Source organism: Bacillus sp. CZDM1 (assembly GCF_055502545.1).
On sequence record NZ_JBUESO010000005.1, the window covers coordinates 1 to 461,373 of the forward strand.

Below are 461,373 nucleotides of genomic sequence, written 5' to 3' on the forward strand. Positions count from 1 at the left end.
TGAATCACTCCCTTTATGACGATTATGGCCATAGATTTCCGGTATTATTCGTGTCAACTATGATGGGCGCAATTCACTGTCACCATTTATTCATTTTCCTTCATTTATACATCCATTTATACATTTATATAAACCATCATCTTTTAACTATCGTTTTCTTCGTCTTTTTTCTGTTGTTTCTTTTGCTGCTCTTGGAGGGCGAGTATGATGTCTTGGACGTCAATTTTGCCATCGTTGTTTAGGTCTGGAATGGTGTTTTCCGGTACCTGTGGCGTTGGTGGTGCTGGCGGTATCTGCGGTGCTGCTACAGCAGGTGCAGGTCTGTTTTTCGGTTTAAAGGCAAAGGTGAATACTAAGAGCAGTATTACTAGTAAAGCGGCAACTCCATCTGCGATATAGAAGATGGTTTTATAATCGGACCATAAAGTTTTACTGTCACCAGCTCGTTGTTCGGAATTCGTGATGAGCTTTTTGATTTCGGAATGGTTTGGATAGAGCCTCTGTACCGCTTCGAACTTTTCAAGAGCGTTATCATAATAGCCGCCCCAATAAAGCTCTAGCCCTTCCTTATAAAGTTTATCTGTGTTGCTTGAACTATTTTTCGCTCCGGCCTGATTTGTAAATTCTTTAACGGTATTCACCGGTACAGAAAAGTTGAAGCCTTGAACCTCTTGGCCATTAACAGTATCACCTCTAAAGGTGAGTAGTCCAATGATTTCGCCTTTTTCATTGATAACTGGCCCGCCGCTATTCCCATGTGTGGCGGCTGCATTAATTTGAATAACCGGGCTTCCTTGCTCCGTTTTCTTATCAGTAGCAGAAATTTGGCCAGCATTCATTGAAGATACAAGAGAGGAATCAGGTGATAGCAAATCAGAATCGGCAGCAGCTGGGTAGCCGCTTACCCAAATGTTATCCTGGTTTTGGATATTATCAGAATTTCCAAGCTTCAATGTAGGAAGGTTTTTCCCTTCAATCTTAAGTACCGCTACATCTTTACCCTCATTGACAGGTGCACCATAGCTTTTCACTTCACCATCAAGAATGTCCCCGCCTGGTAAAATGACCTTAATAACTCTTTGAATCTCAGTGTATTGCGTATAAGTCAGCATGTATTCATACGCTGTTTCATAATCTACCTGAAAATAATCTGCCATAATCGTAACAAGCTGATCAAATGCAGCATTGGCAATATCTTCGTCTTCCATCTGAGCTGCTTCAACAACATGGGCGTTCGTGACAATATACCCATCAGAGCTGATTATTGCACCAGAACCAGAGCCCCCTACCACAGACTGGTAGTTTAATTGACTTAGTATGGCCTCTACCTCAGGGTCATTTGGATTGTTAAACTGCCAACCAACAACAGAATAGCCTAGTATCCGAACAACCGCTGGCTTCGTATATTCCGCTAGCTTTTGAGCTTGAGAAATATTCGAAGAGCTTGGCTTAATACCCAGTAGAACAAAAGAAGTAACCATCACCCCAATGAGTATCAAACAAAGCGGAATTGTAAAAAGGGCCCTTTTCATCAATAAATTCACCCTCTTCCATAAATTTTGGAATTTTCCATCTAATATATGCCCCTAAATTAACCTTGAAACTTTGTACCTAAAAATAAAGAACCCTGGTGCCTACCTTGGTGCCTGTCACCGCTCGTGGACACTTTCCACCTAGGGTGGACACTTCCAACCCTTAGGCGGACACCTTCCTGAATTGAACATGAAAAAAAGCCAGCGATTTGCTGGCTTTATGCATTCAATTGAAATTTTTGTTTAGATGAATAGTAATAGGCTAAGTGCCATGACGGCCATACCGGCAATGAGGCCATAGATTGCTAGATGGGATTCATCATATCTTTTTGCGGCAGGTAATAATTCATCCAGGGAGATGAACACCATGATTCCCGCAACTGCTGCGAAGATGATTCCGAACATAACATCGTTTAGGAAAGGCATTAAGAATAGATAGGCAACGATTGCACCAATTGGTTCCGATAGGCCGGACAAGAATGATAGTTTGAAAGCCTTTTTCTTATCGCCTGTAGCAAAGTAAACAGGCACAGAAACGGCAATACCCTCTGGGATGTTATGGATGGCTATCGCAACCGCGATGGCGATCCCTAGCGCAGGGTCCTGTAAAGCCGAAGTGAAGGTAGCAATGCCTTCAGGAAAGTTGTGGATACCTATGGCAAGTGCCGTAAATGTTCCCATTTTTAAAAGGTCAGGATTTTTCCCGTCAATGGGACCTGGCTGATTCATATCTTCTACTGTTTTTAATTCATGCGGGTTTGATTGCTTTGGTATAAATTTGTCAATGGCAGCAATCAAAAGCATGCCCCCGAAAAATCCACCAACCGTTAACCAGTTCCCCGGAACAACACCCATTGCATCTACAAGAGCTACCTTTGCTTTTACAAAAATCTCTACCATGGATACATAGATCATGACACCAGCAGAAAATCCAAGGGTAACCGATAGAAATTTAGTATTGGTATGTGATGTAAAAAATGCGAGCAGACTTCCTATACCTGTTGCAAGGCCTGCAAATAATGTCAGTCCAAACGCTAATAGCAGATTCTCTGTCATAGTCTCTTCTCCCTTTATTTTTTTATGTTTTTTATGTTTGAAGGTTTTGAATAGTATTATATATGCGCGAACACAGAAATGTTTCCTTTGAGAAACATTTTACACCTGCTGAAACAAAAAAACATTAAAAATAACTTAATAATATAAAAAAAGCGTGAGGTCCTGTATTTTACATAAGGACCTCACACTTTATCTTTATAGAAGATCAATAACCTTGGCCAAAACCTTCGCCATAACCACCCATTCCAGGACCATATCCCGGTCCATACATGCCATAACCAGGACCATAACCACCAGGTCCATATCCAGGGTAACCTCCAGGATATCCGTAGCCAGCACCGTAACCTGGACCATAACCACCGTATCCATAACCAGGACCATAACCGCCGCCAATACTTGAACCTAAATAACCTAATCCAAGGCCAAGCAGTCCAGCACCTACATTACCTAAATTAAAGCCGCCATGATGCCCACCGTGATGCCCGCCGCCATGATGCCCGCCGCCATGATGTCCACCGCCGTGATGTCCGCCACCGTGGTGACCGCTACCATGCTGGCCTCCTTGTTGTCCATATCGATAATCATAGGGCATTCCAAATGATTGATACATTTGTTTCATCGCACTCCTCTATCTAATAATTTAAATATTTTCATGTGTTACCTTCATATCCTATGTGTACCTGGGTATTCCTCTTGGACTATAGCCTAGATAATCTTAAACAGCAGGAGAGAGGTGGCCGCTTTCCTCCTGAGGGGGAAGTGTCCACCCTAGATGGACAGTGTCCACGAGCGGTGCCTGTCACCATCTACTGTCACCATCTACTGTCACAAACAACGATCAACAAAAAATACGTCTTAGGTCTTAGTCTTGTTTACGTTTGTGGTCTATGGAAAGCAGGATTTTTATGGTGTATTGTTGAAGTACTGAAGGAAGTCCCACTTTTGTGGTATTTTGTTTTGGTTGAAACATTTTTGTTGTTCATTCGTATGAATATAAAGGATTTTTTAGTCAGGAGTCGATTATGATGAACCGATTTTTAACGTTTTTAGTCCAAAGTGTTGTGACTGTTCCATCGGCTGTCACGGTATGGTTTTTAAGCTATTTTGCATTCGATTTAACATTTTTGATGTCGAGCGCCATTTCATTAGCAGGCGGAGTCATCGTTTACAAGATTACATCCGGGGTCATGACATCCCGCTTTTTAAAAAAACAACAGCTTACCAGAAAAGAATATCGTTATATAAAGAAAAACCTTGATGAGGCCAAACAAAAAGTTAATCGCCTGAATAAGTCGCTATTTTCCATTCGCGATCTTTCTACATTAAAGCAGAGACTGGAAGTTCTACGGATTACAAGGAAAATACAAAGCATGACGCAAGCAGAACCTAAGCGCTTTTATAAAGCTGAAAAATTTTACTTTTCTCATTTAGATTCCGTTGTCGAGCTTACAGAGAAATATCGGTTTTTAGCGCAGCAGCCTAAGAAAAGTCATGAGATTGATGTTTCATTATACGAGACACGCCAAACCTTAAACGACCTTACAAAGGCATTAGAAGAGGATCTCTATCATGTGGTTGAAGATGATTTAGATTCCTTGAACTTTGAAATTGATGTTGCCAAGCATTCCATCAAAAAACTCAATGATCCTAAAATCATAGATGAAAGGAGGAAGCTAAAATGAGTGAAAATAACTCACCGCAGTTGAATAAAACTGGAAATTTATTAGATGATATCCTTGCCAACCCGTTTGGTGAAAAACAAGAATTAGCTCCACAAACCCAGCCATCACCACAGCTTCAGGAAGCAAAGCCTGCTAAGCTGATTGATGTCATTCCGGAAGAAAACCGTGCAAAAGCCTACCAGCTTGCAGAACAAATTGACCCGAAAAACCACCAGGCGATGATTACGTATGGTACCCAAGCACAAGGGAAGCTTTTAAGCTTTTCACATACGATGCTTGAGCATGTACAGAAAAAGGATATCGGTGAGGTTGGCGAAATTATCAGTGATTTAATGAAGCGCCTTGATGAGGTCAATCCGGATGAATTAAAGGATGGGAAGCCATCCTTTTTCGGACGTATGTTTGGGAAAATCTCAAATTCTCTTCAAGAGGTACTGTCCAAATATCAAAAGACAGGGGCACAAATTGACCGGATTAGTGTGAAACTAGACCGGAGCAAGAACGTGCTGTTATCCGACATTAAATTGCTTGAACAACTTTATGAAACAAATAAAGAATATTTCCATGCTTTAAACGTTTATATTGCTGCTGGAGAAATTAAGCTGGAAGAGCTCCATCAAAAAACGATTCCAGAAATGAAAAGGGCAGCAGAGACAACAAATGACCAAATGAAATTCCAAGAAGTCAATGATATGATTCAGTTTGCAGACCGTTTGGATAAACGCTTATACGATTTGAAATTGAGTCGTGAAATTACCATCCAGAGTGCTCCGCAAATCCGCCTGATTCAAAACACGAACCAAGCGCTTGTGGAAAAAATACAATCATCGATCATGACGGCCATTCCGCTTTGGAAAAACCAAGTAGCGATTGCGCTAACCCTCATTCGTCAGCGTCACGCTGTGGAAGCTCAGAAAAAGGTATCACAAACCACTAATGAGCTGTTATTGAAAAATGCAGAAATGCTCAAAACAAATACGATTGAGACAGCGAAAGAAAATGAGCGTGGTCTTGTGGATATCGAGACCCTTAAGAAGACACAGGAGAACTTAATCACCACGCTTGAAGAAACGATGCGCATACAAGAAGAAGGGCGCCACAAACGCCGCCTGGCTGAACAAGAACTGGCAAATATGGAAAATGACTTAAGAGTAAAACTCTTAGAAATCAAAGGTAAATAACAAAAGCGTCAAGTTCCAATTACGGAACTTGACGCTTTTTGCTAATTAGAAACTGGTACTTCGTTAAAGTATTCTTCGAGAGTAATACCGGAAGTCATGATATCAAGAGCAATCTTTTTCCCAACATAGCGAAGATGCCAAGGTTCATATTGATAGCCGGTTATGTTTTTCTTCCCTTGTGGATATCTAATAATAAACCCGTATTCTGCAGCATGCTTTTCTAGCCAAACCGCTTCGTTTGTACCGCCAAAACAATCTTCTGCTGCACACTTTCCATTGCCGCCGGTAACATCAATAGCAAGACCCGTTTCATGTTCACTTGTACCAGGCAATGCACTATAGGTTCTTGCCTTATTATATCCGTCACGGTTTACATAATAGTTAAACAATTTCGTTTGGGTTGCATGAGATCGATAGCCGGATACACCTAATAAGGAAATACCTTGCTCTTTAGCTCCGGCAAATAATTCATTGATTGCGGCTGCTGCTTCCGAGCGCATTTTACGTTTTTCGTTAGTTGCTCCAGATATAAAGGGTATTTTCGTATAAACAAGATCTGTTGGATTATAACGATCTGGCAGCTTATTTTGTTGGTTAACTAGCACTGGTATGCTTGCTGGATTCGAAATAACCTGGACACTGTCGTGATTATTTTTTGCTGGTGTTGAATCTGGTGTTTGACCAGCTCGCGGTTCACCTGGTGTTTGATTCACAGGAGGGGTTTCTGCCTGTTTTTTCGGGTTCAAGTTTTCCACAGATTTATTCAAGTGATTTTCGACATCATTCTGCCTTTGATCTGCTGTCTCTGCATCCTTACTTTCGTTGTCTGGCTGTACCTTATGAGAGATTTCAGACTGTTCCGGATTTGTTTTCGCAAGTAGAATTTTTTCAGAGCAACCTGACAAGAGGGAGGATATCAAGATAATACTGACAATCATTAAAACATATTTTTTCAAAATTTAACTCCTTACATAAAGATTTTCTAATCATATTTGACGTCAATATAATACATTATGTTACAACTTTCGACACCCAACAACGTCTTTATTATAAAACAGGAATAGTAGCCTATTGGGAAAATTGGATATGGAATCAAAGTAGGACCTAAGACTCTTTTTTATCATTTAGTTGTATCATATAGTTCTATTAAACACATAAATCGTACGAAATGGCAAAGCTATTGAAAAATGGTGACGCAAAACTAAAGGGGCTAATGTTTTAGGACGATGCCAGCCAGTTACCGAACACGATCCTCTGCGGTTTATGTAAATCAATAGAGGAGGTTTTCTTTGTGTTTTTGAAAAATGTAGTATTATGGGGTAAATATTATTATCATGTATTTCAGTATCGGCATATGGAAATGATGCAAAATGATTGTTTAAGTGAGGAACTTAAGTGCGAGCTTAAGGTGAAGTCATTGTATCACAACAGTAAAGCAATTGAATTAGGAGCAAGAATATAGAACAAAGCCTGGGGTTTCCAGGCTTTTTACTTTGGGGATAAGTTGTGGATAGAGTGGGGAGGAATGTGAGTAAATAATCAACAGATGTGAATAAGTATGTTTATAATGTGGATATTTTTTTTTGATTTGTGGATATTTCAAAAATAAACTATTTAAGCACATCTATAACTGTGGATAAGTTCCACAGTAACTTGCAATTCTTATAACCTTTGTTGATAACTACTAGCCTAGAAGTTTCATAGGAAAAAGCATCGGAGAAATTTCCGATGCTTTTTGACAGTCAGTTTAGTGTGACATAGCTTGGCTTCCATCATCCAGTCCATCTTTTGTTACTTTCAAGATTCCAACAGCGCCCTTGGTTGCATGGTTAAACTGATGTGTCACAATGGGATAACTGCCTTCTTTTGTGACGGTGAATTCAACAACAGCCCCGCCGCTTGCTGGCAGCATTACAGTTTGCAAACCTTTCATGAGGTTAAATGGATTACCATCGATATAAACATTGTCAAATACGGTTCCGACCACATGAAAGCTGCTGACTTCATTTGGCCCCACATTGTTAATATAAATCCTGACCTTGTCTCCAACCTTTGCAAGGAGAGGAGTGTCGACTAGTGCGCCAACGGTACCGTTTGTATTCAAATCGCCTTCTTTTAATGCTTTAGCAGAGAAGACCACTTGACTCGGAACCCCATTTGTAAAATCCTCTAAGTCGTTGTATTTATACCATTCATTTTGAACGATGACAAATTCACGGTCAATTTCAGAATCAGTCGGATAGCCGCTTTTAGGTTTAACAATAATGGTTCCGTGCATTCCATTGGCGATATGGGATAAAACTGGTTTTGTACCACAGTGGTACATGAAAACTCCAGGATTGTTCGCTGGATAGGTAAAGCTGCCAGATTCATTTGGCATGATATCTATAAAATCCTTTGATGGGGAGGCATGAACGGCATGAAAATCCATGCTGTGCGGGATGGACGGATCCATGTTTTTTAATGTAAAGTTAATGGTATCGCCTTCATTCACAACAATGACTGGTCCTGGGGCTTCACCATTAAATGTCCATGCTTTGTACATATTTCCCTTGGTGATTTCAATATCGGTAATTTGTGCGGTCATGTCAATATTGACTTCGTGTTCACCGACACGTTCTATGTTGAGTGGAATTGGCTTTTGATTGAGATTTTTATGAGGTTCAATGACTTGTGAGGCAGTATTAGCTTTTGCTACTTTTACAGACTGTGTATCGTTGGCAGAATTACAAGCACTTAAAACCATTACAGAGGTGACTATAACACTAGCAAACTTCAAGAAATTTCTCATTTGATTCTACCCCTTTAATTAAATTGTTTACACTTTCATTGTAAATTCTGTAAGAAATACCCTAGTGATTTGAATCACTCATTTTTTGGAATTGTTTGAACACTTTGTGAAATGTTGAGCAATTAATAACGTTTATAAGTTAAATAAGTAATTAATAGGAGTTCTTTGGTCAAACTGGTATGTATGAAGGAGGTTGTAACTGCTTAAATAAATCTATAAGAAACTACAAAATAGTATTAAAATCTGACAAAAGAAAAGGGCCTAAATTCTTGCCTTCCTTCCGATAAAACCCTATAATTAACATAGAACATTTGTTCTAAAAGGGTGGGTGGAATGAAGATAACGAAAATTTGCCAAATAGACAATGGAAGTGCCGCCGATTTTGAAGAACTAAATCGAATAATAACTGTTTTTTGCGCTGCATTGCGGTATTCCTTTAATCGCTTGTTAGAGGGTGAACAGTCAGGCAAATTAATTAAATCAATAAGTGCTCTCTTTCATTTGAACAAAAGATATGCTGAAGATGCTGTGATGCAAGCCCAAGCAATAAACTCAAGTCAAAGAGAACTTTTACCCTTAAGAATCCAAGGGGTACAAGGGAAAATTAATAAGACCCGCATGAAATTAGAAGATTATCAGACAGGTAGGAAAAGGCCGAAAAAAGTCCCTCTTGAGACCTGTTTAAAAGGGTTGAGTGCCCGCTTAGAAAAACTTCAAATAAAGGAATCCGTTTTATTAAAACACCAGGAAGATCAGACAATTCCAACCGTCATCTTTGGTGGAAAAAAGAATTTTTATGAGCGTTTAAAAGGGAAAATATCAAGTAATGAATGAAAAAGTCTACGTTCTAATACCCTTTATTCTCGCGGTGATAAGTCAAAAATGGGTAATTTGAATACCCGAATCGTATTTGACGTGGTGGAACAGCAGTTTTTTATAGAAGTGGCCAATCCACTACTCGTTGAGGGTAGAAAAAGGAGTCCTAGATTACGATTCAAACTACATGTACCGGATAAATATTTCGATGATGTTGTTGGGGTAGTATTACCCAATGAAGTTGGTGTTACCTCAAAGAACAAACCTATAGAAGAATATATCCCCTACTCCATTGAGTTAAAACAGAAAAATAGTAAGATCTTTGTCCACATCACTTATGAAGAGGTTGTCCATGGTTCTATGCTGAATGGGAATGAAAAGATTCAGTCTGATTTACTTGCGGGAATTGATGTGAACATTGATCGCATAGCGGTTTCTATTTTAACCAAACAAGGAAATTTAGTAGAATCTAAAACCTTTTACTGTCATGAAATGGAATATGTAAAAAGCAACCGCAGGTCCAATATTTCAGGAGAAATCACAAAAGAAATCGTTCAGTATCTTTTGACTATGTTGTTAAAAAATATAGAAACTTTCAAAGAAAACCATAGTTGGAAACTATGGAATGTGATTCATAAAACATTAATGAGTAAGAACCAGGAATTACAACTGAAGGAGGTGTAATCCTGGTACTAAAATCCATTCTTTGTGGTAGGCTGACCAATGGAAGGAATGGTCTACTGCAAATCACCGGCTCTAACAGAGCACCGCGGGCTGTCTTGAACAATAGGTTCATGACAAGGTGTAATTCCCTTCCTGATGGCATGACGTGAGAATCGTCGCGGTATGTCTCCTTTTCTTGGTTCGGAGGCGAAAATATAGAATTTGATAGATTTTAGTAACCAGGAATAAGAATGTTAATTGAATTTATTGCCGTTACCATAGAGGACGCGAAATTAATTGAAAAATCAGGTGCAGACAGAATTGAACTGGTATCAGGTTTAACCGAGGGGGGCATAACACCAAGCTATGGGCTAATCGAAAAAGTGGTCAATAGTGTTTCCATTCCCGTTAATGTTATGGTTAGAACACATGGTCAATCATTTTGTTATTCAGTGGATGACATTGCGATTATGAAAAATGATATAAGGGTTATACGGAGCTTAGGGGCAAATGGAGTAGTATTAGGAATGCTGGATGGTGAAGGAAATGTTGACTTCCAGCAGCTTGAAGAGGTACTAACGGAAATAGGTACCATGGAGGTAACCTTTCATCGCGCCATCGACAATTCCAATAATATAGTCCAGAACGCCGAGAAATTGAATCAATATCAAGAAATTAAAACCATTTTAACCTCTGGGGGTCATGGCGACTGGCCAACACGCTTGGAAACCCTAAGGAAAATGAAAGAAATTTGTAAGGAAACGGAGATTCTAATTGGCAGCGGGCTGTCAAAGGATAATATCCGTGAAGTACATAAACAGGTAGGAACAAATTGTTATCACTTCGGCACTGCGGTAAGAATAGATCATAGCATTTTAAAAAGTGTTTCCCTAGAAAAAGCAGTAGAAATCGTTCATACAATGAAATAACTGGGCATATTAAAAATAAACTTACAACTGGAGGAAACAATGGAAAAAGAAAATGAAAGAGACCAAACCAGCCAAGGACTCAACCAAATCTTCGAAATCATCAACGCCAAAGGTGACAAGGGAGAACTAAAGCAGATCCTCCAAACAGATGAAGCAGAAGAAAAGGAAGATAAATAGGGAAATAGGGTGCTGTCACCAAATGGTGACAGGCACCGCCCGTGGACACTGTCCACCCCAGGCGGACAAAAGAGCAAAGGAAGACCTCAAACTTGGACAGGTTTGAGTTCTTTCTGGGTTTTTATTGCTTCTCAAATTGTTGATTGACGAAAGCGTAGGTTTCTGACTGCCCTTCTCCACCAAGGAGTGTTAGTGTATTATCGACTAATTTGGCATCAGACATCCCTTTTATGGCTAGGTCAGCACGCAGGCCTACACTTCCATTTTCGGAAATCGGACTGTACACCCATACAAACGATTCATAGGTTTGACTGAGTGCCATAATCACCAGCTCATGGGTGCCATTTTTATCGAAATCATGCTCTGTATGGTAAAGCGAAACCCCTTCCTTTAAAACTCCCTTCTCATCAAAGGGAGAAGCCTCTGAATCCATCACCAAATCAAAAGGAGTCTCGATATTTTGCCCGCCCGTTAATACAAGGCTTTTGCCACCCGTTGGATTTGCTTGTCCAAAGGTTATTTTCTGTTGTTCTCCATTTACAGTTAACACATAGGGATTACCAGCGTCCCAACGTTTAAATGGATCTAACGAGGTTTTCTCACTCATTTCCATTTCCACCGGCACTGCAGGTTTGTTTGTTTTTGAGAAGGCCGTCTTTTCATTTTCGTCAAACAAGACATCATATCCTAGATAAATACCGCCTCCTACCACAATGATGCTGATAAGTACAATGGATACAAGCCCGCCATACCTTTTTAAAAACTTAACGACTGGACTAGCGGTTTCATTTTGAACTTCTTTCACCAGTCTTCTAAAGCTGACGGTTGAAATCATTTGGAGTTCTTTTTTAGCATCTTTATTCTTCCAAATTGACCTTGGATGAGTTTTCAAATAGACCTTCAATGCGCGATGGTAATGATGATCAGGCTGAAGGTTACTCGCACTCCATTTAATAAATGATAACATTCGCTCATCATCCGCATGTTTACTCAAATATCCAAAAAGCTGTGGATAATGATAACCGTCTTCTTCATTATCAAAAGCAGCGAGTATATGCTGGAAATACTTTTCTGAAAGGTTACTCCGCAATACATTTTTTAATACCTCTCGAAGTTCCTCACGATTTGCAGGTGATAAACGCTGAAGGATCACTCCCACAGAAACGATAGGTTTGGTGAACAGTTCGTGAAGGACCTTCAATATCTGGTACTTACTGATGATTTTTTTATCCTTTAGTTCTATCTCAGTCAGCTTTCCAGTTGAAAGGAGCGCAAAGGCATCGATGTCCTTGAGAGTCATATTCTGTAATTCAAGATCATCTACTAACGCAATTTCCGCGTAAACCATCATCTTGTCTTTTATTTTTGAAAAATCAACTTCAAGGTTTGTTACGTTAAATGCTTGTACAGCACTAGCTGCTTTATATGGATCGGTGGAATTGCCAACAGCATCTGCTGTCTTTTGGATTGCCAGTACCTGAAAACGACGGTTCTTACGTAAATAGGGTGCAGTTTCAAGCAGATTATTTATCTCTGATAAAATGTCTTCAACCTGAGTGAGGTTGAATTTATTTTCAAGAATTAACTTTAACAGATTACTGTAGTCCTGTTGTTGATGAATAAACTCCAGTACATATTTGTAGATATTTTCATGGTCCTCAATCAATTTCCATAATGCATGAAAAACTGATTGATTCTGGTAATGTTCGAGTGTGTTCAGAATAAAGGCAAGCCCTTCATCCTTAAGGGCATTCTGGTTAGAGTCAAGGACAGCTTTAAAAGATTCAATTACATATTCCTTATTATTTTTCACATAGAAATTACTCAATCCGACTATCTCCCTTACAGTTTCTCCTATTAATATAGTAATTTACTTACGTTCTGAAACTTTATCGGATGAAAAGGAATATTCCATCAAATAATAAAAATAAAAAGACCGCAACTGGTCTTCTTATTTTTCATTTTTGGAAATTGGAATAAATGTATTGAAGAACCCGATGCAGGTGACCTGACTTAGGCCGATTTCGGAAAAGTCGGTTTTGTAGACTGAAAATATGAAGTAATCTGATTCCGTTGTTCCCATATCGAAAACCTCTTCCCCTGCTAGTGAAAGAATCCCTTTTTCAAGGATATTCGAAGATTGATCCATCGTTTCATGGGTAATCCATTCTATGTATTCCGAACGCCCAGGGTTTGTTTCGGATAATACGAATACAATGACTATCAATAGGATAATAGAAATGATCTTTTTCAATTTTCAGCCCCATTCTAATAATTGGTAATATTTACTCATTTTAAGTATAAATGGGGAGATTATGATTGTAAATATAAACCTTCGTGCTACATTGCTAGTAATATGATAAATTAGTACTAATTAACATTAAAGGGGATAAGTCCGTGTCAAGAATATGTAAATGGGTTTTTGGGTGCTTACTTTTCCTGCTGTTATTAAATGGACTAGGAATTTTGGCCGTACAGTTTTTATAATGATATGCAATAAATAGTAATTTCATAGAACAGGGACTGATAATAATGACCAATAATTTAACCAAGCCTGTTTCGAAAAGGCTTTTATTTGCACTTCTTACCATCACGTTCGGAGTCGAAATTGTCCTCTATTTAAGCGGTTTCAGCCTCCTGGCGGGTACCATCTATGATGCCATTATGGTATCTTCCTTTTTTATCGGATTAAAGCTGCAGCCAAGATTAAGCAACGGAATTCAAAAAACAAAGAGTCAAGTCATACGCCAATTTATTGGGGCATTCCTGATCTTTATTCTTGGAAGTACGATGATTAATATCTATTCCTCTTACGCCTTCCAGGATTTTAGCGATGATTATGAGCAATATGTGGATGAGTATACAGAAGTGGTTTCGTATGAGGTGCCTGAGGTGGAACCTGGTCAAGCAATTGAACCTGTGGATAATATGTGGGAAGTGGTTGGCGAGATTGATAGTATTGGGTACGATATTTTCACGGATATCCTTGCCGGATTTGAAGAGGTTTGGCGATTAGCTTATATGATTCTAATTCTCATATTTTTTAAAAAGGTTTTCCCAAGAAGATGGGAAAAAGGGCAGCGTGATATTTTCGTCCTGCTTGCGCTGTTTGTTACCTCATTCCTATTCGGAATTGATCATACCTTAAACTCGGTTCAATCCTGGCAATATGAAATTGGTGCCATCGTGACCTTTGCGAATATGGGCTTTTTATTTGGCTTGATTTTATTATGGACAAGAAATCTGTGGGTAACTGTTATCGTGCACTCCGTTTACGATATCCTAGCAACACTTTCTTGGTATTACTTTGATTTTATTGTCGAAATCATCGCGTTGATTCTTGTACCTATATACCTTGTAATATTAGCTATAGAAAGAAATCAACAGACGAAAAAGCCGATTGAACCGGTTGTGCCGGAAGAAATAGCTAATTAAGTAAAAAGAAGTACTATGACTTTGGTAGGAATTGTAAAAAGAGTGATATTTTTTTGTAGATTAATAGGAAAATTTATACTAATATCTAATATGGATATGAAATGAAGATAGGAAGGAAGTGTGTAATAAAGGATTGTGTTGTTTTGACTTTAAATCTAGAAAACTACATCTGATAAACAGGAATTAACTTTCACTTTAATAGGCTGCTCACTTCTATTATTCTCAGTAGAGTATCAGATTTAAAGTAGGTTTTTAAAAAAATATTTCAGTATCGTAAATTAATAGGAGTGGTAATTTAATGAAAAGAAGCAATAAATTTTATGCCTCACTTGTCTCAGCATTGGTTTTAACTTCTGGGCTCTTAGTACCAAGTGTAAATGCTGAAACCACAGTTCAACCATTACCTTCAGCTAGTACCACACAAAGTATTGCGAACGCAGCGACATTCAAAAATGAAATTAACACAAACGATGCACATGAGTATATCTTTAAAACAAATGGTGGTAATTTTACAATAACAGACAATCAGCCAGAAAATGTAGAAATTGGTTTCTTCATATATAATCTTGAGTCAGAGGACTATGTTGATATATCAAGTGCTGGGACGTACCAATTGTCTTCAGGGACCTATGTATTTTCGGTATCAGGTTATAGTGAAGAAGCTGCCTCTATTCCTTATGAATATGGATTAACGGGACCGTTTTCACAACAACCAGATACTACTTTACCGAATCTAAATGTAACTAGCCCTGCTAATCAAGAAATACAATTGGCGAAAGGATCTTCAACTGAATTATCTTTTATGGGTAATACTGACGCCCAGACGCTTACTTTTTCTACTGTTTATGAGATACAGGAATTGAATTCACCTGGTGCCTTCCAGAAAAATGTAACCTTGGGCAAGGGAGACAACCTTTATATGTTAACAGCTACAGAGGAAAGTGGAAATTCAATTGTTTCCTACTATTCCGTCAGCCTTCCAGGTGTAACAAGGCTTCAGGGGAAAGATCGCTATGAAGTTTCAAGTAACATTAGTAAAGAATTAACCTTTTGGGACGGAGAAAGCAGTGGCACTGTGGTAATCGCTAAAGGTGATGTGTTTTCTGATGCACTATCTGGCGGCCCACTAGCAACTTCTGAATATGCACCCATTTTATTAACGTCAACCAATAGTCTTCCAGTATCTGTGAAAGACCAAATTAAAAAATTAGCACCTGAAAAAGCCATTATTCTTGGTGGAACAGGATCTGTTTCTACAAATGTAGAAGCACAGTTAAAGGAATTAGGTGTTACGACCATCGACCGAATTGGCGGAAAAGATCGTTATGCGGTTTCGGCTAGTGTTGGTGAAAGAATTTCCGAGTCAATGGAATCAGACACAGCGATCATCGCAAGTGGTGAAGTTTTCCCTGATGCACTTTCTGCTTCTACTATCGCAGGCCCAATGGGTATGCCAGTATTATTAGTGCAATCAGGAAATGTTCCGGATTCGATCCAAACGTATATTAAAAATCATCCAGAAATCCAACACTTTATTATTGTTGGCGGTCCTGCTACCGTTAAGCAATCTGTAGTGGATCAACTTCAAAAGCTTCGCACCACTGCAAATATCGAAAGAATTGGTGGAAAAGACCGTTATGAAGTTTCGATAAATGTTGCCAAATATGGAATATACAACTATGGAATGGACTTAAGTACCGTTGCCTTTGCAAGAGGAGACTTATTCCCAGATGCCCTTTCAGGTGCACCTCTTGCCAATATTTACTTTGCTCCAATTCTCCTTACTTCAACTAGTTCACTTGAACCGAAGGTGGATGCATTCTTGAAAACCTTTAGTAACGGGGAAACCGAGCATATCTATATCTTTGGCGGTCTTGGTTCCGTTTCTCAAAATACAGAAAGTCAATTATATAACCATATAAGATAATGTTGTAAATAAACAGTTGGCGGATTTTTACATAATTCGCCTTTTTTGTTTGTCCAGTAAAAGTTAAAAAGACCTAACGTTTTTTGACATAATAAAATAACCATCTTAAATAGTCCATTATGTTAAATAACAAGAAATATTATTATCTAAAAAAGTAAAGCACTTTACATTCAAAATGCATAAGAGTATCATTTGATATTGGGAAAATTAATGACAAAGGCAAATATTTAAAAATACACTTAGACAAGAGCGCTTGGAGGTTTTATATTGACCTTTTTTAAGAAACTTAAAACGAACCCAATTTTTATGACATTGTTCTATTTATTAGTACTCGGTACTTTACTATATCTTTATGGTTTTAAGGCCACAGGTACTGGTAATTTTATTTATAATGAATTCTAAAAATGAGGGATATAGATGAATGTACTAAAAGAGATTCAACAACAAGCTAATGAATATCCTACAAGACTGGCGTTTGTAAATACAGAAAATAAAATTACGTTTGGTGAACTTTGGGCACAGTCTGAACAATTGGCAAGTCATATTATAAATTTGGATCTGAAAAAGAAATCACCTATTATTGTCTATGGTCATATGGAACCCTCCATGATCGTTGCTTTTTTAGCGTGCGTTAAAGCAGGGCATCCTTATGTTCCTGTGGATATTACCATTCCGGAAAATAGAGTGAATAAAATAATTGAGAACTCTGAAGCAGAATACATAATTAATATTAGCGACAATGAGGTTAGTGGATTAAATTCGGATATTTCTATTTTTGATTACAGTCTACCGAAGGAAGTTATAAACATTAACCCTAGCCATGTTCCTGAGGACTTTTGGGTGGGGGAAGAAGAAACCTTTTATATTATTTACACTTCTGGAAGTACAGGCAACCCAAAAGGTGTACAAATTGCATTAAGTAATCTAAATAGTTTTGTAAAATGGATTTTAGCCGATTTTGATATAAGGGAAAAGCAAACCTTTTTGAACCAGGCTCCATTTTCGTTTGACCTATCTGTAATGGATCTTTATCCAGCACTTGCTAGTGGAGGTACGATATTTGCTCTAGACAAGAATATTGTAGCATCCCCCAAACGGATGTTTGTGGAATTGAATAAATCTGAATTAAACGTTTGGGTTTCTACACCTTCTTTTATTCAAATTTGTCTAATGGAGCCTTCCTTTCATCAAGATATGCTGCCTGAATTAAAAACTCTTTTGTTTTGCGGTGAAGTACTGCCTGTTCAAACGGCCAAAGAATTGAGAAAAAGGTTTCCAAAAGCAGTAATCTACAATACCTATGGCCCTACGGAGACAACAGTAGCGGTGACTTCTATTAAAATTACAGATAATTTGTTAATTAATAGTACAGTGTTACCAGTTGGCACAAGTAAGAGAGATACGACTATTGTAATTATGGGTGAAAACGGTGAAATCCTAAGGGATGGAGAAAAAGGCGAAATTATCATTATCGGACCTAGCGTAGGGAAAGGTTATTTTAGAGCGGAAGAATTATCTAGAAAGTCATTTTTTATTTTTAATGAGAAGCCTGCTTATAAAACAGGTGATTCGGGATATATGAAAAACGGAGTTTTATACTGTGCAGGAAGGCTTGATTTTCAAATTAAACTAAACGGATATAGGATGGAACTAGAAGAAATTGAAAGAAATATCCTGCTATCTCAATATGTGAAATCTGTGGTTATTTTGCCACATTACAACGGAGAAAAGATAGATTATTTAGTTGCTACAGTTCTACCAGCAGAACATTCATTTCAGAAGGAATTCGAACTGACAAAAGCAATTAAGAAGGAATTACAAAACCAATTGCCTGCTTATATGGTTCCAAGAGTTTTTAAGTACGTGCAGGCTTTACCACTAACTAATAACGGAAAAATTGATCGTAAAAGAGTAGCAGCCGAGGTTTTATCATGATCCCATATGGTTCATTTTTATTCTTTTATTACATTATCCTGCTAATAATTCCTGCAATTGTATTAAGAATCATGAATAAAAGATCGGTGCAATACGATATTTTTGCCACCTTAATTGCAGTAATGCTTATTTTTTCAAATAGTAAATGGGAATTAATGTCGTTAATCTTTTTTATCATCTGGCAACTTAGTTTAATCTATTTTTATAAGTACATAAGAAATAAAAGGAATTTTTCTTGGATATTTTATTTGACCGTCATTTTATCGATACTGCCTTTAGTACTTGTGAAAATTAATCCATTTTTAAAAATCGAAACCACAATTGGTTTTTTGGGTATTTCCTATCTTACCTTTAAAGGATTACAGGTGATTATTGAAATAAGGGATGGACTATTAAAGAAAAAAATTCCTTTCTATTTACTTTTTTATTTCTTATTGTTCTTCCCAACAATTTCTTCTGGACCAATTGACCGCTATCGTAGATTTGAAAAAGAATTGCAAGGAGAAGTAAAACGCGGAGAATACCTAGATTTATTTATGACAGGTATTCATAAAATTTTTATTGGATTTTTTTATAAATTTATTATTGCATACTTAGTGAATGAATACTTACTTTCCAATCATTATATTATGCAAAATGAAACATTCCTCCAAAAGCTATTCTATATGTATGCTTATAGTTTGTATCTATTTTTTGACTTTGCAGGCTATAGTGCTTTTGCAATTGGAATAAGTTATTTGTTAGGAGTAAAGACCCCGGAGAATTTTAATATGCCTTTTATAAGTAGAAATATTAAAGACTTTTGGAATAGATGGCATATGACTCTTTCCTTTTGGTTTAGAGATTACGTTTACATGCGTTTTGTTTTTTTTATGACAAAGAAGAAATGGCTAAAAGATAGATACGTTATTTCTTATTTAGGGTATTTCAGTTTATTTTTTCTGATGGGAGTATGGCATGGGTTAGCCTTTCATTTTATATTATATGGGCTCTATCATGCTTTCTTAATTATTTCATTTGATATCTTTGAAAGGATTAATAAAAAATATAAATTTTGGCCCAAAACCAGAGTAACACAAGTTGTATCAGTCATTATAACTTTTCATGCAATCTGTTTTGGATTTTATATCTTTTCAGGACAATTTATTTAAGGGAGGTTCAATTCGTAATGAATTTTAGAGAACAGGTATTAGAGGTTATTGCAGAAGCATGTGAGGATGTTATCGTAAAAGAAAATCCAAACATTGAAATTTTCGAAGAAGGAATTTTGGATTCATTTGGTGTCGTCAACTTACTATTGTTAATAAATGAAAAGTTGGAAATTGATGTTTCTATTTCTGAATTTGACAGAGATGAATGGAAAACGCCTAATTTAATAGTTAAACAGTTGGAGGAAAAGCATGACCTTTAAACGGGTAGCTCCAATTTTTCTTGCACTATTATTATTTCTATTGTTTATCCTGGTTCCGGTAAAATGGATGAGCCCTCTAATTCCTGATGAAATGGTTTATAGGGCTTCTTTTGCACAAAGTTCAGACGTTTTTCAAGGAGAAGTCATCCAGTATAAGATGCTAAGTAATCATCAGTATTTTCCTATTTTTGGATCTTCTGAACTATCAAGCATGAGTGAATTTCATCCCTCTAATTACTTTTTAGTGAATCAAAAAGGGTTTTCACCATTTATTATGGGCAGAGGGGGTACACAAACACTCATTCATTTATTGGCATTAAGTCAATTTGATAAAGAACTAAAGGATAGAAAAATCGCTTTTATCTTATCCCCGCAATGGTTTGTTCCAGGAGGGATAAGTGAAGAATATGTTACAAGTAACTTTTCATTGCTTCAGGCTTACCATCTTGCATTTAACAATAATATTGAAAAATCGTTTAAGATTGAAATGATAAAACGACTGATGGATTTTGAAGTTGTAAAAAAAAATGAATTACTAATGTCAGTATTTAAATCTGACCTTTCAAATTCAAAATCAGTAAAATTAAAATTAGCAATATTAAGGCCAGCTGCTTTTTTTCATATGAGTATATTGGAAAAAAAGGATTTGATTTACTCCTTAATAAGGAAACCTTCTAGTTATGAACCAATCAAACCAGTTACAGTTAAAAATAAAAGTAAAACTGAACTTATGAATCATGCTAATCTTGAAGGAAATAAGGAAATTACGAATAATCCATTTTCTATTAAAGATGAATATTACAACGAGTATATCGAGAAAAGGTTAGATACATTAAAAGGTGCTTATAAAAATAGTTCTTATTCCGTTTCCTCAGAGTATAATGATCTTCAATTTTTATTATCATATTTAAAACAAAAACAAGTACAAGCACTCTTTATTTCTGTACCTGTTAATGGATTTTGGTATGATTATGGAGAATTCCCAAAAGAGCGTAGGGAAGAGTATTACCATAAAGTTAATTCCATTGTGAGAGAGCAGGGGTTTGAAGTAGCTGACCTCTCTCAATATGAATACGAAAAGTACTTTTTAAAAGATACCATGCATCTAGGCTGGAAAGGTTGGATACATGTTAATGAGGCATTAGAGGAATTTTACACGGAATAAAAATCTGTATCATATTCGTTTAATATTAGATCCATCTAAAGATGGGTCTTCTTTTTGTGCAAAAAAACTGAATAAAAAAAGTGAAGCTTCATAAACATGCTTCAATATGGAAAACAAGAATGTGTAATTTTTTTGAAGCTTCGCTCCCGCAAGTGTTGAAATTGTGTCACCATATACTAAGTTTGTTCCATCACCTATGGATACCGATTATTTTATGCCTATGTTTCTCTTTTACAATGGAATCTGCAACGTTTTGAAATGGACGATTTAGGACAACTAGGGAGTAGAAGCTTAAGCATGCTCAGAGGTTATCCAAATAGTACCATTGTAAATACCCTCCTTGGCAATAAGTATAATGTAGCATTTAGTGGAAAAGGCTCAAATCTATATAGATATGAAACAATAAAGAAACAGGGAGACCTCATTATTGAGAGAAACAATCATTGGCTGCCAATTGGCTTTTTGTATGATCATAGTATGTCTGTAAGTGATTTTGAAAAAATGGGGATGGAAAATCAAGAAGAAATGATGTTAAAAAATGCAATCATCCCTGATAAACTGAAAAAACAGTTTCAACTTCAATCAGATTCATCGCTAACAAGTAATTCCCTAGCTGACCTTTCAAATGCTAAATTTGAAAATGCTGAAAAGGTTGAGGAAACAGATGAAGGAATTTTTGTAGAATCAACAAAACCGATTATTATTACATTACCGGTTAAGAGACATGCATTAGGTGAACTCTTTGTTTTTAGTGACATCATTCCTGACACACCAAATGATGGGTTAAAGATCGATCTTACTACAGATAGAGGGGTATATTATTATTTAGAAAAAAATGCGGTTGGTGGAATGTTTATTACCACACAATATCATTATACGAATACAACAAATAAAGTACTTTTCAGATTTGGTATGGATGATCAGACCAAATGGGTAAGACAAATTTTACAACCGGGGAAGTACCTAATAAAAAATATGAATGTTTCTTTAGGTAATTACAAAACGTATGAACAATGGATAAATAAATATAAAGAAAATAGTCTTCAAATTATTGAATATAGCAACAATAGTATTTCAGGTAGAATAGAAGCTAATAAAGGGTCCATTCTTTTTCTGTCTATTCCATTTGCCAAAGGATGGACTGCAACGATTGATAATAAAAAAACAGAAGTTTTCCCAGTCCACATGGCCTATTCTGGTATTTATGTTCCTGAGGGCAGTCATGAAATAAAACTATCCTATACTCCAGAAGGTTTAAAGTTAGGATTATTTATTTCTTTATTGAGTATTCTCCTTATCGTTATTTTAAGGCATAAAAAGGTTTTTCATTTTTAATACTCATTTAGGCAGCTATGCAAATTAGGACAGATTCCATACTCTCATTTAATGGAGTATGGCTTTTTTGTGGTTATAGTATTGGAATGCCTTGTCATAATAAAGCCATCGACCTAATAGGCAACTTATCTGAACTAGTTAGCATTTGTAAAAAACAAAACATTGGAAAAAACTACATTTATCAAAAACAAGTTAATAAGTTTGGTTTATAATAATTATGATATAATTACAAAATGTGCCAACCATTTGAATTCGAACATCTAGTTTATTTCAACTAAAAATATATTAGTTTTTTGAGTAAAAGAAGAAAATAATAGAGGTGGAATTATGAAGGAACTTATTTTATTTCTATCGAATATTGTAAATGAAATCCATGAACTTCTTTTATCTTTAAGTAATTCCTTAGGTCTTGGTTTCTCAGACAAAGATTTACATTTATGGGTCTTTGGGATAATTGGAATATTATCCTTTTTAATGGTTCAGATAATATTTAAGCAAATTGCAAAGTACAGCATCACTGCTATCTCATTCATATATACCCTTACAGTATTAATTGTAATTGTATTTGCAATTGAAATTCAGCAAAAAATAACTGGAAGCGGCCAAATGGATTTCTTAGATGCTGTTGTGGGACTTTGGGGATTCATGATCTTCTTTTTCGTTTATATACTTTTCAGGATTTGCATCTACTATGTTAAGAAGTTAATTAATAGAACGATTAAGAGTAACACACACTCTGGTAGTTCAAGGTTTAAAGGATAAGATTAACAGTTGTCTTTGCAGACTTTTTATCGTAATCTTCCTTTTTGTGATATAATTACCAAATTAGAACATAATTAGAAAATAATTGACTGCCTTAAGGTCATTATATAGAAAAAAATGTAGACAGGAGTGTATATGGATATGGCAATACTAGTTACCGGAGGAGCAGGTTACATCGGCACACATACCTGTATTGAATTACTAAATAGTGGTTTTGAGATTGTGGTTATTGATAATTTTTCAAATAGTAAACCAGAGTCCTTAAACCGAGTTAAGGAACTTACAAATAAAGACTTTAGATTTTATGAAGTTGACTTGCTTGATAGAGAAAACCTAGAAAAGGTTTTTGCAGTAAATGATATTGAAGCCGTTATCCATTTTGCTGGACTGAAAGCTGTTGGTGAGTCTGTATCCATTCCACTTCACTATTACCAAAATAATATAACCGGGACACTAATTCTTTGTGAAGTTATGAATAAATACGGTGTGAAAAATCTTGTGTTTAGTTCTTCAGCAACTGTTTACGGCATGCCCGAACGTATGCCTATTTCTGAGGATTTTCCACTTTCAGCTACAAATCCATATGGACGTACTAAGTTAATGATTGAAGAGATATTACGGGATTTGTATATATCTGATGATAGTTGGAGTGTTGCACTTCTTCGTTATTTTAACCCAATTGGAGCACACGAAAGCGGACGAATTGGAGAAGATCCGAATGGTATCCCCAATAATTTAATGCCTTTTATTGCGCAAGTAGCTGTTGGGAAACTTGAGAAGCTACGTGTTTTTGGTGATGATTATCCAACTATTGATGGAACGGGAGTCCGTGATTACATCCATGTAGTTGATCTTGCAAAAGGACACCTCAAAGCGCTTCAAAAAGTAATTAATGGTTCTGGGGTTGAGGCATATAATCTTGGCACAGGGAATGGTTATAGTGTTTTGGAAATGGTTAAAGCTTTTGAAAAGGCAGCTGACGTGCAAATACCTTACCAAATTATTGATAAAAGACCAGGCGATGTAGCAGTTTGTTACGCGGATCCGAATAAGGCGAAATCAGAACTTAATTGGATGGCAGAAAAAAATATATCTGATATGTGCGTTGATTCTTGGAGATGGCAGAAGGCAAATCCAAATGGGTATAACAATAAATGATAGTATTCTATTAAAATATTACCAACAAAATGAAAAGGTATAATCCATGAAGAAGAGGGAATTATACCTTTTTTTGTTACTTGAAGTTTATTACATAGATAATAATGTTTTGATTATAATAACTTTGCTCATAATAAAGAAGAGATGAGAATTTACGTATACTCTGTATACAAAAGGAGAGAAAAAAATTGGTAAACGCAAAAAAGGTTAGAAAGGCGATTATTCCAGCAGCTGGACTAGGAACACGATTTTTACCTGCCACCAAAGCCATGCCTAAAGAGATGTTACCAATTGTAGATAAACCTACCATTCAATATATAGTAGAGGAAGCAATCGAATCTGGAATAGAAGATATTATTATTGTAACAGGCAAGGGGAAAAGGGCTATTGAGGATCATTTTGATTATGCCTTTGAACTTGAACAAACGTTACTAAACAAAGGTAAGTTAGACCTTTTGGAAAAAGTACAAGAACCTTCGAGAATGGTTGATATACACTATATTAGACAAAAGGAACCAAAAGGGCTTGGACATGCTGTATGGTGTGCTCGGAATTTTATTGGAAATGAACCTTTTGCTGTATTATTGGGCGATGATATTGTTCAAGCAGAAACCCCTTGCTTAAAACAACTAATTAATGAATACAACAGGACGTACTCTTCCGTAATCGGAGTTAAAAGGGTACCGGAAAATAAGACAAACCGTTACGGAATTATTGATCCTATTCATCAGGAAGAGCGTTCCTTTCAAGTTAAGAATTTTGTAGAAAAGCCGAATTTAGGAACAGCTCCATCGAATTTAGCCATTATTGGAAGGTATATTTTTACCCCTGAAATTTTTATGTTCTTAGAAAGACAGGAAATTGGGGCCGGGGGAGAAATACAGCTGACAGATGCCATTCAAAATTTAAATAATATTCAACGTGTTTTTGCCTATGAATTTGAAGGTGAAAGATATGATGTAGGAGAAAAGCAAGGTTTTATTGAAACTATCATTGAATTTGCCCTTCAAAAGGAAGAATTAAGGGAAGATTTAATAAAGTTTATGTCAAACAAACTTAAAACTATATGAAATTTCAAGTTTGTTTTTCACGAAAATTCCCCTTAATACCAATTAAAACCATTTGATTTAAAAGAGCCTTTTTTGTAAAATTTAATGTGCCTTCGGGTATTAGGATTAATGAGATGGCAAAATAAGAATCTAAATGTGTATGATAATTATACTAATAAATAACTAATTTGCTTTCCCTTTATTTTTGATTATTAAATAAAATGGGAGAGCATTCTTTATTTAAACGATTTAAATTTAGCAGCAAAGATTACAAATTGTAATAAAATCTGTTTACTTAGAAAGAGACACTCTTGGAAGATCAGACAAAATGATCCATATAATTACTTTTATTTACAAATGGTTCTCTTTTTTTTTTTATTGTGATATGATATAAAAGTTACTTGATTAATAAATTCCTAAACTAAAAACATGACATTTTTACTATATAAATATAATAAAAAACAAAATAAAACATAGGAGTAGTCAAATATATGAAACTTGTACTTTTATCTGGCGGTTCAGGAAAAAGACTTTGGCCTTTATCTAACGATACACGTTCTAAACAATTCCTTAAGGTACTAGAGGATTCTAATGGTGAGAGCCAATCAATGGTTCAACGTGTCTGGGGGCAGTTGAAATCGGTTGGTTTAGCAGAATCTTCTGTAATAGCAACTTCTAAAATGCAGAGAGACATGATTCAGACTCAAGTCGGTATGGATGTTCCGCTAATTATTGAACCTGAGCGTCGAGATACGTTTCCTGCCATTGCCTTAGCAGCTTCTTATTTATTTACGATGGAAAATGTATCTGAAGATGAAGTTGTTGTGGTTCTCCCTGTAGATCCGTTTGTTGAAGACAGCTTTTTTGAAAAAGTGAAAGAATTAGAAAAGGTAATTATTGAAACAAATGCAGATCTAGCTCTTGTAGGTGTTAGTCCAACTTACCCATCGACAAAATATGGCTATATTGTCCCAGCAACAGACGTAAAAAGAGATGACTATTTTAAGGTTAGTCATTTTTCTGAAAAGCCAAGTGAAGAAAAGGCGCAAGAACTTATCAATATGAAGGCACTATGGAATTGCGGTGTTTTTGGATTCAAATTAAAATATTTAATTGAGTTATTAATTGAAAAGGGACTACCACTTCATTTCGAGGAACTAAATCGTCAATACTCTACTTTGCCCAAAAATAGCTTTGATTATGAAGTAGTGGAAAAGGCACAACATATCGTTGCTCTTCCATATGAAGGGTATTGGAAAGATTTGGGTACGTGGAATACTCTTACCGAAGAAATGACAACTACACAAATTGGAAAAGGTATTGTTAGTAACGATGCCATCAATACTCATTTAGTAAATGAGCTGGATATTCCCATTACTATAATGGGAGTTAAGGATATTATTGTAGCAGCAAGTCCAGACGGTATTCTTGTGGCTGATAAGGCGACAAGCCCTAATATAAAGGATCTAATTTCTGGTTTTGATCAGCCGCCAATGTACGAGGAACGTATTTGGGGTTGGTCTAGAGTATTAGACTATGCTAAATATGATAATGACCAAGAAATGGTTACAAAAAGAATTTGTATTCATAAAGGCAAGAATTCTAGTTACCATTATCATAATTTACGTGATGAAGTGTGGACCATTGTAAAGGGAACAGCAGAGGTTGCTTTAGATGATGAAATTATACAAGTGCGTGCTGGTGATATAATCCATCTACCTGCAGGAAAAAAACATGGTGTTAAAGCACTTTCTGAATTAGAATTTATTGAAGTTCAGACAGGTGTTGGTATTAGTGACAGTGATTTTGTGCGTTTATATTTTACTTGGGAAGAGATAAAAAGAAATATCGAAATTGAAGCCATTGCTATGGTATCTATTTAAATTAAGTAAATAAGAAATTAAAAATCTCCCATGAAACTAACGAACATAGAGTGTGTAAAGAGAAGGAGCTATTGATATAGCTCCTTCTCTTATGAAAACTATTTTTTGAGATGAAGCGTAAATGGAAAAATTATTACTGATTTTTAGGAATATAACAAATACATTTCTTAACATTAATTTTCTTTATTCCGAATTCCTTATGCTTTGGTCTTTCGGATAACGAACCTCCCTAATAGGTATAATTTTTTTCGTTCCTGTTGTGTTCAAAAAACTTGTAATAATTGTTATCACAACCATATCGTTTATTTTAACTATATGATTTTAAATAATGCATATTAAAAAAGATTCGTAAAATGCATTACTTTTAAAAGTGAAATCCTTTTCATTGAATTATTCTCCTGTTTATTATTGTTAAATTATGCTACAATCCTTTTTGTAATAAAATGTCGTTTTTTAGCAAATTATTAAGATATTGATTAATATGGAATTTCTATGTAGGAAGGATGGAAGTATTGGAAGCTAGGAATCCACTATCACAAAAAAGAATTGTCATTGTTTCCGAATTCTTTTACCCAAATAAAACTGGTTCAAGTAAGGTTCTAACTGAGTTAGCAGAAGACCTTGATACATACGGTATGGATGTTGAAGTTGTAACTTCAAGAAATGTATATAATGAAGAACAAAAAACACTTTCAAAATTTGAAGATTATAAAGGTATTAAAGTCTTTCGAGTTTGGACTTCAAAATTCAATAAAAATTCCTCAATTGGAAGAATTATCAATTATTTTATCTTTTCATTTAGTGTCTTTGTAAAGTTAATTTTGAAAAAGAAGAGTGATCATATCCTATTTGTTTCAAATCCTCCGACTGTACCAGTAGTTGGATATTTCCTAAATTTATTTCGAGGACAGAAATACAGTTATCTCATCCATGACCTTTATCCTGATATAGCGGTTGCTATGGGTGTGGTGAAGCAGCAAAGTTTATTTGTAAAAATATTTGATCTAATTAATAAACTTATTTTTAAAAGGGTTGAGAAAGTCATTGTTTTAGGAAGAGATATGAAAGATAGGGTATTGAAAAAGGGGGTTCCAGAAAGAAAAATATCTATCATCACTAATTGGGCTGATAAAAGTAAAATTAAGCCATCGAACAAATTAAATACTTTTTCAAGAAGTGAAAATTTTGATGATAAATTTGTCATCCTTTATACGGGTAATATGGGGAAATTTCACCAATTAGAAATCTTAATTGAAGCTGCCAATTCTTTAAAGATTTACAAAGATATTGTTTTTGTCTTCGTTGGTGAAGGATATAAAAAGAAAATCCTTCAATTAAAAGTAAACGAAATGAATTTAGATAATGTTAAATTTTATTCTTATCAGTCAGATGAACTATATCAAGAAGTTTTAGCTACTGGCGATCTTTTAGTTACTAGTTTAGAGAAAGGGGCCGAAGGTACAGCAGTACCTAGTAAGACCTATTCATATATGGCAGCTGGCAAGCCTCTTTTAGGATTAATGAGTAAACAGAGTGAGATTGGGTCACTAATTATTGAGAATAACCTTGGAATTTGTATTAGTGATTTTGAGCAATTAGAAGTATTAGTTGACTTTTTAGAAAAGGTATATAAAAACAAAAATATTTTAAAGGAATATGAAAGAAATGTTGAATTACTATTTGAAACTCATTTTGAAAGAAAGAATGTAACTAAGCAATTCTATAACGTGTTAATTTGAATATTGAATTAGATTAATTTATACAAGGAGTTATTAAAATTGATATATTTTTTGTTTCTATTGTTGCTTTTTTTGAATATCGCCTGTTTATTTACTGTTTGTACTAAGAAAAGCATTTATAGATCAGGAATACAAATTAATCACTTTCTTTTATTTAGTATTGGATTATTTTTTTATTGGATTCTCCCATTACTTACTGGCGAATTGAATTTATTTATGAATCAGGATTTGATGGAAAATTGGCATAACCTTTACGATAAGCTTGAATATACTGAAATCAACTTTTATCTAACCATAACCCTTCTAATTCAACTGGCTTTTTACCTAGGAGACCGTACATTTCAAAAATATGATGAAAAATTAAAGTTATTTATACCAAAAAAGTTTACTTTGAATCCTGATTTAGAATCAACAAAGTTTACCTTGAATATTTTTTATTACCTTGGCTTAATACCAGTTATATACTTTATATATATCTTTTGGGATGCTTTCTTTCAAAGGTATACCAGTGAAGAGAATATAAGTAGTTTAAAAGGAACCTTTGTTGCATTAAGTTTAGTTTATTTGGCATTGGCTATTATATATACACTGGAAAATCATTACTATAATAGTGATAAAAATTTCATGCAATTAATAAAAAATAGGTATTTTATTACATATTTTATAATTGCCTTGCTTATTTTATCTTTAGGTGGCAGGTTATATTTCATAACTAGCATTTTTATGTTTTTAGTTTTTCGATCAATCTATATAAAGAAGATTTCGATAAAGATTGCGGGCATTTTTTTTACAATTTGCATTTTTATCATGGGTTTAATTGGTGTAGTTAGGCTTGGGTCAAATGTGATCGGAATTGAACCAATAATATTTAATGTTTTTGCCGAGCCACTATATACAAGTTTCTCGTTAATTTCATTTATCGGGATCGAAAGTCAAGATTTTTTTAACTTCCCAATTATCTTTTTGAGTGAATTACTAAATGTAGTTCCATCATTTTTATTTCCAAGTAAAGCCGAGTATTTTGTAACTCCAGCTGATCAAGGATTTACAATTTATTCTCCATTAGGTGCATTAAATTCGTATGTTTCTTTTATTATGAACTTTGGAGTTATTGGGAGTTTAATTACTTTCTTTTTGCTATCTTTTTTCCTCAGTTTCTTAAAGAAAACTGGAGAGGATATTTTAAGTTTTAGAGTAATTTATGTCATGGTTACAGGGTGGTTAGTTTTTTCCTTTTTTAGAGATCCATTTTCAGTTTCAATTATTAAGAATATGTTAGAGTTCTCCATATTAATACCTCTATTTTTGTTTATTTTGATTCAAATTGTTATGAAATACAATACTTTGAAGAGGGGGCGATCAAAATGAGAATAGGTATCGACGCATTATTTGTTCGTCCTGGAAAAGTTGGAGGAACTGAAAGTTATTTAAGAAATCTCTTAAAAGCTTTGCAAATAGTGGATAAAGAAAATGAATACATCATTTTCACTTCGAAAAATAATGAGGAAACATTTAACTTTGAAAAACCAAATTTTGTAAAGGTTGTTTGTGACTTCGACAATAGCAGCAGGGTAAGAAGAATGATTTATACTAACTTGTCCCTTCCTAAGTTGATAAGGGAGAAAAAAATCGATGTAATGTTCTTCCCAACCTATATGAGATGTTTATCACATCTAAAAAATATAAAAACTATATCGAATATTCATGATGTCCAATATAAACATTATCCTGAATATTTTTCTTATAGTAAAAAATTAATATTCAATATTTTTTATCCCGCAAGTATTTATAAAAGTGATAAATTGGTTTGTATTTCCCATTTTTCTAAGGATGATGTGATTCAACATTTTCCTGATGTAGATAAAGAAAAGTTATCTGTTATTCATAATCCAATTGATTTTGAAAAGTTCGAACTGAAGGATAATAGTGGAAATCTTATATCCAAATTTGGTCTAAAAAAAGGGGAGTATATATTAACTGTTGCTTCACATGTACCACACAAAAATCTAGGGACGCTGATAAGGGCATTCGGACAGCTAAAGGCTAAATATAATTCTACTCAAAAGTTGGTATTGGTTGGAATTAAGGATAAGTCAACAGAAGATATGGAAAAATTATTAAAGGAATTAAATATCTTTGATGAAACCATTGTTCCTGGATTTGTTGATGATAATACGCTTTCTCAGTTGTACAATAACGCAGGCGCTTTCGTTTCTCCATCTTTATTCGAAGGTTTTGGTATGCCGCCGGTAGAAGCTATGTATAGAAGAGTGCCTACGATAACTACGGAATGTGCTTCTTTACCCGAAGTGACTAAGTTCAAAGCAAAATATTACAAGAATCCAGTTGATTTTAATGAGTTGGCTAGCACCATACAAGAGGTATTATTAACTCCTCCTGATATGAGCAAAATACCAGAGGAAATGATAAATAGTTATTCTTTAGAAGAAATAGGAAATCAATATATTAAATTATTTAAGGAAGTGTATAGCAAATGAAAAAGGCACTAATTACAGGTATAACAGGTCAGGACGGAGCCTATCTAACTGAACTCCTATTGGAAAAGGGATATGAGGTCCACGGAATAGTAAGAAGAACTAGTTCTTTTAATACTTCTCGTATATCTCACTTGGAAGATCAAGAAGATTTACATTTACACTACGGTGACATGACAGATTCTAGTAATTTAAATAGACTTTTGGAGACCATCGGGCCAGATGAAATCTATAATCTTGCTGCACAAAGTCATGTTCAAGTTTCATTTGAAGTACCTGAGTATACTGCCAATGCAGACGCGATTGGAACATTAAGAATACTGGATGCTATCAGGGAAACAGGATTAAAGTCCAAGTTTTATCAAGCATCAACTAGTGAATTATATGGTAAGGTACAAGAAATTCCACAAAAGGAAACAACACCATTTTATCCTAGAAGTCCTTATGCAGCAGCTAAACTATATGCTTATTGGATTACTGTTAACTATAGAGAAGCCTATAACCTGTATGCCTGTAACGGCATTTTGTTTAACCATGAGTCTCCGAGAAGAGGAGAAACTTTTGTAACTAGAAAGATTACTCGGGGTCTTGCTGATATTGTTAATGGTAAAAAGGAAAAATTATATCTTGGAAATCTTGATGCAAAACGTGATTGGGGCTTTGCTGGGGATTATGTAGAAGCCATGTGGCTAATGCTACAACAGGAAAAAGCTGAGGATTTTGTCATTGCGACTGGAGAGACTCGGCAAGTACGTGAATTTACAGAAGAAGCATTTAAGCATGCTGGTATAGAATTAGAGTGGGCAGGAACAGGAGTAGATGAAAAAGGTATAGATAAAAAGACAGGAAAAGTTTTGGTTGAAGTTGACCCTAAATATTTCCGTCCAACTGAGGTTGAGCTATTAATTGGAGATCCTACTAAAGCGAAACAACTACTAGGGTGGGAACCAAAAGTTGATTTTTACCAACTAGTAAAAATGATGGTTGACGCAGATCTAGGTAAATAAAGATAACTATTTATTATTAATTTTATAACTAGGAGGTGATCTAATTAAAGAGCACCTCTTGTTTTATTCCATATTTAGGACGGTGGTTGTTATGCAAAAAGATTCGAAAATTTTTGTGGCAGGACATAGAGGTTTAGTTGGATCAGCGATATTGCGAAAGCTAAAGAAGGATGACTACACTAATCTTGTATATAGGACAAGTGCTGAAGTAGATTTAAGAGATCATAAGAGCGTGACCGATTTCTTTAAGCAGGAGCAAGTCGAGTATGTTTTTTTAGCAGCAGCAAAAGTAGGCGGGATTGTTGCCAATAATGAATATCCTGCCGATTTTATTAGAGATAATCTTCTTATTCAATCAAATGTAATTGATGCAGCCTATAAAAATGGTGTGAAAAAATTATTATTTTTAGGAAGCACATGTATTTATCCTAAATTAGCTCCACAGCCAATTAAAGAAGAATATCTTCTTACTGGTGAATTAGAACCAACAAATGAACCATACGCAATCGCTAAAATTGCAGGTATAAAAATGTGTCAATCTTATAATAGGCAGTATGCAACAAACTTTATTTCAGCCATGCCTACTAACTTATATGGTCCAAACGATAACTTTGACCTTCATACTTCTCATGTACTACCTGCATTAATCCGCAAGTTCCATGAAGCAAAAGTTGCAAATGCAGATTCAGTTACAGTATGGGGTACTGGGAATCCCAAAAGAGAGTTTTTACATGTAGACGATTTAGCAAGTGCTTGTTTATTCCTTATGGAATCATATAATTCAAATGAGATTATCAATATTGGTGTTGGAAATGATATTTCAATAAAGGAACTTGCAGAAACTATTAAAGAAATAGTTGGATTTAATGGTAATATTGACTTTGATACATCTAAACCAGATGGTACTCCACGGAAACTTGTGGATGTAAATAAAATTAACTCTTTAGGGTGGAAAGCAAAAATACCTTTAAAAGAGGGATTGCTGGAAACTTATAAATGGTATTTAGAAAAACTGTAGGTAGTGGAAAAAATGTGGGTGGAAATCCAATGAAAATTTTTAGGAATTCTGTATTACTTATTACTATTTTAGCGATTATTAGTAACTTCTTGGGGTTTATAAGAGAAGTCTTAATAGCATATATATTTGGGGCAGAAGATACAACGGATGCTTTCTATATAGCATTAACTATTCCTACCGTTGTTTTAGCGGTAGTGGGGAATGTCCTAATGACAATAATTGTTCCAATATATAGTAAATATCGTGAAGATAATTATGAATCCAGAAAAATAATTTCATCGCTCTTTACGATCATTATTTGTATTGCTATACCTTTATCAATAATCCTTGTTTACTTTAGTTTAGATATAATTGATCTATTAGGTACAGGACTATCCTCGGAAAGTCAAGTAATGGCATATAAGCTTTTGCTTATTTTAATACCACTTATTCTTTTTGGATCGCTAATGCACGGTTTAAATGGGGTTTTAGAATCACACTCCGTTTTTGGTGTCTCAGCATTTTCGGGTGTTGTTAATAATTTCATTGTTGTAATAGGAATAATAGGGTTGGGCTTTTTGTATGAGATTTATGGGGTTGCTATTGCAACTGTATCAGGCTTCTTTGCTGGATTAGGTACACAGCTCTATTTTTGGAAGAAAATTGAACGACCATTTTCTATTACATTTAAATGGAATCATCCTGCCATAAAAGAAATGGCAAAATTATCAATACCTGTTGCCATTTCAACTTTAATTAGCCAATCCTATTTATTTACTGACCGTTATTTAGCAAGTTTTTTAGAAGAAGGTAGTGTTACAGCACTAAATTTCGCGTCAAAACTAAGTTTGTTACCTATCATTACATTTGCAGCATCATTATCAATAGTTACTTATACTAAGGTTACAAATGCTGTCATTGTAAATGACAAAAACATGTTTCAGCAAATTATAACTAAAAATCTCAATGTTTTATTAATTGTTATGTTACCGATTGCTTTAATATTTTTGAATTTCTCAGGCGAAATTGTAAATTTAATGTTTCGCTATGGTAATTTCGATTACTCAGCTTTTTTAATCACAAAAAATGCATTAGTTTATTATTCAATTGGAATATTACCAAATAGTCTATGTTATTTATTATACCGTGTTTACTATGCTCATAAGAGAACCTTATATGCATCTATTGTAAGTATCATTGGAGTTTTTACAAATATTATTATGAGCTTTATTTTTGTAAAACCATTGGATGTTGGTGGAATTGCCCTGGCTAATTCAGTTTCTTTTATTATTATCTTTTTGCTACTACTATTACCGTTAAAACGTTTTACTCTAGGAGTAAATGTTAAAGAGATATTTGGAGAAACACCAAAGCTATTGATAATGGTGCTCTTTAGTTACTTGGTTTTTCTTCTTTTAGATCAAATACATTATTTTACAAATTTACAAAGTAACATCATAAATCGAATTTTGGTTATTGCTATTCCTACAGTTTTAGGATTAATTATTTATATTTTGATGGGATTACTATTAAGACACAGTATTTTTATGGACACATTTAAAAAGCTATTTAAAAAGTAATTTTTCTTTTATATATCTTCATAGTTATTCGTTAATAGGTAGTACCAATCCTCATTCAACAAGAAAAACCACCTTTTAAAAAGGTGGTTTTTCTTGTTGATATAAAAAAAGTTTAAGCAGATTTATTTTCTTTATGCAATCTTTTTATTGGGTGAAAGATTACCGCCTTGATTGTTTCATCTTCTAAAAGACCAATAATTTTTGTAGTCAGTAATAATCCAATGAAAAGCGTAGAAGCTAAGATAACTAATCCATATAATGAATTTGCAGTTAATAGAATTGCACTTACACCAAAAGCTAATGCAAATGTATAAATAATTAGGACTGATGTCCGATGACTATTTCCAATTTTTATTAAACAATGATGTAAATGATTCTTATCAGGATCAGTAATCTTTTGCTTATTGATTAACCTTCTAATTATTGCAAATAGGGTATCAATTATTGGTACTGCCAAAACAATAATTGGAATAATTAGATTCGTTAAATTTGCCTCAGTATTAATACTTAATAACGATAATACTGATATACAAAAACCTAGAAATAGAGAGCCAGTATCTCCCATAAATATCTTTGCGGGATAAAAATTGAAGATAAGAAACCCAAGAGTACTTGCAGCTAGGATAAGACAGATAGAAGCAAGAAATATATTGCCATTTAGAAAAGAAATAATCATTATTGAAGAAATTGCTATAGTTGAAAGACCTGCAGCCAATCCATCTAATCCATCCATTAAATTGATGGCATTTGTAATTCCAATGATCCAAACTATTGTGATAAGATAGCCAAAGAAATTCAAATCAACAGTACCGATTAATGGAAGAGAGATTATTTCTAACTTTAATCCTGAAAATACAACAATTAAGGTGGCTATCAACTGTCCGCAAAGTTTTACTTTAGCTGGCAAAATATATTTATCGTCTAGTACACCAGTAATAACAATAATTAATGCTCCAAGTAGTAAGAACGGAAGATTGCTAGATTTTGGACTTAATATAAGTCCACCAGCAATTGTTCCAAATACAATCGCTATTCCGCCAAGTCTAGGCATAATATTACTATGCACTTTACGTTGGTCTGGCTTGTCCGTTGCTCCAATAATAATGGCAACCTTTTTTACCAGAGGAGTTGAAAAGGTTGCTACTAGGAAAGCAAACATAAAAGCAAAAAAATAAGACATTATCAAAAGTGCCCCCTTTATATATATATATATATATTTATTTCTTATAGTTTTTCAATGTTATTTTATCCTAATGTACCTTCTTATTATATATTGCCTGGGTACATATATCTACAAATTTCTACATCTCAATTTGTTATTTTACTGGAAATTATATATTTAGTGCATATATTAAATAAAAGAAAGAAGGACCATATCGACCTTCTAGTAATGAAAAATTAAAATTCATTTGATTTCTAATTGAGTTTTTAAAATCTCAGTAATTCTATTTTTCTCATCATTTGGGATTAATTGAAAGGAAACTCCATTAATCATTTTTCCTTGAGCTTTTACTTCAATTTGTTCAATCGAATTCTTAGCTTCCTTATACTTACTTTGTATGGACATCATTTCATCAAAAGTTAAATTGGTTTTTATATTATTTCCTAGTGCAGAGAAAATGTCACCAAAGTTTTTTAAAGAACTAACGCTTGCTCCCTTATCTATTACGGCTTGTATGATTTGTCGCTGACGCATTTGTCTCCCAAAGTCTCCGCGTGGGTCTTCGTAACGAGTTCGGGCATATTTTAGTGCTTTTTCACCATTAAGATTCAATGTACCTTTGGCAAAATGTGTACCATCGTAAGTAAAGTCTAAATCATTTTCTACAGTGACGCCGCCTACTGAATCGACGATTTCCTTAAATCCATCCATATTAATTTGAACGTAGTAATCAATGGGAATGTCAAGGAAATTTTCAATTGTGTCAATTGACATTTCTGCTCCACCAAATGCAAAAGCATGATTTATTTTATCTGTTGTTCCTCTCCCAATAATTTCAGTCCGAGTATCACGTGGAATACTTAACATTTTTACAGAATTTGAATTGGGATTCACAGTCATGATGATGATGGTATCTGAACGTCCACGATCACCCTCCCTTTCATCAACACCCAATAAAGCAACTGAAAATGGGTCTGCATTTTCCAAAGATATATCTTCTATTCTTTTTTCAGACTTTTCCCTCTCAAGTGGAGTGTGCATTGTATCCACTGCTGTGGTAAGGGATTGATAAACTGTATATGCATAAGCACCTACTGCTACTATTAATATCGCAAAGGTTAACATGACGACACGTAACCATTTGCGTTTTTTCTTTTTTTTATCTGCTCTGGTACCCATGTTAGATAATCCTCCTTAAATGAAAACTTATTATAAGTATAAAATGTCCAATAAAAGTAAAGACGAAGATTCGACAATAAATGTTTCATTTTTCTCTATCCATTAACTATACAATCTTATCATGTCCCGAATAATATTTTAACAGGCATTATATTCCTCCAATTATGAAAATAATCACCAAAAAATCATAGCAGAAATTACCTATTTTTTATACAATTTTTTTAAAAAATGAATATGTTTACCATGATTTTTGTCGAAAAGCGTAAGATTAACAATTTCTAATAAAATATATTCTTATACAGAGGAATAAAATAGGTCTTAATTGGTGTTTTGTTACAGATTGGGGGTTTTTATAGACTTATTGTTTGCAAGTTTTGTAGAATATAGGAAGTGAATTGCAAAACCTGAAACTTGCAATCTAAGACTTTATACAAAGGGAGAGAGTAATGAAACGGTATTTTGTTGTTTTCAGCTTAGTGTTTACATTAGTATTTATGTCTTTACCATCTTTAGTCGGACATGCAGAGGTAACTTCGAAACGGATGGATGGTGCTGATCGTTTTGCTGTATCGGTTAATGTTTCGAAAGAAGGATGGCCTAATGGCAGTGGAACGGTTATCCTTGCTAACTATCTAGCCTTTGCCGATGCGTTAGCTGCATCGCCACTTGCGTTTAAAGAAGATGCGCCAATCTTGTTAACCCATTCTAATTCAATCACTCAAACTACGATGGATGAAATTAGTAGATTAAAAGCTTCAAGGGTACTTTTAGTTGGGGGACCAGGAAGTATTTCTGAGAACATCGTTAGTCAATTAAAACAAAAAGGAATTCAAACAATTGAAAGAATTGGAGGAATCGATCGTTATGAAGTTTCCTTTAATATCGCACAAAAGTTAGGTCAAACGGACACTGCTGTGTTAGCTAACGGATTAAAGTTCCCTGATGCTTTAGCGATTGCACCTTATGCAGCTCAGAACGGATATCCAATCTTACTATCTCAAGACAATTCCTTACCAAGCAAAACAACAGAGGCTTTTCAAACAAAAGGTATCACTAAAACCATCATCGTTGGTGGTGAGGGAAGTGTTTCAGCTAATGTTGCTTCCAAAGTCCCGAATGTAAATAGAATCGGCGGGAAAGACCGATATGAGGTTTCAGCAAATATCGTTACTCAACTAAATTTGGCTGCAAATAAGGCATTTTTAGCTACAGGCATGACATTTGCTGATGCGCTAACTGGATCTGTTCTTGCGGCGAAACAAAATGCTCCTATGCTGTTAATGCACCCAACGACAGTACCAACTGCTATTCAATCACTTGTTCAAGCAAAGAACATTCAGGATTTTGTTATACTTGGCGGAACAGCTTCAGTCCCTGATCGTGTATTCCAAATTCTAACTGGACAAGTTCCTGCACTGCCTTTAGAAGGAAAGACCATTGTTATTGATCCAGGTCATGGAGGAACTGATCCAGGTGCCGTTCAAAACGGATACGTAGAAAAAAACCTAAATAACCAGTTCTCTTTAAAGTTTGCAGATAAGCTTCAGAAGCTGGGAGCAAACATCATTTATACTAGAAATCCGAATTCTGATAACTTTATTGATTTACCAGAACGAGCAAGCTTTGCGAATACAACCAATGCAGATTTGTTTGTCAGTATTCATCATGATTCAAATGTTTCAACCTCACCAAATGGATTTAGCATTCACTACAGTTCTTATCGACCGGCGATTGAAGTGAATGATGTTTATGTTCTATCCAATGGTGTTAAATATCCTTTCATTCGAGAAGAAACAGAGAATAAACAGTTTATAGTTAGAAACGGTTCAATTGAAATGGCACTTAGTTACGTAGGAAATAATATTGCCTATGATCCAACTCCATCACCTGCAGTTGTAACAACGAAGGCATTAACAGATGTTTTTGTTACTGCACTTGCTTATCCTGGGATCAAGGCAACTACTGCATACTCATCAACAGGAATTAGAGACAGCAATCTTTATGTAACTCGGTGGACCAATATGCCGTCTATATTAATTGAGTTAGGTTTTATCTCCAATCCAAACGAAGTAAAACTACTGGCAAATCCAACAGTACAAGACACGAGAGCTCAAAACTTAGCTAACAGTATTAAAGACTATTTCAATAAGTAAAACGAAAGGATTATTTCGAAGTCAAATCGAAATAATCCTTTTTACATATATTATTGGGTATATTACCCATATTAAAAAGGAAGTCAAAGGTAAAATATAATATAACCGATATATATAATTTTTGTTACACTTTCAACATCCTAGTTGTAAAAATTCAATTTATGCTATAATAACATCTGTATTTAAGAAGAAAGTATGTATAAAATATTTTTGATTATTTTTTAGTTTCTCTAGGGGGTATTTTTTATGAAATACCGAACAAGAATGCTCACTCTTGTCTGTATTGATTCAGCAGTTGTTTTATTATCTTTATACATGTCCTATTTTTTAATAAATCCGTATTCCGGATATATATTAATTCTTCCGGTTCTAAAGCACATGATTGTAACTACATCGATTACTCTATTGTTGACTCACCATGTGTTCTCTTACATTTTTGGGTTATATAGAAGAGTGTGGGCTTATGCAAGTATGGAAGAACTAGTAGGGGTATTCTTTGTGGTAAGCTCATCTATCGGGATTACTGCGGTTGTTCAAAAAATTGCTTTTGACAACATCTATCTTCAGGGTCTTTCTGTTACCTTTATGCTTAACATACTCTTTTTAGGCGGAGTTCGTTTTTGGTCAAGATTTTTAAAAACAGTTAAATTCGAGATTCGAACTAAAGGAATTCGCCCAAGTAAAACGAAGAGAACTTTAATCATTGGAGCGGGTTCAACAGGACGGATGTTGTTACAACAATTAAAAGACCATCCAACAACTGACTTAACCCCAGTAGCCTTTTTGGATGATAATGAAAAGGTGCAACGACTTCATGTAGGTGGCTTACCAGTTGCGGGTAAGATAAATGATTTAGCAAAAATAGTTAAGCGATTTAATGTGGATCATGTCGTTATTGCGATACCATCTTTGCAGAAGCAAAAATTACATGAAATTGTAACAGAAGCAAAACAGGTGTGCCAAGATGTACAGATTCTTCCGATGATTGGCGACTTAGCGTCTGGGAAGGTCGCTATTAGTGAGATTCGAGACGTGTCGATTGGTGACCTTTTAGGTCGAGAACCTGTTGAGTTGGACAATAAAGGAATTGCTGAGAAAATTGAGAACCAAACCATCCTTATCACTGGAGCTGGCGGCTCCATCGGATCTGAATTATGCAGGCAGTTATGTCAATTTAAGCCTAAGACGATGATTTTGTTAGGTCATGGTGAAAACAGTATTTATTCAATTGAAATGGAACTGAAAAATAAATATGGCGAAGAAATTGAATTCTTAACAGAAATTGCGGATGTTCAAGACCGTGAAAAAATGTTTGATATTCTATTTAAATATAAACCATATCTTGTTTATCATGCTGCTGCACACAAGCATGTACCGCTTATGGAACGAAATCCTGAGGCGGCAGTCAAGAATAATGTATATGGAACGAAGAACGTAGCCGATGCTTCAGATGCTGCTGGTGTAAATACCTTTGTATTGGTATCAACAGATAAGGCTGTTAATCCAACGAGTGTAATGGGTTCTACTAAGAGAGTCGCGGAAATCATTATTCAAAATTTAGCACGACATAGCCACACTCGCTTTGTAGCGGTACGATTTGGGAATGTATTGGGAAGCCGAGGCAGTGTTGTTCCTCTTTTCAAGAAGCAAATTGCAAAGGGCGGCCCTGTAACGGTAACTCATCCGGATATGACGAGATATTTTATGACTATTCCTGAAGCCTCTAGATTGGTTATTCAAGCTGGGGTACTAGCTCGTGGAGGAGAAATATTTGTCCTTGATATGGGTGAACCAGTGAAAATTGTCGATTTAGCAAAAAATTTAATTAAGTTGTCAGGATATACTGAGGAAGAAATTAAAATAGAATATTCAGGTATGCGTCCGGGAGAAAAGCTATATGAAGAAATATTAAATAAAGAAGAAATTCATCCGGAAAAGATATTTCCAAAAATTTATATTGGTAAGGCTACATTGGAAAATGCTGAAGAAATCATAAAACAAATTGAAGAACATTTAGATAATAAGGAAATGTTACGTGAAACCTTATTGGAAATTGCTAATCGAAAAAGAGTTAAGGAAAAAAAAACAAACGAAAAAAAAGTTTTATCAACTACTTGAAAGAAACGTAAGGGATTATAACCCTTACGTTTTAACCATTAACCTATTTACATAAAAGGAAGCGAATCTATGGAGAAATTCAATAAGGGTTTAAATGTCATTATTGGAGAACATGTTCAATTTGGTGAAAATGTTACGATTGGAAATAATGTCATTATTTATGACGGAGTTCAAATTGGAAATAACGTTATGATACAAGATAATGCCGTGATTGGAAAACAGCCGGCACGAGCAAAGAATTCAATCCTTCCTGAGGTGAAGAAGCTGCCTCCAACCGTAATCGGAAGTGGAGTTACAGTTGGTACCTCATCCATTATTTATGCAAATGCTGACATTGCAGATGATGTGTTTGTAGCTGATTTAGCTACCATTCGTGAGAGGGTTACGATTGGCGAGAAAACGATTGTAGGAAGAGGCGTTGCAGTCGAAAATGACTGTAAGGTCGGCAAGTATTGCAAGCTTGAAACAAACTGTTACATCACCGCTTATTCCACAATCGAAGATTATGTGTTTATTGCGCCATGTGTGGTTACTACAAATGATAATTACATGGCAAGATCGAAAGAGAGATATGAGCATTTTAAAGGAGTTACCATTAAGACCGGCGGAAGAATTGGTGCTAATGCAACTATCTTACCTGGTAAAACCATTCATGAAGATGGAGCCGTCGCAGCTGGCAGTGTGGTAACGAAAGATGTTGAGAAGGAATCAATTGTTGCAGGTGTACCTGCAAAAGCATTAAGAACTGTTCCAGAAGCACAGCTCTTAAAAAACCAATAATGGTGAGTGGTTCAATGAAAATATTACTGATTAATCATTATGTAGGTTCCAATATCCATGGAATGGAATATAGACCTTACTATTTGGCGAAGGAATGGGTAAAGGGCGGTCATGAAGTTACCATGATTGGTGCCTCCTTTTCTCATATTCGGACCGTTCAGCCAGAGGTTGAGAACAATTGGAAAGAAGAATATCATGATGGAATACGGTATCTATGGGTCAAAACACCATCCTATGAAGGGAATGGCGTTAAACGGATCATTAATATGGCGGTTTTTATGAAAGAATTGATGCTTCATTCTGCTAAGATTGCAGATACATATAAGCCAGATGTTGTGATTGCTTCATCCACCTATCCGTTAGATATCTATCCAGCTAGAAGAATTGCCAACAAAGTAAAAGCAAAGCTCATATTTGAAGTACATGACCTTTGGCCATTGTCACCAATGGAGCTAGGGAATATGTCTGCTAAACATCCATTTATTATGGTCATGCAAAAAGGCGAAAACGATGCTTATCGTTATGCAGATAATGTTGTTTCTCTTTTACCAAAAGCGGATCAGCACATGATTGAACATGGAATGGAGCCAAGTAAATTTAGGTATCTTCCAAATGGTATTGATATAGAGCAATGGGAGCAAGCGGATGAGAAAATTCCAAATGATCATAAGGACGTAATTGATGATCTTAGGAAAAATGGTAAATTTCTTATTGGCTATGCAGGAACTCACGGAATTGCAAATGCCCTTGAGTACTTAATTGAGGCCGCAGAACGGACAAATGATGAGCGTATTGCGTACGTTTTAGTAGGAAAAGGTCCAGAAAGAGATAATCTAATAAACAAAGTGAAAGAGAAAAACCTGAAAAACATTCATTTCTTGCCTGTCATTAATAAAAAGGCGATTCCAGACTTTTTGTCACAAATGGACGCATTATATATAGGCTGGCGAAGGAGCCCATTATACCGGTTTGGAGTAAGTCCTAACAAGCTGTTAGATTATTTAATGGCTGGGAAACCCATCATTCATGGTATAGAAGCAGGAAATGACCTTGTGGCTGAAGCGGGAGCAGGAATAACCATTCCGCCAGAGGATCCAGATGAAGTTGCTCATGCTGCGAAGAAAATGCTTGAATTACCAGAGGACCGGAGAAATGAGATGGGAACAAATGGTCAAAGGTTCGTCATAGAAACACATGACTATCGTGTTCTTTCTCAAAAGTTTATTGATATTATGAATGAAAACTAACTAGTAGGTGAAACGAAATGGAATTTATCCCTTATGCTTTACCATTAATAGAAGATAATGAAATTAAGGAAGTTGTCGATACATTACATTCAAACTGGCTTAGTAAAGGCCCTAAAACCGTTGAGTTTGAAAAACAATTTAGTCAATACGTAAACGCAAATCATTCACTAGGATTAAACTCGTGTACTGCTGGGCTTCATATATCCCAGTTAGCAGCAGGTATTGGTGCAGGTGATGAGGTCATCACAACACCTTATACATTTGTTGCTTCAGCTAATACGATTATTCACACGGGTGCAACACCTGTTTTTGTTGACATTGATCCTGTTACCTTCAATATTGACCCGAAGAAAATTGAAGAAAAAATTACTTCCAAAACAAAGGCCATCATCCCTGTACATTTTGCAGGATATCCTTGTGACATGGATCCGATTATGGAAATTGCCAAGAAACATAATTTAATTGTCATTGAAGATGCAGCACATGCAGTGTATACAAAATATAAAGGCAGAATGGTTGGAAGTATCGGGGATTTTACCTGCTTTAGTTTTTATGCGACTAAAAACCTTGTTACAGGTGAAGGCGGAATGGTAACTACCCACAATGAAGAGTGGGCCGATCAACTGCGTGTAATGAGCTTGCACGGTATGAGCAAAAACGCTTGGAATCGTTATGGTGATAAAGGAACCTGGTTTTATGAGGTAGAGTATCCTGGTTTTAAATACAATATGACCGATATGCAGGCAGCATTAGGTCTTGTACAGCTAGATAAACTAGAAAGTATGCAGAAACGCCGTGAGGAAATCGCTAAGAAATACAATGAGGCATTTTCTAAAGTTGAAGGATTCACTGCTCCTTATAGTAACGAGGAAAACGTTCATGCTTGGCATTTATATGTTCTTCGTCTAAAGGATGGTCATTTTACCATCGATCGCGGGGAATTCATTGAGCAGTTAAAGGAAAAAGGAATCGGAACAAGTGTACATTTTATTCCAGTTCCAATGCACCCTTATTATAAAAAACTTGGGTATAATATTGAAAATTACCCTAATGCGTTAGCTGCCTATAATGGAGCGCTCTCGTTACCACTGTACCCTAAAATGACTGATGAACAAGTAGATCATGTAATCAATATGGTTTTGGAGCTAGCAGAAACCTCAAAAAAATAGGTGATGATAATGAGTAAAGCAGTATCACAATATAAAACTCAAAACTATAAACAGAGTGATTTTGGAAAAAGAGCGTTTGATGTCATTATGTCAGCAATCGGTTTAATCATTTTGTCTCCGTTTTTCCTCATCATTAGTATCATGATTAAATTAGACTCACCTGGACCTGTTTTATTTAAACAGGTTCGAGTGGGAAGATATGAGCGGAACTTTAAGATCCTAAAGTTCAGAACAATGGTTACGGATGCGGAAAAAAAAGGAGCACAGATTACGGTCGGAAGAGACAGCCGAATCACGCGTGTGGGGCATTTTCTAAGAAAGTCAAAGCTTGATGAGTTACCACAATTAATTAATGTTTTTATAGGCGATATGAGTCTTGTTGGCCCGCGGCCTGAAGTTCCTAAATACACACAGTACTATACCAAGGTCCAGAAGAGAATTTTTGAACTTCGTCCGGGTATAACGGATTATTCCTCGATTAAATATCGTGATGAAAACGAGATTCTGGCTTTAAGCAATGATCCTGAAAAGACGTACATTGAAGAAATCATGGTCGATAAGTTAAAGTTGAACTTAGAATACTTGGAGAATAAATCACTTCTGACTGATATAAAAATTATTTTTAATACCTTTTTAAAAATCATAAAATAAGAAAAAGGAAGATTATGCCGATTCACAAGACATAATCTTCCTTTTTTATAGGAAAAAAGACGGGTTTGGAGGTATAATGGCAATAGGGGGTTGGAGAAAAATGAGAAAGATAACAATCATTTCTATTTTTATTTCACTATTGCTAATTTTAGGGTTTTCTGTACCGTCTTCTGCAGCGCAAATTACCGACTTGCCAGAACGAATTGATGGCAAAGATCGCTTTGCTGTCGCTGTAAACATCTCAAAAAAATGGGGACAAGCAGACACCGTTATCCTAGCAAATTATTTAGCTTTCGCTGACGCTTTAACAGCAACACCGCTTGCCTATAAATTAAATGCTCCCATTTTACTTACACATCCTGATCAACTATCAGATGAAACAAAGAGACAGATTGGATCTCTTGGGGTAAAAAATGTAGTCGTTGTAGGTGGAGAAGGCAGTGTTTCAGAGAATGTAGTATCCAATATTGCTAGTCTTGGAATTTCTAATATACAAGGATTTCAGGAAAAGACCGTTTCGAGGTCTCGAAGAACATAGCAGAACAAATAGGATTCAACGGAACAGCCGTTTTTGCAAATGGTTTGGTGTTTGCAGATGCACTTTCTATAGCACCCTATGCGGCTGCCAATGCTTATCCTATAATACTGACAATGAATAATGAACTTCCATTAGGAATTCAAAAGCTACTAGACGCAGGAACCATAACAAAATCCATCGTTGTTGGTGGGGAAGCCAGTGTCAGCAACGGTGTCTTTAATCAGCTGCCAAGCGCTTCTAGAATCGGCGGAAAAGACCGATATGAGGTAGGTGCCAACATTGCGAAAACCTATGGTCAAAATCGAAGTAAACATTATATTGCGACTGGTGTAACTTTTGCTGATGCACTTACGGGCTCAGTCCTAGCACCTAAGGAGAATGCAGTCATTCTTTTATCCAAAACCGATCATTTACCTGCACCGACAATAGGGGTTATTTCTCAGAAGGATGTTCCTGTAACCATTCTTGGAGGAGTGGGTTCTGTAAAAGATCAAATTGTTCAAAAACTTACCTCGATGAAACCAAGCAGCCGACCAATTCTTTATATTGTGCCACATCAAGATGATGAAATACTATCTTATGGGGTTGATATTAGAAATGAGCTGTCCCGGGGAAGACAAGTACATCTTATTCTGCTTACCCGAGGAGAAGATTCAGGAGCAAGAAAAACTTTAAATGGTGATTATTATTGTTACATTCATGGGAAGTATCATAAACCCCAATTAGAGGGCTATAAAGCCGGTTCGCTGACTCCGGATGAATTTGCGGACGCGAGAACAGATGAGTATTACCGAGCATCAAAAGCACTAGGGGTACCAATTAGTAATATTCATACTGAATATATTCCAAATGGTCAATTCTATAGTTCCAGAGTTATCCCAATTATTCAAAAATATCTTGCATTATTCCCGAATGCAGATGTTCGTACTTTTTCTTGGTTCGATGAGCATAGCGCACATGCGTTACTTGGGAAAACAATCCAGGGAATGGCAAACAGAGGGTTTGCTCCAAAGATATCAGGCGAAATTCTTTATTTCTATTAATACAGACCGTTTTTATAAGGTTCCCAAACCAATGCCAACTATAATGAATGTAATAGAAAAACAAAGCGACATCCAATTTTTAAGGAGTGCTATTGGAGAATATCGCCGCTGGGATCCGGTAAAAGGCCATTATGCAGCTGGTTATCATTCCGTGCAGGCCCAATTTGATACTTTATGGAACAATCCATATGTTAACAGTCACTATTAATCAATGAATACATGAATATATTAATCATATGGGAAGTTGAGTAGATATTACTCGACTTCCCATTTTTTTATTTAAAAACTAGAACTAGCAGACGAATGTATCTGTTAAAAATAATATTATTCGTCAATACTCTACATTTTATGTGGGTATTTTTCTATTTTACTCTAGTAAAATACCTTTTTTACCATTTACTCATAGAAAAAACTTTGTTAAAGTTAAAGTAATGTATAGATTTGTAAATTAAAGGGGGATTTCGTCAGTTGAAATTTAGCAAGCTGTCATTAAAAGTCGTTTCTAGTCTAGTATTGACATCATCACTACTCATTCCATTCGGGGAGGCGAAAGCTTCCACTATTTCTGTTAAACTCGTAAATTACTTGGGGAATCGAACCTCAGTAGAGTTTGACACAGAAGGATTTTATAAGTTAGCAAATAACAATACTCGCTTCTCAGGTCGTGATCGCTTTGAGGTAGCCAATAATGTTGCTTCTGGCGGTTGGCAAACAGCTAGTACTGTATTTGTCGTAAACTATATGGCGTTTGCTGATGCATTATCTGCAGCACCATTGGCAAGAAAATATGATGCACCAATTCTATTGACAAATCCTGCTTCATTACCAGAAATCACTAAGTCTAAAATTCAATCACTTCATCCTACAAATATTATTATTGTAGGCGGTACTGGTAGTGTTTCTCAAAATGTCGAAAACCAATTAAAAGGCATTACTTCGAATGTAGAAAGAATTGGGGGAAGTGACCGATTTGAGGTCGCAAAGTATGTTGCTGATAAAATGGGACCTTCTAATTCAGCTATCGTTACAAATGGATTAGTATTTTCTGATGCACTTGCAATTGCGCCCTATGCGGCACAAAATCAAATTCCGATTCTCTTAACTCACAATAATAAACTTCCTGACAGCACTAGAACAGCGTTACAAGGGAAATCTTCAACGCTTGTAATAGGTGGAACAGGCAGTGTAAGTTCTTCAGTTGAGGCAGAATTAATCGCACCAAGCAGAATTGGCGGTGCAGACCGGTATGAAGTTTCTGCCAATATTATTAATCAATTGAATTTGAATGCAGAAACATTATTCCTATCTAATGGTTTAACTTTTGCAGATGCTTTAACTGGTTCCGTTCTTGCTGCAAAACAAAATGCACCTTTGCTTCTTACAAAACCAAATGAAATACCAGCACCCGTTATGAACACCATGCGTAATAGACAAACATCGATAGTAAATATCCTTGGTGGACCAGCTTCAGTTTCAGATAAGGTGATCGCTAGTCTTCCAAATGAACATGTTATCGAACCTAATAAGAGATATAGTGTTCGATCAGAAAATGGTAGATTATCCTTATACAAGGAATCTCAAAAAGTCAAAGACTTTGGTACTAGTTCTTTTACTTTAGCAACAAACTATTCTTCATCAAACTTAATTAACATTTATGGGAACGGTCCTACTTCATATCTAGGGAACATGGAATTCACCTTAGAGGGAGGATATGTTCGTCCAATAAATAAAGAAATTCCTTTTGAGGACTACTTAAAAAATGTAGTTCCAAGAGAGATGCCAGCTTCATGGGGGAATTACAACCCACTTGTAGGTCGTGATGGAATGGATGCATTACGTGTACAAGCCATTGCTGCAAGAACCTATGCTTATGATCAAATTGGTTCTACCGTAAAAGATGATCAAAGTTTTCAAGTTTATGGTGGTTACCGTTATTATTCAAGCGCTGAAGGAAAATGGATCAATTCATGGACTACTAATTCAACACGTGCAATTGATGAAACAGCCGGCAAGGTTTTAAGGTATAATGGCAGACTTGTAGATGCTGTATTTTCGTCAAGTAACGGCGGCTATACTGTAAAAAATACGGATGAATGGCCATTGGGTACTCCACGTGAATATTTGATCGCACAAGAAGACCCTTTTGACAATTATAAATGGACCTTAAAAGTTCCAATGAGCCAAATTAATTTAGATGGAAAAGACTTAGTCAATTATGGTTATTGGTGGTGGTCGAATCATGAAACGAACACTACTTTAGCAAACTATCTAAAAAATTGGCTTAGAGACAGTGGTGCTACAAATTTACCGAATAACCAGATAAAGATTGTTAATATTTCTGATTTCTCCTTCACACAAGAGAGAAACTCTTCACAAAGAAGCTTAAATGGTTCGATTAATATCGATTATATGCTTTATGGTACGACAAATGAAAGTGGGCAAGTGAAAGTGAATTCCGTCCAGATCAACAACACTATTAAAGGATTTAGAACTTGGTTTGGTGGTATGGAATTCAAAAGTACTTACTTAGATAGTATTACTAAAGATTCAGATTCTATCTATATTAATGGAAAAGGATTCGGCCACGGAATTGGGATGAGTCAACACGGAGCTTATAATCGTGCACTTGCAGGGCAGTCATACGAAGAAATTTTAAGATTCTATTACCCGGGTGCTGTTTTAGGAAATTAGAAAAGTAAAAGAATTGTAGGGGTCTTCTCTAGATCTTTACAATTCTTTTCTTTTAATTACATAAATAAAAAAACAACCACGGAGGTATTCATCTTGAAAAAGCTTTTCCCATCCCTCTTGGTCCTCATTATATTTTTTCTCTTTCATACAAATTACACCCATGCCGCAGAGGGAGCTGTCGAAAGAATTCAGGGTGCTGACCGATTTGAGGTAGCGGTCAATATTTCAAATAAAGGCTGGCCGGATGGAACCAATACAGTTATTTTGGTCAATTACAATGCGTATGCCGATGCACTAGCGGCTACACCTTTGGCATATCAATTAAATGCACCAATCCTATTAACACATCCCAACCAGCTTACGAAAGCAACAATGCTAGAACTTCAAAGACTTAAGCCGCAAAATGTTATTGTCATTGGCGGCGAAGGCAGTGTGTCAGGAAATGTCTTTCATAGTATTCAATCACTTGGAGTTCCTAATGTACGAAGAATTGGTGGATTAAATCGCTATGAAGTTGCCTACTTAATTGCAAATGAAATGCCAGCAAAAGAAAAAGTTATCATGGCATATGGACAAAATTTTCCGGACGCATTGGCAATTGCTCCCTATGCAGCAAGAAATGGTTATCCGATTCTCTTAACGGATACGGCAGACCTTCCAACAAAAACAAGGGAGGCGTTAGCAGCTAGAAATCCAAAAGAAAGCATTGTTGTTGGTGGCGAAGGTAGTGTAAGTCCCAACGTCTTTAGACAATTGCCTTCACCTATACGGATTGGCGGAAAGGATCGGTATGAAGTTGCAGCCAATATTGTTCAAACTCTCAACCTCAATACAAATAAAGCCTTTGTGGCAACAGGGTTAACCTTTGCCGACGCCTTAACAGGTTCTGTATTAGCTGCTAAGGAAGATGCACCGATATTATTAACGGGTCCCAATTCTTTACCCGATGTAATTAATAATCTAATCAGCGGAAAGGGAATTTATACTTTTACGATTCTAGGTGGCTATGGTTCTGTTTCACAAAATGTTATTAGGCAAACAGGAGGTCCATTAACTGGTCTTAAGATTGTCGTGGATGCTGGACACGGTGGAACTGATCCTGGTGCCTCTGGGTTTGGTTTAACTGAAAAGGAAGTTGTACTAGATGTTGCTAAGCGAGTCCAGGTTAAACTCGCCGCTTCAGGTGCTGTCGTTCTAATGACAAGGGAAGATGACGTTTATCCCTCTTTAACTGATCGGATCGATTTTGCTAATAATTCAAAGGCTGATTCTTTTATTAGTATTCATGCCAATGCTGCAGAATCATCTAGTGCATCTGGTTCTGAAACTTATTGGAACAGTTTATATTTTGGTGAGGAAAGCAAAGCTCTGGCCAAACACATCCAAAATCAACTCGTTAATGCCTTGGAAACAAGGGATCGAGGAGTCAAAGAGGCAAATTTCCTTGTTATTAAAAATACCGTTATGCCAAGTGTTTTGGTAGAACTAGCATTCATCACGAATAGTCAGGATGCTCAAAAACTTGCTGATCCTATTTATCGGGAAAAATCAGCAGATGCCATTTTTCATGGAATTGTGAACTATTACAACAAAAAATAGCCAGGTTTTCAGAACTTGGTTATTTTTTTTTGCAGATTAAGATAGATAAACAAATTGAAGGAGAAATAATAAATGAAAAAATTTATTTTCATTCTTTGTTTTGCTTTTCTTTTTACAGGTATTCCAAGTTTGATTCAGGCTGAGGAAAATAGGATAGCCGGCAAAGACAGATTTGAGGTTGCTGTTAATATCTCGAAGTTGAATTGGCCGCAGGGAGCAGAAACGGTATTTATCACGAATTATATGGCTTTTGCTGACGCTTTATCCTCAACGCCATTGGCGTTTCAACAAAATGCCCCGATCCTTCTATCTCATTCTGGAAGGCTAACGGAGGAGACAAAACAGGAGATAATTCGCTTACATCCACAAAATGTTATTTTGATAGGTGGTACAGGAAGTTTAAATAATCAAATTGTACAAGACCTTCAAAGATTAAATATCCCAAATATATCCCGTATTGATGGCAATGATCGCTATGAGGTCTCAGCAAATGTGGCTTCAAAACTACCTAAATCATCAACGATTATCATTTCAAATGGGATGGCATTTGCAGACGCCCTTTCGATTGCTCCATATGCGGCAGAAAAAGGTTATCCAATTTTACTAACAGCCAAAGATCAATTACCTGTTCCAATCGCAAAACATATAAAAAATAATAATATACAACAATCGATTATCATTGGAGGGGAAGGGAGTGTAAGTGAAAAGGTCAAAGCAAACTTACTAAACTCTGTAAGAATTGGCGGTGCTGACCGTTATGAGGTCGCAGCTAATATCGCTAACACCTATTTTCCCTCACCTGAAAAGGGTTATATTGCTACAGGTATGACTTTTGCTGATGCATTAACAGGCTCAGTAGCAGCTGCTAAGCAGAAAGCGCCAATCTTATTGACAAAGAGTAATCAAATTCCAGAGAATATCCAAACGTATTTAATCAAAAAGAATATTGATGATATTACCATTTTGGGCGGCACAGGTTCAGTTCAGGATGGGATTTACTATATGCCTGGTGTTTGGTCCATCAAAAACCCAGGATATGATCAATTGCAGGGTTATGCAGACAAAACCTCTTATTTACCAGGTGAAACCGTAAAATTGTACATTAATAGTCCTAAAAACTATAATTTAGAGATTTATAGAATGGGATATTACGAGGGCAAAGGTGCTCAATTTAAAGTATCCTATGGTAAAATCTCAGGCTACAAACAAACTGCGGCTATAAATAAAGAAACACAATCCGCGAATTGGATGAAAACCGCCCATTTTGGAATTCCCGGTGACTGGGAAAGCGGGATGTATTTAGTGAAGATTATTGACGCAGATTTAAAGGAAAGTTATATTCCTTTTGTACTAAAGGACCCAAATCCTAATCCAAACGGTATGGGCCTTGTAATTGCGGCAAACACCTATCAAGCATATAATAATTGGGGCGGAAAAAGTCTCTATGGGTATAATAGCACCGATAAAACTGCAGCCATTAAAGTTTCCTTTAATCGGCCATATCGTGAGGGTAATGGTGCAGGACAATTTTTTACTTACGAATATAATATGATTCGCTGGTTAGAGAAAAAGGGCTATAAACCTTCATATTTTACCAATGAAGATATAGATAATGGATTTTTGAGTGCAAGTAAAGTAAAAGCGCTGCTCATTCCTGGACATGATGAATATTGGACAATGAAAAGCAGAGAAGAGATTGAATCATTAAATAAGACAAATCTTAATTTAGGTGTTTTTAATGCGAATGTCGGCTACTGGCAGGTAAGGTTAGAAGATAATAATCGCACAATCGTAGCATATAAGAATAAAGCGAATCTGGATCCATACCAAACGATTAATCCATCGTTGGTGACGACCCTATTTAGAGCTAACCCCGTTAACCGTCCGGAAGATAGACTTTTTGGCATCATGTATGTCGGTATTCCTGAAAAAACAGTGCCGATGGTAGTAACAAATGCTTCTCATTGGTTATATGAAGGGACAAGCTTAAAAAATGGTGACAAGATCCATGGAGTTATTGGTGGAGAAGTAGACCGGTATAGTGGTGTATTGCCAAATGTAGAGATTATTGCCCATTCACCTGCGATGTTTTATGGAAGCCTAGACTATGGAGATGTTGTTTGGTATCAAAAGCCAGAGGGAGGAAAGGCTTTTGCCGTTGGAACTTTTTATTGGAATTGGTTTTTAGACCCATATGGACATGAGTCAAACGCATCATTTAATCCAGCAATTGAAAGAATAACATTGAATGCTTTAAATAAATTGATGGAATAAGCTGCGAAAGGAGGACTTACTTAAACGGTAAAGATCCTCCTTTTATTTTTTCATTTTCTCAAAAGTTAATATATAGTATATTGATGTAGTACTTATTGATTTTAACAATCAAAATGTGTTTATGAGGAGTTAGAAAATGAAGTCGCTCGTTATTTTTACAAGTAGATTTCCTTATCCGCCGGGTGAGGAGTTTTTAATGAATGAAGTGGATGAATTAGCAAAATATTTTTCTAGTGTTCAAATACTGCCTATGAACCATGTTAATGCTCCGAAGAAACAAGTCCCCAAAAATGTAGAGGTTTTAACTGCAAAACGGGGTAATGGGAGATTTTTGCGGACTATAAAATTAATAGCTGATTTTCAATCATTGAGCTGGATGATTAAAGAACTGCCAGCAGCTTCTAAGCATGGAATAAAAGCAATATTAAAATTAGTCAATTGGACGGCAGTTACAAGTGAAATCAAAAGAAATATTCAAAGTAGCACTCTCATCCCACTAGAGGACGAAACGGTTTTTTACTCCTATTGGCTTACCCCGTCAGCAACCGCATTAGCTATGCTGAAAGAAAAATATCCAGACATAAAGGCAGTATCAAGAGTCCATGGCGGCGATTTATATCTCGAACGACATTCTCCAGCCTACTTGCCATTTCAGGGGAAAGTGATTAGGACTCTTGACCAAACGATTTCTATTTCAGAAAACGGAAGGGAGTACTTAAACAAACTCCATCCTGATGTAAAAAAGAAAATAAGTGTAAGCCGCTTAGGAACCAAAAATGAGTATCCATATCAAAATAAGGAAAATTCCACACCTTTAAAGCTTGTTAGCTGTTCTTATTTAAAGCCGGTTAAAAGAATTCACCTCTTAGTGGAAGCATTAAAGTCCACCCATTCGCCAATCGAATGGACACATATTGGTGACGGACCGGAAAGAAGAAGAATAGAGGCATTGCTGAAGGAGTTGCCTGACAACATTGTTGTTCACTTTTTGGGTAACTTAAATAACAAAGAGGTTATCCAACAGTATCAAACGAACTCTTACGATCTATTCATCAATGTTAGTGAGAGTGAGGGGATACCCGTTACGATTATGGAAGCCTTTAGTTTTGGTATCCCGGTGGTCGCAACGAATGTTGGTGGAACATCGGAGCTTGTTAATCAGGAGAATGGCTACTTGTTGCAAAAGGATTTTCCTCCTAAGGAATTAGCAAAAATACTCGAAGATTATGTTCAATTACCACCTGAATTTTCACAACAAAAATCATTACAGGCATACAAAACGTGGGATCAACACTATAATGCAGTCAAAAATTATAAAAACTTTGCTGATCTTTTAAAGGGAGTTTCCAAGAAATGAAAACCCAACAAAATTCATTCCTATCTAACAGTATAATAACCTTAACCCGCCAGGTTATTGGTATTGTTATAGGGCTATGCATCCTGTTTATCATCGCCAACGGTCTAGGACTTAGCGGGCAAGGTAATTATACACTCATTACCTATTTGCCGTTAATGCTAATGACCTTTTTAAATTTCGGATTTAATTCATCCACTGTTTTTTTTGTAAGCCAAAAAAAAGTAAGCTTAAATGATTCCTTTTCAACGAATATCATTATCGGGCTTGGTTTAGCACTGATTAGTATCCTTATTGGGACTGTGATCATTTATATTTTGTCTGAAACTAAATTTCAAAGCATCGATTCTGGCCTGCTCTTTATTAGCTTATTAGCATTGCCTGGAATGTTTTTGATGATTTTTTTACAGACCATCATTCAAGGTATTCAGGATTTTAAAGCCTTTAATACGGCCTTGGTCGTTCAACAATTTTCAACCTTACTTTTTTTAGTACTATTTCTATTTGTATTGGACCTTCATCTTCTTGGTGCTATTCTTTCCTTTATTTTTGGTTATGCTTTTGCAGCCATTTATATGATTTATTATTTAATCAAATATTGCGAAGCATCTTTTTCATTTAAGTTTTTTTCTCTAAGTCATTTAAAGGAAATGTTCGTATATGGGATGAAGGCACATGTCAGTAATATGATGACATTTTTGAATTATCGTCTCGATATATTGCTTATTGGTTATTTTTTGACTGAAATTGCAGTTGGGTTATATACTGTAGCGGTGAACTTAGGAGAACGATTGTCTATTTTATCGCAATCATTCTCTCAGGTACTACTGCCTAGAATTGCTTCTTCTACGATTGAGGAAGATCGTAATAAGCTAACATCCATGCTGAGTAGGTTCATTCTGGTTCTAGTTATTATGGTTAGTATCCTAATTTGGCTATGCTCCGACTTAATTTTTGCTTTATTCTTTCCAGAATACCCGGAAAGTTCACTTTTATTGAAGTTGCTGTTGCCGGGGTTAACTTTATTAACCGTTGAAAAAATACTTTCAAACGACCTTGCTGGCAGAGGGAAGCCAGAACTAAATATGTATGTATCATTTTTTAATGTGATTATTAATGTCATATTAAATTTGATTCTTATTCCTAGATTAGGTGTAAAAGGTGCGGCCATTTCTTCGTCTATCACTTACGTATGCAGTTTTATCATTAAAGCCTTTATATTCAAGGCAGTTACAAAAATGAAAATAAAGGATTTTTTAGTAATTACCAAAACAGATTTAGTGCTAATCATGAAAATTTATCGTAATTTTCGGCATCGAACTGCTGTAAATAAATAAGAAATTGGGAAGTTTAAGATTAATTAAAACAAAATTGGTATAAAAATTGAGGATTCCATGATTTTAAGCTGACAATGTAATAAAATTGCAATGTTTTTATTATGGTTTTATTCTTTCTATCGTGTATTATAATATAGTGTTAATTCTACAAAAACTGACAAGGCGCTACATAAATTAGATCACCTAGTGAGGTATAAATCAGCTGAAATCAATTTACATGTAAACTTCCATTACAAGGCTAATTTCTTTTTAGAAAGGGAATGACAAAAATGACTGAATATAATTCTACTGCTCGTGAATTATTAAACAAAATTGAAACTAGAAATGCAACCATCGGAGTTGTTGGATTAGGATATGTAGGTTTGCCACTTGCTGTTGAAAAAGCAAAAGCAGGCTTTAAAGTAATTGGCTTTGACGTACAGCAATCCCGTGTAGACTTGGTTAATAAGGGTGTTAACTATATTGGAGATGTTGTTGATGAAGAATTGTCTGAGATTACAAAAAGCGGACAATTTATTGCTACAACTGATTACTCTCTGATTAAGGATGTCGATGCCGTAGCAATTTGTGTACCGACTCCACTTGACCAATATCAACAGCCAGACACCTCCTATGTAGAAAGCTCAGGAGCTGAAATTGCTAAATTCATGCATGAAGGTATGCTTGTGGTATTAGAAAGTACGACCTACCCCGGAACAACAGAAGAAGTACTAATGCCGATTCTTGAAAAGTCTGGGTTAAAGATTGGTGAAGGTTACTTCTTAGCTTATTCTCCAGAACGAGTCGATCCAGGGAATAAGCATTATAATACAAAAAATACTCCAAAAGTTGTCGGAGGGATTACTCCAGCATGTACGGAAATTGCTTCGCTTCTATATAGAAGTGTTCTCGAAGGCGATGTTCATCAGGTTTCCAGCCCAGCAGTAGCTGAAATGGAAAAAATTCTTGAAAATACATTCCGTCATCTCAATATTGCCTTAGCAAACGAAATGGCCGTATTATGTAATCGTATGGGTATCGACGTATGGGAAGTTATTGATGCTGCGGCAACAAAACCATATGGCTTTATGGCATTCTACCCAGGTCCTGGTTTAGGAGGACATTGTATTCCAATCGATCCTTTCTACTTAACTTGGAAAGCAAGAGAATACAACTACCATACTAAGCTAATTGAACTTGCAGGAGAAATTAATAATGCAATGCCGGAGTTCGTTATCGAACGTTCCATGAAGATTTTAAATATCGACAAAAAGGCGATAAACGGTTCAAAAATTGTTGTACTTGGTGTTGCCTACAAAAAGGATATTGATGATGTTCGTGAATCTCCAGCACTTGAAATTATGGAGCTCCTAACTATTAATGGTGCTGACTGGGTTGCCGTTGATCCATATGTGAAGAATTTTAAATTAGACGGCAAAATCTACGAGACTGTAGAACTTACCCAAGAGCTTATTGAAAATGCTGATCTTGTGATCGTTACAACAGATCATAGTGATACGGATTATGAAATGGTTGCACGCAATGCGAATTCTATTTTTGACACTAGAAATGCTATGAAGAAATACAAAGATTTAGCGAAGAAATACCATCGCTTGTAAATTGGAAACCAGACCTTTTCATGAGGTCTGGTTCCTTTTAAAGCGCACCAAAGTGAGTGAATGTAAATGAAAATTTGTCATCTAACCTCGGTCCATCCGACTGAGGATATCCGAATATTCGTGAAGGAATGCCGTTATCTTCAAAAAAGCGGTTTTGACACTTCCCTTATTGCTGCGAATAGTGATACATACATAAAAGATGGAGTCAAAATTGTTGGCGTAAAAGTAGAAGCTAGCGGCCGCATCATGAGGATCTTAAAGGGGCCGGCAGCGGTTTATAAAAAGGCTCTTGAGCTTGATGCCGATGTCTACCATTTTCACGATCCTGAACTCTTGCCGATTGGTTTATTGTTAAAAAATAAAGGTAAAAAGGTTATTTATGATGTACATGAAGACGTTCCAGAACAAGTCCTATCCAAACATTGGATCCCTTCTATTCTAAGGAAGAGTATTTCAAGAGTAGTGAAGGGGATAGAAAAATTCGCATCCAAAAGGTTTGCTGCTGTCGTAACGGCAACGCCAACCATAAATAATCGGTTTAAAACATATAATACCAACAGTGTAACCATCCATAACTTTCCGATTACGGACGAACTTATATCAGAAGAGCTTCCCTTATCAGGTGATAAAAAAACGGCGATTTATATTGGCGGGATTTCAGAGGAGCGTGGGATCGTTGAGATGGTAGATGCCATGGAGATGGTGAATCAGAAGGCACCTATCACCTTAACGTTAGCAGGGAAGTTTTCTCCGGAAAGCTTGGAAGATCAAGTGAAGAAGCAAAGCGGTTGGAAGTATGTTGACCATGCGGGCTGGTTAAATCGTGAGCAGGTAAAATCCTATCTTGGACAAGCGTTTGTTGGATTAGTCATCTTACGTCCGGAGCCTAGATATATGGTTGCGTACCCGATTAAGTTATTTGAATACATGTCTGCTGGAATTCCAGTCATTGCTTCGAATTTTCCGCTTTGGAAAGAGATTGTTGAGGATAGTCAGTGTGGTCTATGTGTAGATCCCTTAAATATTGAGGAAATTTCAGAGGCCATTCTTTGGATGAGCAAGAATCCAGAAGAAGCAAAAAAATTAGGCCAAAACGGTCGTGAGGCTATCCTAAAAAAATACAGCTGGGAAAACGAAGCGGCTCGTTTGGTAAATCTATACAAAAGTCTATAATGTTTACTAAGGAGAGAATGAACAATGAAAGTACCTATGCTCGATTTAACCGAACAGTATCAAGAATTAAAGGATCAAATTATTCCTGCATTAGACGACGTCATGTCGAATGCCCATTTTATCCTTGGTGATAATGTAAAAAAACTTGAAAAAGATGTTGCAGAATATAGCAATTCTAAGCATGGTATAGGAGTAGCAAATGGAAGTGATGCGCTAAATATTGCCCTTCTAGGCTGCGATGTTAAACCAGGAGATGAAGTCATTGTTCCTTCCTTTACATTCTTTGCAACAGCTGGTGCGGTAGCAAGAATGGGTGCAGTTCCCGTATTTGTGGATATTGATCCTAAGACTTTCAATATCGCTCCAAATGCGATTGAAAAAGCGATTACTCCTAAAACAAAAGCGATTATTCCTGTTCACTTATATGGTCAGATGGCAGATATGGACGCTATAAAGGCGATTGCTGATAAACATAATTTATATATTATCGAAGATGCTGCACAGGCAATTGGAGCACTATATAAGGATAAAAAGGTTGGGGAATTAGCAACTGCTGCATGTTACAGCTTCTTTCCAACCAAAAACCTGGGTGCATATGGCGATGCTGGGATGATCATTTCCAGCGATGATGAAATTGCTGAGAAAATTAGAGTTTTGCGCGTCCACGGGAGCAAGCCAAAATATTATCACCATGTGCTAGGTTATAACAGCCGTCTTGATGAGCTTCAGGCTGCCATTTTAAATGTGAAATTCCCGCATTTAAATGACTGGAGTGAAAAAAGAATCCAAAAGGCGCTAACCTACACGCAGCTGCTTCAGGAAATGGTCGGAGAAAATGTAGTCACACCTTACCAAGAAGATTTCAATCATCATGTATACCATCAATACACAATTCGTGTTCAAAAGCGAGATGAGCTTCAAGCTTATTTAAAAGAACAAGGCGTAGCAACGATGGTTTATTATCCAAAGCCACTTCACCTGCAGCCAGTGTTTGCAGAGCTTGGATACAAAGAAGGAGACCTGCCTGAAACAGAAAAGGCAGCTTTAGAAGCCATTTCCTTACCAATGTTTCCAGAATTAAAAACTGAACAACAACAATACGTGGTTGAAAAAATACGTGAATTTTATCAAAAGAATTAAGGATTTCTTATAGTCTAGCTGTTGAAATAGACTTGATAAAAAGGCTGTTGCTTTCAACAGCCTTTCCCTTTTATAGGAGGAGCTAAATGATTACGTTACAATCAAAGATACCGCAAATCATTCTAGGCATTTTGGCGGCAGCCATGCTTGGCTGGCTATCAATGTCGTATCTGTCAGGGGTATCCTTAACTCTTATAATAGCCGCTTTTATCGCTTGCAGTGTGGGTTTATTGCTGTTTGTTTACTATCGACAATCCTTTTGGAAAAAGCTAACCCTGCAGCATTTCTTATTAAGTGTAATGCTTGCCACTTCCTTTTTAGGCTCCGCCTTCTTTACGGTAAGTGTCGGTCCAATCATGCTTTTTCCCTTTCGAATTGTACTTGTCCTGATTACTTTTGTAATGCTAGTGAAATGGCTAAGAAAAGACTTATCGTTGAAAGGGCATTTTCATTTGCCTTATTTGTATTTATTCCTGCTGTTTTGGATTGCATATAGTGTATTGGCATTAAGCTGGTCAATAGAGTTAACAGCGGCGATAAAGGAAGTAATCACCTTAATTACGAGTATTTTGGTTATCTTCTTCGCAACATTTATTCTTAAACGAGAAGAGAACTATCTTGAGTTTTTTTCGATTTGGATTGTGATGGGTTTATTACTGATTATGATTGGCTTTATCAATCACTTCCTGCAAATTCATTTGTCCATCTCACGAATTAATCAAGCTTATTCCTACCAACAGGGGATCCCGACGTCTGTTTTTGTGAATGAAAATGATTTTGCCAGCTATCTAGCCATTACCGCATTCTTCTTTCTCTCCTTAATGAAAAATGGGAAAAGATTAATCTTTCAATTGGTAGGAATCGGCGGATTTTTGGGAGCAGTGTTCCTTATTTTGATTACCGAATCGCGTGCTAATTATATTGGATTGTTTTTAGGCTGTGTATTCTGGTTTATTTTCTTACTTCGAAAAAGAGATAAGATAAGCTTACTTTATGTTGGCCTGCTTATAGCACCAGTAGTGGTCTATACGCAATTCGATAGAGTGGCGGCTGCTTGGAATCTTTTACAGGTTCAGTTCACGAGTTTGATCACTCCGGAAGCAAATCATACATCCTCTGTTGATATTCGGGAGAACTTACTGAATAACGCGAAGGTCTATATTGAAAATACCTTCGGCTTAGGGGTTGGACCAGGAAACGTTGAATACTACATGAAAAATGTTCAGGTATTCGAAACCTTTAAAAATTACAATGTTCACAATTGGTGGGCGGAAATCTTTGTCCAATATGGAGTTTTTATTTTTATAGGTTATCTTATCTTTTTTGGATTTTTATTTCTCGGTTTATATCGAATCTGGAAAAGGCAGCATCAATTAAATCATCTACTAATAAGTGAAGCATTAATATGTGGAATGATCGCCTTTGTATTTGCAAGTATCAGTCCTAATTCGTTTATCGCCTTAAATTACAATTGGATTTTTATCGCCTTTGTTACTGCCTATGTAAATTTTTATTACCTAAAGAAATTCCACCGGGAGGGCCAACATGATTAGTATCTTAAACCAGATTGCTAAACGGGCAAAAAAACTGCTGCTCTTATTAATTATTATACCGTTAGTAACAGGAGTGGTTTCTTATTACTTAGAATCAAAAAAGCCGACAACTTATACTGCATCAACTTACATTAACATTGGAAATTTCAATAATGAATGGCTCGCAGACCCTGTTAGTTTGGAGATTGAACTTAAGTCTGAAAAATATATAAATCAAATTAAAGAATTAACAAATGGAGATTTTGATATTGTTAATGTAAAATCTCGACTTGTTGTAACAGCACCATCTCAAGCGGACAAGAAATTGCTAAAATTGGAGTATTCCGGCCCAGATGAAAAGGAAGTAGAAACAACCTTAAATGATATTGCTTACGGTTTTGAAAAGATTCGAAATGAAGAATATCAAATGAAAAAGGCGAACTTGGAAAGAAGTAATGATATAATGGAATTAATAGATATTGATGACTTAAAAGACGCCCTTGACCAAGATAATATAGGTGATATCGCTGATTATGCAAGGGTACAAAGAGAAAATGGTGAAGTAAATTATAGAGAAACAATAGTACTTGACCAAATCAGTGTATCTACTACCTATAACAATCCGTTAAAAAGGGCACTCTTTGGAATCATCCTAGGACTTATGCTTAACGTGGTCATTTTAGTTACACCAGAACTTTTTAGAGAATACCGTTAAAAAAGGGGGCTAAACCATTTAATTGGTTTGCCCCTTTTTATACGCTATGGTGTTTCCGTTGCGGCGGTTTTTTTATTTTCAGTAGTCCCATTAGAAGGATCCGCAGTTTGTGTTTGGATTTCCAAATGGGTCATTAAAGTGGACTTAATTTCATCTAAGTTTTCCTCATCCGGAATAAAGTAATATACGCGTCCGTCATCATCGTATCCTGTAATTTGAAGTGTTTGGATATCAGACGAATTAAAATCAGGGTATTTTTTCCTAAATGCCAATGCTTCTTTTACTCGCATATTGGTTTCAACATTATTTCCAATAGCCTCAGATATTTTATCGATTCGTAAAAGAGTCTTTGGTGCTGATAGCTGGTCAATTAGCGCAGAAACAATTTGTTTTTGTCTATCGTTTCTCCCAAAATCTCCACGAGGATCTTTCATCCTCATTCTGGCATACACTAAGGCTTCTTCACCATTTAAAGTTTGCTCACCTTCATAGAAGTAAAATCTTTCCCATTTACTATTTATATCATCGAAATCAAATGGCACATCAACGGTAACACCGTCGACGATGTCGACAATATTTTTAAAGCCTTCAAAATTTACTGTTACATAATAATCAATTGGTATATCTAAGAAGTCCTCTACTGTTTCAATGACTAGTTCTTTCCCGCCATCAGCAAAAGAATGATTTATTTTATCTTTATTTCTATAGCCAGGAATTTTAACGAGCGTATCCCTTGGAATACTGACCAGCTTCATGGATTGAAGCTCGGGGTTAAAGGTGGCGACCATAATGGTATCTGTTCTGCCTTGATCATTCTCATCTGTATAATTTTCTACCCCTAATAACAAAACCGAAAACGGATCGGTTGATACATAAACCGGTGCTTCCCTCAATTCAGATTTTTCTTCACGACCTTCAATTTGTGTATATGAATTATCTACAGCATCGTACGCGTAATAGGCTACATATCCTGCATATCCAAGTGCTGCAAGAACAATAATTAGTACAAGCGAAATCAATGTTTTAATTCTTCGTTTTTTAATTTTTTTATGTTTACTTCTAGTTAGAGCGATTTTATTATTGTCAACCATCATTCATCCTCTTTCAAATTGAGTTAACCGTGCAACTATTAATTATAATGTATATACTGAATTTTTTTAAGAGGTTTTTGTATATATTTCGACAAATTACACATCATTTTCTATATATAGTTTTTCTCCTTGATTGATTTTAGATTGAGCATTCGTTAAGTCTTTTATCCAATCAATAAAGTTCTTGATTTGGTCTTCATTTACATAAATGTCAAAGATAACATTTTCTAAGTAGTGAATGTTCTTTATCATATATTCTGAAGCCCTAAGTTCCTTTTCTATTTTCCCAATCCAGGTATAGTCCACAGTCACATGAATGATTTGAACAAGCCTTCTTTCGACAATGCCGCCAGTATTTAAGCCTTCTGAAGTCGCCTTACCGTACGCACGAATTAGTCCGCCAGCCCCTAATTTAATCCCTCCAAAGTATCGGGTAATGACGACCACGGTATCCTTAAGTTTCTTTTTTTTCAGCACCTCAAGAATGGGTACACCTGCCGTTCCACTAGGCTCACCGTCATCATTGGCTTTTTGGATTTGATCATGTTCACCAATGATATAAGCAGAACAATTATGGGAGGCATCCCAATATTTTTTCTTAAGTGTTTGGATAAATTCCTGGGCTTCAGCCTCCGTTTCGGCTCTTTTGATATGGGCAATAAATCGTGATTTTTGAATATTTATTTCATGTTCGCATGCTTCCTTTTTAACAGTATAATACCGAGATAGCATAGTTCTCCCTCCATCACTTTTTTTTAGATAATAAAAAAAACATTGGTGTAATATAACTTTAATATAGAAGTAATTTTCCCGTGTTATAATAAATAATGTTCCGATGGTGTAAATTCTATTTTTTAAAATAGTAGTTTGGCTATCAAACATTATACTACTTATGAACTATAAAGTTGGGAAAATTTCTTGTTTAATGCATAGATATAGCAAAATATTCCATTACGCGTTAAACTAGATAAAAGGTCTCTGGAGGAGAGCATGGCGAAAATTCAGAAGATTAATGTAAAATCAATTGATGAGATACGTGAAGAGATGATTGAAACTGTCACAAGTAGTAAAAGCGATATCTTTCAAATAAGTGAGCAGTGCCGAAAAGATTACGATGATATGACAAATGAACTAAGAACCATTAAAGAGATGATGGTGAAACTGAATGCAGAAGAAGAACGCCTTGAAGAGCAGGTGCTTAAGGCGAGGTTAACACTATCAGAGCTTAGCATGAATTTTAAAGCCTATTCTGAAGCTGAGGTCAGGGATGCTTATGAAAAAGCGCATCAGCTGCAAATGGACCTTTCCATTAATTGGCAATATAAAAAACAGCTGCTGGATAAGCGAGGAGACCTCGAGCGCAGGCTATTGGGGCTCGATGAAACGATAGACCGTGCCGACCAGCTTATTTCGCAGATATCGGTAGTGATGAATTATCTGATGAGTGACTTAAAGCTTATGGGTGAAGAATTACAGAATGCAAAGGCAAAACAGGACTTTGGTTTGAAAATTATCGAGGCACAAGAGGAAGAGAGAAAAAGACTTTCAAGAGATATTCACGACGGTCCTGCACAAATGCTTGCCAATGTGATTATGAGATCTGATTTAGTGGATCGTGTTTATCGTGAGCAAGGTCCTGAGGAAGCCTTTAAGGAGATTGGCAGCTTCAAAAAAATGGTCCGTGCTGCTCTCTATGAGGTTCGAAGAATTATCTATGACCTTCGTCCGATGGCGCTTGATGATTTAGGCCTAATTCCGACCCTCAGAAAATATCTGCAAACCATCGAAGAATATCATAATAAGTCGAAAATTGAATTAACCAACATTGGTTTAGAACGCAGGCTTCCAGTGAAATATGAAGTGGCACTATTTCGTTTGATTCAAGAATCTGTGCAAAATGCATTAAAGCATGCAAATGCCTGTGAAATAAAAGTAAGGCTCGAAATGACAAGGAATGACCTAACCGTTCTAATTAAGGATAATGGGACAGGTTTTGATACCACCCAAAAAAAGCCCGAGTCATTTGGCATCATTGGAATGAGAGAACGGGTAGAGCTTCTTGAAGGAAGTATTACGGTTGAATCTAAAATTGGAAAAGGAACTTCCGTTTTTATCGTAGTTCCAATAACGGCTTAAAACAAAAATAAAATGATTTTATGCGGAGCAGGAGGGGAAATAAATGATGACTAAGATTGCGATTATCGACGACCATCAGCTATTTAGAGAAGGGGTTAAACGAATTCTTGAATTCGAAAAGGCATTCCAAGTTGTTGCCGAGGGTGATGACGGAAGTGACGCGGTAACCATTGTTAATGCTTATAAACCGGATGTTGTGATTATGGATATTAATATGCCTCAGATGAACGGGATTGAGGCTACTCGTGAATTATCAGAAAAATTTCCAGATACTAAAATTATTATCTTATCTATACATGATGATGAAAACTATGTTACTCATGCCCTTCAAACTGGTGCAAGAGGGTATTTGCTAAAGGAAATGGATGCTGATGCATTGATTGAAGCCGTCCGTGTTGTGGCTGAGGGTGGATGCTACTTACATCCAAAGGTAACTCATAACTTAGTAAATGAATACCGCAAGCTGACAGCTGGACGTTCAGGCGGCGGTGCTTTTGTTCAAACACTAGAACTGCGTCGTCCGTTACATCTGCTAACGCGCCGCGAATGCGAAGTACTGCAAATGCTGGCTGACGGAAAGAGTAACCGCGGAATCGGAGAAGCTTTATTTATCAGTGAAAAAACGGTGAAAAACCACGTGAGTAACATTTTACAAAAAATGAATGTTAATGACCGTACACAAGCGGTTGTTACAGCTATTAAAAACGGCTGGGTTGAAGTTCGTTAATTTAAGAAAAACATGAGGGCACGCTCTTTCAAATGGGCGTGCCCTCTGTTTTTTTTATACTTTTTCAGATAGAATAGTACAAAACATACTTTAAGGATGGTTTCAATATGAAAACGGCCGTTGTGACGGATAGTACAGCATACATACCGAAAGAAATACGCGATAAATGGAATATACATATGATCCCGCTGAATGTCATCTTTGGCAATGTGGCCTATCAGGAGGAAGTAGACATTACGGCAGGACAATTTTATCAACAAGTGAAGGAGAAAGAACTCCCAACCACCTCACAGCCTCCAATCGGCCAGTTTGTAGAGCTGTTTGAAACACTGTCTAAAGACTATGACGCTGTTATTAGCATCCACCTCTCAAGTGGGATCAGCGGCACATTTGCTGGAGCAGTCACAGCTAGTACGATGGTCGAAAATCTCAAGGTGTATCCATTTGATACGGAGGTTAGCTGCATGCCACAGGGGTTATATGCGATTGAAGCGGCCAAAATGGCTCAGGACGGCGTCGATGCAGATAAGATTATGTTACGACTTGAGGAATTGAAAAAAACGGCACGTGCCTATTTTATGGTGGACGATTTGTCTCATCTACAGCGGGGCGGCCGTCTATCAAGTGCCCAAGCGATTATTGGCAGCCTCCTACAAGTGAAACCGCTGCTTCACTTTGAGGATAAAGTCATTGTTCCCTTTGAAAAAATACGCACCCGGAAAAAAGCAATGAAACGGATTGTCGACCTGTTGGGAGAAGATGCTGCTTCAGGTGAGCCTTATCAAGCCGTTATTATCCATGCCAACCGCAAGGAAGAGGGTCTTGAATGGCAATCTGAGCTTGAAAGCTTGTATCCAAATGTAGAATTCTCGCTCAGCCACTTCGGCCCCGTCATTGGCACTCACCTAGGAGAAGGAGCCATGGGTCTTGGGTGGATGAAAAAATAGATTATTGTTTTGGGAGCTAGGCAAGAGCCTGGCTCTTTCTCTGTTTAAAAATATCATACGACAACTAGCAGGAATTTTGGCATATATTGTAGAATGTTACAGAAAAAAGGAGTGATCATTTCTTGTTTAATAATAAAACCAAAAATCAAATCGACCATCAACCTGTGAAGGGGTGTTGTTCCCATGCGTTTTTACATAAACGGTAAATATTTGGTTCCTCAAATAGGAGAAAACTCCCTGCCAATCTCCAAAATCCAAACCATTCCTCAGCCATCTTTAAATCCTAACTTTTCCTTCAACCCAGAGCTACAACTCCTTCTTACAGGCAAACAACTCTTACTGGACGACCTCCCATTTCCACTCGAAGAAATCCAAAAACATTATGAAAATGGTTATGTTACCTACCGAAAAGGAATCGAATACAGCAAAAATCATCCAGCCTGTTCTCGATGCGGCAACAAGGAAGAGAATTGGTTTGCACAGTTTCCCTGCTCGCGGTGCGGTGAAATCTGCCATTATTGCCGTAAATGCTTGATGATGGGGAGAATCAGCGCTTGTACACCTTTACTTGGCTGGAATGGACCAGCTCCAGAGCACCCTTTGCCGAAAAAAATCCTAGAGTGGAAAGGGGAGTTATCGGAGGGTCAGGAAGCAGCATCCAATCAGGTGGTTAAAGCGGTGGATTCCAATAAAGAGCTGCTCGTTTGGGCAGTTTGCGGGGCAGGAAAAACGGAAGTGCTATTTGAAGGAATTGAATCCGCCCTTGCTGCCAAAAAAAGAGTGTGTATCGCTACGCCGCGAACCGATGTTGTCCTAGAACTGACGCCACGACTGAAAGCTGCCTTTCCAGGAATAAAGGTTGCTTCCCTATATGGAGGAAGTGAGGACCGCCATCTTTATGCACCGCTTACGATTGCGACTACCCATCAGCTGCTCCGTTTTTATCACGCCTTCGATACGGTTATTCTAGATGAGGTCGACGCCTTCCCTTATACAGTAGAGGAATCCCTCCAGTATGCCGCTGTTCAAGCAAGAAAACCGGAGTCGGCAATGATTTACCTAACGGCGACCCCAAATGAAAAATGGCAAAGGGAGTGCCGAACAGGAAAACGGGCATTCACCACCATCCCAGCAAGGTTCCATCGTCATCCACTGCCTGTTCCTCACTTTACCTGGTGTGGCAACTGGCAAAAGCAATTGAAAAAAGACAAGCTTCCGGCAAATATCCTCCACTGGATAAAAGAACGACTTCAACATAATAAGCAAGTGTTACTCTTTTTTCCTCATATTGCCCTTATGGAGAAGGCTCTCCCCATACTAAGAAAGTTAGCTCCCGAAATTGAGGCTGTTCATGCCGAGGATCCAGACCGTAAAGAGAAGGTTCAAAAAATGCGTAACAAAGAAATCCTTCTTTTCCTGACCACGACGATTTTAGAACGAGGCGTTACCTTTCCCAATATTGATGTTGCTGTTATTGGTGCAGAGGATAACATATTTGCAGAAAGTGCTTTGGTACAAATTGCTGGGAGAGCGGGAAGGAGCAAGGATTATCCCAAAGGCGTCGTGACATTTTTCCATTATGGAAAAACAGAGGAAATGATCAAGGCGAGAAAACAAATTACAGCGATGAACCAAGAAGGAATCAGAAAGGGGCTAATTGATTCATGAAAATATTCCCCGAAAACCAATGTCTTATTTGTCATGAAAAAATCAAACCTGATTTTGGATGGACCGCGATTTTCTCAGAAGAAAAAGAACTCATTATCTGTTCAACCTGTGAGGATAAATTCGAAAGAGTGGTAGGAGAAAAATGTAAGCTGTGCAGCAGGCCGTTTCAATTTTTGGAAGAAAAGTTTCGCCGTGGTGATTTGTGCCATGACTGCGTACGTTGGGAGGAGGACTGTGAATGGCGTGGCTATCTTCATGCGAATCATTCTATTTTTCTCTATAACGATTTTTTTAAGGAAGTAATGGCAAACTATAAATTCCGCGGTGATTATGTATTGGCGAAAATATTTGCTGAAAGTGTAAAGGGATTTCTGAAAAAGATACAGCCAGATTTAGTTGTGCCTATTCCATTAAGTGTTGAGCGGCTATATGAGCGCGGGTTTAACCAAGCAGAGGCACTGATTGTAGAGTTAGGATTAACCCCAGCCAAGCCCCTTACCCGCGTTCATGCTGAAAAACAATCAAAAAAGTCACGTTCGGAACGAATTCATATTCCGCAGGTTTTTAAGATTAACCCACAGGTTGAAATAGAAGGTAAACATATACTACTAATCGATGATATTTATACTACAGGTTCCACTCTTAGGCATGCCGCAAAGCTATTAAAAGAATCGGGAGCGTTTAGGATACAATCCTTAACGCTCGCACGATGAGCTTTATTTGGATTGTTCATTATTTTTACACTTTTGTTGGCTATTGTAAGACATAAATGTGGTATTTTGACCCAATTGATAATAGACTTAAGGTGTAAGAAATATAAAAAGCTTTATATGTATAGAAAATGGTTGTCACTATTTCCCCTGTGTTTTTGTCAAAATTTCGACAAAATTATTGTTCTGATTTAGCAGGATAATCATAGGGTAAAATAGAAATGTATCTACATAGGAATATAAAGGAGGAGTCCACAGATGAATTATAACGTTCGTGGTGAAAACATTGAGGTAACTCCAGCAATTAGAGAGTATGTTGAGAAGAAAATTTCTAAATTGGAACGATATTTCACAGAAGCACCTGAAGCAAAGGTACATGTGAATTTAAGATTCAATCAAGATAAAACTTCTAAAGTAGAGGTAACCATTCCCCTGCCAAACCTAGTTCTTCGTGCAGAGGAAACGAATGTGGATATGTATGCTGGCATTGACTTAATTTCAGACAAGCTTGAGCGTCAAATCCGTAAGCATAAAACAAAGGTTAATCGTAAATTCCGTGAAAAAGGTGATTTCCCAGTTACGTTTGCAACTTCTGAAAACACAGAAGTCCAAGAGCTGGATGAAGATGATTTAGAACTAGTTCGTACGAAGCGCTTCGACCTTAAGCCTATGGACAGTGAAGAAGCGATTCTACAAATGAACCTGTTAGGACACAGCTTCTACGTGTTCAACAATGCTGATACTAACCGTACAAACGTAGTTTACAAGCGTAAAGATGGCCGTTATGGCTTAATTGAAACACATTAATAAGCAGCAAAACGCAGGTCCGGATTCTCCGGTCTGCGTTTTTTTGTACCTATGAAAAAATCATAAAATATTCCTATTTCCTCCTAAACTAATAGGAGGTTTTTTTCAATGTAAATAGTAATATTGGTGCTTAATTGAAATATAGTATAATAGTTACAAAATTTTAAGCGTAGGAGGTAGGTACAAAGTGGGAAAAGCGTATTTAAAAATTGCAGTTGTTTATTTTACGATTGGGGTTCTTGCTGGTCTGACAATGGGAATTATTCATGACTTCCGATTTACATCCGTTCACGCACATGTTAATTTACTTGGCTGGGTAAGCATGGCATTGTTTGGACTTATCTATCACTTTTATCCAAATGCAGCGAATTCAAAACTGGCGAAAACTCAATTCTGGTTACACAATATTGGGGTACCAGTTATGATAGGCGGGATTACGCTTCAAATATTGGGGGTTAGCGGAGCACTTCCACCAACCATCATCGGGTCAATTGTTGTCGTGGTTGGCGTTATTTTATTTATGGTTAATGTCTTTAAATATGTGGGAAAAGTTTAAGGGTATAATTTTGATAATTCTTACCAAAAATGCACACATGATTTCTCTTATGAAATCATGTGTGCATTTTTTTGTACCTGTTAAAGAAATGGAAATATATTTACTATATTAATCTTATGAAAAAAGAGATAAACTTTATTAACAAAAGCCCACAAAAATTGCTAAGTAATGGCGTAATTTTTAGTAGATGTTTATATTAGGAGGAAATTCAACATGAAAAACAAATTAATAAGTGGCATGATTGCAACAACACTTATTTTTTCACTAGGCGCAGGACAGGCATTAGCAAATGGAGATAGTTCAGAAGCAACTGAAACGGATACAACAAATGAACAAGTGCAAGCAGAAGTTGAGGGAACTAATACCGAAGTAACTCCTGGTGATGAAGCTGTTGAAGAGGTAACTTCTGAAGAATCTGCAGGTGAGAAAGTAGTGAATGATGAAACCGATAGCGAAGAAGCAGCGGATAATCCTGAAGTAATTGACCTGGAAGCTGAGGAAGTGTTAGAAGAGGAAGCTCCATCATTAGTACCTGGTGATTTCTTTTATTTTGTTAAAATAATGGCGGAAAAAGTTCGTCTTGCCTTTACATTTAATGATTTTGAAGAGGCAAAGCTGTTAGCAGAATATGCTAGTGAGCGTATTTCAGAAGCCAATGCGTTAATTGCTGAAGGAAATGTTGAAGAAGCAGAATGGCTATTAAAAGAAGCTATTTCTACTCAAGAGCTTGCTGAAGAAACATTACCTGAAACGGAAGAAGGAACAGAGGAAGCTGTTTCTGAAGAAGCTGAGAATGAAGTAACAGCAGTAGACAGCAAACTTGCTCATAATATTGATTCATTATTGGTAGTTCTTGAAAAGGTAGAAAATCCAAAGGCTCAACAAGCCATTATGAAAAATATTCAAAAATCATTTGCAAAGCTAGATAAGAAGTTTACTAAACTGGCAGAAGCAGATGCTAAATTTGCAGAGAAAATGAAAGATATCGAAGAAAAACTAGCTGATGGACAAATCTCAGAAGAAGAAGCTTCTCTTGAACAGTCAAAGCTTGAAGAAGAGTTAAGCAAGAAAGAGCAGAAAATCGAAGAAGAAGAAGCAACTGATGTTGAGGAAGTTAACAATGAAGTAGAAAACGTAACAGCTGAAGCAACAAAAGTAAACGAACAAAAACAGCAGGAAGCAGCGAAAAAGGCTGAAGAGAAACAGCAAGAGGCAGCTAGAAAAGCTGAAGAAAAACAGCAGGAAGCAGCGAAAAAGGCTGAAGAAAAACAGCAAGAGGCAGCTAAAAAGGCTGAAGAGAAACAGCAAGAAGCTAAAGAAAAAGGAAACAATTAATTTTAACAAAAGGTGCACCCGACGAGGTGCACTTTTTGTTTTGCCTTACCTTACCAATCATATTCCCCTTCCTTCTTTACATCTGTTTTTGAAAAATAAAGAGGAGAATAAACTTTGATGAAGGTCTGGGAACCTTCGTTTAAAAATCCCGCTGCAAAGGTTGGGTCCTGTGTCTGCCATTTTCCGTTTATCTTTATTTCATTCCAAGCATGACCCTCCCCAAAAACCACTTTTGCCTCAATTCCTATAGCGCGGTGCAGAGCAGCGTTCAGCCTTGAATAACCCATACACATAGCCAGCTTAGAATTAAGCACCTCAAGGGCGTCGGGATGATCCAGATAAAAATATTCGTCACTGATTAAGGTATCAACATCATAGGTAATATTTTGTGCGACCCAAGTGAAGATTGCTCTTGATTGTTCCGAAGTGCTATTCTTTCCTGCAGTTAAATTTTTCGCAAGATCTACGATTTGAGGGTCCTCGCTCTGAATGGGCTTACTAGGAAGCAGGAATGGACTTTCCTCAGCAAGCTCAATCAAGGTATTGGCAAATGCATTCCGGTACGGATTGATATCGGTTCTAACCACACTTATCTTTGAGGTTAGAGGTCCCACGAGATTAATTGTAGTCGGTAAAACCCCTAATGCAACGACAATCATAAATAGAAGCAAAAAAACTCTTCTCAACCCTCTAAGCCTCCTTCCGTTTAAATACTAAAAATCAAGTATAAAACTAATAATAATTTTAATTTTCTAATAATTCAAATTAAAAGCTTGAATAATGAAATATTTATGTATAATCGCTACTAATCTGTCAAAAATGGTACTATTTAATTAATGATATCTATACATAGAGGAAGAGAGGGCGAGAGCTGATGACAGAAGCAATTGGTCGGAATGAACCTTGTCCATGCAGGAGTGGCAAAAAGTATAAAAAGTGTTGTGGCGCTAAGGAAGCTGTGTCGATTACACATGTTATTGAAAGTGAAATTGATGAATTGCAAAAGAGACTGCTTCACTTTGCTCTTAATCATTTTGAAGTAGAAATATTTAAGGGCTTTGAGGAATATCAAGATTACTTTGATATTGAAGAGGACGAGCGCCAGTTTTATGAATTTGTTTACACGATCTGGTTCTCACTGTTTACCACATTGGAAGATGGGGAAACCATTTTAGAACACTTTATTTCATCAGAGGTTGGGAAAATTAAACGTCCAAAATTGAAGAACATCCTTCAATCATGGACCGAAGCGAGAACGATTGCAGGTGAAATCGTAAGTGTTGATAATAATTCACTTCTAGTGGCAGATGGATTTTCCTCTGAAAAATTTGAGGCAATTTTAACAAATACACAAAAACCATTTAAAGCAGGATCCTTTTTTATCGGATTCCTTCTGCCATTTGATCAAAAGTATGTCTTTTTCCCAGCGCCGTTTGATTTGCCGGAATTACCAGTCAATCAAGCAATTGGCTTTATAGAACAAAAAAGTAGAGAGGCTGATTATCATTCACGGCAGGAGTTTTTAACTGGGTTTTTTATGGAGATAATGAAAGACCTAACTATGGTTGGCGGTATGGTGAATATTGATAGTTTGGAGTGGCAGAAGCCAATATTCAAGGAAGTGGCAGAGCTATTAAAGATAAACCTGGAATCATTAGATGAAACGCCCTCAACGGTAGATATAGGAATTATACTTTGGTTTAAATTTTGTGAGAAAAAGCAAAAAAATATTAGAAAGCCGAATCTATATGCGGCCTCTATGCATTATTTACTCACGTTGTTTAATCATATGGTTTCCCCGATAACACAAAAGGAAGCCGCTAAATTGTATGGTGTATCTGTTGGCTCCCTTTCTTCTACATATGCTGAATTGGATGATGAATTAGAGGAAGATATTAGAACCATTATTGAAATGTCATATGAAGAAGAAAGTGAAAACCAAGTAGCTGCGATGCCATTCAATTCGCTGCAAGGGCCAATGCCGACAGAACAAGCCATGCAGGAAGTATTGGCGGAAATCCAAGGTGGTAATTTTGAATCAGTCGATGAAATAAATGAATTTTTGAATAAGAAGTTATTGAATCCGGGTCCTAAAAAGGAACCGAAAACGAACAAAGAACGTGCTCAGCAGTTGATATATGACGCAATGGAAGTACAAGGTGCCAAACGTTATAAACTTGCTGAAGAAGCTCTAAACTTAGATTCGAACTGTGTTGATGCTTATGTTATTCTTGCAGAAAATGCTTCAACCCCTGAAGAAGCTATGGTGCTATCTAAAAAAGGAATGGAAATTGGGAAAAAGGAACTTGGAAAGGCGTTTTTCAAGGAAAACAAAGGTCATTTTTGGGGGCTGCTTGAAACAAGACCGTATATGCGTGCCAAAGCGAATTATGCAGAAACTCTTTATGAATTGGAACTAGAGATAGTGGCTATTAGAGAATACGAAGAACTTCTTGAACTTAATCCAAATGATAACCAAGGTATCCGTTATAGGTTGTTTCCAATTTATTTGGAAACAGATAATTTGGTAAAAGCAGAAAAACTGTTGAATCAGTATGAAGAGTCAGCAGCACATGGACTATATAATAAGCTTTTACTCGAATTATATAAAAATGGTTTTAGTGCAAAAGCTGTTAGGATGTTAAAGGATGCAAAGAAGGAAAACGTATATGTAGTTCCATACCTTACAGGAAAAAGACATATTCCTATGTATCTTCCCGACCATTACGACTGGGGAGATGAAAACGAAGCAATCATCTATGCAGACGAGCATCTTCCCTTATGGAAGAAGATAGATGGTTTGCAGGAGTGGCTGAAGAAGCATTAGTCGAGAGTGAAACCTCTCGACTTTTTTTAGGTGGAAAGCGGTAGGTGGTGGCTGGAGTGACCGAAAGCAGATTGGAAAAGTGACTCTGGTCAATGTGGAGGTGCTGGAGTGACCGAAGGTTGATTGGAAAAGGGATTTGGGTCAATGCAGAGGTGCTGGAGTGCCCGTAGGTTGATTGGAAAAGGGATTTGAGTCAATGCAGAGGTGCTGGAGTGACCGAAGTTCGATTGGAAAAGTGTTTTGGGTCAATGCAGAGGTGCTGGAGTGACCGAAAGCTAATTGGAAATGTATTTGGGTCAATGCAGAAAAACTGGAGTGACAGAAAACCTAATTACCAAAAGCTTTTGGGTAACTGAAGGGTTCTTAGTGACTGAATACATATATGGATAGGAATTACGGTAACTATAGGAGCTTCATAGTGAACCAAAACTAAAAATAACCCAAATTACGCCCGCACTAAAAGAGGTTATTTTGAAATGATGCCGAAATATGGAAGTAAGCTGTTGGATAAAGAAGAGGAGAAATACAAACACAGTAAATAGTTCAATGAAGTTATAGAGTGACGATTCGAATTACATGGGGGGAAGGGGAATGCAAAGGATCATTTTTTGTATTGTTTTATTTTTAACAAGTTTTTCGATGGGAAGTATTCCAGTAGAGGCGACAAGCTGGGTGGTCCTAGAACCGCAAGAAGTTGTTAGTAGAGCTGAGGTTGTAGTACTAGGAAAATACGACTTTTCAAGCAAGCCTGTCCCAGGAGGAGGGCAATCCATATTTGATGGTATTAAATTTGAGGTAACAAAGGTTTACAAAGGGGAAAACATACCATCCACCATTACGGCGGGAATCGATCATTTCGACAATGGCTGGGTAGATGAATTCCAACAGCAAGGCGGAGAGATGCTGCTTTTTTTAGAAAAAAAGGATCCAAATTTTCTAACACCAGTTGGCGGACCAAATGGAATGATTCAAATTAACACTGGCCAGGTTGTACATCCTGAAGAAAAAATTAGAACCTTTTACGATGACTACCTGAAAGAGGAACCTAAAGAATCCGATACGGAAGAAATAAATCAGGAAGTAAATAATGATAAAATTCAGATAGAAGAAAAACAGACATTTCCTTTCCAGACTTTACTGCTAGGAATAGGAGTTTTGTCTATTATACTATTCGGAGTCATTCGTTTTAGAAAAAGAAATTAAAGGAAGAGGGTCGGCAATTTGCCGGCCCTCCAACTTAACTTATTTCCCCGCCCCATGGCAGTTTTTATATTTCTTTCCGCTTCCACAATAACATGGGTCATTGCGGCCAATGTCCATTTGGTTTACTTTTGGTTTTTTCTTCACAGCTTCTCCGTCTTCCTTCGGATTAACTGCCTGACCTTTTGCGACTTCTTGGCGCTCAAGATTATTTCTGATTTCAGCCTTCATGATATACATAGAAGCTTCATCTTCAATCGAGAGAATCATCGCCTCGAACATCGCGAAGCCTTCATGCTGGTATTCACGAAGCGGGTCAATCTGTCCATAAGCACGTAAATGAATACCTTGACGAAGCTGGTCCATCGCATCGATGTGGTCGATCCACTTGCTATCAACCGCACGCAGCGTAACGACTTTTTCAAATTCGCGCATTTGCTCTGGAGAAAGAATTTGTTCTTTTTCGCTGTAACGTTCCTTCACCTTCGCAAAAATAGCTTCGCTTATTTCCTCTGAATCCTTACCGTGTAATTGCTCTACTGTAATGTCACCTTCATGAAGCAGGTTTGCATTTACAAAATCGATAATACCCTGCAAATTCCATTCTTCTTCATCCTCATGCTTATTCGCATGGGCGTCAACATTTCGCTGGATCGTTGAAAGAATCATTTTTTCTACAATTTCACGCAGGTTTTCTGATTCTAACACTTCGTCACGCTGTGTATAAATGATTTCACGCTGCTGGCGAAGCACATCATCATATTGTAAAAGCTGCTTACGGGCATCGAAGTTATTACCCTCAACACGTTTTTGTGCAGATTCAACGGCTCTAGAAACCATCTTACTTTGAATAGGCTGAGAATCATCCATACCCAGTTTTTCCATCATCGCTTTCATGTTGTCTGAACCAAAGCGGCGCATTAGTTCATCCTCCATCGATAAGTAGAACTGGGTTACCCCAGGGTCTCCTTGACGTCCGGAACGTCCACGCAGCTGGTTATCAATCCGTCGGCTTTCGTGACGCTCTGTTCCTATAACGGCAAGACCGCCTAAGTCAATAACACCTTCACCAAGCTTGATGTCCGTACCACGTCCTGCCATGTTCGTTGCGATGGTAACAGAGCCTTTATAACCTGCTTCAGCAATAATTTCAGCTTCGCGTTCATGATTTTTCGCGTTCAAGACATTATGCTTGACCCCTTTTTTCGATAAGTACTTCGAGATTAGTTCAGATGTTTCGATTGCTACCGTACCAACAAGAACAGGCTGACCCTTTTGATTGCGTTCAGCAATATCCTCGACAACAGCACGGAATTTACCATCCATAGAGGAATAAATTAAATCGGGACGATCATCACGAGCGATCGGTCTATTGGTCGGAATCACAATAACGTTCATATTATAAATGTTACGGAATTCTTCTTCTTCCGTTTTCGCCGTACCTGTCATACCTGCAAGCTTTTCGTACATTCTAAAATAGTTTTGGAAGGTAATCGTAGCCATTGTCATACTTTCGTTTTGAACTTCCAAACCTTCTTTTGCTTCAATTGCCTGATGTAAACCTTCACTATAGCGGCGGCCCTTCATTAAACGACCGGTAAACTGGTCAACGATGATGATTTCACCATCTTGAACAACATAGTCAATATCAAGGTGCATACTGACATTTGCCTTCAGGGCCTGGTTAATATGATGATTCAAAGTAACATGTGACATATCAAAAAGATTCTCTATTCCAAAAGCACGCTCTGATTTACTGATTCCTTCCTCAGTCAGCATTACGCCTTTTGTTTTTTCATCATAGGTATAATCCGTATCTTTGGTCAATGTTCGAACAAATGCATTTGCTTGAATATAAAGAACCGCCGACTTTTGAGCAGTCCCAGAAATAATCAATGGTGTACGTGCTTCATCGATTAAAATGGAGTCAACCTCGTCAATTACCGCATAAAAAAGTGGCTTCTGTACTTTTTGTTCCTTATATAAGACCATGTTATCGCGCAAATAATCGAAGCCAAACTCATTGTTTGTACCATATGTAATGTCACAGGCATAGGCTTCCTGTTTTTCTTCCTTAGACATGCTGTTTAAGTTTAAACCAACCGTTAGTCCTAGAAATTGATAAAGTTGTCCCATTTCGTTGGCGTCACGGCTTGCCAAGTATTCGTTGACGGTAACAACGTGAACACCTTTTCCAGAAAGGGCATTCAAATAAACCGGCATGGTAGCGGTTAAAGTTTTACCTTCACCAGTCTTCATCTCCGAGATATTCCCCTCGTGGAGAGAAATCCCTCCCATTAACTGAACATGGTACGGATATAAGCCGAGCACCCGGCGAGCACCTTCACGTACGACTGCAAAGGCTTCTACTAGTAGATCATCTAGTGATTCACCTTTTTGATAGCGAAGCTTAAACTCTTCTGTTTTTTCACGGAGCTGTTCGTCGCTAAGGTTTTCCGTTTCAGCAGCTAGTACGTCAATTTGTTTCGCCATTTTGTCCAGCCGTTTCAGCTCGCGCTTATTGAGGTCGAACACTTTATTTAAAATCCCCATCATATGATGAAACGCTCCTTTATATCTGATTTATCCTACTTAGTAAATTCGCTTTAAGATAAAGAAAATCCTATCAAAATACACGATAAATATCCTTTATATCTTACCACTTCCAATTTAGAGTGACAACATTGTTACCGTTTTAGCCATATTTACAAAAAAGTGAATCTTCGAAACCTATCAGTTCACTAAAATCTCCTATTTCAAAATTGTCTAATATTTGTATGCAACCGTAATTCAAGTTTTGAGATGAATATGCAGTTTATTTGAATGAATATGTACTATTTTGTATAAAAATTAATCATTGTACTGGTTTATAACTTGGTTAGATTGTTAACTAAACTCTTAATTATCAACGTTCGCGTGTTGTTTTTAGGGAGAAAGTCTCACGGCTGTATTATGAAAAAATATTCACAAATTGTACATTGGAAAATACTCTTGCAATGTTAGATACTACCATTAGAGAGGTTAAACTTAGATAAATATAGAGAGAAAAATCCAAAATGGGAAGGGTGAGTCAAGTGGCTTTTTGGGGGAAGAAAGATAAAGAGAAACCCGAATCTAGAGAGAGTAAAAAGAAGCCTGGACTTTTTCGTAGACTCTGGCAGAAATTTAGAAACATAGACTGGAAGGATCCAGTAAATAGGTGGAAAGCATTATTTGTCGCCCTAATCGGGTCTATTGTCATTTTTGGAGGCGGATACGGAGTTCTTTCCTTTACGAACTCGCCATCATTCTGTTCCAGCTGTCATGAGATGGCTCCAGAGGTTACAACGTTCACCGCAAGCGCTCACAGTGAAATCACCTGTGTACAGTGCCACATCAAACCTGGGTTTGTAAACATGATTACCCACAAAGTGATTTCATTAAAAGAAGTATATCACCACGTAATGGGAATTCCAGAACAAATCGTTCAAACCGAGCATGAAGCGGTCTCTGATGAAAACTGTTTACAGTGTCACTCCAAAAACCGTCTAGTTACCGCATCAAAGGACTTAATTGTTAACCACAAAGGACACATCGAAGAAGGCGTTCCATGTATCAGCTGTCACTCCGGTGTAGCACATGCGAAAATCGCTGCCCGTGGTATTAATACAGAAGAAGTTCGCGGTCATTGGACAGATGATGTAGCACAGCAAATGATGGAACAAAAATACCTAGCACCAAACATGGGTACATGTATTGACTGTCACGATAAAGTGAATAACGGTGAAAAACCATGGAAAGATGTTGCTTATCTTGTTCCGCCAAATCCAGAACATTTAGAAGAAGCAGCGAAAGAAGAAGCAAAGAGCACTACTAGTGAGGTAAAGCATGATGCAACAACTGAGGAAGAGGCGGCAGAAGCAGTTGCAGCACATACCGAAAAAACACAAGCGATTATTTTAGAAGCAGTTGGAAAGCAAACGAAAGATGTGAAGCTTTCTATGGCATGCGAAACTTGCCATCAAAGAGTGAAAGTTCCAGAAAATCATAGAGTTGCAAACTGGGGCGGCGAACACGGTGGTACAGCCCTTCAGGAGCTAGACACATGTGTAGACTGTCACCAGGATTCTAAATGGATTCGAGATATTCCTAAGGAAGACCTAATGTCTATGTTAAAAATGGCTGAGGTTAAAGAAGAGGATAAAGAACACAAATATACAGCAAATATTAACGTTGTAAGAGAACAATCTCGTATCAATAAGTTCTGTAGTGCTTGTCATGGTGAACGCCCTGAAAGCCATGAAAAGAGTAATTACTGGTTAGTAGGTCACGCGAAAAATGCATTATCTCCTGAGCAAAAGGCTGAGTGCTTTGTCTGTCATGATCGTCAAGAACCAAAACCAGGTTCCACAGATGTTGCAGCACCAACAGATGTGTACTGCGAATACTGTCATAGAACCGGTTTTAAGGATGATGTAAAGAATTAGAGACTTTAAATAGGAGGGTATATATGTGGAAGAAGAACGTGTAGAACAAACCCCCCCTCCCCGGAAAGGCTACAAATTATTTAAATATTTAACAGTAGCAGTAATGTTTATCGTTGTATTTTTCTCATTAGGGTTAATTGGAGTAGAAACCACCTCTAGTCAGGAGTTCTGCTCCTCCTGCCATGAAATGAAACCACAGTATTTTACATTGAAGGCATCTAGTCATAGTGAAGTTGATTGCGTTAGCTGCCATGTTCAACCAGGAGCTGGAAATTACGTTAAATCAAAGGCAAATGGGGTAGTTGAACTATATAAGAAGCAGACGGACTCTTATGTCGCACCAATTAAAATGCCAAACCTGATTCCGGATGAAGCCTGCGAACGGTGTCACAATATGAATGCCCGCAGTGTCACTCCTTCTGGGGATATCATTATCCCCCACGATAAACACAAGACAGAAGGAATTGAGTGTGTTCAATGTCATAGTGGTACGGCACACGGGGAAGTTTCAGACCGTAAAATGACCTATAAAAGTGACTATGGAAAGTGGAATGAAAAGTTAGGTACACATGTCATGAGTGACACGAAGTACATACGTCCACAAATGGATACATGCATGGAATGTCATATAGTGAGAAAAGCACCACTAGAATGTACTGCTTGTCACGAATCAACCATGGTTCCTGATGATCATAAAACGGAGAAATTCAAAGCAGGCGGGCATGGGAAGATAAAACCTTCCGAATTAGAAACCTGTGAGAAATGTCATTCTTATATGTCTTCGGTAGAATATGATTTATTCAAACAAGATCCGACGTATAAGAAGTATTTGAATAATGAAGAAACCGATTCAGCAAAAGTTACGGTTAATGCATACGCAAAATCAAATACTTTCTGCAAAGACTGTCATGGGGAAAGGCCAAAAAGCCATCAAATCACTTCTTTCATGACGAAGCATGGGAAGTTATCAAAGGATACACAAAAGTGTTTCGTTTGTCACGAAAACCGGATTACCAGTGATGCACCTGTCACAAAGGTCCAATGTGCTTCCTGTCATCCAAGCTCCCATAAGGATACATGGAGGCAGAAACATCCAATCGATGTTGCGGAGAATCAGAAATACGATAAATCATGTTTGAAATGTCATGTTGAAAAAACATGTTCGAAATGTCACCGAACAGATAGTGACCATAAAGCTAAGAAATAAATTCCGAGAGGGGATTTAAGATGGAAGCAGAAAAAGTACCTCAGGAAGTTGAGGGAAGGCCAGCCAAGAAGAAGCCAAAGACCTTTACAAAGAAAACTAGTATCCTGCTGTTATTTTTAACATTAGTTTTTTCAGTAGGGACTGGATATGCTCTCGGTCACTTTTATTTTTGGAACAGTATTGATATGCAAAGAGTGAATGAGCAGCTGGAGTTTTACAAGGAAGAGGTTAGAAAAGACCCTGCAAACTTAGAGAATCGTATCATACTAGGTTATACCTATTTCTTGAAAGGTGATAATGAAAAAGCGATTAAAGAGTTTGATTTTGTTTTAGAGCAGGATAAAAATTATTACGATGCCCATTACAATTTAGGTTTAGTGTTCCTCGATGAAGAACGTTATAATGAGGCATTAATTGAGTTTGAGAAGACTGTAAAGATCGCTCCAAAAGACTTTAAGGGCCATGTGCAAATGGGGATTACCTACCGTAAAATGGAAGAATACGATAATGCCACGAAGTCACTTGAAACAGCCAATAAACTGGCTCCAACCAATGCCGACATTATATATGAAATTGGGATGGTTGCTGAAGCGAAAGGTGACTATGATGATGCAATTCTTATATACAAGGATGCTCTAGCATATGACCCATTGTATACGGATGCAGTAGACGCTCTTGATAGACTGAAAGATAAAGACACAAAGGCTAAAGGTGAATAACAATGAAAAGACGTAATGTGTATATTGGAATGGCGCTTATAGCTATAGCCACAGCAGCAGTATTTACCTTCCTTTTCTTAAATAACACCAAAGCAGTTGATACTGGATTACTAAAGGTCCTTGATCCACAAGGAGCACCAAACTATAGCATGTCGCTTACAGGTGACTTTGATAAACCGCTGCAAAAGCCAATGGATGTAACGGCAAATGGCTCTTTCTCCTATGTAACAGATACGAATAACAAACGCGTTCTAGCATTTGACGCCGGCGGGAATTTCCTCTTTTCTTTTGGAGAAGATGGATCAGGTAAGGGGCAATTTAAATTCCCGTATGGGATTTCGACAGATGAAGAGGGAAGAGTTTTTGTGGCAGATTTATACAATGGAAATATCTCGATTTTTGATGAAAAAGGTAAATTTGTCGAGTATTTTGGTCCACAAGACAGTAAAGAAAAGAAGGTTACTGCTCCAGCGGCACTGCGCATAATTGAAAAGAAGGTTTACGTAACAGATATTAAAACGAATAAAGCATATGTATTTGATATGAAAGGAAAGTTACTCCTTGAAATTGGTAAACCAGGCACAAACGAGGGTGAGTTTAACGCTCCTAACGGTATAACTGTTGATGCGGAAGGTAATATATACGTCGTTGATACCGGAAACCAACGTGTCCAAATCTTCGATAAAAAAGGAAAGTTTGTAAAAATTATTAATGGTTCCAATAATGGTAAAGGTGAATCCATTTTTGTTAACCCAAGAGGAATTGGCTTCGACAGCCGTGGAATTATGTATGTCGTCAGCAATCTAACCCACGTGGTTTATGGTTTTGACAAAGATGGTAAAAAAATCTTCCAAATTGGTGGCATGGGTGAGCAAAATGGACAATTCTATCTCCCTAATGGATTGTTTGTTGACCAGAATGATAATGTTTTCATTACCGACACTGTTAACCTTCGAGTTCAAGTTTTCAATTAATTGATCTAACCTTAGATCATAGAAATACAGTTTCATAACCTATTTCCTTCACATTTAAGGGGGTGGTATAGAAAAGTAAGCAGCAGAAGGTTTGTTCATTAAATAAAAACAAAAACAGAGAGAAAAAAAGAGAGATTTACTTGGGAGGTTTTTAAGAATGAGAAAGTTTAGTTTAAGCTTGCTTTTTGCAGTCTTGTTATTTGGATTGTTTGCAACAGCAGCTGCTGCAGAAGGACCACTGGTTCCTTCAACAGTTGGCGATGTAAATGTGAACGCAAATAAGACAGCTGATGGTATTGACACAGAGGACGGTTCAACTTATAGTACGGTAATTAAAAATTTACAAGGTCACAAGACACATACTTCTTACCAAAACAACACTAACTCTTGTGCAAGCTGTCACCAAACACATACTGCAAAAGGTGATCAATTACTATTTGCTGATGGTGTTTACAACACTTGTACTGCATGTCATGATGGTACTTTAGGTTTCTTAAACGTTTTCTCTGATGGTTCATTAACTGCTGATACCGCTAAAACTACCGCTGGTGCAGGGACATTCGGTGGTACTCACGGTGCTTCTCAGCATATGGCTAACGATACAGTGAAAATCAAAGCGGCTCCTGGTGGAAACCCAGATATAGAAGGCGATGACAAGACTAGAGGAACTGCATGGGGCGAAAACTTCAACTGTGCAAGCTGTCACGCTCCACACGGATCTTACTCTGACCGTTTACTTCAGTACAATCCAAACGGAATTGGTGCAATGCCTGTTTCTAAGGGTGGTAACCAATTAGAAAACGTTCCTGTAGTAGATTCTTTACCTGCTATGACAACTGCTGAGGAAAAAGCTGCTGCTCCTGCTGTAGTATTACTACGTACAGAAGATGCTGTAGCTGATGCTAATGGTCATAAAAAAGTAACTGTAGCACAATACAACAAAGGTGCTGCTGCTTATGCGAAGTCAACTGCACCTTGGCTTTATGGATACGACGGTCGTACAGATGGCCTTACTTACTGGTCCCGTTTAGTTAAAGCAGAAAAAGGAGATAACCCAGCAACAAAAGATGTAGTTGAAACAGACTCTGATATTATCGCTGCTTACGGATCAACTTCTGGCGTTTACTTCGATTACGAACATGCAGAAGCATACTCCACTTCTGCTGCAGGTGCTACTGCACTGGAAGGTGCTGCTAGAGGTTTTATTGCTCGTCCGGTAGTAGTTCAAATGGCTCAAGAAGGCTACGAAACTATTCAAAGTGCTTACTGGTCTGGTGCTGATATTTCAAAATTCGGCGGCAAAACAGAAGCAGAATTAAAAGACCTTGGTTACACAGTAACAACTGATGCAACAACTCAAGCTAAAACTGTTAAAAACGTTGGGGTTAAAATGTCTCAATTCTGTGCGGCTTGTCACACTGACTACCTAGTATCAAACAGCACTAGTGGTGGATCTCATTTCGGTACAGAAACTGCTGCATACCGTCACAGCACAAACAGCGACAGCTACACTTGCGTACGATGCCACTTTGGCCATGGTACTGATGCATACATCATGAAAGATTCTCTTGGACGTACAATTAAAGACTTAGTTGGAACCATAGGAGTCGTAAACAACACAACTGTAGCAGCAACAGAAGCTGATGCACTTTCTTACATGCAAGACAACAATGCTTCTTCAGCTCTTAAGAAGTTTACGAACATGTCAGTATGTTGGGCTTGTCATAACAGCTCACACGCTGAAACTATTAAGAACGCAGAGCGTCGTGCTGATCATCCATCAGGAATGCCTACTGGCAACTAATAAAATAAGCTAACAATTAGCTGCAACTAATTATTAGCTCGAAGAATTAAATGTTTGAATTGGGTGTTATGCTTTTGCATAGCACCCAATTATTTGCCGTTATCTTAACATTTCAGACATCGAATTGTCAAATTTACCAATTTACATATATATCTTTTTGTGAGTTACATATATTCCTTATAAATACTAATCCACATTTCTACAATACATATATGAAGATTTATTGAATTATCCCCGCTTTCTCTAGTACCTTCCAAACAATAGGAATAAAATATATATAGAACAACATCTTGTCAATGCAGATATAGTAGAAATGAGAGGTGCTATATGAGAATAAAGGGACTTCTTCATAAAGCCAAATTTCAAGTATTAATCATACTTGTTTTATGTATTCAAATGGTAGGACCCAAGCAATTACTGACTATTTCAAGCGTTAAAAGTGAGGGATTACCTGGCACAGAGCCAAAGATTACTATCACATCACCAGTAACGAATTATTATTCAAATGGAACAAACTTATCTATTTCTGGTACTGTAGAGAATTTTCCAGTGGATAGTTCCATTACCTTATATGAGGGCACAGATCCAAAAGGCACTAGTGTTGTGACAGAAAACAACTGGACTATTCCCGTTATTTTATCTGAAGGCATTCATACAATTACTGCTCAATCAGACGTTGATGGAGTCCGGATTACTTCCAACCCTATTAAGATAACGGTTGATTCTACCCTGCCATCGATTAATTTTGTAAAACCAAGTAATGGTGAATATATTAATTCTAGATTGATGGAGGGAGCTACAGAGCCTTCTGCTATCGTAAAGATTTGTATGGATTGCATGGAAGAACCTGCAGGAGCGGTTATCGGAAATTGGGTATCTGCCACGGCTGATAGTACTGGAAAATGGGTATATGAAAATCCGCTATTATCAGATGGCACTCATATTGTTTATGCTAAAGCGACTGACCAGGAAGGGAACAACGGAGATACTAATAAAATTACCTTTGTATTGGACACTTTACGACCGAAAATATCGCCAGATGTTTTTCCAAAACAAGATATGACACAAGTGCCACTAAATTCTATTATTAAGGTTAAGATTAACGATGCAAGTGCAATGGATGGGAGACAGGAAGTAATTGATAAAAGTATCCAGCTTTATGATGGTGATATAAAAGTTGAGGGTACGGCATATTATAATGCTGCGACAAAGGAAATTACATTCACACCTTTAAAAGCGCTGGACCCTAGTACAAAATATAATGTAATTATCAGTCCATTTGGGATTGTTGATGCCGCTGCTAATAGTGCCTTTCCAAGATTTTGGTCTTTTACGACTGTTGGTGCCGTATCAGATGTACATCAGAATCCTCATGGAATTTATACAAACAACGTGAATACCTGTGGAAATTGTCATAGTACACACAAAGCAAAAGATCCGGGCTTACTGTCAACGCCAACTACAACATCAACAGAAGCAACAACTCAAACCGTAGCAAATCAGGAAGTAAACCTTGCTGCTGACAACTATTGTATGGCTTGTCATGATGGTACAGTAGCACCATTACCTGAGAATAGACTAAACGAGCATAATCATAATGCGGCTGTAAAGATAGATGGGCAGCCAAGTGGAAGTTCCTGTTCAAGCTGTCATAATCCGCATTTGGATTGGTCAGAAAAAAATTCAAATCTGGCGCAAGACCATATCATTTATAAACATTTGCCATCGAACCCGATAGACCCGAATAAACCAACAGAGGAGATTAGCAGTAAAGAACAATTGTGCGAGTCCTGTCATGAACATGATAGTGCCGAGAAAATCGCTAATCCTGCTGTAGAGTATCGGGTTTTCCAATATAGTAAATCGAGTACAGCTACTGGACTCTATGAAGATTATGAACTTTGCCTCCGATGCCACAACGGAGATTTCAAAAAGAAATATTCTAAAATTGCTGATATCGCTAGTCACTACAATAACCTGACAGAAGATAGTAAGAAGCAGTATGAAAATATTAATGGGCAGTCATCCTTCTCCAATCGTGATATTACTATAGAGAAAGGTTTTTCAGGACATATAATGAAAGCCCAAGATGGAAGTCCACTTGCAGGACATATTCCATGTGCAGAGTGTCATGATACCCATGGGTCAAACAATATTAAACAACTTAAACATTCAATAGGGCACGAGGGGATTCAATCCTTTACTGCTGGAATTACAGATTTTAAAGTTGTTAAAGATATTATCGATTCCAAGGAACAAGAATTTACTATATTAACAGATGCCAAGGAGAGGGAATTCTGCTTAGCTTGTCACAATGGTACAACTGCCATCTACGGGGGCATAGGTCAAAAGTATGACGAAACGATTAATGAACATAAATCTTTCCCAAGTAAACCCTGCTCTTATTGTCATGGAAGAGGAGCGTCAGAGGTGGAAAGAGCTCTAAGTGCTTCTCACGCCCCCAAACAGGGATTAGTACCTGTAGAATAAAAAAATCGGGAGGACATTCCTTCCGATTTTTTTATGTTAAAAGATATTTTTACTAACTATATTAATAATTGTGCTATAATGTTCTTAAACAAGAACATTATTTTCGTTTTTTGAGCAAAATTTTTAAATTCATAAATAAACATCAAGTGTCTACAGATCTATTATAAATGGGTCTTTTTATTTTTTTATAAATGAGAGGAGGGCTTTTATGGAAGTTGCCCAATGGTTTTAAGAAAAAAGGGAGGGGAATTAAAATGTGGTAAAAAGAATGGGGAGTTTTAGACAGAAACCTAGGTTTATTTTTAGTTTAATCACAATATTTACTATGGCTTTAATCCTAAATACCTTCATTGTTTCAGCGGTTGACACCTATTATAGTAATTATTATCCGGTGAAAGGGTCTAGTGTAACAGTATCCAACCCCAAAATATCAGTTTATGTTAAAAGCATCTATGAGTTAAATGATTCAAGCGTAAAGTTGTGGATAAATGGTGTTGAGAAGCAAGCAACATTTATGTATAAAGGGGTTTGGGTGGATGATTATGAAACAGATCAAATGATATGGACCATTACAAATCGTAAGGAAGGTACGATAAGTTTTAATGCTTCTAATTTGAATGACTTAGAGAATACGGTTGAAGTCAGCATTACAGACAAAGCTAACCCGCCCAATGTAATCACTGACACCTGGAAATTTACAGTGAAGGAGCCTCCTAAGTTTAACAATATTAGCCCTGCAGACAAGAGTAAACAAACTAATTTAAATCAACTAACCTCAATAGTAAGTGATAATACCGGTGTCAATTGGGATAATCTTAAGTTAAAAATTAATAATGTAGAAAAAAGTCCATTGGATATTAGTATTAATAGGGAAACTGGCGCGATTTCCTATGATCAGGTCTTCCAAACAGGCAGCTATACTGCCGTTCTAGAGGTAAAAGATAGTTTAGAAAATATAGGAACAATAACTTGGAATTTTGTAGTTGATTCTTCGCCGCCTGAAATCGTTACGGGCTTCATGGATGGTAAGATTATCACAGATGGCCCACTAAAAATAAATATTCAGTTAAAGGATTTACTAGATATTAAGGAAAATGCAAAATTAAAATTGGACGATATAGATTTACCTGTTAATTTTAGGCTTGAGGGATACGTTGATAAATATTATGGAAATTACATTATAACTTCAAGAAAGATAGCTTATTTATCTTATGAAGGAATGGTTTCTAATGGCAATCACAAATTAGAATTATACACGGAAGATGAACTTGGAAACCAGATCACACGGTTATGGAATTTTTCTGTAGCCGTAAAGCCTGAAATTTCAAATGTATCTCCGTTTAAATATGGTGTGGCGGATTTAAAACCAACTATATCAGCAGTTGTAAAATCCCCAAATGGTACAATTAATCCTGAATCTATTGTATTAAAAATAGATGATAATATAGTAAGGCCAAATTACAATCAGAGTACAGGGTTAGTAAGTTATACACCTGAAGGGAATTTAAAAAATGAAAGTAACCATACTGTAAAATTATCTGTAAATGATGAATCAGGGTACTCCCTGGAAAAAGAGTGGAGATTTTATACGAATACGTATCCCGATATGAGTGATTCTAATTATACGGCTTGTATTGCATGCCATGATACTTCTAGTTTTGCAGGGTCGAATGGAGTGCTGGAGGATGTTCATAAATCTAAACTTTACTTTGGAGGAACACATTCAAGAAACCGTTGCTCGAACTGTCACAATTATATAACTGTACCTGCAGGGTGCAGTCAGTGTCATGATGACCCAGATGGTACAGCTTTTGCATATTCTCCTCATGGTTCAACACCAACCATCCATTATCAGCCAAAAAATGTTGACCCTGCTATCCCGCTTCGAGTAACCGAAAATCGTGAAATGAACGACTGTATAATTTGCCATCAGCCAGGTTCTGGCGTAAAAGGGTATGAAGGATACTTAGCGCAGCCAACTAGATTATTAAATAATCACGACATCCCAGAACTCCACAAAACCTCCGACGAATCCTGCACAAAGTGCCATGCACAATCGCTCACTCACGAACATGCCCGCGAAGATCGAACCGATAAGGATGGTAACTCTATCAACTGTAATACATGTCACCAAAGTACGGATCCTAAATTAGTACAAGCAATAACCAATAAAGATACTTCTTGCTCCGCCTGCCATGGTGAGGCATCACATGATGAACTTCACGTATATGAGCAAATGGACAGTAACTGCGTAGGCTGCCATACCAATACACTAACCAAAGCGCACAAAGCTGTAAATGTAACCTGTGCAAATTGTCATGAAAGTCAGGATCAAGTTGTGCTTGATGCTATTGCCAATAAAAATAAGGCGTGTCAAACATGTCATACCAATCCGCTCCATCAAAATCAGCACATGGATTGCGCTACATGTCACAAAGAACCACTGCCTAAAATAAACATGCCTGTACATTAGTCGAAAAATAACGCAAATAAGTAATAAAAACGAGAGGATCCGTCCTCTCGTTTTTATGTGGATAAGTTAAAACGGGCGTTGAGATTCAATGTCTACTTGTAGATAACTCCTGTTAATATGTAGATATGTGGATAAAATTTTAAGAAAATTTAAAAATCTTGTAGATAACTTTACTTATCCACATACAAATTTAAAAAATCATTTCCTATCTATGTGGATAAGTGTTGTTATCCACAGGGTGTTTGAATGGTAAAGTCCCCGAAACATTCCTTCATGAAATAATCATTTTTGAAATTTCCCCTCTAGTCAGGCTATAATGGATAAGGAACATACGAACGACCATAACATATGCTACAAACAGACGTAATTTTTATAGAGGTGACGAAAATGGAATTAGCAGAAATACGAAATGAACTTGAAAAATCAGCTAAGAAATTAGTGGACTTTAGGGGGTCTCTTTGACCTTGAAAATAAGGAAGCACGCATAGCTGAACTGGATGATCAAATGCTCCACCCTGATTTTTGGAATGACCAACAGGCGGCCCAAACCGTCATTAGTGAGGCCAATGCCTTAAAAGATCAGGTAAATGAATTTAGTGACTTATTCGAAACATTTGAGAATCTTGAAGTAAGCTATGAGCTTGTAAAAGAAGAAAGTGATGCGGAACTCCAAGCAGAGCTTGAGGAAGAGTTGATCGAACTGACCTCAAGATTAAATGAATTTGAACTTCAGCTGCTGCTAAGCGAAGAATACGATAAACATAATGCGATTTTAGAGCTGCACCCAGGTGCTGGTGGAACAGAGTCACAGGACTGGGGCTCAATGCTGCTCCGAATGTATACCCGTTGGGCCGAGAAAAAGGGCTTTAAGGTTGAAACGCTGGATTATCTTCCTGGTGACGAAGCGGGGATTAAAAGTGTAACCTTGGCGATAAGAGGTCATAACGCGTACGGTTATTTAAAGGCGGAAAAAGGTGTCCATCGCTTAGTAAGGATTTCACCGTTTGATGCTTCCGGCCGCCGTCATACATCCTTTGTATCGTGTGAGGTTATGCCTGAATTTAATGATGAAATTGAAATCGAAATCCGTACCGAGGATCTAAAAATAGATACGTATCGTGCCAGCGGCGCCGGTGGACAGCATATCAATACCACTGATTCAGCTGTGAGGATAACTCATATGCCAACAGGGGTAGTCGTTACCTGTCAGAATGAGCGCTCACAGATTAAAAACCGTGAGGCAGCGATGAAAATGTTGAAAGCCAAGCTGTATCAACGCGAAATCGAACAGCAGGAAAAAGAGCTTTTGGAAATTCGCGGTGAACAAAAAGAAATCGGCTGGGGAAGCCAAATTCGCTCCTACGTCTTCCACCCTTACTCTATGGTGAAGGATCACCGGACTAGTGCAGAAAGTGGAAACGTTCAGGGTGTTATGGATGGAGATTTGGATCCATTTATTGATGCTTATCTGCGCTCTAGAATTTCATAATCTATATAAAAAGCCTTTGCCCTATGAGTGGCAAAGGCTTTACTATTTGGATTTTTTTACCGCTCATGGTGGGAGGATAGAGGATTTTGTGGAGAGCTAGTTACTTTGATATTATGTCTACCTTTTGCCACTAAGTTCCTCAGAAACCAATTCAAACATAATGTCATGGTGGTCTAGCTTATTTTCTATATGTCTAAAATGACTCCTAAACTCTGTGGCATTATTATCAACTGTTTCCTGAAGAGACTCGATTTTCGATTCTACACTATCAAATCGAAGATCCATCTTATCAAATCGAAGGTCCATTCTTTCAAACTGGTTATTGATTTGCTCCATCATTTTCATTAATAGCTGCTCCATGTTTTCACCTCCTCTATTCGACAATTATACCACCTTTATAAATAATCCTATTCTTAGAATTCCTCATGAAAATTATTTTAATGACAAATACTAAAATATATTTAACCCTTTAATGCGTTATCTCAATCCCATTTACAGCAAATTATTGCCATGCTATACTCACTTCGGTTGAGTAAGAAAATGATAGCAAAAAGGTAATATAGAGGGGAATTTTCACTATGAATAAGAGAAAAAGTAACCAGACTGCACCGAAATTTGAAAGTGCATTAGAATACATAAACGTACTAATCGGATCAGCTATAATTGCGCTGGCCTTTAATGTTTTTCTGCTGCCTAATCAAATTGCTTCAGGAGGCGTCAGCGGAATTAGTACGATATTATTAAGCGTGCTGGGATGGGAACCTGCTTATGTACAATGGGCGTTTAATATTCCATTGTTTATTGCCGGAGTCGTTTTACTAGGAAAACAATTTGGGGTTAAAACCCTTGTCGGTACATTATTCTTACCTTTTGTTGTTTTCTTCACAAAGAATATTGAACCGTGGACAAATGACGCCTTACTTAGCGCTTTGTTTGGAGGGATCGCCGTAGGTCTTGGACTTGGAATTGTTTTTAGAGGAAATGCTTCAACAGGCGGAACGGACTTAGCGGCACAGATTATTACCAAGTACACCGGGTTAACACTTGGAACGAGTGTTGTTCTGATTGATGGACTTATCGTCATTTCAGCTGCTCTTGTGTTCGATATTGAACGAGGATTATATGCTCTCATTGCCTTATATGTAACCAGTAAGACGATAGATTTGGTTCAGGTTGGTTTTGGCAGATCGAAAACGGCCATGATTATTACGAATAAGCAAGAGGAAGTACGTGAGGGAATTCTAAATAAAATTGATCGAGGTGTAACAAAACTATCGGCATATGGTGGTTTCACTGATAATGAACGTCCAGTTCTTATGTGTGTGGTCGATCAACGCGAGTTCACAAAATTGAAACAATTGGTTAAAACCCTTGACCCGACTGCATTTGTCGTCGTTATGGACGCTTCTGAAGTGCTGGGAGAAGGTTTCAAAAGGGCGTAAGACTGCTATACTATTCCTTGTATGGAAATTTTTTCTGAGGGGGAGTAGTAATGAAGAAAAAGCTACTACAAATGTTATTGGGAACAGCTCTTGTTATGGGACTTGCTGCCTGCGGCGGCGGAGAAGACGAGGGTGGAGGAGACACAGCAGCAGCAGGGGATGCTGAAAAAGTGTACTCTCAAAAATGTTCAAGCTGTCATGGCGGCGACTTAAAGGGTGGTATGGGACCTGACCTAACTGCTGTAGGAGCCAGCAAGTCAAAAGATGAAATTGCTGCTATCATTAAAGATGGTACGGATGGCGGAATGCCTCCAGGTCTAATTGAAGGCGATGACCTTGATAAGGTTGCAGATTGGCTTTCAACTAAAAAGTAATGAATGTAAACGTTCTGTGAATTTTGCAGAACGTTTTTATTTTTGTGAATCTAAGGTCCTATATTAAGATATTGTAAACTTTTGTCGAAAAATATTGGGCATATATAACAATATATGTAGGTTTTGAAAAGAAACTGTAATATTTTTACCGCTTTTTTTACTCCTATTGAGTGTTATAATGGATTTATGCGAAATCCTGCAGTATTTTGTCTAGGATTTTGTTTTCGTGCAAGAAAATAAGAGGTTAATGTCGAATTTTATTGTTTCGAAACTAACTTATAAAGGTGATCTAAAATGATAGAAATGCAGGATGTGTTTAAAAAGTACCCGAATGGGGTTACTGCCATAAATGGGATAGACGTGCGGATTAACCAAGGAGAGTTTGTCTATGTGGTTGGTCCAAGTGGTGCGGGTAAATCTACATTCATTAAAATGATGTATCGCGAGGAAGTCCCAACCTCAGGAACCATTACAATGAATGGTGTTAACATAGCTAAAATAAAAAACAAGAAAGTACCTATTTTCCGACGGAATCTTGGCGTGGTCTTTCAAGACTTTAAACTATTGCCAATGAAAACTGTTTATGAGAATGTAGCTTTTGCACTCGAGGTTATTGAAGCGCAGCCGAAATATATCAAGAAGCGCGTAATGGAAGTTCTTGACCTTGTTAATCTTAAGCATAAAGCTAGAATGCTTCCAACAGAGTTATCCGGAGGCGAGCAGCAGCGTGTTTCGATTGCCCGTTCAATTGTTAACTCACCAAAGGTAGTAATAGCGGACGAACCTACAGGTAATCTTGACCCAGAGACTTCATGGGAAATCATGAATATCTTTGAAGAAATTAATAATAGGGGTACCACGATTGTAATGGCTACCCATAATCGGGAAATCGTCAACACCATTAAACATCGGGTAATTGCCATTGAGGCAGGTAAAATAGCACGTGACGAACAAAGAGGTGATTACGGTTATGAAAATTAGAACTCTTGGCCGTCATGCACGTGAAAGCTTTAAGAGTATTGGAAGAAATGGCTGGATGACGTTTGCCTCAGTTAGTGCTGTTACGGTAACGCTCATTTTAGTCGGTGTCTTTTTCGTTATTATGATGAATCTCAATAAAGTGGCAGAGACCATTGAAGAGGACGTGCAAATTCGCGTTCACATCGATGTTGCAGCAAATGACGAAGATCAGCAAAAGTTAAAAAGTGCGATTGAAAATATTTCAGAAGTTCAGAGTGTGAAATTTTCATCCAAGGAGCAAGAGCTTGAAGATTTAATTAAGAGCATGGGTGAGGATGGACAAGCATTTAAACTTTTTGAGCAAGACAATCCACTTAACGATGTATTTATCGTAAAAACGAAAAAGCCACAGGATACAATGAATGCGGCAAAGGAAATTGGAAAGCTAGAGTATGTTACAAAGGCTGTGTACGGTAAGGGTACAGTTGAAAAGTTATTTAACTTTATCAAAGCAAGCCGAAATGTAGGAATTGTCTTAATCGCTGGATTATTTTTCACTGCGGTATTCCTAATCTCTAATACGATTAAAATTACGATTATCGCCAGACGTAGAGAAATTAAGATTATGAGGCTGGTGGGTGCAACGAATAACTTTATTAGATGGCCATTCTTCTTAGAAGGGCTATGGCTAGGCATCCTTGGTGCGATTCTTCCCATTATTTTAATATCGATTGCTTACTATAACGCTTATGAGTATCTAGCACCAAAGTTAATAGGGAACTTCATTCAAATTCTTCCATATAATCCGTTTATGTATCAGGTTTCTGGACTCCTTCTATTAATGGGAGGCTTAATCGGAGTATGGGGCAGTGTGATGTCAGTTAGAAAGTTCTTAAAGGTTTAATTTTGTCAGGAAGGGCAGTGGTAAAATGTCCTTCCTGATTTAAATAGTAGGGAGAGATAACGATTTACCCTTACATAAAAATATGAGTGGGGAGGAGAACTAGGTCTTGAAAAAATCATTTGTAACGTTTGCTGTTGCAGGAACATTCATTGTAAGCAGTATGTTTGGGGGGATCGCTGAAGCAACTTCTATTTCAGGCTTACAAAATCAGCAAAAAGAAATTCAAAAGGAAAAATCTGAATTATCCTCAGATATCAGTGATGCAGATCAACAGATTAATAGTTTGAATGCACAGCAGGCGGATGTAAAAGAAGAAATGACACGTATCGATCATTCAATTGACGATACTCATCGGAAGATTAGAGAAAAAACGGACGAGCTAGAGGAAACGAAAACAGAAATTACTAGACTTCAAGAAGAAATTAAAGTGACAAAGGAACGAATTGTTAAGCGAAATGAGCTTTTGAAAGATCGTGCCCGAAATTATCAAGAAACAGGTGGAATGGTCAGTTATCTTGACGTGTTAATGGGTTCGAAAAACTTTAGTGATTTTATTGACCGTGCAAGTGCTGTCGCTACAATCATGCAGGCAGACCAGGATATTCTAGCGCAGCATGAAGCAGATAAAAAGAGTCTTGAGGAAAATCAAGCCAAGCTGGAAGTAGGGCTTGCGAGTGTTCAAACCATGCTGGCTGACTTAGAAGAAATGAACCAACAATTGAATGCGCAGAGAGCGGAAAAGGATAGGTTATTAGCTACTCTAGAAGAGCAGGAAGATGAAATCCATGCACATAAAATGGAGCTTCAAGAAGAGGCGCAAATCCTTGCGGCACAATCAGCAGCCATTCAAAAGGCAATTGAGCTTGAACAAGAACGCCAGGCAGCATCGGCTGCCGCAGCAAAAGCAGCCGCCGATGCAGCAGCTGCAGCTGCGAACAACAATAATTCAGGGTCTGACAGCGGTGGAGGGGCTAGTACCCCTTCACAACCATCTCCAACTGTCTCTAGTGGAGCATTCACAATGCCAGCGAATGGAACGTTTACATCAAGTTTTGCGCCTAGATGGGGCTCCTTCCACTACGGGGTGGATATAGCTAATCGTGCTGCAAATGTACCAATTTGGGCAGCAGCAGATGGTGTTGTCATTCAATCCTACTATTCTAGCAGTTATGGGAATGTTGTTTTTATCGCCCATTCTGTAAATGGACAATCGTATACAACGGTTTCAGCTCATATGGAAACAAGATATGTCAGCTCTGGAGCAGTTGTGAAAAAGGGTCAGCAGATTGGAATTATGGGTAACACTGGTGATTCACAAGGTAAACATTTACACTTTGAACTTCATAGAGGTAGTTGGAATAATTCCAAAAGTAACGCAATCAATCCTGTGGGGATTGTACCAATGCCATAAAATCTAGGGGAGAAGCCAAGCTTCTTCCTTTTCTTTTGGATAAAAACAAGTCAAAAGGGCACCTCCACATTTCTGGCATAACTCGTCCATTCCTTACATAATAGTTAATAAACAGGCGGGAAAGAGACTCTTTTCTAATCGAAGCTGCACATGAGGGGGAACAGGATGAAAAGTAAGTGGATAGCCCTGATGATGGTAGGTTCGCTTCTTACGGGAGCGGGGGGCACATATGCGGGAATGAATTGGTATGAACAAACAGAGGGAAACAGCGCCCTTGAGCAGACATTAACGAAAAAAGATACAGGTGTTACGGACCAAACAGATATGGAGGACCTTGCGAAGGTAAATCAGGCATATGAATTAATCCTGAGCCGATATGTTGAAAAGGTAGATAATGAGATGCTTGTGGAGGGAGCCATTCAAGGAATGCTCACTGTCTTAGATGATCCCTATTCCGTTTATATGAATAGGGAAACTGCCCAGCAATTCAGTCAAGCTTTAGAATCATCCTTTGAAGGTATCGGTGCAGAAGTGGGGATGGAGGATGGGAAAATCGTTATTATCTCTCCATTTAAAAATTCACCAGCTGAAAAAGCGGGATTAAAGCCGAATGATGAGATATTAAAAGTAGACGGGAAAAGTGTTGAAGGCCTAGATTTAAATAAAGCAACATTGAAAATACGAGGTAAAAAAGGAACAAAGGTCAAGTTAGAAATCGCACGAAAGGGCTTAAAGGAACCTTTAACCATTGATGTTACTCGTGATGAAATTCCACTTGAGACCATTCATGCTTCAGTGAAGAAACTAGATGGAAAAAAGATAGGGTACATTGAAATTACTTCGTTTTCACAAGAGACAGCTGCTGATTTTAAAAAGGAGCTAAAAGAGCTAGAGAAAAAAGATATTAATGGCTTACTTATAGATGTCCGTGGAAACCCTGGCGGATTGCTTGTTAGTGTTGAGGATATCTTAAAAGAATTTGTTACGAAAGAAAAACCATTTATACAAATTGAGAAACGAAATGGAGAGAAGGAACGGCACTTCTCCAATCTTAGCGAGAAAAAGGATTACCCAGTAGCAGTCCTCATTAACAAAGGCAGTGCGTCAGCTTCTGAAATTTTAGCGGGAGCATTAAAAGAAGCGGCAGACTATCAATTGGTTGGGGAAACGACTTTTGGTAAGGGAACGGTACAACAGGCGGTTCCGATGGGAGATGGTAGCAATATTAAGCTGACGCTCTTTAAATGGCTGACACCTGATGGAAACTGGATTCACAAAAAAGGGATAAAACCGGATGTGGAAATCGATCAGCCTGCCATCTTTGATACTCATCCACTTCAAATTGAAGAACCGCTGAAAGAGGATATGAACAATGAGCAGGTCAAAAATGCCCAAGAAATATTATCTGGTTTAGGCTTCGCTCCTGGACGGACAGATGGTTATTTTAGTAAAGAAACAACAACAGCAGTTAAAGCCTTTCAGCAAAACAACAACCTCCAGCCAACTGGAAAAATTGATGCAAAAACAGCAGCAATGCTAGAAGAACAGATAATAAAAGAAATGAAGAAAGAGAAAAACGACATCCAGCTTCAAACCGCTTTACGACTAATTGCAAAATAAAAGGTAAACAGAGGCCGCTGCCTCTGTTTTTTGTGTGCGACAAATCAGGATAAGTATGATTGTGTAATGCCAAGATTTCCGTGGAAATATTTGTTGAAGTATAATGAAATAACACGAATTCCGAAGAAAAGTGTTCGTGGAATCCTAATAATTATATAAAAATTCGACATTTTTTTGTTTTTCAATAATCTAGTAATAGGTTTTATCCCTCCATTTTGGTAAAATAATCTTTAGAGCTAGAATAGTAGAATTTATGATAGAGGCAGGTGGCAGGAATTGGTGCAATTATGGCTTTTGGAGCTGTTGAAAGGGACAGGAAGACTATTTCTACATCCGGTTTTTTACTATCTCATTTTCCTTTCAGGAATACTGGGAGTATCAAGGGTTAAACGTGAACGGAAAAATTTCCATACAAGGACATTTGATGCCTATTTTGAACTACGACAGTTGTTTCCTATAGGATTAATACTGGGTTTAGTACTTACCATTGTCACATTAATGGCAGGGTTAACACTTCCATTTGCTGCCATCCTTCTAATTGCTGTCTTTACGATATTATGGAGTTTAACAACTAATATTAGGCTTATGTCGCCAGTATACACGGTAGGTGCAGCTTTTTTCTCTATTAATTTAATCATGGAGTATGAATGGACCCTGCCAATTTTTAATGATACATTTCAGGCTTTAGATGAAAAGGTATATCCTACATTGGTCATTCTAATGGCACTTTTATTAATTTCAGAGGGAATTCTTATTCGTAAAAATGCTGGTAAAGGTACCTCCCCAAAGCTGGTAAAAAGCAAGCGTGGACAAAATGTTGGAGCACACGAAGTGAAACGATTCTGGATGCTGCCTATGTTTTTACTTATCCCAGGGGAGGCTCTAACTCTCCCATTCGAGTGGTGGCCAATCTTCAACATAGGGGCGGAATCCTACTCGCTAATCCTGGTTCCATTTGCGATTGGCTTTAACCAGCAAATTCAAGGTATGCTGCCGAAGAAATCTATCGAGTTACAGGGGCGTAGAGTTACAACACTCGGTGTATTGATATTGATTTTGTCTGTTATTGGTTATTGGTATCCGTTAATCTCCATAGGAGTAGTAGCCTTGGCAATAATCGGCCGTGAATTGATCTCCTTAATGCAACGATTGAAGGATGATAATTTACCGTTTTACTTCTCGAAGAAAAACAACGGATTAATGATTATTGGAGTAATACCAGAATCCCCCGCTGATAAAATGGGACTTCAAGTAGGCGAAATAATTTCAAAAGTTAATGGAGTGATCATAAGGGACGAACACGTTTTTTACGAGGCATTACAAAAAAATCGAGCCCATTGTAAGCTCGAGGTTCTAGACATAAATGGTGAGGTTCGTTTCGTTCAACGTGCCCTGTATGAAGGTGATCATTATGAACTTGGTATACTTTTTGTACAGGATCAGAAAAAGTTTGTAGAAGAAATAAGTTAGCTAACATACAGGAGGGTGTCAGCCGACACCCTCTTTTTTCCTGTGCACAGTATATTTGGCAACAAGACTGCGAAACCTAACTTGGGAATTTACTAGCCAAGAAAGGTGGTTTAGCCATATGATTAGCTTTTTAGATTTTAACACTCCTTTAAATTTAAGCTTTGAAGGAGTTTCTGCAGTTGTTTTTTATTTCACGATTTATTCTTTGATTGGCTGGCTGTTAGAAAATAGCTACAGTTACATGACAAAACGAAAATTTTTTAAGCCGAATTTTTTTCTTGGACCCTTTAAGCCTATGTATGGCTTTGCCCCAGTGCTTTTGGTTTATTTCATTGGTCCGGAAACAAATTGGGGTATAATCCTTTTGCTGTGTTTTTTCATTCCTACTTTTATCGAGTACATTAGTGGTGCATTGCTTCAAAAGTTTTTTCAACGTCAATGGTGGAATTATTCTGATATGCCTATGCAGATACACGGCCATATTTGTTTGCCATTCTCTCTTTGTTGGATTCTTCTGTCCTTAGCTTGTGTAAAATGGGTTCATCCTGTGATTGTTTCTTTTTATGGAGCAATAGAGTTTTTATGGACCTGGATTTGGCCGGCGGTTATCCTGTATTTCATTGCTGAACTTACATTATCGATTCGCAGACATTCTGCCCAGGTATTTGATGAAGCAGAATCACCCAATCCAATTCAATAAAGAACTCTTATGTGATTTAGGAAATCAAAATTGGGAGGATACCAATGGAGGAATTAGGTAGGCAGATTGATAAACTTTCAAACCAATTAACGGACTTAAGAATGGAAATATGGACGAAGCATACATTATTCACATGGCAATGGTGGATGCTGCTTATAGCATGTATCATCATGCTAGTCCTCTTTATTGTATGTATTAAAAAAGAAAAACGTCTCCCTTCAATTGCGTATTTTGGAATCATTTACTTATTAAATAAAAACCTTGATGATATTGCGACAGCGATGGACTGGTATGATTACAGAATGCAGCTTGAACCTATTATTCCAACAATGTTACCAGCAAATCTTTTTATCATACCAATTGGACTTACATTAATATACGATAGGTACAAGAAATGGAAGTCATTCTTGATTGCTTTAGGGGGAGCTTCTGTTTTGATAGCTTACATTGCCCTCCCATTAATGAAAATGGTAAATATCTACCTTGAAAAATCATGGAATGCCCATTGGTCATTTATAACTCTAGTCATTATGGCTACTATTTCGAAGGCAGTGATAGACAAAGTTACACTTAAATATAATGGTTCAAATGATACTTAATAGGTTTTAAACATGAAGGACTAACAATAGTCCTTTTTGTATGAAAACTTTTATTAATTGGGCTAATTAGCGGAATTTTTAAATAAGTTATTGCCAGAATAGGAAGCCTATAGTATGCTTTGTTTATAAATCATATATATGATATCGAATCACATATGTGATTTAGGGAGGAAGAGTTATGTCGGTAAAATCAGCTAAACGTGTTTTAATGGTTTTTGATTTACTAGCCCAACATCCAGAGGGATTAACCATAAAGGAAATTAGCAGTAAACTTTCCTTTCCCCAAAGCAGTACTTCTGGTCTGATTGAGACGTTATATACAAACAGCTATCTAACTGCTGATGATTTTAGAAAATATAAGCTTGGACCTAAATTAATCCAGCTTGGCGGAGCAGCAAAGGATTCATTAGATCTTTATGCACAAGGGTCGCCTTTTCTTAAAGAATTGATGGAAGAGGTTCAAGAAACCGTTTTCATGGCCCTTCTAGATCAATCTGAACTGACGTATATAGCAAAAATAAATAGTAATCGTTCAATCCGTACCACTGCAGAGCCAGGAAAAAGTAAGCCAATTTACTGTACCGGATTGGGTAAGGCATTTTTAACCTTTCTGCCGGAAGATAGAAAGATTGAAATATTAGATAATCTAAGACTAGCACGCATCACGGATAAGACGATCACCAATAAGGAAGAACTGTTAAAGCAGTTAGAATGGTTTGCTGAACAGGGTTATGCTATTGATGATGAGGAAAATGAAGAAGGACTCTATTGTCTTGCAGCTCCTGTGTATGGGGCAGACCAAAACGTTGAGGCGGCGATTAGTGTAGCAGGGCCGAAAGATAGGATGCTTAAGCAAAAAGAATTGATCATTGAGAAGCTGCTCGATACAGCAAGTAAAATATCAATTAGCATTGGATACAGATAATCCAAATGATTAGCTAGATTTATAGAATGATTTTTTATAAGTCATTATATGGTTTCACGACCATTTAAATATATTTTGATAGCGCTTAAATCTTCTCAACAAGCAAAATTTTTTCACCATATAATGAAAGCGTTGTCACATTTTTTAATTATATTAGAAATAGGGGGAGAATTATGAAAAGTAATTTCTTAGGTTTTAAGAAGGCAGCAGGGTATCTTGCTTTAGCTGTAGGGATTAGTTCAGCGCTCGTGGGCTGCAGCGGCGGGTCAGATACAGCAAAAGAAACATCTGATAATGGGGAGAAAAAGGTCCAAGAGATTCGTGTGGTGGCGGCAAACCATCCATGGACAGAGGCTATTAAGAATGAATTGCCTGCATTCGAAAAAGAGACAGGAATTAAGGTTAAGATTGATAGCTATTTTGAAGATCAACTGACACAAAAAACATCTGTCGAGTTTGCTTCTAACTCAAAGGGTATTGATGTTGTAATGTTCCGTCCACTTCAGGATGGAAAAATGTACAACAAGAGTGGATACTTTGCAGATATGAGCAGTTACGTTGGGGAAGAGAAGGACTACACTAATGACTTTATCCCTTCTTCACTTGGAAGTGTTAAGGATGGAGATAAGTATTATGGATTGCCTCTAGTAACAGAAACCCAAGTTCTATACTACCGTAAAGACCTTTTAGAAAAGGCTGGTATTGAAGTTCCAAAGACACTTGAAGAGCTTGAAGCAGCGGCGAAGACATTACATGATCCAGCAAATGGAGTTTCAGGATTTGTTTCTCGTGGTAAGCGTGCTGCAGCAGTTACTCAGTTCTCAAGCTACTTGTATGCTTTCGGCGGTGATTTCATGAAGGATGGAAAGTCAGCCATTACATCTCCTGAAGCGATTGAAGCGTTTAATTACTACGGAAACATGCTTAACAAATACGGCCCTAAAGGTACCCTAAACATGAGCTGGCCGGAAGCAATGGCAGTGTTCACTCAAGGACAAGCAGCATTCTATACTGATGCCTCGTCTTTATTTACCAATGCCACTGACCCTGCCAAATCACAGGTAGCAGATAAAGTTGGATTTGCCCCATTCCCGGCTGGTCCGGAAGGTTCAAAGCCTTATAATATCACATCTTGGGCACTTGGTATCGGAGCGAACTCTGAGAAAAAGGATGCTGCATGGGAATTTATTAAATGGGCTGAAAGTAAAGAAATGGTGTTGAAGCTTCAAGCTGAAGGTAACCCTGGTGCACGTATTTCTGTCTGGGAGTCGCCAGAAGGAACGGCAAAATTCCCGAAAGATTTAGCAGAAGCTATTGGTGCAAATGGTGAAGCTGAGGCTGTCCCTTACGATCGTCCAGTTCTAATTAACGTAGGAGCAGCACGTGACGTGATTGGTGATGTCATTTTAGCAGGAATTGAAGGGAAAGACGTCAAAGCAGCTGCCGAAAAAGCAGATGGAGAATTCCAGAAGATTATTGACAGCGAGAAATAATAAAACCGATTTAACCTAATTTGAAACGGCTTTCGGTTAGCAGTCTGGGTTTGACTTCTAGATGCTCTCAGGAGGCCGTTTTTTTTAAGGCAATTGATCATTGGTAAGGAGGAGCAGTATGACAAATTGGATTGATCGTAACATCAAGTGGGTTTTTACTATGCCTGCTGTGATCTTTGTAGCGCTAATGATGGTCGCGCCTGTCGGATATACATTCTGGCTTAGTTTTCATGAATGGAGTATGTCCAATATTACCCCGCCGTTATGGGTAGCTCTTCAAAATTACCTTGAATTATTTCAAGATGAACTTTTTATTAAATCATTAAAACTTATGTTTTACTTTACCATTGTGGCGGTAACGCTTGAAACAGTATTGGGAGTGGGGCTTGCCATTCTGATGAACCAAAATATTGTTGGCAAAGGGCTTGTAAAAACATTATTTCTATTGCCAATGGTTGCAACTCCAGTTGCTGTAGGTTTAATTTGGGTGCTTATTTATGAGCCTAATATTGGTATCGCAAATGTTTTTTTAGAAAAATTAGGGCTCCCAGGTCAGGAATGGTTAACCTCTCAGAGTCTGGTTATGCCATCGTTAATCTTTATTGATATTTGGGAATGGACACCAATGATTGCATTAATCGTATTAGCAGGTCTCGTTTCGCTGCCAAAGGATCCATATGAGGCTGCTATGATTGATGGAGCGAATACATGGCAATCGTTTACAAAAATTACACTTCCTTTATTGAAGCCGACGCTTTATTCGGCCGTTTTGCTAAGAATGATTGATGCATTAAAAACGTTCGATATTATATATGCTACAACCCAGGGTGGTCCAGGAACGTCATCCCAGACAATCAACATCTATGGTTACGTTTTAGGATTTCAATACTTTAAAATTGGCCAGGCATCAGCCTTGCTTATGATCTTCTTCATTATTGTCCTTAGCATCAGTATTTTCACGATCCTTTTACGGAAGAGAGCGGGGGTTAACCTATGAGTAGAAAAAAACCGATAACAATAAAATCAATCCTCACTCACGTGGGTGTCTACTTATCCCTGTTTTTGTTTTTACTACCTTTCCTTTGGATGCTCCTTGCGTCATTTAAAACGCAGGTACAGATATTAGATACATCAAAACTATTTGAAATTACCGCTAATTTCAGTAATTACATTAGCGTATTTAACGAATATTCTTTTCTTTCATTTATTTGGAACAGCTTTATTGTTGGAATAGGTGCGACGATTTTTGGCCTAATTCTAGGATTGCCGGCTGCTTATTCCATTGCAAAATATAAACAGGAAGGGCTTGGACTTTTGATACTGGTAGCCAGAATTGTTCCTGGTATCTCTTTCCTTATCCCTTGGTTTATCATTTTCTCGAAATTGCAATTAATTGATACTTATACTTCCCTTATTCTCAGTCATATGCTTGTGACAATGCCGTTTATTATTTGGGTTATGATTCCGTTCTTTGAAGGATTGCCGCTTGAACTTGAGGAGTCTGCTCGTGTTGACGGATGTTCCATCCCTGGTGCATTTGTAAGAGTTATGCTTCCAATTTCAGGACCGGGAATTGTAACATCATCGATCTTAGCGTTTATTTTTTCATGGAATAACTTTATGTTTTCCTTGATTCTTGCAGGCGACAATACGAAGACATTACCGATAGCAGTGTTTAATTTTATCTCCTATTCAGAGATAAACTGGGGTGGGCTGATGGCGGCTTCCGTGATCATCACAGCACCGGTTCTTATTTTGGCGCTGTTTGCCCAAAAGTATATTATTGCTGGGCTGACTGGAGGAAGTGTAAAAGGGTAACTTTCATCTAAGGAGTTGAAGTGGAATGAGCACCTCGTCATTAGAGGAGATTAGAAGAGCAAAACTGGTGGCCATTATTCGCAGCCACTCGTTAGAGGGATTAGAAAATACAGTTAGAAGTCTCTATAAGGGGGGAATTCGTGCTATTGAAATCACGATGAATACCCCTGGCGCTTTAAGTGGAATTGAACGGTTAAAAGAAAACTTTCCTGAGCTGCTGATTGGGGCAGGGACGGTATTAGATTCAGAGACTGCTAGACTGGCGATTATGTCTGGGGCAGGCTTCCTCCTAACCCCCACTTTGAAAAAGGAAACCATTGAAATCGCCAATCGCTATCATGTGCCGATTATCCCGGGAGTCATGACTCCTACTGAGGTGTTAACGGCATATGAATACGGGGCGAAAATGGTTAAAATCTTCCCGATTCGACAGCTTGGTCATAAGTATTTGACTGACTTAAAGGGTCCGTTACCGTTTGTTGAAACGATGGCTGTCGGGGGAATCTCCCTAGAGAATGCAGGTTTATATTTAAAGTCAGGTGCAAATGCCTTGGGAATTGGCAGTGCGCTCGTGGATGAAAAGCTAGTACAACAAGGTGATTTTACAGAAATTGAAAGACGGGCAGCAAGCTTCGTAGAAATTGTCAGTCAACAATAATCACCAAATTGAATGACGAGAAAAGCGGTGGCGAATGTGAAGGTAATTCTGATTGATTCTGGAACAACCAACTCCAGACTTAGACTATATGATCGAACAACAAACAAAGTCATTGATTCTGAAAAAATCCGAATTGGTGTCAGGGACACAGCCATTTCAGGTAGTAATCATAACCTGAAGGTCCAATTGAAAAAAGGAATCCAGCGATTATTAACTAGAAATCAGTTTACCCCCTCTGATATAAAGTATATTGCAGCATCAGGGATGATTACCTCCAATTTAGGAATCTATGAGATTCCTCATGTGGCTAGTCCCGCAGGAATTTCCGACTTTGCCAAGTACTCAAAAGTAACCAAGCTTGATGAGTTCCTGTATATCCCTTGTGTTTTTATTCCGGGGATGAAAAATAAAGGCAGCCTTTCGGGGACTGAGGATTTGGTATCCCGTATTAATGATTTTGATGTGATGCGCGGGGAGGAAGTAGAATCCTTTGGACTGCTAAAACAGTTTGCCGTACAGGGAAAAGGGATGATTATTCTTCCTGGCTCTCATACAAAATTTGTGGCTGTTGGTGAAAATAAGGATTTGTTGTACTGTGTATCAACATTAGGAGGGGAAATCCTCCAGGCTGTTCAGAAGGAAACAATTCTTTCTAATTCCTTGAATCCAAATCTTATTGGAAGCATCGATGAGAAGATGCTTGAATCCGGGTATGATGCGGCGAAAATGCATGGCCTGACACGGAGTTTTTATCATATTCGTTTACTTGATTTATTTTCTGATTTGGAAGAAAATCAGCGGGCAAATTATTTTGCTGGAGCTGTTATCTATAATGATCTTCAGGCGCTTTCTCAAACGATGGAATCAATGGACGAGATAGATTGGGTAATTGTCGGAGGTTCAAACCCATTACGAAAGGCTTTTACCCATTTATTAAGGTATACGAATCCTAAATGGACAATCATTGAGGCTAGTGACCAGCAGGTAGAATATTCGCTTGTTTATGGAGCAACTGAGATTTTAGATTGTGATTTTGGCATCTCAGAATAAGGTGACTTTTACTAAATATGGGGAGTGTTTGCAGATGAGAATTCGCAGTTACGAGCTTTTTCAAGTTCCGCCACGCTGGTTATTTTTAAAAATAGAAACCGATGAAGGAATTGTTGGCTGGGGTGAACCGGTCATTGAAGGAAAAGCGGCCACGGTTAAGGCTTGTGTTGAGGAATTGATGGAATCCCTAATCGGCAAGGATCCGCTCCGAATTGAAGATCATTGGAACATGATGTATCGTTCCGGATTTTATCGCGGAGGTCCCATTATCATGAGTGCAATTGCGGGAATTGACCAGGCCCTTTGGGATATTAAAGGAAAGTACTTTAATGCTCCAGTCTATCAGCTGTTAGGCGGTGCCTGCCGAGATTCGATTAAGGTGTATTCCTGGATTGGCGGCGATCGTCCATCTGATGTTGGAGCAGCGGCCAAGAAAGTTGTGGAAGTTGGCTTTACGGCTGTCAAAATGAATGGAACCGAAGAATTACAGTATGTTGATTCCTATGAGAAAATTGATCAGGTGCTGGAACGAATTGCTGCGGTTCGTGAAGCTGTCGGACAGTACGTAGGAATTGGGATTGATTTTCACGGTAGGGTACATAAACCAATGGCCAAGATTCTAGCAAAAGAACTAGAACAGTTCAGACCGATGTTTATTGAAGAGCCGGTTTTGAGCGAAAATAATGAAGCCTTAAAGGAAATTGCCCAACATACATCGATCCCGATTGCAACGGGAGAGAGGATGTTTTCGCGCTGGGATTTTAAATCATTGCTGTCCGATGGATATGTCGATATCATTCAGCCTGACTTATCCCATGCAGGCGGTATAACGGAATGTAAAAAGATTGCCTCGATGGCGGAAGCGTATGATGTCGCACTTGCCCCACATTGTCCATTAGGACCAATTGCCCTTGCAGCTTGTCTGCAAGTGGATGCAACAGCACATAATGCCTTTATTCAAGAGCAAAGCTTGGGTATCCATTACAACCAAGGCAGTGACTTGATGGATTACATTGTTGATAAATCTGTATTTGAATATAAAGATGGTTATGTCAGCATCCCGCAAGGTCCCGGATTAGGAATTGAAATCAATGAAGAATTTGTAAGAAAACAAGCGGAAATCAGTCACAACTGGAAAAACCCAGTTTGGCGCCACAAGGATGGAAGCATTGCAGAATGGTAATTACATTAAAAAACTCCTTCTAGCAGCAGTTTAGAAGGAGTTTTTTTGTTGAGTTAAAATAATCATAAAGCGAGTTCCTACACCTACCTGGCTTTCAATATTAATTTCTCCACCATGAGCTTCGACTAGCTGTTGGACAATGGCAAGGCCCAAACCGAATCCACCTGTAGCCCTTGAGCGAGATTTATCCACTCTATAAAGACGGTCAAAGATATGCGGCAGGTCTTCTTCGGGAATTCCAATTCCCTGGTCTTGAATCGTAATTTGAACTTTTCCATTCTCTTCCACTGCACTTACAGTCGTAGTGCTGGTTTCATTCGAGTATTTGAGACTATTATCTAACAGGTTGATTAACACCTGTTCAAATCTAGTAGGGTCAATATCAATAAATAAGTTCGCGGGACAGTCTAATTGAAGTTGTATTCGTTTATTTTTAAACGCCGGCAAAACCCTCTCATAAATGGAGTGAAAAAAGCTGCTCAAATTTACCTGTTCTTTCTTTATTGAAAACGTATTTTGGTCCAATTTGGCCAGGTCAAATAACTCTTTTAGTAAGCTGCTTACACGCTGGGATTCTTCTTGGATAATTTCAAGGTAGTGTGCTCGATCCTTTTCCTCAAGATTCTTTCGTCTGGCGATGTCAGCATACCCATTAATATAGGTCAATGGCGTCCGAAGTTCATGAGAAATACTTGCTAAAAATTCATTTCTCTCTTGTTTTAAATAATTTAAGTCGTTGGCAAGCGTTTGAATAGAAAGTGAAAGCTCTCCTATTTCATCATTGGACAGTTTTGGAAGAGTAACAGAAAAATCCCCTTTGCTTAATTTTTTTGTTGCCTCTTTCATGGTGATCAAAGGCTTTGTTACAGCTTTTGATAAAAAGAAAATGAAAATTAGAACCGTGAACAGGATAAGCACAGATGCAATAAAAATATGTCTATTTAATTGGGAGATCAGCTTTTGGACATCATCTGTTTTTTTGAACATATACACATAACCGAATTTCTTACCATCTTTATTTATCGGCGTAACTGTGGCGATATATTCTTTCTTTTTCCAGTCCTCTTGGAGGATTTCTCCTCTTTTTGGAAGGTCAGCGTCTGCAACAGGTAAATTCAATATGTCCTCTATGCTTCTGTTAATCTTGTTAGAAGAAACCAAAATCTCACCATCAAGGTTCGTCACCACCACCGGGGAATCGGATTGTGCTGCCATTAATTTTACATGACTAAGTGTGTGCGCGTCTGCCTTCGCTTCTAATACAGCACGGTGACTATTTCCCTTTGAGAGAAGGGATTCAAATTCCTGGTGGACCCGTGTATGTACTAAATTGTTATGCAAAAAAGTCATCGAAATTACTTCAATAATTAATATACAAAGGGAGAACCATAATCCTAGTTTTATGGAAATCTTCAAGGGTAAACACCTCGCAGTCTAAATAGATGTTTCTGTATCATCAACTGTCCATTTATATCCGACGCCCCAAACCGTAAATAGGTGGTTATCTACAGGAAAGCCGGCATTTCGCAATTTTTCTCGCAGATTCCGAATATGGGAATCTACTGTCCGATCATCTATATGTGAGTTTAATCCCCATATGGTAGACAATAAATGGTCGCGGGAAAAGACTTTGTGAGGATTTTTTAAAAACAAACCCACTAAGGCAAATTCTTTGGGAGTTACTTGAATGGCAGTACTTTGATATTTCAATTCAACAGATTCTTCCTTCCACTCTAACCCTTTAAAAATCAGTTTTTTTTCTTTTACATCATTTGTTCTTCTTAACAATGCTTCAATTCTAGCTAATAATTCCTCTTCGCTGAATGGTTTCGTCACATAATCATCTGCACCAAATTTTAACCCTTTAATGACGTCGACAGTCTCCGTTCTTGCGGTAAGCATAATGACGGGTACATTTGAGAACTCTCTGATTTTTTTGCAGGTCGTCCAGCCATCCATTTCCGGCATCATCACATCAAGAATCACAAGGTCAATTTTCTCCTCTTCTAAAATGAATAAGGCATCTTTACCGGAAGTCGTCTTGATACATTTATAACCATGGGGATTTAAGTATAAGTCTAAAAGGTCTAGCATCCGGGTTTCATCATCTACAAGTAATATCGTTTTCATACTCCACCGCCATTTACACAATATATCATTATAATAAATGAAAAATATGAAGAATGTTTGCAGATTTAATGGCTTATTTATAAATTGTTTGCTATGGGAATGCCAACAGTTAAATTCATATTTTCTGCACAAATTTGTGCTAACATCTTACTTGTTTAAATAAAGGGAAAAGGGGTAGTTATTTAAATGATCAAAAAAGGAATGAAAAAATCAGTTATTTTACTTGTGTTAGCAGCCCTGTTCGTTATTCTAGGAGCTTGCTCAAATGACGACGGTCACTCTAATATGGACCACTCAGGATCGTCTGAAGTCCCTGAAGGGTTAAAGGAAGCTGAAAATCCGAAATACAAAGCAGGCAGTAAAGTGATTATTGAGTCCGATCACATGGAAGGTATGAAGGGTGCTGAAGCAACGATTGTAGGAGCGTATGATACCACGGTTTATACCATTTCTTACACTCCGACAGATGGTGGAGAAAAAATAGAAAACCATAAATGGGTCATTCATGAGGAAATTCAGGATGCGGGTGACGAACCATTTAAACCTGGATCAGAAGTTACCATCAATGCTGAACACATGGAAGGCATGGATGGAGTGACAGCTGAAATTGATTCAACTGAAGCAACAACTGTGTATATGGTTGATTTCACCACTACGGATGGAGAAAAAGTAACAAATCATAAATGGGTAACGGAGAGTGAACTATCTCCAGCTAAATAATATTGATGAGCTTATCCTTTTAGGGATTAAGCTCTTTTTTAATGGTGGTATTGGACTTGGAGCTAAGTTGAATCCCAAATAATAATTACCATTGCAAAGTATTTAAATGAAGATGAAGAAATAGAGTTGACAACCTTTCAACAACTTTATATAGAAATACCTGCTTAGTAGGGTTAAAACTCTGACCATTGGAGACTGTGGTCAGAGTTTTTTTTTGCCTAAAATTTCAAAAGGCCTTTTAGTAGCTTATAAAATTTTGTTTATTACAAAACGATGAACAAATCTCAAATAAAAGTATCAGCCATATTATCTCCATTAAAAATGCATAAAAACTGCAAATATACACATTAAATTAAAATTATAAACAAATGAAATGTTTAATTCGTAAAAAACTTTTTGGAGGTGTAAAAAGTGAAAAAGAGATTTATATCTTTATTTGTATTATTATTTATTTTCTCTTTCAACCTATCTGTTATGGCAGAGGGAGGTCATGACGACAAACAATCAACAAATCAAGAAGGTAATGAACAAAACGAAAAGAGTGAAAGTGCAGATACGCATTCAGAAGAAGCGGATACTCACTCTGAGGATGAAGATTCGCATTCTGAGGAAGCTGATGCTCATTCGAAAGAAGCGGATACTCATTCAAAAGATGCTGAGGCTCATCCAGATGAAGCAGAAGTGCATATTGAAGCGGAAGAAGCCCATTCCGATGCAGCAGATGCCCATTCCGATGCGGCTGACGCTCATGGTGAAGAGGAAGATACACATGGTGAAGAAGCAGAAACGGATTCAGATGAGGAAGAAGCTCATGAAAATGAAGCAGAGGTTGACGATCACCATGGACCTGTAGAGGAAACACCGCCTAACTATAAAGTGTTAGGATCATTTGGAGCAGTGAATCTATCATTTATCTTAATCGGTGTTTGGAATAAATGGTTTAGAAGGAAGGGGATTAAATAATGGCAATGCCTGAGAGAAACTTAAAACCTGAGAAGGAACCTTTTAATCTCTTATCCATTCCGTGGGTAAAGAGCTTTGTAAAAAGTAAATGGTATCCAGGAATCTTTCAATGGATGGTCATCTTTGTCTTTTCAGTTATCGTGTTTGAGTTGGTAATGGGAACCGTTAACCCGAGTAAAAACTTTGGGACAACGATGACATGGGTGTTATGGTGGCCGATCATACCAATTTTATTCTTAGTTGCTGGCCGTTTCTGGTGTGCGATTTGCCCATTTGGCAAGTTAAGCGATATTGTTCGGAATTTTGTTGGCAGCAAGCGGCCAATGCCTAAGTTCCTAAAAAAATATGGAATCTGGCTAATAGATTTATTTTTTATTGCGATTACCTATAGTGATCACGTTTGGGGAATTGTGGAGTCGCCAAGGGGATCAGGGTACCTGTTATTGCTTCTTGTAACAATGGTTGTAGCCACTTCTGTTTTTTATGAAAGAAGAACATTTTGTAAGACACTTTGTTTCCTTGGCGGTCTTGCTGGAAACTATGCTCGTTCTGGAGCAGTTAAAGTGCAAGCAACCCCTGATATTTGTAAAACCTGTAAAGTTCAATCTTGCTATAAAGGAACCGAGAAGGTAGAAGGCTGTCCAATGTTCCAATTTCCTAGAACAATGGAATCCAGTGCGGAATGTAATATTTGCGGGAATTGTGTGAAAAACTGTCCAAATGATTCGATCAAAATTGAAACAAGAATTCCAACAAAGGAATTATGGGGCTTAAAGAATCCAAAGCTTGAACATGCTTCTTTAGCAGCTGTTATTATGGGTATTGTGTTCGTCCAGAACATTACCATGCTTGAACCGTGGCAGGGTATTTTAAAAGCAATTGGCACAGTGACAGGTACATCAAGTTATGTTGTAAACTTTACAGTTGCCTTTATCATTGCCATGGCATTACCGATTCTTTTACTATTAGGTACTGCTAAGCTTGCATCTTTCTTCGGCATGGAAGGCACAGTGAAAAAGAACTTTACCCGATTTGGTTATGCAATCATTCCGTTAGACCTTGCTGGTCACTTAGGGCATAATCTATTCCATATTTTTACGGAAGGTAAAGCAATATGGTATAACAGTATCGGTTTATTTGGAGTAGAATCAAATCCAGAAAGTTTGAGTTTGGCATCTACCCCTACCGTTCAGATGATACAATATGCGATTATTGTAATTGGATTAATTGGTACAGTTTATGTAACGTACAGGATGGGTAAGAAATCATCCTTCAAAGCCATACTGCCTTACTATATCCTTATGATTGCACTTGCAGTTACGAATATTTACTTATTCTCACTGCCTATGAGTCACAGGGTGTAACTTATTTAACTTAGAGGGGCCATTGGTTCCTCTTTTTAGTTGTCAAACCTAAAGGGTAGTCATACAATATAATAAAAGTTGGTTTAGGGAAAAATAGTGGATTAAAGGAAACTCTATCCGAATGAGGTGATGATGTGTGTTCGCCAAATAGCTTTATTGAGCAGCAGGCATTTGAAATGAGTGAAAAGATTAGGAAAAATACACTCTATAAATTTATTAGGGTAGATTACTCTAAAAGTGAAGCCGGGTACATTACAAAGGTAGTATTAGAAGATAAAGACGGGACGGTATATTCAATAGAACCAAATCCCTTCGGTGTAAAATTTGCCAGGGGTGAAATTACCTTCAAAGAGTACAAAAAACTCCAAAAACAAGACACCTTAAATGTAATGGCTATTTTCTCAGGGATCATTGTCCTCTTTGGCGGTTTTATGTTTGGATTAATGAAGTACTTTGGGTAAATCAACAGGCCCGTTTAACACAGCTTTATAAAATAAAAACAATTGACATTCAAACATTGATTTGAATATCATATAATCAAATAAAGATTTGAATGTATGAGGTGATGGAATGAAGGAACGGGATGTTTGCGAAGTCAGCTGTGTAGATAGCCACAAAACGACACGACTACAGCCATTAGTTGAAAAAAGTAATATTGTTGAGGTTACAAAGCTTTTTAAGGCCTTATCCGATGAAACGCGAATGAAAATTGCCTATGCCCTCACACTTGAGGAGGAGCTATGTGTATGTGATGTGGCAAATATTGTCGGTGCGACAACGGCAACTGCTTCCCATCATTTGCGCCATTTAAAGAGCCAAGGACTTGCAAAATACCGTAAAGAGGGGAAATTAGCCTACTATTCCCTCGATGATGATCATGTCAAACAACTCATTCACATTGCCTTTGAGCACCAGCATGAGGTTTCGGGCAGAAAGTAGATAGGTATCACGAAACAGAGATAAGAAAAAACTAAGAACGAACTCTTTGGGGGAGGAAAATTTATGGGACATCACCACCACCATGGCCACTCTCACGGGCATTCACATGGTCACGGGCATGGACATTCGCATACAAGTAATAAAAAAGCTCTGCTAGGCTCATTTATTTTGATTGCTGCGTTTATGGTCGTCGAGGTGATTGGCGGAATTTTAACAAACAGCTTAGCCTTATTGTCTGACGCTGGACATATGCTCAGCGATGCAGCTGCACTTGGTCTAAGCTTTTACGCCATTAAGCTCGGGGAGAAACAGGTTTCGCAGGAAAAAACGTATGGATATAAGCGCTTTGAAATCATTGCTGCTGCCTTGAACGGACTTACGTTAATCATCATTTCCTTATATATCTTTTATGAAGCGTTTCAGCGTTTCTTTGCGCCGCCGGAGGTGCAGAGTACGGGCATGCTGATGATTTCTGTAACGGGATTGGTGGTAAACATTATCGCTGCCTGGATTCTGATGAGCGGTGACAAGGATGATAACCTCAATGTCCGAAGTGCATTTTTGCATGTACTTGGTGACATGCTTGGATCTGTTGGTGCCATCATTGCAGCCTTGTTGATTATGTTCTTCGGCTGGACGATTGCCGATCCGATTGCCAGTGTCATTGTCGCTGTGTTAATCATTATTAGCGGATACCGAGTTACAAAGGACTCTTTCCATATATTAATGGAAGGTGCACCAACCCAAATGGATCTCCATCAAGTTAAAGACTCATTGAGTAAAATTCCGTTAGTAAAAGAAGTCCATGATTTGCACGTCTGGACGATTACATCTGGATACCCGGTTTTAAGCTGTCATATTACCATTTTAGACGAAGCCAGCCATGATGAAGTCCTCGCTTGTTCACAAAAAATTCTTCACGATGAGTTTCATATTGAACATAGCACCATCCAGGTCGAAAAAGCTGAAATTGGCTGTCCTAGCCCGCATGGAACATGTAATTAACTAGAGGGTGTCCCATACTTTTGGGACACCCTCTGGTTTTTCTAAAGGATTTTCACGGTAATTGGATAGAGGTACGGTTCTTTAGGCTCATCGATTTCTTTCCAGTTGGTGATTTTGATGATTGGAAATTTTGCACCATTATAGCTTGTGGTATCTAAAACGCCTTTCGCTTCAATCCAGGTGTTTTCTTCTAGTAAAGTTGCTTCAGGTAACTCTGAAATAAATCCGATAATGCCAGCATCTGCTACACAATGGGTAATCAAAAATCTTGCCAGCACTAGCTGGTTTTGTTCAAGTCCTTCTTCTTTGTAAACAAATCCTTTTAAAGTAATTTCTCTGCCTTTAAATTTATCGAGGTCCATATGCATTTCTTCATAATAAGTTGAAAAAACAGTATCGTTCATATCAATCGTTGAACTTTGTTCTAATTGCTGTATTAATTGTTCGTATTCTTCGTTTGTATAAGCGTTGTCTTTAATACGTGAAAGGTCTACTAAATCCTCATTAATAACTGGATCTTCCTGTTGGTCAGTGTTAGGTACACCCTCGTCCACTTGTTTCTTATCGGCCTGCTGTTCAGATAATACGGCTAAGCCGCCTTTTTTATCTGCAATCGATGCGTCGAGCACCTTGGCCGGAAGCAGAAACCCAGTGACCAACGGAAAAACTATCACAAGATAAGCGAGTAATTTTTTAGTAGTAAACGGTGTATCTCCATGATCGTGGCTGCAATGGTCGTGAGCTTCGTGATGACAATGATGATGCTGATTGTTTGCCTTAATTGTCCATATTCTTGTCGTTTGGATCATAAACAATATTAAAAATAGTACGGAAGCGGATTGGCTTAAACCCTCATATTTTGGATTAATAAACTTTGTTATTTCTCCAGTAAAATGAAGCTTAAAAAGCAGGACTGAAAAAGCTAGCAGAATAAAAGCTCTGACGGCCTGTTGAAAATGGAATCTCACGACTTTCCCCCCTTAAATAAAGCTTTGCACAGACATGATTGTAATAAAGATGACCGAAATGATTAAAGCCAGCACACCGATAACAAACTTCATTCGGAAAACGCTCAGCATCATAAGGGTGTTTTTTAAATCCATCATGGGACCAAAAATTAAAAAACCTAAAATGGCTGAAGTTGGGAAAATACTGCTGAAGGATGCACCGATAAACGCGTCTGCTTCAGAACATAGGGATAAAACGTAAGCTAATCCCATCATGACTGCTAGAGAAGATACCGTTCCGCTTCCAGCTTCTAAGAGAGCTTTTGCCGGCAGATAGGTTTGTACAAAGGCAGCCAAAAAGGCTCCCATGACTAGGTATTTCCCCATATCAAAAAACTCATCAATTGAATGGGTTAACATCGACCAAAATCTTGTAATAAGAGATTCTTTCTTTGAGAGTATTTGAGAAGTACTTGTAAGGACGGTGGTCTTTAATTGATTCCCTTTAAAAAGGATACTGACAGCAAAAGTGACCAAAACAGCAATGAAAAAACCTAACCCCATTCTTAATCCAGCAATCTTAAAATCGTTTCCAAATGCCATATACGTGGAGGCTATCACAATCGGATTTATAAGCGGACCTGTCAGCATAAAGCCGATGGCAGCATGGATGGGTACACCTTTTCCAACAAGACGGCGGACGATGGGAACAATTCCACATTCACATGCAGGGAAGAGGGCACCAATGATACAACTCATGATGATAGCTAAAACCTTATTTTTGGGAATCCAGCGTTGAATATGTTCTTCGGTCACAAATATTTGGATTACACCGGCAATGAGGACTCCTATTAAAACAAAGGGCAGTGCCTCTATTAAAATACTTAGAAAAATTGTATTTAGATTTAATAATGACGGAGGTATATCAAATGAGAGTTTAAAGCTAGTACTAAAAGAAAGCACTAATAACGCTAACACAATGAGCATAATACCTGTAAATTCTATGATATTATTACGAACAATGCGATACATAAATACCCCCTGTTTCTAGTAAATAGTTTGGTACATTTACTAGAGTATGAATAAAAAATTAAATATATACCTATGGCTCCGTCTATGTAAGGGAATCCCTGCCGCAATTAGGCAGGGATAGATAAGATGCATATCGTCGTTAGTTATTTAAAACGGTCTTGATGCTTTCTAAATTCTTACGCATGATGCTGAAGTAATCATCTTTTTGTTTAATGTTTTCTTCCGTTATAGCTTCTAAATTATGGAGAGTAAGAGACTTAGCTCCTATTTCTTCTTGGATGATTTTTGCTATTTTGGGTGAAACATTCTGCTCGAAAATCACATATTGAATGTTATGTTCGCTAGACTCTTCAATGATTGCTTGCAGTTCTTTTTGAGATGGTTCTTGTGTCGGTGATAAACCTGAAATAGCAATTTCTTCAATGCCATATCGCTTTTCCCAATATCCGTAGGCAGCATGTGCAACTAATAAATTCTTCGTTTTTGAACTATCAATCGTGGTTTTAAATTCCTGATCGAGTTTTTCCAGCTCATTTTTTAGCTGATTAAAATTGGATTCAAACTCGGCAGCGTGTTCTGGCATTTGCTTACTTAATGCGTTTTTGATGTTATTTGCTAAATCAATAGATAGAACCGGATCTAACCATACATGCGGGTCTAGGTCACCATCGGTATGATCTTCATGTGCCTCGGAATCTTCGTGCTCATCTTCCTCGGAATGCCCATTTTCATCCTCATGTTGTTCACTTTCAGATTCTTCATCTCCATGATGATGTTCATCTTCGGTTTCGATGAGTTCAATGCCTTCCGCAGCCTTTACTATTTGTACGTCCTCTTTTTTCAAAGCTTCGGCAGCTTTTTCCGCAAATCCTTCAAGTCCAACTCCTGTATAGATAAATAAATCGGAATTGGCAAGGGAGACCATATCCTTTTGAGATGGTTCAAATGAATGGGCGTCCACGTTTGGAGGATAGATACTCTGAACATCAACAAATTCTCCGCCAATTTTTCTTGTAAAATCCTCAAGCGGATAGATAGTCGTATAGACTGTTACTTTAGCTTGATTCTTTTTATCGTCATTTTTACTTACCGTTTCGGTTTTTCCACATCCGGATAAAATAAGACTTAACACGAGTACAGAAGTGGTAACCAATTGAGAAATCTTCATATTTTTTAACTCCATTCTTTTATTGTGATAATCGTAATCGTTTCGCTTTACATTCTAAAACATGATTATTCATTTGTAAATGAAAATATGAATCTTTTAAATACCAGTATTGGACAAATTAAAAAACCTTAGGAATTAAACTAAGGGTTCATTTAAAGTGTTTAATGGCATATATAGCAAGTTGAACACGGTTTTCAAGCTCTGGTTTCTCTAATAAATTTTTCAGATGATTTTTCACCGTGTTTTCAGAAATAAATAATTGATCAGCAATTTGTTTATTGGAATCGGTATGACAAAGTGTTATCTCCTTTATTTTATTGCATTTATCATTTTACATGATAAATCCAACACTGTGACATTTCTATGAACATTTTAGTCCATTGTTTAAAAAAATAGCCCATAAGGGTCATATAAAGAAAGAGTAAAAATCTTTAATTTTATAGGTAAGGAACTTATTAATGTTATAAAATATTTTTTAAGAATGGAGATTTTAAAATGAAAAAATTATTTACTTCACTAGTAACAATGATTGTTGCTTTTTCTCTTTTTACCGGGGTAGCAAGTGCTCATGTTACCGTTGGGCCAAATGAAACGTCACAAGGGGCATATCAAATGTTTACGGTAAAAGTACCGTCTGAAAAAGAAGATGTTTTGACAACAAAAATTCAAGTATTAATTCCTGAAGATGTTAATATTACTCGTTTTGAACCGAAGCCAGGATGGATTTATGAAATTCAGAAAGATGATACAGGTAAAATTAAATCAGTGACCTGGACAACGGAAGGTGAAGGCCTATCTGCTACTGAATTTGGTCAGTTTAACATGAACGGAAAAGTAGGCGACGAAGCAATCGAAATCGTTTGGAAAGCGATCCAAACCTACTCGGATGGAAGTGTTGTAGAATGGGTAGAAGCAGAAGAGGCAAATTACCCAGCTTCTATAACGGTTGTAAATCCAGCTGACGCTTCTGCACACGGCCATGGAGAAAAAACAATTGATAAGGATGCTTCGTCAGAAGAAAAAGTAACGGAAGAAGTTAAAGAAACGAGCACATCAAACACACCGCTGTATCTTTCAATCGCAGCATTAGCAGCAGGATTAATAGCTTTATTAATATCTCTTAAAAAGAGAGGATAATTGTTTCGAAGACAAGAGTGTCGATCTCTTGTCTTTTTTCTTGCAATTTTGTGAATAAATTTCTAAAATGAATAAACAGAAATGAAATAAATGAGGTGGACCCATTTTGGAGATGGTTATTAGATATTTGTCTGCACTGATTTTGCCGGGCTTACTCGTGCTGCTATTTACCAGAGTCACATACAATCGGCTTATCGGTCTTGCATTGACCGTCGGGCTCATTGCTGCCTCTGCTTTTAAAGGGTATACCAATACTTTTCCACTTATCGTTGTAGATGCCTTTTCGCTTACAGTTGGCTTCTGGCTTGCCGCAAAAATGAAACAAAGAGTTTTCAAAAAAACATAATCACCCACCGTAGATGTTAAGTCTGTCAATCAAATGGCAGGCTTTTTTGCTTTTTATATCAAAAAATCGAATGTTCGTTCGCATATTAGTGGTTTGTTTTTGGGGAATTGTGTTAGAATGATACTATTAGAGTTTCAGGATACACTTTCCAGCACCATCCCGGTACATGTGCAAGTTCTTTGCTAGAAAGTGATTTTATCGTACGGGAGGAAAATCAGTGAAGGATCAATTTGAATTAGTTTCGAAATATTCACCGCAAGGCGATCAGCCGGAAGCGATTCGACAGTTAGTTCAGGGGATTAATGAGAACAAGCGCTACCAGACCTTGCTTGGTGCCACTGGAACAGGTAAGACGTTTACTGTTTCAAACGTGATAAAAGAAGTAAACAAGCCGACACTTGTCATCGCTCATAATAAAACATTAGCCGGTCAGCTATACAGTGAATTTAAGGAGTTTTTTCCAAATAATGCTGTTGAGTATTTCGTCAGTTACTACGATTATTTTCAGCCGGAAGCCTATGTTCCTTCGACAGATACATTTATTGAAAAAGACGCCAGTATTAATGATGAAATTGATAAACTTCGGCACTCCGCAACATCCTCCTTATTTGAGAGGAAGGATGTTATTATCATTGCCAGTGTATCGTGTATTTACGGTCTCGGTTCACCTGAAGAATACCGAGAAATGGTGCTGTCACTAAGGACAGGTATGGAGATTGAACGCAACCAGCTGCTGCATCGTTTGGTTGATATTCAGTATGAAAGAAATGATATTGATTTCAAACGTGGTACGTTCCGAGTTCGCGGCGATGTGGTGGAAATTTTCCCTGTGTCACGTGATGAACATTGTGTGCGCGTAGAATTTTTTGGCGATGAAGTAGATCGCATTCGTGAGGTCGACGCCCTAACGGGGGAAATTATCGGTGAACGTGATCATATAGCCATTTTTCCAGCTTCCCACTTCGTAACCAGAGAAGAAAAAATGAGAGTAGCCATCGAGAATATCGAGAAAGAACTCGAAGAACGCCTAGAAGACCTCCGTGAGGAAAATAAATTGCTTGAAGCGCAGCGGATTGAACAGCGTACTCGCTATGATCTTGAAATGATGCGGGAAATGGGTTTTTGTTCAGGAATTGAAAACTACTCACGTCATCTGACACTGAGACCTGCTGGTTCTACACCGTATACGCTGCTTGATTATTTTCCAGAAGATTTTCTTTTGATTGTCGATGAGTCACATGTTACCCTGCCGCAGGTAAGAGGGATGTTCAATGGTGATCGAGCCCGGAAACAGGTGCTTGTGGACCACGGTTTCCGTCTGCCATCAGCGCTAGATAACCGGCCGTTGACCTTTGATGAATTTGAAAAGCATATTCATAATGCGATCTTTGTATCAGCAACGCCAGGTCCTTTTGAGCTAGAGCATACTCCGGAAATGATTCAGCAAATCATTCGACCAACTGGATTGTTGGATCCAACAATAGAGATCCGTCCAATTGAGGGTCAAATCGACGACATCATTGGTGAAATACAGGAGCGAATCAAGAAAAATGAACGAGTCCTTATTACGACGCTGACAAAGAAAATGTCGGAGGACTTAACGGACTATTTAAAAGAAATAGGCATTAAAGTCCAATATTTACATTCAGAAGTGAAAACACTCGAACGGATTGAAATTATTCGTGAGCTCCGGCTCGGTAAGTATGATGTCCTCGTCGGGATTAACCTGCTGAGAGAAGGACTGGATATCCCTGAGGTTTCGCTGATTACGATTCTCGATGCCGATAAGGAAGGCTTCCTTCGTTCGGAACGTTCATTGATCCAAACTATCGGCCGGGCAGCGCGTAATGCCAATGGTCATGTTATTTTGTATGCAGACAAAATAACAAATTCGATGGAAATTGCGATTAATGTAACAAGAGAGCGTCGCAAAATCCAGGAAGAATATAATATAAAGCATGGCATTACGCCGATGACGATTCAAAAGGGAATTCGCGAGGCTATTCGTGCCACCCATGCTGCTGAGGAGCAGGAAGATTACAAACCAGCAGCATCCTTCGGCAAGATGTCGAAGAAGGAAAGAGATAAGTTGATTGCTACAATGGAAAAAGAAATGAAGGCAGAAGCAAAGGCGCTTAATTTTGAACGTGCTGCTGAGCTTCGTGATTTATTATTAGAGTTAAAAGCGGAAGGATGACGTAACCATGGCGATGGATAAATTGATTGTAAAAGGCGCCAGAGCCCATAATTTAAAAAATATAGATGTCACCATTCCGAGAGATAAGCTTGTTGTGATCACAGGACTTTCTGGTTCAGGAAAGTCCTCCCTTGCTTTTGATACGATTTATGCAGAAGGGCAGCGCCGCTATGTGGAATCACTATCTGCATATGCACGACAATTCTTAGGGCAGATGGATAAACCTGATGTTGATTCTATTGAAGGATTATCTCCTGCAATTTCAATTGATCAGAAGACAACAAGCAAAAACCCGCGTTCAACCGTGGGGACGGTGACGGAAATTTATGATTACTTGCGATTACTTTTTGCCCGTGTTGGCAGACCAACGTGTCCCATCCACAATATTGAAATCTCCTCACAAACGATTGAACAAATGGTAGACAGAATCATGGAATACCCAGAGCGAACCAAAATGCAAATCCTTGCTCCGGTTGTTTCCGGGCGAAAAGGAATGCATGTGAAAGTATTAGAAGATATAAAGAAACAAGGTTTCGTACGCATTCGTGTCAACGGAGAAATGCTTGACCTTGGTGATGAAATTGTTTTAGACAAGAACAAAAAGCATTCCATTGAAGTGGTGATTGACCGTATAGTCGTAAAGGAAGGGATTTCCGCAAGAATTGCAGATTCGCTCGAAACGGCCTTACGTCTAGGCGAAGGAAAGGTTATTGTCGATGTTATCGGAGAAGAGGAGCTTCTTTTCAGTGAAAACCACGCCTGTCCACATTGCGGTTTTTCAATCGGTGAATTAGAACCGCGCATGTTTTCCTTCAATAGCCCCTTTGGTGCCTGTCCTGAGTGTGATGGACTTGGTTCCAAGCTCGAGGTAGATGTGGATCTTGTGATACCGAATAAGGAATTATCATTAAAACAGCATGCGATTGCACCTTGGGAACCAACTAGCTCGCAGTATTATCCGCAATTGCTTGAAGCGGTTTGTAATCATTATGGGGTAGATATGGACATGCCTTTCAAGGACATCCCTCCCCACCTTATCGAAAAGGTTCTCTATGGTTCCAAAGGTGATAAAATTTATTTCCGCTATGAAAATGATTTTGGACAGATCCGTGAAGGTCATATTGAATTTGAGGGTGTCATACATAATGTAGAACGCCGCTATAAAGAGACCAGCTCTGATTGGATTCGGGAGCAAATGGAGAAATACATGGGCCAGCAGCCATGCCATGTATGTAAAGGTCATCGTTTAAAGAAGGAAACCTTAGCCGTGCTCATTTCGGGACGCCATATCTCTCAATTAACAGAGTTATCGATTGAAGAATCCAATCAGTTCTTTAATGAATTAATATTAACGGACAAAGAAATGCAAATCGGTAAATTAATTTTTCAAGAGATTCGTGAACGCCTTGGATTCCTAATGAATGTTGGACTCGATTACTTGAGCTTAGGACGAGCTGCAGGTACTCTTTCAGGGGGGGAAGCACAGCGGATCCGTTTGGCTACACAAATTGGTTCTAAGTTAACTGGGGTTCTCTACATATTAGACGAGCCATCGATTGGACTTCATCAACGTGATAACGACCGATTAATAGGAACACTGCAAAATATGCGTGATATCGGAAATACCTTGATTGTCGTTGAACATGATGAAGATACAATGCTCGCAGCGGATTATCTAATCGATATTGGTCCTGGAGCAGGAATTCACGGCGGACAAGTTATTGCAGCAGGAACACCTGCCGAAGTAATGGCACATCCGGATTCTTTGACTGGCCAGTATTTATCTGGTAAAAGGTTTATTCCACTTCCGATAGAACGTCGTAAGCCAGATGGAAGGTATATCGAAATAAAAGGTGCAGCCGAGAACAATTTGCGAAATGTAAATGTGAAAATACCACTAGGCATGTTTGTCGCTGTGACGGGTGTTTCTGGATCTGGGAAAAGTACATTAATCAATGAAATCCTTCTTAAAACACTATCACAGAAGCTTAACCGCGCGAAAACAAAGCCTGGTGAACATAAGGATATCAAAGGTATTGAGAATTTAGATAAGATTATCGACATCGACCAATCTCCAATTGGCAGAACACCTCGCTCTAATCCGGCAACGTACACGGGAGTATTTGATGATATCCGGGATTTGTTTTCGACGACGAACGAAGCGAAGGTCCGTGGCTATAAAAAAGGACGTTTTAGCTTTAATGTCAAGGGCGGCCGCTGTGAAGCCTGCCGTGGCGATGGAATTATCAAAATTGAAATGCATTTCCTGCCGGACGTCTATGTTCCATGTGAGGTTTGTCATGGGAAACGCTATAACCGTGAAACACTTGAAGTGAAATACAAAGGGAGGAGCATTTCTGAAATTCTCGATATGACCGTTGAAACCGCAGTAGAATTTTTTGAGAATGTTCCTAAAATCAGCCGAAAGCTGCAAACCATCAACGATGTTGGATTAGGATATATTACACTCGGTCAGCCAGCTACCACCCTTTCCGGAGGAGAAGCACAGCGTGTAAAGCTAGCGTCTGAGCTTCATAAACGTTCAAACGGTAAATCTTTCTACATTTTAGATGAACCGACAACAGGCCTTCATGTCGACGATATTTCTAGATTATTAGTCGTCCTTAAGCGACTTGTTGAAAATGGCGACACGGTACTCGTTATTGAGCACAATTTAGATGTCATTAAAGCAACTGATTATATTATTGACCTCGGTCCTGAGGGTGGAGACAAGGGCGGTACGATTGTGGCAACAGGAACACCTGAAAAGGTAGCTGAAGCGCCAGGGTCTTATACAGGCAAATACTTAAAACCAATCCTCGAGCGAGACCGGTTACGAATGAAAGAACAAATACATGAAAAAGAAACGATTGGAAAAAGCTAAAACCTTGCGTTTTAGCTTTTTTTATCAATAGGATGAAACTTTCATATTCCCCATACGTAAATATCCAATAAGGGGGAGTGATTACTAATGGATACTCGGAAGGTTCTTTCAGGATTATGTTACTTTAGTATTTTCTTTGCAGGAATACTGTTTCCGCTTGTTGTTATGCTTGCATCTGGAGACGACGTAACGAAAAGCCATGCTAAAAAAGCACTCTTATCGCATTTAATCCCACTTATACCTGTCCCGCTGCTAATATTCGCTATTTTTAATGATATTAATGCTATAAACAATGGTGCCATTCCGGTTTTCACACAGGTTTCGGCCGGTATTATGGTCTTAGTTAGTTTAATTGTCACCATCTGGAATGTCATAAAAGGCGTAAAAGCTTTAATAACGGAATAGGATTGATTGAATACATTTATTGGAGTGGATAATGATGAAGGATGAACGTAAAAGAATTTTAAAAATGGTTGAAGATGGAAAGCTTAGCGTTGATGAGGCATTAACCTTACTAGAAGAGCTTGAAGCAGCCAGCCAAACGATGGAACAAAAGCAGGAACAAATTGCACAAGAAATTTCAACTGCCTTTAAGTTTGAAGAAGCAAAGAAAGAAGAGTCAACACAAGGTAAAGTTCATTCAGCAAAGGATAAAATTTTTGATTTTGTCGATAGTGCATTGAAAAAGATTAAAGACCTTGACTTTGATTTGAATTTCGGTCAATCGGTGGAAATCTCACATATTTTTCATCAGGGCGATGTATACTTACGTGAAATGGATATCGATCTTGCCAATGGCTCCCTTAAGCTGGTACCTTGGGACCAAAACGATGTTCGGATTGAATGCCAGGCAAAGGTTTATCGCGTAGAGAACTCGGAACAAGCCCGGGAAAACTTTTTGAAGGATATACTTTTTGCGATTGATGGACAAAAACTGCTGTTCATGACTCAGCAAAAATGGATGAAGGTTGATGCGGTGGTCTATGTTCCTCAGGCTGAATATGAACGTGTTCGTGTAAGAATGTTCAATGGTCCTATATCAGGTGAAGAATTAACGATCGGTGATTTGCGTATGAAAACAGCCAATGGGAAGATAGAACTCGCCCGTTTAAACGGGAAAAGAGCAGAAATCGAAACAGCAAATGGTCATATTACCCTTCAAACGAGTGCCATCGATGCCCTTGAGATTGAAACCATTAATGGCGCCATCAAGCTAGATGGTGACTTTAGAAAGGTTGAAACGCAAACCTTAAATGGAAATACAACCTATAACCTGACAGGAAATCGCTGTGAATTAATCGCAGCTAAAGCGACGACAGGCGGTATTGATTTGTATATCCCTGATGGAGTGGCTGCTAGTGGCGAATTAAAAACAAATCTTGGTGGTTTTAATATAAAGCTGGATGGAATTCAGGTCCTTGAGGAAAAAAGTGAAATGATTCAAAAAATGCTTCGCTTTCAAACGGTAAATCATCCTGACCGCATGTTAAAGATCTTTGTCGATACGAAAACAGGATCGATTACACTTCATAAATCGGATGAGGTAAGCAAATAATAGGAGAGTTTGATAAATGAAATGGTTGATTGGAATCTTAATCAATGGTGTTTTGTTCATGGCGATTGCAGGCTATTTTTCTGAAAGCTTTGCGCTGGATGGATTTGCGGCTGCCCTTACAGCGAGCTTTTTATTATCGATCATAAACATCATCGTTCGCCCGATTCTAGTGATTTTAACCTTGCCTGCTACTATTTTAACATTAGGTCTCTTCTTATTTGTTATTAATGCGATAACTCTTGAGATAACCGATTATTTGATGGGGGACGCGTTTGAAATTGCAGGTTTCGGAATGGCATTATTAGCCTCGGTTATCATGTCACTATTCACACTGGTTTTGGATAAAACACTTCTTAAATCATCTAAAAAAAACTAGCGCAACCATCTGGCGCTAGTTTTTTTGTTAATCAGTGAAAATAAACGCTTGGTAGCCTTTGGCCTTTAAGCGTGCTACGAGAGCTTCTGCATTTTTTCGTTCGGAGAAAGCACCAGCTTGTACTTTGTATAAGCCATCAGTAGAAACAAATGCTTCAAATCCATCGGATTTAAGCTTCTTAACGTGCGCATCAGCATTGCTCTTTTCGGAAAAAGCACCAGCTTGAACTTTAAACAAATCTGATCGAACAGATGGGGCAGGATTACTTGGAGGTTTAGGTGTAGAAGGTGGCGGTGCTGCTTTCTTGGTTAAATTATATTGGGCAGCAAGTGCATTGACAATGGCTAGGGCACATTTTCTTTGGAAATCTTCTGTACGCATTAAACCTGCTTCATTTCTATTGGTCATAAAGCCACATTCAACAAGAAGGGCTGGCATATTCGTTTCACGAAGAACGTGGAAACTTGCTGTTTTAACGCCGCGGCTTCTAAGACCGGTTAACGAGACCATATTGTTTTGAACCTTTTGTGCTAATTGATAGGTCTCCTGATGATTCGTCGTATATACGTAGGTCTCAATTCCATTAGCGTCATTCCAGGTTGACCCATAGGCGTTAGCGTGAATGGACACATACGCATCGACATTTAGGCGGTTGGCGGCATTTGTCCGCTCTTGCAAAGGAACGTCTCGTTCATCGGAATGGGCGAAATAGACGGTGACATTTTGATAGGAGGTTAGCAAATCTCTCGCGAAAGCTGCTACCTTTCTGGTGAATTCGTATTCGCGCATTCCATCGATTGTTCTTTTTCCAGCTGTGTTATAGCCGTGGCCGGCATCGAGCATGAATTTCATTTTTATCACTCTCCCTATGTCATGAATATTTTGCTCACTATTATCATATGGGAAAAGGCGAAAGTGGACATTGAATATGAGTAATTTGTGAAAAATAAAGCAATTGACCTATTGTAAGATTAAGAGCATTGGAAATGATGGTTGTAAAAGAGGAAATAAGGATAGAGCGGTAACCATTCAAAAGAATGATGCCCGTGGATGAGGAAAAAGACCTTTAACGGGAATCATTCGAAAGGAATGATTCCCGTGAGAAAGGAAAAAGAGGTTTGCCGGTAACCATTCGAAAGGAATGATTCCCGTGAGAGAGGAAAAAGAGGTTTGCCGGTAATCATTCGAAAGGAATGATTCCCTTGGAAGAGGAAAAAGAGCTTTGTCGGGAATCATTCGGAGTAAATGATATCCGTAGAAGATAAACCTTGTTTCACTATCAAGTCTTTCATTGAATAAAGAATCCCACAACCATTATAAAGAAAACCCGCCAAACAATGATTGGCGGGTTTTCTTTATTTGATACCTATAGTTCTGACGCTTCCGCTTTTCTTACCGTTTCATGGTATGAATAAAGCGATATCGGTCTGCACGGAAGGTTGATTTTACCAATTCAAAGGGTATATCCTCTTGTAAATAAGAAATCCGATCTATCAGGAGGATAGGGTCACCGATATTGATTTCCAAGGTTTCCGCGTCAAGAGTATCAGCTGTAGATGCTTCAATTTCTTGAGTCGCCTCACTTATCGACAGAGCAAGATTTTCCTCGATGTATTGGTAAAGTGAGAGGTTACTGTTTTCCTCAGTCAGCCCTGGGACAATTTCGACTGGGATATAGGCCGTTTCAAGTGCCATTGGGGCACCATCTGCTAAACGGATCCGTTTAATTTTATAAACAGAATCAGCTTCTTCTATCCTAAGTGCAAGAGCTGTTTTTATGCCAGCTGGGATAATTTGAAAGGATAACAAGATGCTGCTTGGTTTCATTCCCCTCGAGAGCATGTCCTCCGTAAAACTCGTCATTCCCTGTAGTTCTTGTTCGACTTTTTTCCTTGTAACAAATGTGCCTCTGCCTTTTTGTCTTTTTAAATACCCTTCAGAAACCAAATTATTAATGGCCTGTCTGACTGTCATTCGGCTTATTTGGAAGCGCTCAGCAAATTCCCGTTCTGAAGGGATGACACTTTCTTCCGCTAAAACGCCATTCTCTATTTGTTGTTTAATGTACTCTTCTAGTTGATGATAAATGGGAACCGGTGAATTTTTGTTTATCATGTAAACACCTCCTCCGAAAGAAAAGTACTAGATATATTTTAATGCATCTCTATCAGCAATGACAGTTACATTTTCATGATACTTTAGTGCAGAGGCAGGGAAATCCTCGCTTATTTCTCCATTTACAAACTTGGCTAATGCCTTGGCTTTTCTTTCTCCTGAAACCAGCAGGAGAATTTCCTTGCTTTCAAGGATGGAGGCAATTCCCATCGTGATCGCATGTGCAGGCACTTCGTCAAGAGAGTTAAAAAATCGTGAGTTTGCTTCCCTTGTATTGTGGGCTAACGTGACGATGTGAGTCCTGCTGTTAAAGGCAGTTCCTGGTTCATTAAAACCTATATGTCCGTTTTCTCCGATACCGAGAAGTTGAAGGTCAATCCCTCCAAGCTCTTTAATGAGTTGTTCGTATCGAAGACATTCCTGTTCTAAATCCCCGGCCGCTCCATTTGGAATATGAGTATGATTTTCGCTAATATCCAAATGGCTAAATAAATTTTGGTTCATGAAATAATGGTAGCTATTCGGGTCCTTTGCAGGAAGTCCAATATATTCATCTAAATTGACAGATTTCACCTTCGTATACGATGTTCTATTTGCCTCATAATCCTGGATTAAATAATCATAAACACCTTTTGGCGTGCTTCCTGTAGCCAATCCCAGCGTTAGGCTTGGGTTAGAGCTTATTTTGTCAACGATGATTTTTCCAGCCTCTAAGCTCATCTCTGCATAATTTTCTGTACGAATTAGTTTCATGTTATTACTCCTTTTTATATGCAATTTCTCCACGGCAGAATGTCATTTCAACTTGATATTCATTTGATAAAATCGTTATATCTGCATCTTTTCCTGGCGAAATGCTTCCTTTAGTGTCGTAGACTTTTAATTGTTTGGCAGGATTCACGCTTGCCATTTGAACAGCTTCTGATAGAGAAATGTCTGCTGCTTCTAGGATGTTTTTAATAGAGTCGTTCATTTTTAAAATACTGCCAGCAAGTGTTCCGTCGGCAAGTAGGGCTTTTCCTTCACTAACGGATACATCTTGCCCGCCAAGATCATAAACTCCATTTTTTAGGCATTTTGCCCTCATTGCGTCTGTTATTAAAATCATGCCCTCTGTTCCTTTAGCATTAATGACAAGCTTCATTACCTCGGGACGAACATGAATTCCATCCGCAATTAATTCCACCATTAATTCTTTAAAAAGAAGAGCGGAACCGGCAACCCCAGGTTCACGATGATGAATTCCTCTCATGCCATTAAATAAATGTGTTACCTGTTTAGCTCCTGCCTCAACGGCCTTTTCCATCTCTTCGTAAATCGCGTCCGAGTGACCAATAGAAGCAATCACATCATTTTCATGCAAATAGGCAACAAAGTTTGTCCCGTTCTCAAGTTCAGGGGCTACGGTTACTAATTTAATGCTTCCTTCAGCAAGCTCCTGCCAATGCTTAAATAATTCAATATCAGGATCTATAATGTATTCCTTCGGCTGTGCACCAGCTCGTTTTGCATTTATAAACGGTCCTTCTAAATGAACACCGAGAATGTCTGATTTACCAGAGTCATTGTGTCCTTTTAGGTAAGATGCCGCATTTCTCAGAGCATTTTCGATATTTTCGTGTTTTTGGGTAATGGTTGTGGCTAAAAAGCTTGTAGTTCCTTCAGCAGGCAGAGCTTTAGCCATTGTTTCTAACGCTTCTATTGTCGCATCCATGGTATCTGCACCTGCAGCTCCATGTATGTGGACATCAATAAAACCGGGAACAACATGTTGTTTCTCTGAGATTTCTATTTTCTCAACATCTTTTAAATGGGAAGGAAGAGCTTCAATAGGACCAATCTCTTTGATTTTTCCATGTTCCATATAAATATAGATAGATTCCGCTACTTCATTTTCTAGAACTGCCTTGCCATGAACCATTAAAAGTAGGCTCAAAATCTTCATCTCCATTTCAAAAATAGTACCTTTATGAGGTTATTATAGCTCTAAGTGGAATAGTTGTCTATACCACTTCTATATTTCATTCGTATTTATTTTTCCATTAATTGAAGATTGTATTAAAAACCGAATAACTTCCATTTGGTTATGAAATTTAATTAAATAGTGCTAAAATAAGAAGAAATTAATTGAGTGAGATTATGATGACTGTCTAGCTGCAGCGCTGAGTGCGCTTCCGCTTTTCTATTAAGGAGGAAAACTTTTGCCAAAGGTACGCACGAAGGATATTTATGAAAGATTCCAACTAGAATTAATTAGCGGTGAAGAAGGAATTGATCGTCCTATTACTACGAGTGATATTTCAAGACCGGGAATTGAGCTCGCTGGATATTTTGAATATTATCCGGCTGAACGAATTCAGCTATTAGGTAAAACGGAGCTTTCTTTCTTTGAGGGATTGTCCAAAAAGGAACGCATTTCAAGAATGGAACGATTATGCACAGACATCACTCCCGCCATCATCCTTACAAGAGGAATAGAGATTCCAGAAGAGCTGATTGAAGCTTCTGAGCGAGAATCCGTTCCCGTACTGCGTTCAAATATGAAAACAACACGTTTTTCAAGCAGGTTAACAAACTTTTTAGAAAGTAAGCTTGCCCCAACGACAGCCGTCCATGGTGTTTTAGTTGATATTTATGGAATCGGGGTATTAATTACAGGGAAAAGTGGTGTAGGTAAAAGTGAAACAGCATTAGAGCTGGTTAAACGCGGGCACAGGCTTGTGGCTGATGACTGTGTAGAAATTCGTCAGGAAGACCAGGACACGCTCGTTGGAGCATCGCCAGACTTAATTGAGCATTTATTAGAAATTCGCGGGCTAGGCATTATTAATGTCATGACTCTTTTTGGAGCTGGAGCCGTTCGCAGCAATAAAAGAATTACGCTGGTTATCAACCTGGAAATTTGGGATGCCGCTAAGCAATATGACCGTCTAGGTTTAGATGATGAAAAAATGAAAATCATTGATACGGAGATTACAAAAATCACCGTTCCGGTCCGTCCCGGCCGAAACCTGGCCGTTATTATTGAAGTAGCTGCAATGAACTATCGTCTAAAAAGAATGGGCGTCAATGCTGCACAACAATTTACAGAACGCCTATCTGATGTTATTGAGGATGGAGAACACGAGGAATAATTTAATAAGGCTGTTTTCGTTACGATGTTGTTAAAATCTTAAAGCCGATTTTAACAAGGAAATAGTTATTTTGCGCCTTTGAATTTAGTTTGCAAGCTCTTTTCTTATTAAATTTAGCTGTTTTCTGAGAAAACACAGCAAAATCATTAATTTTCCTTACAAAAAGCAACAAAGTTTAAGAAAAGAGCCTTTAAAAAAGGAGAAATGGTATGAATTCAACTATACAGCCGCTTGACCCAATTGCTTTTGCCTTAGGACCCATACAAGTCCACTGGTATGGTCTCATTATCGGTTCTGGTCTAGCATTGGCACTTTTTCTTGCCATTAGAGAAGGAGATAAAAGGGGGCTTCCAAAGGATACCTTTGCAGACTTAATGCTTTGGGCAATCCCCATTGCCATCCTCTCTGCACGATTATATTACGTTATTTTTGAATGGGGCTATTATTCGCAGCATCCAAGTCAAATCATTCAGATTTGGAATGGCGGGATTGCCATCCATGGTGCGCTAATTGGTTCCGTTGTAACAACCTATATTTTCGCTAAAAAACGCGGGATTTCGTTTTGGAAAATTGCCGATATTGCCGCACCAAGTATTATATTAGGTCAAGCCATTGGCCGGTGGGGAAATTTCATGAATCAGGAAGCACACGGAGGAGAAGTCACTAGAACTTTCCTTGAAAACCTCCAGCTGCCTGAGTTTATCATTAATCAAATGTATATTAATGGTGCCTACTATCATCCGACCTTCTTATATGAGTCTATTTGGAATATCGTCGGCTTTGCTCTATTAATTATGCTTAGAAGGGTGAACCTGCGCCGCGGGGAGCTATTCCTATCTTATGTGATTTGGTATTCTGTCGGTCGTTTCTTCATAGAAGGCTTAAGAACAGATAGTTTAATGCTGGGCGGCCTAAGGATGGCACAATCCATTTCAATCGCTTTAATCATAGGTGCTGTGTTAATCCTGGTTTACCGTCGAAAGAAAAATTTAGCGAAAGACAGATACCTAGACAAAAACAATCAAGCTTTTACGCACTAAAAAGGAGAAGTCGGAGAAATGATTAACTCGATTAAGAAGGGTTTTCAGGTGGGGATCAAAACAACATGGACCTTGGGGAAAATTATTTTTCCAGTAACCCTCATTGTGGCTTTGCTCCAGTATACCCCCGTCTTACCGTGGGTAATCGAGGCAATTGCACCATTGATGAAATTGCTTGGCTTGTCAGGAGATGCTGCAATTCCACTCGTCTTGGGGAACTTCCTCAATTTATATGCGGCGATTGGCGCTATCCTAACCCTTGATTTTACGGTAAAAGAAGTATTTATTTTAGCTGTTATGCTCTCATTTTCTCATAACTTAATTGTAGAATCGGGAGTTGCCATGAAAGTTGGCGTAAAGCTTTGGCTTGTACTGGTTACTAGGCTGGGACTTGCATTTGCTTCTGCAATCGTGATTAACCTAGTTTGGCAGGGAGGCAGCGAAACGGCCAAATATGGGATGATTCAAGCATCAAGTGATGAACAAGTTTCAGGTATTGGTTCGATTTTACTGGCAGCGATTGAAAAAGCGGGACTTGGAATCCTGCAGTTAGCGATGATTGTCATCCCGTTGATGATCGGTATTCAAATTTTAAAAGACTTGCAATGGCTTAAGAAGTTTTCAAATGGGATGTCACCTGTCACTAGGAGTCTGGGGATGAATGAAAATACTTCTACGACAATGGCAGCTGGTTTGTTATTTGGGCTTGCCTATGGTGCAGGTGTTGTAATTCAGGCAGTGGAGGAAGATGGAGTGAGTAAAAGGGATTTAACGCTCGCTTTTATTTTTCTAATGGCCTGCCACGCAGTTGTCGAAGATACACTTATCTTTATTCCGCTGGGTATCCCGGTCTGGCCGCTCTTTTTAATACGGCTGGGTGTAGCCATTACCTTAACTTTGATCGTCGGGTTCATCTGGAAACGGTCAGGCATCATAAGCAGAAAGGGAGCAGAACCAACTTATGAAAAATAATATTAATACGCTTTTATTTGATTTAGATGGAACCTTAATCGATACAAATGAACTTATCATTTCTACTTATTTACACACACTTGAAAAATACTTTCCAGGCAAATATACACGGGAAGATGTCTTACCATTTCTAGGACCAACCCTTCATGAAGTTTTTGGGGAAATGGATCCAGACCGAGTGGAGGAAATGGTGTTAGAATATCGCACCTACAATCTAGCGAATCACGATGCGCTTGTGAAAGAATTTGTGGGAGTTATGGAAACCATTGAGACTTTAAAGAAAAAGGGTTATAAGCTTGCAATTGTAACGACGAAACGTGAGGATGTTGCTTTTAAAGGACTTCGCTTGATGAAACTCGATTCGTATTTTGATGTTATGATTGCTTACGATCATGTGAAAAAAGTGAAACCAGATCCAGAACCGATCTATTTAGCACTTGAAAAGTTAGGTTCAAAGCCAGAGGAAGCCTTAATGGTAGGAGATAATTTTCACGATGTGCTGGCCGGCAAAAACGCTGGTACAAAAACAGCTGGTGTCGCTTGGTCCATAAAGGGCAGAGAGTATCTGGCTAAATATGAACCGGATTTCATGTTAGAGAACATGACGGATTTATTAAGTATTCTCGGAGAGGAATAAGCATGAGGAAGACCACCCGCTACCCGGTTGAAGGGGCAAACTCCTTGTGGCATGTTTATAAAACCGTTCCATTCTGGAAAGTTGTGAAAAATTTCATTGTGATCCAACTTGCACGCTACACCCCCTTTCTTGGAATGAAGAATTGGCTTTATCGTACGTTTTTAGGACTGAAGGTCGGCGAGCAAACTTCCTTTGCCTTAATGGTTATGCTTGATGTAATGTTTCCTGAGAAAATCAGTGTCGGGCGCAACACGGTGATTGGATACAATACAACGATCCTTGCCCATGAATATTTGATAAAAGAGTACCGTCTTGGACCTGTTGAAATTGGCAGTGAAGTAATGATTGGTGCCAATTCAACCATTCTCCCCGGGATAACGATTGGTGACGGAGCCATCGTTTCCGCTGGAACACTCGTTCATAAAGATGTCCCAGCAGGTGCATTCGTCGGTGGCAACCCCATGCGGGTCATCTATTCAAAAGAAGAGATGGATAAACGCTGGGCCGAAGACCCGATATATGGAAAGAAAAAGAACGAATAACAGAAGCTGGGTCTTTGAACCTGGCTTTTTTAATACATAATAATGGTTTTGTGCTGGATTATAGTTTTCAGTTGACGAACATTAAGCAAAAAGGTAAACTTTAATTTATTAGCACATTAGCGAACTAAAGGATTCTGAAAATAAAGGATGATTTGGATGAGCCGTTTATTTATGTTTGAAAAGCCTTTAGGCATGAGAGATACGCTTCCAGAATTATATGAAAAGAAGCACCGTGTTCGTACCCTTATGGAAGACTCAATTAAACAGTGGGGATATCAATTTATTGACACTCCTACCTTAGAATACTATGAAACCGTTGGAACAGCCTCCGCGATACTTGACTCGGAGCTTTTCAAATTACTCGATAAAGATGGGCATACCCTCGTACTTCGGCCAGACATGACTTCACCGATTGCCAGGGTGGCAGCTTCACGCCTGTTAGAAAATGATCTTCCGCTTCGCTTAGCCTATGCCGGAAATGTATACCGGGCACAGCAGCGAGAGGGCGGCAGACCCGCAGAGTTTGAGCAGATTGGTGTGGAATATATTAATGACGATACCGTTTCAAGCGATGGAGAGGTAATCGCGCTGCTTGTCTCTTCGTTAAAAAAAGCCGGGCTAAGTCAATTTCAAGTTTCAGTAGGACATATTGGCTTCGCACAGGAATTATTTAAGCAAATCCTAGGGACCAATGGACGTGCCAACGCACTTAGACGTTTTTTATATGAAAAGAACTTTGTTGGTTATCGTGAACAAGTAAACTCTTATTCACTATCCTCCATTGATAAAAAAAGGCTGTTACAGCTGCTGGAATTAAGAGGCGGCGAAGAGGTAATTGGAAAAGCCCTTGATATCGTTGAAGATGGCTTTGGAAAAGAATCGCTTATACAGCTAAAGGAATTGTGGGAGGTTATCACGGATTATGGTCTTGAGGACTACGTAAAATTTGATTTTACGATTGTCAGCCATATGAGTTATTATTCCGGAATTTTATTTGAGGCCTATGCTGGAAATGTTGGATTTCCGATTGGAAATGGCGGCCGCTACGGCTTGATCGAGAAATTTGGAAAAAAAGCCAGTGCAACTGGTTTTGCCGTTAGACTCGATAAACTTTTGGAGGCGATGGGCACACAAGAGGTCAATAATCATGTTGAGTGTATTTTTTTCAGCCAGGAACGACGAAAGGAAGCCTTCCAATTGGCTGAAACCATGAAGGCGGAAGGAAAGAAAACCGTCTTACAGGACATTAATGGCGTGAAGAATCTCGATGCTTTTACAAAGAAGTTTGCCAATACCACCTTTTTAATCGGGGGGGCTTAAGATGAATACAAAATTAACGATTGCGATGCCAAAAGGGAGAATTTTTGAGGAAGCTTTAGAATTACTCCGGAAAGCAGGCTACAACCTGCCGCCTGAATTCGATGATTCGCGAAAATTAATCCTTGATGTTGAAGCGGAGGACATGCGTTTCATACTGGCAAAGCCAATGGATGTTGCTACATACGTTGAGCATGGGGTTGCGGATGTCGGTATTGCCGGTAAGGACGTTTTACTTGAAGAAGAACGTGATGTATACGAACTGCTGGATTTGCGAATCAGCGCTTGCTATTTGGCAGTTGCCGGCCTGCCTGGGACAGCGATGAATGATGTTGCACCAAAAGTGGCAACGAAATATCCTAATGTGGCAGCAGCTTATTTTCGCGAGCAGGGGGAACAAGTTGAAATCATCAAATTAAATGGTTCAATCGAACTTGCGCCCTTAATCGGATTAGCAGACCGCATTGTTGATATAGTTTCAACAGGCAGGACACTTGTCGAAAATGGTCTGGTAGAATTTGAAAGAATTAAAGATGTGACATCTAGGCTGATTGTTAACCCAGTAAGTTATCGGATCAAAGACGAACGAATTAACGAATTAGTTACAAGATTAAGCGGCGTTGTCTCCTTGGAGGTAAAATAAAATGAAAATAGTGAAAGTGAATGAACTTGTATCAATCAAAAGGTCCATTGAATCAGGAACAGCGGAACAGTTAGCCGTAGTTAAAAATATCATTTCGGACATTCGATTCTCAGGTGATAAATCCTTACGTGATTATACAGAAAAATTCGACCGAGTAAGGTTAGATTCCTTTGTGGTTACTGAAAGTGAAATAAATGAAGCCTACGGAAAAGTAGATTCTGAATTTATCTCTATTGTTCGAGAAGCTGCAGACAATATCAGAAGCTTTCATGAAAAACAACTGCGACCTTCATGGATGACGACCGAAGAGAACGGCAGTATACTTGGTCAAAAAATTACTCCCCTTGACTCAGTGGGAGTATATGTTCCAGGGGGAACGGCAGCCTATCCTTCCTCGGTATTAATGAATGTTATTCCCGCAAAAGTAGCAGGAGTGAAAAGAATCGTGATGGTCTCACCTCCTGACAGCGATGGAAAACTTCCAGCAGCTGTGCTCGTTGCAGCGAAGGAAGCGGGAGTGGAAGAAATTTATAAGGTCGGCGGGGCTCAGGCAATCGGTGCATTGGCTTATGGAACAGAGTCCATTGTCTCTGTTGATAAAATTACTGGCCCAGGTAATATCTACGTAGCATTGGCGAAGCGAGAGGTTTTCGGTGATGTTGATATCGATATGATTGCCGGACCAAGTGAAATCGCGATTATCGCAGATGATTCTGCAAGGGCCGATGAAGTAGCTGCTGATTTGTTATCACAGGCAGAGCATGATCCACGTGCATGCAGTGTGCTTGTCACTCCTTCTATTGTTTTAGCAGAGGCCGTAGCCGTCGAGGTAGAGAAACAACTGGCTTTACTGCCGCGTAAGGACATAGCCTCAAAATCGATTGCTGATTATGGTGTAATCTATGTGACTTCCTCTATAGAAGAAGCCGTGGAAACGGTGAATCAGTTAGCCCCGGAACATCTTGAAATCTTGACCGAGAATGGAATGGAGCTGCTTGGGAAAATTCGCCATGCAGGTGCTATTTTTATTGGCCGCTATAGTTCAGAGCCAGTTGGCGACTATTTTGCAGGACCTAACCATGTTCTTCCGACCAATGGTACGGCAAGATTTTCAAGTCCTTTGAATGTGGATGATTTTCAAAAGAAATCAAGTGTCATAATATACAGTGAAAAGGCGTTAAAAGATAATGGAGAAAAAATTGCGAAATTTGCGCGCATGGAAGGTCTAGAAGCCCATGCACGTGCAGTAGAGTTAAGACTAAAAAATCAATAATTATTTGCTAGGGGGCCCTTCCATGGAAAGATACGCAAGCATTGAACGAAATACAAATGAAACCCAAATCAGCTTATCATTAAACATAGATGGCGAAGGAAAGTCTGAACTTGAAACAGGAGTTCCATTCCTTAGCCATATGCTTGATTTATTCACGAAACACGGGCAATTTAACCTCTCCGTTGACGCAAAAGGGGATACCGAGGTAGACGACCATCACACAACAGAGGATATCGGGATTTGTATAGGACAGGCATTGCGGGAAGCCCTCGGTGACAAAAAAGGAATTAAACGCTATGGAAATTCCTTTGTACCAATGGATGAAGCACTAGCCCAAGTTGTGGTCGATCTTAGTAATCGCCCGCACCTTGAAATGCGTGCGGAGTTCCCAAGTGCAAAGGTGGGCACCTTTGATACTGAGCTTGTTCATGAATTTTTATGGAAGCTTGCCCTTGAGGCGCGCATGAATCTTCATGTGATCGTTCATTACGGACAAAATACGCATCATATGATTGAGGCTGTTTTTAAAGCCCTTGGCCGAGCACTTGACGAAGCAACAACCATTGACCCTCGCATCAAAGGAGTTCCGTCAACGAAAGGGATGTTGTAAATGATTGGAATTGTCGATTATGGTATGGGCAATCTCTTTAGTGTCAGCAAGGCTCTTGAGCGGTTGAATGCCGATTATTTTATATCAGGGGACAAAGAGGAACTCCTTCAGGCAGACGCCTTATTGCTGCCTGGTGTAGGGTCTTTCCGGGACGCAATGGCAGTCCTGCAGGTTGATACCATTAAGGAGTTCGCGGCAACGGGGAAACCTTTACTTGGAATATGCCTTGGTATGCAACTTTTGTTTGAAGATAGTGACGAAAATGGTTTAACAAAGGGACTTGGATTATTGCCTGGAAGTGTACGCCGTTTTCCTGGAAAAACCCCTGCTGGAGAAACATACAAGGTCCCGCATATGGGCTGGAACAAACTTGAATTCGTTAAATCTTCACCACTTTTGGAAGGTTTAGAAGAGGATTATGTGTATTTTGTTCATTCTTACTATGTGAGTGCGGAAAATTCAGAGGTTCTGCTGGCAAAAGCCAATTATCATGAAGAAGTATCAGCGGTTGTTGGTAAGGATAATATATTCGGAATGCAATTTCACCCTGAAAAAAGCAGTAAGCTTGGAATGGCCCTGCTGAACAACTTTTTGAATTTAGTTGAGGAAAGGAAGGCGGTACGATGACACTCACTATTTATCCAGCGATTGATATGCGCGGCGGGAATTGCGTACGCCTTCTCCAAGGCGATTATGATAAAGAAACGATTTATGGTAATTCACCTTTTGATATGGCTCGGGCGTTTGCAGCAGATGGCGCTGAATGGATACATATGGTTGACCTTGACGGAGCAAAGGATGGCAAAAGGATTAATGATCGCTTTGTCATTGAAGCAGCTCAGCAGTTAAAGGTAAAAGTCCAAATTGGCGGCGGGATTCGTACTGAGGCGGACATCCTTCATTATTTAGAAAATGGAATTACTCGCGTGATTATCGGGAGCATCGCCGTTTCAAATCCCGAGTTTGCGATTGAAATGATTAAGAAGTACGGTGAACAGATTGTTGTCGGTATCGATGCTAAGAATGGTTATGTGGCAACACATGGATGGCTTACTACTTCGGAAGTGAAAGCAGTAGACCTAAGCAAACGCTTTGCAGACGCTGGTGCTGGGACATTTATTTTTACTGACATTGCAACGGATGGCACGCTTTCGGGTCCTAATATTGCTGCTGTTTGTGAAATGGCAGAGGTCACGGGAAAAACGGTGATAGCCTCTGGCGGAGTGAGCAGTTTAACTGATTTGAGTGCGCTTCATGCGGAGGGTGTGAAAGGGGCCATTGTTGGGAAGGCCCTATATGAAAACCGATTTACATTGAAGGAAGCACTTGCAATTGGCGGGGTGAGAAAATGACACTGACGAAACGAATTATCCCCTGCCTTGATGTTAAAGAAGGAAGAGTTGTCAAAGGCATTCAATTTGTTCAGCTTCGGGACGCTGGTGATCCTGTTGAATTAGCTAGGTTTTATGATGAGCAGGGTGCTGACGAGCTAGTCTTTCTTGATATTTCCGCATCCGTTGAAGGCCGAAAAACAATGGTAGAAGTGGTAAAGGCTGTTGCTTCAGAGCTTGCCATTCCTTTTACAGTTGGCGGCGGGATTAATTCTTTAGAAGACATGAAAAGAATTCTTCGTGCCGGTGCTGATAAGGTGTCATTAAATACGGCAGCTGTTTTGAATCCTGAATTAATTGCTGAAGGAGCAGGCTTTTTTGGAACACAGTGTATTGTGGTTGCCATTGATGCGAAGTATGATGAAGAGCTTGGAACATGGCGTGTTTATACACATGGCGGGAGGACGCCTACGGACCGCTTGGTAATAGAATGGGCAAAAGAAGCTGCTGAATTAGGTGCAGGTGAAATATTACTAACCAGTATGGATAGTGATGGTGAGAAAAATGGCTTTGATCTAAAGCTGACAAAAGCGGTGAGTGAGGCAGTGACGATTCCTGTGATCGCTTCAGGCGGTGCTGGGAATGCCAGTCATTTTGAAGAGGCTTTTGTAAATGGGAAAGCAGACGCAGCCCTTGCAGCTTCAATTTTTCATTATAAAGAAACCTCAGTTCATGAAGTGAAAAGCTATTTGCTAGAGAAGGGAGTGAGTGTCCGGTGAATATTCGTTTTGATGAAAAAGGATTAGTACCTGCCATCGTACAGGACGCCGATACGAAAGAAGTATTAACATTAGCTTATATGAATCAGGAATCACTGACAAAAACGCTAGAAACAGGGGAAACATGGTTCTTCAGCCGCTCCCGTCAGGAGCTTTGGCATAAAGGAGCAACGAGTGGGAATACTCAATCGGTAGTAAGTGTGAAATATGACTGCGACCAGGATGCTGTTCTAGTGCTTGTAGAGCCGAAGGGACCGGCCTGTCATACAGGTGCCGTTAGCTGCTTCACAGAGGGAGTTGTTACAGAAAGGACTTCTAGCCTAGCGGACTATCAAATCTTACAAACATTAGAGAAGCTGATTATCGAACGAGAGAAAGATCGTCCAGAAGGGGCGTATACCACATACCTCTTCGAAAAGGGCGTCGATAAAATCTTGAAAAAAGTCGGAGAAGAGGCCTCAGAAGTCATCATCGCGGCCAAAAACCGCGACAAAGAAGAACTAAAATGGGAAGCCGCCGACCTCCTCTATCACTTACAAGTATTATTAGTTGAACAAGGCCTGCCGTTCACAGAAGTACTGAAAACGCTAGAGGAAAGACATAAGAGATAACAATGATAATGCGGTGACAGGCACCAAATATACAAAAACACGCTGTTATGCAACGTGTTTTTGTATATTTGGGGAATCTTCCAATATGCTCCAAACAATTCAATTCCTTCTCGTACGGGCTGGTATTGTGGTATACTACATAAGTTAGTTTATTGTATAGATGGAGGTCTCCATGGTTAAAGACTCGAAAGTAAGAATTCAAAAGGGAAAGATCCTGTCATTTGTTCCGACTGGGGAATATTATTTCACGAAGGGTATTAAAGCATACCATCGCCGTGATTTTAAGAAAGCAAAAAAATATCTTCAACGGGCGATGCAGCTGGAGCCGGGTGAACCGATGATAACCTGTCAGCTTGCCATAGTATCAACCGAACTTGGTGAGTTTGAAAATTCTAATCGACTCTTGCATTTAATCCTTGAAGATCTTGATGAAGAAATGGCTGAATGTCATTATTTTTTAGCAAATAATTATGCCCATATGGGTTTCTTTAAAGATGCGTATCATCATGCAAATATGTATTTGGAATTAGATCCTAATGGTGATTTTAGCGAAGATACAGAAGACCTTCTCGAGCTTCTTTCCTTTGAGGCGGAGGGCTTAGAAGATGAACTTTATGAACAAGATGATCTGATTATTAAGCAGGAGCAGGCTCGTGATCTACTGGAATCTGGATATTTTCCAAAAGCGATTGAGCTCTTAAAGGATGTCGTTGAAACTTACCCAGAATATTGGTCTGCGTATAATAACTTAGCTCTCGCCTATTTTTATTTAGGGAAAGCCAAAAAAGCAGAATCTATTCTCGACGATGTATTAGAAAGAAATCCAGGAAATCTTCATGCCTTGTGTAATCGGCTTGTATTTGCCCATTACCAAGGAAAGACAAAAACTGTTACACGTTTAATGGATTCCTTAAAGAAAATTCAGCCGATGCTCATTGACCATCAATATAAATTGGGAACAACCTTTGCTTTAATTGGTGAATATGAGTCTGCGTACTTTTGGCTGAAAAAGCTTTATAAAAGCGGTTTTGATGGTGACGGTCCATTCTATTATTGGCTTTCCTACTCGTCTTATTTTACTAACCACGAGAACTTTGCGCGAAGTATTTGGAAAGTAGCGCTTGAACATAACCCCGATAAAGAAGGGTTCGAGCCTTGGAATTTGGAAAAACCGGTTGCAAATGGATTTGAGGATCATTCCGGTTCAATTTTCCAGAAATTAGAAAGTGATTATATTGAAGAACGATTATTTGCCATATTCTTAGCTTCGGTTTCGGGAAAAACAGAAGAAATTTTCACTTCTAAACGTTTTTATCAAAATCAAAAGTTTACACCAATGGAAAAAAATTATGTTTCTTTAGTAAAGTCAGGAACTCCTTCCTCTATAAAAGCTGCACAGGAAATTGCTGAGGTCTTGTATGAAAAACATCAGCCAATCGGAACGATTGAGTCAGGTTTATATTTGATGTGGTTTTCTGTATTTGTAGAAATTTCTAAGTCACAGATTAACTTAAATAACAAACGTGCTTGGGCTGGAGCAATGGAATATGTCTGGTATAAGAGTAGCAATGAAAAGGTGTCACAGCAAGAAATTGCCAAACGCTATGATATCTCACCAGCAACCATTGGTAAATATGTAAAGTTAGTGTCAAAACATCTAAATTAAGCAGATAAATGGACTTCGATACGATTGTTTTATACGATTAAGTAGGGAATACTATACTTAATCGTATTTTTTTATATATAAGGAGTGAAACCAATATGTCTGAGGAAAAAATTTATGATGTGATTATCGCTGGTGCTGGTCCTGCTGGAATGACAGCTGCTGTTTATACATCTCGTGCGAATCTTTCTACACTTATGATTGAACGCGGAATGCCTGGTGGTCAAATGGCCAACACGGAGGATGTTGAAAACTATCCTGGTTTTGAAAGTATCCTGGGTCCAGACTTATCCACAAAAATGTTTGAGCACGCGAAAAAGTTTGGTGCAGAATATGCATATGGCGATATTAAAGAAATTATCGACAATGGTGACACCAAAACGGTTGTTGCGGGTTCGAAGCAATATAAAGCCTATTCTGTGATTATTTCTGCAGGTGCGGAATACAAGAAGGTTGGCGTACCTGGGGAGAAAGAACTTAGCGGCCGTGGTGTATCCTATTGTGCTGTTTGTGATGGAGCATTTTTCAAACAAAAGGAATTGTATGTCATTGGCGGCGGGGACTCTGCGGTTGAAGAAGGTGTTTATTTAACACGATTCGCTTCGAAAGTAACCATTGTCCATCGCCGAGATGAACTTCGTGCTCAGAAGATTCTTCAAGACCGTGCCTTTGCAAATGAAAAAATTGACTTCATTTGGAATCATACCATTAAGTCGATTAATGATAAGGATGGAAAAGTGGGCAGTGTAACCCTTGTTTCCACTCAAAATGGTGAGGAGCAGGAGCTTCCTGCAGATGGTGTGTTTATCTATATCGGAATGATCCCACTATCTAAGCCATTTTCGAACTTAGGTATTACCAATGAAAATGGCTATATTGAAACAAATGAGCTAATGGAAACAAAAGTACCGGGGATTTTTGCTGCAGGAGATATTCGTGAGAAAACTTTGAGACAAATTGTTACTGCTACAGGTGATGGCAGTATTGCCGCACAAAGTGCACAGCACTATGTAGAAGAACTTAAAGAAGAATTAAAAATCAAACAGTAAATTTACAAAATCTTCATAATCGTAATCCTGTTTTAATTCTGTTGTAACAGTGATGAAATATTAATAAGGTAGAATGTAAATAAGAATTGACCCCCTTTAAAATATTCACTTGGTGCACAGGCTTTTAAAGCCTGTGCTATTTTTTTACATATTTTTAACAAAATTAAGAAATTTGATTTCATTGTGACCTCATACCAAAAGGAGTATAATAAGAGGAATAAATATGCGCATTTTACGATATAACTGAGCATGTACTATATAAAGGGTGAGTGTTGTGCAGCGAGTCACCAATTGTGTGTTAATTAGAGATAATCAAGTATTGATGTTAAAAAAACCGCGCCGGGGCTGGTGGGTGGCACCAGGCGGCAAAATGGAACCTGGTGAATCTGTTCGTGACTCCTGTATTCGTGAGTACCGGGAAGAAACTGGAATTTACTTAAAAAACCCACAATTGAAGGGTATTTTTACGTTCATAATGAAAGAAAATGATCAAGTGCTATCGGAATGGATGATGTTTACCTTTTTTGGAACTGATTCTGATGGAATGCAGGTGGATGAATCAGATGAAGGGAAGCTTGAATGGCAGCCTCTCGATCAACTAAAAAACCTGCCAATGGCGGCGGGAGACTATCATATTATCGATTACATGATTCATGGAAATGGAATTATTTACGGTACTTTTACTTATACAAAAGATTTTCAACTAATCAGTTATCGATTAGATCCAAGTTAAACTTGAGGGGGGAATAGTGAATGAGTACCGGAGCTGCAAATGAAACGCAAATGGTCATTATTACGGGGATGTCTGGAGCTGGAAAAACAGTTGCTATCCAAAGTTTAGAGGATTTAGGTTTTTTCTGTGTAGATAATTTACCTCCAACGCTGCTTCCAAAATTCCTTGAACTAATGAAGGAATCTGGGAATAAAATGAATAAAGTGGCATTAGTTATGGATTTAAGAGGTAGAGAGTTCTTTGATCATTTATTTAAAGCGCTGGATGAACTTGCAGAAACCTCATGGGTGAGTCCATTAATCTTATTCTTGGATGCAGATGATGCTACTTTGGTGCGAAGATATAAGGAAACAAGAAGATTTCATCCGCTGGCACAATCTGGTTTACCATTAGAAGGAATCAAATTGGAGAGGGAGCTTCTTGATGAATTAAAGGGCAGGGCCCAGCTTATTTATAACACATCGCAAATGAAACCACGTGAATTACGGGAAAAGATTATTACTGAATTTACTTCGAATAATCAATCAATTTTTACTGTTAATGTCATGTCATTTGGATTTAAGCATGGAATTCCTATCGATGCTGATCTTGTTTTTGATGTACGTTTCCTTCCTAATCCTCATTATATCGATCACATGAGACCTAAAACAGGTTTAGACGAAGAGGTTTCTAGTTATGTTTTAAAATGGAATGAAACGCATAAATTCTTAGATAAGGTCACAGATTTACTCAGCTTTATGCTTCCCCACTATAAACGGGAAGGAAAGGCACAGCTTGTAATCGCAATAGGCTGTACTGGCGGGCAGCACCGCTCCGTTACGCTGGCTGAGTATCTTGCAAAACATTTTGAAAGTGATTATAAGACACTAGTTTCACATCGTGACATTGAGAGGAGAAAGGATCAAACGACATGAGCGAGTTAGGACAGCCAAGAATCGTCATCGTTGGCGGGGGAACAGGGTTGCCTGTTTTATTACGGGGATTAAAACAATATCCAGTTGATATTACCGCCATTGTGACGGTTGCGGATGATGGCGGAAGTTCAGGAAGGCTCCGTGATGACCTGCAAATTCCACCGCCAGGAGATATCCGAAATGTGTTAGCTGCTTTATCAGATGTTGAACCGCTTGTTGAAGAGATGTTTCAGCACCGCTTTAAGACCTCCAATGAATTATCGGGACATTCACTTGGTAATTTGATTTTGGCTGCAATGACATCGATTACCGGGAATTTTGTCCACGCGATTCAAGAAATGAGTAAGGTATTAAATGTTCGAGGCAAGGTCCTGCCAGCAGCAAATCAGAGTGTTGTTCTTCATGCTGAAATGGAGGATGGGACAGTTGTATCTGGAGAATCAAAAATTCCGTATTCTGGCAAAAAAATAAAAAAAGTATTTTTAACACCCGAGGTAATTACTCCACTGCCAGAATCGATTCAAGCCATTAGACAAGCAGATTTAATTATTATCGGACCAGGCAGTTTATATACGAGTATCTTGCCTAATTTACTTGTACCAAGATTAGGTGAAGAGGTTTGCCGGTCACATGCTAAAAAGGTGTATATATGCAATCTTATGACACAAGCGGGCGAAACACACGGATTCACTGCGAGTGACCATGTAAAGGCCATTTATGATCATATGGCATGTGCATTTATGGATACCGTTCTAATTAACGACAAAGAAATTCCTGAAGATATTCAACTTCGTTATAATGAAGAACTTGCGAATCCTGTTAATTATGATTTGGACCGTATTTTCGAACTTGGACTTGAAGTGGTTCATGCAGACATTGCGATACAAGAAAATGGAGCACTTAGACATGACCCGAAAAAGGTGGCAAAAATATTATATAATTTGCTTATAAGTGAAACCAAAAAGAGGTATGAAGCGTAATAATAGTGCCCGGATTAAAAACCCGGATAAAAGGGGGTGAAGGGATGTCTTTCGCTTCGGAAACGAAAAAAGAATTAACGAATTTGGAGATAAAGCCATGCTGTATTCGGGCTGAACTTTCTGCTCTCATACGGATGAATGGTTCTATGTCGTTTTCCAACCGTAAGTTAATTGTGGATATTCAAACTGAAAATGCAGCGATCGCTAGAAGGATTTATACATTAATTAAAAAGAGCTATGATGTTCCAGTTGAACTGCTTGTTCGAAAGAAAATGAGATTAAAAAAGAACAATGTTTACATTGTCCGTTTATCGCAACGGGCTAAGGAAATACTGGAGGATATGAAAATCCTAGGTGATGGATTTACCTTCATCCATGATATATCTAGTGAACTTGTCAAAAAGAAATGTTGTAAACGTTCTTATTTACGTGGTGCGTTCCTTGCTGGAGGTTCCGTAAATAATCCGGAAACATCATCTTATCATTTGGAAATTGCTTCGCTATATAAGGAACATAACGATTCCTTATGCGAGTTAATGAATAGATTTGGGCTCAATAGCAAAACACTAGAACGAAAAAAAGGCTATATTACTTACTTAAAAGAAGCAGAAAAAATTACCGAGTTTTTAAATATCGTTGGTGCAGTCAATGCTCTTCTTCGCTTTGAAGATGTGCGGATTGTAAGGGATATGCGAAATTCGGTTAATCGACTGGTTAATTGTGAAACAGCGAACTTAAATAAGACGATAGGCGCTTCCATTCGTCAGGTTGAAAATATTCGCTATATTAATGAAACCGTCGGGTTAAATATATTGCCTGATAAGCTAAGAGAAATTGCTGAACTCCGGCTCCATTACACGGATGTGACCCTAAAAGAACTAGGGGAGATGGTTACCGGAGGTACAATTAGTAAATCGGGAATTAATCATCGGTTAAGAAAGATAGATGAAATCGCCGATAAATTGCGGATAGGTGAAATGGCTACAAGAAAATAGAGGAAAACATGAGGAGGATTTTGTAATGGTAGAGAAACAAGTAGAAGTTAAATTGAAAACGGGTCTTCAAGCGCGACCTGCAGCATTATTTGTTCAGGAGGCAAACCGCTTTTCAGCTGATATTTTTTTAGAGAAAGATGGTAAAAAAGTAAATGCAAAGAGCATAATGGGCTTAATGAGCTTGGCTGTCGGCTCAGGAGTGGTGGTTAATATTGTTGCAGATGGCGATGATGAAGAAAGAGCAGTGGATGCATTGTCTAATTTTGTTCAAAATGAACATTAAAAAAGAGTTTGACCAAAATTGGTCAAACTCTTTTTTCTATTACTTTTCTTTCTTTTCTTCTGCAAGGCTTCTTGTTATAATATGGTCAACTAGGCCGTATTCTTTTGCTCTTTCAGCTGTCATGAAGTTATCACGGTCAGTGTCCTTTTGAATTACTTCAAGAGGCTGGCCAGTGCGCTCTGAAAGGATTCCATTCAATTTCTCACGAAGGAATAGAATACGCTTAGCTGCAATTTCAATCTCAGTCGCTTGACCTTGTGCTCCGCCTAATGGCTGGTGAATCATTACTTCGGCATTTGGTAACGCATAACGCTTACCCTTTGTACCAGCAGCAAGTAAGAAGGCACCCATTGAGGCAGCCATACCGATACAAATGGTTTGAACATCTGGCTTAATGAACTGCATCGTATCATAAATGGCCATACCTGCAGTAATACTTCCGCCTGGGCTGTTAATGTAAATGGATATATCCTTTTCAGGGTTTTCCGCTTCTAGGAATAATAATTGTGCAACAATGCTGTTCGCTACATGATCATCAATACCACTGCCAAGCATAATAATACGGTCTTTTAAGAGACGAGAATAGATATCGTACGCTCTCTCTCCGCGGTTTGTTTGTTCAATAACTGTAGGAATCAAGTTCATTTTTCTTCCTCCTTTAAGTATGAAAGATTTTAATATGTATAGTTAATGATACACTGATGGTCAATTAAGGTCAAACAATTCGCCTTTAATTTGTTCGACATCTTTCCCTATTTCAGCATAACCATTGAGGGCTTTTTTAAACCTATTTAGCTTGCAAAGTTTCGCAAATTGGCATATAATATGTTAGTCGCATATTTGCGCTCGTGGTGCAACGGATAGCACGTAAGATTCCGGTTCTTAAAATGGGGGTTCGATTCCCTCCGAGCGCGTTATATCAAAAAAGCCTCTACGCTTTAATAGTTTAGAGGCTTTTTTTCGTATAGACGTTTGGCTTGAACTATGAATAAAGGACCTTCCTGCAGGGAATCTTTCATATAGGAACTTATATAGGAGGCTTTCATTTTATGGTTAAGCACAGTATAAGGTTATCTAGTGCGGAGATTGGCGGTTTATGGGCAACCTTTATTCAGGATAATATGACGATTTGTCTATTAAAGTATTTTCTATATCACAATCAGGATGAAGAAATCAAACCTCTTTTGGAAAAGGCACTTAAGAATGCTGAAAACCATATTCAACAAATATCCGCTATTTTTACGAAGGAACACATCCCCTTACCCGATTCGTTTACGGACGAGGATATTAATTATTCAGCACCGCCTTTGTTCTATGATATGTTTGGTCTTACCTTTGTTTATATGATGAACCGTCTGGGAATGATTAACGCTGGTTTTCTTACATCAAATGTTGCAAGAGAGGATGTATTGAATTTTCACGTGACTGCCTTGAATGAAGCATCCCTATTATTTAAGGCAACGACTGAACTTATGCTGTCAAAGGGTATATATGATCGTCCGCCAATGATACCCTATCCAAAGCAGGTTGAATATATTGAGAAACTTTCCTATTTAAGCGGGATGATAAAGAAAAGACCATTAAATGCAATTGAAATAACAGAAATCTTTTTTAATACCGAACGTAATTATTTTTCTATACTTTTATGTACTGCTTTACTCCAAGTAGTCGACGACAAAGAAATAAAGGAGTTTATAAAAGAAGGAAAAGAAATTTCAGAAAAGCAAATAAGAGTATTTCATGAAATTTTAGTAAAAGAACAACTTCTTGGCAATACCTCAACCGCTATGGAAGTAACCGATTCAACTGTGCTTCCTTTTTCGAATAAACTTATTGTTACCTTATTTCACGCTTTGAATAGCATCGATGTAACGTTGCTTGGCCATGCGGTGTCCGTGTCGCTGCGTACAGACTTGGTCGCCAACTATCAAAAATTCATTGCAGAAATATTGATTTATGCTGGTAAAGGGTTTAATTTATTGGTTGATCGCGGCTGGCTCCAGCAGCCTCCGATGGCACCCAATCGAAAAGAACTTGAAAATATGAAATGAAGAGAAAAAAGGTTTGTCTACACGAAAACCTTTTCTATTTTAGTGACCTTAATGATGATAATAACCCTCTAAAGTCAATTTACCCAAATTTTTTCCATTCACCAATACTCTTTTATCTTGTAGAATAGAAAAAGGGGGGTTAGGAAATGGACTTAAAAGCAGGTTTATGGCAGCAACAATCTTTGAAATTGGCAATGACGCAGGAATTGACGCAAGCAATTGCACTTTTACAATATTCAGCCCAAGAGCTTTCTTCTTTTTTAGAAAACAAGGCGCTTGAAAATCCCCTGCTACAAGTTGAGAATAACAACATTCAGCCTATTAACCCATTAATAGACCGCAATCGGCGGAAACATACGAAAAATACAGAAAACAAGTGGATTGAACAAATTGCAGCAAAGTCATCCTCGATGGAAGACCAATTGCTAAATCAGCTCAATCTTCATAAATACTCTAGTATTCAATTAAAAATAATTAAACATTTGATTCAGAATCTTGATGTAAACGGATACTTAACCTCCGGACCAGAGGAAATTGCAGATAAATTTGGGGTCGATTTGGAACTAGTTGAAGAGAGCATTATTGTGATTCAAGCCTTGGAGCCTGCTGGAATCGGGGCTAGGAACCTCCAGGAATGTTTATTAATTCAGGTAGAACGGGAAAATCTTAAAGATGATTTAGCGCTAAGTATTCTAACGGACTACTTCGTACCGTTTGCTGAAAAGAAATGGAAGCAAATTGCAAAAGAACTGGAAATTCCCATGCAACGGATACAAGAAGTATTTGATACCATACAGAAGCTGAATCCACGACCTGGAGCACTTTTAGAGCAGGAAAATGCATCTTATATAATCCCGGATGTTATCGTTGAAAAGTTTGGCGATCAGTTTTCCGTACGATTGTGTGATGACATTATCCCCAAATTAAGCTTTAACGATCACTATTACCAAAAATTTAATGCAAACCATGATCCACAGGTAGGTCGATTTTTGCAGGAAAAGCTGCAGGATTATCAGTGGATACTGAGAAGTATTGAGCAGCGAAAAGAAACCTTAACAAGAGTGGCTGGGAAAATTGTTGAAAAACAGACCCTTTTTTTTGAAAAAGGGCGAGAATATCTCGTTCCGATGACCATGAAGGAAATCGCGGTAGAGCTGGATATTCATGAATCAACTGTAAGCCGAGCAGTTAAGGATAAATTCGTTCAGACCCCAGCTGGAACCTTTTCGTTGAAATCCTTTTTTACAAGCACAATTCAAACGGTTTCAAACGATAATACTTCCTCTAGTCAGGTGAAAAACGCTATAGCTGCTATGGTTGAAAAAGAAAACAAACAGAAACCTTTATCCGATCAAGAAATAGTGGAAAGACTAAAAAGCACCCAAGGTATCGTGGTTTCAAGGCGAACGATCGCTAAGTATCGAGATCAGCTGGGAATTCATTCCTCATCCAAAAGAAAAAGGTTTGATTGAAAGGAATAGAACAATGACGCAAACAGTGATTACCTTCTATACAAGACAACGCTGTCCACTTTGTGAGAAAGCAAAAAAAATAATCCTTGAATTAAAGGAAGAATGGAACTTTACATTAGAGGAAATGGATATTGATGAAAGTGATGAATTAACTGAGCTGTATGGAATAATGATTCCTGTGGTTCATATTAATGGAGAAGAAGCTGCTTTTGGAATCATTAACAAAATCGACATAAGTAACCGTTTGCAAGAAAAATCTAAAAACTTTTAAGTTGAAAAAGGTTTTCACTCCTGTTAGAATGTAATTTGTTAGCAGGGGTGATTTTTTTTCGGTAGAGTGGGACATAATTTGTCTATGGTGGACATTTTACGACCAACTACATATTATGTAAGGAGCAAGGTGTTATGCAATCACTCATCGATATCCAAAAAAGATTATTACCTGACCTCCTTCAGGTGCTACATAAACGATATTCTATCCTTAGGCATATTGGTTTTATGCAGCCCGTTGGAAGACGTAGTCTTGCTACCAATCTTGGCTATACAGAACGAGTCCTTCGCAGTGAAGTTGATTTTCTTAAGGAACAAAATCTCGTTTCTATTAACAATATTGGAATGAGTTTGACCCTTGAAGGGAAAAATTTACTAGAAGACTTAGAAGAAATGATACGCGAATTAATCGGTATTGACGTAATGGAACTGGAGTTGAAGCACCGCCTTAAAATTCGTAAGGTCGTGATTGTTCCAGGTAACAGTGATGAGTCCTTATTGGTGAAGGATGACCTGGGTAAGGCCAGTGCAATTTGCATGAAAAACTACTTAACAGGAAAAAATATTATCGCTGTAACTGGCGGCTCAACCATGGCAGCTGTTGCAAATGTACTTACACCAGAGCTTGGTAAAAAGGATCTTCTTTTTGTTCCTGCTCGCGGCGGAATTGGTGAGGATGTTCAAAACCAGGCAAATACAATTAGCTCGATTATGTCAAAAAATACAGGTTCAAAACATCGTGTATTCTATGTACCTGACCAAGTTAGTAATGAAATTTATGAATCCCTGATTAAAGAGCCAGAAATCCATGAAGTGTTAAATTTAATTAAATCGGCAAGCATGGTTCTTCATGGTATAGGGGACGCTATCACAATGGCTGAAAGAAGAAAGTCAAAACCTGAGGTTAAGCAAAAGCTAGAGAATCAAGCGGCAGTCGGGGAAGCATTCGGCTACTATTTTAATGAAAAAGGTGAAATAGTCCATAAGGTTTTAACAATTGGACTCCAACTAGAAGACCTCGCACAGATTCCAAATGTGATTGCTGTTGCAGGCGGAGCCTCAAAGGCAAAAGCAATAAAGGCATATATGAAAAAAGCACCACCTTCGACGATATTAATCACAGATGAAGGTGCAGCAAGAAAGTTATTAAAAGGTTAATCCCTTTTTAAATAAGGCTGTTTTCGTAAGAAAGTTGTTAAAATCTTAAAGCCGATTTTAACGTGAAAATAGTCATTTTGGCTTTAGAATTTAGTTTTCTAGCTCTTTTCTAAGAAAAGAGCCTAAATAAAACCTTTTCTAGGAGGAATTTACAATGACAGTAAAAGTTGGTATTAATGGATTTGGTCGTATCGGCCGTAACGTATTCCGTGCGGCATTAAATAATTCAGAGATGGAAATCGTAGCAATTAACGATTTAACTGATGCAAATATGCTTGCGCATCTTTTAAAATACGATACAGTCCATGGAACACTTCAACAAGATGTTACCGTTGACGGTCAATACCTAGTTGTTGGCAACCAAAAGGTAAAAGTACTTGCTGAACGCGATCCTGCTCAACTAGGCTGGGGAGAGCTTGGCGTTGAAGTAGTGGTTGAATCAACAGGACGTTTCACTAAGCGTGAAGATGCTGCAAAACACCTTGAAGCAGGTGCGAAGAAGGTTATTATTTCAGCTCCAGCATCAAACGAAGATATTACAATTGTAATGGGTGTTAACGAAGACAAATACGATGCTGCTAACCACCATGTATTATCAAATGCATCTTGTACAACTAACTGTCTAGCTCCTTTTGCGAAGGTATTAAATGATCAATTCGGAATTAAACGTGGAATGATGACTACTATCCACTCTTATACAAATGACCAGCAAATCCTTGATTTACCACATAAGGACTACCGTCGTGCACGTGCAGCAGCTGAGAACATGATTCCTACTTCAACTGGTGCAGCAAAAGCAGTTTCTTTAGTTCTACCAGAACTTAAAGGTAAATTAAACGGTATGGCTGTTCGTGTACCAACTCCAAACGTTTCTATCGTTGACTTAGTTGCAGAGCTAGAAAAGGATGTAACAGCTGACGAAGTGAATGCAGCATTAAAAGCAGCAGCTGAAGGTCCATTAAAAGGAATTCTACACTATAGCGAACTTCCATTAGTTTCTACTGACTATAATGGCAGCCCTGCTTCATCATCAATCGATTCATTATCAACAATGGTTCTTGAAGGCAATATGGTTAAAGTATTATCTTGGTATGACAACGAAGTTGGTTACTCAAGCCGTGTTGTTGACCTTATTGGATATATCGCTCAAAAAGGTCTATAATCTTTAGTTGGCTGAGGTTGGAAATTTTTTCATCAAAAGGCTATAATGATTTAGGGTATTTCAAAGGGGAGCGGGGAACATTCCCCCTCCCTTTTTTTGTGTAAATAATGCTTGTCCAGCTGCAGCGCCTAGGGGCTCGGGGTCATAAGCCAATCCGTCAAGAAGGTTAAAGAACAACCTTCTTGCCGGCTCGTCTTATGCCTGTCGCCCCTGGTCAAGGCGCTTCCGCATTTCTAACTAGGAGGCTTTTCGCATGAACAAGAAAACATTAAAAGATGTTGATGTTAAAGGAAAACGCGTATTCTGCCGTGTGGATTTTAACGTACCGATGCAAGATGGGAAAATTACGGATGAAACAAGAATTCGCGCTGCATTACCAACCATTCAGAACTTAATCGATCAAGGTGCAAAGGTCATTTTGGCAAGCCATTTCGGACGTCCGAAGGGTAAAGTTGTAGAAGAGATGCGCTTAACTCCAGTTGGTGTAAGACTTTCTGAGCTAATTGGTAAAAACGTTCAAAAAGCGGATGAAGCTTACGGTGATTCTGTTAAATCTTTAATAGAAACCATGAATGAAGGCGATGTTCTTCTTCTTGAAAACGTACGTTTTTATCCTGGTGAAGAAAAGAATGATCCAGAGCTCGCGAAATCCTTTGCTGAACTTGCTGATGTTTATGTAAATGACGCATTTGGTGCTGCTCACAGAGCCCATGCTTCTACAGAAGGTATTGCACACCATCTTCCTGCTGTATCTGGTCTTTTAATGGAAAAAGAGCTAGATGTTCTTGGAAAAGCTCTATCAAATCCTGAGCGTCCATTTACGGCGATTATTGGCGGTGCGAAGGTAAGGGACAAAATTGGTGTTATTGAAAATCTATTAGAGAACGTTGATAACTTAATTATTGGCGGCGGACTGGCGTATACATTCGTAAAAGCAAACGGTCATGAAATTGGAAAATCACTTCTTGAAGAAGACAAGATTGATTTAGCCAAAACGTTCATGGAAAAGGCAAAAGAAAAAGGTGTTAATTTCTATATGCCTGTGGACGCTATCGTTGCAGATGATTTCTCTGCAGATGCGAATACTAAGGAAGTTGCTATTAATGAGATTCCTGCAGACTGGGAAGCTCTTGATATTGGACCAAAAACAGCTGAAATTTATCGTGATGTGATTCAAAAATCAAAATTAGTCATTTGGAACGGACCAATGGGCGTGTTTGAAATCGATAAATTTGCTGGTGGTACGAAGGCAGTTGCTGAAGCCCTTGCAGAAGCAGAAGGTACATACTCAGTAATTGGCGGCGGAGACTCTGCAGCAGCAGTTGAGAAATTTGATTTAGCAGAAAAAATGAGCCATATTTCAACAGGCGGCGGTGCTTCACTTGAATTTATGGAAGGCAAAGAGCTCCCAGGAGTAGTAGCATTAAACGATAAATAGAAAAGTGGAAGCGCCTAGGCGCTGGAACTGGACATATTGAAAGGAAGTGCCCCAATGCGTAAACCGATTATTGCAGGTAACTGGAAAATGAATAAAACACTTGCTGAGGCAAAGAGCTTTACGGAAGAAGTAAAAGGACTTGTACCTCAAGCGGACAAAATCGATTCTGTTATTTGTGCCCCGGCTATATTTTTACAAAATCTTGTAGAAATTACGGAAGGTACAGAAGTAAAAATTGGCGCTCAAAATATGCATTTTGAAGAGAGCGGAGCGTTTACCGGTGAAATCAGCCCAAAACCTCTTTCTGAAATTGGCGTTCAATATGTGATTATTGGTCATTCTGAGCGCAGAGAAATGTTCAATGAAACCGATGAGTCTGTAAACTTAAAGACACTTGCAGCCTTTAAATATAATTTAACACCAATTGTTTGCTGTGGTGAAACACTAGAACAGCGTGAAAATGGCGAAACTATGGATTTTGTAGGATCTCAAATTCAAAAAGCATTGACTGGTTTAACGGATGACCAAGTGAAACAAACTGTTATTGCCTATGAACCTATTTGGGCAATTGGAACTGGTAAATCATCTACTTCACAAGATGCGAATGATGTATGTGCACATATACGTCAGGTAGTTGCCGGGCAGTTCAGTGAAGATGTCGCTAATGCTGTTAGAATCCAATATGGCGGCAGTGTGAAACCAGAAAATATTAAAGAATATATGGCACAGCCAGATATCGATGGTGCACTTGTAGGCGGAGCCAGCCTTGAAGCTCGCTCATTCTTGCAGCTATTGGAGGCAGGAAGCTATGAGTAAGTCTCCCGTTGCCCTCATCATTCTAGATGGATTTGGATGCAGGGATGAACAAAAAGGGAATGCAGTCTTTCATGCAAAAAAACCGAACTTCGATCGGTATTGGAGTCATTTTCCGCACTCGCATTTAACGGCTTCAGGCGAGGCAGTAGGGCTTCCTGAGGGACAAATGGGTAACTCCGAAGTGGGCCATTTAAATATCGGTGCCGGCCGTATTGTTTACCAAAGCTTAACACGTGTGAATATTGCGATTCGCGAAGGTGAATTTGATAAAAATGAAACCATCTGCAGTGCGATGGACCATGTAAAGAAAAATGGAACAAACCTCCACTTATTCGGTTTATTATCGGATGGCGGTGTACACAGCCATATTAACCATATGTTTGCACTCTTAAAGATGGCGAAAGAAGAAGGAATAGAGAAGGTTTACATTCATGGCTTCCTTGATGGACGTGATGTTGGCCAGAAAACAGCTGCAACATATATTCAACAAACTCTGGATAAAATGAATGAGTATGGCGTTGGAGAATTTGCTACCATTTCTGGACGCTATTATTCAATGGACCGTGACAACCGCTGGGAGCGTGTTGAAAAGTCATACTGTTCCATGGTTTATGGCGATGGACCTACTTACAGTAATCCGTTAGAAGTAGTAGAGGATTCCTACCAGCATGGTATTTTTGATGAATTCGTCATTCCTTCCGTAATCACAAAGGAAGACGGACAGCCTGTTGCGACCATTCAGGAAAATGATGCAGTCATTTTCTATAATTTCCGTCCTGACCGAGCGATTCAAATTTCTAACGTATTTACAAACGAAGATTTCCGAGCTTTTGATCGTGGAGAAAAACATCCGAGAGACTTATTTTTTGTATGTTTAACCCATTTCAGTGAATCGGTAAACGGGTATGTTGCGTTTAAACCGTCTAATCTGGATAACACATTAGGAGAGGTTTTAGCGCAAAATGGATTGAAGCAATTAAGAATTGCCGAGACCGAGAAATATCCTCATGTTACTTTCTTTATGAGCGGCGGCCGTGAAGATAAGTTTCCAGGTGAAGAGCGAATTTTAATCAACTCACCAAAGGTTGCAACCTATGATCTGCAGCCTGAAATGAGTGCCTATGAAGTGACAGACGCGCTACTTGCGGAAATACAGGCAGATAAGTTTGACGCCATTCTTTTAAATTTTGCAAATCCAGATATGGTTGGACATTCTGGAATGCTTGAACCAACAGTTAAGGCAATTGAAACGGTTGATGAATGCTTAGGAAAAATTGTTGATTTAATTCTTCAAAAAGGTGGTACAGCTATTATTACAGCTGACCATGGTAATGCCGATGAAGTAATCACGCTTGAAGGTGATCCCATGACCGCTCATACAACCAGTCCTGTGCCTGTAATTGTTACGAAAAATGGTGTAGAGCTGCGTGACGGCGGTATCTTAGGCGATTTAGCTCCTACGATTCTCGATCTTCTGGGAGTACAACAGCCAGCTGAAATGACAGGAAAAACATTAATTAAATAATTTTTTATATAAAAAGGAGAGAATAAAATGCCATTTATAGCAGATGTATATGCACGTGAAGTATTAGATTCCCGCGGTAACCCAACAGTAGAAGTTGAAGTTTTTACAGAATCAGGAGCTTTTGGCCGAGCGTTAGTACCAAGCGGTGCTTCCACTGGTGAATATGAAGCAGTAGAACTTCGCGATGGAGATAAAGAACGTTACCTTGGCAAAGGTGTATTGAAAGCTGTAGCTAATGTTAACGAAATTATTGCTCCACACCTTGTTGGCGAAGAATTTAGTGTATTAGATCAAGTTTCTGTCGATCACGCTTTAATCGAGCTTGATGGAACTGAAAATAAAGGTAAATTAGGTGCTAATGCAATTCTAGGTGTATCTATGGCAGTAGCTCATGCTGCAGCAAACTACTTAGATGTTCCTTTATATCAATACCTTGGCGGTTTCAACGCGAAGCAGCTTCCTGTTCCAATGATGAACATCGTAAACGGCGGAGAGCATGCGGATAACAACGTTGATATTCAAGAATTCATGGTAATGCCTGTAGGAGCTCCAAACTTCAGAGAAGCTCTTCGGATGGGTACTGAAATTTTCCACAGCTTAAAATCTGTTCTTAAAGAAAAAGGACTTAACACAGCAGTTGGAGATGAAGGCGGATTTGCTCCAAACCTAGGATCAAACGAAGAAGCACTTCAAACGATTGTACAAGCAATCGAAAAAGCTGGCTATAAGCCTGGTGAAGAAGTATTCTTGGCAATGGATGCTGCATCTTCTGAGTTCTATAACAAAGAAGATGGAAAATACCACCTTGCTGGTGAAGGCGTTGTTAAAACTTCTGCTGAAATGGTTGATTGGTATGAAGAGCTTTCAAATAAATATCCAATTATCTCAATTGAAGATGGTTTAGATGAAAACGATTGGGAAGGTCACAAGCTTTTAACTGAGCGTATTGGAAACAGAGTTCAATTAGTTGGTGATGACTTATTTGTTACAAATACTAAGAAGCTTTCTGAAGGTATCACTAATGGTATCGGAAACTCAATCCTAATCAAAGTAAACCAAATCGGTACATTAACTGAAACATTTGATGCAATTGAAATGGCGAAGCGTGCTGGCTATACTGCTGTTATTTCTCACCGTTCTGGTGAAACAGAAGATAACACAATTGCTGACATCGCAGTTGCAACAAACGCAGGTCAAATCAAAACAGGTGCTCCTTCACGTACAGACCGTGTAGCGAAATACAACCAATTGCTTCGTATCGAAGACCAATTAGGTGAAACAGCACAATACAACGGATTAAAATCTTTCTATAACCTAAGAAAATAATCATCTTAGCGAAGGCGCTCATTGACGAATGAGTGCCTTTCTTTGTCTGGAGTAGCCGAAGCAAGCGTGAGAAGAAAAGAGGTTACGGTCAATGCAGAGGGGCTGGAGTGAATGAAGCATGAGCAGAAAAGAGGTTACGGTCAATGCAGAGGGGCTGGAGTGACCGAAGCATGAGTAGATTAGAGGTTACGGTCAGTGCAGAGGGGCTGGAGTGACCGAAGTGTGAGAAGAAAAGAGGTTTTGGTCAATGCAGGGGTGCTGGAGTGACCGAAGCGTGAGTAGATTAGAGGTTACGGTCAGTGCAGAGGTGCTGGAGTGACCGAAGTATGAAATGAATAGGGTTCACGGTAACTCCAGCGGTGCTCTAGTTTCAGAACGGTTTGACATATCGGATAATCTCCTAAAAGCTGACACAAACACTAGTATTGTTAAAAGGTCAATATTATGGTACATTAAAAATACTGTGAAATGTACGAACTAACAGGAGGTGGCTTACATGCATGCATTGGTTGTTACATTATTAGTAATCGTGAGTATTGGACTTATTCTAGTTGTTTTATTGCAATCAGGTAAAAGTGCTGGATTATCTGGTGCCATTTCAGGTGGTGCTGAAACATTATTTGGTAAGCAAAAAGCACGAGGACTTGATTTAGTTCTACATCGTATTACCATTGTATTATCCGTTCTTTTCATTATCCTTGCGGTATTGGTTGCATACTTCGAAGTTTAATAAAGAATGCTCAAAAACCTGTCTCTAAAGTCAGGTTTTTTTTATGCACAAAAATCGAAGGCTTATTTCTGGAATGTTAGCCAATTCTTTGCTTAAACTAAGATAACGGATTTTATAGAACTGAAGGAGTTTTAACTATGAAAATTGCTGTACCAAAGCCCTTTACCTTTAAAGGAGGAAAACGAGCGGTTCTTTTACTTCACGGATTCACAGGAAATTCGGCTGATGTCCGGATGTTGGGACGCTTTTTAGAAAAAAGGGGATATACCTGTCATGCACCGCACTATAAGGGACATGGTGTTCCACCAGAGGAGCTAGTGCACACTGGCCCTGAAGATTGGTGGCAGGACGTAATAAATGGCTATAGTTTTTTAAAAAATCAAGGACACGAAGAAATTGCAGTCGGCGGACTTTCACTTGGCGGCGTATTTTCCTTGAAATTGGGTTACACTGTACCTATAAAAGGTGTATTTCCAATGTGTGCACCCATGTATATAAAAAGTGAAGAAGTGATGTATCACGGAATTCTTGAGTATGCACGCGAATATAAGGAACGAGAAGGAAAAAGCGAAGAACAAATTGAACTAGAAATGAATGAGTTTTCAAAAACACCGATGAATACCTTAAAGGCTCTGCAAGAATTAATTGCAGATGTTCGCAATCATGTTGATATGATTTACGCTCCAACATTTGTTGTTCAAGCACGTCATGACAAAATGATAAACACAGATAGTGCAAACATCATTTACAATGAAGTGGAATCCGTCGTGAAAGAAATAAAATGGTATGAAGAATCAGGACATGTGATTACGCTAGACAAAGAACGTGATCAGCTTCATGAAGATGTTTACGCCTTTTTAGAAAAATTAGATTGGAAGAATTAATCCTTTGAGGAGGGATTTTATTGGAAGATAATATTCAACTGCACGTTGACAAGCTATTACAATATATGAAGGACGAGGCTTACAAGCCTTTGACTGTTCAAGAGCTAGAAGAGGCCTTTGGTATTTCAGATTCTAGTGACTTTAAGGAATTTGTAAAAGCACTTGTGCAAATGGAAGAAAAGGGACTAGTCGTCCGTACTCGCAGCAATCGCTACGGCTTGCCGCAAAAAATGAACTTAATCCGTGGAAAATTAACAGGTCACGCAAAAGGATTCGCCTTCGTGATTCCGGATGAGCCTGGGATGGATGATATTTTTATTCCGCCAAATGAAACGAATACAGCGATGCACGGAGATACTGTACTTGCCCGTATTTCATCAGAAAGCTCGGGACAGCGCAGAGAAGGCAGCGTCATTCGCATTCTTGAACGAGGGGTTCAGCAAATTGTAGGTACCTATGTAGAAAGCAAAAGCTTTGGTTTTGTTATTCCTGATGACAAAAAGTTTGCTAGTGACATTTTTATACCCAAAGCAGCATCCAAGGGTGCAGTTGAAGGTCATAAAGTTGTCGTTAAGTTAATCACCTATCCAGAAGGCCGGAAGAGTGCTGAAGGTGAAGTCATTACGGTCCTAGGTCATAAAAATGACCCAGGTGTGGATATTCTATCTGTTATTCATAAACATGGTCTGCCGATGGCGTTCCCTGATGAAGTTTTAAAGCAGGCAAATGAGACTCCTGATACGATTGACGAAAGCGAACTGGCGAACCGCCGCGATTTACGGAATGAAACCATTGTCACAATAGATGGAGCTGACGCAAAGGATCTTGATGATGCTGTAACGGTGACGAAGCTTGAAAATGGCAATTATAAGCTTGGCGTACATATTGCGGATGTAAGCTATTATGTGAAAGAAGGAACGCCCATTGACCTCGAGGCCGAAGAACGTGCTACGAGTGTTTACTTAGTAGACAGGGTTATTCCGATGATTCCACATCGTTTATCCAATGGTATTTGTTCACTCAATCCCAAAGTGGATCGTTTAGTACTGTCATGTAATATGGAAATCAACGACGAAGGTCAAGTGGTTAGTCATGAAATTTTTCAAAGCGTGATTAAAACGACTGAGAGAATGACCTATTTCGATGTAAATAAGATACTAGTTGATAAAGATGAAGAAACACGGAGCCGTTATGAGTCTCTTGTTCCGATGTTCGAACAAATGGAAGAGCTGGCACAAATATTGCGTGAAAAGAGAATGAAGCGCGGGGCTATCGATTTTGATTTTAAAGAATCAAAGGTATTGGTTGATGAAGAAAGTAAACCGATGGATGTTGTTCTTCGCGAGCGTTCAGTAGCGGAAAGGTTAATAGAAGAATTTATGCTTTGTGCCAATGAAACAGTCGCAGAGCACTTTCACTGGATGGAAGTTCCGTTTATTTACCGGATTCACGAGGATCCAAAGGAAGATAAGCTAAGAAGATTTTTTGAGTTTATCACTAATTTTGGATACATTGTCAAAGGTACAGCCAATGATGTTCATCCAAGGGCTCTTCAAGAAATAATTGAAGAAGTTCAAGGCAAGCCGGAAGAAATGGTTATTTCGACCGTTATGCTCCGTTCTATGCAACAGGCGAAATACGATCCAGAAAGCCTAGGACACTTTGGATTATCAACAGAGTTTTATACTCATTTCACATCGCCTATTCGAAGGTATCCTGATACCATTGTTCATCGCTTAATCCGGACGTATCTTATTGAAGGAAAGCTTGATGAGACAACAAGGGAAAAATGGAATGCGAGATTACCGGAAATTGCTCAGCATTCATCTAAGATGGAGCGCCGTGCGGTTGATGCAGAACGTGAAACGGATGAGCTCAAGAAAGCTGAATACATGGAAGACAAGATTGGTGAAGAGTATGATGGTATTATCAGCTCAGTGACCAATTTTGGAATGTTTGTCGAGCTTCCCAATACGATTGAAGGTCTCGTTCATGTTAGCTACCTGACAGATGATTATTATCGGTTTGATGAGCGCCATTTTGCGATGATTGGCGAGCGGACAGGTAATGTATTCCGAATTGGCGATGAAATCACCGTTAGAGTGGTAAAGGTCAATAAAGATGAGCGTTCGATTGACTTTGAAGTCGTGGGCATGAAAGGAACTCGCCGCGAGCGGTCAGAGAATACGAGAGTATTTAAAACAGGCAGTGACACGAAAAAGCCGCGCCGCAATAAAACAGAGGGTCGTGGTGGTCAAAAGTCTGAGAGTAGTGCTCAAGGCTCAGGTACGAGAAAGAAAAAGAAGTTTTACGACAATGTACCGAAAAATAAAAGCACGAAGCGGAAAAATAAGAAAAGATAATTTTGGAGAGGGTCTCTTGCGGGACTCTCTTTCAATTGTGATGAATACGGTTTTCTGCTAAAATAAACCCATAACGAGGTGAGAGACATGCCAAAAGGTATAGGGAAAGTGGTTGCGCAAAATAAAAAGGCATACCATGATTACTTTATAGAAGAAACGTACGAGGCTGGTATTGTTCTTCAAGGGACAGAAATTAAGTCAATTCGTGCTGGAAAAGTGAATTTAAAGGATTCTTATGCAAGAATTCATAACGGTGAAATGCATTTATTAAATATGCACGTAAGCCCATATGAGCAAGGGAACCGCTTCAATCATGATCCTTTAAGACAAAGAAAGCTTTTGCTCCATAAGCGGGAAATTAACAAGCTATTTGGAGAAACAAGAGAAGCAGGCTATGCGCTTATACCAGTAAAGATTTACTTGAAAAATGGATTTGCAAAAGTTTTGTTAGGATTAGCAAAAGGTAAGAAGAATTATGACAAACGTGAAGTCTTGAAGCAAAAAGAGGCAAAACGCGATATTGAGCGTGCATTCCGTGATCGTCAAAAAATGTAATTACAAATACTTACAATTGAAAAATGCTCGAAGTGTGTTATAATAAGTTTGTCGCTGAGATACGCGACAGAAACTTTTGCTCAAACTATTGTTGAGCATCCTACGCTTGCTAAAATCTTTAACTAGGTTTCAGCACATTTTATAATGGGGGCGCTAAGGATTCGACAGGGGTAGTTCGAGCTTAGGTTGCGAGTCGAGGGGATCGGCCTCGTTAAAACGTCAACGCCTATAACTGGCAAAACTAACAACAACCTAGCTTTCGCAGCTTAATAACTGCATAGCTGTTCGCCCCTCCATCGCCTATGTGGTAGGGTAGCGGACTCACTCTAAGTAGGCTACGCCGGAGTCCACCGTCTGAGGGCGAAGGAAGAGAACAACCAGACTAGCTGACCGGCCGCCTGTCGGCAGGCAAATGGATCAGCGAAGCGCCAATATGTCGACTACACTCGTAGAAGCTTAAGTGCCGTTATCTTTGGACGCGGGTTCGATTCCCGCCGTCTCCACCATACATAAGGTGGATAACAAGATCAGCTGATGCTGGTCTTTTTTTTTGTTAATTTTTATATCTTATAAATAATTCTGTTTTTAAAGTTAATGAGTGTTTTATAATCTGACTTAGAAAGTCTAAGCGAGGCAATATATGGAACTTGCACGTCCCGCCGTCTCCAGCTCTTTCAAATCATAACAAATTGTAACTTTGTCTTAGATTATTAAGTAAAGACATTTGTCCAACCCTTCGCTGGTCTAGGGTTTAGCTTTCTGATGAATACCTATGTCTTTCGGTCTCAATTTGAGCACACCATAGGGTAGAGGTTATCTAAGCTACCTTTATTCTCTTATAGCAATCCTTCCTTTGGAATTTTCACATTCATTTGAATGTCCATACTAAAATAAAGGCTTAATCTACAGTTATACTATATTCATAATGTCATCATATTTTATAAAGTCTTGAATGTACCAGTGTTTATAATGAATTTTGTTTTTAAAAGCCTTTTCTTTAACTTGTTTATACCATATTTGTACCTTATTCCAATGTTTAAATAAGTTACTAATTTGATGCCCCTTTTTTCCTTCCTCTGTAAAAAGGACTGACATCATTTGTTTAGGAACTTTTTCTTCAAAGCCCATGGCACGCCGAGCTAATACAAATGCAGCACTCTGGTGAACGGAAAGACCATGGCCCTTTTGATATTTGACCCTTCCAATCAATGATGAATAATAAGCGGGGACTTGTATAAGGGAAAGTTTCTCAATTACACATTTCGAAATCAATGTAGTAATAATCTTTCTATAAACAAAGTTACTACTCATGCGATTGAACTTTTTATTTTTACTTAATTGGTTTCTAAAATATAGATCCTCGATGGCAATTATTTTTATCCCATTTGATTTTACCCATTTTATTACGGAAGTAATCGTGTTTCCTAAAATCCAATTACGTTTATTCGTTCTAACTGTATTTACATCATTCATCCAAAATACTTTACTTACACAATAATTTCCATTTTGATGAACGATTGTAACGGCTAAATTATCTGGATTTATATCAATTCCTGCACAACCTTCCGTAAAATCAAAGGAAGTCTCAATTATTTGGTCGTTTGTCAAATGAACGGAATATTTTCCATCTTCACGTATAATTCGAACACTATATGCTTTTCCACTGGATAAATAGCTAAGGATACTCAAAATACTTTTTTCGGAGAATTGTACGACAAAATGTAAGCGGTCATTCTTTCTAGGGGATTGTGGGTTTAAAACTCTCATTTCTACTAAATTTTTTTGTAAAAAACGCAATTTAATATTTTCATTTCCACCTCTTGAAGCTTCTCCACGAGAAAAAATTGCATTCGTTCGGGAATCCCTCCATACCTCTTTTGTAATTTTATTTTTATTTAATAACATAAGCCTCTTTTTGGTTCCATCAACCACCTTCGGAACAGTATCATTTTTAATATGATATTGATAATAATTCATTTTCTTTGACAATTTATTAATTCGAGATTTTTTCGCCGAAATTATTTCTGCTTTTTTCGGACTGCTTGACTTTTTTATCTTTTCAACTTTTTTTTCAATTTTCTGTATTGCTACTTTATATTGTTCTACATACAACGGTAACAATTCTTTTTGAGCAGAAATTGAACTTTCCGATTCTAGGAAAGCATCTCTCATATAACGGGAATTATTTAGAAACAGGGGCTTTGCTTTAGCAACTGCCTCTTTACGATTAAATCCCTCAAAAATTCTTTCGCGGATATACCGCTTTGCAGATTGGTATTTCCGCATGAGTTGGTCTAGTATCGTAGAATCAGTCACTGATGGATTAAGAATAATTCCCGTATGAGTAGTTGGATGTTTTAATAAATTTCTAGACATCCTATATTCCTCCTTTCTACTTTTAAGATGTTATTAATTTTTTAACTTTTTTACATTCTTTTGAAGTAGGGGATATTATCAAAAATTAAGGCAATACACAAAAAACAGGAACATATATTCTTATTTTTATTATACGAAATACCCCTTTGTAACACAAGTAGTAAACTAAATATTCTTAAAATAATGCTGATTAATAACCTTCGTTAGCAGAGTTACCATTAATAGAAGTTGAAATAGTAGCTCTTTAACCAAACATCATGACCCAAATCCAACTATATTTTTGTTGAAGAATGAGTTTTTTCTTCTTTTGGTTATCTTTTTATATTTTTACTGGTTAATGCTTGATAATATTATCGTTAAATTAGTGGTAAATATGGTTAAAGTTAAACATATAAATGCTAGCCTTTTTTATTTGTATAAAATGCATAATTATAATTTTTTAGGATTAAAAATTCATTTTTATATTGCACGTAAAGTATTTTATGCTGTATTATTCTATCTATGAAGTTTTTCCTTCATAAATAAGATGTTAATAGATTGCATATCCGGCTCTGATATTTATTTTTGAATACTTAGAATATAAAAAAAATAGTTGTGTATGAAGGATTTGTTACTTTATAATGTTGATTATGAAGTTTTTCCTTCTTCACAACCGTGGGGGAAACTATCTATGGATCAAAAGACATTAAACCAAGTGATCAAAGAAAACTTTTCTTTACTGTCTCCCGGCCAGAAAAAAGTAGCAGAATTTTTCATTCAAAACATGAATGAAGCGGCGCTGCTTACGGCATACCAGGTCGGCAGAAAGGTTGGCGTTAGTGAAACCACGGTGATAAGACTTGCATACGCTCTTGGATTCAGCGGCTTTTCGCAGCTGCAGGAAAAACTTCGCAAAGATTGGCTCGTAAGAAAGGATACTCACAGTGAAGAAAGGTTGTCCTCAATGACGGAGGAGTTTTCAGAGAGTCTTCTCTTTACGAAGGTTGTAGACCAGGAAAGATTGATTTTGCAACAGTTATTACAGCAGTTAAACACAAATGAGGTTATGATGTCTGCAGAAGAAATTATTAAAGCTGATTCCGTCTATATCGGCGGATTTGGGAGTACCTATGGTGCAGCTTATTGGTTTTATTATACTCTCAAACAGATGAGGGGAAATGTATATCTATCCAGTCCAAACGGCTTCATGGCTGAAGATATATCAGACCTGACAGAACAATCGGTTGTCGTTGTTTTTTCCTTCCCACGGTATCGAAGAGAATCACTTAAACTAGTAAAACTTGCAGCTCAGCATGGTGCCAAAATTATTGCCGTTACGAATAAGCAATTATCACCAATCGGCCAGATTTCAGAAATGACATTAACAACAGAAGAACAAATGGAATCCGATCATCACTCGATTGCTTCCGTTATCACTTTATTGGAAGTACTTATCGCAGCGATCCATCATCAAGATATTGATAGAATCAGCATAAGACAGAAAAAGTTAGAAAAGGTCTATACAGAACAGGAATTATTTTTGGAATAAATCTTTGCCTAAAAATAAACTTAGGGGGTTTTTTTATTGAACAGCTTTTCAAAGGAGATTACAGCAAGTAATGAAGTACCAGTGAAATCATACGCTGATTATTTAAAGTTTATTATCCCATCCATATTAGGTGTTTTATTATTCATGATTCCATTTAAAGCAGAGGATGGAATCACGATACCGGTGGCTTATTTTGCTAACCAAATAAATGGTTTATTAGGTGCAAGCATTCCACCCATTACCGTAGGAGTTATGGCTCTTTCTGTCATTGGCTCCTTTATTGCAGTTGTTATGAAACCAGCTTTTATCACGAATAGCTTGTTTCTTAGAAAACTGCTAACTGTAAACAAGTTTTGGCTGTCTGCACGTCTTTTAGGATTGATTTTTGCAGTCATCACACTATTTAAAATGGGTCCGGGTGCGATTTACTCAGAGAATACCGGCGCCCTATTACTCTATGATTTAATCCCGATTTTATTCACTACCTTTCTTTTAGCCGGTTTTTTATTACCTCTTCTATTAAACTTCGGGTTACTTGAATTTTTTGGTGCTTTATTAATAAAAGTAATGCGACCGGTATTTAAGCTTCCTGGACGTTCTTCATTGGACTGTCTTGCTTCTTGGGTAGGCGATGGAACCATTGGAGTCTTGTTAACAACCAAGCAATATGAGGATGGCTATTATACAAAACGTGAAGCAGCTGTTGTTGCAACCACCTTTTCAGTTGTTTCGATTACCTTTACCATTGTTGTCGCTCAATATTTAAAACTAGGTGATTATTTTATCCATTATTATATGACGGTTATTTTTGCAGGATTAGTTGCAGCATTTGTAATGCCACGAATCCCGCCGCTTTCAAGAAAACCCGATACTGGCTATGAAGGGATTGAATTTAAAGAAGAGAATGATATTCCTTCAGAATTTTCTCCTGCCCGCTGGGGTCTAAACCAAGCGCTAAAGAAGGCAAAGACCAATGAAAGTGTTTCACAGGTTGTTAGAGAGGGTATTGAGAACGTCTTAGACATGTGGATGGGTGTTCTGCCGATCGTAATGGCGATTGGAACAACAGCATTGATGATTGCTGAATATACTCCAGTGTTTACGATTATTGGTAAACCTTTTGAACCTATTTTAGCTTTAATGCAAGTTCCAGAAGCAGCAGAAGCAGCTCAAACGATGGTTGTTGGATTTGCAGACATGTTCTTACCTGCTGTTATTGGGAGCGGAATTGAAAGTGAAATGACTCGATTTATTATTGCCTGTGTTTCTGTTACACAGCTTGTTTATATGTCTGAAATGGGCGGCTTGCTTCTTGGTTCGAAGCTTCCAATTACCATTAAAGATCTAGTGCTCATTTTCTTCCTGCGTACCTTTATTACATTACCAATCGTAGTTGTCATTGCTCATATTATATTTTAATTGAACCTAGGGGATTATAAAGTGGAGATTAAAAGCATTGTATTACGACATATTAAAATGGATCTGTTAAATCCTTTCACAACGAGTGTAGGGACGGAATATGACAAGGATTTTATTCTCGTAGAAGTAAAAGCTAAAAGCGGGTTGTCCGGATGGGGTGAATCAGTTTCGATTATCGAACCGATTTACAATGAGGAAACGGTAAAAACCAATTGGCATATGATGAGTGATTTCCTGATTCCGCTTTTGTTAAAAGAGCCTATTCACCATCCGGATGAAGTTTCTGAGCGATTTAAGCCGATTCGCGGAAATTATAATGCAAAGGCTGCTCTGGAATGTGCCGTCTGGGATCTCTACGCAAGAGAGCAGAACATGCCGTTAGCGAAGGCCCTTGGCGGGACAAAAGACAAAATTGAAGTTGGCGTAAGTGTTGGGATCCAAGAATCTGAGTACAAAATGCTTCAACAAATTGAGGGCTATCTGAATGAGGGCTACAAAAGAATTAAGGTGAAAATAAAGCCTGATTGGGATGTTCATATCCTAAAGGCTATTCGGGGGCAATTTCCTGATATCGCGCTCATGGCAGACGCGAATTGTGCGTATACGCTCGAAGATATTGAACACCTTCAGAAACTGGATGAGTTTGATTTAACGATGATTGAACAGCCACTGGCTTGTGATGATATCATTGACCACTCAAGACTCCAGGCTAAACTGAGGACGCCTATTTGCTTAGACGAAAGCATTCATACAGTTGAGGATGCTCGTAAAGCGATTGAACTTGGCAGTTGTAAAATTATTAATTTAAAAATTGGCCGGGTCGGCGGATTGACCGAGTCGAAGAAGATTCATGATTTATGTGTGAAGAATGATATCCCGATGTGGTGCGGAGGAATGCTGGAAGCAGGTATTGGCAGAGCCCATAATATTGCGATTACCTCGTTAACGAATTTCACCATTCCAGGTGATACAGCACCATCGTCCCATTACTGGAAAGAGGATATTATTCAACCGGAAGTAGTAATGAATGAAGGATTTATCCTTGTTCCAGAACTCCCTGGAATCGGCTTTGAACCGTCGATAATAAAAATTGACGACCGAACATTGTATTCGAAAACATTTCATAGCTAAACTAAAAAAGCGGTCCAATTCTTAGTAAGAATTGGACCGCTTTTTTATACAAATTTACGGTGTTACTTTTTGAATACGGCCTTCGGCGTTGTATTCAAATGGTGATGGTAATGTTTTTACATAATCAACGGTTGCCTGTAGATCTTCAGGACCTACTTCTAAGCCCGTTGCTAAAGCACCAATACCATAGCTGGCATTACCATACATGTAATTATTTACTACCACTGAATATTCTTGGGCTGGGTCGATTTTGCTGCCATCTGGCAGGAATATGTCGACGATCTTACCCGTTTTAGTTGTATCGTCAAATGTGTAGGTATATTTAAAACCTGCAATATGGAAGTCTAGCCCTTTACCTGTAATTTGATTATTTAAAACAACTTCTAAATCAGCACCGCTTAAGCTAATCTTGTTTAGCACATTTCCGAATGGCTGAATGGAGAATAAGTCACCGAATGTTACATCACCCGCATCAAGCTGAGCACGTACTCCACCGCCGTTCATCAAGGCAAAATCCGTTTCCATCGCTTTTTTCATCCCGTCCGCAATTAAGTTTCCGAGGCCATTATCAGCAAACTCTGTTGCAGTAGATGGATAAGCTTTCAATAAAGTTGTTGCAGAATTACCAACTACCTCTGCCTTTATTGCAGCCACCTGTTCTTCATACTTTTTCATAATCGCTGAAACAGCTGGGTCTGGAGTGTAATCGGCTTGATAAACAGTTACCACTTCTGCCTCTTTCTTGAAAATATCACCTGTTTCAGGATTGATAACAAGATCCACATCAGAGAACGCTGAACCATAAGAATAGGCTTGGACAATCAACTTGTTATCTACGACTTTATCATTATATACATGATTGTGGGCAGAGAAAATCACATCAACCTCATCATCAACACTTTCTGCAATTCTAGTAGCATCAAACATATCTGTGTATCCATTTTGGCTGGCTGGATTGTGTGCAAGTACAACGATTGCTTCAATACCCTGTTCCTTTAGCTCTGCTGTATATTTGTTTATTGCCGCCGCTTCATCAGTAATTTGAAGATTCTCATTTCCTTTTGTGACAATCATATCTGGAGTTTCTTGTGTCACCACTCCGATAAACCCGATTTTTTGACCAGCCACTTCCTTAATTACATATGGCGCTTCCGTAATTAATTCACCTGTTGACTTATCAAAGGCATTCGCTGCTATTAGCGGGAAGTTCATGCCATCATAGCCTACAGTGCCTTTTCCAAGTGGATGATCGCCGCCATTCATCATGCGTTGCAATTCAGCAATACCCTCATCGAATTCATGGTTTCCAAGTGTACCAACATCCATGCCAATTGATTCTAGCACTTCAACCGTTGGTTCATCTTGATAAATAGCGGAGATTAGCGGGCTGCCGCCAACCATGTCTCCAGCATGTACAAGCAGTGTATTTTCGTTTGTTGCTTCACGCTGTCTGATGGCTGCAGCAGTGTATTCCATACTTCCTGCTAATACATCTTGCCCATCTTTTTTTAATTTCGTATCGGTATCCAGCTGTCCGTGTAAATCATTCAAGCCTAGCAGCTGAACATTAACTGGAGTGAAACCAATGTCTAAATTGAAAATTCCAAAGCCTGCTGAATCTGTTTCTCCAGTATAGGAAATGTTGCTGCCTTCTTTAATATACTTTTCAGCACTTGGTGATGTTGTGAATGTTACCTTCACATCTCCAGGGACTGGTGCTATTGACCAGTTATTATCTGCAGTTGGAGTAATGACTTCCATTTCAGTAATATAATCCATCAAAATTTGACGGTTTTCATCTGCAGAGTCAACGACTAATTCGCTTCCTTTTACTCCAGGGAAGTTACCGCCGCCGCCAGCACGATAGTTATTGGTAACAACAATAAAGTCTTGATTTGGATCCACAGGCTGACCATTATAAGTCAGATTCACAACACGGCTTGAATCTGAATTAATCACATTTCCAGCTGGGTCATATTTGGCTGGAGCAGTTACGTCAATTTGATATTGAACTCCATCGATGACATCAAAGTTATATACTTGGAACTTCGGATTTAATAATTCTTGTTCTTCTGTTTTATCAGGATCAATGGTATTGAACTTTCCAGCAGTCATTTCAATCCACTCTTTAACTACAGAGCCTTTGACTTTGACCGCTTTCAATGTATTATCATACAAGTATAAGTCTCCAGCACTTCTAATTGTTAAATCGCCTGCTTGGATTTCAGTATATTCTGCCACACCATTCCGGCCCGCTTTGAAAGGAGCACCAACTGATAGGATTGGCAGATCCTTGTATTCAGGCTTGCTTTGGGCAATGTATTTTTCTACATACCATTTTTGTGCATTTGTTACTACTTGGATGGATGGATCATCTTGTACAAGTGAGAAATAGCTGTGTATGTCATCAGTTGTTTTTCCGATAGGCGTATTTACATATTCTATAGTAGCTTCATGATCCGCTTTAACGGCATCTACGATAGATTGAACAGGCTTAACTTGTGTTGGCGAAGAAATTTCACGTGTTTTTGATTGAGAATCAGCAACCGTCCACTTGCCTTTTACTTTCACAAGATCTAGATCGATAATACCTAAAGAACCGCCGCCGTAACCAGCTTGAACGGCTGGAACGCCGTTGATGGTTCCTTTATCATTGTCTACACCTGAAAGCGGTTGACCATCAGTGCCCTTGAACAAACCGTCAAGTGCTTTAATGTCTTTTGCCGGGAATAATTTGTGAGTATGCGAGAATGTTAGCGCATCAATACCTGGTACTTCACTTAATGCGTAAATGACATCTTCTGAATTGGATTTGTTTCCGCTGAATCCAGAATGAGTCATGGCCACAATAATATCCGTGCCTTCTTCTCTCATCTGAGGAATAAATTTCTCTGCCGTTTCAACAATGTTTTTTGTAATTACTTTTCCGTCTAAATTAGCTTTGTCCCACTCGTTAATCTGAGGTGGTACGAAGCCGATAAAACCAACTTTGATCACATGGTTTTTACCGTGCCCATCAACCACTTTTTTGTTAATAATTTTGTAAGGGGTATACTTATTTATATCATTATCAGGATTTGTGTCATGGTCATCCACATAGACGTTGGCATTGATAACAGGAAAATTGGCGTCATCGTATGCTTCTTCAAGGAACTCAAGACCATAGTTAAACTCATGATTCCCTAAGGTAGCAATGTCGTAGTTCATTTGGTTCATCGCTTTAAATACGGGGTGAACCTCTCCATCTTGCAGCGGATCAATCTTTGCCTTATACGTACCTAATGGAGTTCCTTGAATTAAATCACCATTGTCTACCAGTACACTGTTTTTTACTTCAGAACGGGCATCTTTTACTAGGGCTGCAGTGCTGGCTAAACCAACCTTTAAATACTCTGCGTTTTTGTAATAATCGTAGTTTAGTAGATTTGTATGTAAATCTGTCGTTTCCATAAGACGCAACTCTACTATAGGATTTTTGTCTGCTTTAGGTGCCGCATATACTTGATTTGATGAAAAGAATGGAAATGCAAGAAGTGTTACTGCAAGAGATGATGATAATATTTTCTTTGCACTACGTAATGGTTTCTTTTTCAACATGTTCACCTTCCTAGTAATATAGTGTTTTTTATTACAAAAAACTGCAGAATCCCCCCCTAAGAAAAAGTTAAAAAGAAGAGTTCACTCATCACTGTGCTTAATTGGGTGAAATTATATGAAAATAGCACAGATATAAAATATATTCGTTCTTAATTAAGCACATTCCTTCTTTTTATAAAAATTTTTCTAACTTTTGGTGGTGATTCCTACCTAATAATAGAAAAATTCTTTATATACCGTAAGGGGAAGAAGTAATAGGTCAAAAGACAGCCCAATCTGCATTTTAATACTAACAACTATTCGATAATAATTCTCTTAATTAATGGAATCTTTACGAAGATTTAAAAAAATTAATAAATTTTAGAATTAGTAAAAAATATAGCTTTAAAGCAAAAAACGCTATCCTTCATATTATTGAAGGATAGCGTTTTTTATTAATGAGGAAGGTTATTATTCATCAAATTGTTATTTGGAATTTGCCCCATAGGTTGTCCCATCGCTTGACCCTGTGCCGGTGCAAATGCATTTCTATAAGTATTCATATCCTGCTCAGCAAGCTGTGGCACCTGATAGTAATGATGTTTATTTTGATAAATAGAGAGTTCATAGCCCATTTCAATGCAGTTTGGTACTGAATCCGCGAGCACGCGGCGCACAACTGGATTTGTTGTTTCTAGTGCTGCCATCGTTTTCATGGAAGCGCCTGATTTGCAGGATGCCAGCAAACAGCTTGAAATGTATTCATCATTAATCTCAGACACTGATTGCCAAGGCTTTTTCGCCTGAGATGGCTTCATACCATAGATGAAGTCATTTCCTTGTCTCATTTCATACCTAGAAGTAGGATGGGAAGGATTTTGTCCTGTCTTGAAACACTCTACAGTGATGTTGTATTCATCCTGTATAAATTTATATTGGCGATCCAGGATATCAAGTAATTCTGGATCCTTTACGTGTTGACGTAACATCAGATACTGATTCAGTGTACCAACAGCAGCCCCTAGTACTTCATTTAAGTCAATGACCTCATGACCACCATGATTCAGTTGAGGCGGTACATTACCTGTGTGCATATTTTGGTGCATCTGACCCTGTCCTTGCTGATTTTGCATCATATACTTTCCTCCTAATGATTTGATAATTGCCATTGTTATTATGTATCATTAGGCCCGAGTTATTCATAAAAAGTGATAGGTTCAAAAGATTCTCACGGAATGGTGTTTTAGAAAGGAAATTAACCGTCAATAATGACAGGTAGTAATATGCATTAGGAGGTACGCAGTCGTGCAAGAAGAGTTGAAAATTTTTTATCAAATATTTACAACCACCAAAGACGCAATCGAAAAATTTATGAATATGCTCGACCCGGTCATTCAAAATGCAACGGATGAACATGAGAGACTTTACTATCACCATATTTATGAAGAAGAAGAACAGCGGCTTTCTCGTTTAGTTGTACTTATACCGCTTATAAGTAAATTTCAACAAGTAAAAGACGAAAAAGAATTTTCTCCAACCAACAATGAATTTAATCGACTTTTACAAGAATTAAATCTTGAAAAATTCGGTTTACATAATTTCGTTGAACACCTAGATTTAGCTCTATTTCGCTTTACAGATGAAGAGCGAAGCAGCTTGTTAAATAGCTTAAGGGAAGTTTCGTATAAGGATTATCAGCAGGTAAAACAAATGTTAATGGAAATTAACAGTCGATTTGATACCAATTATGTAGACCCACATGCCCATCACGATGAGGACCATGACCATTTAGACCGAACAGGAACTGTAACAGAGGTTAGTCATGCACCCCAAACTAAACAGAGAAGGGGCTTTACGGTGGGAAGCTTAATCTAAGGAAAAGAGAGGATAAACCAATGAATAAAATACAATTATACCCGGATTCACCATTATCAAACCAAGAATTTACTCAGCTGGATCAAACCGTTATTGATGCAGCAAGAAGGCAATTGGTCGGGCGCCGCTTTATTGAACTATATGGTCCGCTTGGAAGAGGCGTACAAAGTATCTTTAATGATGTTTTTGCAGAAAATTTAGAAGCAAAAATGGATTTTCAGGGCTCCTTTGATACCGATATTGAGACGAGTAAAAGGGTGAACTATACGATTCCTTTGCTTTATAAAGACTTCGTATTATATTGGCGTGATTTAGATCAGGCAAAGGTAGTAGATATCCCCATAGACTTTTCAGCCGCTGCCAATGCTGCACGTGATGTGGCGATTCTAGAAGATCAAATGATTTTCCATGGGACCAGGGAATTTGATATCCCCGGTTTAATGAATGTACCTGGCCGCTTAACACACTTAATTGGCGAATGGTTTGAATCTGGAAATGCCTTTCAGGATATCGTCGATGCAAGGAATAAGCTGATGGAGATGAATCACAATGGACCATTTGCACTTGTACTATCACCACAATTATATTCACTTATCCATCGTGTCCACCGTGATACAAATGTATTAGAAATTGAACATATTCGTGAATTAGTTACAGATGGGGTGTTTCAATCTCCTGTTTTAAAAGGAAAATCAGGGGTGCTAGTAAATACAGGGAAAAATAATCTAGACCTTGCGATATCAGAGGATTTTGATACTGCCTATTTGGGTGTAGAAGGGATGAATCATCCTTTCCGTGTATATGAAACTGTGGTTTTGCGAATTAAGCGACCTTCAGCCATTTGTACATTGGAAGCTATGGGAGACTAATGAATAATCGTGTCTTCACAGTCGGTTCACTTATTCCAGGAAGGCTGATTGTAAAACAACAAGCCCCCATGCTGAACGAAACACCAAAAATTGAAACAGAAGAAATCATCGTGGAGCAAAACGGCAATAAAATCGAAGTTCACCCTGTAAAAGGAAAGCTATTGGACGCAGCTCTGAATCAAGGGAAGCAAATAAATTATAAATGCCGCAAAGGAACATGCGGACAATGTACAGTCAAAATCATAAAAGGTCATGGGTTATCAGCTCCTAACGAGTTGGAGCAGAAAAAGCTCGGGAATGAGATATCAAACGGGTTTCGGCTGGCTTGTCAGGCTGAAATACTTTAAAAAATGAAATAACACTCAACAAAAAAACGAGGTCCAGTTTAACAGGACCTCGTTTTTAATATGCTAATTTAACAATTTTATCTTCAACTGGGAATGGAAGTGAGATATTGTGATTTTTTAATTCATTCACACTAATATCCTGAACAAGTCTTAATGCTTCCTTTTTGAAGGTTTTTGTAACAAAACCAGCGTTTACTTCACATAACTTTTGTAAATATTGTAATGTGTCTCGGACTAGCATTTGTTTAATATAAGGATTATTTAGCTGGCAAATTAATTTATGCTCTAATCCTTTAATAACCGCTATTTGGTCCACATGGGCAATGATATTTTGTCCCTCTTCATCGATAAAACCAACAGATACATACTGTCCTTTAGAGAAATCAACATTAGTAAACACAGGGTTAAGGTAGGTTTCACCTGAAGATAGGCGAATAGAATCAGCCTCAGCTGCACCGCCGATTTTACGTTGATTCGCAATAACCGTATGAATATCCTTTAACCCAAATAGCATGTTAAACATATTGATGATCCCTCATTTCCGAAGTTGTTTATACTGTTGATTCTATAGATAATGAGAATCATTGTCAATGGAGTATAATGTCTAATTTTGACGTTTATACGAATTTATCCACTGGTAAAATTTACCATAGGGGAGGTGTCTGAATTTTAGGCCGTTTTTTGAAACCCTCGTGGGTAAATTTATGGGATAAATTGTCTAATAGTCCAAAACCCTTTGAAAAAAGTCCAAAACTATTAAAAAATAGTCCAAACCCTTAAGAAAAAAGTCCAAAAGCGACCAAAAAAAGTCCATAACTCATAGAAAAAAGTCCAAAACTTAAAAGTTAGTAAAATCCTATTAGAATAAAGTAACTTCCCCCTCGAATTCAGGGGATAAAACAGCTGATTTTCTCATGAAAAATAGAGATAGACAAAATGCATCCCAATTGAGCATTCATATGCCTGGTGTCTACACTTCGATTAACTAGAAAAGGCGATGAATCCCTATTAAATAGAAATCCATCGCCTTTTTCCTATGCTTGTTTTAGCTTCTGAACTTGATGCTTATTTTTTTCTAAACTAATAATTTGAATATTAATCGATTTATTGGCTTCTTTTAAAAAGATGCGAAGCTTATCGTTTGGCCTGAATCGGTGGTATTCTTCTTCATTAATCTGCTCACCGTTCATTTCAATCACACAGTTTGATTTATTTAACAGCAGTAATGCAAAATCTGTGAGTGGTACAAAATTGATTTGATCGGTTTCGATGAATTCTTCTGATAGCTTAAAGAGCTGTCGCAGGGAGAATTCTCCTTTAAAGGCTTTTAATTTTTCAAATTGTGGCTGAGAGAGTTCTCCTGTTTCTTCATCTTTGATTTCAATAACAATTTGTCCGTAAAACCCTCGTTTTCCCTTCCTCTTACCATTAATAGGGTAGGTGAAGGGAGGGGGCGCTGCCAGCTCGCTGTGTCCACTTTTTACTTTTCTTCTTTTTTTAGAGTAGAAGCGGATAGGAGTAATCAATAATAGAATAGCTCCTAACACAATAAGGGCAGCATATGTCCAAGGGAAAGGCTGAGATTCCTCGTCCGGACTCGCTTTTGCAGCTACAGGTGCAACGGACGCTTCCTTTTGAATTGTAATTTGCTGTGCAGCTGTTTCTCGGAAAAAGCTGCTGCCTTCAGCCTTTACCATTATTTCGTAGTTTTCCGAATTACCAATCGTAAATTCACCAGTAAATCCTTGTTCATTTGCCTCTAATGGGATTTCCTCGGTATTCCCTGTGATAAGATCCTTCACAAAAAGAGAAGACTTCATCGTATTATAAAGATCTATATTTGCAATTTGTTGGCTGTTATCCTCAAAGAATGCTTCAACCTTTACGGTATCCCCTGTCTTATAGTCCGTTTTCGCAAGAGGTGCTAGCATCAGCTGCAAATCATAGTTAAAAACAAAATTAATATCAATTTTATCCGCAGCTACGCCTTTTACCTTTAAGGTCCAATCGCCTGGAACTGGGTTCAATAGCTTTACCATAGAGTAAGACTTAGATTTTGTAAGAGAGATTTTATCTGACGGTAAAGCCTGTTCAGTACCAGAAGGATCAACTAATTTTATTTCCACTGGCTGACTAGAGACGATTGAAAGATTTGCTTCCAAGATGTTTCTATTTGGAATAGTAAGTGTGATATCTTGGAATTCACCTTTCCCGACAATCTCTTCAACGGGAACGACCTTTAATTTTAAATGATTGGCAAAAATCTCACTTAAGATACCAGGTAAATCATCTGCACTGCTGGTTTCAAAAAATTTACCATTTGTCTCGGTGGCAATGTTTTGAAGAACATCTTTATTCAATGTTCCATCCGCGTTTAAGCCAATAACATAGATGGGATATCCCTTAGCTTTTGCGTCAGCAACTGCAACATTTAGTCCGTCTGTTGCTTGCTGGAGTGTTTTTCCTTTTTTTTCATCAACATCATTGTTTCCATCCGCGAGTAATACAATGAGTGGGAGATAATCATCTTCATGGCTGGAGTCTAAAGCCTTTACAGCATCCTGTAATCCAACAGATATATCAGTATTCGCAAATGGTGCAAGTGAGTCAATGAACCCTTTAAGGTCATTCTTATCTTTTTCTGACTGCAGCTTTACAATGTCTTTTTTGCCAACCACATCACCTGCATAAGCAATAACCCCGATTTTATCCCCTTTAAGTGATGACATATCAACAAACATCTTCATTGCTTCGTTGCTGATTTTATTCGGATCACTTGTCAGCATAGATTTACTTACATCTACGACAAGAACCCCTTCCATCCGTGAAGAGGCGATTAATGGTTCCTCAGCCTGTACATTGAATGAATTCGCCAGCGAGAATAGATAAAGGAGAATGACTAAAATACTTATCTTTTTTTTCAACACTTGGGTAACACCTCCAAATCAAGTAATCAATATGTAGAACGAAATTGTTCGTTATATAAAACTATTTTATCATCAAACTTATCATTTTACTAAAGAAATTGTTAAAATTTGAAAAGAAAATATTGTGGGATAAATGAAGTTCAATTAAAAATAAAAAGAGCTGAATTGGAAATTCAGCCCTTTGTACAATTTCATATTATTAAATTAATAATCAAAAAAATTATGAACCGTGCCAGTTCCTGAACCAACTACTTTGTCAGCTTTATAATTTACTACATGGTAATCATACCAAGCTACATCCAAACTAAATTGGCTTTCTGTATACATTTTAATAGGGGCACCATCATATACAACGACCTCAGAAGTTGAATCTTCTGTTGGTACACCATCCACTACAGTCATTGTTTTACGGGTAATCACCATTCGGTCGGCAGGTTGAAGTGAATCATCATAATTAAAAGTAACCTGCATTTCTCTTGATTCAAAATCCTGAGTGTCGCTCTCCACCGTAATGAAATGTGGTGAGATAAATTCTGTGTTACCCAATCCTACCAATTTTCCCTGGTGATACGCCTCTACACGAACAAAATGCTTTTGCCCCGGTGAAAGTTCAGGGATAAAATAGCTGGCTTGATCAAGAACACCATTAAATACCTCTACATCATTGATGAAAATTTTATATTGATCTATTTGGAGGTCTGTAGGTATTGAGAATTTAATATTAGCGGAAAAATCTGCATGAACAAAAGCTGTTACATCTAATGATTTTGCAACAATGGGTTCAGTTATGGTTATTGATTGGCTGCCTTGGCTGATCATTTCATCCTGATACCAGCCTTCTAGTTTAATAAGGTGATTTCCGGGCTGGAGATCTAAAATGGTGGTAGTCTGAGTTGTAGCAGTCCCAGGGGGGAGAGTCTTTTTAAGAACCCCATCAACAAATAATTTATACTGGTCAGGCGCTAGTCCTGTATTTGAATTGGACCAAGATAGAACGACAGAATCATCTGGTTGAACAGTCGCTGCTATTTCTATGGAGTTTACTATAATAGCTTTAGTAGAAGCATAGTGGTTTGCCTTTGCAATCACTCTGCCATTTAACCATGCTTCTACTGTGTAGCTGTAGTTAGTACTTGAATGTAAACCTGTATCAGAAAAACTAGTATTTCTTCCCTCATAGACTTTTAAAGCCCCTCTATTAATAATGTACTTATCCGGGGACCTATTAGTATTAACCATCTTGTAACTTAAACTAATACTTTTATAATATGTAGAAGAGGTGACAGCTAAGCTAGTGGTGGTTCCACCAACCTGTTTTGCGGCTAAGGCTCCGTTTATTACCATAAATAAGAAAATGCATAACACTAATAAAACTCTAAAACTCTTTTTCAATTTCTCCAACACTCCTAATTATTGTATTTTCTTTAATGAACAGAACAGTGAATAATACTCCCAATACCTATTCCTAATTTCACTGCCGATCCTGCTGGAAGCTCTAAGGTAGAATGAGCCCTTTTTATTGGTTTAGTAATTTTCCAAGGCTTTAAACTATGATGAATCTCAACAACTTCATTTCGTTCGCTAAGAAGAACAATATCTAATGGGAACTTCATAAAGAACATATGAACAGCATTACAGGGAACAATCCAAAGTCCCTCATTCTTAATTGGATCCTTCCTAAACATTAATCCTTTAAACCTTTTGAAGAAAGAATCCGCCATTTCAATTGGATAAGGGATGTTAACAATCTTTCCTTCCATATAAAAACTCCTTCCATTTTTTGATGTTACATGTTCATTATATTAAACTAAAAATTCTTTTTAAAGAACAAAAAACTAAGAAAAAACTAGAAAAATAGAGAAAAGGGAAGAAAAGTTTGCGAAAATCCGCTAAAACGAACAAAAATGGACATTTTCAAATCTTTTAGTTCGTTATATATTTAATTCAAGTTCTAAATATAGAACAGGAAAACTAAAAACTATTAGGAGGAAACAAGATGTTGAAAAAAATCAAAGGATTACTAATTGAAGAAGATGGGCAAGGATTAGTGGAGTATGGCTTAATCATAGGATTGGTTGGAGTGGTTGTGGCGGTAGCACTCACCGCATTAGAAGGAAAAATTACCGCTCTCTTCAACGGCATTAGTTTTACCAAATAAAATGTGATTATAGCCCTGCTACTCAGGCAAGAGAAGCAGGGCTTATTTATAAAGAAGGGGGAGTTAACTTTTGGATAATATTATTCTAATAACTGTTCTATTTATTTCCCTTTATACTGATTTGAAATCACGAAAAATCCTAAATGTTGTAACCCTTCCTACTATTATTTTATCTGTAATATATAACGGTTATATAGGTGGATTAGATGGTTTATTATTCAGTGGGAAAGGGTTTCTGGTTGGACTTGGACTATTATTTATTCCTTATATATTTGGCGGCATCGGCGCTGGCGACGTCAAGCTTATGGCTGCAATTGGTTCTTTAATGGGAACTAGTTTTGTTTTTTATTCTTTTATATACACGGCAATAATTGGAGGATTTATCGCTCTAATTTTATTAATCAAGTCTAAAGGCTTTATGAGTTCAACTAAATCACTCTTACTTAATCTTGTTTATTTAAGTAGTGGGTCGTTGGTTATTTCACTAGATAAAAGTAGTAACATATCATTCCCTTATGGAGTTGCTATTGCATTTGGTTGCCTTTCTACTCTTGTCTGGGGGGGGTATTAATGAAATCGGAAGAAGGTCAAGCATTAGTGGAATTTGCCCTTATCGTACCACTTTTAATATTATTGCTGTTTGGAATCGTTGATTTTGGGCGGATTTTTCATGCGTATCTAACTATTGATCATGCAGGAAGAGAGGCCGCACGTGCAGCAAGTATTGGTAAAGATGATACACAAGTAACAAGTACTGCAGTGTCTGATGCAGTCGGCATTGGTTTAACTGCAGATAGAGTAGTTGTTTCTCCGACAGGAACCCGGGTTTCAGGAAATGATGTTTCAATTAAAATCACATACCCTATTACTTTTCTTACACCAGTAATAGGAACCATTGTAGGACCTATAACCTTGGAAGATACCACAGTAATGAGGGTGGAATAGATGAAGAGAATCCTAAAATTATTAAATTTGCGTGATGAAAGCGGTGCAGTACTGGTTATCGTGGCCATATCCATGGTCGCTCTTTTAGGCTTTACGGCTTTAACGATAGATGGAGGAAGGCTATTTTCTGAGAAAAGTCAGCTCCAAAATGCCTTAGACGCTGCTGTATTAGCCGGAGCCCAAGGTTTAAAGACCAGTACAACTGAAGCAAAGGCAATAGCTATTGATGTCGCAACTAAAAATGGCTTTCCAATTACCGAGACTGACCTTACTGTAACAGCCGACTCAATTAAAGCAACAAAACAAGTTAATGTTCCTTTAACCTTTGCTAGAGTATTAGGAAAAAATGATGCTGATGTTAGTGCGACATCTAAAGCCGTTATTGCACTATTACGGTCAGCTAGTGGTATTGCACCTATAGCTGTGGAAGAGGATGAAATCCCTGATGGAAAAGAACTGACATGCTTTAATCCGGGTGATCAACAAGGGAACTGTGGTTTCTTAGCACTCGATGGCTCTGGGGCAAAGACTCTAGAAGAGGCCCTAAGAAATGGAAGTACGTATACAGTCGGAACGGAGGTGGAAACCGAACCAGGGGAAATGTGGGGTCCTGTTAGCAGTGCTATTAATGATTTAATAAAGGCAGATAAAAATAAACCACAATGTCAGTCTGCAGATACTGCAGATAGTACCTGCGAGAGAGTTATTTACGTAGTTGTAACAGATACATTCGAGGACGCTAGTGGTAGAGATATAATTAACGTTGTTGGTTTTGCAGCTTATTGGATTGAAGGCTTTGATGGAAAAACACTTATAGGTGAATTTCTGGAGAGGTTTGAGCCGGGACAAATTGGTGATGTAGATACCGGGACAATTTATGGGGTCAAATTGGTAGAGTAAGTCCATGCATGATTGGATTTAGGAGGATATTATGAATACAAAAAAAATATGGATGATTTCATTAATATTAGGTTTGACGGTTGCAGGGTTTATTTATCTTTCTATGTTTGCAAAAGATAGCGGTTCGGAACCTGCAAGTATGCCGGCAAGTGAGGAACAGGAAAAAGCTGCCGATGTAAAGGCTGAGGAGCAAAAGGAAAAAGAGAAACAGGATGAAAAGGAAGCTGAACTCGTTAGAGACTTTAACAACCCAATTGTAGAAGTTAGTAAAGGGAAAAGAGCTATTTCAATAAAGGTAGAACTGGAAAACGGTGTTTCTGGCTATATTGCTCCAAATTCAATGGTAGATGTGATTGCCTATGAAACTACAAAAGATGATGCCACCAAAAAAGAGTTTAAATCTGCAGTACTTGTCCTAGAGAATATAAAGGTTCTGACATCTGGTAAATCTCCTGATAATAAGGAAGAGGCGCTCCACTATGAAACGGTTACCCTGGAATTAACAGTCGAAGAAGGAGTCATGCTTAGTCTAGCATCAAAAGATAAGGACGGTTTCTATTTATTGTTACGAAATAAAGAAGATACCGAAACTGGAAAAGCTGGGTATAAACAAACAAGAGAAGTAATCAAAGAGGAGGCTGAAGAGAAAAAATGAGCATAAATTGGATTTATTTTTCTGATACAAAAACCACTCCTGGTGAACTTAAAACAATTTTAGAAAAGGACAATTTCCAATTAACTACGACATACCAACTAGAAAGGCTTCATCAACTCTTGAGGGAGAATAACCAGTCTGTTCTTTTTCTAAAAGCTGGTTCACTTTATAACGTTTATGAACTTTCTCAAGAAATTTCGGCACTATACCCGCATGCTTACATCATTCTAATTGTTCCTGAAAACATGGAAAACTTAAAAAAGGCTATGCAGATGGGGGCTTCAGATACCTTACGCTCCTCCTATAGCGAGGAAGAACTTTCTGAGGCAGTTCTTCATGCAAGTAAATTTATGTTACATCGAGTCAAAATGGATCAAAATCATATCAATCTATCAAAAGCAGAAGGAAGAGTAATCGCAGTCTCCAGCCCAAAGGGAGGAATGGGGAGAACGGTTTTAACCATTAATCTCGCCGTTTCGTTTGCTAAGATGGGGAAAAAGGTTGCGATTGTTGATGGTAATCTTCAATTTGGTGAAGTCGCAATGTATTGCAACCTAAAGCCGAAAAGAACGATTTACGAGTGGGTCAAAGAAGGCTATGGCCGAGATAATTATCCTATCAGCCAGTACATGACAAGTTGTGAGTTTGATGTCTCGATCCTAGCGGCACCGCTAAGACCTGAATTTTTCGAAGGAATTTCAGAGCAGCATATTAAAGCAGCCATTGAAGAAACGAAGCAGCATTTTGATATCGTTTTAATTGATATGCCGACGTATTTATCCGAGATTCATTTGCGCTGTCTTGATTTAGCAGATGAAATACTGCTGCTGACTTCGAATGAACTTTCGGTTTTACGGCTAAGTCAGCTTTATCTTGAAACTTTAGAGACGATTAATCTAAAAAACAAAGTTAAGCCAATTCTGAATAGGTATCAAAAGGATCAGGGCCTTGAGGTTAAAAAAATTGAAGAAATCTTTGAATTAAATGTTTATCACATCCTGCCTGACCAGGCACCTGTTGTATTGGCTTCCATTAATGCTGGTTATCCGTATATTTTGTCTAATTCACGCAGCCAGATCGGAAAGTCAGTTTTAAAGCTGTCAGAGGCACTGTTTGTAGAAAACAAAGATGCGATAGTAGAGGTAAAAAAAGATAAACGTTGGTATCTACTGCGGAAGTGAGGCGAAGGATATGTCACTATTTAAACGATTTATAGAGGAAAATAACACAATAATAAATACCAATACCAAGTCATCCCAAGAAATTCCGATTGCAGAGAAGTCACAAGAGTTCTGGGATATCGAGGCGGACCTTCATAATTACCTTTTGGAAGAATTGAAAAAATATCCTGGTCAAAATAAAAAACAGGAAAATGAAAAATTAGAGGAATTAGCAGAGAACTTTTTTGAACAGGAAGGTACAAGGTTGACCTTTGAAGAGAAGAGGGATCTTCTTCATTATGTTAAAGACGAATTGCTTGCTTATGGGCCGATTACCCCTTTGTTGGAGAATCCTTTAGTCAGCGAGGTTATGGTTAATAGCTACAATGAGGTTTACTACGAGAAAAAAGGTAAGGTTTACCGAAGCAATGTAAATTTCATCGATAATCAACATGTTATGCGAGTTATAGAGCGAATTGTTTCCCCTATTGGCCGCCGAGTGGATGAAAGTTCACCAATGGTTGACGCGCGTCTGCCTGATGGTTCACGTGTTAATGCGATTATTCCTCCGCTGGCACTTAAGGGACCAAGCTTAACCATCCGAAAGTTCTCTGAAACTCCATTTACTATTAAGGATATTATCGATTTTAAAACTTTGGATGAAAAAATGGCGGAATTTCTTGAGATTTGTGTGAAATCAAAGCTTAATGTTTTTATTAGCGGTGGGACTGGATCAGGTAAAACCTCGACACTAAATGTATTATCATCCTTTATTCCCAATGATGAACGGATTGTAACAATCGAAGATGCAGCCGAGCTTAAACTCGAACAGGAGCATATCGTTTCACTTGAATCCCGTCCGCCGAACATTGAGGGTAAGGGACAAATTACGATCCGTGATTTAGTTCGAAATGCACTTCGGATGCGTCCTGATCGAATCGTAGTCGGTGAGGTTCGAGGAGCAGAGGCTTTGGATATGCTTCAAGCAATGAACACCGGTCATGACGGGAGCTTAAGTACAGGTCACGCAAATTCTCCGCGTGACATCCTTTCACGCTTGGAGACCATGGTGTTAATGGCAGGATATGAACTTCCGGTAAAAGCCATCCGTGAACAGATTGCGAATGCGATTGATTTAATTGTCCATCAGTCAAGGATGAAGGATGGGACACGAAAGATTACCCATATAACGGAAGTACTAGGGTTGGAAGGGGAAACGATTGTTCTTCAAGACCTTTTTGTTTTTAAGGAAACACGTCATACTATTGATGGCCGAATTGAGGGTAAATTCATAAGTACCGGTATTCGGCCCAAGTTCACCGAGCAGCTTGAGATAAATGGTTATCAGCTGCCTTCATCATGGTTTATTGGGGAGTGGGAAAAATGAAAACAGCGATAACAATTCTGCTGCTATTTATTGCCGTTAGCGGCACTATATTTCTCTTTCTAGTAACCTATGCTGAAAAGCGAAGGATCAAACAACGTATAAACGAGTTTTTGCCTTCTCCAGAGCAAATAGAAGTATCGAGCGAACGTGAAAAGAAACCATCTGTCAGTAACCAGTTAGTATATAAAATTGCGGCTATGTTTAAAAACGTTCAATTTAATGAAGGTACAGAAAAGCTATTGCTTGAAGCAGGAAGTAAATTGAAACCAGAGGATTTTTTTGCGCTTAGGCTTCTTGCAGCTGCCGGAATTGGCTTATTAGGATTAATTCTAGACTTGCCATGGTATTTTAATGCGGTTGTGGTAATCATTGGCTTTGCAGTTCCTAAAATCATCATGAAACGAAAAAGAAAAAAACGCTTGGCCTTTGTAAACTATCAATTGATTGAAGTGTTAGGAATGATGGCAAACTCCATGCGAGCAGGCTTTAGCTTTATGCAGGCAATGCAGCTGGTTGGAAAAGAGATTCCCGATCCACTGGGACCTGAATTTGAGCGAGTAATTCGCCAGGCAGGATTAGGTGTTCCTTTGGAGGAGGTTTTCGATGAAATGGAGAAACGCCTGCCAAATAAGGAACTGGAAGTAGTAATCAGGGCTATTCTTGCTCAAAGAAGGAGCGGAGGAAACCTAGCTGAGTTGCTTGAAACAATGGAAGAAACCATTAGGGGCAGGGTTAGAATACTGGAAGAACTAAACACATTGACTGCACAGGGCAGGATGTCATCTTGGATTATTACGTTATTGCCGGTTGGTCTTGGATTGTATTTAGCATTAGTAAATCGTGAATATTTTGCACCCATGCTGGAGCATCCATTAGGATGGATGATGCTGTTCGTTGCTTCAGTCTCTATCATCATTGGCTGGGTGGTTATTCAGAAAATCATCCGAATCGAGGTGTAATATGCTGGATATTATACTATTATTTTTACTCGCTGGATTTTCAACTACACTTATAGCAGCTTTTATGCTTACCATATTCAAAAAACAAATAGCCTTCAATGAACGGGTAAATAAATTTTTTGCTGAACCATTAAAAAAGCAAAAAGAAGATTCATTAGACGAAAAGAATAAGAAGAGTTTAAAAAAGTCTATCGATATCTATTGGAGCAAAGGAACAGAGATGTTAAGTAAAAGGGTTTCAAAAGCCGAGAGGAAAAAATTAGACATGCTCCTAAGGGACGCTGGCAATCCTTTTAAATCAGCGGTCGATTTCAGGCTGTTCCAATTCGTCCTAAGTGCTGGATTATGCTTACCTATATTTTTCTTTATTCTCCCTAGTTCAGATAACAAACTGTTAACCTGGATGATGATGTTGACGTTGGCAATGTTAGGGTTTCGACTTCCAATCTTTTATCTAGGGAAGAAAAAGACTGCTAGAATTAAAGCGATTAATGTTTCTATGCCTGATTTTTTTGATACTGTAAATCTATTGTTGGAAGCAGGAATGGGGTTAGATTTGGCTCTGCTAGAGGTCTCGAAAAAGATTAAAGGTCCGCTCGCGGAGGAATTCTTTCAAACGTTGGAAGATATGAAGCTTGGTAAATCTAGAAGAGAGGCTTTCTATGCTCTTCGGAAACGAGTGCCTTCTGATTCCTTTCAAAGTGTCATTACCTCATTAATCCAGGCAGACCAGCTCGGAATCGGAATGGCAAAGGTTCTAGGCAATTTAACTGTAAGAATTCGTGAACAACGTCGTGAAGCTGCACGGGAACAGGCCATGAAAGCACCTGTTAAGATGTTATTTCCAATGGTATTTTTCATATTCCCTTCTATATTTATTGTAATCTTAGGACCATTGGTAATTACGCTAATAACAAAAGGCCTCGGTGGGTAAGTTGAAAATTTACAACAAGGGGTGATTCGATGGACGGAAATAAACTCAAAGCGTTGAGGGTAGACAAGGGAATGTCTTTAAGTAAGTTAAGTGAACAGACCGGTATCTCAAAATCTTATTTAAGTTTAATAGAACGGAAAATTCAAAAGAACCCAAGTTTGGAGATACTCGGGAAGCTAGCAGAAACCTTTGGAGTGGCAGTAGAGGATTTGATTCGTATTGAAAAAGAGGAGTCAGGACCATACTGTAAAGGGTTACTACAGGTGAAAAGTAAACTAAAAGTCGAAATAGAATTGTCTGATGATCAATTAACCACTGAAAAATTAAACCAAATAAAAAAGTTAATTGATGCCATAAATACAAATTAATCTTGTTTTTAGTAAGTGTAAATTTTTTTTGTTTTATTGTTCATTATATTGAACGTTACGTTCAATATATATCCTGAAGGGACAGATGACAATCAAAGAGTATAAGATTCTTTTGAGGTTATTGTTACATATTTTACAGTCTTCAACTTTAATTTAAATATTCCCATAAAGTGTCCATACTGAAGAACTTTTGATTAAAGAAAGTCCTAAAAATTACGTGCTTATAAAAAAGAGAATGTTAGTCTCGAGGGAACTGGCCAGGTAAACCAGATGAGAGTACCATTTTCCCAGCTGAATTTTCAATAGATTATGTAAAAATTTATCGTAAAGTAGGAGAGTAAATGGAAAATATATTTGAAATTTGGCCGCATTTAATTTTCATCATCTGTCTCATTTTCCCGATTTTCCATATGATTCATTCGCTGTTTATTCTAAGGAAAAAACCCTATTATCTAAAAACAGAGATAAAGTTATCCGAAAAACCATTGAGTATTTTGGTCCCTTGTTACAATGAGGAATCTATTATTGAAACAACTATTTTAGGGATTGAGGGACTAAATTATAAGAATTATGAATACATCCTGATCAACGATGGTTCTACTGATCATTCATTTGAAATAATGGAAGAAATGTTAGATCTAGAGATTCAAAAAATGAGACCGAATAATTGTGATTTAGAGTTTGCTCCAATAAAAGGAATTTATAGATCGAAGAAAAACCCGAGGATTGTCGTAATTGATAAATTTAATGGGGGAAAAGCAGACTCACTTAATGCTGGAATAACCTATGCCTCCAACGATTTGGTTATTACCTTAGATGCGGATAGCATATTAGATGATAAGGCTCTTTGTGTTATTAACAGAGCTTTTGAAGATCCCAACTTAATCGCTGCGGGAGGAACCGTCCATGTTTTACAGGGTAGAAAGTTAAGAAATAGTTCTCTAAAACCTACATTAAAGGTCAAACCGATTGTTAAATTTCAAATCGCTGAATATTTACGGGGATTCTATATTTATAAAGCGTCTCTAGCAAAGGCAGATGCTCTTTCCATTATATCTGGTGCTTTCGGTATTTTTAAAAGAGATGTTTTGATTAAAGTAGGCGGATATAGAAAAACGATTGGCGAAGATATCGATATTACCTTAAAGGTTCAACATTATAAAAATAAAAAAAACGATTTAAAAGTAGCCTATATTCCAGAAGCAATTTGTTATACGGAGGTTCCTGAAACATGGAAGGGGCTGTATGACCAGCGAATTAGGTGGCAAAAGGCGTTTATTGATTGCACTGTTCTTTATTTAAAAGAATTTCTGTTATCCGTTTTTAAGAGTCCTTTATCCTTTTTCTTTATGGTTGATGCATTATTTGTAGGTATTTTTTGCTCATTTCTTACTGTAGTAGGATTTTTGTCTATAGTATTATTTTCGGGTAATCCAAGTGTAATTTTCCTCTTTGCTATCATTACCGGTTTATCAAATTTACTCTATAATTTTGTGGCTATTGTTATTTCTTATTACTATCGAAATAGTTTTTCCTATAAAGAATTTCTAAATATTTTAGTTGTTATCATTTTTGATATCATTTTCTATCGATTTTTTACATTGTTTTGCACGTTAAATGGAACCGTACAATACTTTATTAACAAAGAAGGATGGAACAAAGTCGCTAGAACTGGCAGACAATATCATATTGAACAGGAAGGGTAATTTTTTTAGGTGAAGTTGTTCTTTATAATGAATAATTTATCCTTTATAGAATTTTATATGGTTATCCAAGAATGCATGACAGAAAGTAACCAGAGAAAAGCCAGACTGGTAAATACCGAAAGAGCCAATTTTAATGTACGGCGGCGGATTGATGAAAAAAGAAATGAAGCACATAAACTAAACCATACAATGATTGTGAAAATAATGATGCCATTAAGAAGGTCGGACGGAAGGTTGCCCCAATAAAATATTCCACCCAAGAGACAGCTTAAGAGAAGTGGTAGATAAAAATCCCTACTCTCGTTTAGAACCGGTTGGCATTTATGATCCAGTGCTTGTTTCGATAGCAGCGGGTAAATAAAATAAGGTAGGACGAAACCAAATAAAGTCCCCGTAACCAACCTCCTGACATTCGTCGATTCAAATACGTTTAAATATGAACCGAGTCCATCGATCATTAATGGAACCAGAAACAATAAAAGTAAAAAGCTTACCTTAATAGAAGGAATCGTAATACTTTGTTTCCTTTTTGAAAAATGTAAATAAATAAGCGTAGAAAAAATTCCTATATAAATCCCAGTATCTCTCGCGCAAACCGCAAGAACCTCACCGGACACTGTCAGCGATCGCTCATCTAATTGATGGCATATCGCCCGACCAAAAAAATGAAAAACTTCATGCAGCATCCTAATCACTCCTATATTCAAAAAAACCCAATTCAATCTATAGAATTGGGTTTTTCATCTGGAAGTTAATACGTCATAAAGGCTGGAATAATGGACAATGCTGAAGCGGCAAACCAGCAGATACAACTAAGGACAATCGCGGCAATACCGATAATTAAACAAGTTTTTCCAACGGCTTTTTTGTCTATATCTTGATCATTCATCCAAACTATCCCTAAAATGATTCCAACTACAGGTATGAAAAAAGACAAGATGTATAAGAGTGCTTTTTGACCTCCTGCCAACTACAATCCCCTCCAATTAAAAACGAAATAAATCACGCTCTTTGAATATGTATGAGAAGGGATTGAATATTTTGCCTGTCCAGCTATTAGAAATTTCCACTGGGTCTTTCGAATGAATCTTTTTTATAAAAGATTCAGACTTAAAAGTAACAATCAGATACTTATTTGTTATAATAAAGTTAATACATAGTTATTAGGACATAAAAAATGGGGTTTGGTAAATTAATATGATAAATAATCTACTTAAAAGCAGCGGTTTTAAAAGAATTTCTATCTTTGTCTTACTGGCACTGGTTCTTTATGGACTAAGAGATATGATCAATTTGATTTTATTTACGTTTATCTTCACATTTCTAATGGATCGGCTGGTTATTTTCTTATCAAGAAAAATTCCATTAAATCGGAAAATTCTTGTTGTAGCTTCCTATACTACAATAGTAGGTTTCCTCTCCTATGGTCTTGTGAAATACTTACCAATGATCATTGGCGAAATAACAGCATTAATAAAACAAATCACTGCATTTTATACCAAAGAACACGATAACATCATATTAAATTATTTGGTCAGCCGTCTTGAGGAAATCCAGGTTTCAAGTTATTTGGAGAGAGGTTTTACCTTTGTAATTTCCTATTTTACTGATATTAGTACATTTAGCCTGCAAATATTAATTGCTCTTTTAATGAGCTTGTTTTTCTTACTAGAAAAACCTCGTTTAATAGAATTTACAAAAAAATTCAAAACAAGTAAGGTTGCGTCTATTTACGCAGAAATAGAATTTTTCTCTGGAAAATTTGTTGGTACATTCGGCAAAGTAATTGAAGCACAATTAATCATTGCAGTGGTTAACTGTGTACTTACCACAATCGCCCTTTGGATATTTGGATTTCCGCAGTTAGGTGGACTTTCCATTATGATTTTCTTCTTAGGATTGATTCCTGTTGCCGGGGTGATCATTTCTCTTATTCCGCTGGTCATCATAGGGTATAGTATTGGTGGAATCATGACAGTCCTTTATGTTTTTATTGCAATCATGATTATCCATGCTATCGAGGCATATATTTTAAATCCAAATTTAATGTCTTCAAAAACAAATTTGCCTGTTTTCTATACCTTCCTCGTCTTAATTTTTTCTGAACACTTTTTTGGAGTGTGGGGCTTAATAATAGGTATACCGGTATTTGTTTTCATCTTGGATGTATTAGAAGTAACAGATAATAAGAAAGTATAGAAGGTGACCCTTATGAGCGAATGCAAACTGGACCATACGAAGGAAGATGTAAGAAATAAATATGAAGCACAAGCAGCATTTCTTCCAGAAGACGTGAAGACATTATTTAATCAATTTTTTTCCGAGGAACATACTCAGGACCTATTAAATGAAGTGTTTCATCTGTTGAAAAAATATGATTTAGCTTCAGAAGAAGAACGAAGTGCGAGAAATAACAGACTACTCTTAGTTTTGAAAAACGTATAAAAAAGTGAAACCCCCACGTCGATGGGGGTTTTCTATTTAGCAAATGGCCGTTTTCTTCTTAATACCTATTTTATCATTTTGAACGATTTTGTTAATATATTGTGTTGCTAATGGAACTTTGCACGCTGTGTTCCCGACATTGACGTGAACCTTGCCAATCTTTTCGGCCACGTTGAGTGCTTCTTCCTGCAAACCGCTAACATAGGCTGCAGCACCAATGACAAAGGTATTCATCACATATCGGACACGATTTCGCTCCTCGTGGATTGTCGTTTCGACTTGATGCATTCGGCTGCGAATTTCTTCTAAATCCAACTTTTCATCAGGTGTTATTGAAATATAGTTTGTATATGTATTCCAGCCGCTAACTGCTACCATTTCTTCCTCTGAATCCATCCATTCACGGGCTAGTTCAAGCGCATAATTACTTTCTGAGGCAACGCCTGCGACCGTGTATTCAGCCGGCATATACCAATAGGCTTTCTTCACCCAATCCTGCAATGTTTCTTTCGTCATTAATTTCGGATTAACGGAAAGTCCAGCCAAATACATCGCATCATGATTCCCCGTATCATAAAGTGCCAATGCAAGTTCATGGTCCTTTTTCACATATTTTACAAGTTTTTTTAAGTCACCTATTTTAACTCCAAAGAAGGGTTCCTTTACCCCGTGGTTCAAATAGATTTTTTTCGTTTGCTCTGAGCCTAATTCCTCAAGATTACTCATTATTTCTTCTAATTTCATACCCAATCCTCCTCAAAATCAGTATATCCCTTTGTATTCCTTATTCTACCAGCAATTTTACCGATTGGGAAAAATTCACTAAATAGGAAGGGAGCTATTTTCATGAAATGGGCTTTTTTTGAAAATAGTAAGGGTATCTAAATGCATGAGGAAGTAGGGGTATAATGGGAGAATTATTTAAATTATTACGAAAAGGTAATAAATCTGCATTGATTGCAGCCATCGTTAACACGATCATTTCGATTGCTAAAGGTGTTGCCTATATGTTTACGGGAAACGTCGCGATGTTTGCGGAAACGATGCATAGTCTAGGAGATGCGGCTAACCAGTTTTTTGTGTTTATCGGTTCTGCCTTAAGTAAGAAGTCACCAACTGACCGTTTTCCTAATGGCTTTGGTCGATTGGTTAACTTAGTCTTGCTAGGGGCTGTATTAATCGTTGGGATTATGGCGTTTGAGACCATCCAAGAAGGTTATCATCATATCCTGCATCCAGCTGAATCAGAAGGGTTCTTAATTAATGTAGGCGTACTGGCATTCGCTCTCATCCTTGAGATATACGTTCTCTATAAGGCAATGAAGGAAGTTATGCATGAGGTCGGAGAACCAGCAAGTGGTCCGAGTGTTATTTTTAAAAGTTTTGCCCATCTCGGCAGAGCTAAGCCAGCAACAAAGCTTGTGTTCATGGAAGATCTAGTCGCGACAAGCGGAGGCTTACTTGCTATTATCGCCGTCGTGATTGCCCATTTTACGCATATCCATTGGATTGAAGGAGCTGCTTCTATTCTCATCGGTCTCATGATGTTCTTTGTTGTCGGCAGAGTCTTTTTGGATAATGCTGCGGGTGTTCTTGGCAGGGCAGATGAGGAAATGGAAGAGAAGATTGGTCAATTAGTGATGTCAGACCCTGATGTTAAAGATATCCAAGACCTTGCTGTCATTAAAGAAGGGGAAGATTTACATGTGGAATTGGAAATTGAGATAGACCCTAATCTAACAATTGCCGCTGCAGATGATATTAAAGACCGTTTGCAGGAGAAAATCATGGCAGAAAAAGGCGTCGTCGATGTCACGATTGAGTTTGATGAAGAAGATGGGGTTATGACGTGGAAAAGTGAGTCAACAGAGAAAAAGTGAAGATAGGCGAGCTATCAGCCTATCTTCATTCCCAAGGTTTTTCGGTTGTAAAATAACTTGCGAGTTCCTTACTGCTTTTACGATGTTCTTTCCGTTTTTCAGCTCTATCTTTTCCTGTTTCAAACAGCTTTTTTTCTTCTTTCGTTTCGGGAATAATCTCAGGAACTTTTGTTGGTTTTCCTTCTTCATCCAAAGCAACAAAGGTTAAAAAAGCAGTAGCTGCAATTTTTCGTTTACCCGTCATTAAATTCTCTGCAATCACTTTGACGAAAACCTCCATTGAACTGGTCCCAGTCCAGGTAACGAAAGATTCAATACATATAGAATCCTGTTGAGTAATCGGGCTTAAAAAGTCAACTGAGTCTGTTGAGGCGGTAACAACTTCTTTTCTTGCATGTCGTACAGCCGAAATGGAGGCAATCATGTCCATGTCACTCATTAACTTGCCGCCAAATAAGGTATTGTGATTGTTTACATCATTCGGAAAAATTCTGCCCGTCCTAACCACTCTTGATTCATTACAAGTTTTTGGGTTCATTTTATTCCTCCATAATATGTGATAACTTATTTTGAGCTGAAAACCAATTCTATAATCATATCATTTGTTGAGGGAAGGAGTAAGATTTTAAGTAAATATTAAACAATTATGATAAATTCTTATTAGCATATAAAAACAATGGAGGTATAAATAGATACCATGCAAAGAGAAATAATCCAGACATTAAATGTGAAACCTGAGATTAATCCTAAGGAAGAGATAAGAAATCGAATTGACTTCTTAAAAAGCTATTTAGTAAAAACAAGGGCAAAGGGATACGTTTTAGGAATTAGCGGTGGCCAGGATTCAACGCTTGCGGGACGGCTTGTCCAGCTCGCGGTTGAAGAACTTCGTCAAGAAGCCAATGATGCTTTATTTATTGCTGTTCGATTGCCTTATGGGGTACAGCGGGATGAAGACGACGCAGTCCGAGCAATGAAATTCATCTCCGCAGACCGGGAGTACACGTTTAATATTCAAGAGGCAGTGGACGCTGTTCAATCTGAGTATAATACTGCCAATCCAGCAGAACCATTAAGTGATTATCATAAAGGCAATGTGAAGGCAAGATTGAGAATGATTGCTCAATATGCTTTTGGCGGGATGGAGAACTTGCTCGTCATTGGCACGGACCATGCGGCGGAGGCGGTTACAGGTTTCTTTACGAAACATGGTGACGGAGGAGCGGATGTGCTGCCTTTAAGCGGATTAACGAAACGCCAGGGCAAAGCACTGCTTAAAGAGCTAGGTGCCGAAGAAAGTCTCTATCTGAAAGTGCCAACTGCTGATTTGCTCGACCAGAAGCCAGGTCAAGCTGATGAAACAGAACTAGGGATTTCATATGATGACATCGATGATTACCTCGAAGGAAAAATTGTTTCACAAGAAATAGCAGAAAAAATTGAAAAACGCTATCTTGTAACTGAACATAAGCGACACCTTCCAGCATCCATGTTTGACCAATGGTGGAAATAGAAAAAGGGGACTTTTCCCTTTTTCTATTGAAAATTCATAAAATTGATATAATTTGACTGATTATTTTTCCACACCTCTTTTATAATTAGATTTAATCAAATCATTGTAAAAGGATGTGGAAAATATGAGATCAAAGATGACGGAAACTAAATTCCTATTTTATTCGGTAAGTGCCATTTTTCTGCTGATGTTGGTTCGTATTTTCATATCACAAACTTATACCATTTATGACCCCAAAAACTATGTAGGCATGCACTCCCTATTAGAGATTATCTGTATTGCGATTTCTATAACTATCTTTCTATATGGACTGAAAAAGTTCAGCGCAACTAGATCCCTTCGTTTGCTGCTTTTAGCTTTTACCTTTTTAACAACTGGAATAATTGATTTATTCCATACCCTTTCATACAAGGGAATGCCTTTTTTTATAACAGAGAGCTCTGTCCAAAAGGCAACCTGGTTTTGGATTACGGCCAGGGTCATCCAATCGATATTAATGTTAACTATAATTCTTCTTCCTGATAAGAAAGTAAAGAAAGATTATCGCTTTGTATCCGTCACCCTCGGGTTATTACTTACAGGCGCCGTTGGATACATTATTATTGCCTATGAGAAAGTTCTCCCCTTGCTTGTGATTGAAGGTAAAGGTACTACCTTATTAAAAAATGGTATGGAATATGGTGTAAGTTTTATATTATTTATCTCTTTGATGGTTGCCTTATATCAATATTATCTAGACAAAAAGGAAGACAAATTATTTTTCGGGTTGGCTTTTGTCTTTTTGCTTCTTACCGAATTAATTTTTACAATCTATCAAAGTGTTTTTGATCTTGATAACTTCTTAGGTCATATTTATAAGGTCTTTGGTTTTTACTTTATTTTAAAAGGGTTTTATTTTTCTGAATATGTTAATGAAAAGAAATCCAATGAACAAATTTCGATGTCATATCATCCAGGCTTATTTTTTACGCTGAGGGAGATTGGAAAACAGTTTGTTTGTACGCATATTGATGGTGCATTGCATAACGGAGTTCCCTCTTCTCAAAAAGACTTGGCGGGAGTACCGATTTCGAAAATCCTGCCAGCACTGGATGGATCCTTAAATGACTATTGTCATCTAGCTAAGAAACTTCAAGAAAGTGTCACCTTTGAAATACAATTTCAGGATAAATTATTATTGATTTCCTTAAAACCAACTGTTGACGAAATTGGCCAAGATGTTATACTAGGAACGGCGATGGATATGTCGGGAGTATTTCCCCGAAGGTTCAATTCAAAGCAGATTAAGCAAGAAGAAAATAAAAATGTCAAAATAGTAATGTAATCATATCAAAGGATTACCTTGCTATTTTTTTTATTGTTTTGGTATTCTGTATGTTATATTTTCCATTGACTATGGTGATAGAGGCACTTAATATTATTACGTTAATATAATAATTATTCACTTTTGAAGTTGATTATAAATTATGCACCTTAAAGCTAGATAGGGGGTTACATCTTGGGGAATTCAAATAAGTTAGGTTTTTGGGTTTTAACTGCACTTGTTGTTGGTAACATGGTCGGTTCAGGTATATTCATGCTTCCGCGTTCTTTATCAGAAGCTGCCAGCGCTGCTGGAGTTATGTTGGCATGGCTATTTACTGGAATAGGTGTGTTAATGATTGCACTTGTATTCGGAAACCTAGCCATCCGGAAGCCGAATCTGACAGGCGGACCACAAATATATGCAAAAGAACTATTTAAACCAGGTTCTCAAGGTTCTATATTATCAGGATTTATGGCTTCTTGGGGTTACTGGATTGGAAACGTAGCTGGAAATGTTGCGATTATTACTACATTTGCTGGATATTTATCAACCTTCTTTCCTGTTTTAACGAGTCAGGCTGACTGGTTCACGATTGGCGGATATACATTGAAGGTTGGTAATGGGTTAACCTTTATTGTTTGCTCCATTCTCTTATGGGGTACGCATTTTATCATTTTACGCGGATTAGAAAGTGCTGGAAAATTAAATTTTGCAGCAACTGCAGCAAAGGTGACGGGATTTTTACTATTTATCCTTGTTGGAGTATTTGCCTTCGATAAAGCAAATATATTACCTATGGTTGAAACTAGATTAGGGGATTCGGGAGAAACATTTGGTTTAATGTCACAAGTGAACAATGCGGCACTAGTAACTTTATGGGCTTTCTGTGGGTTGGAGTCAGCTGTAGTGTTTGCGTCACGTGCGAAAAGAAAAATTGATGTAAAGAGAGCAACGATTGTTGGACTTTTTATCGCTCTTGGTATTTATATTGGGATAAGCACACTGGTCATGGGGATGTTAGACCAAAATACACTTATCAACTCGGAAAAGCCATTGATTGATGCGATTCAAACCGTTTTAGGACCGGTTGGCGGGAAAGTATTAGCCGCTATTGGATTAGTCAGCTTATTTGGTTCTACGATTGGCTGGGTTATGTTAAGTGCTGAAGTACCTTATCAAGCGGCAAAGCAAGGATTATTCCTTCCGGCTTTCTTAAAAGAAAACAAAAAGGGCCTCCCTATCTTTTCACTTGTATTAACAAACGGAATCGCTCAAATTTTTATTTTCTCAACCGTATCTAAATCGATTTCAGGGGCTTTTGATTTTATTATTATCATTGCAACGTTAGCCTATTTAGTTCCTTATTTTATTGCTTCTGTTTATCAGTTGAAATTAGTGATTAAAGGTGAAACATACAATCATAATTCAAAGTCTAGAGTGATAGATGGGATTATTGCAGCAGTTGCAACCATTTATTCAGTATGGGTCATTATATCAGGAACTTCAGATCTTAAGACCTTTATATTAGGGATAGCCCTTTTATCAAGTGGAATCTTCTTTTATGGTCCACTTAAGAAAAAGCGTGCTAAAGAAGAGGAACAAAAAGAATTATTATCTGCCTAGCCTTCGCACCTGCCAGTTTTACTTAAAGGGTTTCCTTTAAGAAAACTGGCAGGTGTTTTACATTTTAATAAGAAAAAAGGGAACGATAATCTTAGGGAGTATTTGTATGGCTAGAAACTAATATAGGAGGTAACGGACTTGAAGAAATTTACGGTTGTATTTGCACTTCTACTTAGCATTCTTTTGCTTATGTCCGCATGTGGTAATGATGATGAGGCGAAGAAGGATAATAAAGATAATAATAAAACAGCAGATAAGGCTGACGATAAGGATTTACTTGCCAAGGTTAAAGATGAAGGCAAGCTTCTAATTGGGACAGAGGGTACATATGCACCATTTACGTTTCATGATGAGAGTGGAAATCTGACCGGGTTTGATGTTGAGATTGCAACAGAAGTTGCAAAACGTTTAGGGGTAGAGCCTGAGTTTAAAGAAACACAATGGGATGCCATATTTGCTGGCCTCGATGCAAAGCGATTCGATATGATTGCGAACCAGGTTGGAATTCGGCCAGATCGACAGGAAAAATACTCTTTTTCTGATCCATATATTACTTCAGCTGCTGTTTTGATTACACACAAGGATAATGAAAAAGTAAAGGCTTTTGAAGACATAAAAGGCTTAAATTCAGCACAGTCCTTAACAAGTAACTATGGAGAAATGGCCAAAAAGCATGGTGCTAATTTAGTTAGCGTTGAAGGCTTTACCCAAGCTGTGGAACTACTTGCTTCCAAACGGGTTGATGTAACCATTAACGATCGAATTTCGTTCCTAGATTATACTAAGCAAAGACCTGATGCGCCAATAAAGATTGCCGCGACTAGTGAAGACGCTTCCGTTAGCGGACTTATGTTCAGAAAAGATAGTGACACGCTAGTTAATGAGGTAAATAAGGCATTAACCGAAATGATAGAGGACGGCATCTACAAAAAAATCTCTGAGAAATGGTTTGGTGAAGATGTACTTAAATAGTATTTTTGCTGATCCAGAGAGAATGGCTCGATTAATTGATATAGCTCAAAGTTCCTTTCTGCCCCTTTTGAAAGGGGCTATTTTAAATACCATTCCATTAACCCTGATTTCATTTGTGATTGGATTGATCTTAGCTATATTAACAGCCTTGGCTCGTATTTCTCATGTGAAGGTTTTCCAAGTGATTGCAAGAGTTTATGTTTCTGTGATTCGTGGAACTCCGTTATTGGTACAGTTATTTATCATTTTTTATGGCCTGCCCACCCTTGGAATCATTATCGATTCCTATATAGCTGCAGTCATAGGATTTTCTCTTAGTGTAGGAGCATATGCTTCTGAGATTATACGTGCTGCGATTCTATCTACCCCAAAAGGACAGTGGGAGGCTGGCTATTCGATTGGGATGAGTTATTCCCAAGTGTTACGAAGAATTATCCTGCCTCAAGCAGCCAGAGTTTCCCTGCCGCCACTATCCAATTCGTTTATTAGTCTCGTGAAAGACACTTCCCTGGCATCCCTTGTACTTGTATCAGAGATGTTTCGCAAAGCTCAAGAAATTGCAGCGAGCAATTATGAATTTTTACTGGTCTATTCTGAAGCTGCCCTGATTTATTGGGTCATTTGCTTTATCCTTTCCGTTATCCAGCAAGTTTTAGAAAAGAAATTAGACCGTTACGTGTAATAGAAGGGAGGGTCCGTGCGTTGATTTCCATTCAAGGATTATATAAACAATTCGGAACGTTAGAGGTTCTAAAAGGGATTGATTTAGAAGTAGAAAAGGGCAAGGTAGTAGTGGTGATTGGACCATCCGGCTCAGGAAAAACAACCATGCTTCGCTGTTTAAATGTTTTAGAAACACCAACGAAAGGCGTTATCTCGATTGAGAGCCAAACACTTGATTTCTCTGTTCCTGTACCGAAGAAAAACATTGCAGCCTTTCGCCGATTAACGGGTATGGTGTTTCAAAGCTATAACTTATTCCCTCATAAAACAGCTCTTGAAAATGTGATGGAGGGACCTGTAATTGTAAAAAATGAGAATAAGGAAAGCGCTCGTAAAAAAGCCCAGACCTTATTAGAAAAGGTAGGGCTGGGGGATAAAATGGATTATTACCCTGTACAACTCTCAGGGGGGCAGCAGCAAAGGGTAGGGATTGCAAGAGCATTGGCAATGGAGCCAGAGGTTATGCTGTTTGATGAACCGACTTCAGCTCTTGACCCTGAGCTGGTGGGTGAAGTGTTAAAAGTCATGAAGGACCTTGCCAATGAGGGGATGACGATGATTGTCGTAACACATGAAATGCGCTTTGCAAGAGAAGCTGCAGACGAGGTTATTTTTATGGATCAAGGTGTTGTGGTTGAAAGGAACAAACCAGAAGAAATATTCACCAATCCAAAAGAGGAACGGACGAGAAAATTTTTAAATATGATTCAGTAGTGCTATGGCAAAAGTCATAGCACTTTTTTTATTATTCGAGTAAAATTTTATTATAAATGTGAAACTTTTCCATTTATTGAATCGTATTAATGTTGAATACATAAGGAAGGGAGTGGTGCCGATGGAAGTATTCAATCTGCCATTAGAAACGATTTATTTATATGGATTAATTGGTTCAGGTATTTTAACCATTTTGTATGTATTCTTTGCGGACGTTGTTCATTTCGATGGACCAGATTTTCTTAATCCAGTGATTATCTTTGCGTTTGTCACTATTTTTTCGGCAAGCGGGTATTTATTTGAGAAGCTTACTGCATTACATTATCTAGCAATTTTAGGGATATCAGCTGTTATTGCCTTCATACTTGTTACTTTGTTAAATGTTTTTATTCTAATCCCATTGTCGAATGCCGAAGAATCACTGGTATATAAAGAAAGTGATTTAAGAGGCAGGATTGGAACCGTGATTACTGCAATTCCGACAGACGGTTATGGTGAAGTTATGATAGAAAGTATAAGCGGAAGAATTGCAAAACCAGCGACAAGCTTTGATCGTGTTCAGATTGATAATGGCACGAATGTGCTTGTGGTTGATATAAAAGATGGGGTGCTCCAAGTTAGCTCTCATCAAGAAATAGAGAAGTACTTACTATAGGGAGGTTGGCTAGATGGAATTGAGTTTTTGGATTGTAATTGGGATTGTTGCATTTATTTTAATCGCTTTAATTAGTGTTTTTATCACGAAGTATCGGACAGCTGGGCCAGATGAGGCGCTGATTGTTACGGGAAGTTTCTTAGGTAACGGCAGTGTACATGTGGATGAATCAGGCAATAAAATCAAAATCATTCGCGGCGGCGGTAGTTTCATTTTACCGGTGTTTCAACAGGCAAAACCGCTTAGCCTGCTTTCAAGCAAGCTTGAGGTAACAACACCTGAAGTGTATACAGAGCAAGGCGTACCCGTTATGGCAGATGGTGTTGCAATCATAAAAATTGGCGGCTCGATTAGTGAAATTGCCACGGCTGCGGAACAATTCCTGGGTAAGGCGAAGGAAGACCGAGAAAATGAAGCGAAGGAAGTTCTTGAGGGCCATTTACGCTCCATCCTCGGTTCGATGACAGTAGAGGAGATTTATAAAAACCGCGATAAATTCTCACAAGAGGTTCAAAGAGTCGCTTCACAGGATTTGGCGAAAATGGGATTAGTGATTGTTTCATTTACGATTAAAGATGTCCGCGATAAAAATGGATACCTCGATTCCCTTGGTAAACCTAGAATTGCCCAAGTTAAACGTGACGCTGATATTGCAACGGCTGAAGCTGATAAGGAAACTAGGATTAAAAGAGCGGAGGCTGCAAAGGAAGCAAAGCGTTCTGAATTAGAGCGTGCTACTGAAATTGCTGAAGCAGAAAAAATTAATCAGTTAAAAGTGGCAGAGTTTCGCCGTGAACAAGATAGTGCAAAAGCCCGTGCTGACATGGCCTACGAATTGGAAAGTGCAAGGTCGAAGCAGGAAGTTACGGAGCAGGAAATGCAAATAAAAATTATTGAAAGACAGAAACAAATCGAATTAGAAGAAAAAGAAATTCTGCGCCGTGAACGTCAATACGATTCAGAAGTGAAGAAAAAAGCCGATGCGGATCGTTACTCCGTTGAGCAGGCTGCAGCTGCAAATAAAGCTAAACAAATGGCAGATGCTGAAGCGAATAAATATCGTATTGAAGCAATGGCAAAAGCGGAGGCAGAACGTGTTCGCCTAGATGGTTTATCCAAAGCGGAGGCCCAAAAGGCACAAGGTACGGCAGAGGCAGAGATTATTCGTCTAAAAGGTTTGGCAGAAGCGGAAGCGAAGGAAAAGATTGCTGAAGCCTTCGAACAATTCGGTCAGGCCGCTATCTTAGACATGATCATGAAAATGCTTCCTGAATATGCGAAGCAAGTAGCCAGCCCGCTTGCTAATATTGATAAAATTACTGTAGTAGATACTGGTAGTTCAGGTGAGAATGGCGGAGCCAATAAAATTACCGGTTATGCAACAAATCTAATGGCCACGCTCCAAGAATCATTAAAAGCATCAAGTGGAATTGACGTGAAAGAACTAATCGAGAACTATTCAGGAAAAGGAAACATAAAACGAAGCATCGAAGAACTCACAGACACAATCAAAAAAACCGAAGACTAAACAAAAATGGTCCTTATCAGAATTGATAAGGGCTCTTTTTATAAAAATTGCTACTATAGGCTTTATTGATTAGTAAATTTATTGATTGGAGCGGAAGGTGCGAGACTCCTGCAGGAGTAAGGGGCAGGGGAGACCCCGCAGGCGCTTTAGCGACGAGGAGGCTCCCCGGACCTCCTGCGGAAAGCGAAGCACCTGGAGCGTAAATCATGCGGAAACTTTGATTTGCAAAAAAATAAGGGCTCCCAAGGGGGAACCCATATGTAAAAAAGAGAGATTAAAATTGGGAGGAGCAAGTCGGTTAATACCATGTATAACCTTAGAGAATTAAGAACTCTTTCATTGCTACAGGTACATCTTATCGAGAAATATTGTAGATGTTATGAAGAAGTTGTGATGAATTTGTGAAGATGAAAAAAGCCATTCCCCAACATGATATATTATAGTTAAGGGAGTGAGAACGATGAAAATATTACTAGTTGATGATGAAAAAAGAATACTAGAAGTTCTCGAAGCCTACCTCGAAAGAGAAGGCTATGAAATTCATTGTGCTGATAATGGAATAGACGCCTTGAAAAAGGCTAAAACAATAAATCCAGATTTAATTGTACTAGATTTAATGCTGCCGGATATCTCCGGAGAAGAGGTATGCCGCTTAGTAAGAAAAGAATCAGATGTCCCCATTCTGATGCTGACGGCTAAGTCTGCGGAAGATGACCGCATAAACGGAATTGTTATGGGTGCAGATGATTATCTAACAAAGCCATTTAGCCCGCGGGAAGTAGTAGTAAGGGTTCAGGCTATCCTCAGAAGAGTAAAGAAAACAGAGAAAGTAGAGCGGATTGAATTCAATAATAAAAAACTGGCAATTGACCTCAGTAAAAAAGAAGTAACGGTAAAGGGCCATGATGTTATTTTAACACCAATTGAATATAAACTGCTTACCAATATGGCACTTAATCCGGGAAGAGTATACAGCCGAATGGACTTACTCGAAAAAATCCAGGATGAAGGAATGTATTACGAGGGCTATGAGCGAAGCGTCGATACCCATATTAAAAACCTTCGAAAAAAAATCGAGTTGGATTCTAGGCAGCCTCTGTTTATCCTGACCGTATTTGGGATGGGGTATAAATTTGGAGGGGTGCTAGATGTTTCAAACACTGCGGTCTAAAATTCTCTTTTATCTTCTACTCAGCTCGATGATCGGAATACTCTTTGTCAGCTTTTTTATGCAGTGGGGATTTGAAGAGAGTTTCAAGAATTATCTAGATCGTAACCGAGATAAGAAGATTGATAGAATCATCACAGAAATTGAAAAGGGCTATCAGAAAAATGGACATTTTACTAGGGACCCGGTTTTTGGTTTCCTCCATGAGCATGCGATGACCGATCAGCTTTATTTCGATTTGTATGATAACCGTGGTCAATTGCAAATGGGGACCTCAAATATTGTTGGTTACTTGAATAGCCTAGGGTTGACCGAACCCGAGCCTAATGAAGAGGAGTGGCATTCTTCCTCCTATACTCTGAGAGTAGACAATAAAGTGATTGGTAAACTTGAAGCAATTTACCCTGTAGGCTTAATTGATGATGAGTACAATTTTTTACAAACGATTCAGTTATACATTTATGCTGCTGTTTGTTTAACAATCTTGCTATCGATTCTATTTAGTATGTTATTTTCTAAAAAACTAACCTCTGGATTAAATAAAGTTTCTTTTGCAGCAAATGAACTGCAGCAGCATAATCTATCGATCCGGATTCCGTTAACTGGTTTACCCACAGAGGTTAAACAGCTTGCGATTTCGTTTAATAATCTAGCAGAATCCTTGGCAAAGGGTGAAATGTTAAGAAAACAATTTACTGGGGATTTAGCTCATGAACTCCGGACACCGCTTGCCACGTTAAGAAGTCAAATTGAGGCCTACCAGGATGGGATATGGGAGCCGACACCTGCACGATTACAATCAAGTCATGAAGAGCTCATGCGATTAGTTAGGCTAGTGAATGAGCTTGAGAAGCTGCTTGCAGCCGAGAATCCACAAATTAGATTGGAAAAAGTAGAGGTAGAGGCAGGTAATGTTCTTTTGGCATTATGGGAAATGTTTTTACCACTGTTTAAACAAAAGGGTGTACAGCTTCATATCGAAGAGCCCGAAAAGGAACTGCTTTTCCCTGCAGACAAGGACCGTTTAATGCAAATCCTCTCCAATGTGTTGAATAATGCCCTAAAATATACGCCAGAAGGAAAGAATGTAACCATCTCAGTATTAATGGATAAGGAAGGGTATGTAGGTTTCAAGGTCGAAGATGAAGGATCAGGGATGGCAGAGGATGATATTCCGCATATCTTTGAACGCTTTTATCGCGGCGATAAATCACGAGATCGAAAAACAGGCGGAGCTGGAATTGGCCTTTCAATCGTAAAAGCGTTAATGGAAGCGCATAAAGGGATCATTAAAGTTAAAAGCAGAAAAAATAAGGGTACAAGTATCATTCTTTGGTTTCCGGAGGAAGACGATTAAAATAGAGCCGCTATCTCATTAGGGATAGCGGCTTTTGGTTGTTAGAGTGTAAGGGATAGAATTTCTTCCATTCATTTAGGAAAGGAGAAGTCGCTGAATTGGGGTGTTCAAGGACTCTTTGGGTAGGTCCATACTGCTTGATTTCTCCACTTACGATAATCGCCAGAGTATTCGTTAGATAATTGATTTCCATCAGGTCATGACTCACGAAGGCCGTTGTCGTTCCGGAACCTTCAATAATTCCTTTAAAGTCATCCATTAATTTAATTTTTGTTGGAAAATCTAATGCTGAAAAAGGTTCATCAAGAAAAAGTATTTCTGGCTCGACAATCATCGCTCTAGCGAGGTTTACACGCTGCGCCTCACCGCCTGAAAGGAAATGAGCATTTTTTTTTGCCAAATGAGTGATTTGAAACTGCTCCATCCACAAAGTTACCTTTTCTTTAATAACTGCTTTTGGAACCTTTCTAAGCTTTAGTCCAATTGCAATATTTTGAAAAACAGAGCCCTCTAACAGTAACGATTGCTGTAAGGCGACGGAGAATTTCCTCCGCAGTTCAAGTGAGGGAGTTCCATTAGGAACGGCTTGCCCGCGGTATAAAATCTCACCACTACTAATACTGTCAAGCATGGCCATTACTTTAAGCAAGGTACTTTTACCAGCACCATTAGGTCCCATGATTCCGAGAAATTCACCTTCTTGAATCTGAAAATGAGGGATGTCTAGAATACTTTTTGAATTTGCCTGATAGCGAATGTTTTTAAGCTCAATTAATGGATTCATGATACTCGCTTCCTTTGCTGTAACAGTGTTAAGGCTGCAGTGATCAATAACGCTACAGTTAATAAAATGAAGGAAATCGCCAGAGCAACATCAAAGTTACCTTTTGATACTTCCATGACAATAGAAGTAGTAAGAATTCGTGTATCTCCTTGAATATTTCCGCCTACCATCATTGCAGCACCAACCTCAGCGATGACACGGCCGAAGCCTGCCATGATTGCAGCAACAATGGCAATCTTAGTTTGTTTTAGAAGGATCGCGATCGTTTGTATTTTTGTTGCACCGAGTGCTTTGATTTGTAAAAGCATTTTATCGTTAATTTGTTGAAAAGCAGAGCTTGTTAAGCCTGTAACGATTGGCAGGGATACGAGCACTTGTGCCATGACAATTGCTGTTGGAGAATAAAGCAATTGTAAATGTCCCAGCGGACCTGAGCGCCATAAAAGCATGGTGATCCATAACCCGGCAACAACCGGGGGTAAGCCCATGCCGATATTAATGAACACTAGGATTACTTTTCTGCCTTTAAACCTGGTAAGTCCAAGCAGCATTCCCAGCGGGAGGCCAATCAGGGAACTAATCAGGATGGCCATAAAGCAAACCCTAAGAGTCAGCCACGTTATTTCGAGAATCTCTCTATCGCCCGTGAGAATCATCTCGATTGCTTTCCGTAATCCATCCAAAATTAGTTCCATCCTGATTTACATCCTTCCGCTTTACTTATTCAGTGTATTTAAAGAATAAAGATTGACCGTAATCTTCCTTACCGCAGCTTTCAATTTCATCTTGAGTTTCACTATCAATCATAAATTCTACAAATTTTTCTGCGTCGGAGCTGTTAACCATGTCGTGCTTTTCTGGATTAACCTGCATGACATGGTAAATATTCATTAAATCATTGCCGCCTTCAACAACGATTTGTAAGTTTGTTAAGTTTTTCTCTTGAGCTAACCATGTCGCACGGTCCGTTAATATATAACCATTCTTCTCGTTAGCAATTTGTAAAGAAGCTCCCATACCTTGCCCAGTCGAGATATAAGTGTCGCCAGCAGGCTGGATATTTACTGCTGTCCATATTCCAAGTTCTTTTTTATGTGTTCCAGAGTCATCGCCGCGAGTTACAAAATTAGCTTTTACCTCTGAGATTGTTTTGAATGCTGCGTTAATGTCCTCACCGCTTACATCTGCCGGATTATCTTTAGGTCCTACTAAAATGAAGTCATTGTACATAACACGTTTGCGATTAATCACATCACCACTAGTTACAAGCTCTTCCTCTGATTTAGGAGCATGTACTAATAGGACATCTGCTTCACCCTTAGTACCCATTTCTAATGCTTGTCCTGTACCGACTGCAATCGTTTTAACTTTTACGTTGTTTTCTTCTTCAAAAATTGGCAGTAATTCATCTAATAGACCACTATCTTGAGTACTAGTGGTTGTTGCAAGGATTAATTCCGCAGGTTCAGCGTTAGCTTGATCACTTTCGGAGTTGCCACAAGCAGAAAGGATAAGCAGCATGAATAAAAATAGTGTAGCAAACAAACGATTTTTTAACATGATGTTTCCTCCATTTTACTAGTTTGATAGATGACATTTCCTAAATCTTCGATATCATAGCCTTCTAAATCAGTTAAACTGCTTTTGAATTCAGGTGACTGTAGGTAGTTAATTAAGTTAGTAAGATTTTGTTTGTTTTCATTTGTAAACCGGAACACAAGGTCAAATTGTTCCTTTGCAATCGGAATGAAATCAAGTCCTAGATGGCTTGCTGCTGATTGAATTCCGAAAGCTACATCCGCCATCCCCCGGCTAATATAAGAAGCGGTAGAAAGGTGGTTCCATTCTTCGTTTGTGTAACCATTTATTTCTGTTGGGGCAATTCTATTACTTGAGAGCATGGAGTCTAAGAGAAATCTTGTCCCAGCACCTTTCTGGCGATTAACAAACTGCACATCTTTTCGGGTGAGGTCATGAAAGTCTGCAATGTTTTTTGGATTTCCCTTTGCTACGATAAAGCCTTGCTCCCTTGAGACAAATCGGATGACAGAGATAGCTTCATAAACAAAGAGTTGATTAATAAATGGTAAATTATATTCCTGTGATGCCGGGTCTAATAGATGGATGGCAGCAATATCGGATTGACCACGATATAGCATCATTAACCCTTCAAGGCTGCCTATGTAGGTTGGTTGAATTTGCAGATTCAGATCTTTAGATGTTTGTTTAACAAAATGCTCTACTAGGAAGTCATGGCTTCCTGATAGCCTTATTGGGAAAGCGGAATGTGTATCTGGCTGATCTGCCTGTGTTTTTTTAGCAGGTGCTTTTGTGCATTCCTTGTATCTCTCGATTTCAGAATGCTCGATTCTCATTTTGTTTCCGACTTTAAATGCTTGTAATTCACCTCGCTTAATCAGCTCATATACAGTATGTTTTGAGATTTGGAACAGTTGAGCTACTTCATCTGGTGTGTAGGCTTTTCCATCCATCGGATATGACTCCTCTCTATTTACGATATAAATATAATATAAATATACAATGTTACGTGTGATTTTTGTTGAGTTTCGTTAAGTTTTGTTTACTTTCATTTGGATTTGTCACGTTTTGTTCACTGATAATCGATAAATTTCACAATATCTCCATAAACTTCACTGATTGTTCATCGGTGAACAAGGAAGTTTGTTGTACTATATGGATAGATGAATATTTATAAAAAGGGATGGGATCAGATGTCTAAACTTCTATACATTACCGTTAACCCGAAAAATGATATAAAGCTATCGAAAGGGATGCAGCTTGGCGAGGCTTTTCTTGAAGAGTTTAGAAAACAAAAGCCTGAAGTAGAAATTGAACATATGCATTTATATGATATGGATATCCCACAAATTGATATGGATTTGTTATATGCCCGCGCAAAATTATCCTTCATGGGCAAAACCTTTGACGAACTTACAGAGGCTGAACAAAAACAAATTACTGCCATGCATGCATTAGCAGACCGCTTTATTGCAGCTGATTATTATGTATTTGTTACACCAATTTGGAACTTTGGATCACCGGCTATTTTAAAAGCCTTCCTTGATAATTTATTTATCGTGAACAAGACCTTTGTTAATACGCATGAGGGTGCAAAAGGATTGCTTACCAATCGAAAAGCCATCCATATTCAAACACGCGGCGGAATTTACTCAACGGGCCCAATGGTTGACTTTGAATTCGGCGATCGGTACTTAACGAAAGTACTTGGATTCTTAGGAATGGAAGTAATGCCAACAGTATTCGCTGAAGGAATGGACCACTTCCCGAAACAAGTACCTGAAATTATGGCAAAGGCCAAAGAACAAGCCATCGAAGCGGCAAAAGAAATGACGAAAGAAACAGTTACAGTTTAATACAACAAAAATGCGACTCGAGAAATCGAGCCGCATTTTTTTTAGAATTTCCCTGTAAACTGGAAAAATAACACCGCAAATCCTAGAGCCCAGACATAAATAGCAAACGGTTTTAATGAATGTTTCTTTAGATATCCAATCATCCACTTTACGGCAAAATAACCGAAAAGGGCAGAGGATAGGATACCAACAATCAACGCAGATAGTGAGATTTCTTCTCCGGCACCGTCAAATAAATCCAATGATTGAAGAACAACTGCTCCAGCAATGGCAGGTGTAGATAACAGAAAGGAGAAATAGGCAGCTGTTTCACGGTCTAACTTTCTCCATAAGGCAGCCACAATCGTAAACCCGGAGCGTGAGATCGCAGGGAATATTGCAGCCGCTTGAAAGGATCCAATGATCAGAGCATCGGTATAACTAATATCATCCATCTTTTTATAGCCATTTTTTGCTGAATCGGCAATCCAAAGAAACAAACCGGTAACTAAAAACTCCCATCCAATGGTAACTCCAGTCTTCGAAATCTCCTCAAAGTAATCCTTAAAAAGTAAGCCAATCACAACAGCTGGAATGGTTCCAACGATTAACAGGAAGGTAAGCTTACTAAAGGGATTTTTAATAATCTTCACAAACTCATCCTTATAGAAGACAAAAACAGCCAGCAAGGTACCAACATGCAGCATCGTATCAAGTAATAGACCGGCTTCCTGTAACCCGAATAAATTCCGGCCTAAATATAAATGTCCCGTACTGCTAATTGGTAAAAATTCAGTTAACCCTTGGATAATCCCTAATATGAATGCTTCTAATTTACTTAACATAGCCATCCTCTCTTTCTGCAGCATAAGCCTGTACATTGTAAAGATATGCATGAATACCAACAAATAGCCAATAAAATTTTTATATATTACCAAGTCAAAAATAGTGCAAAAGGAGCGGAATCTCCCATAAAATAGAGATAAGTACTTTGGAGAGGAGCTGGAAACTTGAAAAATTGCCATCTACATTTTGATACTTCTATCGGAGTTAAGAAACCAGAAAGTATAAGAAATAAACAGCAGGCATGCCCTTTTTGTGCGCGCGAGGAGTTAACAGATCTGATTGAAGTAGATGGACCTATCATTCTTTTGAAAAATAAATATCCTGTTTTAGAGAATGCCTACCAAACGGTATTAATTGAAACAGATGATTGTCATGGCGAATTATCTTCCTATGAACTTCCATATCTACATAAATTGCTCCAATTTGCCTTGAGAAATTGGCTTGAATTAGATAGAACGGGAAAATATGAATCCGTAATTTTATTTAAAAACTATGGACCATTGTCAGGGGGGACCATAGCACATCCTCATATGCAAATAATTGGGTTACATGATATTAACTATAAGGAAAATATAACGGAGGAAGTGTTTGAGGGTATTGTTATAGAGGAAATAAGCGGGGTCAGGTTGACTTTATCGACAAAGCCAAAGGTAGGCTTTTATGAGTTTAATATCGATATGGATGATTCCAGCTACAATGAAACCTTTGGGGTCCATCTTCAAAAGACGGTCCATTATATTCTAAATAACTTCCCATTTAAAGCGAGTAGTTATAATCTTTTCTTTCACCATTATAATAGAAGAATTTATGTTAAAATTGTCCCCAGGTTTGTCACCACTCCGCTTTATATCGGCTACGGAATTCCACAGGTACCTAATAATTTACATTGGATGGCAGATGATATTAAAAGTAAATATTTCTTTGACCGTGGAAGTGTCTAAGCTTAGGCACTTCCACTTTTTTATCATATGTAAATTAAACCAATCCTAGGTTATAAGTTGTACTTTGTACTTATAAAAAATATAATGAGATAATGTACAAGTTCCTTGACGTAAAGGGGTGTGAATGATGACAACATCTAAAAATACAACTTCAAAACTTGATTATAGTCTTGTTTTTATCTTAATTTTATTATTTCTGGCTAGCTGTGCATCGATTTATAGTGCGCAGGCAAGCGGTCAATATGACAGTAACTTCCTTGTAAAGCAAATTATCTTTTATGGAATTGGGTGTGGAATTATTGCCGCCGTTATTAGGCTCGACTCCGACCAGTTAAAAAAATTAACTTGGTATGCTTACGGAGTAGGAATTTTTCTACTTGTTCTTTTAATAATAGCTCCAGAAAGCATTGCCCCGGTGATCAATGGTGCAAAAAACTGGTTTAAGGTACCTGGGATTGGTTCACTCCAGCCTTCTGAGTTTGTCAAAATCTTTATTATTTTAGCGTTAGCAAAAGTAATTGAGGATCATCACCATAAGAACCCAGTTAAAACGATTGCTACTGATTTTTGGCTGCTAATAAAGCTTGGTATCGTCACAATGGTTCCCTTAATACTTATTATTAAGCAAGACTTAGGGACTTCGCTCGTATTTTTAGCGATCCTTTTAGGAATGATTTTTATTTCCGGCATAACATGGAAATTATTAGTACCAATATTTTCAATTGGAACGGCACTTATTTCGGTCATTTTTTATTTTGTATTGATAAAGCCTGAGATTCTTGAAAAATATTTAGGTGTGAAGCAGTATCAATTTAGCCGTATCTATTCCTGGCTGGATCCCTATAACTTTCAAAGCTCAGCAGGTTACCAGCTGACACGATCACTCTTAGCGATTGGCTCCGGACAAACGGGTGGTAAGGGATACGGGAATAGAGAAGTTTATTTGCCTGAAAGCCATACCGATTTTATCTTTAGTGTCGTTGGCGAGGAGTATGGCTTTATTGGTGCAAGTGTGCTCGTAAGTTTATTTTTCTTGTTGATTTATCATATTACCAAGGTTGGAATGGAAACAAAGAATAATTTTTACACGTACATTTGTGTTGGAGTCATCAGTATGATTACCTTCCACGTTTTCCAAAACATTGGGATGACAATTGGTGTTTTACCAATAACCGGTATTCCATTACCTTTCATTAGCTATGGAGGCAGCTCGTTAATGGGGAATATGCTGGGGCTGGGATTAATTTTCTCAATCCGCTATCACTATAAAAAATATATGTTTTCAACATCTGCATAAAAAATAGCGCGAGGACTGAGGTCCTCGCGCTATTTTTATGAGATTATTTCTTTAAGAAGATTTTCTCGATATCATCAAGCATTAGGTTTGCTGCGAGTACGCCGCCAGCTGTATTCCAAATGGTGTCACTCACCTTGTGTACTTCACCTTTTTTGGCTACTTCAAGGTTTTTGAATAGTGGGTCAGCAATCCATTCTTTTTCTAGCTCAGAGCCTTTCCCATCACCGGTTTCGTAAGTGAAATAGAAGAGGATATCACCTTCCATAGCTGGAATTCGTTCTTTGGTTACATTTCTTTCAGCAAAATCATCAACATTTTGGCTTTCAGGACGAGCAAATCCAAGGTCGCCTAAAATTACACCAGAGAAGGTATCCTTGTGATAAATACGAACCTCACCCGCCATAAAGCGAACCATTGAAACCTTCATGTTTAATTTATCACCAAGCTGTTCTTTTAAATCAGCAATTCGGGTATTGTACGTATCTAATACTTCTTTACCTTTTTCTTCCTTATTTAAAGCTTTCGCGTAAAGTTCAAAGTTTACTTTCCAGTCACCGCGAAGTGTCTCAGCAAAAACAGTTGGTGCGATGGCATTTAATTGATCATAGATTTTTTCTTGGCGCATTTTATTACCGATAATCAAATCAGGTTTTAAAGCAGCAATGGCTTCTACATTAACTTCACTTTCTACACCAACCACTTGAGTGTCTTTTAATTGATCCGCAATATGGTCATACCAAGGGTCACCTGTAAATGATTTTACTGCACCAACAGGAGTAACTCCCAGTGCTAAAAGGGCTTCTGTGCCTTCATTCGTTAGAATAACTACTCTTTCAGGGGTGCCTTTAATCGTTGTTGATCCCATTACATGTTCAATGGTATAACTCGTTTCTTCTGTTGTCTTTGGTGTTTCTTCTTTTTCCGTTGTTTTCTCTTCCGTTCCACCGCATGCCGCCAATAAGAAAATGGCGATAATGGATAGGAAAGGTAAGAGCGTCTTTACGTTTTTCATTAAGTATGTATCCTCCCTGTTTTTAAATGTTAATGATAATCATTTTCAATTACAAACTAATAATAAATTGGATATAGGAGGTTGTCAACGATTTCATTTAAAATGATTTTCAAAATCTTTGACAAACTTTTAGACGTATGTGCAAATAAATGAAAATGGTTATCATCCTCATTGACAATCATTATCAACAGATTATAAACTTAGGGTAGTAAAAAGCATTTATACTATAAATTTGTTAAGAAAGGTTTCCAACAATGCTTTTAAAAAATAGTGCACTACGATGGATAGGTTTAGTAATCTCCGTCCTCTTATTGTTGTTTTTCATGTGTGCCAGCGTCATTTTTGGCTATACGGAAACAACATTACTTACCGCCATCGATGCCTTTACCCATTATAATGGCTCAAATGAACATATTATTATTCAAACCGTGAGACTTCCACGAGCATTCATTGCTGCTGCAGTTGGTGCAAGCTTGGCGATTTCGGGGGTATTAATGCAAACGTTAACCAAAAATCCGCTCGCTTCGCCAGGAATATTTGGAATTAATGCAGGTGCAGGCTTTGTAGTTGTGGTATCCATCACTCTATTTTCTGTTTCAAGTCTGCAGGCATTTAGTGGACTCGCTTTTCTAGGAGCTGCCATTGCTGCCATAAGTGTCTATGCCATTGGGTCCGTAGGACGTGAAGGGTTAACACCGATGAAACTGACCTTAGCAGGTGCCGCCATTGCGGCTATGTTTTCATCATTTACGCAAGGGTTGCTTGTAATCGATGAGGCAGCACTTGAGCAAGTTTTGTTTTGGTTAGCAGGATCTGTTGCTGGGCGCAAGTTAGAGACACTTGTATCTGTTTTACCTTATTTAGGAATTGGCTGGATTGCATCCATACTGATTGCCGGGAAAATGAATATTCTCTCAATGGGGGAGGACGTAGCAAAAGGACTTGGTTTAAAAACAGGTCTTTTGAAAATTTTGGTAGGTGTGATTGTCATTCTGCTCGCAGGCGGAGCTGTATCCGTTGCTGGTCCAATTGGGTTTGTGGGGATCGTTATTCCTCATATAACCAGGTCTATCATCGGAATAGACCATCGCTGGGTGATTCCTTTGTCAGGAATCTTAGGAGCTATTTTATTAGTAGCTGCTGATATTTCAGCAAGATATGTACTTATGCCCTCTGAAGTACCAGTTGGGGTTATGACAGCGATCATCGGAACTCCATTCTTTATTTACATAGCAAGGAAGGGGTTCAACGCGCGATGAGTAAATACAAAAATATTCGCTGCTTTAACGGGAAAATATCCTTTCTACTCGATCGTAAAGCTGCCCTTACCTTTTTTGCACTAATTTTAGTTGCATTCATTGTGTTTGTTGTCAGTACCGCAATCGGGGAAATGAAAATTAATCCACTTACTGTTTTAAAAGTATTTGCAGGCAGCGGGCCTGAAATGGAAACACTAATCATAACATCCTTTCGTCTGCCTCGAATTATTATCGCATTGATTGTTGGTATCTCCTTAGCGGTTGCAGGTGGAATCTTACAGGGGATGATTAGAAACCCTCTAGCTTCACCTGACGTGCTTGGTATTACCGGAGGGGCAAGTGTAGCGGTAGTAGCATTTCTTGCACTTTTTAGTGATGAAAGTAATGCGTTAACGGTAAGTATTAATTGGCTGCCATTAGCAGCATTTTTAGGTGCTGGAGTTGTTGCTTTTTTAGTTTACTTCTTGGCTTGGAAAAATGGGGTATCACCTATCAGGCTTGTCCTAATTGGGATTGGAATTTCTACTCTGATGCAAGCGTTAACAACCTTAATGATGATCATGGGCCCTATTTATCAGGCAAGTCAGGCAAACATTTGGATAACGGGTACGGTTTATGGATCCAATTGGAATAATGTAGTCACCTTGCTTCCATGGGCAGTGGTGTTTCTAATTATTGCCTTTGCTGCCGCTAGAACGATTAATATCCAAGAACTTGGGGACGAAGTTGCGACAGGTTTAGGCGGTAAGATTCAAAGACAAAGATTCTTCTTATTGATGATTAGCACAGCTTTAATCGGCGGATCCGTTGCCTTTGCAGGAGGTATTGGGTTTGTAGGATTAATGGCGCCGCATATGGCAAGAAGATTGGTTGGATCTTCGTTTGGAGCATTACTTCCGGCTTCTGCTTTAATTGGTGGAATTCTCGTCATGCTTGCAGATCTAATAGGCAGAACGATGTTTTCACCATTGGAAATTCCTGCAGGCGTTTTTACGGCAGGAATTGGTGCACCTTATTTTATATACTTGCTTTTTAAAACTAGAAATGCTTAAGAAAAAAAGCTAAAGGGGTTGGGAAAATGAAGAGTGCGATTGAAACGAAAAATCTGTCACTTTCATACGGGGAGACACTCATCATTGATGAGTTAAATTTAAAAATTCCTCAAGGTGAAATTACCGTGTTTATTGGAGCAAATGGCTGTGGAAAGTCTACTCTTCTCCGTTCGATTGCCCGCCTCCTTAAGCCAAAGTCGGGTGCCGTTATTCTTGAGGGGGAAGCAATTGCTAAGCTTTCCACAAAAGAGGTTGCCAAGAAAATGGCAATTTTGCCACAGTCACCGACAGCACCGGAAGGGTTAACTGTTCTTCAGCTTGTAAAACAAGGACGCTATCCACATCAATCATGGTTAAAACAATGGTCAGAAGAAGATGAGAGAAAGGTCAAAGAGGCCTTAAAGGCTACCAGACTAGAGGGTTTGAAAGAGAGGCCCGTTGATTCTCTTTCAGGGGGCCAAAGGCAGCGAGCCTGGATTGCGATGACCTTGGCACAGGATACAGATGTTATTCTTTTAGATGAACCAACCACCTATTTGGATATGGCACACCAAATTGAAATTCTGGACCTTCTTTTTGAACTGAATGAAAAGAGAAAAAGAACAGTTGTAATGGTCCTGCATGACCTTAATTTGGCATGCCGCTACGCACACAATATCGTTGCCCTAAAGAGTCAAAAGGTGTATGCCCAAGGAAAGCCTGAGTACGTAGTCAACCGCAGCCTTGTCAAAAATGTATTTGGTATGGATTGTGAAGTGACAATGGATCCTTTATTCGGAACACCGCTTTGTATTCCTTATGGAAAAGGAAGAAGTATCCTTCAAAAGGCGGCCGTGTCTAATGGGTAAAATACTGATAGAAAATGATCTGAGTGCATTACAGAAATATAGGCTCAGACCTAAGACAGGTAAATCATTTAACGTTGGAAGTTTAATGGAAAAGGCTTTTGCAACTGACTTCATGAAAAATTTAGCATTATCAATGGGTGCTTCTTCAGAAAGAACAGCTGCTTCCATTTTTATTAAGCGATATGCATTTATAGCCGTTATTTCCCTTTTTGCAATGACGACCGCTAATAAGAAACTGAATTTATCTTTGGGCAATATTGAAATGGAAGAAGCGGAACCTGGTAAAGACTGGCTGCCAATGATTTCATTAAAGGATACAGCCATCGAGGAATGGAATGGTGAAGACCGGGATGAATGGCGGAAAAGTGTTTATCGCGACCTTTTTGCAAACAATATCTACCCAATCATCGAGCATTTTGAAAAAACGTTTAAGGTTTCGAAACTGATTTTGTGGGAAAATATCGCTGTCTATCTATTCTGGCTCTATGAGACCGAGTTAAAGGAAAGCGAAAATCCAATTGTACAAAGTGATTTCCGTTTCTTAATCATGGAAGCAGAAGGTAACTTGTTTGGCAGCTACCACCTAAATCCAATCCAGAAGTATTATTCCGAAAAGAACAATCAAGATGAGATAAGGATAAGAAAAACATGTTGTTTTACCTATCAACTTGGATCGAAACGCTGTAAAACATGTCCTTGTACGCATATAGCTAAGGATGGAGTGTGTTATGATGGAGAAAATATTTGCGGAGCAATTCAAAGCGTTACTTGAAAAATATAGTGAACTGCTTGTTGGCGAGTCTAATGAGGAGACAATGGAAAAGGTAAAGGCATGGGCACTGTATACACATATTGCTAAATCAATGCCGGCCTTAGCGAAGCACTGGAATGAACTATACCCAGATGCGAAGGAAGAAATGAAAACAATCATTAATGAAATTAAGGAATTAAACGAGCAGCATCGTAATGCAGCAAAAAAATAGAACCAAAGACAGAAAAGCCTCTGGTTCTATTTTTTTGGCTGTGTTAAAGCTGAATGTTGATTTTACTGTGTTTGGAAAATAAGCGGAGAATTTCGGTTTAAATTGGGAAATACCCATATTTCCTTAATAATAAGCGGAGTTTTTCCGCTTATTGTATCCAAAATCATTGGATTTTGTCTTATTTAAAGCAGTTAACCGGAATATTTCCGCTTATATCTGCTTCTTAAGGTTCCTTTATATACATTAGCCGGAAATTCTCCGCTTAGGAAATTATCAACCCTACCCGAAAATCAACAATGAATAATAACATAGCCATTTTTAAAATTACCTTTTATATTGATTATTTTGGCTGTTAACTTTGTTTTTATCGGCTTGTTCTCCGCCAGGACCAGCGTTTCCTTGAACGCTAGCGGCGCTTACGCCTTTTTTAGATGGGTCTTTCTTCATTTTTCCCATACTTCATCACCTCAGGTTTAGGGTGCCCAATTCCACTATTTTATGAAATAACATTTTTACAAAAAAAAATTAATTTTTTCCGCGTTTATTTATTGCGCAAATTTTTGAAATATTCTATAGTAATAAGTAGCAGAACTCATACATTTGTGAATTTTTTTTGACAAAAAAATGAATGAGTGTTCATTCAAAACCTGTGAGGGGGAGACAATGTTGAACCAACTTATTAAAAAAGCGGCTGTTCTAGGATCAGGAGTAATGGGATCAGGGATTGCAGCTCACCTAGCAAACATCGGTATACCAACATTATTATTGGATATTGTACCTCGAGAGTTAAACGACGATGAAAAGGCAAAAGGGCTTACGCTCGAACATAAACAAGTCCGTAATCGAATCAGCAGCCAATCGATTCAAAAATTATTGAAACAAAAACCTGCGCCGCTAGCTGTAAAAAAGAATCTGGCACTTATTGAAGCAGGTAACCTTGAAGATGACCTAGTTAAATTAAAAGATGTGGATTGGGTAATCGAGGTTGTCGTTGAAAATCTAAATGTAAAGAAACAGGTCTTTGAAAAGGTTGACCAATATCGGAAACTAGGCAGCATTATCAGCTCAAACACATCTGGAATCTCGGTTGAAGCGATGGCAGAAGGAAGATCAGAGGATTTCCAAAAGCATTTCCTTGGTACCCACTTCTTTAACCCGCCAAGATACTTAAAATTACTTGAAGTGATTCCTACTCAATATACTAGCCCGGAAGTCATTTCATTCATGAAAAAATTTGGTGAAGACGTATTAGGAAAAGGTGTTGTGCTTGCAAAAGACACTCCAAACTTTATTGCAAACCGAATTGGAACCTATGGCCTCCTTATCACTGTACAAGAAATGCTAAAGGGCGGTTATAGTGTTGGGGAAGTTGATTCTGTAACAGGACCATTAGTCGGTCGTCCTTCTAGTGCAACCTTTCGTACGCTCGATGTCGTCGGCTTAGATACGTTCGCGCATGTTGCCGGTAATGTTTATGAAAAAGTATCAGGAAAAGAAAAGGAAGTATTTGAAGTTCCTGCATTCATGAAAACCATGCTTGAAAAAGGCTGGCTGGGAAGCAAGTCCGGTCAAGGTTTCTTCCTGAAAAAAGGTAAAGAGATTCTTGAACTAGACCCTGCTACATTAGAATATATTCCACGTCAAAAGCTGAAAACAATAGCAACAGAATTAAGTAAGCAGGAAAAAGGAACTGCAAATAAATTGAAAGCGCTTGTATACGCTGAGGACCGTGCTGGGGAGCTATTATGGAACATCTTTAGTCCGGTTCTTGTATACTCAGCACAGCTCTTAGGCGAGATTGCGGAGACAATTGTTGATATTGATCGTGCCATGAAATGGGGCTTCGGCTGGGAAATGGGTCCGTTTGAAACATGGGATGCCATTGGTTTAGAGAAGTCTTTAGAGAAGTTGAAGAAGGATGGTCAAGAAATCCCTGCGTGGATAACAGATATGCTTGATAAAGGACATACATCGTTCTACTTAGAAGAGAATGGCGAACGATTCTTTTACAACAATGGTGAATACCGACTAGTTGAAAGTAATCCAAAAGCAATTGATTTGAAGAAATTAAAAAAGCAAAAAGGCGTTATTAAAAAGAATGGCGGAGCAAGCTTAATTGACTTAGGTGATGGAGTAGCGCTCTTAGAATTCCACTCCCAAAGTAATGCGATTGGTCTTGATATTATCCAAATGATTAACTTTGCAGTTGATGAAGTTGAGAAAAATTACAAAGGACTTGTCATTGGAAACCAAGGTAAGAACTTCTGCGTTGGTGCGAACCTTGCGATGATGTTAATGGAAGCACAGGATGACAATATCTATGAGCTTGATATGGTGATCCGCCAATTCCAAAATGCGATGATGAAGATTAAGTATAGTGCAAAACCAGTTGTCGCAGCACCTTTTGCGATGACCCTTGGAGGGGGAGCAGAAGTTTGTTTACCTGCAGCGCATATTCAAGCATCTGCTGAAACGTATATGGGGCTGGTTGAAGTCGGTGTAGGCTTAATTCCTGGCGGCGGCGGTAATAAAGAGCTTTATATTAAGCATTTAGAAGGTATGCCAAATGGTGTTCCGTTTGACCTTCAAGCTGTTGCCAATAAAGTGTTTGAAACCATCGCTATGGCAAAAGTATCAACCTCTGGTGCGGAAGCGCGTGAAAATAATTTCTTAGGATTATCTGATGGCATTAGTGTCAATGGAGATCATCAATTGTACGATGCCAAGCAGGCTGTTCTCGCCTTACATGAGCAGGGTTATGTACAAAAGGCACGGAAAAAGGTACCGGTAGTGGGTGAAACAGGCTACGCTACACTGTTACTTGGAGCACAAGCAATGTTCTTATCTGGATATATTTCAGAGCATGATTTGAAGATTGCCAAAAAAGTTGCCTATGTGCTTGCTGGCGGAAAAGTTCCATTTGGAACAGAAGTAGATGAGCAATATTTATTGGATTTAGAAAAAGAAGCGTTCTTAAGCTTAATAAGAGAACAAAAAACACAACAGCGTATGCAGCACATGTTAGTTAAAGGAAAACCACTTCGTAATTAAATAAAAAAGCGGAAGCGCGTTTGGCGCAGGAAGCTAGACAAATAGATTGCTAATATACAAGGAAAGAGAGGGAACGAAATGAGAGAAGCGGTAATCGTAGCCGGAGCTCGGACCCCGGTAGGCAAAGCAAAGAAAGGAACCCTTGCCCATGTTCGCCCTGATGATTTGGGAGCATTGGCTGTAAAAGAAACATTAAGACGTGCAGGAAATTATGAAGGAAATATCGATGATTTAATCATTGGGTGTGCCATGCCTGAAGCTGAGCAGGGGAATAACATGGCTCGTAATATTGGTGCCTTAGCAGGTTTGCCGCATACAGTACCAGCCATCACAATTAATCGTTTTTGTTCATCTGGCCTGCAGGCGATTGCGTATGCAGCACAAGGAATTATGCTCGGTCATACCGATACGGCAATTGCTGGCGGTGCAGAATCCATGAGTCTAATTCCCATGATGGGGCATGTGGTTCGTCCGAATGTGAAATTGGCAGAATCTGCTCCAGAGTATTATATGGGAATGGGTCATACAGCCGAAGAAGTAGCCAAGAAATATGGTATTTCTCGAGAGGATCAAGATGCATTTGCCGTCCGCAGTCATCAAAAAGCTGCAAAGGCCATTCAGGAAGGAAAATTCGTAGACGAAATCGTCCCAGTAGAGGTTACCCAGCGTACTGTAGGTAATGACAATAAGTTGGTAGAAAGAACGATTCAGTTTTCTCAGGATGAAGGAGTACGTCCTGATACTAACCTGCAATCATTAGCCAAACTTCGACCTGCCTTCTCCGTAACAGGTTCGGTTACGGCCGGTAATGCTTCGCAAACAAGTGATGGTGCAGCGGCTTTAATGATTATGGACCGTGAAAAAGCAGAAGCGCTTGGATTAAAGCCATTAGCAAAATTCAGATCCTTTGCAGTAGGCGGCGTACCGCCGGAAATTATGGGAGTTGGTCCAGTTGTTGCGGTACCAAAGGCGGTTAAGCTGGCTGGCTTAGAATTATCCGATATCAATCTATTCGAATTGAACGAAGCTTTTGCTTCTCAATCTCTACAAGTTATTCGCGAGCTTGGACTAGACGAAGAAAAGGTAAATGTAAATGGCGGTGCGATTGCCCTAGGCCATCCACTTGGTTGTACAGGTGCAAAACTAACCTTAACCCTAATTCATGAATTAAAGCGCCGCAATCAACAATTCGGAGTAGTAACCATGTGTATAGGCGGCGGAATGGGCGCAGCTGGGGTTTTTGAACTTTTATAAAAGATTAGGAGGAAAATATAATGACACAACAAACTGAAAAAATTATAAAAGGCGGAAGCTTTTTAATCGACGATATTTCCTACGACCGTATTTTAACACCAGAGGATTTCAACGAAGAACAATTAATGATTGCCAAAACAGCAGAAGACTTCATCGAAAAAGAAGTTCTTCCACAGTTAGAACATCTTGAAAACCATGAATTTGACCGAACAGTCAAACTTCTAAAGCAAGCGGGTGACCTTGGACTGCTAGCAGCAGATGTTCCGGAAGAGTATGAAGGCTTAGGATTAGATAAAGTAACTTCTTCCCTTGTAACTGAAAAAATGTCAAAAGCTGGCGGCTTCTCGCTATCCTATGGTGCCCATGTTGGTATCGGCTCACTGCCGATCGTTTTATTTGGAAACGAAGAGCAAAAGAAGAAATATTTACCTGCCCTTGCTTCAGGTGAAAAAATTGCCGCTTACGCTTTAACTGAACCAGGTTCAGGTTCTGATGCTCTTGGTGCAAGAACAACAGCAAAATTGAATGCAGCAGGTACTCATTACATTCTTAACGGCGAAAAGCAATGGATTACCAATGCGGGTTTTGCTGACGTATTTGTTGTCTATACAAAAATTGATGGTGAACATTTTACAGCATTCATTGTTGAACGGGATTTCCCTGGAGTTTCAACTGGAGCTGAAGAGAAGAAAATGGGGATTAAGAGCTCTTCCACACGTACTCTTATTTTAGAAGATGTACCGGTTCCTGTAGAAAACTTACTCGGTGAATATGGAAAAGGGCACGTCATTGCGTTTAATATCCTAAATATCGGGCGCTATAAATTAGCTGTTGGCGGTGTTGGCGGTTCTAAAAATGCATTTGAATTAGCCGTTAAATATGCAAATGGCCGTAAGCAATTTAACACAGCTATTTCTCAATTTAATTTAACAAAAGAAAAGTTCGGTACAATGGCATCTAAAATCTATGCTGCAGAGAGCTCTGTCTACCGTACGATTGGACTTTATGAAGATAACCAAGGAAAGCTTACAACGGAAGAGCAGAAGGACATTAAATTAGTAGCTAATTCGATTGCTGAATATGCGATTGAGTGTTCCGTTAATAAATTCTTTGCTAGTGAAGTATTAGATTACGTAGTGGATGAAGGCGTCCAAATTCATGGTGGATACGGCTTCATGCAAGAGTATACGATTGAAAGAGCGTACCGTGATTCACGCATTAATCGTATTTTCGAAGGTACAAATGAAATTAACCGTTTGCTAGTACCTGGAACCTTTATTAAAAAGGCTTTCAAAGGAGAACTCCCATTATTCCAAAAAGCCATGGCGCTTCAAGAAGAAATTATGATGTTAATGCCTGAAGAGCCAGGAGATGAGCCGCTTGCACAAGAAAAACATTTAGTTAGCAATGCCAAGAAAATCGGCTTGTTAGCTGCTGGTTTAGCTGCACAAAAATTTGGTAAAGCACTTGATAAAGAACAAGAAATCTTATCAAATATTGCAGATATTGTTTCCAATGCTTATGCAATGGAATCTGTCGTATTACGTACGGAAAAGGCAATCGCGAAGACGGGTCTTGAGAAAAATAAACAAAAGCTTCTTTATACTCAAATCTTCTGTCAAGAAGCTTTTAACGAAATTGAGCAGCATGCTAAAGAAACATTGGTTGCAACTGAACAAGGCGATACTCTTCGTATGCTAGTTTCAGCACTTCGCAAACTCACACGCCACACACCAATCAATGTAATTGGTAAGAAGCGTGAAGCGGCTGATGTTCTGATTGAAGCTGAACGATATATTGTTTAATAAATAAACTTTAGGCTCCCGGTATTTGCTGGGAGTCTAAATTTTTCTATTGGTTTAGCAGGAAATTTGCAGAATTAGTCGAATTTTTGTAAGGGAAGCATTTTTACTTTTTTTCCTGTTATGTTACTATTCAAGTGACGAATGATGTCATTGATGTTTTGTGCAAAGGAGGGGGAACAGATGTCTCTTACTTTTTACTGGTATCCGAAATGTGGTACATGTCGAAATGCAAAGAAATGGCTGGATGCACATCAGCTTGCCTACAAAGAAATACATATTGTTGAAAACCCACCGACTAAGGCAGAACTTCAGGATTATTACGAAAAAAGCAGCATTGAATTAAAGAAGTTCTTTAATACAAGCGGGCAAAAGTATCGTGAACTGGGGATTAAGGATAAAATATCCACTGCTTCAGAAGATGAGCTGCTAGATTTGTTAGCCTCGGATGGGATGCTAATCAAAAGACCATTATTAACAGATGGGGAAAAGGTAACAGTAGGTTTCAAAGAAGAAGAGTATGAAAAAATGTGGTTATGAGCATATCTATACTTTTCAAAAAGTAATTAAGGTAAAATCGATTTATATCGATCATTGATTTTTAGAAAATAATGGAGGGATTTTGTAATGACTACACCAAAGGAATTGCGTTATTCTGAAGAACATGAGTGGGTAAAACTTGAAGGAGAAACAGTCCGTGTAGGGATCACTCATTTTGCACAATCTGAGTTAGGCGATATCGTTTTCGTTGAGCTTCCTGAAGTGGGCGATGAAGTGACTGCTGATGAGCCTTTTGGCAGTGTTGAATCTGTGAAAACAGTTTCTGAATTATATGCGCCGCTAAGTGGTAAGGTTGTTGAGGTGAATGAAGATTTAAGTGACAGTCCTGAATTCGTAAACGATTCTCCATATGAAAAAGCTTGGATGATTGTCATTGAGCCTTCTAATAGCAGTGAATTGGACAACTTAATGACAGCAGAACAATATGAAGCAATGATTAAAGAAGACTAATAATACCAAAACACCTTGATCCTCAAGGTGTTTTTTTAATGGGAAAATTTCGCATCTTGTATATTCTAAATCTAGGGGATAATAGAATAAACTTTAATTAAAAGGGGATCTTGGAATGACATTGAAACAGCAGAAAATTGATGTGACAGATCGAGTAGTTGGTAAAATGAAAAATGGTGAGATGGAATTATTTCTAGATAATACCTCTATTGGTAAGATACAGTTACCAGGGGACATGACTTTTCAATTAGATCAACGATTTGAAGTAGAGCAACGGAAGATTTTTCAGAATGTGACAGTTACTGAACAGCCAGATGCAAAATATACAGATTGTGATGATGGTGGATGGTGCTAGTATAAGTACTTACAAGCAAACACCTATTATCAAAAGGTCAATCGTGGTATAGTTAACATATAGACACGTTATTAAATTTATTGAATATGTTAACATCAACAAATAACTTTCTTTCGTATAGGTGATGAATGATGAGTGATACGTATGGTGATAAAGTTCTGATTGTTGAAGGAAAATCAGATAAGAAAAAGGTAAAAAGTATCCTGAAAGAACCGATGGACATTGTTTGTACAAATGGTACCATTAGTATGTCAAAATTGGATGAATTAATTGATTCTCTTGAAGATAAAGAGGTCTATATCCTTGTTGATGCTGATGATGCTGGTGAAAAGCTGCGCAAACAATTGAAAAGGGAGTTCCCTCAAGCCGAACATATCTATATAGACAGAATGTACCGCGAAGTAGCAACTGCTCCAGTGTACCATCTAGCTACCGTTCTTTTAGGCGCTAATATCGATGTTCATTCTGAATTTTTAGAGATGGGTTAAAATAATGAACGATTGGAACCTTGATGAAGTATCAACATTTTTAAAAAATCATTCATCTGGACTCATTTACTTCTATACCCCTTTATGTGGTACTTGTCAGGTAGCATCAAGAATGCTCCAAATTATTGAGAAAATGATTGATGTACAAATCGGAAAAGTCAATTTGAATTATCACTCAGATCTTGCGAAACAGTTTGAAATTGAAAGTGTTCCCTGCCTTATTTTTATAAAAAATGGGGAGATAGCAGATACAATCTATGCTTTTCAATCCGTTCCGTATTTATATGAAAAAATAAAACATCATTTTAACTAAAACAGGTACTTGTTATCTGTTTTTTTATTGGAATTATTCCTAAAGGTATTGAAGATTTCCATGATTTAGTGTATTATTCTTTTAAAATATTCAATTAATCTTACAATTCAATAAATTCTTATCCAGAGAGGCGGAGGGACTGGCCCTGCGATGCCCGGCAACCGGTTTGACAACACGGTGCTAATTCCAGCAGAGTTACTACTCTGGCAGATAAGGAGAGAGACCCCCTCTTCTTAAAGAGGGGGTTTTAAGTTTCAGTATTAAAAAAAATGGAGGAGTGTTAGTATGGGGGAAAATCAAAAAAATTATCGTTTTGAAACTTTGAGTGTTCACGGCGGATTGGCACCAGACCCAGTAACAGGAGCACGGGCCGTACCGATTTACCAAAATAATGCCTACCAATTTAAAAATACGGAACATGCAGCAAATCTTTTTGCATTGAAAGAAACTGGATACATATATACTCGAATCCATAATCCGACAACAACTGTTTTCGAAGAAAGAGTTGCTCTGTTGGAAGGTGGAGTAGGGGCGCTAGCGGTTGCGAGCGGAATGGCTGCGATTACCTTGGCCATCCTAAATATTGCTGAAGCGGGTGATGAAATCGTTTCTGCATCCAATTTATATGGTGGAACATACAATTTATTTGCTGTTACACTTCCTAAATATGGAATCAAGGTTAAGTTTGTTGACCCGGAAAATCCGGAAAACTTCCGCGCAGCAATCAATGATAAAACAAAAGCTGTATTTGCTGAAACGATTGGTAATCCATCTTTAAGAATTCTTGATATTGAAAAAGTAGCAGAAATTGCTCATGAAGCAGGAGTTCCATTAATTATTGATAATACCTTTGCTACACCATACCTATGCAGACCGATAGAATATGGCGCAGATGTTGTAATTCATTCAGCGACGAAATGGCTTTTAGGGAATGGCACTTCAACAGGCGGAGTTATTGTAGATGGAGGAAAGTTTGATTGGAATTCACCAAAATTCCCTGGTTTTACTACTCCTGACCCGAGTTATCATGATCTTGTATATGCAGAAGCATTAGGTGCTGTTGCCTATATTATTAAAGCACGTGTTCAGTTATTACGTGATTTAGGACCTGCATTAAGTCCACAAAACGCGTTTCAATTCACGCTCGGTCTTGAAACCCTGCATGTCAGAATGAAGGAACATGTTGCTAATACCAAGGAAGTAGTGAATTATTTAGTAAAGCATCCTGCAGTAGAGTGGGTATCTTACCCTGGTCACACTTCACATCCTGATTATGAATTGGCAAGTAAGTATTTACCTAAGGGTGCAGGATCTATGATTGTTTTTGGTATAAAAGGTGGAAGAGATGCAGGAGCAAAATTAATTGATTGTATTACACTTTTTGCCCATGTAGCGAATGTTGGCGATGCAAAAAGCTTAATTATCCATCCTGCCAGCACCACTCACCAGCAGCTAGATGCAGAAGGACTAAAGTCAGCGGGTGTTTCGGAGGATTTAATTCGACTTTCCATTGGCATCGAAAATGTGGAGGACCTGATCGAAGATCTAGAATCAGCGATTGAGGCTGCCACAGGTGTTTCTTCCATCAAAGCAAAAGCATAAAGTAAGATTAATGTTTATTCAAAATATGAAGAAAATTTGTTTGACACTACTTTTTATCCGTGATAAGATTACTTTCGTACCAAAATGATTGCTTAAATTCGTGAACGTAATAATTAAATATAGAATGCTATAGCTCTTATCAAGAGAGGTGGAGGGATGTGCCCGATGAAGCCCGGCAACCGTCAATATTTATATTGAAATGGTGCCAATTCACACAAAGCGATTGCTTTGGAAGATGGGAGAAAGGTTTTTATTTATGATGCCTTTCTGCCCAATGCAGAAAGGTTTTTTATTTTTCTACTATAAGAATGTTTTTACGAAAACAATCAAACCCTATATTTAAGAAGTACAATCTGGTTGAAGTTTTTGCAATTCATTTTTAATTGGATAAAAGTAGGTGATGGAATGATTTCTATAAAAGATGTCCAAAAAGTGTTCCCTTCTAAACAGGGACAGCTTAAAGCAGTCGATGATGTGAACTTAGAGATAAAAGAAGGAGAAATTTTTGGTGTAATCGGATATAGCGGTGCTGGTAAAAGTACCTTAATACGAATGCTTAATGGACTAGAGCTTCCAACAGCGGGTTCTGTTACGGTTGCTGGTCGGGTTATATCAAAAATTAGAGGCAGCCAGCTCAGAAAAGCACGTCAGGAAATTAGTATGATCTTTCAGCATTTTAATCTGCTTTGGTCAAGGACAGTTAGTGAGAATATTGCTTTTCCTTTAGAAATCGCTGGAGTAAATGGACCGCAAAGAAAGAAAAAGGTCGCGGAGCTAGTTAAGCTAGTTGGCCTGGAGGGAAGAGAAAATGCGTATCCATCACAGCTTAGTGGTGGACAAAAGCAACGGGTTGGTATTGCCAGGGCACTTGCCAATAATCCTAAAGTACTGCTTTGTGATGAAGCAACATCAGCTCTTGATCCGCAAACAACAGATTCCATTTTGGAATTGTTAGTAGATATCAATAAACGTCTTGGTTTAACGATTGTCTTAATTACACATGAAATGCATGTCATTCGAAAAATCTGCCACCGGGTTGCGGTGATGGAAAGTGGGAAAATCGTCGAACTCGGTTCTGTTTTGGATGTGTTTAAACATCCGCAGCAGCCAATTACGAAACGATTTGTCCAACAGGTTACTGAACCTGAAGAAACCAGAGAAACAATTGAACACCTACTTGAACTTTTTCCACAAGGAAAAGTGGTCCAGCTTTCGTTCGTTGGGGAATCAACAGAACAGCCACTAATCACAAATATCGTCCGAGATTATGATGTCATTGTAAATATTCTTCAAGGGAAAATTTCGCACACGCAAAACGGATCATATGGAACATTATTTATCCATTTGGATGGACAAGCGAACGAAATACAGAAAGCCATTGATTATATTCATTCTCAGCAAATCGGAGTGGAGGTGATCAGTAATGGCTAACTTTATGGAAATAGTAAAATGGGAAAATTTATTAGCTGCAACAGGTGAAACCATTTATATGACTTCCATTTCAGTGTTTGCCACATTTGTCTTAGGGTTGCTTCTCGGCTTGCTATTATTTTTAACGGCGGAAGGGAATTTATGGGCGAATCGGACTATAAATGTCATCATTGGAAGCTTTGTAAATATTTTCAGATCCATCCCGTTTATTATCTTAATCATTTTATTAATTCCGTTTACAAAATTTTTACTTGATACTATCCTCGGTGCAAACGCGGCCCTGCCGGCGCTAATTATTGGTGCAGCTCCTTTTTATGCACGTATGGTAGAAATCGCTCTTAGGGAAATCGATAAAGGTGTTATTGAGGCATCACAATCGATGGGTGCAACACATGGTCATCTCATATTTAAAGTCCTAATACCAGAATCATTGCCGGCATTAATTTCAGGGATTACAGTCACAGCTATTTCGCTAGTTGGCTTTACTGCAATGGCCGGGGTCATTGGTGCTGGCGGACTTGGACATTTCGCATATCTAGAAGGTTTTCAGCGCAACAGACCAATTGTTACGCTAGTTGCAACGGTTGCGATATTAATTTTGGTATTTATTATCCAATTTATTGGAGATTATTTTACAAAGAAAACAGATAAACGATAACTGGAGGAGTGTAAGAAGATGAAAAAAATAATTAGTTTTATAGTATTAGCAATTTTAACAATCGCATTAACAGCTTGCGGTGGTGAAAAAGACGATTCATCAGATTCAGCTGGTAACAAGAAATTAGTTGTTGGTGCATCTGCTGTACCACATGCGGAAGTGCTAGACGCGGCAAAACCCTTATTAAAGGAAAAAGGTATTGATTTAGAAGTACAGGTTTTTCAAGACTATATTCTTCCAAACGTAACGTTAAGAGATAAAGACCTTGATGCAAACTATTTCCAAACACCAGGGTATTTAGCCTTGCAAATGGAGGAAAATAAGGATTTTGACTTTGTGAGTGTTGGTGAAATTCATAAAGAACCTATTGGCATATATTCTAAAGAATATAAAAGTTTGAAAGACCTTCCAAATGGTGCAAAAATTATTATGAGTGACTCACTAAGTGACCATGGACGAATTTTACCGATTTTTGAAAAAGAAGGTTTAATTAAGCTTAAAGAAGGCGTTGGCGAAAATGCAAGAGTTGAGGATATTGTTGAAAATCCAAAGAATCTTGATTTCTCAACATTAATTGAAGCAAAATTATTAGCTACTTCATTCGAAAGTGGTGAAGGGGATGCGGTGGTTATTAATACGAACTACGCATTAGAAGGCAATGTTGACATTGGAAAGTATGGAATTGCATTTGAAGGTGATGATGTTGTTCCTGCAAACCTAGTAGTTGTCCGTTCAGAGGATAAAGACCGAGAAGAAATCAAGGCTCTTGTTGAAGTCCTTCGCTCAAAGGAAATCCAAGATTTCATTCTTGAAAAATACCAAGGTGCGGTAACGGTATCTGAATAAGAAATAATATTGAAGAAAGTCACAAAAGCCAGTTAAGGAGAACTTACTGGCTTTCTTCTATTTTTATTTTGCTTACATGAAACCAATAAAATAGGTAAAAATAGGTAGGAAATAATAATGAGGAAGTCTTGGCAAAATAGAGATAAATACGTTATGATTTTATTCGTATGTGAATACATAAAGCGGTCACATGTTTTAAAATTCTGAATTTATTATAGTACAGACACATCTTGTCTACTTATTCATTCTCATTTGGTTTGTGTTTAGTGAAAATAAATTTCTTTATCTTTTCATGAAAGTTAATACTGTTTATAAGTTGCTAACACATTCGATTTGTTATAAGATTGTAATGAGAATAAAGTGAGAATAGAATTTTGCGGCCGGCGTCAGAGGCTACAAGATACAAAATTATCTTTGCGGAGGTATATATATGGCTGGATCAACATTAACGATCAAAGATTTACATGTAGAAATTGATGGAAAAGAAATTTTAAAAGGTGTAAACCTTGAAATAAAAGGTGGAGAAATTCACGCAATCATGGGACCAAATGGTACGGGTAAATCTACTTTATCTTCTGCTATTATGGGTCATCCAAAATATGAAGTAACGAGCGGAAATATTACTCTAGACGATCAAAACGTTCTTGAAATGGAAGTAGACGAGCGAGCTCGTGCCGGTCTATTTTTAGCAATGCAATATCCAAGTGAAATTAACGGGGTTACAAATGCGGATTTCTTACGTTCTGCTCTTAACAGCCGTCTTGGCGAAGGAAATGAAATTTCACTAATGAAATTTATTCGCAAAATGGATAAGCAGATGGAATTCCTTGAAATGGATCTTGATATGGCACAACGCTATTTAAATGAAGGATTTTCAGGTGGAGAGAAGAAGCGTAATGAAATTCTTCAATTAATGATGCTTGAGCCAAAAATCGCCATTTTAGACGAAATTGACTCAGGATTAGATATTGATGCCCTTAAGGTTGTTTCAAAAGGAATCAATCAAATGCGTGGAGAAGAATTTGGCTGTTTAGTTATTACTCACTATCAACGACTTTTAAATTATATCACTCCTGACTATGTGCACGTTATGATGCAGGGACGTATTGTGAAATCAGGCGGACCAGAACTAGCACAACGCTTAGAAGCAGAAGGATATGACTGGATCAAGCAAGAGCTCGGAATCGAAGATGAAACAGTTGGGCAAGAAGCGTAAGAGTTTGCGTTAGGAGGATAATCATGACAACAGAAACGAATTTATCATTTGATAAAGATTTTGTTCGTTCTTTTTCAAAAGAAATGAACGAGCCCGCTTGGATGGAGGAATTTCGTGTTAATGCATTTGAGTTAAGCGAAACCCTTCCAATGCCAAGACCAGATAAAACAAAAATTGATAAGTGGAATTTCACTCAATTTGATAATCATACTGTAAAAAGTGAAGCTTTCACAACACTTGCTGGGCTTCCAGAAGAAGTAAAAGCATTAATAGGTGATGAGGCTTCGGCTAAGAACTTATATATTCAGCGGAATCAAACACCTGCGTATATTTCTTTGTCAGAAGAATTAAAAGCGCAAGGTGTTATTTTCACAGATATCTTTACTGCACTTCGTGAACATAGCGAGCTTGTGCAAAAATACTTGTTAACAGAAGCTGTTAAAACAAACGAACATCGCCTGATTGCCTTCCACGCAGCACTAATTAATGGTGGAGCATTCTTATACATTCCTAAAAATGTTGAAATCAAAGAACCAATCCATTCTATTTATTTACATGATCATGCTGAGGCGAACCTTTTTAATCATGTTATTGTTGTTGCAGACGATAATAGTTCGGTAACTTATGTAGAAAACTATCTGTCAACGCTTGAATCTGCTAATGGTGTGTTTAACATTGTGACAGAAGTAGTTGCAAAAGCTGGTGCCAAGGTTCAGTACGGTGCTGTTGATACCCTTGCAAAGGGTATAACAACTTATGTGAATCGCCGTGGGTCTGCTGGAAGAGATGCTCGGATTGAATGGGCACTTGGTTTAATGAATGAAGGAAATACCATTTCAGAAAATACGACCAACCTTATGGGTGATGGTTCTTATGGAGATACCAAAACAGTTGTTGTCGGACGTGGTGAACAGACCCAAAACTTTACAACAAAGGTTGTTCATTATGGTAAAAACTCAGAAGGCTATATCTTAAAGCATGGTGTCATGAAGGACAGTGCTTCTTCCATTTTTAATGGAATTGGCCATATCCTGCACGGTGCATCAAAATCAAATGCAGAACAGGAATCACGTGTACTTATGCTCAGCGAAAAAGCACGTGGAGATGCGAACCCGATTCTTCTTATTGATGAAGACGATGTAACTGCTGGTCACGCTGCATCAGTCGGACGTGTTGATCCTGTGCAGCTTTACTACCTAATGAGCCGTGGAATTCCGAAAAAAGAAGCAGAACGTCTGGTTATTCATGGTTTCCTAGCGCCGGTAGTTAATCAGCTTCCAATTGAAGGAGTTAAGAAGCAGTTAACTGCTGTTATTGAAAGGAAAGTACGATAATGAATGTCCATGATATTCGTCGTCAATTCCCTATTTTAGATCAAGAAGTAAATGGAAAACCGCTAGTCTATTTGGATAGCTCAGCTACTTCACAAAAGCCAATCCAAGTCATAGAGACTGTGGAGAAATATTATAAAGAAATCAATTCCAATGTCCATCGAGGTGTCCACACGCTCGGAACACGCGCGACGGATGCTTACGAAGGGGCACGGGAAAAGGTTCGAAAGTTTATTAATGCGAAATCAACTCAAGAGGTTATTTTTACCCGGGGTACGACAACAGCATTAAATACAGTTGCAGCAAGCTATGCAGCTGAGAACTTAAATGCTGGTGATGAAATTGTCATTACGTACATGGAGCACCACAGCAACATCATTCCTTGGCAGCAGGTGGCAAAGCGGACGGGAGCAGTGTTAAAGTACATCCCGCTTCAAGAGGATGGAACGATTTCACTTGATGATGTTCAAGCAACCATTACAGCCAAAACACGTGTTGTTTCTGTTATGCAGGTATCGAATGTACTTGGTGTTATTAATCCTGTTAAGGAAATTGCGAGAATTGCCCATGAAAATGGAGCTATTATGGTAGTCGATGGAGCACAAAGTGCACCCCATATGAAAATAGATGTTCAAGATCTAGATTGTGATTTCCTTGCTTTCTCTGGACACAAGATGTGCGCACCTACAGGCATTGGTGTTTTATATGGCAAGAAGCATTTGTTAGAAAAAATGGAGCCGATTGAATTCGGTGGAGAAATGATTGATTTTGTACATTTACAAGAATCCACTTGGAAAGAACTGCCGTGGAAGTTTGAAGCCGGAACACCGATCATTGCAGGTGCCATTGGACTTGGTGCCGCAATTGATTTTTTAAATGAGATTGGCTTAGATAATATTGCACAACACGAGCATAAGCTTGCAGCGTACGCATTAGAAAAAATGTCATCTGTTCCTGGAATGACGATCTATGGACCATTAGATGCTGCGAAACGTGCAGGTCTTGTTACTTTTAATATTAGCGATGTACATCCACATGATGTTGCTACTGTTCTAGACGCAGAAGGCATTGCTGTCCGTGCAGGACATCATTGTGCACAGCCGTTGATGAAATGGTTAAAGGCATCTGCAACTGCTCGTGCAAGCTTTTATTTATACAACACAGAAGACGATATTGATAAGTTGGTTGAAGGACTTGTGAAAACAAAGGAGTATTTCAGCGATGTCTTCTAATTTAGATGCACTTTACCGTCAAGTTATTATGGACCATTATAAAAAACCACGAAACCGCGGACTTTTGGAGGATGGAAGTCATACCATCAATATGAACAATCCTACTTGTGGCGACCGAATTCAATTAACCTTTAAGGTTGAAGATGGAATCGTTAAGGATGTCCGTTTTGAAGGGGAAGGCTGCTCCATTTCTATGTCATCTGCTTCGATGATGACACAAGCTATAAAAGGGAAAAAAGTGGAGGACGCTATTCGGCTTTCAAAGATTTTCTCTGATATGATTCAAGGTAAGGATTATGACGAAGATATTGACCTAGGTGATATTGAAGCACTTCAAGGGGTCTCTAAATTTCCAGCCAGAATCAAATGTGCTACGCTTGCGTGGAAGGCAATGGAAAAAGGGTTAACTGAAGAGGAACAACAATAGAACAAACAAGGGAATTCACCCTTTTTGTTTATGAAATGGAGGAACAGGTCGATGGCGAAAAAAATGCCGGAAATCGGTGATTATAAATACGGTTTTGCCGATAAGGATGTTTCCATATTTCGATCAAAGCGTGGTTTGACTAGTGAAATTGTTGAAGAAATTTCAAAGTTAAAAAATGAACCACAGTGGATGCTTGACTTCCGTTTGAAATCACTCGAGCATTTTTACAAAATGCCGATGCCACAATGGGGCGGAGATTTAGCGCCTTTAAACTTTGACGAAATTACTTATTATGTAAAACCATCTGAGAAATCAGAAAAATCTTGGGATGAAGTTCCCGAAGAAATTAAAGCAACGTTTGATAAGCTTGGAATTCCTGAAGCAGAACAAAAGTATCTTGCAGGTGTATCTGCTCAATACGAATCTGAGGTAGTATACCATAACATGAAGGTAGAACTTGAAGATTTGGGCATCGTTTTTAAAGATACTGATTCTGCTCTAAGAGAGAATGAAGATATCTTCCGTGAGCATTTTGGAAAAACGATTCCGCCGACAGATAATAAGTTTGCAGCACTAAACTCTGCTGTATGGTCAGGTGGATCATTTATCTATGTACCTAAAGGAGTTAAAGTAGATACACCATTACAGGCGTATTTCCGAATTAACTCTGAAAATATGGGCCAATTTGAGCGTACATTAATCATTGTGGATGAAGGCGCACATGTTCATTATGTAGAAGGCTGTACGGCACCTGTTTATACGACGAACTCACTTCACAGTGCGGTGGTTGAGATTGTTATTAAAAAAGATGCATATTGCCGCTATACAACGATTCAAAACTGGGCAAACAATGTCTTCAATCTTGTTACAAAGCGTGCTGTTTGTGAAGCAAATGCGACAATGGAATGGATTGATGGCAACATTGGTTCTAAATTAACGATGAAATATCCTGCTGTTATTCTTAAAGGCGAAGGCGCACGTGGAATGACATTATCGATTGCCATTGCTGGTAAAGGTCAGCACCAGGATGCTGGAGCAAAGATGATTCACTTAGCTCCAAACACTTCTTCTACCATTGTTTCAAAGTCGATTTCTAAGCATGGCGGTAAAGTAACCTATCGTGGTGTCGTTCACTTCGGCCGTAAAGCGGATGGAGCACGTGCCAATATCGAATGTGATACGTTGATTATGGATAATCAGTCAACTTCTGATACCATTCCATACAATGAAATCTTAAACGACAACATTTCTCTTGAACATGAAGCTAAGGTTTCTAAAGTATCAGAAGAGCAGCTCTTCTACTTAATGAGCCGTGGTATTTCACAACAAGAAGCAACTGAAATGATTGTAATGGGCTTCATTGAGCCATTTACAAAGGAATTACCAATGGAATACGCCGTTGAAATGAATCGTCTCATAAAATTTGAGATGGAAGGTTCTATCGGATAATAATCAATCCGCTTGCCAATTTGGCAGGCGGATTTTTGCGTTTTCGGGAAATACTTGTGGATGGCGAGAAATACTGGCGGATAGCGGAAAATACTGGCGGATAGCAGAAAATACTGGCGGATGGCGAGAAATACTGGCGGATAGTGGAAAATACTGGCGGATAGCGAAAAATACTTGCGGATAGCGAATAATAGAATCTAGGGGTATATTATTATTAAAGATGTGAGGTGATAATGTTGATTTACATTGGTGTAACTGGCTGGGGAGATCAGGACAGCTTATATCCGTGTCAAATTTCCTCAAGGGATAAATTAAAAGAATATGCCGGTCATTTTCCAACTGTAGAGGTAGATGCTTCTTTTTACGCCATCCAACCCAAGAGGAATGCAGCAAAATGGGTTAATGATACCCCTGCATCCTTTCAGTTCATTGTTAAAGCCTACCAAGGTATGACAGGTCATCAACGCGGGGATATCCCATTTGCAACAAAACAAGAAATGTTTCAAGCCTTTAAAGAATCGCTAGAACCATACATAGAAGCAAATAAATTAGCCATGGTGCTTTTTCAATTTCCGCCATGGTTTGATTGTAAACGGGAAAATGTTGAATATTTACGATGGTGTAAAGCGCAAATGGGTGATATACCTTGTGCACTTGAGTTCAGGCATCAATCTTGGTTTACACCCCGGTTTCGCCAGCATACGCTTAATTTTATGAAAGAGGAAAAGTGGATACATAGTATTTGTGATATGGATTAGTATATTTGGGGGAGTAAAATACATTTAATTAATTATTGCACTGGAATGTTGATATATAAATAATTATGAGGATGACTATTTCACACAATAGTCATTTTTTTGTGTGGAAATATTTAGACTAATAGGTTAATATTGTATGTATAGAATGTGTGTTCTTATTCATTATTGGGGGATGTAGTCCCGTAGCGGGTAGCGGTAAGGAGGATAAAAGTGAGCTATAAATTTGTAGTCAAACAAATGAGAATACAGGAAGTACGTCAAGGGAATTTAGTTGAAGAGAATAAGATATTTCTGTGTATAGAGGATAAAGAGACAGGGATGCTTTTACCCCACCCATTATCCAATTTCATAAAGAGTACGTTTGATAGGAAATCATTAGCATTAAAAACACAGAAGAACTATGCTGAAGAAATAAAAAAATTCTTGAACTATACCTTAGATTGTATTTCCGATGAAGAAGAGATGTTCTTAGATTTAATAGATACTGGTATAAGTGGGTTACAGTTAAAGCATGGAGCAAGTTATATTACTCATTTGACACAAAGGGTAAGAGCAAAGGAAATCATTGCTCAACAAGTAAGAGATGCTGACCGTATGCTTACAAAGTTTTATCTTTGGTTGAGTGAACAAGGTTTAATCAACGAGAAGATTCAGTATAGAGAAGAAGTACGTAGCATTAAGGGTCAGAAGACTGTCGTGGTACGAAGTCCATTTGATAATTTTGAATTAGGGACAGAGTATCCAAACACAAGGGATATGGGGAGAGAAAATGATAGGCTACACGACTTTGGAGATGGTAGATTAGACCTCGTAAATCTTTTTATCAGAATAGCAGAATTAGAAGCTCCAGATATTGCGTTGGGTATTGCTTTTCAATTTTACGGAGGATTGAGGAAAGGGGAAGTAGTGAATCTTTTGTGTAGTAGCGTAAAAGAACCAAACGGAAAAGGTTCAGGAGAGCTTACATTGAACATAAAAGACAATTGGAATATCTTGTTCCCCGACAAGAAACTTACAGTGTTAGAGCAAGTAAAAAAGACGAGAATACAGGCGGTATTCAAAGCTCCTATTGTGTTAGAGATGTACAAAAAACATAAGGAGTTAATATCAAGGATGGAGAGAAGCGGAAAGCTAAAGAATGACCAAGCACTGTTTTGTTCCATCCATACTGGAAGACCAATATCAGGTACAGCGTATTGGGAACGTTTCACAAGGGTGAAAAATAGATTTTTAAGTATTCTCCTTGAGAACGATCTTGAGGCATATAAGTTATTGACATCAAAAAATTGGTCTACTCATATTGGAAGAGGAATTTACACCAATATGCTTGTGTTCTTATTAGGATGGTCTGCAAGCGAAGTGATGATTGCAAGGGGCGATAGTAATATTCAATCATCGAATAGTTACATCGAAGAGCAAAATGTTAAAAAGAAAACAGAGGAAGCAATAGAGATAATAGCAAGAGCTACGACTCAAGCAGATAAAACGTATTCAAAAATCGGAGATTTGAGGGGTTTGTAGATGGAGGGATATGCACTCTTTTCGGAACTTGACAGCGAGTATAATTTGAAACGTTATGGGTTAAATGATACAAAGATGAAAACCTTGATAGATGGTGGGGAAATTGAGGCAAAGTTGATAGGTGATAGATATAACCGAACTTACATTTCCATCAAATCAGTAGAGAATTACATTCAAAAAGTGGTCACGATTCGTAATAATTATTTTACCTTAGAAGAGGCTTTTATGAAGATTGCAGGAAAACCAATCAGAATAGACTCTACTGGAATACACAATTTCATTGAACAAGCGGGATTAGTCTTGTTGGAACTTGATATTCCAATTACAAGGAAAGAAAGGCTTTTCGTAAAAAAAAGTAGTTGTGAAAGATTTTTGAAGGAACATTTCTCACTTATTGAAGCGTACAAGGAGTTAGGTCTCGATATTGAATTAAAAGCGTTTAGAGATAATCTGTTGAAACAAAAAATAAGGATTTTGGAATTACAAAATTTGTATGAATGTAAGTTTGTAAAAAAAGAGGATGTGTATAAGAAATACCGAGATATAATTACTATTCAAGACTGTCAAGAGATACTTTCAATTACGCCTGAAAATCTTCGTGAATCATTTAAAATCTATGCTATTGAACCATTCTTCTCAAGTGGAACTAATCTAAATATAAACAAAGATGATTTTTTCTTTCTTAAAGACTTACAAGAAAAATCATTAAAGGAGCTTTCAGAAAACACTTATACCCTGGAGGAAGTTGAGGCGTTTCACAATGAAATAGGGACTTCGAAGCCAGATGACAATGTATTAAAACGGTATGAGATTCAGAGGGCGATTTCTCCCCTTCTAAGAGTGGAAAAGTACAAATTTAGAAAAGTTTTATATGACAAAAAAGGCATTGACGAGTTCATCGGTAGATTGCGAATTGAAAGGAAAATCTCCGATTTGTACAACACTATTATGGACTACCCCTTTCTTTTACAACAAGTTCTTGAAGTTGAAAATGTGCAGTTTTCAGAGAATGCACAAATCACAAAAGAACTTTGGTTTCAATATGCCAATCAGACATTAAGAAAGATGACTGGTAATAGAGATACTTGCTTAAATAGAATTACTTCCCTTAAAAATGCAACAAAGGTAATAGCCAATTTCGCAAATACGAAGGAACTCCTTGCATTCTCTGAAAAGGAGATGAACTTGGGAATATTCAATGAAAAAATCCCGAAAAAACATCAAGGTCATATTTATGCGTTCTTATATGAAGTCGTGTACAGCATAGAACATAATACGGGAAAGAAAGTTCTTAACCTTTCAAAACTAAATTTTGAACGGCAAAGTTTCAGACAAGTACAAAATAAACCGAAAGAAACGTATGAGCTTGAAGAGTACATGTCTTTATATAAATATGTAAAAAATTACAAACTCCATAAGGAATTAGCTATTAAAGATTTAGAGGGCATACAAAGTCAGAAGGACTTAAAAAATGGCAAAGTGTATAAGAAGTATGATTCTATGTGGCTGTATGTACTTTTGCATATCAATAATGGTTGGAGAAAAGGAACAGTTGTCGATTTTTCAAGGTATCGGTCAGAACACTTTAATAAGTTCAATCTTACTTCTATTGAGTCCTTAGAGTGCTTAAATCTAACAATGGAAGACGCTGAACAGATAATAAGATTTTATCAGGCACAATGGTTTGAACATAACAAGACACAAGAAAAAGCTACATTCTATTGTTCGAGCGAATTGAAGTTACCAATGGCTTACGCCATCTTGATTTGTGAATATAGGGTTAGGAATTTTCATATCCATGATGAATCCACTCTTATACATTTCTACAATAAAAAGAACGAAGTTTTTGCGGGAACTCATAACCATTTCTTCAAGAGCTACAAAGATCAATTTCAGTTTGAGTCAAGAAAAATGAATAGGACTGTTCTAACCATTACAAGCTCAGTAATTGCAACTGCACTGAATGGAGATCCAATATTGATTGCACAGCATTTAAGAGGTCATACGCAAGCTGAGACAACAAACGTCTATATTCAAATACCGCAAGAGCATTTAGACTCTATCACAGAACGGCTATTTGATACAGGATACTTTGGATATGTTTATCAAAAGGTTAATGCTCTTTTATTAGGCGAAAGTTCAACAGACAAATTAGATACAACACGACATTCGTTAGAGTTAAAAGAACTCCTTGGAGACGTTGTGAAATTGGAGGATACGGCTTCATATTTGAATTTGTTGTCAATACGACAAGAAGAATTAGGAGTATATTTAGAGGAGTTACCAAAGGAGGAACTGAAATCCAAATTAAATCTTATCAACTTAGGTCTCTCTCCTGCCAAAGAAGAAACGTACCAATGTTTTTTTTCAAAGTGTATTGCTCAAAAAACAGAATGTAACAAGTGTCCATTTTCTATCCCTCACTTCTACTCGTTAAGCACTATTTGTAGAAGAATGAAGCGTATTCTTTCAAATTATAAGGACATTGCATATAAAGAAGATGTTCCAATTGGAGAAAAAACCAAGCTATACAATTTATTGCTTATGGACTTCTCTACAATTGCAGAGGCGAAGCAGAAGTTTGGAAAAGAAATCATTGAGATGTTTATGGATTTAGACTTCAATGGATTCGTAGAGGTCTTAGAAGGGCTTCCTGACCCACAAAAGGACTTTTTGCTATGTTAAAGGGGTGAAGGTAAAAATGATTGAAACAACGTTCTTAGAAAAGGTTTTAGATACAATTAATGAGTACAATGAGAGTCATTTTGATTTAGCGGAATCAATTGGAGAGGCAAAACAAATTCTTCAATCGGAGATGGAATCACATGATCTTAGTTTATGTCATTACGAAGAAATGAAATGGTTCCTTGAAGTTCCTTACGAATCCAAGAGAGAAGCTGTTGTGTTTGAGAATATAAAAAATGCCGTTCAATTTAACAAGAGTATCCGTACAAGTCTATTCATTGACATTGTAAAATGTTGGGCAACTACACTTATTGATGAAGGATACAATCCCCAAAGGATTTCTTCAATTGTAAACGAAGGGTTCCTTACCTTTTTAAATATATCTAAAGGGCTTACAAATACTAATTATGACGAGCTTGCCGATGTAATTGTGAATATGTCTGACAGCATGAGAAAAAACTTGTGTATAGCGATGTTGAATTTCTTTGACTATTACAATGAGTTTGATTTTAGCATAGATGAATATATATCACTCATTCATTCAGTCAAGCCGAAGTCAGAAAAAAGCGTGGCAAGGATTATCCCACCCTCAAGGGATATTCTTATCTTCTCGAAAGTATTGGAAGATTACTTTTCAAGCAAACTATCAAAGATAGAATACTTAAAATGGTTTCCGATATGGCTTTGGTGGAACCTAACCAACCTAATCCCTATGAGACCGAGTGAATACTGTAGTATTCAACGGGAATGTCTTTTTGAGAGGAATGGAAAATTCTATATCAAATTGCCGAGGCACAAGATAAAAGCAGTCAACGCAAGACGTATTCAAGTGTTAGATGAAATCAGTATTCCTGAGCATTTGTATCAAGAAATAGCAAAGTATAAATTTGAAACTGACGGCTTGGGTAAGACTGACACCCTTATTTCCTACATGTCCATACCAAAAACCTTCAAAGGGCAGTATTGGTTGCCGACTGAGGGTACGCAGGCAAAGAGACTTAATCCACACAGATTTACTAATAGCATTTTCAGAGAAGAATTGAAATCATTCTATAAACATGTGATGTATGATAAATATAAAGTTACTTTGAATAGGAATCCGTTGGATTCAAATGGACTTACGATTTCACAGCAATTGAAACCTGGGGACACCAGACATATTGCTTTTGTAAATCTTAGTAGGCAGGGATACCACCCTGTAGAAATTGCCCGACTTGGCGGTCATATATCATTAGAAGCACAAAATCATTATTTTGGTCACATTCAAAACTATGTTGATCTTGAGATATTAGAACTGGTTTCAAGCATTGATTTAGAGAGTTTCCGCAATAAAATAGATGCTACAGTTGGACAACAAATCACGACAATTGGAACATCTTTCATTGAGAAGTTTGTTATAAAACCAGCAGGCACTACCGTTAAAATAAAACTTAAAGATGGGTACTGTACAGACTCAATACAGAATTGTATGGTAGAGGACTGTTGGGAATGTGATTCTTGGAGAATATCAAGACAGGAATTATCGGAGAAACAGCATATATTGTCTGTTAAATTAAATGCAAGTAAATCTGAAATAAATGAAGTTGTACAAAGCCTCAAGGCTTTGTATAAGAGTATATATGATAGCGTGACCGATGACTATTATTCTTCCGATAATCCCGAAATGCGGAAAGAATTGATTATAAGGTCTAACCGTATAGATAACGCAATAAGAAGATACGTCAATCTAACAAGCGTTAAAGAAAGGATTGAATTCATTGGAGACGAGGGGTAGGAAGGCTACGGTATATGATGAACAAGTGATAAAAAATATCGTGTTTAAATACATTCAAGAGGAGAAGATTACTGGCTTAATTACTTACTCGGAAATGTATCGCTTTGCCAAAAAACTGTATGAAAACGGAGAAATACCATTTCAGTTAAGTGATGAATTTTGGCGAAGATCAAATCGTCAAGGTAGAAAGATAGTTGATGAAACAAATGAATCCTATAAAGTTACTGTACAAGGAAATAAAACGGAAAATACTGATACTTTTGTAGATACTGAGGAATGTGTCAATAAGTTCTTCTCTGGAAAAACGGTTGATAAAAAGAGGCTCATACAAGCATTAAAACTTAACGAAAAAAAGGCAAAGGAATCAAGTAAGTATCTTGAAAAGATAGAACAGCAGGCAATGGAAATAGAGGTTCAAAAAAACAAGGTCAAGGAACTTCAAAAGTTGGTTGAACAGCAACAAACAATATTATTCTCATGGTTTAATGCGAGTCATAAATCAGACGTTCCTCTAATAAACCTATTGACCACTGGTAAGTCTCGACACCCAATTATTGATTTGTTCTTCGAGACAGCATTTACAAATAAGGAGGAAGGTTTCAAGCGGTTTGAAGACTACAATAAAAATATTGTTCATAGCAATCCTTCTCCAAGTCAAAAGGAACAGAGTAACGTAGTTACACCATTAAGAAAGAGCAGAATAAAACAATTGTCAGAACAACTAAATGCAAAAGACTAAAAATAATATGTGCCTCTTTTGTGAGTAAATAAAATTAAGGGAAACCCAATTTATAATGGTTTCCCAATACTGGTTAAACTAAAGTGCCAATATAAACTTAATCGAATTTATTTAAACCGTTTGTTTGTTTAATTTTTCAAGCTCTTCTTCAATTCTTACTGGATCTATTCGTTCAAACAATGGTTGCACTTTTGACAAATGCTTTGATTTAACGAAAAATGCTCCCCACTTAGTTTCTGTTGTATTTATCATTTCCTTAACCTTTCTGCTTGAAAAAGGCAGGAAAGGAGTTAGTATATGAGCCAAATTGGCAATAAGATATACACAGTCTGCCAAAGTTTGTTTGCATGACTCTGTATCATCATTTATTTGTTTCCAGGGTTGTTGTTCATCAAAATATTTATTCGAGAATCTTACAACATCAAATACCTTTTCTAATCCTTGTTTGAAAGAAGTAGATTCAATACAATTACCTACTTCGCTGTATAAACGGTTAATTTTATCCTGAATATTTGAAGTAATGTTCTTTTCAGGAATAACGCCATCAAATGATTTTTCAATAAATTTTAATGTCCGATTTACGAAGTTTCCATATGCTCCTAATAATTCACTGTTATGGCTATAAATGAATTCTTTCCAAGAAAAATCAGCATCTCGGTTCTCTGGTGCATTAATAGTTAGGAAATAGCGTATGGAATCTGGATCATATCTTTCTAAAATATCTGGAACCCACACAGCCCAATTTTTACTTGTTGATAATTTTTTCTTTTCTAAAGTCAAATACTCATTTGAAACAATATGTGTTGGTAATGCTTCTATTTCAAGACCAGAAAGAATCCCTGCCCATATGATCGAGTGGAATGGTATATTATCCTTTCCATGAACGTAATAAGATATAGAGGAAGAATTCCAGAAAGGTAAATCATCATTTTTTGTGTCCTTTGCCCATAGCTTACTTGCTGTGTAGTAACCTGAAACCGCTTCAATCCAAACGTAGATTTTCTTATCCTCATATCCAGTAACTGGAACATTTACTCCAATAGATAAATCCCTTGAAACTGCTCTATCTTGTAAACCTTCCTTTAAGTAACGTTTGGTAAGGGAAATTGCATTTTGACGCCAAAGATTGTTATGTTCTGCTTCTTGAGTATATTTTTCCAAAATAGATTGGAAAGAACTTAAAGAAAAGTAAAAATGCTCTGTATACCTTGTGGTTGGTGGATGACCGCAAATTCTGCATTTTCTATCAAGCAATTCAAGTGGTTCTAAAACAGTTGAACAGTAATCACATTGATCCCCACGTGCATTTTCACCGCAATTAGGACATATACCTTCTACATAACGGTCAGGCAAAAATTGCTTATCATGTTCGCAATACGTTTGTTCAATTTCTTTTTTATAAATCAATCCTTTTTCGAGTAACTCTAAAAATATCGCTTGAACAATTTTATGATGATGTATAGTATCCGTTTTTGTATAGGTATCATAAGTGAACCCCAACCTCGAAAAACAATCCACAAATTCCTGGTGATAACGGTCAGCAATCTCTTTTGGAGAAACACCTTCTTGTTTCGCTCTTATTGTAATTGGTGTTCCATTACAATCGCTTCCTGATACATATAAAACCTTTTCTCCTTTTAGACGATAATATCTCGCAAGAATATCCCCAGGTAACAAACTTGAAATATGACCTAAATGTAGTGAGCCGTTTGCATAAGCCCAAGCTCCTCCGATAAATATACTCATAACTGATAGCCTCCTAATATAAGTTATTTAAAAACAAAAAAACCCCGTCTTAACTGTAATAGTTAAGGACGAGGTTTGAATTTCCACGTGATACCACCTTATTTCGCAAATGGCTCACACCATTTGCCTCAGCAAGTACGGAGTAAATAATATTACCCTTATACTGTGACTTTGATAACGAGTGCCAAAACTCGTCGTATCCTACTAATACAAAAAGTATGTTCAGTACGAAGCTCTGAGACCATTGTTCAAATGAGCGTTTTTGCTTCTTTTCAGCTACCGAAGCTCTCTGTGAAAAAACATAATCATTTTACTTTTTCTCTTCATTGCCTTTATTTGATAATTAATGATAGTTTATTCAATAATTTTAATGAAGTCAATATGTAAGTTGAATTGTTTGTAAATAACTTATTTTGAATAAATATTCGTTTGTAGCCATTATTTTTTAGATATTTTCCCCTTTTTGATTTATTTTACACAATAACTATTTGGTTGAAATGAGTCCAATAAGTGGTATTATTGCAATAAAGTAATTTCACACAATTGTTTAGCAAATCCTTTGTGATGAACCACAATCAGGTGAGGGCTCCATACCAGCGATAGTAGAGGCTATCGATCCAGAAAACCTTCTCATTCGATTTCACGGACGAAACGTTCATGGCTGGCAAAAACGTCAGGATACAGATTGGCGTGAAGTCAGGTACCTCTATCGCTACAATCAACAAGAACTTCAAGAATGGGCAGACATAATCCTGAGACTATCCATGGAATCGCAAAACGTTTATGTTCTATTTAACAACAATTCCGGTGGAGATGCGGCAGATAACGCAAAAGAAATGATTACCCTTTTAGATATAAAATATGAGGACCTTGCTCCTAGACAATTAGATTTATTTTAAAATAAAGGAGAAAGATGATGGAATGGATTGTTTTAATACTAATAGGAATTGCGGGTAGTTCCTTAGGGAGCTTAATTGGATTAGGCGGAGGTATCGTCATTGTTCCTTCCTTACTCTTTTTAGGCTCTCTATCTGCATTTGGTTATATCTCACCTCAGACAGCTGTGGGTACCTCACTTTTCACCATGATTTTTACCGGGCTTTCTTCCACGTTAGCTTATATGAAACATAAAACGGTAGACTATAAAAGCGGGTTAATCTTTCTGATTGGCAGTGGACCAGGCAGTATTCTAGGCGCATGGGTTACGGAGATTTTAAACTTAAAATCATTCAATTTATTTTTTGGCATTTTTATTCTCTTTGTTTCGTGTATTCTATTATTAAAAGATAAACTAAAACCGATTCCCTACCGGAGAGATAAGGGGATTCTCAGGAGTTTTACGGATAATTCAGGAAAAGTCTTTGAGTATGGCTTTAACCCTGTGATGGGAGTCGCTATTGCATTTATTGTTGGATTTTTATCAGGAATTCTAGGTGTAGGCGGCGGGTCCTTAATGGTTCCAACCATGATTCTGCTTTTCTTCTTTCCGCCCCATGTCGCAACAGCTACATCCATGTTTATGATCTTACCAACATCCATTCTTAGCTCCATTACTCATATCACGCTTGGAAATGTGGACTGGCTGCTTGCTTTGGCTTTAGTTCCAGGGGCATGGATTGGTGCAAAGGTTGGCGTTTATTTAAACATCAAACTTAAAAGCAAAACAATTGTAGTATTATTACGAACCATCTTAATCATCGTTGGCATACGATTAATTTATCAAGGAATTATTGGATAAAAAGGAAGCGAAACATCCATGGAAATGATCCATATTTATCATACAAATGATCTTCACAGCCATTTAAAACGATGGCCGCGAATTCAGCATTTTTTAAATAACCGAAGAACACATCATGTAGAAAATGGGGAAGATTTTTATCTTTTTGACATTGGTGACTTTATTGACCGCTGGCACCCGCTTTCAGAGGGGACCGAAGGACAGGGGAATATTGAGCTGTTAAATGAGAGTGGCTATAGTGCTGTTACTATTGGGAACAATGAAGGAATCAATTTTCCTTATGAAGTGCTTAATCATCTGTATGATAAAAGTGAATTTGATGTTGTCGTGGCTAATCTCTATGACAAGAGTGGTCAGCATCCAGCATGGCTGAAACCATATAAAATTTATCAGACAAAACAGGGAACACGGATTGGTGTAATCGGCCTAACTGCCTATTTTTCGCTCCTTTATGATCTGTTAGGCTGGCACTTGACTGAGCCGCTTGAGGAGTTGGGAAAGTGGATACAACTATTAACGGATCAATCTGATGTCATCATTCTGCTCTCTCATCTTGGCCTTACCCATGATGAAAGAATTGCTATGAAATATCCAGAAATAGATGTCATTCTTGGCGGGCATACCCACCACACACTCCCTGAAGGAAAACATGTTGGGCAGACTCTGCTTGCGGGAGCTGGCAAGCATGGCAGATTTGTCGGCCATGTAACGCTTCAGATAGCTGATAAAAAGATTTGTAGCAAACATGCGAAATTATATAACGTAATGGAGCTCCCTGCTATACAAGATGAGAAAGCAATTTCTAAGGAGATTTACCGAAAAGGGAAGAAGCTGTTAAATCAAAAAATTACTAACCTTCCTAAGGAATACATTCATGATCCCTTTCAAGCTACTGAGCTGTCTCAGATTTTATGCCAAGCGTTAAGGGAATGGTGCAAGGCGGATTGTGCCTTTGTTAACGCGGGTCTTATATTGGGTCCATTATCTGGGAAGGTAACCTCCTATGATTTGCTGTCGATTTGTCCTCATCCGATCAATCCCTGTAAAATTCAACTTACAGGCAGGGAATTAAAAGAAGTAATAAATGAAACAAAGTCTGATGACTGGGCCAAGCGGCAAGTTACAGGGCTTGGCTTTAGAGGGACAGTAATGGGGGCCAGTGTTTACGATCGGATTACTTTTAAAGAAAACCATATAATTTATATAAATGGCAATGAACTGGATCTAGAAAAGACCTACTCTCTTGCGATTCCAGATATGTTTACCTTTGGACATTTTTTTAAAAACGTTTTTCCAAATAAAGAAAAAGAATACTTCCTTCCTGAGTTTTTGCGAGATTTATTAAAATGGAAATTGCAGTCCTAGTTGTTACACGCTTTTTCTTTCGCTTTCATAAGTTGATAGTGAGGAAAGGAGTGTGTAAATTGATTGAGCTATCACCGGTAGAGATTAATGGTCACACGTTCTTGGCTGTTACTGTCTTACTACCAAAAACAACACTGCTCACTGTAAGCAATGATAAGGGATACATTATGTGCGGTGCCTTAGATGTCGGTTTGTTAAACGCAAGGCTTAAGGACCGAAAAATCATTGCCGCAAGAGCAGTTGGAGTAAAAACCATTGAACAGCTCCTTAATGCACCAATGGAGTCAGTAACAACCGAGGCAGAAAACTTAGGAATAACAAAAGGAATGCTTGGGAAAGATGCCTTGTTAAAAATGGTTTAGAAAGCTTGCACAAGTTGTGCAGGCTTTTTAATAATTTTATAGGCTAGTTCCCCTTTTATAAGCATACATATAGCATGGAAGGGGGGATTTTTTTGGCGAAGTTTCGTGTTCGTGCCCGGAAACGAGGACCGTTACCTTTCAGATATGTCATGCTCCTATCTTTTGTTTTTTTTCTTTTGTCTACTGCATTTGGAATATGGCTGGTTAACAAAGGTATTGAGCCTTCCTTAATGAGATATGCGGAATCAAAAACGAATCAAATTGCCTCGCAGGTAATAAATAAAGCCATTAATAAAAAAACCGTCGAGGTAGGGGATGTCATTGCAGTAGAGCAGGGAGAAAATGGTGCGCAGCCGAGCGCTAGTTTAAATACCGAAGTGATAAACCAAAAGCTATCTGAAATCACAAATGAGATACAGAAAAACTTAAATGCGGCAGAGAAAGGGGATCTCGCCTCCTTAGAGCAATTAACAGACGTTGATATTGAGGTTAATGAGAAAAGAGAGGATGGGATTGTATGGAATGTCCCATTAGGGCAGGCAACCAACATGGCTTTGTTAGGAAACTTAGGACCAAAAATACCCGTTCGGTTTCATGCCATCGGAGAGGTGCGTCCTGATGTGAAAATCGACCCAAAACCAATGGGAATTAATAATACTTGGATTGATGTTGCAATTCACTTAGAGGTATCCGTACAAATCATAACCCCTTTTGCAACAGAAATCACTAAACTTGAGCAGAAGATTCCAGTTGGAGGCAGATTGATACAGGGTGAGGTACCGCAATTTTATAATAATGGCGGCAGTGGAATTACACCATCTATTCAAATACCGCAGCCAGAAAATTAAAAGGACTGTCGTTGACAGTCCTTATTACTTTTTATTTTTTAATGCCTGTCTTTCCTGCTGTTTCCACAATCCTAAATGTGGTGTGGGGTCAAAGGACCATTCAGTATAGCCATTATCTTTGTACATCCCATAATGTAAATGGGGAGGGAATTTACCTGATGTCCCAGGAGGTCCATACCCAGAACTGCCGACACCGCCGATTAACGTTCCCGGTTCCACGATTTGGCCTACTTTTAGATCTTTAGCAAAACCACTTAGATGAGCAAAATAATGATACGTATTATTTATATCACGAATGCCAACTCTCCAGCCGCCGAACTTATTCCAACCTTTCATTTCTACGATGCCATAGTTTGTAGCTCGGACAGGAACACCATAGCCTGCAAATATGTCAGTACCCTCATGAACCCTTCTGCCGCCCCAGCCCCGGGCATCACCCCAGGTACTGCGATAACTGTGATTACTTCGTAATGGCAGCGGAAATACATGTTTATCTAATTCTAACCGGCCGAAATGCCGGTACACTTTCGCCTTGTCAGCAATAATGCCAACTGTCTTATCACGATGATAATAATTCCATAACCCGATTTTTATATTATCATGATCTGTTCCATACGATTGAAGATAATTGGCAAAAGAATATAGGACATCTTCATCGCTCTTTAAACTGGCTTTACCATCTCCATCCCCGTCCACACCCATACCACTAAAAAACTGGATAATTGAGGGGTTTTCTTCGGCAGGATTTGGATTGGTTGGGCCAGCCCATTTCTCTGGAGTAAAATATATTCCAATCACACTTTCCGCTTTAGGTAAGTCCTTACGTACCGCACGGATATTCCTTTCGTATTGATCAATAGCCGCTAAGTAATACCATGGAATTTGTGTGATGGTTTCCACCTTTTTGTATAGCTTCATTCTTTCCTGATACTCATCAGGACCTTTAGCATGAGCATCCCTGGGAGATATGCTGCTCATTAATAAGAGGAAAGTTCCAATTATCAGAAATGCCCGCACAGGAATCCTCCTTCCGATTATTGTACATCTTTAGTTTATGATTTCTAGGCTATTTCATAATGGTCAATAATTGGAAATAAAGGTTAACAGAGTTGGTCTGCTTGTTGTTGTTACAAAAAGTATGGTAAAGTGACATGGAGCAAACTCATTTATAGGGGTGGAAATAGTGAGCAAAAATGCAGAATACCTAAGGAAACCGGAATGGTTGAAAATAAAATTAAATACGAATGAACACTATACAGGCTTGAAAAAGATGATGCGTGAAAAAAACTTACATACGGTTTGTGAAGAAGCGCGATGCCCTAATATTCACGAATGCTGGGCTGAAAGAAGAACGGCTACCTTTATGATTCTTGGTGATACCTGTACACGTGCATGCCGTTTCTGTGCCGTTAAAACAGGATTACCGACAGAATTAGATTTGCAAGAGCCAGAACGTGTAGCAGACTCCGTTCAATTAATGAACTTAAAGCATGTCGTGGTGACTGCGGTAGCACGAGACGATTTAAAGGATGGCGGTGCAGCTGTATTTGCGGAAACTGTTAGAGCCATTAGAAGAAAAAACCCATTTACAAGCATTGAAGTTCTTCCATCAGATATGGGTGGCAAGGAAGAAAATTTAGCTCTGTTAATGGACGCAAAACCTGATATTTTAAATCATAATATTGAAACAGTGAGAAGATTAACACCGAGAGTTCGGGCAAGAGCAAAATATGAACGCTCGCTTGAATTTTTACGCAGAGCGAAAGAAATGCAGCCAACCATTCCTACAAAATCCAGCCTAATGGTAGGCCTAGGTGAAACAAAAGAAGAAATTATCGAGGTCATGGATGACCTAAGAGCAAATAATGTAGATATTATGACCATTGGACAGTACCTGCAGCCATCAAAAAGTCATCTGAAGGTTGAAAAATATTATCGTCCAGAGGAATTTGCAGAGTTACGTGAAATTGCTCTCACAAAAGGGTTCAGTCACTGTGAAGCTGGGCCGTTAGTTCGTTCATCCTACCATGCAGACGAGCAAGTGAATGCAGCAGCAAAGCACAAGCAGTTACTAGGTGAATCAGAAGCCAAAGAAGCATAAATAAATATTAGGCTGTGTTAGAGGATACTGTTGATTTTTAGAACCTGTTGATTGGAGCGGAAGGGCGCTTGACTCCTGCGGGATGAACGAGCTGAGTGAGACACCGCAGGAGCGAAGCTGCGAGGAGGCTCACGGGTGAGCCCGCGGAAAGCATAGCGCCCTGGAGCGGAAATCAACAGCCTAGTTTAACACAGCCAAATATAAAAAAGAGTTCAGTCTATCGGCTGAACTCTCATTTTTTATCTATTTTTCGTATTCATTACATCATCTTTCGTTGCTCCATTTTCATCTTCATTATCACTCATTCGACTTCCTTGTGGTGATTTCTTCATTTCTTTCACTAAACCATGAACCAAATTTCTTGCATTTCTACTTGTAGAGTCCAAATTAGCGAGATTTTCCACATCGCGCATTAAATTTGTATTGTCCGAAACATAAACATGGTAATATCTTGGGACCACAGACATGGCTGTTCTTTTTACCTGGTCAGCAGTCTGGTAACGGTCCTTAGAATTTGTACTATAGGAAACAAGAACTTCCTGATCGGTTACAAGAGTAGCCACATCATTTACATTTGGAATATCTGTACTAAGCTGGCTAATAATATTTGCTACTTGTTCACGGTCAATGGCGGAATAGTGTTCGGTTCCACCACGGTCACCCTGGATAGGACTCTTTTGATGACGAACAAAGCCATAATTATCGCTCACATTCCGAACGCCTTGGCCTCCGCCTTCATTGTACAGTTCTTCTCTTTTATTATTGACATTTATGGTATCTCCGCTTTCTTCATACACATCGCGATTAGCCATATCCTTTGAGCAGCCAGCTGCTGTCAGGAGTATACAAAAACCAATTATTATCGACCATTTTTTCACTTTAAGCACCTCCTTTTTATAGAATAGCCAAATAACTGATTTTTTTTCTTAGTAATTGATGGTGAATCGGTTATAATGAAAGAAAGATTTACTGGTAAAATTTGAGGTGATAACATGTTCAATATCAACGGCTCCACCTATGAAATCGTGCAGGAACACAGAGATGCCTTTAATGAGGAAGCCATAAAGGCGAGATATAGTGATATATTATCAAGATATGATTATATTGTCGGGGATTGGGGATATGGGCAGCTCCGGCTAAAGGGCTTTTTTGAAGATCAGAATCAAAAAGCTACCTTTGATACCAAAATTAGTACATTAAGTGAATATTTGTATGAATACTGTAATTTTGGCTGTGCCTACTTTGTCTTAAAAAAAGTGAAAAAATAAAAAGGCTCGCCATTTGGCGAGCTTCTTTATTATTCATTATAAGGTGGCTGTTTATCTGTTTCAGGATCATCATGTGTAGGATGAGCCCCGTCCATTTGCCGTGGAATATTTTGATGAAACGTTTTATCCTCGTAATTGAAGTTGCTATAAAAACGCTGTCCTTCTTGCCAGGGAGTACTTTTATTTTCAACAGGCTTGTCTTTGCCTATTGGTGAACCAAAAGGACCTTCAGGAAATTCCTCTGCAGTTAAGAAATTCTTCTGTTTTTCCACATTAGAAAGATCAAAATAGCTTCTTGCTTTTTTCTTGTCCATGCTTAATCACTCCTTTTTATTATTATGTAAAAAGGAGTAATAAAAAATTAAAGTAATTCTAACAAAAAGGAACGTAATTCTTCTGCGTCCTCTTCATTTAATTGAAAAGCGTATTCTAAATACCCTTCCTCTTTTAAGTCATCCTCACCAATAATCGCAAACCGATTCCCTTGAATATCGAGGACAAGATGTTTTCCAAAATGGCGATCGGTTTTAACAATCGCCAAATCAAAGCGTTGGTTGTCGCCGACAAAGCTGACAAACCGGGTTTTTGTATCCTCTGTATCATCGTATAAGAAAAAACGTTCTTTCATGGACTGTTCTCCTTTAGTTAATTTCTCCAACCTCTATATATTACCAAATAATGAGCCTGGGAGGGAACTTTGGGGTTAATAGAACATTGTTAAAAATTTACTAAAGGAAAACCGGATTCTGTCAAATTGTGTTACAATATACTTAAAATTGTCGATATGCTGCTTTTGAGAGGGATGGAATCCATGGACTGTCTTTACATGAAAAAAGTAAAGAGTGTAATGCAATGGGGAAAGATTTTATTACCTCTTTCGTCTATACGCTATTATCCTCCTCAATTTACATTGCGCAATCCTTTACTAGAAGGGGTTAGTAACGCTTTTCGTGCTGGGCATGAGGTAGCGGTAATTGTTTTCAAATTAAGAAATCAAATGGAATTACTGGAACAAACTGAAGTCCAGCAGCAGTCCAAATTAATAAAAACGATGAAGAAACTTTTTCAAATCGTGGTGGAACAAGAGGTTAACCCAAAGGATGTAATTACCCTTCATGATTATTATGGCGAAGGTATCACGCTATTAATTACCGTAGATCATGATCGCCATTCGATTTCTAATATTGACCTTATGATGAAAAAGATAACAGAAGAAGTTGCACAAAGGTTCGTTAAACTTTATCCTTCTGTGTATCCCTCTTTTGAAGAAGGATATATGTTTGTCGATAAACATGACTATTCTATCGAGGATTCCATATTAAGGGCACACAGGCAAGCCATCGGCATGGCTGAGAAGCGGGAAATGCTGGAGATTAATGAAATGCTGTTAGCCATTAACAAAATTATTACCAAAAAGAATATTACCTTATTTGCACAGCCCATTATCGATGTGGCGACAAGTGAAATACGGGCATGGGAATTGCTTACTCGAGGACCAAAAGGGACTGTTTTGGAGGCTCCGTTACAGCTTTTTTCTGTTGCAAGACAAACCGGCCGTCTGTACGAGTTAGAAATGATTGTGTTGGAAAAAGTGCTTCAACAAGTAAAAGCATCCCGCTGCCGCCAAGATATTTTTGTAAATTGTACTCCCTTAACTCTCGGGAATATTAGATTTACCAGTGATTTAAAAAAGTTGTTACAGAAATATAAAGGCATATCACCGAAACAAATTACCTTTGAAGTGACTGAACGGGATTCAATCGAGGGTTTGAAAAACTTTGCCTTTAATATTAATGTTTTACGATTAATGGGTTTTAAGATTGCAGTGGATGACACTGGAGCAGGCTATTCCAGCCTAAATACAATTACTGAACTTATGCCTGACATAATCAAGATTGATCGTTCTGTGATTGAGAACATAGATAAAAACTCGGTCAAAGAGTCAATGTTAAAAGGCTTACTCCTTGTCGCCAGGGAGGCTGGCTCATTAGTTGTGGCGGAGGGTATTGAAAACCAAGAAGAAGCTTCCGTATTAACTAGAAATAAGGTTGACTTAGCGCAGGGTAATTTTTACGCGAGGCCAGCGAGATTTTTTGAGGAAATTGCAACTTAAGTGAATATAATTGAGGAAGTGGATATCATGTATTTTGTAGACCGTGATAAGTTAGAGACAACATTGGTTTTTTTAGAAAAGCAAATCAGTCTATTTTCTAGTCAGGATCAATGGTCAACACAGATAGAAAAAGCTGCATTAGAACGGATTACACATCTCATGATTGAGTCGGTTTTAGATGTGGGTAACGCGGTGATAGATGGGTTTATTATGAGAGACCCTGGCAGTTATGAAGATATTATTGAAATATTAATCGACGAAAAGGTTGTAAGTTCTGAAACAGGTAATAGCTTAAAAATTCTAATTCAGTATCGGAAAGTTCTCGTCCAGCTGTATACGGAGATAAACCATAGTGAACTTCAGAATCAGTTCTCCTTACATCTTAAAACGTTAGCTGTATTTCCAAAGAATGTCCGTGACTACCTGCAGAATGAACTTGGCCCAGTATCAGCATTTAATTAAACATTAGCCTATGACCGCGTTTGCGGTCCTTTTTATTTATGGCTATGATACAGATAGGAGTGATTTCACATGAAAAAGTATAAAGGCTATTTAATTGATCTTGATGGAACGATGTATAAGGGGGCAGAAAAAATTGAGGCGGCAGGAGATTTTGTGAAAAAATTAAGGGAAAAGGATATTCCTTATTTATTCGTAACCAATAATTCATCACGGACCCCGGCTCAAGTTGCTGCAAAGTTAAGGGACTTTGATATTCCTGCCGAGGAGGAGCTTGTCTTTACCACAAGTCAGGCAACAGCAAATTACATCTATGACCAAAAGAAAGACGCATCGGTTTATGTAATTGGAGAAGAAGGTATTCGTACGGCCTTGGAGGATAAAAACTTTACCTTTGCTGGTGAGAATGCGGAATATGTTGTGATTGGGATAGATCGTGAAATTAGTTACGAAAAATTAACACTTGCATGCCTGGCTGTCCGCAATGGCGCGAAATTTATCTCAACAAATGGGGATATAGCGATACCAACCGAGAGAGGCTTAGTCCCTGGGAATGGGTCTCTCACTTCAGTAATTGCCGTTTCAACGCAGACCAGCCCGATTTTTATAGGCAAACCTGAATCGATTATTATGGAGCAGGCTCTAAAGGTTTTGGGAACATCAAAAAACGAAACCTTAATGGTAGGCGATTATTATGATACCGATATTTTAGCGGGGATGAATGCGGGACTTGATACGCTCTTAGTCCACACAGGTGTCACAACGAAGGAATTACTAGCTGGATATGACCGAAAACCAACCTATGCGATTGATTCATTGGATCAATGGGAGCCGTAAGAAAAGGATGGATAGATTTCCATCCTTTTCTTTTTGGTTTTTTTATTCCACATGCGCTGCGCGGTGAGCCAATCGGCTTGAGGCGGCAGCCGCGATTGCACCGATGATGTCATCAAGAAACGTGTGACATTCACCAGTTGATTTATCATTTAAACGGGCTAATATACCAGGCTTTTGTTTATCGATATAGCCATAATTCGTAAAGCCGATGGATCCATACACATTAACGATGGACAATGCTAGTATTTCATCCACGCCATATAGACTTTCATCCGTTTTAATAATCGATTGAATTGGTTCTTCCAGCATGTTTTTTTCGGCTAGCATATCGAGCTGGATTCCCGTAATGATAGCATTTTGGACCTCTCGTTTAGAAATAACGCGCTCGACATTTGCAATACAGTCTTCCATTTTTAAATTTTCGTGGTATTTTTCCTGTAAAAAAAAGACTAAATCCGCAATATCCTGAATTTCTACGCCTCTTTCTTTAATCCATCTTCGTGCGGTTTCCTCTGTTAAATCCATTTTTTTATTTTCTGCCATCCATTTATCACCTTTTCCTTGGAATTTTCACTATTCTTAATTCATAACATATGCAAGCTGATTTGAAAAGGAACGAATGATTCATCACACACCCTTCTAACAGATTTCTCCTATAACGTTTTTCTTATACTTTTATTACGTAAGAAGACAACAAGTTTTCTGGGCTACTACATATATATGACATAAGAGCAGAAAAGAGAAGAGGTGGAAGCGTGCTTCAAAAATTACTTGAAAATAAATATGGTATTCAAGTAGATGAATACGTAAAGCTTGATTCCTATGATGCATTGAGAAGTAATGGCTGGCTATATTTAGTTGCCAAATCTGACGGAAGAGAGGCTGAAGATATTGATGAACTTGAGAAAATTGCAGAACATTTAAGAAAAAATGGAGATTCCCATGTTCCAGCCTTTTTACAATCTAGTGAGGGAGGATTCATTACCACCTGGGAGGACCATCAATATTGTGTGCTTGCAAATCGACAAACTGAAAAACAGGTAAAAGTAAAACTAGGAAGAAAGTTAGCTAAATTTCATGAACGCGGAAAAACAGTGCCATTTAAAATCGAGAGGACTAGCCGAATTGGGCAGTGGAAACAATTATGGGAAAAGCGGCTGGACCAAATTGAAAAAGTATGGAGCGAGCTTCTGTATCAAACACCCGAGGATGAGTTTGAACGAATGTTTATTGATTCATTTCCCTATTATATTGGATTAACGGAAAATGCTATCCAGTATTTGGTGGATACTGAGCTTGACGATGAACCAAAGGAATCCGATAGTGGAACCGTATGCCATGAACGTTTTTCAAATGGCTCTTGGGGAGCTAATTATTACATTAAAGACCCATTTGATTGGGTTTTTGATCATCGCAGCCGTGACTTAGCAGAATGGACGAGAGAGCGATATTTCAGAAATACGCAAACCTACGAAATGGATGTGAGACAGTTTTTTGTTGATTATCAAAGTATGGCCCCTTTAACCTCCTTTTCTTGGCGGTTATTATTCTCACGCTTATTATTCCCGCTGCATTACTTTGAGTGCATTGAAAATTACTATATCACTCGATCAGAGCAGGAAAAGAAATTTCTTGAAGAACAGTTAAGTAAGATGTTAAAACAATCAACAGAATATGAGCGTTTTCTAGGCAACTTTTATCATACTGTAGGAGCACCTTTAAAACCATTAAATATTCCTCTATTAGATTGGCTAACCATGAGATAATAAAAAAGCGATTGCTAGGGCAGCAATCGCTCTTTTTGTTATTAAAATACTTGTTCTACTTCAACAACGCCAGGAACTTCTTCTAAAAGTGCTCTTTCAATTCCTGCTTTTAGGGTAATGGTTGAGCTCGGACAGCTTCCGCATGCACCTAGTAAACGAAGTTTCACAATACCATCCTCAACATCAACTAATTCGCAATCTCCTCCATCACGAAGAAGAAATGGACGTAATTTATCTAATACTTCCTGAACCTGCTCAAACATTTCTTGTACTTGTTCTGCCATACTTATCGTCTCCTTCCTCCTTATATTATAATGTCATTGAAGGGAAAAATCCATTCTCATGAAATGGGAATTCGCACATTTACAACCATATTTTTATGTTTACTAGTTTAAATGGTGTAAAATAGAAGAAAAAGCAAGGATGGATGGAATGACAAATACTACAGTTGAAATTATCCTCTATGGTGCCGAACAATTATGCCCGAGCTGTGTGAATTTACCCTCCTCAAAGGAAACATTCGAATGGCTAGAGGCTGCTATTGCAAGAAAGTTCCCAGAGCAGCCATTCAAGATGACATATGTTGACATTTATCAACCACCTACTGACAGTGAAAAAGAAAACTTTGCCAAACGAGTCATTGAAGAAGATATGTTTTATCCTGTTGTAGTAATTAAAGATAAAATTGTCGGTGAAGGCAACCCGCGGCTAAAAACAATTTTTAATGAGTTGGAAAAATACGGGTACAAAGAAATATAAAAGAAGCATTCCAGATCATGCTGGAATGCTTTTTTTTATATCAACCGTTATGGTACTTATAGAGCCAGAGGATTCCGGATTTTAACAGACGAGCAACTCGTCCAGTTATCGCTCTGTCTGCCATCATTCCAAAGCCATGTTTCTTACCGAGAGAACCTAGAACACCTTTTAATTTAATCGTTGGGAATTCTGTTGGAGGCTCCTCACCATTCCAGCTCTTTTTCAACACTTCGACGATTTGCTCTGCTTGTCCCTCTGCTAATTGAGCACTTGGGGCATGAGGGAGACTTGCACAATCTCCTAAAATAAAGACGTTCTCATCATTCGGTAAATGATGACGAGGAGTAATAATGAGCCTGCCTGAACGGTCCATCTCTTCCCCTAATTCACGAACAACCTGATTCGCCTGGATACCAGCTGTCCAAACAATCACATCACATGGAATTGGCTCATCATGGTTGTAAAGTAAATTTTCCTCCACTTTTGTGATATTAGAGTTGTTGATAATTTCAACATTATTTTTATGAAACCAATTTTCTACATATTTACTTAAGCGGTCAGGAAAGGCAGGAAGAATGTGCTTACCACGATCAAATAGTTTAATTTTTAAATCGTCACGACTTTCACTCAATTCACTGGCAAGCTCCACACCGCTAAGCCCTGCACCAACGATACCAACAACAGACCCTGGTCCTAAATTGTTTAGTACGGAATAGGTCATACGGGATTTTTCAATGCTTTGAATGCTGTAGGTATATTGATCTGCACCTGGTACACCATGATACTTGTCCTCACAGCCTAGACCAATGATTAAGTCGTCATAGCTGATGGGCTCGGAATCTTTAATCAGAACCTTTTTATTATCTTTTTCAATTCCTGTAACTTCTCCATATTTAATCTCTAATTGAGGGTGTTCTGGAAAAGAAACACGCAGCTCCTTATCGGATACAGTTCCTGCCGCCAAGGCATAATATTCCGTTTTCAAACAATGGTATGGAACACGGTCGACAAGTGTAATTCTTACATCCTCAGGTAAATTATTTGGAAGAAGTTCACTCAATATCTTCATTCCGCCGTATCCGCCACCGAGAATTACAAGGTTTTTCATTTTTTATTTCCCCTTTGTGTACACCAGTAATCATAATCTATATTTTGGTAAAAATATGAGACCTAGCAAGCTAGGTTAAGATAAAAATAATTGTAATACAGCCTTTAAATCCATTAAGAGTATATCTGAAATATGACAAAATAACAACACATATAACAATTTTATTGACAGAATCACATGAAACATGGTATTTGACGCAACTGGAGAAAGATAGTAGGATAATAAGTTGTGGAGAGGTGATTGCCATGTATAAACCAATTATTGAATTTTGTATCAGTAATCTCGCAAGCGGTGCTCAAAAAGCACTGGAGAAGTTAGAAAAAGACCCGAATCTCGATATTATTGAATATGGTTGTCTCGGTTATTGCGGAAAATGCGCTTCCACTCTTTACGCACTTGTAAACGGTGAAGTTGTAACAGGCGATACACCTGATGAACTTGTGGAAAATATTTACCAGTACTTAGATGAGAATCCAATGTTTTAATATAATGTCGCAAAATAGGGGAGCGTATACTGCTTCCCTATTTTCTTATCATATACTACTCATAAGAAACGTATTAGTTGAGTCATGAAGACACAGTGTATATACTATTAAGAAAGACCTCAAATAAAGGAGGAAGAAATCTATGAGTAACGATGCAGTTATTATAACGGAAGCCGCGGCACTTCAAATAAAAGAAATGATGAAACACAATGAAGAAGAAGGTGCCCTATTACGAGTTAGTGTAAAGGGTGGAGGCTGCAGTGGTTTGTCATATGGTATGGGTTTTGATCATGAGGTGAAGGAAGAGGATCTCCATTTTGCGCAGCATGGAATTCAAATTCTTGTGGCTAAAGAAGATGCCCCTATTTTAAATGGGACAAAAATTGATTATAAGCAATCGATGATGGGCGGCGGATTTACCATCGAAAATCCTAATGCGATTGCATCTTGTGGCTGCGGTTCATCGTTTAGAACGGCAACAGCAACAGGTACACCGGAAGAATGTTAATAGTTAACAAAGGAAAAGGCGCCGATAAGGGCGCCTTTATTCATTACTTTCCAAACATTGACGAGCTGTGAAGCGGCTGGATTTTTGCTTTTGGATCGATAAATGCTTTCGCATTGTTAACAGCCGTTGGTGCTTCACCAAATCCGCAGGCAATTAATTTTACTTTACCTTCGTATGTACAAATATCTCCAGCAGCATAAATTCCTGGAATAGCTGTTTCCATTTTAGAATTAACGACGATAGAATTCTTCTCGATTTGTAAGCCCCATTCTTTGATAGGACCTAGAGAGGAAACGAAACCATAATTACAAATGACGGCATCAACATCAATGGCTTCACTGCCTTCTCCATTAACCCCTGTTAGGACAACTTGTTTAATGCCGTCGTCATCGCCAATTAATTCTGCAGGCACAAAAGGCGTTTTAACGATTACTTTGGAGTTATGCAAGTTTTCAACACTATGCTCATGGGCTCTGAATTTATCTCTGCGGTGGACAAGCGTTACTTCTTTAGCAATAGGCTCTAACATTAATGCCCAGTCCACAGCTGAATCTCCGCCGCCAAAAACAACAACCTTTTGACCTGCAAACTTATTAAGGTCATCAATAAAGTAATGAAGATTTTTACGCTCGTATTGTGCAGCGCTTTCAAGTTCTAAACGGCGTGGCTGGAAAGCTCCATTACCTGCTGTAATAATAACTGTCTTTGAATAATGAACTTCCGAATTGGTTGTTAATTTGAAAGTACCATCCTCTTGTTTTTCCAATTTCTCGACTGATTGCTCTAACGCTACGGCTGGCTCAAACTTTGCCATTTGTGCTTTTAAATTATTAATTAATTCTTGTGCACGGACTTTTGGAAATCCTGCAACATCATAAATGTATTTTTCCGGGTATAGTGCCGATAATTGACCGCCTAATTGTGGTAAGCTTTCAATAATTTTTACTGAAGCTTGTCTCATGCCGCCATAAAAAGCTGTAAATAGACCGGTAGGGCCGCCCCCAATAATGGTTATGTCATAAACTTTTTGATTCTCTTGCACCATGTATCCCCCCAACTTATGTAATAACAGACTCTATTCCTTATAATATAACAAAAACATAAAATCCTCACAACTTTCAGGAAATATTCAGACTGCTAGTATAGGGTAAAATCAACCCATTTTATAAAAAATAATCAATTAAACTACTTGAAATTGTGAAGAGTTTAGCATAATATGTATTGAGGATAGATGTTAAATTTTTGTGACAAAAAAGTAAATCTTTTGTGTCAACAAAGTAAAACTTTCGTGTCACTGTACGTGAATTATATCACATAGTTTTTTCCTCTAATCAAAATAAAAATCATCAAAGCTGAGGAAGATAAGAACAAGTATTTTACTCAAAATAAAAAAGGTGGAAGTGATCACTTTGAGAAAGCCAAAAATTGTTATTGTTGGTGCGGGCTATGGCGGGCTTATGACAACTGTAAGGTTGCAAAAGCTTGTTGGAGTGAATGAAGCAGATATTGTTTTAATTAATAAGAATGATTACCATTATGAAACTACATGGCTGCATGAGGCTTCTGCAGGCACCCTTCATCATGACCGTGTACGTTATGACATACGTGATGTTATTGATAGAAGTAAAGTTGATTTTGTCCAGGATACGGTTATTGAAATCAATAAAGAAGAGAAAAAGGTAATCTTAGAAAAGGGCGAAGTACAGTATGATTATCTCGTTATAGCTCTTGGGGGCGAACCGGAAACCTTTGGTATCAAAGGGTTAAAGGAGTATGCTTTTGGGATTACAAACGTAAATTCTTCACGCCAATTGCGTGAGCATATTGAATATCAATTTGCGACTTACAATATGGAAGAAGAAAAGAATGACAATCGTTTGGTTATCGTTGTAGGCGGTGCGGGCTTTACTGGTATTGAATTCTTAGGTGAATTAACTAATCGAGTTCCTGAACTTTGTCACGAATACGACGTGGATTCACACAAAGTAAAAATTCTTTGTGTAGAGGCAGCACCAACTGTTCTTCCAGGCTTCGACCCAGAGCTTGTTAATTACGCTGTATCAACATTGGAGCGTAAAGGGGTAGAATTCTTAATTGGAACAGCGATTAAAGAATGTACACCTGATGGAATTATTGTAGCAAAAGGTGAAGAAGAACCGCGTGAAATTAAAGCAGAAACGGTCGTTTGGGCTGCTGGTGTCCGTGGAAATTCCATTATTGAAAAATCAGGCTTTGAAGCAATGAGAGGCCGTGTGAAAGTACAGCCTGACCTTCGTGTACCTGGATATGATGATGTGTTTATGATTGGTGACAGCTCACTTGTAATCAATGAAGAAATCAATCGTCCATATCCTCCTACTGCACAAATTGCTATGCAGCAGGGCGAAGTGGCTGCTCGTAACTTGGCTGCATTAATTCGCAACAAGACCGACCTTGAAACCTTTACGTTCGATAATAAAGGAACAGTATGTTCACTTGGTCATGACGATGCCATTGGTGTTGTATTTGGTAAAAAGGTATTTGGCGGCAAGGCATCCTTAATGAAAAAAGTAGTCGACAATCGTTCATTATTCATGATTGGCGGCGCTGGACTCGTATTGAAAAAAGGTAAATTTAATGTATTTTAATTGAAAAGCGGAGGCGCCTTGTCCAGGGGCGACAGGCATAAGACGAGCCGGCGGGAAGGTTGTTCTTTAACCTTTCTGACGGATTGGCTTATGACCCCGAGCCCCTAGGCGCTGGAGCTAGACAGTATAATTATTCCTCAAAAAAGGGCAGAGATATCTGTCCTTTTTTTGTTATTATGGAAATATATCGTTTTGGCGGGGTGGGAGATCTTATGAGTAATAAAGAAAAGCGAGGTAAGGTTTGGCTGGCGGTTGGAGGGATAGTCAAATCATCTGAGGGTCATTGGCTGGTTGTTAAAAAGCGGTACGGCGGTCTTAAAGGAAAGTGGTCACTGCCGGCAGGTTTTGTGGACGAAGGAGAGACGGCTGATGAAGCGGTTGTAAGAGAAGTTAAGGAAGAAACCGGTTTAGATTGTGTTGTCAAGGGATTGATAGGGCTAAGAACAGGTGTCATTTCTGAAGAGATTAGTGATAATATGCTTGTTTTTTTACTTGAACCACTCAATGAAGGGAGTATTAAACATCAAGAAAATGAGCTATTTGAAGCAAGGTTTATCGCACCTGAAGAACTCCTCCAAGAAAAAGATGCATCGATTATGCTGCACTTCCTGATCAATCAAAGTGAATCGGTTGCCAAGCCTGGATATGATGGACTAAACCCAGGGGACCACTTTAAGTACACTGCCTACAAATTATTTTTTTAATTTTTTGAAAATTTAAGTAACATTTAGAAAATAAAAGAAAAATTATGATGTATCCGTTTTCTTACCCATTTTTGGTTGAATTTCGTCCTTTTCATTTGGTCGGATTCTTGATATATTATCAGAAAATTTAAATAATATTTCGAGGAGCTGATTTGAATGAAAACAACTAGCGTAGATACTAAAAATTGTGACTACTGTTCAGGAACAGGATATTTTCAATTATTGCTTGGGGGTTCTGAAACATGCACCTGCTGCGAGGGCTCAGGAAAGAAACAGGAAAAGTATTAATTCGAACTTATAAGGTTAACTAGAGCTGCTTCCACGAGAAACTTCGGGAAGCTATTTTTTTGAAGTATTTCCCATGTATAGATATCTAGTGTGTTAGGATTGACTCCCCAATGGACATTAAGTAAACTTATTAATGATGTGTAAAGGGGGTAATTCCATGCAGATGAGCATTGTTGTATTAATTATTTCGATATTGTTATTCTTTGTGTTATTTTTTGGAATTGGTTTTATACTAAATATGCTTTTAAGAATGTCTTGGATCATGGCATTCATATATCCGATTATTGCTATTTTTATTGTTGATAAAGTTAAATTCATTGAATACATTACAAATAGTAAAGCGGCTTTTCAGGAACTTGGTCAAAAACTGGGTTCATTAGCAACCGCTGATATCCTCATATTGCTGAGTGGGTTAGCTGGCGCAATTGTAGCTGGGGTTACCATTAAACTGTTGCGAAAAAATGGCTATCAAATGTTTTAAGACTTTTTCCTTTGTGAAAAGGTCTTTTTTTGTGGGTACAAAATGGTTTTTACTCCTTTTTGAATAATTCCGAGCACGTTGGGAAATGAATATTTTGGGAGGAGTGAAAATTATTAATGAATAAAATCAAAAATTGGACAAAGCGTTTTGCAATGACTGTTCTTTTTCTGCTCGCCATTCTAGTGACTGTTCAATCTATTACAGGCATAGATTTCAAATTATTTATTAAACAAATAGTCCAACTAGAGGCACACGCAGCTGCTAGCGAAACAGACGCTGTGACGCCGCCATTAGAGGATGCCTTTGACTGGTCAAAGTATCCGAAAAAAACAGTAATTGCAACAGGATATACAGCAGGCTTTGAATCCACAGGTAAAAATGAAAACCATCCTGAGTATGGAATTACCTATTCAGGTGTAAAAGTAAAACGAGATTTATATTCAACTGTAGCTGCAGACTTATCGGTTTTTCCGATTGGAACGATTCTGTTCATTCCCGGGTATGGGTTAGGGGTGGTAGCAGATAAAGGTGGGGCTATTAAAGGAAATAAAGTCGATCTTTATTATGAAACAGTTGAAGATGTTTATAACAAGTGGGGTAAAAAGGAAATCGACGTATATATCATAGAGCAGGGAAATGGAAAACTTACAGAGTCCCAATTACAAGCATTAAATGAAGACAAATCCATGCAGGTATTCCGTCAGCAGTATATTGGTTCAGAGAGAAAATAATGCAGGCATAGAGCCTGCTATTTTTATTGCTGGTAATGGAATGAATATATTTAGAAAGTCGAAATATATTCATATTTCCGATATAATAAAAAGGTATTTTATTTGGAGGTGGAAACATGTTTGAGGTTAAAAATGAAATAGATTTCTCAGCAGCACATGAGGGCTTAGTTATTGGACTTTTTGACAAGCAAGAGAAGTTCAGCGGTATCCTTGAAAACCTGGATGAGAAATTCAAAGGGCAATTAACGGAACTTGTGAGAGCTGGGGATATTTCTGCCAAGTTTAAAAATATTAGCAAAGTACATAGTTTTGGTAAAATCGGTGCAAAAAGAATTTGGTTTGTGGGTCTTGGAAAGGAAAAGGAATTTAACTTCGAGAGGCTGAGTGAGGCTTTAGGGAGAGCATATAAGGCTCTAAAAGCAAGCAAGCTTCAAGAATGTGCTGTCCTTTTGGATTCTTTTACAGCAGATTCATTAGATAGACTAGAGGCAGCACATGCTGTAAGCGAAGCATATGCATTAGCCAGCTATCAATTCCGCGGCTACAAGCAAAAATCAAATGAACCAGAAAAAAGGATAGAAAAAATAACGGTTTACAGTGAAAATAATGATTTAGAGGATATTAAGGCTTCGCTAACAGTGGGGCTTGCTTTTGGAAATGGTACCAACTCAGCTCGCACACTAGTAAATATTCCAGGTAACTTGCTGACAGCAAAGGACATGGCGGAATATGCACAAGAGCTTGCTGCCAAATATGATTTTGAAATTGAAATTCTTGATAAGGAAGAGATTGAAAAGCTGGGAATGGGAGCTTTTCTAGCTGTTAACCAAGGTTCCACAGAACCACCTAAGATGATTGTTTTAAAGTATCAAGGGAAAGAACAATGGCAGGATGTTATAGGATTGGTTGGTAAAGGAATCACCTTTGACACGGGCGGCTATTCAATCAAAACAAAAGCGGGCATTGTAGGGATGAAGACAGACATGGGAGGAGCTGCGGCTGTTCTTGGTGCAATGGAAATCATCGGGGAATTAAAACCAGAACAAAATGTTGTCGCAGTAATTCCTTCAACGGATAATATGATTTCCGGTAATGCCTTTAAACCTGACGATGTAATCACCTCTATGAGCGGGAAGACAATTGAAGTGTTAAATACAGATGCAGAAGGCAGACTTGTTTTAGCAGACGCTGTAACCTATGCAAAACACCATGGTGCAGAATATTTAATTGATGTTGCAACCTTAACAGGCGGGGTTATCACTGCGCTTGGACTTCACACAACAGGTGCTATGACGAATCACGAAACATTATATGAACAAGTCTTAGAAGCGTCAATGGAAGCTGGTGAGCCAATGTGGCAGTTACCGTTGTTCGAGAAAGACAAAGAGCGAGTTAGAAATAGTAAGGTTGCAGATTTAAACAACTCTCCTGGCAGTGAGGGACATGCGATTGTAGCAGGAGCCTTTATTGGTGAATTTACAGAAGGTACTCCTTGGGTACATCTAGATATTGCGGGTACTTCTACGACTTCTAGGGAACACGATCTTGGTCCGGCTGGGGCAACTGGTGTAATGACTCGAACGCTTGCATTATTTGTTGAACGCTTTGAACCCATTGAAAAATAGTAATTGGCCCAACCCATCTCTTCCTTACTCGCATATGAAGTAGTGTAGGCAAGTATAGCGAATAGGAGGTTTGGCTGCATGTATTATTATCGAAGCCCGTATCCTAAACATAACCAAAGATTTATTGGCTTTGGGCTGCCATTTTTGGGTGGTTTAGTTGGTGGACTGTTAGGAAGTGCTTTAATCTATCCTCGGCCATTTTATGGGTATCCCCGCCCGTTTTATGGTTACCCTGTTTATGGCCCGCCGGCATATGGTTACCCTGGATACGGAGCACCTTTTTATTATTAGTTTGTTTGCAAAAAACAGCTTTCGAGGCTGTTTTTTCTTTTTTGTTAAAGGGAAATTCCACAAACAAAGAGAATATAAGGAATAGATTTCGAAAGGGGCAGATGCAATGATTAAAAACACTTTGATTGAAACGTTAGGGATTGAAATAACACATTTAGAAGCTGGAAAAGTAATCGCAACGATGCCTGTTGATGAAAGGACTCGCCAGCCATTTGGATTGTTACATGGCGGTGCTTCGGTGGCATTAGCAGAAACAGTCGCAAGTGTCGGTGCATTTGAATTGGTTGATAAAGAAACGGAAGGTGCTGCTGGATTAGAAATTAATGCGAATCATGTCAGACCTATCACAGAGGGAACTGTAACTGCTGTTGGGACAATCCTTCATAAAGGAAAGTCCACAATGGTTTGGGATATCAAAATAAGTGATGAACAAGATCGTCTTATTTGTGTATCAAGATGTACAATCGCCATTATTCAATTAAAAAGGTAAAGAAAATAAAGATGGGAATTATTCCATCTTTTTTTTAATACAATTGAAAAAATATTTAAAAAATTTATGTCAATTTCGTGATATAATGTAAGAAATATAGAGAATTAGTACAATACTTTGTACATGTTTCTTTATATAATGGTAGTAAGAAAAGTGTCACAAAGGTGGTGAAAGAATGAAGGAAAAGAGACAAACTATCTTTATTGATTTTGAATTTACAATGCCGGAACGAAATGTTCGGATGAAGAATTTTTTCGCAGAGATTATTGAGGTTGGACTCGTGGCAGTTGTTGATGATCAAATTACAGAGCAATTCTCCTCCTATGTAACACCACTTAAATTCCCAATCCTAACGGAACGCTGTAAATCATTCTTACATATTTCACAGCAGCAGGTTGACCAGGGGATTTCATTTTATGAACTCATCCGAAAGTTAGGTGAATTCAATAATCAATATGAAACTACCATCGTCACTTGGGGAAATATGGATATGAAGGTTCTTCGGCATAATTGTTTAGAAGCGGGTGTATCATTTCCCTTTAAAGCCACAGAGTTAGATTTATCAATGGAATATAAGCGGTTTTTTGGCGATCAAAATCAAACAGGTTTATGGAAGGCCGTACAGGAATATGGTAAAGAGGGAACAGGAAGACATCACAGGGCACTGGATGATGCGCTGACTACTTACAATATATTCCGGCTTGTTGAAAAGGATAAACGCTATTTAGAAAAGCCCAAACCTACTACGATTGGTGACCGCATTGATTTTTCAAAACTATTAAATGAATTCGCATAAAAGGCCAAATCATTCAAACTGATTTGGCCTTAAATGATTTATTTAAAATAATCTTTTTCTAAAGATGCAATACTTTTTAAACTCATTTCTGCCCAAGAGGTTGTATTTTCTGTAAGGTCCGTTTTCATTTTATCAACTGCTTGTCTTAATGATTCGAGATAGTCTGGCACTTCTTCCTTGAAAGGCTTTACCATTTGTTTTGGGATATTGGCTTGCTCGCGATAGGAGAGAGCTTTCCTCTCATGGAAAATAAGTACATCCGCTTCTTTTGGATTATGTAAATCCCCTTGCATTGGGTGTTTTAATACCGCTAAAACTCTGAATAAATAATGCTGGTGACGAACCTCGGTTATTTCCCCAATATATTTTCCTGTTTTATAAATTCCGGTAACAACTTCGCCAATCTGCAATTCTGACATCTAGTTTTCCTCCTCACTCTACTACCTTACTTTATTATATAAAAAACAGTGTGCAAAAAACAAAATTATCGGTTAAATTAATTAAATGGAGGGATGATAAATGAGAAAGAATTTGCAGTTTTTATTATTGTTAATCATTGGAGTTCTTGTCTTGGCCGGGTGTGGGACAAGCAAGGAGAAAGAGGAAGCGGCACCGAAGAGTACTGCTCCGAATGCAGAGGAAAAGGAAGGGAGCGATCAAGTGGCAAACGCAGTTTATCCTCAACTTTCGAATGAGGTTTCTGAAAATGAAAAACTCGTTGAAATAGAAACAACTATGGGAAACATAAAAATCAAATTATTCCCCGAATATGCCCCAAAAGCAGTAGAAAATTTTGTGGAGCATAGTGAAGAAGGGTATTATGATGGTCTAATTTTTCACCGGGTTATTAACGACTTCATGATTCAGGGTGGTGACCCGAATGGTGATGGAACAGGTGGGGAAAGTATTTATGGACAGCCATTTGAGGATGAATTCTCAAACAATCTTTTTAATCTACGTGGAGCATTATCGATGGCTAATTCAGGATCCAATACGAACGGAAGCCAATTCTTTATCGTCCAGAAAAAATCAGTGGATCCATCCATTAAAACGGAAATGGAAAAGGCTGGCTTTGCCAATGAGGTAATTGAGGCCTATGAAGAATTAGGAGGCACACCTTGGCTGGACAATCGCCATACCGTTTTTGGGCATGTTGTTGAGGGCATGGACATAGTTGATAAAATTGCTGAAGCACCTGTAGACCCAAAGGATAAACCAGAAAAAGATGTGATGATTAAAGGGATTAAGGTATTGAAATAATTTGTGAGGAACAATTTATGGCAGGATACATTTTTTGTTGCTATAATTAATCATTAGTGACATTCCTTTATAGAAAGGGAGATAAAAATGTTTCAGCCATTCGTATTATCATTATTTTTATACTTTCCTGAAGATAAATCTGAATATGGACCAGCTGCCATTACGTTTACTATCTTTTTAATCGGTGCCTTTTTAACCATGAGGTACATTATCAAAATCTCTAAACGTGAAGCTATGAAAGCAAAAGAACTAGAAGAAAAAATAATGTCTCAACAGCATAGTCAAGGAAACAGTGAACATTAAGCTGTTTCTTTTTTTTTACATAATTTTCCCCACTCTAGATAATACTATGACAAAATGTCTATTTTGGGGGGATTCGTATGAAGCGAGTTTGGATGATGATTCCACTTATCCTGCTCACGGGTTGTTTGGAAAAGGAGATTACAAAACTTGATGTTAAAATGGTAAATGATAAGGGAGATTCTGTTGGGACCATTACAATTCAAGAAGTTTCAAGTGGAGTAAAATTATATTTGAAGTTAAATGGACTTCCTCCAGGTGAGCATGCCCTTCACATTTATGATAAGGGTCAATGCAAAACTCCAGATTTTAAATCAGCTGGCGAACATTTAAACCCCGATGATAAAGAGCATGGTCTTTTACACCCAAAGGGCTCGCATGCCGGTGACCTTCCTAATTTAATTGTAGAAGATGACGGGTCTGTAAAGGGAGAATTAATGGCAGCTAATGTAACGTTAAAAGAGGGGAAGAAATCCCTTTTTCCAAAGGATGGAACCTCCATTGTGATTCATGAAGAAAAAGATGATGGGATGACCCAGCCCGAAGGAGATTCTGGTGCAAGGATTGCATGCGGTGAAGTCTCTAAGGATAATGCGAAATAGAGAGAGTGTGCTGCAAGGATAAAGAGAGTTTCTCACTTATCGTTCGGGGGATCAGGTTAGATTAAGGACCTTTTCTGATATATAGACGGAAGAATTCCGCTTAATTATTAATAATGTTTAAAAGTGGGCTAAATAGACGGAGGAATTCCGTCTATTGGCTAGAAAAATCCGAAAATGTGAGATTTTGCTTTGCATAAACGGAAAACCTCCGCTTATATACCCCTAAACGAGCACCATTCTGCATTTAACCGGAAAATCTCCGCTTATTTACTTTTCACTTTGTGAGCCTTTTTTGGAGTAAGGATGGTTTATTACAGGTCATTTATCTAAGCTTATCCCAATAGTCCTGCATACACTAGCATGTAGACTGTTAGGAGGCGATAATAAATGGCAAAGAGACAATTCTTTGGCGGATTTCTTGGACAACCTGGCTATCCGCAAATGGGAGGATACCAGCAGGGTTACCCACAAATGGGAGGATACCAGCAGGGTTACCCACAAATGGGAGGATACCAGCAGGGTTACCCGCAAATGGGAGGATACCAGCAGGGTTACCCGCAAATGGGAGGATACCAGCAGGGCTATCCGCAAATGGGAGGATACCAGCAGGGTTATCCGCAAATGGGAGGATATCAGCAGGGTTATCCACAAATGGGAGGATACCAACAGGGCTATCCACAAATGGGTAGTTTTCAACAATTTAGAAATTCCAAAATGAACAATCCAAATAATAAACGAAAAAATAAGTAAGAAAAATTAGACCTGACAAGCCTGTTTCTTCATAATTGAGGGGACAGGATTTTTTATTAAATTATATCTAGGAGCATACATGCATGGAAAATAAAATATTTTATCAAGACGCTTACATAAAATCATTTACAGCACAAGTAGTTGACCAGGGAAACGACAGTAATGGAAAATATTACATAGTGCTGTCTCAAACTGCGTTTTACCCAACAGGCGGCGGACAGCCCCATGATATTGGAACCATTGAAAACATTAAAGTACTAAATGTGGAGGAAACAGAGGGGGAAGTTCGTCACTACCTCGAAAGCGAAGTACATGATGTCAGCTCTCCCGTTTATGGTGTGATCGATTGGGATAGAAGATATGATCATATGCAGCAGCATGCAGGACAACATATTCTATCTGCTGCCTTTGAACAACTATATGGATACAAAACAATCGGCTTCCATCTAGGAAATGAAACGTTAACAATTGATTTAGAGACATCTAATCTTTTGGAATCGGAAGTATTGAAAGTAGAGGAACTAGCCAACAAGGTCATATTTGAAAATAGACCCATTGAAACGAAGTGGGTAACAGAAGATGAATTAGTTAATTATGATTTGCGAAAAGAGACAAAGGTAAAAGAGGATATTCGACTTGTCATTATTCCAAGCTTTGATTATAACGGCTGTGGCGGAACTCATCCGAATGCAACGGGTGAAGTCCAAGCAATAAAAGTAATAGACTGGGAAAGACAAAAGAAAAAAGTCCGCGTTCAATTTGTTTGCGGAAATCGTGTTTTGAAACAGTTTCACCAAAAAAATAGGGTGCTTATGGAGCTAACGAAATTACTTAATGCCCCTGAAAAGGATATGCAGGAGGCAGTAACTCGGCTTCTAGAAAATAGTAAATCAATGGAGAAAGAATTAGAACAATCACTTGAGACTCTGCTGCACAACGAGGCAAAGGGTATCCTAGAAAAGGGTAAAGGTGATAACAGAATTGTCAGTGGTGTGTTTCAAAACAGAAGTATTCAGGAACTGCAAAAATTAGCCCGAATGATTATTGCAGAGGATGAAGAAACCATCGTGTTATTCGTTTCTCAAAATGAAAATAGGCTGCAGCTTGTTGGTGCACGAGGGACGGCAGAAAATGCAAGCATGAAAAAGGTAATAGGAAATGCACTTTCGATCATTAATGGTAAGGGCGGCGGAAGTGATTCATTTGCGCAAGGAGGAGGAGAAGCCATCATTACAGGTGAACAAATGCTGCAGCATTTGTTGGAGTTAATCCAATAGCGATGGTTGTTAATAATGCTTTCATATATAATAATTTAGAAAGTAGTTAGGAAAGGTGTGGGTTTGATGGGATTTTTTGATGGTATGATGGGAAATGCCGCAGAGGTAAACCCTGCAGATGCACAAAGGGAATTCGCTAGAATTCTTGCAGAGAATGAAAGAATTGAAAAAGCGTATAAGTTAATTAGAGATTTATTTATTTTTACCAATAAACGGCTGATTCTAGTGGATAAGCAGGGGCTAACAGGAAAGAAGGTTGAGTATCATTCCATTCCCTATAAAAGTATTACCCATTTTAGCATTGAAACGGCGGGAAGCTTCGATTTAGACGCCGAATTAAAAATCTGGATCTCAGGTAATGCACTCCCACTTCAAAAACAATTTAACAAAAACTTAAATATTTACGAACTTCAAACAGTACTTGCGGAGTATGTCCTGAAATAGAAAAGCAGGAGGAGACTAATGGAAAGTGAAATGAAAACGAATCTGCAATTTGTGGATGCGTTAAACGAATGGGATCCATTCAAATTAAAGAATGGCAATTATGACACCGAGATAGCTGATACCATCCAAGCCATTCATGAGTTAGACAACCGAGAGGCATTAGCAGCAAGAATACAAAGTATATATGAATTTTCCTTTGAGAGAATCATACCTATACAACAGTGCTTGAAAATTGCTAATGAACTGCTGATGATAAAGGAAAATGACTCATGTACGAGATAAAACGACAGCATGGCTTAAAGATATCTTTAAGCTTGCTGTCGTTTTTTTAGGCTAAGAATTGTTTAATATGCTGAAAAACATCCTCAGGACGTTCCTCAGGAACTAAATGACCCGTTTCCCTTAAAATAACCAGTTCAGATTCTCTTAAATCATTTTTCAAGCGCTTCCCGACAGATAGGGGAACAACTTTGTCATACTCACCCCAAATTAATAAACATGGATGGGCAATTTGATTGAGCACCACCGTAGAGAGGTCCCCTTCATGGTCGCGAATCATTCTGGTTAAGGCAAGGAAAATTTCATCCTTTAAAAAAGGCTGTAAATAACCAAAAAGCATCTCATCACATATTAAGGAGTGGTCATGTACGACATTTTGAAGGTTTTGCATGATACCTGAATGAGCGAGAAAAAACTTAACATATAGATGAAAATAAGGAATATAACTGCCAATGATTAATGGCAGTTTTGAACGCTTGGAATAGGATGAACTGCAAAGCAGGACTGCCTTTTCTGCTAATTCTGGCTGTTGATGCAGGATATTGAGGACAATTTGCCCGCCCATTGAATGACCAATAAGAGTAATTTCTTTTAAACCAAGTGTAGAAATGAGCTGAATAACCGTTTGAGCAAGATTACGATAGGAATAAACAAACTGGTTACTCTTCCCGCTCTTTCCGAAGGGAGGGAGGTCAATAGAAACGACTTGATAATCTTTATTTAAAAAGGGAATCAATCTTCGATAGCTAAAAGTGGAGGACAGAAACCCATGAAGCAGGACTAGTGTCCTTTCGGAATTAGGGTTTGGATAAAATTCATAATAAATATTAATATCATTCACTAGCTGGTTACGGTAAAAAACCTTCTCTTCCACGTATGTAACCCACCTTCTATTGAATTGCTCGTGGTAATAATTTCTCCAGTCGTCTCTTTTTTCACACATATTCCTAGATTCTTTTTCAAAAAAAAGAGGACATACCTTATTAGGTTGTCCACTTCAAAAAAGGGGGGAATACTAGAAAGCTTATAACTTAAGGTTTTCCCATTTTTACTTCATTTATACAGTCATAATAAAAATTAAATGTGTTGATCGAGTTGGTCTAAAGATAGTTCAGAAGCTGGAATGTCAAGAACGGTAGATAATTTTAAAATTGTTTGAGAACTTGGAATTTGTTCGCCAGATTCATACTTTTCAATTGTATGAACCCCTACTCTAATTTTTTGTGCCAGATCCTCTTTTGTCATTTTCAAGTGTTCTCGATAAGTTTTGATCGTACTGCCAATTGTATTCACAATGATCACCTCTCCCACTAAGACATTATCTCATTTTTATTTTAACATAAATTTCTTTTTTCTAGGAAAAAACCTATATGAACATTATGTTAACGTTTTCCCTTCCTTCCTGAGGAAAACCTTTTTTGATTATATGTTCACAATGTGCTATAATTTCTTATTGCGTATATAGAAGATAAAATAATTATTTCTTAGGAGTGTTTTCATGACAGAAAAGATCGAAACTGGAAGTGTAGTAACAGGTAAAGTAACTGGAATTCAACCATATGGTGCGTTCATAGCATTAGATGAAAATACACAAGGTCTTGTGCATATTTCAGAAATCACACATGGTTATGTAAAAGACATTAACGAACATCTTAAAGTTGGAGATGAAGTTAACGTAAAAGTATTGTCAATTGATGAAAATGCTGGAAAAATTGGTTTATCTATTCGTGCAACGGAAGAAGCTCCTGTTCAACAGGCTGTTGCTAAACCAAAGAAACCTCGTAAGCGTCAAGCAGCTGCTATTGTACCAGAAGTTGATGGACAACAAGGCTTTAACACGTTAAAAGATAAGCTGCAAGAATGGATTGACCAATCTCAACGTGAAGATTTAATCAAGAAATAATAAGCATAATAAAACCTAGCACCATGCTATTAACTAGCAGGAGCTAGGTTTTTTTATTTTATAAAAAAAGATTTTTTCTGTATTTGTTCATTCTTTTTAAATGCTCGGCTACAATAGGTATGTACATAACTCACCAACGAAACGGAGGAAAAGTTTAATGGCAGCAGAAAAGAAAACGAAAGGCTTAATAGAACAAACCGAAAAATACGGGGCACATAATTATCACCCGCTTCCAATTGTTATTTCACGTGCTGAAGGAGTCTGGGTAGAGGATCCAGAAGGAAATAAATATATGGATATGTTAAGTGCTTATTCTGCAGTTAACCAAGGCCATCGCCATCCAAAAATTATTCAAGCATTAAAGGATCAAGCGGATAAGGTAACATTAACTTCGCGTGCCTTTCATAATGACCAATTAGGTCCATGGTATGAGAAGATATGTAAATTAACAAGTAAAGAAATGGCACTCCCAATGAACACAGGTGCGGAAGCCGTTGAAACTGCAGTTAAAGCAGCACGACGCTGGGGCTATGATGTAAAGGGGATTGATGAGAACCAAGCTGAAATTATTGCTTGTGTAGGAAACTTCCATGGCAGAACGATGACGGCAGTTTCCTTGTCCTCTGAAGCTGAATATAAACGAGGATTTGGACCAATGCTTCCGGGCATAAAACTTATTCCTTATGGGGATTTAGAAGCACTGAAGTCTGCTATTTCCGCCAATACGGCAGCATTTTTAATTGAACCAATTCAAGGAGAAGCGGGAATTGTTATCCCACCTGAAGGCTTTATGAAAGCAGCCTTTGACCTATGTAAAGAAAATAATGTTCTCTTTATTGCAGATGAGATTCAAGCTGGCTTAGCTCGTACCGGAAAAATGTTCGCATGCGAATGGGAAGGAATACAGCCTGATATGTATATCCTTGGTAAAGCACTTGGCGGCGGTGTTTTCCCAATCTCGTGTGTTGTGGCAAATACTGATATTTTAGGTGTATTTAATCCAGGTTCTCATGGTTCTACTTTCGGAGGAAATCCACTGGCATGTGCAGTATCAATTGCCGCTCTGGATGTACTGATTGACGAAAAGCTCTCCGATAAATCATTAGAATTAGGGGAATATTTTGTTAGCAAATTAAAAGAAATTCGTAATCCAAGGATTAAAGAAGTACGAGGCCGCGGCTTGTTTATCGGGGTAGAATTAACAGAGCCAGCACGAAAATATTGTGAAGAACTAAAGGAGCAAGGGCTTTTATGTAAGGAAACGCATGATACTGTGATTCGTTTCGCTCCTCCTCTGATTATTACGAAAGAAGAATTAGATTGGGCAATAGAACGTATCAATAAAGTGCTTGCCTAAATGAAAAAAAACTGAGGTGCCAAAATGGGGAAGAATGATGTACAAAAAAGTGCAGGTGAAAATGATAAAGAGAAAGAGAAAGAGAACTTAAATCTTCTTACCTCCACGCAGATTGTTATTCAGGATGCTTTAAAAAGACTAGGGTTTACAGATAATTCGTTTGAGATTTTGAAAGAACCCATCAGAATGTTGAATGTGAGGATTCCGGTTCGGATGGATGATGGGTCTGTTAAAGTTTTTACCGGCTATAGAGCGCAGCACAATGATTCAGTGGGACCGACGATCGGCGGTGTACGTTTTCATCCAAAGATCAATGAAGATGAAATAAAGGCATTGTCCATGTGGATGAGCTTGAAATGCGGAATTGCTGATTTACCCTTTGGAGGCGGAAAGGGTGGTATCCTATGTAACCCTCGAACTCTATCATTGGGTGAACTTGAACGCCTAAGCCGCGGGTATGTACGTTCCATTAGTCAAGTAGTGGGTCCAACGAAAGATATCCCGGCACCGGATATGTATACAAATTCTCAGATTATGGCCTGGATGATGGATGAATATAGTCGTCTCAGAAAATTTGACTCCCCTGGCTTTATAACAGGAAAGCCACTCCTTCTTGGGGGCTCAGAAGGCAGGGAAGAAGCAGGAGCACTAGGGGTAGCCATTTGTATTGAAGAAGCTGCAAAAATAAGAGGACTTTCGATAAAGGGCTGCCGTGTTATTGTTCAGGGATTTGGTAATGCTGGAAGTTACATTGCAAAATTTATGCACCAATCGGGGGCCATTGTCGTTGGGGTATCTGATGTCTATGGCGCCCTTTACGACCCGGATGGCCTAAATATTGAGTATTTACTTCAGCGCCGTGACAGTTTTGGTACGGTAACTAGCCTGTTTGACGGAACCATTACCAATGAGGAATTACTTGAACAGGAATGTGATATTCTTGTACCAGCAGCGACCTCCAATCAAATTACAGCTAAAAATGCTCCAAGTATAAAGGCCAAGATCGTAGTGGAAGCTGCCAATGGCCCGACGACCAGGGAAGCAACAAGGATTCTTTCTGAAGGTGGGATACTGCTAGTTCCTGATGTTTTGGCTGGAGCCGGAGGAGTGACTGTCTCTTATTTTGAATGGGTCCAAAATAAGCAAGGGTATTATTGGGATGAAAAAGAAGTGGCAGATAAGTTACGTGAGAAGATGGTCAGTGCTTTTCAACAAATTTATACGATCTCAAAAAAACACAATATAAATTTACGTGTTGCCGCTTATATGGTTGGTGTTAGAAAATTAGTTGAAGCCTCAGAATTTAGAGGATGGATATAAAAAAATCCTTGCGATAGTTTGCAAGGATTTTTTATATCTTTATCTTGTGGTTTCTGTTTCTGGATCCCTTACATACGCTTCATTTGGCTTGAAGAGAAGCCCAAGATTAATAAGTCCAGCAATTCCCACTAATCCATAAATAATTCTTGATAGTGCTGAATTATCACCAAAAATGGCTTCCACTAAATTAAATCCAAAAAAACCAATTAATCCCCAATTAATAGCACCAATGATTGTAAGAATTAAAGCAATTCTTTGAATCGTACTCAAGTAGGATTCCTCCTATCAAATTTATGTTCCCTATTAGATTGCAGATAAATGTATATAAATATTCATTTCTGTTTCTTTGCAAAAAAAATTTTTTTCAATAATAATGAAATGTGAAAGGATGGTGCATCTCATGCAAAATTTCACATTTTGGAATCCGACCAAATTAATTTTTGGTAAAGGGCAGCTTGAGCAATTAAAAAAGGAAATACCTCTCTATGGACAAAAGGTCTTAGTGGTTTATGGCGGCGGCAGCATTAAACGCAGCGGTCTTTATGACAAGGTGATAAACCTACTAAAAGAAATACATGCACAGGTTTTTGAATTACCGGGGGTAGAACCGAATCCTCGAATTACAACGGCACGTAAGGGAGTAGAAATATGTAAAAAGGAAGGTATTGACGTCCTTTTAGCTGTTGGCGGCGGCAGTGTTATCGACTGTACGAAGTTAATTGCCGCTGGCGCTAAATATGACGGAGATGCATGGGACTTGGTAATAAAAAAGGCAGCCGTAACAGATGCACTTCCTTTTGGAACAGTTTTAACTTTAGCTGCAACAGGTTCTGAAATGAACTCTGGATCTGTTATCACCAATTGGGAAACGAACGAAAAATACGGCTGGGGAAGTCCGCATACCTATCCGAAATTCTCGATTCTAGATCCTGTACATACTTTTTCAGTTCCAAGAGATCAAACGATATATGGAATTGTCGATATGATGACCCATGTATTAGAGCATTATTTTCATTTAGAAGAGAATACATTATTCCAGGATCGTATGTGTGAATCGTTACTAATAACGATTATGGAAACTGCACCTAAATTGCTTAAGGACTTAGAAAGCTATGAACATCGAGCAACCATTCTTTATAATGGGACAATGGCTTTAAACGGTATACTAAATATGGGTTATCGCGGCGATTGGGCTACCCATAATCTTGAACATGCCGTTTCGGCTGTATATGACATCCCACATGGCGGGGGTCTTGCGATTTTATTTCCTCACTGGATGAAACATAATCTTAAGGTAAAACCAGAGCGCTTTAAACAGCTTGCCGAGAGGGTGTTTGGGGTTGATCCAGAAGGGAAAAGTGCAGAGGAAGCAGGCCTAGCAGGAATTCAAAAATTACGTGAGTACTGGAATAGTATTGGAGCACCTGCGCGTTTAGCAGACTATAATATTGATGACAGCAAAATTGACTTGATGACTGACAAAGCAATGGTGTACGGTGAATTCGGCAATTTTTCTAAATTGAATAGAGAAGATGTAGAAAAGATTTACCGTGAATCATTGTAAAAAATAACGGGCATTTTTAATGCTCGTTTTTCCTTTTCGACAAAATCTTTAAAATGTAAAAAAATTGGCGAAAATGGGTACGCTTACAAGGGAAGCCCATTCTTGATAATCTGTCCAGCATTGGTTAAAGTGAGTATTGAAAATAAAATATTGGAGGATTACATACATGACACACATACGTTTTGATTATTCAAAAGCGTTAGCCTTCTTTGCAGAACATGAGATTACATATTTACGCGACGCCGTGAAGGTCGCACACCATTCCCTGCATGAACAAACAGGAGCAGGAAGTGACTTTTTAGGCTGGATAGACCTTCCTGCAAATTATGATAAGGAAGAATTTTCACGTATTAAAAAAGCGGCAGAAAAAATTAAGGCCGATTCAGATGTACTCCTTGTGATTGGGATTGGCGGATCGTATTTAGGCGCAAGAGCTGCAATTGAAATGCTTCAGCATAGTTTCTACAATGCCCTGCCAAAAGAAAAGCGTAAAACACCACAAATTATTTTTGTTGGTAATAATATTAGCTCCACTTATATGAGAGATGTTATGGACGTCCTGGATGGAAAAGACTTTTCCGTCAATGTTATTTCAAAGTCTGGAACGACAACGGAGCCAGCGATAGCCTTTAGAATCTTCCGTAAACTTCTTGAGGAAAAGTATGGTGCTGAAGAAGCAAAGAAGAGAATTTATGCAACAACAGACAAAGCAAGAGGTGCACTGAAAACCTTGGCCAATGAAGAAGGTTATGAATCCTTTGTTATCGCAGATGATATTGGCGGACGCTATTCAGTATTAACAGCAGTTGGTTTACTTCCTATCGCTGTAAGTGGTGCGGACATTGATAAGATGATGCAGGGAGCTGCTAAAGCACAAGAAGACTTCAGCCATTCAGAGCTAGAAGAAAATCCTGCTTACCAATATGCAGCTGTTCGAAATGCTCTTTATAATAAAGGGAAAACGATTGAAATGCTAATCAATTATGAGCCTGGACTTCAGTATTTTTCAGAATGGTGGAAGCAGTTGTTTGGAGAAAGTGAAGGAAAGGACCAAAAGGGGATTTACCCTTCTTCTGCGAACTTCTCAACTGATCTCCATTCACTTGGACAGTATGTACAAGAAGGTCGCCGTGATTTATTTGAAACAGTCATTAAGGTAGAAAAACCTCGCCATGAATTGACGATTGAAGAAGCTGAAAGTGACTTAGACGGTTTAAATTATCTTGCCGGACAATCCGTTGACTTTGTAAACAATAAAGCATTCCAAGGAACGATGCTTGCACATACTGATGGCGGCGTACCGAACCTGATCGTATCAATCCCTGAACTTGATGAATATACTTTCGGTTACCTAGTCTATTTCTTCGAAAAGGCATGTGCAATGAGTGGATACCTCCTAGGAGTAAATCCATTCGACCAGCCAGGAGTCGAAGCATACAAAGTAAACATGTTTGCATTATTAGGCAAACCAGGCTTCGAAGAGAAAAAGGCTGAATTAGAAAAAAGACTTTAAAAGCAATTGGTTGATTTTGGCACTCTGTTGATTGGAGTGGAAGGCACGAGACTCCTGCGGGAGGACGGGGCAGGGGAGACCCCGCAGGCGCGTAAGCGGCGAGGAGGCTCCCCGAACCGCCCGCGGAAAGCGAAGTGCCTCGTGACAGGCAAAGACCGCCTGTCCCTGCGGTGATTATTCAAAGAAGCTTTCCTTAGTGGAACGGAAATCAACAGACCCAATTCAGCACAGCAAATAAAAAATAGAGTACTGACAAAATCAGTACTCTATTTTTTATCTTTTTTGGAGAAACTAATAAATAATGATGATAAGGGGGTTTAATCATGATTGAAATACCATCAAGTATAGAAGGTAAGCAGTTTGATTTGTATAAGCTGGAACAAAAATTAAAGCCAATCGGTTATTCAATCGGCGGTAACTGGGAGTATGACCATGGTGCCTTTGATTACAAAATAAATGATGAAGTGGGATACCAATTTCTGAGGCTGCCATTTTCAGCCATCGATGGACAGTTAGATGCACGAAACTGTACAGTGGAGCTTGGCACTCCATTCCTATTGTCTCATAAATATCAAATAGGACTTGATGACCATATTGGTGACGCAGGCACTTTAAATCAATTTTCCGAACCAGTTGATAAGGACGCCAGTTTTCCTGAACAGTATATTGAAACAGGGAAGACTCTTGTAAAGGAACTTGAATCTATATTAAGTACAGAATAAATCAGTTAGGAATATTGTACTAGGATAATGTTCACGAAAGATACAATAATTTTTACTAATTCTACTTGTATTATATTGTTAAAATTTATAAATTAAGGTTAATAATATAAATAGGTTATAAACATGAAAAGAGGTTGGAGCTATGGAAACTAGCATGGACTATTTGTTAACTGATATTGAAAAAACGAGGATAGAAATGATTGGTTTAGCACAACAATATGGATTCTCGAACCCAAATGTTGTTCAATGCAGCCAAAAGCTCGACCTTCTCTTAAATGTATACGGTAATATACAAATAAAGCATTAAATCATAGTAAAAATAACCTTTCGTTCATTCGGAAGGTTATTTTTTTTATTTAAAGCCTTTTTAGGGAGGAAAACAATTGATAAAAAGGAATAATTTCCATTCCATATGCAAACTTTATTAAACATAAGGTTAAATAGAGGACACAGGTTTACGAGGTGTGAATGAGTGTACACTGATACGAAAAAAGAACTGAAGTTCATCCTTTTTGCTTTGCTAATTCTAACAATTTATCTTTCCCCACTCTTTATTCTCCAAGAGGACGCTCATATCCGTGTTCATGATAACTTGGATTCCAATTTAGCATGGTATAAAGTTCTAGCCAGAAGCGGTCAAATGTTTGGAGATGTAAATGCTGTGATTCCCCAAATTATAAATGGGGTGCCAAGAAATGCATTTGGAACGGAATACAGTATCATTGTTTGGCTCTATGCGTTATTTCCAACTATGATTGCCTATGGTCTCAGTCAGGCATTAACAAGAATAGTCGCATTTATAGGGATGTATTTACTATTAAAAAAACATCTCCTTGCAGGTGATAGGTGGATCTTCCTGCAGATTGGTACAGCGCTGGCATTTGCTTTAACCCCCTTTTGGCCATCAGGAATGCTTAGTACACTGGGAATGCCGCTCGCACTGTGGGCTTTCCTTAATATTCGAAACGGAGAAGGAACGAAGAAAGATTACATAGTCCTAGCGTTAATTCCTTTTTACGCAAGTATCGTTCTAGGTTTTTTCTTTTTTTTAAGTGCCATGGGAATCTTTTGGCTCTTGGATGTTGTCAGAGGCAAAGTATGGAATCTTCGTTTCTTTTTTGCTATTGCCTATATGACTTGTATTTTCATGCTCGTTGAATACCGATTGATTTATTCCTTTTTATTTTCCACTGAACCAAACAGCCGTGACGAATATTTCCATGCTTCCTTACCCTTATGGAGAGTAGTACGATTAACGCTAAAAAATTATGTTTTAGGACATACGCATGTCATGACGGTGCATGGTTTATTTATTTTACCCGTTACGTTAATTGCCCTTTATTTTGTCTTTTCAAAAAAACTTTGGAAACAGGAAAAGCTTTTTGTCTTTTTATTTGTCTTAAATATCTTGTTATCTCTCTGGTATGCTTTTTGGTTTTATAAAGGCTGGTTACCATTAACGAAAAGGTTTCACTTTATGGATACCTTTAACTTTGCCCGCTATCACTTTTTAAGGCCGATGGTCATATATGCTGGATTTGCCCTGGCATTGAAGATACTCTCCCTTCAAGGACATAGCTGGTCGAAAACGGCAAAATGGTTGGCTATCCTGCAAATTCTTTTATTATGTTTATTTAATGATGAGATTATCTATCAGAAAAAGCCAACAGTTAAAGAATTTTATGCGGAGGAATTATTTGCAGAGATTAAAGAGCACATCGGACAAGATCAAGAAAATTACCGGGTAGCTAGTATCGGAATTCATCCTGCCATTTCGCAGTATAATGGCTTTTACACGCTAGATACCTATAATAACTTTTATCCATTAACCTATAAGCACAAATTTAGAAAAATAATAGAGTCGGAATTAGCAAAAAATAAAACGATTCACAAATACTTTGATCAATGGGGCGGCCGCTGTTATCTCTTTACGGACCAGCTTGGGAAAAAATATATGGTTAAGAAGGACTCTAAAAGGAAATTAAACAACCTGCAATTAAATACATCCGTGTTTAAAGAGATGGGTGGTCAGTATATCCTTTCTGCACTGCCCATTACAAACTCAGATGAAAATCAACTGACATTGGATAAGATATTTGAATCGAAAAGTTCCGCATGGAAAATCTATCTATACAAGACTTTGTAAACATCGGGGGTTATTACAGATATGGAGCCTGTCCTGACAATAGTCGTGCCTTGTTTTAATGAAGAAGATGTTTTACCTGAAACCATTCATCAACTTGACCTGTTCGTAAAAGAGTTGATCAGTGAACAGCTTGTTTCTAACAAAACCAAGATATTGTTCGTAGATGATGGAAGTAAGGATCGAACATGGGAAATCATTTATAAAGCTGGATTAAGAAATGAGCATGTCCGCGGAATAAAATTATCAAGAAATGTTGGTCATCAAAACGCATTGTTAGCAGGATTGTTTGCAGCAAAAGTCTCTTCAGATTGTGTTGTATCTATTGACGCAGACCTGCAGGATGATGTTCAGGTTATTCGTGAATTTATCCAAAAGTTTAATGAAGGAAATGAGATTGTGTATGGCGTTCGCAAGCGAAGGGATACTGACACCATCTTTAAAAGGAGTACGGCTCAAGGTTTTTATAAGGTAATGAAAAAATTGGGTGTTGATCTTGTTTATAACCATGCAGATTTTCGTTTAATGAGTAAACGAGCTTTAATGGAGTTAGAAGGATTTAAAGAGGTAAATCTCTTTTTACGCGGTATTGTTCCACTGCTTGGATTTCGTTCCGATATCGTCTACTATGACCGTAAAGAAAGACAAGCAGGTGAAACAAAGTATCCGTTAAAAAAAATGCTGGCTTTTGCCTTTGATGGAATCACCTCTTTTTCTGTTTCACCGATTCGCTTTGTGTTAATGATCGGCTTTGTTTCCTTTTTCCTAAGCCTGTTATTTGGCGTATACTTTTTAATGCTAAAAACATTAGGGGAAACACAAACAGGCTGGACGTCACTTATAACATCTATCTGGTTAATTGGCGGCCTGCAGTTAATTGCTATCGGGCTAATTGGGGAGTATGTAGGAAAAATCTATAAGGAATCAAAGCAGCGTCCCAAGTTTATTGTTGATATTGATACCTTTTCTATGCCAATCCCACGGCGGCACTTAATTAGAAAAAATGAGGAGGAGGAATTTTATAAAACGAACTAATTCTTTCATTCGTTTTCTTCTGGTTGGGGTTATCAATACATGTGTAGGTTTATTTATCATATTCGTTTTACTAAATGCTCTGCATCTTTCGTATTGGGTTTCGACCTTTGTGGGAAATTCAGCGGGGGCTTGTATTAGTTATTTATTAAACCGATCTTTTACCTTCAATAGTACGGTTTCCTTTCAAAGAGGTCTGCCAAGATTTGTAACCATCATACTCATATGCTATTTTGGAGCTTATTTCTTTAGTGAAAGGCTAATGATTTGGTTCAACTCCTTTCATTATGTAAGTACATTTGTTGAACAAAATGGAGCTGTTCTTATTGGATGTGTGTTATATACAATAGGTAATTACCTAGGGCAAAAATACTTTGTATTCAACACTGTAAAGACGGCATAAGGAGTTTTCTTACCAAAAGAAAACTCCTTTTTTTGAAAATAAAGTGGTACAACCCCTTTTTCCTGAATAGAAATTGATAGACAGGCTTCTATTTCAATTCAGGGAGAGATTAGGATGAATGTATTTTTAAGTTATATTTTATTGGGATTGTCGCTGGCGGCTCCTATTGGTCCCATTAATGCCGCCCAAATTGATAAAGGGATAAAACATGGTTTTATGCATTCATGGCTTATTGGAGTAGGGGCGGTCGTAGCTGATGGGGTTTACATGTTGATTGTGTATTTTGGAGTGGTTCACTTCCTTGAAACTCCTTTTATGAAAACATTTTTATGGTTATTTGGCTGTTTTGTCCTAATTTACACCGGAATTGAAACCATGCTATCCGCTAATAAGCTGAAAATAGGGGAGAAAAGGAAGGATGAACACTTAGTAAAATCCTTTTTATCTGGTTTCTTTATGTCGATATCTAACCCGTTAACAATATTATTTTGGCTGGGGATTTACGGCTCTGTGCTGGCTAAGACTGCTGCAACCTATGAAACAAGTCAATTAATCATTTACAGCAGTGCCATTTTTATTGGATTACTTATTTGGGATATTACGATGGCTGGGATTGCAAGTAATTTTCGGAAGTATTTAACATCAAAGCTGCTCGTCGGGATTTCGCTGTTGTCTGGAGTCTCTCTGATTGGTTTCGGGATTTACTTTGGCTTCCAAGCCTTTAATGTTTTATTTGGATAACTCAAAAAAGCCAGCGAATATAAGCGCTGGCAATTAAGCAGTTGGCCAAGGACTAAGTACTTTGCCCTTCTTCTTTTTCTTTTTCCACTTGAGATTCATAATTAAAGTTATGCAGCCTATAATACCAACGAAAGCCAGGCTAATGAAGAAACCAGGCCGGCTTGTGCTATGAAATAACGTTCCACTAACTGCGATAAGAATGAACAGGATCCCAATGGAGTATTTAATTTTATCCTTTGCTGTTACCTCTAATAATTTCCATGATGATGCTAAAATAAAAATCCAGTTGTAGAGGAGCATGAGTCCTGCTGCGGTGGTAATGTATTCATAAACATGGCCTGGCATTAAAAGGGCGCAGACAATTGAAGCAGATATTCCCAAAACGGTAATGAGTAAAGTGGGAATAGGTACTTTTAGTTTCCCCTGTCTGCAAAATAATCCTGGTGCATCTCCTTCTTCTGAGAGTGTAACAAGAATGCTGGTAACAGCAAATAGGGAGGCAACCATCGTTGAAAATCCTGCAATGATTAATGCTCCGTTAAAAAGATGTGGAATAAACGTTAAATTGTAGTTGTCTAAAGCATTAACGAATGGACTTTTCTCACCATTAAACTGATTCCATGGAACCATTAAAACAGCAAGACCAATGGAGAGTATGTAGATAACCATAAGAGTTATCAGCATTACCTTGCCAGCCTTAGGAGCTTCCTTTGGATCCTTTAATTGGGTAGCCATTAAGCCTAGGATTTCAATTCCCCCAAATGCATAGAAGGCAAAAATCACCCCGGACCATAACCCTAATAACCCATTGGGAATTAAATCCTTCCTGCTGTCAGGATATTGAATAGGCCGGTCTCCATCAATCACTCCGAATATCGCCAATAAAGCAATGACAACGAACATTAATATCGCCGCGATTTTTATGACGGCAAGAATATTTTCTAATTTGTTTAGTATACTTACGCCGATTAAGACGACAACTAGTCCAAGGAGAGCATAAACACCAGCAAATGCCCATAGTGGAATTTTTGGGAACCAAAATCGCGAAAAAATGGAAAGAGCGGTCATTTGACTGCCCATAATTAAAACCTCTGACATCCAGTAGACCCAGCCGCTGCTAAATCCAGCCCATCTGCCGAAGGCTTTTTTCGCATAGGACCTAAACCCGCCCTTAAGAGGTTCCTGTACAGTCATCTTTGCCAGTGCATCAAAGACCAAATAGGTTCCAGCAGCGGCTAGGATGAAGGCGATTAGAATAGCAGGTCCTGTCATTTTGATGGCGATACTGGACCCTAGGAAGAATCCTGTACCGATTGTACACCCCACCCCAAATAAAGAAAGCTGCCACCACTTCATATTTTTTTGTTCATTTTCCCCGCTACTCGATTTGCCCATTCACACTTCTCCCAGTTGCTCCTGCTGATTTATCTGTATTGTCCTGGTTATTATATTCTGGGTCATTCTTGCCGCGTTGTTGGTTAGCGCCGCCCAAATATACGCTTTGGTGGTTCTGCTGTTCTTTTTTGAATTTATTAAAATTTTCGTTTACCATTGAAGTCCCCTCTTTTCTTTTTCTAATATCGTTCTATATGTTAAGATACACGCTCGCCAAAAACTTATTCAGTTTGTTCATAAGAGCAATTAGGTTTTTGTTGGAATCACTAAATTAATTACATAATCATCGGCCAAATCAATGAAAATAAAAAGGTACTAGATAAAGGTGAAATTAAATGGGCGATATAGATAAGCAATAAGCCTTGAAAGGGGTTTACAATGTTAACGACAGAGCAGCTTGCTGGTTTTCGTTTGCAATTACTAAAGGAAAAAGAGGAAATAGAAGAGCGTCTCGAGCAAAATGACCATTATGGTTTAGAACGAGGTCATTTTCATGAATCGATGGGGGAGTTATCAAGTTATGATAATCATCCTGCTGATGAAGGTTCAGAGTTGTATGAACGAGAAAAGGATATTGCGTTAAATGAGCATACTGATTTACAGTTAAGAAATATTAATAAAGCACTTGAAGCAATGGAAAATGGTTCGTATGGAAAATGTGAAGTATGTGGGAATGAGATTTCTTATGAGCGATTGGAGGCATTGCCTAATACGACCTATTGTAAGGAACATAGTCCAGATCAGGTTGTTTCACATGATCGACCTATTGAAGAGGGAGTATTAATGCCGCCGTTTGGAAAATTTGATATGGATTCAAAGGATGAAAATGTAGCCTTTGACGCAGAGGATTCTTGGCAGATTGTAGAACAATGGGGAACATCCGATACACCATCGGATCTAGCCTTTCCACAAGAGCACTACAATGATGTTGGTAGTGAACCAGATGAAAATGAAGGTTATGTAGAGGATTATGAAAACTTTGTAGGGAATGATATGTATGGAAACAATATTACCGTGTACCCAAACCCGCAGCATGAACGATATGAACAGTCACTTGATGAAGAAGGAATTATGACAAGCTTTGGAGACCTGCCGGCCTATGAACATGATCCTTATGTAGACGACGAAAAGTAAAAAAAGAAAACAGCTTTCACTTGGAAAGCTGTTTTCCTAATTTTTATCTATTTCTGAATGGCTTTTGGGCAATTGGAAGATCCTTTGCGTTTAAATCGTCATCAGTGGATGTGTCGATTTCGCCTTCCATATAGCTGTCACTTGCCTGTTCATGGGTGGTCGAAAGGCCAGTAGCAATAACATCATTCTTTTGATAATCGCTTGTTTCGTAAATACGACCAGCGAGATCAGTGCTGTTGTTCGCAGAATTCTTTTTATCCATGCTGCACACTCCTTTAATAAATTTGGTACAACCGTATTTTCTACGTTTTATTCAAGGATTACTCATACAAAAATCAAGGAGCTGATAATTATGAACAAAGATAAGTATCCATCAAGGGAAGAATTGGATGAGGCTTTTCATTTTCTTCATGACGCGATTAACAGAATCACCGTCGAAGAAGAAGAGGAAGAAATGAAGATGGAGATTAATGGGAATACTCAGGTGGAGAAGTAGAAATTTTTTTTGAGGTGGACTAGATAGATGAGGGAATCCTTAGCTAAGAAAATTGCCTGGATTAGTGTGATTAGTAATATCATCTTAACATTAGGGAAAATTTTCATAGGCTGGTATGGAAATAGTGACGCTGTTTTTGCGGATGGTATTCATTCTGCTGCTGATGTTTTTGCTTCTGTAATCGTTTTATTGGTCATTAAACTTGCCAATAAACCTGCTGATAATGAACATCCATATGGTCATGGAAAAGCAGAGGTGATTGTTTCCGGGATCGTAGGAATTTTACTTTTCCTCGTTTCCATTTATGTGGTCTATGAAGGAATCACTGGGTTCTTCCATGAGGTAGAAACACCGAGCTACTTAGCGATGTGGGTAGCAATCATTTCCTATATTACTAAGATTATTCTGTACCGTTCTTCATTAAAGGTGGCAAAAGAGCATAATAGTAAGGCAATAGAAGCCATCGCCTTTGACCACAAAGCAGATATTGCGGCTTCGATCGCTGCAGCTATTGGGGTTCTCCTCTCTATAATGGGCGAACATTTTAATATTTTTATCTTACACTATGGAGATAAAGCAGCAAGTATATTTGTAGCTTACTTAATTTTTAAAATCTCCAAGGAAATGTTAATGGAGGCATTTGATATCTTACTTGAACGTAATATTGATGCCGCCACATTACAAGAATATATGAATGTAGTGAATGAATTTCCAGAGGTAAAGAGAATAGATCGGATGAGAGCGAGGGAACATGGTCATTATGTTTTAGTTGATCTAAGAATATCCATTGACCACTTTAAAACCATTAAGGAAGGCCATGACCTAGCTAAGTTAATTAAAGGGAGAATGATGGAAAGATACGACAATATTGAAGAAGTATTAATTCACTTAAACCCCTATTTTCCTGAATAATTTCTTGTTTGTGCTTTTTTGATTTTGGGTTTATGATAATGAAGTAATTTATGCTTTGAGGAGTTGATATTTTTGAGTTATGCAATAGACCCGGACCCTAGTAGCAGCGGGGAAGTCAGCGTTATCTTTGAATTGGATTCTTCAGGAATATCAGCTCTTAAGAAGGTAGTTTGGCTTCCTCGTAACAAGTAAGTGAGGAGGTTTTATCATGTTGGAGATTTATAAAAGCAGTGAAACAAAAGTACTTGAACAGGTAGAAAATATCTCAAAGGGCTGCTGGATAAATATGTACGCCCCAAGCGAAGAAGAAATTAACAGGGTTGCAGATGAAGCTAACATCTATGTTGACTTTATCAGAGACGCCCTTGATGACGAAGAACGTCCAAGAATTGAGCGTGAGGATGGCCAGGTTTACATCATCGTAGATTATCCCTATATAACTCATGATGATGCTGGCTTTCCCATCTATGAGACCATACCGATTGGAATTGTTATAACCGACGAGTGTATTATCACTGTATCATTAAAGGATACACCAATCTTAGAAGTTTTTAAGAATAATAAAATAAAAGAGTTTTATACCTTTAAAAAGAACCGATTTGCTCTGCAAATTCTGGCCATTATTACATCCTATTATTTACGGTACTTGAAACAAATTAATAAAAGAACAAATGAGATTGAACGGGAACTTCACCAATCGATGAAAAATAAAGAATTGTATGCGTTTCTTGCTTTAGAAAAGAGCCTTGTTTATTTTACAACTTCCCTAAAATCCAATAAGGTCGTTTTAGATAAAATTCTTCGTTTTAGTTATATAAAAATGTATGAGGAAGATAAGGATTTATTAGAAGATGTAATGATTGAAAAAATCCAGGCGATTGAGATGGCTGAGACATACAGCTCCATTCTAAGTGGGATGATGGACGCATTTGCTTCGATTATTTCCAACAATGTGAATATTGTCATGAAGTTCTTAACATCATTTACCATCATTCTTTCCTTTCCAACGATCGTTTTCAGTTTTTATGGGATGAATGTGGATTTACCGCTGCAAAAAAGCCCGCACGCCTTTTGGATTTCAATCACAGTAGCATGTGTTTTATCTACCTTAACGGCGTTAATTTTTTGGAAAAAGAAATACTTTTAACGTAATACATGTAAAATGTAGGAGGCTCTGGAGTAAATCTTCAGGGTCTTTTTTAATGGAATCGAAAAATTTCCCAACTTTTCTAGGTATTTTCTCATTTACATATTCTGAATATTCTAAATAGAATAGAGAAACAGGTCCAAGCCTGGAGTTGATAAAGTAGGGGAGAATGTGGATGAAAAAGAGAAAAGTGGCAGGAGTGTCAGTACTTAGCTTTGTAATGGGGGTATCCATGTTTGCAACAGGTGCCTTCGGTCAGCAGCCAAAGAGCCAGGATGAGCCTATTCGGGTCATCATTCAAGGCCCATCCGCTGATAAGGCACAGGCAAAGAAAAATGTTGGAGTTCGTTGGGATTTTGGGCCAGAGGGTTTTACAACCACGGTTAACAGCAAGCAATACCAAGCACTATTGAAAAATAAAAACTTAACGATTGAAAAGGTTGAAGAAGTCCAGTTGGCACCGAACAAAGAGGCTGCCGCTAAACCAGGCAGTTCTGCCAATTCTGGTCCAAGTGATCGAACACCGTGGGGAATTCAAGCCATATATAACGATGCTGCTATTCAGTCAACCTCTGGAGGCGCTGGAATTAAGGTGGCTGTCCTAGATACGGGTGCTAATACAAGTCACGCAGATCTAACAAATAGAGTCGAACAATGTAAGGATTTTACACAGAATAAATCACCGCTTATTGAGGGCAGCTGTTCAGATGGAAATGGTCACGGTACGCATGTAGCAGGTACAGTACTTGCAGACGGCGGAACAGGCCAGGGGATATATGGAGTGGCACCAGAGGCTGATCTATGGGCATATAAAGTATTAAATAATCGGGGGTCTGGATATTCAGATGATATTGCTTCTGCCATTCGTAAAGCTGCAGATGAGGCAGCTAGGACCAGTTCAAAAGTAATTATCTCCATGTCATTAGGTTCTAGTGTAAAGGACACCCTGATTTCAAATGCGGTTGATTATGCTTATGGTAAAGGGGTATTAGTAATTGCAGCCGCTGGAAATGATGGCCCTTCAAGCAATACCATTGGGTATCCAGGTGCACTAGTCAATGCTGTAGCGGTAGCAGCATTGGAAGATGTTCAGCAAAACGGTACATATCGTGTAGCTGATTTCTCTTCTCGAGGCAATCCTGCAACGGATGGTGATTATGTCATTCAAGAACGCGATGTAGAAGTTTCTGCTCCTGGTAGAGCAATCGAATCTACATGGCATGATGGTTCTTACAATACCATTAGCGGAACTTCAATGGCTACACCTCATGTATCAGGATTAGCAGCCAAGATTTGGGCCGAAAATCCTTCGATGTCACACACACAGCTTCGTAAAGAGCTTCAGGACAGAGCAAAACTTTATGATATTAATGGTGGAACAGGTGCAGCCGTTGGCGACGATTATGCATCTGGCTATGGTTTCCCAAGGGTACGATAATAGGAAAAATGCCATCTGTTTATCGCGAACAGATGGCTTTTTCTATGCAATCTAACAATTTTTTAAATAGTCTGAACAAATAGGTGGAAGAGGTGGCTTAGTTGGTATAAAATGATAGGAAAAGGAAGAGCTTCTAAAGGTGGTTATGTTATGGAATTTGGTCCATTAGTTAAATACTACAGAACCCAAAAAGGGATCACGCAAAAAGAACTTGCTGCTGGAATTTGCTCTATTCCCCATTTAAGTAAAATAGAAAATAACTCAAAAGACGCAAATGAAGAGACGATCTCCTTATTGCTTGGGAGGCTGGAAGTAAGCTTTGAAGAAATGGAGGAAAAAGAGGAGTTAATTAAAACCTTATTAAGAGATTTTGGTGATAAAATTAACTTTTATTTACGAGAAGAAATAGAAGATATCTATCAAAAACTTAAGAAGATTGAACATGTTGTCCCTTTTTCTGCACATATGTATTTATATGAATTATATAAATATCGCTATCTATTATTCAAGGGATTACTTTCAGAGGCTGAGGCACAAAGAGATTTATTACATAAGCAAAAGAAAAATTTTTCCCAACATGAAAGGTATTTATTCCATTATTATAATGCAGTATTCTTATTATATAAGGGTCACTATAAAAAAGCAGATAAAATTTTCGATGAATTATTTATAGAAAACAACAATGAACCAACGAATGGAGAATTCTTATATCACTGGACTTTTGTAAAGAGTTCACTCGATCAACCTGGACATGCCATACACTTTGGAAGGTTAGCACTGCAAATCTTTATGAATCAGCATAATTTTTATCGAATTCTTCATACGCTAATGCTGCTGGGGATTAACTATACGAATTCAAAAATATATGAGGAAGCACAGGTTTGTTTTAACCACTTAATCCGAAATGCTGAATTGTTAAAGGAAGAAAGAATGCTTCCGCAAATCTATCATAATATGGGTTATTTGCAGGACAAAATGAACAACGTGAAAGAAGCATTAACCTATTATGAAAAAAGTTTATCTTTACAGCCACTAAAAAATCAAAACTATCTTGTAACTTTATATGGAATTGGTGAAATCAATTACAAATTATCAGACATGGAGAAAGCTAAGGAATATTTTCTTCAGGTAAAAGATCTTTCAAAAGAAACTGGCATAAAAAAGCAGGGTCTTTTAGCTGATTTTTACTTAATTCATATGGATTCCCCTGAAAAGGCAATGAAATATTTAGAAGTCAAGGTAATCCCCTATTTAGAGGGATCGAAAGAACATAAAGAGGAATTAATCCGTTATTACAAGCTCCTTTCTGAGCACTATAATCAACAGGGGAAATATATGCAGGCTGTAAATTATCTATCCAAAATTACTTGAGGAGGAAGAAAATGAATAAGGTTATAATAATATTATTTTCACTCTCATTACTAGTTCTTGCAACACCTATAAATGATGCTAACAGTCAAAATACATCATATGATGTTGCAAAGGCTTATTCAGAAGCACAAGCAGATCCCATTTATCCGCCAATAGGGTAATCATAAAAGCCATCTCGACAGTTGTCTGCTGTCGAGATTTTTTTATTTTCTTCATAACGTAATTAAAACTATAAATAAAGGGAAAAGTAGTTTATATGTGTTTAACAAGGAGGAAAAGAATATGAAATCATTTATTGTTGGTTTTCATCAAGAAGACAATGTGGATTCTATGCAGATTCAAAAACTAAGCCAGGAAGACTTTGAAAAAGCAACAGAAGGAGGTACAAGACATCTTTTTGAATTAGATACGAACATTGGCTTTTTTGTCTTTTTCGACGCTGAAGATGCCGATGGTGATGTGTCATACATGGTGCTTCAATATGATGATCCAACGGGAGAGGATGGCAGTGAAGATCCGGTGGGCTGTTATTCCTTCCAATTGAAGGATTTTTATGAATTTACAGCTCTTTATCTAAATGATCTTGAATTTAATGAAGAAGTCAGTGAAGAGGAAGAAGAATATGGTCCGATTCACCATCTTGCTCATCTTCTATTTCATATTGTTGAAGAAGGAAAAGATTTAGAGGTATAAACAAAACCCCCTCACGAAGGGGGTCTTATTATGATAATTAGGCTTTTAATACATCATGGTCAACATAACGCTCGCCGTTCAATTCGCTGATCACATTGATCGCCACTTTCGCTCCGTCACCAGCAGTAATAATGGTATGTACACTGACACCAGCCGCCGTTCCTGCTGCCCAAATACCCTCTACACTCGTTTTTCCTTCTGGAGTTACATCAAAAATCGCTTTGACTCTTGGCTCCTTACCAGGCTTAGTTGCGATACCTGCCTTTTCAGCAAGGTCAACAAGGAATCCAGTGGCAACTATCACATGCTTAGCTTCATGTTCTCCGTTGTCTGTTTCGACCTTAAAACCACCGTCAACTTTAGTAATGTTGGAAACAGTAGCTTGGACAATTTCGCCGCCAAATTTAGTTACCTGCTGCTTACCAATTTCAATGAGGTCCGGTCCGGAGATTTCTGCTATACCATAATGATTTTCCATCCATGCTCGCTTTGTAGCACTTTTATCATTATCGATCACCAATGTTTTCTTTCCTGCTTTCGCTGTAAATAAAGCAGCACTCGCACCTGCAGGTCCAGCACCAATCACAACAACATCTAACATGTAAAAACCTCCATTCAAAAAATTACATACAAAAAAAGTGTAACCTAAGGAATTGGAAAAGTAAAAATCACTGCTCAGTACGTAAAAAAGAACCATCAAAACTAACGATGGTTCTAGTCCATTACTGCTCTTTTCCTTTTAAGTACTGCTGGCTGCGGTTCATTTCTGGTTTTCGAACTTGCATGAAGTAGTAAAGAAGTGCTCCAATAAGAATGTAGAAAGAACATAAGAAGTACAAAGAGCTAAAATCCATTTTTGCTGCAATTAACCCCACCAAGAATGAGCCGAGTGCAATACCAATATCATAGATTGATAGGAAGGTAGCGGTAGCTAAACCGCGTTTTCTAGGTGCAGCGTTTTGAATGGCAATTGTTTGGAAGGTTGGAAAAAGAGTACCCCATCCTAAACCAATCATTCCGGCAGAAACGAGAAACATAATCGCTCCGCTGCTTTGACTTAAGACAAACATACCAAAGGCAAACAAGACGATGGATGGGAAAACAATCACATTAGGACCATATTGATCCAGCCATCTTCCTGTAAAAGGTCTAGACATTAATAAAATAATCGCATAGACCACAAAGAATAGGCTTGAAACTTCGGGAACATGAATTTCATTTGCATAAACAGATACGAAGGAAAGCAGGGCAGCATATACAATGGCTAGAAAACCGCCGACAATGGCAATCGATACTGCTGAAGGTTCAATAAAGCTTTTCAATGAGAAAGCCGGAGCAATAACCTTTCGATTAGATTCCTCGTTTTTTGATAATTTGACGGTAAGACCAGTGATTAGCGCTCCAATGGCGACAATGACAGTCAGGATAAACATTGTTTTAGCTCCCCACTGTTGGATGGCTGTTAAACCTACAAACGGTCCTAAGACCATCGCCATGTTTGTCGACATTACAAAGTATCCCATTCCTTCCCCTCTGCGTGAGCTGGGGATAAGGTCTGCAACAATCGCACCTACTGCGGTCGTGGCCATTCCAAAGCCTACTCCGTGTAATAAACGAATGATCAGAAAGCCTGTTACCGTTTTTGGGAAGAAATATAAAAGCGAAGCGGCTGCGAAAATGATTAGAGCCGTTAATAACACTTTCTTATTGCTGCCACGTTCAAGCCATTGACCTGCAAGTGGTCTTGATATGATGGCTGAAAGCAAGAATACAGTTGTCATTAACCCCGCCTGTGAAGCATTACTGTCAAATTCCTGTAAGGAAAAAATAGGCAAAGTTACGAGCAGAATATAGAAAGTTAAAAATAGGAAAAAGTTACTTAAGGAAATATTAATGAAATCCTTCGTCCATAATTTAGGTTTGTTCATTTTTTTTACGCTCCTTTTACAAAAGCTGTTTTAACCAAACGCTTTGTAATGTTAATAATTCTTGTTGTGAGGATTCCGGAAGATTCTTTAATAATGCCTGATTGCACTCCGCAACAGCCTGTTCCCAGACGGGAAATTCCTTTACTGCTTCCTCTGTCAATTGGATAAATTTTTCACGTTTGTCCTTGCCTGGTATTTGTCTTACATACCCTTGTTTAACAAGACGTTGAATCGTCCGGGTCATGGGAGGAGCTTCAACAAATAAATACTCAGAGAGTTCTTTTTGGGTTAGTGAGCCTTTTGTATGTAAAACAAAAAGGACAGACCACTGAGCACTATATAATCCAAAAGGTTTTAGAGCTTCATTTAGTTTATTGGTTAGTTGTCGGGAAAGTTGATGTAGAGTATGAAATAATGCGTGGTTGGTCAAATAAATTCACTCCAAAGTTAATAAATTCATATTAGTTACCTAGGTAAATATATCGTTTTAGGAGGGAAATGTCAAGGAATGCTCCATATACTGGCAGTTGGTGAGTAAATCAGAAAATCCATTTTTGGACCTCTTAATCCATTGGACACGAAAATGCTTACCAATTAAACGAAGTGTAATTAGTATTTTATTTTTCTTAATGGGGGGATATACTCTATATCGTAAACTTAGTTTATTGGATATACAAAGTTAAAGTAGGATGTTATAATGAATCCAAAAAATAAGGTAAGTCTTTTTTATTTTTTTTGTGAAGGCGGTTTCAAATTAAAGATGAGACATTATTTGTTTTTAACCATTGAGAAGATGGAAATTGGAATTGGAGGCATTCAACTATGAAAAGAATGTTTATGATTGGAAATGCACATCTCGATCCCGTATGGCTTTGGCGCTGGCAGGAAGGTTTTCAAGAAGTGAAGGCGACATTTCGTTCAGCACTCGACCGTCTAACTGAATATGAGATATTTATTTTTACATCAAGTTCTGCTGCATATTATGAATGGATTGAAAAAAACGATTCAAAAATGTTTCAAGAAATCAAGCAAAGAATTCAAGAGGGCAGATGGATTATTTGTGGCGGCTGGTGGATTCAGCCGGATTGCAATATTCCAAGTGGTGAATCATTTGTCCGTCAAGGGCTGATCGGCCAGAACTATTTTAAAGAAAAGTTTGGGGTTACTGCGACTGTTGGCTACAATGTTGACAGCTTTGGTCATAATGGAATGCTACCGCAAATATTAAAGAAATCCGGAATGGATTCTTATGTATTTATGAGACCGGGGCCAGAGGAAAAAGGGCTGCCGGGCCGGTTGTTTTTATGGGAATCAAAAGATGGTTCACGTGTAAAAGCGTTCCGTATTCCCTTTGAATATTGCACCTTTGACCATCTAGAAAATCACATCATGCATTGTAAAAATGAACTTAAGCATTCTTTCAACCATCTTATGTGCTTTTATGGTGTTGGTAATCATGGAGGCGGGCCGACAAAGGAAAATATCGAGATTATTGAAAAACTAAACCAAACGATGGAAGATACTAATCTTATTCTTAGTTCACCAAATGAATTTTTTGACCATGTAGAGGGTTTTAAGGAAACTCTCCCGGTTGTCCATGATGATCTGCTCCATCATGCGATTGGTTGTTATTCTGTTCATTCCGAAGTAAAAAAGCTAAATCGCTATTCTGAAAATCTTACCTTAATGGCTGAGAAGTTTTCCTCGGTTGCCAACTGGACGACAGGTCAACCGTATCCAGAAGACATGAATCAGGCTTGGAAGGGAATCTTATTTAACCAATTCCACGATATTTTAGCGGGGACAAGCATTTCAGAAGCATATGATGATGCTAGAGATTTATTTGGCGAGTCGATCAGTATTGCATCAAGAAATATGAATTACGCCCTACAATCGTTAAGTTGGAATATAGATATCGAAGAAGAAAAAGACATGAAACCAATGGTCATCTTTAATCCTCATTCATGGCCGGTAAAGGTAAATGTTGAAATTGAGTATGGGCTGTTTGTGAATTATTTATTGCCTGAAGAATTCATTATTGAAGATGTTCATGGAAATGAAATGCCGTACCAAATCATTGATTCTGTTGCGAAAATACCGAATCGAAAAAGAGCTGCCTTTTTGGCTGAGCTTCCGCCATTAGGATATAGCACGTATAAACTTCGTGCGGTTAAGCCGACAAAAGAGTTTGAATCTGTAAAAGTAACCGATCACGAAATGGAAAACGACCGCTTCAAGCTTGTGATTGATAAAGAATCTGGTGGAATCAGCAGTTTATTTGATAAAGAGATGGAAATCGAAGTGTTCAAAAGTGATGCTGCTATCCCTTATGTCATGAATGATTCTTCCGATTCATGGGGACATGGGAAACTTCGCTTTGATGAAATCGCCGGTGTCTTCAAGCCAATCCGGATTAAAAAGCTGGAAGAAGGTCCGGTAAAAGGAGTTATCCGGGTAACGTCTAAGTTTCAATCATCCACTATTGTCCAGGACTTTATCATGTACAAAGAGTTGAATAAGATTGAAGTGAAAGTGAAAGTAAATTGGCAAGAAAGTTACCAAACGTTAAAACTCAAGTTTCCAGTAAGTTTTAATCAACGGCATGCAACTTCTGAGATTCCTTTTGGGCATGCATCAAGGGAGGCAAACGGAGATGAAAAGCCAATGCAAAATTGGATTGATGTAACAGGCACGATTAGCAAACAAAGGAAAGATATATATGGTTTAAGTCTTCTTAATGACGGCAAATATGGTGTCGATGTAAGTGGAAATAGTATCAATTTAACGGTTCTAAGAAGCCCAATTTATGCCCATCATGCTCCATTCGTACCAGATCCGGACGAGGATTATCCGATTATTGATCAAGGGATTCAAACCTTTACCTACCAATTGCTGCCACATGAAAATAGCTGGCAAGAAGCCGGAAGTGTTAAGCATGCATTAGAACTGAATCAAAAGCCGCAGCTCATTGTGGAAACCTATCATAAAGGTTCTTTAGCACAAGAAGATTCATTTATTGAGATTGACCAGCACAATATTATTCTTTCTGCTTTAAAAAAGGCTGAAAATCATGATGATTTAATTATTCGTCTTTATGAAGCCCATAACCAAGAAACTGTAGTCAACGTGGATTTGAAGAATTGGGGCAGGAAGATTAAGCTGAAATTTGGACCATCTGAAATTAAAACGTTATCTATCCCGAAAAAACCCGAGGAGCCAATCAAGGAAACGAACTTAATCGAAGATCTTGAGAAATCTTTGGTGACTGTGTGAAGAACTACTCTCTGTTAGATTAATAGGTTTAAAAGCAAGGAAATGAAATATGTAACTAAAGTCCAGTGGGGAGAGACTGATATGGTAGAAAATATAGTAGAATTAGGCAGAGAAAAAGCTGAAAAAATATTACTGAAAAATGGTGGAGAGCTTGGACTGCTTGGCTCAAGTACCGCCTATCAACAGGTTTGGGCAAGGGATAGTATGATTTGTGGACTGGGCCTTCTTGTCTGTCAGGATGATATCGGCCCGAGCATTCATCGCTGTTCATTGGAAACCTTGGGACGATTTCAAAGTGAACTAGGAAAGATCCCCCATAATGTTGGTTTTCCGAATGTAGCTGATCCTGCGTTAATCGCCCATGGCGGGAAGCTCGATGATGAGAGTGTAAAAGGACAAGCTGTTGAGGATTCGATTCATGCAGGCTGTGTGGATGGAAACCTTTGGTATATCATAGGCCATTACTCATATTTTATGGAAACGAGGGACAAGGAATTTTTAGAAAAATGGTGGGGCAATTTAGAAAAAGCATTGCTTTGGTTACGCTACCAAGATTCAAATGAGTGCGGCTTATTAGAGGTCCATGAAGCGATGGACTGGGCGGATTTATTTGCAAACCGATACAATGTCCTTTTCGATAATGTATTATATGCTGCAGCCTGGAAGTGTATGGGCCATATGGCAGAAGCATTAAGCCTTCCTTCCAGTTATTATTATGAAAATGCAAGAGATGTTAAAGAGAAGATTAATATTCTATTGTGGATTACGCCAGAAAATCAGGAAAAAATGGACTGGGTTAAAAAGGAGCGTAAAGAATGGCTTTATCCCATTAAGCGGGTGGAAACAGAACTTGTGGAAAGACCATTTTATCTTCCATATATGGGATTTCGTGATTATGCAGACCGGTTTGATACGCTAGGTAATTTGTTAGCAATCGTTTTTGGGATTGCGGATGAAGAAAAGGCTAATAAAATCCTCGATTATATCCAGGGGTGTGGAATCAATGAACCTTTTCCGGTACAAGCCTTATATCCTGCTATTCGCGAGGGTGAAAAGGATTGGCGCGACTATTATCGGGTTCGCAATCTTAATTTGCCACACCATTATCATAATGGTGGCTCATGGCCTTTCATTGGCGGTATCTATGTCGCTGCACTTATTCAAGCGAAAAGATTTGAAGAAGCTGAGTTTCAACTAGGAAAACTGGCAAGCATGAATAAAGCAGGTAAGAAAGCTGAGTGGGAATTTAATGAATGGTTCCATGGTCAATCAGGGCGTCCGATGGGATTTGCAGGACAATCGTGGTCAGCCGCGATGTATTTGTTTGCGGAGAATGCGGTAAAAAATCAAAAGGTAAACATTTTTAATCATGAGGATGAATGGAAGTAATTTCGGCAATAATCGAACCTTATCGGATATATTTTAATAGAAAGTCGAATAATTGTTTGACAGAAGTATAAAGATACCATAAAATTTAAATATACAAATAATTCTTACACCAAACTAGGAACGTTCCTAGTTTTCCTGGTTTTCCCAGTAGGATGCGTACAATATCCTGCTGGGTTACCAAATTAACGATAGCATTAAGGGTTGTAAAAAAATTTTTTTGTTAATTGAAAACGGTTTCTATTCTTTTGGTAGTAGGAACTCTATTCTTTCGTAAAGTGAATTTTCCTAAAAAGTGAGCATTATTCTACTAGGATTGAGGAACGTAGTTGAGCAACAGCGTTTAATTAAAGGAATGATTTGGTTTTATCTATTTTGGGAACGTTCCTATTTATGAAAAGAAAAATATTAAACTAAAGGAGAGGAGGGCAATAATGAATCCTACAATCAAAGATGTGGCTAAACTTGCCAATACATCAAAAAGCACTGTCTCTCGTTATTTGAATGGTTTACCAGTAAAAAAGGAAACAGAAGAGGCTTTAAAAAAGGCGATAAAGGAATTGAACTATCACCGTAATGAAAATGCTAGAAGGTTAGTTAGAAGTAAAACACAAACCATTGGTATTGTGGTTGACAGTATTACGAACACTTTTTATCCATCCATATTCAGAGGAATTGAAGAGGTAGCGAAGGAAAAAGGTTTTAATTGTGTGTTCTACAGTATGACCTCAAATAAATATAAGGAGTCTTATTTTCAAAATTTATTTTTTGAAGGACATGTTGATGGAATCATTATGATTAGCTTCAGAAAAAGAGACAAACAAGAATTAGTTGAAATAGCAGAAGCTGGTTTCCCAGTTGTCGTTTTTGGAGATTCTGCTGGTGTTCCGAATGTCATTTCGGTAGATGTAGATAATTATTACGGTATTGCTGAACTTGTTCGCTACCTTCATCGTATTGGACACCAAAAAATCGCCTATATTTCAGGGCCAGAGGATGCTGCGGCCACAAATTGCCGCTTAGCAGGTTATCTTGAAACAATCGGACAACTAGGATTAGAAGTCAATCCAAGCTGGATTGTTACTACTGACTGGTCGAATGAGGGTGGTTATCATGCGATGAATCAGTTACTAGCTGACGGAGATTTCACTGCGGTTGTTGCTTCCAATGATGAAACAGCAATTGGGGCATTAAGAGCGTTTCAAGAGCGAGGATATCATGTTCCCACTAATTTTTCGATAACGGGTTTTGACGACATCACTTTGGCGAGCTGGGTATATCCATCATTAACGACAGTAAAACAGCCATTTATGCAAATGGGCATGAAAGCAGCAACGGAATTATTTAGCAGGATGGAAACTGGAGAAGAGTACCCAGCAAAACGCCATCTTTTAAAACCTGAATTAATTATCCGTGACTCATGCAGGAAAATATCTGAGCCGATTTCTAACTTAAAATAAGTCGAGTTCCTAGATTAATAGACTTTACTCAAATGACATTGAAAAATCCAAAGAAAAATAGGAAAAGGTGGACAAAAAAGTTTAAAAGGCTGTGAAAACATGAGAAGTTCTTCTATTAATAAATCAAAATATGGATTCTATTTTGTGCTGCCATACTTCATTACATTTCTTATTTTTGGTTTAGTGCCTATTATCTTCTCGCTTTATTTAAGCTTTACGAAGTGGGATGGGTTTTCAGACCCCGTGTTTGTAGGATTAGATAATTATTCACGATTACTCCAAGATATATTCTTTTTTAAAGCGATAGGAAACACATTAATCATCTGGATTTTATCAATCGTTCCCCAATTGTTACTTGCATTAGCGTTAGCCATGATCCTGAACGAAAAGTTTATTAAAGGGAAGCATTTCTTTCGCGCTGTGTTCTATTTCCCTAATATCGTTACACCTGTCACACTAGGGGTTTTGTTCAGCTTAATGTTTGATTGGCAAACAGGGAGTGTTAATAAATTTTTGATGGGAATTGGGCTTATTGATGATCCAGTAAACTGGTTTAACAGCCCTTGGCTTTCAAGGTTTATTGTAGCAGGAGTGATTATGTGGCAATACTTTGGATTCAATATGCTAGTCTTTATCGCTGGTCTTCAATCGATCTCTGAAGAGTTGTATGAGGCAGCTAGAGTTGATGGAGCTTCGAAATGGGATATTGCGACTAAAATAACATTGCCTTTATTAAAACCAGTTCTATTATTTACATTTATTACTTCCGTTATCGGTGGTCTTCAATTGTTTGATGCGCCGTTGATGCTCGGAAATGGACCGGATAATTCGACACTGACGATGGTGATGTACTTATTCCAAACGGCTTTCCAGCGCTTTGATTATAGTTATGGAGCAGCGATTGCATATGCAATCTTTATCATTATCTTGTTCTTCTCAATAATTACAATGAAGTTTTCGAAAATGAACAAAGTTGAACAGTAAAATATCTTTTTACTTTAGAAAAGTAGGAGACTTTCAGCTTGGAATGAAAGGGGATCCTTATGAAAGCTAATGATAGTATTGTAGAAAAAAATATTTCCTTTAGCAAAAGGAAATCAAAAAAAGAGTTTAATGCAAAAATATTCTTAGGTAAATTTGCAGTATACTTCTTGCTGATTGCAGTTGCCTTCACCTGTCTGCTGCCTTTTTACAGTATGATGGTCACTTCTTCTCACGCAAATTCAGATATTGCAAGGAAGCTGCTGCTCGTTCCTGGCGGTGAGTTTATCGAGAACTATAAACGTTTAATTGATACCGTGCCAATTTGGAGAGGCTTTGTAAATACCGTGTTTATTACTGTTACTTCAACTGTATTGAACTTATATTTCTCCGCTTTAGCAGGTTATGGTTTTTCAAAATATAACTTCAAATATAAGAATATTCTTTTCCTTGCTGTGTTAGGGACGATGATGATTCCGGGGCAGTTAGGTATTATTGGTTTTTTCAAGTTGATGGATAGCTTCCAAATGTTAAACACCTATTGGCCGCTCATTCTTCCATCGATTTCAAATGCATTTGGTATCTTCTTTATGAAGCAAATGTGTGATTCTAGTATCCCAACAGAAATTCTAGAATCAGGTAGAATCGATGGCTGCGGGGAGTTAAAAATTTTCCACCGTTTAGTATTGCCATTGCTAATGCCATCGCTCGCAACATTGGGAATCTTTTCATTTATTGGAAAGTGGAACGATTTCTTAACACCAATGATTGTTCTGTTCGATAATGAACTGCAGCCGCTGCCTGTCATGATTGCAATGGTAAAATCACAATTCTCAACAGACTTTGGAGCCATGTATGTAGGAATTGTTATATCAGTTATTCCAATCTTAATCTTCTTCTCGATTGTTTCTAAGAAAATTATCAGCGGAGTTACAGCAGGAGCATTAAAAGGGTAATCCTTCTTAAACTAATGGGGGTGATGTGAAAAATACATAAATTAAAAACTTCAGTGAAAGGATGAACCATCCATCACTGAAGAATATAGAACTTATCAAACTCGATTAAGTGTGAAAGAATTGACGGTCTTAGGCACTAAAAGAGAACGATAAGAAAAACAATAGACGTTAATTATACCAAAAAAGGGGCTGTACATCTATATGAAAAAGTGGCTTTCAATCCTATTAGCTTCTGTTCTTGTTCTAGCATTATTTGCAGGATGTTCTAACAATGAAAATACAAATGCATCTGATGATAAAAAAGGTGATAGCAATAAAGTAGAAGGTAAATTAACAATCTGGACATTCTTTGGACAAGTTGAAGATATGGCCAAAGAATTTGAGAAAAAGTATCCAGATGCAGAGGTTGAAGTGAAAATCTTCCCTGGCGATCAATATCAAACAAAGCTTCTAAATGTGCTTCAGTCAGGTAAAGGTGTACCCGATATTTTTGACTTAGAAAGAGCCTATATTGACAAGTTTATTAATTCTAAGTATGCAGCGAACCTATCTGATATGGGTGCTGAAGATCTTGTTAAAGATTACGTTCCGTATGTAGAAGCATTAGGCAGAGATAGTAAGGGTGATGTACGAGCGATTTCTGACCACTCTTCACCAGGTGGATTCTGGTATATCAAAGAAAATGCTAAAAAATATTTAGGAACTGACAACCCAGATGAAATCAGTGCCATGGTAGATTCATGGGATAAAGTTATTGAATTAGGTAAGAAAGTGAATAAAGACAGTAATGGACAGGTTCATTTAATTTCTCATTTTGGTGATGTATACAATGTTGAAGCCTATCACGCCAAGCCTTGGGTGAAGGATGGAAAATTAACGATCGCTGATAGCTGGAAAGAGAATTATGAAATTCAAAAAGAAATCTTTAATAATGACGTTGATGCAAAGCTTGAATTTTTCTCAGCAGGCTGGGGAAATGCCATCAATGATGGAAGTGTTGTATTAAATGCAATGCCAGCTTGGGCAGGCTTCATGGTTGATAACAAAGATGATAGCGCAAAAGATAAATACGGCGTGGCGAAAACTCCAAAAGGATTCTACATGGGTGGGACATACCGTTCAATCTATGAAAAGTCAGAAAATAAAGAGTTAGCATATAAGTTTATTGAATTCATTGCAGGTGAAGAATGGCAGCAGCACAACCTAGAAGCAACAGGAAATATGCCAGGATTATTAACTGTTTATGAAAAGAACTTAGAAACATTCAAAACTCCAATGTTTGGTGAGCAAAATATTTTAAAGCCATATTACGAAATGGTGAAGGAAATTCCTGGAACTAAATCAGACAAGTATGGTGAAGAAGTGTTAAGTAAGTGGAGAAAAGTAGCAGGACAGGGAATCAAAGATAATGCTGATATTAATGAAGTGATTAAAAACTTCAAAAAAGAAGTACAGAACTCATTCCCTGAACTTAAGGTTGATTAATTAGCAAGTTGTAAGAGTTAAGGATGGCTTAATGTATTCTTTTAAGTCATCCTTTCATCTTTGAGAGGAGCAGTATAATGAGTAGTATCCATGAAGAAATTAACAAAATTCGCATTATCGATGGCCATGAACACATTGATCCGGTGGAAATTCGAAAAAAAAATAAAGTGGATTTTTTTGGTCTTCTTCATTATTTAGAGTCAGACTTAATAACGGCTGGAATGAAACGCGGTATCTTAAGCAATAATTCACCATTAAGTGTTGAAGAGAAAGCTGAACAATTTTTAACCTACTATCAAAAAACAAAAAATACAACTTATGCACGTACTTTAAATACAGCTGTACAGGACTTATATGGAATGGAAGAATGGTCTGTTAATAGCATATTATCCTTAAATGAAAAGGTAAGAGGTGCTACAAATGATGATCATTGGTATCCGAAAGTGTTAAAGGAAAAGTCGGGTATTGATTTGGCTATTACACTAGCTTATACGACGAATGTTGATTTTTCTCTTTTTCGTCCAGTCATGTTCTTGGACTACGCATATAAATTGAGAACAATTAAGGATATACAGGTAATTGAAAGGCATTCAGGAGTGAATGTTCATACATTCCAGGATTATCTTCATGCTGTTGATGCCTTATTAAATAAATTTGTCTCTGAAGGGATGGTTGCGACAAAGCTCGGACATGCCTACTGGAGAACGCTTAAATCGTCGAAACCAACATTATATGAAGCGGAAAAATGTTTTAATCGCTTGCTTTCTTCGTTTTTAGACGAGCCAATGTCGCAGCAGGAAGCGATTGTTTTACAAGATTACTTGATTCATCATATTATCCAAGGATCAATAAAACATGATTTACCGATTCAGATTCATACAGGACATCATGAAACCAGTGTTTCGGGGAATGGCAATATTATTACAAACTCAAATGTTACCGATTTAATTCCACTATTACTTGCTTATCCTGATGCAAAATTTGTTTTGTTACATTGCGGTATTCCATACCACCAAGAATATTTGAACATTGTGAAAAACTATCCGAATGTATATGCAGACTTTACATGGGTTTATATCCTTTCTCCTACAATTGCGAAACAAATATTGCATCAAATGATTGAAATGGTTCCGCAAACAAAGATCTTTGGTTTTGGAGGAGATTACAATTTTATTGAAGGAACCTATGCTCATCAGAAGCTCGCCCGTAAGATTGTAGGAGACGTTTTAGTCGAAAAAGTACAAGACCAAATGTTAACAGAAAGTGAAGCGGTTGAATTTGCACAGCGAATTTTTAGAGATAACCTGCTAGAATTTTACAAACTAAAGGTGTGATTTCCTTGAGTACTATTATTAACCTTCATCATAATGAAATTGAAGTGTATTCATCAGAACGAAAGAGCAATAATGCTTTTCTAAAACTGTTATCACTGCTTGAAATATATAACGGTGAACAGACAGTAGAGGATATCCAAATAACAGAAGTTAATCAGGTGGATGACAGCTTCCACGTGTCGGGCGAAGGGGAGTTATTCTCTGTTCAATCTGAGTGGAAACCTGACCAAGATGGCAGTCATTATATACAGGTTGACTTAAACGTTCGCTACAAGCAGGAGGTTTCAGGTGATTTTGGATTACAGTTTAAAGCCGAATTAGCAGGAAACGGAAAGCCGACTTGGATGATTCCCGGTGCCTTTTACAAAGAGAATCGTTTTGAGCATAATTCCAGGCAATACCCAAGATATGATTACCGTGATGGCAATCATGAAGAAATGGTATCTGATCACTGGTCCTTTCGAGCAGACCGTGCGGCACTTCCAGCCATTTTTGCTTGGAATGATGAGATGTGCGGTGCTTTTTGTGTAGAGGAAATGTCTGCACTTGGGTTGACAGGTTTAGGGTTTAAAGGAAATGAATCTGAAACTTCCATTTGGGTGAATTTTCCTTATAAAGAGGAACCGGTCACATTTGTTGGGCAGCCAATTCCTGAGCCAAAGGATATTTCTTTATATACCTTTAAACCAGGTGAAAGTGTCACTTTGCGAGTGAAAATCTATACAGGCTCAGCTGATTTACATTCCTATGATCCTTTCGTGCGTGAAATCTATAAGCAGCATCAGCAAGAGTATGCATTAAATCCGTGGATTGGACTTGAAGAAGCAGCAGAATTAACCGCACATGGCTTATATCGCTGGCATTATATGCCTGAACATAGGATTCTAGCAGAAACTGCTGCCTTTGACCGTGAGTTTAATAACAATGTAAAAGGAATGGGAGACCGCCCCCATATGCATGTCGGCTGGGTCAGCGGGGCACCGTACGCCTACGCATTACTAACATATGGAAGAAAAAATGGGATAGGGCAATATGTGGATGCCGCAATCGATGTTATAAATAATATTGCATCGGCACTCGCCCCGAGTGGTACGTTTTGGGCGTCATGGGTGCTCGGAAAAGGCTGGGGAACTGGCTGGAATCCGAAAAACACTTGGCTGCAGGCAAGAACGGTTTCTGAGGCAGCCTTGTTTATGGTTCGTGCCCTTTCCTTTGAGAAACAGTTAGGATATAGCCACCCTGATTGGGAAAAGGCTGTAACCTCTAATTTGAATTTTGCTGTAGAACGCCAGCGTCCTGATGGAAATTTCGGTTCTTATTACCACTGTGAAACGGGAGAGGTCGAAGAGTGGGACGGTGCAGGAGGTATTTTATGGATTGCCTCTTTATTAGAAGGAAGTACATTTTTTCAAAAAGAAATATATCGTGCTGCAGCAGAAAAGGCAGGCCATTATTATGAGAGATTTGTGGTAGACGAATACATCTATGGAGCGCCAGAAGATGTCCATTTAACACCAACATCTGAAGATGCTTATAATGCCGTGGTCGCATATGTATTACTCTATGAAAGTGATAAAAATGAAAAATGGTTAGTGCTTGCAAAATCTGCAGCAGATTGGTTAATGACTTTCCGTTGGACTTACAATCTAGCATTTCCAGAGCATACATTGCTGAATCAGTACGACTTCCGCTCTCGTGGTGCTGACCAAGCATCGCCGTCTAATCAGCATTTACATAATTATGGACTGTTTTGTGTGCCAGAAATGCTGCGTTTATGGAAATATAGTGATGATTCCTATTACTTGGACCGAACACGAGATCATATCGCTTGTTTCTTGCAATTTATTGCGAGAAAAGATGGTGATTTTAACGCCTATAAAGGAATGGTCACTGAGCGTTTTTATAATACGAATTGCTTTCAGCCGAAGGGAATGATGTTAACACTATCTCATTCCTGGTGTGTTGGTCTAGTGCTCTATGCTGCCCAGGAAGCATTAACTTTTAATAGCGATTTGAAGCTATCTTAATTGAAAATTCAATTAGCCATCCTGGTCAGCCATGATGGTTAGTTGAGTTTACTAATATCGGCAGTAGCTATCTTACTATCAAATTGGAGGGATGAAGAGATGAAAAAGAAGCTTGCGATTATCCATACGACTCCAGTCACCATTGAGCCGTTAAAGGATTTAGCCCAGAAAATGATTGGAGAATGCGAGATTGTCAATTTAGTAGATGACTCCATCCTCCCGCAGCTAAGTAAAAATGGCGGGAATATCAATGAAATTGCTGAACGCTGGGAAAGTTATGCCAGGGTTGCACATGGGCAGGGGGCTGATTGTATATTGAATGCCTGTTCTTCAATAGGAGAACTTGTTTCCTTAACTCAATCAAAAATAGCAATACCAATCGTCCGCATTGATGACGCGATGGCAGAATATGCAGTAAATGCTGCATCAAAAATTGGGGTTGCGGCAACTTTGGAAACGACGCTAAAACCGACCTTAGAATTGTTAAAACAAAAAGCAGCACAGAAGCAGAAAGCAGTTGAGTTTCAACCTATTCTAGTTGCATCCGCCTATCAGAAATTAATGGCAGGCGATAAAGATGGTCATGATTCGGACCTTTCGAAGGCTTTACGTGAATTAGCAAAAACAGTAGATATCGTCGTACTAGCTCAAGCATCAATGGCAAGGGTTGTTTCTACTTTTCCGGCAGATGAGCAGCGCCATTTTGTAACGAGTCCCGAGCTAGGTATGGAAGCAGTGAAAAACACCTTACAAACTATTAAATAAAAGGAATGATAATGATGAATCAAGTAAAACCAGCTAATGTACTCCCATTAACCGAAGCGTTAAAAATGGCAGAAAAATTTCAATATGCAACAGGTTCGTTTTCACCACGTTATACAGCAATGATTAAACCAGTTTTACAAGCAGGACAAAAAACAGCTTCACCACTTATTGTTCAAATCTCACAAAAAGAATTAGAACGTTATGGAATTACACCATTTGAATTTGCGGATGAGTTTTATAAACAAGTAGAAACTTTAGCGATTACAGTCCCCGTTGTTTTACATTTAGACCACACGAAAGAATTAGAAGTGATTAAGGATGCAATCGAAGCTGGATTCACATCTGTCATGATTGATGCTTCAGAAAAACCATTTGACGAGAATGTAAAAATTACAAAAGAGGTTGTGGAATATGCTCATGCAAAAGGAGTATCTGTGGAAGCAGAACTTGGCATGATTGGTACAACCGATTTTATTGAAACAGATAAAGATGAAGAATTATATACTGATCCAATTGAAGCAGCTGAATTTGTTAAACAAACAGGTGTCGATGCCTTAGCGGTATCATGCGGAACAGCACATGGTGTGTACATGGTTCGTGAACCAAAGGTTGATTATGACCGTTTAAGTGGTATTCGTGCGTTAACACCTGTCCATTTAGTGCTTCATGGCGGATCCGGTGTACCGAGTGAAATGATCCATAAATCATTTCAGCTTTCAAACGGCGGTGTAAGTAAAGTAAATATTGCCACTGACCTAGAGCTTTCTTTGTTAAAGGCAATCGGACTAGAAGAAAGAATGACCAATGTTGAATGTAGGCTATTACCATTAGATGAATTGCAGGCAGGTCAAAATGCTGTCGAAGAAACGGTATCAGAAAAAATCACTCAATTTTTATTAAGTGATAATAAAGCATGTCATTTCAACCAATAACAAAAAGAATCAACAGATTGGGGTTTTAGGAAATGAAAGATAAAACATTTCATATGATTGGAAATGCTCACTTAGATCCAGTTTGGCTTTGGCAATGGCAAGAGGGATTCCAAGAAACAAAAGCCACATTTCGTTCAGCCTTGGACCGAATGAAAGAATATGAGGATTTCATTTTCACCTGTAGTTCAGCAGCGATGTTTGAATGGGTAGAAGAAAATGATCCGGAAATGTTTGCTGAAATCAAAGAGCGGGTAAAAGAAGGGCGCTGGCGAATTGTTGGCGGCTGGTGGATTCAGCCAGATTGCAATATCCCTAATGGTGAGTCGTTTGTAAGACAGGGTCTATATGGCCAGCATTATTTTCAAGAGAAATTTGGTGTAACAGCTCGTGTTGGCTACAATGTTGATAGTTTTGGTCATCACGGCATGCTTCCACAAATTCTAAAGAAAAGTGGAATGGACTCTTACGTTTTTATGCGGCCTGCACCAAATGAAAAAGGTCTTCCTAGCAGGCTCTTTTGGTGGGAATCTGATGATGGCACACGTGTAATGGCGTTCCGAATTATGCAGGAATATAATTCATGGGGCAAAGAGCTTGATCGAATTGTCCATCGAAGTAAAGGCGAGTTTAAAGGCAGCGTCAATGACCTGATGATTTTCTATGGAGTAGGAAACCATGGCGGCGGACCAACGAAAGAAAACATTGAGAGTATCTATCGGTTAAATGAGGATGCCAGTCTTCCTAATCTAACAATCTCAACACCTGAAGAATATTTTGAAAAAATGAAAAATACAAATGATTTACCTGTTGTTCATGATGATCTTCAGCACCATGCAAGCGGATGCTATGCTGCCCATTCTGGTGTGAAACAATACAATCGTAAAGCAGAAAATATCGTGATGACAGCTGAAAAATATTCAGCCCTTGCTTCTTGGTTAACAGGACAACCGTATCCAGTTGAATTCAAACGGGCTTGGAAAAATATCTTATTTAATCAATTTCATGATATTTTAGCGGGTACGAGTATTGAGCCTGCATATGAAGATGCGAGGAATTTATACGGAGAAGCGATCTCGATTGCTGACCGTGCCTTAAATAATGCGGTTCAATCGATTTCATGGAAAATCGATATCGAACAGGATGAAAGAATGAAACCAATTGTTGTCTTTAACCCACATGCATGGGAGAGCAAAGTGAATGTAGAAATTGAAATTGGCGGCTTTAAATCAACCTCTGTTTTAGTGGATGATCAAGGCAATGCTGTTCCATTTCAAACAGTACAGTCACAAGCAACAGCAGGGGGGCGATGGCGCTTAAACTTTTTAGCTGATTTACCGGCCATGGGATATCGAGTGTACAAGCTTTATACTGAACTAAGCAGCGTTACACCAGTGGGTGAACCAATTAATGTAAGCCAATACTCCATGGAAAACGACCATTTTAGAATCGAGTTTGATCATGAAACCGGTTGGATTCAGAGTTTATATGATAAACAAGTAGAGCATGAAGTTTTTTCGGGTCCTGCAGCGATACCGATAGTCCTGAATGATAAAACAGATACTTGGAGCCATGATACCCTCCATTACAATGATATAGTAGGCGAGTTTAAAGCGACGAAGATTTACCTGGCAGAGCATGGTCCAGTTAAATCTGTGATTCGGGTGAAGAGTGAATACGGGCGCTCTATAGTAATTCAGGACTTCACCATGTATCAAGAGAAAGACCAAATTGATGTGAATGTTACTGTTGATTGGCGAGAAAAGTTCAAGATGCTGAAGCTTGTTTTCCCTATCAATTCAATCTTCAGGAAACAAACATATGAAATTCCATATGGAACAATCGAGCGGGAACATAATGGCGAAGAGGAACCGGGGCAAAGCTGGGTGGATGTAACAGGTGTTCGTCCAAACCACGAAGGCGTATATGGTTTGAGTTTGATGAATGACGCAAAATATAGTTACAGTATCCACAATAAGGAGCTTTCTTTAACGGTATTGCGCAGTCCAATTTATGCCCATCATGATCCACTTGTTCCAGAGGAGGACGGGGAATATACGTTTATCGACCAAGGAATTCAGCGCTTTGAATACTCGTTACTTCCACATGAAGGAAGCTGGGAAGATGCAGAAACAGTGAAAAGAGCAGCGGAATTAAATTGTAAACCAATTGCTATTATTGAAACATTCCACAAAGGTTCATTACCACAAACAGATTCATATGTGAACATAAGTGGTGCGAATCATGTGCTCGTAAGCGCCATCAAGAAAGCAGAAGACAATGAAGATTTGATTATTCGCGCTTATGAAACGAATAAAGTCGCAGCAGAAGTTGAAATCACTTTGCCGAAATTTAATCGTTCCTTTAAGGCATCCTTTAAACCTTCAGAAATCAAAACCTTCCGAATCCCTAAAGATAGCGAAAATCTAGTTAGGGAAACGAATCTAATTGAATGGGATGAGTAAAAATGGTCATCGATAAGAAACTGCTAGAACTAAAAAAGCAATTGCAGGAAACAGGAAAATTCATGATGGAATATGACCTTGCCTGGGGAAATTCAGGGAATATCAGTGCTAAAACGGAGGACAATTCGTTCCTTATTACGGCAAGCGGTACTTATTTAGGCGATTTAGATGTAGAAGATTTTGCCGAATGCTCTTTAGAAGTTAACGAGAGTCCTAGTTTCGGTCCAAAGCCTTCGAAAGAAGTCCCAATGCATCAAGCAATCTATGAAACTAGGCCTGAAATCGGTGCAGTACTCCACGCCTCACCTTTATATAGTACACTGATCGCTTCTTCCCATCTCGACGCACATGCACCTTGGTTTGTTGAAGGGATGTATTATTTAGAACGGATTGAACGTGTCCCATATGCACATCCTGGTTCAATTGAATTAGGAGAACTCGTTCGAGAAAAGGCGAAAAACGCCAACATTCTTTTATTAGAAAACCATGGAGTCCTTGTTTATGATACAAGCATTAAGGAAGCGAAAATGGCACTGCAAACATTAGAAATGGCATGCCGCATGCTCATCATTTCCCGCAGCTCCGGTATCGTTCTTCAAGAGCTTTCGGATAATAAGATACACAGCTTTCTTCATGATTCAGGATATAAGCCGCGAAGGAAGTGGGAAAATTGATCGGAATTGTTGCGGATGATATTACAGGAGCAAATGATATTGGAATTATGTATGCGAAAGCAGCCTGGCAGACAGATGTCTATCCTTACACATTTTCACAAACAAAAATAGGAACGTTCCTACCAGAAGTATTAATCATAGATACGAAGTCTCGTCTCGATTCCTATAACGAAGCCTACGAGAAGGTTTTTTCGAGCACAAAAAATCTTCAGTTACTAGGATGTGAACAATTTTTTAATAAAACATGTTCGGTTTTTCGTGGAAATATTGGTGCTGAATTTGATGCGATGCTAGATGCGCTTGAAAGTGAATTTGCTGTCGTTGTACTTGGCTTCCCGAAAAACGGAAGAACCACGATAAATGGAGAGCATTATGTCCATGGAAAAAAATTAGCAGATTCTGAGTTTCGTCATGACCCTGTACATCCGATGCACGACTCTAACTTGGTTGAAATTTTACAAGCACAAACAAAGAGAAAAGTAGCCCTTGTGGAAGTCGATATCATTGATCAAGGCAGCGAATTACTTAAACAAGAAATTGAACGCATGCGTACAGAGTGCAATTACTTGCTGATTGATGTTAGAGACCAGTTATCTTTACAAGTCATTGCAAGAGCCATCAAAGAGGAAAAGATTATCTGCGGGGCATCAGGCATTGCAGAAGAATTAGCACTCGTAATGAATCAAGGTCAAAAGGAACAACAATCTATTAAAATTCCAAAATTAGATACAGGAATACTATGTGCCGCTGGCAGTTTAATGCCACAGACCTTTAAGCAAGTGGAAGAAATGAAGAAACGTGGATTTCCTGTATTGGAATTGGAATCACGTCTGTTGTTTTCTGGGCAAAAGGAAGCCCATAAAGAGGAGCTTATCACGAAACTTGTCACTTGCTTAACAAAGGGTGAAGATGTGCTGGTGCACTCATCAAATAACCCGGATGTTGTGAAAGAAACAAAACAAATTGCCGCAAGTTTAGGTTTTTCGAATACGGCAGTTTCAAGGAGCGTATCTGAATCATTAGCGTTTGTAATTGATGAAACGGTAAAACGGACTAATGCTAATCGCCTGTTAATAGCAGGTGGTGAAACCTCTGCTTCTGTTTGCAGCAGGCTTGGGATTGAAGGTCTTCGAGTCTGGAAGGAAATTGAACCCGGTCTTCCCTCATGTATGAGTTTAAATAAGCCATCAATGATGCTTGTCTTAAAGTCAGGCAGTTTTGGGAGTCCTGATTTCTTTGCTAAGGCGATTGACCATCTTAAGGAAAATTAATGAACGATTTTAATAGGGGATGTAACGATGAATGCTACATTAGAAAAACTAATTGAAAAATATCCAGAATTACTAGAATGTCAGAACAGTATTATTGAAGCTTTTAATGCGATTAAAAAGTCCTATGAAGCAAATGGAAAACTGCTGCTTGCTGGAAATGGAGGCAGTGCAGCTGACTGTGAGCATGTTGTTGGTGAATTAATGAAGGGGTTTATGTCGAAGCGGCCATTACCTCAAACAATCAAAGCAAAGTTAAGGGAAGCTGCAGATGGAAGTGACTATCTTGGTGAAAATTTGCAGGGAGCGCTCCCTGCTATCTCGCTTGTCAGCCATTCGGCACTGATGACAGCCTTTGCCAATGATGTTGCTCCTGACATGGTGTTTGCACAACAGGTTTACGGTTACGGAAAACTCGGCGATGTATTCATTGGCTTTAGTACTTCAGGTAATTCGAACAATATTAACCATGCTGTAAAAGTGGCAAAAGTGCTTGGAATAACAACGATCGGATTCACTGGTAAAAGTGGCGGGGCTTTAAAAGAGCTTTGTGATATTACCATTTGTGTTCCTTTTGATGGCACACCGGATATTCAGGAAAGGCATCTGCCTATTTACCACACCCTTTGCATCATGCTTGAGGAGGAGTTCTTTGGATGAAACCCGTTTTAGCAGGTTTAGATATCGGTGGAACAAAGTGTGCTGTAGTAGTAGGTATTGAAGATCTGCAAGGAATTCAGATTGTAGCAAAACAAAGTTTTCCTACTCCTGATACCCCTGAAAAAGCACTGACGAAAATGATGGATGCATTAGAGAAAATGTTATTTGAGCAGGAAGATTTTGTTTTAACAGCCATTGGAATAAGCTGTGGCGGTCCGCTTGATAGTAAGAAAGGGCTCATCTTATCGCCTCCAAATTTACCAAACTGGGACCGGATTGATGTATTAACACCGCTAAGAGAACGTTTTCTAGTCCCAGTTTCTGTCCAAAACGATGCAAATGCATGTGCGCTGGCTGAGTGGAAGTGGGGCGCAGGAAAAGACACGAACAACATGGTCTTTCTAACATTCGGAACGGGAATGGGTGCAGGTTTCATATTGGATGGACGCTTGTATACGGGTACAAATGATATGGCTGGTGAAGTCGGCCATGTTCGTTTGGAACAGGACGGTCCAATCGGATACGGGAAGGCAGGATCATTTGAAGGCTTTTGCAGCGGCGGCGGTATTGCCCGTTTAGCTCAAAGGATGGTTAATGAATGGTTCAATCAAGGAAAAACGACCGAGATTTGTTCTTCAAGGGAAGAAATTGCTGAAATCACAGCCAAAAGTGTTGCAGAAGCTGCAAATGCTGGGGACGAGCTGGCCAATCAGATTTATCAAGTAGTTGGGCAGAAATTAGGGAGAGGCTTAGCTCTTTTAATTGATATGCTTAATCCCGAAAAAATTATTATCGGCAGCATTTACTTGCGGCAAGAAGCTTTATTAAAACCAATCGTGATGGAAGAACTACGAAAAGAAGCCCTTCCTTTCTCGCTCGAGGTTTGCGAGGTTGTTCCTTCAGGGTTAAAAGAAAGTGTTGGTGACCTAGCGTCTCTCTCTGTTGCTAAATATGCACTTGAACTCGAAGGATAGGTCCAGACCAAAAAAGACTAAAGGAGTCATACTATGTTTCAATTCGATAACAAACAAGACGAGCTAGATTGTCTTTACCATAATCAGCGTATTTTATCAGGAATTCAAGTCTCAGTAAATCTTGATTCTCACTCTACTATATCTTTAAATCTCAAAACCGTGTCAGAGAATACAGTGGAAGACCTCCTCGGCACCTATAAGGAATATAGTTATCATTATTGTGATGATTTGGAAACGGTAACGGCAGCATTAACATTCCGCTGTTATGATTCGTTTATGACATCATTTGTAACTGCATCTATTAAAAATGATGAACTGTTCAAAAAACAAGCTTATTTTGCATCACAGCAAGCAATTAACATTACGATTGCTAACCATATAGAAGAGTATCAGGCAATGGCGAACTATCAACATAAAGATTGGTGGACGCGCCCATTTTTTACGAACAACATCAAGGAAATCCCTGAACGAACACAATCCTTGCTTTTAAAAAATGATAATCGTTATTTTCATCTGCTTCCTGTTTGTGATAAAGAAGCACGTACAGATTTGTCAGGCACTGAAAAGGGCTTGCAGATTTCTGTTTCTCCATTTCATGGCGGCTATAACCAGATTAGTACCTTTGCCTTTATTTTTGGTGCATCAAACCATCCTTTCCAGTTAGTGAATGACAATGTAAAGAGGGCTTTAAGTTTCTGTGGTCAAAGTGTCTTGCCTAGAGAGGAAAAGAGATATCCGGAAATTTTGGATTATTTAGGCTGGTGCAGCTGGGATGCCTTTTATCATGCGGTAAATGAGGAAGGAATTCTCACAAAAGCTGAAGAATTGCAGCAAAAAAATCTCCCTGTTAAATGGGTAATGATCGATGATGGCTGGTCAGAGGTTAATGGAAGAAAACTGCAATCCTTCGATGCTGACCAGGAGAAATTCCCTAATGGATTATCAAGTACTGTATCCTCACTTAAGCAGAAGTTTGGAGTGAACTGGGTAGGTGTGTGGCACACGCTTGCAGGATATTGGGAAGGAATTGCACCAGATAGTTCTTTAGCCAAATCTTTAGATAAGCATTTATACCAAGCGAAAAACGGCAGTTTAATCCCATCACCTAACGCGGAAGAAGGCTTTGGTTTTTGGCATGCCTGGCATTCTAAGCTTAAAAAGGATGGAATCGATTTTGTTAAGGTCGATAGTCAAAGTGCCATTTCAAACTTTATGGCTCATAACCAGTCAGTCGGTGAAGCAGCAAGCGGTGCTCATACAGCACTTGAAGCGTCCTGTTCTTTACATTTTAATAATACGGTTATCAACTGTATGGGAATGGCTGAAGAAAATATTTGGCATCGTCCATACTCCGCTGTATCACGAAATAGCGATGATTTTGTCCCGCAAGAAATGAATGGTTTTAAAGAACATGCGCTGCAAAATGCCTATAATTCTTTTTACCACGGTGCATTTTATTGGGGCGATTGGGATATGTATTGGACGAAAAACCATGATGATCAGCAAAATATGATTTTGCGCGTCATTAGTGGGGGACCCATTTATTTCAGTGATGCTGTTGATAGCACGAATCCAGAAATGATTTGGCCGTTAATCTACAGTGATGGCCGAATTATACGCTGTGACCAGCCTGGAGTGCCAACAGAGGATTGCTTGTTTATCGATCCATTCAAAACGAGGGTGCCGCTAAAAATTTGGAACTCAAGTAAAGGTGCAGGTGTTGTTGCTGCATTTAATATTTTTGAAGGAAATGAAACCGTTAAAGGTTCTATCGGGCCAATTGATGTGCCAAATTTAGCAGGTGAAGAGTTCATCCTTTTTGATGTCTTAACTAAGAGACATTGGAAGCTGAAAAAAGAAGAACGGATCAATATCGAATTAGCCGAGAATGGAAGTTCTATATACCTCCTGATTCCAGTAACAGATTCGATTACTCCGATTGGGCTTATCAATAAGTTTATTTGTAATCATGGAATTATAAATAATTGGAACACAGAGTGTGGTTTGAAGCTTACGTTAAAAGAAGGCGGAGTCTTTGCATTCTTGTCTGAAGGACAACCATTAAAAGCAACTGTTAATGGTGAAGTGGTACCGATCGAAAGTGATTCCGTTAACCAGGATATTTATACGATTGATTGTCAAGCCATTGATGGTGAAGTGCTTCTAGAAATAGAATTAACGGACTAAGGTGAGGGAGGTAATGAATATGAAAAAGCCTCAATTGCCTGCCGGTGATATTCCTATTTTAGCAGAAGTCGATGTTGTCATACTCGGTGGATCCTTTGCAGGTATTGCGAGTGCATTGCAATTTGCCAAGCAAGGTAAACGTGTAATGGTGGTGGAATCCAGAACCTATTTAGGCATTGAAATGACCGCTTCACTTAGCCCTTGGATTAAGCAATCTCATTCATTTAGATCCCAGTTAATCGACTCTTGTATAAATGCATGTGGGAAACCTGTACAGAATGGAAATATGATTGTTTTTCAGATGGATCAATTGAAAATACATCTTGAGGACCTATTATTTGCTGCTGGTGTTGAATTATTGTATAGTTCACTTCCAATCACTATCACTCGCTTTGAAGCTGATTGGAATGGATTGGTGATGGCAAATAAATCAGGACGGCAGCTAATCCGATGTAAAGGAATTGTCGATGCAACGGAAACGGCTATCACTACCTTTTTAACCGAAGATGCTTTGAAATCTACCGCTGAAAAAGAGCAGACATTCTATAAGCGCGTTTTAGAGTTTACGAATGTCCAAGAGATTGACCAAGCGGAAATATCCGTTCCAACAGATTTAAACATAAAGGAAAATATGATTAACCTTTTTCATGGCTATCATGAGAATGGTCATGTCTATGTGGAATACCAACTATATTTAGAGGCTGAAAATAGTTTAGAAGGAAATCAGATTCGTGAAACAATCGCCCAAAAACTAGGAATCTCGCTTAGTGAGTTTTTAATTCAAGAGGTCCCAGCGTTCAGTAAAGCGTTGTTATCTGCAAGTTCATATGAATTAAAGGGTCCATATTGTATGGACATACAGACTGATCATAATTTCGATCTTGAAAAAATAGCAGTTAACTATCCGAACGTGTGGAGTTTTTATAAAGACCTATATGAAAATAACAATACGAATTGGCTTGATCCAGTAAAGGCAGCATCCTTTGGCGAACAGTTTGCGGAATTAGTAACCGATTTCTCAATGATGAATCAGCAGATAATTCAAGTTAAAGGTGTTACTGCTGAAGTTATTACTGAGTATGAAGTGAAAATTCCGGTTGATTTTTTAGAAAAGAGTCATGATTTTGGGAACGTTCCCGCCCAAGGAGTCTTCCTTTCTAAAAAGGCCCAGGTGCTAGTTGCCGGCGGCGGCTCTAGTGGTGGTGCTGCGGCGATTGTATCTGTAGAGGAAGGAATGAACACCATCCTTGTTGACCTCAATCCTGGGCTTGGGGGAACAGGTACATTCGGTGGAGTTGACAGCTATTGGTTTGGGAAGCGCCATGGTTATGCGGAGAAGATAACGAAACTCGTCCATGATGTCCAGAAAAGAATTAACTATAAGGGTCATAAATGGAATATTGAGGCAAAAAAGTATGCGCTGTTAGAATTAGCAGACCGTTTAGGAATTGAAATGCTGTTCAATACGATTACCTTTGGAGCAATTACAAAAGGGACTCGTGTATGCGGAAGTATGATCGCGACAAGATGGGGGGCATGTTCCCTATTAGCTGACTGTGTGATTGATGCAACCGGTGATGGTGATCTTGCAGCTTTTGCAGGGGCCGAATTTGTCTATGGTGCTGCTCGTGATCACGTTACAATGTGGTATTCGCTGGCTCAATATAACAAACCGGGAAAATTACAAAATAATTTTACGAGTATGGTGAATGTGTCAGATGTCCATGACTACACAAGAGCAATTCTCTCAGGAAGAAGAAGATGGAATGTAGACGTTGCTGGCTGTCATGATCACGGAATTTATGTAGCTCCTCGTGAAAGCCGCCATATTATAGGTGATGTTGTAATGAATATGAGTGATCAATTGCTTCATAGGAGCTGGCACGATTGTATTAATATTCATTTCAGCAACCATGATATGAAGGGGATTAGCGAAGCAAACTGGCTGAATGCTGGGTTCATTCCACCAAACCTTGAAATTGAAATCCCATACAGAATGCTGTTACCAAAAGGGCTGGATGGAATTTTAGTAGTCGGTAAAGCTATTTCTGCTACACATGATGCACTGCCTGCGATTCGAATGCAATCGGATTTAGAAAATCTCGGCGGGATTGCAGCATTGGCAGCATCGCTGGCTGTAAAGGAAAATAAGTTTCCTAGACAAATAGAATATTCGAATTTGCAAAAGAGAATTGTGAAAGAGGGCTTGATTCCTGAACAAATTTTGACAAGAACTACTGAGCCCTTTCAATATTCTGATGAGCAATTAGTTGCACTTATAGATTCCATTGAGGTGAATGAGCCACTCTATGAATACTCGAATATGCGGATGAATGAGATCTATCAACAACGAATACCATTTGTTGAAATTTCTACAGTGGGGAAACGAATCATTCCTTTCCTTGAAAAAGAATATGCGGGAGCAGTAGGTACTCGTAAGGTGCGAATAGCTCAAGCCTTAGCAATGTATGGATCAACAACTGGAGTGCCAACCTTAATCTCAGAAATAATGACCATGCTTCAAGGGGAACAGCTTCCTAAACGGACGGCGGATATATTGTATGTTACGATGCCTCCTGACCATGGGGCAATGCCAGATGTGTGTTATTTGCTTTACTCATTAGGCTTAACAAGGGATAAACGGGCTATTAAGGTGTGGCAGAGGGTAGCTGATCTGCTAAATCCAACTGAAGAAGACATTACAGACAAAATGTGGGGGATTTTTTATTACATTCATGCGCTTTGTGTTGGTGCTGAAAAATTAGGTGATGTGGACGCAGTTCCATTCCTTAAACAGCTACTGTCAATTCCAGCAATAAGCAATCAGTATTGTTATGAAGGCTATCAAGCAGACTTTTTCTTAGAAAGGAGAGCCCTCCTAGAGCTAGCTGTCGGCAGGGCATTAGCACGGTGCGGCAGTTCTGAAGGGTATGAAATATTAATTACCTATATTGATGATGTACGTTCGTTACTTAGTAAGCAGGCATATACAGAATTAAAACGATTAAGCGGACTCAGTATTAAAAAAGACCAAAAAAGGTGGAGTGACTGGCTCGAGAAGAATATGAATACTCTCCGCCCTCAACCATATATCCTCATTACGGATCAGGCGGACGAAAATGAAGCCATCTCAAGAAGAATATAAATGGTTATAAAGAAAGGGGTATGAAAATTATGGCAATCATTACTTTTCCTAGAGATTTTCGGTTTGGTGTGTCGACAGCATCTTATCAAATTGAAGGTGCCTATAACGAAGATGGCAGAGGTATGTCTATATGGGATACCTATAGCAGAATTCCTGGCAGGGTCCTAAATGGAGACAATGGTGATACTGCTTGTGATAGCTATCATCGAATGGATGAAGATATTGCATTATTAAAGGAGTTAGGTGTGAATACCTATCGTTTCTCCATTGCATGGCCAAGAATTTTACCAAACGGAAGAGGTGACGTCAATCAAAAAGGGCTGGACCACTATCATCAGTTTGTCGATAAGCTATTAGATAATGGAATTGAACCACTTTGTACCATCTATCATTGGGATTTACCGCAAGCTCTCCAAGATGAGGGCGGTTGGAAGAATCGACAAACAATTGAGGCATTTGTTGAGTATTCTGATTTATTGTTCCGTGAGTTTTCAGGAAAAATTAAATCGTGGTTAACGATTAATGAACCGTGGTGTGTTTCCTTTTTAGGATATTTCGTTGGCGAGCAGGCTCCTGGGGAAAAAGATCTCCAAACTTCTCTTGATGTTGCCCATCACCTCTTGCTGGCACATGGACGAGCTGTAAAGCGATTTAAAGAACTTGGTATTTCTGGAGAAATTGGTTTTGCGCCAAATGTTACTTGGTATGAACCATTTAGCAATCGACCAGAAGATATCGAGGCTTGTAAGAGAATCTCGGCATGGTTTATGGAATGGTTTTTAGACCCCGTATATAAAGGAAGCTACCCGCAAATTTTAGTAGATTGGTTTGCAAAAAAAGGAGCAAAAGTAAATATTCAAGAAGGCGATATGGAAATCATTTCGCAGCCTATCGATATTTTAGGAATCAATTTTTATACTGGAACGGTTTCGAGATATAAAGAAGGAAATGGAACGTTTGATTGTGAACATCTCGAAGGTTTATTTGATAAAACTGACATCGGGTTTACCATCTATGCGGATGCCTTTTACAAGGTGCTGATGGATATAAAAAATAAATATGGTGATGTACAAATCTACATCACAGAAAATGGTGCAACTTATAATCAGGATCCAGTCGATGGTCGTGTTATTGATGATAAACGAATCAACTACTTAAAGCAGCACTTAACACAGATTAGTCGTGCGCTGTCATCAGGTGTGAATTTAAAAGGCTATTGTGTTTGGTCATTGATGGATAATTATGAATGGTCCTATGGCTATAGTATGAGATTCGGTCTTGTTCATGTTGATTATCATACATTGAAGCGAACGAAAAAAGACAGCTATTTCTGGTACAAGAAACTGAATCAAAACCATTGGTTTGAATTGTAGGTGTTACGATGAATATTCATTTTAGTGGTGATTTGCAGGGGCTTGAGCAAGGATTAGAGATTATTTGCAGAGAGTTGGATATTCAGCAATCGAAAGATGGAATTCCTATCACTGTGGAACAAATAACGGGTTCATTAATGGCTGCCTGCCAGAAAGACCATGGAGTAATCCGCTATCAAGAAAAAATTCACTTTTTTCGTGCATTAGGATTGTGGCTGCAGGAGTTTAATGAAGGTAATCAATTTGAAATAACTGAAGAGCCACAATTTAAAACAAATGGTGTTATGGTGGATTGCTCGCGTAATGCCGTAATGACCGTAGACGGGATTCATACCCTTTTACGAAAAATGGTTTTAATGGGTTTGAATATTGTCATGATGTACACAGAGGATACCTTTACTGTTGAGAAATATCCATATTTCGGTTATATGCGGGGCCGATATACTGAGCAGGAATTACAAGCATGTGATGACTATGCACATCAATTCGGCATCGAAATGATTCCATGTATTCAAACACTCGCCCATTTAACAGAGGCACTGAAATGGAATTATGCAGCAAAAATAAGAGATACCGCTGATATTTTATTAGTAGATAGTGAAGAAACCTATGAATTTATTGAAGAGTTGATAAAAGCTGCCTCACGACCGTTCCGAAGTAAGCGTATCCATATTGGAATGGACGAAGCACACCAGCTTGGCTTAGGGAAATATTTGGAGGAGCATGGATATCAAAAACGCTTTGATATTATGAATAAACATCTCCACAGGGTGTTATCACTCGCTGAAAAATTAGCCTTAAAACCGATGATTTGGAGCGATATGTATTTTCGACTAGGTTCCAAATCAGGAAATTACTATGATTTAAATGCTAATATCCCAGAGGATGTTATTGAATCTATGCCAAAAAATGTTCAATTTGTTTATTGGGATTATTATCATACGGATGAAGAATTTTACCGAATATTCTTGAGAAAACATAAAGAATTTGGCTCAGAGCCGATCTTCGCCGGGGGCGTATGGACTTGGAATGGCATTGCTCCGAACTATGGAAAAACAATCGTTACCACGAATGCCGCTTTAGAAGCTTGTAAAAAAGAAGGAATCCGCGAGGTATTTGCAACCATGTGGGGCGATAACGGAGCAGAAACACATCCATTTACCGGATTGGCTGGCCTGCAGTTGTTTGCCGAACACGGATATGCAAGTGAAGTGAGTCAAAAGAAGTTAGCCAAACGGTTCCATTTTTGCACCGGTGGCAATTGGGATGATTTTGTTGCCTTAAATGAATTCGATGAGACACCTGGCGTTTATAAAGATAACCTGCATGAATCACATCCATCTAAATTTTTGTTATGGCAGGATGTTTTACTCGGTTTATATGATGAGAATATTCGTTCCTTGCATTTAAATGAACATTACGCAAATTTGGCTTCACGCTTGGAAAAAGCGAAAGACAGGAACACAAGCTGGGCAGGGATTTTTAGTTTTTATACCCAGCTGGCTCATGTATTGAGTATTAAAGCAGACATAGGCATCAAATTAAAGAGTGCCTTTGATCAAAATGATAAACAGAGATTAACACGCCTGAAAGGTGAACTGCCAACACTACGAAATATGGTCGATGATTTACGAAAGCTTCATCGTTCACTATGGTTTTCAACAATGAAACCTTTTGGCTGGGAAATCATTGATATCCGCTATGGAGGAATACTCTCACGATTAGAATCTGCAGAGTATCGAATTGACCAGTGGCTAAATGGTGAGATTGACCGGTTTGAAGAGTTAGAAGTCGAGAGGCTAAACCACGATGCACCATGGAAAATGCCAGTAGGTGCTTTAGGAAGAAATTCGTATCACCGGATTGTAACAGCTGGAACATTTTCCGGATAAATTTTATAGAGGTGTTCATAATGATCATTGGCTTTCAAAGTGCAAATTATTTTGCCCGTGCAACGAACTACCAGTCAAGTATGGAAGCATGGGGAGAAGCTGAGCGCAAAGTAATTGAAACATTTAGCTTAGCTGAATTCAACACCATTTGCCAGGATATACGAGGTGCGGGGTTTCAAAATATGGAATTATGGATGGGACATGCTTTTCCTAAATTTATGACTCCTTATTTTGCAGAAGAATTAAAGAAAATTTGGCAGAGCTATAGTTTAAGCGTCTATTCTTATTCTTGTTCGCTTGGCGACCCAATCCGCTATCCAAGATGGACGAGGCTGTGTTTTGAAACAGCCAAAATGCTAGGAATTGACTTAATTACAAGCGGCATTTCCAAAGAGTCAGCTCCGGTAATTTATAGTCTATGTAATGAATTTGGGATCAAGGTTGGTGTAGAGAACCATCCAGAAAAGCATCCTGATGAAATCAAGGCGATTATCGGTGATTATGGAGACTTGCTTGGTGCTGTTGTTGATACGGGGTGGTATGGAACACAGGACTTTTCTGCATCTGAAGCGATTTTGCAATTAAAGGATTCCTTACTTAATGTACATCTAAAAGATGTAAGGGAAGCAGGTATGCATAATCCTGTCGCACTTGGAACGGGAATTGCCGGTATTGCTGAGTGTGTATATGCCCTAAAAGAAATTGGCTATGACCGGACGGTATCAATCGAGCAAGAAGCGGGGGATTATGATCCAACTGATGACTGCGCCAGTGCTCTTCAATGGGTTAAGAGTTTACTAGATGAAAGCAAGTCTGATTCCTAGTCGGTTTTGCTTTAATTACCTTTTAACCAAAAAATGATGAGGAGAATGAAATGATGGTACGGATTGCAGTAGTTGGCACTGGCTGGCAAGGCCAGGGGCATTTAAGTACGATGCAGAAAATATCTGGAATTAAAGTAGTTGGTGTTTGTGAATTAAATGAAGAAACCCTCTTAAAAGCCACAAATAAATTTGGTGTGAAGGGTTTTACTGATTATGTGAAAATGCTTGAGGAAAGTAAGCCTGATGGAGTCATTATATGTACACCCCCAGAAGTGCGGGAGTTTCTTGTCCGTGAAGCAGCGGAACGGGGGATTAATTGTTTTATAGAAAAACCGCCTGCAAAAAATCTCAAGATGGCTAAAAAAGTCGATGAGATACTAGACAGAACTGGAGTCATTAACAGTGTTGGCTTTATGTACCGGTACAGTCCTGCTGTTGCCTACTTAAAAGAACTTATTAAAGGCAAACGGGTTGCATGGGTCCGCAGTGCCATGCTTGATGGTTTAGCACTTCGACCAAACTGGCCGCGCTGGTTTTTTAATAAAGAAATTTCAGGTGGGCCTGTATTTGATCAGGCGATTCATATCTTTGATCTCTCCCGCTATCTGCTTGGGGAAGTAGAGAAAGTAACTGGTTACCAAGGCAATCTGGTTGTTCAAAAAGGCGGGGACTTTACGGTTGAGGATAGCTTTACCCTTTTGATGAAATACCAAAATGGAATATTACAAAATCATACCCATACTTGGTCCTATCCGGATGTATTTACGCAAATAGAACTGATTTCCGACCAGCTGCATTTAACACTTGATCTTGTTAAAGGAAGTGTAAGCGGTAAGTTGGAGGGGACAGCAGTATCCTTCGAGGCGGAGGAACATGGACTATATCAGCTTGAACTGGAGGCATTCGCGAAGGCCATTGAAGAGCAAAATCCTAAATTCGTGCTAGCAACCTATAAAGACAGTATTCAATCTCTAACAGTTGCCCTCGAAGCACTGGAGGTCCTTGAAGCAGATAAAAAGGTAAATAGTTAAATAGGAACGGCGTCAGAGAGTGCCGAGACTGCTTAAAAGGTGTTCGCCGGCATTCTCTTTGATTACATGTAAAGGAGAGAGTGATATGGGCAGAGCGCTTACTTTTTTAATGGAGTGGCTATGGAGACTATTATATTTAAACGCGATCTGGATATTGTTTTCATTACCGGTCATTACCGTGATCCCAGCAACAGCTTCAATGTTTAGCGTAATGGACAAATGGGTTAGGGAAGATCAGTATGAGCCAGATTTTAAAGTCTATTTTCGTGAGTTTAAGAGATTATTTCTAAAAAGCTATCCGCTTGGACTTTCCATTGTACTAATTGGCGGTTTGCTATTTTTAGACCTGCTGATTCTAAGAAATGCAATATCTGATATCTTTGTGACCATTCGCTATGCAGTATTGTTGTTTAGCTTATTATTTTTAATTGCCGTGTCCTATAGTTTTCCTGTTTTTCTGCGCTATCAGTTCCCGTGGTATAAAACACTGTTTTTTGCTTTTATGCTAGGAATCCGGAACCCCGTTATCACATTTTTGATGTCGTGTGGATTTTTGTTGGTTTTATTGCTATTCATGTTTGCTACGGGCGTGGGGTTATTACTATTTGCGAGCTCAATAGCTTTAATCTGCACGGCTTCTGCACATTTTATCATTAGAGGGTTACCAGAAATATCACTCGATGAAGCCTGTTGACCGCTTTTGTGTCTATTTTATGGAAATGGCTAAAAACATTAATAGAATTTTCAAAAATCAATTGACATGAAAGCGTATTCATATAATAATAGTAATAAGTCCACAACATCCCACAACAAACGTCAATGAATGCATCAAGAAACGATATAATTCCATAGGCCTCTGAGAAAAAATTGAGGGAGAAAAATTTACAATTACAAATCAATAGTTTGTGAGGGTTGTGACCAAAAACAAATAATCTATTTAGGGGGAAAATGAATGAAAACAGTAAGAAAAACATTAGTGTCACTGTTAATTCTGGCCATAAGCTTCTCTTTAATCCTGGCTGGCTGTTCAAGCAAAGAATCCGGAGCGACAAAGTCTAGCGGTAATTCTAAAGACGGCGAAAAAGTTGTTATCGACTTCTGGACATTTTGGGGTTCTGAAACACGCAGGCCAATCATTGAAAAAATTATCGATGATTTCAATAAATCTCAGGATAAAATTGAAGTCAAACATACATATCTTCCATGGGGGGATGTTTGGACTAAGAACTTAGCTTCAATCGCTGCAGGAAATCCTGCAGACTTAATCATTAACGACATTAACGCAGTAGGACACCGTGCGCAAAATAATCAAAATACTAATCTTGCAAAATATTTAAAGCAAGATCCAGAAGTGAAAGACCGCTTCTACCCAGAATTGTATAATGCAAGTTTGTATGAAGGAGATCCATACGCACTCCCTTTCAACACAGATACACGTTTAATGTTCTGGAATAAAGATATGTTTGAAGAAGCTGGCCTTGACCCTAATACACCTCCAAAAACATGGGAAGAGTTAGAAGAAATGGGTAAAAAGCTTGATGTGAAAAAAGGAGATAGGTATGAAAGAATCGGTTATCTGCCAAACCAGGGAATCGGAGCAGATGTCTGGATGATCAATGCAGATGGAAAAGGTTACTGGGATTTTGATGCAAATAAAGCAATTATCAATGATGAAACAAATGTAAAAGCCTTAACATGGATGAAAAACTATTATGACTATTACGGTGATAAAATTATTAATACCTTCAAGGCAGAGTTTGGTGAGCAAACTGCAGATCCATTTGTTGCTGGTAAACTAGCAATTACTACTGATAATGCAAACTTCTTCACGAAAATAAGAGATTACGGTGAAGGTATGAACTTCGGTGTTGCACCTCTGCCAGCAATGGAAGAAGGAAGCGGCAATTCAAGCTGGGGCGGCGGCTTTGTCGCTGAAATTCCTAAAGGAGCAAAACATCCTGATGAAGCATGGGAATTCCTGAAGTATTTAACGGATGTTCAGGCACAGGAATACTGGGCTGTTAAAAACTTTGATATTGTAGCAAACAAAGAAGCAGCAGAAAAATCTGCAGGTAGTTCAGAATTTTCAGAAGAAGGAAAAATGGTTTATTCTGAAGCAGCTGAAAATATGAAACAAACCTTACTAACTCCAACACCAATTGAAGCACCTGATTATATCAATTTAATCCAGCCTGAAATTGAGTCCGTTCTATTAGGGAAAAAATCACCGAAAGAAGGATTGAATGCAGCTCAAAAAGCAGTAGAAGAATTAGTTAAATCTAACAAAAAATAATAGGAAATTGTTCAGGGAGTGACATCAATTCGCTCCCTGATTGTTTAACCTTGACAGAAGGGATGAACGAGATGGAACCAATTGTATCAAGTAAACCAGATATAACAATAAAAAATAAAAAACAAAAAGGAATGTCCTCATATCAGCGAAAAGAAGGATTACAGGGATACCTTTTTATTGCACCGTGGATTATTGGTTTTCTGTTTTTTATGGCTGGACCACTAATATTTTCCCTCTATGGAAGCTTTACCAATTTCAACATCACTTCAAAAATGGATTTTATCGGCCTCGATAACTTCAAAAAAATGTTTACAAATGACCCACTAATTTGGCTCTCACTGAAAAACACGCTTTACTATGTCGTAATCTCTGTGCCGTTAACAACGACGGGGGCTGTCCTGTTGGCCGTTCTTTTAAATCAGGGAATAAAGGGGATGCGAGTATTTCGAACCATTTTTTATTTACCTGCTGTTTTATCCGGTGTAGGCGTCTATTTGCTTTGGATGCAGCTTTTAAGTCCTTCTTCAGGATTGGTAAACACACTGCTTGGTTTTGTAGGGATTGACGGTCCTGCTTGGCTGACAGATCCTTCCTGGACAAAGAACGCTTTAATTTTTATGAAAATGTGGAGTGTCGGCGGCGGAATGCTTTTGTACTTAGCAAGCCTTCAAGGTGTATCACAGTCCTTATATGAAGCAGCTGAGATTGACGGGGCTAACTCGTTTAGAAAGTTTTTTCATATTACATTGCCAATGATTACCCCGGTTATCTTTTTTGATCTTGTGACGAGTACAATTGGAGCCTTCCAGATTTTCCAGGAAGCCTACGTAATGAGTGAGAGTGGAGACGGCGGACCAGCCAATTCACTGGTATTCTTCAATTTGCATATGTGGAACAAAGCGTTTGAGGTTTTCGATATGGGTTACGCGATGGCCATGTCCTGGATATTATTCATCATCATCCTTGTGTTAACAGTTTTCAACCTAAAGATTGCCCCGCGCTGGGTACATTATGAAGGGGAGGATCGGAAATGAGTGCAGCAGCCCAAACAAAGGAAAACTATTTTAAAAGTGCGAATTTCAAGAAAAAAACTGGTCAGACGATTGTCCTGATCATTTTAATTTTAGGAAGTCTGTTAATTTTATCCCCAATCTGGTGGATGATTGCCACCTCTTTGAAGGATATGAAAGAAATCATGACCTATCCGCCAACCTTTATCCCAAAAGAATGGCATTGGGAAAACTATTTAATAACACTACAAAAAGGTCCTTTTTTGCAATATACCTTAAACACGCTGTTTATTACTTTTTTCGTTGTAATCGGAAATGTTGTGGCAAACTCGTTTATTGCTTACGGATTTGCAAAAATCCAGTTTAAAGGCAGGAATGTTTTGTTCGCAATCGTCCTTGCAACGATGATGATTCCCGGGTTTGTTACATTAGTCCCGCAATATGTAATTTATGCCAAGCTGGGATGGTTAAACACCTATTTACCGTTAATTCTCCCTGCTTTCTTTGGAAGTGCCTTTAATATTTTCTTGCTTAGACAGTTCTTTTTGACGATACCAAATGAATTAATTGAAGCAGCCAAAATTGATGGTGCTAATCATCTTTATATCTGGTGGAAAATTTTCATTCCACTGGCAAAACCGGCGATTGCCACTGTTGCCATTTTTTCTTTTAACGGAGCATGGAATGATTTCCTTGGTCCATTATTATACATAAACGATGAGTCTCTCTATACGCTGCAATTGGGATTACAAATATTTAAAGGTCAAAATGATACGCAATGGAACTTTTTGATGGCAGGATCGATTATGGTATTACTTCCAGTTATCACCATTTTCTTCTTCTTCCAGCGTTACTTCATTGAAGGAATGAACTTAACAGCTGGATCTAAGGGATAATCCGAACCTAATGGAATTTTAAAGGAAGGAATTGTTTAACAAATGGCATTACTTGGGATTGATATTGGAACTACTCATTGTAAGGCAGGGGTATTTAAAGAAAATGGATCAGTTATTCAGTATTCTGTTCGCCCAACCATTGCCCATTATAACCAGCAAGGAGAACCGTATTATTTGCCTGATGAAATATGGGGAAATATTACGAGATGTTTAAAGGAAGTTATGCTCTGCTGTGATGAGAAAGTATCGGCTATCGGCATTACAAGTATGGCGGAAACTGGTCTCTTGTTGGACAGGCAGACTGGTAAACCAAGGACCCCTTTCATTCCTTGGTTCAGCCGGTGTGCTGAAGGTGAAGCGGAGGAAATTGCTAATGAGGACAGCCCTTTACATCGCTTTCAGAAAACGGGTCTTCATAGCAGTTATAAATATGGACTTGCAAAAATAATCCACTTGAGAAAGCAGCAAACAGACATTTTGGACGATGCAGTCTGGCTGTCGGCTTCAGACTTTATTGCCTATAAGCTTACCGGTCATTTTGCAACAGACTATTCTTTAGCAGCAAGAACCTATGCGTTTCAAATTGATCAACTTTCTTGGGACCAGGACTGGATTAGGCATTTCAATTTATCGGACCAATTATTCCCGGAGGCATTGCCGAGCGGAACAAAAATGGGAATCACTCTGTCTACAGAGTTAGAAGAGCTTGGAATACCTCAAGGGATACCTGTTACAGTTGCAGGTCATGACCACCTTGCAGCTGCCCTTGCCGTTGGTGCTGTCACCCCTGGAAGTGTATTTGATTCTATTGGTACAGCTGAAACACTTGTAGGGGCGATAGAAAAAAAGCAGCTTACAGAAGTGGATTTTGCATCAGGACTTACATTTGGATGTCATGTTGTGAGGGATAAATTCTTTTGGATGGGAGGAATTTCAGCCTCAGGGGGTTCAATTGAATGGTTTAGAAATCAGTTTTCGGATCAAAAAATGTCCTATGATGAAATTATGAGTCTATCAGCTCGATCAATAGAAGGGCCGTCAGGTATTTTATACTATCCATACTTATCTGGGAGTGGTTCCCCACAGCCTGACCCGTTTGCAAGAGCTGCTTTCATCGGTCTCAAGACATCTCATAAACGTGAAGATCTTTTGAAAGCGATGATGGAGGGAACTGCGTATGAACTGGAATCGATTCGCAGAAGTGCTGAAAATATAGGTGGTCGGCTAATTAAACAAATGATTTCAGTTGGCGGCGGGACAAAAAACCATTACTGGATGCAAATAAAGTCCGATATTACAAACTGCCATTTGGCTATCCCGGAAATAAATGAAGCGACCCTGCTTGGAGCCGCAATTTCAGCAGGGATTTGCTCAGGTGTATATAAAGACGAAGAAGAGGCTGCAAAGGCAATTCAATTTACTAATCCTAAAGAAATAATACCTAATCAGCAGTACCATCATGAATATAAACGCTTGTACGAAGAAGGGTATATGGGTCTTCAGCTGCATTTACGGAACTTTTATCAAAATTTTCACAAGAGAGTTTAAATCAAAGGGGGACAAGTTTATGGAAAAGAATATTAATCTTATAAATGTACTGCCGTTAAAAGAAGTTTTGGTAGAAGCTGAAAAAAAGGGCTATGCAGTCGGTTCCTTCTCACCAAGATATACACCGATGATTCGTCCGGTTTTACGGGCAGGAGAAAAGACAAAATCTCCTTTAATTATCCAAATATCCGAAAAAGAATTAATTCGTTATGGTATTACTCCATTTGAATTTGGAGAGGCATTTTACAAGGCAATGGAAGAAGAGAAAATCACAGTGCCCGTTGTCCTTCATCTTGACCATACAAAGGAATTTTCCGTTATTGAGGATTGTGTTGAAGCTGGATTTACTTCTGTCATGATCGATGCTTCTGAAAAAGAGCTGGATGAAAATATTTCTATAAGTAAAGAAGTGGTTGAATTTGCCCATGCAAAAGGTGTTTCTGTTGAAGCGGAGCTTGGGAAAATCGGAACAACTGATTTTGTAGAAACTGACAATGATGAAGAGCTTTATACCGATCCGAAAGAAGCCTTGCGATTTGTGAACGAGACAGGCTGTGATGCGCTGGCTGTTTCGGTCGGAACGGCACATGGTGTCTATCTGGTAAAACAGCCAAAGGTCGACCTTGAACGCTTGAAGGAAATCAGAAACTTAACCCCTGTTCATTTAGTTCTCCACGGAGGATCTGGTGTACCATCTGAAATGATTAAAGAGGCGACAATGCTTCCCAACGGCGGTATAAGTAAAGTGAATATCGCAACCGATTTAGAACTTGCACTTTTGAACTCCCTTGGAAGAAAAGAAAGAATGACAAATGAGGAGTGCAAAGCACTTTCAAAGGAGCAGTTAGAGATTGCCCAAAATGCAGTTGAGGCTGCAGTAATTGAAAAAATCCAGTACTTTCTTGGAAGCGCCCAACAGGCAGCAAGCTTTCCGGTATAAAAAAGAAGTTCTTTTATAGAAACATAGAAACTGTTATAGAGATTCGAGAGCAGTTTATCTTTAAAGGAGGTTATTTTTGATGAGCCAGTCCCCATTCCCTATTAGAGGGGTGATAGAAGGATTTTATGGATTATTTTACAGTGCTCCTGAGCGAAAGGATTTAATCTCCTTTATGGGTGATCATGGGTTTAATCTATACATATATGGACCAAAAAATGACCGTCAGCATCGCGCCCGCTGGCGGGAGCCTTATCCTGATTTTATTATGGAACAGTTTGCTGAAACCGTTGCTCATTCGAGGAACGTTGGAGTAGATTTCGCCTACAGTATTGGATCTGGTGTTTCAATTAATTATGCATGTGAAGAGGATTTTCAGTTAATTACGGAAAAATTTAAAGCATTTTATAAAATTGGTGTCAGGGATTTTATGATCATGTTAGATGATATAGCTGCGGAATTTCAACATGAGGAAGAAGTGCAAAAGTTCACCAGTTATGCACAAGCACATGTTCATGTTGCGAACCGTTTGAATCACTGGTTAAAATCACTTGATAAAACATGCAGGCTCTCTCTTTGTCCAACTGATTATCATGGTACAGCGCCATTTAGTGACTATATTCATGAACTGGGTAAAGGATTGAACGAAGAAATTGACATCTTTTATACAGGGCCAGAGATTTGTTCGAAGACAATTTCAGAGCAAGATGCAGCTGATTTTGCAGCTGCGGTTCAAAGAAAGCCGATTATTTGGGATAACTACCCTGTAAATGATTTAGCAATGACTAGTGAAATGCATATCGGTCCTATAACCGGCCGCGAAAACTCTCTTATAAAAGTATGTAAAGGGTTCATTGTCAATACGATGAGTCAGGCAGAAGCATCAAAAGTCGCTTTACTAACCTTTGGGGACTTCTTCAACAATCCGGAAGAATATGACCCGTGGACCTCTTGGGACTATGCACTGAAAACAATTGGTGGAGAGGAAAACTACCAGGCTTTACGTCTATTTGCTGAAAATTGTCTGCATTCATGTCTGGATTATTCAAAGGCAGCGCCATTGGAGAATTTAACTTCAAAAGCCCTATGTTCCCTGCAATCCGGCGAAAAAGCATCAGTTAGCGTTGATGTTAAAAACCTTTATGATTACTTGAACGAACTAGACGAAGCGGGGTACCAGCTTAAATTTAGAATGACCAATTATGCTTTGCGTAATAATTTGGTCCCATGGATAGAGCTGATGGAAAGCTGGGCGTGGGCAGGAAGAAGGTCCATCGATGTTTTAAGGGCAATGGAAAATATTGAGGACATTAAGTCCCTGCTTAACTGGCTGAAGGAGTCGGCCAGTGAAGTACGGAGCCATCCGAAACGATATGCTGGGAACGTCTTGTACTCATTGATTGAATATGTTGAATCCAAAGCTGTTGACGAAAAGGGGTCATTCATATTGTGATAAAGAAAATCTCAACTAATCTTTATTTATATGAAGATACTTGTAATGTATACGTTATTAAGACCGAAGAAAAGGCGGTCTTAATTGACTTTGGGGATGGGAATGTTCTTAAATATCTTGATACAATCGGGGTTGAGAGTGTAACAGACGTTTTTATCACCCATCATCATCGGGATCAGTGCCAGGGGCTTCCAATTGCTGTTAAGGAAGGGATCCGAATTTGGGTACCGCACAGTGAACAAGATTTATTTCACCATATGGATGAACACTGGCTGGCTAGAGAAATTACTAACAACTACAATATGAGACAAGACCGTTTTTCAATCCTTCAATCTGTACCAGTGTATAAAACATTAAAGGATTATTCTGCACATGTGATAAACGGGCTCAAGTTCACGATTATTCCCAGCCCAGGCCATTCCATTGGTTCCATTACCATAATAACGGATATTGATGATAAGAAGACAGCGTTCACAGGTGATTTAATTTATGGACCTGGAAAGGTTTGGTCGCTGGCGGCTACACAATGGTCTTACAACGGCGGTGAGGGCATTGCTTTAAGTGTTCTTTCACTATTAGATTTAAAAGATCGGGAACCTGATTTACTTCTGCCCTCTCATGGGCAAATAATGGAGGAGCCATCTTCAGCAATGGAACTCCTTATTGAGCGTTATGCACTATTAATGAAACAAAGAATGCAGAATCCTAGATTATTTAAATTGCTGGATAATCCATATCAAGCAATTACACCTCATTTATTACAAAACTGCACAAGCATGTCTAATGCCTACGTCGTTTTATCCAAAAGCGGCAAAGCGCTGTTTATTGACTTTGGTTACGACTTTATTGGCGGAATCGGCTCTGGGAGTGACAGAGCATCAAGAAGACCTTGGTTATATACTCTATCAAGGTTAAAGGAACAGTACGGAGTTGAAAAAATCGATGTTGTCATTCCCACCCATTACCATGATGATCATGTGGCAGGAATTAATCTATTGCGGGATGTAGAAGGAACTGAGGTTTGGTGCCCTGAGAACGTGGCAGAAGTTTTGGAGAACCCTAAAAAATATGATTTGCCATGTCTGTGGTATGATCCGATAAAAGTGGATAAGCAGCTTCCCTTAAACCAGATATTTAAGTGGGAAGAATATGAATTTATTGTTTATGAGCAGGCAGGGCATACACTATATGCTGCTGCTATTGAATTTAGCGTAGATGGGAAAAAAGTTCTTGCCATTGGTGACCAATATCAAGGTGAAAATGGTCAATTCAATTATGTGTACCATAACCGATTCAGAATAAGCGACTATGTTGATAGTGCTGAACTCTATAAGTCTGTTAAACCTGACCTTATTATTTCTGGACATTGGGATCCAATCGTTGTAACGGAGGAATTTCTTTTACGGGTTGATGAAAAAGGGAAGGTGCTTGAACAACTCCATAAAGACCTCCTGCCTTTAGAGGAGCTGGATTTTGGAGCGGAAGGATTTGGTGCGTCCATAGTGCCATACCAGACAGAGGTACAGTCAGGACAAACCTTTTCAGTAACCGTTGAAATAAAGAACCCATTCCCAGAAGAAAGCGATATTATCGCGAAAATGATTACGCCGGCAGGCTGGAAAGTCAATAACAGGGAATTCAATGCGAAGCTGCCAGGCAATGAAGCCGTACAATTTACAACATTGATTACAATTCCGCAAGGATACACGGGCTACAGGGAACGAATTGCAGTGGATCTTACTGTAGGTAAGCGACGTTTCGGACAGCATGCCGAAGCACTTGTAACGATTAAGGATTTGCCAATTTTAGGAGGTGCAGAAAATGAATAATAAAAATAGTACGATAATGGAAAAACAACTGCCGAAGACAAAAGAAAAAACCTTACATATGATTGGAAATGCTCATCTTGACCCCGTATGGCTATGGCAATGGCAAGAGGGATTTCAGGAAACAAAAGCAACATTTAGGTCTGCGCTTGATCGAATGAAAGAGTATCCTGATTTCGTATTCACGAATAGTTCCGCCGCTAATTATGAATGGATTGAAAACAATGAACCTGAGATGTTTGAAGAAATCAAACAACGTATTCAAGAAGGACGATGGGAAATTGTCGGCGGCTGGTGGATTCAGCCGGATTGCAACCTTCCGAGCGGGGAGTCGTTTGTTCGCCAAGGGCTTTATGGACAGCGTTATTTCCAAGAAAAATTTGGGGTGACAGCGAAGGTTGGCTACAATGTGGATAGTTTTGGACACCATGGGATGCTTCCACAAATTTTAAAGAAAAGCGGTATGGATTACTATATTTTTATGCGTCCAAGCCCGCAGGAAAAAGGACTTCCTGGAAGGTTGTTCTGGTGGGAATCAGATGACGGCTCACGCGTTTTAGCCTATCGTATACCATTTGAATATTGCACATGGGGCAAGGATGTTGAAAAACATGTACGTAGAAATGCAGGGGAATTAAAAGCACCATTTAATGATTTAATGACATTTTACGGTGTTGGTAACCATGGCGGCGGTCCAACAAAGGAGAATATCGAAAGTATTAAACAATTAAATGAAAATCCGTCCTATCCAACACTTTTGTTTAGTACAGTAAATAAATTTTTTGATGACCTTATGGTAAAGAATCTTCCGTTCCCGGTTGTCCATGATGACCTTCAGCACCATGCAAGCGGATGCTACTCTGTACATTCAGGAATTAAAAAATGGAACCGCGAGGCAGAAAATGCCCTTATTAAAGCTGAGAAATTCTCGGCACTTGCGGATTGGGCAACCGGGCAAAAATATCCGGCTGCTGAATATAAACAGGCATGGAAAAATGTATTATTCAATCAATTTCATGATATTTTAGCAGGGACAAGTATTGAAGCAGCATATGAAGATGCGCGGGATATGCACGGAGAGGCAATGTCAATCGCTAAACGGGGTGTCAACTACGCCATCCAATCTTTGTCATGGAGAATTGATATAGAAGAAGAAAAAGGGATGAAACCAATTGTTATCTTTAATCCTCATTCGTGGAACAGTAATGTAAATGTTGAACAGGAAATAGGTGGATTAAAGCCTGAGGATATTTTAGTAGATGAAGAGGGAAATCAAGTTCCGATGCAAGTGGTTCAATCGCAGGCAACCGCTGGGGGCCGTTCACGCATCAGCTTTATTGCCAATCTTCCTTCAATAGGGTACCGAGTATATAAAATCGTACAACGTGAAACTGATAAAGAATTCACATCTATCAAGGCAAATGATACTAGTATGGAAAATGACCATTTTAGAGTTGAAATCGATCAACAAACAGGATTTGTCACAAGTATATATGATAAACAAAAGAACCTGGAAATACTAGGGGGACCAGCGGCAAGACCAGTCGTCATGAACGATTTTAGTGACACGTGGTCGCATAATGTTCTTCAGTTTAAGAGCGAAGATGGCACCTTCAAAGCCACGAGTGTAAAACTGGTGGAACATGGCCCAGTAAAATCGGTTATTCGCGTTATTAGTGAATATGGAAGATCAACACTGCATCAAGACTTTACTATGTATAAAGAGTTAAACCAGATTGATGTCCATTGTACATTAAACTGGCAGGAACAATTTAAAGCACTAAAGATTAAGTTTCCTGTTGATCTTATCTTCAGAAAATCAACCTATGAAATTCCTTATGGGCATATTGTTAGAGAGGGCAATGGTGAAGAGGAGCCTGGACAAAACTGGATTGATACTTCTGGAACTCATCCAGCTACAGGCGAGATATACGGATTCAGCTTGCTAAATGACGGCAAATACAGCTTTGACATCCATAACAAAGAAATGAGTATGACGGTCCTTCGCAGCCCAATTTATGCACATCATGACCCGCTGGTTCCGGAAGAAGATAGGTATTATTCATTTATTGATCAGGGAATTCAAAGATTCACATACTCCTTGCTGCCGCATGAAGGAAATTGGGAAACAGCAGGGACTGTAAAACGTGCAGCCGAATTGAACCAAAAACCTATTAGCATTATTGAAACCTATCATAAAGGTCACCTTCCACAGAAAGATTCCTTCTTGTCAGTTGATGTTGAGAATGTCATAGTTAGTGTCATAAAGCAAGCAGAGGACAATGAGGATCTAATACTGCGTGCCTATGAAACAGCAAATGATGAAACTACTGCCATCATTTCTTTACCTAAATGGAATCGACAAATAAAGACTACGTTTAGGCCGTCAGAAATAAAGACATTCCGTATTCCAAAAGATTCGTCACAGCCTGTATTTGAAAATAATTTACTGGAGTGGGAAGAATAAGAAATGTCTACTGAGCATTTACTTAATGACAAGGAGTAAAGTACATGATTGTGTCGCAGCGCCGTAAGTTAATAAAAGAGTTATTAATAAAAAATAAGAGTGTAAAGGTCTCTGATCTTGTTGAGCTACTTCATGTATCAGAAGAAACAATCCGGAGGGATTTGAATCAGCTTGAAAGAGAGGGCGTTGCCGAGAAAAACTATGGCGGTGCAGTCCTAATAGAGGAGGATGAAAGCCAATTTCTTATTCCTCCTGTTGATAAAAGAAAGTTACAATATTCTCTTGAAAAAGAATTAATCGGGAAGGCTGCAGCCCAATTGATAAAAGAGGGTCAAACCATCATTTTTGATGCAGGATCAACAACTTGGTATGTAGGAAAAAACTTACCAGATAATAGTAACTTAACGATTATAACCAATGCTATGAACGTAGCAGAGGAATGCAGCAAAGATGAAACTGCCTCGATCTACTTATTAGGCGGGAAACTAAGGAAGAATTCAATGAGTCTTGTTGGGCCGCAGGTAGAGACTGAATTACAAAACTACAATGCCGATTATGTTTTCCTTGGGACAGCTGGAATTTCATTAAGGCATGGGTTTACAAGCTCTGATTTGTATGATGCGGAAATGAAACGGGCGATGGTTTCTGCAGGACAAAAGATTATTGTTGTGGCTGACCACAGCAAGCTTCAAAGATCAGGATTAACCCCTTTTTGCCCTTTTAATCAAGCAGATATATTTATTACTAGTGATCTTGCAGATAAAGAAATTCTAAAGGAAATTGAAAAAAGAGGTGTGGAGGTATTTGTAGTACCTATATCAGGTGATACTTTCTCTAGTTAGAAAGGATGTGAGGGGATAAAGCAGCCAGTTTGTTTTTTCCCCTGACTTCTATGAAATTAACATACTATAAAAATCAATATGCAAAAAGGAGGTTATACAAGTGGTAAAGGTTGCTTTATTAAGTAAATGGCATGTCCATGCTGATGATTATGCACGGCAGGCAACTCAAAATAAACATCTGGAAATCAAAGTAGTCTGGGACGAAAATGCCCAACGCGGCAATGAGTGGGCAGGAAAGCTAGGCGTTCCTTTTGAACAAGATTTACTGAAAGTGTTAGCTGATCCGGAGATTGAGGCAGTTATTGTAGATACACCAACAAACCTTCACAAAGAGATCATCCTGCTTTCGGCAAAAAATAAAAAACATATTTTTACTGAAAAGGTATTGGCTTTTACGATGGAAGATTGTAAAGAGATTTATGAGGCAGTGAGTAATAACAATGTAAAGTTGATGGTTTCTTTGCCCCGGCTGACTGAAAATTACTTTTTATATGCCCAGCAGGTTATTGATGAAGGGCTATTAGGGAAACTGACCTATATTCGCTGCCGATTAGCACATAATGGTGCTGTTCCGTTTGAGGGACACCCAAACGGATGGCTTCCAAAACACTTTCTTAATAAAGAGGAATGCGGCGGTGGTGCATTTATTGACTTAGGAGCGCACCCGATATATTTAACCAATCGTCTTGCAGGACCGGTAAAAGCTGTTACGGCAAGGTTACAAAAACAATTTGGCTATGATGTGGATGATAATTCCGTCGCTATTATTGAATATGAAAACGGTGCCTTAGGAACGATTGAAACAGGATTTCTTTCAGTACGCAGCCCTTTCCAGCTGGAGCTGTATGGAACGGAAGGAACTCTATTAATAGAAGATAATAAGATCACCTTAAATTCTAAACAGGCAGGCGAGGGATGGGATGCCCCTGAAAAGCTGCCAGAACCACTTCCGCTGCCGATGGAGCAATGGGTAAATTTTATCATTGATGAAACTGAACCAACCATTACAGATAAAGATGTACTAGGGTTAACGTTAATTAACCAGGCAGCAATGATATCACACAATCAAGGACGAAGAGTAGAAATAGCTGAAATAATAATGGATAAACAAAAAGTATAAATCGGAGGCAAAGAAAAATGGTGAACACATTAAGAGTAGGGATTATCGGAGCGGGCGGCATTGCAAAGCATGCACATATTCCAAACTATTTAAAATGCGGGGAAAAAGTTGAGATCGTTGCTGTAAGTGATGTTGTAAAGGAAAAGGCTGATGAATTAGCAGCAGAATTTAATATTCCCCATACTTTTACGAGTTATGAAGAAATGTTTCAGACTCTAAAATTGGATGCTGTCAGTATTTGTACACCAAACAAATTCCATTATCATGCCACACTAGCCGCACTAAATGCAGGGTGCCATGTCCTATGTGAAAAGCCGCCGGCTATGACAGCAAAAGAAGCAGAAGAAATGGCCAACGCAGCACAAAAAGCTGGCAAAATCCTAACCTATGGATTCCATTATCGTCATGCACCACAGGTGGAAGTGTTAAAGCGCTTTATCGACGCGGGTGAACTTGGTGATATTTATGCTGCACGTGTGACGGCAATGCGCCGCCGGGGAATTCCTGGCTGGGGGGTATTCACAAACAAAGAACTTCAAGGCGGAGGACCTTTAATTGATATCGGGGTTCATATGCTGGATACGGCATTATATTTAATGGGTTATCCAGAGCCGGATACCGTATTTGGAGTAACCTATCAAAAACTAGGAAACCGAAAAGGACTAGGCCTCATGGGATCATGGGATTGGGAGAATTTTTCGGTGGAAGATATGGCACGCGGAATGATTACTTTCAAAAATGGGGCTTCCATTCTATTAGAGTCTGCATTTGCTGCGAATGTTGAGAAAGCTGATGAAATGAATGTAACGTTAATGGGGGACAATGGTGGAGCAGATGTATTCCCACTAAAAATCTATCAGGAAAAACATGAATCGTTAATTGATCTCACTCCGGCATATTTACCAAAGAGAGATTATCATGAACTGGAACTTAGTAGATTTGTGGATGCGTGCTTAGAAGGAACAACACCATTAAGCACCGCCAAACAAGGTGTCTATCTTCAACAAATCATTAATGGTCTATACGAATCAGCGGCCAAAGGTGAGGCTGTTAAATTAAGTGAACATATTCAGGTTTAACTGAAAATTAAAAAAATGGGAGGCGGCAGTATTTCTTTAAGTTGCCACTTATTTATTAAATAGGGGGAATTTCCATTGAGTAAAATTGGCTTACAATTATTTTCTGTGTGGAGAGATGCCGAAAAAGATTTTTTAGGGACCATTCAAAAAGCGGCTGAGCTAGGATACGAGGCAATCCAATTTGCGGGCTTTTATGATACACCAGCTAATAAACTACAAACGGTATTAGAAGAAAATGGACTCCTCGCTGCCGGGGCACATGTAGGGATTGAGAAGTTATTGGATGATGAATTAAAAAGGACGTTTGAATACAATAGCGCCATTAATAATAACTTACTGGTTTGTCCTGCGCTTCCAAAGGAAATGAGACAGACAGCCGAGGATTATAAGAAAACAGCAGAAGTACTGAATCAAATTGGAGAAACATGCAAGGAGGCAGGTTTTACTTTCGGCTATCATAACCACGCATTTGAATTTGAACAGTTTGGAAGTGAAACGGGATTTGATCTGCTATTTGGTCACACAGACCCTGATTTAGTAAAAATGGAATTAGATTGTTATTGGGCCGCTTTTGCGGATCAAGATCCGTTAGAAATCATTCAAAAATATGGAAGTCGTGTGGTGTCCCTGCATATTAAGGATATGAAAATGGTTAATGGTACAAAGACTGGGATTGAAGTAGGGAGAGGTCAACTTGATTTTGCCTCGCTAATTAAGATGGGGGATAAAGTTGGTGTTGAGTGGTTCACGGTTGAGCAGGAGGAATTTGAAAGGGATCCTTATGAAAGTCTTTCTATTAATGTAGATACTCTTAAACAATTAATGAGCGAGGCGAAAATTCGATGACTACTATGATTCCTAGACCAGAATATCCAAGACCTAATTTCAGACGAAATGAGTGGTTAAATCTAAATGGACAATGGAACTTTGCATTCGATGATCACAATAATGGTTTAAGAGAAGAGTGGTATGTGAATCATGACTATCAACAAGAAATTACGGTTCCGTATGCATTTCAAACACAACTAAGCGGTATTCATACCAATGAGTTCCACGATGTTGTTTGGTATGAAAAAACATTTATGATTCCGGACAAGTGGCGGGGGAAACAAATACAGCTGCATTTTGGTGCCGTTGATTATCGTGCAACTGTCTGGGTCAATGGAAGGTTCGTTACTGTTCATGAAGGAGGGCATACATCATTTTCCACTGATATAACAGATGCTTTAATGGGCGGATTAAATAAAGTGGTTGTAAGGGTAGAAGACGTATCAACCGACTTGGAGCAGCCGCGTGGCAAACAATACTGGGAGAAGGAATCTGAAGGGATTTTTTATACCCGTACAACCGGCATTTGGCAAAGTGTTTGGCTGGAGCCAGTCAATCACTCGTTCCTTGAAAGAGTAAAACTAACACCAAACATTGATACAGGTGAAGTAACGGTCGAATACCTTATTCAGAATGCGTCAGATAAACAAGAGCTGGAAATAGAAATCTATTCTCAAGACCTAGTTGTTGCAAAAGAGTCTTGTAAAGTAAATCTTGTTCAACGCAAGAATAAACAAGTGGTTTCGTTGAAGGATTTCCAGAGCGGTAACGGAAAGCTTTGGAGCCCAGAACAACCATTTCTTTATACTGTTAAACTTTTTTTAAAAGAAGAAAATAAGATTGTTGATAAAGTTGACAGCTATTTTGGGATGAGAAAAATTTCTATTAATAACGGAAGAATTGAATTAAACAATATGCCTTATTATATGAAACTAGTTCTAGACCAAGGGTATTATCCTGCCAGCCTGCTAACCGCACCAACGGATGAAGATTTAAAGAGAGATATCGAATTAACGAAGGAAATGGGCTTTAACGGGGTGAGGAAACACCAAAAGGTCGAGGAGCCTCGTTATCTATATTGGGCAGATCACTTAGGAATTCTTGTCTGGGGTGAAATGGCGAACAGCCATACGTTTACAGATAAAGCTATTAAACGAATTTCGTCTGAATGGCAGGAAGCAATAGAACGAGATTATAATCATCCATCCATTATTGCGTGGGTTCCTATTAACGAAAGCTGGGGTGTTCCTCGATTAAAAAGAGATCCCCGTCAAGCGAATCATTTAGTAAGTATGTACTATTTAACAAAATCATTGGATCAGTCGCGTCTAGTCATTTCAAATGACGGATGGGAACACACCGTTTCAGATATCTTAACCATTCATGACTATGAAGGTGAAAAGAAAGTTTTAAAAGAAAGGTATTCCAAGCTTGATAGTACATTACAGTTTACACCTGCAGACCGACTATTATTTGTTCCTGGTTTTCAACATAAGGGTGAGCCCATTATGGTTTCGGAGTTTGGCGGTATTGCCTATCAGAAAAATGAATGGCAAGGATGGGGCTATACATCTGCCGCAAATGACCAAGATTTTATTGAGCGATATTATCAAGTTGTTTCTGGCTTGCTGGAATCACCGCTTGTTCAAGGATTTTGTTATACCCAAATAACAGATGTTGAACAGGAAATTAATGGTCTTTTAACCTATGACAGGAAGCCAAAGGTTGACCTTAGCATAATACGTGAAATCAATGAAGGTAAAAAGCTTACGTTTACTGCGAAAAACTAACCCTTAATCAAGGAGTGTTAATGTTGTATTTTACAGTTGAAAAGATTGAGAAATTTTTAACAGAATTGAAGAATTATATTTATAAAGAAACGTTAGATATCCCTGTTTTTCGCTATAAAGAGTGGGAATTTGGTGATGAAGATAAGGATGCGTACAAAACTGACTTTGATGATCAGAACTGGACAAACTTCCAGGTAGGCGATTTTTGGGGCGGGTATGATAAATCTGCTTGGTTTAGGACCACGATCACTGTCCCTGAGGACTGGAAAAAAGAACGCTTGGTTCTTCATTTTTTGGTTGGCCCTCGAGATGGCGGAGGATCAACGGCCGAATCTTTGTTATATGTAAATGGCGTCCCATTACAGGGAATTGATGTCTGGCATGAGGAAGCATGGCTTCCGCCAGAGCTTCTTGAAAAAGGTGAGATTCAAATTTCCCTAAAAGCATGGAGCGGGGTGTTGAATCCTCCTGATCGTCGAAGATTTAAAAAGGCCAGGCTTGCATGTGTTGATGTTCCAACAGAAAAGTATTTTTATCTTGCTCATACACTCATAAATACAGTGAAGGTCCTAGATGAAAATGAATTTAGAAGAACGAAAATGCTGCAGCTAGTAAATGAGTCAATCTTAAAAGTAGATTTTATAAAGCCGGGTTCAGCTTTCTTCTATCAATCTATTCAAGATGCCTATGAGTTTCTGAAAACAGAGGTCGAGCAATTAAGTGAAATAGAGGAATTAAAGCCATTGGTTACAGCACTTGGTCATTCTCATATTGACATGGCATGGTTATGGCGCTTGGTTCATTCAAGAGAAAAAGCCTCAAGGACCTTTTCAACTGTCCTGCATCTCATGCGTCAATATCCTGAATACCGATACATCCATACATCGCCCCAATTATACAAATATTTAAAAGAGGATTATCCTGAAATCTTTGCAGAAGTTAAACAAAAAATTGCTTCTGGTGAGTGGGAAATCACAGGCGGAATGTGGATTGAGCCAGACACCAATCTCCCGAATGGAGAGTCATTGATTCGTCAAATTCAGTTTGGAAAAAGGTTTATGAAGGATGAGTTTGGTGTTGATACGAGGGTTGTTTGGCTACCAGATGTATTTGGATATTCATGGGCCCTGCCTCAGATTATGAAAAAAAGTGGAATTGACACTTTTATGACAACCAAAATTAGTTGGAATCAATATAATCGGTTCCCATTCGATACGTTTAATTGGCGCGGTATTGATGGCACGGAAATCTTTACCCATTTTATAACCACCCCTGAGGAGGGAGCAAGAGCCTATACGTATAATGGAATGCTGGAACCTCGAAGTGTAAAAGGAATTTGGGATGCCTACCAGCAAAAGGAAGTAAATGATGAACTGTTACTAGCCTTTGGATGGGGTGATGGCGGCGGCGGGCCGACAAAAGAAATGATTGAAACCGCGCGTGCCATGAAAAATCTGCCAGGTCTGCCAAAAGTTCAAATGGACAAGGCCGAAGCCTATTTTGCACGTTTACAAGACACGGTGAAAGATCAATCATTACCGGTTTGGGATGGAGAATTGTATTTAGAGTATCACCGGGGTACTTATACCTCTCAGGCATCCTTAAAAAAAGCAAACCGTAAAGCAGAATTTACCTATCATAATGCGGAATGGTTAAGTGCACTTGCTGACCATTTCAGCGGCAAGGAAAATTATCCACATGCTGCTTTAAATGAAGGCTGGGAACTATTACTCCTAAATCAATTTCATGACATTTTACCAGGCTCCTCTATTCGTCAGGTAAATGAAGATGCGCGCAGAGATTACCAAGCCGTGCAGAGTATAGGAGAAAATGTTCTTAAAGAAGCAAAAGGCTCTATTGAACAAAACATTCAAACTCATGAGGATGCAATTATAGTCTACAATTCTCTATCTTTTGAACGGGATGGTTTGATCGAATTACCTGTTTCTTCAATTTTCACAGAAACAACAACCATTGTGGATGAAGAAGAAAACACCCTGCCAGCTCAGGTCATTCAAGCCGAGGATAGCCAAAAGGTACTGGTTCAAGCTAAAAATGTACCAGCACTAGGATATAAAACGTTTAAACTCGCTGAACAATCAGCTTCGGGGTCCAGTCTTATTGTAACGAAGGAATATATGGAGAATGATTACTACCAAATTACTTTTAATGAAAAAGGCCAGATTATTTCATTATTTGATAAAGTATTAGAACGAGAAGTTATTGCCGAAGGGGCAAGGGGAAATGTCCTTCAGACGTTTGAGGATAAACCAATGAACTTTGATGCCTGGGATGTTGACCTATATTATCAAGAAAAGATGCGTGAGATCGACCATTTAACAGCGGTAGAGGTGCATGAGGTAGGTCCGATTCGCGGCAGTCTTAAATTAACTTGGGAGTTCTATGATTCTACAATTACACAATATATAACGGTTTATAAACATTCACCAAGAATTGACTTTATTACTAAAGCCAATTGGCAGGAGAAACAAACATTAGTAAAGGCAGCATTCCCAGTTGATGTTCGTTCAACAAAAGCAACCTTCGATATTCAGTTTGGTAATATGGAGCGTCCGACTCATTGGAATACGAGTTGGGACCAGGCGCGCTTTGAAGTAGTGGGACATAAATGGGTTGACCTTTCTGAAGGTAACTTCGGAGTCAGCTTACTTAATGATTGTAAATACGGCCACGATGTAAAAGACAATGTGATCCGATTAACATTAATCAAGTCTTCCATTGAACCTGATGAAACAGCCGACCGTGGCAACCATGAATTTACGTACAGCCTAATTCCACATAAAGGGGATTGGCGTGAAGGAAATATTGTAAAAGAAGCCTATCATTTGAATGTTCCATTATTTGCAAATGAACTGCCAGCTAACCTTGATGGGCATTTGCCAGCCTCCTATCAATTTGCCGAGATTGACCAAGACAACGTTCTGCTTGAAACGGTGAAAAAAGCTGAAGACGGCGATGCAATTCTTATACGTTTCTACGAATATAAACAATACAGAAATAAAATAAATGTCTCCTTTGCAAAACCAATTAAAAAAGCGGTCGAATGTAACTTGATTGAAGAAGCAGAAAAGGAAGCTGATTATCAGAATAAGAATCTTTCATTCTCCGTTTCACCTTATGAAATTAAGACATTTAAAATATGGTTCTAAACAATAAATTCCATAGAAAACACCATAAAATACTTTTTATGGTGTTGTTTATCTAGAACAAAATATTGGAGGCAATCGATCTATGTTGAAGATTGCAATGATGGGCGCTGGGAGTATTGGATTCACTCGAAGATTGATGATGGATATTCTAGCAGTAAAAGAATTCCAAGATACAGAATTTCATTTTATGGATATTAACAAAGAAAATCTTGAAATGGTAACAAACTTGTGTCAACAGATGATTCAATTCAACAAACTGCCAGCAAAGATTATAAGGACAGCTAATTTAGTTTAACGATTCTCCGAAAGTAGTCTGAGATTGAGAGGAAGAACAGCAGAATGAAAAAAATATTGACGACTATAGTCATCAGCTTAGTAATGTTATTAAGTAGTTGTTCTACATCAAAGGAAGAACCAGCATTGTCATACAAAAACCCTGTTTTTGAACCGGTACTAGCAGACCCCTCAATTATAAAAGCAAAAGATGGATATTTTTATGCCTTTGGAACTGAAGATGACTGGGGAGATCAAGTAGGTGCTCGTTTGATTCCAATTGTCCGTTCAAAAAATTTAGTGGATTGGAAATATGTAGGGCAAGCCTTTGACAAAAAGCCTGAATGGAAAAGTGATGGATCACTGTGGGCCCCTGATATTAGTTATTTTAATAAAAAGTATTATTTGTATTATTCAATTTCAATATGGGGAGATGTGAATCCGGGAATTGGAGTTGCTGTTTCGGATGTACCAGAGGGTCCTTATAAAGACCTGGGGAAATTATTTGATAGTAAATCGATTGGTATAGGAAATTCAATAGATCCAATGATCTTTGTAGATAATGACGATACAGCTTATCTATTTTGGGGAAGCTTTCATGGGATTTTTGGAATTAAACTTTCAAAGGATCGATTAAGTACGATAGGGGATCCATTCCATATTGCTGGGAATGCTTTTGAAGCTTCGTACTTGATCAAACGTGGTGAATATTACTATTATTTTGGTTCAAGAGGGTCATGCTGTGAAGGAGCAAAAAGTGGTTACAATGTAGCGGTTGGTCGCTCTAAGAGTATAACCGGACCATATATTGATAAAGACGGGAAAGATCTAATACTAGGGGGAGGAACCTTGGTTGTAATGGGGAATTTCCCAAATGATAAGGGAAGCAAATTATATTCAGGTCCAGGTCATAACGCGATAATAAAAGATGATAAAGGTACAGATTGGATGGTTTATCATGCAGTAGAAAAAGATAATCCACTTTTACCAAATGGAGCAACAAGACGCCCCCTAATGATTGATCCAATTAAATGGAAGAATGGGTGGCCAACAATAGATGGGCTAGTCCCTAGTAATAAAACAAAACCAAGACCAGAGTTCCATAAGTAATGAGGATTCGTAAGGCAGAAAAATATAACATTACTAAATAATTGAATGGAGAACAAGATGGTAGAATTAAGATTACTAAAATCGGAAACCGAGTACAAACAAGCAATAAAATTAGCCGACAAAGTGTTCCGGGACGAGGGGCATATTTCGATGGGGGTAGCCTTCCCCCAGGTGTTTTCACCTGAACTAAATCAATCATATGGAGCATTTATAAATAATGAATTGGTTTCATATATTGGCTTAGTTCCTTCTATCATCCATCTAGGTGATGCAGAGATTAAAGCCTATTCAATCGGTGCTGTCTGTACTCATCCAGGCCATCGTAAAAAAGGCTTTGCCAGCATGCTCTTAGGTAGGATTTTTACTCATGTTCAGAGGGCTGACGCTTCCATTTTATTTGTATCAGGAAGTTTACCCATGTACTTAAAAGCTGGCTGTTCCTACTATGGTAAATTATTTAAATACGAAATAAATAAGGGAGATTTACTAGGTAATGAAGGCTACTTAGTTAGGGAATTATCCCCGTTTGATTGGTTTTATTTGCGAAAATTACTTCAGGCTCGTCCTGTTTATGTTGAACAAAGTATTTATGATTTTTCCGTCCTATATAAAGCAGCAGGATTTGCTAGTATTCTAAAAATGGAACACAAGATATTAGTTGCCCAATCTGAAAATGACATAAAGGGATTTGTAGTTTTGGGGGTTCCCAATTCTTCATTAGGTTCTTGTGATCAGCCAGCACAAGTCATTGAATGGGGAGGGGAACCGCAAGCTATCCAAACCATTTTAGCAGAAACCTTCCAGAATGGAATAAAATCTCTGAAATGTTCAATTCCTTTGCACGAAAAAGAGCTTAACAAACTACTAAACTCTTTAGAAAAAACAAATGCATCATACCCAGGGACGGTTAAAATTACTAACCTGGATTTGTTGTTAAAACAAGCAGAGCCTTTCTTTAGTGGAAAAGTCAAAATAGTAGAGGTTGATAAAAGCAGCAAAAAACTAATTTTCAATCAAAAGTCAATGATCTTAGACAACGCTTCATTAGAAAGATTAATTCTTCAAGGAGAGCCAGACTTAGATTGTTATTTAAAAGAGATTTTCCCAATTCCACTTCCATTCCCTGAAGGGTTAAACTATGTTTAGGCGAACGTTGCTTAAGCCGCCGTTTGTCGAAGCTCTTATTTAATTCATACAAAAAGGCGTGAAACCGAATCGATCGGTTTCCGCCTCTATCATGAAGAATTTTAAACTATTTGCGGCTAATTTTATGATTGTGATAGAATACGCCTTAAAAAGTCGAGTGAACGCTCCACATCCTCCGTCATGGTTCGGACAGGTTGAGTGCTTTGGGGATGCCATAGTTCGAGTGCCAGCCAGCCGTTATACTGAGCGGCTCCTGCGGAATCGAGCAGGGAGGCGATATCAATATCTCCTTCTAGTAAGTCTTCAGATGGCACATTCCCATATTGATTACGTAAATGAAAGGCATAGACCCGTTCAGTATAGGCATTAACCCACTCAATGGGATTGCAGCCAGATACATGGGCCCAGCCGGAATCTACACACAGTCCTACACTTTGATCTGCATATTGGATGACCGATCTTAGATCTCCTTTAGCATTGTGATTGTCAGCGGCATGATTATGCAGACAAACTTCTAAACCCATTGGGGCAACAAGTTCGGAAATACGAGATAAGTTCTCGCCCTGCTGCTTGAAATGATCCTCTGCCTTAGGAACTACATTTTTCCAGCTGATTGGATCAGCATTTATGAGTAAGTCGGAGCCTTCTGCTACAGCCAAGCGTTCAGCAAAAGGTAACACCGTTTTCTCCACATCCAGATTGTTGAATGGTATATGTAAAGGGAGACCGACATAGGAGGCTGATACGGCCAGTCCAAAGGAACGTGCCAATTTTAGTTTTTCAGTATCAGCATCAATCTCGACAGCATCAAGACCTGCTTCTGCACAAGCGCGGAATAATTCTTCCCAATGTGGTTTTTTGCCATCCATTTTCCAGCGTTCTGTCCAGCCGTACATATTTGATGAAAATCCTTTGATGTTCAAAGTGTTACTCCTTTCTGCACCATTTCTATCAGTTGTTTTTGTTCGGTTTCTGCAGTTGTATATATGGATGTAAGGCAGAGAAAATTATTCAGTGCTTGTTGATTAACGTTAGCATGTGATTCAATGCCTTTCACTTTTCGATAAAAGTGAAGGAGTGGATTGTCGAAAATCGTGTACTCACTTCTCGGTCCTGTTTCTACCTGTTCCTCTACAAGTTGCCCGTGCTTATCGTAACGAAGGAAGACAGGCTGCCTAGAATCAAATGGTGTCCACCTAAGTGAACCAAGTGTACCCTCGATTTCCGCCCTTACATAACTTTCTCCGTGTGCACATGAAGCACGCTCGTAATGGACGTGAATTGGATGGTTACCACTGCTGAAAGTCATGAAGGCGCCGACATGAGTTTCAACATCGAAGGGTGTATCCATGGGATCAATTTCAGTATGGGGCTTCGCTGTCCATGCAGTATTTATCTCAATGGAGGTTGGATTGAGTATGTCATTCAATGTGGCAAAGTCGTAAGGTCCCCAATCCATTAACACGCCTCCGCCGCTTAGTGTTGAATCTAAAAACCAGCGGCTTGCAGGCTGATATTCGATTCCTGATCGGCTTCGTTCCCATTTGTTAACAAACGTAACATGATAGATTTCACCTAGAGATCCGGACTTGATTACTTTCTTTACTGCCTCCATGTGAGGCATGCCTTTAAAACGTACACTGCAGCATCCTAATAATCGGTTATGCTTTTCTGCAAGCTGGACCATTTCTTGAGCTTGAGAACCATTCATCGCTAGAGGTTTCTCACAAAGAACATGGCGGCCAGACTCAATTGAAAGTCTTGAGGGATCAAAATGTGCCGTCGGCGGTGTACAGATAATTACAATATCATCGTTTTGTGCAGTCTCGGAGTTCAGCATTTCTTCCACACTTGTAAAGCCAATTGTCTCAGGAAATTGGCTGCAAAATGCTTCTAGTGCAGCAGGATTTGTATCAGCAGCTCTCAATTGAATCTGTTCGGAAAGTTTTTTTGCCGCTTCCGCGTGTGTCCGGCCAATTACGCCCGCGCCAATTATATAAATTCTCAAATTTATTCACCTCTGTAGAATATTAATGGTTTTACTCTACCATATCCAAAAAATTAAGTTCTCCTCCAATTAAGCGGAAAACTTATCATTTTGTTCAAAGAAAAGATTGTTTAGGAGTTGTGAAAAATGTATGTAGAACACTTACGTTTACAGCGATCGTTTGCGTTTTGCCGTGTATGGGGGTCACATGAGGAGCATGACTTGCATGTCCATGATTGTTTAGAAATCGGGGTTGTTCTTAATAATGAGCTAGAATATAGGTTCAACGAACATACCTACCTTGGTAGGCCGGGAGATGTGTTTTTATGCCGTCCATTCGAGCCGCACTGGAGTTTTGCTCAGCCTGATAAACCGTTCGAATGCATTCTCATCCTGTTCACACCGTCTGCTGTACGTAAAATTCCTAATGTCAATCAGCTTCTGAAGCCTTTCTATACTCCACAAGGAATACAGCCCTTTATCCCGTCCAGCACGATTTTTGCACGAGCAATAAGGCAGGCGGCTGTATCTGCGATAGAAGACCAAGAAAAGGGAGAAGATCTTTGGGTGACCCGTCAATATATGCATTTAATCAATATTTTGCTGCAAGTCAATCAGTTTGCCAAAGAATCCCAATCTGCTGATTATTTGGAATTACCATCTTCTGAAATTGTCGATATTGTGGGGTACATGCTTGAAAATTATCAGAAGCCTATAAATATTGAAACATTGTCCTGGCAGGCAGAAATGGGAAGAACAATGTTTTTTCAAGAGTTTCGCCGGTTGACTGGACTTAGTCTCAATGAATTTCTTAACCGTCTGCGCATACAAAGCGCAATGGACTTCCTTCGTTCGACGAATATGAGTATGATAGACCTTGCCTATGCAAGCGGATTTCAGTCTTTAAGTACCTTCAACAAGCAATTTAAAAAGTATACGGGGCGATCCCCTCGAGCTTATCGCCAGAAGGAATAAAATTGTTACAAATTCCGAAAAAGCATAGTTTAATTGATAGACAAACTATGTTTAGCGAGATGCACTGAAAATATTAAATAGGAATGTTTTTAAATTATTAAAAAAAGGAGTTATCAAAATCATGAATTCTATTTTAATTCGTAATGTTCGTGTGATCTTCGATGATGAACCGAAGCTGGGATGCATACTTATTCGGAATGGGCAAATTGAATCAGTTCATACTGGCAATAGGTGCTCAGATTTTTCCGTTGATTATGAAATCGATGGAAACGGCCAGTTTCTGATTCCAGGAATGATCGATGTTCATATTCATGGAGCTGAAGGTTTTGATATGATGGACGGTACCATTGGCAGTGTGGAAGCCGTATCTAGAGCATGCGCAAAGACAGGTTGTACATCCTTCTTAGCCACCTCAGTTTCTTCCTCCTTAGACGAACTTCTTAAAATGATAACCAATGTAAAAGAGCTGTCTGGCAGAGAACCCGGGGCTCAAATTATTGGCATTCATATAGAAGGTCCATATCTTAATGTAAAACGAAAGGGTATGCAAAATGAGCGATACTTAAGGCATCCTGATTTGAAAGAAATGAAAACCATCATAAAGACATCCGGTTCGTTACTCCGCATGGTGACTCTGGCCCCAGAACTACCTGGCGGTCTTGAGATGATTTCCTTTTTAAAGGAACAAGGGATTATTGCCGCTATTGCCCATTCTGATGCCACTTATGATGACGCGAAACAAGCATTTAAGAGTGGTGCCAGCCATGTTACCCATTGTTTTAATGGTATGCGACCAATACATCACCGTGATCCGGGTCTTATCTTAGCTGCTTTTGAAGAAAGCAGCGTAAGTGTTCAAGCAATCGTCGATGATGTCCATCTTCATCCAGCCATTGTAAGGCTTTTATATCGTGAAAAGGGCCCAAACAGTATGGTGTTAATTACAGATGCCCTTCAGGCTATGGGGATGGGTGATGGAACATACTTATTTGGGGGTCATGAAGTTAGCGTATTTGATGGTGTTGCTATGTTAGACGACGGTACCCTTGCATCAAGTACAGTGACAATGAATCAAGCATTGGCAAAAACAGTTAAATTGGGAATTCCTTTAAAGGACGCCGTTATGATGGCGACACAAACACCGGCAGATATACTGGGATTAGAGAAAAAAGGCCGGATTAAATCCGGTGCAGATGCTGACTTAGTTCTAATGAACAATCGTTTCGAGGTATTGTGGACAATGGTAAAAGGGCGAATCGTCTTTCAGTCCTAAGCTTTGTTAAGATGCCTTTATCGGGCAGCGTTATAGGACCATATTAAACAAAAATGGGTATCTTAAATTAGATACCCATAATTGATTGTATTCAATTAGATGTGTTGTAGGGTTGAATTTTTGTAAAAACTGTCTATTATCCTAAAAACTTAACACAAACCGGATGTGGCATCGTTATATCAGATTGTATAAGAGTTAATTTTCCTGTATTCTCATCTCCTGAAAATTAAACCAAATTGCTGGATTCTTGATTAGAAGCAACAAATCCGATAAGAGACATTATTGTATTCAAATGTTCCTATAATATTTGGAAATTAACCAATCGTATACTTTGGTGTCACCTTATCAAAATGAGGATTTTCACCACTAACCATTAATCCCATTCCCCAATCAAAATGTGTATCTTCTACAGGGAAATCCGATGCATCACGATATTGAAATAAAACATTTCTGCGATTTCGTCCACTCTTGTTTACATCAGAACCGTGAATCGTTAAATAATTGAAAAATAATACATCTCCAGGTTCAGCTGGACAAGGTGTTCCACTAGAAATAGGATATTCTTTGTGATTTAAGTAGTGTCGCCCAACATGCGAAAGGACACCTTGTTTGTGTGACTTAGGGATGACACGCAGACAGCCGTTTTCTTCATTACTTTCGTCTAAATGTACACTTGCGGCCAACATGCTGTGTTTTTCATGAGGAAAGTAAGGGTAATCTTGATGCATCGGAAATGCAGCACCTTTTTCAGGTGGCTTTACAAGCATTTTTGAATGATGAAGTTGTACATTTGGCCCTATTAATTTTTTTAATACAGAAACCATATTTACATGAAATAGGGCATTTAAGAAGACAGAGTCATGATAATGAACGTTATGAAATCCCTTCAATACGAGTCTTCTTATTTGTTCCTTTGGCAAATAATCACCATCCCATGCGGCATTCTCATCCCTTTTTGCTTCAGCTGCTCGTCGAATGATATTGTCTATACCACTTCGCATAGCTTCGACTTCTTGCATATTAAACACGCCTTTAACTAATAAATAACCTTCTTCTTTGTAAAATTCTTCATCCTTTTTTTGAATCATCGTTTCCCATCCCCCTTATTTCATAATTGTTTAATACTTAAATCCTTTAAAAGTAACGTCCAGCATCCCCGTTTTATTCCATTTATTTCACTGCAGAAGGGCGTTCCTTCGCTTTGTCAGATTCACCAGCATTCTTATTTGCTTCTTCGCGGTTTTTAGCCATTTCTTCTACTGTTTTGACTTTGAGACGCGCTGCACCTTTATTGTGCTTAGCTTGAATTGATTTTCCGGATTCTAATCGCTTTTTAGCATTTACGATTGCATCCTGATATTGTGGTAACCATTGTTCCTGCGCCACTAGCATCTCATCTACAAGCTGCCAAATTTCTTTCGGATTACACACTGCTCCTACTAATGGATCCATCATCATGGCTTGACGTAATAGATAATCATCTCCATGAACTGCAGCTTCCACTGCAAGGTGTTGAACGGTGATACTAGCATTACAAACTGCCGCACAGCCCAGTGGCAGCTCTCCTAAATGTGGCATACTAATACCATTTCGATCAACATATCCAGGCGCCTCGATAATCGAGTAATCTGGTAGATTTGAAATAATCCCATTATTAACGACATTAAAGTGTCCTCGGTATACTCTTCCAGTTTCTAGGGCTTCAAGAATATAGGATGCGTGTTCCTCACCACGATTTTCCTCTTTAAATTCACGAACAGGTTCTTTCATCCAGTTCGGAAAATCCGTCTCAAACCAATTTCTGCCTTCCGTACAAACTCTTAAATATCCACCGGTCTCACCATTTATCCAGCTTCCAAGATCAATCCAATCGTTAATTTCTTCTGGACGTTTTCGGTACCAAGGCACAAATTCACTTAAATGACCATTTGATTCAGTGCTGTAATAGCCAAAACGTCTTAGCATATCAATGCGAACCTTTTCCGTTTTACTAAATTCCGGGTGAATTTCAAATGCATGGAGAAGCTTATCTGTCATATCTTCACCATTGTGCTTTATTTGGATATACCATGTTTGATGGTTTATACCAGCACAGATTATATCGACTTCATGTTTCTCTAAACCTAGCACTTTAGCAATTTGTCGGTGTCCCCCTTGTACACCATGACAAAGTCCAATAGTCTTAACACCACCGTATTTATTACAAGCCCATGTAATCATGGCCATCGGATTAGAATAATTGAGCAACAAGCACTCATGGTCTGCAACTTCACGAATATCTTTACAGATATTAAGAATTTCAGCTATTCCCCGCTGCCCGTACATAATTCCACCTGCACAAAGTGTATCTCCTACACATTGGTCTATGCCGTATTTTAATGGAATGTCAATATCATATAGAAATGCCTCTAACCCACCTACTCGTACAAGCGAAAATATATATTTTGCATTTCTAAATGCTTCCCTGCGATTGACTGTCGATTGTATTTTTATATTCAAGTTGTTTTCATCAATATCTCGTTGACATAGCTTTGTAACTCTATCCAAGTTTTTTTGGTTAATATCTGTAAATGCTACCTCAATATTATGAAATTCTGAGACAGACAAAATATCCCGTAATAACCCTCTTGTAAATCCAATACTACCTGCCCCAATAAATGCAATTTTAAATGTCAATGAGTAACTCCCCTTTGCTGATCACGGTAGATTACTTTCTTTATCTTACCAAGCAATATAAGAAAGCGTTATCAATATTCTAACCTTCTCCATCTATCGAAGTATAAAATACTAACTTCTACAATCTTTTCTTGACTGAAATTATTTGTTAAGCGTATTTCGATAAACAACGGGAGTCTTACCAGTGTGCTTTTTAAAGAGTGTACTAAAATACTGACGGCTGTTTATACCAACGTATTCAGATATCTCAATGATGGGTATTTCTGTGTGAGCAAGCAGCATTTCAGCTTTTTTGATTCGCAATGAAGTTAAATATTCCATCACCGTATATCCCATTTCTGCCTTAAAAATACGATGTAGGTAAACAGGGTGTAGATTAACAACATTTGCAATATCCTTCACCTGAATTTCACAGTCATAATTCTGGTGAAGGAAAGATAGGATTTGTTTGATATATAAATTTACTTGATAAGAATTCTGATTTTCATATTCAATCGCTAATCTGCCAATTTTAATAAATAGTTGAGAAAATAGGAGTTGAATCATCACCTTATTCTCTAACCTTCTCTCGTCTAACTCAAGTACAATACTTTTTAGTATATGGTAAATATCACTTGAATCTTTTAACACAATATAAGGATAAGCTTTTGAAAGGAACTGAGACAGCATACCATTCGTTCTGACAATTTCTTTGAAAGATGGTGAAAATCCCTCATTCTCTTTGATTGTAAAAAAAAACTCTAAATTTAACATTCTACAAGGATTCTCATTATCTACAACCAAACGATGCGCAATGTTTGAATCGAGTAAAATTAAATCTCCTTTTTTCATGGGTACTGTTTCGGTAGCGGTTTCGACAACACATTTTCCTTCAATCACATACATAATCTCGATTTCATTATGAGAATGATACGGCATTTCAAAACCCTTCCATTGTTTAAAATAATACGATATAACCTTTGGATAGTATTTATCATGCAGTAATTCACTTTTATAAAGACTGTATTCATTCAAGAATTTTTACCTCCCCAGTACATGTAAATCTTTCTTCTAAAAACTTAAATATATTCTTTATTCACTTTATAAAACCTTTATTCCCAATTTTAAGGCCTATTCCAAAAAACAGGTACAACAATCTTTTATTTATATCGTCATTGTAAAAAATTTATCTTCACTTTGTCTTTATTTCTTAAGGTAGGTTCTAATCTCCTAGAAAAACATAACAAATTTCTTGTTTTCTCCCATAGGTATTTATATAAATAATCACAAAAAATTAGAGTCTTTCTATATAGAAAGGCTCCATTGTGTTGAAAAAAGAAAATCTTTGGGTGACCCGTAATATATACATTTAATTAATATTTTGCTGCAAGTGAATCAGTTTACTAAAGAATCTCAATCTGAAGATTATTTGGACATACTATCATCTGAAATTGTTGAAATTGTGGGATACCGGATTGAAAATTATCAGAAGCCGATAAAAATTGACACATTGTCCTGGCAGGCAGAAATGGAGAGAACAATGTTTTTTAATGAGTTACGCAGGTTGACTGGATAGTCCCAATAATTTCTTAAAAAAGTTAAAAAAAACCCGCGGAATCAATCCGCGGACTTTATCTATCTTAAAACATTAAAGTATCTTGCCTCAGGATGGGCAAATACCATGGCTGATACGGAGGCTTCTGGCTCCATCATGCAGCCATCCGTTAATTCAATCCCAATCTCCTCTGGATGAATTAACGCAAATAATTTTTTCTGATCCTCTAAGTCCGGACATGCTGGATAACCATAAGAGAAGCGTTGTCCCTGATATTTAGCGGCAAATCGATCCTGCATCGTAAATGTCAGCGGGTCTGGGAAACCCCAGCGGTCGCGCATTTGACGATGAATCAACTCTGCAAAGCCTTCTGCTGATTCAAGTGCTAAAGCTTGTAGGGCATGACTCTCAAGGAAACGGCCTTCAGCCTTTAACTGGTCTGCCTTTTCACGGATTCCTCTTCCCGCAGTTACCGTAAAGAAACCAACATAATCTTTCTCCCCACTGTCAACAGACTTTACAAAGTCTGCTAAACATAAATGAGGTGCAGATTCCTGACGGGGAAAATCAAATGTTTCAATAACAGTATTAGGCTCTTCTGGATCATAAATAAATATCTTATTCCCATCAGACTGAGCAGGGAAGAATTGATAGACAGCAGCTGGTAAAATCCAATTACCTTGTTTAGCATCTGCTAATAATCCATCAACTACTTCTTTTACTTTTACAGCTTTTTCATTCTTTTCAGCAAGTAAATTTGCAATTTTTCCTTTTACCCCTAGGTGATGCCCAATTAACATTTGCATATTGATATATGGCTCAATATGGGATAGGGAGTAGGTTTTTAAGATATGTTTCTTAGTATCCATCGGTGTAAAAACTGGCACTTCTGTCGAAACAGAAGGTCTTGTTTTAACTGCGGTGGATACAGCTGAACGAATAGGCAAATCGCGCGGAAGTTCAATCGCGGCTAGTTTTTCCCTTTTTTCAGCAATCAGTTTTTCGTGCTCTTCAGGAGATTGAAGCTGATTCGCGAGTGATAATCCAGTCATAGCATCCTTGGCATAAAGAACAAGTCCATCATACTCTTTTGCAATTTTGGTATCGGTGAACTTTCTAGAAAGGGCAGCTCCTCCTACCATGATTGGAGTTGAAATTCCAGCTTCTTTCATATCCTGTGCTGTTAACACCATTTGCTGTGCAGATTTCACCAGCAAGCCAGATAATCCAACGATGTCCGGTTTTTCTTTTTGAATCACTTGAACCAATTCTGTAGGTGATACTTTAATCCCCAAATCATGAACATCATAACCGTTATTGCTAAGTATAATGTCAACTAGATTTTTCCCAATATCATGTACATCGCCTTTTACAGTTGCTAAGATGACTTTTCCTTTGGAAGAAGAAACATCACCCTTTTCCATATAAGGTTCTAAATAAGAGACAGATGCCTTCATAACTTCAGCACTTTGGAGAACTTCGGCGACTATCAGCTGATTGTCGTTAAACAGTCTTCCTACTTCTTTCATGCCCTCCATTAATGGTCCATTAATGATATCAAGCGGAGCAGGGTACTTTTCAATTGCTAAAGCCAAATCTGGCAAAAGGCCTTCCTTCGTGCCTTCGACCACGTAGTAGGAAAGTCGTTCTTCCAAACTCATATTTGGTACTGTACTCTTTGTCTCTTTCTTCTTGCCTCGATAAAATTCAGTGAAAGTGGCTAAGGTGTCATCTGTTGTGTTAAATAAAAGGGCTTCTGCTAATGTGACTTCTTCTTTTGAGATGGAAGCGAACCGCTCTAGTTTTTCAGTATTTACAATCGCATAATCAAGCCCTGCTAATGTACAGTGGTATAAAAACACCGAGTTTAATATTTCTCTGCCGACAGGCGGAAGACCGAAGGATACATTGCTGATTCCAAGAATGGTTTGTGTCTTAGGAAGGTGTTCTTTGATTAACTTAATACCTTCCACCGTTGCTTTTGCAGATCCAATATACTGTTCATCACCTGTACCAACAGGAAAAACAAGTGGGTCAAATATTAGATCCTGGGGCTTTAAACCATACTTATTGACGAGAATGTCATGAGATCGCTTGGCTATTTCCAATTTCTTTTCAGCTGTAACACCCATACCTTTTTCATCAATCGTACCAACGACGACAGCAGCACCGTATTTATGGATTAATGGAACAACTGCCTCAAATCTTTCCTCGCCATCCTCAAGATTAATGGAGTTAATAATTGCTTTTCCTTGAGAATACTTGAGTGCTTTTTCGATTACTTTTTCATCTGTCGAATCGATAACTAGCGGAGCCTTTATTTTCTTTACTACTTCAGGAATGAAATTCTCCATGTCGGTTAATTCATCACGATCAGGGTCAGCAAGACAGATGTCAATAACATGTGCGCCGCCTTTAACCTGTGCACGAGCAATCTCTGCTGCTTCTTCAATCTTACCTTCGTTAATTAGGCGTTTGAATTTTCGAGAGCCAATGACGTTTGTACGTTCTCCGACCATAATCGGACGTAGTGTCGGGTCATCGTAAACGAATGGTTCAATTCCTGATACCATATGGAAATCAGAAGACTGTGCCTCGCGTGGTGAGAACTTTTTCATCTCTTCTGAAATTGCTCGAATATGATTTGGTGTTGTACCACAGCAGCCGCCAACAATATTTAACCAGCCATGGGCTGCAAAGTCTGCAAGCTTTTTCGCTAACGTTTCAGGTGTTTCATGATAATGTCCTTCCTCATCAGGCAGCCCAGCATTTGGATAACAAATAATCGCTGATGTAGCAAGATTGGAAAGGGAACGGACATGCTCCTGCATAAATTCCGGACCTGTCGCACAATTTAGTCCCACTGCCACAGGTTTCATATGTTCCAACGAAATATAAAAGGATTCGATGGACTGTCCTGCCAGGGTTGTACCCATCGGCTCAATCGTACCGGAAACGATTAAGGGAAGCACCTTGCCTGTTTTATCAAATGCATTTTTTATTCCAATAAAGCCAGCTTTTACATTTAGCATATCCTGACTTGTTTCAAGCAGCAGGAGGTCAACACCACCGTCAATCAGCCCAATTGCCTGCTCCTCATAAGAAGTGGCAAGTGCTTCAAAGGTGGTTCCGCCTGTGACGCTTAGCGTTTTTGTTGTCGGTCCCATTGAACCGGCAACATACCGCGGCCACTCAGCTGTTGAAATTTTCTCAACTTCCTTTTTGGCAATTTGACCGGCAATTTTATTTAATTCATAAGCCTTAAAGCCTAGATTGTAGTCATCAAGAACAATGCTTGTGGCCCCGAAGCTATTCGTTTCAATAATATCAGCACCAGCCTCTAAGTATTCACGATGGATTTTCGCGATTGTCTCAGGAGCTGTAACATTTAGATATTCATTACAGCCCTCATATTGTTCACCGCCAAAGTCCTCTGCTGATAAATTTGCCTCTTGGATCATGGTGCCCATGGCGCCGTCCATTACAAGAATCCGTTTTTTTAGTTGTTCACTGAATGGAGCTTTCAACATAGCTGTTCCCCCTTACTTGACTTGCACGCTGTTTGGCATAGATGGCTAATTCTGTTGTTAGTTCATACCGTAAAAATGGTGTGATCAAATAAATCCCATTGAATAAATCAAGTGCTGTGTCAATTAATGATTTCGTTATTTCAATTCCTTCACGTGCTGCTAGAAGCGGTTGATCACTTAATGCCGACATCCTGTCACGAATAGATTGGGAGATTTTAATTCCTGGTACTTCATTATGAAGGAACTCAGCGTTTCTGCTGCCTGTTAGAGGCATCAGCCCAATATAAATAGGTGCTTTAAGGTTTTTGGTATGCTCATATACTTCAATCAATTTTTCCTCAGAGAAGACAGGCTGTGAAATGAAATAATCTGCGCCATATTCAATCTTTTTCTCCAGGCGTTTTACAGCCTTTTCTACTGAACGAACATTTGGATTAAAGGCACCGGCAATGCTAAAAGCTGTTTTTTGCCCTAGGTCTTTTCCTGAAAAGGATAAGCCTTCGTTCAATTGTTTAATCATTTGTATTAACTCAAATGAAGAAACATCATAGACGGACGAGGCGCCAGGGAAGTCTCCGACCCGGGCTGGGTCACCTGTGATTGCCAGAACATCATTCATTCCAAGGGTATGAAGCCCCATTAGGTGGGATTGCAAACCAATAATATTCCGGTCTCTGCAGGCAATATGGATAAGCGGTCGCATCCCTAATTCTTGTTTAACAAGATAACCTAAAGATTCATTGGAAATCCTTACCTGAGCCAAAGAGTTATCTGCCATAGTAATCGCATCGATTCCTGCTTCTTTTAAAGCCTTTGCGCCTTCAAAAAATTTGCTGGTATCAAGCTTTCTTGGAGTATCTAATTCTACGATAACCGAGGGACGTTCCTTAACGATTTCCTCGAGAGGCTGGTGATCCCTTTTAGCTGCACTTTGTTCAATGATGATCTTCTTCGTTTTTAATTTAACTACTTTTTCGGTGATAGGCACGCTATTTTTTAGTTCTGATGCAAATGCCTGGATATGCGCCGGGGTCGTTCCGCAGCATCCGCCTAGCAAACGTACACCCTCCTGACGGAAGCTTTGGGCGGATTTTTTAAAATAATCTGCGTCACCCTCATAATGGAATATCCCGTCTGTATAGGCTGGCAAACTAGCATTCGGGTAGGCAGAAAGAAAGCTTCGTTTAGGTAATTCAATCTGCTCAAGTGTTTTCAGCATATGATGTGGACCAAGCCGACAATTCAAGCCAATGACATCAGCACCAAGGCTTTCAAGCCGAGTAAAAGCTTCATTAATCGGTGTTTGATCTTGTAAAATTCCTAACTCCTGAAGTGAGACCTGTGCAATAATCGGAAGCTTTGTTTCTTTTCGAGCAATTGTAAGAACTGTCTCTAGTTCCTCAAGGTCGTAAAAGGTCTCTAATAAAATCCCATCTACCTCTTCTAGCAATAGGCAATAGAGCTGTTCACGGAAACTGCGCTTTAATTCTTCTATTGATAATGCACTTGGCTTAATCCCACGGTTACCGCCGACTGTACCAAGAATATAAGCGTTTTGCTGAGCTGCTAATTTTGCATTTTGGACGGCTGCACTATTGATTGCTTTTACAGAGTCCTCTAAACCATATCTTTGTAGTTTTAGATAATTTGCAGCATAAGTGTTTGTTTGAATCACGTCAGCACCAGCATCAATATAGGCTTTATGGATTTCCTGTATCTTATCTGGATTTGATAGGTTTAGTTCTTCAAGACAACTATCCTTACCAAAAGAGTAGAGGAGAGTACCAATGGCACCATCAGCAATTAATATTTGCTTCTCTAATTTTTCTAATAGACTCATATTATCGGCCTCTTTTTACAGTCAGTTGTTGTTCATTTACCACTTGAAGGGCCAGTGAAAAATCCTTTATTAAATCATCTGGATTCTCTAAACCAACAGAAAGGCGGAGGAGACTATTTTTGATTCCACGCTTTTCTCTCTCTGCTTGAGGCATTGCTGCATGGGACATTTTAGCAGGATAGGATAAAATGGATTCTACCGCACCAAGACTCACTGCAAATACAGGTAATTTTACATTTGAGACAAAGGTTCTAAGTGCTTCTTCATCATAGAGTTCGAATGATAATACCGCGCCTGCTCCCGCTGCCTGTTCTTGTTGCAATTCATGCTGTGGATGATTTTTAAGAGCTGGGTAATATACTTTTTCAATTAGAGGATGATCCTCTAGGAACTCAGCAATTTTCAGAGCTGATTGTTGAGATTGTTCTAGTCTGACATGAAGGGTTTTTAATCCCCTAAGTACAAGCCATGCATCCTGTACCCCAAGTACAGCACCAAAGGAATTTTGTAAGGAGTACAGTCTCTTTCCTAACTCTTCATCTTTAACAACCGCAAGACCTGCAACCACATCACTATGACCGGATAAAAACTTAGTTGCGCTATGAAGAACTACATCCGCTCCAAGCTCTAAAGGTCTTTGGTACTCAGGAGTCAAAAAAGTGTTATCTACATAAGTAATGGCGTTAATTTCTTTAGCCAAATCACTAATGGCTTTAATATTCGTAACCTTTAATGTAGGGTTAGATGGTGTTTCAACATAAAATGCTTTTGTGTTAGGCTTAATTGCCTCTCTTACTTGGTTAAGGTCTGTCATATCTACAAATGTATGTTGTATTCCGAAACGAGTCAGTACCTCTGTGACCATTCGATATGTGCCGCCATACACATCCTCAGTAATCACGATATGATCACCGGAAGAAAGGAGGAGGAAGGCTGTTGAAATAGCTGCCATTCCCGACGAAAAAGCAAAGCCTCTTGTTCCACCCTCTAATTCAGCGATTACATCCTCAAGTGCTTCTCTTGTTGGGTTTGCACTTCTAGCGTAATCGTATTTTCCGAAACTTTCGATATCAAACTGATGGAAGGTTGAAGCATGCTGGATGGGCACACTTACTGCTCCTGTATTTGGATCGACTTTATGCTGATTATGAAGGAGCTTTGTTTCAAAACGATATTCTTCCGAACTCATTATCCCATCACTCCTTCTTTTAATTTAGCTAATGCCTGTTCAAGATCTTGAATGATATCAGTTGGATCTTCTAGTCCTACAGAAAATCTTAATAGTCGATTACAAACCCCGGACTGAATTCGAATTTCTTCTGGTATGTCAGCATGCGTTTGTGTGGCAGGGTAGGTAATAAAGCTTTCTGTTCCTCCAAGGCTTTCAGCAAACGTAATAAGTGAAAGTTCTTTCAGGAATGGGTTAATACAGGACTCATCCTGTAAGCGGAAGGAAACCATTCCGCCTCTTCCTGGGTAAAGAACATCTGTTACGCCTTCATGAGCAGAAAGGTATTCCACTATTGATTTCGCATTGCTTTCATGCCGCTGCATACGAAGAGATAAAGTTTTCATTCCGCGCATTACCAGCCAAGAATCAAAAGGACTTAGAACTCCACCCGCTCCGTTATGGTGAAACGCCAGCGCCTCACAAATTTCTTTCCCCTTTGCAACAATAAGACCAGCAAGGACATCATTATGACCGCCTAAGTATTTCGTTGCACTATGAATAACAATATCCGCTCCAAGCACGATAGGCTGTTGGAGAAGCGGGGTATAGAAGGTATTATCCACAATTAGAATAATTCCGTGTTTCTTTGCAATTTTTGAGACAGCACTTATATCAGACTGCTGCATAAGTGGATTGGTCGGGGTTTCAAGGAAAATCGCCTTGGTTTGTGGAGTAATCCTGCTTTCAATTTCTTCTGGACTGCAAGTATTAACATATTGAGTCTGGAGTCCCCATTTTTTAAATCCCTGTTCTAGTAAACGATACGTTCCTCCATATAAATCCTCACTGACAATCCACTCGTCACCAGACTGAAAGAGGGAAAGAATCGTAAAAATAGCAGCCATCCCCGAACTGCAGGCATATCCTTGATCGGCCCCTTCAAGATCAGCAATCGCCTTTTCAAGGAGCTGCCGAGTAGGATTTCCTGTCCTTGAGTAATCATATCCTGTTGATTGTCCAATGCCCTCGTGACGGTAAGCTGTTGAAAAGTAAACAGGAGGATTTACGGTGCCTGTCACCTTATCACTTCTATTGCCAATTTGAGCTAACTTCGTGTCAACTTTATAAACCATTTTCCTAATCCTCCTCCTTTATAAAAAACAAAAAAAGTCTTCTTTAAGAAGAAGACTTTTGGATGCACGTTCGCACAGGTCATTCTCCTTATCTCACAAGTTAACAAATAACTCGTAGGACTTAGCACCTTTTCAATGAAATAAGACATTGAAGGTTGCTGAGGCGTCATAGGGCCATTCCCTCTACCTCTCTTGATAAGAACATAAATATTTAGATTATTTATAAAATTTACTACAGTAAAGGAGAAGTGTCAATTATTTATTTTTTAAAATTGGATCACTAGTGTTGCATTAATTTAATTTCACTATTAAAAATACTCAAAATGCCCAATTTTGTTATTTGGTATAAAGAAAAATTCCTTTTGATTTGAGTGCCGAATAAAATTCAGAGATGTATAAGTCCCGTTGGGCTATTGAACTGTTTTTTCTATGCAACATTGGTGAAATTAGATATTAACTAGTGAATTTAGAAACATCAAATATTCGATTAATAGAATTAGTAATTTTTCTTTTTACATATTTCATCATTTTTCTAGGATATATTACTCATTTATTACAAGGGAATACCATGGTAATTTACTAATTTTTGAATTATCAATATCTAAGGAACAATACTGTTATTTGTAAAGTAAGGTAAAGTAAATTTGAGAATAGGGATAATACGGAACCATCAAATCTAATATCAACACGTTGGAATGTATCCTAGTTTATATATTTAAGCCTGAAAGAATAAAGATAAAGTGAATAAATAAACGAAGTAGTTTTCAAAAGAGAGTCTTTTTTGTAACTTAAAATAAGAACATTATCTACAGTCAAATTCTGACAATAAAAGCTATTGACTAGTTCTTTATAAAGAACTAGTATTGAGTTATAAATTGCAATTAATTATTATTATTCTACTTTTAATATTTTTATATAATTTTTGCTCTTTAATTATATGTGGGAAGGTGGCTGGCATTAGCCCATGAATAGTGCGGAAAAAAGGGAAGTAAGGGATATTAATCTAAGAGAAATATTTAATGTTTTAAAAAAAAGGTTCTGGATAATTGCTGTTTTTTCTTTGCTGACTGTGGGTATTGGTATTATTTATAACACTTATTATAATACATTGTTATATCAGTCATCAGCACGCATTATAGTTGGGGCAGATACTGAGTTAATGAAAACTCTTCATGTAATAATTACAGATCCAATGATATTAGATAAAGTTATAGAAGAAGTTGAATTGGAAAAGTCCTCAAAGGAATTGTCTGAACAGATAAGTGTCGAGAGTATCTCGGGATCACAGGTTGTTAGTATTAATGTGGTGGATAGGTCCCCGAAAATAGCTGCGGAAATAGCGAATTCAACTACAAAAGTATTTAAAGAGGAAGTCCCAAGAATTCTAGGATTCAATGATATCAAACTATTGTCAAAGGCGAATATATATCCTTACCCAATTAATGAAAATAAAATACGAAATATCGTTCTAGCTCTTGTAGTTGGTCTAGTTTTAGGAATCGGTTTGGTGTTCTTATTGGATTCATTCGATGATACTCTAAGGTCTGATGTTGAAATTGAGGAGATTCTGGGTATTCCGGTAATTGGGCGAGTTTCCAAAATAAATAAAAAAAGTATTAAAAAGAAAAGTCAATATCAAATGGAGTTAAATTTTAGAGGTGAGACAAGTGTTTCCAAATAAACGTAAAACTTCATATAAAAGCCAGAAACGAAGCTTAATAGCTTATTCAAACCCAAGTTCACTCATAGCAGAGGAATTCAGGACAATTCGTACCAATATTCGCTTTTTAACTGAAAAAGAAAAGAAAGCAGTATTATTAATAACCTCACCAAGCAAGGGGGAGGGGAAGTCGACAACGGCAGCTAATATTGCTGTATCAATGGCACAACAGAAGGAAAAGGTTCTTATAATTGATGCGAATTTAAGGGAACCGGAACTTCACTCTATTTTTAAAATATCTAATAAAGTAGGCCTAACTGATGTACTTACCGGTAAATCAACTTTTGAGGATGCAATCTATTCAACAGAGATAGGGAGATTAGCAGTTTTAACCAGTGGAGTTACACCTAGTAATCCAACTGAGATACTAGGTTTAGATATGCTAGGAGATTTGTTACAAGAAGCCCAGCAAACATATGACATTATACTAATAGATTCTCCTGGAATACTTGAGTTTGCAGATACAAAAGTTCTAGCAAATAAGAGTGATGGGGTTATTATCGTATTAAGCGAGCGTTCAACTACAAAATTTAGTGCTATTAAAGCAAAAAAAGCACTAGAGTTTACAGAGGCAAAGATCCTTGGTGTAGTTTTTAATGGGATAAGATAATTTTCAATCTAAAACCAATAATACCTTTTATTGGTATTATTTTTAATGAGGTTGTTCGTTATTGAATTTCTATTTGTTCTTTATAAGTTATACATTTATTTGTAAAACTGGTGATGTCTCCTTACCATTATCGATGGAGGCACTCGGTCATGCTGTGGGTTGAAATAAACCTTAGACGCTAGTCGTCGGTAGTGTGATGTGAGGTGGGGTTAGATGCCTCATTTTATAATTAAAGGCTTTGATTATATGGCCTTCGAAGAGACCCTATAATCAAAGCTTTTAATTTTATTACAGCAATATTATTTAAATAACTTAAAGGAGAGAGAGTATGACTTATCGGCAAAGGCTGTCTTTATTTTTTTTCTTGGATTCATGTATTGTCATAATGGCAATTTTTTTTGGTGGATTTTTAGTTAATGCCACTGTCAATGTCATTTCTATACCAATGGTAATCACTTCAGTAGCCATTTTGATGAGTCATCATATCTTATCACTTAAGTTAAAGCTATATAAAAAAGCTTGGGAATATGCGAGTGTTGGAGAATTATTGATTATTTTAAAAATTGTTACTTCCTCTATTATTGCTGCTGCCTTGATACAACAAATGTTTATCCATGAAATACACTTTAGGATGCTGGCAGTCACCTGGTTGCTACATATCATTTTTCTTGGAGGTTCTAGGTTTTGCTGGAGAATGTACTTAGATTCTATAATTAACAATAATAAAAATAAAAAACGAACTTTAATTGTTGGTGCAGGTGCTGCAGGCACAATGGTGGTAAGGCAACTTTTAAAAAATCATGGGGCAGACCTTCTCCCGGTTGGATTTATTGATGATGACAAACATAAGCAAAAACTTGATATTTTAGGTATCCCAGTTGTTGGGGGAGTCAGTTCTATAGAAGAAATGGTTAAAAGACTTCACATACACAATATAGTGATTGCCATTCCTTCGTTAGGTAGGAAAGAGTTAAATACTATTTTTCAGGAATGTGCGAAAACGTCAGCAAAAACAAAAATCCTCCCGATGATTGAGGATTTAGCAACAGGGAAGGTTTCAGTTAGTCAATTTAGGGATGTCGAGGTTGAAGACCTTTTAGGAAGGGTTCCTATAGATCTTGATATTATTACAATCTCAAAATACCTTACAGGTAAAACTGTATTGGTAACAGGAGCTGGTGGATCTATTGGTTCAGAGATTTGTCGTCAGATTTCACAATTTAATCCAAAAAAATTGATCCTATTAGGACATGGAGAGAACAGTATATATTCGATAGAACTAGAATTAAAGGAGAAATTTGGTGAATCAACAATTGAAATTGTAACAGTAATTGCTGATATTCAAGATGCAGAAAAAATGCAGTTTGTCATGCAGTCTCATCTACCTGATGTCGTATACCATGCTGCAGCTCATAAACATGTACCACTAATGGAACGAAATCCTGAAGAAGCAGTGAAAAATAATATGATTGGTACAAGGAATGTGGCGAATGCAGCTAGTTGGCATGGAGTGAAAATCTTCGTCATGATTTCAACCGATAAGGCAGTAAATCCAACTAGTGTAATGGGGTCAACCAAAAGGCTGTCTGAAATGATAGTTCAGTCAATGGATAAAGGTAGTCAAACGAAGTTCGTTGTGGTTAGATTTGGCAATGTGCTGGGTAGCAGAGGGAGTGTTATTCCATTATTTAAAAGGCAAATTGAAAAGGGAGGTCCTGTTACCGTTACTCATCCTGAAATGGTGCGTTATTTCATGACAATTCCAGAAGCCTCAAGATTAGTAATACAGGCTGGGGCCCTTGCGAAAGGTGGGGAAATTTTTGTATTAGATATGGGTGAGCCAGTGAGAATTGTTGATCTTGCTAAAAATTTAATCAAACTGTCTGGTAATTCAATAGAGGATATAGGAATTGACTTTACGGGGATTAGACCAGGTGAGAAGTTGTTCGAAGAACTATTAAAAGATGATGAGATAGATGAAAAACAGATTTATCCGAAAATTCATATTGGCAAAACTTCCGAGCTTTATATTGAAGAAATAAAGGATTTATTAGTTAATTTCTCTAGTATGGAAAAAGAAGACCTAAGGGACCAGCTCTTGAGGATCGCGAACAACAAGGTGCCTGCTAAACCATTTCTACCTATATCAAGTTAGGGGTGTTTTTATATGAAAGTAAGAAAAGCAATTATCCCAGCTGCTGGACTTGGAACAAGATTTTTACCGGCGACTAAGGCGATGCCAAAGGAAATGCTTCCAATTGTAGATAAGCCAACCATCCAATATATTGTTGAGGAAGCGATAGAATCTGGGATCGAGGATATCATAATTGTTACGGGAAAAGGAAAGAGAGCAATTGAAGATCATTTTGATCATTCTTTTGAGCTTGAGCAGAATCTATTAGACAAAGGGAAATTTGAGTTATTACATGAGGTGCAAAAGTCATCTAAGCTAGTAGATATCCATTATATACGCCAAAAAGAGCCAAAAGGCCTAGGGCATGCCATTTGGTGTGCGCGAAAATTTATTGGTGACGAACCCTTTGCAGTATTGCTCGGTGACGATATAGTCAAAGCAGAAAAGCCTTGTCTTAAACAGATGATTGAGCAATATGACCGTTATCATGCATCTATACTAGGTGTTCAAAATGTGCCAGATAAGGAAGTATCTCGTTATGGAATTGTAGATGGTAAATATATAGATGAGCGCTTTTATACTGTAAAAAATCTAATTGAAAAACCAAGACAGGAGGAATCGCCTTCTAATCTAGCAATTTTAGGACGATATATTTTAAGCCCTAAGATTTTTGAAATATTAAGCACCCAAAAACCAGGTGCAGGCGGTGAAATTCAGCTCACCGATGCAATAGCAAGACTAAATGAGTTTGAAGCGGTTTATGCTTATAATTTTGAAGGTGTACGATATGATGTTGGGGAAAAAATGGGTTTTATTAAGACAATAATCGAATTTGCCTTAGATCGTGATGATTTACGCAGTAGTTTATTGGATTATCTATCTGAAGTATTAAATAAGGAAGAAATCAAGTTAACCTAGATGGATGGATGGATTAATCATGAGTAAAAGGGTCTTGTTTTGTGCGACGGTAGATTACCATTTTAATGCTTTTCATTTACCTTATATAAAGTGGTTTAAAGAACAGGGATGGGAGGTTCATGTCGCAGCTTTTGGTGACATTGTTCTCCCATTTGTTGATGAAAAATATAATATTCCAATCCAGAGATCCCCTTTTAATACAAAAAATATTTTGGCATATAAAAAATTGAAGGATATTATCTTAAAAAATGAATACAAGATTATCCACTGTCATACACCAATGGGTGGAGTACTTGCACGTTTAGCAGCGAGGAATACAAGAAGAAAGAATACAAATGTAATTTATACTGCTCATGGTTTTCATTTTTGTAAAGGTGCGCCATTAATAAATTGGTTACTCTATTATCCGATTGAAAAATTACTTTCTTTCCACACAGATTGTTTAATAACAATTAATCAAGAAGACTACCAACTTGCGAAAAGAAGAGGATTTAAGGCAAAGGAGATAAAACATGTTCATGGTGTTGGAGTAAACACAGACCTTTACAAACCAGTTGAATATCAGCAAAAATGCAAAATGAGAGAAAGTTTCGGCTACAAGTCTGATGATTTTCTCTTGTTTTATGCTGCAGAATTTAATAAAAATAAAAATCATCAATTATTAATTGATATTATCGCCGCTATTAAAGAAGAAATACCAAGTGCTAAACTTTTATTGGCTGGGGATGGACCTTTACTAGAAGAATGTCAACAAACAGCAGTTAGATTAGGTGTTCAAGATATGATCCATTTCCTTGGATATAGGACTGACATTAAAGAATTATTGAAAGTTTGTGATATTGCTGTTGCATCTAGTCTAAGAGAGGGACTGCCAGTAAATATTATGGAAGCAATGGCAAGCGGTTTACCAATTGTGGCCACTATTAATAGGGGTCACAAAGAACTTGTAATTAATGGAGTAAACGGCTTTTTAATATCACCTACAGAAAAACAAAAATTTGCATCAATGATACTTGAAATCTTTCATTCACAAGAATTAAGTCTACAAATGAGTAGTGAAAACCTAAAAATAATCAAGAAGTATTCTTTAGAACAAGTAACCTTAGAACTTAGTGAAATTTACTCAAGTTATATGGTGGAGGATGTCAATGAATCCAAAAGTAAGTATTATAGTGCCCGTATATAATGCGGAAAGATACCTAGGAAGATGTCTGGATAGTTTAGTAGAGCAGAATTTATCTGATATAGAGATAATTGCAGTAAACGATGGTTCAACAGATTCAAGTAAAAAAATTCTAGAGGAATATAGACATAAGGATAAACGTATTAAAATTATCCATAAAACTAATGCAGGGGTATCATCTGCCAGAAATTTTGGTATTGAACTGGCTAAGGGTGAATTTATTGGGTTTGTTGATTCCGATGATTGGGTAGATAAAGAAATGTATAACGTTCTTTATGACACAGCAACTAAGGAAAATGCTGACATAATAATGTGCACTTATATAAGAGAGTTTGGTAGTCATTCTAAGAAAAAAATTTTCAACCTTCCAAGTAAAATTAGTTATAACGATGATGATGTAAAAACGAAAATAATGAGACGTTTAATTGGACCAGTTAATGAGGAAATCGCAAATCCTGAATTACTTGATGCATGGGGAACTGTATGGTCTAAGCTTTATCGAACTGATTTAGTTAAACAGAATAACCTTACATTTTCAGATCTTCAAGAAATAGGTACAAATGAAGATTCTTTGTTTAATATTTTGGCAGTGTTTCATGCCCAATCTTTTATTTTTATAAATACTCCTTATTATCATTATTGGCGTGAGAATGATGGTTCGGTTACTTCTGGTTTTAAGCCGTACTTAATTGATCAATGGTTTAACCTATATAGCAAGATTAGAAGCTTTATAGAAGAGCATAAATTGGATGCGAATTTCCAAATAGCATTAAATAATCGTATTTGCCTCAATATACTCGGCCTTGGCTTTAATACGATAAGTAAAGGAAATAATGATTCTTTTATAATGAAGATAAGGAAAATAAATTCTATCCTAAATGATCAAAGAATAATCCGTTCATTCAAACAGTTGGAATTATCACATTTTTCAATTACTTGGAGAGCGTTTTATTTTTGTGCGAAAGTTCGTTTTTCGCTAGGTGTCTATTTAATGTTGATAGCCATTAACTTTCTTAGAAAGACCGTAAGATAGGAGGAGAATCATTGGAACCATTTCGTATATTGCAAGTAGTGACAATCATGAACCGTGGTGGTCTAGAAACTATGTTAATGAATTATTATAGGCAAATGGACCGAACTAAAATCCAATTTGATTTTATGGTACACCGATATGAAAAAGGTGATTATGACGAGGAAATTTTTAACCTGGGTGGAAAGATTTTTAGAATGCCACAAATACGTCCTGGGAATTATGCGACTTACTTTAATAAGTTGGATGATTTTTTTAGGTCTCATCCGGAATATAAAGTTGTTCACTCACATATCAACGAAAATAGTAGTTTTGTCTTAAGGGCAGCCAAACGTGCTGGGGTACCAGGAAGAATTGCCCATAGTCACTTGAGTGATTTAGGAATAGACATCAAGCTCCCATTCCGTTTATATGCTAGGTATTACATGAAAGATCAACCTAGTGATTATTTTGCTTGCTCGAAAAAAGCAGGGGAGTGGCTTTTTGGAAAAGAGATGAACTCAAAGGAAGTCACTGTACTTAACAATGCAGTGAATATAGAAGAGTTTAAGTATAATGCTGAAATTAGAAAAAAAATAAGAAATGAGCTAGGTGTTGAAAACCAATTAGTTATTGGCCATATAGGTAGATTTAATAAACAAAAAAACCATGAATACATTATAGAAGTTTTCAAAGAAGTACAAAGTAAAAAGTCGGATTCCATATTACTTTTATGTGGAGAAGGTAATTTGAGGCATGTTATTGAAAAAAAAGTGCATAATTTAGGCTTATCGTCAAACGTCCTTTTCTTAGGGGTTAGAAATGATATCCCACAAATAATGCAGGGGATGGATATTTTTCTTTTTCCATCACTTTTTGAGGGGTTACCTGTAGTACTAATAGAAGCCCAAGCAGCTGGTTTGAAATGTTTGGTTTCAAATACGATTACAGAAGAAAGTGATATAACAGGAAGATTAGATTTTATCAGTCTTCAAGAACATCCATCAGTATGGTCAGATAAAATTCTTTGTTCAACTTATGACCACGTAGATACAACAGAAAACCTACGAAGATACAATTATGATACAGTAACAATGACCAAATGGCTCTCAAAATATTACGAAGAGTACTATTTAAGTGGAGTAAAATAATTTGGAGGTTAAAATGGCTCCTATATTAACAATATTTACACCGACCTATAATCGTTCATACACTCTTCATTTATGTTATGAAAGTTTAAAAAGACAAACTAATAAAAATTTTGTTTGGTTAATCATTGATGATGGCTCTACAGATAATACAAATGATCTTGTATCAAGATGGAAAAAGGAAAATCTTGTTCCAATTCGATATCATTACCAAGAAAACCAAGGAATGCATGGTGCCCATAATACTGCCTATAAATTGATAGATACAGAGTTAAATGTTTGCATCGATTCAGATGATTATATACCTGATACTTGCGTAGAGAATATATTGTCGTTCTGGAAGAAAAACGGAAGTGATAAATATGCAGGAATTGTCGGGCTAGATGCTAACCCCAATGGAGAAATAATCGGTACCAAAATGCCAGAAGGTATTAAGGAATCAACTCTTTCAGACTTATACGGAAAATATCGGGTTAAAGGCGATAAAAAACTTGTTTATCGGTCTTATTTGACACGAAACACTCCACCTTATCCTATATTTGAGGATGAAAAATATTGTCCCCTTAGTTATAAATACATTCTTATAGACCAAGAATATCCTTTACTTATATTGAATGAGGTACTTTGTATAGTAGAATATTTACCTGATGGTTCCAGTATGAATATCATAAATCAATATAAGAAAAACCCTAGAGGTTTTTTGTTTTTTAGAAAAGTTTCAATGAAATATTCGGCCAAATTTAAAGATAGGTTTCGCGAGTCTATTCATTATGTATCAAGTAGTTTAATGGTTAAAAATTTTAAATTTTTACAAGAATCTCCATTAAAATTAACGACGTTATTTGCAATCCCTTTTGGATTGCTTTTATATTTTTATATACAAAACACCACTAAATCGACAGTCATTAAAAACACTTGATAATCTTGGAATCAGCTATAGGAAATTTCAAAAATAAGATTAACCCAATCAGATATGCATAGTAGAAAGGATATAAAAAATGAGCATATTCTGGCTTAACTTGTCCTTTGTTTACATTTTGTCATTTTTCTCAAGGTATTTCACTTCCCCCATTCCTAATGGAAATGAAAGTATAAGACCCAATAAATTTTTAGTTTTTATCACTTTCCTAATATTAGTATTAGTCTCTGGTCTTCGAGTCAACATAGGTGATACTGAAGCTTACATGCATTCTTATGAATTAAATGATTTTACATGGGAACAAATAAAAACACAAAAAGATATTGGATTTGGTGTACTTCAACTGGTTTTGCAAAAATTTTCAGACAACCCACAATTAATGATATTTTTTACTGCCCTACTTACAAATCTGCTTATCATTCTAGTCTTATATAAGTACTCCAGATTGTTAGATCTAAGTTTATTCGTATATATTACAGGTGGCTTATATTTAGTATCAATGAACGGTATAAGGCAAGTTCTAGCAGCTGCAATAATTTTTACCGCAACTAAATTTTTAATTGAAGGTAACTGGAAAAAGTATACTTTTGTAATACTTTTTGCATCTACTTTTCATCAGAGCGCACTTATTTTAATTCCTATATATTTTTTAGCTCGAACTAAAGCTTGGTCAAAATTTACTATTATTCTTATATTCATTTCTATACTTATTGTAATTGGCTTTGAACAATTTACCACAGTTCTCTTTTCGGCCATTGAAGACACCCAATACGGGATGTATCAAAACTTTGATGAGGGTGGAGCAAATTACCTAAGGGTTGTAGTATACGCTGCACCACTTTTGATTGCATTCCTGGGACGAGATAAAATGAGGAGAATATTTAGAGATAGCGATTATATTGTCAATATGTCGATTTTAGGTTTGGTTTTTATGATTGTCTCAACACAGAATTGGATATTTGCAAGGTTCTCTATTTATTTCAATTTATATCAATTAATATTAATTTCTTGGGTAGTAAAACTCTTTTGTGAAAGGGATCAAAAAATAATCTATTATGCAATATTAGTCTGTTATTTTCTTTATTACTATTATGAGAATGTTTTATCTTTAAATATAACCTACAAAAGTAACTTTTTTAGCATTTTATTCACAAATATTGGTTCCAAAGGTCACATGTTTTAGAAGTAAGTTAAATCAGAGAATATAAACGTGAGGAAAAAACAATGAAAGATTCTAATAAACTTTCAGAACAAATATTTCTAGAATTATTATTATATTTATGCATAAAGGGCGAAGAGACAGAAAAATTGAATACTAGGGACTTTATTGATGAAATTAAACAAGTATTAAGTTCTATTAATTTTAATAAATCGTAACTATCAACTTATAGAGTTTTTTAAAAATTATTTCTTTAACTAAAACGAAGTAAAGGGGATGGGGCGTAATGTCAATCACAGAAAGAAAAAAAAGAATCTTTCTTTCACCGCCACATATGAGCGGAAATGAATTTGTTTATATTAATAAGGCATTTGAAACAAACTGGATCGCACCATTGGGTCCTAATGTTGATGCTTTTGAAAGAGAAATAGCGGAATATGTTGGAGCCAGTGAAGCTGTTGCGGTAAGTTCGGGTACTGCAGCAATTCATTTGGCTCTTTCTTTATTAGATATAAAGAAAGGGGATAAGGTATTCTGTTCAAGCCTTACCTTTGTAGCTAGTGCAAATCCTATTCTTTACCTAGGAGCCGAACCAGTATTCATAGATTCAGAACCAGATACATGGAATATGTCCCCTCAAGCTTTAGAAAGAGCGTTTAATGAGTCATACAAGGAAGGAGTTTTACCTAAAGCAGTCATTGTAGTTAATCTTTATGGCCAAAGTGCCAAAATGGATGACATACTCTCCTTGTGTAATCAATTTGAAGTACCAATCATTGAAGACGCAGCTGAATCACTTGGATCAACTTATAAAGGCAAACCAAGTGGAACATTTGGAAAGTATGGTATTTACTCATTTAATGGTAACAAAATAATAACTACATCTGGAGGTGGAATGCTCGTTTCAAATGATGGCAAGTCATTAAGGAAGGCTAGTTTCCTAGCCACGCAAGCAAAAGACCCAGCACCACATTACCAACACAGTGAAATAGGTTATAACTATCGAATGAGTAATATACTTGCAGGGATAGGCAGAGCACAATTACAGGTATTAGATTTAAGAGTGCAGGCTAGAAGATTAATTTTTGAGCAGTACCGTAAAGAATTAGAGGGCGTACCAGGCATTACTCTTATGCCAGAATTAGAAAATACCCTTTCAAACCGTTGGCTAACCACTTTAACAATAGATGAAAAAGTGGCGGGAACCTCTTCTAAGGAAATACTTGACCGCTTAGCGGATGAAAATATTGAAGCACGTCCTGTTTGGAAGCCACTCCATAAGCAGCCTCTATTTTATGGTCATAAATACTATCCTCATAGTGAAAATAACAATGTATCTGAGCATTTATTCATGAATGGAATTTGTTTACCTTCCGGATCTAATATGCAAGAAGAAGATCAAAAAAGAGTTTTAAACTGTATAAAAGCAACCTTGAAGTTGAAGGTTTAGCACTAAAAGGAAAAATCTGATGATTCTAAATATAGAATTCTAATTTCCAAAAATAAGGATAAATGAGGTACAGATAAATGATTGGAAAAAATATATCTGATTTAAGAAAAAAAAGGGGAATGACATTATCTGAACTAGCTGAACGATCAAATATTTCTAAGTCATATCTAAGTGTAATTGAGAGAAATATAAATGAAAATCCTTCTATTCAAGTTATAAAGAAGTTAGCTGCTGTTTTAGATGTAGATCTAAAAACCTTGCTAGGGTCTGAAATAGAGACAGAACAATTTTTAGAAACTGAGTGGCTTGAGTTTATAAGTGAATTAAAAAAATCTGGAGTTGATAAAAAGCAGATTAAAGAATATAAAACACTAATTGAGTTTATTAAATGGCAGAAGGAAAAGATTAATAGTGAATAGTAAAAAGAACGTAAGAAAAGATAAGGTTACTAGAAAATTGATGTCATTCTTGAAGGGAATTTACTTGAATGAAAACAGAGAATAAAATACCTAAAATAATACATTATTGTTGGTTTGGTAAAAAGGATAAACCAGATATTGTGAAGAGATGCATACAAAGTTGGATTAAGAATTTACCTGAATATGAAATTAGAGAATGGAATGAAGATAATTTTGAAATAAACTGTAATTCTTATGTCAAAGAAGCTTATAAAACTAACAAGTTTGCATTTGTTAGTGATTATGTAAGGGTTTATGCTTTGTACAACTTCGGTGGAATCTATCTAGATACAGATGTTGAAGTTATTAAACCTTTTGATGATTTATTACATCATGATTCCTTTTGGGGATTTGAACAAGCAAATTTTATAGCAACAAGTACGATAGGAGCGTCTAAAGGTAATAATTTAATAAAGTTATTTCTAGACTCATATAAAGATAAGCAATTCATTACTGAAGAAGGTAAATATAATAATCTCACCAATGTGGCAGTTATTACGAAAATATTTCAAGAATACGGTGTAATTTTGAATGGAGAATACCAGGAAATTAAAGAAATGGGAACAATTTATCCACAGACATATTTTTCACCATACGATTATATAAATTGTAGAAAATTAATAACAGAATATTCGTATACAATACATTATTTTTATAAAAGTTGGCTTCCACTTAACACTAGGATTAAAACAAAAATAAAGGTAATTATTTCAAATATAATAGGTGGAGATAATATTTATAAAATTAGGAAATATTACAATAAGGTGTTTTTTGATTAGGAGTTAGTTGTATTTATTTGGGGGAGATTTCATATAATTTATATTTATATTACTTAAACCAAAGGATTTCTGTTAATTAAAAAACATAAGGGGATAATTTTTAAAAAAGACCTTTTTAAAAGGAATTACCAAATTGCTGACTAATATATGGAGGTTCTTCCTATGAATTTAACTGTGGTGTATTCAAGTGATAATAGTTATGCACAGCATCTGGGTGTGTCTTTGATTTCGCTCTTTCAAAATAATAAGGAATTTAATAATATAAAAGTTTATGTAGTTGAGAGTAATATTTCAGTTGAAAATAAAAAAAATCTAATAACAATTTCAGAGAATTATAATAGAATTATATATTTTATAGATTTTAATGAATTTTCATCAATAATAAATCTGAATATCGGAAATTCAATATCGATAAATTCATATGCAAGATTATTTATAACAAGTTTTCTAGAGAATAACATTGATAAAGTGATTTACTTAGACTCTGATTCGATAATTAATCAAAGTTTAAAGGAAATATGGAATAAAGATATTAGTGAATATTTTGCGGCTGGTGTATGTGATACTGTTAGTGACAATACTAAATCTAGTATAAACATGGATATAAATAAACCATATATAAATTCAGGCATGCTTTTAATAAACCTTAAAAAGTGGAGAGAAGAGAATGTTGAACAAAAATTTATTAAGTTTATAGATTCATTTAACGGAGCCGTATTCCATCATGATCAGGGAACAATTAATGGTACTTTAAACGAGAAAATATTAATCCTACATCCTAAATATAACGCTATGACTACTTTTTTTACTATGAGTAGAGCGCAAATTTTGCAATATTATGGATTAAAGGAATACTACAGTGAAGATGAATTGCAAGAAGCCAAATACAATCCCGTGTTTATTCACTTTACTCCAGCATTTGTAAATAGACCTTGGATAAAAGGCTGTAAACATCCTTTAGCACCACTCTATCATAGGTATCTTGAAATGACTCCATGGAAAGGGACTCATTTGTTGGAAGATAATAGAAGTCTAGCTGAAAAAATGGTAGCTTCTCTATATAATAATTTACCATTCAAACTTGCAAATCATGTTAGCAGTTTAGTTTTTAAATAATTACTATCAGAATCTGGAGTTGTTCTATGAAGAAAAAGGTGCTTATCAGTATGTACTCATTAAATATTGGTGGAGCTGAAAGAAGTTTAATTGGATTATTAGAACTTTTTAATTATCAGGAATATGATGTTGAATTATTCTTATATAGACATGAAGGAGAATTTTTAGAACTAGTCCCAAAGGAAGTAATATTATTACCACCTATAGAGGAGTATACGACATTAGAGAGACCAATCAAGAGTGTTATTAAAGATGGTTATATTTTTTTGGGCTGCATGAGAATTTTATCCAAATTTAAAACAAAACTGAAAAATAGGGGACAAATGAGGAAACAAGGAACATATAAACAAATGCAATATACATGGTATTACTCTATGCCAAGACTGCCTAAAATAAAAAAAAATTACGACGCAGCCATAAGTTTTCTAGGACCACACTATTTTATTCTCGAGAAAATAACTGCAAATGTAAAAATTGGATGGAATCATACTGATTATTTTACAATAGTAAATCCTGATAAAAAATTGGATGAAAAAATGTGGAAGGCATTAGATTATATTGTAAATGTTTCAGCCGAATGTGAGAAATCTTTCCTTAAGGTATTTCCAAATCTTGCAAATAAGACGATTGTTATAGAGAATGTTATTTCACCTGAATTTGTAAGAGAACAAGCAGAACAGAATATTAAAGATGAGATGCCAGATGATGGTTCAATTAAGATTTGCTCAGTAGGGAGATTAAGCGATGCGAAGGGATTCGACTTGGCAGTGATTGCATGTAAAAAACTAATTCAATTGGGTTATGACATAAAGTGGTATATTGTTGGGTATGGTGGAGAAGAAGACTATATTAAACAATTGATATATGATAATGATATAGGAGAAAAGTTTATTTTGTTAGGTAAAAAAGTGAATCCCTATCCGTATATAAACGAATGTGATATTTATTGTCAACCATCTCGTTATGAAGGAAAGGCTGTTACTGTTCGAGAGGCACAAATATTAGGAAAGCCTGTAGTCATTACAAACTTTCCTACAGCCGATAGCCAACTTAGGAATCGTTTTGATGGATTAATTATCCCAATGTCAATCGATGGAGTAGTTAGTGGAATCAAAGAGCTTATTGAAAATACTGAATTGAAACAAAAGATTGCTTCAAACACTCAGTTAATAGACTATAGTAACAGCAATGAGATTGAAAATTTATATAAACTCTTGTGGGCATGCAGTCAAAGCAGAGATAAAAAACTAGGGTAAATTTACTTTCAAAATATGGCACTGACCAAACGGTTAGTGCATTTATTGTTTAAAGGGGCAGGGTTGAAAATTAAAAAGTGAGTGATTATTTATGAAAATTTGTACTATAACATGTCATGACGTATATAATCATGGGGCTTCATTACAGGCATACGGACTAATGAAATATTTGATGAATTGTGGGCATGAAGTTGAAATAATTGATTATAAACCAGATTACTTAAGTAATCATTACAATTTATTAAGTATTAATAATCACACTTGGGAAAGAAATATTCTTACTAAGTTATTATATCTAGTGATTAAGGTTCCAACTAGAGTATCTGGATTAAAAAGGAAAAAATCCTTTGATGTGTTTACATCGAAGTATTTAAAATTAACTAAATATCGTTACAAGTCAAATGATGAATTAAAGTTAAATTTACCAAACGCAGATGGATTTATCTGTGGAAGTGATCAAATATGGAATTGCTTACATGAAAATGGGAAAGACCCAGCTTTTTACCTTGACTTTGTACCGAATGCGAAAATAAAAGCATCCTATGCAGCAAGTTTTGCAACGGACACTATTTCTGATGAAAATGGGTTAATGGTAAAGGAGCGGGTAGTAAAATTAGATGGAGTAGGAGTTAGGGAAAAAAGTGGAGTCGGAATCTTGAATAAGATGAATATTGACTGGGCGGTGAATGTTCTTGACCCGGTTTTTTTATTAAATTGTGATAATTGGAATAAAATATCAAATGGGAGTTATAAAGAAAAATACATCCTGATATATGATTTTGATAACAGTTTACTTATCAAAAAAATTGCAACAGATATTGCAAAAGAAAAAGGATATAAAATCTATACAATTAATGAAAGTAAACTTAAATATGCTGACAAATATTTTATTTTTTCTGGCCCTGACATATTTGTTTCTCTTGTAAGAGATGCACAAATAGTAATTTCAAATTCCTTCCATGCAGCTGTTTTTTCAATTATATATGAAAAAAATTTTGTAATCGTGAACAGGATGGAAGCAATCAATACAAGGATGAGGGACCTGTTGGACGATCTAAAGCTAAATGATAGGATAGTAGATAAAAATTATGATTTGCAAAAACTAATAAAAAATGTTGACTATAAAATACCCCGAAAAATTTTAAATCAAAAGATTATGTTTTCTAAGAAATATTTAAAAGAAGTTTTATCTATTAGGAAAGAAAAGGGGGGAGTCCTTTGAAGAAGATATTGTTTGTCATAGATTCTTTGACTAGCGGAGGTGCTGAAAAGAGTTTAGTATCGTTGTTAACATTATTCGATTTTAAAAAAAATGAAGTAGACTTATTAATGTTTTCTCCCGGAGGGTTATATCTACCATTATTACCAAAGGAAGTAAATGTTTTAGACGTACCAGTATTTATAAGTAATCAATTCACAGGAATCAGAAAATTATTTATAAATAGTGACATAAAAGATTTATATATAAAGCTTGGAGGGTCTATCTCTTTAAGAAATCCATTTAAAAAGAAAAAAATGCATGCGGCTCAAATTAACTGGAAATGGATATCTAAAGGTGACTGCTGCTTAGAAAAAAAATATGATGTCGCAATAGCATATAGTCAAGGAATGCCAACATATTTTGTGGCGGAAAAAGTTAATGCAAAAAAAAAGCTCTCATGGGTAAACGTTGATTATAGAGCATCTGGCTACAATAAAAATTTTGATATAAATTATTATAAAAATTTTAATCATATAATAGCTGTATCTGATTCTTGTAAAGAAATATTAGTGCAAGAATTACCCAGTATGGAATCAAAAATCGAAGTTGTGTACGATATTATTTCTCCATCAATGATTAGAACTTTGTCTCATGATTCAGGTGGATTTCAGGACATAAATGAAGGTTTAAGGATTTTAACGATAGGAAGGCTGGTTCCGCTAAAAGGATATGAAATGGCAATTGAAGCTTGTAAAAAGTTACTTCAGGACGGAATCAACCTAAAATGGTATGCAATTGGAGAAGGCCCCATGAAAGAAAAACTTGAAAATATGATTAAAAGAAATGGACTTGAGGACAAATTTATTTTACTGGGAACACATCACAATCCATATACCTTTTTAAAGCAATGTGACATTTATGTTCAACCATCCCAATTTGAGGGGTATGGGCTAGCGATAGCGGAAGCAAGAATATTAGGAAAGCCGATAGTTGCAACAAACTTTACTGCGGTACACAATCAGATAAGGGATAAAGAAAATGGAGTGATTGTTGATATGAATTCCCAAGATTTATACGAAGGAATTATAAGTTTGATACAAGATAAAACCTTGAGACAAAAAATAAGTTCAAACTTGAGACAAGAAAAGGTAGGTACTGAGGGAGAGATTAATAAAATCTATTCTTTAATAGAATCTGCCTAATAAAAGGTGGTAAAAGAAATATGCGTGTAAAAAAGGCAAGTATAAATGTTTTTGTAAATGTGTTGACTTTTTTAATAGGCATAATACCATCTTTTATTGTAAGAAAGGCCTTTTTAGATTCACTAGGTAATGAATTATTAGGATTAACTTCACTATATACAAATATATTGGGCATACTTTCATTAGTCGAATTAGGTATCGGTAGCGCTATTATATATTCTCTATACAAGCCCATTGCAGAAGAAAATAGAGAAAAAATAAAAGGATACCTAGATTATTATGCTAAGTTTTATAGGTATGTTGGTTATACCATTTTTGTATTAGGGTTATTAATAATGCCCTTGATTCATTTATTTATAAAAGACGAAGTTAATTTATTTGAAGCCCAAATTTACTTTACTTTATTCTTAATAAATACCCTTATTAGTTATTTATTTTCCCATAAACTTTGTATTTTGAATGTGACACAGGAAGGATACAAGATCTCTATAGGATTAACGGCAACTAAGTTGTTAATTTCAATATTACAGTTTTCAATTCTCAAATTTTATCCAAGTTTATATATATACCTTTTAATACAAATAATAATTAATTTAATCTACTACTTACTAATGAATGTATATATAAATAGTAAGTATAGTTGGGTAAAAAATACTATTGGAATAATAACTAGTGCAGAAAAAGATTCTTTAATTAAAAACGTGAAGGCACTATTTTTACACAAGATAGGAGGTATTTTTGTATTTGGAACGGACAATTTAATTATCTCCTACTATATTAATCTAACAGTTGTAGGTATTTTTAATAGTTACTATATGGTAATAGCCGCAGTACAAGCAATAATATCTAATGGCTTGTCTGGTGTTACGGCTAGTATTGGGAATTTATTGGCCGAGAATGATAAAGAAAATGCATATAAAGTCCACAAAAGGTTATTTTTTTTAAGCTTTTGGATTGTTTCGTTTATTACAATAACTTTATCCAATACCATAGAACAATTTGTATTTTTATGGTTAGGAGAAAACCAAGTGTTAGATCAATTTACAATATATATATTACTAATCAATCTATATTTTTTTCTAATGCGGGGATCTGTTGAAAGGTTTAGTGAAGGCGGGGGTATATTTCATCAGGATAGATTTGCTCCATTGTTCGAATCGGCTATAAATCTAATTGCTTCAGTTATTTTAGTTAAATCAATTGGATTAGCAGGAGTATTTCTAGGTACATTAATTAGTAATTTAGCAGTGGTTTTTTGGGTTAAGCCCAAAATGGTTTATAAATATATATTTGATTTGAGGTTATTTGAGTATTTTAGGATGTACCTAAAATACTCTTTAATAGGATTAATTCCATTAGGAATAACTCAAGGAGTTAAAATATTTTTTCTAAATAGTAATAGTCTAATAACATTTGGAGTTAACTGTCTAATTAATCTAGTATTAATCAATGGGTTTTATTTCATGATTTTCAGAAAAAATGAGGAGTTTATATATTATAAGAATTTAGTTATGAATGTTATTAGTAAAATTCGGTTGAAATCGGCTTCTTTAACCGAGATAGAAAAAGGGAGATAATATTATCAAAGTATAAAGTCCTTATTGAAAATAACAAAAGGGTGTCGTGATAAACTTGTTTAAATGGAATATTAATATAATTGGAAATGAGAGTAAAGCGTCAGTTATTTTAGATTTTATAAGGTTTTTATCTGCCTTAATTGTATTTTTATTTCATTTCTATGTTCCTGTTCCTGGATACCAAGCAGTAATGATTTTCTTCGTTTTAAGTGGTTACTTTATCTCATCTACGGTGTTAAAGGCAGTAAAGTATAATAATTGGAGTTGGTCAGATTACCTTTTAAAGAGATTAACAAGGTTATGGATTGTACTAATCCCTTGTCTATTCTTAACTTATATTTGGGCTCAAATTCAATTTAGCTTTTTTGGAGAATCTGTTATTTCGAAATATATAACTTGGAAGATTTTCATTGGAAATGTATTTTTTTTGCAAGAAATAATTGTACCTGAATATGGTATAAATGGTCCATTGTGGAGTCTGAGTTATGAATTTTGGTACTATATATTATTTCCTTGCTTGGTTCTAACATTTTATGCTAGTAAAAAAAGATTTAAAATATTATCTGCTTTGATATTTATTGCTATTTCACTATTCGTAGGTGAACGAATAATGGGGTATTTTTTAATATGGTTGATAGGTGCATTAATACCACTTTTGAAACCATTAAAATTCAAAACGAAATTTTGGGAAAACATTATTTTACTGTTTTCAATTCTAATATCTATCGCCTCACTGAGGTTTTTATATCAACTGCTTGATATTACTGATCCAAGTTATACAGGAAATGGTCTACAATACTATGCTGATTTAAGTGTAGGTATCACCTTTGCATTTTTCGTTTACGTCGTTACTTCCTTACTTAATACTAATACAAAAAGGTTAAGATTTAACATCTCAAATCAATTGGCAGGATTTTCATATACCTTGTATCTTACTCACTATCCACTAGCTAATCTAATACTAACATGGAGAAATTCTTCGTCATGGAAATTTACGGAAGTGGAAGGGCTTTTAATGAAACCAGTGTTTGCAATTTCAATAATTGTATACGCTTGGATTGTTGGATCACTAACTGAAAAACATACTGTGAAGGTAAGGAAGTATATAAAAAGAGTTATATTTATTAAATTAAATAATTCAAATAAAAAGCAACAATACGCTAAAAATATGCAGTGATTTACTTAATATTTCTAATTCAAACTTTTTTTGAAGTGAAAAGGAAAAGGTGGAATTTGGTGTGTATATATTTATATTTATAGTTTCTCTAATATTTTTCTTGTATTTTCTAACAAAGAAAAAAATTGCATTGGAAGCTGTTTGGTCAATTAAAGTGTTTAAATCAAAAAATATTATTACCAAATATCCAAAAGAGAAATCGTTGGAAAGTCCAACCCTAAAAGCTTCAGATGTTGATGATGTGCCAGCTCAATTTATTGCTGATCCGTTTATTTTATTAGATAATGATAACTTTTATCTATTTTTTGAAGTTCTTGATAAATCTTCAAAAAAAGGTGTTATAGGGTTAGCAACCAGTAACAATGGAGATATTTGGCATTATGAGAAAATAGTACTCAATGAGGATTACCATTTATCGTATCCATATGTAATTAAACACAATAATAATTATTATATGATTCCAGAGTCAACAGAGGCAAATAAGGTTTTATTATATAAAGCAAAAAAATTTCCTTATGAATGGGAAATAGCCTGTGTATTGCTTAATGGAAGATATGCAGATTGCAGTGTCTTTCAATATAATGATAGATGGTGGATGTTTGCAGGAAACAGCGGTAAATTGCATTTGTTTTATTCAGATGAACTTACAGGGGAATGGAATGAACATCCCAAAAGCCCTTTAATTACTAATAATTTTAACATTACAAGACCTGCTGGTAGAGTAATTGTTAATCAAAATAATATTTACAGATATACACAAGATGGGCAGCCCTATTATGGTAGCAAAGTGAAAGTATTTAAAATTAAAAATTTATCAGAAGAGGAATATCAAGAAGAAGAAATAAATCTAGTATTAAGTGGCACCAAAAAAGATATGGATTGGAGGAAAGATGGGATGCATCATATAGATCAATTGAAAATTAAAGATGATCAATGGTTAGTAGTTGTAGATGGTCATATATTTGAGACTAGGAATTACTTTTTATGGAAGTTCAACAATATTTTTAAAAAAAGTGCTAGTTTTTAGTTTCATCTCATTTATAGCTAAACCATGAACATATAACTATTTCATTTTATCATAAGTAATTCAATTGGGGTTTCTCTATATTGTTTGAGTTTATTAAACAGTAATATAAGGGGAACGCAAACCAGCATACCGATAGAAAGAGGACAAATACAAATGGATAATAGAAGTTTAAAAATCTTGTTTTTCTTCGTGTTATTTATAGGTGTTGTATATGTTTTGTTAGAACAATCTGAAGTTATGGTACCAGATCACACAAGCGTGAATCTAAAAGAGGTAAGAGAAGGGGATATAAAGATATATACATTAGAGTTAGAACGTTGGAATATTTCTAATGATGGAACACATCCTGTTGAAACTACTTTGGGGATGAACGAAGCGCTAATATGGGCAAATGAAAACGGATTTACTACATTCAAAGTGCCTGCGGGCACCTACTTGATAAAAAAAGGTGAACAATTTGATCCTGATTCTCGTATCAATATGGTTAGTAATATGACCTTTTTACTGGAGGTTGGTGCTGTTTTACAAAAGGAAACTAATAGTGAAGAACGATATGAATTGCTATATATAGGACCTGGGATAAAGAACGTGACGATTAAAGGGGGTACCTATAAAGGAGATAAAGATACACATGATTATTCAAAAAGTGATAACGAGAATACACCAGGTACTCATGAGGCAGGGTATGGAATACTAGCTGAAGGTGCTATTAATTTAACTATTGATGGCATAAAGGCTTTTAACTTCACAGGTGATGGATTATGTATAGGTGCAACGGGTGAAGCTAAAGCCCCGTGGCTATTTGAAGAAGATTTTGAGCCTGGGGGAATAGATGATAATGGAAAATTAGTAAAAGATTCTACAAAAATTAGAACAAAAAATATTGAGAAAACTAACTTCAATCACCCAATCTTCCAAACACAAAATACTTTTCAGTTTTCTCGCCCCGAAAATATATCGAAGACAGTACCTTTTGATGTTTATTTTTATAAATCTGATGGAACTTTTATAACAAGTGTTAAAAACCAAGAAATCGATTGGAGTTTGACAAAGGTACCGAAGGGAGCAAACTATTTTCAAGCGGTTTTTGATACTGATATGTACAAAGGAATAAAACTGGAATATTGGGTAAAAACAATCTCCAAAAATGTCACTGTCAAGAATTCGGAATTTGCTTTTAATCGTCGACAAGGAATAACTGTTGGTGGTGCGAGTAACGTATTGATAACTAACAATGATATTCATGATATTAAAGGAACTCCGCCTCAATCCGGAATAGATGTAGAAGCTGGTTTTTCACCAAACCATAAAATCGTTATTAGGGATAATAGGATTTATAATAATAAAAGTTATAATGTAATTCTATATGATGGTAGACATGCTATTGTTGAAGATAATTATTTAGGTCCCAACGAGGACAAATCATCTATTGGACTAGCAATTTCTTCACCATTTTTAGGAGCAATGGTAAAAGATAATACATTTGATGGATCAAGTCTTAATGTAACTCACGATACAAAGATTATGGATAATGAAATGATTGATTCTACTGCCCTAATTATTGGACCGAATGTTTCAATTGATGGAATGAAATTTACCGATTCATCACTACATCTTAAGAGTAAAGAAGAATATGGTATAAAAGCTTCTAATATCACGATGAAAAATAATAAAAAAGATCAAACTACTTTGTCTATAGATGAGCAGCCAGTTCATTTGAAAGGTATTAGTATTACAGGGGAATCCGCACTGCGAAATCTAATTGGTGAAGTAGCAGATGGCAGTATTTTTGATAATTTAAAAGTGATAGGATACAATTCGTCCTATGGTTTAGATTTGCCGAGAGGTACTTATAATAATTGTGTATTTGTTGCAGCAAAAGGTGGAACTGCAGCTCCTGTAATAAGTAAATCTGGAAATTATTTCTTTAATAATTGTTCTTTTAAAGGTAATAAAGCCGGCCTTATTGTCGCTAATCCAAAAGCAAACTTGTCTGTGAAGGATTCCAAATTTGAAGTAACAGAAGAAACTGGATATGGTTTAGCCCTTGTATATGTGGAAAAAGTAAATAAAATATCTTTATTAAATAATACACTAGATACTCGAAGTAATTCAGATGAAGATTTTCATTTGATAAAATTGGGAAAGGTAGGTGGGAAAGCTAGTTTAAGTGAGGTTTATAGTGCAATAATAAAAGGAAATACTCTATATTCCAATTTTAATGTTGCTGGTATTTCCACTATTGAAGCTGGTAAAGATGCTCCAGCTTATCGTATTGAAGATAATATCATTTACAATGCAAAGCTACATTTGAAATCGAACGATATTGATATTAATAATAAGGAGTATAATCAGTAACATGTCTATAAAGATGTGTTTTTTTATTTTCCCTGAATCATATATAAGAGGTGAAATGAATGAGTTTATTTCAAATTATCGACAGCAAGCCAATATGGGATAATCTTCTAGGGGGAATTAATGATGCAGACCTATATTACTCTTATGAGTATGGAAGTTTATTTGCAAAAAATGAAAAGGGCAAGCTAATGGCAGCCTATTTTGAAAATGAAAATACAAAAATATTTTACCCATTTATTAGAAGAAATGTAGTTTGGGATGAAGAAGGGATTTATGATATCGTAACTCCATATGGTTATGGTGGCCCCTTGCTTGAAGGCAGCGGTGAAAAAATCCTTCAATTTTATGAATATTTTGAGGAATATTGTAAAGAAAATAATATTATTACGGAAACTATAAGATTCCACCCAATTATTAAAAACTATGAAAATTACAATAAACTAATGGAGGTTGAGTATATTAGAAAAACGACAGCAGTTGATTTATCCTTACCATTGGAGGAAATTAGAAAACAATACTCATCTATGAATAAAAGAAATATAAAAAAGGCCAAAAATGAAGGGATTATTTGTTTTTTAGTGGAAAACACTCCGAAAAATATTAATACCTTTTTTAATTTATATTTGGAGACAATGGATCGAAACAACGCGGATAGATATTATTACTTTGATGAAAATTATTTTTATGAACAAATAAAGGATTCAATAATAAGTGAAACCTTTTTACTTTTTGCACAATATAAAGATGAAATTATCGCAGGAGTAATGGTATTGAAAGGTCCAAAGTACTCCCATTATCACCTTGGTGCTTCTAAAACAAAATTTTTACACCTTAGACCAAATAACCATTTATTTGACTATATGATTGAATTTTGTAAATCCAAGGGCTCAACCCTTCTTCATTTAGGTGGAGGTTATCAGGAAAATGACGGGTTATTTAAGTTTAAAGCATCTTTCTCCAATGGTAATAATTTTGATTATTTTATTGGGAAGAGGGTATATGACAGAAAAAAATACAATAGAATAATTGAGGGGGCAAGAAGGTATTACAAAATAAATGAAAATTACTTTCCAATCTATAGGGGGAAGAAGGAAATAATAATAAATACTGAAGGTGAAGGACTTAAAGAAATTAATATACTATAAAAAGGTTAAGAAGTAGATATAGATCAGTCTAATTTACTTATACACACTATTGTGTTCGTTATTGAGAATGTATACCTGCCTGCAATGGTCAAGGGGGAGTAAAAATGATAGTTGATATTCATAGCCATATATTGTATGGACTAGACGATGGCCCTAAAACTCGAGAAGAAACCATTTTATTAGCTAATCAAGCCGTTGATTCTGGGATTAATCATGTTATTGCAACCCCACATCATAAACATTTGCATAAAGATCATTTTTATGAAAACGATTATAGGAACATATTAGATATGGTTGAGAAAGTCAATCAATTAATGAAGGAACAAAACATTCCTTTAAATGTTTACCCTGGAATAGAATTCCATCTCCATGAAAATATACAAGATGACATTGAACATAATTTAGAACATTTTTTAACCTTAAACAATACTGGAAAATATTTATTAATTGAACTTCCATGCAGCTATTTCCCTAGTATTACTCAAGAAGTTTTAAGCGATCTACAAAGGATAGGCTTTGTACCTATTCTTGCACATCCTGAGAGAAATAAATTCCTTAGAAAGAACCCAGGAACAATCTATAATATGGTGCAAGATGGTATTCTTGTACAAGTCACTGCAGGGAGCATAAATGGGATACAAGGAAGACGTTTAAAGCATTTCTCGCAACATTTACTAGACCATAATATGGTTCACTTTGTTGCCTCTGATGCACATCATTATACGAGACGTAAATTTGATTTGTTATCTGCTTATGAACGGATAGAAAGAGAGTATTCCATAAATTACCGAAAATATCTGGAGGCAAACGCTATTCATACTTTAAATGGGACAGATTTTAAAATGGTTAAACCTAGAAATATTGGAAAAAGGAGACAATATTTCTTTTTTTATAATCATCCATTAAACAAAGTTGATTTAAAGTAAATTAATTATAAGTAAATTAATAAGTTTATTTAACTAGACTACATCCTTTGTTATGTAGGAGGTAATCATTTTGAAAAGATTGATAGACTTGTTTGGGTCGTTTATATTAATTCTGATTTTTTTACCCAGCATGTTGGTAATTTCAATATTGATAAGAATAAGTATGGGTCACCCTATTCTGTTTAAACAAATTCGCCCTGGTCTTTATGGTAAACCTATTTCCATTTTTAAGTTTCGAACCATGAATGATAAAAGGGACGAACAAGGGAATATGCTTCCAGGGAAAATGAGATTAACTAAATTGGGAATATTCCTTCGAAAATACAGCCTGGATGAGCTACCACAACTTTTTAACGTATTAAAAGGGGAGTTAAGTTTAGTTGGACCACGTCCATTGTTAATGGAGTATCTTTCTATTTATACTGAAGAACAGGCCAGAAGGCATGAAGTCAAACCAGGGATCACAGGTTGGGCTCAAATAAACGGAAGAAATGCAATTAACTGGGATGAAAAATTCAAATTAGATATTTGGTACGTAAATAATCTTTCCCTTGCTCTTGACATGAAAATATTATTATTAACAATTATTAAAGTTGTAAAAAAAGATGGGGTTAGTGCTAAAGAACATTATAGTATGGAACGTTTTAGGGGGATGTGAATTCTAACACCCTCCTTTTTACTATTAAAGATGGAGTGATTAAAAATGGAGAAAATCTTGATAACTGATGTTGGTGTGGCTCCAGCAGAAAATGTAATTAGGTCATGGAATTGTTCTGAAATTAGAGAAGAAATTTTGGGTGTTTCAAGAAATCCGTTTACTCTTTACTCATCAAGGGTAGAATTGAAGCGGCATATACCGTATGAGTATGCATTTGGAGATGAATATAAAAAGTCACTTTTAGGGCTTCTAGAGAAGGAGAAACCTAGCTTAGCGGTATTCATGAATGATAGGGAGATATTTGAAATAACTAAATTTAGGGATGAAATTATCTCAACTGGAACTAAATTATATATGCCAAGGAATGAAGTTATAGCTGCATGTACAGATAAATATCAATCCTATAAAGTTTGGAATGCTGAAGGAATTAAAGTTCCGAAGACGATGATTATTCATGATGAAACTGATTTGCAGAAGGCATTTAATAAGCTAGGAGACCGAGAAGGGCGAATTTGGTTAAGGTCAACAGTTGGGGCAGGAGGCAGAGGAGCATTACCAACTAACGATTATGAGTTTGCAAAAAACTGGATTAATCTTTATAACGGGTGGGGAAATTTCACAGGATCAGAATTGCTACAGGCTGATAAAACAGTTACTTGGTTGTCTATATGGTATGAAGGTGAACTTGTTGTTGCCCAGACGAGGAAAAGGAAATCCTGGGGATTTGCGAATCGTACTTTATCAGGTGTAACAGGTATAACTGGGGTAGGTGAAACCTACTCAGATGAAATTGTTAATAGAGTGGCTATGGATACAATATTAGCTATAGACAATCATCCACACGGTGTTTATGGGGTAGATATGACATACGATCAAAATGATTTTCCAAATCCTACTGAAATTAATATGCGATTTTTTACAACTTGTTATTTTTTTACTGAGGCTGGTCTCAATATGCCAGAGATATACAAAGATATTATCCTTTATCAGAAGTTTCCAAGTTTGGAAAAAAGGATTAATCCACTTCCAGATAAATTGCTCTGGATAAGAGATATGGATAGAGAACCAATTTTAACAACGGAGGAAAAAATACTTAGAAATTCAGGAAAATAAAAACTTGCTATTTGAGAGTTGAAAAGGATATATAGAGGACCAATGACTTTGAAGTGATCCAAAAAATTAATGAAGATTCTAATTTGAGTTTTTCGCAAGAAACAGTGATGTAAATTTGTTCTTAAATAAGAACGAATTATTCATTAAAAAGTTAATAGAGGGGGTGATTGGAAAAAAATATGCTCTATTTTAAATTTCACCATGATGACTTCAAAATGTAATCCTTATGCCAATTAAAATGAAGGAGTAAAGCCATGAAAAAACGTTTTGTTAGTTTATTAGTTTTAACCTTAATCATTTGTTTACTAGGCAATTCTGCACTTGCAACAACAACAGTGAAACCAAGAGAGGATGGTAACTGTTGGTCTTCCTATGCATTAGTAGATGGGCTAAATTATCAATATGCAACAGCTAAAATAACAAACAATGAAGAAAAACTTAGAGTGGAGGTGTACACAAGAGAATGGGCTGAGTTCTTATACTTAGAAGTTTCAATGGCTGCAGCCAATAGTGTATCTGAACTACCGAGTAAATCTGGAGCAATTACAAAGTTTTTTCCGACTGGAACTACTTTAGCTTATACTGAAGAATTCATTAACTATGATAAATCCGTTTCAAATGTTGTTCTGGTTATTGAAGCAGTTATTCGTGATACCCAAGGAAATACACATCATATCTGGGCTCAGGGAACACCGTTGTTAGGTACGGACTGGAAAGAATATATTGAATACAACATTAGACCTGCATCTGTAAATGGTGAGGTATGTTATACACCTAATGAAGAGCAGCCGCCGGAAGAGCCTTCAGCTTCCCCTAGAACTATTGGTTACTGGCAAACACATGCTGGATTCCATGGCAATAATGAAGATGTAGTTTCTAAATACCTACCAATTACATTAGGTACTCAAGCAATTACAACTAATATAGAAGTTGTAAATGTCTTTAAATTTAAAGCCTTTACCGGTGGTGCAAGCAATGGCTATAATAAGCTGGCAGCACAGTTACTTGCTGCCAAACTAAATGTCAAAAATGGTGCTAATACCGGATTGATAGATAATGCAATAAAACAAGCTGATGCATTGTTATCTTTACAAAGTTCCAAGCCTTGGTCCTCGTTGACTAGTACAGAACAACAAAATATTTTAAACGTAAAAGATCTTTTAGATCAGTATAATAACTCCGGTACCGAATAAGGTTTAGCAGTTAATAAAAAAGCAACCAGTGTGATATGCTTTAACAATTACACTGGTTGCTTTTTTGTGGAATTCCTATTATTGGCCACCAAATATTTATTTCCAGAAAAATATGCGTATTAAATTGCGTTATTTAAATGGTTTTTGAATTTATTAAAGGCTGGTGCTTCATGAAAAAGACAATTGCTCGTCTATTAATAAGATTTCTCCCAATCGGTTACATTGGATTTATATGGCTGCAATCAAGTTATTTTAATCCTGAATCAATCCATTATTTATCAAATGAAATTAATATAGAGTTTTTAATACTTGTTGGAATAGCTTTGGAGCTGTTTCATTTTTTCCAGTTTGGACTATTGTATTTGTTAATTATTGCTGCTGTTTTAAGTTTTAGAGTACTTACAAAGAAAATTGAGTATTTTTCAATTATTTTCTCATTATTGTATGGGTTAATTGATGAATTTCATCAAATCTATGTCCCTTTTAGATCCTTTTCATATACCGACCTTCTTAAAGATACAGTAGGGGTTATTTTTATATCTTTCATAGTTCATAAAAGCTACTATTCAGACAAGAAATCTAAGGTTGGTAGCTTTTTACGGAAAGTGGGCAATCTAGCTTTAAATGAAAAAGGTAAGGTACCGTTTTAACTAGTTTTATTAGGATTTAATGATAAATAGGAAGGTTCCTTAAATTGCCCCTTATAGTTTTAATCCTACTTTGGTCTAAGTCCCTTTTGACCCTCATTTCCTCCATTGGAAAACTTCCCATTAACTCATGTTTATAAACTTATGTTTTACCTCACTGGCATGATAGTTTTCATAATTGAAATACCCACAAATGGAAAGTCCATTTGTGGGTATTAATTATTTATACAGGAAAACCTTTAAGTTGTCTTTTTGATCAATGGTTGCAAGCAACACGTTTTTAATATTTGTATGATACAGATTTTCTAGCTTCTCAACAACCCAGACTTCATCTTTGTCCAATTGTTTCAAAACATTAGAAGCAATAGTTCCTTCCTTAATAATCGTTTTTGGAAGATCAAAGGGTTCTGTTTTCATTTGGTAAGTTTCAGGTGTAACGGGGTTATATTTAGGATCCAAAAAAACGGAAACCTTCCCATCCGCTTCCCACAATGCTAATGCCACTTTTTTAACATCTTCTACTTTTTCTTCCCGTAATTCTTCCAATAAAATATCGATTGATATTCTTGCCTTTTTCAACCCTTTAGAGATAATCTCTCCGTCTTTCACTAGCGTAATCGGTGGGGGAGTAATTAGATTTCTAATTCGCGGCCATTTCAACACAGCATACACACTGCCAATATACAGGATCACCAACACCACTGTAGTGGTAAGGGAACCTTTTAGCCCAAGGTGTTCATCGGACAATGGATGAGCAATAATGTTCCCAATTATTAGTGCAATCACGAAATCAAGCAGTCTTAGCTGCGCAATCGAACGCTGGCCCATTGCTTTGGCAACTAGAACCAAGAAAAAATAGCCTACTACAGCACGTAGAATCCACTCTATTGTTGTCAAGGATTCCTGACTATGAATGAAATCCATCGAAACACATCCTTTATTTGTTAAGCCTTACTTTTCTAAAAACTTAACACAAACCGGGTATGGTACCTTTATATCTGATTGTAATAAAGTTAATTTTCCTGTATTTTCATCTCTTGCAAATAGGACTAAGTTGCCTGATTCCTGATTAGAAGCAACAATAAATTTTCCACTCGGGTCGATTTCAAAATCCCTCGGCCAATCTCCCTCGGTAGAAGTATGTTCCACGAAATTAAGTTCCCCTGTTTCCTCATTGACTTGAAAGACTGCAATACTATTGTGACCGCGATTACCTGCATAAACAAAGCGTCCGTCGACCGAAATATGTATTGCACTTCCTTGATTATTTTCTTTAAAATCCTCTGGAAGAGTAGAAATGGACTGTTTTTCAGTAAATTGTCCATTCTCAGGATGATAGGTTACCACAATTACCTCGGAGCTGAACTCGGTCATAATATACGCGTATTTTCCATTTGGATGGAAAGCAAGGTGCCTTGGACCACTTCCGGCTTTTATTGGTAAAAGGTTTGCTTTTTCTAGTGTACCATTGTCATTTACCTTATAGGTAATCAGGGCATCAATACCGAGTTCAACAGCCGTTAAATATTTTTCATCAGGTGTTAATCCAGCATAATGCGTATGTGGTTTTTCCTGTCTAGGATCAGGTCCAGAACCTTCATGCTGAATGATGGATGAAACTGTCTGTATCGAGCCATCTTCTGGGTTAATTAAATAGGATTCAACTGTTCCTTTATGATAATTAGCGCTAAAAACATAGTTGTTTTTAGTGTCTACACTTACATGACAGGGTGATGATCCTTCTGAAACTTGGCTGTTTATTTCTGTTAAATCACCGTTACCATTAATAGAAAAAGCAGCTATTCCTCCTGTTCCTCCTACTTTTACAACTGAATATAGATAGCGCTTATTTGAGCTAATTGTTAGGTAAGTTGGGTTATCTAACCAAGCTGCAACTTTAACGTCTCCTATAGTTCTCTTTTCCGTGTCTAGAGTGAACGAATAGATCCCTTCGCTCTCCCCTTTAGTGTATGTTCCAATATAGCCTATGTAATGGTTATTTCCAGTCATCGTTTATCTCCTCTGTTTAAGTTAATCATTTTATTTTATCAAACTATCCGAAAATTATTAAAAGTTTTGTTTGAGAAAGAAAAAAGTCCACAGATAATCCGTGGACTCCCGAGCAATTGTAAATTCATTTTGAAGTTTGAACAGGTTGAATTTTATTAAAAACAAGTTGACACAAATAGTAATTGCAACAGGCGTAAACACAGAAAATAAATAGAAAAGTAACGGACCAGGTATAGAGAATCAATACCGTCAAAATAAATAAAACAATCACAGAGAGAGTTACAAAGAAATATCGAACGGAAAAGAACAGAGAGTTCTTAATGGCAGTCAGCCAATTCACATTATAGTTCGCAATGGTTGGAAAAATAAAAATGGTGATGAAAAGAATCACGATACCTAATAGAGACAAAACTGGTAAGAGTATATACTGGAAAGAGCCGAGATTTTTCATTAACATAAAGTCTAGAAAAAACAGCCCTGCAAAGACAGTCCAGATCATCCCTAAAATAAAGCTTTGCTTAAAATTCTCTTTGAAGAATTCAAAAAAAGAGCGAAAGACACTATAGTCTTTATGCAATACCCATTGACGAATGACGCAGTACATTGCCACAGTTGCAGGGAAGATTGTAATGACCGGTAGACAAAATAACAACCAGAGGAGATTCAATTGGAAAAAAGCTGTTACAAACTCTAGTACTTTGAATACTTGTTTCATATTTTCACCATATTTCCTCAACTAAAGATAAAAATTGAACACCCCGTTATCAAATAGGGGTGTTCAACTTTGCTTAGAAAGTAAACTAATTGAAGGGATATTAACTAACTAAGTTTGGCTTTTTCACTTCTGAAGTAGAATTTCGTATAACCAACTCTGGTTCGTATATGATAGACTGTGGATTACTGCTGCTGTTCCCTTCGACTGCTGAAACAATCCATTTCGCGGCTTCAATACCCATCTCCATTTTCGGATGGGAAACAGATGTTAACTTCACTTCAGTTGCCTCTGCTAAAAAAGAATCGTCATATCCAACAATTGATACATCTTCTGGAACACTTAATTCAAAGCCTCTTAACATCTCAATTACACTTAATGCCATCTGGTCATTGTAACATACAATTGCTGTAGGCATTTTCGCCGATGAATAAAAGCGTTTTAATTGTTCTAGAAGCTTGGTATGCTGGTCTTCTGTCGTATAGGTAATAACCATATCTGGAAAAAACGGCAGTCCGTGCTCTCTAAAGGCTCGGATAAAGCCTTGCATACGATTTACCCCTTGAAGGTCATCCGTTTTAAATATCCCAATTATCTTTTTGTGACCCAGCTTAATTAAGTGTTCAGTAGCAATAAAGCCGCCATTTTCATCATTCATAATAATATGCGGAGGCATCAGCTGTGAATAGTATTGGTTAATCATTAAATAAGGGGTATTGTTTTGTTCTAATTCTAAATAGTAGCTAATGTTCGGATTATAATTGCTGCTTTTTGTTGGTTCAACAATTAGCCCATCAATATTTCTGCTCAACATTGTTTGCAGGCATTGTTTCTCTTTTTCTACATCATTGTCAGTACATGCAAATGTTAAGGAATATCCCTGGGTTGTTAGATATGACTCAATCCCTTTAATAATAGAAGGGAAGATATAATCTGATATATAGGTTGTTATTACACCAATATTTTTCCCATTTCCATTTGAGATTTGAACCTGAGGTGGAGCGGTTTCTTTTTTTAATGAACAAAACGTCCCCGCTCCTTGTTCTCGATAGAGCCACCCTTCGTGTACTAAATCGCCAACAGCCTGGCGAACGGTATGTCTAGAGACACCAAACATTTTAACCAGTTCATTTTCGGAATAGATTTTTTCACCAGGTTTGACGATGCCGCTAGTGATCCATTCAGTTATTTTTTCTTTTACCATATTATACTTGGTTTTTTGTTGTGCCACGGTTTCACCACTTTCAACTCGTATACTAAAATTAACTTATACGTACAACGAATAATGTATAGTCTTATATTAACAAATAGAATCATTATTTGCTATGGTTAAATTATACACGGATAAAGTTTATATTAAACACGTACGGACATAAATGAAAAAATTAATAAAAGTGATTGACATGTACGAACAGGCATATTATTATTTGAAGTATAGAGAATACGCTTTCAAAGTTTCATAGAAGTACAGCTTTAGAAAAATAGAACGTATATCTATTATTGCGTTCAAGCTTTATTTATGAAAAATTACAGCCTAGGAGGTCGTAAATGTAATTATCCAACATGTACGTACATATAAATCCGGTAACTATTACTTTCATTTTTTTAAAAATGTGGTTACGCTTTCAAAGGTTTTCACGAAATTGTTTTATTCTTAAAAAATTATAAAATAGTTTGTGGAGGGATTCAATTGTTTAAAACACCTAAAAAATTCGGAATTATGACACTTCTTGCATTGTTGATTATCAGTACCATTCTTAGTGGTTGTGCTAGTAAGGAAAGCAGCTCAGGAAAGACTAAAGATGGAAAAACAGCGATTACATTTATGTTTAGAGGTCAGCCTAAAGAGCTTGAAGCTTATACGGCTACTGTAAAGAGATTTGAAAAGTCAAATCCAGACGTTAAAGTTACATTGGTTCAAGTTGCTCCGGATCAATATGATACGAAGTTAAAAGCAGCGATTGCTGGTAAGAAGATTCCAGATGTTTTCTTCTACAACCCAGCTCAAGTAAAGGCATATGTAAACTCTGGCGTATTAAAAGATATTACCGAATTCGTTGAAGGATCAGAAGATGTTAAAATTGACGATATTTGGGAAAAGGGTATCGCGAAATACCGCTTTGATGGCGAAACACTTGGCGAAGGTGCGATTTACGGATTACCAAAAGACTTAGGTCCATTTGCATTAGGTTACAACAAAACAATGTTTGAAGAAGCAGGAATTCCACTTCCTGACAAAGACAAGCCTTATACATTAGATGAATTCATTGATGTAGCACAAAAGTTAACAAAAGATAAAAACGGCGATGGAAAAAATGATCAATTTGGTGCTGGATTCAACATTCAATGGGCTTTACAGCCTATTGCTTGGAGTAATGGTGCAGACTGGATTGATGAAACTGGCACAAAAGTAACAGTTGATACTCCTGAATTTGCTGAAGCAGTACAATGGTTTGCAGATCAACAAAATAAATACAAAATTACTCCTTCTATTGCAGAAGCACAAACACTTGATACGTACCAAAGATGGATGAAGGGCGAATTAGCATTCTTCCCAGTTGGTCCTTGGGATATGGCAACATATGCAGAACAATTAAAGTTTGAGTATGATTTAATTCCATGGCCTGCTGGTAAAACAGGTAAACCTGCTGCATGGGTGGGTTCCCTTGGTATCGGTGTAGGAGCTACAACGAAAAATGCTGGAGCGGCGGCTGAGTTAGCGATGTACCTATCTGCTGACCAAGAAGGAAACCAAGCATTAGTTGATGCTCAGGTTCAATTACCAAACAGTGTAACCGTTGCTGAGCAATGGGCTGCTGATACATCTATTAAACCTGCAAATAAGCAAGAGTTCTTAGATATTATCAATGATTATGGCCGCGGATTCCCTGCTGAAAAGACTTATACTGCTGAATGGTATGATGAATTCTTCAAAAACATCCAGCCAGTTCTTGATGGGAAGATGACAGCTGAAGAGTATGTGAAAGAAGCACAGCCAAAAATGCAAAAACTATTAGATGCTGCAATCGAGCAAGAAAAGAAATCTTCTAAGTAATAGATAAAATTGAGGCTTTGACATAGTGTAAATGGTGCTAGTTTTAAGAATCTGACTAGCACCATTTATTCCTTTTATCTAAATTTTTTTAATAAGAAATTTAGAAAAAGGGAAATGTTCATTCATGTTTTTGAAAGGGTGAGGAAAGATGAAAGCAACGTCCAAACTGTATCGGACAGAACAAAGAAATGCCTATATTTTCATTGCAGCACCAGTCTTAGGATTCCTCATATTTGCTATGGTTCCCCTCGTTTATTCCTTTTATGGTGCTTTTACTGACTGGGACGGTCTAGGACAAATGAACTTTATTGGTCTTGAAAACTTTATTAATGTATTCCAAGATGAGTATTTCTATAAGTCTATGTTTAACACTATTTATATGATGCTGGGTATTCCAATCGGTATTGTGTTGGCCTTACTGCTTGCTCTTGCATTAAATAGAGGAATTCCTGGAACGAATACATTTAGAGTTCTTTACTACATTCCAGTTGTGTCTTCTATTGCAGCGATCTCTATTTTATGGCAATGGGCTTATAATGGGGATTACGGGTTAGTGAACCAGTTCCTTGCCCTAATTGGTATTGAGGGTCCTAACTGGCTGCAAAATACTTCTACCGTTAAACCAGCATTAATTATCATGGCTGTTTGGAAGGGTCTAGGCTATACAATGCTTCTGTATTTAGCAGCACTGCAAAGTGTACCAAAGTCATTTTACGAGGCTGCGAAGCTGGATGGTGCTAATGCATTTCAAGCGTTTTGGCATATTACGCTGCCAATGGTGAAACCAGTAACATTCTTTATTATTGTAACCAATATTATTGGAGGTGCCCAAATCTTTACGGAAATTAACGTTATGACACCAACGGGTGGTCCTGAATATAGTTCAGCGTCAGTAGTATTTTATGTATGGCAAAAAGCATTTGGTAACTTCCAATTAGGTTATGCATCTGCAATGGCCTTAATACTGGGACTTTTCATCTTTATTATTACCCTAATCCAGTTTAAGATTAACGAAAAATCTTCCTTTGAATTGGATTAATAACAGGTGATTAACAGAGTGATAGAAAGGGGTATTTAATAATGGAAGCTGCAATTGCAGATAAAAAGAATGTTAAAGCAGAACCAATGTCTGAAAAGAAGAAAAATAAAATTACCGATGCCTTTGTTTTCCTTTTTCTAAGTGCAGGAGCTATCTTCATGGTGGCGCCGCTGCTATGGATGTTTTCAACTTCACTTAAATCAAAAGAAGATGTATTCGCCTTACCTCCAGTATGGATTCCTGAAACGATCTCATTTGCTAAGTATGCGGAAATTTGGTCTATGGGGCCGTTGCTGTCTGGTATTAGTAATAGCTTAATTATTGCAGTTTCGGTAACAGTTGTTGGAACGTTCACATCTAGCTTAGCTGCCTTTGCTTTTGCTAAGCTGCAGTTCCGCGGGAAAAATAAAATATTCTTACTGTTATTTGCATCTGTTATGATTCCGTATCCAGTCATTATGATTCCGCAGTTCATTATGTTTTCTTCTGTGGGATGGATTGATAGTTTATTACCATTAATCATACCAGGATTGTTTGGTAACATATTCATGATTTTCTTTTTACGACAGTATCTATCAAGTATTCCTACCTCTATCATGGAAGCGGCAAAGATTGATGGGTGCTCTCACTTTCAAATCTTTTACAAAATTATCTTTCCGTTGATTAAGCCTGCGGTTGCGGCACAGTTAATTTTGTGGTTCATGGGAATTTGGAATGATTATTTAGGTCCTATTCTGTACTTGAATTCACCAGAAAAGCAAACCTTGCAGCTTGTTATTGCAAACTTTAATGCGTCTTATGCAATCCAAAGTGATTACCCGCTAATTATGGCAGCTTCTGTGATTGCGTTATTGCCAATGTTGATTGTTTTTATTGTCTTCCAAAAACAAATTATCGAATCAATCGCTATTTCAGGTGTAAAAGGTTAAGACAACTAAATCATATGCAGGTGCATTTTTGATTCGTAGTTTATAAAGTTAATAGAAAATGTGGAAAGGCACTTATCAATTTTATTCTGATAAGTGCCTTTTATAATTTTCGCTCTGTTAACTTGTCTGTTGATTACTATAAACCCAAAATTTTTAATGAGGAGATATCATATGAAAGTAAAACCGTTTGGACTAGAACGAGTTCGTATTACTGGGGGACCTCTTAAGCATGCGATGGAGTTGAATAAAGAATACTTGCTGCAGCTTGAGCCAGACAAATTACTATCTAGGTTTCGTGAGTACGCAGGATTGCAGCCAAAAGCGGAAAACTACACGGGATGGGAAGCACAGGGTATTTCGGGGCATACACTTGGCCACTATTTATCGGCCTGTGCCATGATGGCAGCAGCAAATGATGATGAAAGATTTCGTGAAAGAGTAAATTACATCGTCGATGAATTAGAAGAATGTCAAGAAGCCCATGGAACTGGTTACATATCAGGTGTTCCTGGAGGAAGGGAAATCTTTGAAGAAGTGAAGGCTGGCGACATCCGTTCGCAGGGGTTTGATTTGAATGGCGGCTGGGTGCCGTTATATTCCATTCATAAGTTGTTTGCTGGGTTACGTGATGCATATAAGTTAACGCATAGCATAAAGGTGCTAAATGTTGAGATAAAGCTTGGTTTATGGCTGGAGGATGTATTTGCTAATCTAACTGACACTCAGGTACAGGACGTTCTAAAATGTGAGTTTGGGGGAATGACAGAGGTGTTGGCTGACCTTGCTGATGATTCAGGGGATGATAGGTTTTGGAAATTATCGCAACTATTTCATCATCATGAGCTGTTGAATCCGCTAGCCGATGGAAGAGATGAATTAGCAGGTAGACATGCGAACACCCAGATACCCAAAGTTGTCGGTGCGGCCCGTCAATATGAAATATCTAATATAGAATCTTATTGCCGTATTTCTGAGTATTTTTGGAAGCAAATGGTTCATCAGCATTCATATGTAATCGGAGGGAACAGTCTCAATGAACATTTTGGTGAGCCAGGTAAATTGAATGGCCGGCTTGGTGCAAATACATGTGAAACGTGTAATTCATATAATATGTTAAAGTTGACAAAGCACCTGTTTCAGTGGAATGCTCTGGCTGAACAAGGCGATTTTTATGAAAGAGTATTATACAATCACATATTAGCTTCTCAGCACCCTATAGAGGGGACAGTAACCTACTTTGTTTCATTAGATATGGGAGGGCACAAGGTTTATAACTCCAAATTTAATGATTTTACATGCTGTGTAGGATCGGGAATGGAGAATCATTCAAGTTATGGTAATGCTATTTACTTCCAAAATGAGCAATCTCTATTTGTAAATCAATATATTCCTTCCGAATTAGATTGGAGTGAAAGGGGAGTGTTTGTCAAACAAACCACATCCTATCCTGAAAATGGTTCTATTAAACTAGAAGTCATATCCAAGGAACCCAAATCCTTCGCCTTATCAGTCAGGTATCCTTACTGGGCAGAACAAGGAATGTCAGTAATCGTTAACGGTGAGGTGTTCAATCATGCTGCCGAGCCGTCCAGTTTTATCACAATCGAGCGAGTTTGGAATAACGGAGATAGTATTGAACTTGAGATACCGATGACATTAAGAGTTGAAAAAATGAGCGATAACCCCAATCGACTAGCCTTTTTGAATGGACCAATCGTTCTCGCAGGGGACTTGGGACCGATAAACCAAGAAAAGGATGCAACTGACCTTTTATTTACACCTGTATTAGTAACAGATGATTCAAATGTACTGAATCAGGTTATTGCAGTTAAGGGTAAAGTACATGTATTTGAAATGAAAAACCTTGGCGTCCCTCGTGATGTTACATTAATTCCTTTCTATCAAATGCATGATCGAAGCACCTCTGTTTATTGGGATGTTTTCACAGAGGAAGAATGGAGGAAGGCTGAAATCTCTTATACATCTGCCATTGAGAAAGAGCGTGATCTTCAATTGAGGACAGTCGACTTTTTCCAACCTGGAGAAATGCAGCCAGAACGTGATTATGACTTTAAGGGGGAACATGTTGGATATGGTGTACTCTCAAATCGTAAATACAGAGATACATGGCCAAGTGGGTATTTTTCCTTTACTTTAAACGTTCTTCCAGACGAGTCAAACTATCTTGTTATCATGTATACCAATGAAATAGAAACCATGCGTTCCTTCGATATCGCCGTTAATGGAGTTGTACTGACAAATAGTCAAATAGAATTGGAGGAAATGAATAAGTTCGTCCTTGTAAAGTACGAAATACCATATCATGCCACCATGGACAAGGATATAGTAACAGTAGAATTTCGCTCGCACGAAGGCCAAAAAGTCCCTAAAGTCTTCGGTGTTCGAGTTGTTAAAGAATAGATAAGCTAAATGAAGGTAGGTACAACCAGTGAGTTGTACCTACCTTTTTAAATTTTAGGTTTTGTTTTAGCAAAATGTGATATGGGCACTCTGTTGATTTGCGTGGAAGGCGCGAGACTCCTGCAGGAGGACGGGACAGGGGAGACCCCGCAGGCGCTTTAGCGTCGAGGAGGCTTCCCAAACCGCCTGCGGAAAGCGAAGCGCCTCGTGACAGGCAAAGTCCGCCTGTCCCTGCGGTGATTATTCAAAGAAGCTTTCCTTAATGGAGCGCAAATCAACAGATCCTATATTAAAAAGGATAATTATTGTGGCTCAAAACTTTTTTAATAAATTATCAAAATATCATTGAAAAAATAGAGATAGGTGGTACAATCAACTTATAGGTTATACGTACAAGTTAAGGGTATATTTCACATTACTTACATACTTGTAAGGTTGAAGGAATAATAATTAACTTTATATCCTTATTCTTGTACGGATGGCATGATAGTGTATTTATTGGAAGCGTTTAAATAATCGAGAAGTAATAGGATGAATATTCTATGAAACTCAAAGAAAAAATTATATTTTTGTAAACGTATTCTTACATAAAAGGCAGGGTGATAAGTAATGACTAAATATTCGATTGGTGTAGATTATGGAACACAATCAGGAAGAGCGGTACTCGTTGAAGTAGGAACCGGGAGAGAGGTTGCTACAGCTGTTAAGGAATATACACATGGTGTAATGGATGAGTTTTTACCAGATGGAAAAACAAAGTTGGAACATGACTGGGCCTTGCAGCATCCGGCTGATTACCTTGAGGTCTTAGAAATTACTATTCCAGAAGTTTTAACAAAAGCACAAGTTTCAGCAGAAGATGTTATCGGTTTAGGAATAGATTTTACTGCTTGTACGGTCCTGCCGATTGATACAAATGGAACACCTTTATGTTTTCAACCAGAACTAAGCAGTAATCCTCACAGCTATGTAAAGTTATGGAAACATCATGCCGCACAAGACGAAGCAAATCGATTAAACGAAATAGCTGAAGCCCGTGGGGAAAAGTTCTTATCTCGCTATGGAGGCAAAATTTCATCTGAATGGATGATACCAAAAGTTTGGCAAATTTTAAATGAAGCACCAGAAATTTATGATGGTGCAGATCAAATACTAGAAGCAACGGATTGGGTTATTTCGCAATTAACGGGAGAAATCACCCGTAACAGCTGTACGGCTGGTTACAAAGCAATCTGGCATAAGCAGGATGGTTATCCATCACAGGATTTCTTTAAGGCGCTTGATCCTCGTTTGGAGAATGTAGTGGAGGAAAAATTATCAACAAAGATATTCCCTATTGGTGCCAAGGCAGGAGAAATCACTGAAAAAGCAGCTAAACTAACAGGGTTGAAACCTGGTACTGCTGTTGCGGTAGCGAATGTAGACGCTCACGTTGCAGTCCCAGCAGTTGGAATTACCGAGCCGAGCAAATTATTAATGATTATGGGAACTTCTACATGTCACATTTTGCTAGGTGAGGAAGAGAAAGTAGTTCCAGGTATGTGTGGTGTCGTTGAGGACGGTGTAATCCCAGGATACATGGGGTATGAAGCAGGACAATCCTGTGTAGGCGACCACTTTGAATGGTTTACAGAAAACTGTGTACCAACGAGCTATCAAGAAGAAGCAAATGCAAGAGGAATTAATATCCACCGGCTATTAACCGAAAAAGCTAGCAAACTACAAGTGGGTGAAAGCGGTCTATTAGCATTAGATTGGTGGAATGGCAATCGTTCTACTCTTGTTGACGCTGACCTGACTGGCGTATTGTTAGGCGCGACCCTATTAACAAAACCTGAAGAAATCTACCGGGCTTTAATCGAAGCGACAGCATATGGCACTAGGATGATAGTAGAGACTTTCCGAAACAATGGTGTGCCAGTAAACGAAGTATTCGCAGCTGGAGGCATCGCTGAAAAAAATACCATGATGATGCAAATTTACTCAGATGTACTAGACATGGATATTAAAATTTCTGCTTCATCCCAAACGCCGGCTCTAGGATCTGCCATGTTCGGTGCAGTTGCTGCAGGAAAAGACCGCGGTGGCTACGATAATATTACGGATGCTGCAAAGGATATGGGCCGAGTAAAAGAGTATATCTACCAACCTATTAAAGCTAACGCAGACGTATATAATCAGCTTTTCAATGAGTATGCCCGTTTATATGATTACTTTGGACGCGGCGAAAACAATGTAATGAAGACATTGAAAAAAATTAAAAAGGATAGCTCCTTAGAGAAAACGGAGGAGACAGTATGTTAGAAAAATTGAAAAAAGAGGTTTTGGAAGCTAATTTACAGCTTCCAAAACATGGACTTGTTACATTTACATGGGGAAATGTTAGTGGAATCGATCGTGATCGAGGACTCGTAGTGATTAAACCCAGCGGTGTTCCATACGAAGAGCTAACACTAGAGGATATGGTGGTAGTAGATTTGGAAGGTAACATCATCGAAGGAACAAAGCGTCCTTCTTCTGATACGCCAACACATCTTGCACTTTATCGCTCCTTTCAACATGTAGGTGGAATTGTACATACACATTCACCATGGGCAACTGCTTGGGCACAGGCAGGCCGTTCCATTCCTGCTTTAGGTACAACACATGCAGATTATTACTATGGTGAAATCCCTTGCACACGCACATTAACAAAAGATGAAATAACGAGGGCATATGAGTTGGAAACAGGAAATGTCATTATTGAAACATTTGAAACTGGAGGTATTGATCCGTTAGCAATGCCAGGTGTACTCGTTTCAAACCACGCACCATTTTGTTGGGGGAAAAACGCCAATCAGGCTGTTCACAATGCAGTAGTACTTGAAGAAGTGGCCAAAATGGCCCTTCATACCTTTCAATTAAATTTGCAAATAGAGCCAATTGATCAATTTTTGCTAGATAAGCACTATCTTCGCAAGCATGGCGTGAATGCCTACTATGGTCAAAAATAGACAAACATAGAACAATCTTTAAATGGTCCATCTTAAAAAGCATGTTACTAAACTATTAAGATGATTCGCAAACAATTCTAAGGGGGATTTACCTTGTTAACTACAAAAGCGTATGAATACTGGTTTGTTACTGGAAGTCAATTACTTTACGGAGAAGATGTACTAAGAGCAGTTGAAGAAAACTCAAAGACGATTGTGAATGGTCTGGATGATGACTCATCTGTTCCTTATAAACTAGTTTTTAAATCCGTTGTAAAAGATTCCGATGCGATTCGTAAATTGATTTTAGAAGCAAATGCAGATGAAAATTGTGCAGGTCTTATTACATGGATGCACACATTCTCACCATCAAAAATGTGGATTGCAGGCTTAGCTGCACTTCAAAAACCACTATTACATTTAGCCACTCAATTTAATCGTGATATTCCATGGGATTCCATTGATATGGATTTCATGAACTTAAACCAATCTGCACATGGTGACCGTGAGCATGGTTTTATCCACAGCCGCATGAATGTTAAGCGGAAGGTAGTGGTTGGACACTGGGAAAATCCTGAAGTAAGAGAGCGTATTGGCAGCTGGATGCGTACAGCAGCAGCGTTTGCAGAAAGCAAAAACCTTAAAGTAGCAAGATTTGGCGATAATATGCGTCAGGTAGCGGTAACAGAAGGTGACAAGGTCGAGGCACAAATTAAATTTGGCTGGACTGTTAATGGATATGGTGTTGGTGACTTAGTTCAAAAAATGAATGAGGTGACTGATCAAGAATTAGGTCAGCTTTTAGCTGAATATGAAGAGCTTTATGATATTGTGCCTGAAGGTCTTACAGAAGGTCCAGTCAGAGAATCTATTCGTTATCAAGCAAGAATTGAACTAGGGATGAAAGCTTTCTTAAAAGAAGGAAACTATACAGCCTTTACGACAACTTTTGAAGATTTACATGGTATGCGTCAGCTGCCTGGACTTGCTGTTCAGCGTTTAATGGAACAAGGCTATGGCTTTGCTGGAGAAGGTGACTGGAAAACAGCAGCATTAGTTAGATTAATGAAAATTATTGCTGGTAACGAAGAGACATCCTTTATGGAAGATTACACGTATCATTTTGAGCCAGGGAATGAATTGGTTCTGGGTGCCCATATGCTTGAGGTATGTCCTACTATTTCAGCAACTCGTCCTAAGATTGAGGTTCATCCGCTTGGAATCGGCGGCAAAGAAGATCCTGCGAGAATTGTATTTGATGGAAAAGGCGGCTCTGCACTAAATGCATCAATTATCGACCTTGGACATCGTTTCCGTTTGCTTGTGAATGAAGTTGATGCTGTACAGCCAGAAAAAGAAATGCCAAACCTTCCTGTAGCAAGAGTTTTATGGAAGACACAGCCATCCTTAAGCCAGGCCGTTGAAAATTGGATTCAAGCTGGAGGAGCTCACCACACTGGTTACTCCACTAAAGTAACAACTGAACAATTAAGAGACTTTGCTGAATTAACAGGTATTGAAATGGTCGTAATCAATAACGATACGAACACTCATGCCTTCAATAATGAACTGCGCTGGAACGACCTTATTTACCGTTAATTCGAAACTTAAATAAACAATCATTAGGGGCTATTAGCAATAATAGCCCTAGTGTTTAATAAAGGTACACTAAAAAATGTTAGAAACAGGAGGTTTTTTTATGTCAAATAATGTAATTGTAAACGCGGATATTACAAAAGGAAAAATCAATAAAAATATCTATGGTCATTTTGCTGAACACCTTGGCAGATGTATCTATGAAGGAATTTGGGTTGGCGAAGATTCTTCTATTCCTAACACAAAAGGAATTCGTAATGATGTACTTGCTGCACTAAAGAATATTAAAGTTCCTGTTCTTCGCTGGCCAGGCGGCTGCTTTGCAGATGAGTACCACTGGAAAGATGGCATTGGTCCAAAGGAAAATCGTAAGCGTATGGTTAATACACATTGGGGCGGAGTTGTAGAAAACAATCACTTTGGAACACATGAATTTATGTTGTTATGTGAATTGTTAGAGTGTGAGCCATACATTTGTGGAAACGTAGGAAGCGGTACTGTTCAGGAAATGTCTGAATGGGTTGAATATATGACATTTGAGGGTGAATCTCCAATGGCAAATTGGCGTCGTGAAAATGGCAAAGAGGAACCATGGAAATTAAAATATTTTGGAGTAGGGAACGAAAACTGGGGCTGCGGCGGCAATATGCGTCCTGAATATTATGCAGACCTTTATCGACGTTACCAAACCTATGTAAGAAATTATGGCGGCAACAAGATTTATAAAATTGCTGGCGGTGCAAACGTTGATGACTATAACTGGACAGAAGTGCTAATGAAAAATGCACACTGGCTAATGGACGGCCTAAGCCTTCACTATTACACCATTCCTGGAGATTTCTGGCTTGGAAAAGGGTCTGCAGTTGATTTCCCTGAAGATGAATGGTTTATCACGATGAAAAAGGCACTACATATGGATGAGTTAATTACGAAACACAGCACGATTATGGATAAATATGATCCGGATAAACGTGTTGGAATGATTATTGATGAATGGGGAACATGGTTTGATGTAGAACCAGGAACGAACCCAGGATTCCTCTATCAACAAAATACAATTCGTGACGCTTTAGTAGCTGGTTTACACTTTAATATCTTCCACAATCATGCTGTCCGCGTTCAAATGACGAATATTGCACAAACCGTTAATGTATTGCAGGCTATGATCCTTACTGAAGGAGAGCAGATGATTTTAACTCCAACATACCATGTATTTGATATGTACAAAGTACACCAGGATGCAGAGGTTTTGGCTGTAGATTCGACATTTGGCACTTATGAAAACAATGGGGATGTCCTGCCGCAAGTAACAGTTTCAGCATCAAGAGATACAGAAGGCAAAGTTCACATCAGCTTATGTAACATTGATCATAAAAATGAAGCACTTATTGATTTAGACCTGCGTGGTGTAAGTGCGGTAGATTCAAAGGTATCTGGAACCATCCTTACAGCAGATAGTATGAATGCTCATAATACCTTTGAACAGCCAGATGTTGTTAAACCAGCTGAGTTTACTGGAGTTACCGTTGAAAACAATAAATTAGTAATCAAACTCCCAGCTATGTCAGTTGTTACATTAGTGATTGAATAGAAAAAGGCGGAAAAAAAGTGACTGAAAAGAGTCTATGTAAAGGCTGCACAGAAAGTGTAATGGTAACGGAAGAGGTCATCCAGGAACTTGTGAAAGAAACTGAGGAAGATTTGTCTATTATTGTGTCCGAAGATGTCTACGAAGCCAGATTAAAGTGTTGTACTTCATGCCCTTCCCTGCAATACGGGACCACTTGTGCGCATAGCGGTTCCATTGTCCGCTATCGGGCAAAATTTAAAAATAAAGCATGCCCGTTGGCAGGGAATCCGAAGTGGGAAAAGGTTAGCTAGAGAAAGGAATAGTGATGATGGCGACAAACAAAGCTAAGATGATTTTAGAAAAGGATTTTAAAGTCTCTGAAATTGATAATCGTATATATGGTTCTTTTATTGAACATTTAGGACGGGCAGTTTATGGCGGTATTTATGAACCAGGACACCCTCAGGCAGATGAAAATGGATTCCGCCAAGATGTCATTGAAATGGTAAAAGAACTTCAAGTTCCGCTTGTACGTTATCCTGGTGGAAACTTTGTTTCAGGTTATAACTGGGAAGATGGTGTAGGACCAGTTGAAAGTCGTCCACGCCGTTTAGATCTAGCATGGCGTACAACGGAAACAAACGAAATGGGTACAAACGAGTTTATGAAGTGGGCTCAGCTGGTTAACGCCGATGTAAACATGGCAGTAAACCTAGGAACTCGGGGCATTGACGCTGCTAGAAACCTAGTAGAGTATTGCAACCATCCAGGCGGTTCCTACTACAGTGATTTACGTATCTCTCATGGGGTAAAAGATCCATATAAAATTAAGACTTGGTGTCTGGGGAACGAAATGGATGGTCCATGGCAAATCGGACATAAAACTGCAGCTGAATATGGGCGTCTAGCTCAGGAAACCGCAAAAGCAATGAAGTGGGTGGATCCAACTATCGAGCTTGTTGCATGCGGAAGTTCACACCGAAACATGCCGACATTTGCAGATTGGGAAGCAACCGTTCTTGATCATACTTATGACCATGTTGAATTTATTTCCCTTCATCAATATTATGGTAACCGCGATAATGATATCTCAAATTATTTAGCACTATCCCTTGAAATGGATGATTTTATTCGTTCAGTTATTTCAATTGCTGACTACATTAAAGCAAAAAAACGTGGAAAAAAGAAAATTAACCTTGCCTTTGATGAATGGAATGTTTGGTACCATAGCAATGAAGCAGATAAGCAAATTGAGCCTTGGAGTATTGCACCTCCACAACTTGAAGATATTTATAATTTCGAAGATGCATTATTAGTAGGTTGTATGCTTATCACGATGTTAAAGCATGCCGATCGATTAAAAATCGCTTGTCTTGCTCAATTGGTAAATGTTATTGCACCAATTATGACTGAAAATAACGGGCCTGCATGGAAGCAAACGATTTTCTATCCATATATGCATACTTCTGTTTATGGTAGAGGGGTTTCGCTAAATCCCATCATCTCAAGTCCTAAGTATGATAGTAAGGACTTTACAGATGTTCCATATTTAGAGTCAACAGCCGTTTATAATGAAGAAAATGAACAGTTAACCATCTTTGCGGTTAACCGCCACCTTGAAGAAGGCTTAGAATTAGCAGTGGACATTCGTAATTTCGAGGGATATGAAGTAGTAGAACATATTGTTCTTGAAAATGACGGAAACGTAAAGCAAACCAATTCAGCCCAAGGAACTCCAGTAGCACCTCATTCAAATGGTAATGCTAAAACAGAGAATGGCGGAGTAACTGCTGTACTGCCAAAGTTATCTTGGAATGTAATTCGCTTAGCAAAGCGAAAGTAATATTGAATGATTTCCATACCTTCTCTTCAACAGTTTCATGATGGAGAAGGTATGGAATCATTTTACTTAATCTTTTCCTAACGGGGATGAAAGGCAGGACGAATATGAAGGTAGTAAAAGAAGAGTTTGGAAGTAAAGATAACCAAACCGTTTTTTTATTTAATTTGATAAATAATCATGGGGTTGAAATTGGCTGTATTAACTACGGCTGTATTATCACCAAAATCATTACCCCGGATAAAGAAGGTAACTTTGAAAACATTGTTGTTGGATATGACACACTAAATGAATATGAAAAGGATTCATATTTCTTAGGTGCTGCAATTGGGCGTGTAGCAGGAAGAATAAAAGGCGGATCTTTTGAACTGAATGGTCATACCTATTCCCTTGCTCAAAATGAAAATAAAAACCATCTTCATGGCGGAATAAAAGGCTTTAACCAAGTGATTTGGGATGCTGAAATAATTGAAAGTGAACAAGAAGCAGCTGTTCGTTTCACCTATTTGAGCCCAAATGGTGAAGAAGGCTATCCTGGTAACCTAAAGGTTTCTGTTACATATACGTTAAACAATAAAAATGAATTTTCTATTCATTATTCCGGCATTTCAGACGAGAAAACTTTGTTAAACATGACCAATCATTCTTATTTCAATTTAAGCGGGGATTTAAAAAGGGATATCTTAAACCATTCTTTAATGATTAAAAGTGATAAGTTCCTTGAACTAAATGACGAACTCCTTCCAACTGGAGAAATGCTTGATGTAAAAGGGACAGCATTTGATTTTACATCTGAAAGAATAATCCAGACAGGTGTTATCTCGGAACATCCGCAAAACAAGCTTGCAAGTGAAGGGTACGATCACCCATTTCTATTAAATACACAGCATAATAATGAAATTGTTCTGAAGGATTCAGAGAGCGGACGTACATTGACGATTGAAACAGATGAGGTTGGCGTTGTCGTTTATTCAGGTAATCAGATGAAATCAGAAGGCTTAATTTCCGGAGTACCTTCCAGGAAATATTTGGGGATATGTCTAGAAACACAGGGACTTCCGGATGCAATCCACCATCAACAGTTTCCTTCTTGGATTTTAGAAAAGGAAGAAGAGTATTCATCTAAAACAATCTATAAGTTCGGAATCGAAGTGTGAACTCTCTTAAAAAGAAAGGTGATATAGAATGCAAAAGGTAGAAACTTTAAATAATCCGATTGTCGAGCAGCGAGCAGATCCATGGGTATATAAACATACGGATGGTTATTACTATTTCACGGCGTCTGTTCCTGAGTATGACAGAATCGAAGTTAGACGGTCTGGAACGATCCAGGGCTTGGAAAGTGCAGAACCTGTAGTTGCATGGAAAAAACACGAGAACGGTCCAATGAGTGCAAATATTTGGGCACCTGAAATTCATTATATTGATGGCAAATGGTACATCTATTACGCTGCTGCAAGAAAAGATGCGATTTTTGACCATCGTATGTTTGTCATTGAGAATGACTCTGCCAATCCATTAGAAGGTAATTGGGTCGAAAAGGGGCAGGTAAAAACAGAGTGGGAATCTTTTTCTCTTGATGCCACCACTTTCGAACATAAAGGCCAAAGGTACTATGTCTGGGCTCAAAGAGATCCAAAGATTGAAGGGAATTCTAACCTTTACATCGCTAGAATGGTCAATCCATGGACCATTAAAGGACCTCAGGTAATGATCACTACACCTGAATATGACTGGGAAACCATTGGTTTTTTAGTCAATGAAGGTGCAGCTGTTTTGAAAAGAAATGGTAAAATTTTTATTTCCTATTCAGCCAGTGCAACAGATTACAACTATTGTATGGGGCTATTACAAGCGGATGAAAACAGTGATTTATTAGATCCTGCTTCATGGTTGAAAACAGAGGAACCTGTATTTAAAACAAATGTAGAAAATAGCCAATATGGTCCAGGTCATAACAGCTTTACAGTATCTGAAGATGGAAGCGAAGATATTATCATCTACCATGCACGTAACTATCGTGAAATTGTTGGTGACCCATTATGGGATCCAAACCGTCATACTCGTGCACAAGTGTTCACTTGGTATGAAGATGGAACCCCAAATTTTGGTGTACCTGTACCAGACACAAAATAAAGTGCTGGCATCAGGATTTGAAAGGAGATTTATATGGTTTCTGTAACGAAAGATCAAGCTAAAACAGCAAAAGATTTGATTATTGAGCAGCGAGCAGATCCATGGGTTTATAAACATACAGATGGTTATTACTACTTTACAGCTTCTGTGCCTGAATATGATGGAATCGAAGTAAGGCGCTCTAAAACAATTAAAGGGATAGCAGAGGCCGAGCCTGTTATGGTCTGGAAAAAGCATGAAACAGGTCCGATGAGCTCACTGATATGGGCACCAGAAATACATTATATCAATGGAAGCTGGTACATTTATTTCGCTGCTGCACCATCAAAGGAAATTATCGACGGTCTTTTTCAGCACCGGATGTTTGTGATTGAAAATCATTCTGCTAATCCACTAGAAGGTAATTGGGGTGAAAAAGGACAAATTAACACAGATTGGGATTCCTTTGCTCTTGATGCTACTTCGTTTGAGCATAAAGGTCAGCAGTACCTTGTCTGGGCTCAAAAAGACCCTAATATAAAAGGTAACTCCAATCTTTATATAGCACCCTTAGAGAATCCATGGACGATTAAAGGGCCACAAGTCATGATTGCGAAACCGGAATTTGACTGGGAAACGATTGGATTCTGGGTAAATGAAGGACCGGCTGTCTTGAAAAGAAACGGCAAAATTTTCATTTCCTTCTCCGGAAGTGCAACCGATGAGAATTATGCAATGGGGCTGTTGGCTGCAGATGAGAATAGTGACGTAATGGATCCGAATTCTTGGACCAAATCGAAAGAACCTGTTTTCAAAACATGCTATGAAACTGGCCAATATGGTCCAGGACATAATAGCTTCACTGTCTCTGAAGATGGCAGTAAAGATATACTTGTCTACCATGTTAGAAATTATACAGAGATTGTCGGCGACCCGTTGTATGATCCAAATCGCCACACCTGTGCCAAAGAGTTTGCATGGAATCCAAATGGAACGCCTAGCTTTGGTACACCTGAATGATAATTTTGTGAAAAAATGAATAGATAATTTAGAAGAAAATAGGTTCATATCAGCTATATTGATATGAATCTTTTTCTGTAATTTTTAAGGTGGGCAAAGCTATGCAAAGTTTAAAAGAGCAAGAAGACAGGCGATTAACTTTACGTGGTATTACATGGCCAATATTCATAGAATTGTTTCTGCAAACCATTATGGGAAGCACGGATGTCATTATGCTTTCTCATATTTCTGATGAGGTAGTGGCTGCAATAGGAGTAGCAAATCAACTTGTCTTTTTTGCCATTATCCTATTTAACTTTACAGCATCGGGGACGGCTGTCCTAATTTCACAATATTTAGGAGCAGGTATGAGAGTGGAGGCTAAGCAAGCCTCTGCCATTTCAATATCCATCAATCTGGGTATTGGTTTAGTAGTGAGTCTGCTGCTGGTGATTTTCAAAGGGCCGCTTTTAGGGATATTTCATCTTGAAGACGACATTGCTGGAATAGGATTTGAGTATCTTTCCATCGTTGGCGGAACATTGTTTTTGCAATCTGTTTTAGTAACGGTTTCAGCCATTCTGAGAGCAAATGGATTTTCAAGGGAAGCAATGTTTGTATCTGTTATGATGAACATTATCCATTTAGCGGGAAATGCATTGGTGATTTATGGATTATTTGGTTTCCCAGAAATGGGTGTAAAAGGCGTAGCACTGTCTACTGCTATTAGCAGGGCAGCGGCACTGGTTATTGCTTTTGTTTTTATGTATAAGAGACTCCCAATAAGAATTGAAATACAGGATTATTTGGATTTCAATCTAACTCATATTAAAAAAATCATGAAAATTGGCGCACCGTCTGCAGGTGAACAGTTAAGTTACAATACCAGTCAAATGGCGATGACAGCGGTAATTGCGATGCTGGGTGCAGCAGCATTATCTACACGTGTTTATACCTGGAATGTTATGTCTTTTATCATGCTGTTTGGTCTAGCATTTGGGCAGGGGACACAGATTTTAATAGCATACAAGGTTGGAGCTGGTGATTTCGAAGCAGCCTATCGTCAATTATTAAAGAGTCTAAAGGTTAGTTTTATTATCACCATATTTATTGCTATCTTTGTTTCAATCTTCCGAGTAAATATCATGAGTCTATTTACCGATAATAAAGAAATTATTAAAACGGGCAGTACTCTTTTACTACTATGTTTAATTCTTGAGCCAGGGAGGACATTTAATTTAGTCGTAATTAACTCACTGCGAGCAACAGGTGATGCTGTTTTCACTGTAAAAATGGGTGTCCTGTCAATGTGGGGAATCGCTGTACCATTATCCTATTTCCTAGGGATTCATTATGGATTAGGTTTAGCAGGGGTTTGGATTGCATTTATCACTGATGAATGGCTTCGAGGAATCATTATGTACTATAGATGGAAAAGCAGGGCTTGGGAGAACAAAGTACTTGTTCATAAAAAACAAAGAATACCGATTAGCTCATAGATAATGAGAGGGGAATGAATATGAATAATAATCAAGGCTATGACAATATTAATTTTTACGAAATGAATTGGGACCTTAAGGGAGATTTATGGGCGCATGACCCTGTGCTGGCGAAAGAGGGTTCGCGCTGGTATGTATTTCACACAGGAAATGGAATCCAAATAAAATCATCAGAAGATGGTGCTAATTGGAAGCAGGAAGGTCCAATATTTACTTCTCTACCAGAGTGGAGCAAAGAGTATGTACCCGAGAAGGAAGAGGAAAGTATTTGGGCGCCAGATATCTACTATCATAATGGCATTTATTATGTCTATTACTCTGTATCTACATTCGGGAGAAATACTTCAGCAATAGGTTTAGTGACGAATACAACGCTTAACCCTGAAAATCCTGAATATGAGTGGAAGGACAGGGGGCATGTTATCCATTCAACAGAAGCTGATAATTACAACGCTATTGACGCGAATTTAATTTTTGATCAAGAAGGGCAGCCATGGTTAAATTTCGGATCCTTCTGGTCTGGAATAAAGCTAATTCAATTAGATCCTGTGACGATGAAAATAGCAGAAGGTGCGGAACTGCTTTCGATTTCAAGCAGAACCGAACAGCCTAATACGATTGAAGCTCCTTTTATCGTGTACCGAAACGGTTTTTATTATCAGTTGGTATCCTTTGATTTTTGCTGCCGAGGAGTAGAGAGTACCTATAAAATCGTCGTAGGAAGGTCAGAGAATATTACCGGCCCTTATACAGATAAAAATGGAATTTCAATGATGGATGGCGGCGGATCGTTAATCGATGCAGGAGATGATCGCTGGATTGGCCCTGGACACTGTGCCATTTATTCTTCCGACAACTCTTCTATTCTCGTTAATCATGCCTATGATTCTTTGAAAAAAGGGAAGCCTACTTTGCAAATTAGACCCTTGTATTGGGATAATGAAGGATGGCCACATCTATAGAGCCTGCTGTTTTAAAAATAATATAAATATGATAGGGAGAGCATGCCTATAGGGTATGCTCTCTTTTGCGGAATTTGTTAAATGCATTTATTTTTCAAAGGTGATAAACTCTAATAAAATATACTAAGGAGTTTGAACATGGCCAAACGAAAAAAAAATACTAAAAAAGGACCGGCGAAACCGTCCTCCTCATCATCAAAATTTGTGTTTTGGATCATTGGATTAATTGCAATCAGTATTATTGGATTTATCTTTCTAGCTAATAACCAAAAATCCGATGAGCCTGCTAAAGAAGAGATTGATTATGCAAATCAACCCTTTCTTGGTGAAGAAGCTGCACCTGTCTCAATTGTAGAATTTGGTGATTACAAATGCCCGAATTGTAAAGATTTTGCTGACACCACTGTTCCACTGATTGTAAAGGAATTCGTTGATACTGGAAAAGCGAAATTCTATTATTTTCATTATCCATTTATCAATGTTGATTCCGAGCGAACTGCGAAATTTTCAGAAGCAGTTTATCATGAGCTGGGTAATGATAAATTTTGGGAGTTTCATGAACTTATTTACGATAAGCAGCCCGAAGACACACGTTATGAAACCATAGATGTATTTACAGAGGATTTCCTTACCGAGACGCTACAAGAAATAGCTAGTGAGGAAGAAGTTAAAAAGGTAGCTGCCTATTTTGATACGAAAGCCCCAGAGGAAGCATGGGAAAAAGATGAGGCTCTTGGTGGAAAATTAGGTGTAGCAGGAACTCCGACTATTTTTGTTAATGGAAAGCGATTTGATGGACAAACAATGGACGATTTAAATGAATTAGTGGAGGAAGCGGCGAAGGAGAAAGGAAATGAATAAACCTCTACTTCTTGCATGGGTTGCAGCCTTAATAGCAACCATTGGAAGTTTGTATTTTAGTGAAGTCCTTCTCTACATTCCATGTACACTATGCTGGTATCAGAGGATATTTATGTATCCACTAGCTATTATTTTGGGCGTGGCTTTTTATCGGAACGATACTGGAATTGTGAAATACACGATTCCACTATCCATCATCGGGATGCTTATTTCAGGTTACCATACTGCATTGCAGAAGATTCCTTATTTGCAGCAGTTTGAAATGTGTAAAAGCGGTGTGCCTTGCTCGAAAGATTATATTAATTGGCTTGGGTTTATCACCATTCCAATCTTGGCATTTACGGCATTCACGATTATTACGATTTGCTTAGTATCGATTGCACGCGGCAATAAGGGAGAATAGAAATAAGACTCAGCAGCTGCTGAGTCTTATTTTTTTAGAAAAATTTAGATCGATTTTCCGAGAAATGCTGTTAGCATCCAAACGTGTTTTTCTAAACCAGAATGAATAGCAAGCAGCATATCCCTTGTTGTTTCATCATCCTTTTCTCCAGCAAAGCTCATGCCTTCTTTTAATTCCCCAATGATAATAGAGAAGTCATTGATAATGGTTTGAACCATTTCCTCAGCACTTTCATTTCCATTTGCTTCTTTTACAGAAGATAGTTCAAGGCACTCTTTCATAGTTGCTACAGGTCTGCCGCCAATTGCTAGTAAACGTTCTGCTAACTCATCGACATGCAGTCCAGCCTCATTATAGAATTCCTCAAATTTTGCATGTAAGGTGAAAAATTGTCCGCCCTTCACATACCAGTGATAATTATGTAACTTGATATACAATACTGACCAATTTGCTATTTGTTTGTTAAGTACGCTGACTAACTGATTTTCCACGTATGAACCCTCCATCATTTTCGTCTTCTATTATATTATTACCTAAGATTCAGATAGAATCCTGTACCAAATTGAGGGATATTATGTCAATTTAGTGAAGATTATCTTTGTTACAATGAGATTTCATGCAATAAAGGTGCAATAGAATGTAATATTCTTACCTTAATTATCCACCTTTGGAATGATAGAGGAAGTTTTATGTTAATGGATTATTCTTCCAAATAATAGATAAAGGCTTTCATAGCGGGCGCCCTTTATACTAATTTAAGGATGGGATTTATTGGGTAATGAATAAGTATGTTACAACTGATAGCCTTATTTGTAGAGAAACGAAAAACGAGGAGGCTACAAAACATGAATAAATTAAAAAAACTTGTCATTGCAACGGGATTAATCTTTTCATTGTCAGCATTTACAGGTGTTACTAAATCAGAAGCTGCTACAAATCATAAAGTACAATACGGTGAAACCTATTGGAAGATTGCAACAAAGTATGGAGTACCCGTTACAAGCTTAATGAAGGCAAATAATGCATCTAGTTCTCTATTATATGCTGGTTCAAATCTAGTAATCCCAAATGCTACTATTTCAGCAGCTGATAAAGAGTTAATGGCGCGCCTTGTGCGAGCAGAAGCAGTAGGGGAACCTTATGCTGGGAAAGTTGCGGTTGCTACTGTTATCTTAAATCGTGTGGCTAGCCCTGATTTCCCTAATTCAGTAAGAGAAGTTATCTATCAAATTTCTAATGGACACTATGCATTCACGCCAGTTCAAAACGGACAGATCAATCAACCAGCTGACGCAGCTTCCAAAAAGGCTGTTAATGAAGCACTTGCTTTCCAAGGAAAAGGAAATGGCTCTCTATTTTTCTACAATCCAAAAACCGCATCTAGCCAATGGATCTTTTCACGTGAAGTAACAGTAACAATCGGAAATCACCGTTTTGCAAAATAAAAATACTCTTCATACAAAAAGCAGTGGACACTGAATATAGTGTACCACTGCTTTTTTAAATTTATTTACGTTCTTATTTTAATTTTAGTGCAACAAGGCTTGCAAAGTCATGAATAATGGTGGCAGCGAGTAATGAGGTTATCTGGGTTGGGTCGTATGGCGGTAGTACCTCAACTAAATCGAAACCAATAAAATTAAAATCTGTCAGGGAACGTATGATTTGTAAGGTTTCAAAGCTGTTTAACCCGCCTACCTCAAGCGTTCCTGTTCCTGGTGCACAGGATGGATCAACAAAATCGATATCAAAACTGAGGAAACATGGTGTATCTCCAATTTTTTCTTTCATTTCCCTCACAACATTTTCAAAACCACGTTCTTTTAATTCAGGTGTTGTAATCACATGATATCCTAAATCACTGCTTGACTCGATATCTCCAGGATGATTAAGGGTTCCACGAATACCAACCTGAAAAACCTTATCTGGAATTAATAAATTTTCTTCATATGCACGAATGAATGGTGAGCCGTGCCAATATTTTTCTTCATAATAAGTATCCCAAGTATCAGTATGTGAATCAAAATGAATCAATGCTACAGGTCCGTGGATTTTGGCTGCAGCTCTAAGATTTGCTAATGTAACGGAGTGGTCGCCGCCTAGTCCAATTGGGATAATCCCCTGCTCCATTAACTCCATCACTGCTTTTTCCATTAACTCATAACTTCGATGGATATTATGAGGAATAACCGATACGTCACCAATATCAATGGCGTTGCATGCATCAAATGGATACACCTTATGAATAGGATGGTAGGGGAATAACGTCATTGAAGCCTGACGTATTGCTTGAGGTGCAAAGCGTGCCCCAACTCGGAAGGAAGCCGCTGTATCAAACGGCAAACCGACAATCGCTAATTTAGCATTTTCTCTGTTTGATGGTAACCTCATAAAGGTCCCTGTGGTACAAAACTCTGGTTTAACATCCGGTGTTAAAGGATATTGCATCGATTTCCCTCATTTCCTATTTTCATTTTTATGATGCAATTTTTGTGCCATGATCGAATCGTGCTCATGTAGAGACAGTTTTAACGAAAACGGTAACGAATAGGAGTTATTCGTGCCTCTGTGGCAACATCTTTGGAGAAACCGGTAACGAATATATATGTCCATTCCATAGTGACAAGTGGTTATTTAATATGGAATAATGTATGCATAGTTGAATAATTCTTAAAATTTAAAACCTTCTATTATTTGTTCATTATAACCCATTAATTTAAAAAAACGGATAAACACAACGGTATGTTCATGAAATTTAACTTTGGCATATAACTTGCATAGATACTTAGTGAATTTAGAAAGTGGAGGGGGAATAAAAAATTTACAGCAGGCAAAGGGGTAACATCGGAATGAAAACGCTTTAATTTAAGAGGGGGAATGATATGTGGAAAATGGCGTAAAGTTGAAAAGATCGTTAAAGCTATGGCAGGTTGTCATTATGGGTTTAGCGTATATGACACCCATGGTAGTATTTGATACATTTGGAATTGTTTCTGGTGAAACAAACGGGCATGTACCTGCCGCTTATGTTATTGCCTTGGTTGGCATGCTTTTCACTGCGGTTAGCTACGGGAAGCTAGTAAGGGTTTTCCCTCAGGCAGGGTCAGCCTATACCTATACCCAAAAAGCGATGAATCGGCATCTCGGTTTTCTCGTTGGCTGGTCATCCTTACTCGATTATTTATTTTTGCCAATGGTAAATGCGCTGTTAACCAAACTTTACTTAAATGCTTTGTTTCCGTCCGTTCCAGATTTTATTTGGGTATTAGTATTTGTTGGCATTGTAACCGTTTTAAATTTACGAAGTGTTAATGTTCTGGCAAATTTCAATACACTTTTTGTTCTTATACAAATACTGATCATGGTTGTCTTTATCATCCTAGTTATTAAAGGGCTAAATGCAGGAGAAGGAACGGGAACTGTTTTCAGCATGCAGCCGTTTTTTGTTGAAGGTATGAACATCCCAATCCTGATAACAGGAGCGACAATACTCTGCTTTTCATTCCTTGGCTTTGATGCTGTTACGACATTATCAGAAGAAACGCCAAATCCTGAAAAAACAATCCCAAAAGCAATTCTACTTACAGCTTTATGGGGAGGGGTAATTTTTATCTCCACCTCATTTTTTATCCAGTCATTTTTTCCAGATAATTCGAGATTCATTGATTCGGAGGCAGCTTTACCTGAAATTGCCCTTTATGTTGGCGGGAAGCTGTTTCAGTCGATTTTCTTATGTACAACCTTTGTGAACACACTCGCGTCAGGACTTGCCTCTCACGCAAGTGTTTCCCGTCTCTTGTATGTTATGGGACGCGATAAAGTATTCCCAGAAAAATGGTTTGGATACGTACATCCAAAATGGAGAACACCTGCAATAAACGTTTTAATCGTCGGAGTGATTTCATTATCAGCCTGGTTCTTTGATTTAGTAACTGCCACTTCACTGATTAATTTCGGAGCTTTAATGGCCTTTACGTTTGTTAATCTTTCGGTGGTTAGTCATTTCGCTGTCCGTGAAAAAATGCACCGGACTCCAAAGGGATTTTTTGATTATGTTATCATGCCGCTAATTGGAGCCGGATTAGTTGGAGTCCTTTGGATCAATCTTGAACTTAGTTCTTTAATCATGGGTGTCGGCTGGTTTCTCATCGGACTTGTTTACCTTGTATTTCTAACAAAAGCCTTCAGAGTAGCACCACCTCAATATAAAGCAGAAGAAGCTGAAGTATAAGTAAACGGTAAAAATGCGCATTCCACCTCACAGGAATGCGTATTTTTTTATTTTTATTATCTATGCAAATTTGAATAATACAGTCATTTTTTCATAGTATTCATTTTATTTCACTAGAAAAACGATAAGTAAAGCTTTGGAATAGTGGATATTCTTCATTTGGCACGGAACTTGCTAATTAGATTAATAACAATAAAAAATGAGGTGTTAGGATGGCTATCGAATCTTTAGTTTTGAAAAAGAATGAGGGTGTAAAGGAAAAGGATAATTCACTTATTGAGTTTCAGGAAATTCTTAGGGAAGCAGTTGACATACTGAACTATCCTCCGCAAGTCTTTGAATTCTTAAAGAGGCCAATGAGATTTTTGGAAGTGAGTATACCTATTCGTATGGATAACGGACAAACAGAGATTTTCCAGGGCTACCGGGCACAGCATAATGATGCTGCAGGACCGACAAAGGGAGGTATTCGCTTCCATCCAGATGTTACACCGGAAGAGGTAAAGGCGCTGGCTGGCTGGATGAGTTTAAAATGCGGAATCACCGACCTTCCATATGGCGGGGCAAAAGGCGGGATTGTCTGTGATCCACGCAATATGAGTCTAGATGAATTAGAGAGATTAAGCAGGGGGTATGTAAGAGCAGTCAGCCAACTGGTCGGACCGACGAAAGATATACCGGCACCTGATATGTACACCAATTCGCAAATAATGGCATGGATGCTCGATGAGTATGACCATATTCGTGAATTTGATTCGCCAGGTTTTATTACCGGGAAACCAATCGCTTTGGGGGGATCAAAGGGCAGGGAGACGGCTACTTCAAAAGGTGTATTATATACGCTTCAAATGGTATGCGAATTGAAGAGCATTCCTATAACGGATATGCGGGTTATTATTCAAGGCTTTGGAAATGTAGGCAGTTACTTGGCTCAGTATTTATATGATTTAGGGGCAAAGGTAATTGGAATTGGGGATGCACTTGGTGGTCTATATGACGAAAATGGCTTGGATATCCCCTATCTTTTAGAAAATAGAGACTCTTTCGGTATCATAACCAATCGCCCTGCTAACAGTATCAGCAATCAAGAACTGTTGGAAAAAGAATGTGATATCCTGATTCCAGCCGCCATTTCAGGCGTAATCAACAAACAAAACGCGAGCAAGCTTAATTGCAATATTGTGATTGAAGCAGCGAATGGACCTACAACCAAAGAGGCTCTGAAAATTTTGGATAAGCGCGAAATTCTTGTTGTCCCTGACATACTTGCAAATTCTGGTGGTGTAATTGTTTCCTACTTTGAGTGGTGCCAAAACAACCAAGGCTATTATTGGACAGAGGAAACGGTGGACACTCGATTAAAGGGAAAAATAACAGAAAGCTTTAAGAATGTGTATAACACCGCTGAAAAATATGGAGTGAATATGAAAATTGCTGCCTATATTGAGGGAATTAAAAAGCTGGCAGAAACCTCTAGGCTAAGAGGCTGGTTGAAATATTAAAATACCCAACGTAAAGGAGGACAAGGAAATGAAGCTTGATATTCTTTCAGAACAAAAAGATCAGCAGCTCCTGCATTACTTTTGTCTCATATCAAATAATCACCGCTACGACTTGACCATTGGTCACTCGAATCATTTCTATGGTAAAGCGATGGTCACTTCGATACAAACGGGGAATATGGTTTTACTCTGCCAAGAGGACACCTATGCTCCACATTATTGGGCTGATCGTCTAGGAATCGAAGAAGAGGATATTGCAGAATTTCAAGATTTTTTCGGCCTAGTATTACAATCAGGGCCCTTTCAGGAACAATACTAGAATAATTTAGGGGAGTGATACGATGTATTTTGGAGTGGTACTTAGTCCATGCCATGGGGTTGTTGAAAAAGTTTCAATCCAAAGTGAAACACGAATATATGAATGGGAACCATTATTTCAAATTAAAACGGTTGAAGGTAAGGTTCAAATGATTCAAATGGGTTTAAGTGGTGAGGTCGAATCACTTGAAGTTCAGGAAGGGGACTATGTTATTCCAGGAATGGTCCTTGCCTTTATAAAAGAAGATTTATTTGTAACGGGCAGTGAGTAAATGCCGAGAAAGAAGATGGATACCGCATCTTCTTTTTTCTATTTAAAAAATTCAAAATAGTGATAATATAAGAGTGAAAAGATAAAGGGGGATAAAAAGATGTTTTCCGTCGCAAAGGATAAGATTAAGCCAATAGTATCTATTAATATAGATGAAGAAGTTGTATTGAAATCAACTTTAGACCAATGCAAAGAACCCTTTATATTCTTAAAAAAACAAGGTCAATTATTTACCTATGCACCAATCAATAATCTATTACTTGAGCAACTTGAAAACAAAAATTATTCCTTAGAGGCGCTGCTAGGTCAGGCAAAATCTATCAAAAGTATTTGTTTCCTTAATAAGAATATTTCTTTCCCCTCATTGTTCCAAATTATTGGTGAGCCGTTCGCAATCATAATAGGTGAGGACGGCGAACCGTTAGGATACATACGAAGAGAAGATGTTTTGGCAGAGCTTTTTAAACAAGAAAATAAGAGTGTAGATTTACTGAAAATCCTTCTTACCTCGATACCAATGGGGATTTTTGTACTTGATAAAGAGAAACAAATAATAAATTGCAATGAATCAGGGTTAAAGATGATTAAATCTACTGCAGAACAGGTGCTAAATTATCCAGGGGGATCTATTTTTAGTGCTCAACAGATTAACAACGTGTTTGCTACAGGAAAAACAATATTGAATCATTTAGAAATTACGGATGACACGGGAGTTCTCGTCGATTACTGTCCTATTTTAACCGATAACGGTGAAGTTGAAGGGATGATTATTGTTGTTCAAGATCTGCCAATGGTCGAGGACATGGCCAATGAAATTGAATATATAAAGGATTTGAATCGTGATTTGAATGCGATATTGTCGAGTATTTACGATGAGATTCTTGTGGTTAATGCCGTTGGGGAATTGATTCGATACAGTGACAATATCATTCAAGATTTCTGGAAGGTAGACCTTAAAGAGCTGATTGGAAAAAATATTCTCGAGCTTGAGGATCAGGGACTCTTTACTCCATCAGTAACAAGATTGGTAATCGAAAAGAGAAAAAAAGTTTCCGTTGTCCAGGAAACAAAAACAGGCAGGAAAATTCTTGCTGTTGGCAATCCTGTCTTTAATAAAGAAAATGAGCTGGATCGGATTATCATTGCTTCGAGAGATATTACGGAAACAACGCGTTTAAAAAGTGAACTACAGGAAATACGGAAAATAACGGAACAATATAAAAAAGAATTAGATGACTTTAAAAGTAAGGATCGCTTTTTAAAAAAGCTCATCTATTGCAGCCCTAAAATGGAAAAGATTATGAATCAAGTTAAGAAAATTGCTGACTTTTCATCGACCGTCCTCCTTAATGGTGAATCTGGTGTGGGTAAAGAGGTAATTGCTCAAGCCATTCACCAACTAGGGAAACGCTCTGGCAAGCCATTCCTTAAAATGAATTGTGGGGCAATCCCTGAAAATCTATTAGAAAGTGAATTGTATGGATATGCAAAGGGTTCCTTTACAGGTGCAGATAAAAATGGAAAAGAAGGTTATTTTAAACAAGCAGATGGCGGAATCTTGTTTCTTGATGAAATCGGTGAAATGCCGCTGCATCTTCAAGTAAAGCTTTTACGTGTTCTTCAGGAGCAAGAGGTTATTCCGATTGGCAGTACAATGCCTATTAAGGTGAATGTCCAGATCATTGCAGCCACCAATAAAAGGCTTGAAAAAATGGTGGAAAATGGGACTTTCCGAGAAGACTTATTTTACCGACTAAATGTTATTCCGATTCAGATTCCGCCGCTCAGGGAACGGACTGAGGATATCTCGTTACTTGCCTTTCATTTTTTACAGCAGCTGAATGAAAGGTATGACCGAAATTACCATTTAACACCAGATGCGATTAATGTTCTTGAATTTTATTCGTGGCCAGGAAATGTCCGTGAATTACAAAATATAATTGAAAGATTAGTGGTTACCGCTGATCATCCTGCCATAGATGCAGAGTTTGTCAGTCAGTTTTTATCGCTGGGCTTTGATAATAAAAAGATAAAACCGATGATTACTAGAGTTATTCCTTTACATGAGGCGATTGAACATGTAGAGGAGCAGCTGATTGTCCTAGCTATGAACCAATACAAAACAACCACAAAGGCTGCAAAAGCATTAGGAATCAGCCAATCCTCGGTTAGCAGGAAATACCAAAAAATACTAAATGAAAAAAATATTAAAATAGAAAACTTAACATCTCTTTAATGAAAAGCTGTTTCAGATTACAATCTGAAGCAGCTTTTTTATGTATGCACAGATAGATACAGTTATGCAAAATTGAATAACTTTAAATCGTCTTTTTGGAGAACACCCGGTAATGACCACTTTTCTACTTTGGCACAGTTCTTGCAACTATAGATAGTAAGAGAGAATAAAGGAGGACTTGATAATGGTCGAGATAAAAAACCGCATTGCTAACCTTAAGATGTTTATTGATGGTGAATGGAAAGAGTCTGAAACTCTGGAAACACGTCCAATCATTAATCCAGCAAATGGAGAAGTGATTTCATATGCCCCTGAAGGAACAGTTGCAGATGCACGGGCGGCGATCTTTGCAGCTCGGAGTGCTTTCGAAAAAGGTGTCTGGTCAGGAATATCAGCCCAAGAAAGAGCCTCCTATTTATTTAAAATTGCGGACAAAATTGAGGAATATGCAGATGAATTAACACAGCTTGAAACGATGGATAATGGGAAAACATTAAGAGAAGCTGGATTTGATGTCGGCGATGCGGCAGCATGCTTCCGCTATTATGCAGGACTGATTACAAAGCCGGATGGCTATACCTATCACGTAGCCGACCCTATGCAGGCGATGGTTGTCCGTGAGCCTGTAGGAGTCTGCGGTCTGATTGTTCCATGGAATTATCCGCTCCTAATGAGTGTTTGGAAAATTGCTCCGGCTTTAGCCGCTGGAAATACAATCGTTTTTAAACCGTCAGAAGTAACACCGGTTACACCGAAAAAGCTATTCGAAATCTTTGAAGAAGTAGGACTGCCAAAAGGAGTCGCCAATATGGTCATGGGTGCCGGAGCAGTTGTCGGTAATGAAATCGCATCCCATCCTGAAGTCGATATGATTTCGTTTACCGGGGGTACAAAAACAGGCAAACATATCATGAAAACGGCAGCTGACACAATGAAAAAAGTGTCATTGGAATTAGGCGGAAAATCGCCAAACATCATTTTTGCTGATGCTGATTTTGAAACTGCGGTCGATTATGCGCTGTTTGGCATTTACGCTGGTGCCGGCCAGGTATGTTCGGCTGGGTCAAGAATTTTAGTAGAAGAAAGTATTTACGATCAATTTGTCGCCCGCTTTGTAGAAAGAGCGAAGCAAATTAAAGTAGGACCGGGGAATGACCCTTCAACAGAGATGGGGCCGCTTGTAAGCAAGGAACATTTGGAAAAAGTCCTTCATTATATTGAGGTAGGAAAACACGAAGGTGCCAGCGTTGCCTGCGGGGGGAACCGAATCGTAAGCAATGGACTAGATAACGGCTACTTTGTCGAGCCTACGGCGTTCGTTGATGTGAATCAGGAAATGAGAATCGTGCAGGAAGAAATTTTCGGACCAGTCGTTGTTATTCAGAAGTTTAAGGATGAAGAAGAGGCAGTAAAGCTTGCTAATGGTACCGTTTATGGACTTGCTGGCGGTGTTTTCACGAATGATGGAGCAAAGGGCTTACGAGTCATTAAAAAGTTGAAATCCGGTATTACCTGGGTGAATTCCTATCACCCAACCTATAATGAAGCACCATGGGGCGGTTACAAGCAAAGTGGAATTGGACGAAGCCTTGGAACATTCGGGCTAGAGGAATTCCAAGAGATTAAACAAATCAATATTAATTTACAAGTAGAGCCAATTGGCTGGTTTTCAAACTAATAAACTATTGAGGAGCGATCATATGAGTATCGATTTAACACGTGAGGCAAGGACTGAGCAGAATCAACAAGTTAGCGAATACATTAATAAGGTTTTAAGTTTAATAGAAAAGGAAGAGGTGAATAAGGAAGAAGCAGCCTGGATCACAAAGGAAACGGTCGATGGCTTCCGTGAGCACGTAAACCCAGGATTTTTAACGTACCGTAAATCGGTGACAAAGGATGGTCAATTTGCAGCTGTTGAATGGTCAGATAATGGTGCCTGCTTTATGGATGTAAACGGCAAGGAATATATTGATTGTCTAGGCGGATTTGGTATTTATAATGTCGGCCACCGCAATCCCAAGGTCGTAAAGGCAGTAACAGATCAACTGAAACGTCAAGCTCTCCACAGCCAAGACCTGCTGGATCCATTGCGTGCGATGCTGGCGAAAATTCTAGCGGATATCACCCCTGGTGATTTGAAATATGCCTTTTTTACCAACAGTGGAACGGAAAGTGTTGAAGCAGCATTAAAGCTTGCGAAAATGTATAGTGAAAGAACGACTTTTATTTCAACGACACGTGCTTTCCATGGCAAAAGTCTAGGTGCATTATCTGGAACAGCCAAAGGAATGTTCCGTAAACCATTTCTGCCTTTAATTCCAGGATTCCGTCATGTACCATTTGGTGATTTTGACATGATGAAAAAAACATTCGAGGTATGTGCAGCGGTTGGAGAAGATGTTGCTGCAGTCATTTTAGAGCCAATACAAGGTGAAGGAGGAATCATTCTCCCGCCAGAGGGATATTTAAAACAGGTTCGTGAACTTTGTGATGAATATGGTACTCTATTAATCTTTGATGAAGTCCAAACAGGAATGGGACGTACCGGAAAAATGTTTGCGGCCGATTTGTATGATGTAGTCCCAGATATTATCTGTCTAGCAAAAGCGTTTGGCGGCGGTGTTATGCCAGCAGGTGCGATTGTAGCAAGGGAAGAAGTGTTCAAAAGCTGGTTTCCAAACCCATTTATGCATACAACGACTTTTGGCGGTAATCCATTAGCATGTGCAGCGGCTATTGCCACCATTGGTGTTTTAATCGAAGAAAATTTACCAGAGAGAGCCGGAGTAGTTGGGGAGTATTTCCTAAAAGAGTTAAAAGAAGCAGCGAAAGGACATGAAGATAAGGTCCTTGAAATTCGCGGCCAAGGATTGATGATTGGAATTGAATTCCATAAGGATGAAATTGGATATGAAGTTTCCAAAGGAATGTTTGACCGCGGGATCCTTGTGGCAGGAACATTAATTAACTCGAAGACGATAAGAATTGAACCAGCATTGACGATTGGCTATGAAGAAGTCGATATGGTAATCAGCACCTTTAAGGAAGTATTAAGTCTGGTAAAAGCATAACGATTTATTTTAAAAAGGGGGGAGCATGAAATTGGAAAAGAAATTTGTTAAGCAGCTAACAGAGATACCCGGACCAAAATCAAAAGAAATACTAGAGTTGAGAAAAAAATATGTCCCAAAGGGAATCAGTAATAATTGTCATTCCTTTGTGAAAAAGGCACAGGGTTCTCTTGTTGAGGATGTAGACGGAAATATTTTTATTGATTTTGCTGGAGCAATTGGAACAGTAAATGTCGGCCATTCCCACCCAAGAGTGGTCAGGGCCCTGCAAGAGCAGGCAAGTCAATTTATCCATACAGGTTTTAATGTCATGATGTATGAGTCCTATATCAATCTTGCTGAGAGGCTGTGTCAGCTTGCACCGGGTGATTTTAATAAGCAGACAGCTTTCTTTAACAGCGGTGCAGAAGCAGTTGAAAATGCCGTGAAAATCGCTAGAAAATATACAAAACGACAAGGAATTATTTCCTTTACACGAGGCTTCCACGGCAGAACGTTAATGACGATGACAATGACGAGTAAAGTCAAGCCATACAAGTTCGGGTTTGGACCGTTTGCTCCCGAAGTCTATAAGGCGCCATATCCATATGTATACCGCCGGCCTGAAGGAATGAGCGAACAACAATACACTGAAATGATTATTGAGCAATTTGAAACGTTTTTACTGGCGGAAGTCGCTCCTGAAACGATTGCTGCTGTTGTAATGGAGCCGGTTCAAGGTGAAGGAGGATTTATCGTACCAGATAAAGGATTTGTTCAAAGAGTTAGAGAAATTTGTACACAGTATGGAATTTTGTTTGTAGCAGATGAGATTCAAACGGGATTCGGCCGTACCGGGAAATATTTTGCAATTGAACATTTTGGAGTTGAGCCAGATTTAATCACCATTTCAAAATCAATGGGAGCAGGAGTGCCGATTAGCGGGGTCATTGGCCGAGCGGAAATTATGGATGCAGCAGAGGTTGGCGAAATCGGCGGAACCTATGCTGGAAGTCCACTAGGCTGCAGGGCAGCACTTACCGTCCTCGATATCATTGAGAGTGAAAACCTTAATGAAAGGGCTCAAAAAATAGGTACAAGAGCTACGGATAAAATGAACCAGCTTGCTGAACGTTTCGATAGCATTGGAGATGTCCGTGGTCTTGGCGCCATGTGTGCAATGGAAATCGTTAAAGACCGTCACAGTAAAACACCTGATAAAGAGGCAGTTGGAAAAATAGTGAAAGCCGCAGGTGAGCGAGGGCTGTTGCTGCTAAGTGCAGGGCTATATGGTAACGTTATCCGCCTTCTAATGCCGTTAACCATTACAGATGAGCAGTTGGAGGAAGGATTACAAATACTTGAGGAAAGCTTTGAGGCTGTATATTTGAACAACTCTGCTGTTCCGGCTGGGAGGTAAATGGAATATGGATATCGTTACGCAAAAATATCAAATCTATCCTATGTATCTTGATGGAAAATGGGTCGGGAATGATTTTGAGGTTTTTACCGAGATTATTAACCCAGCCACAAAGGAAGTTTTAGGGGCAGTGCCAACCGGGGGTGCCTTTGAAGCGGAGCAAGCCGTTGATGCGGCCCACAAGGCATTTAAACCTTGGTCGAAAAAAACAGCTGATGAACGCTATCAGCTTATGATGAAATGGTATCAATTAATTGATGTGAACAAACATGAAATTGCCAGGATTATGACGATGGAGCAGGGTAAACCATTAAAAGAAGCATTGGGTGAGGTTCAATACGCTAACGGATTTATCTCGTGGTATGCGGAGGAAGGGAAACGAATCTATGGAGAAACGATCCCGGCATCCCACCCAAATAAACGAATTCTTGTTAGAAAAGAACCAGTTGGGGTGGTTGCAGCGATTACTCCCTGGAACTTCCCTGCAGCTATGATTACTAGAAAAGTGGCACCAGCCCTCGCAGCAGGGTGTACTTGCGTGGTAAAACCGGCCAATCAGACCCCGCTTACCGCGTTAAAGATGGTGGAGCTTGCCCATGAAGCAGGAATCCCTAATGGCGTAATCAATGTAATCACCGGAAGGTCAGCAGAAATCGGCGAAACGTGGCTGAAGGACCCCCGTGTAACCAAGATAACCTTTACAGGATCGACGGAAGTAGGGAAAACGTTGATGCGCGGTGCTGCTGAAAATGTTAAAAAGGTATCGCTGGAGCTTGGAGGAAACGCCCCATTTATTGTCATGGATGATGCGAATCTAGTAAAAGCTGCGGAGGGATTGGTACATTCAAAATTCCGGAATGCAGGTCAGACTTGTATATGTACGAATCGTGTATATGTCCAAGAAGGAATAGCGGATCAATTCATTGAGCTTTTCCAAGCAGAATTAGAAAAGCTTAAGGTTGGAAATGGCCTCGAAGAAGGGACTGACATCGGACCATTAATTGATAAAGCAGCTTATAAAAAAGTGGAATCCCTTGTGAATGATGCAGTTAAAAAGGGAGGGAAAGTCACTTATAGCGGGCTTAAACCTGCTGATGAGAATGGCTATTTCTATGCCCCGACAATTTTAACTGCTATCCACGACGATATGGAATGTATGAAGGATGAAATCTTTGGTCCGCTTGCACCGATTTCGACCTTCAAAACCGAAGAAGAAGTGATTGAAAGGGCAAATAATTCCCGTTTTGGATTAGCGGCATATGTTTATACAGAAAATCTAAGCCGTTCCTTTAGAATCACAGAACAACTCGAATACGGAATCATTGGTCTTAATGATGCCCTGCCATCAGCTGTTCAAGTTCCATTTGGCGGCTATAAAGAGAGCGGTCTTGGCCGTGAAGGCGGTCACTTCGGAATGGAAGAATTTTTAGAGGTAAAATATATATCAATAGGGCTAGATATATAGTCTTCTTTATAATAGATAAAATATCAAACACAGCTTAACAAAATTCGTTAAGCTGTGTTTCTAGTTTCATTGTTTTTTCATCAATCATTATTTACTTTAAATATAGGTCTTTGCTGTGTTACGATAACGGAATAAAGTGGACTTGGAGAAGAGGGTGTTTTAGATGATTGGAACAATATTATTTGATGTTGATGGAGTTTTGTTAAGTGAGGAGCATTACTTTGATGCATCTGCCTTAACTGTCTGGGAGTTGCTTATTAGTAATAATTATTTGGCATTGTCACCTGAAAAATTCAAAACGGATTATAGCCCAACAGAAATAAGGGTAATCCGTGAGACTGTGTTTGGAAAAAATGATGAGGTCCTTAAGCTAATGAAATCAAGGGGTCTTAATGCAAATTGGGATATGATCTATTTGTCCTTTGGTCATCAATTCATTCATCTTTTATCTCAAATGAAGGAAAACGAGCAGGATAGAATAAACACCTGGCTGCAAAAACCAATTAATAGAGAAGTCTTGCTTGAAATAGGCAGGGTCCTACATAATTATGAGGTGAAATTAGATTTCAATCAATTTGTATCTGATTTTAGTAAGTCAATTGAAACAAAGCAAGAACTGTTCAATTATTTAAATCTGTTAGCGGAAGAGAAGCTAGGGGTTCATACAGGTATTTTTAGTGGTATCAGTGAGCTTTGGTCAGTATGTGAGCATGTCTGTCAGGAATGGTACGTTGGTGATAAGAATGTGGAAAAATCCACTGGCAGACCTTCTGTACAGCTAGGAAAGAAAGGCTTTCTAGCAAACGAAACCACATTAGCAGATCAAGCAGAAATTGATGGTCTTTTTACATTCCTTAAGGAATCAGGGGTGAAAATAGGAATTGGAACGGGGAGACCAGAGCTTGAAACCATTCAACCTTTCCACCATTTAGACTGGCTTAAACACTTTGATATCAATCATATTGTCACAGCGGATGATGTCCTGAAAGCGGAAAAGGGATTAAATGAAAGAAGCTCACTGTCAAAACCAGATCCGTTTACGTATATTTTGGGTCATAAAGGCAGAGAAACTTCAGTAGAGGATTGTTTAAATACGTCCTTGCCAATTGAGAATGGCGAAGAGGTACTAGTGGTGGGGGATTCTTTGGCAGACCTGCTGGCTGCGAGAAAGATGGGATGTCAGTTTGCTGCCGTATTGACTGGATTATCTGGAAAAGATGCGAGAAGTGACTTTGAAAAGCACGAGGCAGACTTTATCCTGGATTCGGTGCTCGATGTGAGAAGAATTATCGAGAAAAACTAAGAGGGATTGCAATGCAATCCCTCTTTACATAATTATTTAATCTTTTCTAACTCAAGTCTTCCTGGGTAAAAGGAATCAACATTTTCTAACTCTAAAGATTGGGCTGCGTTTAAACCGTTAACTTGTGTGAGGGCATTAATTACCTCTGGAGTAATTTGCTTATCAAGGGTTAACACCATGACGGCTTCCCCGCCGACCGTTGTTCTGCCCACTTGCATCGTTCCAATATTGATCTGATAATCTCCAAGTAGAGATCCAACCTTACCAATCATACCAGGGACGTCCTGATGCTTTACCAGTAAAAGGTGGTTTTCAGGTCTTATATCAATACGATACTCGTTAATTTTCACGATTCTTGCACCATAGCCGTTTAAGACTGTCGCACCAATTTTAGCTGTTTCAGAGCCTTTTGTGATGGAAAGCTCCATATAATTGGCAAAGCCTTTATTATTAGCATTTTTCTGGACATTATAGGAAACTCCCTGTCCTTTCAAAAGATGAAGCGCATTAATCAAATTAACAGAATCACTTAAATGATAAGAAAGGATTCCTTTAATCATGGTCCGAGTTAATAGTTCCGTATCTTCCTCAATTAAATCTCCATAATAATTGATTTCTATTTTAGAAGGAGCATGTTTTAATAATTGAACGACAAGCTGCCCCATCTGCTCCCCAAGGAGTAGGTATGGCTGCATTTTTTGCTGTGCCTCGCCTGACATTTGCGGCATATTTACAGCATTGCGGATGGACTGTGTTTCGAGAATTTCAATGATTTCTTCACTTACTTCTTGGGCAACTTTTTCCTGCGCTTCTACAGTAGATGCTCCTAAATGGGGGGTTACAATAATATTAGGGTTATCTAACAATGCTGGATCGGCCACAGGTTCCTTTTCAAAAACATCAAGTGCAGCACCTGCAACATGCCCAGCATGAATGGCTCTAACCAATGCCTTTTCATCAATAATTCCGCCTCGTGCGACGTTGATAAATCGGACTCCTTTTTTTGTCTTGCTGAGGTAGTCGTCATTTACAAGCCCTTTGGTGTCGTTTGTTAGTGGTGTATGAATCGTAATGAAATCAGACTCGCGTGCGATTAAATCGAGACTAGCTTTTTTCATTCCTAGTTTTTCGGCCCGCTCTTCCGTTAAGTATGGATCGTAACCTAATATGTTCATTCCAAAGCTTTTAGCACGTTTTGCTACTTCGGTACCGATTTTTCCCATACCAATGACACCAAGTGTTTTTTTGTATAATTCAACACCCTTGAAAGAATTGCGATCCCATTCTCCTCCAACGGTTTTTTTGTGAGCTTGAGGAATCATTCTTGCCATAGAGAGCATCATCGCTAAAGTATGTTCAGTTGCGGCAATTGTGTTGGCACCAGGAGCATTAATGACAATTATCCCTTTTCCTGTAGCTGCATTCACATCGATATTATCTACACCAACACCTGCACGGGCAATTACCTTAAGACGGTCCGCATACTGAAGCAGTTCCGCTGTAACTTTTGTTTGGCTTCGTACAATTAAAGCCTCGTATTCTCCAATAATATTCTTTAGCTCTTCGGGCTTTAGTGTAGGCTGGCGCTCTACGATAAAATTTGGGTGATCAAACAACTTTTTCAATCCAGTATCACTAATACCATCTGTTACAAGTACCTTAAACATTCTTTCCTCATCCTCTCTGTTTTTAAATATAAGATTAAATTATCTAGCTCCAGCGCCTAGGGGCTCGGGGTCATAAGCCAATCCGTCAGAAAGGTTAAAGAACAACCTTCCCGCCGGCTCGTCTTATGCCTGTCGCCCCTGTGCACCAAGGAAGGCTCCTGCGATTAATCATCGCAGGAACAAGCTGTGCTTGTTCCGAAGGCGCTTCCGCTTTAAAATAAAAAAAATCCCCCATAACAGACAGATTTGTCTTGTTATGAGGGACGTGATCAACGTGGTGCCACCCTCTTTTGCTGCTGGAAACAATGCAGCCTCAACATGTTAACGGGTTTTCCCGGGCATTCCTACTAAAACTTTCAGTCTGCCAGTTCAGAAGGGCTGGGCAGGATTAAGAAATTGCACCGGTTCACAGCAGCCACCGGCTCTCTTAAGCATTTTCTTACTGCCGTCTTCATCAATACATTTTTAAATATTTACCTGAATTTAAAGAATATTCTACATCGATACCTTTACTATTGTAAAGAGATAAAATGAATAATTTTTTGAGTATTCAAATTTAAAAATTTTTTTAAAAGATGCAAACCAATGTTGGTGCGGTGGTAAGCGATTACATTGAATTTTTAAAAAAATTAGTCTATTGTAATTGTATTGAGAGAATCATATAATGTCTACTATATAAATACAATTGTACGCATGTGGTAGACAGTGTGGGAGGGATTAATATGGAAGCAATTAAAATTGGGTTACTCGGTTTAGGAACAGTCGGTTCAGGTGTTGTGAAAATTATTAAAAATCATCAAGATAAATTAATGCATCAGGTGGGCTGTCCTGTTGTCGTAAAGAAAATCCTGGTCCAAGATATACATAAAACAAGACCAGTTGATGTGGATCCAGTTTTGTTAACGTCATCCCCATCTGATATCCTGCATGATCCCGATATAAATGTTGTCATTGAAGTGATGGGCGGGGTTAAAGAAACAAAGGAATATTTGCTTAGTGCCCTCCGTCAAGGAAAACATGTAGTGACGGCAAACAAGGATTTAATGGCCCTTCATGGATCAGAATTGTTATCTGTTGCTTCTGAAAATGGATGTGACTTATTCTATGAAGCAAGTGTTGCAGGAGGCATTCCTATTCTAAGAGGCTTAGTTGATGGCCTTGCTTCTGATCGCATAACCCAAATGATGGGGATTGTAAATGGAACCACTAATTTTATTTTAACAAAAATGAGTCAAGAAGGTTTAGCTTATGAGGATGTCCTTAAAGAAGCGCAAGAGCTTGGATTTGCCGAAGCGGACCCTACTTCAGACGTAGAGGGCCTGGATGCAGCCAGGAAAATGACAATATTAGCTACTTTAGGCTTTTCGATGCATATTGATCTTGACGATGTAAAGGTAAGTGGAATTTCGAAAATTACAGAAGAAGACTTACGTTATGGGAAACAGTTAGGCTATACGATGAAGTTATTAGGATATGCCCACCGTGAAGGGGAAAAAGTAGAGGTAAGTGTCCAGCCGACATTCTTGTCTGACAACCATCCGCTGGCTTCCGTTCAAAATGAATATAACGCTGTTTATGTATACGGTGAAGCTGTTGGTGAAACAATGTTTTATGGACCAGGTGCTGGAAGCCTGCCAACGGCAACAGCAGTTGTTTCAGATTTAGTTGGGGTTATGAAAAATTTACGACTTGGTGTAAATGGCCGAAGTGCGGTAACACCACAATATCCTAAGCGCTTAAAGGATGATAATGAAAAGTATTCTAAATACTTCTTACGAATTCATGTACAAGATGAGGTTGGAGTATTTGCAGAACTTACTTCCATCTTTGCAAAGTATGGTGTCAGCTTCGAAAAAATATTACAGCTTCCTGTTAAGAAGAATGAAACATCCGAAATTGTCTTAGTTACACACCGGGCTTCACTGACAAATTACGATGCTATTCTTCACGAATTAAATGATTTACCAGCAGTGAAAGAAATAAAAAGTGCATATAGAGTGGTGAGGAAATCATTATGAGATGGCCGGGATTAATTGAAGCATATAAAGAATTTTTACCAGTAACGAATGAAACACCTATGTTAACCTTGAATGAAGGAAATACACCGTTAGTAAAGCTTGAACGGCTTTCAAAGGAACTGGATGTTGAGCTATACGTTAAACTTGAAGGCGCAAATCCGACAGGTTCTTTTAAGGACCGCGGGATGGTAATGGCAGTTGCAAAGGCGATAGAGTCTGGCAGTAAAACGATTATCTGTGCCTCAACGGGGAATACTTCCGCAGCGGCTGCAGCCTATGCTGCCCGTGCTGGAATCCGTTGTATTATTGTTATTCCTGAAGGAAAAATTGCCTTAGGGAAGCTTGCTCAAGCAATGATGTACGGAGCAGAAATTATCTCCATTGAGGGGAATTTTGACCAAGCACTAAAGATGGTCCGCAATATTAGTGAAGAAGAACCGATTGCACTTGTTAACTCGGTTAATCCATATCGTTTAGAGGGACAAAAAACAGCAGCCTTTGAAGTGTGTGATCAATTAGGGGCGGCTCCAAACATTTTAGCGATACCAGTTGGAAACGCGGGTAACATTAGTGCATATTGGAAAGGGTTTAAAGAATACGCAGCCCATAAGGGAACCGGACTGCCTAGAATGTATGGCTTTGAAGCAGCAGGAGCAGCAGCACTTGTTCATAACCGTGTGTTTGAAAATCCAGAAACAATTGCAACTGCGATTCGAATTGGAAATCCCGCAAGCTGGAACTTGGCTGTTGCCGCAGTTGAAGAATCCAATGGTCTATTTGATGAAGTAAGCGATGATGAAATTGTAGCTGCGTATAAGAAAATCGCCGCTAGTGAGGGAATCTTCGCTGAACCTGCTTCATGTGCGTCAATCGCTGGTGTGATGAAGTCCCTCCAAAAAGGCAAAATTGAAAAGGGATCTAAAATTGTCGCTGTGCTTACTGGAAATGGTTTAAAAGATCCGGATACAGCGATTCAAAGCAGCTTTGTGGATGTAAAGAAATTGCCAAATGATGAGAAAGCTGTTACAGAACACATTAGGGGAGTTGTCCACCAATGACTCTAAATGCTGGAAGGTTTGTTATCAAAATACCAGCGAGTTCTGCAAACCTTGGACCAGGCTTTGATTCAATGGGAGTTGCCGTTAATTTATATTTACGCTTAGAAGTAGAGAAAAATGAGAAATGGGAATGTTATTCAACTTCAGATGAATTGAAGGATTTCCCAACAGACGAAAAGCATTATATCTGTCAAATTGCCATTCAAACGGCAGCTAAATATGGCAAGGAGCTGCATCCTTGTAAAATCAAGGTTGAAAGTGACATTCCATTGGCTCGTGGTCTTGGTTCAAGTGCATCGGCGATTATTGCAGGAATTGAACTTGCTGATTACGTTGGAGATTTAGGGCTGACAAAAAAAGAAAAGCTATTACTAGCAACTGAAGTAGAAGGCCATCCTGATAATGTTGGTGCCTCTCTTTATGGGGGACTAGTAATCGGCAGTTATCAACAAGGAGAGGTCGATGTTGTATCTATTTCTGATATCTCTTTTGAAATGGTTGCAGTCATCCCGAAAGAAAGCTTGTTGACTAAGGATTCTCGCGGTGTTTTGCCAATAGAGTTTTCCTATCAAGACAGTATTCGTGCTTCTTCAATCGCAAATGTATTAGTGGGAGCACTACTTAGTCAGAATTGGGAAATGGCCGGAAAGATGATGGAAAAGGATATTTTTCACCAGCCTTATCGGAAGCCGCTGATCCCATTTTATGATGATGTTGCAAATTTCGCAAAATCTGAAGGGGCATTCGGTGTGGCCTTAAGTGGAGCGGGCCCGACAGTTTTATGTTTTTGTGAAGAGGGAAAAGGTAAATTACTTGATCAGTCTTTAAAAACAGCCTTTCCTGATATGACAGCTAAAGTGCTAAGCATTGACTTTACAGGAAGTTACGTATCCCAGCTTAATAATAGTATCGTGAATTAGGGCCGAGATATTCGGCCCTTTTTTCTTTAGTGGACAAGTTGTTATTGTGAACGGGGGATTAATCAGTTAGTTGACGGCGGCATGACAAGAAAAAATGATTTATGAAGAATAGTATGATAAAATAGTGTAAAAATTGGAAAAATTGGAAAGGAGGATAAATAAATGAAGCTGCCAATCATTCAAACAAAACTGAGAATTCCGGTTGTCAAAGATGAATTTATTAGAAGAGCTAAGCTTACGAGAAAAATGAAGAAAATTCCAGAATATCCTTTGACCATTATTCATTCAGGGGCTGGTTTTGGAAAAAGTACGGCTCTTGCTTTATTTATGAGGGATGAAAATATCCCAGGCTGCTGGTACTCCATCTCATCAATGGATGACGACATCCTTCCGTTCCTTTCCTATATCATCCATTCAATAAGAGGATTTATTCCTGACTTCGGGCAGGAAATTGAGAAGTATATCGAAACAATGGACCGCTACATAAGAGAAGAAGATTTAAGTTATTTATGCTCCTTATTTATTAATGAAGTTCTTGAAGTTAATTCCGATATCACACTAAGTTTGGATGACTATCATCAAATTGAACATTCCTACACGATCAATAGTTGGATTGAGAAATTACTGGAGCATATTCCCTCTAATTTACACATGGTTATTTCAAGCCGCAGCCGGCCGGGCTGGAAGTATTTAACGAAAATGAAGGTGAACGGGCAGCTATTAGAAATTACCCGGGAAGATTTAGTGCTAACCATTGAAGAAATGGAATTGTTATTAATCGACCTCTATGGACTAGAAATAGAGCCCGCTCATTTAGAAAGTATTTATCAGCTAACAGAAGGCTGGATTATTGCATTGTGTATGATTGCACAACAGATTCCACTTACTGGAGATATTTCAACCCTTTTAGAACATTCCTCCTTCTCACTCCAAGATCTATTTGACTACTTAGTTATGGAAGTCTTTTCAAAACAGCCTCCAATGATACAGCAATTTTTGGAACAAACATCAATCTTAGATATTCTTGAAGAAGAACTTTGTGATGAAGTCATTGGAATACAAGGTGCTTCTACTATGCTCGAGCAATTAAAAGAGAGAAATTTGTTCATTCAAAAAATTGGATTAAAACATTATCGCTACCATGCACTTTTTAAAGAGTTTTTAGAAAATGCCTTCTTAAAGAATAACCCAGCTACCTACACTCAACTTCATGAAAAATGTGCACGGTTCTATGAAAAAAGACTGATGTGGGAAGAGGCACTCTATCACTATAAAAAAATTAATCATTACAAAGCAATGGCATCGATCTTACAAGAAAATGGGATTAAAATGCTTGAAGGCGGGAAGCTAAAAAGCTTGTCTGATCAATTGACATTGATTCCAGTGCTTGAGTTAGATACGTATTATCTTCTCTGGTTCCTAAAAGCAGAGGTCCACCGATATCGCTCTCAATTTCACGAGGCCGAGGAATGTTATGATAAAACCTATATCGAGGCTGAGAAGAGACACGACTTTCTCGGGATGAGCAAGGCGTTAGAAGGAAAAGCGAAGATTTATTTAGACACCATCCAGCCTCATCAAGCAGAGAAGCTATTATATGAAGCTATTGAAGCGAGAGAGAAAAGCATTAGTTCAGAAGCGGAAAAGGCAAAGTTATATTACTTGCTCTCTGAAAATCTTTTAAACTCTGGAAAATCAACTAAGGCTGAAAAATGGCTGCAAAAGGCAAAAACGTACAGCCCATCAATATTGGATGGAAATATTGAAGCAAGATTGTATTTAAGAACAGGTCGTTTTGAAGAAGCAAAAAGATTCCTTCTCCACCAAAAAGAAGAATTATCAAGTAAAAATGGGATAGAACTTCCCAAATCCCATAGAGAAACAGATTTACTATTATCATTAATTGAATCATTTACAGGAGAAGGATTGATGGCCAAAGAATTAGCACAGGCAGGCATACAACAAGGTATTAGTTTAAAAGCACCTTTTGTGGAAGCATGCGGCTGGATTCGGATGGGGCATGCCGTGCAAATTCTCAATAAATATGATTCGGATTTAGCAGAACAGTGCTACAATACTGCATTAGAAATTATGAGCAGGCTGAATGTAGAAAGAGGAAAAGCCGAACCGTTAATGGGACTTTGTATCCTTTATGGGACAAGGGGAGAATATGAGCGGGCATTAGAGGCAGGGAAAAGGGCCTTACAGGAGACTGAAAAAGTTCAAGATATCTGGCTTTCCGCTCTTATTACCCTATGTATGGGGATCACCTGTATTTATAATGAAAGACTAAATAAAGGTCTATCCTGCTTAGAAAAAACGAGAGAATTATTTTATCAGTGTGAGGATTCCTTTGGACAGATGTTATCTAGTTTCTGGCTGGCATATATTTACTATTTAGAAAAAGATCAAGAAATGTTTAGAGAAACGATGGATAAGTTCTTATATATGGTTCAAAAAAATGATTTTGAGTTCTTTTTTCATAAAGTGTCAGTTTTCAGTCCAAGGGATTTACAAATGTTTGTTCCACTATTAATCGAATGCACGAAAGGAGATATTCAAAAGTCATTAGCCGTAAAAATCCTTCAGGAGATGGGAATCACGGGATTGGATTCGCATCCTGGATATTCGATTAGAGTTCAAACGCTTGGGCAATTTAAAATTTGGCTTGGGGAAAAGGAAGTTGGGGAAAAAGATTGGCAGCGTGAAAAAGGCAAGGAATTATTTCAGCTCTTTATTACAGTAAACGAACTTATATCCAAAGAGGAGATACTCCAAATTCTTTGGCCTAATCAGGATACAAAACATGCCGACCGTGACTTTAAAGTTGCATTAAATAGTCTCCAGCATGTACTTGAACCAACTCGTAAGGCAAGGGCAGCTCCTTTTTTCATTATAAGAGAAGGGATGTTTTATGGAATAAATCCACATGCCAAAATTGAATTAGATACAACCCTATTTCAATCTCTGATTCAAAATGGTTTGAGTGAAACAAACCAGGAAAAAGTGATACCCCTATTAGAAAAGGGCTTGAGGCTTTATCTAGGAGAATACTTGCCAGAACGGCGATATGATGATTGGTGTTTAAGTAAAAGGGAGAGTATGCTGGTTTACTTTTTACGGGGCGCTGAAAAAATGGCGCAGTTTATGGTCCGTAAAGAAGAGTATGAGAAAGCTATTTATTGGTGTGAAAAAATACTAAAGCGTGACCGGACCTGGGAAGAGGCCTATCGATTATTAATGTATTGCTATTATCGAAAAAACAATCGCCCACAAGCAATGAAATGGTACCAAAAATGTATGACAGTCTTGGAAGAAGAACTTGGCGTCTCCCCGCTGGAACCCACAAAGCAAATGCATGACATGATTATCGAATCAGAAAAATATAGAAATCTAATACGATAGCCCTAGGAATTTAAACATACAGAATGAAAGGAGCGATTTCTTTATGAAATGGCTCCTTTTATATTGCGTATAACCAAATAAAAAATTGTTAATTTTTGTTAGTAGTGCTTGACCTAAGAATATTTTTTAGACATAATAATAAAGTAGGAATTTTCCAAAAATTTAATCTAGTCAGAAAGATAGTTTGTTAGACTTCTAAAAATACTAACTTGCCAAAAGAACTCAAAAAAATGATAACGCTTTCTTTATGAAGGGGGAAACGATTTGCTTGTTTTATTGTCATTATTGATTATTACAGGTGTCTGCCTTTTTCTTGCTCTAAAGAAGAAAAGACCATTCTTTCTAGCTGTACCCATCCTATCCATCTTTGCCTACTTCCTCATTCAAATCATCCTAGTACCAGCACCATTTATAGAAACAGTCAAATTCATTTTCAGTCTAAGATAATGATTTTTCCCGAGCCCGATTATGGGCACGGTGAGAATAGCAGCCAGTCATGCTGCAATTTCTAAAAAAAAGGGGTGGTGCGGAGAAAATCCATTTACCAGCAATTTTATTTCATGGAAATTCAATCAATTTAATCGGGGGTGGGGTTTTGAAGAAAATTGATAAGAAAATAGCAGACAGCTATTTTCGGGAAAAAACTCGGAATATGATTATTTATTTTATTGTGTGGTTTATCGTTTCATTTGGGGTGGTCCTTATGGCAGAGCCTTTGAGTGAAATTACAATTAACGGCTTTCCATTTCATTACTTTATGGGAGCACAGGGAGCAGTAATAACCTTTATTATCCTTCTGTTTGTCAATGCAAAGCTGGGTGACTCCATTGATAGGAAATATGGGATTGACGAGGAGAAAAATAAGCAGATCAGTTCGGGAAAGGTACTTGATCATTAATTCCGACAAGCTGCTGTTCAAGCTGTCTGTAAGCTTAGCGATAGGAGCTCACAAAAAATATTTGTAATTGAAAAAGGGGGATGACATTGGATATACAATTTTTGGTCTCATTATCTATTATCTTAGCAACATTTGCATTGTATATTGGTATTGCCATTTATAACAAAGCAAAAGCAACATCAGATTTCTATGTTGCCGGCCGGGGTGTTCCGCCAATTTTTAATGGGATGGCAATTGGGGCAGATTGGATGAGTGCCGCTTCATTCATTGGTATGGCTGGAACTATCATGCTTCTTGGCTATGATGGTCTTGCGTATATAATGGGATGGACGGGAGGATATTTGCTGTTGACATTCCTATTGGCACCGCAGCTGCGAAAGTATGGACGCTATACAGTACCAGACTTTATCGGTGACCGTTTTGAAAGCCATACGGCCCGAGTGATTGCAGCTATATGTACAATCATAATCAGCTTTACTTATTCTATTGGACAGCTTTCTGGCTCAGGAGTGGTAATTGGCCGTTTATTTGAAATTGATGCTAAAGTGGGAACAATGATTGGGGTTATTCTCATTGCCTTCTATGCAGCGTTTGGCGGTATGAAAGGAATTACTTGGACACAGGTAGCTCAGTATATCATTTTAATTATTGCTTACTTAATACCAGTTATTTTCATGTCACTCCAACTTACCGGAAACCCAATGCCTTGGATTTCTTATGGTGAGCTTGTTGGTAAAATGGGGGAACTCGATCGTGAATTGGGTATCTCTGAATATTTTGCACCATTTACAAATGGGACAAAGTGGCAATTCTTGGCACTTATGTTTACATTAATGGCTGGTACAGCAGGATTGCCGCATGTAATCGTCCGTTTCTATACAGTTTCAACAATGAAGGCTGCCCGCTGGTCTGGTGCTTGGGCTTTGTTGTTCATCGGGCTGCTTTACCTGTCGGCACCCGCTTATTCTGCATTTTCCCGGTTCATTCTGATGACAAAGGTTGCTGGCAGCAAAATAACAGAACTGCCTGCATGGACAAAAACTTGGGTTGATACAGGCAAGCTGCAGGTAGCAGATGGAAATGGAGATGGAATCCTTCAGTGGAGTGAATTAATTATCTCTAATGATATTGTTGTTATGGCGACACCGGAAATTGCAAATCTTGGTATGTTTGTAATCGGCTTAGTGGCAGCAGGGGCAATGGCAGCTGCATTATCAACTGCCGGCGGTTTGATGATTTCTATTTCATCATCATTTGCCCACGACATTTACTACCGTGTCTTAAAACCAAATGCAACCGAGAAAAAACGCCTGTCTGTTGCACGCTGGTCAATCGTCCTAGCGACTCTTTTCGCGGGCCTTATCGCGCTTAACCCTCCAGGGGCCATCACACAAATCGTTGCCTGGGCATTTGCGCTTGCAACTGGAACCTTCTTCCCAGCACTTGTGCTTGGTGTTTGGTGGAAACGTTCAAATTCAAAAGGTGTTATTGCTGGATTGCTGGTTGGTTTGGGCGTAACTTTGTCATACATTTTTGCAGCGAAGTATGGCGGATTTACGATCCTCGGAATCATTGATACAGGTGCAGGAGTTTTCGGTGCAATCGCTGCATTTACTGCCAACATCGTAGTTTCACTTATGACACCGGCTCCTTCTCAAAAGATTCAGGATGAGGTTATGGACCTTCGCTATCCAGAGCAAATGGTTTATAAAAATGGCGATGTTTGGATGAATGATGATGGATCAAAATCAGTTTAATTTATTCAAATTAGAGGCAGTCAGGTTTCACCCCTTTTTCTGTGGGGTGGAGCCTGAAAGTGCTCTTTCACTTCTATCCCTATGTGAAATCCGTCATTTTGAAAAAAATGAAAAGATGTTCAAAAAAGATAAACCCCGTGAAGGCCTTCTGCTTATGATAGAAGGTCTTTCGGAGGTATTTGTCAGAAATGAAAGCAATGACAGAGAAGAAGTCTTGGAGGTCTTACAAAAAGGGGAAATGATCGGGTTCTCAAAATTGGCTGATTTACTTGGGGTGTCAAAGCCGAGTATGAAAAACGATGTCATGGTTGAGGTAAAAGCTGTAAGTGCTGTCAAGGTATTATATATTCCTTTCGAGGTCGTAACAAGGAGATGGGATGATCCGGCAGTCCGTGACTATTTACTGACACAGGTGGCTATTCGCTTAAAGGATATTTACACATCCCTAGCTGAGCAGGTCAAGCTTGCACGGGATTATGGTGAAAATGATACGATTAAGATTCGTGTCCAGGACATTATGAGTGAAAAAGTTGTCACAGTTACGTCTGTAACAACTGTACAGGAAACAGCCCGGCTTATGCATGAAAAGAGAATAAGTTCAGTTCTGGTAATAGAAAAGGAGATTTTAAAAGGAATCATTACTGAAAGGGACATGGTGTCAAGAGTGGTTGCCCAAGGTGTGCCAATGACGGCCGCAGCCCAAGAAATTATGACTCAGAATCCCTTATCTATTTCAAGATTTGCTTTTTATTATGAAGCCATTTCAATGATTCTTCTAAAAGGAATTAAACACTTACCCGTAATAGAAGATTCAAAGGTGGTAGGAATTGTTACATTGTCTGATTTATTACGGAAAAAAAGTGAAAACGTTATGAAGACCATTCAAAAGATTGAACAAGCTGATATGGACAGCCTTCCAATGGTGAAGAGTGCGATTTATGAAGTGATAGGAACCCTGTTGAGAGACCGGATTCCTATATTAAAAACCTTCGAAATCGTAACCAATTTGTACGATCGTCTTGTTTTAAGAATAGTAGAGCTATCTATTCAAAAGCTGGAGGAAAGCGGAAGGCGGAAGCCCTGTTCTTTTGCCTTTTATCAAATGGGCAGCAGCGGCCGTGAAGAGCAGTTTATACTGACTGATCAAGATCATTTTCTTGTTTATGAGGATGATGGGGATAAGGAATATTCCTATTTTGCTGAATTAGGAAGAGAGATTACTGACAACATGGAAACAGCCGGTTATGCCCGGTGTAAAGGCTTGATGATGTGCAATGAGCAGAAATGGCGCGGGTCTCTTGCGGTCTGGGAAGAACGTCTACGAAAATGGATGCTTCAATCGACAAATGACAATTTATTATTAGCTGAAAACTTCTTTTCATACCGGTTTATTGCAGGCAGTGATAAATTGCATGAAATGTTTGAGAAAGTGATTTCAAATCAATTGGAAAGGTCGAGAATTTTTTTATACCAGCTGGCGCAAATAGAGAGAGAGCAACTGATTCCTACCCTTGATCACCCTATTCGTTCTTTATTTAAGCTTGAGCGAAAAAACATTGATATGAAAAAGGAGGTTTTATTTCCCTATCATCATAGCTTGCAAATATTATCTCTTTTGCATGGAAACCAATCGGGAACCCCGATAGAAAAAATTGATTGGCTTATGAATAAAAGAGTATTTTCCGAGGCATTTGCACAGGACCTCAAGGAAGCGGTCAGCCATATCTTAACTCTATATGTCAACCAACGCTGGAAGGAGGTGAAAAGCGGCAATGAACTGACATCTATTGTCTCTTTTACTAGGCTGTCTACCCGGGAAAAAGAAGAATTGATATTAAGCTTAAAAACATTAAGGGAGCTTCAAGGTCAGCTATTTGCGCACTTTTCGTTATAGCTTTTACTAAAGAGGAGGCGGGTAATGTTTTTTCGCAGGAAAAATGTATCTTGTGCCTTTAAATATGAAAATATTCCGCTGTCAACTCCCCTAGAAAATCTTGATTTTGTTGTTTTTGATACAGAAACAACAGGATTTCAGGTAGCGACAATGGACCGAATCATTGAGATTGGTGCTGTTTCTATAAAAGGCCTAGAGGTTCGTGAGACTGATACATTTCAGACCTATGTGAACCCTAATCGGAAAATACCTCAGGAAACGGTAGAGCTTACCTCTATTTCTAATGTGCAGGTAGAGGGTGCACCACAAGCGTTAGAGGCAATAATGAGTTTCTTTGATTATGTACAATCGAGAGAAGCCGTATGTTTAGTAGGTCATTATGTCAGTTTTGATGTGCTTGCATTGAAAAGTGAATTTAGCAGGGAAAAACTTGCTTTGAAAAAATTTCTAACCATCGATACGCTTGATCTTATCGGATTTATTGCACCGTCCTACGATATGAGGGATTTAGAACGATATGCAATGGCTTTTGGGACAAGAATCTATGACCGGCATAGCGGATTAGGCGACGCGTTAACCACCGCTTACTTATTTATTGAGCTCTTATGGCAATTCAAAAATCGCGGATACAGTACGTGGGGAGAACTAATAAAAGCAACCGACAGCCAGATGAGATCCCTGCAATAAACACTTAACTATATTTATCTAGTGCAGCTCAACTGAGCTGTATTTTTTTGTCTAACAGCAGCGCCTAGGGGCTTCTGCTTTTCGTCTTTTGTAACTTGCTTGTAACTCTCATTTTCTATTATTAACTCAAAGGCATGGCAATGGTTTTTTACAAATAATAAGGGGGAAAAAAAGTGAAGGTATGTAAAGGCAGAGTTTTCTTATTAGGATTACTTATTTTTATGATGGTATTTGCTACAGCATGCAGCTCTGACAAGACAGAGGGAGATACAAAGGGCAACGGTGAAAAGGCTGAGACGAAGGAGCCAATTAAAATTGGAGTTCTTGCCTCAACAACAGGTGCCCTAGAATCATATGGTAAACAAACCTTAAGAGGTTTTGAACTTGGTCTTGAATATGCAACCGAAGGGACAATGGAGGTTGCAGGCAGAAAAATAGAGTTTGTGGTTGAAGATACAGAAACCAAGCCAGAAGTTGCTGTTCAAAAAGCTACTAAACTATTAGAAGAAGATAAAGTTGACTTTTTAGTGGGATCATCCAGTTCAGCTGATACGTTAGCGGTATTACCGCTTGCTGAAGAATACCAAAAAATCATGATTGTTGAACCAGCAGCCGCTGATAGTATCACAGGCTCTGAGTTTAATAAATATATTTTCCGTTCAGCGCGAAATTCTTCACAGGATGCCGTTGCGGGTGCAGCTGCTATCGCTGGAGATGGTGTGAAGATTGCTACTCTGGCACCGGATTACTCGTTTGGCCGTGATGGAGTAGCAGCTTTTAAAGAAGCAGCTGAAAAACTTGGTGCAGATATTGTTTTAGAAGAGTATGCAGACCCAGCAGCAACTGATTTTACTTCGAACATTCAAAAGATTATTGATGCTAAGCCTGATTATTTATTTGTTGTTTGGGCGGGTGCAAACTCTCCTTGGAAGCAGATTTCAGATATGAAGGTACAAGACAAGGGCATCAAAATTTCAACAGGGGCGCCGGATATCGCAGCTTTGGCTACAATGGAGCCGCTTATTGGCATGGAAGGCTTTACCGTTTACTATCACGATCTGCCAAAAAATGAAATTAATGATTGGCTCGTAGCTGAACATAAGAAGCGATTTAATGGGGACGTTCCTGATTTATTCACACCAGGCGGGATGAGTGCAGCGATTTCAATTGTAGAAGCATTAAAGAAAACCGAAGGTGACGCTGATGGTGATACACTAATTGAAACCATGGAAGGCATGAGCTTCGAAACGCCAAAAGGAAAAATGACCTATCGTCCTGAAGATCACCAGGCCCTTCAAGCACTATATGCCATTAAACTAGAAAAGAAAGATGGCGTACCATATCCAGTCCCAGTGCTAATTAGAGAACTAACACCAGAAGAAACCGCACCGCCAGTACGTAATTAATAAAGTGTTCTTTTAAAATATGAGGGTTAGACCTGTTGTTTATGGTCACCCTCTTCCTTATTTCTATCTCCAAGATTGGTGGTGAAAACATGAAAACCCTAATAGAAACAGAAAATTTATCAATAACCTTTGGCGGGCATACGGCAGTTGATACTGTCAGCATTTCTGTTCCAGCAAAACATTTTAAATCCATCATTGGTCCAAATGGTGCTGGAAAAACAACATTCTTTAATCTTTTAAGCGGTCAATTAACCCCTACAAATGGAAAAATTTATTTTCGGGGAAAGGATATCACAAAACTTTCTTCGACAAAGCGGACGAGAGAAGGAATAGGACGTTCCTTTCAAATTACCAATGTTTTCCCTAATTTAACGGTTCTTGAAAATGTAAGACTGGCCGTTCAATCAAAGGCTGGAGTTCGCTACCAGATGTTATTTCATTATAAGAAATACACAGAATTTGAAACAAAGGCTATAGAATGGTTACGTCTTGTGCTTTTAGACGATAAAGTGGACTCATTGGCGAGCAATTTGGCACATGGGGAAAAGCGAAAGCTAGAAATGGCTATGCTCCTAGCCCTTGAAACAGAGGTTCTTTTATTAGATGAACCGACAGCAGGTATGTCTTTAGAAGATGTTCCAGCCATATTAGATGTCATTAAAAGAATTAAAGAGCAAGCGAATCGGACAATTATATTAATTGAGCACAAAATGGATATGATCCTCGATTTATCAGATTCTGTAATGGTGCTATTTAATGGCAGGCTGCTGGCGGACGGAACTCCTGAGGAAATAATGAAAAATGAAACGGTCCAGTCTGCCTATTTGGGAGGTATCAGCGATGAAACAACTGCTGAAGCTTAATAATATCGAGACGTTTATTGGACAGTATCATATTTTACAGGGTGTTTCTCTTGAAGTGAAAAAGGGTGAGGTTACGGTACTGTTAGGAAGAAATGGTGCCGGAAAAACAACCACATTACGGACGATTATGGGACTAAATCCAGCCTCAAAAGGCAGTGTTGTCTATAACGGAGAAGAAATCCAGGCTTTACCCACCTACGCTATTGCCAAAAAGGGAATCGGCTATGTTCCAGAAGACCAAGGTATCTTTGCAGGATTGACAGTTGAAGAAAATATGAAAGTAGCCATTCAAAAAGAAAATGATGAAACAAATAAGCGACTAGATTATATCTTAAATTTGTTTCCTGACTTAAAAAAGTTCTGGAAAAAGCCCGGCGGGTTATTAAGCGGCGGTCAAAAACAAATGCTTTCCCTCGCCCGAGCCTATGTAAATGATAACGAACTGTTATTAATTGATGAACCAAGTAAAGGTTTAGCCCCTATCGTCGTCGAGAAGGTTATGGAATCGATCCTGCAAATGAAGGATCAAACAACCATCGTATTAGTAGAACAAAATTTCATGATGGCAAGTACCATCGGTGATTGCTTTTATATTATCGATGATGGAAGAACGGTAAGCACTGGAACTATGAAACAGTTAAAAGAAGATGAGGAAATGAAACGAAAGTACTTGGGGATTGCTTAGGGAAGGAGGGAAGGTTTGGGTGGAACTATTATTCAATTTGACATTAAATGGATTGGCAACAGGCATGCTGATTTTCTTATTAGCAGCAGGACTAACACTTATTTTCGGTCTGATGGATGTACTTAACTTTGCCCACGGTGGTTTATTTGCCTGGGGTGCCTATAGCGGCACTTGGATTTATGCCAGTACTGGAAGCTTTTTTATCGGTATTATTGGTGCTATTCTTACTGGTTTTATACTAGGGATTATTACTGAAAAATGGATTATTAAACCAGTTTACGGAAACCATGTTCAGCAAATTTTAATTACTCTTGGCTTAATGTTGGTTCTATCAGAGATGTTAAAAGTTGTTTGGGGACCTAATCAATTAACAGCTAACCCTCCTGAATATTTGACAGGCAGCTGGGAAATTGGCGATATGATTATCATTAAATATCGAGTATTTATCATAGTAGTTGGATTGCTCGTTTTTGCAGGAGTACAATTTTTGCTGAAAAATACCAAAATTGGCCTGATTGTCCGGGCCGGGGTTATGAATAAGGAAATGGTTCAGGCACTGGGAATTAATATTAAGAAGGTATTTATGTTTGTATTTATGATTGGTTCCGGTATGGCAGCGCTTGGCGGGGTACTTTTTGGACCATACTCTGGTGTCATACACGCGGGTATGGGGATGGAGTTTGCCATATTAGCGTTTATTGTAGTTGTCATTGGCGGAATGGGAAATTTCACAGGATCGGTCATGGCGGCGATCCTAGTTGGGTTATCAGGTTCGTTCATGGCTTATTATGTACCGGAATTATCATTAGCAGTAAACATGCTTTTAATGGCAGTTGTTTTGATTGTAAAGCCAAAAGGACTGTTTGGCGGGAAGGGGTGAGAGTATGAAATGGATTGTTAATAGTAGAATAAATACTATATATATCATCGTTGGCGCTTTCCTTTTTCTCTTGCCTTTCGTCTATGAATCTAGAAATATGTTGATTTTGTTAACCCAAATTTTTGTATTTGCCATCCTTGCGATGAGCTACGATTTATTACTAGGCTTTACTGGAATTGTTTCCTTTGGTCATGCGATGTTTTTTGGTATCGGGGCCTACTCGATTGGGATATTCATGAAGCGTTTTGAACCAACTATGCTTCATTTTATTTATGCGGTGCTGGCAACGATTCTTATCACGGCAATCGTAAGTTTTATTGTTGGTTTACTTACACTGCGATTGAAAAGCCATTTTTACGCGATGTTAACCATGGCATTGGCTGGATTGTTTTTGGTATTAGCGGAAAAATGGCGGACCTTAACGTTTGGAAATGATGGATTTACCTTTCGCGTACCGGAACTGTTTATTGATAGGACTAATTTTTACATCATTTGTTTGGCTGCAATGATTGCTACTTTTATGATTTTAAAACGCTTTACCAACTCCCCTCTTGGAAGAGTTCTTCAGGCCATTCGAGAAAATGAGCAACGAACAGAGTCTTTAGGTTATCAAGTATTACACTATAAGATTGCTGCTAGTGTTGTTTCAGGTGTTTTAGCCGGAATTGCAGGGATTTTTTATGCGATGTCACTTCGATATGTGAATACTAGTGTATTTGCAATGGATATTACATTAGACGCTTTATTGATGACGATTATCGGCGGAGTAGGCACTTTAGTTGGTGCCATTATTGGTGCAGGATTAATTGAATTTGCCCATGATGGATTAACAGAGCTGGCAAAAGAACATTGGATATTTGAACGTTGGATTATTTTCTTTGGCATCATTTATATTTTGGTTGTTATTTTCTTCCCGCTAGGTATTGTGGGGACATTAAGGAAATTCACTTGGAAACGAAAAAAACAGCAGCCTGTTAAGAAAAAAGAAAATTTAGCAGGTTAGAGGGAGGCTTAATGGAAACACTACAAATTGCTTCCTTCGTCGTGCGTTTTCAACTAGCTGCTATTGAAAAAGAAACTGGTAAAAAACAATGGAGGATTAAAGTTACCCATGTTCAAGAAGAGCGAGAAACTTTATTTGAGACCATTGAAGAGGCTACTGCTTTTATGATGTCGATGGTAGAAGACACTTAATCTAGGTGGTGGATAATTTGCAAATAGGAATCATAAGTACGGGTCTATACCTCCCGCAGGATTATATAACAGGTAAAGAGATAGCAGAAAAAGCAAGTATCCCTGCACATGTTGTTGAAGAAAAGATGGGGATAAAAAAGAAATATGTTCCAGGTCCTGATGATCATACGTGTGAAATGGGCATCAAAGCAGCAAAGCAAGCCATTAAAAAAGCAGGAATACATCCAATGGAGATTGATGTCGTTATTTATATTGGTGAAGAGCATAAGGAATATCCACTTTGGACGGCTGGCATCAAACTGCAGGAAGAGGTTGGAGCCTTAAATGCCTGGGCATTTGATGCAGCTTTAAGATGTGGAACAACCGTTATGGCGCTTAAGGTAGCAAAAAGCTTGATGATAGCGGATTCAACAATCCAAACTGTGCTGCTGGCAGGTGGATATCGAAATGGGGATTTTATCGACTACCAGAACCCAAGGACGCGTTTCATGTTTAATCTAGGTGCTGGCGGCGGGGCAATTCTATTGAAAAAAGACCACAACGAAAACATCTTGTTAGAAACTGAGCTGCTGACAGATGGATCCTTTTCAGA

419 protein-coding genes, 1 tRNA gene, 1 other RNA gene, 6 pseudogenes, 4 riboswitches and 2 other annotated features (1 of these 433 only partly in view) are annotated in these 461,373 nt (G+C 38.0%); of the genes and pseudogenes, 348 read left to right on the top strand and 79 right to left on the bottom strand.

Annotated features, from left to right (window positions below):
- Window positions 1–143: 143 nt before the first annotated feature.
- The 3 genes from ACY3XC_RS12690 to ACY3XC_RS12700 form a co-directional block, all read right to left on the bottom strand.
- A complete protein-coding gene (locus ACY3XC_RS12690) occupies window positions 144–1,532 on the bottom strand; it encodes a S1C family serine protease (RefSeq protein ID WP_464868881.1) in 1,389 nt (462 codons plus the stop codon).
- A gap of 243 nt (window positions 1,533–1,775) precedes the next feature.
- Window positions 1,776–2,588 (bottom strand): zinc transporter ZupT, encoded by an 813-nt coding sequence (zupT, locus tag ACY3XC_RS12695; RefSeq protein ID WP_179156627.1) that lies wholly within the window; start codon window positions 2,586–2,588, stop codon window positions 1,776–1,778.
- A gap of 205 nt (window positions 2,589–2,793) precedes the next feature.
- On the bottom strand, window positions 2,794–3,207 hold the full coding sequence (locus ACY3XC_RS12700) for a hypothetical protein (protein WP_464868882.1): 414 nt from the start codon (window positions 3,205–3,207) through the stop codon (window positions 2,794–2,796).
- A 406-nt stretch (window positions 3,208–3,613) separates the two neighbouring features.
- Here ACY3XC_RS12700 and ACY3XC_RS12705 point away from each other — a divergent pair, with 406 nt between their 5' ends.
- A complete protein-coding gene (locus ACY3XC_RS12705) occupies window positions 3,614–4,270 on the top strand; it encodes a 5-bromo-4-chloroindolyl phosphate hydrolysis family protein (protein WP_464869247.1) in 657 nt (218 codons plus the stop codon).
- On the top strand, window positions 4,267–5,451 hold the full coding sequence (locus ACY3XC_RS12710) for a toxic anion resistance protein (protein ID WP_464868883.1): 1,185 nt from the start codon (window positions 4,267–4,269) through the stop codon (window positions 5,449–5,451). Before ACY3XC_RS12705 ends, ACY3XC_RS12710 begins: the two co-directional genes overlap by 4 nt.
- A 41-nt stretch (window positions 5,452–5,492) precedes the next feature.
- On the opposite strand, the gene ACY3XC_RS12715 is transcribed toward ACY3XC_RS12710, so the two are convergent.
- Window positions 5,493–6,407, bottom strand: a complete 915-nt coding sequence (locus tag ACY3XC_RS12715; protein ID WP_464868884.1) for a M15 family metallopeptidase — start codon at window positions 6,405–6,407, stop codon at window positions 5,493–5,495.
- A 204-nt stretch (window positions 6,408–6,611) separates the two neighbouring features.
- Window positions 6,612–6,696: riboswitch (cyclic di-GMP riboswitch) on the top strand.
- A 46-nt stretch (window positions 6,697–6,742) separates the two neighbouring features.
- Here ACY3XC_RS12715 and ACY3XC_RS12720 point away from each other — a divergent pair.
- A complete protein-coding gene (locus ACY3XC_RS12720; RefSeq protein WP_464868885.1) occupies window positions 6,743–6,913 on the top strand; it encodes a hypothetical protein in 171 nt (56 codons plus the stop codon).
- 285 nt (window positions 6,914–7,198) lie between these two features.
- Here ACY3XC_RS12720 and ACY3XC_RS12725 read toward each other — a convergent pair whose 3' ends face one another.
- Entirely contained in the window at window positions 7,199–8,242 is a 1,044-nt protein-coding gene (locus tag ACY3XC_RS12725) for a multicopper oxidase domain-containing protein (RefSeq protein ID WP_464868886.1), read from the bottom strand.
- Between the two features lie 333 nt (window positions 8,243–8,575).
- On the opposite strand from ACY3XC_RS12725, the gene ACY3XC_RS12730 reads away from it, so the two are divergent.
- The 4 genes from ACY3XC_RS12730 (at window position 8,576) to ACY3XC_RS12745 (ending at window position 10,827) form a co-directional block, all read left to right on the top strand.
- Window positions 8,576–9,076: a transposase gene (locus ACY3XC_RS12730; RefSeq protein WP_464868887.1), complete on the top strand. Its 501-nt coding sequence runs from the start codon at window positions 8,576–8,578 to the stop codon at window positions 9,074–9,076.
- Window positions 9,077–9,124: 48 nt separating this feature from the next.
- Entirely contained in the window at window positions 9,125–9,742 is a 618-nt protein-coding gene (locus tag ACY3XC_RS12735; protein WP_464868888.1) for a hypothetical protein, read from the top strand.
- Between the two features lie 230 nt (window positions 9,743–9,972).
- Window positions 9,973–10,650 (top strand): copper homeostasis protein CutC, encoded by a 678-nt coding sequence (locus ACY3XC_RS12740; protein ID WP_464868889.1) that lies wholly within the window; start codon window positions 9,973–9,975, stop codon window positions 10,648–10,650.
- A 39-nt stretch (window positions 10,651–10,689) separates the two neighbouring features.
- Window positions 10,690–10,827 carry a hypothetical protein gene (locus tag ACY3XC_RS12745; RefSeq protein WP_464868890.1) on the top strand — a complete coding sequence of 46 codons (138 nt, stop codon included), beginning with the start codon at window positions 10,690–10,692 and terminating at the stop codon, window positions 10,825–10,827.
- Between the two features lie 121 nt (window positions 10,828–10,948).
- Here the strand turns inward: ACY3XC_RS12745 and ACY3XC_RS12750 are convergent, their stop codons facing one another.
- Together ACY3XC_RS12750 and ACY3XC_RS12755 are read right to left on the bottom strand one after the other, a co-directional pair.
- On the bottom strand, window positions 10,949–12,655 hold the full coding sequence (locus tag ACY3XC_RS12750) for a hypothetical protein (RefSeq protein WP_464868891.1): 1,707 nt from the start codon (window positions 12,653–12,655) through the stop codon (window positions 10,949–10,951).
- A 123-nt stretch (window positions 12,656–12,778) separates the two neighbouring features.
- Window positions 12,779–13,081: a hypothetical protein gene (locus ACY3XC_RS12755; protein ID WP_464868892.1), complete on the bottom strand. Its 303-nt coding sequence runs from the start codon at window positions 13,079–13,081 to the stop codon at window positions 12,779–12,781.
- Window positions 13,082–13,359: 278 nt separating this feature from the next.
- On the opposite strand from ACY3XC_RS12755, the gene ACY3XC_RS12760 reads away from it, so the two are divergent.
- The 18 genes from ACY3XC_RS12760 (at window position 13,360) to murJ (ending at window position 34,705) form a co-directional block, all read left to right on the top strand.
- A complete protein-coding gene (locus tag ACY3XC_RS12760) occupies window positions 13,360–14,262 on the top strand; it encodes a lysostaphin resistance A-like protein (protein WP_464868893.1) in 903 nt (300 codons plus the stop codon).
- 298 nt (window positions 14,263–14,560) lie between these two features.
- Window positions 14,561–16,189: a cell wall-binding repeat-containing protein gene (locus ACY3XC_RS12765; protein ID WP_464868894.1), complete on the top strand. Its 1,629-nt coding sequence runs from the start codon at window positions 14,561–14,563 to the stop codon at window positions 16,187–16,189.
- 267 nt (window positions 16,190–16,456) lie between these two features.
- Complete coding sequence (gene dltX / locus ACY3XC_RS12770; RefSeq protein WP_464868895.1) at window positions 16,457–16,591, top strand: teichoic acid D-Ala incorporation-associated protein DltX; 135 nt, start codon at window positions 16,457–16,459, stop codon at window positions 16,589–16,591.
- Between the two features lie 15 nt (window positions 16,592–16,606).
- On the top strand, window positions 16,607–18,124 hold the full coding sequence (gene dltA, locus ACY3XC_RS12775) for a D-alanine--poly(phosphoribitol) ligase subunit DltA (protein ID WP_464868896.1): 1,518 nt from the start codon (window positions 16,607–16,609) through the stop codon (window positions 18,122–18,124).
- On the top strand, window positions 18,121–19,275 hold the full coding sequence (gene dltB / locus ACY3XC_RS12780) for a D-alanyl-lipoteichoic acid biosynthesis protein DltB (protein ID WP_464868897.1): 1,155 nt from the start codon (window positions 18,121–18,123) through the stop codon (window positions 19,273–19,275). Before dltA ends, dltB begins: the two co-directional genes overlap by 4 nt.
- Before the next feature lie 17 nt (window positions 19,276–19,292).
- Window positions 19,293–19,535, top strand: a complete 243-nt coding sequence (gene dltC / locus ACY3XC_RS12785; RefSeq protein ID WP_464868898.1) for a D-alanine--poly(phosphoribitol) ligase subunit 2 — start codon at window positions 19,293–19,295, stop codon at window positions 19,533–19,535.
- Window positions 19,525–20,700 (top strand): D-alanyl-lipoteichoic acid biosynthesis protein DltD, encoded by a 1,176-nt coding sequence (gene dltD / locus ACY3XC_RS12790; protein WP_464868899.1) that lies wholly within the window; start codon window positions 19,525–19,527, stop codon window positions 20,698–20,700. The genes dltC and dltD overlap by 11 nt, the downstream gene beginning before the upstream one ends.
- 189 nt (window positions 20,701–20,889) lie before the next feature.
- On the top strand, window positions 20,890–22,035 hold the full coding sequence (locus ACY3XC_RS12795) for a YfhO family protein (protein WP_464869248.1): 1,146 nt from the start codon (window positions 20,890–20,892) through the stop codon (window positions 22,033–22,035).
- A 327-nt stretch (window positions 22,036–22,362) separates the two neighbouring features.
- Window positions 22,363–22,797 (top strand): hypothetical protein, encoded by a 435-nt coding sequence (locus ACY3XC_RS12800; protein WP_464868900.1) that lies wholly within the window; start codon window positions 22,363–22,365, stop codon window positions 22,795–22,797.
- A 141-nt stretch (window positions 22,798–22,938) separates the two neighbouring features.
- Complete coding sequence (gene galE / locus ACY3XC_RS12805) at window positions 22,939–23,955, top strand: UDP-glucose 4-epimerase GalE (RefSeq protein ID WP_464868901.1); 1,017 nt, start codon at window positions 22,939–22,941, stop codon at window positions 23,953–23,955.
- 188 nt (window positions 23,956–24,143) lie between these two features.
- The gene (galU, locus tag ACY3XC_RS12810; RefSeq protein WP_464868902.1) at window positions 24,144–25,025 is read left to right on the top strand and encodes a UTP--glucose-1-phosphate uridylyltransferase GalU; all 882 of its coding nucleotides are present in this window, start codon (window positions 24,144–24,146) and stop codon (window positions 25,023–25,025) included.
- Between the two features lie 470 nt (window positions 25,026–25,495).
- Complete coding sequence (locus ACY3XC_RS12815) at window positions 25,496–26,887, top strand: sugar phosphate nucleotidyltransferase (protein WP_464868903.1); 1,392 nt, start codon at window positions 25,496–25,498, stop codon at window positions 26,885–26,887.
- A 512-nt stretch (window positions 26,888–27,399) separates the two neighbouring features.
- On the top strand, window positions 27,400–28,626 hold the full coding sequence (locus tag ACY3XC_RS12820) for a glycosyltransferase family 4 protein (RefSeq protein ID WP_464868904.1): 1,227 nt from the start codon (window positions 27,400–27,402) through the stop codon (window positions 28,624–28,626).
- A gap of 39 nt (window positions 28,627–28,665) precedes the next feature.
- Window positions 28,666–29,994, top strand: a complete 1,329-nt coding sequence (locus ACY3XC_RS12825) for a hypothetical protein (RefSeq protein ID WP_464868905.1) — start codon at window positions 28,666–28,668, stop codon at window positions 29,992–29,994.
- Window positions 29,991–31,124 carry a glycosyltransferase family 4 protein gene (locus tag ACY3XC_RS12830; RefSeq protein WP_464868906.1) on the top strand — a complete coding sequence of 378 codons (1,134 nt, stop codon included), beginning with the start codon at window positions 29,991–29,993 and terminating at the stop codon, window positions 31,122–31,124. The genes ACY3XC_RS12825 and ACY3XC_RS12830 overlap by 4 nt, the downstream gene beginning before the upstream one ends.
- Window positions 31,121–32,128, top strand: coding sequence for a GDP-mannose 4,6-dehydratase (gene gmd, locus ACY3XC_RS12835; RefSeq protein WP_464868907.1), 1,008 nt, complete (start codon window positions 31,121–31,123; stop codon window positions 32,126–32,128). The genes ACY3XC_RS12830 and gmd overlap by 4 nt, the downstream gene beginning before the upstream one ends.
- A 91-nt stretch (window positions 32,129–32,219) precedes the next feature.
- A complete protein-coding gene (gene fcl, locus ACY3XC_RS12840; RefSeq protein ID WP_464868908.1) occupies window positions 32,220–33,146 on the top strand; it encodes a GDP-L-fucose synthase in 927 nt (308 codons plus the stop codon).
- Window positions 33,125–34,705: a murein biosynthesis integral membrane protein MurJ gene (gene murJ / locus ACY3XC_RS12845; protein ID WP_464868909.1), complete on the top strand. Its 1,581-nt coding sequence runs from the start codon at window positions 33,125–33,127 to the stop codon at window positions 34,703–34,705. Before fcl ends, murJ begins: the two co-directional genes overlap by 22 nt.
- A gap of 112 nt (window positions 34,706–34,817) precedes the next feature.
- Here murJ and ACY3XC_RS12850 read toward each other — a convergent pair whose 3' ends face one another.
- Together ACY3XC_RS12850 and tagU are read right to left on the bottom strand one after the other, a co-directional pair.
- Window positions 34,818–35,885: a glycosyltransferase family 4 protein gene (locus tag ACY3XC_RS12850; RefSeq protein ID WP_464868910.1), complete on the bottom strand. Its 1,068-nt coding sequence runs from the start codon at window positions 35,883–35,885 to the stop codon at window positions 34,818–34,820.
- Window positions 35,886–36,110: 225 nt separating this feature from the next.
- A complete protein-coding gene (gene tagU / locus ACY3XC_RS12855) occupies window positions 36,111–37,046 on the bottom strand; it encodes a polyisoprenyl-teichoic acid--peptidoglycan teichoic acid transferase TagU (protein WP_464868911.1) in 936 nt (311 codons plus the stop codon).
- A gap of 446 nt (window positions 37,047–37,492) precedes the next feature.
- Here tagU and ACY3XC_RS12860 point away from each other — a divergent pair, with 446 nt between their 5' ends.
- The 19 genes from ACY3XC_RS12860 (at window position 37,493) to ACY3XC_RS12950 (ending at window position 62,158) form a co-directional block, all read left to right on the top strand.
- A complete protein-coding gene (locus ACY3XC_RS12860) occupies window positions 37,493–39,199 on the top strand; it encodes a cell wall-binding repeat-containing protein (protein WP_464868912.1) in 1,707 nt (568 codons plus the stop codon).
- Window positions 39,200–39,445: 246 nt separating this feature from the next.
- The gene (locus ACY3XC_RS12865; protein WP_464868913.1) at window positions 39,446–41,317 is read left to right on the top strand and encodes a polysaccharide biosynthesis protein; all 1,872 of its coding nucleotides are present in this window, start codon (window positions 39,446–39,448) and stop codon (window positions 41,315–41,317) included.
- 69 nt (window positions 41,318–41,386) lie between these two features.
- Window positions 41,387–42,097, top strand: coding sequence for a DapH/DapD/GlmU-related protein (locus ACY3XC_RS12870; RefSeq protein WP_464868914.1), 711 nt, complete (start codon window positions 41,387–41,389; stop codon window positions 42,095–42,097).
- A 14-nt stretch (window positions 42,098–42,111) separates the two neighbouring features.
- Window positions 42,112–43,344, top strand: coding sequence for a glycosyltransferase family 4 protein (locus ACY3XC_RS12875; RefSeq protein ID WP_464868915.1), 1,233 nt, complete (start codon window positions 42,112–42,114; stop codon window positions 43,342–43,344).
- 17 nt (window positions 43,345–43,361) lie between these two features.
- Window positions 43,362–44,513: a DegT/DnrJ/EryC1/StrS family aminotransferase gene (locus ACY3XC_RS12880; protein WP_464868916.1), complete on the top strand. Its 1,152-nt coding sequence runs from the start codon at window positions 43,362–43,364 to the stop codon at window positions 44,511–44,513.
- 9 nt (window positions 44,514–44,522) lie between these two features.
- Window positions 44,523–45,164: a sugar transferase gene (locus ACY3XC_RS12885; protein WP_179156597.1), complete on the top strand. Its 642-nt coding sequence runs from the start codon at window positions 44,523–44,525 to the stop codon at window positions 45,162–45,164.
- 100 nt (window positions 45,165–45,264) lie between these two features.
- Window positions 45,265–45,702, top strand: a complete 438-nt coding sequence (locus tag ACY3XC_RS12890) for a cell wall-binding repeat-containing protein (RefSeq protein WP_464868917.1) — start codon at window positions 45,265–45,267, stop codon at window positions 45,700–45,702.
- Between the two features lie 8 nt (window positions 45,703–45,710).
- Window positions 45,711–46,745, top strand: coding sequence for a cell wall-binding repeat-containing protein (locus ACY3XC_RS12895; RefSeq protein ID WP_464869249.1), 1,035 nt, complete (start codon window positions 45,711–45,713; stop codon window positions 46,743–46,745).
- 31 nt (window positions 46,746–46,776) lie between these two features.
- Window positions 46,777–46,953, top strand: coding sequence for a hypothetical protein (locus ACY3XC_RS12900; RefSeq protein ID WP_464868918.1), 177 nt, complete (start codon window positions 46,777–46,779; stop codon window positions 46,951–46,953).
- A gap of 260 nt (window positions 46,954–47,213) precedes the next feature.
- Window positions 47,214–49,436 carry a cell wall-binding repeat-containing protein gene (locus tag ACY3XC_RS12905; RefSeq protein WP_464868919.1) on the top strand — a complete coding sequence of 741 codons (2,223 nt, stop codon included), beginning with the start codon at window positions 47,214–47,216 and terminating at the stop codon, window positions 49,434–49,436.
- Between the two features lie 93 nt (window positions 49,437–49,529).
- Window positions 49,530–51,035 carry a cell wall-binding repeat-containing protein gene (locus tag ACY3XC_RS12910; protein WP_464868920.1) on the top strand — a complete coding sequence of 502 codons (1,506 nt, stop codon included), beginning with the start codon at window positions 49,530–49,532 and terminating at the stop codon, window positions 51,033–51,035.
- 72 nt (window positions 51,036–51,107) lie between these two features.
- Entirely contained in the window at window positions 51,108–53,309 is a 2,202-nt protein-coding gene (locus tag ACY3XC_RS12915) for a N,N-dimethylformamidase beta subunit family domain-containing protein (RefSeq protein ID WP_464868921.1), read from the top strand.
- Window positions 53,310–53,445: 136 nt separating this feature from the next.
- Window positions 53,446–54,666, top strand: a complete 1,221-nt coding sequence (locus ACY3XC_RS12920; protein WP_464868922.1) for a glycosyltransferase — start codon at window positions 53,446–53,448, stop codon at window positions 54,664–54,666.
- Window positions 54,663–56,000 carry an oligosaccharide flippase family protein gene (locus ACY3XC_RS12925; protein WP_464868923.1) on the top strand — a complete coding sequence of 446 codons (1,338 nt, stop codon included), beginning with the start codon at window positions 54,663–54,665 and terminating at the stop codon, window positions 55,998–56,000. The genes ACY3XC_RS12920 and ACY3XC_RS12925 overlap by 4 nt, the downstream gene beginning before the upstream one ends.
- 269 nt (window positions 56,001–56,269) lie before the next feature.
- Window positions 56,270–57,598: a nucleotide sugar dehydrogenase gene (locus ACY3XC_RS12930; RefSeq protein ID WP_179156591.1), complete on the top strand. Its 1,329-nt coding sequence runs from the start codon at window positions 56,270–56,272 to the stop codon at window positions 57,596–57,598.
- Between the two features lie 66 nt (window positions 57,599–57,664).
- Window positions 57,665–58,771: a glycosyltransferase family 4 protein gene (locus ACY3XC_RS12935; protein WP_464868924.1), complete on the top strand. Its 1,107-nt coding sequence runs from the start codon at window positions 57,665–57,667 to the stop codon at window positions 58,769–58,771.
- 24 nt (window positions 58,772–58,795) lie between these two features.
- Window positions 58,796–59,911, top strand: coding sequence for a DegT/DnrJ/EryC1/StrS family aminotransferase (locus tag ACY3XC_RS12940; RefSeq protein ID WP_464868925.1), 1,116 nt, complete (start codon window positions 58,796–58,798; stop codon window positions 59,909–59,911).
- An 86-nt stretch (window positions 59,912–59,997) separates the two neighbouring features.
- Complete coding sequence (locus ACY3XC_RS12945; protein ID WP_464868926.1) at window positions 59,998–61,464, top strand: O-antigen ligase family protein; 1,467 nt, start codon at window positions 59,998–60,000, stop codon at window positions 61,462–61,464.
- Window positions 61,457–62,158 (top strand): hypothetical protein, encoded by a 702-nt coding sequence (locus ACY3XC_RS12950; RefSeq protein WP_464868927.1) that lies wholly within the window; start codon window positions 61,457–61,459, stop codon window positions 62,156–62,158. Before ACY3XC_RS12945 ends, ACY3XC_RS12950 begins: the two co-directional genes overlap by 8 nt.
- A 44-nt stretch (window positions 62,159–62,202) precedes the next feature.
- Here ACY3XC_RS12950 and ACY3XC_RS12955 read toward each other — a convergent pair whose 3' ends face one another.
- A complete protein-coding gene (locus ACY3XC_RS12955) occupies window positions 62,203–63,252 on the bottom strand; it encodes an LCP family protein (protein WP_464868928.1) in 1,050 nt (349 codons plus the stop codon).
- Window positions 63,253–63,345: 93 nt separating this feature from the next.
- Entirely contained in the window at window positions 63,346–63,981 is a 636-nt protein-coding gene (locus ACY3XC_RS12960) for a YigZ family protein (RefSeq protein ID WP_464868929.1), read from the bottom strand.
- A gap of 258 nt (window positions 63,982–64,239) precedes the next feature.
- On the opposite strand from ACY3XC_RS12960, the gene ACY3XC_RS12965 reads away from it, so the two are divergent.
- The 8 genes from ACY3XC_RS12965 to ACY3XC_RS13000 all read left to right on the top strand — a co-directional run bounded on the left by ACY3XC_RS12965 (window position 64,240) and on the right by ACY3XC_RS13000 (window position 72,135).
- On the top strand, window positions 64,240–65,385 hold the full coding sequence (locus ACY3XC_RS12965; protein ID WP_464868930.1) for a sensor histidine kinase: 1,146 nt from the start codon (window positions 64,240–64,242) through the stop codon (window positions 65,383–65,385).
- A 46-nt stretch (window positions 65,386–65,431) separates the two neighbouring features.
- Window positions 65,432–66,112, top strand: a complete 681-nt coding sequence (locus ACY3XC_RS12970) for a response regulator (protein WP_251634273.1) — start codon at window positions 65,432–65,434, stop codon at window positions 66,110–66,112.
- Window positions 66,113–66,219: 107 nt separating this feature from the next.
- The gene (locus tag ACY3XC_RS12975; protein WP_464868931.1) at window positions 66,220–67,059 is read left to right on the top strand and encodes a DegV family protein; all 840 of its coding nucleotides are present in this window, start codon (window positions 66,220–66,222) and stop codon (window positions 67,057–67,059) included.
- A gap of 183 nt (window positions 67,060–67,242) precedes the next feature.
- Entirely contained in the window at window positions 67,243–68,727 is a 1,485-nt protein-coding gene (locus tag ACY3XC_RS12980; protein ID WP_464868932.1) for an ATP-dependent helicase ComFA, read from the top strand.
- Window positions 68,724–69,440: a phosphoribosyltransferase family protein gene (locus ACY3XC_RS12985; RefSeq protein WP_464868933.1), complete on the top strand. Its 717-nt coding sequence runs from the start codon at window positions 68,724–68,726 to the stop codon at window positions 69,438–69,440. Before ACY3XC_RS12980 ends, ACY3XC_RS12985 begins: the two co-directional genes overlap by 4 nt.
- Before the next feature lie 255 nt (window positions 69,441–69,695).
- Window positions 69,696–70,244 carry a ribosome hibernation-promoting factor, HPF/YfiA family gene (gene hpf, locus ACY3XC_RS12990; RefSeq protein WP_179156580.1) on the top strand — a complete coding sequence of 183 codons (549 nt, stop codon included), beginning with the start codon at window positions 69,696–69,698 and terminating at the stop codon, window positions 70,242–70,244.
- A gap of 187 nt (window positions 70,245–70,431) precedes the next feature.
- Window positions 70,432–70,800, top strand: coding sequence for a cbb3-type cytochrome c oxidase subunit I (locus ACY3XC_RS12995; RefSeq protein WP_464868934.1), 369 nt, complete (start codon window positions 70,432–70,434; stop codon window positions 70,798–70,800).
- Between the two features lie 213 nt (window positions 70,801–71,013).
- Window positions 71,014–72,135, top strand: a complete 1,122-nt coding sequence (locus ACY3XC_RS13000; RefSeq protein ID WP_464868935.1) for a DUF5667 domain-containing protein — start codon at window positions 71,014–71,016, stop codon at window positions 72,133–72,135.
- Between the two features lie 50 nt (window positions 72,136–72,185).
- Here ACY3XC_RS13000 and ACY3XC_RS13005 read toward each other — a convergent pair whose 3' ends face one another.
- A complete protein-coding gene (locus tag ACY3XC_RS13005; RefSeq protein ID WP_464868936.1) occupies window positions 72,186–72,821 on the bottom strand; it encodes a transglutaminase domain-containing protein in 636 nt (211 codons plus the stop codon).
- 188 nt (window positions 72,822–73,009) lie between these two features.
- Between ACY3XC_RS13005 and ACY3XC_RS13010 the strand changes: the two genes are divergently transcribed.
- Window positions 73,010–74,962 (top strand): SEC-C metal-binding domain-containing protein, encoded by a 1,953-nt coding sequence (locus tag ACY3XC_RS13010; protein WP_464868937.1) that lies wholly within the window; start codon window positions 73,010–73,012, stop codon window positions 74,960–74,962.
- Window positions 74,963–75,553: 591 nt separating this feature from the next.
- Window positions 75,554–76,165 carry a hypothetical protein gene (locus ACY3XC_RS13015; protein WP_464868938.1) on the top strand — a complete coding sequence of 204 codons (612 nt, stop codon included), beginning with the start codon at window positions 75,554–75,556 and terminating at the stop codon, window positions 76,163–76,165.
- 39 nt (window positions 76,166–76,204) lie between these two features.
- On the opposite strand, the gene secA is transcribed toward ACY3XC_RS13015, so the two are convergent.
- On the bottom strand, window positions 76,205–78,718 hold the full coding sequence (secA, locus tag ACY3XC_RS13020) for a preprotein translocase subunit SecA (RefSeq protein ID WP_464868939.1): 2,514 nt from the start codon (window positions 78,716–78,718) through the stop codon (window positions 76,205–76,207).
- 518 nt (window positions 78,719–79,236) lie between these two features.
- Here secA and ACY3XC_RS13025 point away from each other — a divergent pair.
- From ACY3XC_RS13025 to prfB, 8 genes are all read left to right on the top strand, one after another.
- Window positions 79,237–80,628, top strand: a complete 1,392-nt coding sequence (locus ACY3XC_RS13025) for a cytochrome c3 family protein (protein WP_464868940.1) — start codon at window positions 79,237–79,239, stop codon at window positions 80,626–80,628.
- 25 nt (window positions 80,629–80,653) lie between these two features.
- Window positions 80,654–81,835, top strand: a complete 1,182-nt coding sequence (locus tag ACY3XC_RS13030) for a cytochrome c3 family protein (RefSeq protein WP_464868941.1) — start codon at window positions 80,654–80,656, stop codon at window positions 81,833–81,835.
- A 20-nt stretch (window positions 81,836–81,855) separates the two neighbouring features.
- Window positions 81,856–82,554, top strand: a complete 699-nt coding sequence (locus ACY3XC_RS13035) for a tetratricopeptide repeat protein (protein WP_464868942.1) — start codon at window positions 81,856–81,858, stop codon at window positions 82,552–82,554.
- 2 nt (window positions 82,555–82,556) lie between these two features.
- Window positions 82,557–83,528 (top strand): 6-bladed beta-propeller, encoded by a 972-nt coding sequence (locus ACY3XC_RS13040; protein ID WP_464868943.1) that lies wholly within the window; start codon window positions 82,557–82,559, stop codon window positions 83,526–83,528.
- A gap of 157 nt (window positions 83,529–83,685) precedes the next feature.
- Window positions 83,686–85,332: a cytochrome c3 family protein gene (locus ACY3XC_RS13045; RefSeq protein WP_464868944.1), complete on the top strand. Its 1,647-nt coding sequence runs from the start codon at window positions 83,686–83,688 to the stop codon at window positions 85,330–85,332.
- Window positions 85,333–85,659: 327 nt separating this feature from the next.
- On the top strand, window positions 85,660–87,822 hold the full coding sequence (locus ACY3XC_RS13050; protein WP_464868945.1) for an Ig-like domain-containing protein: 2,163 nt from the start codon (window positions 85,660–85,662) through the stop codon (window positions 87,820–87,822).
- 256 nt (window positions 87,823–88,078) lie between these two features.
- A complete protein-coding gene (locus tag ACY3XC_RS13055; protein WP_464868946.1) occupies window positions 88,079–90,295 on the top strand; it encodes a hypothetical protein in 2,217 nt (738 codons plus the stop codon).
- 387 nt (window positions 90,296–90,682) lie between these two features.
- Window positions 90,683–91,784, top strand: a protein-coding gene (prfB, locus tag ACY3XC_RS13060) for a peptide chain release factor 2 (protein WP_179156567.1) whose coding sequence is annotated in 2 segments (ribosomal slippage) — window positions 90,683–90,754 and window positions 90,756–91,784 — 1,101 coding nt in all. Because the reading frame shifts where the segments join, the coding sequence is not laid out codon by codon here.
- 117 nt (window positions 91,785–91,901) lie between these two features.
- On the opposite strand, the gene ACY3XC_RS13065 is transcribed toward prfB, so the two are convergent.
- A complete protein-coding gene (locus ACY3XC_RS13065) occupies window positions 91,902–92,144 on the bottom strand; it encodes a hypothetical protein (protein ID WP_464868947.1) in 243 nt (80 codons plus the stop codon).
- A 218-nt stretch (window positions 92,145–92,362) separates the two neighbouring features.
- Here ACY3XC_RS13065 and ACY3XC_RS13070 point away from each other — a divergent pair, with 218 nt between their 5' ends.
- The 16 genes from ACY3XC_RS13070 (at window position 92,363) to dgoD (ending at window position 108,391) form a co-directional block, all read left to right on the top strand.
- Entirely contained in the window at window positions 92,363–93,226 is an 864-nt protein-coding gene (locus tag ACY3XC_RS13070; protein WP_464868948.1) for a YitT family protein, read from the top strand.
- Between the two features lie 50 nt (window positions 93,227–93,276).
- Window positions 93,277–93,600 (top strand): cytochrome c551, encoded by a 324-nt coding sequence (gene cccB, locus ACY3XC_RS13075; protein WP_179156564.1) that lies wholly within the window; start codon window positions 93,277–93,279, stop codon window positions 93,598–93,600.
- Window positions 93,601–93,894: 294 nt separating this feature from the next.
- The gene (gene ftsE, locus ACY3XC_RS13080) at window positions 93,895–94,581 is read left to right on the top strand and encodes a cell division ATP-binding protein FtsE (RefSeq protein ID WP_179156563.1); all 687 of its coding nucleotides are present in this window, start codon (window positions 93,895–93,897) and stop codon (window positions 94,579–94,581) included.
- Window positions 94,571–95,464: a permease-like cell division protein FtsX gene (ftsX, locus tag ACY3XC_RS13085; protein WP_464868949.1), complete on the top strand. Its 894-nt coding sequence runs from the start codon at window positions 94,571–94,573 to the stop codon at window positions 95,462–95,464. The genes ftsE and ftsX overlap by 11 nt, the downstream gene beginning before the upstream one ends.
- A 106-nt stretch (window positions 95,465–95,570) precedes the next feature.
- A complete protein-coding gene (locus ACY3XC_RS13090) occupies window positions 95,571–96,875 on the top strand; it encodes a murein hydrolase activator EnvC family protein (protein WP_464868950.1) in 1,305 nt (434 codons plus the stop codon).
- A gap of 165 nt (window positions 96,876–97,040) precedes the next feature.
- Window positions 97,041–98,495, top strand: a complete 1,455-nt coding sequence (locus ACY3XC_RS13095) for a S41 family peptidase (protein WP_464868951.1) — start codon at window positions 97,041–97,043, stop codon at window positions 98,493–98,495.
- A gap of 276 nt (window positions 98,496–98,771) precedes the next feature.
- Window positions 98,772–99,965: a PDZ domain-containing protein gene (locus ACY3XC_RS13100; protein WP_464868952.1), complete on the top strand. Its 1,194-nt coding sequence runs from the start codon at window positions 98,772–98,774 to the stop codon at window positions 99,963–99,965.
- A 118-nt stretch (window positions 99,966–100,083) separates the two neighbouring features.
- Complete coding sequence (locus ACY3XC_RS13105) at window positions 100,084–100,665, top strand: putative ABC transporter permease (protein WP_464868953.1); 582 nt, start codon at window positions 100,084–100,086, stop codon at window positions 100,663–100,665.
- Between the two features lie 44 nt (window positions 100,666–100,709).
- Window positions 100,710–101,264 (top strand): CBO0543 family protein, encoded by a 555-nt coding sequence (locus tag ACY3XC_RS13110; RefSeq protein WP_464868954.1) that lies wholly within the window; start codon window positions 100,710–100,712, stop codon window positions 101,262–101,264.
- Between the two features lie 178 nt (window positions 101,265–101,442).
- Window positions 101,443–102,189, top strand: a complete 747-nt coding sequence (locus ACY3XC_RS13115; protein ID WP_464868955.1) for an IclR family transcriptional regulator — start codon at window positions 101,443–101,445, stop codon at window positions 102,187–102,189.
- Between the two features lie 173 nt (window positions 102,190–102,362).
- A complete protein-coding gene (locus tag ACY3XC_RS13120) occupies window positions 102,363–103,682 on the top strand; it encodes an ABC transporter substrate-binding protein (protein ID WP_464868956.1) in 1,320 nt (439 codons plus the stop codon).
- A 118-nt stretch (window positions 103,683–103,800) separates the two neighbouring features.
- Window positions 103,801–104,679 (top strand): carbohydrate ABC transporter permease, encoded by an 879-nt coding sequence (locus ACY3XC_RS13125; RefSeq protein WP_464868957.1) that lies wholly within the window; start codon window positions 103,801–103,803, stop codon window positions 104,677–104,679.
- Window positions 104,676–105,500, top strand: coding sequence for a carbohydrate ABC transporter permease (locus ACY3XC_RS13130; RefSeq protein WP_179156552.1), 825 nt, complete (start codon window positions 104,676–104,678; stop codon window positions 105,498–105,500). The genes ACY3XC_RS13125 and ACY3XC_RS13130 overlap by 4 nt, the downstream gene beginning before the upstream one ends.
- A gap of 25 nt (window positions 105,501–105,525) precedes the next feature.
- Window positions 105,526–106,158: a bifunctional 4-hydroxy-2-oxoglutarate aldolase/2-dehydro-3-deoxy-phosphogluconate aldolase gene (locus tag ACY3XC_RS13135; RefSeq protein ID WP_464868958.1), complete on the top strand. Its 633-nt coding sequence runs from the start codon at window positions 105,526–105,528 to the stop codon at window positions 106,156–106,158.
- A gap of 36 nt (window positions 106,159–106,194) precedes the next feature.
- Entirely contained in the window at window positions 106,195–107,208 is a 1,014-nt protein-coding gene (locus ACY3XC_RS13140) for a 2-dehydro-3-deoxygalactonokinase (protein ID WP_464868959.1), read from the top strand.
- Window positions 107,209–107,242: 34 nt separating this feature from the next.
- Window positions 107,243–108,391, top strand: a complete 1,149-nt coding sequence (dgoD, locus tag ACY3XC_RS13145) for a galactonate dehydratase (protein WP_464868960.1) — start codon at window positions 107,243–107,245, stop codon at window positions 108,389–108,391.
- Between the two features lie 30 nt (window positions 108,392–108,421).
- Here the strand turns inward: dgoD and ACY3XC_RS13150 are convergent, their stop codons facing one another.
- Complete coding sequence (locus ACY3XC_RS13150) at window positions 108,422–109,807, bottom strand: sensor histidine kinase (protein WP_464868961.1); 1,386 nt, start codon at window positions 109,805–109,807, stop codon at window positions 108,422–108,424.
- An 18-nt stretch (window positions 109,808–109,825) separates the two neighbouring features.
- Window positions 109,826–110,521: a response regulator transcription factor gene (locus tag ACY3XC_RS13155; RefSeq protein ID WP_464868962.1), complete on the bottom strand. Its 696-nt coding sequence runs from the start codon at window positions 110,519–110,521 to the stop codon at window positions 109,826–109,828.
- 186 nt (window positions 110,522–110,707) lie between these two features.
- Here ACY3XC_RS13155 and ACY3XC_RS13160 point away from each other — a divergent pair, with 186 nt between their 5' ends.
- The 7 genes and pseudogenes from ACY3XC_RS13160 (at window position 110,708) to ACY3XC_RS13190 (ending at window position 115,512) form a co-directional block, all read left to right on the top strand.
- Window positions 110,708–111,241, top strand: a complete 534-nt coding sequence (locus ACY3XC_RS13160; protein WP_464868963.1) for a YdhK family protein — start codon at window positions 110,708–110,710, stop codon at window positions 111,239–111,241.
- Between the two features lie 13 nt (window positions 111,242–111,254).
- Window positions 111,255–111,403, top strand: a pseudogene (locus tag ACY3XC_RS13165) (nitrite reductase); the annotation flags it as partial.
- Window positions 111,404–111,652: 249 nt separating this feature from the next.
- Window positions 111,653–112,204, top strand: coding sequence for a hypothetical protein (locus ACY3XC_RS13170; protein WP_464868964.1), 552 nt, complete (start codon window positions 111,653–111,655; stop codon window positions 112,202–112,204).
- Window positions 112,204–113,568 carry a 4Fe-4S binding protein gene (locus ACY3XC_RS13175; protein WP_464868965.1) on the top strand — a complete coding sequence of 455 codons (1,365 nt, stop codon included), beginning with the start codon at window positions 112,204–112,206 and terminating at the stop codon, window positions 113,566–113,568. Before ACY3XC_RS13170 ends, ACY3XC_RS13175 begins: the two co-directional genes overlap by 1 nt.
- Window positions 113,569–113,702: 134 nt before the next feature.
- Window positions 113,703–114,029, top strand: coding sequence for a hypothetical protein (locus tag ACY3XC_RS13180; protein ID WP_464868966.1), 327 nt, complete (start codon window positions 113,703–113,705; stop codon window positions 114,027–114,029).
- A gap of 109 nt (window positions 114,030–114,138) precedes the next feature.
- Entirely contained in the window at window positions 114,139–114,507 is a 369-nt protein-coding gene (locus ACY3XC_RS13185; RefSeq protein WP_464868967.1) for an ArsR/SmtB family transcription factor, read from the top strand.
- 63 nt (window positions 114,508–114,570) lie between these two features.
- Window positions 114,571–115,512: a cation diffusion facilitator family transporter gene (locus ACY3XC_RS13190; RefSeq protein ID WP_464868968.1), complete on the top strand. Its 942-nt coding sequence runs from the start codon at window positions 114,571–114,573 to the stop codon at window positions 115,510–115,512.
- A gap of 41 nt (window positions 115,513–115,553) precedes the next feature.
- On the opposite strand, the gene ACY3XC_RS13195 is transcribed toward ACY3XC_RS13190, so the two are convergent.
- From ACY3XC_RS13195 to ACY3XC_RS13210, 4 genes and pseudogenes are all read right to left on the bottom strand, one after another.
- Complete coding sequence (locus tag ACY3XC_RS13195; RefSeq protein WP_464868969.1) at window positions 115,554–116,480, bottom strand: TIGR03943 family putative permease subunit; 927 nt, start codon at window positions 116,478–116,480, stop codon at window positions 115,554–115,556.
- A gap of 12 nt (window positions 116,481–116,492) precedes the next feature.
- Window positions 116,493–117,491 carry a permease gene (locus ACY3XC_RS13200; protein WP_464868970.1) on the bottom strand — a complete coding sequence of 333 codons (999 nt, stop codon included), beginning with the start codon at window positions 117,489–117,491 and terminating at the stop codon, window positions 116,493–116,495.
- A gap of 139 nt (window positions 117,492–117,630) precedes the next feature.
- Complete coding sequence (locus ACY3XC_RS13205; protein WP_464868971.1) at window positions 117,631–118,659, bottom strand: metal ABC transporter substrate-binding protein; 1,029 nt, start codon at window positions 118,657–118,659, stop codon at window positions 117,631–117,633.
- Window positions 118,660–118,807: 148 nt separating this feature from the next.
- Window positions 118,808–118,942 (bottom strand): annotated as a pseudogene (locus ACY3XC_RS13210) (response regulator transcription factor); the annotation flags it as partial.
- Window positions 118,943–119,154: 212 nt separating this feature from the next.
- On the opposite strand from ACY3XC_RS13210, the gene ACY3XC_RS13215 reads away from it, so the two are divergent.
- From ACY3XC_RS13215 to ACY3XC_RS13245, 7 genes are all read left to right on the top strand, one after another.
- On the top strand, window positions 119,155–119,796 hold the full coding sequence (locus tag ACY3XC_RS13215; RefSeq protein WP_464868972.1) for a YcnI family copper-binding membrane protein: 642 nt from the start codon (window positions 119,155–119,157) through the stop codon (window positions 119,794–119,796).
- 112 nt (window positions 119,797–119,908) lie between these two features.
- Window positions 119,909–120,142 carry a DUF2198 family protein gene (locus ACY3XC_RS13220; protein WP_179156858.1) on the top strand — a complete coding sequence of 78 codons (234 nt, stop codon included), beginning with the start codon at window positions 119,909–119,911 and terminating at the stop codon, window positions 120,140–120,142.
- A 217-nt stretch (window positions 120,143–120,359) separates the two neighbouring features.
- Window positions 120,360–122,339, top strand: a complete 1,980-nt coding sequence (uvrB, locus tag ACY3XC_RS13225) for an excinuclease ABC subunit UvrB (protein WP_464868973.1) — start codon at window positions 120,360–120,362, stop codon at window positions 122,337–122,339.
- Between the two features lie 7 nt (window positions 122,340–122,346).
- Entirely contained in the window at window positions 122,347–125,223 is a 2,877-nt protein-coding gene (gene uvrA, locus ACY3XC_RS13230; protein WP_464868974.1) for an excinuclease ABC subunit UvrA, read from the top strand.
- An 87-nt stretch (window positions 125,224–125,310) separates the two neighbouring features.
- Window positions 125,311–125,628, top strand: a complete 318-nt coding sequence (locus tag ACY3XC_RS13235; protein WP_464868975.1) for a magnetosome magnetite crystal formation protein family — start codon at window positions 125,311–125,313, stop codon at window positions 125,626–125,628.
- A gap of 31 nt (window positions 125,629–125,659) precedes the next feature.
- Window positions 125,660–126,778 carry a DUF4097 family beta strand repeat-containing protein gene (locus tag ACY3XC_RS13240; RefSeq protein WP_464868976.1) on the top strand — a complete coding sequence of 373 codons (1,119 nt, stop codon included), beginning with the start codon at window positions 125,660–125,662 and terminating at the stop codon, window positions 126,776–126,778.
- Between the two features lie 16 nt (window positions 126,779–126,794).
- Entirely contained in the window at window positions 126,795–127,154 is a 360-nt protein-coding gene (locus ACY3XC_RS13245) for a phage holin family protein (protein WP_464868977.1), read from the top strand.
- A 27-nt stretch (window positions 127,155–127,181) separates the two neighbouring features.
- Here the strand turns inward: ACY3XC_RS13245 and ACY3XC_RS13250 are convergent, their stop codons facing one another.
- From ACY3XC_RS13250 to nagA (ACY3XC_RS13265), 4 genes are all read right to left on the bottom strand, one after another.
- Window positions 127,182–128,006, bottom strand: coding sequence for an N-acetylmuramoyl-L-alanine amidase (locus ACY3XC_RS13250; RefSeq protein WP_464868978.1), 825 nt, complete (start codon window positions 128,004–128,006; stop codon window positions 127,182–127,184).
- Between the two features lie 540 nt (window positions 128,007–128,546).
- Window positions 128,547–129,269, bottom strand: a complete 723-nt coding sequence (locus tag ACY3XC_RS13255; RefSeq protein WP_464868979.1) for a GntR family transcriptional regulator — start codon at window positions 129,267–129,269, stop codon at window positions 128,547–128,549.
- Between the two features lie 27 nt (window positions 129,270–129,296).
- Window positions 129,297–130,022 carry a glucosamine-6-phosphate deaminase gene (gene nagB, locus ACY3XC_RS13260; RefSeq protein WP_464868980.1) on the bottom strand — a complete coding sequence of 242 codons (726 nt, stop codon included), beginning with the start codon at window positions 130,020–130,022 and terminating at the stop codon, window positions 129,297–129,299.
- 4 nt (window positions 130,023–130,026) lie between these two features.
- Window positions 130,027–131,214 (bottom strand): N-acetylglucosamine-6-phosphate deacetylase, encoded by a 1,188-nt coding sequence (gene nagA / locus ACY3XC_RS13265; RefSeq protein ID WP_464869250.1) that lies wholly within the window; start codon window positions 131,212–131,214, stop codon window positions 130,027–130,029.
- A 256-nt stretch (window positions 131,215–131,470) separates the two neighbouring features.
- Between nagA (ACY3XC_RS13265) and hprK the strand changes: the two genes are divergently transcribed.
- From hprK to ACY3XC_RS13365, 20 genes are all read left to right on the top strand, one after another.
- On the top strand, window positions 131,471–132,403 hold the full coding sequence (gene hprK, locus ACY3XC_RS13270; RefSeq protein WP_464868981.1) for an HPr(Ser) kinase/phosphatase: 933 nt from the start codon (window positions 131,471–131,473) through the stop codon (window positions 132,401–132,403).
- Between the two features lie 209 nt (window positions 132,404–132,612).
- Window positions 132,613–133,443, top strand: a complete 831-nt coding sequence (gene lgt / locus ACY3XC_RS13275) for a prolipoprotein diacylglyceryl transferase (protein ID WP_464868982.1) — start codon at window positions 132,613–132,615, stop codon at window positions 133,441–133,443.
- Window positions 133,444–133,461: 18 nt separating this feature from the next.
- Window positions 133,462–134,415, top strand: coding sequence for a nucleoside recognition domain-containing protein (locus ACY3XC_RS13280; RefSeq protein ID WP_464868983.1), 954 nt, complete (start codon window positions 133,462–133,464; stop codon window positions 134,413–134,415).
- Window positions 134,405–135,052: a pyrophosphatase PpaX gene (gene ppaX, locus ACY3XC_RS13285; RefSeq protein ID WP_464868984.1), complete on the top strand. Its 648-nt coding sequence runs from the start codon at window positions 134,405–134,407 to the stop codon at window positions 135,050–135,052. Before ACY3XC_RS13280 ends, ppaX begins: the two co-directional genes overlap by 11 nt.
- A 2-nt stretch (window positions 135,053–135,054) precedes the next feature.
- On the top strand, window positions 135,055–135,594 hold the full coding sequence (locus ACY3XC_RS13290) for an acyltransferase (protein ID WP_464868985.1): 540 nt from the start codon (window positions 135,055–135,057) through the stop codon (window positions 135,592–135,594).
- 156 nt (window positions 135,595–135,750) lie between these two features.
- Window positions 135,751–136,914: an ATP phosphoribosyltransferase regulatory subunit gene (locus tag ACY3XC_RS13295; RefSeq protein WP_464868986.1), complete on the top strand. Its 1,164-nt coding sequence runs from the start codon at window positions 135,751–135,753 to the stop codon at window positions 136,912–136,914.
- A 1-nt stretch (window position 136,915) separates the two neighbouring features.
- Window positions 136,916–137,554 (top strand): ATP phosphoribosyltransferase, encoded by a 639-nt coding sequence (gene hisG / locus ACY3XC_RS13300; RefSeq protein WP_464868987.1) that lies wholly within the window; start codon window positions 136,916–136,918, stop codon window positions 137,552–137,554.
- A 1-nt stretch (window position 137,555) separates the two neighbouring features.
- A complete protein-coding gene (hisD, locus tag ACY3XC_RS13305) occupies window positions 137,556–138,827 on the top strand; it encodes a histidinol dehydrogenase (protein WP_464868988.1) in 1,272 nt (423 codons plus the stop codon).
- A gap of 22 nt (window positions 138,828–138,849) precedes the next feature.
- Window positions 138,850–139,437: an imidazoleglycerol-phosphate dehydratase HisB gene (hisB, locus tag ACY3XC_RS13310; RefSeq protein WP_464868989.1), complete on the top strand. Its 588-nt coding sequence runs from the start codon at window positions 138,850–138,852 to the stop codon at window positions 139,435–139,437.
- A complete protein-coding gene (gene hisH, locus ACY3XC_RS13315; protein WP_464868990.1) occupies window positions 139,438–140,064 on the top strand; it encodes an imidazole glycerol phosphate synthase subunit HisH in 627 nt (208 codons plus the stop codon). It abuts the gene before it with no gap.
- Window positions 140,061–140,789, top strand: coding sequence for a 1-(5-phosphoribosyl)-5-[(5-phosphoribosylamino)methylideneamino]imidazole-4-carboxamide isomerase (hisA, locus tag ACY3XC_RS13320; protein ID WP_464868991.1), 729 nt, complete (start codon window positions 140,061–140,063; stop codon window positions 140,787–140,789). The genes hisH and hisA overlap by 4 nt, the downstream gene beginning before the upstream one ends.
- Window positions 140,786–141,547: an imidazole glycerol phosphate synthase subunit HisF gene (gene hisF / locus ACY3XC_RS13325; protein ID WP_464868992.1), complete on the top strand. Its 762-nt coding sequence runs from the start codon at window positions 140,786–140,788 to the stop codon at window positions 141,545–141,547. The genes hisA and hisF overlap by 4 nt, the downstream gene beginning before the upstream one ends.
- Window positions 141,544–142,158 carry a bifunctional phosphoribosyl-AMP cyclohydrolase/phosphoribosyl-ATP diphosphatase HisIE gene (hisIE, locus tag ACY3XC_RS13330; RefSeq protein WP_179156515.1) on the top strand — a complete coding sequence of 205 codons (615 nt, stop codon included), beginning with the start codon at window positions 141,544–141,546 and terminating at the stop codon, window positions 142,156–142,158. Before hisF ends, hisIE begins: the two co-directional genes overlap by 4 nt.
- Before the next feature lie 172 nt (window positions 142,159–142,330).
- Entirely contained in the window at window positions 142,331–143,824 is a 1,494-nt protein-coding gene (locus tag ACY3XC_RS13335) for a tetratricopeptide repeat protein (RefSeq protein ID WP_464868993.1), read from the top strand.
- Between the two features lie 95 nt (window positions 143,825–143,919).
- Entirely contained in the window at window positions 143,920–144,870 is a 951-nt protein-coding gene (gene trxB, locus ACY3XC_RS13340) for a thioredoxin-disulfide reductase (RefSeq protein ID WP_179156513.1), read from the top strand.
- A gap of 274 nt (window positions 144,871–145,144) precedes the next feature.
- On the top strand, window positions 145,145–145,603 hold the full coding sequence (locus ACY3XC_RS13345; RefSeq protein WP_464868994.1) for an NUDIX hydrolase: 459 nt from the start codon (window positions 145,145–145,147) through the stop codon (window positions 145,601–145,603).
- Window positions 145,604–145,623: 20 nt separating this feature from the next.
- Entirely contained in the window at window positions 145,624–146,517 is an 894-nt protein-coding gene (gene rapZ / locus ACY3XC_RS13350) for an RNase adapter RapZ (protein WP_464868995.1), read from the top strand.
- On the top strand, window positions 146,514–147,497 hold the full coding sequence (locus ACY3XC_RS13355; RefSeq protein WP_464868996.1) for a gluconeogenesis factor YvcK family protein: 984 nt from the start codon (window positions 146,514–146,516) through the stop codon (window positions 147,495–147,497). The genes rapZ and ACY3XC_RS13355 overlap by 4 nt, the downstream gene beginning before the upstream one ends.
- A 44-nt stretch (window positions 147,498–147,541) precedes the next feature.
- On the top strand, window positions 147,542–148,492 hold the full coding sequence (whiA, locus tag ACY3XC_RS13360) for a DNA-binding protein WhiA (protein ID WP_464868997.1): 951 nt from the start codon (window positions 147,542–147,544) through the stop codon (window positions 148,490–148,492).
- 25 nt (window positions 148,493–148,517) lie between these two features.
- Complete coding sequence (locus ACY3XC_RS13365; RefSeq protein ID WP_179156508.1) at window positions 148,518–148,775, top strand: HPr family phosphocarrier protein; 258 nt, start codon at window positions 148,518–148,520, stop codon at window positions 148,773–148,775.
- Window positions 148,776–148,814: 39 nt separating this feature from the next.
- Here ACY3XC_RS13365 and clpP read toward each other — a convergent pair whose 3' ends face one another.
- The gene (gene clpP, locus ACY3XC_RS13370; protein ID WP_179156507.1) at window positions 148,815–149,420 is read right to left on the bottom strand and encodes an ATP-dependent Clp endopeptidase proteolytic subunit ClpP; all 606 of its coding nucleotides are present in this window, start codon (window positions 149,418–149,420) and stop codon (window positions 148,815–148,817) included.
- A 197-nt stretch (window positions 149,421–149,617) separates the two neighbouring features.
- Between clpP and ACY3XC_RS13375 the strand changes: the two genes are divergently transcribed.
- The 15 genes from ACY3XC_RS13375 to ssrA all read left to right on the top strand — a co-directional run bounded on the left by ACY3XC_RS13375 (window position 149,618) and on the right by ssrA (window position 165,031).
- Window positions 149,618–149,689: transfer RNA gene (locus ACY3XC_RS13375), tRNA-Arg, on the top strand.
- 135 nt (window positions 149,690–149,824) lie between these two features.
- A complete protein-coding gene (locus tag ACY3XC_RS13380; protein WP_464868998.1) occupies window positions 149,825–150,826 on the top strand; it encodes a DUF3231 family protein in 1,002 nt (333 codons plus the stop codon).
- 146 nt (window positions 150,827–150,972) lie between these two features.
- Window positions 150,973–152,298: an RNA polymerase factor sigma-54 gene (rpoN, locus tag ACY3XC_RS13385; protein ID WP_464868999.1), complete on the top strand. Its 1,326-nt coding sequence runs from the start codon at window positions 150,973–150,975 to the stop codon at window positions 152,296–152,298.
- Between the two features lie 13 nt (window positions 152,299–152,311).
- Window positions 152,312–152,569, top strand: a complete 258-nt coding sequence (locus tag ACY3XC_RS13390) for a glutaredoxin family protein (RefSeq protein WP_464869000.1) — start codon at window positions 152,312–152,314, stop codon at window positions 152,567–152,569.
- A 134-nt stretch (window positions 152,570–152,703) separates the two neighbouring features.
- Window positions 152,704–153,726 carry a sugar-binding transcriptional regulator gene (locus ACY3XC_RS13395; RefSeq protein WP_464869001.1) on the top strand — a complete coding sequence of 341 codons (1,023 nt, stop codon included), beginning with the start codon at window positions 152,704–152,706 and terminating at the stop codon, window positions 153,724–153,726.
- A 154-nt stretch (window positions 153,727–153,880) separates the two neighbouring features.
- A complete protein-coding gene (gene gap / locus ACY3XC_RS13400) occupies window positions 153,881–154,888 on the top strand; it encodes a type I glyceraldehyde-3-phosphate dehydrogenase (protein ID WP_179156502.1) in 1,008 nt (335 codons plus the stop codon).
- Between the two features lie 253 nt (window positions 154,889–155,141).
- Entirely contained in the window at window positions 155,142–156,326 is a 1,185-nt protein-coding gene (locus ACY3XC_RS13405) for a phosphoglycerate kinase (RefSeq protein ID WP_464869002.1), read from the top strand.
- A gap of 54 nt (window positions 156,327–156,380) precedes the next feature.
- Window positions 156,381–157,142, top strand: a complete 762-nt coding sequence (gene tpiA / locus ACY3XC_RS13410) for a triose-phosphate isomerase (RefSeq protein ID WP_464869003.1) — start codon at window positions 156,381–156,383, stop codon at window positions 157,140–157,142.
- Entirely contained in the window at window positions 157,135–158,667 is a 1,533-nt protein-coding gene (gene gpmI, locus ACY3XC_RS13415) for a 2,3-bisphosphoglycerate-independent phosphoglycerate mutase (protein WP_464869004.1), read from the top strand. The genes tpiA and gpmI overlap by 8 nt, the downstream gene beginning before the upstream one ends.
- A 27-nt stretch (window positions 158,668–158,694) precedes the next feature.
- The gene (gene eno, locus ACY3XC_RS13420; RefSeq protein WP_464869005.1) at window positions 158,695–159,993 is read left to right on the top strand and encodes a phosphopyruvate hydratase; all 1,299 of its coding nucleotides are present in this window, start codon (window positions 158,695–158,697) and stop codon (window positions 159,991–159,993) included.
- Window positions 159,994–160,489: 496 nt separating this feature from the next.
- Complete coding sequence (secG, locus tag ACY3XC_RS13425; RefSeq protein WP_464869006.1) at window positions 160,490–160,723, top strand: preprotein translocase subunit SecG; 234 nt, start codon at window positions 160,490–160,492, stop codon at window positions 160,721–160,723.
- Window positions 160,724–160,860: 137 nt separating this feature from the next.
- Window positions 160,861–161,607, top strand: a complete 747-nt coding sequence (locus ACY3XC_RS13430; RefSeq protein WP_464869007.1) for an alpha/beta hydrolase — start codon at window positions 160,861–160,863, stop codon at window positions 161,605–161,607.
- Between the two features lie 65 nt (window positions 161,608–161,672).
- Window positions 161,673–163,970 carry a ribonuclease R gene (gene rnr, locus ACY3XC_RS13435; protein ID WP_464869251.1) on the top strand — a complete coding sequence of 766 codons (2,298 nt, stop codon included), beginning with the start codon at window positions 161,673–161,675 and terminating at the stop codon, window positions 163,968–163,970.
- An 87-nt stretch (window positions 163,971–164,057) separates the two neighbouring features.
- Entirely contained in the window at window positions 164,058–164,525 is a 468-nt protein-coding gene (smpB, locus tag ACY3XC_RS13440) for an SsrA-binding protein SmpB (protein ID WP_179156495.1), read from the top strand.
- Between the two features lie 146 nt (window positions 164,526–164,671).
- Window positions 164,672–165,031, top strand: a transfer-messenger RNA (tmRNA) gene (gene ssrA, locus ACY3XC_RS13445).
- A gap of 403 nt (window positions 165,032–165,434) precedes the next feature.
- On the opposite strand, the gene ACY3XC_RS13450 is transcribed toward ssrA, so the two are convergent.
- Window positions 165,435–166,901: a hypothetical protein gene (locus tag ACY3XC_RS13450; RefSeq protein ID WP_464869008.1), complete on the bottom strand. Its 1,467-nt coding sequence runs from the start codon at window positions 166,899–166,901 to the stop codon at window positions 165,435–165,437.
- A gap of 670 nt (window positions 166,902–167,571) precedes the next feature.
- Between ACY3XC_RS13450 and ACY3XC_RS13455 the strand changes: the two genes are divergently transcribed.
- The 3 genes from ACY3XC_RS13455 to menC are packed head-to-tail and all read left to right on the top strand — an operon-like array spanning window position 167,572 to window position 170,979.
- The gene (locus tag ACY3XC_RS13455) at window positions 167,572–168,429 is read left to right on the top strand and encodes a MurR/RpiR family transcriptional regulator (RefSeq protein ID WP_464869009.1); all 858 of its coding nucleotides are present in this window, start codon (window positions 167,572–167,574) and stop codon (window positions 168,427–168,429) included.
- 36 nt (window positions 168,430–168,465) lie between these two features.
- Window positions 168,466–169,848, top strand: a complete 1,383-nt coding sequence (locus ACY3XC_RS13460) for a YjiH family protein (protein WP_464869010.1) — start codon at window positions 168,466–168,468, stop codon at window positions 169,846–169,848.
- Window positions 169,849–169,869: 21 nt separating this feature from the next.
- Window positions 169,870–170,979: an o-succinylbenzoate synthase gene (gene menC / locus ACY3XC_RS13465; RefSeq protein WP_464869011.1), complete on the top strand. Its 1,110-nt coding sequence runs from the start codon at window positions 169,870–169,872 to the stop codon at window positions 170,977–170,979.
- Between the two features lie 54 nt (window positions 170,980–171,033).
- Here the strand turns inward: menC and ACY3XC_RS13470 are convergent, their stop codons facing one another.
- Both ACY3XC_RS13470 and ACY3XC_RS13475 read right to left on the bottom strand, forming a co-directional pair.
- Window positions 171,034–174,576 carry a bifunctional 2',3'-cyclic-nucleotide 2'-phosphodiesterase/3'-nucleotidase gene (locus tag ACY3XC_RS13470; protein ID WP_464869012.1) on the bottom strand — a complete coding sequence of 1,181 codons (3,543 nt, stop codon included), beginning with the start codon at window positions 174,574–174,576 and terminating at the stop codon, window positions 171,034–171,036.
- Window positions 174,577–175,010: 434 nt separating this feature from the next.
- Window positions 175,011–175,688, bottom strand: a complete 678-nt coding sequence (locus tag ACY3XC_RS13475) for a spore coat protein (RefSeq protein WP_464869252.1) — start codon at window positions 175,686–175,688, stop codon at window positions 175,011–175,013.
- Window positions 175,689–175,860: 172 nt separating this feature from the next.
- Between ACY3XC_RS13475 and ACY3XC_RS13480 the strand changes: the two genes are divergently transcribed.
- From ACY3XC_RS13480 to ACY3XC_RS13490, 3 genes are read left to right on the top strand one after another with little or no spacing between them, the layout of a single operon-like run.
- Complete coding sequence (locus tag ACY3XC_RS13480; RefSeq protein ID WP_464869013.1) at window positions 175,861–176,430, top strand: IMEF encapsulin system ferritin-like cargo protein; 570 nt, start codon at window positions 175,861–175,863, stop codon at window positions 176,428–176,430.
- A 20-nt stretch (window positions 176,431–176,450) separates the two neighbouring features.
- Window positions 176,451–177,299 carry a family 1 encapsulin nanocompartment shell protein gene (locus tag ACY3XC_RS13485; RefSeq protein ID WP_464869014.1) on the top strand — a complete coding sequence of 283 codons (849 nt, stop codon included), beginning with the start codon at window positions 176,451–176,453 and terminating at the stop codon, window positions 177,297–177,299.
- Window positions 177,299–177,646, top strand: a complete 348-nt coding sequence (locus ACY3XC_RS13490; protein ID WP_464869015.1) for a 2Fe-2S iron-sulfur cluster-binding protein — start codon at window positions 177,299–177,301, stop codon at window positions 177,644–177,646. The genes ACY3XC_RS13485 and ACY3XC_RS13490 overlap by 1 nt, the downstream gene beginning before the upstream one ends.
- Window positions 177,647–177,701: 55 nt before the next feature.
- Here ACY3XC_RS13490 and ACY3XC_RS13495 read toward each other — a convergent pair whose 3' ends face one another.
- The 4 genes from ACY3XC_RS13495 to ACY3XC_RS13510 form a co-directional block, all read right to left on the bottom strand.
- A complete protein-coding gene (locus ACY3XC_RS13495; RefSeq protein WP_464869016.1) occupies window positions 177,702–178,169 on the bottom strand; it encodes a hypothetical protein in 468 nt (155 codons plus the stop codon).
- Between the two features lie 511 nt (window positions 178,170–178,680).
- On the bottom strand, window positions 178,681–180,573 hold the full coding sequence (locus ACY3XC_RS13500) for a vWA domain-containing protein (protein WP_464869017.1): 1,893 nt from the start codon (window positions 180,571–180,573) through the stop codon (window positions 178,681–178,683).
- 204 nt (window positions 180,574–180,777) lie between these two features.
- On the bottom strand, window positions 180,778–181,965 hold the full coding sequence (locus tag ACY3XC_RS13505; RefSeq protein WP_464869018.1) for a hypothetical protein: 1,188 nt from the start codon (window positions 181,963–181,965) through the stop codon (window positions 180,778–180,780).
- Window positions 181,966–181,997: 32 nt separating this feature from the next.
- The gene (locus ACY3XC_RS13510) at window positions 181,998–182,333 is read right to left on the bottom strand and encodes a DUF192 domain-containing protein (protein ID WP_464869019.1); all 336 of its coding nucleotides are present in this window, start codon (window positions 182,331–182,333) and stop codon (window positions 181,998–182,000) included.
- Window positions 182,334–182,569: 236 nt separating this feature from the next.
- Between ACY3XC_RS13510 and ACY3XC_RS13515 the strand changes: the two genes are divergently transcribed.
- The 11 genes from ACY3XC_RS13515 (at window position 182,570) to ACY3XC_RS13565 (ending at window position 191,745) form a co-directional block, all read left to right on the top strand.
- Window positions 182,570–182,731: a Flp family type IVb pilin gene (locus tag ACY3XC_RS13515; RefSeq protein ID WP_464869020.1), complete on the top strand. Its 162-nt coding sequence runs from the start codon at window positions 182,570–182,572 to the stop codon at window positions 182,729–182,731.
- A gap of 70 nt (window positions 182,732–182,801) precedes the next feature.
- Window positions 182,802–183,302: an A24 family peptidase gene (locus ACY3XC_RS13520; protein WP_464869021.1), complete on the top strand. Its 501-nt coding sequence runs from the start codon at window positions 182,802–182,804 to the stop codon at window positions 183,300–183,302.
- Entirely contained in the window at window positions 183,302–183,676 is a 375-nt protein-coding gene (locus ACY3XC_RS13525) for a TadE/TadG family type IV pilus assembly protein (RefSeq protein WP_464869022.1), read from the top strand. Before ACY3XC_RS13520 ends, ACY3XC_RS13525 begins: the two co-directional genes overlap by 1 nt.
- Window positions 183,677–184,576, top strand: coding sequence for a TadE/TadG family type IV pilus assembly protein (locus ACY3XC_RS13530; protein ID WP_464869023.1), 900 nt, complete (start codon window positions 183,677–183,679; stop codon window positions 184,574–184,576). It abuts the gene before it with no gap.
- Between the two features lie 31 nt (window positions 184,577–184,607).
- Window positions 184,608–185,231, top strand: a complete 624-nt coding sequence (gene cpaB / locus ACY3XC_RS13535) for a Flp pilus assembly protein CpaB (RefSeq protein ID WP_464869024.1) — start codon at window positions 184,608–184,610, stop codon at window positions 185,229–185,231.
- Entirely contained in the window at window positions 185,228–186,412 is a 1,185-nt protein-coding gene (locus ACY3XC_RS13540) for an AAA family ATPase (RefSeq protein ID WP_464869025.1), read from the top strand. The genes cpaB and ACY3XC_RS13540 overlap by 4 nt, the downstream gene beginning before the upstream one ends.
- 10 nt (window positions 186,413–186,422) lie before the next feature.
- Window positions 186,423–187,778 (top strand): CpaF family protein, encoded by a 1,356-nt coding sequence (locus tag ACY3XC_RS13545; protein WP_464869026.1) that lies wholly within the window; start codon window positions 186,423–186,425, stop codon window positions 187,776–187,778.
- Entirely contained in the window at window positions 187,775–188,737 is a 963-nt protein-coding gene (locus ACY3XC_RS13550) for a type II secretion system F family protein (protein ID WP_464869027.1), read from the top strand. The genes ACY3XC_RS13545 and ACY3XC_RS13550 overlap by 4 nt, the downstream gene beginning before the upstream one ends.
- Before the next feature lies 1 nt (window position 188,738).
- Complete coding sequence (locus ACY3XC_RS13555; RefSeq protein WP_464869028.1) at window positions 188,739–189,671, top strand: type II secretion system F family protein; 933 nt, start codon at window positions 188,739–188,741, stop codon at window positions 189,669–189,671.
- A gap of 29 nt (window positions 189,672–189,700) precedes the next feature.
- On the top strand, window positions 189,701–190,039 hold the full coding sequence (locus ACY3XC_RS13560; RefSeq protein WP_464869029.1) for a helix-turn-helix domain-containing protein: 339 nt from the start codon (window positions 189,701–189,703) through the stop codon (window positions 190,037–190,039).
- Window positions 190,040–190,380: 341 nt separating this feature from the next.
- The gene (locus tag ACY3XC_RS13565; RefSeq protein WP_464869030.1) at window positions 190,381–191,745 is read left to right on the top strand and encodes a glycosyltransferase family 2 protein; all 1,365 of its coding nucleotides are present in this window, start codon (window positions 190,381–190,383) and stop codon (window positions 191,743–191,745) included.
- 53 nt (window positions 191,746–191,798) lie between these two features.
- On the opposite strand, the gene ACY3XC_RS13570 is transcribed toward ACY3XC_RS13565, so the two are convergent.
- Window positions 191,799–192,431: a DUF2085 domain-containing protein gene (locus ACY3XC_RS13570; RefSeq protein WP_464869031.1), complete on the bottom strand. Its 633-nt coding sequence runs from the start codon at window positions 192,429–192,431 to the stop codon at window positions 191,799–191,801.
- Window positions 192,432–192,496: 65 nt separating this feature from the next.
- Window positions 192,497–192,715 carry a hypothetical protein gene (locus tag ACY3XC_RS13575; RefSeq protein ID WP_464869032.1) on the bottom strand — a complete coding sequence of 73 codons (219 nt, stop codon included), beginning with the start codon at window positions 192,713–192,715 and terminating at the stop codon, window positions 192,497–192,499.
- A 227-nt stretch (window positions 192,716–192,942) separates the two neighbouring features.
- Between ACY3XC_RS13575 and ACY3XC_RS13580 the strand changes: the two genes are divergently transcribed.
- Together ACY3XC_RS13580 and ACY3XC_RS13585 are read left to right on the top strand one after the other, a co-directional pair.
- Entirely contained in the window at window positions 192,943–193,944 is a 1,002-nt protein-coding gene (locus ACY3XC_RS13580) for an AI-2E family transporter (protein ID WP_464869033.1), read from the top strand.
- Window positions 193,945–193,956: 12 nt separating this feature from the next.
- On the top strand, window positions 193,957–194,190 hold the full coding sequence (locus tag ACY3XC_RS13585) for a hypothetical protein (protein ID WP_464869034.1): 234 nt from the start codon (window positions 193,957–193,959) through the stop codon (window positions 194,188–194,190).
- Between the two features lie 36 nt (window positions 194,191–194,226).
- On the opposite strand, the gene ACY3XC_RS13590 is transcribed toward ACY3XC_RS13585, so the two are convergent.
- Window positions 194,227–194,934, bottom strand: coding sequence for a DNA alkylation repair protein (locus tag ACY3XC_RS13590; protein ID WP_464869035.1), 708 nt, complete (start codon window positions 194,932–194,934; stop codon window positions 194,227–194,229).
- A gap of 164 nt (window positions 194,935–195,098) precedes the next feature.
- Here ACY3XC_RS13590 and ACY3XC_RS13595 point away from each other — a divergent pair, with 164 nt between their 5' ends.
- The gene (locus ACY3XC_RS13595) at window positions 195,099–196,070 is read left to right on the top strand and encodes a cation diffusion facilitator family transporter (RefSeq protein ID WP_464869036.1); all 972 of its coding nucleotides are present in this window, start codon (window positions 195,099–195,101) and stop codon (window positions 196,068–196,070) included.
- A gap of 25 nt (window positions 196,071–196,095) precedes the next feature.
- Here the strand turns inward: ACY3XC_RS13595 and ACY3XC_RS13600 are convergent, their stop codons facing one another.
- The gene (locus ACY3XC_RS13600) at window positions 196,096–196,608 is read right to left on the bottom strand and encodes an acyl-CoA thioesterase (RefSeq protein ID WP_464869037.1); all 513 of its coding nucleotides are present in this window, start codon (window positions 196,606–196,608) and stop codon (window positions 196,096–196,098) included.
- Window positions 196,609–196,767: 159 nt separating this feature from the next.
- On the opposite strand from ACY3XC_RS13600, the gene nadE reads away from it, so the two are divergent.
- From nadE to ACY3XC_RS13650, 10 genes are all read left to right on the top strand, one after another.
- On the top strand, window positions 196,768–197,583 hold the full coding sequence (gene nadE, locus ACY3XC_RS13605) for an ammonia-dependent NAD(+) synthetase (RefSeq protein ID WP_464869038.1): 816 nt from the start codon (window positions 196,768–196,770) through the stop codon (window positions 197,581–197,583).
- Window positions 197,584–197,707: 124 nt separating this feature from the next.
- Window positions 197,708–198,907 carry an MASE3 domain-containing protein gene (locus ACY3XC_RS13610; RefSeq protein WP_464869039.1) on the top strand — a complete coding sequence of 400 codons (1,200 nt, stop codon included), beginning with the start codon at window positions 197,708–197,710 and terminating at the stop codon, window positions 198,905–198,907.
- A 174-nt stretch (window positions 198,908–199,081) separates the two neighbouring features.
- Window positions 199,082–200,512 carry an amino acid permease gene (locus ACY3XC_RS13615; RefSeq protein WP_464869040.1) on the top strand — a complete coding sequence of 477 codons (1,431 nt, stop codon included), beginning with the start codon at window positions 199,082–199,084 and terminating at the stop codon, window positions 200,510–200,512.
- A 138-nt stretch (window positions 200,513–200,650) separates the two neighbouring features.
- On the top strand, window positions 200,651–201,484 hold the full coding sequence (locus ACY3XC_RS13620) for an amino acid ABC transporter substrate-binding protein (RefSeq protein WP_464869041.1): 834 nt from the start codon (window positions 200,651–200,653) through the stop codon (window positions 201,482–201,484).
- A complete protein-coding gene (locus tag ACY3XC_RS13625) occupies window positions 201,471–202,166 on the top strand; it encodes an amino acid ABC transporter permease (RefSeq protein WP_464869042.1) in 696 nt (231 codons plus the stop codon). The genes ACY3XC_RS13620 and ACY3XC_RS13625 overlap by 14 nt, the downstream gene beginning before the upstream one ends.
- Before the next feature lie 20 nt (window positions 202,167–202,186).
- Window positions 202,187–202,921 carry an amino acid ABC transporter ATP-binding protein gene (locus tag ACY3XC_RS13630; RefSeq protein ID WP_464869043.1) on the top strand — a complete coding sequence of 245 codons (735 nt, stop codon included), beginning with the start codon at window positions 202,187–202,189 and terminating at the stop codon, window positions 202,919–202,921.
- Window positions 202,922–203,042: 121 nt separating this feature from the next.
- Complete coding sequence (locus ACY3XC_RS13635) at window positions 203,043–203,576, top strand: NfeD family protein (protein ID WP_464869044.1); 534 nt, start codon at window positions 203,043–203,045, stop codon at window positions 203,574–203,576.
- 13 nt (window positions 203,577–203,589) lie between these two features.
- Window positions 203,590–205,104: a flotillin family protein gene (locus ACY3XC_RS13640; protein ID WP_464869045.1), complete on the top strand. Its 1,515-nt coding sequence runs from the start codon at window positions 203,590–203,592 to the stop codon at window positions 205,102–205,104.
- A 460-nt stretch (window positions 205,105–205,564) separates the two neighbouring features.
- On the top strand, window positions 205,565–206,275 hold the full coding sequence (locus ACY3XC_RS13645) for a response regulator transcription factor (protein ID WP_464869046.1): 711 nt from the start codon (window positions 205,565–205,567) through the stop codon (window positions 206,273–206,275).
- On the top strand, window positions 206,253–207,629 hold the full coding sequence (locus ACY3XC_RS13650; RefSeq protein ID WP_464869047.1) for a HAMP domain-containing sensor histidine kinase: 1,377 nt from the start codon (window positions 206,253–206,255) through the stop codon (window positions 207,627–207,629). The genes ACY3XC_RS13645 and ACY3XC_RS13650 overlap by 23 nt, the downstream gene beginning before the upstream one ends.
- A gap of 10 nt (window positions 207,630–207,639) precedes the next feature.
- Here ACY3XC_RS13650 and ACY3XC_RS13655 read toward each other — a convergent pair whose 3' ends face one another.
- Genes ACY3XC_RS13655 through ACY3XC_RS13670 form a run of 4 tightly spaced genes read right to left on the bottom strand, consistent with a single transcriptional unit; the run spans window position 207,640 to window position 210,905 of the window.
- A complete protein-coding gene (locus ACY3XC_RS13655; protein WP_464869048.1) occupies window positions 207,640–208,413 on the bottom strand; it encodes an ABC transporter ATP-binding protein in 774 nt (257 codons plus the stop codon).
- The gene (locus ACY3XC_RS13660) at window positions 208,410–209,108 is read right to left on the bottom strand and encodes an ABC transporter permease (RefSeq protein WP_464869049.1); all 699 of its coding nucleotides are present in this window, start codon (window positions 209,106–209,108) and stop codon (window positions 208,410–208,412) included. Before ACY3XC_RS13660 ends, ACY3XC_RS13655 begins: the two co-directional genes overlap by 4 nt.
- Before the next feature lie 25 nt (window positions 209,109–209,133).
- Complete coding sequence (locus ACY3XC_RS13665) at window positions 209,134–209,973, bottom strand: ABC transporter substrate-binding protein (RefSeq protein WP_464869050.1); 840 nt, start codon at window positions 209,971–209,973, stop codon at window positions 209,134–209,136.
- Entirely contained in the window at window positions 209,967–210,905 is a 939-nt protein-coding gene (locus ACY3XC_RS13670) for a substrate-binding domain-containing protein (protein ID WP_464869051.1), read from the bottom strand. Before ACY3XC_RS13670 ends, ACY3XC_RS13665 begins: the two co-directional genes overlap by 7 nt.
- Window positions 210,906–211,145: 240 nt before the next feature.
- Here ACY3XC_RS13670 and ACY3XC_RS13675 point away from each other — a divergent pair, with 240 nt between their 5' ends.
- A complete protein-coding gene (locus ACY3XC_RS13675; protein ID WP_464869052.1) occupies window positions 211,146–211,808 on the top strand; it encodes an FMN-dependent NADH-azoreductase in 663 nt (220 codons plus the stop codon).
- Window positions 211,809–211,849: 41 nt separating this feature from the next.
- Here ACY3XC_RS13675 and ACY3XC_RS13680 read toward each other — a convergent pair whose 3' ends face one another.
- Window positions 211,850–212,632 (bottom strand): undecaprenyl-diphosphate phosphatase, encoded by a 783-nt coding sequence (locus ACY3XC_RS13680; protein WP_464869053.1) that lies wholly within the window; start codon window positions 212,630–212,632, stop codon window positions 211,850–211,852.
- A gap of 165 nt (window positions 212,633–212,797) precedes the next feature.
- On the opposite strand from ACY3XC_RS13680, the gene ACY3XC_RS13685 reads away from it, so the two are divergent.
- Together ACY3XC_RS13685 and ACY3XC_RS13690 are read left to right on the top strand one after the other, a co-directional pair.
- Complete coding sequence (locus tag ACY3XC_RS13685) at window positions 212,798–213,574, top strand: DUF4931 domain-containing protein (protein WP_464869054.1); 777 nt, start codon at window positions 212,798–212,800, stop codon at window positions 213,572–213,574.
- A gap of 127 nt (window positions 213,575–213,701) precedes the next feature.
- Window positions 213,702–214,871, top strand: coding sequence for an FtsW/RodA/SpoVE family cell cycle protein (locus tag ACY3XC_RS13690; protein ID WP_464869253.1), 1,170 nt, complete (start codon window positions 213,702–213,704; stop codon window positions 214,869–214,871).
- Window positions 214,872–214,914: 43 nt separating this feature from the next.
- On the opposite strand, the gene ACY3XC_RS13695 is transcribed toward ACY3XC_RS13690, so the two are convergent.
- Complete coding sequence (locus ACY3XC_RS13695; RefSeq protein WP_464869055.1) at window positions 214,915–215,883, bottom strand: ABC transporter substrate-binding protein; 969 nt, start codon at window positions 215,881–215,883, stop codon at window positions 214,915–214,917.
- A 254-nt stretch (window positions 215,884–216,137) separates the two neighbouring features.
- Here ACY3XC_RS13695 and ACY3XC_RS13700 point away from each other — a divergent pair, with 254 nt between their 5' ends.
- The 5 genes from ACY3XC_RS13700 to ACY3XC_RS13720 are packed head-to-tail and all read left to right on the top strand — an operon-like array spanning window position 216,138 to window position 220,025.
- Window positions 216,138–217,142: a FecCD family ABC transporter permease gene (locus ACY3XC_RS13700; protein WP_464869056.1), complete on the top strand. Its 1,005-nt coding sequence runs from the start codon at window positions 216,138–216,140 to the stop codon at window positions 217,140–217,142.
- Window positions 217,139–218,194 carry a FecCD family ABC transporter permease gene (locus tag ACY3XC_RS13705; protein WP_464869057.1) on the top strand — a complete coding sequence of 352 codons (1,056 nt, stop codon included), beginning with the start codon at window positions 217,139–217,141 and terminating at the stop codon, window positions 218,192–218,194. Before ACY3XC_RS13700 ends, ACY3XC_RS13705 begins: the two co-directional genes overlap by 4 nt.
- 26 nt (window positions 218,195–218,220) lie before the next feature.
- The gene (locus ACY3XC_RS13710) at window positions 218,221–219,042 is read left to right on the top strand and encodes an ABC transporter ATP-binding protein (RefSeq protein ID WP_464869058.1); all 822 of its coding nucleotides are present in this window, start codon (window positions 218,221–218,223) and stop codon (window positions 219,040–219,042) included.
- Window positions 219,035–219,814, top strand: a complete 780-nt coding sequence (locus ACY3XC_RS13715) for an IucA/IucC family C-terminal-domain containing protein (RefSeq protein WP_464869059.1) — start codon at window positions 219,035–219,037, stop codon at window positions 219,812–219,814. Before ACY3XC_RS13710 ends, ACY3XC_RS13715 begins: the two co-directional genes overlap by 8 nt.
- Complete coding sequence (locus tag ACY3XC_RS13720; RefSeq protein ID WP_179156443.1) at window positions 219,774–220,025, top strand: DUF2573 family protein; 252 nt, start codon at window positions 219,774–219,776, stop codon at window positions 220,023–220,025. Before ACY3XC_RS13715 ends, ACY3XC_RS13720 begins: the two co-directional genes overlap by 41 nt.
- A gap of 324 nt (window positions 220,026–220,349) precedes the next feature.
- Here the strand turns inward: ACY3XC_RS13720 and ACY3XC_RS13725 are convergent, their stop codons facing one another.
- Window positions 220,350–220,481 carry a YuzL family protein gene (locus ACY3XC_RS13725; RefSeq protein ID WP_179156442.1) on the bottom strand — a complete coding sequence of 44 codons (132 nt, stop codon included), beginning with the start codon at window positions 220,479–220,481 and terminating at the stop codon, window positions 220,350–220,352.
- A gap of 207 nt (window positions 220,482–220,688) precedes the next feature.
- Between ACY3XC_RS13725 and ACY3XC_RS13730 the strand changes: the two genes are divergently transcribed.
- The 22 genes and pseudogenes from ACY3XC_RS13730 (at window position 220,689) to ACY3XC_RS13835 (ending at window position 245,968) form a co-directional block, all read left to right on the top strand.
- On the top strand, window positions 220,689–223,076 hold the full coding sequence (locus ACY3XC_RS13730; RefSeq protein WP_464869060.1) for a 3-hydroxyacyl-CoA dehydrogenase/enoyl-CoA hydratase family protein: 2,388 nt from the start codon (window positions 220,689–220,691) through the stop codon (window positions 223,074–223,076).
- 78 nt (window positions 223,077–223,154) lie between these two features.
- Window positions 223,155–224,330, top strand: coding sequence for an acetyl-CoA C-acetyltransferase (locus tag ACY3XC_RS13735; RefSeq protein ID WP_464869061.1), 1,176 nt, complete (start codon window positions 223,155–223,157; stop codon window positions 224,328–224,330).
- A 20-nt stretch (window positions 224,331–224,350) separates the two neighbouring features.
- Window positions 224,351–226,135, top strand: a complete 1,785-nt coding sequence (locus ACY3XC_RS13740; RefSeq protein WP_464869062.1) for an acyl-CoA dehydrogenase family protein — start codon at window positions 224,351–224,353, stop codon at window positions 226,133–226,135.
- Between the two features lie 180 nt (window positions 226,136–226,315).
- A complete protein-coding gene (locus tag ACY3XC_RS13745; RefSeq protein ID WP_464869063.1) occupies window positions 226,316–226,672 on the top strand; it encodes an arsenate reductase family protein in 357 nt (118 codons plus the stop codon).
- A gap of 87 nt (window positions 226,673–226,759) precedes the next feature.
- Complete coding sequence (gene gcvH, locus ACY3XC_RS13750; protein ID WP_464869064.1) at window positions 226,760–227,143, top strand: glycine cleavage system protein GcvH; 384 nt, start codon at window positions 226,760–226,762, stop codon at window positions 227,141–227,143.
- 115 nt (window positions 227,144–227,258) lie between these two features.
- Entirely contained in the window at window positions 227,259–227,498 is a 240-nt protein-coding gene (locus tag ACY3XC_RS13755; protein WP_283952480.1) for a YusG family protein, read from the top strand.
- A gap of 131 nt (window positions 227,499–227,629) precedes the next feature.
- Window positions 227,630–227,986, top strand: coding sequence for a toprim domain-containing protein (locus tag ACY3XC_RS13760; protein WP_464869065.1), 357 nt, complete (start codon window positions 227,630–227,632; stop codon window positions 227,984–227,986).
- A 4-nt stretch (window positions 227,987–227,990) separates the two neighbouring features.
- Window positions 227,991–228,299, top strand: coding sequence for a thioredoxin family protein (locus ACY3XC_RS13765; protein ID WP_464869066.1), 309 nt, complete (start codon window positions 227,991–227,993; stop codon window positions 228,297–228,299).
- Between the two features lie 115 nt (window positions 228,300–228,414).
- A riboswitch (SAM riboswitch) is annotated at window positions 228,415–228,516 on the top strand.
- 68 nt (window positions 228,517–228,584) lie between these two features.
- A complete protein-coding gene (locus ACY3XC_RS13770; protein ID WP_464869067.1) occupies window positions 228,585–229,901 on the top strand; it encodes an O-acetylhomoserine aminocarboxypropyltransferase/cysteine synthase family protein in 1,317 nt (438 codons plus the stop codon).
- Window positions 229,902–230,034: 133 nt separating this feature from the next.
- Window positions 230,035–230,143, top strand: a riboswitch (SAM riboswitch).
- A 163-nt stretch (window positions 230,144–230,306) separates the two neighbouring features.
- Entirely contained in the window at window positions 230,307–231,332 is a 1,026-nt protein-coding gene (locus tag ACY3XC_RS13775; RefSeq protein WP_464869068.1) for a methionine ABC transporter ATP-binding protein, read from the top strand.
- On the top strand, window positions 231,325–231,990 hold the full coding sequence (locus ACY3XC_RS13780) for a methionine ABC transporter permease (protein ID WP_464869069.1): 666 nt from the start codon (window positions 231,325–231,327) through the stop codon (window positions 231,988–231,990). The genes ACY3XC_RS13775 and ACY3XC_RS13780 overlap by 8 nt, the downstream gene beginning before the upstream one ends.
- Before the next feature lie 18 nt (window positions 231,991–232,008).
- Window positions 232,009–232,836: a MetQ/NlpA family ABC transporter substrate-binding protein gene (locus ACY3XC_RS13785; RefSeq protein WP_464869070.1), complete on the top strand. Its 828-nt coding sequence runs from the start codon at window positions 232,009–232,011 to the stop codon at window positions 232,834–232,836.
- 430 nt (window positions 232,837–233,266) lie between these two features.
- Window positions 233,267–234,052 carry a Fe-S cluster assembly ATPase SufC gene (gene sufC, locus ACY3XC_RS13790; RefSeq protein WP_179156431.1) on the top strand — a complete coding sequence of 262 codons (786 nt, stop codon included), beginning with the start codon at window positions 233,267–233,269 and terminating at the stop codon, window positions 234,050–234,052.
- Window positions 234,053–234,075: 23 nt separating this feature from the next.
- Window positions 234,076–235,386 (top strand): Fe-S cluster assembly protein SufD, encoded by a 1,311-nt coding sequence (gene sufD / locus ACY3XC_RS13795; RefSeq protein WP_464869071.1) that lies wholly within the window; start codon window positions 234,076–234,078, stop codon window positions 235,384–235,386.
- The gene (locus ACY3XC_RS13800) at window positions 235,386–236,615 is read left to right on the top strand and encodes a cysteine desulfurase (RefSeq protein ID WP_464869072.1); all 1,230 of its coding nucleotides are present in this window, start codon (window positions 235,386–235,388) and stop codon (window positions 236,613–236,615) included. The genes sufD and ACY3XC_RS13800 overlap by 1 nt, the downstream gene beginning before the upstream one ends.
- Window positions 236,605–237,042: a Fe-S cluster assembly sulfur transfer protein SufU gene (sufU, locus tag ACY3XC_RS13805; protein WP_464869073.1), complete on the top strand. Its 438-nt coding sequence runs from the start codon at window positions 236,605–236,607 to the stop codon at window positions 237,040–237,042. Before ACY3XC_RS13800 ends, sufU begins: the two co-directional genes overlap by 11 nt.
- 51 nt (window positions 237,043–237,093) lie before the next feature.
- Window positions 237,094–238,491 carry a Fe-S cluster assembly protein SufB gene (gene sufB / locus ACY3XC_RS13810; protein ID WP_464869074.1) on the top strand — a complete coding sequence of 466 codons (1,398 nt, stop codon included), beginning with the start codon at window positions 237,094–237,096 and terminating at the stop codon, window positions 238,489–238,491.
- A 236-nt stretch (window positions 238,492–238,727) separates the two neighbouring features.
- A pseudogene (locus ACY3XC_RS13815) lies at window positions 238,728–239,240 on the top strand (DUF72 domain-containing protein); the annotation flags it as partial.
- 219 nt (window positions 239,241–239,459) lie between these two features.
- On the top strand, window positions 239,460–240,770 hold the full coding sequence (locus ACY3XC_RS13820; RefSeq protein WP_464869075.1) for a hypothetical protein: 1,311 nt from the start codon (window positions 239,460–239,462) through the stop codon (window positions 240,768–240,770).
- A complete protein-coding gene (locus ACY3XC_RS13825) occupies window positions 240,771–243,455 on the top strand; it encodes a hypothetical protein (RefSeq protein WP_464869076.1) in 2,685 nt (894 codons plus the stop codon). It begins immediately after the preceding gene.
- Window positions 243,456–243,471: 16 nt separating this feature from the next.
- Entirely contained in the window at window positions 243,472–245,229 is a 1,758-nt protein-coding gene (locus ACY3XC_RS13830) for a hypothetical protein (RefSeq protein WP_464869077.1), read from the top strand.
- A complete protein-coding gene (locus ACY3XC_RS13835; protein WP_464869078.1) occupies window positions 245,213–245,968 on the top strand; it encodes a hypothetical protein in 756 nt (251 codons plus the stop codon). The genes ACY3XC_RS13830 and ACY3XC_RS13835 overlap by 17 nt, the downstream gene beginning before the upstream one ends.
- A 111-nt stretch (window positions 245,969–246,079) precedes the next feature.
- On the opposite strand, the gene metG is transcribed toward ACY3XC_RS13835, so the two are convergent.
- Window positions 246,080–247,714 carry a methionine--tRNA ligase gene (metG, locus tag ACY3XC_RS13840; RefSeq protein WP_464869079.1) on the bottom strand — a complete coding sequence of 545 codons (1,635 nt, stop codon included), beginning with the start codon at window positions 247,712–247,714 and terminating at the stop codon, window positions 246,080–246,082.
- Window positions 247,715–247,775: 61 nt separating this feature from the next.
- Window positions 247,776–248,050: a binding site (T-box leader), on the bottom strand.
- Window positions 248,051–248,271: 221 nt separating this feature from the next.
- Between metG and ACY3XC_RS13845 the strand changes: the two are divergent.
- The 5 genes and pseudogenes from ACY3XC_RS13845 to yunB form a co-directional block, all read left to right on the top strand.
- Window positions 248,272–248,613 (top strand): annotated as a pseudogene (locus ACY3XC_RS13845) (DUF72 domain-containing protein); the annotation flags it as partial.
- Between the two features lie 17 nt (window positions 248,614–248,630).
- Window positions 248,631–249,452 carry a sulfite exporter TauE/SafE family protein gene (locus ACY3XC_RS13850; protein ID WP_464869080.1) on the top strand — a complete coding sequence of 274 codons (822 nt, stop codon included), beginning with the start codon at window positions 248,631–248,633 and terminating at the stop codon, window positions 249,450–249,452.
- Between the two features lie 18 nt (window positions 249,453–249,470).
- Window positions 249,471–250,817 (top strand): bifunctional metallophosphatase/5'-nucleotidase, encoded by a 1,347-nt coding sequence (locus ACY3XC_RS13855; protein ID WP_464869081.1) that lies wholly within the window; start codon window positions 249,471–249,473, stop codon window positions 250,815–250,817.
- A 59-nt stretch (window positions 250,818–250,876) separates the two neighbouring features.
- Window positions 250,877–251,179, top strand: coding sequence for a YunC family protein (locus ACY3XC_RS13860; RefSeq protein WP_464869082.1), 303 nt, complete (start codon window positions 250,877–250,879; stop codon window positions 251,177–251,179).
- 92 nt (window positions 251,180–251,271) lie between these two features.
- Window positions 251,272–252,027 carry a sporulation protein YunB gene (yunB, locus tag ACY3XC_RS13865; protein WP_464869083.1) on the top strand — a complete coding sequence of 252 codons (756 nt, stop codon included), beginning with the start codon at window positions 251,272–251,274 and terminating at the stop codon, window positions 252,025–252,027.
- 24 nt (window positions 252,028–252,051) lie between these two features.
- Here yunB and ACY3XC_RS13870 read toward each other — a convergent pair whose 3' ends face one another.
- Window positions 252,052–253,005 (bottom strand): M23 family metallopeptidase, encoded by a 954-nt coding sequence (locus ACY3XC_RS13870; protein WP_464869254.1) that lies wholly within the window; start codon window positions 253,003–253,005, stop codon window positions 252,052–252,054.
- Between the two features lie 205 nt (window positions 253,006–253,210).
- Between ACY3XC_RS13870 and lipA the strand changes: the two genes are divergently transcribed.
- Window positions 253,211–254,128: a lipoyl synthase gene (gene lipA / locus ACY3XC_RS13875; RefSeq protein ID WP_464869084.1), complete on the top strand. Its 918-nt coding sequence runs from the start codon at window positions 253,211–253,213 to the stop codon at window positions 254,126–254,128.
- A 239-nt stretch (window positions 254,129–254,367) separates the two neighbouring features.
- On the opposite strand, the gene ACY3XC_RS13880 is transcribed toward lipA, so the two are convergent.
- Window positions 254,368–255,006, bottom strand: coding sequence for a YhcN/YlaJ family sporulation lipoprotein (locus ACY3XC_RS13880; RefSeq protein WP_464869085.1), 639 nt, complete (start codon window positions 255,004–255,006; stop codon window positions 254,368–254,370).
- Between the two features lie 114 nt (window positions 255,007–255,120).
- On the opposite strand from ACY3XC_RS13880, the gene ACY3XC_RS13885 reads away from it, so the two are divergent.
- Window positions 255,121–255,396: a YutD family protein gene (locus tag ACY3XC_RS13885; RefSeq protein WP_179156419.1), complete on the top strand. Its 276-nt coding sequence runs from the start codon at window positions 255,121–255,123 to the stop codon at window positions 255,394–255,396.
- A gap of 29 nt (window positions 255,397–255,425) precedes the next feature.
- Here the strand turns inward: ACY3XC_RS13885 and ACY3XC_RS13890 are convergent, their stop codons facing one another.
- Both ACY3XC_RS13890 and ACY3XC_RS13895 read right to left on the bottom strand, forming a co-directional pair.
- The gene (locus tag ACY3XC_RS13890; RefSeq protein ID WP_464869086.1) at window positions 255,426–255,710 is read right to left on the bottom strand and encodes a cytosolic protein; all 285 of its coding nucleotides are present in this window, start codon (window positions 255,708–255,710) and stop codon (window positions 255,426–255,428) included.
- Between the two features lie 47 nt (window positions 255,711–255,757).
- A complete protein-coding gene (locus ACY3XC_RS13895) occupies window positions 255,758–256,024 on the bottom strand; it encodes a DUF3055 domain-containing protein (RefSeq protein WP_090761491.1) in 267 nt (88 codons plus the stop codon).
- A gap of 198 nt (window positions 256,025–256,222) precedes the next feature.
- Here ACY3XC_RS13895 and ACY3XC_RS13900 point away from each other — a divergent pair, with 198 nt between their 5' ends.
- From ACY3XC_RS13900 to ACY3XC_RS13910, 3 genes are all read left to right on the top strand, one after another.
- A complete protein-coding gene (locus ACY3XC_RS13900) occupies window positions 256,223–257,509 on the top strand; it encodes an EAL domain-containing protein (protein ID WP_464869087.1) in 1,287 nt (428 codons plus the stop codon).
- Between the two features lie 27 nt (window positions 257,510–257,536).
- Complete coding sequence (locus ACY3XC_RS13905; protein WP_464869088.1) at window positions 257,537–257,971, top strand: DUF86 domain-containing protein; 435 nt, start codon at window positions 257,537–257,539, stop codon at window positions 257,969–257,971.
- A gap of 69 nt (window positions 257,972–258,040) precedes the next feature.
- Window positions 258,041–258,805 (top strand): TIGR01457 family HAD-type hydrolase, encoded by a 765-nt coding sequence (locus tag ACY3XC_RS13910; RefSeq protein WP_464869089.1) that lies wholly within the window; start codon window positions 258,041–258,043, stop codon window positions 258,803–258,805.
- Between the two features lie 42 nt (window positions 258,806–258,847).
- On the opposite strand, the gene ACY3XC_RS13915 is transcribed toward ACY3XC_RS13910, so the two are convergent.
- Entirely contained in the window at window positions 258,848–259,348 is a 501-nt protein-coding gene (locus ACY3XC_RS13915) for a phosphatidylglycerophosphatase A family protein (RefSeq protein ID WP_179156414.1), read from the bottom strand.
- A gap of 212 nt (window positions 259,349–259,560) precedes the next feature.
- Between ACY3XC_RS13915 and yutH the strand changes: the two genes are divergently transcribed.
- A complete protein-coding gene (gene yutH / locus ACY3XC_RS13920; RefSeq protein ID WP_464869090.1) occupies window positions 259,561–260,571 on the top strand; it encodes a spore coat putative kinase YutH in 1,011 nt (336 codons plus the stop codon).
- A 41-nt stretch (window positions 260,572–260,612) separates the two neighbouring features.
- Here yutH and ACY3XC_RS13925 read toward each other — a convergent pair.
- Window positions 260,613–260,837 (bottom strand): annotated as a pseudogene (locus ACY3XC_RS13925) (NifU family protein); the annotation flags it as partial.
- A 166-nt stretch (window positions 260,838–261,003) separates the two neighbouring features.
- On the opposite strand from ACY3XC_RS13925, the gene ACY3XC_RS13930 reads away from it, so the two are divergent.
- Window positions 261,004–261,330 carry a YuzD family protein gene (locus ACY3XC_RS13930; RefSeq protein WP_464869091.1) on the top strand — a complete coding sequence of 109 codons (327 nt, stop codon included), beginning with the start codon at window positions 261,004–261,006 and terminating at the stop codon, window positions 261,328–261,330.
- A gap of 40 nt (window positions 261,331–261,370) precedes the next feature.
- On the opposite strand, the gene ACY3XC_RS13935 is transcribed toward ACY3XC_RS13930, so the two are convergent.
- Window positions 261,371–262,438, bottom strand: coding sequence for an NAD(P)/FAD-dependent oxidoreductase (locus ACY3XC_RS13935; RefSeq protein ID WP_464869092.1), 1,068 nt, complete (start codon window positions 262,436–262,438; stop codon window positions 261,371–261,373).
- 245 nt (window positions 262,439–262,683) lie between these two features.
- Between ACY3XC_RS13935 and ACY3XC_RS13940 the strand changes: the two genes are divergently transcribed.
- Both ACY3XC_RS13940 and ACY3XC_RS13945 read left to right on the top strand, forming a co-directional pair.
- Window positions 262,684–262,923: a YuzB family protein gene (locus ACY3XC_RS13940; RefSeq protein ID WP_179156410.1), complete on the top strand. Its 240-nt coding sequence runs from the start codon at window positions 262,684–262,686 to the stop codon at window positions 262,921–262,923.
- 142 nt (window positions 262,924–263,065) lie between these two features.
- Window positions 263,066–263,431, top strand: a complete 366-nt coding sequence (locus tag ACY3XC_RS13945; protein ID WP_464869093.1) for a HesB/IscA family protein — start codon at window positions 263,066–263,068, stop codon at window positions 263,429–263,431.
- Between the two features lie 43 nt (window positions 263,432–263,474).
- Here the strand turns inward: ACY3XC_RS13945 and ACY3XC_RS13950 are convergent, their stop codons facing one another.
- Window positions 263,475–264,473: an NAD(P)/FAD-dependent oxidoreductase gene (locus tag ACY3XC_RS13950; RefSeq protein ID WP_464869255.1), complete on the bottom strand. Its 999-nt coding sequence runs from the start codon at window positions 264,471–264,473 to the stop codon at window positions 263,475–263,477.
- Window positions 264,474–264,840: 367 nt separating this feature from the next.
- On the opposite strand from ACY3XC_RS13950, the gene ACY3XC_RS13955 reads away from it, so the two are divergent.
- The 9 genes from ACY3XC_RS13955 to kapD all read left to right on the top strand — a co-directional run bounded on the left by ACY3XC_RS13955 (window position 264,841) and on the right by kapD (window position 271,464).
- Window positions 264,841–266,058 carry an NAD(P)/FAD-dependent oxidoreductase gene (locus ACY3XC_RS13955; protein ID WP_464869094.1) on the top strand — a complete coding sequence of 406 codons (1,218 nt, stop codon included), beginning with the start codon at window positions 264,841–264,843 and terminating at the stop codon, window positions 266,056–266,058.
- Window positions 266,059–266,270: 212 nt separating this feature from the next.
- Window positions 266,271–266,762, top strand: coding sequence for an NUDIX hydrolase (locus tag ACY3XC_RS13960; protein ID WP_464869095.1), 492 nt, complete (start codon window positions 266,271–266,273; stop codon window positions 266,760–266,762).
- A 156-nt stretch (window positions 266,763–266,918) separates the two neighbouring features.
- Window positions 266,919–267,050, top strand: a complete 132-nt coding sequence (locus tag ACY3XC_RS13965; protein WP_464869096.1) for a YuiA family protein — start codon at window positions 266,919–266,921, stop codon at window positions 267,048–267,050.
- 157 nt (window positions 267,051–267,207) lie between these two features.
- Window positions 267,208–267,531 carry a YuiB family protein gene (locus ACY3XC_RS13970; RefSeq protein ID WP_464869097.1) on the top strand — a complete coding sequence of 108 codons (324 nt, stop codon included), beginning with the start codon at window positions 267,208–267,210 and terminating at the stop codon, window positions 267,529–267,531.
- A gap of 116 nt (window positions 267,532–267,647) precedes the next feature.
- On the top strand, window positions 267,648–268,262 hold the full coding sequence (locus tag ACY3XC_RS13975; RefSeq protein WP_464869098.1) for a 3D domain-containing protein: 615 nt from the start codon (window positions 267,648–267,650) through the stop codon (window positions 268,260–268,262).
- A gap of 116 nt (window positions 268,263–268,378) precedes the next feature.
- Window positions 268,379–269,887, top strand: coding sequence for a leucyl aminopeptidase (locus tag ACY3XC_RS13980; protein WP_464869099.1), 1,509 nt, complete (start codon window positions 268,379–268,381; stop codon window positions 269,885–269,887).
- Window positions 269,888–269,965: 78 nt separating this feature from the next.
- Window positions 269,966–270,178 carry a hypothetical protein gene (locus ACY3XC_RS13985; protein WP_179156401.1) on the top strand — a complete coding sequence of 71 codons (213 nt, stop codon included), beginning with the start codon at window positions 269,966–269,968 and terminating at the stop codon, window positions 270,176–270,178.
- Between the two features lie 106 nt (window positions 270,179–270,284).
- Complete coding sequence (locus tag ACY3XC_RS13990) at window positions 270,285–270,668, top strand: hotdog fold thioesterase (RefSeq protein WP_464869100.1); 384 nt, start codon at window positions 270,285–270,287, stop codon at window positions 270,666–270,668.
- 175 nt (window positions 270,669–270,843) lie between these two features.
- Window positions 270,844–271,464 (top strand): 3'-5' exonuclease KapD, encoded by a 621-nt coding sequence (gene kapD, locus ACY3XC_RS13995; protein WP_464869101.1) that lies wholly within the window; start codon window positions 270,844–270,846, stop codon window positions 271,462–271,464.
- Window positions 271,465–271,502: 38 nt separating this feature from the next.
- Here kapD and kapB read toward each other — a convergent pair whose 3' ends face one another.
- Window positions 271,503–271,883: a kinase-associated lipoprotein KapB gene (gene kapB / locus ACY3XC_RS14000; RefSeq protein ID WP_464869102.1), complete on the bottom strand. Its 381-nt coding sequence runs from the start codon at window positions 271,881–271,883 to the stop codon at window positions 271,503–271,505.
- Between the two features lie 100 nt (window positions 271,884–271,983).
- Here kapB and ACY3XC_RS14005 point away from each other — a divergent pair, with 100 nt between their 5' ends.
- From ACY3XC_RS14005 to ACY3XC_RS14035, 7 genes are all read left to right on the top strand, one after another.
- Window positions 271,984–272,724 (top strand): peptidylprolyl isomerase, encoded by a 741-nt coding sequence (locus ACY3XC_RS14005; RefSeq protein ID WP_464869103.1) that lies wholly within the window; start codon window positions 271,984–271,986, stop codon window positions 272,722–272,724.
- Window positions 272,725–272,811: 87 nt separating this feature from the next.
- Window positions 272,812–273,027 (top strand): hypothetical protein, encoded by a 216-nt coding sequence (locus tag ACY3XC_RS14010; RefSeq protein ID WP_179156396.1) that lies wholly within the window; start codon window positions 272,812–272,814, stop codon window positions 273,025–273,027.
- Window positions 273,028–273,104: 77 nt separating this feature from the next.
- Entirely contained in the window at window positions 273,105–273,626 is a 522-nt protein-coding gene (locus tag ACY3XC_RS14015; RefSeq protein WP_464869104.1) for a superoxide dismutase family protein, read from the top strand.
- A 387-nt stretch (window positions 273,627–274,013) separates the two neighbouring features.
- A complete protein-coding gene (locus ACY3XC_RS14020; RefSeq protein ID WP_464869105.1) occupies window positions 274,014–274,376 on the top strand; it encodes a hypothetical protein in 363 nt (120 codons plus the stop codon).
- An 83-nt stretch (window positions 274,377–274,459) separates the two neighbouring features.
- Window positions 274,460–275,653 (top strand): alanyl-tRNA editing protein, encoded by a 1,194-nt coding sequence (locus ACY3XC_RS14025; protein WP_464869106.1) that lies wholly within the window; start codon window positions 274,460–274,462, stop codon window positions 275,651–275,653.
- Between the two features lie 66 nt (window positions 275,654–275,719).
- The gene (locus ACY3XC_RS14030) at window positions 275,720–276,097 is read left to right on the top strand and encodes a PH domain-containing protein (RefSeq protein ID WP_179156393.1); all 378 of its coding nucleotides are present in this window, start codon (window positions 275,720–275,722) and stop codon (window positions 276,095–276,097) included.
- Between the two features lie 18 nt (window positions 276,098–276,115).
- Entirely contained in the window at window positions 276,116–276,379 is a 264-nt protein-coding gene (locus ACY3XC_RS14035; protein WP_464869107.1) for a DUF1871 family protein, read from the top strand.
- A gap of 46 nt (window positions 276,380–276,425) precedes the next feature.
- On the opposite strand, the gene ACY3XC_RS14040 is transcribed toward ACY3XC_RS14035, so the two are convergent.
- Window positions 276,426–277,250 (bottom strand): alpha/beta fold hydrolase, encoded by an 825-nt coding sequence (locus tag ACY3XC_RS14040; RefSeq protein ID WP_464869108.1) that lies wholly within the window; start codon window positions 277,248–277,250, stop codon window positions 276,426–276,428.
- A gap of 203 nt (window positions 277,251–277,453) precedes the next feature.
- Window positions 277,454–277,669 carry a helix-turn-helix domain-containing protein gene (locus ACY3XC_RS14045; protein ID WP_464869109.1) on the bottom strand — a complete coding sequence of 72 codons (216 nt, stop codon included), beginning with the start codon at window positions 277,667–277,669 and terminating at the stop codon, window positions 277,454–277,456.
- 205 nt (window positions 277,670–277,874) lie between these two features.
- Between ACY3XC_RS14045 and yugI the strand changes: the two genes are divergently transcribed.
- From yugI to ACY3XC_RS14060, 3 genes are all read left to right on the top strand, one after another.
- Window positions 277,875–278,279, top strand: coding sequence for a S1 domain-containing post-transcriptional regulator GSP13 (yugI, locus tag ACY3XC_RS14050; RefSeq protein ID WP_179156389.1), 405 nt, complete (start codon window positions 277,875–277,877; stop codon window positions 278,277–278,279).
- Between the two features lie 157 nt (window positions 278,280–278,436).
- Window positions 278,437–279,636 carry an ornithine--oxo-acid transaminase gene (locus ACY3XC_RS14055; protein ID WP_464869110.1) on the top strand — a complete coding sequence of 400 codons (1,200 nt, stop codon included), beginning with the start codon at window positions 278,437–278,439 and terminating at the stop codon, window positions 279,634–279,636.
- A gap of 24 nt (window positions 279,637–279,660) precedes the next feature.
- Window positions 279,661–280,956, top strand: coding sequence for a Glu/Leu/Phe/Val family dehydrogenase (locus tag ACY3XC_RS14060; protein ID WP_464869111.1), 1,296 nt, complete (start codon window positions 279,661–279,663; stop codon window positions 280,954–280,956).
- Between the two features lie 39 nt (window positions 280,957–280,995).
- Here the strand turns inward: ACY3XC_RS14060 and ACY3XC_RS14065 are convergent, their stop codons facing one another.
- Window positions 280,996–281,226: a DUF378 domain-containing protein gene (locus ACY3XC_RS14065; protein WP_095248344.1), complete on the bottom strand. Its 231-nt coding sequence runs from the start codon at window positions 281,224–281,226 to the stop codon at window positions 280,996–280,998.
- A 130-nt stretch (window positions 281,227–281,356) separates the two neighbouring features.
- Between ACY3XC_RS14065 and ACY3XC_RS14070 the strand changes: the two genes are divergently transcribed.
- The 8 genes from ACY3XC_RS14070 (at window position 281,357) to ACY3XC_RS14105 (ending at window position 289,074) form a co-directional block, all read left to right on the top strand.
- A complete protein-coding gene (locus ACY3XC_RS14070) occupies window positions 281,357–282,520 on the top strand; it encodes an iron-containing alcohol dehydrogenase (RefSeq protein WP_464869112.1) in 1,164 nt (387 codons plus the stop codon).
- A gap of 166 nt (window positions 282,521–282,686) precedes the next feature.
- Window positions 282,687–284,033: a glucose-6-phosphate isomerase gene (locus ACY3XC_RS14075; protein WP_464869113.1), complete on the top strand. Its 1,347-nt coding sequence runs from the start codon at window positions 282,687–282,689 to the stop codon at window positions 284,031–284,033.
- A 323-nt stretch (window positions 284,034–284,356) separates the two neighbouring features.
- Entirely contained in the window at window positions 284,357–284,755 is a 399-nt protein-coding gene (locus ACY3XC_RS14080) for a YugN-like family protein (RefSeq protein ID WP_464869114.1), read from the top strand.
- A 142-nt stretch (window positions 284,756–284,897) separates the two neighbouring features.
- Window positions 284,898–285,062 (top strand): aspartyl-phosphate phosphatase Spo0E family protein, encoded by a 165-nt coding sequence (locus ACY3XC_RS14085; RefSeq protein WP_306430711.1) that lies wholly within the window; start codon window positions 284,898–284,900, stop codon window positions 285,060–285,062.
- Window positions 285,063–285,227: 165 nt separating this feature from the next.
- A complete protein-coding gene (locus ACY3XC_RS14090; protein ID WP_464869115.1) occupies window positions 285,228–286,901 on the top strand; it encodes a DUF6044 family protein in 1,674 nt (557 codons plus the stop codon).
- A 21-nt stretch (window positions 286,902–286,922) separates the two neighbouring features.
- Window positions 286,923–287,933, top strand: coding sequence for a glycosyltransferase family 2 protein (locus ACY3XC_RS14095; RefSeq protein ID WP_464869116.1), 1,011 nt, complete (start codon window positions 286,923–286,925; stop codon window positions 287,931–287,933).
- Window positions 287,902–288,333 (top strand): GtrA family protein, encoded by a 432-nt coding sequence (locus ACY3XC_RS14100; protein WP_464869117.1) that lies wholly within the window; start codon window positions 287,902–287,904, stop codon window positions 288,331–288,333. Before ACY3XC_RS14095 ends, ACY3XC_RS14100 begins: the two co-directional genes overlap by 32 nt.
- 114 nt (window positions 288,334–288,447) lie before the next feature.
- The gene (locus ACY3XC_RS14105; protein ID WP_464869118.1) at window positions 288,448–289,074 is read left to right on the top strand and encodes a LysE family transporter; all 627 of its coding nucleotides are present in this window, start codon (window positions 288,448–288,450) and stop codon (window positions 289,072–289,074) included.
- Between the two features lie 33 nt (window positions 289,075–289,107).
- Here ACY3XC_RS14105 and ACY3XC_RS14110 read toward each other — a convergent pair whose 3' ends face one another.
- Together ACY3XC_RS14110 and ACY3XC_RS14115 are read right to left on the bottom strand one after the other, a co-directional pair.
- Window positions 289,108–290,469 carry an amino acid permease gene (locus tag ACY3XC_RS14110; protein ID WP_464869119.1) on the bottom strand — a complete coding sequence of 454 codons (1,362 nt, stop codon included), beginning with the start codon at window positions 290,467–290,469 and terminating at the stop codon, window positions 289,108–289,110.
- Complete coding sequence (locus ACY3XC_RS14115) at window positions 290,453–290,626, bottom strand: hypothetical protein (protein WP_179156378.1); 174 nt, start codon at window positions 290,624–290,626, stop codon at window positions 290,453–290,455. The genes ACY3XC_RS14110 and ACY3XC_RS14115 overlap by 17 nt, the downstream gene beginning before the upstream one ends.
- A 221-nt stretch (window positions 290,627–290,847) precedes the next feature.
- Between ACY3XC_RS14115 and ACY3XC_RS14120 the strand changes: the two genes are divergently transcribed.
- Complete coding sequence (locus ACY3XC_RS14120; protein WP_179156377.1) at window positions 290,848–291,603, top strand: TraR/DksA C4-type zinc finger protein; 756 nt, start codon at window positions 290,848–290,850, stop codon at window positions 291,601–291,603.
- Between the two features lie 43 nt (window positions 291,604–291,646).
- Here ACY3XC_RS14120 and ACY3XC_RS14125 read toward each other — a convergent pair whose 3' ends face one another.
- Window positions 291,647–291,865, bottom strand: a complete 219-nt coding sequence (locus tag ACY3XC_RS14125) for a YozQ family protein (protein WP_179156376.1) — start codon at window positions 291,863–291,865, stop codon at window positions 291,647–291,649.
- A 90-nt stretch (window positions 291,866–291,955) separates the two neighbouring features.
- Between ACY3XC_RS14125 and ACY3XC_RS14130 the strand changes: the two genes are divergently transcribed.
- The 7 genes from ACY3XC_RS14130 (at window position 291,956) to ACY3XC_RS14160 (ending at window position 297,660) form a co-directional block, all read left to right on the top strand.
- Window positions 291,956–292,099 (top strand): hypothetical protein, encoded by a 144-nt coding sequence (locus tag ACY3XC_RS14130; RefSeq protein ID WP_179156375.1) that lies wholly within the window; start codon window positions 291,956–291,958, stop codon window positions 292,097–292,099.
- Between the two features lie 27 nt (window positions 292,100–292,126).
- Window positions 292,127–293,011 (top strand): cation diffusion facilitator family transporter, encoded by an 885-nt coding sequence (locus ACY3XC_RS14135; protein WP_464869120.1) that lies wholly within the window; start codon window positions 292,127–292,129, stop codon window positions 293,009–293,011.
- A gap of 208 nt (window positions 293,012–293,219) precedes the next feature.
- Complete coding sequence (locus ACY3XC_RS14140; RefSeq protein ID WP_464869121.1) at window positions 293,220–294,158, top strand: magnesium transporter CorA family protein; 939 nt, start codon at window positions 293,220–293,222, stop codon at window positions 294,156–294,158.
- A 175-nt stretch (window positions 294,159–294,333) separates the two neighbouring features.
- Window positions 294,334–295,596 carry a S8 family peptidase gene (locus ACY3XC_RS14145; RefSeq protein ID WP_464869122.1) on the top strand — a complete coding sequence of 421 codons (1,263 nt, stop codon included), beginning with the start codon at window positions 294,334–294,336 and terminating at the stop codon, window positions 295,594–295,596.
- A 150-nt stretch (window positions 295,597–295,746) separates the two neighbouring features.
- Window positions 295,747–296,967, top strand: a complete 1,221-nt coding sequence (locus ACY3XC_RS14150) for a helix-turn-helix domain-containing protein (protein ID WP_179156371.1) — start codon at window positions 295,747–295,749, stop codon at window positions 296,965–296,967.
- Between the two features lie 11 nt (window positions 296,968–296,978).
- Window positions 296,979–297,128, top strand: coding sequence for a hypothetical protein (locus tag ACY3XC_RS14155; RefSeq protein WP_464869123.1), 150 nt, complete (start codon window positions 296,979–296,981; stop codon window positions 297,126–297,128).
- Window positions 297,129–297,249: 121 nt separating this feature from the next.
- Complete coding sequence (locus tag ACY3XC_RS14160; RefSeq protein ID WP_464869124.1) at window positions 297,250–297,660, top strand: cytosolic protein; 411 nt, start codon at window positions 297,250–297,252, stop codon at window positions 297,658–297,660.
- 37 nt (window positions 297,661–297,697) lie between these two features.
- On the opposite strand, the gene ACY3XC_RS14165 is transcribed toward ACY3XC_RS14160, so the two are convergent.
- From ACY3XC_RS14165 to ACY3XC_RS14175, 3 genes are all read right to left on the bottom strand, one after another.
- Entirely contained in the window at window positions 297,698–298,261 is a 564-nt protein-coding gene (locus tag ACY3XC_RS14165) for an FAD-dependent oxidoreductase (RefSeq protein ID WP_464869125.1), read from the bottom strand.
- Window positions 298,262–298,382: 121 nt separating this feature from the next.
- The gene (locus ACY3XC_RS14170) at window positions 298,383–299,588 is read right to left on the bottom strand and encodes an MFS transporter (protein WP_464869126.1); all 1,206 of its coding nucleotides are present in this window, start codon (window positions 299,586–299,588) and stop codon (window positions 298,383–298,385) included.
- Window positions 299,589–299,604: 16 nt separating this feature from the next.
- Window positions 299,605–300,018: a MarR family winged helix-turn-helix transcriptional regulator gene (locus tag ACY3XC_RS14175; RefSeq protein WP_464869127.1), complete on the bottom strand. Its 414-nt coding sequence runs from the start codon at window positions 300,016–300,018 to the stop codon at window positions 299,605–299,607.
- Between the two features lie 392 nt (window positions 300,019–300,410).
- On the opposite strand from ACY3XC_RS14175, the gene ACY3XC_RS14180 reads away from it, so the two are divergent.
- From ACY3XC_RS14180 to ACY3XC_RS14370, 39 genes are all read left to right on the top strand, one after another.
- A complete protein-coding gene (locus tag ACY3XC_RS14180; RefSeq protein WP_464869128.1) occupies window positions 300,411–302,861 on the top strand; it encodes an alpha-mannosidase in 2,451 nt (816 codons plus the stop codon).
- Between the two features lie 81 nt (window positions 302,862–302,942).
- Window positions 302,943–304,250 carry an amylo-alpha-1,6-glucosidase gene (locus ACY3XC_RS14185; RefSeq protein WP_464869129.1) on the top strand — a complete coding sequence of 436 codons (1,308 nt, stop codon included), beginning with the start codon at window positions 302,943–302,945 and terminating at the stop codon, window positions 304,248–304,250.
- A 431-nt stretch (window positions 304,251–304,681) separates the two neighbouring features.
- Window positions 304,682–305,707 (top strand): LacI family DNA-binding transcriptional regulator, encoded by a 1,026-nt coding sequence (locus ACY3XC_RS14190; RefSeq protein WP_464869130.1) that lies wholly within the window; start codon window positions 304,682–304,684, stop codon window positions 305,705–305,707.
- Window positions 305,708–305,806: 99 nt separating this feature from the next.
- The gene (locus ACY3XC_RS14195; protein ID WP_464869131.1) at window positions 305,807–306,691 is read left to right on the top strand and encodes a carbohydrate ABC transporter permease; all 885 of its coding nucleotides are present in this window, start codon (window positions 305,807–305,809) and stop codon (window positions 306,689–306,691) included.
- Window positions 306,692–306,750: 59 nt separating this feature from the next.
- The gene (locus ACY3XC_RS14200; protein WP_464869132.1) at window positions 306,751–307,644 is read left to right on the top strand and encodes a carbohydrate ABC transporter permease; all 894 of its coding nucleotides are present in this window, start codon (window positions 306,751–306,753) and stop codon (window positions 307,642–307,644) included.
- Window positions 307,645–307,845: 201 nt separating this feature from the next.
- Window positions 307,846–309,129 carry an ABC transporter substrate-binding protein gene (locus ACY3XC_RS14205; protein WP_464869133.1) on the top strand — a complete coding sequence of 428 codons (1,284 nt, stop codon included), beginning with the start codon at window positions 307,846–307,848 and terminating at the stop codon, window positions 309,127–309,129.
- Window positions 309,130–309,206: 77 nt separating this feature from the next.
- A complete protein-coding gene (locus ACY3XC_RS14210; protein WP_464869134.1) occupies window positions 309,207–310,463 on the top strand; it encodes an amidohydrolase family protein in 1,257 nt (418 codons plus the stop codon).
- 5 nt (window positions 310,464–310,468) lie between these two features.
- Window positions 310,469–312,490 (top strand): hypothetical protein, encoded by a 2,022-nt coding sequence (locus tag ACY3XC_RS14215; protein ID WP_464869135.1) that lies wholly within the window; start codon window positions 310,469–310,471, stop codon window positions 312,488–312,490.
- A 99-nt stretch (window positions 312,491–312,589) separates the two neighbouring features.
- A complete protein-coding gene (locus ACY3XC_RS14220) occupies window positions 312,590–313,255 on the top strand; it encodes an aspartate/glutamate racemase family protein (RefSeq protein ID WP_179156357.1) in 666 nt (221 codons plus the stop codon).
- 11 nt (window positions 313,256–313,266) lie between these two features.
- Window positions 313,267–314,187, top strand: a complete 921-nt coding sequence (locus tag ACY3XC_RS14225; RefSeq protein ID WP_464869136.1) for a class II fructose-bisphosphate aldolase — start codon at window positions 313,267–313,269, stop codon at window positions 314,185–314,187.
- A gap of 32 nt (window positions 314,188–314,219) precedes the next feature.
- A complete protein-coding gene (locus ACY3XC_RS14230; RefSeq protein WP_464869137.1) occupies window positions 314,220–316,649 on the top strand; it encodes an alpha-mannosidase in 2,430 nt (809 codons plus the stop codon).
- Window positions 316,650–316,651: 2 nt separating this feature from the next.
- Window positions 316,652–317,323, top strand: a complete 672-nt coding sequence (locus ACY3XC_RS14235; protein WP_464869138.1) for a class II aldolase/adducin family protein — start codon at window positions 316,652–316,654, stop codon at window positions 317,321–317,323.
- Window positions 317,320–318,594: a four-carbon acid sugar kinase family protein gene (locus tag ACY3XC_RS14240; RefSeq protein WP_464869139.1), complete on the top strand. Its 1,275-nt coding sequence runs from the start codon at window positions 317,320–317,322 to the stop codon at window positions 318,592–318,594. The genes ACY3XC_RS14235 and ACY3XC_RS14240 overlap by 4 nt, the downstream gene beginning before the upstream one ends.
- A gap of 27 nt (window positions 318,595–318,621) precedes the next feature.
- Complete coding sequence (locus ACY3XC_RS14245; RefSeq protein ID WP_464869140.1) at window positions 318,622–319,251, top strand: D-sedoheptulose-7-phosphate isomerase; 630 nt, start codon at window positions 318,622–318,624, stop codon at window positions 319,249–319,251.
- A complete protein-coding gene (locus ACY3XC_RS14250) occupies window positions 319,248–320,225 on the top strand; it encodes an ROK family protein (RefSeq protein ID WP_464869141.1) in 978 nt (325 codons plus the stop codon). The genes ACY3XC_RS14245 and ACY3XC_RS14250 overlap by 4 nt, the downstream gene beginning before the upstream one ends.
- A 33-nt stretch (window positions 320,226–320,258) precedes the next feature.
- On the top strand, window positions 320,259–322,412 hold the full coding sequence (locus ACY3XC_RS14255; protein WP_464869142.1) for a Sip1-related alpha-galactosidase: 2,154 nt from the start codon (window positions 320,259–320,261) through the stop codon (window positions 322,410–322,412).
- A gap of 19 nt (window positions 322,413–322,431) precedes the next feature.
- Entirely contained in the window at window positions 322,432–325,557 is a 3,126-nt protein-coding gene (locus ACY3XC_RS14260; RefSeq protein ID WP_464869143.1) for an FAD-dependent oxidoreductase, read from the top strand.
- Between the two features lie 29 nt (window positions 325,558–325,586).
- Entirely contained in the window at window positions 325,587–326,930 is a 1,344-nt protein-coding gene (locus tag ACY3XC_RS14265) for a GH1 family beta-glucosidase (protein WP_464869144.1), read from the top strand.
- A gap of 8 nt (window positions 326,931–326,938) precedes the next feature.
- On the top strand, window positions 326,939–328,822 hold the full coding sequence (locus ACY3XC_RS14270) for a family 20 glycosylhydrolase (protein WP_464869145.1): 1,884 nt from the start codon (window positions 326,939–326,941) through the stop codon (window positions 328,820–328,822).
- Window positions 328,823–328,842: 20 nt separating this feature from the next.
- Window positions 328,843–329,646: a sugar phosphate isomerase/epimerase family protein gene (locus ACY3XC_RS14275; protein ID WP_464869146.1), complete on the top strand. Its 804-nt coding sequence runs from the start codon at window positions 328,843–328,845 to the stop codon at window positions 329,644–329,646.
- Window positions 329,647–329,696: 50 nt separating this feature from the next.
- On the top strand, window positions 329,697–330,677 hold the full coding sequence (locus ACY3XC_RS14280; RefSeq protein ID WP_464869147.1) for a Gfo/Idh/MocA family protein: 981 nt from the start codon (window positions 329,697–329,699) through the stop codon (window positions 330,675–330,677).
- Between the two features lie 85 nt (window positions 330,678–330,762).
- Window positions 330,763–331,371 (top strand): YesL family protein, encoded by a 609-nt coding sequence (locus ACY3XC_RS14285; protein ID WP_464869148.1) that lies wholly within the window; start codon window positions 330,763–330,765, stop codon window positions 331,369–331,371.
- Window positions 331,372–331,629: 258 nt separating this feature from the next.
- Complete coding sequence (locus ACY3XC_RS14290; RefSeq protein WP_179156343.1) at window positions 331,630–332,970, top strand: ABC transporter substrate-binding protein; 1,341 nt, start codon at window positions 331,630–331,632, stop codon at window positions 332,968–332,970.
- 71 nt (window positions 332,971–333,041) lie between these two features.
- Window positions 333,042–334,004 (top strand): carbohydrate ABC transporter permease, encoded by a 963-nt coding sequence (locus ACY3XC_RS14295; protein ID WP_464869149.1) that lies wholly within the window; start codon window positions 333,042–333,044, stop codon window positions 334,002–334,004.
- Window positions 334,001–334,876, top strand: a complete 876-nt coding sequence (locus tag ACY3XC_RS14300) for a carbohydrate ABC transporter permease (protein WP_464869150.1) — start codon at window positions 334,001–334,003, stop codon at window positions 334,874–334,876. The genes ACY3XC_RS14295 and ACY3XC_RS14300 overlap by 4 nt, the downstream gene beginning before the upstream one ends.
- Before the next feature lie 42 nt (window positions 334,877–334,918).
- A complete protein-coding gene (locus tag ACY3XC_RS14305; RefSeq protein WP_464869151.1) occupies window positions 334,919–336,424 on the top strand; it encodes an FGGY-family carbohydrate kinase in 1,506 nt (501 codons plus the stop codon).
- Window positions 336,425–336,443: 19 nt separating this feature from the next.
- Window positions 336,444–337,364: a class II fructose-bisphosphate aldolase gene (locus ACY3XC_RS14310; RefSeq protein ID WP_464869152.1), complete on the top strand. Its 921-nt coding sequence runs from the start codon at window positions 336,444–336,446 to the stop codon at window positions 337,362–337,364.
- A gap of 79 nt (window positions 337,365–337,443) precedes the next feature.
- The gene (locus tag ACY3XC_RS14315) at window positions 337,444–338,814 is read left to right on the top strand and encodes a protein O-GlcNAcase (RefSeq protein WP_464869153.1); all 1,371 of its coding nucleotides are present in this window, start codon (window positions 337,444–337,446) and stop codon (window positions 338,812–338,814) included.
- A complete protein-coding gene (locus tag ACY3XC_RS14320; RefSeq protein WP_464869154.1) occupies window positions 338,811–340,643 on the top strand; it encodes an MBL fold metallo-hydrolase in 1,833 nt (610 codons plus the stop codon). The genes ACY3XC_RS14315 and ACY3XC_RS14320 overlap by 4 nt, the downstream gene beginning before the upstream one ends.
- On the top strand, window positions 340,636–343,107 hold the full coding sequence (locus ACY3XC_RS14325; protein WP_218780984.1) for an alpha-mannosidase: 2,472 nt from the start codon (window positions 340,636–340,638) through the stop codon (window positions 343,105–343,107). Before ACY3XC_RS14320 ends, ACY3XC_RS14325 begins: the two co-directional genes overlap by 8 nt.
- Before the next feature lie 44 nt (window positions 343,108–343,151).
- Window positions 343,152–343,949 carry a DeoR/GlpR family DNA-binding transcription regulator gene (locus tag ACY3XC_RS14330; protein WP_464869155.1) on the top strand — a complete coding sequence of 266 codons (798 nt, stop codon included), beginning with the start codon at window positions 343,152–343,154 and terminating at the stop codon, window positions 343,947–343,949.
- 100 nt (window positions 343,950–344,049) lie between these two features.
- A complete protein-coding gene (locus tag ACY3XC_RS14335) occupies window positions 344,050–345,069 on the top strand; it encodes a Gfo/Idh/MocA family protein (protein ID WP_464869156.1) in 1,020 nt (339 codons plus the stop codon).
- A gap of 17 nt (window positions 345,070–345,086) precedes the next feature.
- Entirely contained in the window at window positions 345,087–346,148 is a 1,062-nt protein-coding gene (locus ACY3XC_RS14340; protein WP_464869157.1) for a Gfo/Idh/MocA family protein, read from the top strand.
- Window positions 346,149–346,223: 75 nt separating this feature from the next.
- On the top strand, window positions 346,224–346,994 hold the full coding sequence (locus ACY3XC_RS14345) for a sugar phosphate isomerase/epimerase family protein (RefSeq protein WP_179156335.1): 771 nt from the start codon (window positions 346,224–346,226) through the stop codon (window positions 346,992–346,994).
- Window positions 346,991–348,766 (top strand): glycoside hydrolase family 2 protein, encoded by a 1,776-nt coding sequence (locus tag ACY3XC_RS14350; protein WP_464869158.1) that lies wholly within the window; start codon window positions 346,991–346,993, stop codon window positions 348,764–348,766. The genes ACY3XC_RS14345 and ACY3XC_RS14350 overlap by 4 nt, the downstream gene beginning before the upstream one ends.
- 20 nt (window positions 348,767–348,786) lie before the next feature.
- The gene (locus ACY3XC_RS14355) at window positions 348,787–351,936 is read left to right on the top strand and encodes an alpha-mannosidase (protein WP_464869159.1); all 3,150 of its coding nucleotides are present in this window, start codon (window positions 348,787–348,789) and stop codon (window positions 351,934–351,936) included.
- A gap of 82 nt (window positions 351,937–352,018) precedes the next feature.
- Window positions 352,019–352,231: a family 4 glycosyl hydrolase gene (locus ACY3XC_RS14360; protein WP_464869160.1), complete on the top strand. Its 213-nt coding sequence runs from the start codon at window positions 352,019–352,021 to the stop codon at window positions 352,229–352,231.
- A 44-nt stretch (window positions 352,232–352,275) separates the two neighbouring features.
- Entirely contained in the window at window positions 352,276–353,319 is a 1,044-nt protein-coding gene (locus tag ACY3XC_RS14365) for a family 43 glycosylhydrolase (RefSeq protein WP_464869161.1), read from the top strand.
- Window positions 353,320–353,376: 57 nt separating this feature from the next.
- On the top strand, window positions 353,377–354,465 hold the full coding sequence (locus ACY3XC_RS14370; RefSeq protein WP_464869162.1) for a GNAT family N-acetyltransferase: 1,089 nt from the start codon (window positions 353,377–353,379) through the stop codon (window positions 354,463–354,465).
- 122 nt (window positions 354,466–354,587) lie between these two features.
- Here the strand turns inward: ACY3XC_RS14370 and ACY3XC_RS14375 are convergent, their stop codons facing one another.
- Complete coding sequence (locus ACY3XC_RS14375) at window positions 354,588–355,361, bottom strand: sugar phosphate isomerase/epimerase family protein (protein ID WP_464869163.1); 774 nt, start codon at window positions 355,359–355,361, stop codon at window positions 354,588–354,590.
- Between the two features lie 23 nt (window positions 355,362–355,384).
- Window positions 355,385–356,473 carry a Gfo/Idh/MocA family protein gene (locus ACY3XC_RS14380; RefSeq protein ID WP_179156330.1) on the bottom strand — a complete coding sequence of 363 codons (1,089 nt, stop codon included), beginning with the start codon at window positions 356,471–356,473 and terminating at the stop codon, window positions 355,385–355,387.
- A 126-nt stretch (window positions 356,474–356,599) separates the two neighbouring features.
- Here ACY3XC_RS14380 and ACY3XC_RS14385 point away from each other — a divergent pair, with 126 nt between their 5' ends.
- Entirely contained in the window at window positions 356,600–357,427 is an 828-nt protein-coding gene (locus tag ACY3XC_RS14385; RefSeq protein WP_464869164.1) for a helix-turn-helix domain-containing protein, read from the top strand.
- A 121-nt stretch (window positions 357,428–357,548) separates the two neighbouring features.
- Window positions 357,549–358,700: an N-acetylglucosamine-6-phosphate deacetylase gene (gene nagA / locus ACY3XC_RS14390; RefSeq protein WP_464869165.1), complete on the top strand. Its 1,152-nt coding sequence runs from the start codon at window positions 357,549–357,551 to the stop codon at window positions 358,698–358,700.
- A gap of 136 nt (window positions 358,701–358,836) precedes the next feature.
- Here nagA (ACY3XC_RS14390) and ACY3XC_RS14395 read toward each other — a convergent pair.
- The 8 genes and pseudogenes from ACY3XC_RS14395 to ACY3XC_RS14430 form a co-directional block, all read right to left on the bottom strand.
- Window positions 358,837–358,962 (bottom strand): annotated as a pseudogene (locus ACY3XC_RS14395) (beta-propeller fold lactonase family protein); the annotation flags it as partial.
- 52 nt (window positions 358,963–359,014) lie between these two features.
- On the bottom strand, window positions 359,015–359,788 hold the full coding sequence (locus tag ACY3XC_RS14400; RefSeq protein ID WP_464869166.1) for a phytanoyl-CoA dioxygenase family protein: 774 nt from the start codon (window positions 359,786–359,788) through the stop codon (window positions 359,015–359,017).
- Between the two features lie 82 nt (window positions 359,789–359,870).
- Window positions 359,871–361,376 carry an alpha-galactosidase gene (gene melA / locus ACY3XC_RS14405; protein WP_464869167.1) on the bottom strand — a complete coding sequence of 502 codons (1,506 nt, stop codon included), beginning with the start codon at window positions 361,374–361,376 and terminating at the stop codon, window positions 359,871–359,873.
- A 141-nt stretch (window positions 361,377–361,517) separates the two neighbouring features.
- Window positions 361,518–362,390, bottom strand: a complete 873-nt coding sequence (locus tag ACY3XC_RS14410) for an AraC family transcriptional regulator (protein ID WP_464869168.1) — start codon at window positions 362,388–362,390, stop codon at window positions 361,518–361,520.
- A gap of 600 nt (window positions 362,391–362,990) precedes the next feature.
- Window positions 362,991–366,440: a methionine synthase gene (gene metH / locus ACY3XC_RS14415; RefSeq protein WP_464869169.1), complete on the bottom strand. Its 3,450-nt coding sequence runs from the start codon at window positions 366,438–366,440 to the stop codon at window positions 362,991–362,993.
- Complete coding sequence (locus tag ACY3XC_RS14420) at window positions 366,418–368,280, bottom strand: bifunctional homocysteine S-methyltransferase/methylenetetrahydrofolate reductase (RefSeq protein ID WP_464869170.1); 1,863 nt, start codon at window positions 368,278–368,280, stop codon at window positions 366,418–366,420. Before ACY3XC_RS14420 ends, metH begins: the two co-directional genes overlap by 23 nt.
- Before the next feature lies 1 nt (window position 368,281).
- Complete coding sequence (metC, locus tag ACY3XC_RS14425; protein WP_464869171.1) at window positions 368,282–369,469, bottom strand: cystathionine beta-lyase; 1,188 nt, start codon at window positions 369,467–369,469, stop codon at window positions 368,282–368,284.
- Complete coding sequence (locus ACY3XC_RS14430) at window positions 369,469–370,584, bottom strand: methionine biosynthesis PLP-dependent protein (RefSeq protein ID WP_464869172.1); 1,116 nt, start codon at window positions 370,582–370,584, stop codon at window positions 369,469–369,471. The genes metC and ACY3XC_RS14430 overlap by 1 nt, the downstream gene beginning before the upstream one ends.
- A gap of 85 nt (window positions 370,585–370,669) precedes the next feature.
- Window positions 370,670–370,786, bottom strand: a riboswitch (SAM riboswitch).
- Between the two features lie 762 nt (window positions 370,787–371,548).
- Between ACY3XC_RS14430 and ACY3XC_RS14435 the strand changes: the two genes are divergently transcribed.
- The 27 genes from ACY3XC_RS14435 (at window position 371,549) to ACY3XC_RS14565 (ending at window position 400,670) form a co-directional block, all read left to right on the top strand.
- Complete coding sequence (locus tag ACY3XC_RS14435; protein WP_464869173.1) at window positions 371,549–372,265, top strand: YveK family protein; 717 nt, start codon at window positions 371,549–371,551, stop codon at window positions 372,263–372,265.
- Window positions 372,252–372,914: a CpsD/CapB family tyrosine-protein kinase gene (locus tag ACY3XC_RS14440; RefSeq protein ID WP_464869174.1), complete on the top strand. Its 663-nt coding sequence runs from the start codon at window positions 372,252–372,254 to the stop codon at window positions 372,912–372,914. The genes ACY3XC_RS14435 and ACY3XC_RS14440 overlap by 14 nt, the downstream gene beginning before the upstream one ends.
- A 328-nt stretch (window positions 372,915–373,242) precedes the next feature.
- Window positions 373,243–375,069 carry a polysaccharide biosynthesis protein gene (locus ACY3XC_RS14445; protein ID WP_464869175.1) on the top strand — a complete coding sequence of 609 codons (1,827 nt, stop codon included), beginning with the start codon at window positions 373,243–373,245 and terminating at the stop codon, window positions 375,067–375,069.
- Window positions 375,070–375,081: 12 nt separating this feature from the next.
- Complete coding sequence (galU, locus tag ACY3XC_RS14450; protein WP_464869176.1) at window positions 375,082–375,966, top strand: UTP--glucose-1-phosphate uridylyltransferase GalU; 885 nt, start codon at window positions 375,082–375,084, stop codon at window positions 375,964–375,966.
- Window positions 375,967–375,982: 16 nt separating this feature from the next.
- Window positions 375,983–377,152 carry a glycosyltransferase family 4 protein gene (locus tag ACY3XC_RS14455; RefSeq protein ID WP_464869256.1) on the top strand — a complete coding sequence of 390 codons (1,170 nt, stop codon included), beginning with the start codon at window positions 375,983–375,985 and terminating at the stop codon, window positions 377,150–377,152.
- The gene (locus tag ACY3XC_RS14460) at window positions 377,115–378,182 is read left to right on the top strand and encodes a glycosyltransferase (protein WP_464869177.1); all 1,068 of its coding nucleotides are present in this window, start codon (window positions 377,115–377,117) and stop codon (window positions 378,180–378,182) included. Before ACY3XC_RS14455 ends, ACY3XC_RS14460 begins: the two co-directional genes overlap by 38 nt.
- An 11-nt stretch (window positions 378,183–378,193) precedes the next feature.
- A complete protein-coding gene (locus ACY3XC_RS14465) occupies window positions 378,194–379,309 on the top strand; it encodes a glycosyltransferase family 1 protein (RefSeq protein ID WP_464869178.1) in 1,116 nt (371 codons plus the stop codon).
- A gap of 13 nt (window positions 379,310–379,322) precedes the next feature.
- Window positions 379,323–380,225, top strand: a complete 903-nt coding sequence (locus ACY3XC_RS14470) for a glycosyltransferase (protein ID WP_464869179.1) — start codon at window positions 379,323–379,325, stop codon at window positions 380,223–380,225.
- Window positions 380,226–380,304: 79 nt separating this feature from the next.
- Window positions 380,305–381,408: an EpsG family protein gene (locus tag ACY3XC_RS14475; RefSeq protein ID WP_464869180.1), complete on the top strand. Its 1,104-nt coding sequence runs from the start codon at window positions 380,305–380,307 to the stop codon at window positions 381,406–381,408.
- 41 nt (window positions 381,409–381,449) lie between these two features.
- Window positions 381,450–381,602, top strand: coding sequence for a hypothetical protein (locus ACY3XC_RS14480; protein WP_464869181.1), 153 nt, complete (start codon window positions 381,450–381,452; stop codon window positions 381,600–381,602).
- Window positions 381,603–381,670: 68 nt separating this feature from the next.
- On the top strand, window positions 381,671–382,834 hold the full coding sequence (locus ACY3XC_RS14485; protein WP_464869182.1) for an aminotransferase class I/II-fold pyridoxal phosphate-dependent enzyme: 1,164 nt from the start codon (window positions 381,671–381,673) through the stop codon (window positions 382,832–382,834).
- Between the two features lie 77 nt (window positions 382,835–382,911).
- Window positions 382,912–383,253, top strand: a complete 342-nt coding sequence (locus ACY3XC_RS14490; protein ID WP_464869183.1) for a helix-turn-helix domain-containing protein — start codon at window positions 382,912–382,914, stop codon at window positions 383,251–383,253.
- Window positions 383,254–383,321: 68 nt separating this feature from the next.
- Window positions 383,322–384,071, top strand: a complete 750-nt coding sequence (locus tag ACY3XC_RS14495; RefSeq protein WP_464869184.1) for a glycosyltransferase family 32 protein — start codon at window positions 383,322–383,324, stop codon at window positions 384,069–384,071.
- 162 nt (window positions 384,072–384,233) lie between these two features.
- Complete coding sequence (locus tag ACY3XC_RS14500; protein WP_464869185.1) at window positions 384,234–385,187, top strand: glycosyltransferase family 8 protein; 954 nt, start codon at window positions 384,234–384,236, stop codon at window positions 385,185–385,187.
- A gap of 26 nt (window positions 385,188–385,213) precedes the next feature.
- On the top strand, window positions 385,214–386,443 hold the full coding sequence (locus ACY3XC_RS14505; protein ID WP_464869186.1) for a glycosyltransferase: 1,230 nt from the start codon (window positions 385,214–385,216) through the stop codon (window positions 386,441–386,443).
- A 91-nt stretch (window positions 386,444–386,534) separates the two neighbouring features.
- Window positions 386,535–387,665, top strand: a complete 1,131-nt coding sequence (locus ACY3XC_RS14510) for a polysaccharide pyruvyl transferase family protein (RefSeq protein ID WP_464869187.1) — start codon at window positions 386,535–386,537, stop codon at window positions 387,663–387,665.
- Window positions 387,662–388,846, top strand: a complete 1,185-nt coding sequence (locus ACY3XC_RS14515; RefSeq protein ID WP_464869188.1) for a glycosyltransferase — start codon at window positions 387,662–387,664, stop codon at window positions 388,844–388,846. Before ACY3XC_RS14510 ends, ACY3XC_RS14515 begins: the two co-directional genes overlap by 4 nt.
- 20 nt (window positions 388,847–388,866) lie before the next feature.
- A complete protein-coding gene (locus ACY3XC_RS14520; protein WP_464869189.1) occupies window positions 388,867–390,423 on the top strand; it encodes a lipopolysaccharide biosynthesis protein in 1,557 nt (518 codons plus the stop codon).
- Window positions 390,424–390,478: 55 nt separating this feature from the next.
- Window positions 390,479–391,600 (top strand): acyltransferase family protein, encoded by a 1,122-nt coding sequence (locus ACY3XC_RS14525; protein WP_464869190.1) that lies wholly within the window; start codon window positions 390,479–390,481, stop codon window positions 391,598–391,600.
- Between the two features lie 61 nt (window positions 391,601–391,661).
- Window positions 391,662–392,627 carry a glucosamine inositolphosphorylceramide transferase family protein gene (locus ACY3XC_RS14530; protein ID WP_464869191.1) on the top strand — a complete coding sequence of 322 codons (966 nt, stop codon included), beginning with the start codon at window positions 391,662–391,664 and terminating at the stop codon, window positions 392,625–392,627.
- A 153-nt stretch (window positions 392,628–392,780) separates the two neighbouring features.
- The gene (locus tag ACY3XC_RS14535; RefSeq protein ID WP_464869192.1) at window positions 392,781–394,985 is read left to right on the top strand and encodes a right-handed parallel beta-helix repeat-containing protein; all 2,205 of its coding nucleotides are present in this window, start codon (window positions 392,781–392,783) and stop codon (window positions 394,983–394,985) included.
- Window positions 394,986–395,044: 59 nt separating this feature from the next.
- Window positions 395,045–396,130 carry a lipid II:glycine glycyltransferase FemX gene (locus ACY3XC_RS14540; RefSeq protein ID WP_464869193.1) on the top strand — a complete coding sequence of 362 codons (1,086 nt, stop codon included), beginning with the start codon at window positions 395,045–395,047 and terminating at the stop codon, window positions 396,128–396,130.
- A gap of 104 nt (window positions 396,131–396,234) precedes the next feature.
- Window positions 396,235–397,056: a tyrosine-protein phosphatase gene (locus ACY3XC_RS14545; RefSeq protein WP_464869194.1), complete on the top strand. Its 822-nt coding sequence runs from the start codon at window positions 396,235–396,237 to the stop codon at window positions 397,054–397,056.
- A 70-nt stretch (window positions 397,057–397,126) separates the two neighbouring features.
- On the top strand, window positions 397,127–397,714 hold the full coding sequence (locus ACY3XC_RS14550) for a sugar transferase (RefSeq protein ID WP_464869195.1): 588 nt from the start codon (window positions 397,127–397,129) through the stop codon (window positions 397,712–397,714).
- Between the two features lie 45 nt (window positions 397,715–397,759).
- Window positions 397,760–398,827 (top strand): carboxylate--amine ligase, encoded by a 1,068-nt coding sequence (locus ACY3XC_RS14555; protein ID WP_464869196.1) that lies wholly within the window; start codon window positions 397,760–397,762, stop codon window positions 398,825–398,827.
- 254 nt (window positions 398,828–399,081) lie between these two features.
- Window positions 399,082–400,020 carry a hypothetical protein gene (locus ACY3XC_RS14560; protein WP_464869197.1) on the top strand — a complete coding sequence of 313 codons (939 nt, stop codon included), beginning with the start codon at window positions 399,082–399,084 and terminating at the stop codon, window positions 400,018–400,020.
- A 170-nt stretch (window positions 400,021–400,190) separates the two neighbouring features.
- Window positions 400,191–400,670, top strand: a complete 480-nt coding sequence (locus ACY3XC_RS14565) for a VanZ family protein (RefSeq protein WP_464869198.1) — start codon at window positions 400,191–400,193, stop codon at window positions 400,668–400,670.
- Between the two features lie 216 nt (window positions 400,671–400,886).
- Here ACY3XC_RS14565 and ACY3XC_RS14570 read toward each other — a convergent pair whose 3' ends face one another.
- The 4 genes from ACY3XC_RS14570 to ACY3XC_RS14585 form a co-directional block, all read right to left on the bottom strand.
- The gene (locus tag ACY3XC_RS14570; protein ID WP_464869199.1) at window positions 400,887–401,591 is read right to left on the bottom strand and encodes a DUF421 domain-containing protein; all 705 of its coding nucleotides are present in this window, start codon (window positions 401,589–401,591) and stop codon (window positions 400,887–400,889) included.
- 27 nt (window positions 401,592–401,618) lie between these two features.
- Window positions 401,619–402,677 carry a lactonase family protein gene (locus ACY3XC_RS14575; protein WP_464869200.1) on the bottom strand — a complete coding sequence of 353 codons (1,059 nt, stop codon included), beginning with the start codon at window positions 402,675–402,677 and terminating at the stop codon, window positions 401,619–401,621.
- 124 nt (window positions 402,678–402,801) lie between these two features.
- The gene (locus ACY3XC_RS14580) at window positions 402,802–403,392 is read right to left on the bottom strand and encodes a DUF624 domain-containing protein (RefSeq protein WP_464869201.1); all 591 of its coding nucleotides are present in this window, start codon (window positions 403,390–403,392) and stop codon (window positions 402,802–402,804) included.
- A gap of 100 nt (window positions 403,393–403,492) precedes the next feature.
- Window positions 403,493–404,593: a GntR family transcriptional regulator gene (locus ACY3XC_RS14585; protein ID WP_179156838.1), complete on the bottom strand. Its 1,101-nt coding sequence runs from the start codon at window positions 404,591–404,593 to the stop codon at window positions 403,493–403,495.
- A 516-nt stretch (window positions 404,594–405,109) separates the two neighbouring features.
- Here ACY3XC_RS14585 and ACY3XC_RS14590 point away from each other — a divergent pair.
- The 17 genes from ACY3XC_RS14590 (at window position 405,110) to ACY3XC_RS14670 (ending at window position 425,650) form a co-directional block, all read left to right on the top strand.
- Window positions 405,110–406,444, top strand: coding sequence for an ABC transporter substrate-binding protein (locus ACY3XC_RS14590; RefSeq protein WP_464869257.1), 1,335 nt, complete (start codon window positions 405,110–405,112; stop codon window positions 406,442–406,444).
- Between the two features lie 148 nt (window positions 406,445–406,592).
- Window positions 406,593–407,483 (top strand): carbohydrate ABC transporter permease, encoded by an 891-nt coding sequence (locus tag ACY3XC_RS14595; protein WP_179156272.1) that lies wholly within the window; start codon window positions 406,593–406,595, stop codon window positions 407,481–407,483.
- Window positions 407,484–407,569: 86 nt separating this feature from the next.
- A complete protein-coding gene (locus ACY3XC_RS14600) occupies window positions 407,570–408,412 on the top strand; it encodes a carbohydrate ABC transporter permease (protein WP_464869258.1) in 843 nt (280 codons plus the stop codon).
- Window positions 408,413–408,583: 171 nt separating this feature from the next.
- The gene (locus tag ACY3XC_RS14605) at window positions 408,584–410,833 is read left to right on the top strand and encodes a glycoside hydrolase family 127 protein (protein ID WP_464869202.1); all 2,250 of its coding nucleotides are present in this window, start codon (window positions 408,584–408,586) and stop codon (window positions 410,831–410,833) included.
- A gap of 609 nt (window positions 410,834–411,442) precedes the next feature.
- Window positions 411,443–413,137, top strand: coding sequence for a ribulokinase (araB, locus tag ACY3XC_RS14610; protein ID WP_464869203.1), 1,695 nt, complete (start codon window positions 411,443–411,445; stop codon window positions 413,135–413,137).
- Window positions 413,131–413,826, top strand: a complete 696-nt coding sequence (gene araD / locus ACY3XC_RS14615) for an L-ribulose-5-phosphate 4-epimerase (RefSeq protein ID WP_464869204.1) — start codon at window positions 413,131–413,133, stop codon at window positions 413,824–413,826. The genes araB and araD overlap by 7 nt, the downstream gene beginning before the upstream one ends.
- Window positions 413,827–413,919: 93 nt before the next feature.
- The gene (araA, locus tag ACY3XC_RS14620) at window positions 413,920–415,404 is read left to right on the top strand and encodes an L-arabinose isomerase (protein ID WP_464869205.1); all 1,485 of its coding nucleotides are present in this window, start codon (window positions 413,920–413,922) and stop codon (window positions 415,402–415,404) included.
- Between the two features lie 100 nt (window positions 415,405–415,504).
- Complete coding sequence (locus ACY3XC_RS14625) at window positions 415,505–416,992, top strand: alpha-N-arabinofuranosidase (protein ID WP_464869206.1); 1,488 nt, start codon at window positions 415,505–415,507, stop codon at window positions 416,990–416,992.
- Between the two features lie 17 nt (window positions 416,993–417,009).
- Window positions 417,010–417,282 (top strand): DUF6171 family protein, encoded by a 273-nt coding sequence (locus ACY3XC_RS14630; RefSeq protein ID WP_464869207.1) that lies wholly within the window; start codon window positions 417,010–417,012, stop codon window positions 417,280–417,282.
- A gap of 17 nt (window positions 417,283–417,299) precedes the next feature.
- Complete coding sequence (gene arfA, locus ACY3XC_RS14635; protein WP_464869259.1) at window positions 417,300–418,814, top strand: arabinosylfuranosidase ArfA; 1,515 nt, start codon at window positions 417,300–417,302, stop codon at window positions 418,812–418,814.
- Window positions 418,815–418,918: 104 nt separating this feature from the next.
- Entirely contained in the window at window positions 418,919–419,968 is a 1,050-nt protein-coding gene (locus ACY3XC_RS14640; RefSeq protein ID WP_464869208.1) for an aldose epimerase family protein, read from the top strand.
- Between the two features lie 28 nt (window positions 419,969–419,996).
- Complete coding sequence (locus tag ACY3XC_RS14645) at window positions 419,997–420,947, top strand: glycoside hydrolase family 43 protein (RefSeq protein ID WP_464869209.1); 951 nt, start codon at window positions 419,997–419,999, stop codon at window positions 420,945–420,947.
- A gap of 33 nt (window positions 420,948–420,980) precedes the next feature.
- The gene (locus ACY3XC_RS14650; RefSeq protein ID WP_464869210.1) at window positions 420,981–421,946 is read left to right on the top strand and encodes a glycoside hydrolase family 43 protein; all 966 of its coding nucleotides are present in this window, start codon (window positions 420,981–420,983) and stop codon (window positions 421,944–421,946) included.
- Between the two features lie 101 nt (window positions 421,947–422,047).
- Window positions 422,048–423,424: an MATE family efflux transporter gene (locus ACY3XC_RS14655; protein ID WP_464869211.1), complete on the top strand. Its 1,377-nt coding sequence runs from the start codon at window positions 422,048–422,050 to the stop codon at window positions 423,422–423,424.
- 20 nt (window positions 423,425–423,444) lie between these two features.
- Complete coding sequence (locus ACY3XC_RS14660) at window positions 423,445–424,386, top strand: family 43 glycosylhydrolase (protein WP_464869212.1); 942 nt, start codon at window positions 423,445–423,447, stop codon at window positions 424,384–424,386.
- Window positions 424,387–424,524: 138 nt separating this feature from the next.
- Complete coding sequence (locus ACY3XC_RS14665) at window positions 424,525–425,247, top strand: DsbA family protein (RefSeq protein WP_464869213.1); 723 nt, start codon at window positions 424,525–424,527, stop codon at window positions 425,245–425,247.
- Window positions 425,240–425,650 (top strand): disulfide oxidoreductase, encoded by a 411-nt coding sequence (locus ACY3XC_RS14670; protein ID WP_464869214.1) that lies wholly within the window; start codon window positions 425,240–425,242, stop codon window positions 425,648–425,650. The genes ACY3XC_RS14665 and ACY3XC_RS14670 overlap by 8 nt, the downstream gene beginning before the upstream one ends.
- Before the next feature lie 44 nt (window positions 425,651–425,694).
- Here the strand turns inward: ACY3XC_RS14670 and ACY3XC_RS14675 are convergent, their stop codons facing one another.
- Window positions 425,695–426,141 carry a Dps family protein gene (locus ACY3XC_RS14675; RefSeq protein ID WP_464869215.1) on the bottom strand — a complete coding sequence of 149 codons (447 nt, stop codon included), beginning with the start codon at window positions 426,139–426,141 and terminating at the stop codon, window positions 425,695–425,697.
- A gap of 354 nt (window positions 426,142–426,495) precedes the next feature.
- Here ACY3XC_RS14675 and ACY3XC_RS14680 point away from each other — a divergent pair, with 354 nt between their 5' ends.
- Window positions 426,496–427,095 (top strand): cell wall hydrolase, encoded by a 600-nt coding sequence (locus ACY3XC_RS14680; protein ID WP_179156257.1) that lies wholly within the window; start codon window positions 426,496–426,498, stop codon window positions 427,093–427,095.
- Window positions 427,096–427,168: 73 nt separating this feature from the next.
- On the opposite strand, the gene speB is transcribed toward ACY3XC_RS14680, so the two are convergent.
- Window positions 427,169–428,098, bottom strand: coding sequence for an agmatinase (gene speB / locus ACY3XC_RS14685; protein ID WP_464869216.1), 930 nt, complete (start codon window positions 428,096–428,098; stop codon window positions 427,169–427,171).
- Window positions 428,099–428,534: 436 nt separating this feature from the next.
- Between speB and ACY3XC_RS14690 the strand changes: the two genes are divergently transcribed.
- The 10 genes from ACY3XC_RS14690 to ACY3XC_RS14735 all read left to right on the top strand — a co-directional run bounded on the left by ACY3XC_RS14690 (window position 428,535) and on the right by ACY3XC_RS14735 (window position 441,449).
- Window positions 428,535–429,881 carry an APC family permease gene (locus ACY3XC_RS14690; protein WP_368737734.1) on the top strand — a complete coding sequence of 449 codons (1,347 nt, stop codon included), beginning with the start codon at window positions 428,535–428,537 and terminating at the stop codon, window positions 429,879–429,881.
- Between the two features lie 212 nt (window positions 429,882–430,093).
- Complete coding sequence (locus tag ACY3XC_RS14695) at window positions 430,094–431,383, top strand: Glu/Leu/Phe/Val family dehydrogenase (RefSeq protein WP_464869217.1); 1,290 nt, start codon at window positions 430,094–430,096, stop codon at window positions 431,381–431,383.
- Window positions 431,384–431,411: 28 nt separating this feature from the next.
- Complete coding sequence (locus ACY3XC_RS14700) at window positions 431,412–431,702, top strand: SAV0927 family protein (RefSeq protein WP_464869218.1); 291 nt, start codon at window positions 431,412–431,414, stop codon at window positions 431,700–431,702.
- Between the two features lie 22 nt (window positions 431,703–431,724).
- The gene (locus ACY3XC_RS14705; protein ID WP_179156253.1) at window positions 431,725–431,973 is read left to right on the top strand and encodes a biotin/lipoyl attachment domain-containing protein; all 249 of its coding nucleotides are present in this window, start codon (window positions 431,725–431,727) and stop codon (window positions 431,971–431,973) included.
- A gap of 99 nt (window positions 431,974–432,072) precedes the next feature.
- Complete coding sequence (locus ACY3XC_RS14710) at window positions 432,073–434,208, top strand: sigma 54-interacting transcriptional regulator (RefSeq protein ID WP_464869219.1); 2,136 nt, start codon at window positions 432,073–432,075, stop codon at window positions 434,206–434,208.
- Between the two features lie 205 nt (window positions 434,209–434,413).
- Window positions 434,414–435,886, top strand: coding sequence for an aldehyde dehydrogenase family protein (locus ACY3XC_RS14715; RefSeq protein WP_464869260.1), 1,473 nt, complete (start codon window positions 434,414–434,416; stop codon window positions 435,884–435,886).
- Window positions 435,887–435,908: 22 nt separating this feature from the next.
- A complete protein-coding gene (locus ACY3XC_RS14720) occupies window positions 435,909–437,282 on the top strand; it encodes a putrescine aminotransferase (RefSeq protein WP_464869220.1) in 1,374 nt (457 codons plus the stop codon).
- A 31-nt stretch (window positions 437,283–437,313) separates the two neighbouring features.
- Window positions 437,314–438,681, top strand: a complete 1,368-nt coding sequence (gene gabT / locus ACY3XC_RS14725) for a 4-aminobutyrate--2-oxoglutarate transaminase (protein WP_464869221.1) — start codon at window positions 437,314–437,316, stop codon at window positions 438,679–438,681.
- Window positions 438,682–438,724: 43 nt separating this feature from the next.
- Window positions 438,725–440,146 carry an NAD-dependent succinate-semialdehyde dehydrogenase gene (locus ACY3XC_RS14730; RefSeq protein ID WP_464869261.1) on the top strand — a complete coding sequence of 474 codons (1,422 nt, stop codon included), beginning with the start codon at window positions 438,725–438,727 and terminating at the stop codon, window positions 440,144–440,146.
- Between the two features lie 163 nt (window positions 440,147–440,309).
- On the top strand, window positions 440,310–441,449 hold the full coding sequence (locus ACY3XC_RS14735) for an HAD family hydrolase (protein WP_464869222.1): 1,140 nt from the start codon (window positions 440,310–440,312) through the stop codon (window positions 441,447–441,449).
- A 32-nt stretch (window positions 441,450–441,481) separates the two neighbouring features.
- Here ACY3XC_RS14735 and serA read toward each other — a convergent pair whose 3' ends face one another.
- Window positions 441,482–443,116: a phosphoglycerate dehydrogenase gene (gene serA / locus ACY3XC_RS14740; protein ID WP_464869223.1), complete on the bottom strand. Its 1,635-nt coding sequence runs from the start codon at window positions 443,114–443,116 to the stop codon at window positions 441,482–441,484.
- A gap of 256 nt (window positions 443,117–443,372) precedes the next feature.
- Window positions 443,373–443,583, bottom strand: a binding site (T-box leader).
- A gap of 255 nt (window positions 443,584–443,838) precedes the next feature.
- Between serA and ACY3XC_RS14745 the strand changes: the two genes are divergently transcribed.
- The 16 genes from ACY3XC_RS14745 to ACY3XC_RS14820 form a co-directional block, all read left to right on the top strand.
- Entirely contained in the window at window positions 443,839–445,134 is a 1,296-nt protein-coding gene (locus ACY3XC_RS14745; protein ID WP_179156247.1) for a homoserine dehydrogenase, read from the top strand.
- On the top strand, window positions 445,131–446,192 hold the full coding sequence (gene thrC / locus ACY3XC_RS14750) for a threonine synthase (protein ID WP_464869224.1): 1,062 nt from the start codon (window positions 445,131–445,133) through the stop codon (window positions 446,190–446,192). Before ACY3XC_RS14745 ends, thrC begins: the two co-directional genes overlap by 4 nt.
- Window positions 446,189–447,112 carry a homoserine kinase gene (gene thrB / locus ACY3XC_RS14755; protein ID WP_464869225.1) on the top strand — a complete coding sequence of 308 codons (924 nt, stop codon included), beginning with the start codon at window positions 446,189–446,191 and terminating at the stop codon, window positions 447,110–447,112. Before thrC ends, thrB begins: the two co-directional genes overlap by 4 nt.
- Before the next feature lie 162 nt (window positions 447,113–447,274).
- A complete protein-coding gene (locus ACY3XC_RS14760; RefSeq protein ID WP_464869226.1) occupies window positions 447,275–450,517 on the top strand; it encodes a BTAD domain-containing putative transcriptional regulator in 3,243 nt (1,080 codons plus the stop codon).
- Between the two features lie 264 nt (window positions 450,518–450,781).
- Window positions 450,782–450,964, top strand: coding sequence for a hypothetical protein (locus ACY3XC_RS14765; RefSeq protein ID WP_179156243.1), 183 nt, complete (start codon window positions 450,782–450,784; stop codon window positions 450,962–450,964).
- 148 nt (window positions 450,965–451,112) lie between these two features.
- The gene (locus ACY3XC_RS14770) at window positions 451,113–451,415 is read left to right on the top strand and encodes a DUF4212 domain-containing protein (protein ID WP_179156242.1); all 303 of its coding nucleotides are present in this window, start codon (window positions 451,113–451,115) and stop codon (window positions 451,413–451,415) included.
- Between the two features lie 86 nt (window positions 451,416–451,501).
- Window positions 451,502–453,172 carry a sodium:solute symporter family protein gene (locus tag ACY3XC_RS14775; RefSeq protein WP_464869227.1) on the top strand — a complete coding sequence of 557 codons (1,671 nt, stop codon included), beginning with the start codon at window positions 451,502–451,504 and terminating at the stop codon, window positions 453,170–453,172.
- Window positions 453,153–455,066 carry a DUF294 nucleotidyltransferase-like domain-containing protein gene (locus tag ACY3XC_RS14780; protein ID WP_464869228.1) on the top strand — a complete coding sequence of 638 codons (1,914 nt, stop codon included), beginning with the start codon at window positions 453,153–453,155 and terminating at the stop codon, window positions 455,064–455,066. Before ACY3XC_RS14775 ends, ACY3XC_RS14780 begins: the two co-directional genes overlap by 20 nt.
- A gap of 24 nt (window positions 455,067–455,090) precedes the next feature.
- Window positions 455,091–455,753: a 3'-5' exonuclease gene (locus tag ACY3XC_RS14785; RefSeq protein WP_464869229.1), complete on the top strand. Its 663-nt coding sequence runs from the start codon at window positions 455,091–455,093 to the stop codon at window positions 455,751–455,753.
- Between the two features lie 221 nt (window positions 455,754–455,974).
- On the top strand, window positions 455,975–457,159 hold the full coding sequence (locus ACY3XC_RS14790) for a substrate-binding domain-containing protein (protein WP_464869262.1): 1,185 nt from the start codon (window positions 455,975–455,977) through the stop codon (window positions 457,157–457,159).
- Window positions 457,160–457,248: 89 nt separating this feature from the next.
- The gene (locus tag ACY3XC_RS14795) at window positions 457,249–458,022 is read left to right on the top strand and encodes an ABC transporter ATP-binding protein (RefSeq protein ID WP_464869230.1); all 774 of its coding nucleotides are present in this window, start codon (window positions 457,249–457,251) and stop codon (window positions 458,020–458,022) included.
- The gene (locus ACY3XC_RS14800) at window positions 458,000–458,707 is read left to right on the top strand and encodes an ABC transporter ATP-binding protein (protein WP_464869231.1); all 708 of its coding nucleotides are present in this window, start codon (window positions 458,000–458,002) and stop codon (window positions 458,705–458,707) included. The genes ACY3XC_RS14795 and ACY3XC_RS14800 overlap by 23 nt, the downstream gene beginning before the upstream one ends.
- A 19-nt stretch (window positions 458,708–458,726) precedes the next feature.
- The gene (locus ACY3XC_RS14805) at window positions 458,727–459,587 is read left to right on the top strand and encodes a branched-chain amino acid ABC transporter permease (RefSeq protein ID WP_464869232.1); all 861 of its coding nucleotides are present in this window, start codon (window positions 458,727–458,729) and stop codon (window positions 459,585–459,587) included.
- Window positions 459,588–459,591: 4 nt separating this feature from the next.
- A complete protein-coding gene (locus tag ACY3XC_RS14810) occupies window positions 459,592–460,590 on the top strand; it encodes a branched-chain amino acid ABC transporter permease (RefSeq protein ID WP_464869233.1) in 999 nt (332 codons plus the stop codon).
- Window positions 460,591–460,601: 11 nt separating this feature from the next.
- A complete protein-coding gene (locus tag ACY3XC_RS14815; protein ID WP_464869234.1) occupies window positions 460,602–460,781 on the top strand; it encodes a hypothetical protein in 180 nt (59 codons plus the stop codon).
- Between the two features lie 17 nt (window positions 460,782–460,798).
- Window positions 460,799–461,373, top strand: the 5' portion of a protein-coding gene (locus ACY3XC_RS14820) for a 3-oxoacyl-ACP synthase (protein WP_464869235.1). Its footprint extends 439 nt past the window's final position; 575 of the gene's 1,014 nt are visible here — the first part of the coding sequence; the start codon lies at window positions 460,799–460,801; the stop codon falls past the right edge of the window.

Excerpts from the sequence above, each read along its gene's own strand:
- ACY3XC_RS12690 (WP_464868881.1), bottom strand. The coding sequence starts at position 1,532 with ATGAAAAGGGCCCTTTTTACAATTCCGCTTTGTTTGATACTCATTGGG.
- zupT (WP_179156627.1), bottom strand. The coding sequence starts at position 2,588 with ATGACAGAGAATCTGCTATTAGCGTTTGGACTGACATTATTTGCAGGC.
- ACY3XC_RS12700 (WP_464868882.1), bottom strand. The coding sequence starts at position 3,207 with ATGAAACAAATGTATCAATCATTTGGAATGCCCTATGATTATCGATAT.
- ACY3XC_RS12705 (WP_464869247.1), top strand. The coding sequence starts at position 3,614 with ATGAACCGATTTTTAACGTTTTTAGTCCAAAGTGTTGTGACTGTTCCA.
- ACY3XC_RS12710 (WP_464868883.1), top strand. The coding sequence starts at position 4,267 with ATGAGTGAAAATAACTCACCGCAGTTGAATAAAACTGGAAATTTATTA.
- ACY3XC_RS12725 (WP_464868886.1), bottom strand. The coding sequence starts at position 8,242 with ATGAGAAATTTCTTGAAGTTTGCTAGTGTTATAGTCACCTCTGTAATG.
- ACY3XC_RS12730 (WP_464868887.1), top strand. The coding sequence starts at position 8,576 with ATGAAGATAACGAAAATTTGCCAAATAGACAATGGAAGTGCCGCCGAT.
- ACY3XC_RS12735 (WP_464868888.1), top strand. The coding sequence starts at position 9,125 with ATGGGTAATTTGAATACCCGAATCGTATTTGACGTGGTGGAACAGCAG.
- ACY3XC_RS12740 (WP_464868889.1), top strand. The coding sequence starts at position 9,973 with ATGTTAATTGAATTTATTGCCGTTACCATAGAGGACGCGAAATTAATT.
- ACY3XC_RS12745 (WP_464868890.1), top strand. The coding sequence starts at position 10,690 with ATGGAAAAAGAAAATGAAAGAGACCAAACCAGCCAAGGACTCAACCAA.
- ACY3XC_RS12760 (WP_464868893.1), top strand. The coding sequence starts at position 13,360 with ATGACCAATAATTTAACCAAGCCTGTTTCGAAAAGGCTTTTATTTGCA.
- ACY3XC_RS12765 (WP_464868894.1), top strand. The coding sequence starts at position 14,561 with ATGAAAAGAAGCAATAAATTTTATGCCTCACTTGTCTCAGCATTGGTT.
- dltA (WP_464868896.1), top strand. The coding sequence starts at position 16,607 with ATGAATGTACTAAAAGAGATTCAACAACAAGCTAATGAATATCCTACA.
- dltB (WP_464868897.1), top strand. The coding sequence starts at position 18,121 with ATGATCCCATATGGTTCATTTTTATTCTTTTATTACATTATCCTGCTA.
- dltC (WP_464868898.1), top strand. The coding sequence starts at position 19,293 with ATGAATTTTAGAGAACAGGTATTAGAGGTTATTGCAGAAGCATGTGAG.
- dltD (WP_464868899.1), top strand. The coding sequence starts at position 19,525 with ATGACCTTTAAACGGGTAGCTCCAATTTTTCTTGCACTATTATTATTT.
- ACY3XC_RS12800 (WP_464868900.1), top strand. The coding sequence starts at position 22,363 with ATGAAGGAACTTATTTTATTTCTATCGAATATTGTAAATGAAATCCAT.
- galE (WP_464868901.1), top strand. The coding sequence starts at position 22,939 with ATGGCAATACTAGTTACCGGAGGAGCAGGTTACATCGGCACACATACC.
- ACY3XC_RS12815 (WP_464868903.1), top strand. The coding sequence starts at position 25,496 with ATGAAACTTGTACTTTTATCTGGCGGTTCAGGAAAAAGACTTTGGCCT.
- ACY3XC_RS12830 (WP_464868906.1), top strand. The coding sequence starts at position 29,991 with ATGAGAATAGGTATCGACGCATTATTTGTTCGTCCTGGAAAAGTTGGA.
- gmd (WP_464868907.1), top strand. The coding sequence starts at position 31,121 with ATGAAAAAGGCACTAATTACAGGTATAACAGGTCAGGACGGAGCCTAT.
- fcl (WP_464868908.1), top strand. The coding sequence starts at position 32,220 with ATGCAAAAAGATTCGAAAATTTTTGTGGCAGGACATAGAGGTTTAGTT.
- murJ (WP_464868909.1), top strand. The coding sequence starts at position 33,125 with ATGGTATTTAGAAAAACTGTAGGTAGTGGAAAAAATGTGGGTGGAAAT.
- ACY3XC_RS12850 (WP_464868910.1), bottom strand. The coding sequence starts at position 35,885 with ATGTCTTATTTTTTTGCTTTTATGTTTGCTTTCCTAGTAGCAACCTTT.
- tagU (WP_464868911.1), bottom strand. The coding sequence starts at position 37,046 with ATGGGTACCAGAGCAGATAAAAAAAAGAAAAAACGCAAATGGTTACGT.
- ACY3XC_RS12860 (WP_464868912.1), top strand. The coding sequence starts at position 37,493 with ATGAAACGGTATTTTGTTGTTTTCAGCTTAGTGTTTACATTAGTATTT.
- ACY3XC_RS12865 (WP_464868913.1), top strand. The coding sequence starts at position 39,446 with ATGAAATACCGAACAAGAATGCTCACTCTTGTCTGTATTGATTCAGCA.
- ACY3XC_RS12870 (WP_464868914.1), top strand. The coding sequence starts at position 41,387 with ATGGAGAAATTCAATAAGGGTTTAAATGTCATTATTGGAGAACATGTT.
- ACY3XC_RS12875 (WP_464868915.1), top strand. The coding sequence starts at position 42,112 with ATGAAAATATTACTGATTAATCATTATGTAGGTTCCAATATCCATGGA.
- ACY3XC_RS12880 (WP_464868916.1), top strand. The coding sequence starts at position 43,362 with ATGGAATTTATCCCTTATGCTTTACCATTAATAGAAGATAATGAAATT.
- ACY3XC_RS12885 (WP_179156597.1), top strand. The coding sequence starts at position 44,523 with ATGAGTAAAGCAGTATCACAATATAAAACTCAAAACTATAAACAGAGT.
- ACY3XC_RS12890 (WP_464868917.1), top strand. The coding sequence starts at position 45,265 with ATGAGAAAGATAACAATCATTTCTATTTTTATTTCACTATTGCTAATT.
- ACY3XC_RS12900 (WP_464868918.1), top strand. The coding sequence starts at position 46,777 with ATGCCAACTATAATGAATGTAATAGAAAAACAAAGCGACATCCAATTT.
- ACY3XC_RS12915 (WP_464868921.1), top strand. The coding sequence starts at position 51,108 with ATGAAAAAATTTATTTTCATTCTTTGTTTTGCTTTTCTTTTTACAGGT.
- ACY3XC_RS12920 (WP_464868922.1), top strand. The coding sequence starts at position 53,446 with ATGAAGTCGCTCGTTATTTTTACAAGTAGATTTCCTTATCCGCCGGGT.
- ACY3XC_RS12925 (WP_464868923.1), top strand. The coding sequence starts at position 54,663 with ATGAAAACCCAACAAAATTCATTCCTATCTAACAGTATAATAACCTTA.
- ACY3XC_RS12930 (WP_179156591.1), top strand. The coding sequence starts at position 56,270 with ATGACTGAATATAATTCTACTGCTCGTGAATTATTAAACAAAATTGAA.
- ACY3XC_RS12935 (WP_464868924.1), top strand. The coding sequence starts at position 57,665 with ATGAAAATTTGTCATCTAACCTCGGTCCATCCGACTGAGGATATCCGA.
- ACY3XC_RS12940 (WP_464868925.1), top strand. The coding sequence starts at position 58,796 with ATGAAAGTACCTATGCTCGATTTAACCGAACAGTATCAAGAATTAAAG.
- ACY3XC_RS12945 (WP_464868926.1), top strand. The coding sequence starts at position 59,998 with ATGATTACGTTACAATCAAAGATACCGCAAATCATTCTAGGCATTTTG.
- ACY3XC_RS12950 (WP_464868927.1), top strand. The coding sequence starts at position 61,457 with ATGATTAGTATCTTAAACCAGATTGCTAAACGGGCAAAAAAACTGCTG.
- ACY3XC_RS12955 (WP_464868928.1), bottom strand. The coding sequence starts at position 63,252 with ATGATGGTTGACAATAATAAAATCGCTCTAACTAGAAGTAAACATAAA.
- ACY3XC_RS12960 (WP_464868929.1), bottom strand. The coding sequence starts at position 63,981 with ATGCTATCTCGGTATTATACTGTTAAAAAGGAAGCATGCGAACATGAA.
- ACY3XC_RS12965 (WP_464868930.1), top strand. The coding sequence starts at position 64,240 with ATGGCGAAAATTCAGAAGATTAATGTAAAATCAATTGATGAGATACGT.
- ACY3XC_RS12970 (WP_251634273.1), top strand. The coding sequence starts at position 65,432 with ATGACTAAGATTGCGATTATCGACGACCATCAGCTATTTAGAGAAGGG.
- ACY3XC_RS12975 (WP_464868931.1), top strand. The coding sequence starts at position 66,220 with ATGAAAACGGCCGTTGTGACGGATAGTACAGCATACATACCGAAAGAA.
- ACY3XC_RS12980 (WP_464868932.1), top strand. The coding sequence starts at position 67,243 with ATGCGTTTTTACATAAACGGTAAATATTTGGTTCCTCAAATAGGAGAA.
- ACY3XC_RS12985 (WP_464868933.1), top strand. The coding sequence starts at position 68,724 with ATGAAAATATTCCCCGAAAACCAATGTCTTATTTGTCATGAAAAAATC.
- hpf (WP_179156580.1), top strand. The coding sequence starts at position 69,696 with ATGAATTATAACGTTCGTGGTGAAAACATTGAGGTAACTCCAGCAATT.
- ACY3XC_RS13000 (WP_464868935.1), top strand. The coding sequence starts at position 71,014 with ATGAAAAACAAATTAATAAGTGGCATGATTGCAACAACACTTATTTTT.
- ACY3XC_RS13010 (WP_464868937.1), top strand. The coding sequence starts at position 73,010 with ATGACAGAAGCAATTGGTCGGAATGAACCTTGTCCATGCAGGAGTGGC.
- ACY3XC_RS13015 (WP_464868938.1), top strand. The coding sequence starts at position 75,554 with ATGCAAAGGATCATTTTTTGTATTGTTTTATTTTTAACAAGTTTTTCG.
- secA (WP_464868939.1), bottom strand. The coding sequence starts at position 78,718 with ATGATGGGGATTTTAAATAAAGTGTTCGACCTCAATAAGCGCGAGCTG.
- ACY3XC_RS13035 (WP_464868942.1), top strand. The coding sequence starts at position 81,856 with ATGGAAGCAGAAAAAGTACCTCAGGAAGTTGAGGGAAGGCCAGCCAAG.
- ACY3XC_RS13040 (WP_464868943.1), top strand. The coding sequence starts at position 82,557 with ATGAAAAGACGTAATGTGTATATTGGAATGGCGCTTATAGCTATAGCC.
- ACY3XC_RS13045 (WP_464868944.1), top strand. The coding sequence starts at position 83,686 with ATGAGAAAGTTTAGTTTAAGCTTGCTTTTTGCAGTCTTGTTATTTGGA.
- ACY3XC_RS13050 (WP_464868945.1), top strand. The coding sequence starts at position 85,660 with ATGAGAATAAAGGGACTTCTTCATAAAGCCAAATTTCAAGTATTAATC.
- ACY3XC_RS13065 (WP_464868947.1), bottom strand. The coding sequence starts at position 92,144 with ATGGAGCAGCTATTAATGAAAATGATGGAGCAAATCAATAACCAGTTT.
- ACY3XC_RS13070 (WP_464868948.1), top strand. The coding sequence starts at position 92,363 with ATGAATAAGAGAAAAAGTAACCAGACTGCACCGAAATTTGAAAGTGCA.
- cccB (WP_179156564.1), top strand. The coding sequence starts at position 93,277 with ATGAAGAAAAAGCTACTACAAATGTTATTGGGAACAGCTCTTGTTATG.
- ftsE (WP_179156563.1), top strand. The coding sequence starts at position 93,895 with ATGATAGAAATGCAGGATGTGTTTAAAAAGTACCCGAATGGGGTTACT.
- ftsX (WP_464868949.1), top strand. The coding sequence starts at position 94,571 with ATGAAAATTAGAACTCTTGGCCGTCATGCACGTGAAAGCTTTAAGAGT.
- ACY3XC_RS13095 (WP_464868951.1), top strand. The coding sequence starts at position 97,041 with ATGAAAAGTAAGTGGATAGCCCTGATGATGGTAGGTTCGCTTCTTACG.
- ACY3XC_RS13105 (WP_464868953.1), top strand. The coding sequence starts at position 100,084 with ATGATTAGCTTTTTAGATTTTAACACTCCTTTAAATTTAAGCTTTGAA.
- ACY3XC_RS13110 (WP_464868954.1), top strand. The coding sequence starts at position 100,710 with ATGGAGGAATTAGGTAGGCAGATTGATAAACTTTCAAACCAATTAACG.
- ACY3XC_RS13115 (WP_464868955.1), top strand. The coding sequence starts at position 101,443 with ATGTCGGTAAAATCAGCTAAACGTGTTTTAATGGTTTTTGATTTACTA.
- ACY3XC_RS13120 (WP_464868956.1), top strand. The coding sequence starts at position 102,363 with ATGAAAAGTAATTTCTTAGGTTTTAAGAAGGCAGCAGGGTATCTTGCT.
- ACY3XC_RS13125 (WP_464868957.1), top strand. The coding sequence starts at position 103,801 with ATGACAAATTGGATTGATCGTAACATCAAGTGGGTTTTTACTATGCCT.
- ACY3XC_RS13130 (WP_179156552.1), top strand. The coding sequence starts at position 104,676 with ATGAGTAGAAAAAAACCGATAACAATAAAATCAATCCTCACTCACGTG.
- ACY3XC_RS13135 (WP_464868958.1), top strand. The coding sequence starts at position 105,526 with ATGAGCACCTCGTCATTAGAGGAGATTAGAAGAGCAAAACTGGTGGCC.
- dgoD (WP_464868960.1), top strand. The coding sequence starts at position 107,243 with ATGAGAATTCGCAGTTACGAGCTTTTTCAAGTTCCGCCACGCTGGTTA.
- ACY3XC_RS13155 (WP_464868962.1), bottom strand. The coding sequence starts at position 110,521 with ATGAAAACGATATTACTTGTAGATGATGAAACCCGGATGCTAGACCTT.
- ACY3XC_RS13160 (WP_464868963.1), top strand. The coding sequence starts at position 110,708 with ATGATCAAAAAAGGAATGAAAAAATCAGTTATTTTACTTGTGTTAGCA.
- ACY3XC_RS13175 (WP_464868965.1), top strand. The coding sequence starts at position 112,204 with ATGGCAATGCCTGAGAGAAACTTAAAACCTGAGAAGGAACCTTTTAAT.
- ACY3XC_RS13185 (WP_464868967.1), top strand. The coding sequence starts at position 114,139 with ATGAAGGAACGGGATGTTTGCGAAGTCAGCTGTGTAGATAGCCACAAA.
- ACY3XC_RS13190 (WP_464868968.1), top strand. The coding sequence starts at position 114,571 with ATGGGACATCACCACCACCATGGCCACTCTCACGGGCATTCACATGGT.
- ACY3XC_RS13200 (WP_464868970.1), bottom strand. The coding sequence starts at position 117,491 with ATGTATCGCATTGTTCGTAATAATATCATAGAATTTACAGGTATTATG.
- ACY3XC_RS13205 (WP_464868971.1), bottom strand. The coding sequence starts at position 118,659 with ATGAAGATTTCTCAATTGGTTACCACTTCTGTACTCGTGTTAAGTCTT.
- ACY3XC_RS13215 (WP_464868972.1), top strand. The coding sequence starts at position 119,155 with ATGAAAAAATTATTTACTTCACTAGTAACAATGATTGTTGCTTTTTCT.
- ACY3XC_RS13220 (WP_179156858.1), top strand. The coding sequence starts at position 119,909 with ATGGTTATTAGATATTTGTCTGCACTGATTTTGCCGGGCTTACTCGTG.
- uvrA (WP_464868974.1), top strand. The coding sequence starts at position 122,347 with ATGGCGATGGATAAATTGATTGTAAAAGGCGCCAGAGCCCATAATTTA.
- ACY3XC_RS13235 (WP_464868975.1), top strand. The coding sequence starts at position 125,311 with ATGGATACTCGGAAGGTTCTTTCAGGATTATGTTACTTTAGTATTTTC.
- ACY3XC_RS13240 (WP_464868976.1), top strand. The coding sequence starts at position 125,660 with ATGATGAAGGATGAACGTAAAAGAATTTTAAAAATGGTTGAAGATGGA.
- ACY3XC_RS13245 (WP_464868977.1), top strand. The coding sequence starts at position 126,795 with ATGAAATGGTTGATTGGAATCTTAATCAATGGTGTTTTGTTCATGGCG.
- ACY3XC_RS13250 (WP_464868978.1), bottom strand. The coding sequence starts at position 128,006 with ATGAAATTCATGCTCGATGCCGGCCACGGCTATAACACAGCTGGAAAA.
- ACY3XC_RS13255 (WP_464868979.1), bottom strand. The coding sequence starts at position 129,269 with ATGATAAACAAAAATTCACCGGTTCCCATTTATCATCAACTAGAAGAG.
- nagB (WP_464868980.1), bottom strand. The coding sequence starts at position 130,022 with ATGAAACTAATTCGTACAGAAAATTATGCAGAGATGAGCTTAGAGGCT.
- nagA (WP_464869250.1), bottom strand. The coding sequence starts at position 131,214 with ATGAAGATTTTGAGCCTACTTTTAATGGTTCATGGCAAGGCAGTTCTA.
- lgt (WP_464868982.1), top strand. The coding sequence starts at position 132,613 with ATGAATTCAACTATACAGCCGCTTGACCCAATTGCTTTTGCCTTAGGA.
- ACY3XC_RS13280 (WP_464868983.1), top strand. The coding sequence starts at position 133,462 with ATGATTAACTCGATTAAGAAGGGTTTTCAGGTGGGGATCAAAACAACA.
- ppaX (WP_464868984.1), top strand. The coding sequence starts at position 134,405 with ATGAAAAATAATATTAATACGCTTTTATTTGATTTAGATGGAACCTTA.
- ACY3XC_RS13290 (WP_464868985.1), top strand. The coding sequence starts at position 135,055 with ATGAGGAAGACCACCCGCTACCCGGTTGAAGGGGCAAACTCCTTGTGG.
- ACY3XC_RS13295 (WP_464868986.1), top strand. The coding sequence starts at position 135,751 with ATGAGCCGTTTATTTATGTTTGAAAAGCCTTTAGGCATGAGAGATACG.
- hisG (WP_464868987.1), top strand. The coding sequence starts at position 136,916 with ATGAATACAAAATTAACGATTGCGATGCCAAAAGGGAGAATTTTTGAG.
- hisD (WP_464868988.1), top strand. The coding sequence starts at position 137,556 with ATGAAAATAGTGAAAGTGAATGAACTTGTATCAATCAAAAGGTCCATT.
- hisB (WP_464868989.1), top strand. The coding sequence starts at position 138,850 with ATGGAAAGATACGCAAGCATTGAACGAAATACAAATGAAACCCAAATC.
- hisH (WP_464868990.1), top strand. The coding sequence starts at position 139,438 with ATGATTGGAATTGTCGATTATGGTATGGGCAATCTCTTTAGTGTCAGC.
- hisA (WP_464868991.1), top strand. The coding sequence starts at position 140,061 with ATGACACTCACTATTTATCCAGCGATTGATATGCGCGGCGGGAATTGC.
- hisF (WP_464868992.1), top strand. The coding sequence starts at position 140,786 with ATGACACTGACGAAACGAATTATCCCCTGCCTTGATGTTAAAGAAGGA.
- ACY3XC_RS13335 (WP_464868993.1), top strand. The coding sequence starts at position 142,331 with ATGGTTAAAGACTCGAAAGTAAGAATTCAAAAGGGAAAGATCCTGTCA.
- trxB (WP_179156513.1), top strand. The coding sequence starts at position 143,920 with ATGTCTGAGGAAAAAATTTATGATGTGATTATCGCTGGTGCTGGTCCT.
- rapZ (WP_464868995.1), top strand. The coding sequence starts at position 145,624 with ATGAGTACCGGAGCTGCAAATGAAACGCAAATGGTCATTATTACGGGG.
- ACY3XC_RS13355 (WP_464868996.1), top strand. The coding sequence starts at position 146,514 with ATGAGCGAGTTAGGACAGCCAAGAATCGTCATCGTTGGCGGGGGAACA.
- whiA (WP_464868997.1), top strand. The coding sequence starts at position 147,542 with ATGTCTTTCGCTTCGGAAACGAAAAAAGAATTAACGAATTTGGAGATA.
- ACY3XC_RS13365 (WP_179156508.1), top strand. The coding sequence starts at position 148,518 with ATGGTAGAGAAACAAGTAGAAGTTAAATTGAAAACGGGTCTTCAAGCG.
- clpP (WP_179156507.1), bottom strand. The coding sequence starts at position 149,420 with ATGAACTTGATTCCTACAGTTATTGAACAAACAAACCGCGGAGAGAGA.
- ACY3XC_RS13380 (WP_464868998.1), top strand. The coding sequence starts at position 149,825 with ATGGTTAAGCACAGTATAAGGTTATCTAGTGCGGAGATTGGCGGTTTA.
- rpoN (WP_464868999.1), top strand. The coding sequence starts at position 150,973 with ATGGACTTAAAAGCAGGTTTATGGCAGCAACAATCTTTGAAATTGGCA.
- ACY3XC_RS13390 (WP_464869000.1), top strand. The coding sequence starts at position 152,312 with ATGACGCAAACAGTGATTACCTTCTATACAAGACAACGCTGTCCACTT.
- ACY3XC_RS13395 (WP_464869001.1), top strand. The coding sequence starts at position 152,704 with ATGCAATCACTCATCGATATCCAAAAAAGATTATTACCTGACCTCCTT.
- gap (WP_179156502.1), top strand. The coding sequence starts at position 153,881 with ATGACAGTAAAAGTTGGTATTAATGGATTTGGTCGTATCGGCCGTAAC.
- ACY3XC_RS13405 (WP_464869002.1), top strand. The coding sequence starts at position 155,142 with ATGAACAAGAAAACATTAAAAGATGTTGATGTTAAAGGAAAACGCGTA.
- tpiA (WP_464869003.1), top strand. The coding sequence starts at position 156,381 with ATGCGTAAACCGATTATTGCAGGTAACTGGAAAATGAATAAAACACTT.
- gpmI (WP_464869004.1), top strand. The coding sequence starts at position 157,135 with ATGAGTAAGTCTCCCGTTGCCCTCATCATTCTAGATGGATTTGGATGC.
- eno (WP_464869005.1), top strand. The coding sequence starts at position 158,695 with ATGCCATTTATAGCAGATGTATATGCACGTGAAGTATTAGATTCCCGC.
- secG (WP_464869006.1), top strand. The coding sequence starts at position 160,490 with ATGCATGCATTGGTTGTTACATTATTAGTAATCGTGAGTATTGGACTT.
- ACY3XC_RS13430 (WP_464869007.1), top strand. The coding sequence starts at position 160,861 with ATGAAAATTGCTGTACCAAAGCCCTTTACCTTTAAAGGAGGAAAACGA.
- rnr (WP_464869251.1), top strand. The coding sequence starts at position 161,673 with ATGAAGGACGAGGCTTACAAGCCTTTGACTGTTCAAGAGCTAGAAGAG.
- smpB (WP_179156495.1), top strand. The coding sequence starts at position 164,058 with ATGCCAAAAGGTATAGGGAAAGTGGTTGCGCAAAATAAAAAGGCATAC.
- ACY3XC_RS13450 (WP_464869008.1), bottom strand. The coding sequence starts at position 166,901 with ATGTCTAGAAATTTATTAAAACATCCAACTACTCATACGGGAATTATT.
- ACY3XC_RS13455 (WP_464869009.1), top strand. The coding sequence starts at position 167,572 with ATGGATCAAAAGACATTAAACCAAGTGATCAAAGAAAACTTTTCTTTA.
- ACY3XC_RS13470 (WP_464869012.1), bottom strand. The coding sequence starts at position 174,576 with ATGTTGAAAAAGAAACCATTACGTAGTGCAAAGAAAATATTATCATCA.
- ACY3XC_RS13475 (WP_464869252.1), bottom strand. The coding sequence starts at position 175,688 with ATGCAAAATCAGCAAGGACAGGGTCAGATGCACCAAAATATGCACACA.
- ACY3XC_RS13485 (WP_464869014.1), top strand. The coding sequence starts at position 176,451 with ATGAATAAAATACAATTATACCCGGATTCACCATTATCAAACCAAGAA.
- ACY3XC_RS13490 (WP_464869015.1), top strand. The coding sequence starts at position 177,299 with ATGAATAATCGTGTCTTCACAGTCGGTTCACTTATTCCAGGAAGGCTG.
- ACY3XC_RS13495 (WP_464869016.1), bottom strand. The coding sequence starts at position 178,169 with ATGTTTAACATGCTATTTGGGTTAAAGGATATTCATACGGTTATTGCG.
- ACY3XC_RS13510 (WP_464869019.1), bottom strand. The coding sequence starts at position 182,333 with ATGGAAGGAAAGATTGTTAACATCCCTTATCCAATTGAAATGGCGGAT.
- ACY3XC_RS13515 (WP_464869020.1), top strand. The coding sequence starts at position 182,570 with ATGTTGAAAAAAATCAAAGGATTACTAATTGAAGAAGATGGGCAAGGA.
- ACY3XC_RS13525 (WP_464869022.1), top strand. The coding sequence starts at position 183,302 with ATGAAATCGGAAGAAGGTCAAGCATTAGTGGAATTTGCCCTTATCGTA.
- ACY3XC_RS13530 (WP_464869023.1), top strand. The coding sequence starts at position 183,677 with ATGAAGAGAATCCTAAAATTATTAAATTTGCGTGATGAAAGCGGTGCA.
- cpaB (WP_464869024.1), top strand. The coding sequence starts at position 184,608 with ATGAATACAAAAAAAATATGGATGATTTCATTAATATTAGGTTTGACG.
- ACY3XC_RS13540 (WP_464869025.1), top strand. The coding sequence starts at position 185,228 with ATGAGCATAAATTGGATTTATTTTTCTGATACAAAAACCACTCCTGGT.
- ACY3XC_RS13545 (WP_464869026.1), top strand. The coding sequence starts at position 186,423 with ATGTCACTATTTAAACGATTTATAGAGGAAAATAACACAATAATAAAT.
- ACY3XC_RS13550 (WP_464869027.1), top strand. The coding sequence starts at position 187,775 with ATGAAAACAGCGATAACAATTCTGCTGCTATTTATTGCCGTTAGCGGC.
- ACY3XC_RS13555 (WP_464869028.1), top strand. The coding sequence starts at position 188,739 with ATGCTGGATATTATACTATTATTTTTACTCGCTGGATTTTCAACTACA.
- ACY3XC_RS13560 (WP_464869029.1), top strand. The coding sequence starts at position 189,701 with ATGGACGGAAATAAACTCAAAGCGTTGAGGGTAGACAAGGGAATGTCT.
- ACY3XC_RS13565 (WP_464869030.1), top strand. The coding sequence starts at position 190,381 with ATGGAAAATATATTTGAAATTTGGCCGCATTTAATTTTCATCATCTGT.
- ACY3XC_RS13570 (WP_464869031.1), bottom strand. The coding sequence starts at position 192,431 with ATGCTGCATGAAGTTTTTCATTTTTTTGGTCGGGCGATATGCCATCAA.
- ACY3XC_RS13580 (WP_464869033.1), top strand. The coding sequence starts at position 192,943 with ATGATAAATAATCTACTTAAAAGCAGCGGTTTTAAAAGAATTTCTATC.
- ACY3XC_RS13585 (WP_464869034.1), top strand. The coding sequence starts at position 193,957 with ATGAGCGAATGCAAACTGGACCATACGAAGGAAGATGTAAGAAATAAA.
- ACY3XC_RS13590 (WP_464869035.1), bottom strand. The coding sequence starts at position 194,934 with ATGAAATTAGAAGAAATAATGAGTAATCTTGAGGAATTAGGCTCAGAG.
- ACY3XC_RS13595 (WP_464869036.1), top strand. The coding sequence starts at position 195,099 with ATGGGAGAATTATTTAAATTATTACGAAAAGGTAATAAATCTGCATTG.
- ACY3XC_RS13600 (WP_464869037.1), bottom strand. The coding sequence starts at position 196,608 with ATGAACCCAAAAACTTGTAATGAATCAAGAGTGGTTAGGACGGGCAGA.
- nadE (WP_464869038.1), top strand. The coding sequence starts at position 196,768 with ATGCAAAGAGAAATAATCCAGACATTAAATGTGAAACCTGAGATTAAT.
- ACY3XC_RS13610 (WP_464869039.1), top strand. The coding sequence starts at position 197,708 with ATGAGATCAAAGATGACGGAAACTAAATTCCTATTTTATTCGGTAAGT.
- ACY3XC_RS13625 (WP_464869042.1), top strand. The coding sequence starts at position 201,471 with ATGTACTTAAATAGTATTTTTGCTGATCCAGAGAGAATGGCTCGATTA.
- ACY3XC_RS13635 (WP_464869044.1), top strand. The coding sequence starts at position 203,043 with ATGGAAGTATTCAATCTGCCATTAGAAACGATTTATTTATATGGATTA.
- ACY3XC_RS13640 (WP_464869045.1), top strand. The coding sequence starts at position 203,590 with ATGGAATTGAGTTTTTGGATTGTAATTGGGATTGTTGCATTTATTTTA.
- ACY3XC_RS13645 (WP_464869046.1), top strand. The coding sequence starts at position 205,565 with ATGAAAATATTACTAGTTGATGATGAAAAAAGAATACTAGAAGTTCTC.
- ACY3XC_RS13650 (WP_464869047.1), top strand. The coding sequence starts at position 206,253 with ATGTTTCAAACACTGCGGTCTAAAATTCTCTTTTATCTTCTACTCAGC.
- ACY3XC_RS13655 (WP_464869048.1), bottom strand. The coding sequence starts at position 208,413 with ATGAATCCATTAATTGAGCTTAAAAACATTCGCTATCAGGCAAATTCA.
- ACY3XC_RS13660 (WP_464869049.1), bottom strand. The coding sequence starts at position 209,108 with ATGGAACTAATTTTGGATGGATTACGGAAAGCAATCGAGATGATTCTC.
- ACY3XC_RS13665 (WP_464869050.1), bottom strand. The coding sequence starts at position 209,973 with ATGTTAAAAAATCGTTTGTTTGCTACACTATTTTTATTCATGCTGCTT.
- ACY3XC_RS13670 (WP_464869051.1), bottom strand. The coding sequence starts at position 210,905 with ATGGATGGAAAAGCCTACACACCAGATGAAGTAGCTCAACTGTTCCAA.
- ACY3XC_RS13675 (WP_464869052.1), top strand. The coding sequence starts at position 211,146 with ATGTCTAAACTTCTATACATTACCGTTAACCCGAAAAATGATATAAAG.
- ACY3XC_RS13680 (WP_464869053.1), bottom strand. The coding sequence starts at position 212,632 with ATGTTAAGTAAATTAGAAGCATTCATATTAGGGATTATCCAAGGGTTA.
- ACY3XC_RS13690 (WP_464869253.1), top strand. The coding sequence starts at position 213,702 with ATGACAACATCTAAAAATACAACTTCAAAACTTGATTATAGTCTTGTT.
- ACY3XC_RS13695 (WP_464869055.1), bottom strand. The coding sequence starts at position 215,883 with ATGAAAAACGTAAAGACGCTCTTACCTTTCCTATCCATTATCGCCATT.
- ACY3XC_RS13700 (WP_464869056.1), top strand. The coding sequence starts at position 216,138 with ATGCTTTTAAAAAATAGTGCACTACGATGGATAGGTTTAGTAATCTCC.
- ACY3XC_RS13705 (WP_464869057.1), top strand. The coding sequence starts at position 217,139 with ATGAGTAAATACAAAAATATTCGCTGCTTTAACGGGAAAATATCCTTT.
- ACY3XC_RS13710 (WP_464869058.1), top strand. The coding sequence starts at position 218,221 with ATGAAGAGTGCGATTGAAACGAAAAATCTGTCACTTTCATACGGGGAG.
- ACY3XC_RS13715 (WP_464869059.1), top strand. The coding sequence starts at position 219,035 with ATGGGTAAAATACTGATAGAAAATGATCTGAGTGCATTACAGAAATAT.
- ACY3XC_RS13720 (WP_179156443.1), top strand. The coding sequence starts at position 219,774 with ATGGAGAAAATATTTGCGGAGCAATTCAAAGCGTTACTTGAAAAATAT.
- ACY3XC_RS13725 (WP_179156442.1), bottom strand. The coding sequence starts at position 220,481 with ATGGGAAAAATGAAGAAAGACCCATCTAAAAAAGGCGTAAGCGCCGCT.
- ACY3XC_RS13730 (WP_464869060.1), top strand. The coding sequence starts at position 220,689 with ATGTTGAACCAACTTATTAAAAAAGCGGCTGTTCTAGGATCAGGAGTA.
- ACY3XC_RS13735 (WP_464869061.1), top strand. The coding sequence starts at position 223,155 with ATGAGAGAAGCGGTAATCGTAGCCGGAGCTCGGACCCCGGTAGGCAAA.
- ACY3XC_RS13740 (WP_464869062.1), top strand. The coding sequence starts at position 224,351 with ATGACACAACAAACTGAAAAAATTATAAAAGGCGGAAGCTTTTTAATC.
- ACY3XC_RS13745 (WP_464869063.1), top strand. The coding sequence starts at position 226,316 with ATGTCTCTTACTTTTTACTGGTATCCGAAATGTGGTACATGTCGAAAT.
- gcvH (WP_464869064.1), top strand. The coding sequence starts at position 226,760 with ATGACTACACCAAAGGAATTGCGTTATTCTGAAGAACATGAGTGGGTA.
- ACY3XC_RS13755 (WP_283952480.1), top strand. The coding sequence starts at position 227,259 with ATGACATTGAAACAGCAGAAAATTGATGTGACAGATCGAGTAGTTGGT.
- ACY3XC_RS13760 (WP_464869065.1), top strand. The coding sequence starts at position 227,630 with ATGAGTGATACGTATGGTGATAAAGTTCTGATTGTTGAAGGAAAATCA.
- ACY3XC_RS13765 (WP_464869066.1), top strand. The coding sequence starts at position 227,991 with ATGAACGATTGGAACCTTGATGAAGTATCAACATTTTTAAAAAATCAT.
- ACY3XC_RS13770 (WP_464869067.1), top strand. The coding sequence starts at position 228,585 with ATGGGGGAAAATCAAAAAAATTATCGTTTTGAAACTTTGAGTGTTCAC.
- ACY3XC_RS13775 (WP_464869068.1), top strand. The coding sequence starts at position 230,307 with ATGATTTCTATAAAAGATGTCCAAAAAGTGTTCCCTTCTAAACAGGGA.
- ACY3XC_RS13780 (WP_464869069.1), top strand. The coding sequence starts at position 231,325 with ATGGCTAACTTTATGGAAATAGTAAAATGGGAAAATTTATTAGCTGCA.
- ACY3XC_RS13785 (WP_464869070.1), top strand. The coding sequence starts at position 232,009 with ATGAAAAAAATAATTAGTTTTATAGTATTAGCAATTTTAACAATCGCA.
- sufC (WP_179156431.1), top strand. The coding sequence starts at position 233,267 with ATGGCTGGATCAACATTAACGATCAAAGATTTACATGTAGAAATTGAT.
- sufD (WP_464869071.1), top strand. The coding sequence starts at position 234,076 with ATGACAACAGAAACGAATTTATCATTTGATAAAGATTTTGTTCGTTCT.
- ACY3XC_RS13800 (WP_464869072.1), top strand. The coding sequence starts at position 235,386 with ATGAATGTCCATGATATTCGTCGTCAATTCCCTATTTTAGATCAAGAA.
- sufU (WP_464869073.1), top strand. The coding sequence starts at position 236,605 with ATGTCTTCTAATTTAGATGCACTTTACCGTCAAGTTATTATGGACCAT.
- sufB (WP_464869074.1), top strand. The coding sequence starts at position 237,094 with ATGGCGAAAAAAATGCCGGAAATCGGTGATTATAAATACGGTTTTGCC.
- ACY3XC_RS13825 (WP_464869076.1), top strand. The coding sequence starts at position 240,771 with ATGGAGGGATATGCACTCTTTTCGGAACTTGACAGCGAGTATAATTTG.
- ACY3XC_RS13830 (WP_464869077.1), top strand. The coding sequence starts at position 243,472 with ATGATTGAAACAACGTTCTTAGAAAAGGTTTTAGATACAATTAATGAG.
- metG (WP_464869079.1), bottom strand. The coding sequence starts at position 247,714 with ATGAGTATATTTATCGGAGGAGCTTGGGCTTATGCAAACGGCTCACTA.
- ACY3XC_RS13850 (WP_464869080.1), top strand. The coding sequence starts at position 248,631 with ATGGAATGGATTGTTTTAATACTAATAGGAATTGCGGGTAGTTCCTTA.
- ACY3XC_RS13855 (WP_464869081.1), top strand. The coding sequence starts at position 249,471 with ATGGAAATGATCCATATTTATCATACAAATGATCTTCACAGCCATTTA.
- ACY3XC_RS13870 (WP_464869254.1), bottom strand. The coding sequence starts at position 253,005 with ATGAGCAGCATATCTCCCAGGGATGCTCATGCTAAAGGTCCTGATGAG.
- ACY3XC_RS13885 (WP_179156419.1), top strand. The coding sequence starts at position 255,121 with ATGTTCAATATCAACGGCTCCACCTATGAAATCGTGCAGGAACACAGA.
- ACY3XC_RS13890 (WP_464869086.1), bottom strand. The coding sequence starts at position 255,710 with ATGGACAAGAAAAAAGCAAGAAGCTATTTTGATCTTTCTAATGTGGAA.
- ACY3XC_RS13895 (WP_090761491.1), bottom strand. The coding sequence starts at position 256,024 with ATGAAAGAACGTTTTTTCTTATACGATGATACAGAGGATACAAAAACC.
- ACY3XC_RS13900 (WP_464869087.1), top strand. The coding sequence starts at position 256,223 with ATGAAAAAAGTAAAGAGTGTAATGCAATGGGGAAAGATTTTATTACCT.
- ACY3XC_RS13905 (WP_464869088.1), top strand. The coding sequence starts at position 257,537 with ATGTATTTTGTAGACCGTGATAAGTTAGAGACAACATTGGTTTTTTTA.
- ACY3XC_RS13910 (WP_464869089.1), top strand. The coding sequence starts at position 258,041 with ATGAAAAAGTATAAAGGCTATTTAATTGATCTTGATGGAACGATGTAT.
- ACY3XC_RS13915 (WP_179156414.1), bottom strand. The coding sequence starts at position 259,348 with ATGGCAGAAAATAAAAAAATGGATTTAACAGAGGAAACCGCACGAAGA.
- ACY3XC_RS13930 (WP_464869091.1), top strand. The coding sequence starts at position 261,004 with ATGACAAATACTACAGTTGAAATTATCCTCTATGGTGCCGAACAATTA.
- ACY3XC_RS13935 (WP_464869092.1), bottom strand. The coding sequence starts at position 262,438 with ATGAAAAACCTTGTAATTCTCGGTGGCGGATACGGCGGAATGAAGATA.
- ACY3XC_RS13940 (WP_179156410.1), top strand. The coding sequence starts at position 262,684 with ATGTATAAACCAATTATTGAATTTTGTATCAGTAATCTCGCAAGCGGT.
- ACY3XC_RS13945 (WP_464869093.1), top strand. The coding sequence starts at position 263,066 with ATGAGTAACGATGCAGTTATTATAACGGAAGCCGCGGCACTTCAAATA.
- ACY3XC_RS13960 (WP_464869095.1), top strand. The coding sequence starts at position 266,271 with ATGAGTAATAAAGAAAAGCGAGGTAAGGTTTGGCTGGCGGTTGGAGGG.
- ACY3XC_RS13965 (WP_464869096.1), top strand. The coding sequence starts at position 266,919 with ATGAAAACAACTAGCGTAGATACTAAAAATTGTGACTACTGTTCAGGA.
- ACY3XC_RS13970 (WP_464869097.1), top strand. The coding sequence starts at position 267,208 with ATGCAGATGAGCATTGTTGTATTAATTATTTCGATATTGTTATTCTTT.
- ACY3XC_RS13975 (WP_464869098.1), top strand. The coding sequence starts at position 267,648 with ATGAATAAAATCAAAAATTGGACAAAGCGTTTTGCAATGACTGTTCTT.
- ACY3XC_RS13980 (WP_464869099.1), top strand. The coding sequence starts at position 268,379 with ATGTTTGAGGTTAAAAATGAAATAGATTTCTCAGCAGCACATGAGGGC.
- ACY3XC_RS13985 (WP_179156401.1), top strand. The coding sequence starts at position 269,966 with ATGTATTATTATCGAAGCCCGTATCCTAAACATAACCAAAGATTTATT.
- ACY3XC_RS13990 (WP_464869100.1), top strand. The coding sequence starts at position 270,285 with ATGATTAAAAACACTTTGATTGAAACGTTAGGGATTGAAATAACACAT.
- kapD (WP_464869101.1), top strand. The coding sequence starts at position 270,844 with ATGAAGGAAAAGAGACAAACTATCTTTATTGATTTTGAATTTACAATG.
- kapB (WP_464869102.1), bottom strand. The coding sequence starts at position 271,883 with ATGTCAGAATTGCAGATTGGCGAAGTTGTTACCGGAATTTATAAAACA.
- ACY3XC_RS14005 (WP_464869103.1), top strand. The coding sequence starts at position 271,984 with ATGAGAAAGAATTTGCAGTTTTTATTATTGTTAATCATTGGAGTTCTT.
- ACY3XC_RS14010 (WP_179156396.1), top strand. The coding sequence starts at position 272,812 with ATGTTTCAGCCATTCGTATTATCATTATTTTTATACTTTCCTGAAGAT.
- ACY3XC_RS14015 (WP_464869104.1), top strand. The coding sequence starts at position 273,105 with ATGAAGCGAGTTTGGATGATGATTCCACTTATCCTGCTCACGGGTTGT.
- ACY3XC_RS14020 (WP_464869105.1), top strand. The coding sequence starts at position 274,014 with ATGGCAAAGAGACAATTCTTTGGCGGATTTCTTGGACAACCTGGCTAT.
- ACY3XC_RS14025 (WP_464869106.1), top strand. The coding sequence starts at position 274,460 with ATGGAAAATAAAATATTTTATCAAGACGCTTACATAAAATCATTTACA.
- ACY3XC_RS14030 (WP_179156393.1), top strand. The coding sequence starts at position 275,720 with ATGGGATTTTTTGATGGTATGATGGGAAATGCCGCAGAGGTAAACCCT.
- ACY3XC_RS14035 (WP_464869107.1), top strand. The coding sequence starts at position 276,116 with ATGGAAAGTGAAATGAAAACGAATCTGCAATTTGTGGATGCGTTAAAC.
- yugI (WP_179156389.1), top strand. The coding sequence starts at position 277,875 with ATGACAGAAAAGATCGAAACTGGAAGTGTAGTAACAGGTAAAGTAACT.
- ACY3XC_RS14055 (WP_464869110.1), top strand. The coding sequence starts at position 278,437 with ATGGCAGCAGAAAAGAAAACGAAAGGCTTAATAGAACAAACCGAAAAA.
- ACY3XC_RS14060 (WP_464869111.1), top strand. The coding sequence starts at position 279,661 with ATGGGGAAGAATGATGTACAAAAAAGTGCAGGTGAAAATGATAAAGAG.
- ACY3XC_RS14070 (WP_464869112.1), top strand. The coding sequence starts at position 281,357 with ATGCAAAATTTCACATTTTGGAATCCGACCAAATTAATTTTTGGTAAA.
- ACY3XC_RS14075 (WP_464869113.1), top strand. The coding sequence starts at position 282,687 with ATGACACACATACGTTTTGATTATTCAAAAGCGTTAGCCTTCTTTGCA.
- ACY3XC_RS14080 (WP_464869114.1), top strand. The coding sequence starts at position 284,357 with ATGATTGAAATACCATCAAGTATAGAAGGTAAGCAGTTTGATTTGTAT.
- ACY3XC_RS14085 (WP_306430711.1), top strand. The coding sequence starts at position 284,898 with ATGGAAACTAGCATGGACTATTTGTTAACTGATATTGAAAAAACGAGG.
- ACY3XC_RS14095 (WP_464869116.1), top strand. The coding sequence starts at position 286,923 with ATGGAGCCTGTCCTGACAATAGTCGTGCCTTGTTTTAATGAAGAAGAT.
- ACY3XC_RS14100 (WP_464869117.1), top strand. The coding sequence starts at position 287,902 with ATGAGGAGGAGGAATTTTATAAAACGAACTAATTCTTTCATTCGTTTT.
- ACY3XC_RS14105 (WP_464869118.1), top strand. The coding sequence starts at position 288,448 with ATGAATGTATTTTTAAGTTATATTTTATTGGGATTGTCGCTGGCGGCT.
- ACY3XC_RS14110 (WP_464869119.1), bottom strand. The coding sequence starts at position 290,469 with ATGGGCAAATCGAGTAGCGGGGAAAATGAACAAAAAAATATGAAGTGG.
- ACY3XC_RS14115 (WP_179156378.1), bottom strand. The coding sequence starts at position 290,626 with ATGGTAAACGAAAATTTTAATAAATTCAAAAAAGAACAGCAGAACCAC.
- ACY3XC_RS14120 (WP_179156377.1), top strand. The coding sequence starts at position 290,848 with ATGTTAACGACAGAGCAGCTTGCTGGTTTTCGTTTGCAATTACTAAAG.
- ACY3XC_RS14125 (WP_179156376.1), bottom strand. The coding sequence starts at position 291,865 with ATGGATAAAAAGAATTCTGCGAACAACAGCACTGATCTCGCTGGTCGT.
- ACY3XC_RS14130 (WP_179156375.1), top strand. The coding sequence starts at position 291,956 with ATGAACAAAGATAAGTATCCATCAAGGGAAGAATTGGATGAGGCTTTT.
- ACY3XC_RS14135 (WP_464869120.1), top strand. The coding sequence starts at position 292,127 with ATGAGGGAATCCTTAGCTAAGAAAATTGCCTGGATTAGTGTGATTAGT.
- ACY3XC_RS14140 (WP_464869121.1), top strand. The coding sequence starts at position 293,220 with ATGTTGGAGATTTATAAAAGCAGTGAAACAAAAGTACTTGAACAGGTA.
- ACY3XC_RS14145 (WP_464869122.1), top strand. The coding sequence starts at position 294,334 with ATGAAAAAGAGAAAAGTGGCAGGAGTGTCAGTACTTAGCTTTGTAATG.
- ACY3XC_RS14150 (WP_179156371.1), top strand. The coding sequence starts at position 295,747 with ATGGAATTTGGTCCATTAGTTAAATACTACAGAACCCAAAAAGGGATC.
- ACY3XC_RS14155 (WP_464869123.1), top strand. The coding sequence starts at position 296,979 with ATGAATAAGGTTATAATAATATTATTTTCACTCTCATTACTAGTTCTT.
- ACY3XC_RS14160 (WP_464869124.1), top strand. The coding sequence starts at position 297,250 with ATGAAATCATTTATTGTTGGTTTTCATCAAGAAGACAATGTGGATTCT.
- ACY3XC_RS14165 (WP_464869125.1), bottom strand. The coding sequence starts at position 298,261 with ATGTTAGATGTTGTTGTGATTGGTGCTGGACCTGCAGGTGCGAGTGCT.
- ACY3XC_RS14170 (WP_464869126.1), bottom strand. The coding sequence starts at position 299,588 with ATGAACAAACCTAAATTATGGACGAAGGATTTCATTAATATTTCCTTA.
- ACY3XC_RS14180 (WP_464869128.1), top strand. The coding sequence starts at position 300,411 with ATGAAAAGAATGTTTATGATTGGAAATGCACATCTCGATCCCGTATGG.
- ACY3XC_RS14185 (WP_464869129.1), top strand. The coding sequence starts at position 302,943 with ATGGTAGAAAATATAGTAGAATTAGGCAGAGAAAAAGCTGAAAAAATA.
- ACY3XC_RS14190 (WP_464869130.1), top strand. The coding sequence starts at position 304,682 with ATGAATCCTACAATCAAAGATGTGGCTAAACTTGCCAATACATCAAAA.
- ACY3XC_RS14195 (WP_464869131.1), top strand. The coding sequence starts at position 305,807 with ATGAGAAGTTCTTCTATTAATAAATCAAAATATGGATTCTATTTTGTG.
- ACY3XC_RS14200 (WP_464869132.1), top strand. The coding sequence starts at position 306,751 with ATGAAAGCTAATGATAGTATTGTAGAAAAAAATATTTCCTTTAGCAAA.
- ACY3XC_RS14205 (WP_464869133.1), top strand. The coding sequence starts at position 307,846 with ATGAAAAAGTGGCTTTCAATCCTATTAGCTTCTGTTCTTGTTCTAGCA.
- ACY3XC_RS14210 (WP_464869134.1), top strand. The coding sequence starts at position 309,207 with ATGAGTAGTATCCATGAAGAAATTAACAAAATTCGCATTATCGATGGC.
- ACY3XC_RS14220 (WP_179156357.1), top strand. The coding sequence starts at position 312,590 with ATGAAAAAGAAGCTTGCGATTATCCATACGACTCCAGTCACCATTGAG.
- ACY3XC_RS14225 (WP_464869136.1), top strand. The coding sequence starts at position 313,267 with ATGATGAATCAAGTAAAACCAGCTAATGTACTCCCATTAACCGAAGCG.
- ACY3XC_RS14230 (WP_464869137.1), top strand. The coding sequence starts at position 314,220 with ATGAAAGATAAAACATTTCATATGATTGGAAATGCTCACTTAGATCCA.
- ACY3XC_RS14235 (WP_464869138.1), top strand. The coding sequence starts at position 316,652 with ATGGTCATCGATAAGAAACTGCTAGAACTAAAAAAGCAATTGCAGGAA.
- ACY3XC_RS14245 (WP_464869140.1), top strand. The coding sequence starts at position 318,622 with ATGAATGCTACATTAGAAAAACTAATTGAAAAATATCCAGAATTACTA.
- ACY3XC_RS14250 (WP_464869141.1), top strand. The coding sequence starts at position 319,248 with ATGAAACCCGTTTTAGCAGGTTTAGATATCGGTGGAACAAAGTGTGCT.
- ACY3XC_RS14255 (WP_464869142.1), top strand. The coding sequence starts at position 320,259 with ATGTTTCAATTCGATAACAAACAAGACGAGCTAGATTGTCTTTACCAT.
- ACY3XC_RS14260 (WP_464869143.1), top strand. The coding sequence starts at position 322,432 with ATGAAAAAGCCTCAATTGCCTGCCGGTGATATTCCTATTTTAGCAGAA.
- ACY3XC_RS14265 (WP_464869144.1), top strand. The coding sequence starts at position 325,587 with ATGGCAATCATTACTTTTCCTAGAGATTTTCGGTTTGGTGTGTCGACA.
- ACY3XC_RS14270 (WP_464869145.1), top strand. The coding sequence starts at position 326,939 with ATGAATATTCATTTTAGTGGTGATTTGCAGGGGCTTGAGCAAGGATTA.
- ACY3XC_RS14275 (WP_464869146.1), top strand. The coding sequence starts at position 328,843 with ATGATCATTGGCTTTCAAAGTGCAAATTATTTTGCCCGTGCAACGAAC.
- ACY3XC_RS14280 (WP_464869147.1), top strand. The coding sequence starts at position 329,697 with ATGATGGTACGGATTGCAGTAGTTGGCACTGGCTGGCAAGGCCAGGGG.
- ACY3XC_RS14285 (WP_464869148.1), top strand. The coding sequence starts at position 330,763 with ATGGGCAGAGCGCTTACTTTTTTAATGGAGTGGCTATGGAGACTATTA.
- ACY3XC_RS14290 (WP_179156343.1), top strand. The coding sequence starts at position 331,630 with ATGAAAACAGTAAGAAAAACATTAGTGTCACTGTTAATTCTGGCCATA.
- ACY3XC_RS14295 (WP_464869149.1), top strand. The coding sequence starts at position 333,042 with ATGGAACCAATTGTATCAAGTAAACCAGATATAACAATAAAAAATAAA.
- ACY3XC_RS14300 (WP_464869150.1), top strand. The coding sequence starts at position 334,001 with ATGAGTGCAGCAGCCCAAACAAAGGAAAACTATTTTAAAAGTGCGAAT.
- ACY3XC_RS14305 (WP_464869151.1), top strand. The coding sequence starts at position 334,919 with ATGGCATTACTTGGGATTGATATTGGAACTACTCATTGTAAGGCAGGG.
- ACY3XC_RS14310 (WP_464869152.1), top strand. The coding sequence starts at position 336,444 with ATGGAAAAGAATATTAATCTTATAAATGTACTGCCGTTAAAAGAAGTT.
- ACY3XC_RS14315 (WP_464869153.1), top strand. The coding sequence starts at position 337,444 with ATGAGCCAGTCCCCATTCCCTATTAGAGGGGTGATAGAAGGATTTTAT.
- ACY3XC_RS14325 (WP_218780984.1), top strand. The coding sequence starts at position 340,636 with ATGAATAATAAAAATAGTACGATAATGGAAAAACAACTGCCGAAGACA.
- ACY3XC_RS14330 (WP_464869155.1), top strand. The coding sequence starts at position 343,152 with ATGATTGTGTCGCAGCGCCGTAAGTTAATAAAAGAGTTATTAATAAAA.
- ACY3XC_RS14340 (WP_464869157.1), top strand. The coding sequence starts at position 345,087 with ATGGTGAACACATTAAGAGTAGGGATTATCGGAGCGGGCGGCATTGCA.
- ACY3XC_RS14350 (WP_464869158.1), top strand. The coding sequence starts at position 346,991 with ATGACTACTATGATTCCTAGACCAGAATATCCAAGACCTAATTTCAGA.
- ACY3XC_RS14355 (WP_464869159.1), top strand. The coding sequence starts at position 348,787 with ATGTTGTATTTTACAGTTGAAAAGATTGAGAAATTTTTAACAGAATTG.
- ACY3XC_RS14360 (WP_464869160.1), top strand. The coding sequence starts at position 352,019 with ATGTTGAAGATTGCAATGATGGGCGCTGGGAGTATTGGATTCACTCGA.
- ACY3XC_RS14365 (WP_464869161.1), top strand. The coding sequence starts at position 352,276 with ATGAAAAAAATATTGACGACTATAGTCATCAGCTTAGTAATGTTATTA.
- ACY3XC_RS14370 (WP_464869162.1), top strand. The coding sequence starts at position 353,377 with ATGGTAGAATTAAGATTACTAAAATCGGAAACCGAGTACAAACAAGCA.
- ACY3XC_RS14375 (WP_464869163.1), bottom strand. The coding sequence starts at position 355,361 with ATGTACGGCTGGACAGAACGCTGGAAAATGGATGGCAAAAAACCACAT.
- ACY3XC_RS14385 (WP_464869164.1), top strand. The coding sequence starts at position 356,600 with ATGTATGTAGAACACTTACGTTTACAGCGATCGTTTGCGTTTTGCCGT.
- nagA (WP_464869165.1), top strand. The coding sequence starts at position 357,549 with ATGAATTCTATTTTAATTCGTAATGTTCGTGTGATCTTCGATGATGAA.
- ACY3XC_RS14400 (WP_464869166.1), bottom strand. The coding sequence starts at position 359,788 with ATGATTCAAAAAAAGGATGAAGAATTTTACAAAGAAGAAGGTTATTTA.
- metH (WP_464869169.1), bottom strand. The coding sequence starts at position 366,440 with ATGTTGAAAGCTCCATTCAGTGAACAACTAAAAAAACGGATTCTTGTA.
- ACY3XC_RS14420 (WP_464869170.1), bottom strand. The coding sequence starts at position 368,280 with ATGAGTCTATTAGAAAAATTAGAGAAGCAAATATTAATTGCTGATGGT.
- metC (WP_464869171.1), bottom strand. The coding sequence starts at position 369,469 with ATGAGTTCGGAAGAATATCGTTTTGAAACAAAGCTCCTTCATAATCAG.
- ACY3XC_RS14430 (WP_464869172.1), bottom strand. The coding sequence starts at position 370,584 with ATGGTTTATAAAGTTGACACGAAGTTAGCTCAAATTGGCAATAGAAGT.
- ACY3XC_RS14435 (WP_464869173.1), top strand. The coding sequence starts at position 371,549 with ATGAATAGTGCGGAAAAAAGGGAAGTAAGGGATATTAATCTAAGAGAA.
- ACY3XC_RS14445 (WP_464869175.1), top strand. The coding sequence starts at position 373,243 with ATGACTTATCGGCAAAGGCTGTCTTTATTTTTTTTCTTGGATTCATGT.
- galU (WP_464869176.1), top strand. The coding sequence starts at position 375,082 with ATGAAAGTAAGAAAAGCAATTATCCCAGCTGCTGGACTTGGAACAAGA.
- ACY3XC_RS14460 (WP_464869177.1), top strand. The coding sequence starts at position 377,115 with ATGAATCCAAAAGTAAGTATTATAGTGCCCGTATATAATGCGGAAAGA.
- ACY3XC_RS14470 (WP_464869179.1), top strand. The coding sequence starts at position 379,323 with ATGGCTCCTATATTAACAATATTTACACCGACCTATAATCGTTCATAC.
- ACY3XC_RS14475 (WP_464869180.1), top strand. The coding sequence starts at position 380,305 with ATGAGCATATTCTGGCTTAACTTGTCCTTTGTTTACATTTTGTCATTT.
- ACY3XC_RS14480 (WP_464869181.1), top strand. The coding sequence starts at position 381,450 with ATGAAAGATTCTAATAAACTTTCAGAACAAATATTTCTAGAATTATTA.
- ACY3XC_RS14485 (WP_464869182.1), top strand. The coding sequence starts at position 381,671 with ATGTCAATCACAGAAAGAAAAAAAAGAATCTTTCTTTCACCGCCACAT.
- ACY3XC_RS14490 (WP_464869183.1), top strand. The coding sequence starts at position 382,912 with ATGATTGGAAAAAATATATCTGATTTAAGAAAAAAAAGGGGAATGACA.
- ACY3XC_RS14495 (WP_464869184.1), top strand. The coding sequence starts at position 383,322 with ATGAAAACAGAGAATAAAATACCTAAAATAATACATTATTGTTGGTTT.
- ACY3XC_RS14500 (WP_464869185.1), top strand. The coding sequence starts at position 384,234 with ATGAATTTAACTGTGGTGTATTCAAGTGATAATAGTTATGCACAGCAT.
- ACY3XC_RS14505 (WP_464869186.1), top strand. The coding sequence starts at position 385,214 with ATGAAGAAAAAGGTGCTTATCAGTATGTACTCATTAAATATTGGTGGA.
- ACY3XC_RS14510 (WP_464869187.1), top strand. The coding sequence starts at position 386,535 with ATGAAAATTTGTACTATAACATGTCATGACGTATATAATCATGGGGCT.
- ACY3XC_RS14520 (WP_464869189.1), top strand. The coding sequence starts at position 388,867 with ATGCGTGTAAAAAAGGCAAGTATAAATGTTTTTGTAAATGTGTTGACT.
- ACY3XC_RS14535 (WP_464869192.1), top strand. The coding sequence starts at position 392,781 with ATGGATAATAGAAGTTTAAAAATCTTGTTTTTCTTCGTGTTATTTATA.
- ACY3XC_RS14540 (WP_464869193.1), top strand. The coding sequence starts at position 395,045 with ATGAGTTTATTTCAAATTATCGACAGCAAGCCAATATGGGATAATCTT.
- ACY3XC_RS14545 (WP_464869194.1), top strand. The coding sequence starts at position 396,235 with ATGATAGTTGATATTCATAGCCATATATTGTATGGACTAGACGATGGC.
- ACY3XC_RS14555 (WP_464869196.1), top strand. The coding sequence starts at position 397,760 with ATGGAGAAAATCTTGATAACTGATGTTGGTGTGGCTCCAGCAGAAAAT.
- ACY3XC_RS14560 (WP_464869197.1), top strand. The coding sequence starts at position 399,082 with ATGAAAAAACGTTTTGTTAGTTTATTAGTTTTAACCTTAATCATTTGT.
- ACY3XC_RS14565 (WP_464869198.1), top strand. The coding sequence starts at position 400,191 with ATGAAAAAGACAATTGCTCGTCTATTAATAAGATTTCTCCCAATCGGT.
- ACY3XC_RS14570 (WP_464869199.1), bottom strand. The coding sequence starts at position 401,591 with ATGGATTTCATTCATAGTCAGGAATCCTTGACAACAATAGAGTGGATT.
- ACY3XC_RS14575 (WP_464869200.1), bottom strand. The coding sequence starts at position 402,677 with ATGACTGGAAATAACCATTACATAGGCTATATTGGAACATACACTAAA.
- ACY3XC_RS14580 (WP_464869201.1), bottom strand. The coding sequence starts at position 403,392 with ATGAAACAAGTATTCAAAGTACTAGAGTTTGTAACAGCTTTTTTCCAA.
- ACY3XC_RS14585 (WP_179156838.1), bottom strand. The coding sequence starts at position 404,593 with ATGGTAAAAGAAAAAATAACTGAATGGATCACTAGCGGCATCGTCAAA.
- ACY3XC_RS14590 (WP_464869257.1), top strand. The coding sequence starts at position 405,110 with ATGACACTTCTTGCATTGTTGATTATCAGTACCATTCTTAGTGGTTGT.
- ACY3XC_RS14595 (WP_179156272.1), top strand. The coding sequence starts at position 406,593 with ATGAAAGCAACGTCCAAACTGTATCGGACAGAACAAAGAAATGCCTAT.
- ACY3XC_RS14600 (WP_464869258.1), top strand. The coding sequence starts at position 407,570 with ATGTCTGAAAAGAAGAAAAATAAAATTACCGATGCCTTTGTTTTCCTT.
- ACY3XC_RS14605 (WP_464869202.1), top strand. The coding sequence starts at position 408,584 with ATGAAAGTAAAACCGTTTGGACTAGAACGAGTTCGTATTACTGGGGGA.
- araB (WP_464869203.1), top strand. The coding sequence starts at position 411,443 with ATGACTAAATATTCGATTGGTGTAGATTATGGAACACAATCAGGAAGA.
- araD (WP_464869204.1), top strand. The coding sequence starts at position 413,131 with ATGTTAGAAAAATTGAAAAAAGAGGTTTTGGAAGCTAATTTACAGCTT.
- ACY3XC_RS14625 (WP_464869206.1), top strand. The coding sequence starts at position 415,505 with ATGTCAAATAATGTAATTGTAAACGCGGATATTACAAAAGGAAAAATC.
- arfA (WP_464869259.1), top strand. The coding sequence starts at position 417,300 with ATGGCGACAAACAAAGCTAAGATGATTTTAGAAAAGGATTTTAAAGTC.
- ACY3XC_RS14640 (WP_464869208.1), top strand. The coding sequence starts at position 418,919 with ATGAAGGTAGTAAAAGAAGAGTTTGGAAGTAAAGATAACCAAACCGTT.
- ACY3XC_RS14645 (WP_464869209.1), top strand. The coding sequence starts at position 419,997 with ATGCAAAAGGTAGAAACTTTAAATAATCCGATTGTCGAGCAGCGAGCA.
- ACY3XC_RS14650 (WP_464869210.1), top strand. The coding sequence starts at position 420,981 with ATGGTTTCTGTAACGAAAGATCAAGCTAAAACAGCAAAAGATTTGATT.
- ACY3XC_RS14655 (WP_464869211.1), top strand. The coding sequence starts at position 422,048 with ATGCAAAGTTTAAAAGAGCAAGAAGACAGGCGATTAACTTTACGTGGT.
- ACY3XC_RS14660 (WP_464869212.1), top strand. The coding sequence starts at position 423,445 with ATGAATAATAATCAAGGCTATGACAATATTAATTTTTACGAAATGAAT.
- ACY3XC_RS14665 (WP_464869213.1), top strand. The coding sequence starts at position 424,525 with ATGGCCAAACGAAAAAAAAATACTAAAAAAGGACCGGCGAAACCGTCC.
- ACY3XC_RS14670 (WP_464869214.1), top strand. The coding sequence starts at position 425,240 with ATGAATAAACCTCTACTTCTTGCATGGGTTGCAGCCTTAATAGCAACC.
- ACY3XC_RS14680 (WP_179156257.1), top strand. The coding sequence starts at position 426,496 with ATGAATAAATTAAAAAAACTTGTCATTGCAACGGGATTAATCTTTTCA.
- speB (WP_464869216.1), bottom strand. The coding sequence starts at position 428,098 with ATGCAATATCCTTTAACACCGGATGTTAAACCAGAGTTTTGTACCACA.
- ACY3XC_RS14695 (WP_464869217.1), top strand. The coding sequence starts at position 430,094 with ATGGCTATCGAATCTTTAGTTTTGAAAAAGAATGAGGGTGTAAAGGAA.
- ACY3XC_RS14700 (WP_464869218.1), top strand. The coding sequence starts at position 431,412 with ATGAAGCTTGATATTCTTTCAGAACAAAAAGATCAGCAGCTCCTGCAT.
- ACY3XC_RS14705 (WP_179156253.1), top strand. The coding sequence starts at position 431,725 with ATGTATTTTGGAGTGGTACTTAGTCCATGCCATGGGGTTGTTGAAAAA.
- ACY3XC_RS14710 (WP_464869219.1), top strand. The coding sequence starts at position 432,073 with ATGTTTTCCGTCGCAAAGGATAAGATTAAGCCAATAGTATCTATTAAT.
- ACY3XC_RS14720 (WP_464869220.1), top strand. The coding sequence starts at position 435,909 with ATGAGTATCGATTTAACACGTGAGGCAAGGACTGAGCAGAATCAACAA.
- ACY3XC_RS14730 (WP_464869261.1), top strand. The coding sequence starts at position 438,725 with ATGTATCTTGATGGAAAATGGGTCGGGAATGATTTTGAGGTTTTTACC.
- ACY3XC_RS14735 (WP_464869222.1), top strand. The coding sequence starts at position 440,310 with ATGATTGGAACAATATTATTTGATGTTGATGGAGTTTTGTTAAGTGAG.
- serA (WP_464869223.1), bottom strand. The coding sequence starts at position 443,116 with ATGTTTAAGGTACTTGTAACAGATGGTATTAGTGATACTGGATTGAAA.
- ACY3XC_RS14745 (WP_179156247.1), top strand. The coding sequence starts at position 443,839 with ATGGAAGCAATTAAAATTGGGTTACTCGGTTTAGGAACAGTCGGTTCA.
- thrC (WP_464869224.1), top strand. The coding sequence starts at position 445,131 with ATGAGATGGCCGGGATTAATTGAAGCATATAAAGAATTTTTACCAGTA.
- thrB (WP_464869225.1), top strand. The coding sequence starts at position 446,189 with ATGACTCTAAATGCTGGAAGGTTTGTTATCAAAATACCAGCGAGTTCT.
- ACY3XC_RS14760 (WP_464869226.1), top strand. The coding sequence starts at position 447,275 with ATGAAGCTGCCAATCATTCAAACAAAACTGAGAATTCCGGTTGTCAAA.
- ACY3XC_RS14780 (WP_464869228.1), top strand. The coding sequence starts at position 453,153 with ATGGATCAAAATCAGTTTAATTTATTCAAATTAGAGGCAGTCAGGTTT.
- ACY3XC_RS14785 (WP_464869229.1), top strand. The coding sequence starts at position 455,091 with ATGTTTTTTCGCAGGAAAAATGTATCTTGTGCCTTTAAATATGAAAAT.
- ACY3XC_RS14790 (WP_464869262.1), top strand. The coding sequence starts at position 455,975 with ATGATGGTATTTGCTACAGCATGCAGCTCTGACAAGACAGAGGGAGAT.
- ACY3XC_RS14795 (WP_464869230.1), top strand. The coding sequence starts at position 457,249 with ATGAAAACCCTAATAGAAACAGAAAATTTATCAATAACCTTTGGCGGG.
- ACY3XC_RS14800 (WP_464869231.1), top strand. The coding sequence starts at position 458,000 with ATGAAACAACTGCTGAAGCTTAATAATATCGAGACGTTTATTGGACAG.
- ACY3XC_RS14810 (WP_464869233.1), top strand. The coding sequence starts at position 459,592 with ATGAAATGGATTGTTAATAGTAGAATAAATACTATATATATCATCGTT.
- ACY3XC_RS14815 (WP_464869234.1), top strand. The coding sequence starts at position 460,602 with ATGGAAACACTACAAATTGCTTCCTTCGTCGTGCGTTTTCAACTAGCT.